Raw genomic sequence first — 371,316 nt, 5'->3', positions numbered from 1 at the left:
GTGTTGCATGAAATACTTCATGCACTGGCTTTTAACACACTGTTGAGTTCTCAAGAAACGGACGCGTTTTCCAGCGGCTCATTTCGTATTTCTATTCTTTCAGCCGTTCCATTCTCTGTCAAATTCAGTGACTTGACATTTCCTGGAACCCCCGCAAACTTACCAGACCATCCAGACAGGATGAGCCAGAAAGATTTCTATGGGGTCTGCCGGGCGGATCGTGTGATCGGCTGCCCTGCGGGAGCAACTCTAGCAGCCCCAGGGACCCGCTTACGCCCACTCAGGTAATCACCTTGTCCTTCCCTCCCCACGCACGCCCAAACCTCCGCACCCGGATCCGGCCCGCGACCTCGGCAAGTGGACAGCAAGTCATCCGCAATCGCTCCCCGGTACGAAGTACACACGAGCAGACTGCACACCGGAGGTGTTGGCAATGACCCGCTCGGAGTTCGATGACATCCGTGCCTTCCTGGCCGACGAGCAGACATCAGCCGGCGACCTTCTCAAGATTGCCCGCACCCTGGTCGACGACCTGGAACACACCAGGATGCGCGAGGCCGTCCTGCGTTCCTACTACCTGCGGCTGATGACCGCGGCCCGCGCGTCGGTGGCTGCCGACGCCGTGGACGCGCCGGACCCGCTGGCTTTCGTCAGGCATGAGCTCGCCGAACGCGGCCAGTTGCCGACGGACGGCGAGGCGGTGCAGCGCATCCTTTCCGACGCGCGCACAGCCGCGGCGCTGATGGCCTGCATGGAGGAGAACCCTCCCCCGGTACGCCCCCGCGGCCTGCGGCTACGCCGCTGTGTCGGCACGGGCCGCAGGCTTGCGCACTAGCCGCCGAGCTCAGAAAAGCCAGACCAAGCCCATACCCAGTCTTGGATGAACGACTGTAAGACTGCGCGTATGTGGCAGCGGGGGTTGAACTGGGCGGCAATCGTCCTTGTGGGCGGTTTCGGCCTCATGTGGCTGGGCGTCGTGCTGTACGCGACCGACGCCTCAACACCATGGATTCGATTCGCACAGGCGGCGTTCGGGCTCCTGCTGGCCGGCTGGTCGGTACAGAAGGCCACCGTGATGATCCGAGCATGACATGACTGAACAGCCATACGAGATCAGCCAGGACATGGGCGACGATCCCCAGGAGTCGGTCATCGCCATGTACAAGGACAAGCTGCCCGAGCGGCACAAGATCGACGAGATCGACGACGAGGCCGACCGCAGCATCGTCACGTGGATGCGCGAAGAGGACAACCGGCAGACCGACGCCCACGTCGACCTCCTCCAGGAGCCCCGGACGTACTTCCCGGAAGAGGACGAGGATCAGGGCTGAAACCGGTAGCCCATCCCCGGCTCGGTCAGCAGATGCACGGGATGCGCCGGGTCGCGCTCGAGTTTCCTGCGCAGCTGCGCCATGTACTGCCGCAGGTAGTGCGTCTCCTTCTGGTACGAGGCGCCCCACACCTCCGTCAGCAGCTGCCGCTGGCTGACCAGCTTGCCCGGGTTGCGGAGCAGTAGCTCAAGGAAGTGCCACTCCGTGGGCGTCAGCCGTACCCCGCCCGAGATGGTTTTGCCGACGAGGTCGATCACGTGATCTCCCACGCGCGCTTCAGCGGACTCCGTGGTGAGGGCGGCGGCGCGGCGGGTGACCGCGCGCACCCGCGCGAGCAGCTCGTCGATGCCGAAGGGCTTGGTGACGTAGTCGTCGGCGCCGGCGTCGAGCGCGTCGACCTTGTCGTGGCCGTCGCTGCGGCCGCTGAGCACGATGATCGGGACCTGGGTCCAGCCGCGCAGCCCGTGGATGACGTCCACGCCGTCGATGTCGGGCAGGCCGAGGTCGAGGATGACCAGGTCGGGGTGCCAGTCGGCGGCCTGGCGCAGCGCGGTGGCGCCGTCGGGGGCGACGGCCACCTCGTAGTGGCGGGCGGCGAGGTTGATCCGCATGGCGCGCAGGATCTGCGGCTCGTCGTCGACCACGAGCACGCGGGTCATCCGGCTCTCCGCAGCGCGACCGTCATGGTGAGCCCTCCTCCTGGTGTCTCCTCCGGTGTGAGCGTGCCGCCCATGGCCTCGGTGAGTCCGCGGGAGAGCGCCAGCCCCAGCCCCACGCCCTTGTGCGTGGAGCGGTCGCCGAGCCGCTGGAACGGCTGGAACACCCTCTCGTGCGCCTCGGCCGAGATGCCGGGGCCGTGGTCGACCACCCTGATCTCCACGCTCTCGCCGTGCCAGCTCGCCGAGACGACAACGTCCCCGTAGCGCACCGCGTTCCCTACGAGGTTGACCAGGACACGTTCGAGCAGCACCGGGTCGGCGGTGAGGTCGGGCAGGTCGGGCGGGATCTCGACGGCCACGAGCCGGGAGACGCCCAGGTCGGCGAGGGCCCGGTGGACGATCTCCGCCGCCGACACCGTTTCCGGGGCCACGCCGAGGACTCCGGCCTGCAGGCGGCTCATGTCGAGGAGGTTGCTCACCAGCCGGTCGAGTTTGCTCAGCGACTCGTGGGCGGTGTCGAGCAGTTCGGCGCGGTCCTCGGGCGACCAGTCGATCTCGGTGCCGCGCAGCGAGTCGACGGCCGCGCTCGCCGACGCCAGCGGGGTGCGCAGGTCGTGGCTGACGGCCGCGAGCAGCGCGGTGCGCATCTTGTCGGCTTCGGCGAGCGCGGCGGAGGACGACGCCTTCTCCCGCAGCCGCTGCTGGCGCAGCGCCACCGCCGCCTCGGCCGCGAACGCCTCCAGGACCCGCCGGTCGGCCGCGTCGAGAATCCTCCCCTGTACGGCCAGCCCCAGGTCCCCGTCCACCACCACATCCGGCACGGCCGACGGCGGCCCGCCCGCCGTGGCCAGGATCCGCCAGCCGTCGCCGTCCTTCTCCAGCATGGTCGCCGAGGTCAGCGAGTAGACCTCGCGCAGCCGGGCCAGCAGCGACGGCAGCGCAGAGTCGCCGCGCAGCACGTGCCCGGCCAGCGTGGACAGCACCTCGGCGTCGGCCCTGGCCCGGGAGGCTTCCCTGCTGCGCCTGGCGGCCAGGCTGACGACCGTGCTGACCATGGCCGCGACCAGGACGAAGATGGCCAGGGCCAGCAGGTTCTCCGGCTCGGCGACGGTCAGCGTGTGATACGGCGGCGTGAAGAACCAGTTGAGCAGCCCGAACCCGGCGACGGCCGCGGTGAGCGCGGGCCACATGCCGCCCACGAGGGCCACCCCGACGACGAGCAGCAGGAAGAGCAGGATCTCGCTGGGCAGCGCCAGATCGGCACGCCATGGCAGCAGCCCCGCCGTGAGCAGGGGCATCGCGGCCAGGGCCAGCGTCCAGCCCGCCACCCGCCGCCTGAGCGTGAGAGCGGGGCGGTCACCACGCCTGCGCCCGTGCCTGACGCCCTCGTGGGTGACCATGTGCACGTCGATGGAGCCGGACAGCGCGGTGGTCTCCACGCCGACGCCCGGCGAGAAGATCTGCGCGAGGCGGCCGCGGCGGGAGGCGCCGAGGACGAGCTGGGTGGCGTTGACGCCGCGGGCGAACTCCAGCAGGTCGCGGGGGACGTCGTCGCCGAGCACCTGGTGGTAGGTGCCGCCGAGGCTCTCCACGATGGTGCGCTGGCGGGCCATGTTGGCCGGATCGGCTCCGGAGGTGAGGCCGTCGGCGCTGGTCACGTGGACGGCGAGGAGGTCCGCGCCTTTTGAGCGGTCGGCTATGCGGGCGGCCCGCCGTACCAGAGTGTCGCCTTCGGGACCGCCGCTGAGGGCGACCACGACGCGTTCGCGCGCCTCCCACGTCTCGGCGATGCCGTGGTCGGCGCGGTAGCGGTCGAGTTGCTCGTCCACCTTTCCGGCCACCCAGAGCAGGGCCAGCTCGCGCAGCGCGGTGAGGTTGCCGACGCGGAAGTAGTTGGACAGGGCGGCGTCGACCATGGTCGGTCCGTAGACGTTGCCGTGGGCCATGCGGCGGCGCAGCGCCTCGGGGGCCATGTCGACGAGCTGGACCTGGTCGGCCCGCCTGACCCACTCGTCGGGGACGCGTTCGCGCTGGGAGACGCCGGTGATCTGGTGGACGACGTCGCTGAGCGACTCCAGGTGCTGGATGTTGACGGTGGAGATCACGTTGATCCCGGCGGCGAGGATCTCGTCGATGTCCTGCCAGCGTTTCTCGTGGCGCGAGCCGGGCGCGTTGGTGTGGGCGAGTTCGTCCACGAGCGCGGTCTCGGGCCCGCGGGCGATGACGGCGGCGGTGTCCAGCTCCGCGAGGTCGGTGCCGCGGTAGTGGATCAGCTTCCTCGGCACGATCTCCAGGCCGTCGAGGAGCTCCGCGGTGCGGGGCCGGTCGTGGGTCTCGACGAGACCCACGACCACGTCTCTGCCTCGCGCGAGCGCGCGCCGCCCTTCGTCGAGCATGGCGTAGGTCTTGCCCACGCCGGGGGCCGCACCCAGGTATATGCGTAGCGTCCCCCTCATAGATCCAGGTTACGGCTGGTACGGCGGCGCCACCCCCCAGCCCCACCGCGGCGTCGGCGCCTTGGTCGGCGGCTTGGCCCCGGGCTGCGAGTTGTGCAGCGCGAGCCGCGTCCCCCACTCGATGTATCCGGCGAAAGCGGCCCTGAACTCGGGGTCGTCCGGCAGCCCGACCTCGTCGGCCGCGTCCATCAGCAAGTTGACCCACCGGCGGCGCTGCGGCTCGGTGATGCCCTTGCCGAGGTGCTGGGAGAGCATGTGCGGATATCCGCCGCGCTCCTCGGTGTAGCGGGCGGGCCCGCCGAAGACCTCGCCCAGCCACATGGCCACATATCGGGGATGGCCCGGATCCATATGCGCGAAGAGCGGCCCGACCACGTCGTCCTTCTTCACCTTCGCGTAGAAGGCCTCGGTGAGCCGCTCGAACGCGTCGCTGCCGCCCGCCCAGTCGTACAGTGTCGGTACTTGCTCGTTGTCAGCCACGTAATCATGTAATCATGGATGGGCGGCACCTGTCATGGAGCTCATCGGCAAAGGGCGCACAGCCGACGTTTTCGCACTATCTCCCACCAAAGTGCTCCGCCGCTACCGAGATGGGGACACCGCCCTCGACGAGGCCCGCGTGATGGAGCATGTGCGCGCCCGGGGCTACCCGGTGCCCGAGGTGTTCGACGCGACCGAGACCGACCTGGTCATGGCCAGGCTGCACGGGCCCACGATGTTCGAGGTCCTGGTCAAGAAGCCGTGGAAGGTCGGCGGCCACGGGCGGCTGCTGGGCCGGCTGCACGACCGCCTCCACGCGATCGAGGCCCCGGACTGGCTCGACCCCTCCCCCGGCGACCGCATGCTCCACCTCGACCTCCACCCGCTCAACGTGGTCATGACGCCCGACGGCCCCTCGGTCATCGACTGGTGCAACGCCGCGGCCGGCGAGCCCGCGTTCGAACTGGCCACGACATACCTGACACTGCGCACGAGCGAGATCCCGATCACGACGATCAAGCTGATCCGCCGCCCGCTCGCCCGCGCGCTCCTGCGCGGCAGCGCCACCGACCCGTCCCCGCGCCTGGCCGACGCCGCCGCCGCCCGCCTGCGCGACCCGCACACCACCCCTACCGAGCAGGTACGGCTCCGCCGTCTGCTGTGAGACACCGCGGCCGGGTCCTGCGCTGGTAGTCCCAGGCCACCACCGCGAAGGCCAGCCCCGCCCCGGTGAACCCCAAGATCCCGGCCGGCCCGACGAACCCCGGCAGCGCGTCCATTCCGAAGACCACCAGATACCCCACCCCGAGCAGCCCGTACGGCCCCAGCGTCGCCCCCAGCCACGCCGGCACGAGCGGCAGCCAGCGCGGCACCCGCCGTCCCGCCAGGCCCACCGTCCACCGCGGCCACACCTGGCTCCACGGCCGGGTCATGGCCACCAGCAGGAAGACCCCGAGCACGGCCAGCAGCGCGGTGAGATCGACGCCGAAGCGGGCCAGCACCGCCATGAACCCGCCGTGCTCGATGTAGTCCGCCCGGTTCTCCAGGCCGAAGACCACCTTCGCCCCCGCATAGGGCAGGAACGAGGCGGCCCCCGCATAGGCCGCCCACCGCACTCTCCTGGACGCCGTCGCGGCCTCGGGAAAACCCAGGGGCACCGGCCCGCCGTCCGCGTGCTCGTACCCGCACCTCCCGCACACACCGCCCGCTCGCCTGCGGATGACCAGCGCCGACCCCACGAGCAGCAGCATCGCCACGACCCGCGCCGCCTTGGCCAGGAATCCCGGCCAGCTGTCCGGCCGGCCCTGTCCCAGCAGCGTCACGAGATCCTGCAGCAGCCCGAACGTGCTGAAGGCCAGCACGACCACACCCGCCCACACCACCCAGCCCCGCCTGAGCACGAGCCCCGCCAGCCCGAGCGCGCCGCCCACGGCCCCCACCCACCCGGACACCTCTCCGCCCGCCACGCCCAGCACCACCACGAGCGCCGCGAACCCGCCCGCCGCGTACCCCACCCACCACGGCCATGACCGCCAGATCCTTCGCATACCTCCATGCTCGACCGTGCGGCGGGCGCGCTCCTCCTCCCCAAGTCCGGTCGTACGGCTACCGCACCCGCGGCAGCCGGCTACCGCGACCGCGGTACGACCAGCCCCGACTCGTAGGCCACGACCACGAGCTGCGCCCGATCCCGCGCGCCGAGCTTGGACATGGCCCGGTTCACATGCGTCTTGGCCGTCAGCGGCCGCATGTCCAGCTTCAGGGCGATCTCGTCGTTGGTGTGCCCCCTGGCCACCAGCGCCACCACCTCCCGCTCCCGCGCGGTCAGCCCGTCCAGCGCGGGCACCTCGGCGGGCGCGACGGCCGTGAACGCCTCGATCAGCCTCCTGGTCACCGCGGGCGCGAGCAGCGCGTCGCCCCTGGCGACCACGCGGACCGCGTGCAGCAGTTCCTCCGGCTCCACGTCCTTGACCAGGAAGCCGCTCGCGCCCGCCCGCAGCGCGGCGAAGACGTTGGCGTCCTGGGCGTAGGTGGTGAGGATGAGCACGCGCACATCCGTGAGCTCAGGGTCGGCGGCGATCCTGGCGGTGGCGGTGAGCCCGTCGACCGACGGCATGCGGATGTCCATCAGCAGCACGTCCGGCCGCTCGTCGCGGGCCAGGGCCACGGCGGCGCCGCCGTCGGCCGCCTCGCCCACGACCTCGATGCCCGGAGCCGACCGCAGGATCAGCCGGAACCCGCTGCGGACCAGCGCCTGGTCGTCGGCGAGCGCCACCCTGATCATCGGCGGCCCAGCGGCAGCCTGGCCGACACCTTCACGCCGGTCTGCTCCGTGGCCGCTCTGACCTTGACGTGCCCGCCCAGCGCTCTGGCCCTGGCCTTCATGCCCTCGATGCCGCTGCCCGCCCGGCCGAGGCCGCCGGTGCCGTCGTCGGTGACGTCGATGAGCAGCGCGCGGGGCGTCCGCTCCAGCCGTACCCCGGCCGAGGCGCCCGGTCCGGCGTGGCGCAGCGTGTTGGTGAGCGCCTCCTGGATGATGCGGTACGCGGCGTGGTCCACCTGGGGAGGCAGTTCCCCGGGGCTTCCCGTGACCTCGACGGGCAGGCCGGCCTGGCGTACCGCGCCGAGGAGGTCGTCGATCCCGGCCAGCGACTCGCCCTCCTGGAAGACGCTGTCGCGGACCCGGCCCATCGCCTGTTTGCTCGTGTCGCGGATGGCCTGGAGCGCCTGCCGTACCTCGGGATGGACGTCGCCGAGCAGGTGCAGCGCGGTCGCGGACTGCACGGCGATGGCGGCCATGCCGTGCCCGAGCACGTCGTGCAGCTCCCGCGCGATGCGCAACCGCTCGTCGTGCTCGGCCGCGCGCGCCCGGGCACGCACGAACTCCCCGGCCAGTACGGCGCAGCCCAGCATGCCCGCCCACGTCAGCGTGAAGATGGCCCGCACGACGAGGTCCTCGGGCAGGAACGCCGCGCCCACCAGCGCCGAGGCCAGCCCGGCGGCGGCCCAGAGCCGCATCCCGCGCACCGCCGCCGTGTACAGGCCGGCCAGCGCCGGGCCCATGATCAGTCCGGGCAGGTAGCCGAGGCCGAGCAGCAGCCCCAGCGAGCCGCAGGTCAGGACCAGCACCGCGGCGGGAAACCGGCGGCGCAGCGCGACCGCGGCGGCGCCCGCCAGATAGAGCGCGTAGAACAGCGTGTCGGGGTCGCGGCCGAAGGGCTGGTCCATTGGCAGGAGGCCGGCCAGCGCCAGGCCGGCGGCCAGCAGCACATCACCCATGACGCCATCCTGTCAGCCGCGCGAGATTAGGGCCTTGTTCACGATCACGAAGCGCCCCAAGATGCTTAGCGTGCTACAGAAGGGACGAGTGAGGTGGACAGCACGCTCACGGAAACACCGGTGCTCGCCCGACCGGCCGGACCATCGAGGCGCCTGAACCGGCGTTGGTGGTGGGTGGTGGGGTCGCTCGTAGCGGCGGCCCTGCTGGTACAGACCCCCATGTGGATCAACGACATGCGACTGAGCGCACTGGTCGAGCGGGTACGCGCCTATCCGCTGCCGCCGGGCACCCAGCCCAACGTGGTCGCCCAGGGCAAGGTCGGGCTGCAGATCGGCAACAGCAACCACTGCGATTACCTCGTGCGGTTGTCCTTGGTCACGACCCTGCCGGAGGCCGCGATCGTGAAGTACTACGAGAGCACGACGATCCGCGGCGTCCAAGGCGGGACATTACCCGGCGAGGTGTACATCGCCGGAGGAAAAGGACCACGGCCGGTGATCGTGGAATTTCTGGAAATGCACGACGCCGGGCTGGATTTGCGTTGCCGGTGAAAACACGAAGGCCCTGATCGCAATGATCAGGGCCTTCACTGGTAGCGGGGACAGGATTTGAACCTGCGACCTCTGGGTTATGAGCCCAGCGAGCTACCGAACTGCTCCACCCCGCGTCGGTGTGTATGTCTTAACCATAGCGGTGATTCACCGCGGAAGCAAAACGAAGATCACCGAAAGCACGAAGGCCCTGATCATAATGATCAGGGCCTTCACTGGTAGCGGGGACAGGATTTGAACCTGCGACCTCTGGGTTATGAGCCCAGCGAGCTACCGAACTGCTCCACCCCGCGTCGTCGTGCTTGCAGAGACTATCCGCGACCGGCTGCCTGCGCAAACTCATTCGCCGAAAGCGGCGAGGACCCCGCCGGAAAGGCGGGGTCCTCGTGAGTCATCCGCTGGTCGCGGTGGCCGTCGGTGAAGGCGGCGGCGTCGATGGAGGTGGCGTGGACGGCGGCGTGGACGCGGTGGGCGTCGCCGACGGCGTGGGCTGCGGCTGGGTGGCTCCCAGCGCCTGCAGCTCCTTCAGGGCCGTCTCCAGCTTCTTCTGCGCCTCGCCGTACTTCACCCAGTCGGGCGGTGAGGCCTTCAGGGCCGTCTGGCCCTCCTGGTAGGCCGACTCGACGGCGGTGATGGCCTTGGTCAGCGCGGTGGTGTTGGTGTTCGGCTTGGTCTCCGTGGGCTTCTCACCCGTCTGCGTCGGTGGCGCGACGCCGAAGACCTCCTTCAGGGCAGCGTCCAGCGTGTCGCCGAAGCCGACCTTGTCGCCGAACAGCACCAGCACCTTGCGCAGGCTCGGGAAGCGGCCCGCGCTCTCCTCCTTCGGCTGCACGTAGACCGGCTCGACGTAGAGCAGGCCGCCGCCGAACGGAAGCGTGAGCAGGTTGCCGTAGATGACCTCGGTGGCGCCGCCGGTGCCGCGCAGCAGGTTAAGCCGCTCGGAGACCGTCGGGTTCGACAGGAACGTGTTCTGCGCCTGTGGCGGACCCTGCACCGCCGTGTTGCTGGGTAGCTGGAGGATCTCCAGCTTCGCCTGCGACGGGTCGGCGGTGGCGTCCACGGCCATGAACGCGGCCATGTTCTGCCGGCCGTTCGGGACGAAGGTCGTCGTCAGCGAGAACCGCTCGGTCCCCTCCGGCATCTTCATCGTCACGTAGTACGGCGGCTGCTTGCTCTTCTTGGTGGCCGGGTCCTCGGGGACCTTCCAGAAGTCCTGGCCGCCGAAGAACGCGCCCGGGTCGGTGACGTGGTACTGCGTCAGGATCTCCCGCTGCGCCTTGAACATGTCGGCCGGGTAGCGCAGGTGGTCGCGCAGCTCGGTCGGGATCTCGGCCTTCGGCTTGATGATCGTGCCGAACGTGTTCTGCCACGTCTTGAGCACCGGGTCGGCGTCGTCCCAGGCGTACAGGGTCACGGTGCCGTCGTAGGCGTCCACGGTGGCCTTGACCGAGTTGCGCATGTAGTTGATGACGTCGGTCGGCGCGGGCACCGGCTGACCGGCCACCAGCCTGCTGGTCTGCACGTCGGTGGTCAGGTCGCCGAGGCTCTTGCGCTGGGAGTACGGGTAGGAGTCCGACGTCGTGTAGCCGTCGACGATCCAGACGATCCGGTTGTTCACGATCGCCGGGTACGGGTCCTTGTCCAGCGTCAGGAACGGCGCCACCTTGCCCACGCGCTCCAGCGGCTTGCGCTCGTACAGGATGCGCGAGAAGTCGTTGACGTCGGAGGAGAGCAGCAGGTTGGTCTCGCCGTACTTGGCGGCGTAGAGCAGCTTCGTGAAGAAGTTGCCGATGGGCACGCCGCCGTTGCCGGCGTAGGTGTTGTTCTTCTGCCCGCTGCCGCCCTGCTGGTCGTCGGGATAGTCGAGCTCAACGCCCTGGCCGGGGCCCGGCTTGGGGCCGCCGACGATGGAGTACTCGGGAGAGTTCTCGCCGAAGTAGACGCGGGGCTCGAACTTCGGCCCGATCAGGTCGCCGACCGGCGGGATGTCCTTGGCGTTGAAGACCGGCAGACCGCCGGAGCCCACCTGGTTGCCCGGCGCGGCCACGAAGCCGAAGCCGTGCGTGTAGACGAGGCGGCTGTTGATCCAGTTGCGCTCGGCCTCCGGCGGCAGCCCGATGTCGCGGACCGAGACGATGGTGTCGCGGATCTTGCCGTCGGGCGCCTTGTAGCGGTCGATGTCCAGCTGCTCGGGGAACTGGTAGTAGCCCTTGATCTGCTGGAGCTGCTGGAACGTCGGCGACAGGATCGTCGGGTCGAGCAGCCGCAGACCGGGGATCGCGCTGGCCTCCTGCTGGAGGACCTGCTCGGTCGCGCTGGTCGTCGCGCCGTACTGCTTCACCGAGATGTTCTTGTCGTCGACCTTGAACGCGTCCCGCGTGGCCTGGATGTTCCTGGAGATCGACTCCTTCTCCTTGGCCTGCTGGTTCGGCTTGACCTGGAACTGCTCGACCAGCGCCGGGTAGACGCTGCCGATCAGCACGGCCGACAGCACGAGGAGGCCGAAGGAGACGCCCGGCAGCATGCCGCCGGGCCGGAAGACACCGGCGAACAGCATCGCGGCGCAGATCAGCGCGATGATCGCGAGGATGGTCTTGGCCGGAAGCACCGCGTTGAGGTCGGTGTAGGACGCGCCGAAGACCTTGCCGCGGTCGGAGAAGACCAGGCCGTAGCGGTCGACCCAGTAGGCCACCGCCTTCAGCAGCACGAACACGCCCAGCAGCACCGACAGGTGGGTGCGGGCGGCGCGGGAGGCGTGCACGCCCGGCGACTGCAGGCGGAAGCCGCCGTACAGGTAATGGGTGATCGCGGCGAGCACGATCGAGATGATGATCGCGGTGAACAGGAAGTTCAGCGCCATCCGGATGAACGGATAGTCGAACATGAAGAACGACACGTCCAGCCCGAACATCGGGTCTGTCTTGCCGGCCTTCACGCCGTTGGAGAACTGGAGCCAGGTCTTCCACTGGCCCGCCACCGACGACCCCGCGAACAGCGCGAGCACGGCCATGCCCACGATGAAGATCAGCTTGCGGTGGGGGTCGAGCGCCATCCGGTAGCGGTCGGCGCCGCTGCCTCCGCCGAACATGGCGGGGCCGAACATCGGCCGCATCCTGAACGCCAGCAGCATGTTGCCGCCGGCTATGCCGACCATCAACAACGCGCCGACCAGGAACAACACGATCTGCGTCAGCATCACGCCGGAGAAGACCGAGGTGTACCTGACGGAGTCGAACCAGAGATAGTCGGTGTAAATGCCGGCAAACAGGAAGAAGAACGCCACAATCGCCACGAGGGCGATCGCGACAGGAAGCAGCAGTCGCGGGCGGCGGGGCAAGCGCATCGCCCTGCCGGCTCCTGGGGTCCGGAAGCTCAAGGCCAACCCCTCGTCGTGGTGAACAATCGTCTCGCTCTGGCAACCTACACCGGTGTGCCAGCCGTACGGCTAACGCACGACGGGCGCGAGAAGTTTCAGCTAGGTGTACATGCGGGAAGATCTGTCTTTCCCTGACGCAGCGAGTCGAGCGTCGTGACCATGTCGTGCAGGGTCTCCGCCTTCACCAGCCGCAGCCCGTCGGGCGCCGCCTTCAGCGCCTCGGCGCAGTTGTCGGCGGGGGTGAGGAAGACCGTGGCGCCCGCCTTCTTGGCGCCGACCATCTTCTGCGCGATGCCGCCGATCGCCCCCACCTCGCCCTCCGGCGTGATGGTTCCGGTGCCCGCGATCGACTTGCCGCCGGTCAGGGAGCCGGGGGTGAGCTTGTCGACGATGCCCAGGGAGAACATCAGGCCGGCGCTGGGCCCGCCCACGTCGCCCACGCTGATGCTGACCTTGAACGGGAACTTGTACTTGGCCTGCATGGTCATCCCGACCATGGTCGCGCCCTTGTCGCCCGAGGTGGTCTTGACCGTGACGTCGAGCTTCTTCTCGCCCCTGGTGACGTCGAACACGACGTCCGCGCCCGGCTTGAGCGCGCGGACGGTCTCGCGGACCATGTCGACGTCGGTGACCTTCTTGCCGTCGATGGCGTTGATCTCGTCGCCCTTCTGCACCTTGCCGTCGGCGGGCTTGCCCTTCTCGGTGGAGAGGACCGTGACGACGGTGCTGTAGGGGATCTTGAGCTCGGTGAGCGCGGCGGCCGTCGCGTTGTCCTGCGAGTTGGCCATCTCGACGGTGTTTTCCTCCTCGACCTGCTTGGCGGTGCGGCTCTTGGGAAAGATCGTCTCCTCCGGCACCACCGCGACGTTGGGGTCGAGCCAGCCGCGCAGCGCGGTCATCAGGTCGATGCGGCTGCTGGGACCGCCCTGGTAGGCGACGGTGACCAGGCTGAGCGCGCCGTCCGTCGGGTAGACCTGGCGGCCGGTGATCGCGATGACCGGCTTCTTGTCGACCTCACCGATGGTGTTCTCGGTCGGGCCGGGGCTCAGCACGACGTAGGGCACCTTCATGAGGGCGCCGACGACACCGAGGGCGAGCACCATAAAGCCCGCCACGAGCAGGGTCAGGGCACGTCGTGACATGGAGAGAGCTTATTCGCAGGCGCCGACCCACTCGGCCGACCCGTCGTCGAAGAGCTGATGTTTCCAGATGGGAACCTCGGCCTTGAGGTCGTCGATCAGGCGTCGCGAGGCGGCGAAGGCCTCGCCGCGGTGCGGGCAGGCCGCGGCGACGATGACCGCGATGTCGCCCAGCTCCAGGTCACCGACCCGGTGGACGGCGGCGAGCGCGGTCACCGGGAAGTCGGCGGCCACCTTCTCGGCCACGCGGCGCAGCTCGGCCTGCGCGGACGGGTGCGCCGAGTAGGAGAGCCGCTTCACCGGCTTGCCCTGGTCCTGCTCGCGCACGGTGCCGACGAACAGGGTCGTCCCGCCGGCCGCGTGGTCGCCCACCGCGGCGTACACCTCGTCGACGGACAACGGGGTGTCGCGAATGTCTAGCAACCGGATCACGTCCACGCGAACAAGCCTACAGGCGGCGCCTCTTCCGGACTTGACGGACGATGGCCGCGGTGCCGATGACGGCCACGGTCGCTCCGGCCGCGGTGAGCGTCGCCTCCTTGACGGGCAGCCGGCGTCCGGCCACGGTGGTGCGGTTCTCGCGCAGTTCGAGAAGCTGCTCCAGGGCGGCCTCGTTGGTCCAGGCGGGCTTCCAGCCGGCCTCGCGCAGCTGGCCGCAGTCGACGACCCACGGGTAGACGACGTAGTGCAGGTCCGTGGCGGGCGCCGGGGTGATGCCCAGCCGGTGCAGGCGCTGGGCCGTGCCGAAGGTCAGGCCGGCGGGCAGCTCGAAGCGCCGGATGCCGGATAGCTCCTCCACCTGCTCCTGCTCCAGCCAGCCGTCGGAGCCCACGGCCACCACGCCGGTGACCACGCCGCGGGCGGCCAGCTCCAGCGCCGAGACCAGGTCCTCGATGTGGCAGAACTGCCAGCGCGGGTTGCAGCCCTTCACCGCCAGCAGCCGGGGCGACTCGAAGTGGCGGGTGATGACGGTGTCGACACCCGGGCCCACGACGGCGGCCGGGCGCACGACGGTCACGTCCAGGCCGGTGTTGCTCCTGATGGCCCGGCGGACCAGCGCCTCGATCTCCAGGTAGTCGCCGACGACGCCGGTGTCCGGCTCGGCCGCCACCGCGGAGTCCTCGGGCAGCGGGACCGGGTTGTCGGGGGCGGCGCCGTACACCATCGCGCTCGTGACGAGCACGACGCGGCGCACGCGCGCGGCCGCGCTGGCGGTGAGCACGGTCTGCGCGGCACGCAGGTTGTACGCGCGGCGCTCACCCGGGTTGGAGTCGACGGCGTAGTCGCCGGCCAGATGGACCAGCACGTCGATGTCGGAGATGCGGTTCGCCAAGAGCGGATCCCGGACGTCGATCACTCGCCAGGTGACGTCCTGGACGTCGCCGCGCTGCTCGTCGATGGCCACCACCCTGCGGAAATCCGCTGAGTTCGCGAGCCTCGCGAGCAGCTCGCGGCCGAGGCCGGAGGCCGCGCCGGTGATGGCGACGACCGGTTGGCGCGGGCGTTTCGAGGTAGGCACACGGTCCTCACTTTGCACTGATCCGCCGTAGGACGACTAACGTGGCGGATGTGGACTCCTCCATCCTGCACGAGGTAGAGCGGTGACTGACCTGCCAGGTCGTGAAAACGACCCCAACGAAAACCCGTTCGCCATGTTCGGCAACCCTGAGCAGATGGCTCAGGCGATGCGCCAGTTCGCCGACATGCTGTCGGCGCCCCAGGGTTCCGGCCCTGTCAACTGGGACATGGCCAAGAACATCGCCCGACACGCGGTGGTCGCCGAGGGCGATCCCTCCGTCATGGACGGAGAACGCCGCCAGATCGTCGACGCGCTCAGTCTGGCCGACCTGTGGCTGAATGAGGCCACGGCGCTGCCGAGCGGGGTGTCGAACCCGCAGGCGTGGAGCCGGTCCGAGTGGATCGAGAACACCGTCCCGGTGTGGCGCAAGCTGTGTGAGCCGATCGCCGAACGCATGGTCGAGACCATGGGCGGCGCGCTCGGCGGCGCCGGCCTGCCCGCCGAGGCCCAGCAGATGGCCGGGCCGCTGATGGGCATGCTCAAGCAGATGGGCGGCATGATGGTCGGCCAGCAGATCGGGCAGGCGCTCGGTTCGCTGGCGCGCGAGGTGATCGGCACGACCGACATCGGCCTGCCGCTGTCGGACACGGCCGCGCTGCTGCCCGGCGGCATCGCTTCCTTCAGCGACGGCCTCGAACTGCCCGCCGACGAGATCCGGCTCTACCTGGCGCTGCGCGAGGCGGCCCATCACCGGCTGTTCCAGCACGTGCCGTGGCTGCGTTCGCACCTGCTCGGCGCCGTCGAGGAATATGCCAAGGGGATCACGGTCGACACCTCGGCGCTCGAAGAGCAGATCCGCGGCCTCGACATCAGCAACCCCGAGGCGCTCCAGGAGGCGTTGAGCGGCGGCGCGCTGCTCAAGCCCGAGGAGACCGAGCGGCAGAAGGCCGCGCTGGCCCGTCTGGAGACGATGCTGGCGCTGGTCGAGGGCTGGGTGGCGACCGTCGTGGACGCCGCGGCCGAGGGCAAGCTGCCCTCCGCCAACGCCCTCGCCGAGACCGTACGCAGGCGCCGCGCCACCGGCGGCCCGGCCGAGCTGACGTTCGGCACGCTGGTGGGCCTGGAGCTGCGTCCGCGCAGGCTGCGGGAGGCGGCGGCGCTGTGGCAGGCGCTGGAGGCCGACCGCGGGCTCGACGGCCGCGACTCGGTGTGGGGTCACCCCGATCTGATGCCGACGGCCGAGGACCTCGACCACCCGGACGCGTTCGTGAAGGGTGATTCCGACTGGGACATCTCCAAGCTGGACGAACCCGGAGAGCAGGAGTGACGCTGCGCTCCAACGCGGTCGCCGTGCTGACCGGCTGGTCGGCGCCGACCCCTGAGGAGGAGGTGCTGCGCAAGGAGTTCCTGGAGCACCTGGCGACGCACGCCGACGCCATGTACCGGGAGTGCGTTCCCGGGCACCTGACCGCGACCACCGCGGTGTTGTCCCACGACGGTGCGCGCGTTCTGCTGACGCTGCACCCCAAGGCCGGGATGTGGCTGCCGATGGGCGGTCACTGCGAGCGCGCCGACCGGACGCTGGCGGAGGTGGCGCTGCGGGAGGCCGGGGAGGAGTCCGGGATCTCCGGGCTCCGGCTGCTGGCCGGGCCGCTGGCGCTGGACCGGCACGAGGTGTGGTGTCATCCGCCGCGATCGTGGCACCTTGACGTGGAGTATGCCGCCGTGGCGCCCGAAGGCGCGGAGGCGGTGATCAGCGAGGAGTCCCTGGACCTGCGCTGGTTCCCGGTGGAGGAGATCCCCGAGCTGTCCGACGAGGCGACCAGGCGGCTGGCCAGGCGCGGCAGGGCGGCACTTCTGGCCTGAGGGGGTTCCGCGGTGGTCGGAGGGACGATCGTCACCCCTGCCCGCCGTGCGCGCGTTCGCGCATCCCTGGTCTGGGTTCTGGTCATCCCTTTCGCGTTCTGGGCTTTGGCGCGGGTGGCCGGGCTTGAACGTGGCGGGCCGTTGACGCAGCTCATGTCGGCCACGCCGTACATCGCCCTGGGGTCGCTGCTGCCCGTCCTGGTCGCGGTGCTCGGGCGGCGGCCCGTCGCGGCGTGCGTCGCCGTCGTCACCGCGGTCACGCTGGCGTTGTGCGTGCTGCCCCGGGCGTTCGGTGACGGGAGCGTCGTGGCCGGGCGGCCGTTCACGGTGCTGTCGGTGAACCTGCTGTACGGCCGCGCCGATCCCGCGGCCCTGGTCGATCTGGTACGGCGGGTGCGGCCCGACGTCCTGAGCGCCCAGGAACTGACCCCCGACGCGGTGACCAGGCTGGACGGCGCCGGTCTGGGCGCGTTGATGCCCTACCGGGAGCTTCGGGCGGAGTGGGGCGCGGGCGGCCTCGGCGTGTTCTCGCGGCACCCGCTGAATGGTCCGGTGGTCACCCTTCCCGGCGGTGGGCGGGTCGAGGTCGTCGCGGTCCATCCGCCGCAGCCTTCGGCGGAGAACCTTTCGCGATGGCGTACGGCTCTCGCGTCGCTGCCCAGCGCCTCGGCGGAGATCCCGCGGATCCTGGCCGGGGACTTCAACGCCACGCTCGACCACGCGGCGCTGCGCGAGGTGCTGGCCCGCGGATACGCGGACGCGGCCGACCGGGCCGGAGCCGGGCTGGTGCCCACCTGGCCGGCGAACGCGCGGCTGCCGCAGATGATCACGATCGACCACGTGCTGGTGGACGCCCGTGTGGGGGTGCGGGAGGTCAGCGTGCACACCCTGCCGGGGACCGACCATCGGGCGGTGGTGGCCCGGCTAGAACTTCCCGAGTAGGGCGCGGGTGTTGTCCCAGCCTTCGAGACCGGGGTCCAGGCGGAGGACGTCGTCCGGGGTACGTAGGCGGTGCCAGCCGGGTGACGCGGCGACCATGCGGCGGCCCGGGGCCTGGGCGCGCAGGTCGGCCACCGGGTCGTGGGCGTCCAGGTCGGGGTCGGCCCAGTCGGGGAGGGGGAGATGGCAGGCCAGGGCGACGGCGCCGCCGTACTCGGAGGGGCACAGGGAGAGCCGGGCGCGGCCGAGTTCGCGGAACAGCTTGCCGATGAGGAGTGGGGGCAGGTCGGGGGCGTCGGCGTTGATGACGGCGGCCTGGTCGCCCGGGAGGCGGTTGATGATGTTTTTCAGGGGTTCGTCATCATTTATCGTGATCACTTCGGTGCCGGGCCAGACGATCTCCTCCAGGCCGGGCACGCTCGTGACCAGCACCGGGGTGACGAGCTCGAGGCCGGCCACCATCTCGTAGGTGTCCTCGGCCACCGCCGTCAGGAACTCCTCCGGGTCCACTCCGTCCGGCGCCGCCTCCGCCATGTTCCGGCGCGCGAGAACCGCGACGGTGCGGATCAACATTCCTCCGGGGCGTTGTGCGCGGCGGCGGAGAATCCTTCGAGGAAGCCGCGCGCCCGCTCGGCCTTGGGATACTGTTCGACCAGAGCCCAGAACTGAGGGCCGTGGCTCGGCACCAGCAGGTGCACGAGCTCATGGATGATGACGTAGTCGATGACCCATTCCGGCAGGCCCTTGAGGCGGGTCGAGATCCTGATCGTGGCGTTGTCCGGGGTGCACGAGCCCCATCGGTGCTGCTGGTTGTCCACCCAGCGGACGGTCTCGGGCCGGGCTCTTCCGTCGAGGTACTTCGCCGACAGCTCGTTGGCTCTGGCCTGGAGTCCTTCGTCGGTGGGTCTGCGCCGCCGCTCCTTGGCCGCCAGCCGATCGAGCATCCGGCTCACCCATTCATCAGCGTCTTCGCCGCTCAGCCATGCGGGCAAGAGCACGATCGTCTTGTCGCCGTCTCGGTATGCGGAGACCGTACGCCGGCGACGAGAACTTCGACGGACCTCGACTGTCTCGGGGGGCACATATGCACGTTAGCCGACACCGGCCGAATTCCACAGGGGGTGAGCCCCGTTTTAGCTGGTCAGATGATTAAGAGCCGGTGAATTTGGGCACCCGCCTTTCCCGATGGGCCCGCAGACCCTCTACCATGTCGGCGGAAGCCATGGTCACGGGCTGCGCGAGCGCCTCCCAGCGGAGGGCTGCTTCGAGATCCTGATGATCCGCATTTAGCGCGGATTTGGTGAGTTTCGCGGCGATGGGGGCGGTTGAGGCGACCTTGAGGGCGATCTCTTCAACGGCCCGCCTAAGGTCATTTCCCGCGAATGCCCGATTTATCAGACCTTCTGATGCTGCTTCCGCTCCTGTCAGGACACGTCCGGTCAGGAGCATCTCGCGGGCCAGCCTCAGACCACCCGTCTTCGGCAGCAGGTACGTGGCCGCCATGCCCGGATGCAGGCCCAGAGAGGTGAACGGGGCCAGCAGCTTGGCGTCATCGGCGGCATAGACGAGGTCACAGGCCAGAGCCAGGCAGAGCCCCGCCCCTACGGCGGCGCCGTTCACGGCGGCGATCGTGGGGATTTCCAGGCGGGTGATGGAGAGCCAGGTGCGGTAGAAGGTGAGCATGCGGTCCCTGAGGTCCGGGACCGATTCGGTGGCCCTCTCCCCCAGCCAGGACAGGTCCCCGCCTGCGGAGAAGGCGGTGCCCGCGCCGGTGATCACCAGGCAGCGGGCGGTCTTGTCGGTGGCGAGAGCTGTCATCTCCTGGGACCAGCGCTGGGTCATGGCGTCGGTCATGGCGTTGCGGCGGTCGGGGAGATTGAAGGTCACCCAGACGACGCCGTCATCCGAACGATCGACCAAGAGCTCACTCATGCCCAAGATCGTAACCCCGGCCCCAACCTCCACCCCAACCCACCTGCTCCTACCACCACCTCACCGCTGCCCCCAACCCACCTGCTCCTACCACCACCTCACCGCTGCCCCCAACCCACCTGCTCCTACCACCACCTCACCGCTGCCCCAGCCCCTTCCACTTCCAGCAGCCCTCCACCCCAACCTGCCGCCGCACCCCCGGCCACCTACCCACCCCACCTCTGCCCGCCGCTTCCCCCGCCGCCGCACCCCCGCCACCTACCCCTTCCCGCGGCCGCCCCCCCTCGCCGCCCCCTGCCCACCTGCCCCCGCCTGTCCCCTCTCACCTCTGCCACATGCCCGCTACCACCATCTGCCGCCTTTCCGCCCCCTGCCCGTCCCCCTTACCACCCTCTTGCCGCCCTCCCCAACTGCCCGCAGTTCCCGCGTGCCTTGCTGCCCCCCTCCCACTCCTGCCCCACCGCCCTCCCACCCCGGCTCCAGTCCTTTCCCAGGCCGCCTCTTCTCCTCCTCTGCCACGACTCCTCCGCTGCCGGTTCGGCACCGCTGACGTCCCGGCAACCATCCACCACCGCGCACCGCTCATCCGGCCCCCTCGCCTTCCCACACCTCGCGTACTACCGGCCCGGAACTCGACCCGCAGGCCTGTCCGCTCCGCCATGGCGTTGCCCGTGTCCCGCCCGGCAGCGGTTCGGCACCCCCACGACCCCGCTCCCAACCCCCGACCCGACACCGCGCCGGTTTGCCCAGGTATGGCGGGACCTTCATCCACAGCCCTCTGACCAGCGAAAGAAGTTATCCACAGCCCAAGACAACCACCCCCACAAACGCCCCCGATGATGGAACCCTGACCGTCATGAGGCCCCGCGTGAAACCCTCCCTGCGCCGCATCCTCAGAGACGAGCGCACCCTCCAGTTCGGCGTACACCCGATGCAGGCCGTCGTGCTCACCGACCTCACCCCACCACTCCGAGCCTGGATCGAGTCCCTGGACGGCACCCAGGACATGACCCAAGCCGTGAAGCACGCCGTAAAAGCAGGCATGGAAGAGCAGGCAGCCAGAACCCTCCTGGCAGAACTAACCGCCCAAGGCGTCCTGGACGACGCCTCAGTCCCTCTCACGATCCTGCAAGACATCCCCCTGCCAGAACGAGACCGCCTCCGCCCCGACCTGGACGCCCTGGACCTGGCCAGAGACAACCCCGCAGGGGGCCTGCCCACCCTCGCCCGCCGCCGCAACGCCCGCGTCCGCGTCTACGGCGCCGGCCGCCTGGGTGCCTCAATCGTCAACCTCCTGGCCGCGGCCGGTGTGGGCACAATCCGCGTAATCGACCCTTCTCCCACCCGCCCAGAAGACCTGGTCCCCGGCGGCCTCACCTGGTCCGAACTCGGCCTCCCCCGAGAAGAAGCCTCCGTCACCACCGCCACCCGCCTGATCACCTGCCCCCACACATCCACCCACCAACCACCCGCCCAAAATCCCCCCACAAAACAACGCCGCCGATCACAACAACCCACCCACCCGGCCCCCCAAGACACCCACCCCCCAACAAAGGCCCCCCAAGCCCCCACCCAAGATCCTCAGAGCTCCACCCAAGACACTCGGAACTCCAGGCCCAACCTTCGGGATCCCGCCCAAGCCACTCGAACCTCCACCCGCGAGCCCCGTAACTCCTCCCAGGCCACTCGGACCTCCGCGCACGACATCCGGCGCTCCACCCGAGAGGCCCGCGACGCCACACAGGGCACTCGGGGTCCCACCACCGACAGTCGGGATTCCACAAACGACGCTCGAAAGCCGAGCCAAACTCCGCGCCGACCGACCCAAGCGGCCCGTCAGCGGACAGATGTCATCAGCCAATCGATCGAGGACGAACGCCCCGGCGGTGGCAAACAGCGACCGGCCTCGCCTTCCCAGCCCACCTCGCCATCACAGAAGTCGGCCACACCAGCAGAGCCCACCCCATCGCCCAGGCCGGAGCCGTCGCCCTATGCCCGGTTCGTCGCGGGCGGGCCGTATCTCAACGACCGCTCTGACCTTCCGCATCTGGTCATCCTCGCTCCGGTAGGCCCGCTGGACGGGATCCTGGTGACCGAGCTGACCGCGCTGAACATCCCGCACATGCTGGTCTCCGCCTTCGAGGGCATCGGAACGGTAGGCCCGCTGGTGCACCCGAGTCAGTCCGCATGCCTGCATTGCCTGGACCTCACCCGCCGCGACCGTGATCCCGCCTGGCCCATGGTGACCGCCCACCTGGGCGGCTACCCCGCGGGCGAGATCGCCTGCGACACCACCCTGGCCGCCTTGGTGGCCGCGGAAGCCACCAGGCACGCCCTCGCCTACCTTGACGGCCACCCTTCGATTGTGACCAACGGCACAATCGACATATTGCCTGATTGGCAGAGGAAGCGGCGGACCTGGGCCATCCACCCGCAATGTAGGTGTATACGCAACAATCCTGATTCGCTAAGAATGGTCAGAGCGGCCACCCGCGACTAAACCCAGCCAAATCACGCCAGTCATCCCACGCCACATGGCCAGTCACCCGGGGGTCCACGACCAGACCTCTGGGCACGCGCCATACAGTCACAAGCAAGCATCCCCGCACCCAGCGGGAACACGCACCACCCTCGCACCCAGCGAGGTATCCCCTCCTGACCTCGGATTCCGTCTCAACCTCGGCGTCCAGCGAGGTGTCCCCCCTGGCCCCGCACCCAGCGAAACACCTCCACTCGACCTCGGCATCCAGCGAGGTCCTCTTGGCCTCGCACCCAGCGAGGCAACCTCCGCCGCCTTGCAGCCAGCAGGGCAACCCGTCGTTCCACGCCGAACGGGCAACGCTGTGAATCCCCGCACCCGGCGGGCGATCTCGACACCGTTCGGGTCAGGTGCGGCCACCGCCGTATCGGGTCCGTCGGGCACGGCCTGCCGTACCACGAGAGGAAGAACCTCGAACCAGCGGGCACCTTGTGCTCGCGACCAGCACGACAGGAAGCCTGCAGCCAGCGGGATCCGGCACCACCAGCACAGCGCCCGTGTCCGACGGGCATCAGGGGAGACCATCAGGCCTGGAAGCCACCGGGCCGGGTCCGCGACCACGCGCACACGGGTCGACCACGGAAGGGGGAAGTGGCGCCTCAACGGGACGCCGCGTACTAGGGTGAGCGATCTTCCGCGCCGCGCAGTCACGCGCTCCGCCAAGCTGGCCACGCTTCCGATCAGTTTCGCGGGCCGCACGGCCCTGGGTATCGGGAAGCGTATCGGCGGCAAATCCGCCGAGATCGTCGCACAAGAGATCCAGCAGCGTACCGCCGAGCAGATCTTCAAGGTCCTCGGCGAGCTCAAGGGCGGTGCGATGAAGCTGGGGCAAGCGCTGTCCATCTTCGAAGCCGCTCTGCCGCCTGAGATCGCCGGGCCTTATCGGGCCACGCTGACCAAACTCCAGGATGCCGCTCCGCCGCTGCCCGTGGCCACGGTTCACAAGGTGCTGGCCGAGCAGCTGGGCGACGACTGGCGGGAGAATTTCATCTCCTTCGAGGACCAGCCCACTGCTGCCGCGTCGATCGGGCAGGTCCATCGTGCGGTTTGGCACGACGGCCGCGATGTGGCGGTCAAGGTTCAGTATCCCGGCGCCGGTAAGGCGCTTCTTGGCGATTTCACCCAGTTGGCTCGGCTGGGCAAGTTGTTCGGTGTCATGTTGCCTGGTCTCGACATCAAGGCCGTGCTGGCCGAACTCCGCGAACGTATCGCCGAAGAGCTCGACTACTTCCACGAGGCGGAAGCCCAGCACGCGTTCGCGCAGGAGTTCCACGGCGACCCCGACTTCCAGGTGCCCGACGTTATCGCCGCCAACGAGATGGTGCTGGTGACCGAGTGGATGGACGGTACGCCGCTGTCCCGCATCATCACGGATGGCACGAAGGAACAGCGTGACCGGGCGGGACTACTGCTCGTGCGGTTCCTGTTCTGCTCACCCGCTCGGGTGGGCATGCTCCACGCGGACCCTCATCCGGGCAACTTCCGCATGCTTGAGGACGGCCGACTCGGTGTCCTCGACTTCGGCGCGGTCAACCGGCTTCCCGAGGGGTATCCCAAGGCGTTCGGGAAGCTCACCCGCATCTTCAACCACGGCGACATGGAAACGGTCATGAACGGCCTTCGCGACGAGGGCTTCATCCGTCCCCACATCGAGATCGACGCGGATGCTCTGCGCGCGTTCCTGGCGCCGTATGTCGAACCTACGGCGGTGGAGGAGTTCACGTTCAGCCGCGAGTGGCTTCAGGCGCAGGCTGCCAGCGTGACCGACCTCCGTCCCACCAACGTGGTGCGCCAGCTCAACCTTCCCGTCTCGTATGTCCTCATTCATCGGGTGCACGCTGCGGGCATCGGTGTCCTGTGCCAGCTCGGAGCTACTGCCCGGTTCCGCGACGAGGTCATCCGCTGGGTCCCAGGCTTCGCCGACGACCCGGACCAAGCCACCGATTCCCTCCCTGTTTCCTGATCCCAGAACCCCAGCAATCCAGAAGCGCCCTGGCTGACCGGCCGGACACGACTCCGGAGCACAAGCCCGTCAGGCAGCGGCGCGCGACGGGGTGGGTGCTCGTTGGGCGGTGGCAGGCGGCGCAGGGCCGGTGATTGCCGAGGCCGAGAAGGGGCGCGCTTCGGCGGAGCCGGGGTGGTGTGCCGGGGTGGTGTGCCGGGGTGGTGTGCCGGGGTGGTGTGCCGGGGTGGTGTGCCGGGTCGGCTGGTGGGTATGGCCGCGTGACGTGGGCGAGGTGGCGGGGGTGAGGTGGCGGGGGTGGGGTGGCGGGGGTGGGGTGGCGGCGGCGCGGCAATCCGGGTGATGTGCCAGGTCGGGGTGGCTTGAGCGGGGGCCGGGATTGCACAGCCGGGGCGGTCGGTCCGGCCGGGTGATGTGAGCGTGGGCCGGGACGGCACCCGGGGGGTGGCGCGTGAGCCTGGGCCCGAGGTGGTCCGCATGGGATGGGTGGCCGGGAGCGCGCGGAACGGCCAGAGCGGCGTGTGCCGGGGTGGCGTGCCAGGTCAAGGGGTCGGTCCAACCCGGGTGATGTGCCAGGCAGGTCCTGGTTGAGCGGGGCCGGGATTGCACGGCCGGGGTCGTCGGTATGACCGGGCGGGGCGGTCGGTCCGGGATGGCGAGGCGGGGCGGTCGGTCCGGGATGGCGAGGCGGGGCGGTCGGTCCGGCCGGGGGTGATGCGGCAGGCCCGGGTGGCGTGAGCGTGGGCCAGGGGTTGGGGTGGTCGGGTGCGGGGGTGCGGGGTTTGGGTGGTCGGGTGGTGTGGGGTTTGGGGTGGGGCTGGGGAGGTTGTGGGGGTGGTTGGGGGTTTGGCCTTAGCGGGCGAAGGGCCCGGGGGCCTTGGTGGCTCCCGGGCCCTTCGGTTAGAAGGAGACCTCGGTGGAGGTCCTGCGCCGGCGGCAGGACCTCCGGATCAGACTTCTCGGGTCAACGCCATGCGCAGGCGGTCATTGGCCCGCTGCACGTTCTTCCGGGCGCGCTCTACTCGGCGGATCCGGTTGATCAGGCGTTGCTCCTCCGCCTCTCGGTGGAGGGTTTGTATTCGGTCGTTAACCATGTCTTGGAACAGATGTGGCATTTCAAAGCTCCTGGTGGGAAGGGTGTTCATTTCCGTGAGATGCCTTTCTTGAGTAGGGACAGGGCCGGTTGATCAGGCAGCGACCGGGTGCTTGCGGGGACGCCCGCGGGGCCGCTTGCGGGGTACTACGGTCCCCCTGAGGATGAGCTCGCCGCCCCAGACGCCCCACGGCTCCTCACGCTCGAGCGCGCGGTCGAGGCAGGCCTTCTGGATCGGGCAGCCACCGCAGAGCGCCTTGGCGAACTCGACGTCCTCCGGCGACTCGGCGAACCACAGGTCGGGGTTGGCACGGCAGGGGATCTTGGCTTCGTCGATCAGGTCCATGATCGTCTTCGCCCCCATCTGCGTCTCCTTCTTGTTTTCGATCTCGGTGATCTTGTTGGGCACCTCGTGGGTGGTGGGGGATCACGGACAAACAAAGAGGCCGCGGATCCGATGTGCGGATCCGCGGCCTGGGGGCTGCTTATGTGCCGGTCAAGTTATGACCGGCGCATCCCTCCAGGGTTGCGGACCGCACAGTCCACCCTTGGTGTTCTGCTGGGTCGGCACGATGCTCGGGGCACCTGCGATGGCAGGCGCGGACGGAGCCACTCCTGCTCCGTAAACCAGGACGGCTTCGAAGCCGGCACCGTGGCTGGCGCGGGCGTAGAAGGCGGACTCCTGGCCGAAGACGGACGGCTCCCGACGCAACTTGGCCGGCCCATCAGCGAGCTTGACCGAGTTACGGCGTGCGGAAGCGAGCCACTGCGTGGCCGACATCTTGATGCTGATCACCGGGACTCACCTCCGTTCTGGGATCGTCGGACAGGAGTGTCCGACTCGCTTGACCATGACCCTAAACCGGGAAGCCGGGAAGGGGCAACTTATTTTCTACCTGGGATTTTGCGACTTTATCTCGCGGATCATGGCCTCCTGCACCACCGAGACCACGAGGTCTCCCGATGAGGTGAACATCTGTCCGCGGGCAAGGCCACGAGCTCCCCCTGACCAGGGGGATTCCTGAGCATAGAGCAACCAGTCGTCGGACCTGAACGGGCGGTGGAACCACATGGCGTGGTCCAGGGAGGCGCCCATGACGTTCGAGGTGCCCCAGGACAGGCCGTGCGCCAGCAGTATCGTGTCGACGAGCGTGAAGTCGGAGGCGTACGCGGCCAGCACCACGTGCAGGAGCGGGTCGTCGGGGAGCTCAGCGTCGTAGCGGAACCAGACGTTGGTCTCGGCGCTGATCAGCTCCGGGTTCCTGGAGGCCTCGAAGGTCAGCGGCGAGGCGTAGCGGGCGTCCACGGGGCGCGGCCTGGACAGCCAGTCCTTCCATCCGGGCTCGTCGCCCACGAGGTCATACAGCTTGTCCTGGAAGGTCGGCAGTGTCTCCGGGTCGGGGACGGTCGGCATCGCGGCCGCCTGGTGTGCCCAGCCCTCTTCGGGGACGTGGAACGAGGCGGACATGGTGAAGATCGCCTTGCCGTGCTGGATGGCGACCACCCGGCGGGTGGCGAAGGAACGGCCGTCGCGGACCCGCTCGACGTTGTAGACGATCGGGATGGCGGGGTCGCCCGGCCGGATGAAGTAGGCGTGCAGCGAGTGCACGTGGCGGTCGTCGGGGACGGTTCGTCCCGCCGCGACCAGTGCCTGGGCCGCCACCTGGCCGCCGAAGACGCGCTGGATGCGCTCCTCCGGGCTGCGGCCGCGGAAGATGTCCAGCTCGATCTGCTCAAGGTCGAGCAGGTCGAGCAGCTCCTTCAGCGCCTCGTTCACGTGTCTCTCCCTAGCGGCTGGCCGTATCACCATAAGTCTGACGTGCCACCTGCCGCGTCAGGAAGCCGCCCGCCCTATCGGGAAAATCACGCGCCCCGGCAGAGGCCGAGTACGGCTTCGCCGTACTTGTCCAGCTTGACCTTGCCGATCCCCGCGATGGACAGCAGTTCGGACTCGCTGCGCGGCACCCGCTCCGCGATGGCCTGGAGTGTCACGTCGGTGAAGACGACGTACGGCGGGATCTTGGCCTCCTTGGCCGTGGTGGTGCGCCAGGACTTGAGGCTTTCCAGCAGGGCCTCGTCGAAGGCGGCCGGGCAGTTGGAGCATCGGCCCAGCTTCTGCTCGGCCGCGGTGGCGAGGTTGCGGGCGCAGATGCGGCAGGACACGGGGGCGGCCACCTGCCGGCGTTCGCGCGAGGGCGTGGACGCGGCGGCGGCGCGTGGGGTGGTGGCCGGGCGGCCGGTCAGGCCGTCGAGGAAGCGGGAGGGGCGGCGGCCCTTGCGACCGCCGGGGGCGCGGGCGAGCGCCCAGGAGAGCGAGAGGTGCTCGCGGGCCCTGGTGATGCCGACGTAAAGGAGGCGGCGCTCTTCCTCGATCTGCTCGGCCGACTCGGCGTAGATGATCGGCATCATGCCGTCGGTGAGGCCGACCAGGAAGACGGCGTCCCATTCCAGGCCCTTGGCGGCGTGGAGTGAGGCCAGCGTGACGCCTTCGACGGGCGGGGCGTGCTGCTCGCCGGCGCGGCGTTCCAGTTCGGCCACGAACGCGGGCAGGTCGGCCCCGCCGGCGGCCATGTCCTCGGCCAGGTCGGCCAGGGCGCGCAGGGACTCCCACTTCTCGCGGGCCTTGCCGCCGCCGGGCGCGGCCGGGGTGAGCCCGATCCCGGTCAGGATGTGGTGGACCTCGCCGGCCAGGGGTTCGCCGGACTCCGAGCGGGCGGCGCCGCGCAGCAGTACGACGGCCTGACGCACTTCGGGGCGCTCGAAAAAGCGCTCGGCGCCGCGCAGGACGTAGGAGATCTCGGCCTTGGACAGGGCCTCCTCGTAGGCCTCCGACTGGGAGTTGACCCGGAACAGGACGGCGATCTCGCGGGCGGGCACGCCCTTGTCGAGGAGTTTGCGGATGGCGCGGGCGACCCCGGCGGCCTCGGCGGGCTCGTCGTCGTGCTCGGTGAAGACCGGCTTGGGGCCGTCCTTGCGCTGGGCGAGCAGCTCCAGCCGGTGGGCCGAGCGGCCCTTGGCGATGACCAGGTTGGCCAGGTCGACCACCTGCGGGGTGGAGCGGTAGTCGCGCACGAGCTTGATGACGGCGGCCTCGGGGTGCTCGACGGCGAAGCCGGTCAGGTAGCGGGGGCTGGCGCCGGTGAAGGAGTAGATGGTCTGGTTGGGGTCGCCGACCACGCACAGGTCGTCGCGCCCGCCGAGCCAGGTGTCGAGCAGGAGCTTCTGCAGCGGGTTGACGTCCTGGTACTCGTCGACGACGAAGTAGCGGTACTGCTGGCGGATCTGGGCCGCCACCTCCTGGTGCTCGGTCATCACCGCGGCGGTGAGCTCCAGGATGGTCTCGAAGTCGACCAGGTGCCGCTCGCGCCGGATCTGCTCGTAGGCGTCGTAGACGCGCGCCATCTCCTCGACGGGCACCGGCGGCGTGCGGTTGAACTTCGCGGCGGCCGTCGTGTAGTCCTCGGGGGCGATCTGGACGACCTTGGACCATTCGACCTCGCTGGCCAGGTCGCGCAGGACGTCGGGGCTGGTGCGGGTGATCCGGCAGGCCTCGCGCAGCACGGGCAGCTTGGACTCGATCACCGAGGGCGCGTCGCCGCCGATGACCCTGGGCCAGAAGTAGGTGAGCTGGCGCAGCGCGGCGGCGTGGAAGGTGCGGGCCTGGACGCCGGGCGCGCCGAGCGCGCGCAGCCGCTGCCTGAGCTCCCCGGCGGCGCGTGTGGTGAATGTCACGGCGAGCACGCTGGAGGAGTCGACGTATCCACTCCGTACGGCGTGGGCGATGCGGTGGGTGATCGCCCTGGTCTTCCCGGTGCCCGCGCCGGCCAGCACGCACACCGGACCTCGCACGGCCTCGGCCACCGCTCGCTGCTCCGGGTCGAGCCCGGCGAGCACGTCGTCCACGCTGTTCACCTCATCATCCTCCCAGCCGGTGGCGGTGAAGGGCTCCATTCTGGCAACATGCCGCCCGTCACCCGTTCACATCACCGAGATGCAAAGAACAGGTCAATTCCCCCACAATGGGGCGCGACCAACTGCATGGGGGAAAGGGAAGGCCGTGCGAACTGCGGTTTTCGCGAGCGCGCTCGCCGCTGCGATCGTGCTCACACCGGCGGCCGCCGCCGCCGAGACGGCCAAGGACCCTTTCCCGGTCGACTCCAACGGCCTCGGCGGCCTGTCCGCGGAGAGCGTCAACTACGGCCACCAGCGCAACCAGGACATGGACGTGTGGTGGACGGCCGACGGCACCAAGCGGCCCGGCGTCTTCCTCATCCACGGCGGCTGGTGGTCCGGCGGCGACAAGAGGTACATGACGGAGATCGCCCGCACCTACGCCGACATGGGCTACACGGTCTTCAACCTCAACTACCGCCTGTCCGGCCAGGAGGCCTGGCCGGCGCAGCGCGGTGACGCCTTCTCCGCGATCGCCGTGGCCCGCAAGCACGCGGAGCGCTGGTCGTTCGACCCGGCCAAGTTCGTGGTGGTGGGCTTCTCTGCGGGCGGCCACATCGCCGCGGCCGTCGGCACGTACGGCAACGGCGTGCCCGGCCTGAAGGGCGTCGTGGGGCTGTCACCGGTGATCTCGCCGCTGCGCGCCTTCTCCGACGGCGCCAAGACCACGGACGTCAACAAGCGCCGCCTGCGCGTGGCGGCCATGCGGCTGGCCGGCGGCTGCGAGCCCAAGGGCAAGTGCTCGCGGGTCTGGGCCAGCATGGAGGTGCCCTGGCACGCCAGCGCCAAGGACGCGCCGATGCTGATGCTGCACTCGGAGGACGAGTTCGTGCCGCCGGTGCAGAGCCAGTTGCTCAAGACGATGCTGGGCCAGGTGGGCGTGGACGTGACGGTCGTCACCCAGCCCGGCGCCCAGCACAGCGCGCCGCTCTTCCGTGAGCCCGGCGTGGCCGAGCGCGTCCAGCAGTGGATCACCGACCGCATCGGTTAACCCCACCGGATCACGAGGGATTACGCGGGCGCCCGGCGTTGTTGCACCGAGCGCCTGTTTACCGAAAGGAACCCTCATGGCGCTGACGGTCTACACCACCACCTGGTGCGGCCCCTGCAAAAGGCTGAAGTCCCAGCTCTCCCGCGAAGGCATCAGCTTCAGCGAGGTCGACATCGAGGCGAACCCCACCGCCGCCGCGTTCGTGGAGAGCGTGAACAACGGCAACCAGGTCGTCCCGACGGTCGTCATCGAGACCCCCAAGGGCCGGGTCGTGCGCACGAACCCGTCGGCGCGCGAGGTGAAGGCACTCCTCCAGGCCGCCTGAAGGTCCCTACCAGTCACCGACCAGTTCGTCGCCGTACCACGTCTCGATCAGCCGCCTGGCGATCGAGACCGGCGGCGGCAGCCGCAGCTCGCCTGAGGCCAGCGCCTCGGCGAGCTGCACGCGTGAGTACCACCTGGCCTCGGCGATCTCGTCGGCGTCCGGGGTGAGCGTGGTGGTGATCGCGTCGGCGAAGAAGCCGAGCATCAGGCTGCGCGGGAACGGCCACGGCTGGCTGCCCAGGTAGCGCGGGTTCGTGACGGCGATGCCGACCTCCTCGGCCACCTCGCGCACGACCGCGTGCTCCAGCGACTCCCCCGGCTCCACGAACCCGGCCAGGATCGACAGCCGCCCCTCCGGCCACTGCGGCCCGCGGGCCAGCAGGCAGCGGTCCTCCTCGTCGCGGATCAGCATGATCACCGCGGGGTCGACGCGCGGGAAGTGCTGGGAGCCGTCCTCGGGGCAGACGCGGATGTGGCCGCCCCCCTCGACACGGGTACGGCTGCCGCACCGCGGGCAGTGCTCGTGCGTCGTGTGCCAGGCCTCCAGGGCGACGGCGTAGACCAGCAGCCCCGCGTCCCGGTCGCCGAGCAGCCCGCCGACCTGCCGCAGCCCGGCCACGACCGGCTGGCCCTCCGGGGTGTCGCGCAGGCTCATGGGCACGGTCGCCCGGCCGTTCAGCTCGGCGTCGACGCCCGGCAGGGGCGCGGCGACGGCGAAGTAGGCGATGTCGTCCTCGACGCCCAGCAGATAGCGCTCGCCCTCGGGGGCTTCCTCGGTGGTGTAGAGCACGGCCTCGACGTCCTCGCCGGTGCGGCGGACGAGCGTGTGGCCGTCGTTGATGACCAGAACCCTGGTGCCGGGGTCGGCCCAGGCACGTTCCAGCCACGCGCGGTCGCCGCGCAGCGTCGAGGATCTGTCGATGGTGCCGCGCGCCAGCAGTAGTGGCCCGATCAGTTGTTCTTCAGCCCTTGTATCCACGCCGGACACACCCTCCCCAAAGTCGCAGACATCCTACGACGCCAGGTTCGGGTAAGCCTCGCCGCCGCACTTCCGGCCGAATCCCCCGTAACCACATAATTGGCTCGCAGCATCGTGAAGATCGGAGGCTCTCGATCGATGCCTTTAGGAGACCCGCGGCAACTCGGGGACTACACGCTGGAGCACGTTCTCGCTGAAGGACCGGCCGGCGTGGTGTACGCGGGACGCGGTCCGGACGGCGAGCGGGTGGCGGTCAAGCTGCTCCACACCGATCTGGAGGATCCGGAGCGCTTCCTGGAACGGGCCGAGGGACTCAAGCGGGTGGACGCCTTCCACAGCGCGATGATCCTCGACGCCGGGATCGAGGGGGCGCGGCCGTACATCGTCTCGGAGTTCGTGGACGGGGTCAGCCTCAAGCAGGCCGTCATCGAGCACGGTCCCCTGGGGGGCGCGGCGCTGCACCGGCTGGCGATCGCGACGATGACCGCGCTGGCCGCCATTCACCAGGCGGGGCTGGCGCACGGGGCGCTGCGGCCCGACAACGTGTTGCTCGGGCCGGACGGTCCGCGGGTGATCAACGCGGGGGTCGGCGCCGCGGTGGAGTCGGGGTCGGCGATCGCCACCCAGCAGGTCTCCTCGCCCGCTTTTCTGGCGCCGGAGCAGTTCGCGGGCGAGTTGTTCCCGGCCTCAGCGGATCTGTTCGCGTGGGGCTCGACCGTGGTCTTCGCCGCCACCGGGCAGTCGCCCTTCCACTCCAACTCGATGTCGGCCGCGATGAACCGCATCCTGCGCGAGGAGCCCGACCTCGGCGGCGTGGCCGATCCGCCGCGGGCGATCGTGGCGGCGTGCCTGGCCAAGGATCCGGCGGCGCGGCCCTCGGCCAGCGAGGCGCTGATGCGGCTCGTGGGCCACTCCATGCTGACCGACCTGCCGCCGGTGCTCGATGAGGGGCCGCCGCGCCGGTCCAGGGCGCCGGTGCTGGTGGCCGCGGCGCTCGCGCTGGCGGTCCTGTCGGCCGCGGGCGGGCACGCCGTCGCGCGGGTGACGCGACCGGCCCCTGCTCCGGCCGAGGTCGTGTCCGCGGCTCCGGCGCCCGGTCCAGCCTCGCCTTCCCTCGACGTCCGTACGGCGGCGCCCGACCCCAGCCCGCCGCCCAAGCCCACCAAGACCGTCAAGGCGGCGGGCATCGGCCTGACGCTGCACGAGAGCCCGGACGACCCGGTCGTCCTGAGCGCCTACCGGGTGGGCAAGGACGCGTACGTGCGCGAGGGCGACACCTTCACCAAGCTGAAGACGCCCGGCGCCGACCTCGGCTTCTCCCCCGACGGCCAGTGGCTGGCGATCTACGCCGAGCCCACGCTGACGGTCGTCAACAGGAAGACGAAGGAGCAGTACGCCGTCACGCCGGAGGTCAACGGCAAGCTCGCCCTGCCGACCTGGTCGCCGGACTCCAAGCGGCTGCTGCTGAGCATCGTCGACGGCGGCGATCCGGAGCTGGCTCTGGGCTTCGTGCTGGTCGACCCGGTCTCCAGAAGCGTCACGCCCGTGCCCACCGACGACAAGGCCGAGCGGATCTACGCCTGGCTGCCCGACTCCTCCGGCGTGGTCATCGACTACCGCAGTGAGAGCGGCTGGGGTCTCAAGGCCCGCGACCTGGCCGGACGCGAGCTGTGGACCAAGCACTGGGTCGGCCGGCTCTGGGGACGGCGCAGCTTCTCGCCCTCCGGGGCATCGTTCCTGACGCTGTGCCCGAGCGGCGGCAGCTTCTGCCTCTGGAACACCGAGAACTGGGGCCGCCAGGAGAGCGTGGCCATCTATGGGGCCAAGGGCGGCACGCTGCTGAGCTGGTACGACGACAGCCACCTGATCATCACCGAGCCCAGGGACAAGGACAAGGCGGTGCACCGCATCGTCGCCATCGACCTGCGCGGCCGTACGCAGAGGGTGATGGCCGAGCTGGCCGGCAAGGACGACCGGGACGACCTGATCTACGTCTACACGGGAAGGTGACCGGCATGGACTCCGGCATCCTGGTCACCGAGCGCGCGGACGGACGGACGCTGGCCCAGGCGGTCTCCGAGGGCGGCGCGCTGTCGCCCAACGCGACCCACCGGCTCGCGCTGGCGGTGCTGACCGCGCTGGCCTCCGTGCACCGTACCGGCGGGCACCACGGCGACCTGGGCCCGCACACGGTCGTGCTCGGCGAGGACGGCACGCACGTGCTGCGCGGCACGCCCGACGGGGAGGGCGGGCAGTCGGCGGACATGTTCGCCTGGGCCGCGCTGGCCGCCTACGCCGCGACCGGCCGCGATCCCTTCGGCGAGGTCGACAAACGCCGCCGGTACGGCGCCGCCGACCTGGGCGCACTCCACGGCGAACTACGTGAGCTGGTGGCCGACTGCCTGGCCGAGGACCCGGAGCACCGCCCGGCCGCGGAGGAGGCGCTGCTGCGCCTGCTCGGCCAGTCCGGCGCGCTGGAGACCGCGCTGCCCGACACACCGGAGCCGCCCCGGCGGCGGCCCCGCGCGCTGCTGTTCACCGCGGCGGCCGTCGTCATCGTGCTCGTCTTCGGCGCCCTCGGCTACCTGCTCACCCCCAGGACGGTCAGCGCGCAGCCGGTCGCGGCCGGCACCCCGTCCCGGCCCGCCTCGGCCACCCCGACGAAGCCCACCGCGCCGAAGCCGGTCCCGGTGACCAGGACGATCACCCTGCCCGACGGCGCCGGCACGCTCTGGGAGAACGCGGCCGACAAGGTCCGCCTCACCGCGTACTACATCGGGAAGGACGGCAGCGACTCCGTCGCCTACGCGCGCACCCTCGACGGCACCGGGTTCGCCAGGACCGGCGGCGACAACATCTCCTCCCCCGTCTCGCCGGACAACCGGTGGATGGCCACCGTCAACGAACTGCACATCCTGACCGCCGAGCGCCTGGACGTGAGCTTCACCGACCGGGTCACCGGCGAGAAGTTCACCGTCCCGACCGTCACGAACCCGCGTTGGGGCGTCTCGCCGCAGTGGTCGCGCGACAGCCGTACGCTGCTGCTGTCGATGCTGGAGCGCGATGAGCAGGTCCAGGCCGCCTACGTGCGGGGCTTCATCCTCATCGACGTCGAACGGCGCCGCGCCACCGTCGTCGAGACGGCCAACGCCGAGGACGTCGCGATGTTCAGGAAGCAGGAGCCGGATCAGCGCACCAGCTACTACTACCGCTGGGCGCCCGGCGACCAGCTCATCGCCTCCGGGTACATGACGCCGGAGAGCGGCGAGGGCATCCGCTACCGGGACCTGACCGGCAAGATCGTGCGCTCCATGCACTGGGTGGGCCGGCCGATCGGGCAGACGCCGTTCTCCCCCTCAGGCAGGCGGCTGGTCACCACGAGCTGCGCCAAACAGCTGACCAGCTGCATCTGGGACGTGGACACGGGCAAGAGGCTCGCCAGCGTGCCGCCCAGCCCCGGCTTCATGTACGGCTGGTACGACGAGGACAACCTGATCGTGGGCCGGGTCGCCGGCAAGAAGATGATCGTGGAGGCGATCGACCTCAAGGGCAAGGTGACGCGGAAGCTGGCAGAGCTGAGGGCCGTCAAGGACAAGCTGTCGGACCTGCGCTTCGACAGGTACTGACATGAGCGTCCTGGAACGCGTCGGCGAGTACCGGATCCTGGGCACGCTGGGCTCGGGCGGCCAGGGCGTGGTCCATCTCGGCCAGGGGCCCGGGGGCGAGAAGGTCGCCATCAAGATGCTGCACCGGGTCTCCGATCCGCAGGCCGTCGCCCGGTTCCTGCGCGAGGCCGAGGTGCTGCCGGAGGTGGCCTCGTTCTGCACCGCGCTGGTGCTGGGCACGGGCAGTGAGAACGGCGTGCCGTACATCGTGAGCGAGTTCATCGAGGGGCCGACGCTGCAGGCGAGCGTGCGCGAGCGCGGCCCGATCGGCGGGCGGGAGCTGCGCAGGCTCGCGGTCGGGACGGTCACGGCGCTGGCGGCCATCCACCGGGCCGGGGTCGTGCATCGTGACTTCAAGCCGGCCAATGTGCTGTTGAGCCGGGAGGGTCCTCGGGTCATCGACTTCGGGATCGCGCGGGCGGCCTCCGGTGAGACGACGATCGGCGGGGTGGTGGGGACGCCGGCGTACATGGCTCCTGAGCAGTTCGGGCAGGCGCTGGCGGGGCCGCCGGCGGACCTGTTCGCGTGGGCGGCCACGATCGTCTTCGCGGCGACCGGGCGGGCGCCGTTCGGGCAGGACTCGGTGCCGGCGATCATGCATCGGCTGACGACTGAGGAACCCGACCTGGGCGGTCTCGACGGGGACCTGCGCGAGATCGTGGCGGCCTGCCTGGCCAAGGAGCCCGCCGAGCGGCCGCGGGCCAGCCAGGTGCTGCTGCGCCTGCTCGGCCACCCTGCCCCCGGCAGCGGCGGGAACCGGGCCACCACGCGGCCGGTGGAGCGGCGGCAGCCCGACTCGGTGCCGGAGGGGCTGCTGCGGGAGGGGCTCGCGGTCTCCCGGCGTCCGCGGCGCCTGCGCACGGCTTTGGTCGGCGGTACGGCGCTGGCCGTGGCGGCGGCCGTGACCGCCACGGTCCTGATCACGCGGCCCGCGGCTGGGCCGCCGTCCCCCTCGGCGGGGGCGCGGCCCGGCCCGGCCGCCGTCGTGCCGTCGCCCGTGGTCAGCGGATCGCCGCCGGCCGACGCGGCCCCGGTCGCGGTGCCGCAGCTCGCGGCCACGTTCTACGAGAGCCCGCGCGACCCGCTCCGGCTGACCTCGTTCACGGTCAAGGAGGAGTCGCTGCGGCAGCCGGGGTTCGTCAGGAAGCCGGGGACGCGGGACTTCCTGCGTCTACCCGAGTACCGCGACGCGGTCGTCTCCCCCGACGGCAGGCTCGTCGCGTCGGTCTACACCACGCCCAAGTACGCCTCAGACGGCAACAACACCGTGCAGTTCACCGACCGGGCGCTGACACCGGCCTTCGAGGTGCCGACCGTGGAACTGCCGCTGCTGGTCAGGCGGCCGACGTGGGCGCGGGACAGCTCGCGGGTCCTGCTGACCGTCACCGACGCCGACGGCAAGGCCATCGGCTTCGGCGTGGTGGACGTGGCCGCCCGCACGTTCACCCGGCGGGAGGTCGGCGGGCTGACCAAGGGGACGGACTTCGCCTGGGGCCCTGATGGGACCGTCCTGGTCACCGGGGGCGGGCCGGTCGCCTTCTACGCGCTCGACGGGCGGCTGTCGCGGACCGTGCGGGGTGTGCGTTCGACGGACAACCTCTCGGCCGAGGTCAGCGGGCCACTGCTGGCCGCCGGGTGCGCCGGTGCGCGGCCCGCCGTCTGCGTGGTGGAACACGGAAGCGGGACGCGCGTGTCGCGCTTCCCGCTGGGTGCCAAGCAGAAGTTGTGGGGGTGGTTCAATCGGGACCACCTGCTGGTCTATGACTACGGGGTCAGTCCCTGGCGGGTGGACGTGGTGGACCTGACCGGGAAGAGGGTCCGGCGGTTCGCCGAGATGGCCGGGGACTCCAGCACCGTGTGGCGGTTGTTCTGGTCGGGCGGCTGAGCCCGGACTCGCCGGGCCCAGCCCTTCCCCGCACTGTCAGCGGGCGAAGACCACGATGTTGTCGCGGTAGCTGCCCTTCTTCCTGTCGAACACGCCGCCACAGGTGATCAGGCGCAGCTCGGCGCCGCCGGTCTGGCCGTAGACCGTGCGGCTGGGGACGGCGGTCTTCGGGTAGCGGGCCAGGCGGTGGACGGTGAAGGTCTTGGTGCTGCCGTCGGCGCGGTCCACGTAGATCTTGTCGCCGGGGTCGAGGCCGCGGACCTTGTAGAAGACCGCGGGGCCCGTCTTGGAGTCCACGTGGCCCGCGATGACCGAGGGGCCGCGCTCGCCGGGCTCGGGGCCGGCCTGGTTCCATCCGGCCACGTCGTAGCGCTTGGGGGCGGCCAGGCGGCCCTTCTTGTCGAGGGCCAGCGGGATGATCTTCGTCTTCAGGCCGATGGCGGGGACGCGCAGCCGTACCGGGTTGGCGGCCTGCGTACCGGTCCAGGTGCCACCCGCTCCGGTCTCGACCCCGCCCCTCGGACGGTCGTCGTCGTCATCGTCGTCGCTGGTGCCGCCGGCGCCGGTGTCCACGCCGCCCGTGGGACGGTCGTCGTCATCGTCGTCGTCCTGGGTGCCACCGGCGCCAGTGTCGACGCCGCCTCGGGGAGCGCCGTCGTCGTCTGCCTGGGCCAGTGCGGCCGGGGCGGCCGAGGCCGGGACCGCGACGAGCCCGGCGCCCGCCGCGCCGGTACCGCACATGAGCGCGATGGCGATCAGGATCCGCTTGAGTTCCATGCCGTCCTCCTGGGAGTCCGTTCCGTTGCCGATCTCAGACTCCCGAGCGGCGGTGGGACCCTCATGAGGCCGTCGTTAGAGGGCTTTCATCCGATATCCGGTACCTCGTAGGGTCTCGATGCGCTCTGCCCCGATTTTCTTGCGCAGGTAGCGCACGTAGACGTCCACGACGTTCGAGCCGGGGTCGAAGTCGAACCCCCACACGTGGCTGAGCAGCTGCTCGCGGGTCAGCACCTGGTCGGGATGGCGGCAGAACACCTCGGCCAGCGCGAACTCCCGCGCCGACAGCTCCACCACGTGCCCGCCCACGTGCACCCGGCGGCTGCGCAGATCCAGCGACAGATCGCCCACCCGCAGCACGGTCACCTCGGGCGTGCGCTCGGCACGCAGGCGCAGCCGCACCCTGGCCAGCAGTTCCTCGAAGGCGAACGGCTTGGGGATGTAGTCGTCGGCCCCGCCTTCGAGTCCGGCGACGGTGTCGGCCACGCTGTCACGGGCGGTCAGGATGATCACCGGCAGCGTCACCCTGGCCTGCCGCAACCTGCGCAGCACCGTGAACCCGTCGCTCAGCGGCAGCCCGATGTCGAGCACCAGAAGGTCGAACTCACCGCTGCGGGCGTACTCGAAGGCGGCCTCGCCGTCCTCCACCACGGTGGTCACGAAGCCGTTGCCCCGCAGCCCTTTCTCCACGAACGCGGCGATCCTGGCCTCGTCCTCGGCGATGAGAATCCGGTTCAATCCCGTACCTCCTTTCGGTCAACCCTGTTTTCCGTCAACCTGCAGTTCGATGACGAAGCGGGCGCCGTCCTCGACCCAGACGCGGCCGCCGTGGGCCTCGGCGATCGAGCGCACGATGGACAGCCCGAGACCGGCGCCCTGGTGGGAACGGCTGCCCGCGCGGACGAACCGCTGGAAGATGCGCTCGCGGTCCTCCGGCCGCACGCCGGGGCCGCCGTCGCGCACCCACAGCCGGACGCGGTCGCCGTCCACGGCCGAGCCGGCGGCCACCAGCGCGCCCTCCTGGGTGTGCCGGACGGCGTTGGCGGCCAGTTGCATGAGCGCCTGGGTGAGCCGCTGGCGGTCGGCCACGATGCGCGCCTCGGCCACCTCGTCCACCCGCCAGTCGCGCTCGCCCAGCGCCCTGGCCTTGGCGATCACGCTGACGGTCAGGTCGGCGAGCTCCACCTCCTCCAGCGACAGGAAGCCCGGCTGCTCCGACTTGGCCAGCGTGAGCAGGTCGTCGACGATCCGGTTCATCCGGTTGAGCTCGTCGGTGACCAGCGCGAGCGTCTCCTCCCGCTCCGCCGGGTCGTCGCCCATCAGCTCCAGGTGGCCGCGGATGACGGTGATCGGGGTACGCAGCTCGTGCCCCGCGTCGTCCACGAACTCGCGCTGCACCTCGAAGGCGCGTTGCAGCCGGTCAAGCATGTGGTTGAAGGTGCGGGCCAGCGCTGCCACATCGTCGTTGCCGACCACGTCGAGCCGCCGGGTCAGGTCGCTGGAGTCGCTGATGTGCTCGGCGGCCTGCCGTACCATCCGGACCGGGGCGAGCACGCGGCCCGCGACGAACCAGCCGGCCGCGCCCGCCATCGCCAGCGCGGCCAGTGAGGTGAAGGCGAGCACGCGGACGGCGTCCACGACCTCCTGCCGGTGATGCTCGTAGAAGATCGCGATGACGAAGTGGCCCTGGCGCGGGTCGCCCTTGATCTGGATGGGGATCGAGACGTAGCGGACCTCGCCGGCCTTGGACGGCCATTCTCCGGTTTCCGGGCGCTGGGCCTCGGCCACCCGGGCGACCAGGGCGGCGTCCTCGTCGAGGGGCGCGGGCGACTCGGCCCGGCCCTTGTGGAGCGGCTGGCCGTCCACGACGGTGAAGAACATCTCCCACCGGTCGGCGACGTTGACCTGGAGGTAGCCGACGAGCAGGTCCTCCAGGTCGCTGGTCGGGGGCTTGGCCGCGTAGCCGCGCAACTCCTCGTACTCGTGCTTGAACTCGGCCGCGATCCGCTCGTCCACCCGGGTCAGCAGGACGTTCCAGGCGGCGAAGATCGACAGGCCGAGCGCCAGGGTCACGACCGAGAGCATCCAGCCTACGATCCGGGCTCTCGCGCTCACCTTGCCTGCTCAGTCGTCGTCATCGTCCTCATCATCATCCCCGCTGCGGACCCTGGTCGGCGACGGGGGTGGCACCGGGTCGGCCTTCGTCTTCTTCCTGGTCGGCGTGGGCGTCGCGCGTTCGCGCGTCGGGCTCGTCGTCGGTGTCGGTGTCGGGCTGGGCGGCGGGGTGGCCGTCGGGGTGACGATGATCTCGCCGCCGAGGTCCGGTTCGACCGCCCCCGCTTTGACCACCACGGTCATGGCCAGCGCGGCGAGCACCGCGCCGACCGTGGCGCCCACGAGCGTGGTCCTACGGGTCATGACAGGACCGTAGGCTCTGCGGAGGAGATGTCGGTGAGATGAGAATGAGAAGACTCTCATTTGGCCGCCGATTAGCCTGTCGGGGCAACGAGGTGATCGTCTCGGGACTATCATCGCCGAGTTAGGTTAGCCTTACCTGATCCGGGGGTGCCCTGCTTTGCGGCTCTTCATGACGGCGCTCAAGCCGACGGACTCGGTGACCGACGGATTCCTGCCGGCGGCTCGCGCGCTCGGCTGCGAGGTCACCATCCTGACCGACCGGCCCGAGCGGCACCCGCACGCGGTCGCCTGCGACGTGCGCGACCCGCGCGCCCTCATCGACGCCGTCTCGCGCCTCGGGCGGCCGGACGCCCTGTTCAGCAACTCCGACCACCTGCAGACCGAGACCGCGCTGGCCGCCGCCTACTTCGGGCTGCCCGGCAAGGACTGGCGGGCGTGCCTGTCGGCCAAGAACAAGTACCTGATGCGCCGGAAGCTGGCCGAGGCCGGAGTGGAGGAGGTCTTCTCGATCCAGTTGGGTCCGGACGACGCCGTTCCCGGCGGCCTGCCGTACCCCTTGGTGGTGAAACCCCGCGAGGGCGTGGCCAGCGAGGACGTGATGCTGGTGGAGAAGGACCTGGAGACGGCGGTCGCGGCGGTGCGGCGCGCGCGGCCGGGCGCGTACGTGGTCGTGGAGGAGTACCTGGAAGGGCCGCTGCGCACGCTGGAGACGCTCGGCGACGCGGCGGGCACCCGGGTGCTGGGCGGCTACGCGACGAAGCTGGGGCCGCTGCCGCACTTCGTGGAGGAGCGGCTGGACTGGGCGCCGGACGGGCCGCACGAGCACGTTCTGGCCGCGCTCGGGGCGCTGGGTGCCGGTTTCGGGGCCTGCCACACCGAGTACGTGCTCACGCCGGCCGGACCGCGCATCGTCGAGGTCAACTACCGGGTGATCGGCGACCACTGCGACTTCCTGCTCGCCGACATCCTGGGCGTGCCGCTGTTCGAGTGGATCCTGCGGGCGCACCTGGGCGAGCGGCTTCCGGAAACACCCCCGTCTCCCGGGTACGGCACCGCCGTCAGCCTGGTCGCCGACCGATCAGGAACGATCACCGAAGCCCCCGGCGCGGAGGAACGCTCCCAGGACGGCGTCCGCCTCTGGCACCGCCCCCTGCGCGCCTCCGGAGAACACATCACCAGAACCCACACCAACCGCGACTACCTGGGCGTCATCCGCGCCGTCGGCCCCGACCGGCACCGGGTGGAGGCGGCGGTGGACGCCTACCGAGCGGAGCGGCCGTGGGTGATCTCGGCGTGACTCTCGTCGACTCCACTCAGGCCAGGCTGGCCGCGCGGGTGCTCGACGCCCTGCTGCGCGAGGACTACGGCGGCCTGTCGCGACGGGTGAGCAGGACCCGGGAGGGCGTACGGCTGACGCTGGCCGACGGCATGATCGTCCGGCTGGTGCCGGGCTCGCTCTACCAGGACTTCGTGGTGGCCCCCGAGGAACGCCTGCGGCTGGAGCAGGTGCTCGCCACGCTGGCCGAGGTCGCCGATCCGGCCGACGCGCAGGGCGTGGCCGCCTTCGCCGACGAGTGCGCGGCGGCGCTGACCGCCGGTGAGCTGCACGCGCTGCACGCCGATCGGGTGCTGGCCGGCGAGCCGTCCTACGAGACGCTGGCGGCGTTCGTGGAGCATCCGGTGTATCCGACCTCGCGGGCCCGGGTGGGGATGAGCGCCGCCGACCTGCTGGCGTACGCGCCGGAGTTCGGGCCCGCGTTCGCGCTGCGCTGGGTCGCGGTGCCCGGCCACGACGAGCCGTTCCCCGTGCACCCGCTGACGATCGACGAGGCGCTGAAGGTCGAGGGGGTGCGCGAGGTCGAGGGGCGGCCGACGATCGTCCGGCCCACGTTGTCGATGCGGACCGTGGAGCTGGACGCGCGTACCCACCTGAAGCTGCCGATCCCGGTCAGCACGCTGGGCGTGCGCAACCGCCGCTCGATCAAACCGGGGACGCTGCGTGACGGCGCCCTGGCCGAACTGCTGGTCCGCGAGCTGGCCGACCCCGATGTGCTGGTGGCCGACGAGCAGACCTACGCGCACGCCGGACACGAGTACCTGGCGTGGATGATCCGCAGGCTGCCGGAGGGCAGGATCGTGCCGGTCGCCGCGCTCAACGCCCCGACCGTGCTCGACCGGCTCGACGACGTGATCCCCGGGTACCTGCGCCTCCTGCTGCGCTGGAACGTGCGGCTGTTCGTCCGCTACGGCGTGGCGCTGGAGGCACACCAGCAGAACCTCGCCCTCGTGTTCGCCGACGACGGCATGAAACTGCTGGTCAAGGACAACGACGGGCTGCTGGCCTCGCCGGCGAGGCTGCGCGCGGCCGGTGTCGAGCCGCCCGCGTTCACCGACGAGCGCATGCTGACCGACGACCCGCACGCGCTGGCCGACGTGTTCGTGACGATCACGCTGCACCTGGCCGCCGCCGCGGTCGCGTTCGGGGCGCTGCCCCACGAGCGGGCCGCCCGGCTGCTGCGCGAGACCCTCGCCGAGGCGCTCGACGAGCACGGCGACGACCCCATGGCCCGGCTGCTGCGCGCCAGGACGCTCGACGCGGCCCGGCTCACCGGGAAATCGATGATCACCGCGGGCACCCTGGTGGCCAAGGAGCGCACCGGCGCCCGCGACGTCAACAAGTACTACGGCGCCAGCGGGCCCAACTACCTGAGGAGAGCGTGACGTGGAAAGCCTGGTCCTCGACTCCCCCGCCGCGTCGCCTCCCCTGGCCGAGGAGGCGACCCTGGCCGCGCTGCTGCGCTGCTGTGTGCGGGAAGTGGCGGGGCCGCGCGGCCTGGTGTGGCCGGCGCCGCCGTACCTGCTGCTGCGGGTGGGCGGGACGTTGCTGCGGGCACGCACGCGCGGCGGCGCCGCGCTGCGCTTCACCGGCCCGCCCGAGCGGCTGGAGAAGGGCGTCTGGGTGCCTCTGACCACCGATGAGCTGGTACGGCGGGCCGTGTCCGACCTGAGCCTCGGTGAGGTGAACGCCGAGTTCGCCGGGCAGGTGGCGGCCAGCCGCGAGGCGCTGGAGGCGATCCTGCGGGCACGGGCCGCGGCGGTCGCGCCCGCCGACCCGTGGCTGGCATCGGAGCAGGCGCTGGTCTACGGGCATCCGTTCCATCCGAGCCCGAAGGCGCGCGGCGGGCGCGACTGGCTGGCCTACGCGCCCGAGGCGCACGCGCGCTTCCCGGTGCGGCTGCTGGGGGTGCGTTCCGACGTGGTGGCGCAGGAGGGGGTGACCGGCGTGCTGGACCGCCTGGGCGAGACGCCGCCCGGGTACGCGTTGCTGCCCGCGCACCCGTGGCAGCTCGACCTGCTCGGCCCGGTCTTCGACGACCGGCTGGTGGACCTGGGTCCGGGGCCGGTGGTGGTGCCCACGTCGTCGGTGCGGACGGTCTACGCTCCCGATCTTGGGGTCTGCCTGAAGTTCTCGCTGGATGTCCGGATCACGAATTGTGTGCGGAAGAACGCCTGGTATGAGCTGGCGGGGGCGGTGGAGCTGAACCGCCGTTTGGGCACGATATTCGATGAAATTTCCGGCAAATACCCTGCGACGCGGTGGCTGCCCGAGCCCGGCTACCGCTCCGCGGGCCTCGGCACGCGGCTGCTGGAGGGGCTCGGCGTGATCGTGCGTTCCAGCCCGTGGTCGGTCACCTCCCCCGGCGTCACACCGGTGCTGGCCGGGGCGCTGGCCAGCGAGGGCGTCCGCACGCCGGATCCGGCCGCGTGGTGGCGGGCCTACGTCGCGGCGCTGATCCCGCCCGTGCTGGAGCTCTACTTCCGGCACGGCGTGGTCCTGGAGCCCCACCTGCAGAACGTGCTGGTCGGCCTCGGCCCCGACGGGCTGCCCGCCGAGGTGGTCTTCCGCGACCTGGAGGGCACCAAGCTGGTCACCGGCCGCCACGACCTGACCGGGGTGCCCGCCCGGGTGGCGGAGGCGCTCTCCTACGACGCCGAGCGCGGCTGGGCCAGGGTCGCCTACTGCCTGCTGGTCAACCACCTCACCGAGATCGCCGCCAGCGTGGCGCCCGACGACGCGACGCTGAACCGCCTGTGGAAGGCCGCCGCCGAAGTGATCGCCGACGTGGCCGCCGACCTGGGCAACCCCGTGCCCCTGTCGGACCTGCTGGCCGGAGCGCCCCTTCCCGCCAAGGCCAACCTGTCGGTCCGCTGGGCCAGGGCCGCCGACCGCGCCGCCGGATACGTCCCGATCGCGAACCCGCTCGCATGACCACCGCCCGGATCTCCACCGACCAGGACACCGCCGACCGCATCGCCCGAGCCTCGGCCGGCGACGCGCCCGCCTATGTCTACGACCTGCCCGCCCTGGACGCGCACGCCACGGCCGTCCGCCGGGCACTGCCCGGCATCGAGCTCTACTACGCGGTCAAGGCCAACCCCGACCCCGAACTGCTGCGCGTGCTCGAACCCCACGTAAACGGCTTCGAGGTCTCATCGGGCGGCGAGCACGCCCACGTCAGCGCCCTGTCCCCGGACAAGCCGCTGGCGCTCGGCGGCCCCGGCAAGACCGACGCCGAACTGCTCCTGCCCGCCCACCGCCTGCACGTCGAGTCGCCCAACGAACTGCGCCGCCTGCTCGCCACGGGCCGCGACGCCGACGTCCTCCTGCGGGTGAGCCCCGACCTGCCCGTCGAGGGCGCCGCGCTCACGATGAGCGGCCCGTTCGGCATGGACGACGACGGCGTGCGCGCCTGCCTGCCCCTGTTCGACGACCGGGTACGGCTACGCGGCCGCCACTACCACCTGGCCAGCGGCCTGAACGCCGACCAGCTCCTGAAACTGGCGGAAACCCTGCTGTCCACCGACCCCGGCGAGGTGAACCTGGGCGGCGGCATGGCCGTCGACTATCAGGACCCCGCCGCCCGCTTCGACTGGCCCGCCTACGGCACCGGCCTGGCCCGCCTGCGCACCCCCGGCCAGACGATCCGCGTGGAGCCGGGCAGATCGCTGACCGCCTACTGCGGCTACTACGTGACCAAGGTCGTGGACGTGAAGCGGGTGCGCGGCGAGGCGTACGCGATCGTGCTGGGCGGCACCCACCACCTGAGGACCCCCGTCACCAAGGGCCACGACCAGCCCTTCACCGTGCTCCCCACCGGCGCCGGTCCGGGCGTGACCGACGAGCCGGTGACGGTCGTGGGCCAGCTCTGCACCCCCAAGGACGTCTTCGCCCGAGCCGTCACCACCTCGATCCGCGTGGGCGACACCGTGGTCTTCGCCATGTCCGGCGCCTACGCCTGGAACATCTCCCACCACGACTTCCTGATGCACCCCAAACCCACGTTCCACTACCTGTCCCGGTGAAACGCTCAGCGCTACGAGGCTCGCTTGTGCTGATATTCGTTGACCGCGGCCATGATGACGCTGATCGGCACCACCGCGTCAGGCCCCGCCAGAGCAGCCTCCACCCATTCGCGGATGAGCGCCGTGGGCTTGACCCCACGTTCCTGCGCCCGCTCACGAACCTGGTCCATGAGGGATTTGGGCAGCCGAAGCGACGTCACGATCATCACTTCGTCAGGGGAGACCGGATCACGCGGCACAGCCCGCTCCAGGTCCTCGGTAGTGTCATGTTCGTCGTAGTCGGCAGCCAGATCGTCGATCTCGTCTCGTGTCATTGTCGTCACCTCGCCTTCTGCTGGAAGAGTCGCTTTTCGCTCGCGGTCATGTCGCGAGCTGTGGCTACATACCAGGCGTCTGGTTCGGCGGTGCTGTCCACCACCACGATCAGCAAGCAGCGTCCCGAATCTGTGGTTCCGTAGATCAGGGTGCACTCGTCACGGCCTCCCGTCTCGAACCGGGGACGTGTTAAGAGCGCCTCTTCTACTTATGTCGGCGTGACATCATGCCGTGCGATGTGCTCCTCTGAGCGCTCAGTCCAGTAGATGGCCCGGTATCCCACACATTGCAGCGTACTACGGATGTATTACGACTGGAAGGTGCGTCAGGTGGTGTGGGGGACGGCTTCGATGAGGGCGACGAGGCCGTCCGCGTCGAGGAGGTTCACCGGGCGAACGGTCTCGTTGGGGCGGACGTAGTGGAAGGCGGCGCCCACCTGGTCAAGCGGCACCTTGGCCAGGTGTGACCAGGCCAGGCGGTAGGCGGCGAGCTGCACGGAGGCGGCGGCGGCCGCCTTGCCGGACGGGCGTTCGCCGGTCTTCCAGTCGACCACCTCGTACGTGCCGTCGGGCAGCTGGAAGACGGCGTCCATGCGGCCCCTGACCAGCCGGTCGGCGATCATGGTCTCGAAGGGCACCTCAAGGTCGAGGGGCTTGCGGGTGGCCCATTCGCTCTCCTCGAAGCGTTCCTGCAGCTCGGCCAGCCGTACATCGGCCTCTTCCTCCACGATGTCCAGGCCGGGCAGCTCGAAGTCGTCGATGAGGCGCTGCTGGTCCCAGCGCGTCTCCAGCCAGCGGTGGAACGAGGTGCCCCGGCGGGCCAGCGGCGCGGGCTTGACCGGGACCGGGCGGCGGATCCTGCGGGCCAGTTCCTTGGCGTCGGCGGCCAGCGTGACCAGCGACGAGACGGTCAGCTTCGACGGCAGCTCGACGGTCCTGCCGCCGCCGCGCCGATACAGTTCGCGCTCGCGCAGCAGCAGGTCGGTGTCGCGTTCCCAGGCCCGGACGCGCTCCTGCTCGAACGTCTTCAGCGCTTCCTCGGGCGCGGCCTCAAGCTGCCCCGACAGCGCGTCCTCGACCAGGCGGGCCCCGTCCAGGACGGCCTCGTACCTGTCGCCCTCCGGGACCACCGGCCAGGTCGCCTCGGCGGGCTCGTCCAGCAGCGGGTTGGTCGCGCCCTCGGCCAGATCCGGGGCCCAGAAGGCCACCCGGTCGCTGGTGTCGCGGATCTCCAGCAGGAAGTCCGACGGCTCCAGCGGCTTGGTGGCACTGCCCCAGCGGTAGCCGGAGGCGATCAGGTGATAGTGGGCCCGGGTGACCGCCACGTAGGCGAGCCGCCGCTCCTCCATGAGGTCGCGCGCGCGGCAGCGCTCGTCGAACGCCGTCAGCTCCTCCTTGCTCAGCCCGCCCAGCCGGGGCAGGTCCGCGACATCCCCTCTCAGCGGGTACGGGAGCTTGCGCGGGTTGTCCGTCCACCGGCTGTTGGTGACCGGTGTCGCGGGGAACATGCTGCCGGTGGCGATCGTGCCCTTCGAGCTGATGAGCTGCGACAGTCCCGGCACCACCACGACCGGCCACTCCAGGCCCTTCGAGGCGTGCACGGTCATCAGCTTCACGCTGTTGCTCTCGCCCACGCGCCCCGCCTCCAGCCCGAACTCCTCGCTCTCCGCCGCCTCCAGGTAGGCCAGGAAGGCGCCGAGCGTCGGGTCCTCGGCGTCCCCGGCGAAGCGGGAGGCGGCGTCCAGGAAGGCGTCCAGGTCGGCGCGGGCGGCGAAGGCGCTGACCGTGCCGCCGCGCGCGGCCACCTCGATGTCGAGGCCGAGCTTCCGCTCCACCTCGGTGATCAGGTCGGGCAGCGGCTGGGCAGTGTGGGCGCGCAACTGGCGCAGCTCGTGGGCCAGCGCGACCAGGCGGGTCCTGGCCAGCGGCGAGAACGACTCCAGCCACTCCTCGCGGTCGGGCAGCTCGTCCAGGGCGTCGATCAGGCTGCCGCGTTCCTCGGCCAGGTCCACGACCACCTGGTCGAGCGGGTCCTTCTCCGGCCGGGTGCCCTCCCTGGCCTCGCGGGTGAGCTCGCGGGCGTACTCGCCGAGCTGGCGCAGGTCGGCGGGGCCGATGCGCCACCGTGGACCGGCCATGAGCCTGGCCAGGGCGTCTCCGGCCGTCGGGTCATACAGGGCGCGGAGGGTGGCGACGATGTCGTTGACCTCGGGGACGGTGAGCAGGCCGCCGAGGCCGACGACCTCCACCGGGATGTCGCGGGCCTCAAGAGCCCGGCGCAGGGCGGGGAACTGCGAACGCTTGCGGGCCAGGATCGCCACGTCCTGGGGCTGGAGTTCCAGGGTCTTCTTGCGTTCCTTCTCGCCCCAGGGCAGGCCGTCGGGGGCGACCTCCTGGCCGAGCATCTTCTTGACGCCCTCGGCGATCCACTCGGCCTCGTCCTCGGCGGTCTCGTGGAAGGCGCAGGTGACGCGGCCGCGGTCCTTGCGGTTGGCGCCGGGCACCAGGACCGGGACTTCCCTGGCCTCCATGCGCAGCGGGATCTGGACCCGGGCGGCGACGTCGAGGACGCGGTCGCCGTTGCGGAAGCTGACCGAGAGCTGACGTACCGGGGCCCGGTCGCCGGAGGCCGTCCTGAAGTCCTGGGAGAAGCGGCGCAGGTTTCCGGCGGAGGCGCCGCGCCAGCCGTAGATGGACTGGCAGGGGTCGCCGACCGCGGTGACCGGGTGGCCGCCGCCGAACAGGCTCCTGAGCAGGACGAGCTGGGCGTGGCTGGTGTCCTGGTACTCGTCAAGGAGGACGACGGAGAACCTGTCGCGTTCGATCTGGCCGACTTCCGCGTGCTTGGCGGCGATCCGGGCGGCCAGTGACATCTGGTCGCCGTAGTCGATGACCTCGCGGCCGCGCTTCAGCCGTTCGTACGCCGCCACCAGGGGAAGCAGCTGCTCCCTCGCCCGTTGCACCGCGATGGGCTTGCGCTGGGCCGCGATGGTCTTGGCGGGGAGCATGCCGTACTGCTCGTCGAGCCACTCGCCGACGCCCCGCACGTCGCCGCCGGCGCGCAGGTGCTCGGACAGCTCTCCCGCGAGCTCCAGTACGGCGGCCGTGACCGACGGCGGCCCCAGCTCGATCTTGTCCATCGGCCCGTCGTACATCGCCACGACCCGCGAGGCCAGCTGCCACGAGACGGCCGGGGTGACCAGGCGCATCGTCGGCTCCAGCGCCTCCCGCAGGGCGTGGTCGGTGACCAGGCGGGCGGCATAGGCGTGGTAGGTGGAGACGGCCGGCTCGTCGTCCAGCAGCGACTGCTCGACCAGGCCCGCCTCGACCAGGCCGTTGAGGCGCTCACGCACCCGGTTCGCCAGCTCCGCGGCGGCCTTGCGGGTGAAGGTGAGGCCGAGCACGTTCCCGGGGCGCACCAGCCCGTTGGCGACCAGCCAGACCACGCGCCCGGCCATCGTCTCGCTCTTGCCGGAACCCGCCCCGGCCATCACGACCATCGGCTCCAGCGGCGCCTGGATGACGTGCTCCTGCTCCGGAGTCGGCGGCAGCACGCCCAGCTTGTCGGCGAGCTCTCCCGGACTCAGCAAACCTGTCCCCCGTTGTCGTTGACCGGGCAACTGGCCCGCGCGGCGCACGTACGGCAGCCGTCGTTGACCTTCGCCTGGAAGAACGGGCCCGACATGCCGATCGCGACGGTGTCGACCAGGTCCTTGGCCCAGGTGGGGTCCCGGTCGTCGGCCAGCGCGGGCTGCGCCTGCTCCAGCGCGTCGTTCTTGCCGCCCGCCTTGCCGAGCTGCACCAGCGAGGCGCCGCCCGGCTCGGTCATGCCGTGCCTGGCGAACGCGCCCAGCAGCGCGGCCAGCTGGTAGACGCCCAGCTGGGGATGGCGGTCGAGGTCGCCCGCCTTGGGCTTGCTCGACCCGGTCTTGAGGTCGATGATGACGGCCCTGCCGTCGGAGTCGCGTTCGACCCGGTCCACGCGGCCCTTGATCAGCACGCCGTCGCCGACCGTGGCGGTGAACGCCTCCTCCAGTGCGACCAGTTCGCGCGGGTTCTCCTTGTGCCAGCGCAGGAACTTGGCGATCATCTGCTCGGCCACCTGGCGCTGCTTGCGGTTGAACCAGACGCCGCCGAAGTCCAGCTCGCCCCAGATGTCGTCCAGGCGGCGGCCGAGAAGGTCCTCGCTGGGCAGGTCGGTGGCGGCCAGCACGGCCAGGGCGTGAATGACCGTGCCGAGGCCCTGGGCGCTGCTCGTCCCGGCGGCGCCGACGGCCGTCTCCAGGAGCCAGCGCAGGCCGCACTTGGTGAAGCTCTCCACGGCCGAGGGCGAGATGCGCACGATGTCGTCCGGCCAGCCGAGTGGGCGGTCGTCGGAGATCGGCGTCAGCGCGTACCAGTCGTTGGGATGCGCGCCCTGCACGCCCGCGGCGGCGAGCCTGGCGAGTTGCTGCGCGGCCTTCTGTCGTATTTTTGCCGACTTTGTGGGATCTGTTACGGCGCTGCGGAGGTCGGCCACGAGCGCCGACATGTTCAGCCACCGGGCCTGGTCGTCCACCGTCGCCGCGTCCACGGAGCCCGGCATCAGCTCGGCCAGAAACCGCGACGGCCGCTCATCGGTGTCCTCACCACCCACCGCCGTCACCACCAGCTTCTTCCTTGCCCTGGTAGCGGCCACGTAGAACAGGCGGCGTTCCTCGGCCAAGAGCTTCGAGGCCAGCGACGCGGTACTCGGCTGCGCCCCCCCGGCCAGTTCCACCAGGTCCTCGGCGCCCAGCATCGAACCCCGCAGCCGCAGATCCGGCCAGACACCCTCCTGAACGCCCGCCACCACCACGACGTCCCACTCCAGCCCCTTGGACCGATGCGCGGTCAGCACCCGCACGGCATCGCCGTCCGGGGCGCGTTCGGCCAGGGTGTCGCCGGGGATCTCCTGGGAGGCGATGTCGTCCAGGAACACCTCCGCGCCCGCCCTGGGCATGCGGTCCACGAACCTGGCGGCATGATCGAACAACGCCACGACGGCGTCCAGATCACGGTCCGCCTGGGCGCCGCGCGCGCCCCCGGACAGGCTCAGGTCGGTCCATCGCTCGGCCAGGCCGCTGCCCTGCCAGATCGCCCAGAGAACCTCTTCTGCTGTGCTCTGGGCCTTTGCGGCCTCTTTGGCGGCGTGGAGGAGGTGGGCCACGCGTTCTGCGGGGTGGGCTATGTGGGGCTCGATGCGGGTCAACTCCCGCACATCCAGAACAGCGGCCACGAGCAGTTCCCCAGACGACCTGACAGCCCGCCCCGGCCCGTCCTCCCCATCGGTCCCGTCTTCACCGGAGACGTCGTCGCTGGAGTCCTTACCGCCGAAGGCGCCCTCACCAGAGGTCCCTTCGCCGGAGGTCCCTTCACCGGAGGCGCCACTACCGGAGGTCCCTTCGCCGGAGGTCCCTTCACCGGAGGCGCCACTACCGGAGGTCCCTTCGCCGGAGGTCCCTTCACCGGAGGCGCTCTCTCCGCTGGAAGCGCTCTGCTCGCCGGGGACGTCGTCTTCTGGGGCGCTTTCCTGCTGGTCCGAGGGGCTCTGCTCTTGGCCTGAGGCGTCTTCCTGGTCGGAGGCGGTTTCTTCGGTGGCGGCGGCCTCGTTTTCGGCGATCTTCAGGGCACGGCGGAGGCGGCGCACACCGATCATGTCGGTGCCACCCAGCGGACCGGTGAGCAGCTCCTCCACCACGGACTCGTCCAGCTCGCCCGGGTACAGGGCCATCCGGAGCATCGTCAGCAACGGCCGGACCCCGGGCTCCTGGGCGATCGGCACCTCATCGCCCGCCACCATCGTGGGCACGCCCGCACTCACCAGCGCGCGGCGCAGCAGCGGCACCTGCCGGGTGGCCGAGCGGACCAGCACGGCCATCCGGTGCCACGACACACCGTCGATCAGGTGCGCCCGGCGCAGCGCGTCGGCCACCACGGCGGCCTCCTGGCTCGTGGAGTCGGCCAGCAGGACCCGCACCTCTCCGGGTTCGGCGTCGTCCAGGGGCACCAGGTCCCGGTGCCCCCAGGCCTTCCGCTCCTGCGGCACGGCAACCGGGGCAGGTAGTTCCCCGGCCGGAAGCTCGGGAGAGGCGTCGGCAGACGGGGAGCCCGCCTCGTCGCCGTTGTCGGGCAGATCGGCCCCGCCGCCGCCGTCGGACAGACCGGCCTCGTCGCCCTCGGCGGACAGATCGGCCTCATCCGACAGGTCGGTCTCGTCGGGCAGGTCGGCCTCATCGCCTTCGTCGGCCAGATCGGCATCGTCGGGCTGGTCGTCTGTTGGGCCGGTGGTTAGGAGGGTTTCGAAGGCGGTGTCCTGCTCCTTCGCCGCCTGAGCGGGCGGCTGGGCCGTACCGGATGAGGCGGGTGGGGTGAAGGTGGTGTCGGGGGTGGGGGCGGCGGGCAGGCGGGAGGCGACGCGGCGGGAGGCCGTCAGGAGGTCGGCGCCGCTGCGGCGGCACACGCGCAGGGCGACGACGGGCGCGTCGCGGCCGTCCAGGGTGCGGAAGCGCTCGGGGAAGCGCAGGATCCCGCGGACGTCGGCGCCGCGGAAGCCGTAGATGGACTGGTCGGGGTCGCCCACCGCGATCAGGTCGCGGCCGTCTCCGGCGAGCTGCTGCAGGAGGTATTCCTGGGCCGGATCGGTGTCCTGGTACTCGTCCACGAAGACCATGTCGTAGGCGGCCCGCTCGCGGCGGCGCACGTCGGGGTCGGACAGGAGACCGGCCGCGGCCTTGATCAGTTCGGCGTAGTCGAGCACCGGCTCGGGGTCGAGGTCGAACCGCTCCTGATAACGCAGGGAGAACTTGCCCGCGGCCACCCAGTCGGCCCTGCCGTGCTGGTAGCCGAGCGCGACCAGGCGGTCGCCGTCGAGGCCGCGTTCGCCCGCCCGGGACAGGAAGTCGCGCAGTTCCTCGGCGAACCCGCGCGTCTTCAGCGGCTCCCGCAACGCCGGCGGCCACTCGCGCGCGCCGTCCTCCAGCTCGCCGTGGAGCAGGCGGCGGATCTCCAGCAACTGCTCAGGCCCGCTCAGCAACCGCGGCGGCTCCATCGCCGCCTGCAGGGCCTCGCGCCGCAGCAACGCGTAGGCGTAGCTGTGGAAGGTGAGGGCCAGGGGTGTACGCGTGGTGCGCCGCAGCCGTCCGGTGACACGTTCCCGCAGCTCACCGGCGGCCTTCCGGCTGAACGTGAGGATGAGCACCCGCTCGGGATCCATCCCGCGCCGTTCGATCCGGTCGACGACGGTCTCCACGACAGTGGTCGTCTTCCCGGTGCCGGGACCAGCCAGAACCAGCATCGGCCCACCGGGATGTTCGACCACGGCACGCTGGTATTCGTCGAGCACAGGGGCCTCAACCGGTCCCCCGCCCCCACGTCGCACCAACCGCCAGGTCTGACCACTCACAGCACTAGATTCCACCAGACCACAGGGGTAGATCGTGCCGCCTTGACCGTTCTCCCCACGAGTCCGCCCACGCTACCGGCCCAATCCCCCAATATCCCGCCAACCCGCCGCCCACCAACCACCTTCCTCCAGCACAGCTCCGCCGCCCCGTTCCCCTCTCAAGTACGGCCCGGCCCTTCTCCAGTACGGCCCCGGCCGCCTTCTCCGGTACGGCCCGGCCCCTTCTCCGGTACGGCCCGGCCGCCCTGGTTGCGTTGTCCGGCTTGCTGGGCAAGGGGGGCCGTTACGGCGGGGCATTTGTCCGACGTGAGAAGCGACCCCCACGATCGGCGCCAGCGCGGGTCGGCGGGTGGGGTGGGGGCGGCTTGCCGTAAGGGATGGGGCGGATTGAGAGGGGTCAGGTCGGGGACGCGAGGACGCCGTGGAGGAGCTCGTCGAGGCCGGATTTGAGGGCGGCGGGGGGGCGGCCGCGGTGGATGACGAGGTTGGCGGCGAGCGGGGCCAGCAGGGCGTCGGCGGCGAAGGGCGCGTCGGCGGACGGGTTGGCGTCGGCGATGAGCAGCGACAGATGCCGGTGATATGCCTCATAGGCCCCACCGAACCGCGCGAAAGGCCCGGCCGTCTCCGCCATCAGCAACAGGTCCAGTTGCGCGAACGTCCGATCGACCAGCCCGTGCAGAAACGCCCGGACCCGCTCCCCCGACGGCGCGCCGGGCCCCAGCGGCGGCGGCCCGGACAGGAACGCCTCCTGGAACTCCCGCTCCTTGGCATCGATCAGCGCGTAGGCGAGCCCGGACCGGTCCCCGAACCGCCGGTACAGCGTGCCGACCCCTACCCCCGAGGCGGCCGCCACCTCGGCCATCCCCAGCCCCTCGATGCCCTTGTCGGCGACGAGCTCGGCCGCCGCCGCGAGGATCTTCGCCCGGTTCCTGGCGGCGTCGGCCCGCTCCTGCGTCACCCGGACACCTTATCGACCCCTTGCCAACCGGAACTGATTCCGCTTACTGTCATAATCGGAATCTATTCCGCTTATGGAGGATCATTCATGCTGCACGGAAAGGCCGCCCTCGTCACCGGCGGCAGCAGGGGCATCGGCGCCGCCATCGCCCGCGGCCTGGCCGCGGCAGGCGCCGACGTCGCCATCACCTACGCCAGCGCCGCGCACCAGGCCCAGTCCGTGGTCAAGGACATCGAGGCGGCCGGGCGGCGCGGCACCGCCATCCAGGCCGAAGCCGCCGACGAACGCGCCCTCCGCGCGGCCGTCGACCACGCCGCGGGCATCCTGGGCAGGCTCGACATCCTGGTGAACAACGCCGGTATCGCCCCCTTCGGCCCTTTGGAGGAGGTCACGCTGGAGGAGCTCGACCGTACGATGGCGGTTCACGCCCGTGCCGCGTTTCTGCTGGCTCAGGCGGCCGTGCCGTACATGCGGAACGGCGGGCGGATCGTCACGATCGGCAGCAGCCTGGCGGAACGTGTCCCCTATGCCGGGTGGACCCTGTACTCGATGAGCAAATCCGCCCTCATCGGCCTCACCAAGGGGCTGGCTCGCGATCTGGGCCCGTTGGACATCACCGCCAACCTGGTACATCCCGGCTCCACGGACACCGAGATGAACCCCGCCGACGGCCCCGACGCCGACGGCGAACGTTCCTACACGGCCCTGGGCCGCTACGTCGACCCGGACGACATCGCCGCCACCGTCGTCCACCTGGCGGGCCCGGCTGGCCGCAACATCACCGGCACCGCCATCACCATCGACGCCGGAACCACCGCCTGATGGGGCGGGCTCGGATTCGAGCCCGCCCCGTCAGTAAAAACCGTCAGGCCCCGTCGAGGATCGGGATGAGCTGCTCCTCCTCGTAGTCGAGGTGCTGCTCCACCGCACTCGCGAGCTCCTCGACCTCCTTGAGTACGGCCGGCGTGTCCGCACTCTCGGTCGAGACGACCTCCTGCAACCTGGCCAGCAAAGCGGCCACCTTCTCATGCTCGGCGCCAAGCCGATCCATCACCTCGGCGAGCTCCGGATGCTGCGCCGAGAGAGCGGGAAACAGCCCCCTGTCCTCATGGGAATGGTGAACATGCAGCCCCTGGCACAACGTGAGGCAGTTGACCCGCAACTGCGCCCCCAGCCCGGGCCCAGACTCGGCGATCTCCTTGCGAATGAGCACCAGTTCCCGCCGGAAGGCGTCGTGGATCATCCGCAGCGCCTCGCCGAACGACGATGCCGGCGGCGGCCCGCCACCGGTCTGCTTGAGCGCGATCACCGGAATCACCCGGGAGGTACGCGCCTGATACTCGGCCCACCCAGGATCGGCCTCAACGGCCCGCGCCCAGGCCGCCTCCCGTTCCGCACCTTCGAGTACGGTCGCCCGCGCCTCATAGGTGAAGATCCCGTCCTCGACGTTGACGGTGGGCTCGGCGACAAGGTTGTGAAACCACGCCGGATGACGGTCCGCCCCATTGGCGGAGCCGATCACCAGTACCTGCTCGCCCCCGTCATGCAGGTACCCGAGCGGAACGGTGTGCTGTTCACCGGAGCGCGCCCCGGTGGTGGTGAGCAGGAGCAGCCGAGCGCCCTCGAAAGGCCCCCCAACCCGGCCACGATTGGCCCGAAACTCCTCGATGATCTGCTTGTTGAAATCGAACGGCATTCTTCTCCATGGGGTGTGAGCTTTGATGAGAGGTAGGGGCGAAGACGGGGATCCGGCGGGCTACGCGCCCGCCCATCGCTCACGCCTTGGCCGGGTACCTCTCTCGCTCATGGCCCATGGCCGACCCGGCAGTCACAAACCCAAACCCTAACCCCCAAACCACCCCACCTCAACCACAGCCGGCACCTCTCACCCGCGGCCCCCAGAGTCGCCAATCAGAACCCCCGAACCACACGCAGCTCTCTGGATAGCGTGCGACTCCCCGACCAAACAGCCGTAATCCCGGCAACCGAGGTTGCCTGGATCTCTGCAACCCCGGTTGCCTGGGATCCTGATAGAAGAAGCGGGATCTGGAGCGGCGGATGCGCCACTCGCCAAGGAGCAGGAGGAGGAGCAGTGAGCGAGCGCGACATCTACACCATCACCGCGACGAGGTCCGATGGCTGGTGGGCGCTGACCATCTCCGGCCCCGGCCTCAAGCGCGCCTACCCGACCCAGGTCAAGCGACTGGAGCAGGCCGAGGAGATGGCCCGCGACCTCGTCGCCACCATGCTCGACACCGAACCCGACAAGATCGACGCTGATTTCTGTGTGCGAGTAGCCGACGAAGAGATAGCTCGCGTCCTGGAAACCACCTTGCGGGCACGCCTGGCCGCAGAGCTCATCCGGCAGCAGGATGCCGAGGCCACGCGCACGATCGTAGCCGCCCTCGCGAATCGCGGGTACGTCCACCGGGATATCGGGTTCCTGCTGGGCATGTCACATCAAGCCATCAGCAAGCTCCTGGACGAGTCCGCCGTGACCCAATTGCTGACCTCCCCGCCCGGCACCTTGCCGCTCTCACCGGAGGTCATTGCGGCGCTGGAGGTCCTGGCCGAGCACTCGAACGTGCCGGACAAGGGAAAGCTGCGCCTCATCAGGCGGCCCGGTGGCACCACGCCATCTGAAGCCCGCCCGACGCGTCGGCGCGAAGGCACGCGGCATCCCGTGTGAGCGGCTGAATCCCTAGCCAACCCAAAAGCCCACCGACCGCCCCTGGCACCCGAAGCGGCCATCTACGGCCTAGCCCGGGCGACAGCGCCCAGGAAGGGCGCCCGAGCGGAGCGAGGACCTCCAGGGGCCGAGGCCACGGCTCGGCTGGAGACACGCGGGAGCGTAAGCGACCACCTTTGCCGCTGTCAGGAGAAGAGGTGGTCTACTACTCGGGCTGTTGCCTTGCCGTCGTCCTTGGGGGCGTAGGTGGCGCGGAAGGTCTCGTAGCGGTCCGTGTACTCGGCTGCCACCGTGTCGATCGAGCGCAGGGCCTCGACCACCTCGCCCGACGTCGGCAGCACCGGTCCCGGTGCCTGGGCCTCCAGGTCTACGTACAGGCCTCTCTTCGTCGCGTACTTCGCCAGGTCGTACGCGTAGAACACGATCGGCTTGCCCGTTGCCAGGAAGTCGAACATGGACGAGGAGTAGTCGGTCACCAACACGTCTGCCACCAGCAGCAGGTCGGTCATGTCGGGATAGGTGGAGACGTCGTGGGCGATGTCGGGAACGGCGGGCATCGCCTGCATCGGGTGGCCCCTGACCAGCAACTCGTGGTCGGCCCCCAGCGCCTGCCTGGCCTTCGCCAGGTCCAGCTTGACCATCGCGTTCTTGCGGTCGTAGTCACGCCACGTCGGCGCGTACAGGACCACGCGCTTGCCCTCCGCCAGCCCCAGCCGGGCGCGGATCTCCGCGGCCATCCGGTCGCGTTCCGGCGAGGAGAGCACGTCGTTGCGCGGCAGGCCGCTCTCCAGCACCTCGCCCTTGTAGCCGAACGCCTCGCGCAGCACCGGCGTCGCCCAGGGGGACTGGGACAGCAGCACGTCCCAGCCGCGTACCTCGGCCGCCTGCCGATGCCACACCGGCGGGCGCGGGTCGCGGGTCATGTGGGGCTGGTCGTTGCCGACGTGCTTGACCGGGGTGCCGTGCCAGGTCTGCAGCACGACCTGGTCCTCGCGGGAGCGGAACCAGACGGGCAGGAACGCGTTGGTCACGATGTGACGGGAGCGGGCGAGCGCCGCGTGGTGTTCCCTGCTGCCCGCGCGCACGACCGTGGCCGGACCGGGCGGGACGAAGGCGCCGTCCTTGACGACCCAGATGTGCTCGCGCTCGTCGCCGCGCCGCAGCCGCTCCTCGTAGATGGCGCGGACGCTGTCGGAGTAGAGGCGGCCGTCGTTGGCGACGTAGACGGTGGCGTCGTTGAGGGGCTCGGTGCGCTGCGCGGGGTAGAAGACGCGGCGCAGCACGTGGGTGCCGGCGACGCCCTTCTCGTCGGCGGGGCGCGCCTCCTCGGCGATCACCACGGGCACGTCGAAGCGGGTGGAGACCATGCGGAAGGCGTGGCCGCCGATCGTGCGCGGGTCCTCGTCGAGGGCGCCGAGGGCGGCGTGGTCCATGCGCACCGGGACGATCTCGCCGGACGGATGGCGCATGGACAGGTTCCAGGTGCCGGAGGACAGGGGCACGGACTCGCCGAAGCGGTCCATGGTCGCCGGCGCGAGCCGTACCGTGAACTGGTCTTCGGAGCGCTCCATCGCGGCGGTATAGGTCAGGCCGGAACGGTGGCGCAGCGTGAGCGCGCGGGCGCCCGCCGCGTCGGGGTAGCTGCCGCGGAGCACGAGCCGCTCGCCCTCCCACACCGCGGAGGTGAGCACCGGGCGGATGCGGTGGGCGGAGACGACGACGCGGTCGCGGCGGTCGGCGAGCACGGTGATCTCGCGGTCGTCCGCGGTCGCGCGCACCTCGGCCGCGTCACCGAGCATCACGGACGCCGCGGGGTCGCCCTTGGGCTCGACCCACAGCCGCCGTCCGTCCTTCTCCTGCAGCAGAGCCGGTACGGCCAGCCCGACCGTCACCAGAGTCCCGCCGGCCTCCGGCGTGAAGTCGGCGGCCATGCGGTGCCCGCCGAGCCTGGCGTGGCCCTTGGTCACGCTGCGGCCGGGCAGGAAGATCTTCAGCTCCAGCCGGTCGCCGTCGACGTTGACGCTGGTCAGCTCGGCCCTGTTGGGCTGCAGGACAACTTGGAGCGCCCGGTCGGATGTCCACACGGGGCGTACCCACAGACCCTGTTTGACCCGGAGCCCGGCGGGACGCTCGGTGCGGCCCACGGCGGCGCCGCGCAGCAGGCCGGTGGCGCGGGCGCCGCGGCTCCAGAAGACGATCTCCGCACGCCAGGTCGTGGCGTCGCGTACGGCCGGCCGGTGCCGCATCCGGCGGCGCACCGCGGACACCAGCCCGCGCACCCCGCCACGCCAGCGCAGCGGCCAGGAGCCCAGCTCGGCCGTGAAGCCGGACCAGTCGTAGTTGCACCCGGGCTCGCGCGCCGCGTGGGTGGCCTCGGGCGCGAGGACGCGGCGGGTGCGCATGCGCACCGGCGGCAGCCAGCGCGGCCCGCGCAGCACGACGGTGGCCCGGTTGAAGCGGCTGCTGCGCACCGACAGCCCGGCGAGGTAGGCGTGGCCGCGCACGAGCAGCTTGCCGTCGCGCCAGACGATGTCGTCGATCTGCGTCACCGGCACCAGGTCGGCGCGGCGCAGGCGGTAGAGGGCGGGCGGCAGCTCGTCGCGCAGCGGCAGGTCGGCATACCAGCGCAGGCCCTTGCGGATGCGCTTGGACGGCTCCGCAGCGGCGGCGACCACGGTGGTGAGCACGTCGCCGTCGGCGAGTTCGTCGAGGTCGCGGTGTTCGATGAGGTGGCACAGAAGCCTGCGGGCCACCGGGAGCTCGCGCTTGACCTTGGGGTCGACGGTGGCGAGATAGGGGCGCAGAAGGCTGACGAGCTCGCGCCTGCGCGCGGCTCCGCGTTTGATCGCCTGGTCCATCCTGGCGCCCAGCGGGCCGCTGAGGATCTCGGCGGCATGGTCGGGCCCGGCGGCCCGGGCCGCCTCCATGATCGCCTCGAGTGGTTCCCCGCGGTCGCAGAGGTCCTGAACAGCCCGCAGCCGCTCCTGGGCTGTGACGCCGGTGGCCATTGGGAAGGCACCGCCTTTCGGACCCGCAGTCGCTGTTCAGGCCATGGTAATGGGAATCACATGCCGCGGATTCTCCCGCAGGCGGGATGCGCAGCTCAGCGGGTTTCCTGAGAATCCGCTGAATCCCCGTGCCAGCGGGCCTCGCGCATGTCGACGCGGTCGCCGCGCAAGGGGGTGCCCTCTTCGCGCCAGTGCCTCAGGCAGCGTTCCTCGTGGTCAGGGGCACCGGTGCCGTCGGAGTGGACCACCCGCCACCAGGGCACGCCGCCGCCCCACGTGGACATGACCCGGCCGACCTGGCGGGGTCCGCCTTCGCCCAGATACTCGGCTATGTCGCCATAAGACATGACCATGCCGGGCGGGATCCGCTCCACGACTTCGAGGACCCGCTCGGCATAGGGGTTCACCATGAATCGGGCCCCGCAGCGACGATCTCGTCGAACTTGCCGATCTCGGCGGCGTTGCCGTTGCCGACCACCTCGACGACGCCGTCGGTCAGCGCGTAGACCTCGCCGTCCTCGCCGACCAGGCGGCCGCCGAGCACGGACGACAGCCGGACGAGCTGCGCCACGTGCCAGTCGGAGCCGGGTTCGCCGACGATCTCGCCGCGCCATCGGCCGACGGTATGGGCGTCGCCGCCGTGTTTGGCGAGGATCTCCTCTGCTGCGCCCAGCTCGAATCCGGCCGGCGCGATCGCCCTCGCGAGCTCCGCGAACGCCAGTGGCGACTCACGAACCACGCGTAGCTCGTATCCCATGACGCGCGACCATAGCGGATCTTTACCGCTTGCGCTGATTGAGCACGATGATCGCGCCGCAGAAGGTGACGAGGGCCAGGATGACGCCGACGCCGTAGAGCCAGAGGCGCCACGGGTCGGGGCCCGGCGGGGACGGCTGGGGCGACTCCTCGCCCTCGCCGAAGTGCCGGCCGGAGGGCATGTCGACCTCGCGCCGCTGGCCGGAGAGCTGCTGGGCGGCGTTGAGCGCGGCGGCCGCGTCCACGGTGCCGAATCCCACTTTCTCGTCGTAGCCGGCGGCGGGCCTGCCGCGGGCGCTCAGCGCGATGGCCTGCGAGACCTGCGCGGGCGACATCTGCGGATATTTCGACTTGATCAGGGCGGCGACCCCCGCCACCAGCGCCGTCGCCGAACTCGTGCCCGACGACAGCTCGTAGTCGCCCTCGCCCTTCACCACCGGCACCTCCACGCCCGGCGCCGCCACCAGCACCGACAGGTTGTCGCTGCTGAACGCCGCGCGCCTGCCCTGCCGGTCCACCGCGCCCACGCCGATCACGCCCGGGTACCCGGCGGGGAAACTCCAGTACGAGGTGCTGTTGTCCTTGGCGTACTTGGTCTGCCCGTCGTTGCCCACAGCCGCGACCAGCACGACGCCCTTGCCCAGCGCGTACGACACCGCCTCCCGCTCCGACTTCTGCGCCCCGTAGGCGCCCAGCGACAGGCTCACCACCTTGGCGCCGTGGTTGGCCGCGTAGCGGATGGCCCTGGCCAGCGGGCTCTCCCGGCTGCCCGACTGCTCCTGGGCCGGCGGCAGGAAGTTCGGGCTGTCCTCCTCCTCGGGCAGCGGCAGCGACAGGATCTTCGCCTCCGGCGCCACGCCCACCAGCCCGCCGTCGGCGCCTGAACCGGCGATCAGCGCGGCCATGGCGGTCCCGTGCCTGCCCGGCGGCAACTGGCGGTCCAGCGCCGGCTCGGTCATGTCGGGGCCGACGGTGACCTTGTCCTTCAGCTCCTTGATCTTCGTGTCCACGCCGCTGTCGACGACCGCGACCACGACGTCGGCGCCCTTGGTGAGGGTCCACGCCTGCTCGACGTTGAGCGCGTCCAGGACCCACTCCTGCTGGGTGCGGACGGGCGGCGGGGCCGTACCCGAGAATGCGAGCGCGGCGGCCGTGAGCAGGCGGACGGGGGTCAGCACACGTTCCCCTGCGTGCACGGCGGGACCGCGGGCGGGTCGGCGAGGAAGTAGGCGATCTGGTTGCCGATCGACTTGGCGGCGGGCCAGAGCTCGCTGTGCAAAATCTCCTCGGTGGGTACGGCCGCGCGGGTGCGGCCGTCCACGTACCCGGCGGTGGAGAAGACGACGTACGGCCCGGCCCCCACCCACGCGTTGCGCTGGCGCTGCTCGACCCCGAAGCGCTCGGACACGGTGCCCGGGAAGGCCACGGGCAGCACGCCCACCCGGTCGTCCAGCGTGAGCTGCTCGGTCACCGAGGCCCGCGCCTCCTCGTCCTTCAGCACCGCGACCCCGACCGTGATGACGAACGAGGCGGTCTGGTCGACGTAGGTGGCCCGCAGCACGGCCACGCAGCCGAACTCCGCCAGCACCCCGGCCACCGCCTGGTCGACGGCCTTGTCACAGCCGGCCTGCGGCGCGATGCCGACGCGCCTGGCGTATTGGGTGGCCTTTTCCAGGCCCAGGTACTTCACCTCTTCGGGAAACACGCCCGTGGCCGGCCAGGCCTGCCAGCGGCGGGCGATCTCCTCCTGCTTGTAGCGGTTCTGCTCGGCCACGGTGAGCGGGCGCGCCCGCGTCTCGGAGAACAGGCCCACGGTGCCGGTCAGCACGATGACCGCCGACAGCGCGATGATCCCGGCCAGCAGGGCGCGGAAGATCGTCCGGTAGCGCACGCCCTGCCGGAGCGCGGCGGCCTCGGCGCGCTCGCGCACCGCGGTGGCCTTGGCGCCCGTCGCGGGTGGCCATGCGCGCACGCGGGAGCGGCGGCCGGCGGCGGCTCCGAGCGGGTTGTCCCGTCGCGGTGTGTCGCTCCCCCCGGCTCGCGGCAGTCCCGAGCTCGACCTACGTGCCCTCACCACCGCCTCGTTTCCGAACCGATTCTCATTTGTGTCTATTTCGTCCCCCGAGGAGGGGAGATCATGCGTCTCCGCCGGGGCGGGATGACGCGTCTCGCTGGGGTATGACGCGTCGTGCCTTTCTTACCAGTGCTACCAGAATGCCGAGCGAGGTGATCGAGGCGATCGCTCCCCCGGCGGCGATGGCGCCGTAGAGGGTGACGCTGCGGCGGTCGCGGTTGATCACCTGGATGGGTCCCGCGTGGCCGCCGGCCATCGGGCGGGCGGGGTCCTGGGCCTGCGCGCCCTTGGCCGTCTGGGTGTGGCCGGCCAGCCTGGCCGCCACGTCGAGGGAGCCCGCCGCGTTGACGACGCCGAACCCGGTGCCGGTGTCGTAACCGCCCGGAGGCCGCCGGGTGGCGCCCGCGGTGAGGGCCTGGGCCACGAGCGCAGGCGACATATCCGGATATTTGGCCTTAATGAGGGCGGCGACGCCCGAGACCAGGGCGGTCGCCTGCGACGTCCCCTTGCCCACCCAGTACTCGTCGCCGGGCCCCGCGCCCAGAATGTCCACCCCCGGCGCGGCCACCAGCACCGACGGGTTCCAGTTCGAGAACGACGCCCGCCGCAACCCCCGATCCGTCGCCCCCACCGACACCACGCCGGGAAAGGCCGCCGGATACGAGTACGGCGCGAACCCGTTCGCGTCCGGCTTACGCTGCCCGTCGTTACCGGCCGCCGCCACCAGCACGACCTTCTTGGAGATCGCGTACCGGATCGCCGCCCGCTCCTCCTTGGTCGCCAGCTCCTTGGAGATCGACATGTTGATCACATCGGCGCCCTGGTCGACGGCGTAGCGGATGCCCTTGGCCACGACGTCCTCGAAACGCTCGGCTGAGTTGAACTCCCTGAAGCCCGGCTCCTCGTCCTCCAGGATCACCCTGACCGACAGCAGCCTGGCCGACGGGGCCACCCCGATCACGCCTCTCCTGCCGCCCGGACCGTGGCCGTGGCCGGCGATCAGGGAGGCCATGTAGGTGCCGTGCAGCTTGCGCGGGGCCACGCCCGGGGGGTTGGCGCCCGCCGTGAAGTCCCTGCCCGTCACCACCGAACCGGCCAGATCGCGGTGCCCGGGATCGACCCCCGAGTCCAGCACCGCCACGGTCACCCCGGCGCCCTTGCTGGTCCGCCACGCCTTGGGCAGCCCCAGGGTCTTGATCACCGGCTGCTGACTGCCCCGGATGTCATCGGCCAACGCCGGCGAAGGAGGAGCCACCAGCAACCCGGCCACCACCAGCAAAACCCCCCGCCGGACCACCAAGGCCCCACGACACGCCCGACCCCGGGCGCCCGCCACCCGCCGGGCCACACCCCCACGCCCCGCCGAACGCCCCATCACACCGGCACCCCCGGCACCGGCCGCTCACCGCGCCGCACCCGCATGCCCCGTGCCATCAGCCGGTTACGCGGCACCACACCCTGAAGGGCCGTCGACCACCGAGTCCCGCCGCCCACCGGTCCGCACCCAAGCCCGCGCCCCGTCCCGCACCGCGCCATCACGCATGCGCCGGGATCCGGCTCACGTCGGGCCGAAGTGCTGGGTCGCGTGGGCGGGGCCGTACACCCGGAGGTCAGCATCGCCACTCCCTGGCGCCGCACTCGGGCATCCGGGGCTCGCTGAGGTCGGCGAGGATCCGCTCGGACAGCTCGGCGGCGAAGGCGAAGATGGTCGGACGTTGCTCGCCCACGGCGCGCGCCGGCCGGCCGTCCACCTGGCCCGAGGTGGTCAGCACCAGGTACGGCCCCGCCTGCCGCACCGAGCCCGCCTGGCGCACGGCGGCGGTGAAGCGGTCGGTCACCGTTCCCTGGAAGGCGACGGGACGCAGGCCGGGCACCGCCTTGCCACCCTGCGGGAAGGCGGCCTTGGCCCGGGAGGCGCGCAGTTCGTCGGGCAGCGCGACCACGCCGACGGTGACGACCACGCCCTGGAGCGCGTCGATGTAGGTGGCCCGCAGCACGGCCCGGCAGCCGTGGGAGCGCAGCGCCTTGACGGCCTTCTTGTCGACGGCCTGCTGGCAGCCGGTCTGCGGGGAGATGCCGATCCGGGTGGCACGTTCCTGGCCGCCCTGTTCGGCGGAGTACGCGAGGGTGGCGGGGAAGATCTTCCCGGCCTGCCAGGTGCGCCAGCGCTCGGACACCTCGCGTTTGGCGGCCGCGGCCAGCTCGCCGGCGGTCGGTCCCCTGGACAGTTCGGAGCCCGCCGCGCTGGCCGCCACGCCGGCGGCCACCGCGCAGACCAGAGTCAGCACGGAGGCCACCACGAGGGCGGGCCAGGGGCGGGCGTTGCTCACGGCACCGACCTTAATGCTGGGAACCTAATGCCATCCCCAGATACCGGACTCAGTATGTCGGCAGGCTGGGGTCTACCGTCTTTACCCAGCTCAGGACCCCTCCACCCACATGCACGGCGTCCGAGAACCCGGCGTTCTTCACGATCGCCAGCGCCTCGGCGCTGCGCGCGCCGGACTTGCAGTGGAGCACGATCCGCTTGTCCTGCGGCAGCTTCTCCAGGGCGGAGCCGTTGAGGAACTCGCCCTTGGGGATCAGCGTGGCGCCGGGGATGGAGACGATCTCGTACTCGCCCTGCTCGCGGACGTCGATGAGGAAGATGTCCTCACCCTTGTCCTGCATCTCCTTGAGCTCCGCCGCGGTGATCGTGGAGCCGGTGGCGGCCTGCGCCGCCTCGTCGGAGATGGTGCCGCAGAACGCCTCGTAGTCCTCGAGCAGCTCGGTGACCGTCGGGTTCTTGCCGCACAGGACGCACTCGGGGTCCTTGCGGACCTTGACGTCGCGGTACTTCATCTCCAGGGCGTCGTAGATCATCAGCCGCCCGACCAGCGGGTCGCCGATGCCGGTGAGGAGCTTGATGGCCTCGTTGACCTGGATGGAGCCGATGGACGCGCACAGCACGCCCAGCACGCCGCCCTCGGCGCAGGAGGGAACCATGCCGGGAGGCGGGGGCTCCGGGTAGAGGCAGCGGTAGCAGGGGCCGTGCTCGGCCCAGAAGACGCTCGCCTGACCGTCGAAGCGGTAGATCGACCCCCAGACGTACGGCTTGCCGAGCAGCACGGCGGCGTCGTTCACCATGTAACGCGTGGCGAAGTTGTCCGTGCCGTCGACGATGAGGTCGTAGCCGGAGAAGATGTCCATCACGTTCTCGGTGGTCAGCGCCGCGTTGTGGATCACGACGTCCACCAGCGGGTTGATCTCCTTGACCGTGGCGGCGGCGCTCTCGGCCTTCAGCCGGCCCACGTCGGACTGGCCATGGATGATCTGGCGCTGCAGGTTGGACTCGTCGACGACGTCGAAGTCGATGATGCCCAGCGTGCCGACGCCCGCGGCCGCGAGGTACATCAGCGCGGGCGAGCCGAGGCCGCCCGCGCCCACACACAGCACCTTGGCGTTCTTCAGCCGCTTCTGCCCGGCCATGCCCACATCGGGGATGATCAGATGGCGCGAGTAGCGGCGCACTTCGTCAACGGTCAGCTCGGCGGCCGGCTCGACCAGCGGTGGCAACGACACGTTCTACGCTCCCGTTTCGGGGTTCTTATCTCTCGTAGAAACCTAGCTGGCCAGTGGGGCATTCCCCAATCGCGTCTCACCGATCAGACGGCGCGCCTCTGCGGCCACGACGTCGGGCCGCTCCATCTGCGCGACGTGCCCGACGCGCGGCAGCAGGACCAACCTGACCTGCCTGAACGTACGGCCGGCCTTCGCGGCCATCGCGGGACGGACGAGCCGGTCGAGTTTGCCGTAGATGACCAGGGTGGGCGCGACGACGCGGGCCGCCTGGCTCCAGAGGTTGTCGGCGCCGCGGCGGAAGTACTCGGCGACGATGCCGCGGGCCGAGCCGATCATCGAGACGGCGGTGTGCGAGAGGGCGTCCCGCCGGCGGAGTTCCTCGATCGCCTCGTTGAACCGGTCGGGGTGGACCCTGCCTGCGTCGGCCCACACCATCGCGAACGTGGCGTTGACCCGCTGGGCTGCGGGGACGAGCGTGAGCTTGCCGGCCACCCACTCTCCGATCCGGGGCGTGGCAGCGGCTGCCACGCGGGCGGGGCCGTACCTCGGCAGGAGGTCGGGGAGCGCGGGCGAGACGAGGGTGAGCGAGCGGACCAGGTCGGGGCGGAGGGCGGCGACGCGTACGGCGACGGCGCCGCCGAGCGAGTTGCCGAACAGGTGCGCGGGGCCGACTTCTTCCAGGAGGCCGATGACGGCGCGGGCGTGGGCGTCGACGGAGTAGTCGCCGTCGGCGGGTGCCGGGGAGTAGCCGGCGCCGGGCAGGTCGAGGGCGTAGCCGGTGACCACGTCTTTGAGCTCGTCCATGAGGTCGGTCCAGTTGGTGGCGGAACCGGCCAGCCCGTGGACGAAGACCGCCTTCTCCGGCGCCCCTTCTGGGGTCGAGCGGACGTACACCGGGCCGACCATGCGGCCCGGCCAGTGCGGAATCGGCTGCTGCTTCATGGAATCGCCCCTTCCCTCGGCCCTACCACGGTAGCCGCCCACCCCGAGTGCAGGCCACCAATCATGGCATTTACGGATAAACCTGCATATATAGTTAAAAACAAGTCGAAGTCACATAAATAGAGAATAAAAGGCATAGATTGCCGTTTATGGGCATGAATGGCTGGAAATCCTGGCAAGCAGGATGCCTATCGAGGTCGCGCCATCTCTGCGACCCAGGCACGTGAGTGCGACCAACAGGGGGAAGCACGATGTTCAAGTTCAAATCCACGCTCGCGGCGGCGACGCTCGCGACCGCCCTCGTCGGCGGCACGCTCGCCCTCGGAGCGGTGACCACCACCAGCGCCGCCAGCGCGGCCGTCAGCGTCACGACCGCGAAGTCCAAGTCGAAGTTCCACCGTTGCTGGCTCAACGGCAGGAAGTGCTCCTACAAGCTGGAGACCCACAAGCCGACCGCCCGGTTCTTCGCCGGCCACTGGCGGGCGAACAAGAAGTTCTGCCCCGGCAAGAAGTTCAAGAAGGGCGGCTACGGCATGTGCGCCAAGGGCCACACGAAGCGCTACCCGAAGAACATGTGGCTCCAGTAGTGCCGCTGCCTTAAGTAGGCCGGTGCGAGACAGGCCGCGGAACCTCGAGGTTCCGCGGCCTTGTCATGTCCCTTGCCTCCGCCGACGTACGCCGACATATCCACACGGGCCCGCACGGGCGTTTTCTGCAGACCTGCACAAATCGGGACATAGCGTGAGAAGACGTATCAATAAATGCAATCTCAGGGTTTATGAGTGGCAAAACCATCCCGGCCACTGTTTATGATCATGAATGGTCGGAAATTCTGACAACCAGGATGGCTCTAGAAGTAAGAACCATCCCGGGCATTAGCCAGATAAATCCGGCAGAGTGCCTGAAGTTGCAAGAGACCGTCAAGGGGAAGCACATCATGTCCACAGTCAAGAGGATGCTCACGGCCGCTGCGCTCAGCACCGCCCTTGCGGGCGGCGTCCTGGGCCTCGGATCGACCACCGCCGCGAACGCCAGCGCTTCCAGCGTCGGCATCAGCGCCAGCGCCTCCAGCGTCGGCTTCTCGGAGTGGCGCGGTCGCTGCCTCTTCGCCGGCCCTGCGGGCGCCATTCGTCGGGGCCACTACGTCAACAAGGCACACCTCAACTTCAAGCACTGGCGGGGCTGGAGGGTCCACCGCGAGCGCGGCTGCGTTCGCACGCGGCACTTCGTCTGGTAACGGAAACCGCCCGCAATAGAAAAAAGGGGGCCCCAGAAAATGGGGCCCCCTCCCAACATGTGTGTGGAGACAAATGTTTCCAGCCTGGCGACGGAGCGGCGGAGAAAAGCAGCGCTCAGGCGGATTTCCTGGATTTCCGTTTGCGCGCGGCTTTCTCCGCCTCCTCCTTCTCACCCTTCTCGGAAGAAGAAGAGGACGGCGCGGCCTTCTTGGGCTTGGCGGGCTCGCCCCGCTCGCGCTTGGCGGCCTCGACGCTGGCCCGCAGGGCGGCCATGAGGTCCACGGCGGGACCCGCCTCCTCCTCGCCACCCGCGGGCGCGATGACCTCCTTGCCCGCGACCTTCGCCTCGATCACCTGCTGCAGCGCTTCGCGGTAGGTGTCGTGGTACTCGGTCGGGTCGAAGTCGGCCTCCATCGTGGTGATGAGCGACTCGGCCATCTTGAGCTCCTGCGGCCGTACGTCGATGTCCTCTTCGAGGAAATTGAAGTCGGGCGTGCGGATCTCGTCCGGCCAGAGCATCGTCTCCAGCACGAACACCCCGTCGCGCACCCGCAGCGTGGCCAGCGACTCCCGCTGGCGCAGCGCCACCTTCACCACCGCCACCTGCCCCGAACTCTCCAGCGCGGTGCGCAGCAGCACGTACGGCTTGCCGCCCTGCCCGTCGGGCTCCAGGTAATAGGACTTGGCGAAGTAGATCGGGTCGATCTGATCGGCCGGAGCGAACTGCAGCACGTCGATCCGCCGCGAGGTCGTCAGCGGCAGGTCCTCGAAGTCCTCGTCGGTGAGCACGACGATCTCGCCGGTCGCCAGTTCGTACCCCTTGGCGATGTCGGCGTAGGCCACTTCCTCACCGTCGATCGTGCACACGCGCTTGTAGCGGATCCGGCCGCCGTCCTCGCGGTGCACCTGGTGGAAGGTGACGTCCTTCTGCTCGGTCGCGGAGTAGAGCTTCACCGGGATCGTGACCAGCCCAAACGAGATCGCACCTTTCCATATGGCGCGCATGGGCACTCCTCATCGATAGCAGGGCTCACCGTATGGGCACATACCCGTCATGGGCCAACCAATGCCATACCCGGTCGAACCTATGCTCGCCATGGCCGGGGATCTTCCCGCTGAACGCGAGCTGTACGGGCTCGAGGTCAAGTGGGACGGCATCAGGGCGCTCATCCACCTCGACGGCGGGATGCGGGTCTCGGGGCGGCACGGCGCCGAGTACACCCGCCGCTACCCGGAGATCTCCTCGTACGGCCTGCGCGACGTCATCATCGACGGCGAGGTCGTCGCCCTCGACCGCCGCGGGCTGCCCAGCTTCGAACGCCTCCAGCGGCGCATGCACCTCACCGATCCCGAGCCCAGGATGCTGGAGCTCTACCCGGTGACGTACATGCCCTTCGACCTGCTCTACCTGGACGGCAGAGCGCTGTTCGACCTGCCCTACCGCGACCGGCGGGCGCTCCTGGACGAGCTGGACATCGGGGCGCCGCCGTACTTCCCCGGAGACTCCGACCTGCTCAGCGCCACGCACGAGCAAGGCCTTGAGGGGGTGGTCGCCAAGCGGCTCGACTCGCCCTACCGGCCGGGCGTGCGCACGCCGTGGTGGGTCAAGGTCAAGAACCTGAGCACGCGCGAGGTCGTCGTCGGCGGCTGGAAGCCCGGCAAGCGCCGCCGGGCGGGCGGGATCGGCTCGCTGCTCATGGGCGTCTTCACCGAGCGGGGGCTCACCTACGTGGGGCACGTCGGGACCGGGTTCACCGAGGCCACGCTGGACGAGCTGTTCGCGATGCTGCGGCCGCTGGAGATCGCGCGCAGCCCGTTCGTCAATCCGGTGCCGTGGCGCAATCACTGGGTTAGACCCGATCTGGTCGGGGAGGTCGCCTACACGATGGTGACTGATGAGATACGGCTGCGGCACCCGGTCTGGCGGGGACTGCGACCGGACAAGATACCCGCGGAGGTACTGCTGTGAGCTCCAAGACGCCCGTGCGGGTGGACGGGCGCGAGCTCGTCCTGAGCAACCTCGGCAAGGTGCTCTACCCCGAGGTCGGCTTCACCAAGGCCGAGGTCATCGACTACTACTCGCGCGTCGCCCCGGTCCTGATCCCGCACCTGGAGGGCCGCCCGCTCACCGTCAAGCGCTATCCGAACGGCGTGGACGGCAAGTACTTCTTCGAGAAGAACGCCCCGAGCCACGTCCCCGACTGGCTCAGGCGCGTCACCGTGCCCGTCCCCGGCAGCAGCATGAACCGCGACACCATCGACTTCGCCGTCATCGAGGACCTGCCCAGCCTCGTCTACTACGCCAACCTGGCCGCGCTCGAACTCCACGTGCCCCAGTGGCGCGTGACCGAGGACGGTGAGGCGATCGACCCCGACACCCTCGTCTTCGACCTCGACCCCGGCCCCCCGGCCACGATCGTCGAATGCTGCCAAGTGGCGCTCATGCTGCGCGAGGTGCTCGCCGCCGACGGCCTCACCGCCCGCCCCAAGACCAGCGGGAACAAAGGCATGCAGTTGTACGCCGCGTGGGACGGCCGGCAGGAGCCGTCGGCCTATGCCAAGGACCTGGCCAGGCTCCTGGAGAAGGAGGCGCCCAAGCTCGTGGTCAGCGTGATGGCCAGGAAGGCCAGACCGGGCAAGGTCTTCATCGACTGGAGCCAGAACAACCCGGCCAAGACCACTGTCGCGCCGTACTCCCTGCGTGCCAGGCAGCGCCCGACGGTCTCGACACCGCTGCTGTGGTCGGAGGTCGAGGCGTGCGAACGCCCGGACGACCTGGTGTTCACCTCCGCCGACGTACTCGCCCGCGTGGAGGAACATGGCGACCTTTTCACCTGAGCGTAGGCTGGATCCGTCCACACAGGAAAAGGGGACCTGAGATGTCGGAGATGGACGTACGTGGGGACGACCTCCCCTTCGACGAGGATGACGAGCTTTCGCCCGAGGCGCCGGAGGCCGACGCCGCGGAACAGCGCCGCCGGCTGCGCGACGAGGCGGGGGGTGAGCGCAGGGAGTACCCGATCGACGTCGACCCGGGCGACGCCGCCGAGCAGGACCGCGTCGTCACCTATGACGATGACGACGACTATCGCTGACGCCCGCGCCCGCGGGACGGTTACCCGCACGTAGGATGTCCCAACCCGGATGTTCGAAGACCACTGGAGACGCGCGTGACCGCTACCCCGGACGCCAAGCCCCGGGGCACCCGGCTGCCCCGACTCGCCCGCCGCCGGCAGCTGCTCAGCGCCGCGCAGGAAGTGTTCGTCGAGAACGGCTACCACGCGGCCGCCATGGACGAGATCGCCGACCGGGCGGGCGTCAGCAAGCCGGTGCTCTACCAGCACTTCCCCGGCAAGCTGGAGCTCTACCTGGCGCTGCTCGACCTCCACGTCGACGACATGGTGGGCCGCTGCCGCGAGGCCCTTGCCTCCACCCACGAGAACAAGCTGCGCGTGCAGGCCACCTTCAGCGCCTTCTTCGACTTCGTCTCCAGCCAGGGTGAGGCGTTCCGCCTGGTCTTCGAGTCCGACCTGCGCAACGTGGCCCCGGTCCGCCAGCGGGTGGAGCGCTCGCTGCGCGAGTGCGCGGAGATGGTCAGCGCCGTGATCCAGGAGGACACGGGCTGCTCCAGCGAGGAGGCGCACCTGCTGGGCGTCGGCCTGGTGGGCATGGCCGAGGTCAGCGCCCGCTACTGGGTGACCACGCACGGCTCGATCCCCAAGGACGCCGCCGAGCAGCTCATGGCGCGGCTCGCCTGGCGCGGAATCAGCGGCTTCCCCCGCACGACGTAACGCCGTGCCGAGGTGCCCCGTACGGCGTGGAGATTTTCCGCGTACGGCGTAACCCGTTCGCTGGGCGCGATTACCCGCGTTTCCGCCGGGCGGAGCGGCGACGATGGACCCAGGCCCGTCGAAAGGGAGCACCACGATGGAAGTCAAGATCGGCGTACGTTCCGTACACCGTGAGATCGTTGTCGAAACCGAGCTCACCGCCGAACAGGTGGAAGACGAGATCAGAAACGCCCTGGCCGCCGAGCGTGGCGTCTTCGCCCTCAACGACGCGAAGGGCAGGCGCGTCATAGTCCCCGTGGCCGCACTTGGCTTCGTCGAGATCGGCGAGGACGAGCAGCGCCCGGTCGGCTTCGGCGGCACACTCTAACCGTTTGGTCCTCCACTGATCCCCATGGGACGTCCGTGTGGGGGGCGGCTCACCGCCCTCCACACGTCACGGGCGCCATCGGCACCAGCGGCCGCGCCGTCGCGGCAGGGGCGCATGTCGTAGGTCCACAGCGGGGCACTGGGCACTTTGACGGCGCATCACGGGTCGTGCGGTCCAGCGGTTCTGCGCGCATCTGGTCAAGCAGCTGCCGTAGCGGCGCGTGGCCCTCATGACCGCACGGTACAACCGTTTCGTACCCTCGCGCCGCCCTAAGCGCAGGATCAGATTCCCAGCGCGGCCATCCGCTTGCCGTGCTGCTCGGTCAGACGGGCAAACAGGCGGGAGATCTCGGCCTGGTCGTCGGCCACGGCCTCGACGAGCAGTTGTGCCAGCTCCGGGCGGGCGGCGGCCACCCGCTGGCCCTGGCTGAGAGCCTCGCCGACCAGGCGACGGGCCCACAGGGCGAGCTTGCCGGCGGCCGGCGGATCGGCGGCGACGGCGGCGCGTACCCGCTCGACGGCGAACTCCGAACGCTCCTGGTCGGCGACGACCTCGTCGACCAGCCGGGCGATCGAGGGGTCCAGGTGGCGGGCGGCCTCGCGGTAGAAGTCCAGGGCGATGCCGGTGCCCACGTACGCCTTGACCAGCGCTTCCAGCCAGCCGCTCGGCCGGGTCTGGGTGTGCCAGCCGTCCAGCGCCTCGACGAAGGGCGCCATGGCCTGGTCGGGGTCGGCGCCGAGTTCGATGAGCTTGTCGCGGACGAGCTGGAAGTGTCCGAACTCGGACACCGCGAGCTCGCTCAGCGCGGCCCGGTCGCTCAGTGTCGGTGCGAACTGCCCGGCATCTTCGGTGAGTTGCAGGAAGGCGCTCAACTCCGCATACGCCAGCACACCAAGGAGATCCGCGACACCAAGGGACTCATTCATGAAAGGCAGCGTACTTCGGGAACATCCGCAAACTCGGCCAGCGTTGTGGTATCGAGTACACTGCTCTGTGAAAGTGCGACCGCACTGTGTGAATTCGGGGGGTTCTCTCCCGATGCTCCCCGCTCCCCGGGCCTGCGGTCGCGATGACGCGAGAGGGCTGGCTCTACCGCGAGGACCCTGGTTACTGAACTGACCCGCTGGTCCCGGCAGGCCCGCCTTCATTTGAGACTGAGGCAGGCCACGCTGACGACTTTCCGAGACCTCGGAGTCACACCAGAGATCGCTGATGCGCTCGAGACCGAGGGCATCATCCAACCATTCCCGATTCAGGAGATGGCGCTCCCGCTCGCACTGAGCGGCCAGGACGTCATCGGCCAGGCCCGCACGGGCACTGGCAAGACCTACGCGTTCGGCATCGCGATGCTGCAGAGCATCGGCAAGCCGCGCAAGAACCGCAAGAAGCCGCGCGGCCTCGTCGTCGTGCCCACCCGCGAGCTCGCCATCCAGGTCAGCGAAGACCTCGTGACGGCCGCGGGCAAGCTCGGCTCCCGCGTGCTCACCGTTTACGGCGGGCGCGCGTACGAGCCGCAGATCGAGGCCCTTAAGGCCGGCGTCGACGTCATCGTCGGCACCCCCGGCCGTCTGCTCGACCTGGTCAAGCAGAAGCACCTCGACCTCAGCCAGATCGGCTCGCTGGTCCTGGACGAGGCCGACCGCATGCTCGACCTGGGCTTCCTGCCCGACATCGAGCGCATCTTCAAGCTGATCCCGGACGAGCGGCAGACCATGCTGTTCTCCGCCACCATGCCCGGTGAGATCGTCGCCTTGTCGCGCAAGTACCTCAACCGGCCCACCCACGTCCGCGCCGAGCACGACTCCGGCGAGGGCGAGACCACGCCGCAGGTACGCCAGCTCGTCTGGCGCGTGCACCGCATGGACAAGATCGAGATCGTCGCCCGCCTGCTGCAGGCGGACGGCCGCGGTCTGACGATGGTCTTCTGTGAGACCAAGCGCGCCTGTGACATGGTCGCCGAGCAGCTCGACACCCGCGGCTTCGCGGTGGCGGCCGTCCACGGCGACCTGGGCCAGGGCCAGCGCGAGCAGGCGCTGCGCGCCTTCCGCAACGGCAAGATCGACGTCCTGGTGGCCACCGACGTGGCCGCGCGGGGCATCGACATCGACGACGTCACCCACGTGGTCAACTACGACGCCCCCACCGACGACAAGACCTATGTCCACCGTGTCGGCCGCACCGGCCGCGCGGGCAAGACGGGCATCTCGGTCACGTTCGTCGAGTGGGAGGAACTGACCCGCTGGAAGATGATCAACAACATGCTCGGACTCGACTTCGCCGAGCCCGAGGAGTCCTACTCCACCTCGCCCCACGTCTTCACCGAGCTGAGCATCCCCGAGGGCACCAAGGGCGTGCTGCCCCACGCCAGCCGCTCCCGGGCCGGCCTCGCGGCCGAGCAGCTCGAAGACCTGGGCGAGATCGGGAAGTCCCGCCTCAGAAGCCGCCGCAAGGACGACCGCGACGGGCGCAAGGACGAGCGCGAAGAGCGCCCGCCCCGCGCGCCGCGCCAGCGCCGTCGCACGCGTGGCGGCCGCTCGGCGGAGGAGACCACCGAGGTCGCGGAGACCGTGGAGACTGTGCAGATCGTGGAGGGCGAGAGCATGGACAGGCGCCGCCGGCCGCGCAGGAGCGAGGAGACTCCGGCCATCATCTCTCACGACGAGATCGCCGCCGTGGCCGCTGAGCCGGTCGCCGGTGACGTACTCGCCGAGGTGGAGGAGGCCGTCAGGCCCGCTCGCCGTACCCGCGTGAGAGGGGGTGCGGCCGAGGCCATCGGCAGCGCGCTCACCCAGGCCCGCCCCGTCGTGGAGCAGGCGCAAGAGCCCGAGCCGGAGCCCGAGCGGGCACCGGAGCGCGCGCCTGAGCGCGCGCAGGAGGTCCGTGTGGAGCACGAGCGCATCATCCCGCCCAACCCGTTCACGGTGATCTTCCAGTCACCCGACCTGGCCACTGACGAGGACGACATCGCCCCGTCCGCGGCCTCGGAGCGTCAGGCCCAGCGCCGTGGCAACCGCTCCCCGCGTGGTGGCGGCAGCGGCGGCGCCGGCGGCGGGAACCGTCGCCGGGCAGGCTAGCCCCACCGCCGATAGCAGGCGCGCGTCCTTCCGGGACGCGCGCCCTTTTTTGTTTCCGGTACGGCTTACGCCGCCCCTGTAAGAACCGCCCCGCTCCCGTCATTACCCGGTGAACGACGTCGAAAGGGCGCAGGTGCTGGACGAGAAGGAGTTCGCCGCTCTCTACGACGCCACGCACCCCAGGGTGTTCGCCTACGCGGTGAGCCGGTGCGGGCGTCAGCTGGCGGAAGAGGTGGTGAGCGAGACGTTCGCGGTGGCCTGGCGGCGCCGTGCCGACATTCCCCGGCGCGCGGTGCTCCCGTGGCTGCTGGGGGTCGCGCGGAACGTCACCCGCGAGCTCTACCGCGACGAGGTGCGCCAGGCGGCCCTGGAGAACGCGCTGCGCGGCTGGGCCAAGGAGGTCACCGGCGACGTGGCCGAGGAGGTGGCGCGGCGCTCCGCGGTGCTGTCCGCCCTGGTCGCGCTGAGCGACGAGGACAAGGAACTGCTCACGCTCGTCTCCTGGCACGGGTTGTCGTCGGCGCAGGCGGCCCGGGTGGTCGGGTGCTCGGTCTCGGCCTTCTTCGTCCGGCTGCATCGGGCCAGGCGGCGGCTGGAGGCGGCTCTGCTGGTTCCGAAGGAGGAGGAAGCGTGCGGCGGAAGGTGATGCGGACGCTGGCCGAGGCCAGGCCGGACGGACTCGACCCGGTCCCGGGCGGGGTGCGGGCTCCCGGCAGAAGGCGCGGGTCCGGGTGGGTGGCCATGGTGGCGGTCGCGGTGGTGGTGGCCGCTGTGGTGACGGTCCCCAGGCTGTGGATGGACGGGCGCGAGACGACGGCCACGGCGGCGGGGACGCTGGACGTCGCGGCCGAGGCGGCCCGGCGGCAGGTCCCCCTGCCCGAGGGGAACTACTGGAGCGTCACGACGCTGATCTCCGCGGAGGAGAGCGCGGGACGGTACCGGGTCACGGTCACCTCCAAGACGGAGAGGTTCCTGCCCAGGGATCCGGCCGGGTTCCAGTTGCTGGCCATGACCGGCCTGCACACCCGGCCGCTGACCGCGAAGGACGCCGCCGCCTGGCGCGCCGCGGGCTCCCCCCGGCTGTGCGGCGACGACACCGACTGCGAGAACGACGTCTCCCCGGTGGGCCGCCACCGCTACACCGCGATGCCGAGCCTGTGGCCGCTGGACGACAGCGGGCTGACGCTGCCGCTGAGCCGGCTGGTGGAGCTGCCCGTGGAGCCGGCGGCGCTGCGGGAGCGGCTGCTCGCCCTCTGGCCCGCCTACCAGGAGAGGATGAAGGACTGGCCGCCCGCTCCGAAGGGCGCCGCGCTGCCGACCAGGGACACGTGGTTGTGGTCGCTGTCGCTGGACCTGCTGGCGACGCCGGTCTCCGGCGGGACGCGGGCGGCGCTGTACCAGATGCTGGAGGACCTGCCCGGCGTGCGCGGGCTCGGCCGCGTCACCGACGCCGGCGGCCGGCCGGGAGCGGCGATCGCGATGGGCGGTGAGCAGCTCGTCGTCTCCGAGGAGACCGGGCAGGTGCTCGCCCGGCAGGATGCCGCGGCGTCCGGGCGCGTGGTCAACGCCGTGCTGTTCCAGGGGGCCAAGTGGGTCGGCAAGCTGCCGCGGTTGCCCAAGGGATGCCCGAAGGTGCCGGTCCGCGACACGGACTGCGTCGGGTGACGCGCATGACCGGTCGGGGTCTCAACCTTGCTCATACCTCGCAACTCCCCAGAACTCGCACCGGCGTACCGGGTTAGCCGGTGTCGTCGCCTTGACCTCTGGGTATTGTTGCCCCACGTGAGTACGCCGCGATTCCTGAACCTGCCACCTGGCGTCGCCCCGCAGCGCATCGAGACGCCGCTGGGGGCGTTCGCGGCCCTGGAGGCCCTGCCGGTGAGCGGCGTGGTGGAGCGCTGGCCCGCGATGCTGGTGCCGGGGCTGACCGGGAGCAAGGAAGACTTCATCGCGGTCATGCAGACGCTGGCGCAGTCGGGCCGCCGGGTGCTGGCGATCGACCTTCGCGGGCAGTACGAGACGCCCGGCCCCGACGACCCCGAGGCCTACACCTGCGGCGCGCTGGGCGCCGACGTGGACGCGATCGCGCAGGTGATCGGCCACGGCGAGCCGGTCCACCTGGTCGGCCACTCCTTCGGCGGGCTGGTGGCGCGCGAGGCGGTGATCGACGGGCGGACCAAGTTCGCCTCGTTCACGCTCATGAGCTCGGGCCCCTCGGCGATCACCGGGCAGCGCGCCCACAACGGCCGCAAGATCATGAAGGAGCTTCCGGAGCACGGTCTCGAACACGTCTGGCACACCAGGATCGAACCCGAGGCGCTGGCCAACGGCGTTCCCGACGAGATCGTGACGTTCCTGCGCAAGCGGCTGCTGGCCAACTCGCCGACGGGCCTGGCCAGGATGGCCGAGGAGGTGCTGTCCATGCACGACCGCACCGAGGAGCTCCGCCAGATCGAGGTGCCGACCCTCGTGCTGTTCGGCGAACACGACGACGGCTGGCCCGCCGACGTCCAGCGCCACATGGCGGCCCGGCTCGGCGCGGAGCGCATGGTGGTGCCGGGCGCGGTCCACTCCCCCGCCGTGGAGGCCCCGGAGACGACCGCGCAGGCGCTCGTGAGGTTCTGGAACGCCGCCGAGTCGGCATCTTGGACATAGGATCCAATGCCATGTAATTATCTACTTACTATGGCGAGCATCGATGAGATCGTCGTCCAGCGGCCGCAGAGCGCCACCTGGCAGGTCCACCTCGACCGGTGCATGTGGGTGGGCGGCGTACGCGGGCTCATGCTCCAGGCCCTCCACCCGCTGGCCATGCGCGGCGTCTGGCAGAACTCCAACTTCCAGGAGGACCCCTTCGGCCGCCTGCGCCGCACCGCGGACTTCGTCGGCCGCACCACCTTCGGCACCCCGGCCGAGGCCGAGGCGATCGGCCGCCGCGTGCGCGACATCCACCGCTCGCTGCGCATCGCCCACGAGGGCCGCACCCACCGCGTGGACGACCCCGAACTGCTGCTCTGGGTGCACTGCGCGGAGGTCTCGTCCTACCTGGAGGTGGTACGGCGGGGCGGCCTCGCCCTGACCGACCGCCAGGCCGACCAATATCTCCACGAGCAGCGCAGGAGCGCCGCCTATGTCGGCCTGCACCCAGAGGACGTGCCCGGCTCGCAGGCGGAGATGGCCGACTACTTCAAGGAGATCCGCCCCAAGCTGCGGGTGATCGACGAGTCGGCCGCCACCGTACGCTTCCTGCTCTGGCCCCGGCTGCCGAAGGAGATGCGGATGCTGTCGCCGGGCAAACCGGTCTACTTCCCCTTCGGCGCCCTGTGCTACTACACGCTGCCATCGTGGGCGCGGGGCATGTACCGCGCGCTGCCCGAGGCACCGCAGGCGGCGGTGACCGCGGGGCTGCGGGCGTTCAGCCTGGCCGCGAACGCGTTGCCGGAGCCGGTGCACGACCGCGCGTTCATGCCGTCGACCCGGCGGATGCTGACCGCCTCGCGCGACCGGCTCGGCGTGCTCGGCTACGACGTGCGCAAGGGGCTCAAGGGCCTCACGGATCCACGACGCTGGGCGGCCGCTTGAGCTCCCGGTAGACGAACGGCTTCTCCTTGACGCTCTCCCTGGCGCTCAGCCGGGTGATCAGGTGGTGGTCGGGCGAGAGGCCGCAGGCCGGGTCGGTCTTGGCGGCGTCGCCGGTCAGCGCGTACGTCTGGCAGCGGCAGCCGCCGAAGTCGAGCTCCTTGCGCGGGCAGCTCGCGCACGGCTCGGCCATCCAGGCGGTGCCACGGTAGGCGTTGAACGCGGCGGAGTGCTCCCAGATCCAGCTCAGGGCGTGCTCGCGGACGTTGGGCAGGTCGAGCGGCAGATCGTAGGCTGCAGGACAGGGCAGAACCCGCCCGTCGGGCGCCACGGTGATCGAGATCGCCCCCCACCCGCCCATGCAGGGCTTGGGCACCCCGTCGAAGTAATCCGGGATAACCCAGATCAGCTCAACGCCCGTCTTTTCCCGATATTTCGTGACTATCGACTCGGCGCGGGAAAGCTGCTCCCTCGTCGGCAAGAGCGCCTCCCTGTTGAGCAGCCCCCACCCGTAGAACTGCGTGTTGGCCAACTCGATCCGCTCCGCGCCCCACGCTATGCCCAGCTCGATCAGATCCTCGATCCGGTCGAGGTTGTGCCGGTGCAGCACCACGTTGACGCCCAGCGGCAGCCCGGCCTCCACCACGGCCGCCGCCGCCAGCTCCTTGGCCATGAAGCTCCTGCGCCCGGCGATCCGGTCGGACTCGGCCGGCTCGGCCGCCTGCACCGACAGTTGCACGCTGTGCAGCCCCGCCTCGACCAGCTCGGCCACCCGCCGCCCGGCCAGCCCGACACCGCTGGTGACCAGCTGAGTGAACACCCCGGCCCCGCGCGCCGCCCCGACGATCTCCACCAGGTCCCGCCGCAGCAGCGGCTCGCCGCCGGACAGGTGCGCGTGCACGACCCCCAGGGCCGCGGCCTCCTCGAACACCCGGGCCCACTCCCCGGTGTCCAGCTCCGCCGCCCTGGCCACCAGCTCGGTGGGGTTGGAACAGTACGGACACCGCAACGGACACCCGTGGGTCAGCTCCGCCAGCATCGCCCAGGGCGGGGCCACCGCGTGGGAGGAGGGCTGGGTCATTGGAGCCATCCCTCGGCGTGCACCCTGTCCAGGAACTCGGTCACATCCTCCCCCGCCTCCACCGGAAACTCCGCGACGATCTCCGCCACGGTCCGCTTGCCGTCGCACAGGCCGACGATCTCGGCCGCCTCGTCGTTCAGCACCACGATCCGTTCGGGCACGATGAGCAGTTCGGCCTGCCGTACCGGACAATGGCGCAGCATGGCCGAGCGGGACAGGGCGGGACGCCAGTCGGTCATCGGTAAGCTCCGTCCACCGCGTCCAGGAGTGCCCACAGGACGTCGCACTTGAAGCGCAGTGCCGCGACCGCCCTTTCCTCGTCCGTACGGCTCCGCGCCCAGCCGAGCACCAATGCCAGGGCTTCCCCGCTGTCCTGGCGGCCCTGCCGGACCCGGATCTGGAAGTAGCGCAGGCCCTCGGCGTCGATCCACGGGTAGTGCTTCTCGAAGGCGGCGATCCTGGTGCGCATCAGGTCGGGCGCGAACAGTTCGGTCAACGACGCGGCGACCGCCTCCAGCAGGCTGCCGTGGCGGCACAGGTTGACGTAGCCGTCGACGGCGAGCCGTACCCCCGGAAGGACGCCTTCGCCCGACAGCAGCTCCTTGCGGTCGAGTCCGGCCGCCTCGCCCAGACGGAGCCAGCGTTCGATCCCGCCTTCGCCGGGAGCCTTGCCGTCGTGGTCCTGGATACGGCGCAGCCACGTGCGGCGCAGGTCCGAGGTGGGCAGCTTGGCGAGGATGTGCGCGTCTTTGATGGGGATGTGGCGCTGGTAGTGGAAACGGTTCAGGATCCAGCCCCGCAGCTCCTCCCGGGACAGCTCGCCCGCGTGCATCCGCAGATTGAACGGGTGCAGGTGGTGGTAGCGCTGCTCGGGCACCGCCCGGAGCTCGGCCTCGAAGGGGTTCACAGCTCGATCACCATTCCGTCGGCGGCCACCTCGACGCCCAGCTCGGCCAGCACCTTGTGGTGGAGCGCGTCCGGGTCGACGAGGGGGTTGGTGTTGTTGAGATGGGTGTACAGGCAGCGGCCGGGCAGCGCGGCGAGGCGTTCCATGGTCTCCTCGATCGGGAGGTGCCCCATGCCGGTCGCCGTTTGGCTGGATATGCCGGTACGGCGCGGCTCCTCGTCGTCCCAGAACGTACCATCGATGATCACGCAGTCGGCGTCCCTGAACGCGGTGTGCAGCTCCGGTGTCCACACTCCCATCGCGGGCGCGTACACGACGGTCGACCTGCCGTCGGTGAACCTCAGCGCCGAGACCCACGCGCCGTCCGCCTCCTCAGCGTTAGCGGTGGCGGTGGCGGCGTAGCGGGGGCGTTTCGCGGAGACCGGGATCGGTTCGGCGACCGTGTCCATGGGGTGCCAGCGGATCGGGGCATAGGGGCGCAGGATCTCCTCGAACGGGCGCAGCGCCTGCCGTACCGGGAGGGTGGCGGCGACGTCCAGGGAGGCGGCCTCACGCAGCCGCAGCAGCCCGAGGGTGTGGTCGAGCTCGGCGTCGGTGAGCACCACGAGCGGCGCGTGGTCGCGGTCGGGCGGCAGCCAGGGGCAGTCCTCGACCTGCGCGGCGATGTCCGGGGTGGCGTTGACGACGGCGACACGGCCGGGGAGCTGGATGGCCAGGCTGGCGTGACGGCGGCGCCAGGCGGGGTGTGCGCGTGCCCCGGCGCAACCGGGACACGCGCAGTTCCACTGGGGTACGCCGCCGCCCGCCGCGGTGCCGAGCACCTGCAGGCGCATGGCGTCCGGTTACCTGGTGGCGAGGAAGTAAGCGGACATCTCCATCGACGCTTCGACGACCTGGTAGTCGGGCTTGTGCCAGGTGGTCTCCTCGCCGCGGGTGCGGACCTTCTTGGAGTGGGTCCTCGGCGGCTGCTTCTTGCCGGGGTCCTTGGGCTGAGCCATGTGCACCTGCCTTCCGTGCGAAACGGGGGGTTACCCACGATCTGACTTCGGCAGAGGCGTTCCGTCAATCCCTGTGATCGGATCTATCGCCCGAAATTTCACCCGATCCCGCCAAAAGGGCCCCCACACGCGGCCATCATCGGATGTCTACCCTGCCCGATCATGTGGCTGTCGCAGCCCTCCAGAGCCGCCACGCCGTGGCCTGGTCACCGAAGCAGCCCGTCTCAACCGCAGCACACGGACCCGGACGGGCGCACGGCCTTCCCTGCTCCCCCGGCATGGGGCGCGTGCGACGCCCGTCGCGTTCCCACACCCCTGGGTCACCGCCAGAGGCCGCGCCTGGGCCGGCGGCTGTGGGGAGGGTCAGTCGGCGAGGCCGTCCCAGGGGCGGCGGTCCTGGGCTGCTGCCTGGCCCTCGGGGCAGTGGCGGCGGAAGTCGCACCAGCCGCAGATCGGTCCCGGGCTGGGCGCGAACAGGTCGTCCAGTTCCGCCGACACCGCCGTCGCCTGGCCGCCGGTGACGGGCTGGAGCGGGCCCTCGGACTGGGGTTGCGGGGCCCTGGGAGCGGTACGGCCGGCCGTACCGGCACCAGAGCCGGAACGCGGCGCCGGAACGTCGGAAAGGGCCGCACGGTAGCGCTCGTCGGCGTCGGCGGCCTCCACGGCCATCTCCTCGGCCCGCGACAGGTGGCGACGCAGGGTGTCGTCCGTGTGGCGCCACTCGACGATCTCGCCGGTCGGCAGGTGGTGGAGTTCGACCGAGTAGCACGGGGTGCGCATCATCCTGGACGCCGCGATCGCGTAGATGGCCAGCGCGAGCGAGGACCGCGCGTCGTCCTGGGTGAGGGGCCGGCGGCCGGTCTTGTAGTCGACCACGACGAGTTCGTCGCCGCGCCGGTCAAGCCGGTCGATCCGGCCGGAGACGGCGATGACCTTGGTCCGCGTGGCGACGGTGCGCTCAACCCCCACCGGATCATCCGATGGGTCCAGTGTGGCGACATATCCGGAAACGAGGTCGCGGGCCCGGCCGAGCCACTGCGCCGACTGCTCGCCGTCCCTGAAACCCTCGGTGATCCACCCGTTGGTGAGCAGGATGGCCGCCGTCAGCGGCGTCCTCCGCTCGTACGGCTCCCGCCACCACCCCGCCAAAGCGTTGTGCACGCTGGCGCCCACGGAGTTGTGCGCCCACGCGGGCCCCTTGGCGGGCTGCGGCCGGTCAAGATAGGTGAACCGGTAGCGCCGCCGGCAGTCGAGCCACGTGTTGAGCCGCGACGGCGTGCACGAGTAGAGCCGCCGCGGCATACCTTCCAGCGGAAGCTGGTCGTACGCGCTCACTTGTCCGGGTTGAGCTTGATCCCGGCGATCTTGGACGCGTCGGTCAGCGGCCCCTCGGGCGCCGCCTCGGTCTCGACCCGCGTGAGCGAGCCGGAGACCCAGTCGTCGAAGTGGGGCTCCAGGTCGCCGACGGTGACCTCGTCACCGTGGTTGGCCAGGATGCGCGTGGCATGCGGCAGCGTGAACAGCCGCCCGCCGATCGCGGTCAGCTGGTCGGCCAGCCGTGGGTACTCCCCTGCCAGCTTGCCGGGGCCGTCGGCCTGCAGCGACTTGCCGGTGAAGACCACTTCGAGCGCCTCGCAGTAGAGCGAGACGCCGCCGGGGGTGACGCCGGGCGTCTCCATGACGTCGAGCTGGACGTCGGCGACACCGAAGATGCCGTCGTCCTCCATGTCGATGTCCGGCCAGGTCTCCGACCAGGTCTCCCGCCACAGCGGCTTGTCCTTGGGGTGCAGCGCGACGACGGCCTCGTCTCTGCTGGCCACCTCGATCGCCGCGCCGACGTGGTCGGGCAGGCCGTGCGTGCAGATGACGGCGAGCACCTCCCGTTCGCCGACCTGCTCGAGAATCTTCTCCGCGTCCCGTGCCGGGTCGACGACGATCACCTCGTCGTCGTCACCCACGATCCACGTGTTGTTCTCGACCTTGTACTCCACGCCGTCGACGTCGACGACGCCCTCGGTCACCACTCGCTCGATACGCGCTGTCACGCCACGAACAATACTGAGTTTTCTTCCAGTACGCCGTGTCCCGCCTGTTCGGATCTCCTGTCAAGCCAGCAATGCCCTGATCGCGTTGATGATGAGCTGCACCGCCAGCGCCGACAGCAGCAGGCCGGCGATCCTGGTCACCAGCTCCACGCCGTTCTCCTTGATGACGCGGATGATGCTCACCGAGAACCGCATGAACACCCACAGCACCAGGTGCACCGCCGCGATCGCCAGCCCGAGCGCGAGGATCCCGCCCGGCCGGCCGCCCGCCTGCTGGGCGAAGACGATGGTCGCCACGATCGCGCCGGGCCCGGCCAGCAGCGGCGTGCCCAGCGGCACGAGCGCCACGTTGACGTTCGAGCGCATGCTCTCGCTCGACGGCTGGGAGACTCCGCGCAGCAGTTCCAGGGCGACCAGGAGGAGCAACAGCCCGCCGGCGATCTGCATGGCGGCGACCTCGACGTGCAGGTACGCCAGGATCGCCTGCCCGAACACGGCGAAGACCACGATCAGGCAGAAGGCGGTCACCGCTGCCTGCCAGGCGATGCGGCGGCGCTCCAGCGGGGAACGTCCGCTGGTGTAGGCGAGGAAGAGCGGGATCACGCCGGGCGGGTCCATGATGACGAACATCGTCACGAACGCCTCGACGAAGAACCTGGTGCCGGACACCGCGCCCCCAACTGCCGGTTGGGGGAAGTGCTGCCGATCTTAGTCGGCCAGACGCGGGGAGAAAGCACCGAAGGGCAGGTCGAGGTCATGCTCGCGCAGGTCGCGCAGGCTGAGTTGCAGCAGCGCGATCAGGCAGCCTGCCTCCGCGGGCCAGGCGATGGTCCACAGCCAGTTGCCCATGGCCTCACCGGCGTAGACGGCCCGGTCGGCGGCGCCGTTCACGCACCAGAGGGCGCTGGGATGGCCGAGCACGTCGATCTTGGCGTTCGGCGGGCCGGAGTCGAAGCCCTCGCCCGGGTCGGGGCCGTCGAGGCCGGCGAAGGCGGCGCCCAGGCCCACTCCGGGTTCCTCGGCGATGACCAGCAGGTCGGCGGGGCCGCTCGTCACCGACGGACCGCCGAGCGCCACGACGCTGGCCCGCCCGCCGCTCCGGTCGTCACCCGCCTCGGCGAACCCCGTGACCAGCCACCCGGGCGGCAACGGCCACGGCAGCCACACCGGCACCCTGGATGACTTGCGCAGTTCGTCCACCGCGCCGGCGGACGGCTGCCACGGCGGCTGGTAGGGCAGGACGTCCCCGTGCGCGGCGCACCGCCAGGCGCTCGACCACACACTGGGCGCATGAAGCGGGCCAAAACACCGTGGACACGTTGGAGCCGCTCTCACAGCTACCCACGGTGCGTCGTCGGGCACGGTCCAGTCAAGAGCACAGCCCGTTATCCCGTCGTAATCTTGATGTTGTGCGGGTAAATTGTGTAGGAGCGATAGTTTTCGATGAGTTTGGCCGCCTGCTGCTCATCCAGCGCGGGCACCCACCGGGCGAAGGCCTGTGGTCGTTGCCCGGCGGCCGCGTGGACCCCGGCGAGACCGACCACGACGCCCTCATCCGCGAGATCCGCGAGGAAACCGGCCTCATCATCACCCCAGGCCCGCTGACCGGCGCCGTCGACCGTCCAGGCCCGGGGCAGACCGTCTACGAGATCCGCGACTACCTCGCCACCCCCACCGGCGGCGAACTCACCCCCGGCGACGACGCCAAGGACGCCCGCTGGTGCACCGCCGCCGACCTCGCCGCCCTCCCGCTGACCGACGGCCTGCTGGCCACCCTGACCTCGTGGAACGTCCTGCCCCGATGACCTAACCGGCCAGCCGGAACGTCCACAGGGTCAGGTGGTCGGCCGTGTACGTGGTCGAGCGGCCCAACGCCACCACCTGGGCGCCGCTGGTCGTCACCGCCGCCAGCCACTGCATGCCCTCGCCCAGCAGCCGAGGGTCCTTGAGATCCTGCCTGGCCCAGGTCTGCCCGTCGGCCGAGATCCACGCGGCGCTGTCGGCCCCGCCGGGCTGACCGTGCCAGCCCACGGCCACCAGACCGTTCTCACCGGCCGCCAGGTCGTGGACCGCCGCCGCCCGCTCGGCCGGCAGCCACGCGTACCGCCAGCTCGTCCCGCCATCCTCCGAGGAGGCGGCGAACGCCTTGGACGTCCCGCCGAGCTGCGCCGTACCGGTCGCCACCAGCATGTCGCCGAAGGCCACCACCTGCCGCAGCCCCGCCGAGGCGGCCTCCGGCGGCGACGGGCGCTTGCGCGGGGTCCAGTTGAGCCCGTCCTTGGACGTCCAGACGACCGCGCTCTCCTGCTCGCCGGTGCCCGAGCTGCCCACGGCCGCGTAGCCGTCCGGGGTGGCCGCCAGGTCGAAGATGCGGACCCCGGCGCCGCCCTGGGGCAGCTTCTGGCTCCTGGTGAACTTGCGCAGGTCGGGCGTGAACCAGATGGCCACACCCGCCGAGCTGGGTCCGCGGTCCTCGCCGGCCAGGATGTAGCCCCGGTCGTCGGCGGCGACCGACTGCACGTCCAGGTAGTCGTGGCCGTCGGCCCTGGCGGGCGCGGGCGCCTGCTTCCAGGTACGGCCGTCGGCGCTGGTCACGATCAGCGGGTCGGTGGCGGAGGTGCCCGACTCGGTGGCTCCGGCGGCCAGCCAGCCGCGCCGGCCGTACACGACGTCGTTGAGCATCTGACGGCGTGGGCCGCCGAGGCTCGTGGAGGTCCAGTTCTGCCAGTCCTTGCTGGTCCAGACGCCGGCGTCGCCCGAGGCCGCGCCGACCGCGACGTACTGGCCCTTCGCGGCGGCCAGGCGGGTCGTCTCACGGGCGATCCGCGACAACCCCTCGATCCCGGACAGGGGTACGCGCGCCGCGCTGCCCTTGGCCGGGGCCGACATCAGCACGAGCTGGTTGCCCACGTCCGCGGCCGCCTGGTCGCCGCCGCCGAACAGAAGCCCGGTGTCGGTCATGGTGAAGCCGCGCAGCGAGGCGCCCGCCAGGTTGCCCAGGTCGGCGCGCTTGGTCCAGGTGCGGCCGTTGGTGGTGGCCAGCACCGTGTACTTGTCCGGCCCGTCGGGGCTGACCGCCGCGACGCCGCCGCCGTAGGAGATGGTGGTCTCGACGCCCGGACTGCGGCCGCCGAGGTTGATCGTGCCGCACTGGCCCCAGTCGGCGCCGCTGGGCGAGCAGTAGACCCGCACCTCGCCGCCGACCGGCGGGCGCCTGATCGGCACCAGCACGAACTGCTTGGCCAGCACCGCCAGCGAGCCCGCCCTCGGCTCCGCCTCGGGAAGCTGGAAGCCGGTCGCCTGCCAGGTGAGCCCGCCGTCCACCGAGCGCACGACGCGCGAGCCCTCACCCTGCGTCGGCTGCGCGAGCGCCAGCACGACGTCGCCGCGCGCCACGACCGCGCGGAACTCTCCCGCCTCAAGCCCGCGCAGGTCCACGCGCTGCCAGGTCCTCCCGTCCGGCGACTGCCACGCCGCGGGCCCGGTCGAGCCGTCCTCTCTCGCGGAACGGCCGGCCGCCACGAACCCGGATGCCGTACGCGCGATGTCGTGGACGTAGTCGCCCTTCCTGAAGGCGTTGCCCAGGGTCGCGGGCTCGACGGTGGTCCAGGCGGCGCCGTCGGTGCTGGTCCACAGGCCGTGCTCGACGCCGGTCTCGTCGCCGCCCGCGGCCAGCCAGCGGCCCGCGCCGCCGGCGACCCGGGTGGCGGTGGCGCTGGTGGACGCGCCGACGGTGCCGAGCCGCCAGCTCTTGCCGCTGTCCTGCGAGTACAGGAACAGCGGGCGCGGCGTCGGGCTCGTCGTGTCGCTGCCGACGGCCACGACCGTCTTGCCGGCCGAGGTCATGGCGTTGAGCTTCTGGTTGGAGCCGTCGCCCGCGCCGGCCACCGTGAACACCTCGTCGCCCGAACGTCCAGCCGCCGCCTCCAGCCGCAGGCCCCTCTGGGAGCCAGGACCGCTGGAGCTCCACCAGCGCCAGCCGAGTATGCCCGCGCTCAGGGCCACGGCCAGGGCGAGCACGAACGCCACCGGCCCGAGCACCCGCCGGCGTCGCCGTAACGGGCCGGCCCTGCGGAGCGCGGCGGGCGCCTGGCCACGGTGATGCCGTCCCTGCCGGTCGGGGCCGCTGGCCACGAGCAGATCGGGCCGCGTGGGCCGCCCCGCCGGAGGCCGCCCGACCCGGCGTACCGGCTCATCCTGACCCCGCGTCGCGCGCTCGTCCTCGGCCGGCGGGTCGTCTTCCGCCGTCGCGCGGTACCCGGGCACGTCCTCGCCGCTCCACCGGGCTACCTCGTCCTCGGCGCTGCCCCTCCAGGCGGGCGGCACCACGCCCTCCCGCTCGGGTGGAGGCTCGGTCGGCCGCAGGTTCTGGTACGGCTGCGCCCCGCGCCGCACACCCGGCTGGGTCGCCTCACCCGTGTCCCATTCGGACGACGTCACGACCTCGGCCTCTTCGGGCGTCCCTACCACGGATGGGTCTGGCATCCCCGGCTCCGGTGCGTCCTGCGGGGTGGGGAGGGGGCGGGGTGGGCCGGAGGCGACGAGTTTGTCCGGGTGGTTGACGATGCGGCGGGGGCGGCGGCGGGGCTGGGCCTCCGGTTCCGCGGTGGGTGAGCTGTAGGGCCGGCGGCCCTTCGGGGGTTCGGGGGGTTCGTCCTCGGGAGTGGGCGAGGCGAAGGGAGGCAGCCCCCAGGGCGAGGCGAGCGGCACGCCGCGGGCCCGGTCGTCGGTGGGGCCCGGTGGAGTGTGCCGGATCCTCGGCTCCTCCGGAGGGCGCGGCTCGTCGTCGTCCGGCGAGTGCCGGGGCGGTTCGCTGGGGCCGGAGGCCACGCGTAGCACCTCCTAGTCGGGGGTTCCGGACCGTTCCAGTTATGCCGTCCTCATTGACTGCCTATGTCGGCATAAAAACCGATCTAGCGCACGCAGGTACTTCTACCCCATCCCACAGAGATGATCACCTCCGGAATCCCTCGACACCCACGCATTCCAGAGCAACACGCCCAGCCCGGATTGGCGAGACCTCTCTAGTGAGATTCATAGCACCACTTTGCGATTTATCCCGAAAAAGCGTTGACTGACCGCTTTCGGGATAGGAACAGCACCCCCAGCGTGTACACGCTCAACTGCACCACCGTCCCCGCCAGCGCCTGCCAGGGCACCGCCCCCTGCTCAAGCGCCTTGTCCAGCTCCCCCGCAGCAGCGCTGACCCCGAACGCCAGCACGTTGTTGACCACGTGCATCGCGATCGGCGCCTCCAGCCCCCCGGTACGAACCGCCAGGAACCCGGTCACCACCCCGAAGCTGAACACGTCGATCAGCCCCACCCACGTGTAACCGTGCAGCGAGGCGAACAACACCGACCCGATGACGATCCCCCACCACGGGTTGTTCAGCCGCGCCCCGAACGCCTGCAGCAACCACCCGCGGAACATGTACTCCTCGGTGGCCGCCTGGAACGGCACCAGCAGCAGAATGATCACCAGCGCCGGGATGAACCCGCTCCACCCGGCCCACGCGAAGACCTCGTCCGTCCCCTCGCCGGTCACCACGAACACCGCGAGCTGGGCCAGCTGCCCCAGGATCAGCGCCAGGATCGCCACGCCGCCGCACATGAGCATCCACGACCACCGCAACCGGCCGGCGACCGAGGAGAGCGTGCCGGGTCTGCGGCGTTGGATGAGCGCCGCCGTACCGTAGACGATCGGGAGCACGGCGGCGATCGACAGCAGCAGGAACACCAGCCCGAACAGCGGATCGCCGAAAAGCTGGTCCGGCTTCGTCGGCTGGGGCATCCCGAGGATCAGCGACAGGACCGTGCCCGCCAGCAGGACGATCAGCCCCACCAGGAAGAACGCGACGCCGACCACGACCGTGCCGACGATCGGGCGCCAGAGCTCGTTGGCGCCGTTGCGGGCCAGGTGGTCGTAGCGGGCGCCGCTGGGAGTGGGCAGGAACCAGGGCTGCCGCGGCGCGGGCGGCGGATAGGGACCCGGCTGCGGGTGGGGCTGGCCGTACGGAATCTGGTTCTCCTGCATTCCATCATTCTGTCCGGCGGGTGAGCATTAGTTCACAGACGGGCTGCCGAAACGCGCGGATTCTTGAGTGCGTAGGACGTTTCGACCCTGGGAGCCATGTCATGTCAAGGCTGGGACCTGTCATCACCCTGGCGGCGGGCGCGGTGCTCTTCGCCGGGCTCGGTGTCGCCAGCGTAACCGCGACCCCGGTGGCCCAAGAGACCGCCGCGGCCGCTTCGACGGCGCCGACCACCAGCGCGGCCACCGAGCCGCCACCCCCGACGGAAACCGCGACCGCCAAGCCCACTCCGGTACGCGCCGACTACGCCACCCGCGTCAAGGGCGGCCTTCTCGCCATCTCTGTCCGCAACGGCAAGGCCATCGCCTACTTCTGCGACGGCAGGACCGAGGCCTGGTTCAAGGGCGAGGCCGCCGACGGCGCGGTCGAGCTCGAAGGCTTCGGCGAGGCCAACGTCACCGCCGCGCTCGGCGGCGGCAAGGCCGCGGGCGAACTGGCCCTCGGCGGCAAGACCTGGGACTTCTCCGCGCCACTGGTGAAGAAGCCCTCCGGCCTCTACCGCGCGACAGCGGTGGTCAGGGGCGCGCAGGTCAAGGCCGGTTGGATCATGCTGCGGAGGCCGGACGGCAACGGCTTCTACCAGGTGGGCATGGCCGCGGAAGGGGAGAAGAAGTCCCCCGCTCCGACCCTCGACACCACGCGACCCAACGCCCCGGTGCGACTGGGCGACACCACGCTCTACCCGCAGGACATCGAGGAGATCTCATGACCGCCGTCGAGCCCCGCCGCGGCGGCCTCACTCCGCTGCTCGTCCCCCTGCTGCTCGGCGGCCTCGTCATGGTCGCACTCGGCGTGTACGGCAGGGCCCACACCCCGACCGGCTTCGCGGTGGGCCCGGCCGGGTTCTCCGGCGCGCTGGCGATGAAGTCCTGGCTGACGACCGGCGCGTTCGTGCTGGCCTTCGTTCAGGTGATCTCAGCGCTGTCCATGTGGGGCAAGATCAAGATCCGGATCCACCCGGCCGTGCACCGCTGGTCGGGCCGGCTCGCGTTCGTCCTGACCATCCCGGTGGCCTTCCACTGCCTCTACGCGCTCGGCCTGCAGTACGACGTGCCCAGAGTCATGATCCACTCACTGCTGGGCTGCTTCTTCTACGGCGTCCTCACCGCGAAGCTGCTCGCTCTCCCCAAACGCGGCCTGCCCGGCTGGACCCTCCCGGTCCTGGGCGGCCTGGTCTTCACCGCGCTGGTCGGCCTCTGGCTCACCTCGTCGTTCTGGTTCTTCACCACGATCGGCGTCAAGGTGTGAAGGTCGTGGTACGGCGCAGCCCCGCGGCCCGTCCCTTGGCCGCCACGACCAGCGCCATCTTCCGCGAGGCCTCGTCGATCATCTCGTCACCCAGCATGACCGCGCCGCGCCGTTCCACGGTGGTGTAGTACTCGTACGCCTCCAGGATCAGCTCGGCGTGGTCGTAGTCCTCCTGCGCCGGCGAGAACACCTCGTTGGCCGCCTCGACCTGCAGCGGGTGCAGCACCCACTTGCCGTCGAAGCCCAGCGCCGCCGCCCTGCGCGCGATCCGCCGATAGCCCTCGACATCCTTGATCTGCAGGTACGGCCCGTCGATGACCTGCAGATCATGCGTCCTCGCGGCCATCAGCATGCGCATGAGGATGTAGTGGTAGGCGTCGCCCTCGGTGTAGCCGGGCGGCTGCTCCCCCACCACCAGCGTGCGCATGTTGATCGAGGCCATGAAGTCGGCCGGCCCGAACACCAGCGTCTCCAGCCGCTTGGACGATCCGGCGATGGCGTCCACGTTCACCAGGCCGCGGGCGTTCTCGATCTGCGCCTCGATGCCGATGCGGCCGACCTCGTACCCCATCGTCTTCTCTATCTGGGTCAGCAACGTGTCCAGCCAGACGACCTCGGTCGAGTCCTGCACCTTGGGCAGGATGATCCCGTCCAGGAACTCGCCCGCGCCCTCGACCACCTCGATCACGTCCCGGTACGTCCACATCGTGGTCAGGTCGTTGACCCGCACCGTACGCACCTTGCCGCTCCAGTCGCCCTCACGCAGCGCGGCCACGATGTTCTTGCGCGCCTCGGGCTTGGCCGCGGGGGCGACCGAGTCCTCCAGGTCGAGGAAGACCGCGTCAGCGGGGAGCGTCTGGGCCTTCTCCAGGAAGCGGGGGTTGCTGCCGGGCACCGCCAGTACCGAACGACGTGATCGCATGCGCACACGGTAATGGGTGCGGTGCGGGCTGGACAGGAGGGGTCCTGTCTATGGCGGCCATCGTTTCTTTGTCGGTCTCCGCTGTACGGATCCTCTAACGGCGTCTGCCAACAATGGGTGCCGAACGCTAGCAAAGGGAGTGAATCACCGATGGCATCCGCCTCTTCCGCCGCCGCCGAGCGGCCCGCCGTACTGTCCGACCTGTTGCCTGGCGCGCGCGTGCGCGACCTCGCCCTGATCGTCGGCGGCGCGGCGCTGACCGGCCTGGCCGCCCAGGTCAGCTTCCCCATCCCCGGCTCTCCGGTGCCGGTCTCGGGCCAGACGTTCGCCGCGCTGCTCGTGGGCGCGTCGCTCGGCATGAACAGGGCCGCGCTCAGCATGCTGCTCTACCTCGCTGTGGGGCTGGCCGGCGTGCCCTGGTTCGCCGACGGCAACACCGCGTGGACCGGCGGCGGCCTGGTGCCGTCGTTCGGCTACGTGATCGGCTTCGTCGCGGCCGGCGTCCTGGTCGGCCACCTCGCCGCCCGGGGCGGCGACCGCACCCCGCTCCGCACCGTCGGCACCATGATCCTCGGCAACCTCGCCATCTACGCCTTCGGCCTGCCCGTCCTCATGGCCATCACCGGCATGGACCTCGGCCGGGCGGTGGCGGTGGGCATCGTCCCGTTCCTCGTCGGCGACGCCCTCAAGATCGCCCTCGCGGCCGGCCTGCTTCCTGCCGCCTGGAAGCTGGCAAGCCGTTGATCCACGGCTAAAGTCGAGGCGTGACCGTCATCGAAGAAGGCGCGAAGAAGTCCGGCGTCCTCTGGCTCACCCTCGACCGCCCGCGCCTGGCCTGGCACACCCTGTACGAAGGCGCCGTCTACCTGGTGACCGGAGGCGGCGAGCAGGAGCTGCCCGGCCTGGCCGAGCGCTCCGAAGTCCATGTGACGTTGCGCAGCAAGGACAACGGGGCCCGGCTGGTGGAGTTCGACGCGCCGGTGACCGTGGTCGACCCGGCGACGGAGCCCGAGGCGGTGGCCGCCCTGGCCAAGGACCGCCTCAACGCCCCCGACACCGAACACCTCACCGACCGCTGGGCCCGGGAGTCCACCGTCATCCGCATAACCCTGCCCTGAGGCGCGATCAGGCCGCGAGCCTGCGTACCCGCAGCACGTTGTCGGTGCGGGTGCCAGGCTCCCCGTCGGGGCTGTTCTGGCTGCGCTCGAACTCCCCGCTACGCTCCAGCACCCACTCACCCTCGGCGAGCCCGAGCGAGTCGTACACCTCCTGAGGAGACGGGAGGTGCACGTCGTGCGGCGGCGTGTGCTGCCAGGTGGCCCACCCCGAGTGCCCGAGCACCAGCAGCACCCCGCCCGGCGCCACCGCCGCCGCGGCGGCCCGCAGAATCGCCTCCCGGGACATCTCGACCGTGCTGTGCAGGTACGCCGCCGAGACCAGGTCGAACTCCCCCTCCGGGAAGCTCTCCCCGAGCTGATGCCACTGAAGGTCGACCAGATCGGCCACCCCGGCCTCCTTGGCATGCTCCCCGGCCCGCTCCAGCGCCACCCGAGAGACGTCCACCCCCGTCACCCGCCAGCCCCTCCGGGCCAGCCAGACGACGTCTCCGCCCTCGCCACACCCCAGATCGAGCGCCCGCCCGGGGACCATCCCCTCGACCTCGGTCACCAGCATCGTGTTGGGCTCACCGCTCCAGATGCGCGTGCTCTCGCTGTAGCGGGCATCCCAGAATTCCTCGTGTTCGCTCACACCCGCACTATTCGCCGCCCACCCTCCACTAGGCAAACCCCGTTGCCAAACCAGCAAACCCCCCGGGGTCCAGGCCGCGTGGACCGGCTCGCCACCTGCCCCTACACGCCCGCTCTCCGCCGACCGCCGAGGCGGGGATCCACGAAGCGCAGCGCCCGGACGGGTCGCCGGAGCGCAGCGCCCCGACGGGATCCCCGGAGCGGGCGGAGCACAGGGGCCCCGCGGAACGCAGCACCGGGACGGGCGCAGCACCGAGGCGGGATCCGCGAAGCGCAGCATCGTGGCGAGGCGAGCTGAGCGCAGCGAAGTACCGGGACAGGGCAGCGCACCGGGGGGGTCAAGCGCAGCGCGGGGCGAAGCGCAGTGCAGGGCGGGGCGGCGTGCTGGGCGGGGCGGGGGCGGTGTGCTGGGCGGCGCGGCGCGGGAGCGGTGTGCTGGGCGGCGCGGCGCGGCGCGGGGGCGGTGTGCTGGGCGGGGTTGGGGTGCGGGGTGGGTGGGGTTGGGGTGCGGGGTGGGTGGGGTTGGGGTGGTCAGGTTGCGTGGGCTGGTTCGCGGATGGGGGTTGGTTGGGTGGTGGCGGTTTGGGCTAGTAGGGCGCCGCTCAGGACTGTCAGGCCGCCGATGATCTGGAACAGGCCCAGGGACTCGCGCAGCAGGGCCCAGGCGACGATGGCGCCTCCGATGACCTCCAGGGAGGCGACCGTCGCGCCGACCGCGGCCGACAGCCGGCGGACGGCGTTGACGCCCAGGATGTACGCCATCACGGTGGCCACCAGCACCATCCACACATAAGCACCGAGGACCGGCAACGCCACCCCACCGTTCGGGGCCACGGTCTGGGTGAAGGCGCTCCAGCGGATGCCCCACGGCTGGGCGAACGGGGCCAGGACGACGGCCGCGCCCACCATCCCCCACGCGATCAACCCCAGCGAGTCGATCTCATCCCCAAAACTATCGTTCATCAGGAAATATCCGGCGCAACACGCCCCCGCCACCAACGCCAGCAACAACCCCAGAGCGTCCAGGCGCAGCCCCTGCCACACCTCGACCACGACGCCCAGGCCCACGACGGCCACCACCGCCCCGACGAACGCCGCCCGCGGCAGCCGTACCCTCCGCACGAAGCGGACCCACACCACCACCATCACCGGCGCCATGTACTCCAGCAGCAACGCCACCCCCACCGGCAGCCGCGTGATGGCCAGGAAGAACAGCGCCTGCACCCCCGCCACCGCCATCACCGCGTAGGCCGCGAAGAACCCCCACTTGTCGCGCGGGATACGCAACGCCTGCGGCTTGACCACGGCCAGCACCGCCACGAGCAGCACCCCGGCACCGGCCATCCGCACCCAGACCGCCTCGATCGGCACCAGCCCGGCCGCGTTCAGGTACTTGGCCATCGGCCCGGAGAAGGCGAAACAACACGAGGAGACGAAGGCGATCGCCAGTCCCGCATAGCGCAACGTCAACACATCCTGAGCGTAATGAGTGTTATGTCCGATGGATACTGACATGCCCTGTGGGCGAGGCGCAATGCCCGGCGGCCCTGACTCGTTTAGCCTGCTCAGGTGAGGATCTTTGTCGCCCGGCTGGCCGGGACCCCGGTCTTCGACCCGTCCGGTGACCAGATCGGCCGCGTCCGCGACGTCGTGGTGTCCCTGCGACCCACCGCCGACGGCACGCTGCCGCCGCGTGTGCACGGGCTGGTCGTCGAGGTGCAGCCGCGCCGCCGCGTGTTCCTGCCCATCACCCGGGTACGCGGCATCGAGACCGGAGCGGTGATCTTCTCCGGACGGCTCAACATGCGCAGGTTCGAACAACGCGTCACCGAGACGCTCACGATCGGCCAGCTGCTCGACCAGACCGTCACCCTCGACGGCCGCCCCTGGATCGTCTACGACCTGGCCATGGAGCAGGGCAGGAGCGAGTGGACGCTCACCAAGGTCGCCGTCTACCAGAAGGGCAAGCGGCGCGAGACCCGCGTCGTCGACTGGGGCGACGTACGCGGCTTCGACGCCATGCAGCGCGACCAGGGCGCCGCCGGCCTGATCGCCGCCTTCGAGACCGAACGAGCGGCCGACCTGGCCAACGCGTTGCACGAGCTGCCGTTCAAGCGCCGGGTCGAGGTGGCCGCGGAACTCGGTGACGAACGCCTCGCCGACGTACTGGAAGAGCTGCCCTTCACCGACCAGATCGGCATCCTCACCGCGCTCGCCCCCACCCGCGCCGCCGTCGTGCTGTCCGAGATGGGCCCGGACGACGCCGCCGACCTGCTCCAGGACCTCCCCGACGACCAGGCGGCGCAACTGCTGTCGCTGATGGAGCCCGGCGAGGCCGCGCCCGTGCGGCGGCTGCTCGACTACGACGAGGACACCGCCGGCGGCATGATGACCAGCGAACCGGTCGTGCTGCCGCCCAGCGCCACCGTCGCCGAGGCGCTCGCGCACATCCGCCAGCGCGACCTGTCGCCCGCCGTGGCCGCCCAGGTGTACGTGACCCGGGCGCCCACCGAGACGCCCACCGGCGCGTACCTGGGAGTCGCGCACTTCCAGCGCCTGCTGCGCGAGCGGCCGTCGATGCTGCTGGGAGCCGCGCTGGACCACACCATCGACCCGATCAGGCCCGGGTTCACGCTGCCCGAGGTCACGTCCTACCTCGCCACGTACAACCTCGTGGCCGCGCCCGTCGTGGACGAGGGCGGCAGGCTGGTCGGCGCGGTGACCGTGGACGACGTGCTCGACCACCTGCTGCCCGAAGACTGGCGGGAACGACATGCCACGTGAGCGACTCGACCAGCCGCGCGAGCTGAGGCGCTCGTTCCGGCCGCACTACGACCCGGAGGACTTCGGGCGGCTGTCGGAGCGGATCGCCCGCTTCCTCGGCACCGCGCGGTTCCTCGTGTACATGACGGTGTTCGTGCTGTGCTGGGTGGTGTGGAACGTGGTCGCGCCGGCCGCCGCCCGGTTCGACGAGTACCCGTTCATCTTCCTCACGCTGATGCTGTCGTTGCAGGCGTCGTACTCGGCGCCGCTCATCCTGCTCGCCCAGAACCGGCAGGCCGACCGCGACCGCGTCCAGGGCGAGGAGGACCGGCAAGCGCGGGAGGCCAGCCAGGCCGAGCTGGAGTTCCTCACCCGGGAGATCGCCGGGCTGCGGATCACGCTCGGCGAGATGGCCACCCGCGACTTCATCCGCTCAGAACTCCAGCAGGCCCAGCAGGTCAGGACTCCTCAGTGAGCCCGAGCTTGGCCAGCATCGCCCGGCAGCGGCTCAGGTCCTCCTCGCTGAGCGGGTCGAGGAACTGGGTCCTGACGCCGCGCAGGTAGGTGGGGGTGGCGTCGGCCAGCCGTACCTCGCCTTCGGGGGTGAGCACGGCGAACAGGCCGCGCGCGTCGCTCGGGCACGCCTCGCGCGCGACCAGCCCGTCGCGCTGCAGACGGTCGATCAGCCGCGTGAGGCCGCTGCGGGAGAGGAGCACGCGGTCGGCCAGGTCGTTCATCCGCAGCCGCCGCTCCGGAGCCTCGGCGAGTTGCATCAGCACGTCATAGGAAGCCAGCGGGAGGTCGTGGGCGACGAGCAGCTCAGCCTCCAGGTGACGGGCCACCCGCACCTGCGCACGCTGCAACGCCCGCCAGACCTCGAGCTCCCGGACGTCGAGGCCCTCGTCGCGCAGAACAGTCACGGAGTAACCTTAGAACGTTGCACGCACATCTAAACAGCAGCGACTTGCCTCGGGTTCATACGATGGAACCCGTCATCCATAAACCACAAAGGAGTGCCGAGATTTCCATGGCACCGACGCAGGAACTGGTGACGGCCGCCCTCGCCACCGTCATCGACCCGGAGATCCGCCGCCCGATCACCGACCTGGGCATGGTCAAAAGCGTAGACATCGCCCCCGACGGCGCTGTCCGCGTCGGCGTCTACCTCACCGTCGCCGGCTGTCCGATGAAGGACACCATCCGCCGCGACGTCGTCAACGCCGTCTCCAAGGTTGAAGGCGTCGCCGGCGTGGAGCTGGAACTCGACGTGATGAGCACCGAGCAGCGCAAGGAGCTCCAGACCAAGCTGCGCGGCAACAAGGGCCCCGAGAAGGAGATCCCCTTCAACCAGCCCGGTTCGCTGACCCGGGTGTTCGCGGTCGCCTCCGGCAAGGGGGGCGTGGGCAAGTCCTCCGTAACCGTCAACCTAGCCGCGTCGATGGCCGCCAGTGGCCTCAAGGTCGGCATCGTCGACGCCGACATCTACGGCCACAGCATCCCGCGCATGCTCGGCGCCGCCGAACGGCCCACCAAGGTCGAAGACATGATCATGCCGCCGATGGCGCATGACATCAAGGTCATCTCGGTCGGTATGTTCAAGCCCGAGGGCAACACGCCGGTGGTCTGGCGCGGCCCGATGCTCGACCGCGCCCTCCACCAGTTCCTGGCCGATGTGTACTGGGGCGACCTCGACGTCCTGCTCCTGGACCTCCCGCCCGGCACCGGCGACATCGCCATCTCGGTGGCACAGCGCCTGCCCGGCGCCGAGATCCTGGTCGTGACCACCCCGCAGCAGGCCGCCGCCGAAGTGGCCGAGCGGGCGGGCTCGATCGCCGCCTCCACCCACCAGCAGATCGCCGGCGTGATCGAGAACATGTCCTGGCTGCCCTGCCCCCACTGCGACGAGCGCATCCCGGTCTTCGGCGAGGGCGGCGGCCAGAACGTGGCCGACGCACTGACCCGCACACTGGGCGCCCGCGTACCGCTGCTGGGTCAGGTGCCGCTGGACATGCGCCTGCGCGAGGGCGGCGACGAGGGCAAGCCCCTGGTCCTCACCGACCCCGACTCCCCGGCCGCCACCGAACTCCGCTCGATCGCGGACGCCCTGAGCAAGCGCGCCAACAGCCTCAAGGGCATGCAACTCGGCATCTCCCCCACCGCCCGCTGACCCCTTCCCCATCCACCCGCCGCGTCGGCCTCCCGCCGACGCGGCCACTTTCTCTGAAGCCATTGCGGGCGTTTGGTGTTGCGGGCGCTTTGGCGTCACGGGCGCTTTGGCGATACGAGCCGTCTTGCGGCCCTCCTAGAGCTTCTGAGGGCGTTACGAGCTCGGAGAGCGTTACGGACCCGCTTTGCGGCCCTCTTAAAGCTCTGAATGAGCTACGGGCCGCCTTGCGGCCCTCTTGGAACTCCTGAAGTGTTGTGCTTTGGGGGTGCCCTTGGTCTGTTGGGGTTCTCTTAGAACCGCCCCATCCGTTACGGCAAGCCACCCCCAAGCCACCCGCCGACGCAGGCGCACGCCGATCGTGGGGATCGCTTCTCACGTCTCACGAATTGCCCGCCGCAACGGCCACACTTCACCAGCTGGGTGGGAAGAGAACACCACCTTGACCGGCAGCCCCCGATGGCCCGGAAACCACAAGCCCGCTCCGAGCCCATAGGGCAGAGCGGAGGGCGACACGCGCGTCAGGTAGGACGGGCGGCAGGCGAGTTTGGGGTTAGGCAAGTTTGGGATTAGGCCGGTTGGGGTTAGGCCGGTTGGGATTAGCAGGTTGAGGGTTAGGTGGCTTCGGAGTCGTAGGGCGGGAGTTCGCCGTAGCCGAGCTCTTCCAGGGGCTCCGGGGCGTACGGAGCGGCGGCGACCGGCTCAAGCTCCTGCTGAGGCCGGTCGTTCCAGTTGTCCTCGATGTCGTCCAGCAGATGCTTACGGACGAAGTTCTTGGGATTGAGGTCAGCCGGATCGAAGTTGGAGAACTCCGGGCCCAGCCCGCTCCGCAGGTCGTCGCGCGCGTTGGTGGCCATGCGGCGAAGGTTGCGCAGGGTCTGGCCCGCCTGCGAAGCCACCTGGGGCAGCTTGTCGGGCCCGAACACCAGCAACCCGATGACGACGAGCGCCCCGATCTCCGCCCACCCGAGTCCGAACACCTGAACTCCTACCGCAGTCCAACTGGCTCCGGGGACAACCCCGGCCACTCCCAGACTAAGGGTTCGCAAGGCCACTTAGAACGCCCGGCCACCTGCCAAGACGATTCCCAAGATCAACCCCCAACCAGCCACCACCCCCAACCTCACCCCCGGACAACCACCCCCCAACCACCCCAACTACCCGCCAACCGCTCCAAACCCCACCCCAAACCCCCAAACCCCAACCCGCCCCACCCCACGCCAGGCCAGGCCAGGCCACGCCAGGCCACGCCACGCCACGCCACGCCACGCCACGCCAGCAGCTTGCCCAGAACCGACACACCCAAGGAGCCAGGGCCCAACAACCTGGGAAAACGCCTACGGGACGAGGAGCAGGGGACCAAGGAGCCAGACGCGCGGATCCGGGAACATGGTCGCCATATCCGGTCAAGCGTGGACTTGCGAGCCGGTCAAGCGTGGACTTGCGAGCCGGTCAAGCCCGGCCGTGTCGGCTGGTTGTGGATGGCCGTTGCGGTGGGCAATCCGTGCGACGTGGGAAGCGATCCCCACGATCGGCGCCCGCCCACGTCGGCGGGTGGCGGTGGTGTGGCTTGCCGTAACAGAAGGCGCGCGAACAAGGGCCGGACGGACAGCACCCGAACAGACCGAAACCGATCAGACCGAAGCAGGACAGGCCGACGCCGCGCGGGCGGACGCCGCGCGGGCGGCACCATTGCCTGGAGAAAGCAAGAAAGAAGGTCAGGACGGCGACGGGGTGGGGGTTTCGTCGGCTACGACGGTGAGGGTGGCGGTGCGTTCCTGGCCGGCTCGTTCGTATTTGACGGTGATTTTGGAGCCGGGGGCCTTGGCGCGGATCAGGGCGATCAGTTCGTTTCCGTCCTGGAGGCGCAGGCCGTCCATTTCCAGGATGACGTCGCCGGCCTTCAGGCCTGCCTTGTCGGCGGGGCCGCCGGCGTCTACCGGCTGGCGGCCTTGGTCGGGCTCGGAGGCGATGCGGACGCCCTGGCCTCGGTAGTTCTTGTCCAGGACGATGCCGATCCGGGGGCGCTTGGCCTTGCCGGTGGTGATGAGCTCTTGGGCTACTCGGCGAGTCTGGTTGACCGGGATCGCGAAGCCGAGGCCGATGCTGCCGCCCTGGCTGGAGGATGAACGGCTCAGGGTGGCGATCGCGGAGTTCACTCCGATGACCTCGCCCTTGGCGTTGACCAGCGGGCCGCCCGAGTTGCCGGGGTTGATGGCGGCGTCGGTCTGGATGGCGGAGATGTACGCGGGCTCCTCGGCCGCCCTGCCGCTCTCGTCTCCGGCGATGACCGGGCGGTTCAGGGAGCTGACGATGCCGGTGGTGACGGTGCCGCTCAGGCCGAGCGGGGAGCCGATCGCGATGACCGGGTCGCCGACGACGACCTGGTCGGAGTTGCCGAGCGTGATCTCCGGGGTGCCGAACGTCTGTTCCGGCTTCACCACTGCCAGGTCGGAGCCCGGGTCGCGGCCGACGATGCGGCCCGTGGTGGTCTTGCGGTTGGCGAACATGATCTGGATCTCGCCGCCGCTGGCCGCCATGGCGACGACGTGGTTGTTGGTGACCACGTAGCCGTCCTTGATCAGGAAGCCGGAGCCGCTGGCGCCCTCGGCGCCGCCGTTGCCGACCTCCAGGGACACGACGCTGGGCAGCACGCGCGAGGCGACGCCCGCCACCGACTCCGGGGGCCGGTTGATCGCGCCGCTGGGTGCGGGGCCGAGCGTGTAGGAGGGGTCGGTGCCGCTGCCTGATCTGGTGAGCAGGTACGTGCCGACGCTGCCGAGGCCGGAGGCGATCAGCGCGATGGCCACGGCCACGGCGATCAGCCCGCCGGTGCCCAGAGCGACCCTGTGCTGCGGGGCAGCCGCGCCGGGGCCCGGTGGCGGGGCCCAGCCTGAGCCCATGCCCAGGGCGTTCTGTGGTGGCGGGGGCGGCGGGGTCTCGCCGCCGTACTGCGGGGAGCTGTAGACGGCGGTGTCGCCCTGCTGGGGCGTGCCGCCGCCGTAGCCCGCGTAGGAGCCGGAGTAGGGCGGCGGGCCGAACGACGGCTGCTGGGGCGTGCCGAAACCGTCGCCTGCCGGGCTGCCGAACCTGGGTGCGGACTCGCCGTAGGAGGCGGGCTGCTCGCCGTAGGGACCGTAAGGGCCGTAGGAGCCTTGCGGGTCGGAGTGCGCGCTGCCGAACGTGGGAGGCGGCTGGCCGCCCGCCACGCCGTACGACGGTGACGGGTTGGCGGAGCGGCCCGACGGGTCTCCCCAGGCGCCTTGCTCCTCGCCCGCGGGCAGAAACTCCGGCCGCTCCAGCGACTCGGGGGAGTCCGACGGCGTGCGTCCTTCGTTGGGGCGCGTCTCGTCGGTCATCTAAGTCTCACCACTCCTCGCTCGGACACCGCAATCCTGGCGTGAACGGCATACGTGGGTCATAAGCCCTTGTAAGGCCCGAACCCCGATCGTATGCCCCTCTCACCGACGACTACGCCATCCTTCGAGTATCCCAGGCCAATGGCTCAGGACATCACGGGGTGTTGCCCGGCGCCTGCTGAACCTGGAAGAGCTCGACCGGCGGCGGGTTGCCCACCTCAGCGGTGCTGTTGACGGCGAAGAAGGTGCCGAGCGCGACCGCGGCGGACATGACGCCCACGGCCACGTAGGCGCCGCGGCGCCTACTCCCCCGTCCAGGGCCGGAAGAACCACCGAAAGCGTCCCTTCGCGGCCGGTTGTCCAAAGGGGAGATGCTGTGCGGCCCGGGGAGCGGCACCCCTCCAAACGTGGGAGGGAAAGGGCGCTCGCGCGGCGGCAGCGGCCCACCCGGTTCGGACATCCGCAGCAGTGACATGGTCAGGTCGGCGGGCATCGCCGGGCCGTCGAGCGAGCGCAGGCGCGACTTCAGCGCCCGCATCGACTCGACCTCCCTTCTGCATTCGGCGCAGAAGGTGAGATGGGCCAGTGCCCGTTCGCGCTCGACGTGGCTCAGTTCGCCGTCGACAAGCGCGGAAACACTCTCTCCAAGATGAGACATTCCTAGCCTTCCTCCCCACGGATCACGGTCGGGGGGAGTTCAGCGCCTCGGGGCGCCCGGTGTTCGAGCGACTCCCTCAGCTGTGCCCGGCCACGATGAATACGGCTCCGGACCGTACCCAGCTTCACGCCGAGCGTGGCCGCGATCTCCTCGTACGACAGGCCTTCGATGTCACAGAGCACCACCGCGGCACGGAACTCGGGGGCCAGCGCGTCAAGCGCCGCCTGAACGTCGGCCTCGAAATGCGCGTCGTCCCACGCCTGCGCCGGAGACGGCTCACGGCCGCGCAGCCGTTCCGCCGCGTCGTCGGCCAATCCCTCGAATCGGATGCGCTGCTTGCGCCGCGCCATGTCAAGGAACAGGTTCGTCGTGATCCGGTGCAGCCAACCCTCGAACGTGCCGGGGGTGTAGCTGGACAATGACCTGAATACCCGGACGAAGACCTCCTGTGTGAGGTCCTCGGCGTCATGGACATTGCCGGTCAGCCGGTACGCCAGCCGATACACGCGCGCGGAGTGCGTCCGCACGACCTCCTCCCAGGTGGGAGGAGTCCACTCAGACACCTGGTGGTCGCTTCCGTCCACCAAGGCTCCTCTCTTTGGGACCACCGCTACAGCCATAGTGCCTGGTTTCGTCCCTTCATGCGCACTGCCTGCCTTCCGGACCGGCAAAGCCCGTTTAAACCTGCAACGCGTTAGGACCGACTTGAGTTCCCGTCCGGGCGTGTCTCCCCTAGGCTGCGATCGGTGACCAATCGCACGAAAGTGGGGGGAGGGGGCCGATGACCAGCCCGGTAGAGGCCACTCTGGCCTATGCGGAGCAGTTCCATCTGGAAGATGAGGTGCTTCTCGCGGCGCGGCAGCGCGGCCAGGAGATGGGTGCCGTGCCCATCCTTCCCGGAGGCGGGGCGGCGCTCTGCTTCCTCGCCACGGCGCTCAACGCCAAGTCCGTGGTCGAGATCGGCACCGGCTGCGGTGTGTCCGGTCTGTGGCTGCTGCGCGGCATGCGTCCCGACGGCACGCTGACCAGCGTGGACGTCGAGCCTGAGCACCAGCGGCTGGCCCGTCAGGCCTTCGCCGACGCCGGGTTCTCCGGCGGGCGGGTGCGGCTGATCGTCGGCCGCGGCCTCGACGTGCTGCCCCGGCTGTCGGACGGCGGGTACGACATGGTCTTCGCCGACGGCGCCAAGCAGGAGTACTCCGACTACTTGTCCGAGGCCGTCAGGCTGCTGCGGGTGGGCGGGATTGTCGCTTTCGACAACGTCCTGTGGCACAACAAGGTGGCCGACCCGGCGCAGCGCGACCCGGACACGGTCGCCCTGCGCGAGCTGGGCAAGCTCGTGCAGGGTGACGACCGGCTGCGGCCGCTGATGATGCCGCTGGGCGACGGGCTGCTGGCCGCGGTGAAGCTGAGCGACTGAGCCGGCCCACGACAAGAGCTCAGCGGCTGAGCCACTCCACGAGAAGGCGGACGCCGAAGCCCGTGGCGCCCTTGGTCAGCACGCCCTCGTCCACCGTGCTGCGCCCCACCCCGGCCACGTCCAGGTGGGCCCAGGGCCGCTTGCCCGCGAACTCCCGCAGGAACAGCGCGGCCGTGATCGATCCGGCGCCGTAGCGGGAACCCGTCTCCACATTGGCCAGGTCCGCGATCGACGACTCCAGCGCGGGCGCGTAGTCATCGATCAGCGGCATCCGCCACAGCCGGTCGTCGCTGGCCTGACCGGCGCCGAGCAGCTCTCCGGCGAGATCTTCCGAGGTGGCGTAGACGGCGCCCACGTTGCGGCCCAGGGCGACGCTGATCGCGCCGGTGAGGGTGGCGATGTCCACGAGGGCGTCGGGGGCGAGCGTGTCGTCGGCGTAGGCGAGCGCGTCGGCCAGGACCAGGCGGCCTTCCGCGTCGGTGTTGAGCACCTCGACCGTGCGGCCGCCGTAGTGGGTGATGACGTCGCTGGGCCGCTGCGCGCTGCCGGACGGCATGTTCTCGGCCGCCGCCACCAGCCCGGTGACCCGCACCTTCGCGCCCAGCTTGGCCAGCGCCGACACGGCCGCGATGACGACGGCGCCGCCGGCCATGTCGGTCTTCTGGACCTTCATGTTGTCGCCAGGCTTCAGCGACAGCCCGCCCGAGTCGAAGGTGATGCCCTTGCCCACGAGCACCACGTGCCTGGTGGCGCCCGGCGGGTCGTAGGAGAGCTGGATGAGCCGGGGCGGGTTCGCCGAGCCCTGGCCGACCGCGAGGATGCCGCCGAACCCGCCGGCCCGCAGCTCGTCCTCGTCCCAGACGCGCACGGGGACGCCCTGCTCGCCGGCCCGCTCGGCCAGCCACGCCGGGCTCTTCACCGACGCGGGCGTGTTGGCCAGGTCGCGGGCGAGCGCGACGGCCTGGGCGACGATCTCGCCGCGCCGTACCGCCTGCTCGTCGGCGCCGGCGAACACGAGCGCCGAGACGGGCTTCTTGCCCGGCGAGGAGGTGACCTTGAAGGTGTAGGCGGCCAGCAGCGCGGCCTCCGCGAACACCGCGCCGTCGCCGTCGGGAACGACGACGGTGAGCGTCTCGCGGCCCTTGGCGCGGCGCGTGAGGGCGACGGCGGCCTTGCGCAGCGCCTTCGGCGAGCCGTCCCCGACTCCGTAGAGCAGGACGCGCCCGACCGCCTCACCCCGTGCCACGGGCACCTCGACGATCTCGCCCGCCTCGCCCTTGGCCTCGTAGTGGGCCAGCAGGGCCGCCGGGGGCACGTGCAGGTCGAAGGAGAGTGCCGGGTCTAGGTCGGAGGAGTACGGCACCGCCAGCAGCTCGGCCTCGGCGGGGATCTCGGAAACCACCGACGTCGTGGTCTCAATGGGCACGGGTCATCTCTCCAAACACGTCAATGGCCCTGGCGCGGAGGCACGCCAGGGCCGTCGATCGAAGCTGTCTCGGGAAGCGCTCAGCCGACGACGTTCTTCAACGCCTCGCCGAGCGCCTGCGCCTCGTCGGCGGAAATCTCCACGACGAGCCGGCCGCCACCCTCCAAGGGGACACGCATGACAATGCCGCGCCCTTCCTTGGTGACCTCGAGCGGACCATCGCCGGTCCGCGGCTTCATCGCCGCCATGCGTGTATCCCTTCCTGCCTTGGGCTCCCGCGGCCCGCGACCGCCGGCCCTCCAGGAGGGTGGCCGGCGCATTCACGTCTTCTGTGATGTCCTATTCTCCCGCATCGAGAGCCCTCATGGGTAACGATCTCCTCCCAGAATGCGTTGTCCGGGGGTGCGAAGACGGCCAAACTGGACTTCGTGCACGCACGCGCCGGCCTGTTCGACCTCTATGGAGACCACCTGCGATCACGCGGTGGCCAGGCCTCCGTTGCCGCCCTGGTGCGGCTGATGAAACCCCTGGAAATCGCCGCTCCCGCCGTGCGCACGGCCGTTTCGCGCATGGTCAGACAGGGCTGGCTGTCGCCGGTCCGGCTGCCGCACGGACCCGGATACGGCCTGACTCCGAAGTGCGTCAGGCGCCTGGACGAGGCAGCACTGAGAATTTACCGAGCGGGGACGCTCGGCTGGCGTGGACACTGGCACGTGATCGTCTTCGGGCCGGTGCGGGAGCGTCCGAGGCGGGAACGGCTCCGCGCCGACCTCACATTCCTCGGCTACGCGGCGCTGTCCGAGACGGCCTGGATCGGTCCACGATCCTCGATCGAGCTGGACAATCTGCTCGACGGGGAGGGTGTGGTGGCCGACCGCTTCGACGCCGCGCTGGACGGCGATCCGCGCGAGCTCGTGGCCCGCGCCTGGGATCTCGACGGCATCGCCGCGGCCTACGAGCGCTGGCTGGCGGAGGCCGGTTCGCTGGTGGACTCGCTGCCCCCGCACGCGTCCGACGACCGCGTCTTCGCCACCAGGAGCGTGCTGGTTCACGGCTGGCGTAACTTCCTGTTCCGCGACCCGGGCTTGCCCGCGGAACTGCTGCCGCCGGGGTGGCCCGGCGAGAAGGCGCGGGCATATTTCGAGCAGGAGGCGGCGCGCCTGCTGCCCAGAGCCGCCGCATTCGTCGACCACAACCTGGAGACCCTGTGATCCGCTACGACGTGTCCGAGAGCGTGTCCACCATCACGCTCGACCGCCCCGACGCGATGAACTCGCTGACGGCCGAGCTGAAGACGGCCCTGCTCGACGCGTTGCGCCGGGCGGCGGAGGACCCGATGGTGCGCGCGGTGCTGCTGACCGGCTCCGGCCGGGCGTTCTGCGCCGGCCAGGACCTGCGCGAGCACTCCGACAACCTGGAGGCGGGCCGCGGCCTGGCGGGGACGGTGCGCCAGCACTACAACCCGATCGTCGAGCTGATCACCACGATGCCCAAGCCGGTGGTGGCGGCGGTCAACGGCGTGGCCGCGGGGGCGGGCGCCTCGCTGGCCTTCGCCTGCGACCTGCGGGTGGCCTCGGAGAAGGCGAAGTTCGCGATGGCCTTCGGCGGCATCGGCCTGGCCCCCGACTCGGGCGCCTCCTGGACGCTGCAGCGGCTCGTGGGACCCGGCCGCGCGGCCGAGCTCCTGCTGCTGGGCGAGCCGCTGGACGCCCAGCGGGCGCTGGAACTGGGCGTGGTGACGCGGGTGGTCGCGCCGGACGACGTGCTGAAGACCGCCCAGGAGCTGGCGGTACGGCTGGCGCACGGCCCCACCAAGGCGTACGCGGCCACCAAGCGGGCACTCGCCTACGCCGCCACCCATTCCCTGGCCGACTCCCTGGAACTGGAGGCGGTCCTGCAGGACGAGTGCGCCGCCACGGACGACCACCTCGACGCCACCCGGTCCTTCCTGGTCAAGGAGCGCCCCACCTTCTACGGTCGCTGACCCATCGACTTTGGTCGGCCCCCCATAGCCCGAGGACCGATCCGGACCGGGCACCGCCGTCCCTAGCGTCGTGGGCATGTCCGTCAAAGGCCTGCCACCGGCGCTGGGGTTGCTGCTTCTGGCACCGGCCTGCGCCGAGTACCTCAGCGGCTACGACACCTCCACGGGCGACGTCGCCGAGCTGCTCGGCGGCCTGCTCGTCTTCGTCCCCCTGTACGGCGCCGCCGCCCTCCTCATCCGCGAGTGCGCCCGCAGGGCGGGCCGGGGCTGGTCCACGATGTTCCTGCTGGCGGCGGCGTTCGGCGTGCTCCAGCCCGGCCTGATCGACCAGGCGATGTTCAACCCGTCCTACCGCGACATCCCGTACCTGGCGCCGATGCTGGAGCCCACCTACGTCCCGCAGCTCGGCATCGGGGCGTACCTGTCGCTGCACTGGGTGGCCGGGCACGTGGTCTTCAGCATCTGCGCGCCGATCGCGATCGTGGAGTCGTTCGTGAGGCCGGAGCGCAGGACCACGCCGTGGCTGGGGTGGCCGGGGACGGTCGTCACGGCGCTGGCGTTCGCGGGCGCCGCGTGGTTCGTGGTGCGGTGGCATCTGGAGACCGAGGGCTTCGTCCCGTCCGCGGGGCAGCTGGCCGGGGCGGGCGCGGTGGTCCTGGCGCTGGTCGCGGTGGCGTTCGCGGTCAGGACGCGGCCGGGGCCGGTGGATCCTCGGCCCGCACCCGGTCCGTGGGTGGTCGGCGGGGTGACGTTCGTCCTCATGTCGGTCTCCCAGGTTCTGGAGTGGACGATCTCGCTGGTCGGTCCGCCAAACTGGGCCACAACACGGCCTTCGCCCTGGGCGTGGTCGTGCTGATCATCCTTGCTGGAAAGAAAGCCGCCGGAAAGAAAGCCGAACTTCGCTGATGCCTGCTTCTGACCAGACCGTCGTGACGATTCCCGCCCTGCACCGCGTGCTGATCTGGGCGGGCGGGCCACTGCTGGGCGCGGGGGTGCTGTGGCTGGTGAAAGCGCTCATCGGGTGGGCGGCGACCTGGCCTTGGGTGCCGTTCGAGAAGCCGGTCAAGTTGCTGGCCGGGCTGGCGGAGCCATACGCGACGATCGGCGCGCTCGGGCTGGGGGCCGTGGGCGGGCTGGTGCTGGCGTTCCTGATCATCGCCGACCTGCTGGGGATCGCGGTGGACGACACGCGGGCCGTCTTCACGCACGGCGAGCGTCGGTGGGAGGCGCGCCGGGCCGACGCGGCGGCCGTCTTCCTCGACGGCGAGCACGTCGTCGTCCACGGCCACCGGACCGAGGAACTGGTCAGGACCCGCGGCGACCTGCCCCGGCGGGCCGACATCGAGCGGGCCTTCGTGGCCCGCGGCTATCCGTGGGTGGCCGGTGACCCGGCGCGGGCGGAGTTCCGGCTGTGGGCCGACGGGCACCCCGACCTGGACGCCGCCGCCCACGCCTTCTTCAGGGCCAGGCAGGTGGCCCTGGAGAAGGACAAGAAGGACGACGCCGACGAGTTGCGGGCCGAGCTGGCCCGGCTGGACCTGGTGGTGCGCGAGGAGGGCAAGAAGCAGTACTGGCGGCGCCTGCCTAGCGAACTCTGACCTCGGCCAGGCCGATCCCGCCGGTGCCCGCGCGCTGGAGGCGCAGGTAGCGGGCCTCGCCGGTGAGCGACACGAAGGTGGGGCGCAGCGCCTTGCCCGGCACGTGGACGCGCCGGGCGCCGGACAGGTCGGCTCGCTTGGCCAGGATGACCTCGACATCGGCGGTGGTCATCGTGGCGTCGTTCCAGATCTCCACCTCGGTGAGCGGCAGGGTGGCGCCTAGGTCGACCTGCCACCAGGCGCCGGGTTCGTCCGCCGTTCTGCTGTCGGTGGTGGTGGAGCCGTCCACGGCGTTGGCCGCCGGAGCCTCGGTGGACGACTGGGTGGCGGGTCTGCCTCGGGCCAGGTCGGGGGCCAGTTGCTCGACCTCTCCCGGTGTGGCTCCGGCGTGCCTGGCCACGTCCAGGGCTTCGGGCGGGAGCCGTTCCAGCGCCGTGTGGTTGTCCTCCGTGCGGGAGCCTCGGCCGGACAGCGGCGGGGCTTCGGTGTCGGTCCAGTTGCCGGTGACGTGGTTGCCGATGCCGTATTCGGCCCAGTTGGAGATCCACTTGTAGCCGACGCGGGTGATCACGTTGCCTTCGACGCGGATGTGGGAGCTCTGCTCGTCCAGGTAGACGCCGTTGCCGTCGCGCTCGGTGTTGCCGTAGGCGGAGCGGTTGACGTAGTTGCCGCTGATCACCGTGCCGGGCTGCGGGCCCTGGGTGTAGATGGCGCCGCCGTCGTGCTGGATGAGCATGACGTCGGTGATCCGGTTGTTGGTCAGCTTGTTGTCGCGCATGTCGGGGTTCTGGGCCTCGGGCTGGTTCCAGCCCCAGCCGACCGAGATTCCCGAGTACGGCAGCCGCTCCAGCGTGTTGTGATCCACGACCAGCGAGCTCTCGTACCCCGCCCAGATCCCCACCGCGTCGGTGAACTCGATCCCCACCCCGCTGATGAGGTTGCGGGCCACGGTGTTGCGTTCGCCGCGCAGCTCGGCGGGCGGGTTCGGCTCGGTGTCGCCAACGTAGACGGCGCCCGAGGACAGGTCGGTGAAGGTGCAGCCGGTGATCGAGGAGTCCCTGGTGCCCGCCTCGAAGATCACGCCCGCGCCGCCGAGCCGCGTGAACACGCAGTCCTCGACCGCGACCTCCCGCCCGCCGCGCACCACGAGCGCCGCCGCGGGCTTGGTGTAGTGGCGGCCCGCGTGGCCTGTGGGTCCGGTCGCGCCGGCCAGCGTGAGCCCGGCCTGCGCGCCCGCGTAACCCTCTTCGGTGTCCGGCTGCCGGTAGGCGGCGTGCTCGAAGGCCAGCCCGCGCACCCGCACCCGCGCCGCGCCCTCGATCCGCAGCAGCGTCTCGGTCGCGGGCGCGATGACGTCCTCGGGGCTCTCCCCCGCGCGCGGCAGATAGGTGACGGTACGGCTGCCGCGGTCATGGACGAACTCGCCCGGCCGGTCGAGCAGCTCGATGGCGTTCTCGAAGGAGACCACCTTGGTGTGGCGGGTGGAGTCCACGGTCGTGAAGTCCCAGGAGGGGCCGGTGCGGCCGGTGCCGGAGGCCGAGTTGGCCCAGCACGGCTCCGCGAAGACGATCCGGTCGCCCTCTACCCGGTCGATCCGGCAGTGGTAGTTGCGCCAGCGCACCCGGATCACCACTGAGGCGTTGCCCGGGTCGGACCAGGCGGCCACGCCACTGGCCACCGCGCCGGTCATGCCGTCCTGGGTGACGTCGCAGACCGCCGCGAAGCTGGCGTCGCGGACCGCCGCAGAGCTGTCGTCGCCGACCGCCGTGAGGCGGGCGTCGCGGGCCGCCACGGAGCGGGTGTCGCTCTGTGCGCGGACCGCTCGGAGGCCGCGGACGAACAGCTGCCTGGGCGACACGCCTTCCGGCGTCTCGGTGACCCAGCGGCCCGCCTCCTCGCGCCAGCCGGTCAGGCGTACTCCGCCGGACAGCACCGGCTGCTCGCCCGGCTCGGCGGTCCAGGTGATCGTGCGGCCCTCGGGGGCGCTGTCGCGCTCGTCCAGGACCAGGGGGAGGGTCAGCTGGTGGACGCCTCCGGCCAGGCGGATCTCGATGTCGCCGTCGATGCCGTCGGCCACGGCCTGCCGTACCTGGTCGCGGACGGTTTCCAGCGAGCCGGGGGGGACGTGGAAGACCCTCATCGAGGGCCGTTCGACTGCTGGAGCGCCTGCTCGAACTCGGCGCGGATCTTGTCCCCGCCCTGCGCACGCCAGTCCTTGACGAGCTGGTCCAGCTCGCTCAGCCTGGCCCGGCCCGCGACGATCGAGGTGACCTTGTCGTTGCGCATGGTGTAGAGCGACTCGAACTTGTTCTCAGCGGTCGGGGAGAACATGCCGGTGGTCGGGTCGTAGACCGCCTGGGGGATCATCTTCGTCAGCGCCGCGTGCACGTGCTCGACGCCGTCGCGCGAGGTGGGGTCGTAGACGGCCTGGGTGGGCGCGGCGATGTACTTCCACGGGACGGTGATGTCCTTGGCGCCCTGGTCGGTCAGCACCGGGTTGCCCTGGTCGTCGCGGGTGTGGTCGGTGCCGGCCAGGCCGTACTGGATGAGCGTGAACTCCTCGCTGCCGAACGGCGCGGCGAAGAAGTCGGCCACCCGCAGCAGTTCCTTGACCCGGGCCTCGCCGGCCTTCTTCAGCAGGTTGGTGGAGAAGGCGATGTTGTTGGCGAACGTCACGGCCTTGGCGCCGATGGGCAGCAGCGGGCGCGGGTCGGCCTTGGGGTCGATCTTCTTCTGGGTCTGCAGGTAGTTGCCGGGGCCCAGGTAGGCGGGCAGGCCGTCGTAGGTGATGGCGGCGCGGCCCGAGTTGAACTCGTTCTTGCGCTTGAGGGTGTCGAAGCCCTCCGAGCCGGGGTAGATGACGCCGGCCTCGCGCAGCTTGATCACGTACTCCAGCGCCGCCCGGTACTCCTCGGTCTCGATGGCGTGGGTGAGCTTGCCGCTGGCCTTGTCCAAGCGCCACTCCAGGGGCACGCCGAACAGCTGGGTGAAGATCGACAGGCCGAAGACGCCGCCGGTCGCGGTGACGATCGCCCAGCGCCGCTCCTGCGGCCTGGTCAGTTCCTTGAGCAGTTCGGCGAAGCGGTCGAGGCCGGTGATCTGGGCCAGGTCGGTGACGCCGGCCTGGGCGAACATCTCGTGGCGGTAGAAGCCGAGTCCGCCGACGAGGTTGCGCGGCACGGGCACGCCGTAGAGCTTGCCGCCGATGATGCCCTGCTTCCAGAAGACCTCGGGCAGCGCGGCCAGGTTCGGATACTCCTTGACCTTGTCCCCCGACAGGAACGGGGTCAGGTCGGCGCACTGGCTGGCGGCGAAGGCGGGCAGGTTGTTGACGCCCTGGGTGGAGATGTAGGGGAAGATGTCGGGCAGGTTGCCGCCCGCGACCAGTGTGGAGAACTTCGTCGGCCAGTCGTCGGTGGGCACGATCATGACGTCGGCGGTGCCGCCGAGCCGCTTCTCCATCTCCCGCCAGGCCGCGTTCTGCTCGCGGCCGGGCGGCGGCGGCAGGAACGTCTTCATCGCGATCTTCACCTGGCCGCCGGACATGGGCGGCTTCTGGACCGCCTTGAACAGCTCCTTCGGATAGGTGAAGTACGCGTCGGGCACGCCCGCGGCGGTCCCGGGCAGGTCGGGCTTGGGGATCGAGGCCAGCGGCGTGTAGGTCGGCAGCTTGACCGTGAGTCCCTGGGCCTTCGTCGCGGGCGCCTGCGCGCCGCCGCCGCAGGCGCTCGCCAGCGACGTGACGGCCACGCCCGCGGCGAGGCCGAGGAAGCCGCGCCTGGAGAGGTTCATGTGGATCTTCCTTCGGGTGGGGGGTTCAGCCCTTGATGGCGCCGGTGAGCACGCCCTTGGTGAAGTAGCGCTGGAGGAAGGGGTAGACGATGAGGATCGGGACGACGGCCACCACGAGCACCGCCATCTGGATGGCCTGGACGGGTGCGGGTGCTTCCGCGGCGCCGCCGAGGCTCTCCAGCGTCCGGCCCTGGAGCACGAACATGCGCAGGATCATCGGCAGCGGCCACTTCTCGGTGTCGTCGAGGTAGAGAAGGGCGTTGAAGAAGGCGTTCCAGTACGCCACCGCGTAGAAGAGGGCGATCACCGCGATCACCGCCTTCGACAGTGGCAGCACGATCCGCACGAGGATGCGCAGGTCGCCGGCGCCGTCCATGCGGGCGCTCTCCATCAGCTCGTTCGGCAGGTTCATGAAGAACGAGCGCAGGACGACCAGGTTGAAGGCGCTGACCAGGCTGGGCAGGACGAGCGCGGCGAAGGTGTTGAGCAGGCCGAGCTGCTGGACGGTCAGGAAGCCGGCGATGATGCCCGGGTTGAACAGCATCGTGAACAGCGCCACGACCAGGATGGCCCGGGAGCCGGTGACCTCACGGCGGCTGAGCCCGTAGGCCATGCCGATCGTGGCGGCGAGACTGGCCAGCGTGCCGATGCCGGTCACGAGCACGCTCACCAGCAGCGCGCGGGTGACCGTGCCGCCCTCGAAGATGGCCCGGTACGCGTCGAGCCGCGGCGCGGACGGCAGCAGCACGAAGCCGCCGGCCTTGGCGATGTCGGTCTCGGTCGAGAGGCTGGTGCCGATCACGCCGACGAACGGGTAGATCACCAGCAGGCTCACGCCGAGCAGGATCGCGCCCTTGACGGCCAGGCCCGCCTTGCTGGGCCGTTCCATCCAGGCCGGACGCTCACTTGGCCGCACCGCGGTACACCCCCTCGTGGCCCAGCAGGTGCGCCACCTTGTTCGCGCCGAGCACGAGGGCCGCGCCGACGATCGCCTTGATCAGGCCCACCGCCGCGGCGGGGCCCCACTGGCCGTCCTGGATGCCGTTGTAGTAGACGTACGTGTCCAGCACCTCGGCCGACTCGGCGCCGACCGCGTCGCGCTGGAGCAGGATCTGCTCGAAGCCGACCGACAGGATGCTGCCGAGGTTGAGGATGAGCAGCAGCACGATGATCGGCGTGATGCCGGGCAGCGTGACGTGCCAGAGCCGGCGCCAGCGGCCCGCGCCGTCCATGGCCGCCGCCTCGTAGAGCTCCTGGTTGATGGAGAGCAGCGCGGCCAGGAAGATGATCGTCCCCCAGCCGGCGTCCTTCCAGAGCACCTGCAGCGTCACGAGCAGCGGGAAGGTGTCCGGGTTCGTCATGACGTCGACCCGGGGCAGGCCGACGCTCTCCAGCAGGTTGGGCAGCGCGCCGGCGCCGCCGAGTATCTGCTGGAAGATCGAGACGATGATCACCCAGCCGATGAAGTGCGGCAGGTAGACCACGCTCTGCACGAACCTGCGGACCTTGTCGCTGACCACGCTGTTGAGCAGCAGGGCCAGGGCGATCGGCGCCGGGAAGAAGAGCACGAGCTGGGTGAGCGTGATCTTCAGGGTGTTGACCACGGAGGTCCAGAACCGGCTGTCGCCGAAGACCAGCTCGAAGTTGGCCAGGCCGATCCACGGGCTGTCGATGAAGCCCACGTACGGCTGGTAGTCCTTGAACGCCACCACGTACCCGATGAGCGGGGCGTAGTGGAAGACCAGGAAGTAGACCAGCCCCGGCAGGGTCAGCAGCAGCATGACCCGGTCACGCCGGATCCGCCGGCGCAGGGGCAGTTTGCGTGGCGCGGCGCCCGCCGTACCGGTGGGGACACGGCGGGGCGTCACGGCGGCACGCGGTTGCGATGAAGTCGTCATGCGTCGTCCCTCCGATTGGCCGTGACCGTAGTAAGCGTTTTCCCTATTCGTCAAGACCCTCTGGTGCGAAACGGCAGATCGCTTGACTGCGCCGCAGGCAGGGCCTAGCGTGCGGCCTCAAGTTCATAGAACGCGCTTACTATCGGGGAGCGAAACACGTGCGGGAAGAGAGCCGAAGACCGCGTGCCGTCCTGGCCATGGGGCCCGGCGTGCGCGAGTCGGTCTTCAGCGGGGGCGCCCTCGACCGGCTGGCCCGCCTGGTCGACCTCCACGGCGAGGTCATGCACGAGGTGGACGAGAAGGTCCTGGCCGAGACGGAGGTGCTCGTGACCGGCTGGGGCTGCCCGCCGCTCGACGGGCGGCTGCTCCGGGCCGCGCCGGGGCTGCGGCTGATCGCGCACGCCGCGGGCACCGTGAAGACGTTCCTGGAGCCGGTGGTACTGCGCAGCGTGCGCGTCACCAGCGCGGCCGACGCGAACGCGATCCCGGTGGCCGAGTTCACCTTCGCGGCGATCGTGTTCGGGGCGAAGCGGGCGTTCACGATGGCCCATCGCTACCGCGCCCAGGGCAGCAGGCGGGACTTCTCCGGCCTGCCGTGGCTGGGCACGCACCGGATCACGATCGGCGTCGTCGGCATGTCGCGCATCGGCCGGCGGGTGCTCGCGCTGCTGCGCAACCTGGACGCCGAGGTGCTGGTCTACGACCCGTACGCCGATCCGGGCGAGGCCGCGGCGCTGGGCGGGCGGCTGACCGACCTCGACACGCTGGTGCGCCGCTCTCACGTGGTCACCCTGCACGCGCCGGACACGCCGGAGACGCACCGGATGATCGGCCGCGACCGGCTGGCGCTGATGCGCGACGGCGCCGTGCTCGTCAACACCGCCCGCGGGGCGCTCGTGGACACGCTCGCACTGGCCGAGGAGGTGACGAGCGGCAGGCTCGACGCGATACTCGACGTCAGCGACCCCGAGCCGCTGCCGCCCGGCCACCCGTTCTTCGCGCTGCCCAACGTCTTCGTCACGCCGCACCTGGCCGGAGCCCAGGGCGGCGAACTGACTCGGCTGGCCGACTCGGCGCTGGACGAGGTGGCGCGCTACTGCTCGGGCCGGCCGCTGAGGCACGAGATCCACATCGACGAACTGGGCAGAATAGCGTGAGTGACAAGGGAGGGCCCGTGACCGAGGCGACCATCGCCGACGTGGCCAGACTCGCCGGTGTGTCCAGCGCGACCGTCTCTCGGGTGATCAACCGCAACTACCCGGTGGCCGAGTCGACGCGCGCCAGGGTCGAGGCGGCCATCGTCGAACTGGGCTACGTGGCCAACGCGCACGCCCGCGCCCTGGCCGGGGCGACGAACAGGACCGTCGGGATCATCATCAACGACGTGATCGACCCGTTCTACGCCTTCATCGCCCGCGGCGTGGAGCGCGAGGCCACCGCCCAGGGCAGGCTCTGCATCATCTGCTGCACCCAGGGCAGCCACGAGCAGGAGCTGGCGCTCATCGACCTGCTGCACGAGCAGCGGGCCGACGCGGTCATCCTGGTCGGCGGCGCCTACGAGGACCGCGCCTACGCCACCCAGGTCGGCCGCCGGGCTCGTGCCCTGCACGCCAGCGGCTCCACGCTCGTGCTGTGCGGGCGGCCGTCGGTGGGCGGCGACGTGCCGACCAAGGTCGTCGAGTACGACAACGAGGGCGGCGCCTTCGCCATCACCGACCACCTGATCACCCAGGGGCACCGGCGCATCCTGTTCCTGGGCGGCCCCGCGCTCTTCTCCACTACCGTCGCCCGCCTGGCCGGGCACCGGCGCGCGCTGGAGCTGCGCGGGCTGGACTTCGCCGACGACCTGGTCCAGCCGGGCCCGCTCAGCCGCCGCTTCGGCTACGAGCGGGTCAGGGAGCTGCTGGCCGAGGGCGCCGTCTTCACCGCGATCTTCGCGGCCAACGACAACGTCGCGGCCGGGGCGATGCAGGCGCTGGAGTCGGCCGGGCTCACGGTCCCGGGCGACATGTCCGTCGTGGGCTACGACGACGTCCCGCTCGCCCAGGAGCTCCGTCCCCGGCTGACGACCGTGCGCATCCCGCTGGAGGAGATGGGCCGCCAGGCCGTACGGCTGGCGCTCGGCATAGCCGACGGCAGCGACTACCTCTCGCCCGTGCAGACCAGCACCCGGGTCGGGACCAGCATCGTGGTCAGGGAATCCGTGAGCGCACCGAAACCGCTTGCCGCCCCACAAGCCAGAAAAGCCGCAGGCCGCCGATAGAAAGCTCCGGAAACCTTGACGGACGACAGCAAGCGCTTTCACCTCCACCTCCCGCCCACCGACCGCATCCTCTCCCCGCGCACCGGCTGGACCCGCGCCCACTGGGAGGCGGTGGCCGACCAGTTGCTCGACGCGGTCGTGCCGTACGCCTCGCCGGGTCTGGCCCGCTACGACCTCCCGGGACGGCCGAGCTGGTCCGGGGTGCGCTCGGACGGGCTGGAGGGCTTCGCCCGCACCTTCCTGCTGGCCGCCTTCCGGATCGCGGGAGCCAGGGGCGAGGCGCCACCCGGCCTGATCGAGCGCTACGCCGACGGCCTGGCCGCCGGGACCGACCCCTCGGCCGCCGATTCCTGGCCGGTGCTGACCGACTGCTCGCAGCAGATGGTCGAGGCCGCCTCGATCGCGATCGGGCTGCACGAGACGCGGGCCTGGCTCTGGGACCGGCTCGACTCCTCGGTGCGGGAGCGGGTGGTCGCGTGGCTGGGCGGGTTCGTGGGCAAGCGGACCTGGGACAACAACTGGATGTTGTTCCAGACCGTGTCGGAGGAGTTTCTCAAGTCGGTGGGCGGGCCGTACCGGCAGGAGGAGATCGACCGGGGGCTGGCGCGGATCGAGGACTGGTACGTCGGCGACGGCTGGTACACCGACGGCGGCACCCGCAACTTCGACTACTACTGCGGGTGGGCGATGCACCTGTATCCGCTGATGTGGACGCGGATGTCGGGGGCGTCGGGCGAGGTGTACCGGGATCGCCTCCACACCTTTTTGACGACATATCAGCATTTCTTCGGGTCGGATGGGGCGCCCATCCATCAGGGGCGGTCGCTGGCCTACCGCTTCGCCGCCCTCGCGCCCGTGTGGATGGGCGCGCTGGCCGACGCCAGCCCGCTGTCGGCCGGGCAGACGCGGAAGCTGACCTCGTCCGTGGTCCGGCACTTCGCCGAGCGCGGGGTGCCGGACTCACGCGGCCTGCTGTCGCTCGGCTGGTACGACACGTTCCTGCCGGCCACGCAGTCGTACTCGGGTCCTGCCTCGCCCTACTGGGCGTCGAAGGGCTTCCTGGGGCTGCTCCTGCCTTCTGAGCACCCGGTGTGGACCGAGCGCGAGCAGCCGCTGCCGCTGGACGAGGGCGACGTCGTGGCCGCCGTCCCCGCGACCGGCCTGCTCCTGCACGGCACCCGGCACGACGGCCTGGTCCGGCTGGTCAACCACGGCAGCGACCACGGCGCCCCGCCCGACGACCCCCACTACGCCCGGTTCGCCTACTCCACCCGCACCGGCCCCGACCACGGCACCGCCGCCGACAACCACATCACGGTCTCACCCGCCTCCCCCAGAGGCGCCATCCACGCGCTGACCTGCGAGGACAGGACCGCCTCCTCCTTCTACGAGACCCCCGGCGGCGAGCGTGTCACCACCACGTCGGTCGTCCGCGGTCCGTGGGAGATCCGCGTCCACGCCATCACCGCGCCGACCGGCTCCACGGTCCGGGAAGGCGGCTACGCGGTCGCGGACGCCTCGCCGCCCGCGGTGGTGACCGGCGCCGGGTGGGCGCTGGCGCGGCGGGCGGACGGCCTCACCTCAGCGCTCATCGGCCTGTACGGCTGGCAGCACGCCACCGTCGTCCGCGACGTCGAGGCCAACGCCTTCGGCCCCCACTCGGCCACACCCCGCCTGGAGGCGGACAGCCCCGGGACACACGTGACGCTGGTGGTGCTGTCGGGCGACGCCGTACACCCGACGGCCCTTCGAGACGCCATCGGCGTCGAGGTGAGCGCGGACGCCGTCGAGATCACCTTCCCCGACGGCGACACGGTCAGCGTCGCCCGGTCCTGACGACGCAGTCGGCGAGGTGGTCGTTGACCAGGCCGATGGCCTGCATCAGGGCGTAGGCGGTGGTCGGGCCGACGAAGCGGAAACCGTGCTTCTTCAGCTCCTTGGCCAGCGCCTTGGAGCCGGGAGTGATGGCCGGGACGTCGCCCATCGCCTTGGGCACCGGCGAGTCCGGGTCGGCGTGCCGCCACACCAGCGCCGACAGGCCGTCCGGCAGGTCGAGCGCGGCCTGGGCGTTGGCGATGACCGCCTCGACCTTCGCCCGGTTGCGCACGATGCCCGCGTCGCCGAGCAGCCGCTCCACGTCCCGCTCGGTGTAGGCGGCCACCTTCTCGATCGCGAACCCGTCGAAGGCGGCGCGGAAGTTCTCGCGCTTGCGCAGGATCGTCAGCCACGACAGCCCCGACTGGAACGCCTCCAGCGACACCCGCTCGAACACCTTGTCATCGCCGCGGACCGGGCGTCCCCACTCCTCGTCGTGGTAGGCGATGTACACGGGGTCCGCCATGCCGGTCCACCAGCAGCGGATCACCTCGCTCACGCGGCCCCGCCCTCCGGCTCCTTGGCCTTGTGGACGAGCACGTCGGTCGCCGTAGGCTGCTTCTCCGCCTCGTCCACGGGAGGAGTGGGTTCGGGTGCGGGTACGGCGGGCTCCTCCGGCACCTCAGGATCATCGCCTTCCTCGGCCAGCTCCAGCTCGACCACCGGCGGCTCGTGCTCGGTGCGGAGCCCGGCGCCCGGGGCCGCGTACACCTCCTGCCGGGCCTGCAGCCTGCTGGACAGCAGTTCCGAGACCCGCTGCTCCAGCACGGCGATCCTGGTGTCACGCGCGCTGATGGCGCTGGCGGCGCGCCGCAGCGTCTCATCCACGCTCTGCGTGTGATATCCGACCAGGTTGACCGGCAGATGCAGCGCCATGAAGTCAACCGCCGTCAGTTGCCCGGACTCGGGCAGGTCGAGCGGCGGGACGTCAGGCGGGAACTCGGTCAGCTCACCGCCCCTACCGAGGGAGACCAGCACCACGCAGGCGAGAATGGCGAGCGCGGCGATGGCGAGTACGACCAGCACATTGGCATCGTACTCATACGATCGAGACATGCAGCCCACACTTGTCGCCCCGGGCGCGCCAGTAGACCCTTCCTGGACCCGCGCCGACTCCCCCGCAGAGGCCGCCCGCCTGGTGGCGACAGGCGCCGTCGTCGTGGTGGAACTCCCCTCCGACCTCAACCCCGCCCTGGCCGCCGCCGCCGTCTACCGCTGGCACGGAACCCAGATCTTCATCACCCACCACCACGACGAGGTACGGCAGGCCCTCGACATGACCGACTCCCTGGCCGGCCGCCGCCCCCCGGCCCTGACCCGCCGCGGCCTGGCCTGACCCAGAAAGACAAGATCAGGGAGTGGCTTCGCCGAGCTCGGCGACGGAGGGGCGAACCGGCTTGGGAGTGGCTTCGAGGTGGGCCAGGGCATCGTCCACGGTGGCGGTCCAGGCGATCGCGTCGAAGACGTTGGCACGGGTGAAACCGGCCTCGTACATGTCCTCGATCAGCCGGCGGAGCGGGTCGTACAGGCCCCACGGGTCAAGGATGACGAGCGGGCGATCGTGGATCCCGATGACCCGGGCGGTCCAGATCTCGAAGAGCTCCTCCAGCGTCCCAATCCCACCGGGCAGGACGAGGAAGGCGTCGGAGCGGGCGTCCATGATGCCTTTGCGTTCGCGCATGCCGGCGGTGACGATGAGCTCGTCGGAGTCGTGGTCGGCGACCTCGATGTCGACCAGCACCTGCGGGATGACGCCCACGGTGTGCCCACCGGCGGCACGCGCGGCGGCGGCGACGGCCCCCATGCAGGACACGGTGGCGCCACCGCTGACCAGCGTGTGCCCACGCTTGGCAAGCTGAGTGCCCACTTCGGCAGCCAGATCGAGGTATTTGTGGTCAATTTTCAGGCTTGAAGCGCAGAAGACACAAACATTCACGACATATCAGCCTATGCGCCCCCGCCAAGCCCAAGAGCACCGCCCAGCACAAGCCCGTGGCGGCGAGCGCATCACCGTAGCGGCGGGCGCATCACGGGCGCGGCTGACGCATCGCCGTCGCGGCGGGCGCATCACGGTCGTGGTTGACACATCGCCGTCGCGGCGGGAACCACGTCCGACGTGAGAAGCGACCCTACGATCTGCGCCCGCCCACGGCGGCGGGGGGCGCCGACCAGGCTTGCCGTAACAGATAGAGCAGTAAGAGAAGAACCAAAGAGCTACTGGGGCTCGACGGCGGGCGGGGGGCGGAGGGAGCCGCCGCCGGTGATGATGCGGACCGCCTCGTGGACGTCGTCGGTGAGGTGGATGAGGTCGAGGTCCTGGGCGGCGATCTTGCCGGTGCCCAGGAGCGTGTTCTTGATCCAGTCGACCATCCCGCCCCAGAACTCGGTGCCCATCAGCACCACCGGGAACGACGTCACCTTGCGCGTCTGCACCAGCGTCAGCGCCTCGAACAGCTCGTCCAGCGTGCCGAACCCGCCCGGCAGCGCGATGAACCCGCACGAGTACTTGACGAACATCGTCTTGCGCACGAAGAAGTACCGGAACTCGATCCCGAGGTCCACGTAGTCGTTCATCTTCTGCTCGAACGGCAGCTCGATCCCGAGCCCCACCGAGACCGCGCCGTCCACCTCGGTGGCGCCCCGGTTGGCCGCCTCCATGACGCCGGGACCGCCGCCGGTGATGACCGCGTAGCCCGACTCGGCCAGCGCGCGTCCGAGCTCCACGCCCATCTCGTACTCGGGCGAGTCGTCAGGCGTCCGCGCCGACCCGAACACGGTGACCGCCGGCGGCAGCTCCGCCAGTTGCCCGAAGCCCTCCACGAACTCCGCCTGGATGCGCAGCACCCGCCACGGATCCATGTGCAGCCAGTCGGTGGACCCCTGCCGGTCGAGCAGGCGCTGGTCGTGGGTGGAGTCTGGCACGAGGTTGCCGCGTACTACCGCCTGCCCTTGGCGGCGCTCGGGACGTGACTGCTTCATGCGGTCACGCTATCCCGCTGGCCGTGCCATACGGGCGAATCCCGGCTTACGGCCGGGCGAAGGCAATCCGCCCAACCCTCTCGAAGAGGGAAACCCCAGGTCAGCCCCACGGTGAAACCTCTTAGAAAAATCTTCGCAGAAGGAGGAACCGAAATTCGCGGACCCTGCGTCTAATCGGCGAGGGTGCTGCTCGGGACTGAAAGTGGCTCTCCCCGCCAAATGGCCGGCGAGGAGGGTCACTTTCACGTTGTGGGCCCTTATCCCAGCCAGTTCAGCATCGCACGCTCGCTGTCGGCGATCTTCTCCAGCGACACGTACTCACCTTGCTGATGGGCCAGATTCGGATCCCCCGGACCGTAGTTCACCGCGGGCACGCCCAGCGCCGAGAACCGCGCCACGTCCGTCCACCCCAGCTTGGCCCGCGGCTCGCCGCCGACCGCCGCCGTGAACGCCGCGGCCACCGGGTCGGTCAGCCCGGGACGCGCGCCGGGGGCGGCGTCGGTGAAGCTCACCTCGAAGCCGTCGAAGACCTCGCGCACATGCTCCTGAGCCTGCTCGATCGTAAGGTCCGGCGCGAAGCGGTAGTTGACGGTCACCACGCACGAGTCCGGGATGACGTTGCCCGCCACGCCGCCGCGCACGCCGACCGCGTTGAGCCCCTCGTGGTACTCCAGGCCGTCGACCACCGGCAGCCTCGCCTGGTAGGCGTTGAGCCTGGCCAGCACCGGCTCGATCCCGTGGATGGCGTTCACCCCGAACCACGACCTGGCGCTGTGGGCGCGTTTGCCCGCCACGTGCACCTCCGCCCGCAACGTCCCCTGGCAGCCGCCCTCGATCACCCCGTCGGTCGGCTCCATCAGCACCGCGAAGTCGGCCGCCAGCCACTCGGGATGCTCGCGGGCGACCCGGTTGAGACCGTTGCGCTCGGCCTCGACCTCCTCGCAGTCGTAGAAGACATAGGTGACGTCGCGGTTGGGCGACGGCAGCGCCGCGGCCAGCTTGAGCGCGACGGCCACGCCCGCCTTCATGTCGGTGGTCCCGCAGCCGTAAAGTCGCCCGCCCTCCACCCGGCTCGGCAGGTTCGCGGCGACCGGCACCGTGTCGAGGTGCCCGGCGATCAGCACCCTCTCCGCGCGGCCGAGCGACGTGCGCGCCACGACCGTCTCGCCCGACCTGTCCACGCTCAGGTACGGCAGCGCCCGCAGCGCCTCCTCGACCAGATCGGCAAGGGCCTTCTCGTCCCCGCTCACCGACTCCACGTCCACGATCGCGGCGGTCAGCGCACCGGCGTCCTGGCTCAGATCCAGCATGCGTGCATTCCTTTCAGGCGTTGACGCCGTGCTCGCGCAGCACGTCGCTGAGCGCGGCCTTGTCGTGGCGCTCCCCCGGCTCCAGCTTCTTCAGCACCAGCACGCACGGCAGCCCGAACGTGCCGCCGGGGAACTCCTTCTGGCGCGTTCCACCGACGGCCACGCACCAGTCGGGGATGCGCCCGCGCCCCAGCTCCTCGCCGGTGTTGACGTCGATGACCGGGATCGAGGCCGACAGGATCGTGCCCGCCCCGACGACCGCGCCGCGCCCCACCCGGGCACCCTCCACGATCATCGCCCGGCTGCCGACCAGCGCGTCGTCCTCGATCACCACCGGCACCGCGTTCGGCGGCTCCAGCACGCCGCCGATGCCGACGCCGCCGGAGAGATGCACGTTCCTGCCGATCTGGGCGCACGAGCCGACCGTCGCCCAGGTGTCGACCATCGTGCCCTCGCCGACGTACGCACCGATGTTCGTGAAAGACGGCATCAGCACCACTCCGGGCGCGAGGTAGGCGCCCCAGCGGGCGATCGCCCCCGGAACCACGCGTACGCCGTCGAACGTGGTCTTCAGCGGCTGCCTGTCGTGGTGCTGGAAGTCACCCACCTGCGACCTGGCCATGCCGAGCACCTTGAAGCTGAGCAGGATCGCCCGTTTGGCCCGCTCGTCCACCAGAACGTCGCCGTCCTCCAGCCGGGCCACCCGGGCTTTGCCGGTGTCCAGGAGGTCGATGGCGGAGACGATCACCCTGCGCGCCTCGGTGTCGGCCGGCGACAACTCCGTCCTGCGCTCCCACAACTCATCGACCGCGGCCGGCAGCGGCGAAGACATGCTCTGGTGGCTCATGGCCCCGGAGCCTATCTGGCCGGGTAGGTTTTTCAGGGTGCGCGTGCGCTTCTCCCGCGGGGTCCTGACCATCGCGGCCATCGTCGTCGTGCTCGCGGTGGCCATCACCGTGGGCCTCTACAACCTGCTCAAGCAGGCCAAGCCGTTCCGGCAGGTCGTGGCCGGGTGCGTGGTCCGCACGCCGTCGGGAGAGCTCAACCTGGACGTCGAGCAGGCGCAGATCTCGGCGACCATCGCGGCGGTGGCCGCGCGCCGCAAACTGCCCGAGCGGGCGGTCGTGATCGCTTACGCGACGGCGCTGCAGGAGTCGAAGCTCTACAACCTCAACCACGGCGACCGTGACTCGCTCGGCGTCTTCCAGCAGCGTCCCTCGCAGGGCTGGGGCAAGCCGAAGCAGATCATGGACCCGGTCTACTCCACCAACAAGTTCTTCGCCGCGCTGGTCAAGGTGAAGAACTATCGCAAGATGCCGCTGGCGGAGGCGGCCCAGGAGGTGCAGCGCTCGGCCGGCGGCTACGCGTACGCGCCGCACGAGGGCGACGCCAAGATCCTCGCGGCCGCGTTCACCGGCCGCGTCCCCAAGGCCCTCCACTGCACCTACCCCGCGCCGACCGCCACCCCCACGACCACCCCGCGCCCGCGCGCCGAGGAGGCGCGCCGCAAGCTCGCCCGCGCGCTGGGCAGCACCGCCATCACCACGGAGCGCCGCGGCTGGCTGGTGGCCGCGTGGTCGGTCGCCCACGCTCAGGAGTACGGCCTGCGCCGCGTCGACTACAGCGGGGTCTCCTGGCGGGCCGAGGAGGTCAGCGACGGGTGGAAGCCCGGCGGCAAGTCCTCGACCACCGAGGTCGTCCTGTCCTGAACCGGCCCATCCCCGGAAGGGGAGCCAGTATTGCCGGCAAACATTGAACGATCTGGAAATTGCCCGCAATATCCCCCAACTCCGCGGGGTTGCCCGCAAACACCTGACCGGGACCCCTTCCGGTCCTTCCCTGACCCCAGCCTGAGCACAGACCACTCCACCAGCACGCGGCGCACCTGAACAAGACGGCATGGCCGAGCCGGCCGATTCCACGACAGGCCCCGCCGAGAGTGCGGATGACCAGAAACGTCAGGAAGCGTGGCTGATGATGGTGATGGAGCCCGGGGGCAGCGGCTGGGCATAACTGGCCATCCACTTCGCGCCCTGCACCCGCTCGAAGGACAGCAGGCGCCCGTCGGCGGCCCGGTAGTCGGCGAAGTCCAGCAGGCCGCGGTCCGGGTGACCGGTCTCCCCCTCGGAACGGAAGGCGGCCGTGCCCCGGTCCACGGGGAAGAACTCCACGCCCTCCATGATGATCATGCTCTTGGCCGGGATCATGCCCTGCGTGGGCACCTCGGTCCAGACGAGAACCTCCAGGTGGGGCGGGTCACCGGAGACCAGCCCCTGCCGGATCTCGACCGTCAGCCAGCGGGCCCGCCGGGAGCCGTCGTCCAGCAGATACTCGGTCCACTGCTGCCCCTGGAGCGCCACGTGCAGGGCGCCGAGCACCTCGGAACGCACCCCGTGCACGTCGATCCGGTCACCCACCCGGATCTCGCGCGGATCGTCGTAGCCGCCGGCGTGCGCCTGCATGCTCACCGGCGCGGGCATCGGGCTCTGCACGACGACGTCCTCGGACGGAGGCGTGGCCGAACGGCCCCTCCTGTCCTGGCGCATGGTGGCGACGAAAGCCCCAAGCAACAACAGGACGGTGGCGATGCTCAGCCCGAGTACGACCCAGGAGGTCATGCTCATCGTCCAGCTCGCTCCACTCGCGGTCTGCCTCGGCAAACGCCCTGTATCTACTTATGTCTACGTACGACGCGCGATCCTACTGGAGGCGACGCACCGCCGCATCGATGCGTTCGTCGGTTGCCGTTATGGCGATGCGAACGTGCCGTTCACCTGCGGATCCGTAAAATTCACCCGGCGCGACCAAAATGCCATTTTCGGATAGCCGCCCAACCTGCTCCCACGCGGGCTCGCCGTTCGTGGCCCACAGGTACAGCCCCGCGGTCGAGTGGTCCACGCGCCAGCCCGCCTTCTCCAGCGCCGGACGGAGCATAGCCCGGCGGGCCGCGTAGAGCTCGCGCTGGGCCTCGGCGTGCTCGTCGTCGGCGAACGCGGCGGCCATCGCGGCCTGGACCGGCTGCGGCATCAGCATGCCCGCGTGCTTGCGCAACTCCAGCAAGCGGCCGATCAGGGCCGGGTCGCCGGTGACGAAGCCCGCGCGGTAGCCGGCCAGGTTCGAGCGCTTGGAGAGCGAGTGAACGGCCAGCAGCCCCTCGTGCGAGCCCTCGCACACGTCCGGGTGAAGGATGGAGACCGGCTTCTCCTCCCAGCCGAGCTCGATGTAGCACTCGTCGGAGGCGACCACGGCGCCGCGCTCACGCGCCCAGGCGACGACCTTGCGCAGATGCTCGGCGGGCAGCACCTTGCCCGTGGGGTTGCCGGGCGAGTTGACCCAGACCAGGTCGACGGGCTCGGGCCCGAGCGCCAGCAGCCCGTCGGCGGCCGTGCCGTCGGCTCCGGCCAGCCGGGCGCCGACGTCGTAGGTCGGGTAGGCCAGCTCGGGGAAGACGACCCGCTTGGCGCCCAGGTACGTGGGCAGCCAGGCCACGAACTCCTTGGACCCGATCAGCGGCAGCACGTCCCGCTGATCCACGTGCACGCCGTGGCGGCGGGCCAGCCATCCGGACGCGGCCTCGCGCAGCGCCTTGGTGCCGTGGGTGAGCGGGTAGCCGGGGCTGTCGGCCGCCTCGATCAGCGCGGCCCGCACGAGCGGCGGCACCGAGTCCACCGGCGTGCCCACCGACAGGTCCACGATCCCGTCGGGATGAGCGGCGGCCCGCTCCTTGTACGGCACGAGCCGGTCCCAGGGGAAGTCAGGCAGGTTGTTCACAGAAACCCACACTAGTGGCCCCGGGTCACCGGGGTTTCCCGTTCCGCGGGGCCGGGATTCCGATCAGGAGCGCCCGGGTTTGGATCGGCGGGCGCGGCGGGTCCCGATCGGGTGCCGAGCTTCGAACCAGGGGTCCGTGCTTCGAGCCAGGGTCCGGGCTTGCAGCCAGGGAGCTGGACCTTGGAGCCAGGGGCCGGGCTTCGAGCCAGGGGTCCGTGCTTCGAGCCAGGGGCCGGGCTTCGGAGCCAGGGGCCGGGTTTTGGTCGGGTACCGGGGTGCCGATCGGGGTGCCGGGTTTTGAGCGGGGGGCGCGGCCAGGGGGCCGGGGTTTTGATCGGGGGCACGGCGGGGTTGCCGGTCCAAGGGGTCGACGAAACGCCGTGACGGCGGGGACCACGTCCGGCGTGAGAAGCGACCCCCACGATCGGCGCCCGCCAGGTGCGGCGGGTGGCGTGGGGGTGGCCTGCCGTAACAGATAAACCAGCGTCTCAGACAGCGAGACGGCTAGTGGTCCTCGGCCTGCGGGGGGAGGACGGCGACGACCGGGTGGTCCTTGTCGATCTTGCCGACCTTCGAGGCGCCACCGGGCGAGCCCAGGTCCTCGAAGAAGTCCACGTTCGCCTTGTAGTACTCCTTCCACTGCTCGGGAAGGTCGTCCTCGTAGAAGATCGCTTCCACGGGGCACACAGGCTCGCACGCGCCGCAGTCCACGCACTCGTCGGGGTGGATATAAAGCATGCGCTCGCCCTCGTAGATGCAATCGACGGGGCACTCCTCGATGCACGCCTTGTCAAGGACGTCCACGCAAGGCTGCGCGATGACGTAGGTCACCTCGAGCTCCTTCTTCTCCGCACCATGGCGCGACTCCAACCGCGGTTTGCTAAGCCCTAGTATTGCCGTGCTAGCCAAGTGGCTGGAACGGAGGGTGCCAAACTCGTGGCCGCTCGCCTGACAATCAGGGTCACATCTGCGGATATAGGGGTACGGATCACCACGCGTAGGCGGGTGCCCGGCGGGTTCCGCGATGCGGTCGGTGTTCTCGAATCGTGGGACGACGGCGTCCTCACGGTTCGTAAACGGGATGGCACGATCGTGGAGATCGCCGAGGAATCCCTGGTCGCGGCCAAGGTGGTCCCGGCCGCGCCTCCTCGACCTGGGCGGATGTAGCGGCAAGTATTCGTTGTGTGACAGTACGTACCTGCGCCGCCGTAGCCGCCATCCTCGTCAGCGCCGGGTGCGGCGCGTCCCCGACGACCGAGCAAAAGCCGCTGCCTCCGGTGAACATGAAAGCCGCCTCGCTGAAAGACGGCTTCACCACGATGGACCGCCTGGCCGAGACCGCCAAGCAGGAGGGCGCGCTCACCGTGGTCGCGCTCTCCCGCGACTGGGTGAACTACGGGGAGATCATCGACACCTTCTCCGAGAAGTACGGCATCAAGGTCACCGAGCTCGAACCGCGCGCCAGCAGCGCCCGCGAGGTCCAGTCCGCCGCCCAGCTGAAGCCCGACGTGTTCGACCTGACCCTGGACGTGGCGGTGGCCAACGCGGCCAAGTTCGCCCCGTACAAGGTCCAGGGCTGGCAGGACCTGCCCGACCACGTCAAGGACGCCAAGGGCGCCTGGTACGCGGCCTACGGCGGCTACATGTCCATCGGCTACGACCCGCGCGCGGTGGCCGCGCCGGCCTCCTTCGCCGACCTGGCCAAGCCCGGCTACACCGTGGCGCTGGCCGGCGACCCGCTGAAGGCCGCGTCGGCGTTCAACGGCGTGATCGCCGCCTCGATGCTGGCCGGCACGCCGCAGCCGGCCCGCGGTGTTGACCTGTTCGCCAAGCTCAAGCAGGCCGGCAGGCTCACCGATCCGGCCAAGGCGAACGTGGTCGTCGACTGGGACCACCTCAACGCCGCCCGCGCGGCCGAGGACCCCGAGGCGTGGAAGGTCACGATCCCGCGCGACGCCCCGCTCGGCGGCTACTACGTGCAGGCGATCAACAAGGACGCGACGCATCCGGCCGCCGCCCGGCTGTGGCAGGAGTTCCTCTTCTCCGACGAGGGCCAGAACCTCCTCCAGAAGGGGTACGCCCGTCCGGCCCGCGGCGAGGCGATGCTCATGCGCGGCACGCTCGACACCGAGCAGGCGGCGAAACTTCCGGTCGCACCCGGCCCGCCGCTCCTTCTCACGATTCCGCAGGCAGATGCCGCAAAGTCGTACCTCAAGCGGGAATGGGCGCACAGTATGCGATGAGACCCCTGTGACGGGATATGTCGTGAGAGACGTTCAGCATCTACAGTGAGCGACAGCACGGCCGCGGGGGCCCGATGTCTGATGATTGTGAGCTGATCGTCTTGCGCTACGACGCACCGAGTTTGGAGCGGTGGACCAGTCGCACTCTGGACAGCAGCTTCGGATACGTGTCCGCCAGAGGCGCGCCCCTGGTCGACCTGCTGGATCCGCGGCCCGGCGAGCGCGTGCTCGACCTGGGCTGCGGCACCGGCGTGCTGACCGCCGAGATCGCGTTACGCGGCGCCCACGTGCTGGGCATCGACGGCTCCCCCGCCATGATCGAGAAGGCGCTCGCGCAGTACCCCGGGATCGACTTCATCGTCGGCGACGGCCACGACTTCAACGTCGCCCAGGCCTACGACGCCGTCTTCTCCAACGCCGCGCTCCACTGGATGAGCCGCGACCCGGGCGCGGTGATCTCCAGTGTCCGCGAGGCGCTCGCGCCGGGCGGGCGCTTCGTCGCCGAGATGGGCGGCGCCGGCAACTGCGCGGAACTCACCGCCGCCATGCACACCGCCTGGCGCGAGTACGGCCTGCCCGAACCGGACCTCCCGTGGTATTTCCCCACCCCGGCCGCGTACGCCTCCCGGCTGGAGCAGGAGGGCTTCGTGGTCCGCCTGCTGGAGCACTTCGACCGCCCCACCCCGCTCGACGAGTGCCCGGGTGGCGCCGCCGACTGGGTGCGGATGTTCGCCGGGTCGGTGCTGGACGGGGTGCCGCCCGAGATCGTCGATCCGCTGCTCCGGCGGGTCAACGAACTGGCCGCTCCCGCCCTTCGCAGGGAAACGGGCTGGATGGCCGACTACGTGCGTCTACGCTTCGCTGCCGTGAAGCGCTGATGCGTAGTCCATGATGCGTAGGGGCGTTTTGCCGGACTATGGTCTGTTCCGTGGGCTGCGAACGTATGGCTGGATCGCTACGGCGGCGTGAGGGACGGGTGAACGTAACAGGATGAATTTCTGCCTGAGCGACCTCGTACCACCGTTGAGGTGGAGCGACGCGTCGGCGATCACACTTCTTCACGGGCAGCCGGACCTGCCCGAGGCATGGTGGCGCAGTCTGCCGATGCCGCACGTGCTGGCCGCGATCGGCCCCGAATCCCTCGGCGAACTGCTGACCGAGATCGCGCTGGAACACTGGCCGGCCGCGGCCATCGGCGACGTGCTGCCCGCCCTCCACGTGCTCGACCCGGACGACGCCGACGAGCCGCAGGTGGCGATCGCGCTCGACCGGGCGGGATCGTGGACGGGGCTGCTCGCGCTGACCAGCCGTGAGCTGATGGACCAGCCGTTCATCCAGGCGCGTCCCGTGCTCAACACACTGTTCTCCGCAGTTCTGGTACGGCTCGCGCCCTCCCCCAGACCCGCCCCGGAAACCCGCCGCGTCGCCAGACCGACGCCCGACCCGGCAGCCGAGCCCGTCGCCGTCGTGGTGGCCGTGGCCGAGCCGGTGACCGCGGACCCGGTGGCGGCGGACCCGGTGGCGGCGGACCCGGTGGCCGAGGAGCACCGGGACGCCGAGGAGCACCGGGACGCCGAGGAGCCCCGGGACGCCGGAGAGCCCCAGAGCGCCGTGGAGCCGCGGAGCGCCGAAGAGGGCGCCGGGGCGGCACAGGACGCCCAGGAGCCGCAGGAGGCCGTGCAGGCCCCGGAGGCAGCGGAACATCGGGAAGAGGCCGTGGGCGACGAGCCTGTGGCCGTCGGTCAGGCTGATGAGCTCCACACCGAAGCGCCTCAGGCCGACGAGCCTGAAGCCGCAGAGGCCGAAGCCGATGAGCCACAAGCCGCAGAGCCCCAAGCCGACGAGCCCGAAGCGGTGGAGGCCGAAGCCGCACAGGTGGAGGAGGCCGAGGCTGAGGAGGCTGAGGAGGCTGAGGAGGCCGACTCCGAGGAGCCGGTGGCCGAGGTTGAGCAGGAGGCCGCCGAGGAGCCGGTAGGGGCGGACGCGGAGCCGGCGGAGGCCGACGAGCCCGCACCCGAGGCCGAGGACGCGTCTGATGGTGGGCCGGAGGAGGTTCCCGGGCCCAGGTTGCCGGCGTTGATCGAGTCCGCCTTCGCCGATCTGGACGACAAGAGCTGGGCCGTCGCGCAGAACCGGGTCTTCACCGACCAGCCGTCGGCGGTGGAGCAGCTGGCCAAGTTGTTCGCCGTCTCCCCGGCCGAGATCAACGCCACCGAGATCGCCCTGCGCTCCCGGCTGGAGCGGTGGCTGGCCAGCGACGAGGCCGCGCCGTACCGGGCACATCTTGAGGAGTTGCGCGGCACGATCGGTGCGACCGCACCCCGCGATCAGCTGATCGGCGCGGCGGACTGGCACGCCAGGGAGATCCGGGCGCTGGAGGTCCCCGCGTGGCAGTTCGTGAAGGTGACGCTGGCGGGGGCGACCGCTCAGGCCGTTCAAGCCGCTCCGAGCCCTGTGGTGGAAGCGCCGCCGGTCGAGGTGGCGGCTCCGGTTGAGGAGCAGGTCAGGTTCGGGGCGTTCACGCCGCATGATTCCGGTGAAGGCGAGCAGAACGGCGAGCACGCCGCGAAGCCGTACCAGCCGCTCAAGGACGTCTCCCAGACCAGGCGCTGCTTCCGCCAGCCGGACGGCCGCTGGTATTTGCGGGTGGACGTCACGGCCGAGCATCTGGGCGGGGCGGAGTGTCTGCTGCCGACCGGGTTCGCCGCTTATCTGGGGTTGTCGCCGGGTGAGAGCAGGATGGTGAGGAGTGCGGCGGGTGAGCTGACGATGAGCTGGCACGGGCGTCCTGTGCTGGAGTCGGTTTCCCGCCTGCTGGTGGATGTCGGGGCTAAGGAGGGCGGGCACGTGTTCCTGACGCTGTCGGACGAGGGCGTGCTGCGCGCCAGGCACCTGCCGGTGGCCGCACCCAGCGCCGACAAGATCACCAGGGCGCTCCGGCTGGTCTGCTACACCGCGCCGGACGCGGGGCTCGAGGTGGCCGCGCGGGTGATCGCGACCAGGATCGGGATGACCGGCCCGGTGGCCCTTCCCGACGTGCTCGCCAGGCTCCGTGAACGCGGGGACCGCGACCTGCTCGATCTCTTGGACTGAGCCCGTGCCGCGGCTCGCGATCGGCCCCGACTTCCCTCGGGGGCTCAGCGCACTGGCAGCGCCGGTGCGTGAGAGCGCCGTGAGCGCGCTGCGCCGCTTCCTGCTGACCGAGAACGGCGCGCCCCACCCGGAGAGGGTCAGGGGCGCCAGGGACGCGCGGGTGGCCACTCTGCGCCTGGCGGAGGGGCAGCGCGGCGTCGTGGTGCGCCAGCGCGAGGTGTACTGGCTGCGCGCCCTGCTGCCCGACCCGGACGCCTGGTCGTTCGCCCAGCGCCACCGCTACGGCGTGAACCCGGTCATCGGCGTCCTGGAGGAGTGGGACGCGGCGGCCCTGGAGCGGGTCGAGCCGGCGCTGCGCCGCTCGGCGGGGGCGTCGAGGCTGTTCGACCCGATCTGCGACGGCGACCTGCTCGCGCTGGGGCTGGATCCGCGGGTGCTGCCGCTGGTCAGGCTCATCACGACCGAGGCGGACGTGGCGGCGCTGGAGCCGCTGCTGCCGCCCACGCAGCATCTGCCGCTGGCGGTGCTGGGCCGGGGCGGCTCGATGTCGGAGGCGTGGCGCGAGCTGGACGCCTGCCGCGCCGTCGAGGGCGCGACCGGCTGGGTCGACCAGGACGACCTGCACGCGGCTCTGGAACGCAGCCCGGACCGCGCGGTGTTCGCTGCCGACGCAGAGGAGCTCGACCAGGTGCTGGCGGCGCCTCACTGGTGCACGTTCCTGCACCCGCCGCAGCATCGGCTGGCCAGGTCCGCCCGCTACGACCACCCGGTGCTGGTCATCGGCGGCGCCGGAACCGGCAAGACGCTCCTGGCACTGCACCGCGCCGCCCACCTGGCCAGGCACGGGGGTGGGCGGGTGTTGCTGATGACGTTCTCGCAGGGGTTGTGCGAGGACCTGTCGGGGCGGCTGGACCTGCTGGTCAAGGACGAGGTGATCCGCAAGCGGATCGAGGTGGACAACCCGGAGCGGCTGGCGGTGCGGATCGTGGCCGACGCCGAGGGCCGCCGGCCCGTGCTGGCGGGGGCGGGGGCCAGGTCGCTGGCCGAGCTCACGGAGCAGGCGCTGGTGCTGCTCGGGCGGGCCACGGGAGATCTGCTCGACGACGTGGATCCTGGGCGCAAGCCGTACCGTCACATGATTGTGGACGAGGCGCAGGACGTCAGCCCGGTGCAGTGGCGGCTGCTGCGCGCGGTGGTGCCGCGCGCGCACGACGACCTCTTCATCGTCGGCGACCCGCACCAGCGGATCACCGACACGCGGGTGACGCTGAGCTCGGTCGGGATTCCGGCCGTGCAGCACGCGCTGCGGGTCTCCTACCGGCTGCCGCACGAACTGCTCTCCTTCGGGGTACGGCTGCGCGGCGGCGGCCCGACGGACGGGCTGGTCAAGGGCCTGGCCGGCATGTACGGGCTGCGCGGCACCGGGCACGGCGAGCGCCCGATGGTCCGGGCCTACGACACGCCCGAGGCGGAGCTGGCCGGGCTGGCCACCACGGTGCGCTCGTGGCTGGACGAGGGCGTCTCGGCCCGCGCGATCGCGGTGGCGGCGCGGACGATGAAGCTCGTGCGGGCGGCCAAGAAGGCGCTGGGCGGGCTGGACGTCCCGGTCGCGATGTTCCACCATCTCAAAGGCCTGGAGTTCGAACGTGTGGCGCTCATCGGGGTGACGGAGGGTGTCGTACCGGAAACCCCGCCGCAGGACCCGGCGGAGCGCGCGCGGGCCTTGCAACGCGAGCGAAGCGTGCTTTACGTGGCCTGTACCCGGGCCAGGTCGATGCTCTATATATCCCATTCAGGGAGAGGAAGCCCATTTCTCTCCCTCTGATCACATAGTCTGAACTGCGGATACTTCCCTTTGCCGGTTGGACCCCAATGAATCTCAGCCTGAGCGACCTCGCGCCACCCCTGCGCTGGACCTCTCCCAGCCAGATCGCGCCGATCGCGGAAGAACCACAGCTGCCTGAGGCATGGTGGCACGCGATCCCGATCGACCGTGCCTGCGCGCTCGCGGGCACGCAGACCGTCGCGGGCAACCTCGCCGACCTCGCCGTGGCCTTCTGGGGGCACCTCCCCCTCGGCGACATCCTGCCCCTCCTGCGTTTCTCCGACCCCGTGGAGGCCGAGCGCACGCCGGAGTCCCTGGGCCGTGACGCGGTGCTGAAGATGTTCGTGCGCGTCTTCGAGCGGCTGCTTGAGCCGGTCGCCGAGCGCGTTCCAGAGGTGCGGGCCGACCGGCCGGTGCCCGAGCTCATCGACGCGCTGTTCGCCGCGCTCGACGACCGGCAGCGGGCCATCGCCCGCGACCGGCTGTACGCGGCGCAGCGCGCCACGCTCGACGAGCTGGCCCAGCGTTTCTCGGTGACCCGCGAGCGGATCCGGCAGATCGAGCGCGACCTGCGCGACCACGTGGAGGCCTGGCTGGGCAGCCCCGAGGCGGCACCGCTGGTCGCGCACGTGACGTGGCTGCGGGGGCGGCTCGGCTCCGCCGTACCGGCTGACGATCTGACGGCGGCGGTGCCGTGGCACCGCGGCGAGCTCGCCACCTTGAACATCCCGACCTGGCGCTTCGTCCGGACGCTGCTGACCGGCTATGAGCAGTCCGACGACTGGCTGGTCGCGGGCGGCGGCGACGAGCTGCGGGAGAAGACCAGGCAGTTGTTCTCCGACGGCCCTCGGCCTCTGGGCGAGGCGGTCTCCATGGTCACCCAGCTCGGCGTCCGCGAGGACGTGGCCGAGCGGTGGATCCTGGCCGTGCCCCAGCTGCGGGTGCTCGACGGGCACGTGGTGCCGTGGCCGCGCAGCATCAACGAGAAGGCCGAGGCGGTCCTGTCGGTCGCCGGGCGGCCGCTGTCGCCGGAGGAGATCCAGGAGCGCATCGGCGAGGACTACAGCCTCGTCGGCATCCGCAACCAGCTCACCGCCGACGAGCGCTTCCTGCGCGTGGACAGGAACAAGTACGGGCTGACGCGCTGGGGCGGCGACGAGTACCTGGGGATCAGGGAGATGATCGCCAGGGAGATCGAGCGGGCCGGCGGCGAGGCCTCGGTGAGCACGATCGTCACGAACCTCACCGCCAAGTACGACGTGAGCGAGAGCTCGGTGCGCGCCTACTCGGGCGGGCCCGGGTTCGAGCGCACCCAGCGCGGGTGGATCAGGGTCGCTGGCACCGCGCCGCCCGGCGAGGTGGCTGAGCCGTACCAGCCGCGCAAGGACGTCTCGGAGACGCGGCGCAGCTTCCGCAGCCGGGACGGGCGCTGGTGGCACCGGGTGGACGTGAACGCCGAGCACCTGCGCGGCTCGGGTTCGCCGCTGCCGACGGGCTTCGCGGCCTATCTGGGCATGGCGCCCGGCGGGCAGCTGACCGCGGCGACGCCATCGGGCGACGTGGTGATCAGCTGGCACAACCAGCCGACGATGGGCTCGATCCGCAACGTGCTGGCCGACTTCAAGGCCGGCGAGGGCGACCACGTGTTCCTGACCGTCTCCGACGGCGGCGAGTTGCTCACCCGGTTCCTGCCCGCTGCCAACGTGGCGCTGACGCCGCTCGGCCGCGCGCTGCACCTGATCGGCTACACCGCGCCGGTGAACTCGGAGCTGGAGGGCCTGCAGCTGATCGGGGCGCGGATCGGGCTCCCCGAGGCCTCGACGCGGGACGAGGTGATCGGCCGGCTGCGCGAGCGGGGCGACCGGGACATCCTGGGTTTCCTGGGGGTGTGAGCCTAAGCTCGGGGCATGTTGCGGATCTATGACACCAGGACCAGGAAGGTAGAACCCGTCACCCCGACGGCCGGCGTCGTCCGGATGTACTCCTGTGGGCCGACTGTTTACCGGTTCGCGCATGTCGGGAACCTGCGCACGTACCTGCTGTCGGATCTGATCCGCCGGGTGCTCGCGGCCCGCCGCGTACGCGTGCGCGCCTGCCAGAACATCACCGACGTGGGCCACCTCGTGGACGACGCGGAGATCGGCGAGGACAAGATCCTCATGCAGGCCCGCGCCGAGGGCAAGTCCACGCTGGACATCGCGCGCTTCTACGAGGACGCCTACCGCCGCGACTGCGCCGCGCTCAACATCCGGCAGGCCGACATCACCCCCCGCGCCACCGAGACCATCGACCTGATGATCGAGCTGATCGTCAAGCTGATGGAGAAGGGCCACGCCTACGCGGTGCCGGACGGATCGGTGTTCTTCGCCGCCGAGACCTTCCCCACGTATGGCGAAATTTCCGGCAACCGGCTGGACGCCCTCCAGCCCGGCCACCGCGTCGAAGGCGTCGACCCGCGCAAACGCTTCCACGCCGACTGGGCGCTGTGGAAGCACGCGGACCGCGAGCTGACCTGGGAAACCCCGTGGGGCGGCGTCGGCTTCCCCGGCTGGCACCTCGAGTGCTCGGCCATGTCGCTGCGCTATCTGGGCGACCACATCGACGTCCACACCGGCGGCATCGACCTGCGCTTCCCCCACCACGAGGACGAGCGCGCCCAGTCGAACTCCGCCGCCGGGCGCGAGGTCGTCCAGCGCTGGGTCCACGGCGAGCACCTGCTGTTCGACGGCCGCAAGATGGCCAAGTCGACGGGCAATGTGGTGCTGGTCCAGGACGTGGCCGACCAGGGGCTCGATCCGCTGGCTCTGCGGCTGGCGTTCATGGAGCACCGCTACCGCCAGCAGCTCAACCTGAGCTGGGACACCCTGCGCGCCGCCGACCGCACGCTGAGACGGTGGCGGGCGCGGGTGGCCGAGTGGGCCGAGTACCCCAGCGCCCCCATCGCCGCCGCCTACTCCGAACGCGCCCAGGAGGCCTTCGAGGACGACCTCGACACCCCCACGGCGCTGCGCGTCCTGCGCGAGCTGGAGCGCGACGACGGGGTCGCGCCCGGCGCCAAGTTCGAGACGTTCCTCCACCTGGACAACGTGCTCGCCCTGGACCTGTCCAGCGAGATCGGCAGGGCTCCGGTCCTTCCGCCCGGCGCCGCCGAACTGCTCGATCAGCGGGCCCGCGCCCGCGAGGCCCGCGACTGGGACGCCGCCGACCGGCTCAGGGACGAGCTCGCCGAGAAGGGCGTGAAGGTCGCCGACACCCCGGACGGTCAGACCTGGTCATGACCCGTCGGTGAGGACGGTGAGCCCCTGGCCGATGCCGCCGTCCACGGGCAGCTTGACGCCCGTGGTGTAGGTGGCCTCCAGCGCCAGGAAGACCGCCGCCTCGGCCACCTCCTCGGAGGTGCCGTGGCGGCGCATCGGGGTCGCCAGGTCGCCCGCCTCCTTGAACGCCGCCCGCTCCTCCGGCGTGAACCCCACGACCCCGGCCGTGGGCGTGTCGATGAAGCCGGGCTGCACCGCGTTCACCCTGATGCCCCTGGGCAGCAGCTCGGCCGCGAGCACCTGGGCCAGCGACCACACCGCGGCCTTCGAGGCGGCGTACACCGACATCCCGGCCGTGCCGCCGCTGTCGGCGACCGAGGTGGTGAAGACGATCGAGCCGCCCCTGCGGATCAGCGGGATCAGCTGCTGGGTGCTGAACAGGACGCCCTTGGTGTTGACGGCGAACTGCCGGTCGTAGGACTCCTCGGTGACCGACTCGAACGGCCCGCCCTCGGCGATCCCGGCGTTGACGAACACGTGGTCCACCTCGCCGAGCGACTCCTTCACCGCCGGGCCGAGCGCGCGTACGTCGGCCATGTCCGCCAGGTCGGAGCGCAGCGCGTGCGCGACCAGCGGCGCCGCGCTCTCCAGGTTGCGCTCGTTGCGCCCCGTGACCAGGACCTCGGCGCCTCTCTTGGTCATCGACTCGGCGATCGCCAGGCCGATGCCGTGGGTTCCGCCGATCACAACTGCCTTCATCTTCGTCATGCCGACCACTGTGAAGAAGGGCGCTTAGGGTCCGCTTAGGGTGAGTCTCATGCGTTTCGGGGTGCTGGGGGTTCTCTCCGTCTGGACGGACGACGGCCGTCCGGTCCGGATCCCCGAGCTCAAGGTACGCACGCTGCTGGCCGAACTCCTCATCCACGACGACGGCCCGGTCCCGGCCGACAAGCTCGCCGACGACCTGTGGCCCGACCGGCTGCCCGCCGACCCCGCCGCCTCCCTCCAGGTCAGGGTCTCCCAGCTCCGCCGCGCCCTGGAGGAGGCCGAGCCCGGCGGCCGCGCGCTCGTCGCCCACCAGCCGCCCGGCTACCTCCTGCGCGCCACGTCCGTGGACTCCCGCCGCTTCCTCGACCTCACCGCCCGCGCCCGCGCCACGCCCGCCCCGCGAACCCGTGCCGAGCTGCTGTCGGACGCGCTCGACCTGTGGCGCGGCCCCGCCCTCGCCGACTTCGCCGACGCGCACTTCGCGCGGGCCGCGATCGCCGGCCTGGAGTCGGCCCGGCTGGCCGCCCTGGAAGACCAGGCAGAGGTACGGCTGGCGCTGGGCGACCACGCCGCGCTGACCACCGAGCTGGCGGCCCTTCTCGACCGGCACCCGCTCAGGGAACGGCTGTGGGCCGCCTACCTGCTGGCGTTGTACCGGAGCGGACGCCAGGGCGACGCGCTGGACCACTTCCGGCGGATGCGCGCCCTGTTCGCGGCCGAGCTCGGCGTGGACCCCGGGCCACCGCTGGCGGAACTGCACGCGGCGATGCTCAGCCAGGACCCGTCGCTGGAGGTGGCGGCGGAGACGCGGACACGCACCAACCTGCCCGCCCCGGTGGCCGGGCTGGTGGGCCGCGAGCACATGGTGGCCGACATCCGGGACCTGCTGACCCGCTCCCGGCTCGTCACGCTGCACGGGGTGGGCGGAGTCGGCAAGACCCGCCTGGTCCTGGCCGTCTGCGCACCGGCGCCCGCCGGGTCCGCCGAGGTGTGGATGATCGAGCTGGCCGGGGCGGCGCCCGGCGCGTCGCCGGAGGAGGTGGCCGAGCTGGTGGCCGCCACCCTGGGCGTCCGCGACGACGCCTCGGCCGGGACCGCCGCCGACCGAGTGGCGGACTCCCTGCGTGGCCGCCGCGCGCTGCTCATCCTGGACAACTGCGAGCACGTCGTCGAGGCCGCCGCCGAGCTGGCCGAACTGCTGCTGAGCCGGGCGCCCCAGCTCACGATCCTCACCACCACCCGGGAACCGCTCGGCCTGGCCGGCGAGACGGTCGTGCCCGTCCCCCCGCTGGACGGGCCCAGCGCCGTGGAGCTGTTCACCACCCGTGCGGGACTCCGGCTGACACCGGCCGACGCCGAACCCGTCCAGGCCGTCTGCGCCCGCCTCGACGGCATCCCCCTCGCGCTCGAACTGGCCGCCACCCGGGCCCGCACCATGCCCGTCCACGAGCTGGCCGCCCGGCTCGACGACCGCTTCCGGCTGCTCGGCACGGGCCGGCGCGGCGGGCCTGCCCGGCAGCAGACGCTCCGGGCCACGATCGACTGGAGCTGGCACCTGCTCGGGCCGCCGGAGCAGACGGTGCTGCGGCGGCTGGCCGTACACGCTGATGGGTGTGCGCCGGACGCGGCCGGGCACGTGTGCGCGGGCGGGGAGGTGCGGGCTGAGGACGTGCCCGACCTGCTCGGGCGGCTGGTCGGGCGCTCGCTGGTGGTGCTGTCCGGCGGTCGGTACCGGCTGCTGGAGTCCGTCGCGGCCTACTGCGCCGAGCGGCTGGCCGAGGCGGGCGAGTCCGACGAGGTACGGCTGCGCCACGCCCGCTGGCACGTGGACCTGGCCGAACGCGCGGCTCCCCGGCTGCATGGGCACGACCAGCGGGCCTGGCTGAAGATCCTGGACGCCGAGTCGGCGGACATCCGGGCCGCTCTGGAGACGCTGGTCGGCCTTGGTGAGGCCGATCTGGCTCATCGGCTGGTCGGCGCGGTGGCCTGGTACTGGTACCTGCGCGGACGGCTCGGGGAGGCGCGGCGCGCGGTGGCGGCCGCCCTTTCGCTCGACCCCGCCCGGGAAGGGATGGTGGCGGTGTGGCGGGCGGCGCTGGAGCTGTTCGCCGGTTCGGCGGTGGAGGAGCAGCCGGAGGTGGTGTCGGCGGACGGCGAATGGCTGCTGGCGTTCGCGCAGTGGGGGTTCGGCGACCAGGACGTGGTCGGGCGGCGGCTGGGCAGGGCGCTGGCGGCCTTCCTTGAGGCGGGCGACGCGTGGGGCGAGGCGGCGGTGCTGATGTGCCGGGCGCGCTCGGGGTTCTCGGGTGACATGGCGGGCCGGCGGCGCGACGCCGAGCGCGCGCACGCGCTCTTCCGCGCGGCCGGCGACCGGTGGGGGCAGCTCAAGTCCACCGAGATCCTCGGCACGCTGGCCGAGGTGGTGGGCGATTACGACCTGGCCGCCCGCCTGCACCGCGACGCGCTGGGCGCGGCCGAGGAGCTGGGCCTGTGGACGGAGCTGTCCTTCCGGCTCTCAGCTCTGGGCCGGATCGCCATGCTGAAGGGCGACCTCGCGGAGGCCGGACGCCTGCACGAGCGGGCCGGACGGCTGGCCGATGAGCAGGCCAACCAGGCGGCGATGGAGTTCGCCCAGGTGGGGCTGGGGCTGGTGGCACGGCGGCAGGGCCACTACGACCTGGCGGAGGAGCGGCTGCGGCCGTGGGCCGAGTGGTGGCGGCGGCTCGGCGGCACCGACGGGCTCGCCTTCGTCCTGGCCGAGCGCGGGTTCGCCGCCGAGCAGCGCGGCAACCTGCCGGCCGCCCGCGACCTGCACCGCGAAGGTCTGGCCGTCGCCCTGGGCACCGGCGACGCCCGCGCGGTCGCCCTGGCCTTCGAGGGCCTGGCTGGGGTGCACGCCCTCGGCGGCGACCCACGCCGCGCGGCGGAACTGCTCGGCGCCGCTGCCGCCGCCCGCGAGTCCGCCGGAGCGCCGCTGCCCGCGGGCGAGCGCGCCGACGTGGACCGGATCTCGGCAGCGGCGCAGGTGGACGACGGCTTCGCCGCCTCCTATTCCCGCGGCCACGCCTCGCCCCGCGCCGAAGTGGCCGAGCGCGAGCTCGGGCTCAGTTGATGGGGTGGGCGGACGGCATGGCAGGGACCGTCCGCCCGGTGGCGCACCTGTCCGCATGCGGGGGGCGGCGCCTAAAGCAGGCTAGGAATGGCGAGGTTGCACATACGTTGCCGAGAATGGGGAGTATCGACACGGAACGAGCACGAGAACTGTTCGGCGGGGAGCGGGTGGCGCGCCTCGCCACGGTCGGCGCCGACGGGGCGCCGCACCTGGTTCCGGTGACGTTCGCGCTGGACGGCGACCGGGTGGTGATCGCCGTCGACCACAAGCCGAAGCGCACGCGCGAGCTGCGCCGCCTGCGCAACATCAGGGAGAACCCCCGCGTGGCGCTCCTGGCCGACCACTACGACGACGACTGGACCCGCCTGTGGTGGGTACGCGCCGACGGGCTCGCGAGGGTCGAGGCGGAGTGGCCGGTCCAGGGGTTGCTGGGCAGGTACGAGCAGTATCGGCGGGTGCCGCCGGGCGGGCCGTACGTCGTGGTGGAGGTGGAACGCTGGACGGGCTGGGCCTACACGAGCCCTTAGCCGATCCAGCTGCCGGCGGCGCAGGCCGAGCGCTGCACCCACTTGTGGGAGGAGATGGCGTAGGCCATCTTCGTGCGGGTGCCGTTGGGCTTGGCGGTGAAGGTGTGGGCGGTCAGGTCGGTGACCCAGTCGCCCCGGTCCAGGCAGCGGTAGCCCCACTCCCAGGAGTAGGCGGTGTAGTCGTAGAGGGCGACGATGTCGTAGGGGTCTTCCTGGCCGTTGTTGACCACCGACCGGGCCGAGGCGGTGTCCATGTCGGTGAACCCGCCGCCGGGCTGGCCCCAGTCGGGGTCGTCCCCCTGCGCCCGGCCGAGTCGCTGGCCCTGGCAGTTCTGGCTGGGGAACGCGTAGACGTATCCGTCTCCCGCGGATGTCTGAACCTCACTGCAGGTGGGGTCCGGCCAGGGGTCGGCCGACGCGGTGCCGGTCATGGGCGCCGTGGCCAGGCCCGCCAGAGCGACGGCTGCCAGCGAAAAGCGGATCTTGCTCAAGGTGCGATCTCCTCGGGTGTCTTCTTGGCCTTCTCCAGCGCCGCGAGCAGCATCCGGCCGTGCTCGGCCAGCTCTTCCGCGTACGGCCGCGCGGCCGTGGCCAGGTAGTGGGGTTGGAGTGCGCGAGCCGTACCGGCGAGGCCGGAGGAGCGCGCGCACGTGGCTTCGGCGACGGCGAGCTTCACCTCGGCCGCGTGCGCGTCGCCGGGCTTCAGGTTCGCGGTGAGGCCGGGCAGGGCGGCCCGGATCTCGGGTGGGGACGCGTAGATGTGGCCGTGCCCGCGCATGCACGCCGACCAGGCCGCGAGCGCCGCCACGAACTGCTTGTCCTTGGTGAGTTCTGGCAGGTAGAGCGGCTGCAGGTTGGAGGCGATCTTGTCGAGGCGGAACCAGGTGGCGCGGTCGCCGTAGAGCCGGTCCTTGCTCGCGCCACGGCAGCCGCCCATGGCGTTGTTGATCGTCCCGCCGCCGGGGAGCCGCGCGGACAGGATCTTGGTGTCGCGGCCACCGCTCAGCGCGGCGTCGTAGCGTTCACGCTGGGCGGGGGCCAGGCTCTCCCGGTAAAGGCGGTTGGGATCGTGCGGGCGGGCCGCGAGGATCCCCCGCTGGATGCGGCCGCCGTAGCCGTTCCGCCTGGCCCAGCCGACGTCCTCCAGCAGCAGGAGGCTCAGCTGCCGCGCGTCGCCGTCGGGGGCGGCGGGCGGCTGGTAGCGGAAGCCCGCGCGGATCATGCAACTCTGGATGAGCAGTTGCTCCGCGCCTTCCAGCCGGGCGTACTCGGCCGCGGTGAGCTCACGCGCGGGTTCCTGCGCGCAGGAGGCCAGCCCGGCGCACAGGAGCACCCACACCGGCCACCGGCTCAGCGGCAAGGGAAGCTGGCGCCCTGCTGGATGCGGATCGTGGCTCCGTCGCGGAAGGCGGCGGGGATCGCGCCGTGGCCCACGCACAGGACGTGTGACTGGGCGCCCTTGCGCAAAGAGACGGCGCAGCCGGGCGCGGGGGTGTTCTGGAAGGCGACCAGGCCGTTGACGCCCACGGTGTTGGACGGCTGCGCGCAACTTGCATAGGTGACCACACGCGACGTGCCCGTGTCCGTGGTGAGCACGAGCCGCCCTTGGGCGGTGGCGGAGGCCGGGGCGGCGCCGAGTGCCGCCGCCGCGGCGAACCCGGCCAGCAGCAGCGTGATGGGCTTCTTCATGATCGTCCTCTTTCTTCGATGGAAAGGACGGGGACACTGCGGCATCACGCTAGGGAACAGGGCTTTTGTTTGGTTATCGACGCTCGGCTCGCCGCCAGGCGGTGCGGAGCTCCTCGGTGAACACCTCGGACGGCTGCGCCCCGGAGACCACGCGGCGGCCGTCGAACACGAAGCCGGGCACCCCGCTCACCCCGTGGCGCAGCGCCTCGGCCTCGTCCGCGCGTACGGCGTCGCCGTAGTCGTCGCCCTTCAGCACCTCGGCGGCGAACTCCGGGTCGAGCCCCGCCTCCTCCGCCAGCCGGACCAGGCTCGCATGGTCGGCCACGTTGGCGCCCTCGCCGGTGTACGCCCGCATCAGCCGTTCCCGCACCGCCTGCCCCACGCCCCGGTCGGCGGCGGCGTGCTGGATCCGGTGCGCGTCGAAGCTGTTGACCGGATGGGCCAGGTCCAGCCGATACTCCAGGCCCACCTCGGCGGCGAGCGCGGCCACGCGGTCCATGCCCGCCCTGGCCTGCGGCGCGGGCAGGCCGAGGTCGCGCCGCATCCGCTCGGGCAGCGTGATGGTCGGCTCGGTGGAGCCGTGCGGGTCGAGCTCGAAACTGCGATGGCGCACCCGTACGGCGTCGCGGTGCTCGAAGGCGCCCAGCGCGTGCTCGAAGCGCCGATGGCCGATGTAGCACCAGGGGCAGACGAGGTCGGACCAGATGTCGACGGTGATGTCAGTCATGCGGCTCACGATAGGAACTGGGCTAACTTTCCGTAAGGACGTACCTCAAGGTAAGGTCAGGCCATGGAGGTCGGAAACCTGGAGACGGGCGCGCTGACGGACCCGCTGAGTGACGCGTTCAACAACGACTGTCCGGGCCGCGAGGTCTTCACCCACGTCACCAGCCGCTGGGGAATGCTGATCATGGTGGCGCTGCGCGACGGACCGCTGCGCTTCTACCTGCTGCGCGACCGCATCGGCGGCATCAGCGAGAAGATGCTCTCGCAGAGCCTGCGCGGGCTGGTCCGCGACGGGCTCGTCCATCGGGAGGTCGAGCCGTCCGTCCCGCCCAAGGTCACGTACTCGCTGACCGAACTCGGCACCGGCCTGACCGGACCGCTGCGATCGCTGCTCGGCTGGATCGCCACGCACACGCCCGAGGTCATGGCCGCCCAGGAACGGCACGACGCGCGTCTCTAGTCACACTTCTCCGCCGCGGTCCGTCAACGAATCGGAACCGCGTATCGGAGGAGAACATCATGACCATCCTGCTGACCGGAGGCACCGGAACCCTGGGGCGCCTCGTGCTGCCGCTGCTGCGCCGTACCGGGGCCGAGGTGCGGGTGCTGACCCGCAACCCGCGCCCGTCGGTGGAGGACGGCGTCACCTACGTCAAGGGCGACCTCCTCACCGGCGAGGGCGTCGACGCCGCCGTGGCCGGGGCCGACCTCGTGCTGCACCTGGCGGGCGGGGCCAAGGGCGACGACGTGGCCACCCGCAACCTCACCCGGGCGGCGCGCGCCGCCGGGGCCGGCCACATCGTGTTCATCTCGGTCATCGGGGCCGACCGGGTGCCTCTGGGGTGGTTCAGGAACAAGCTGGCGGCCGAGCGGGCGGTGATCGAGTCGGGCGTCCCGTGGACCATCCTGCGCGCCGCCCAGTTCCACGACCTCGCGCTCAAGGTGGCCACGGCCATGGCGAAGATGCCGGTCGTGCCGGTGCCCGGCGGGCTGCGGTTCCAGCCCGTGGACGCGCGGGACGTGGCCGAGCGGCTGGTGGAGCTCGTCCGGGCCGAACCCGCCGGGCTGGTCGCCGACCTCGCGGGGCCCTCGGTCTACGGGATCGGCGACCTGGTACGCGGATATCTGGCCACGGCCGGGAAGCGGCGGCTCATGCTGCCGGTCCGGATGCCGGGCAAGGCGGGACGTGCCTACCGGGCCGGGGACAACCTCACGCTCACCGGGGGCACGACGGGCCGGCGTACGTGGGAGGCGTTCCTGGGAGAGCGGGCCTGACCTGAGAGAGGACCGTCGCACTGGTTCGCTGGTGTCACACTGGGTGCGAGCTGGTGAGATGGAGGTATTCGTGAGGGTTAGGCCCTATGCCGGGCTGCCGTGGCCGTTGCGGTGGCTGGCGCGGATCGTGACTGTCGTCCTGGCGCTGGGTCTGGTCCTGGCCGGGGTCGTCACCGTGATCGTGCGGCAGTCGTTTCCCCAGGTCGAGGGGGAGATCAAGGTAGCAGGCCTGGCCGGGAACGTCGAGGTGCGGCGCGACGCCTACGGGATCCCGCAGATCTACGCCGACACGGCCGAGGACCTGTTCCTGGCCCAGGGGTACGTGCACGCCCAGGACCGCTTCTGGGAGATGGACTTCCGTCGGCACCTCACCGCCGGACGCCTGTCGGAGATGTTCGGCGCCGCCACCCTCGACAACGACAAGGCCATCAGGACGATGGGCTGGCGCAAGATCGCCGAGCAGGAGCTGCCGATGCTCAGCGAACGTACCCGCCGTTACCTCGACTCCTACGCCAAGGGCGTCAACGCCTGGCTGGCGGCCAACCCGGACGCCTCACAACGCAGCCTGGAGTACTCGGTCCTGAAGCTCCAGAACTCCGGCTACAAGCCCGAGCCCTGGTCGGCGCTCGACTCCGTGGCCTGGCTCAAGGCCATGGCCTGGGACCTGCGCTCCAACATGGAGGACGAGATCGACCGGGCGCTGGCCGCCACGAAGCTGCCCCGCGAGCGGGTCGAGCAGCTCTACCCCGGCTACCCGTACGGCGAGCACCAGCCGATCGTCACCCAGGGCGCGATCTCCGAGGACCGCTTCGACGAGACCGCGCAGCCGCGCACGGACGGCGCCGACGCGCTGAGCCGGGCCGCCCAGGCCTTCGACGCCGTCCCGAGCTCGATGGGCACGGCGGAGCGCGAGGGCATCGGGTCGAACTCCTGGGTGGTCTCCGGCGAGCACACGAAGTCGGGCAAGCCGCTGCTGGCCAACGACCCGCACCTCTCGCCCGCGATGCCGTCCGTCTGGTACCAGGCCGGCCTGCATTGTCGGCAGAAATCCGAAAAATGCATGTTCGACGTCACCGGCTTCACCTTCTCCGGCGTGCCCGGCGTCGTCATCGGGCAGACGGACAAGATCGCCTGGGGCTTCACCAACCTGGGGCCCGACGTCGCCGACCTCTTCCTGGAGCAGGTCAAGGACGACACCTACCTCTACAAGGGCGACTGGGCCAAGCTGGAGACCCGCCAGGAGCAGATCAAGGTGGCCGGGGGCGCCCCGGTGACGATCACGGTCCGCTCGACCCGGCACGGACCGCTGGTCAACGAGGTCATGGCCAGCGTGAAACCCTCCGGCGAGGCCACCGCCGTGGCCCTGCAGTGGACGGCGTTGATGCCGGGCCGTACCGCTGACGCGATCTTCGACCTCAACCAGGCCGCCGACTGGCACGAGTTCCGCGCGGCCGCGGCGCTGTTCGAGGTGCCCGCCCAGAACCTCGTGTACGCCGACACCGACGGCAGGATCGGCTACCAGGCCCCCGGGCGCATCCCGGTCAGGGAGAAGGGCGACGGGACCTGGCCGGTGCCCGGCTGGACCGGCGAGTACGACTGGAAGACCGCCCCCATCCCCTACGACCAGCTCCCCAGCGTCGCCGACCCCACCGAGGGCTACATCGTCACGGCCAACAACGCCGTCATCGACCCCGCCCGCTACAAACCGCTCCTCACCAAGGACTGGGCGTACGGCTACCGCTCCCAGCGCATCGTCGACCTGCTGAAGGCCGAGATCGCGAAGGGCAAGCTGGACGCCGCGGCCATGTCCAGGATCCAGCAGGACACCCGCAACGGCTTCGCCGCGACGCTGGTCCCCGCGCTCATGCAGGTGAACCTGGCCGGTCCGAGCACCGAGGCGCGACAGCTCCTGAAGGACTGGGACGGCTCCCAGACCCTCGACTCGGCCCCCGCCGCCTACTTCAACGCCGTCTGGCGCCACCTGCTGAAGGGCCTGTTCGACGACGACCTCCCCCAGCAGGCCCGCCCGGCCGGCGGCGACCGCTGGTTCGAGGTCGTGGGCAACCTCCTCCAGACGCCCGAGGACCCGTTCTGGGACGTGACCACCACCAAGGACCGCACCGAGACCCGCGACGACGTGCTGCGCCAGGCCATGGCCGACGCCTACCAGGAGCTGTCCGACCGGTTCGGCGCCGAGGTGAAGCAGTGGCGCTGGGGCGACCTGCACACGCTGCGGCTCACCAACGCCACGTTCGGCACCTCGGGCATCGCCCCGATCGAGATGTTGTTCAACCGCGGCCCGGTCAGCGTCGCGGGCAGCAAGGACGCGGTCAACGCCACCGGCTGGAACGCGCAGATCGGCTACGAGATCAACGCCGTCCCCTCGATGCGCATGATCATCGACCTGAGCGACCTGGCCAAGTCGCAGTGGATCAACCTGACCGGCGCCTCCGGCCACGCCTACCACGCCAACTACTGGGACCAGACGGAGCTGTGGGCCCAGGGCAGGCTGCTGCCGATGCTCGGCGCCCGTGTCCACACCCTGCGCCTACATCCCTAGGTGTAGCCGGGAACACGACGCGGCGCCGATGCCCGGCGCCGCGTCCCGCACGACCCTGGAGGCATGAACCGCCTCTGGTACCCGATCGGCTCCCTGCTCGTCGTCGCCGGCCTGTTCCACCTCGGGCTGCTCGCCGTGTCCGGCGGCCCCTGGGACGGGCCGGTGGGGTGGCGCAAGCCGTTCACGTTCGGGCTGTCGTTCGGGCTGAGCGTGCTGACGCTGGCCTGGGTGACCTCGCTGGTGCGGTTGCGCGGCCGTACGTGGCTGATGGGGGCGTTCACCGCGGCCTCGGTGGTCGAGGTGTCGCTGATCACGCTGCAGGCGTGGCGCGGCGTGCCGTCCCACTTCAACATGGAGACGCCGCTCGACGCGCTGATCGCCCGCACGCTGGCGGCCGGCGGCGGCGTCCTCATCGTGAGCGTGGTCGTCATGACCGTGGCCGCGTTCCGCCGCCATGCCGAGGCCGCTCCGGCGATGCTGCTCGCGGTCCGCGCCGGGTTCGTGACGCTGCTGCTCGCGATGGCGTTCGGCGGCGTGATGATCGCCCGCGGGCTGGTCGAGGTGATGAGCGGCGACCCCCGGACCGCCTACCTGCTCGCCGGCTCGCTCAAGCCCGCGCACGCCGTCCTCATGCACGGCATCCTGCTCCTGCCCGCCCTGGCGTGGCTGGTCGCCGACCTCTCCGTGGTACGGCTGGCCGTCTGGATCTACGCGGCCCTCTCCGCGGTCGTCTCCGGCCTGGCCCTGGCCGGCATCACGATCGTCGGCCCGTCGACCGCCTCGGTGCTGGCGGCCGGAGCGGTCTCCGGCCTCGGCATCGGCGCGCTCGCGCTGGCCAAGGTCAGGGCGCGGGTCAGGGCGTGAACGTCCGGGACTCGCCCACGGCCAGGTCCCAGAGGCTCTCGCGCGGCAGCCCCAGCGCGCTCCACGCGGCCCGCGTGCTGATGATCGGGGCCAGCAGTTCCTCCCCCGACAGCAGGAACGTCCCCCAGTGCATGGTCGCCATCCGGCTCGCCCCGACGTCCAGGAACCCCTGGACGGCCTCGGCAGGGTTGACGTGGGAGGTCTTCATGAACCAGTTGGGCTCGTAGGCGCCGACCGGCATCAGCGCCAGGTCCAGCCCGGGGTAGCGCTCGCCGATCTGCGTCAGCCGTTCCCCGTAGGCGGTGTCACCGGCGAAGTAGACCGATTCGCCGATCACCCAGCCGCCCCACAGCGTCTTGCAGGTGTCCCAGATGGTCCGGCGGCTCCAGTGGTGGGCGGGCACGAAGTCGAAGCGCACGTCGCCGATCTTCGTGGAGTCCCACCAGTCCAGCTCGTGGACCTGCCTGAACCCCCGCCGGGTGAACCACGGGCCGAGCCGGGCGGGCACGAGCATGGGCGTGTGGCGGGGCAGCCGGCGGATGGTGGGCGCGTCAAGGTGGTCATAGTGGTTGTGGCTGATCACCACGGCGTCGATCTTGGGCAGGTCGCTCCAGGCCACACCGGGGGGCGTGAGCCGCTGCCGGGTCCCCGGGATGCGGCGCGACCACACCGGATCGGTCAGCACCGTCAGACCGCCCACCTGCACCACGAACGTCGAGTGGCCGACCCACGTCACGGCCGTCTGGCCGGTCTCCACCCGTGGCAGGCCGCCGCCGCGCAACACGGGAATCTGGTCGGCGTCCCCGATGTCGGGCCGGAATCCGCCGTGCCAGGCCGCGCTCAGCAGCTCGCGGAAGTCGGGCAGAGGAGCGGTGAGGCGGTCACGGAAGTCCTCCGGCCACTGAGGCGCGTGAACGGTCTGCGTCATGAACGGTCCCCTGCCCTGAGTAACTGAGCGATCACTCTGAATGATCCCCATGTGGGCGTCTTCTCCACCAGGGGGCTTTCCTGGGGTAGCCGCCGTCATCCAGGTTGGCCAGCCGTTCGAACACGTTGTAGGAGGCCTGGTGTCCGCAAATGAGCAGGGAGGTGAACATGGCGAGCAGGTAGAGCGGGAGCATGGGGAGCCCGGCACAGCAGGCCCACTGGGTCGCGTGGCGGCCCTCGTGCCGGATGAGGCGTTCGTCGAGGCTGTGGTGCCTGGTCAGGACGACGTTTCCCACGGTGAAAGCGCCGGCGACGGGGAAGCGGTAGCGGTAGCCGAAAGCCAGGATCAGGCCGTCGGGCCCGGGTTCCCGCACGGCCCCGCCGACGACGGAGATGAGCAGGCCGAGGGGCGTGGCCAGGTTCACGAGGTTTACGACCCGGCGGATTCGGTAGGGGGTTTTCGGTCGACTCACCCTTGACCAATCTTGACAAGTCGGAATAATGATCCACGTCCTGAAATCTCCCACAAGAGCAGGATCATGCGATTCACCATCTTGACCGCGGTTGTCGGAACGATGGCACTCGCCACAGTAGGCGGCGTCGCGGTCACCCAGACGTCAGCATCGGACCCCCTACGAGACGTGAGCCACCCCGTCGGCGCCCAGGTCGCCTTAGCGACACCGACCACGAGTCCCACTCCCACCTCCTCAGGTGGGGAGTACACCGCCAAGACGAAGGTCGTCAAGAAGAAGGGCGTCTCCTATCTGGACGTAGCGGTCAGCTACGCGGGAGCCGCACGGTTCACCGTCAAGCAGCGCGTGTGCAAGGCCAAGAAGTGCAAGACGGCCACCGCGCAGCTCCCCGTGACGACCGGGGCGGGCAAGACCACCAAGAAGCTCGGCAAGGGCTCCTTCAAGAAGAAGGGCAAGCCCGCGGTAAGCCTGAAGGCGCTGCCGTGGCCGACCAAGACCGTCACCGCGACGCCGACCGGCGGCGCCACCACGACGGTCACCGCGACGGCCCCGGCCGAGACGGTCACGGTCACCCAGACGGCGACCGTGACGGTCACCGAACAGGCCCCCGCGCCGCCCGCCGAGACGGTGACGGTCACGTTCACCTGCCAGCCCGCGCCGCCGGAGCCCACGCCCACTGACCCGGGCACCCCGACGCCCACCGGCACGCCCACGGCCACGGACACGCCTTCGCCCTTGGCCGCCGGCACCCCGACACCGACGCCGACCCCCACCGCGACACCGACCGCGACGGACCCCGGCACGCCCACGCCCACCGGCACGGGCACGCCGACCGCCACGGATCCCGGAACACCGACACCGACCGACACCGGCGTGCCGATCTGCCCCGCGCCGACCGAGCCCACCCCGACGGACACCGCTCCCCCCGAGGAGACCGAGCCGCCGGGGGACACCCCCGAGCCGACGACGCCCACCCAGTAAAGACAGATGGGATCTCGAGGGGGCAGCCGCCCGCAGACCGGCTGCCCCCTCGTCACATGTCCTGGGCCGGGTTCTTGGACTGCTGGCCGTAGAGGAGCCACGATCCCGAGGCGGGCGACGAGGGCGCGAGCAGGAAGGCCACGACCACGGCGACGGCTCCGCCGTAAAGGTAGAGATAGCCCGCGAGGTCGCCGGCGATCACGAGGTCGCCCGCCGCCCACTTGAGCGAGAACGCCATCGACACCAGCAGCCAGCCGACGGCGACGAGCCCTGCGCCCAGCTTGGAGCGCATCATCAGGCCCGCGCCCCAGCAGATGCCGAACAGCAGCAGCACCCACACGACCGACGCGATCGGGATCTGCCCGAGATGCCAGGCATGGGTGAACCCGCCGACCAGGCCCATCGCGAGGCCCAGCACCAGCAACATGCCGTAGGCCGCGCCACCCAACGCCGACTGCTCCATGGCGAACGAGGTTAGTCGATGCCGGAGAACAGGTCGTTCTCGCGGGTGTACGGCTCGCCGATCCCACCGGCCTCGACCGGAGCGCCCGGGATCGCCTTGCCCATGGCGCCGCGATACAGGATGAAGTGCTCCACCCCGGCCGCCCGCTGGCCGATGTTGTTGGACAGCGCGAAGAACGGCGCCTTCACGGTGATCTGGGTGGCGTGGGCGCGCATGGCGTCCAGCTTGTTGACCAGCCAGGGCCGGGCGTCGACCTCGGTGGTGATCTCGTCGTCGGCGCTGCCGAACGGCAGGTCGCCCGGGTCCTCGACGAGGAAGCCGGTGCCGGAGTCGGCCAGCGCCTCGGCGTCCCTGCGCATCACCGACTTGGCGGTGGCGGTGAAGTAGAACTTGGCCACCTGCCACGGCTCGCCGTCCTCCGGGCGGAAGGCGGGGTCGGCGGCCAGGTCGAAGGCCCGGACCGAGACGCGGTGGGCCTGGATGTGGTCGGGGTGGCCGTAGTAGCCGTTGGCGTCGTAGGTGACCAGGACCTGCGGGCGCACCTCGCGGATCACCGTGACCAGCCTGGCCGCCGCCTCGTCCACGTCGGCGCCCCAGAAGGCGGACGCGTCGTCGTTGGAGGCGGCGCCCATCATGCCCGAGTCGCGGTAGCCCAGGTAGCGGTGGTCGTCCACGCCCAGCGCCCGGAGCGCCTCGACCAGCTCCTTCGCGCGGTACTCGCCCAGCTCGGGATCGCCCTCCAGATGGGCCAGCTCCGGCGGGATCACCTCGCCCTCCTCGCCCAGCGTGCAGGTCACCAGCGTGACGTGCGCGCCCTCCGCCACGTAGCGCGCCATCGCGGCCCCGGTGTTGATCGTCTCGTCGTCCGGGTGCGCGTGCACGAGCAGCAGCCGCCGATCAGTCATGTCCCCGAGCCTAACCAAAGGCGCCTTGCTGGCAGGATTGAGGCCATGAGTGAGAGTTACCCGCGCATGTCCGCACGGACCCGACGATTCACCCTTGGAGTGCCGAGGGGCTTCACGATCTCTCCCGACGGCGGGCGGGTGCTCTTCCTGCGCACCCAGTCGGGCGTCGACCCGGTCACGTGCCTGTGGGAGCTCGACACCGAGACCCACGTCGAGCGGATGGTCGTCGACCCGCGCAAGCTCGCCGACGCCGACGAGGAGAACCTCCCGCCGGAGGAGAAGGCCCGGCGCGAGCGCAGCCGGGAGCAGGCCGGCGGCGTGGTCGCCTACTCCGCCGACGCCGAGGCCGCGCTGGTCGCCTTCGCGCTGGCCGGCGGCCTCTACCTGACCGAGCCGGCCACCGGCCGCACCCGCAGGATCGAGACCGCGGGCGCGGTCATCGACCCCCGCCTGTCCCCCGACGGCCGCAGCGTCGCCTACGTCACCGGCGGCGCTCTCCACGTGCACGACCTGGCCTCGGGCCGCGACCGCGTGCTGGCCGCGCCGGAGTCGGAGACCGTCACCTACGGGCTGGCCGAGTTCATCGCCGCCGAGGAGATGGACCGGATGCGCGGCCACTGGTGGGCGCCCGGCGGTGACAAACTGCTGGTGGAGCGGGCCGACGAGGCGCCGGTCCAGCAGTGGTACATCGCCGATCCGGCCAATCCGGACCGGCCGGCCGTACCCCAGCGTTATCCCGCGGCCGGCACGCCGAATGCCCGGGTCGAGCTGTTCGTCCTGGGCCTGGACGGCTCGCGGGTGGCGGTGCCGTTCGACGACGAGTACCTGGCCGCCGCCTCCTGGGACTCCCACGCGCTGTCGATCGTGACCATGCCGCGCGGCCAGAAGGCGCTGCGGCTGTTCTCCGTCGACCCGCTGACCGGCGCATCGACGCTCGTGCGCGAGGACACCGACCCGGCGTGGGTGGACGTCTTCGGCGGCGTCCCCGCCCACCTCGACGACGGCTCGCTGGTCTGGATCGCCGCCCAGGACGGCGGCAACCGGCTGTTCGTCGGCGACCGGGCCGTCACCCCGCCCACCCTGCAGGTGCGCGAGGTCCTCGACGTCGACCACGACAGCGTGCTGTTCCGCGCCAGCGGCGGCGACCCCAGCGAGATCCAGCTCTGGACCTGGGACGGCACCTCCCTGCTGCCCGTCTCCACCCGCTCAGGCGTCTTCTCCGGCCGCATGTCAGGCGGCGTCGGCGTGCTGAGCGAGCAGACCCTCGACAGCGAGGGCGTCTCGACCACCGTCGTCAGGCGCGACGGCATGGCCATCCCGGTCGCGTCGCTGGCCGAGCGCCCCGGCCTCGACCTGCGCGTCTCACTCGGCCGCTCGGGCCGGCGCGAGCTGTCCACCGCTGTGGTGCTGCCCTCGTGGTACGAGTCCGGTTCCGGCAAGCTGCCCGTCCTCATGGATCCGTACGGCGGGCCGCACGCGCAGCGGGTGCTGTCGAGCCACAACGCCTACCTGGGCAGCCAGTGGTTCGCCGAGCAGGGCTTCGCGGTCGTCGTGGCCGACGGCCGCGGCACTCCCGGCCGCGGCCCGGCCTTCGAGCGGGCCGTGCTCGACGACCTGGCAGGGCCGGTGCTGGAGGACCAGATCGACGCCCTGCAGGGAGTGGCCGAGCAGTACTCGAACGACCTCGACCTGACCAAGGTGGCGATCAGGGGCTGGTCGTTCGGCGGCTACCTGGCGGCGCTGGCCGTGCTGCGCCGTCCCGACGTCTTCCACGCGGCGATCGCCGGGGCCCCGGTGACCGACTGGCGGCTCTACGACACCTGCTACACCGAGCGCTACCTCGGCCACCCCGACGAGCAGCCGCAGGTCTACGACCAGTCCTCGCTGTTCGGTGACGCCGCCAAGCTGGAGCGCCCGCTGCTGCTGATCCACGGCCTGGCCGACGACAACGTGGTGGCGGCGCACACGCTGCGGCTGTCGTCCGCCCTGCTCGCCGCCGGCCGTCAGCACAGCGTGCTGCCGCTGTCGGGCGTCACGCACATGACCCCGCAGGAGGTCGTGGCGGAGAACCTCCTACTGCTCCAGGTGGACTTCCTGAAGCGGGCGCTGGAGGTCTGAACTTGTCGGTGCCGGTGGCTAAGCTGCGCCGGTGCGCGAAAACATCACGATTGTCGGGGCCAGGGAGCACAACCTCAAGGATGTCTCCCTGGAGATCCCCAAGAACAAGATCACCGTGTTCACCGGTGTCTCAGGCTCCGGAAAGTCGTCGATCGTCTTCGACACCGTCGCGGTCGAGGCGCAGCGCCAGCTCTACGGGACCTTCAGCTGGTTCATCCGCAACCAGCTGCCCAAGTACGAGCGGCCACACGCCGACGCCATCAGCGGGCTGACCACGCCCGTCATCGTCGACCAGAAGCCGGTCAGCGGCAACGCCCGCTCCACCGTCGGCACCATGACCGACATCATGCCGATGATCCGCGGCCTGTTCTCCCGCGAGAGCGGGCTGCCGGTCAACCTCTTCTCCTTCAACGACCCCAAGGGCATGTGCCCGGAGTGCGATGGCATCGGCCGGTCTGTGCAGCCGATCCTGGAGATGATGGTCGACCGCGAGAAGTCGCTCAACGAGGGCGCCATCCTGCTGCCGGGTTACAAGGTCGGCAGCGCCGCCTGGCAGGTCTACGCCAAGCACGAGCCGATCGACCCGGACAAGCCGGTCAAGGACTACTCGCCGGAGGAGGAGCACGCGTTCCTGCACGGCTCCGGCAAGGTCTCGGTCGGCGGCATGTTCAACATGACCTACGAGGGGCTGCTCGACAACTTCGTGCGTACGAAGCTCAAGCGTGAGACCAGCGACAAGACGCGCGAGCAGATCAAGCCGTTCATCACCGAGGGCGTCTGCACGCTCTGCCACGGCGCCAGGCTCAGCCCCGAGGCGCTGGCCCCGCGCGTCAACGGCCGGAACATCGCCGACTACGCGGCCATGCAGATCACCGACCTGATCGAGGAGCTGGCCGGGCTGGGCAACCCGCTGGCCGACGGGGCTCGGGTCGCCCTGGAGCGGGTGGCCGGCATCGGGCTCGGCTACCTCAGCCTCGACCGGGCCACGGCCACGCTGTCGGGCGGCGAGGGGCAGCGGCTCAAGCTGGTCAAGCACCTCGGCAGCACGCTGATCGGCGTCACCTACATCTTCGACGAGCCCAGCACCGGACTGCACCCGCGCGACGTGGGCCGGCTCAACACGCTGCTGGCCGCGCTGCGCGACCAGGGCAACACCGTGCTGGTGGTCGAGCACGACCCCGACGTGATCGCGGTGGCCGACCACGTGGTCGACGTCGGCCCCGGCGCCGGCGCCCACGGCGGCACGATCGTCTTCGAGGGCACCGTCGAGGAGCTGCGCCGGGCCGACACCCGCACCGGCGCGGGGCTGCGCGCCACCGGCACGCTCAAGACGGAGGTCAGGACCCCCGACGGCAAGCTGCCGATCGAGGGCGCCGACCTGCACAACCTCAAGAACGTCTCGGTCAGCGTGCCGACCGGGGTGCTCACCGCGGTCACCGGCGTGGCGGGCTCGGGCAAGTCCAGCCTGATCGCCGACGTGTTCATGACCACCTACCCCGAGTCGGTCTTCGTCGACCAGTCGGCGATCGGCGCGTCCACCCGCTCCACCCCGTCCACCTACATCGGCGTCATGGACACGATCCGCTCGCTGTTCGCCAAGGCCAACGGGGTGGCGCCGGGCCTGTTCAGCTTCAACTCCGACGGCGCCTGCGAGGGCTGCCAGGGCAAGGGCGTCATCATCACCGAGGTCGCCTACATGGACCCGGTCACCACCCACTGCGACACCTGCGACGGCCGCCGGTTCAAGGAGTCGGTGCTCGCGCACGAGCTGCGCGGCAAGTCCATCGCGGACGTGCTGGAGATGGCGGCCGAGGAGGCGGTGGAGTTCTTCACCGAGAAGGCTGTGCGGCCCAAGCTGCAGGGGCTGATCGACGTCGGCCTGGACTATCTGTCGCTCGGCCAGTCGCTGAGCAGCCTGTCCGGCGGCGAACGGCAGCGCATCAAGCTGGCCACCCAGCTCCAGCGCACCGGCGGCGTTTACGTGCTCGACGAGCCGACCACCGGCCTGCACATGTCCGACGTCGGCACGCTGCTGGCGCTGATGAACCGGCTGGTCGACCAGGGCAACACGGTCGTGGTCATCGAGCACAACCTCGACGTGATCATGCACGCCGACTGGATCATCGACCTGGGGCCCGACGGGGGCAAGGACGGCGGCGAGATCGTCTTCGAGGGCACCCCCGCCGAGCTGCTCGGCTTCGCCGGTTCGCTGACCGGCGAGGCGCTGCGCCGTACCGTGGGCTGACATACCTGGGTCGGACCACGGCCTGCCAACACCAGACCGTGGTCCGACGCGCCCCCCACCCCTCCCCCACGATCCTTGACGCCATGTGGACATCCCTCGCCCTCACACTGGCGCTGACGGCCACCCCCACGCCTGCCGACGACCTCTCCTGGAGCCCCTGCCCAGGCGACAAGGTCGGCATGGAGTGCGCCGACCTCAAGGTGCCCGTCGACTGGAGCAAACCCGCCGGGCGCACCATCACGCTGAAGCTCGGCCGCCTCAAGTCGACCGGCCGGGCCGAGGGCTCCGCCCTGATCGCCTATGGCGGGCCGGGCGGCCCCGGCATCGCCCTGACCCAGCAGACCGCCGCCACCTGGGCAAACCTGCGCAAGCGCATGCACGTCGTCACCTGGGACACCCGTGGCTACGGCGAGCAGTTCCGCGGCCTCAGCACCGGCCTGCCCTGCGTGTGGACCAGGATCCCGATCGCCGCCTACCCCAGGGACGACGCGGAGTTCGGCCGCCTGCACGAAACCAACCGGGGCTACGCCGAGCCGTGCCGTAGCAAGGACCCCGAGCTGTTCGCCAACATGAGCTCCGCCGACCACGCCCGCGACATGGAGGCCATCAGGAAGGCCCTGGGCGAGAGCCGGCTCAACTACTACGGCGCCTCCTATGCGGGCTTCTACGGCCAGGACTACGCCAGGCTGTTCCCCGGCAAGGTCAGGACCATCGCCCTGGACGGCACCTGGAACCACAGCGCCGCCGACTGGCCCGCCGAGCTGGACGCGATGGCCAGAACCAACGAGACCTCCGCGGCCCGCTACTTCACCTGGAAGGGCGCCGGCTCCGCCCGCGAGTGGCGCGCACTGGTGGCGGCGGCCAACCGCGAACCGATCCCGGCCAAGAAGGCCCCCGGAGTCGCCTACAACGGCACCGACCTGCAGGACTTCATGCTGGGCATGGTCCGTGGCGGCCCCGATGGCTTCCCCGCCGTATCAGCCGCCATCGAGAGCGCGGTGACGGGTGACGCCTCCGGCTTCGTCCCCGAGCGCGGCCTGCGCTACCCCGACCAGTCCACCGGCGTCACCGAGTGCACCGACTGGCCGCGCTTCGCCGACCGGGCGTCGATGGAGGCGGGCCTGCGCCGGTTGCGCAAGGTCGCACCCAACGTCGGCGCCGCGGGCACGCTGGCCAGCGGGACCATGGGCTGCGTGGGCTGGCCGACCGGCGTGACCAATCCTCCCAAGCCGCTGCCCAAGGGGTTGCCGCCGTTGCTGGGGACCGGGGCGTGGGGCGAGTCGGACGCGGTGAAGCGGGTGGTGGACCAGGTGCCGGGGAGCGCGGTGGTACGTCACGAGGGGCCCGGGCACACGCTGTACATGTTCAGCGCCTGCGCCCGCGACCACATCGACCGCTACCTCACCGACGCCAAACTCCCACCCCAGCCGGCCACCAAGTGCTAACTCCTGCCCTGTCCCGCCCGGGGGGCTCAACCCCATGGGGCCTCACCGCAGGGCCTGACCTGGTCCAGGCGGTTTCTCAGCCCGTGGCTTCTTGGGCGCGTGGATTCTCCGGCCCTGGCGGACGCCCGGCCCTCGGCTCCCCTTCCCGCCCTACCCCGCAGTTCTCCGTCGTGCTGCTTGGGTGTTGGGCTTGGGGTTCTGGGTGGACCGGGGGTTTCCGGGGGGCTTGCCGAGGAGCTAGGGGTGGCCAGGGTGGTGGGGGTCAGGGGGTGGGGGTCCAGGTGGGGTTGCGGCCGAGGTAGCGGAGGAGGGTGGCCACGGCGTCGTCGTTGGCCTCGGCGTCCAGGGCGGCGGCGTACATGCCGTAGGCGCGGGGGCCTTCGACGATCTGGTGGGCGACGGGGAGGAGGTCGCGGGCCAGGTCGGCGGTCAGCGGGGAGGGACGGCCGGTGGCCATGGCGATGTCCCAGGCGTGCACGGCGGCGTCCAGGGCGCAGGCGCCCACGGCCACCGGGGCGGGGAGCTTGAAGGGCGGGAGCGGGACGGGGACGTCCACCGCGTTCTCTGCCACGTCGGACCAGGCCTGCTCGGCGGCGGCCAGGGCGGGCTCCAGGGTGTCCGCGACCGAGGCCGACAGGGTGCCGGAGGGGGCGAAGGGGTCCTCGTCGGGGCGGGGGCCGCCGGTCAGGAAGCTGGCGTAGCCGAGCTGGTCGCCGGCCGCGTGCTGGAGGACCTGGGTGACGTTCCAGTCCGAGCAGGGGGTGGGGAGCTGCCAGCCGTTGTCCGGGACGCCGGCGACGGCCTGACGGAGGGCGGTGTGGGCCTGGGTGAGGATGTTCCACTCGGTCATGAGAGCTCCCTTTCGCTTTCGTTCGATGGCTCTACTCTAGCAGAACGGAATGCTCTATTCCAGACTTTAAGTTGATGAAGTGTGAAGCCGCCGGAGGCCTGCTTGAAGAGATACTCCGAACGCTCGTACGACAGCCGGCCCCGGCCCGTCACCGGGCACAGGTCTTCGGGCTTCGGTCTGCGGGCCGGCGCGGGTCTGCGGTCGGCCAGGAAGACCGGGCCTCTCGACCGGCCCGCCAGCAGGCCGGACAGGAGTTCGGCGGTGCCGTAGCCCCAGGTGATCCACGTCGGACCCACGCGGGCGCGGCGCGCTTCCAGGTCCAGGTCCTCGACGTTGAGGGAGAGCACGGTCTTCGCGCCGGCGCCGGACTCGTGGATGAGGCGCCACAGGGTCCGCTCACGCAGAGACGGGTGGCGCCACAGGGCTTGCAGTCCGGGCCCGTCCACGGCCGGGCGCCGTTCGCGGCTCTCCGCTCTGCGTTCCAGGTCGGTGGAGAGGTCGGGGATGGCGGCCCATGCCGAGAATGAGCGTACGGCGGCGCGGTGCCGGTTCCAGGTCTTGGGCGCGGCCGTACCCCAGGCGAGCGCGAACACCCTGGCCACCATCGCGGCGTCCACCGCACCCAGCGGCGTACGAGGCCCCAGGTCCAGCCGGAGCCTCCGCAACGTCTGCCCATAGGACCGCAACGTCTCCGCCCCCAGATCCACCCGCGCCAGAAACCCCTCCACCACCTCCCCCAACGCCCCGACCGGTTCCACGCCAAGCTCGGACGCGGTGGTGCCGTCCGATCGGGGCGGAGCGCCGGGCGCGTCGGTATCGGGCCCAGCGACAGCGGCCGGGCGGGGCGAGGCGTCGGGTCCAGTGACGCTGTCCGGCCTGGTCATGCTGCCGGGCGGGGCCATGGTCTCGGCCGTGAGGGTGTCGAGCTCAGCTGCGCTGTCCGGCCTGGTCCCGCCGCCGGGCGGGGCCGTGGTCTCGGGCGCGGGGGTGTAGGGCTGTGGGGTGGTGGGTGCGTGGGGGGTGGTGGGTGCGTGTGGGGTGGTGGCGCGTTTGAGGAGGAAGGTGCGTTCGGCGGCGTTTCGGGTCAGGGTGGCGGCGCGTTCGAACTGGGTCCTGGCCTCCTCGTGCCGCCCCAACCGGGCCAGCAGGTCGCCATGCACCACCGACAGCGGGTGGTAGTCCTTCAGGGCCGGGTCCCTGGTCAGCTCGTCGATCAGCAGCAGCCCTGCCTCCGGGCCCTCGGCCATGCCCACGGCCACGGCGCGGTTGAGCTGGACGACCGGAGACGGCATCAAGCGGGCCAATGCCCCGTACAGGGCGGCGATCTGGGGCCAGTTGGTCTCGGCGGCGCTGTCGGCCTGGGCGTGGGAGACGGCGATGGCGGCCTGCAGGACGTAGGGACCCAGGGGGCCGCCGGACTGGCGGGCGCGCAGCATCGAGGCGAAGCCGCGATTGATCAGGTCCCGGTCCCAGAGGCCGCGGTCTTGCTCGTGGAGCTGGACGGGTTCGCCGGACGGACCGGTGCGGGCGGCCGAGCGCGACTGCTGGATCTCCATCAGCGCGACGAGACCGTGCACCTCGGCCTCGTCGGGAGCCAGGCCGGCCAGCAGGCGTCCCAGGCGGAGGGCTTCCAGGGCGAGGGCGGGGCGGGTCAGGTCGTCGCCGGCCGTGGCGGAGTAGCCCTCGTTGAAGATCAGGTAGAGGACCTCCAGGACGGAGGCCAGGCGGGTGGCGAGTTCGGGGCCGGGCGGGAGTTCGAAGGGGATCTGCTCGTCGGCCAGCGTGCGCTTGGCCCTGGCGATGCGCTGGGCGACGGTCTGCTCGGGGACCAGGAAGGCACGCGCGATCTCCTGGGAGGTCAGCCCACCGAGCAGGCGCAGGGTCAGCGCGGCCCGTTGCTCGGTGGGCAGGACCGGATGGCTCGAGATGAACATCAGGCGCAGAACATCATCGTCCAGCCCCGAAGCCCCAGACAGCTCCCCGTCGAGACCAGCCCCGGCGCCCCCGGCGTCCCGGTCGGCCTCCGCGTCCCGGCCGGTCTCCTGCTCCAGCGTGCGGGCGATCTCGGCGTGTTTGCGCCCCTGCCGTTCGCCGCGCCGCAGGTGGTCGACGGCGCGCCGCTTGGCCGCCGTCATGAGCCAAGCCCCAGGATTGTCAGGTACGCCCTGGTCAGGCCACTGCTCCAAAGCGGCAACCAGTGCGTCCTGGGCAAGTTCCTCGGCCAGGCCCACATCCCTGACCATCCGCGTCAGACCGGCGATGATCCGTGCGGACTCCGCCTTCCAGACGGCGCTGACCGCGGCTGCGGCCGTCACCCGTAGATCAGCTGCATCCTGCCCTCACCATCCCCGATGATCGCGAAGAAGCGCCGGGAGAGCTCCAGCGCCTCCTCCCGGGAGCCGACGTCGATCAGCGCGAACCCGCCCGCCATCTCCTTGGCCTCGGCGAACGGACCGTCCATGACGGTGATCTCGCCGCCGACCGACTTGATCAGGGTGCCACCCAGCTCCATGCCGCCGGTGGCGATCAGCGCGCCCGCCTCGGTCAGCTCCTGGATGAACTTCCCCATCTCCATCTGAAGCGCCTCATCAGCCCTCGGCTGGCCCATGGTCGTCAGCAAAAACCTCATGCCGCACACCCTAGCGTTCCCTGTCACATGCCCCGAGCGACGCGTAAGCAGAAGACACCGAAAGGACCCGACAAATGACCACCACCACCGCCCCCATCACCACCCGCACGCTGCTGACCGCCGCCGCGCTCGCCGCACCGGTCTGGGTGGTGGTCTCCCTGGCCCAGGCGTTCACCCGCGCGGGCTTCGACCTCACCCGCCACCCGCTCAGCCAGCTGGCCACCGGCGAACTCGGCTGGATCCAGATCGCCACCTTCGTCACGGTCGGGGTGCTGTTCATCGCAGGCGCGACCGGCCTGCGCCGCGCCCTGCACGGCCGGCCGGGCGGCGTCTGGACACCCCGCCTGATCCGCACCGTCGGCGTCGGGATGATCGCCGCCGGAGCCTTCACCATGGACGCCGGCGACGGCTTCCCGGTCGGCACCCCGGCAGGCCCTCCGGCCGGGATGAGCTGGCACGCGATCGCCCACATGGCCGCCGGCTCGATCACCTTCTTCGCACTGGCCGCCGCCGGTTTCGTCCTGGGCCGCCACTTCACCCGCACCGGCGACCGCACCTCCGCGATCATCTCCCGGGCGGCCGGCGTGGCCGTCATCCTGGGCAACGGCTGGGCGATGAGCGGCGGCCGGTTCGGCTCCCTCACCCTGGCGATCGGGGTGTCGGTCGCGCTGGCCTGGGTCTCCACGGTCGCCTACCGCCTGCGCAACCACCCCTGACCCATCACCGTGTACGGCAAGCGGCCCCCACCCACCAAGCCCCGCTCCAGAAACCCGGAGCGGGGCTCACCCATGCAACCACCCGAGTCCCAAATCGGACGGACCAAGACCCCAGACCAGGAAGACCGAGACCCAAGATCGGGTGACCAGGACCCAGGCTCCAAATCGGACCACCAAGACCCGAGCCCGAGAGATCGGGACCCGAGATCGGAGGGGGTGGGGGTTAGTGGGGGGCGGGGGTGCCGTGCCAGCTGGACCACAAGGCGGCGTAGGAGCCGCCCTGGGCCACGAGTTCGTCGTGGCTGCCCAGTTCGCTGATCGTCCCGTCCTCCACCACCGCGACCCGGTCGGCGTCGTGGGCCGTGTACAGGCGGTGGGCGATGGCGATGACGGTGCGGCCCTCCAGGACGGCGGCCAGTGAGCGTTCCAGGTTTCTGGCCGCTCGCGGGTCGATGAGGGAGGTGGCCTCGTCGAGTACCAGGGTGTGCGGGTCGGCCAGGACCAGGCGGGCCAGTGCCAGCTGCTGGGCCTGGGCCGGGGACACGGCCAGGCCGCCGGAGCCGACTTCCGTGTCGAGGCCGTCGTCCAGGGCCAGCGCCCAGTCGAGGGCGTCGACGGCCGCCAGCGCCTGCCGTACCCGATCGTCGGTGGCGTCGGGACGGGCGATGAGCAGGTTGTCGCGCAGCGTGCCCTTGAAGACGTGGTGTTCCTGGGTGACGAGGGCGACGTGGCCGCGCAGGTCGTCCAGGGGGAGGTCCACCAGGGGGACGTCGCCGACGGTCACGGCGCCGGTACGCGGGCCGTGGATGCCGGCCAGCAACCTGCCGAGCGTGGACTTGCCGGCGCCGGACGGGCCGACCATGGCCAGGCGTTCGCCGGGCGCGACGGTCAGCGAGACGCCGTGCAGGACGTCCCGGCCGGTCCGGTAGGCGTAGCGGACGTCGTCGGCCTCCAGGTGTTCGCCCGCGGGCCGGGCGCCGGTGGCGGTGCGGTCGTCGGGCACGTTGGCCACGCCCAGCAGGCGGGACATGGCGGCGCCGCCGACCTGGAGCTCGTCGATCCACATGAGGAAGCGGTCGAGCGGGTCGATGAGCTGCTGCGCGTAGAGGGTGGCGGCGGTGACCTGGGCGAGCGTGACCCAGTCGTTGATGTAGAAGAGGCCGCCGACCATCAGGCTGACGACGACGGGCAGCACGTAGCCGAGTTCCACGGCGGGGAACCAGACCGTGCGCAGCCCGAGGGTGTAGCGCTCGGCGGCGTAGGAGGCGGTGATGTCGCGGTCGGTACGGTCGGCGCGCCGGCGCTGCAGGCCCAGGGCCTCGACGGCACGGGCGCCTTCGACGGTCTCGGCCAGGCCCTCGGTCATGTCGGCGTAGGCCGCGTTCTCGCGCAGGTAGCCGTCGCGCGCCCGGCGCAGGTACCAGCGGGTGGCGATCCACAGAATGGGCGCGGCGATCAGCATGGGCAGCGTGAGCAGCGGGCTGACCAGCAGCAGCGCGCCGATGGTGATCGCGAAGGTGACGATCGCGATCAGTGTCTCCGGTACGGCGTGCCGCACCGTCCTGGACAGCGAGTCGACGTCCCGAGACGTACGGGTGATCAGGTCACCGGAGCCCGCCCGCTCGACGGTGGAGAGCGGCAGCCCGAGCACGCGGTCGACGAACTCCTCGCGCAGCTCGGCCAGCACGCGTTCGCCGAGCCGGGAGGAGGCGAGCACGGCGAAACGCACCAGCAGCGCCTGCATGAGCAGGAAGCCGCCGATGGCCAGGCCGACGATCCACACGTTGACCCGGGCGCCGTCCTGTACGTCCTGGACCAGCCGGCCGAGCTGCCACGGCACGGCCAGGCCCGACACGGCGGCCAGCCCGTGCAGCGCGAGCGCGACGGTGAGCCGGCGCGGGTATTTGAGCGTCAGCCGGCGGGCGTAGGCACGGACCTGCTTCTGGTCGGCGACCGGCAGGATCTCCCTGCTCATTTGTCGCTCACCACTCCTCACTCACTCCGCGGAGTGCCTCGTACCTCGGCCCTCCATTCCGTTCGCTGCGTCGGGTTCGCTCCGCAGCCATGTCAGTCCTCTCCTCTCGTGACGGTCGCCGAGTAGGCGCTGGACGTGGCGAGCAGTTCGCGGTGCGGGCCTTCGGCGTGGACACGGCCGTCCTCCAGGTAGACGACGTGTTCGGTGCGGTCGAGCACGAGCGGGCTGGTGGTGCAGATCAGCGTGGTCTTGCCGGCGCGGGCCTTGGCGAGCCGCTCGGCGATGCGGGCCTCGCTGTGGGCGTCGACGGCGCTGGTGGGCTCGACGAGCACGAGCACCTCGGGGTCGGCCACGAGGGCGCGGGCCAGGCGCAGCCGCTGCTGCTGGCCGCCGGAGAACTCGCGGCCGCTCTCGGCGACCACGGTGTCGAGGCCGTCGGGCAGCGCGTCCACGATGTCTTCGGCGCAGGCGGTCCGCAGCGCGTGGCGTACCTCGTCGATGGTGGCGTTGCCGCGCACGTCGAGCTCGTCGCGCAGGCGGCCGGAGAACAGGCGGGCGGCGTTGTCGGCGACCAGGATGCGCTCGCGGACCTCGGGGATCGGCAGCTCGGCCAGGTCGACGCCGCCGAAGGTGACGTCGCCGGGGACGTAGCGGCCGAGGCGGTCGGCGACTTCGATGGCCTGCTCGGGCGTGGGGGCGGCCAGCGCGGTCATGGTGCCGGGCTGGAGGGTGACGCCGCTGTAGGAGTCGCGCAGGACGCCGCCGTCGGAGGCGCCGGTGCCGCCGTCGACCTCGGGCTCCATCGACAGGATCCGGACCACGCGGCGCGCGGCGACGTGGCCCTTGGTCAGCTTGTCGGCGGCCTCGGTGAGGGTGCGCATGGGGCCGATGAGGAAGACGGCGTAGCCGTAGAAGGCGACGAGCTGGCCGGCGGTGATCTGGCCGCCGAGCGCGAAGGAGGCGCCGATGCCGGTGACGACGGCGATGAGCACGCCGGGCAGGAGGATCTGGGCGCCTTCGAGCAGCGACTCGATGCCGGCCACGCGGACGCCGGCGTGGCGTACGCGCTGGGACTCTTCCTGGTAGCGGCCGGAGAAGACCTGCTCGCCGCCGATGCCGCGCAGGACGCGCAGGCCGGAGACGATGTCGGCGGAGCGTGTGGACAGCTCGCCCTGCAGGTCGCGGTGGGCCTTCTGGCGCTTGTGCAGCGGCTTGAGCAGCGGGCCGACGGCGATGGCCATGAGCGGCACGCCGAAGAGCACGAGCAGGCCGAGCGGCAGGGAGGTGGAGATGAGGTAGATCGTGACGGTGACGATCGCCACAACCGAGCCGGTGCCACGCAGCAGGATGTCCATCGAGCTGCCGATGTGCGCGATGTCGGAGTTGCCGACGCTGATGACCTCACCGGTCGACAGCCTCTTGGGCAGCGTGGCGCCGAGGCGGGTGGCGTGGCGGGTGGTGAGCTGGACGGTGCGGTACGCGGCGGCCAGCCAGTTGTAGACGGCGAAGCGGTGGCGCATGATGCCGGCGAAGGCCTGCAGCAGGCCCAGCCCGAGCATCACCGCCGACCAGATCAGCAGCGCGCGGGTGTCCTTGGCGGTGACGGCGTCGACGCCCTTGCCGAGCACGGCGGGGACGAGCGCCTGTCCCAGCCACCAGAGGGTGGCGAATCCGATGCCGATCGAGAGCGCGGTTTTCTGCCGCAGCGCGTTCCACAGCAGGTAGCGGAAGGGCGTGCGTATGTCAGGGGTGCCGGGATCGGCTTCAGGCAGGGAGCGCATAGCCTGACCAGGCTGTCAAAGCAGCCCTGACCAGGCAAATCATTTTCCGAACCCGCGCAGGGTGTAAAGCAGGGCGATCAGGGCGGTCAGCGCGAGGAGCAGGTAGCCGATCGTGTACGCGCCGGTGGCGGTGTAGACGGCGCCCATGACCAGCGGCGGGAAGTATCCGCCGAGCCCTCCGGCGGCGCCCACGAGGCCGGTGACGGTGCCGACGCGCGAGGCCTCGACGAGCTTGGCGACGAGCGCGAAGACTCCGCCCGCGCCGAGGCCGAGGAAGAAGGCCATGAGCACGAAGCTGACCCCGGCGGGGATCTCCAGCGGCGGTTTGAAGGCGAGGACGACGGCCATGGCGAGCGCGCCGGCGAAGGAGATCGCGAGCACCCGGATCGGGCCGACGCGGTCGGAGGAGATGCCGCCGAGCGGGCGGGCGATCACGGCGGCGATGGAGAACCCGGCGGTACGCAGGCCCGCCTCGGTCTGGGCGAATTCATAGACGTTCTGCAGCAGTGTGGGCAGGTAGGTGGAGAACGCCACGAAACCGCCGAACGAGACCGCGTACAGGAAGGCGCACTGCCAGGTGGCCTTGATCTTCATCGCGTCTTTCATGCGGGGCAGCGCGGGCTCGGTGCTGGGTTGCCAGGCTGGCGAGTTGCGGCTGGCCAGCAGCATGATCACGCCCATGACGGCGAGCGCGGCGCCCATGATCAGGTGTGTCGTGGAACGGCCCAGCGATTCGACCAGCCGTGGCGTGAAAAATGCGGACAAGGCGGTGCCGCCCATTCCGGCCCCGAACACGCCGGTGGCGAATCCGCGCCGCGCCGGCTCGTACCAGGCGTTGACGAACGGGATGCCGATCGCGAACGAGGTGCCCGGGATGCCCAGCAGGAACCCCCACAAGAGCAGCGAGGCGTAGGAGTCCGACCAGCCCACGAACAACACCGGCACGATCGAGACGAAGCAGATGATCGCGAACATCAGCCGCCCGCCGAACTTGTCGGCCAGCATCCCCACCGGGATCCGCCCCAGCGACCCGACCAGCACGGGAATCGCGACCAGCATGGAGGTCTCGGTCGGCGACAGGTGCAGTGCCTTGCTGTAGCTGCCGGACAGCGGGCCGATGAGGTTCCACGCCCAGAAGGTGATGGCGAAGGCCGCCGTCGCCAAAACAAGATTGCGCACACGCATGCACCCTGTGTAACAGGTCACTACAGAGTGTGATGAAGTGGGGGCATGAGTGAGGCGGAGGACATCCTCCTGAAGACCGGCCGGTTCTTCCGCAGATCGGTCACGGGCCAGGACCTGCGGACCGTCTACCTGTCCGGCGGCCGGGAGGGTGACGCCTTCTATCGCGACCGGTGGAGCCACGACAAGGTGGTCCGCTCGACGCACGGCGTGAACTGCACGGGCTCGTGCTCGTGGAAGGTCTACGTCAAGGACGGCATCATCACCTGGGAGACCCAGCAGACCGACTACCCTAGCGTCGGCCCCGACCGCCCCGAATACGAGCCGCGCGGCTGCCCGCGCGGCGCCGCCTTCTCCTGGTACACCTACTCGCCGACGCGGATCCGCTACCCGTACGCGCGGGGCGTCCTGGTCAGGATGTACGGCGAAGCCCGGGGCAGCGGCCTCGACCCGGTAGCCGCCTGGGCCGAAATCACGACAAATCCGGAAAAGCGAGAGACCTACCAACGCGCCCGCGGCCAAGGCGGCCTCGTCAGGATCACCTGGGACCTCGCCACCGAGATGATCGCCGCCGCCCACGTCCACACCATCGAGACCTACGGCCCCGACCGTGTGGCCGGGTTCTCCCCCATCCCCGCCATGTCCATGGTCAGCCACGCGATCGGCGCCCGGTTCGTCTCGCTGATCGGCGGGACCATGCTCAGCTTCTACGACTGGTACGCCGACCTGCCCGTCGCCTCACCTCAGGTCTTCGGCGACCAGACCGACGTGCCCGAGTCGGCCGACTGGTGGGACGCCGCATACCTGATGCTGTGGGGCGCCAACGTCCCGGTCACCCGCACGCCCGACGCCCACTGGATGGCCGAGGCCCGCTACCGGGGCCAGAAGGTGGTGGTGGTCGCCCCCGACTACAACGACGCGGCCAAGTTCGCCGACGAGTTCCTGGCGGTGAACCCGGGCACCGACGGCGCGCTGGCCATGGCGATGGGCCACGTGCTGCTGAGGGAGTGCTTCGTCGATCGGCAGGTGCCGTACTTCACCGAGTACGTCAGCCGATACACCGACCTGCCCTTCCTCGTCACGCTGACCGAACGCGACGGCCGCGACGGGTGCTACGTGCCGGACAAGTTCCTGACCGCCGCCGACCTGGGGTCGCAGGAGGAGTCGGCGGACTGGAAGACCGTCTTCCTCGGCGCCGACGGCGAGCCGGTCGTGCCCAACGGCTCGGTCGGCTTCCGGTGGGGCGAGCGGGGAAAGGGCCGCTGGAACCTCAAGCTCGACACCGAGCCCCTGCTCACGCTCTACGGCGGGGATTCAGGGGATTCAGGGGATTCAGGGGAGAACGTGGAGATCGCGCTGCCCCGCTTCGACGGCGGCGGCCCGCTGACCCGCGGCGTCCCGGTCAGGCGGATCGGCGGGCGCCTGGTCACGACCGTCTTCGACCTCATGCTGGCCCAGTACGGCGTGCACCGCCGCGGGCTGCCGGGCCGCTGGCCGCACGGGTACGGCGACGCGTCGGAGCCGTACACGCCGGCCTGGCAGGAGCCGATCACGAAGGTCCCGGCGGAGCGCGCGATCAAGATCGTCAGGGAGTTCGCCGCGACGGCCGAGCAGACCCGCGGCCGCTGCATGATCATCCTGGGCGCGGGGACCACCCAGTGGTTCCACGGCGACACGATCTACCGCGCCTTCCTCTCACTGCTGATGCTGACCGGCTGCCAGGGGCGCAACGGCGGCGGCTGGGCGCACTACGTGGGCCAGGAGAAGTGCCGCCCGCAGACCGGCTGGGCGCAGCTGGCCGGCGGCCTGGACTGGTCGCGCCCGCCCCGGCAGACGCCGGGCACGCCGTTCTGGTATCTGCACACCGACCAGTGGCGCTACGACCGCTTCGACGCCGGTGAGCTGAGTTCCCCGATCGGCCCCGGGGCCTTCCGCGGCAGGCACACGGCCGACCTGGTGGCCGAGGCGGTCAGGAACGGCTGGATGCCGATGGCGCCCGCCTTCGACCGCAACCCGCTGGACCTGGGCGACGCGGCGGACCCGATCGCGAACACCCAGGAGGAGCTGGCCAACGGCACCCTGCGCTACGCCGCCGAAGACCCGGACGACCCGCGCAACTGGCCGAGGGTGCTGACGCTCTGGCGCTCCAACCTGCTGGGGTCGAGCGCCAAGGGCAACGAGTACTTCCTGCACCATCTGCTCGGCGCCCGCTCGAACCTGCCGCAACCCGACGAGCGGGCGCCGCGCGGCAAGCTGGACCTGCTGCTGACGCTGGACTTCAGGATGACGTCCTCGACGTTGTTCTCCGACATCGTGCTGCCGGCGGCGACCTGGTACGAGAAGCACGACCTGTCCTCGACGGACATGCACCCGTTCGTGCACGCGTTCAACCCGGCCATCACGCCGCCGTGGGAGACCAAGAGCGACTTCCACGCCTTCCACGCGATCGCCAGGGCGTTCAGCGCGATGGCCAAGGACCGGCTCGGGGTCAGGAACGACGTGGTGGCGCTGCCGTACCAGCACGACACGCCCGGCGAGATCGCCCAGCCGGGCGGCCGCGCGCCCGCCCGGGTCACGCCCAACCTGGTGGTGGTCGAGCGTGACTACGGCGCGGTCGCCGAGAAGATGGCGGCGCTCGGCCCGCTGGCCGAGCGCAAGGGGCTGCCGGTGAAGGGCGTGGTGTTCACACCCGACGAGGAGGTGGTCTGGCTCGGCGAGCGGTGCGGGCTGGTGCCGCGCGGGATCGGCAAGGGACGGCCGATGCTCGACACCGAGGCCAAGGCGTGCGAGGCGATCCTGGCGCTGTCGGGGGTCAGCAACGGGCGGCTGGCCGCGCAGGGCTTCGAGCAGCTGGCCGAGCGGACCGGCACCGACTTCGGCGCGCTGATCCACCGCGACCACCGCATCGTCTTCGCCGACACCCAGGCCAGGCCCACGCACGTGGCCTCCAGCCCGGAGTGGTCGGGCAAGGAGTCGCACGACCGCCGCTACTCCCCCTTCACCATCAACGTCGAGCACCACAAGCCGTGGCACACGCTGACCGGCCGGATGCACTTCTTCCTCGACCACGACTGGATGCACGAGTACGGCGAGGCCCTGCCGGTCTACCGGCCGCCGCTGGACATGACCGCCCTGTTCGGCGAGGGGGCCACGGACATGCTGGTGGTGCGGTATCTGACGCCGCACTCGAAGTGGTCCATCCACTCCGAGTACCAGGACAACCTGCTCATGCTGTCGCTCTCGCGCGGCGGCCCGGTGATCTGGATGTCGGTGGAGGACGCCGCGAAGATCGGCGCCGCCGACAACGACTGGATCGAGGCCACCAACCGCAACGGCGTGGTCGTGGCCAGGGCGATCGTCTCCCACCGGATGCCGGAGGGCACGGTCTACATGCACCACGCCCAGGACCGGGTGATCGACGTCCCGAAGTCGGAGGCGACCGGACGGCGCGGCGGCATCCACAACGCGCTCACCCGCGTGCTGATCAAGCCCACCCACATGATCGGCGGCTACGCCCAACTGTCGTACGCCTTCAACTACCTCGGCCCGACCGGCAACCAGCGCGACGAGATCACGGTGATCAGGAAGCGCTCGCAGGAGGTGACGTACTGATGGAGCGAACCCGACGCACCGAACGGAGTGGAGGTCCGAGGTACGAGGAACTCCGCGGAGAGAGGGAGGAGAGGTGAGCGACCAATGAGCCCGCGCGTCATGGCTCAGCTCGCGATGGTGATGAACCTCGACAAGTGCATCGGCTGCCACACCTGCTCGGTCACCTGCAAGCAGACGTGGACCAACCGGGCGGGGGTCGAGTACGCCTGGTTCAACAACGTCGAGACCCGCCCCGGCCAGGGGTACCCGCGCGGCCACGAGGACCAGGACCGGTGGCGCGGCGGCTGGGAGGTGGACGCCAAGGGCCGGCTGCGGCTGCGGGCCGGCGGCCGGGTGCGCAAGCTCCTCGGCATCTTCGCCAACCCGCTCATGCCGAGCATCCAGGACTACTACGAACCCTGGACCTACGACTACGAGAACCTCACCCGCGCCCCGCTCGGGGACGACGTCCCGGTCGCGCCGCCGCGCTCGCTGATCAGCGGCGAACCCATGGCGATCCGCTGGAGCGCCAACTGGGACGACAACCTCGGTGGCGACCCGTCGGAAGACCCGATCCTGCGCAAGGTCGGCGACCAGGTGAAGCTGGAGTTCGAGCAGGCGTTCATGTTCTACCTGCCGCGCATCTGCGAGCACTGCCTGAACCCGTCCTGCGTCGCCTCCTGCCCCTCAGGCGCCCTCTACAAGCGCGAGGAGGACGGCATCGTCCTGGTGGACCAGGATCGTTGCAGAGGCTGGCGGATGTGCGTGACCGGCTGCCCGTACAAGAAGATCTACTTCAACCACCGGACCGGCAAGGCCGAGAAGTGCACGTTCTGCTACCCGAGGATTGAGGTCGGGCTGCCGACCGTGTGCTCGGAGACGTGCGTCGGGCGGCTGCGATACCTGGGCGTCATGCTCTACGACGCCGACCGCGTGGGCGAGGTGGCGAGCATCGCCGACGACAAGGAGCTGTACGAGGCGCAGCTGTCGCTCTTCGTCGACCCCGACGACCCGGCCGTGGCCGCCTCCGGGCTGCCCGACGACTGGATCGAGGCGGCCCGCCGCTCGCCCGTGCACGACCTGATCATGCGCTACCGGATCGCGCTGCCGCTGCACCCGGAGTACCGCACGCTGCCCATGGTCTGGTACGTGCCGCCGCTGTCGCCCGTCGTGGACGCGCTGGCCGGCAGCGGCTACGACGGGGAGGACGCCGACAACCTGTTCGCCGCCGTCGAGGCGCTGCGCATCCCGGTGGAGTACCTGGCCGAGCTGTTCACCGCCGGCGACCCGGTGCCGGTGACGGCGGCGCTGCGCCGGCTGGCGGCCATGCGCTCCTACATGCGCGCGGTCAACCTGGGCGAGGAGCCCGAGCTGCCGCACTCGGGGCTGTCGGCCGAGGACATCCACGACATGTACCGGCTGCTGGCCCTGGCCCGCTACGACGAGCGCTACGTCATCCCGACCGCCTACTCCAACACGCCGGGAGCCGTGGAGGAGATCGGCTGCAGCCTCGACTACGACGGCGGTCCCGGGATGGCGGGGCCGTTCGGGGAGGGCTCGGGCCGCCCGGTGCCGGTGTCGATCGAGAGCTTCCACGGGCTGAAGCAGCGCCAGACCGGCGAGGAGACCACCCGCGACCGGGTCAACCTCCTCAACTGGGACGGCAGGGGCAAACCCGCCGGTCTGTTCCCGCCGAAGAAGGGCGAGGCATCATGAACAAGGCCGTGACCTGGCAGGCCGCCGCACACCTGCTGGCCTACCCCGACGAGCGCTTCTGGGGACGGCTGCCGCTGATCGAGCAGGCCGCCGCGCCGTGCTTCCCCGGGTTCGCCGCCGCCATCCACGCCATGGGTCCGGGCGAGCTGGCCGCGCACTACGTCGAGATGTTCGACCTCAAGCGGCGCTGCTGCCTCTATCTCACCTATTACGCCGACGGCGACACGCGGCGGCGCGGCGAGTCGCTGGCCGCGCTCAAAGGCCGCTACCGGGCCGCCGGGTGGGAGCTGATGGACGACGAGCTGCCGGACTTCCTGCCCGTGATGCTGGAGTTCGCCGCCCTGGACTCCGCGGGCGCCGCGCTGCTGGCCGAGCACCGGGTGGGGATCGAGCTGCTGCGCTCGGCGCTGGACGGGTACGGCTCGCCGTACACGATCGTGCTGGACGGGGTGCGCGGCGCCCTGCCCGAGCCGACGGCGGAGCAGCGGGCGGCGGCGGCCCGGCTGGCGCAGGACGGCCCGCCCGCCGAGTCCGTGGGGGTCTACCGGTGAACTACGGCGAGACGTTCTTCTGGGTGATCACGCCCTACGTGACGCTGGTGGTGCTGATCGGCGGGCTGCTCTGGCGCTACCGCTACGACAAGTTCGGCTGGACGACCCGCTCGTCGCAGCTCTACGAGTCGCGGCTGCTGCGGATCGCCTCGCCGCTGTTCCACTACGGGCTGGTGTTCGTGATCGCCGGGCATGTGATCGGCCTGTTCATCCCGGCGTCGTGGACGGAGGCGATCGGCCTGTCCGACCACGCCTACCACCTGCTGGCCCGCGTCTTCGGCGGCCTCGCGGGGCTGGCCGTGCTCGCCGGGCTGGCCCTGCTCATCTACCGCAGGCGGCACTACGGGCCGGTCTTCCGCGCCACGACCGTCAACGACAAGGTCATGTACGTCGCGCTCGCGCTGGCCGTGGTGGCCGGGCTGGCCGCCACGCTGTCCGGGGCCGAGTACCGCGACTCGGTCTCGCCGTGGTTCCGCAGCGTCTTCGTTTTCCGGCCGGACGCCGAGGCGATGGCGGAGGCGACCGTGTTCTTCAAACTGCACGTCATCGCCGGGATGGTGATGGTCGGGCTGTTCCCGTTCACCCGGCTCGTGCACGCGCTGTCGGCGCCCGTCGGGTACTTGTTCCGTCCATACATCGTCTACCGCAGCCGACTACGCCAGAATCAATCCCTGTGAGGCATGGCTACACCAACAGCACCTTCGGCGACGGCGCTCTGGTCGTGAAGTGTTACCTGGGTCCGGGCGCCGCGGAACGGCTGGAAACCGAGCGGAAGATGTTGCGCCGCATGCGCGGCCGGGTGCCCGTGCCCGCGGTGCAGTCGGTCAGCGACACCAGCCTGACCACCCGGTTCGTCCCGGGAATCCACGGCCAGGACCTCCTCGACGAGGGCCTGGCCAAAGAGGTCATGACCGCCTGCGGGCGGACGCTGGCCGCCATCCACGCCATGCCCGCCGCCCGGGGCCGCGTCCTGGTCCACGGCGACTACGGCCCCAACAACCTGATCATCGATCCGATGACGCACGAGACCGCGGCGGTGCTCGACTGGGAGTGGGCCCACCGCGGCGAACCTGTCGAGGATCTGGCGTGGTGCGAGTGGATCATCAGGACCCACCATCCCGAGCACGCGGAGGCGCTGCCGTACTTCTTCGAGTCCTACGGCGGGCCGGTGCCCGAGTGGGCGGAGCGGCACGCGGCGATGCTGGAGCGCTGCCGCGCGCTGCTGGCCTTCGCCGCCGACTGGGGGCCGGAGGGCGAGGAGCTCTGGCGGGAGCGGGTCGAGGCGACGGCGGCCTTCACCGGCTGAGCGCGGAGATCTGCTCGCGGGCCAGGCGGACGCCCCTGGCGTGCTTCCAGCCGATGGCCGCGGTCACCTCGTCGCCGTTCTCCGCCAGGGCGACCCAGCGGCCGGCGCCAGGTTCGCCCTCGATCCAGCGGATCCGGTCGTCGTGGCCGATCCGGCCGTGTATCTGGAGCTTCACGTCGTATTGGTCGGTCCAGAAGTACGGAATCGAGGAGAACGGGCGCTCGTCGCCGAGGATGTTGCCCGCGACGGCCACGGCCTGTTCCGTGGCGTTCGTCCGGCTCTCCACACGGCCTGTCGGGAAGCGGGCCACGTCGCCGACCGCGTAGACGCCGGGGGCCGCCTGGCCGTAGGCGTCGCAGGTGACGCCGTCGCTGAGGTCGAGGCCGCTGCCGATCAGCCAGCCGGTGGCCGGGATCGCGCCTATGGTCACGATCACCAGGTCCGCGCGGATCTTCTCGCCGCCCGTCAGTTCGAGGCCGTCGACGCGGCCGGCCGTACCGGTGAAGGCGTGGACCTCGCTGCTGACCCGCACGTCCACGCCGTGCCCGCGGTGCGTGCGGGCGACCAGCGCGCCGAGCCTGGCGCCCAGGTGCCGGGCCATGGGGGCCGGCGCCGGATCGACCAGCGTCACCTCCAGGCCGAGCGTGCGCGCGCCTGCGGCGACCTCGCACCCCAGCACCCCCGCGCCGACCACCGCCACCCGCGCGGCGTCCTTCAGCTCCCCGCGCAGCGCCAGCGCGTCGTCGATGGTGCGCAGCGTGCGCAGCCCGTCCAGCACGGGCTGGCCCGGCAGCAGCCGCGGCGTCAGCCCGGTCGCGATCACCAGCCGGTCGTACGGCAGCCGCCGCCCGTCGTCCAGCGCCACCACCCGCCCACCCCGATCCAGGTGTACGGCCCGCCGCCCGAGCACCCACTCCACGCCCAGCCCGTCGAGCGCGTCGCTGCCGAGCAGCCGGGTGCGCTCGGCCGGCCAGGACCCGGTGAGGACCTGCTTGGACAGCGGCGGCCGGTCGTAGGGCGGGTGGCGTTCCTCCCCCACGAGCGTGATCGCGCCGTCGAACCCCCTGCGGCGCAGCACCTCCGCCACGGTCAGGCCGCCGATCGAGGCGCCCACGATGAGCACGTTCAATGCCGCCCCCAGTCCAGTGAACACTGTAATCACATAGTTTACACCGTTCACTCATGGGCGTGAAAAAGGCCGCACCCCCCTCCGGTGTGCGGCCTTCTCCAGGACTGCTACCTGCTGGCCTTCAGGTAGTCGGTGTTCATCTGGGCGATGGTGTCCAGCGGGATCCCCTTCGGGCAGACCGCCGTGCACTCGCCGGTGTTGGTGCAGCCGCCGAAGCCCTCGGCGTCCATCTGGTCCACCATCGCCTTGGCGCGGATGAGGCGCTCGGGCTGGCCCTGCGGCAGCAGCGACAGGTGGGTGATCTTGGCCGCGGTGAACAGCGACGCCGAGCCGTTCGGGCAGGCCGCCACACAGGCGCCGCAGCCGATGCAGGTCGCCGCGTCGAAGGCGTCGTCGGCGTCCTCCTTGCGGACCGGGACCGCGTGCGCGTCCGGCGCCGAACCGGCCGGGACCGAGACGAAGCCGCCCGCCTGGATGATGCGGTCGAACGCGCTGCGGTCCACGACCAGGTCCTTGATGACCGGGAAGGGAGCGGCCCGCCACGGCTCGATGGTGATCTCGGCGCCGTCCTCGAAGTGGCGCATGTGGAGCTGGCACGTCGTCGTGGCGCGCTGCTCGCCGTGGGCCACGCCGTTGATGACCATGCCGCACATGCCGCAGATGCCCTCGCGGCAGTCGTGGTCGAAGGCGATCGGGTCGTCGCCCTCCAGGATCAGCTTCTCGTTCACGACGTCGAGCATCTCCAGGAAGGACATGTCCGGAGAGACGTCCTTGGCCAGGTAGGTGACCATGCGCCCGGCGTCGTCCGGACCGCTCTGCCGCCATACCTTGAGGGTGAGATCCATTACTTGTAGCTCCGCTGGCTCATCTTGACGTAGTCGTACTCGAGCGCTTCCTTGTGCAGCACCGGGCCGTCGGGGGTGCGCTCCCAGGCCGAGACGTGCGCGAAGTGCTCGTCGTCGCGCAGCGCCTCGCCGTCGGCGTCCTGCGACTCGGCGCGGAAGTGGCCGCCGCAGGACTCGGTGCGCACCAGCGCGTCCAGGCACATCAGCTCGGCCAGGTCGAAGAAGTCGGCCACCCGGCCGGCCTTCTCCAGCACCTGGTTGAGCTCCTCGGGAGTGCCGCTGACCTTGACGTTGCGCCAGAACTCCTCGCGCAGGGCCGGGATCAGCTCCAGGGCCTTGCGCAGCGACTCCTCGGTGCGCTCCATGCCGCAGAAGTCCCACATGATCTTGCCGAGCTCCCGGTGGAAGGAGTCGGGCGTGCGGGTGCCGTTGACGGCCATCAGGCGGTCGATCTTGGTGCGTACCTTGATCTCGGCCTCGGCCACGGCCTCCTCGTCGACCTCGCCGTACGGGCCGTTGGCCAGGTAGTCGCCCAGCGTGGTCGGCAGCACGAAGTAGCCGTCGGCCAGGCCCTGCATCAGCGCCGACGCGCCCAGGCGGTTGGCGCCGTGGTCGGAGAAGTTGGCCTCGCCGATCACGAACAGGCCCGGGACCGTGGACTGCAGGTCGTAGTCCACCCACAGGCCGCCCATCGTGTAGTGCACCGCCGGGTAGATGCGCATCGGCTGGGTGTAGGGGTCCTCGCCGGTGATGCGCTCGTACATCTCGAAGAGGTTGCCGTACTTCTTCTCGACGGCGTCGCGGCCGAGGCGGCCGATCGCGTCGCGGAAGTCGAGGTAGACGCCCAGGCCGCCGGGGCCGACGCCGCGGCCCTCGTCGCAGACGTTCTTGGCCGCGCGCGAGGCGATGTCACGCGGGACCAGGTTGCCGAAGGCCGGGTAGATGCGCTCCAGGTAGTAGTCGCGCTCCTCGTCCGGGATGTCGCCGGGGGCGCGCTGGTCGCCGGCGGCCACCGGCACCCACACCCGGCCGTCGTTGCGCAGGGACTCCGACATCAGCGTCAGCTTCGACTGGTACTCGCCGGAGACCGGGATGCAGGTCGGGTGGATCTGCGTGTAGCAGGGGTTGGCGAAGTACGCGCCGCGCTCGTGCGCCCGCCAGATGGCCGTGGTGTTGCAGCCCTTGGCGTTCGTGGACAGGAAGAAGACGTTGCCGTAGCCGCCGGTGGCCAGCACGACCGCGTCGGCGGTGTGCCGCTCGATCTCGCCGGTGACCATGTCGCGCACGATGATGCCGCGCGCCCGGCCGTCGGAGACGATCAGCTCCAGCATCTCGTGCCGGGTGAACATCTCGACGGTGCCGGCCTTCACCTGCCGCTCCAGCGCCTGGTAGGCGCCCAGCAGGAGCTGCTGGCCCGTCTGGCCGCGGGCGTAGAAGGTGCGCGAGACCTGCGCGCCGCCGAAGGAGCGGGTGTCGAGCAGGCCGCCGTACTCGCGGGCGAACGGCACGCCCTGGGCCACGGCCTGGTCGATGATGTTCACCGAGACCTCGGCCAGGCGGTAGACGTTCGACTCGCGGGCGCGGAAGTCGCCGCCCTTGACGGTGTCGTAGAAGAGCCGGTAGATCGAGTCGCCGTCGCCTCGGTAGTTCTTCGCGGCGTTGATGCCGCCCTGGGCGGCGATCGAGTGCGCCCGCCGGGGCGAGTCCTGGTAGCAGAACGACTTGACGTTGTAGCCCAGCTCGCCGAGGGTCGCGGCGGCCGAGCCGCCGGCCAGGCCGGTGCCGACCACGATGACGTTGAGCTTGCGCTTGTTGGCGGGGTTGACGAGCTTGGCGGAGAACTTCCGCTTGGCCCACCGCTCCTCGATGGGGCCTTCCGGGGCCTTGGCGTCCCGGAGGGCTTCGCCCTCGGTGTATTCGATCACTTGACTACTCCGAACATGATGGCCAGCGGCGGCGCGAGGAACCCGAGCACGAGCACGGCCGAGAAGGCCAGCGCGCCCAGCTTCACGATCCGGCGGCGCTCGCCCTTGACCCAGCCGAGCGTCTGGAAGGCCGACCAGATGCCGTGCCGCAGGTGCAGGCCGACCAGGATGATGGCGATCACGTAGACGGCCGTGACCCACCAGCGGCCGGGCTGGAAGCCCTCGATCATGCGGTCGGCGGGCGCGGAGTTGAACCCGGCGGGGTTGACCACGCCGAAGGTCAGGTCGAGCAGGTGCCAGACGATGTAGAGCGCGATGGTGACGCCACCCCAGCGCATGATGTGCGTGGCATAGCCGGTGGCCTGCGACTTCTTGGCCACGTACTTCACCGGCCTGGCCTTGCGCGCGCGGCGGGTCAGCGTGATGGCCGCCCACATGTGCAGGACCACGGCCAGGAAGAGGCCGATCTCCAGCAGGGTCAGCACTCCCCGGTACGGCAGGAACGGCTGCAGCAGCGTCCGCAGCCAGTGCGCGTACTCGTTGAACGACTCGCGGCCGTAGAAGATCTTCAGGTTGCCCAGCATGTGCAGGGCGAGGAAGCCCACCATCACGGCGCCCGTGACGGCCATGATGACTTTCCTGCCGTTCGACGAGCTCAGGAACCCGCGGGACTTCTTGGGCGTTGGCGGAGCAGGGGTCTTCCCGGCTTCCGTCTTGGGGGGACTCACGGGCGCCGTCGCGGCCCCGCGCTCAATCGTGGCAGTCACATCTTGGAACGCTAGGTATCCAGGAATGATCCGTCCAAGTCATCATGGATCTGGTTTCCATAGCCAAGAGCTATGAGCCTTGGTTTAGTACGGCTGCCGCAAAATCCACAAAGCACGCGTGCGAGCAAAATCACAGCCTGGCGATAGCCGTAAGCTATGGAGATCATGCAATTGCAGCAGCTCGCCTATTTCGTCGCGGTAGCCGAGACCAGGCACTTCACCCAGGCCGCCGAGAGCATGCGCGTGGCCCAGCCGTCGCTGAGCAAGCAGATCAAGGCCCTGGAGACCGAACTCGGCGCGCCGCTGTTCTCCCGCGCGCGCGGGAACGTCACGCTCACCCCCGCCGGCGAGGCGCTCCTGCCGCTGGCCCGCCGCATGCTCGCCGACGCCGACACCGCCCGGCAGGAGGTGGCCGAGCTGGCCGGGCTGCGCCGCGGCCGCGTACGGCTGGGCGCCACCCCGTCCCTGTGCGCCGGACTGCTGGCCGACGCGCTGGCCCGCTTCCACCGCGACTATCCGGGCATCCGGCTCCACGTCGAGGAGGGCGGCTCGCGCGACCTGGTCAGGGCGCTGGCCCGCGGGCAGATCGACCTCTCGCTGATCATCACGCCGCTCCAGCACGACGATCCCTCACTGGTGACCGAGGAGATCCTGCGGGAGAACCTGGTCGTCGTCTCCCCCAGCCACCGGCGGGCCGGGCCTCCGGGTGACGACATGGCGATCCGCCGGCCGTACGTGCGGATCGAGGACCTGCGCGGACGGCCGATGGTGATGTTCCGGCGCGGCTACGACCTGCGCGAGGCCACGCTCGCGGCCTGCCGTCAGGCGGGATTCGAGCCGCGCTTCGCGGTCGAGGGCGGCGAGATGGACGCGGTGCTGCGGTTCGTGGAGGCGGGGCTGGGCGTGGCCGTGGTGCCGTCGATGGTGCTCGACGGGAGGCCGGGGCTGACCGGCACCCCCCTGGCGCCACCGGGCCTGAGCCGCACGATCGCGCTGGCCAACCGCAAGGACGTCGAACCCACCCGCGCGGCGCAGGCGTTCCGCGCTACTCTGCGGACATTTCTCGTCGAGGCCGCGCACGAAGGGACGCTTCCGCAAGGGGTCGAGCTCATCGCAGAATGAACCAGCGATCGCTACGAGGCAGTGGAGAGGGCAGTGCGTGACGGCTTCACTATCTGAGACGCTCACCCTCGTCCTCATCGAGGACGACGACGGTGATGCCTTCTTGGTCGAGGAGCTGCTTAAGGAAGCAGACGCGCCGCCGCGCATCACCTGGGCGCGCAGCCTGGCGGAGGGCCTGCCCAAGCTCACCGCGGACGTGCAGTGCGTGCTCGTCGACCTGTCACTACCGGACGCCAGCGGGCTTGAGGCCCTGGAGCAGGTGCTGGCGGCCGCGCCGCACGCCGCGGTGCTGGTGCTGACCGGGACCAGCGACGCGCACGTCGGCGTGGCCGCGGTGCAGGCCGGCGCCCAGGACTACCTGGTCAAGCAGGACATCACCGCCCGCCTGCTGGTCCGCTCGATCCGCTACTCCATGGAGCGCAGGCGCACCCAGCGGATGCTGGTGAAGGCGGAGGTGAGCGCCCAGGAGAACGCCCGGCTCGAACGCGGCCTGCTGCCCGTCCCGCTGCTGAGCGGCGACACGATCGAGCACACCACCCGCTACCTGCCCGGCAGCCAGGGCGCCCTGCTCGCCGGCGACTTCTACGACACCGTGCAGACGCCGGACGGCTCGGTGCACATCGTGGTCGGCGACGTGTGCGGGCACGGCCCCGACGAGGCCGCGCTCGGCGTCGCGCTGCGCATCGCCTGGCGCACGCTGGTGCTGGCCGGGCGGACCGGGGACGTCATGCTGCGCACGATGGACGCGCTGCTCAGGGTCGAGCGCAAGGCGCCGGAGATCTACACCACGCTCTGCACCGCCACCCTCACCCCCGATCTCACCCACGCCGAGCTGCGCGTCGTCGGCCACCCGCCACCGGTGCTGATCCGCGACGGCGTGGTCACCGCCATCGGCGAGGGCCCGTCGGGGCCGCCGCTGGGCATCTTCCACGACGCCGAATGGCACGCCATCGACGTGCCCCTGGGCGAGGAGTGGTCCCTCATGCTCTACACGGACGGCCTCATCGAGGCGGCCGTGGAGCAGGACCAGCTGGGCGTCGACGGGCTCGTGGAGTTGGTGCGCGAGCACGGCCACGTCGACCTCGACCGGCTGATCCGGCACGTCGGAACCCTCACCGACGACCTGGCCGTGGTCCTCGTCCAGAGGAGAGCGCCGTGAACCTCCATCCGCTGCCACCGGCCAAGGAGCCCACCGGCTTCGGCCGGCTGCCCGTGGCCCGCTGGTTCATCGCCGCCGGCGTCGTCATGGCGCTGGCCTACGCCGCCGGCGTCGGCGTGACGCTGACGATGGTGGAGCAGATCCGCGCGATCCAGCCGCGCCCCGAGGTCGTGGCCAGGCTGGACCAGCTGAACACCATCCTCATCCTGGTCTTCACCGTCATCCTCCTGGCCGCCGTGGCGCTGACGTTCATGATCCGCTACGCCGTGCTCAAGCCCATGGCCCAGCTCGCCGGACAGGTGCGCGAGGTCGCGGCCGGCGACTTCAACCGCAGGCTGCGGGTCGACCGCCCGGCCGAGCTCGCCGAGCTCGCCTCCCACGTCGACTCGATGCGCGGGCGCATCCTGGAGGGCTGGCGCAGCGCCGAGGAGCAGGCCGACGAACTGCGGCGCTCCAACGGCGAGCTGGAGCAGTTCGCCTACGTGGCCAGCCACGACCTCCAGGAGCCGCTGCGCAAGGTGGCCAGCTTCACGCAGATGCTGGAGCAGAGGTACGCCCCGCAGCTCGACGACCGCGCCAAGCAGTACATCGGCTACGCCGTGGACGGCGCCAAGCGCATGCAGGTGCTCATCAACGACCTGCTCGACTTCTCCCGCGTGGGCCGGGTCCACGGCGAACGCGTGGTCACCGACACCGGCGAGGCGCTGAACGCGGCGCTGGAGAACCTGTCGGCGGCGATCGAGGACACCGAGACGGTCGTCACCTCCGACCGCCTGCCGAAGGTGGTGGGCAACAGGTCACAGCTGGTCCGCCTCTTCCAGAACCTCGTGGAGAACTCCGTCAGGTTCCGCTCCGACGTCCCCCCGCGCATCCACATCGGGGCGCGGCGCACGGACAACGGCATGTGGGAGTTCAGCTGCTCGGACAACGGCATCGGCGTCGAGGCCAAGTACGCTGACCGCATCTTCCTGATCTTCCAGCGGCTGCACGCGCGCGACGTCTACCCGGGCACCGGCATCGGGCTGGCGCTGTGCAGGAAGATCGTTGAGTACCACGGCGGACTGCTCTGGCTCGACCCCGACGGGGAGGGCCCGGGAGCCACGTTCCGCTGGACCCTGCCGGAAGCGGAAGAGGACGCATGATCCCGATCGAGGTGCTGCTGGTCGAAGACGACCAGGGCGACATCCTGCTGACCCGGGAGGCCTTCGAGCTGAACAAGGTCAAGAACCGCCTGCACGTGGTCAACGACGGCGAGCAGGCGCTCGCCTTCCTGCGCCGCGAGGAGGGCTACTCCGACGCGCCCCGCCCGGACCTGGTCCTGCTCGACCTCAACCTGCCGCGTATGGACGGCATGGAGGTGTTGGAGGAGGTGAAGGCGGATGCCGCGTTGCGCTCGATCCCGGTGGTGATCCTGACGACGTCGGAGGCGGAGGAGGACATCATCCGCAGCTACCAGCTCCACGCAAACGCATATGTCACCAAACCGGTAGATTTTGACCAATTTATCCGGGTTGTCCGGCAAATAGACAATTTTTTCGTGACCGTAGTGAAGCTCCCGAACCAGGGACACCGCCTCTGACGTGCGGACGTGACAGGAATCACACCGGGGCATCCAAAAAGTGAGTGACCCTTCTCACAAAACGTGATGCCGTCGTCGTAACGTATCCCCCACCAAATGCGCGCCCGAGCGGAGACGCCGCGCGCTCAGCGACTCGAACCCGGACCCCAGGCGAGCAGGGTCCGCGGGAGGTGGAGAGGTCCGCGATGACCCAGACGACGCCTGAAAGCCCGGTAAGGAGACAGCGCGCGCAGATCAAAGTGCGCACGCTTCGCACCGATAACTGGTGGCTGGCCCCGCTGCTGACCTTTCTCGGGCTCAGCTCATTCCTTGTCTACGGCGTATGGGCGATCTTCGACGGCAGCTACTACTACGCGCCGAGCGAGTACATAGCCCCGTTTTCGTCGCCGTGTTTGGCGACATCCTGTCCCGAGGGCGCCCGCTTCCTCGGGCTGGCGCCCTTCGGCGACTGGTACACCCTGCCGCCCGGCCTGCTGATCCTGGGCCTGCCCGGCGGTTTCCGGCTCACCTGCTACTACTACCGCAAGTCCTACTACCGCTCGTTCTGGCTTTCACCGCCGGCGTGCGCGGTGCAGGAGCCACACGGCAAGTACTCGGGTGAGACCCGGTTCCCCCTGATCATCCAGAACATCCACCGCTACTTCTTCTACGCGGCGATCGCCATCGGCCTGATCCTGGCCTACGACGCGGTCCTCGCGCTCATCCACACGCCGACCGGACTCGGCACGTGGATCCTGATTCTCAACGCGGTGCTGATCAACCTGTACACGCTGTCCTGCCACTCGTGCCGGCACATCACCGCCGGCCGCCTGAACCACTTCTCCCGGCACCCGGTGCGCTACAAGGCCTGGACATTCGTCTCGAAGCTCAACGCCAAGCACCAGCCACTCGCGTGGGCCTCGATGTTCTCGGTGATGGGCGCCGACTTCTACGTCAGGCTCGTGGCCAAGGGCATCGTCAACTTCCCGTTCGCATAAGGACAACCTGTGGAAATCGAGCGTCACGAATACGACGTCGTCGTCATCGGAGCGGGCGGCGCCGGGCTGCGGGCCGCGATCGAGGCCAGGCAGCAGGGCAAGCGCACGGCGATCGTCTGCAAGTCCCTGTTCGGCAAGGCCCACACGGTCATGGCCGAGGGCGGCGCGGCCGCCGCGATGGGCAACGTCAACTCCGACGACAACTGGATGGTGCACTTCCGCGACACCATGCGCGGCGGCAAGTTCCTCAACAACTGGCGCATGGCCGAGCTCCACGCCAAGGAGGCCGCCGACCGCGTCTGGGAGCTGGAGGCCTGGGGCGCGCTCTTCGACCGCACCAAAGACGGCAAGATCAGCCAGCGCAACTTCGGCGGCCACGAGTACCCCCGCCTGGCCCACGTCGGCGACCGCACCGGCCTGGAGCTGATCCGCACGCTGCAGCAGCGCGTCGTCGCCCTGCAGCAGGAGGACTACGAGACCCACGGCGACTACGAGGCCTACATCAAGGTCTTCCAGGAGTGCACGGTCACCCGCCTGCTCAAGGACGCCAGCTCCGTGCACGGACCAGCAGGTGCCATCTCCGGCGCCTTCGGCTACTGGCGCGAGACCGGCAACTTCATCCTCTTCGACGCGCCCGCGGTCGTCCTGGCCACCGGCGGCATCGGCAAGTCCTACGTCGTCACCTCCAACTCCTGGGAGTACACCGGCGACGGCCACGCCCTGGCCCTGCTGGCCGGCGCCAACCTCATCAACATGGAGTTCATCCAGTTCCACCCGACCGGCATGGTCTGGCCGCCCTCGGTGCGCGGCATCCTGGTCACCGAGTCGGTCCGCGGAGACGGCGGCGTGCTGCGCAACTCCGAGGGCAAGCGCTTCATGTTCGACTACATCCCGGACGTCTTCAAGGACAAGTACGCCACCACCGAAGAAGAAGGCGACCGCTGGTACACCGACCAGGCCAACAACCGGCGCCCCCCGGAGCTGCTGCCCCGTGACGAGGTGGCCCGCGCCATCAACGCCGAGGTGAAGGCGGGCCGAGGATCACCCCAGGGCGGCGTCTTCCTGGACGTCTCCACCCGGCTGCCCGCCGAGGAGATCAAGCGGCGGCTGCCGTCGATGCACCACCAGTTCAAGGAACTGGCCGACGTCGACATCACCGCCGAACCCATGCAGGTCGGCCCCACCTGCCACTACATCATGGGCGGCGTCGAGGTCGACGCCGACACGGGGGCGGCGGCCGTACCCGGGCTGTTCGCGGCCGGCGAGGTCTCCGGCGGCATGCACGGCTCCAACCGCCTCGGCGGAAACTCCCTGTCCGACCTGCTGGTCTTCGGCCGCAGAGCCGGGCTCGGCGCGGCCGAGTACGTCAACGCGCTCCCGGCCCGCCCCGCCGTCGCGCAGGAGTCCGTCGACGCCGCCAAGGCCGAGGCCCTCGCCCCGCTGGAGCGCAGCGGCGAGAACCCCTACGAGGTCCACCACGAGCTCCAGCGGACGATGAACGACCTGGTCGGCATCATCCGCAAGGCCGAGGAGGTCTCCGAGGCGCTGGAAGTCGTGGAGAAGCTCAAGGAGCGCGTGGAACTCGTCGGCGCCGCCGGCTCGCGCATCTACAACCCCGGCTGGCACCTCGCGCTCGACCTGCGCAACATGCTGCTGGTCTCGGAGTGCGTGGCCCGCGCCGCGCTGCTGCGCCAGGAGAGCCGCGGCGGCCACACCCGCGACGACTTCCCGGGCATGAACCCCGAGTGGCGCCGCAAGCTCCTCGTCTGCGCCACCCCCGACGGCGCGGCCGTCACCGTCGAGGAGAAGGTCCAGCCGCCGATGCGCAAGGACCTGTTCGACCTGTTCGATCTGGGCGAGCTGAAGAAGTACCTCACCGAAGAAGAGCTGGGGAACGCAGAATGAGTTACAAGGCGAAGTTCAAGGTCTGGCGCGGTGAGGGCGGTGAAGGCAAGCTCGAGGACTTCACCGTCGAGGTGAACGAGGGCGAGGTCGTCCTCGACATCATCCACCGCCTCCAGGCCACCCAGGCCCCCGATCTCGCCGTCCGCTGGAACTGCAAGGCCGGCAAGTGCGGCTCGTGTTCCATGGAGATCAACGGCAAGCCGCGCCTGGGCTGCATGACCCGGATGTCCACCTTCGAGGAGGACGAGACCATCACCGTCACCCCGATGCGGACCTTCCCCGTCATCAAGGACCTCGTGACGGACGTCTCGTTCAACTACCAGAAGGCCCGCGAGATCCCCAGCTTCACCCCGCCCGCCGACGTCCGGCCGGGCGAGTACCGCATGAAGCAGGTGGACGTCGAGCGCTCGCAGGAGTTCCGCAAGTGCATCGAGTGCTTCATGTGCAACAACGTCTGCCACGTGATCCGCGACCACGAGGAGAACAAGCCCGCCTTCGCCGGCCCGCGCTTCCTGATGCGGATCGCGGAGCTGGACATGCACCCGTATGACGTGGCGGAACGCAAGGACTCGGCGCAGGAGCAGCACGGCCTGGGCTACTGCAACATCACCAAGTGCTGCACCGAGGTCTGCCCCGAACACATCAAAATCACCGACAACGCGCTCATCCCCATGAAAGAGCGCGTCGTAGACCGCAAATACGACCCGCTGGTCTGGCTCGGCAACAAGATCTTCCGCCGCAAGTCGTAACTCTCTCTAGCTCGACTCGCCCGCCGCCACCCCGTGACGGCGGGCGCTTTCATCATCTGTGCGGCCCTTCAAGCCGATGTTCCGTTACGGCAAGCCGCCCCCACGCCACCCGCCGCCGCTGGCTCACGTATCGGGGGGATCGCTTCTCAAGCCGGACAAACGCACCCCCCGCAACGGCCCACCCCACCCAGCCAAGTGGCCTCCAGAACCGATCCTTGGCCAGCTAAGGGGTAGAGCCGTGGGACCGGGAAAAGGGGTTGAGCCTTGTTTGGCCGGCGGGGCGCGCGTTGCGGTGGCCGACCAGGCGCGGCCTGCCTGCCGTGACCCTGGAATGTCCTCAGCCCCGTACGGCGGGTGGGGGTGGGGCGGCTCGCCGTAACGGATAGAAGCCCAAAACCAGCAGAGAGAAAGCTAATCCCTGCGGAAGAGGTCGTCGTCGCCGGGTTCGGCGGCGGAGCCGGGGGAGAGGGGCATTTCGCGGGTGGCGTCGTATGGGCCGGAGCCGCCGGAGGGGATGTCGGCGGGTGGGGCCTCCGGTGGGACCAAAGGCTCGAACGCGCCCCGGACCTTGTCCTCCTCCGGCTCGTGGCTGTAGGAGTCGAACTCGTCCGGGTGGAGCACCATGGGCTCGGCGGGCGGTTCGGGGGTGGGGGGCTGCTGCGGGTAGGGCTGGGTGAATGTGCCCGGGTCCTGGTAGACGGGCTGGTTGGTCGGATACGTCTGCACCGGGACGAAGCTGATGATCGGCGCATACGCCGTGCCGCCCGGGTATCCGGGGTAGCCGCCCTGTGGCGGGTGCGGACCACCGCTGGGGTGGGCGCCTGGGTAGGCCGTGTACGCGGGGCCGGCGGGGTAGCCCTGGTGGGGGTCGGGGGCGGGGCCGGCCTTGCGGACGGCGGCGGCGTGGGCCATGCGGCGGAGCCTGCCCTCGAAGATCAGTACCGCGAACAGGGTCAGCAGCACCAGCACCAGCGCCGGGATGCTGAGCTTCTGCGTCAGCGTCCGCTGGTCGAACTCGGGCGCCGCGTTCCGCAATTCCAACTGCTGCGACTCGTCCGTGGGCTCTTCCGAGGCCAGCGGGGTCGGCGACGTCGGCGTGGACGGCTGCGAGCCCGCGACCGTGGGCAGCTGCACCGGGGCCTCTGACGGCGGCGGCTCCGAGGACGGCGTCGGGATCGGGACGCTCGAACTGGGCGCGATCGGCTGCGGCTGGATCGCCGGGCTGGACGTCTTGGGCGTGGGGGTGGGCTTCGGCTTGGGCGCCTTCGTGGTGGTCTTGGGGGTCGGGGACTTGGTGACGGTCTTGGTGATCGTCGTCTCCGGCTGTTCGGGCTCGGGCGACTCGGTCACGGTCTGCGTGATGGTGACCTCGGGGTCACACACCTCGCCCGCCTCGCAGCCCTCGACGGGCGGCGGCTCGAAGACGTACGTGGACGCGCTGGCCGCCTGGATGACGAACGGCGAGACCGCCGCTCCGGTGAGACCGACAGCGAGGATCAACGCGGACACGGCCGTCGCTCGTGTGCGTGCCACCGGTGCCCTCCGCGCAATCCCGGAACATGGTCAAGGGAATACTAGTCAGGTCAAAGTAACAGTAAAGCCCTGTTCCCCGATGTTGTCACGCTGTGACCTGGGCTGGAACGGTTCAATCCTGATTTTCGGCGATCCTGCGGCGCTGCGCGCGGGCGACGAACCACAGCCCCACCAGCAGAACCGCGATCCCACCTGCCGCGACGGACAGTCCGCGGTGACCGGTGAGCAGATTCATGGGCTCATTCGTCTCGAACGTCCTGGCCGCCACCGCGATCTGCCGCGGCAACGGCACGCCTGCGGCCTCGGTCGCGGGGGCGGACGCGGGGGCGACCTTGGGCAGCCGGAGGTTCGGGTCGTTCCACAACCCCTTTTGTGGCGGGGCGGCCTGACCGGGCCGCGGTCCGACGTACGGGCTCACGGCGCGCGGGGCGGTGTTGGGGCCGACGCCGCTCGGGCTTGTGTTGCGGGTGGCGCCGCTCGGGCTTGTGTTGCGGGTCGCGCTGCGCGGGCCGACGTTGGTGAGGGCGCCGCGTGGTCCGGTGTACGAGCTGTCGCTGCGCGGCCTGGCCTCGTCCCCCTTGGCCGGTCGCCCGGCCTGGGCGGGCTTGGCCATCGGGGTGGGCAGCGGGATCACCACGGTCTCCTGCGGCCGGGGAGCGGCGGCGGGCCGTGGCATCGGCCCGGTCCCCACGGGAGTGCGGGCGGTCCCGCTGAGCGTCGACACGCCGCCGCTCCCCCACACCTGGGCCACCGCGGCCAGGACGACCTCGTTCACCCCCTGCGGCACCGTCAGCCGCACGTCCACGGCCCGCTCCCCCGACACCTTCCCCAGCCTGCACACCTCGGCCCCCCGCGCCGCCACACCCACAGCGGGCGTCGGCACGGTCCCGGGCAGCAACGTCCCATCCACCTGAGGCACACCCAACGCCCCAGCACCCTCGGGCACGCCCAACGCCCCAGCAGCCTCGGGCACGCCCAACGCACCGGCCGCCTCAGGCATGCCCAATGCTCCGGCCGCCCGGCCGTCCGCCGAGCCGTCGTCCGGCAGAGCGCTCCCCGACGACACAAGGGGTCCAGCGGACGCTGCCCCAGGCGCTCCCGAGGGCGGGACAGCGGGCGCTTCAGGCGCTTGTGAGGGCGGGGCGGCGATCAGCCCTGGGGCACCGGCAGCGGGGCTCTGGGGCGCGCAGGTGACCGTGGACAGGGCTTCGCCCGGACTGGCGGCCAAGGCGAGGCGCGCGTCCTGGGCGTCGCCGGCCAGCCGTACCCGGAAACGCAGCACGTCGCCCGTCCGCACCCACGCGCCGAGGTCGTCGGGGTCGCCCACGCGGTCGAAGACCAGGGCCACCTCACCGGCCACGGCGGCCGACGCGGCCGACAGAGTCGCGAGGATCAGGGCACCGGTTCCCACCGCCACCGCGACCCCACGGGATCGCTTGCGCTCGAACATGACGGTTCCCCCCGAATGCGGACACACCTAGTAGTGGTTATGTCACAGAACGGAGTCGGCTAATCCTGTCCGAGCAGATCCGCCACGGCTTCCATCACCGGCAGGTCGGCGCCCAGCCAGTCGACGGAGAAGTACTCGTCCGGCCCCAGCCACCGCAGCGCCAGGTGTTCCTTGGCCACCGGCGTCCCCACCTGCAGCGTGGCCAGCCACACCCGCATCACGTACCCGGGCGACAGCGGCCAGTCGCCGCCCACCCGGCGGCCGACGGAGATCTCGACCCCGAGCTCCTCCCGGCACTCGCGGAGCAGCGCCTCCTCCTCGCCCTCCCCCGGATCGACCTTGCCGCCGGGGAACTCCCATCCGCCGGCCAGCGCCGGCGGTTCGGCGCGCTGGGCGGCGAGCACCCGCCCGTCCGAGACGATGACGGCGGCCACCACGACGATGCTCATAGGGCCGCATTCTCCTGCTTCTTCAGCTGGTCCAGGACGGCGGGGTTCTGCAGCGGCCGGGTGAAGCCCATCAGCGTGTCGCGCGTCTGGTAGCTGGTCACCTTGATCGGCCCGCACAGCCGGCAGCGTGCCTCGATCATCTTCCCCTTGGAGACGACCATGCCGACGTGGCCGGGGTTGTTGGGGCCGGTTCCGGGGCCCGCGTTGAAGAAGACCAGGTCGCCGGGCTGCTCGCTGCCCTGCTCGACCTTGACGCCGAACGGCCACTGGCCGAACGTGGTGCGCGGGATCGACAGGCCGACGCTGCGGTAGGCCATGAAGATGATCCCCGAGCAGTCGAAGGCGTCGGGTCCGGTCCCGCCCCAGAGGTACGGCTTGCCCCGCTGATCCAGCGCGTAGGAGAGGATCTTGGCCACCACGTCGGTCGGCGCCGCCTGCACCAGGGGCTCGTCGCACTGGGGGTCGGCCTGCGGGGGCAGCTTCACCTCACCGGACTTGGCGTACTTCTTGGCGATGGCCTCGACCTGGTCCACGTACCACCAGGCCCGGTTGTAGACGAACAGCGCCCGCCGTACGTTCTCCGGAGCCCCGTTGCGCTTCAGCATCCGCGCGGCGCCCAGGATGGCGTCGGCGGGGTTGTAGACGTCGGCGATGCCGTCGTCGTCGCCGTCGGAGGCGTAGCCGTTGAACTTCGACGGGATCGGGATCCTGGCCTTGCCGCCCCACGTGCTGATCAGGAACTGCATCGGCCCCGCGGCGCCGGCGTAGTTGGTGCCGCTCTTGACGCCCTGCAGGTTGGAGCGGCCGTGGTCGGTCTCGCGCTTGCCGACCGCGGCCAGGATGTTCCACTGGACGCCGATCTTCTTGCCGTGCTTCTTGTACAGCTCCAGCAGGTCGGGCGGGATGTCGGAGGAGCCCGAGTCGGAGACGTCCTCGACCTGGGTGTCGTCCTCGCAGTCGGTGGTCGTGGAGTTGCCGATGAAGGACGGCATGCCCGGCATCATCATCATCGGCGACACGATGATGACGCCGAGAAGCAGCAGGCCCGCCAGGCCGACGGCCAGGCCGATGCGGGCGCGTGAGGAGACGTTCACCCTTCGGGGTCCCCGTCTTGGCCGTCTCCGGCCGGCTGCACGTCGAAGACCCGCCAGTCGTTGCCCACGGGCGTGAGCGTGACGGCCAGGTCCTCGGCGCGCTCGCTGGTGCCCGACCTGCCGGTGAGCTTCTGCGTGCTGGTGACGACGAAGATGATCGAGGTCGCACCGACCTGCCTGATCTCCTTCATCTTCGCCGTGGCGGTGGCGACCGTCTGCTCGGTCTTGTTCTGCTCGATGGTGCCCGGGGAGGTGAGCGCCTTGGTGAGGAAGCTGGCCAGCTCGCCGGTGGTGAACACCTTGACCCGATCGGCGTAGACGGACGGGTCCTCGTCGTAGCGGAAGGAGCCGTAGCTGGCGGTGAATCGCTCGGCCAGATCCGCGGCGGCGGCGAGCTGCTGCCTGCTCATCGGCAGGTAGTCGTAGATGTCGAACGGCCCGTCGCTGGCGGTGGCCAGCGGCTTGCTGGTGACCGGGGCGCTCGGCGCCGCGCTGCCGGTCGCGGCGGGCACGGAGGCCGGGTCCGGGTCGTCGCCCGGCCACATCGTCACATAGAGGCCGACCGCGGCCACGACCGCCACGATCGCGGCGAAGACCACCCCGCGCTTGTCACCTGACTGCGCCATCTCAATCCTTGTCGGGACTATTGGGCTTCAACCAGAACGGCACCGGCGGTTCGTCACCGCCCCGGCCACTACCGCTCTGCCGGGTCGGCAGCCAGAGCGGGGGCGGCTCGGAGCCGCGCGCCTTGGGCACCTCTGGCGAGTTCCGGCCGCCACGTCCGCCGCCGAAGATGCCGCCGCCCGACGAACCGCCTGAGCCGCCGAAGAAGCCGCCGCCGCCGCCCGAAGAGCGGCGCTCGTTCGAATTACGCCTGGTGCCGGACGAGCCGCCGCCGCCGAACAGTCCGCCGCCTGAGGGGCGCGAACCGCCCGAGGAGGTGCGCGAGCCGCCGGACCGTGAGCCGCCGGAGCGCGTGCCCGAGCCGCCGCGGGGCGCCCAGCCGCCACCGGACCGTCCGCCGAACCAGCCGCCGGACCCACCGGACGCCGACCCACCGGCGCCACCGGAGCCGCCGCTGGAACCGCCGCTCACGCCACCGCCTCCGCCTCCGCCGCCGCGCCCTCCGGGGCGCGGGGTGCGGGTGGGCGTGCCGCCCAGGTTGAGCGGCGGCGCCGAGCCGGTCCTGGCGGCGGGAGCCGTACGGGCTCCGCCCTTGCCGGGCTGGTCGGTGTTGAGCGGTGCGGGGGTCGCGGGCATCCGGTTGCCGGACGGCGTGCCGTTGCCGTCGCCGCCCGCACCCGCGCGGGCCGCCGCGGCTCCGGCCGCCGCGCCCGCGGATCCGGCCGCCGCCGCTGCCTGGAGCACCGGCTCACCCTTGCGTACGCCCCAGTTCTTGACCTTGTTGGCCGCGACGGGAGGCAGCACGGTCGCCGCCTGGTTGAGCACCGGGGCTGTCGTGGCGTCGCCGAGCATGCGGGTGGTCAGCGTGTGCCCGTTCATGGAGGCGAACAGGTGCTGGAACGGCCGGCGGTAGAAGTAGACCGCGAGCGTCAGAAGCGCCATGAACAGGATCTGCATGCCCCAGGGCAGCGCCGAGGACATGATCAGCGCGTAGCCGTAGACCAGCACACCGAGCACCAGCGCAAGCACGGCCTGCCGCAGCAGCGTGCCGATCAGCATCTCCACCCAGCGCATGGCGATGATGCGCCCGCTGCCCGGATGCACGCCGATCAGCAGGAAGATCGGCCCGAGGATGAGCAGGAGCAGGAAACTGACCTTCAGCACCAGCAGCGAGACCGCGACCAGGAAGATCAGCAGCCCGGCGACCAGGGCGGCGATGAGCGCGCCGATGGCCACGCCGACCCGGCTGGTCCACTCCTTGCCCTGGAAGACGAAGTAGCGCGGGTCGCCCCTGAGCTTGTCGGCGTATTCGGCGTACTTGGCCTGGTGGGCGCCGTTGTCACGGCTGCCGCTGGCCATCTCGGCCGCGTCGATCGTCTGGATCTCCAGCATGGCCCGGCCGTAGTCGCGCACGATCGGCTGGTTGGGGTCGGCGGTGCCGAACATGCCCATCAGCCACGGCTTGCAGACCAGTGTGGACCAGAGGGCGTCGGCGTTCTGGTCGACCGTGGGCGTGCCGGTGTGGGCGTAGCCTCCGGCCTTGACCTGCGGGCTCGTCTGGCCGGGTCCTGGCAGGCAGGAGGTGCCGCCGGAGCCCGGCAGGCCGGAGAACGCGGAGTTGACCACCTCGCCGGTCTTGTCGGTGACCACCTTGCCGAGGCCGGTGAAGTCCTGCGGGCGGCTGAAGAACCAGGTGGCCACGGTGACGGCGAGGACCATCCAGATGATGCCCTCGGTGGTCGTGGTGGCCCGCTTGCGGATCAGCCCGTACCAGGCCAGCCAGATCGCGCCGAGGATGACGATCGGCCGCAGGTAGGGCCAGTACATGGCTTCCGACAGGTTCGTGACGATGTCGTCGACGACGTCCTTGATCGCCTCCAGCGGCCCCTCGGTGGCGGCCGCCTGGTACGTGGTGATCGTCAGCCGGTCGATCGCCTTGGCCCACAGGAACACCTGGTTGGCCCACGAGTTGCCGATGAAGGAGCCGAAGTCGCAGCCGATGTCGTAGGTGTGCCAGAACTGGCCGCTGGTGCCGAACTGCTGGTAGTTGGTCGTCGGCGCGGCGGGCGCCGTACTGGTGGGCGCGGGGGGCGAAAGCAGCCCGTCCACGCCGCCGCCGACCAGCTCCGGCGCGAGCGTGCCGGAAAGATCACACGGAGCAGCGGCCGCGGGTGACGCGGCGCCCGCGATCGCGGGCAGCACGATGATGCCCGCGAGCAGCGCCAGAGCAACCGCCAGCCGCCTGGCTAGCCGGACCTTCATGACCGCACCTCCTGCGCCCTGCTGCCCACTCCCCCTTGAAGATCATTCCCGCTGTCGCCGGGTTTGTCATGCGTAGGATTCGTGTCGAGCCAGCGCAGTAGCTCTTCGGAGATCAGGTCTACTGCAATGCGCCCCGCCCTGCCATCCAGATCGCGGAATACGCATTCGCCGTTGCCCAGCGAGCGCAGCACGGCCTTGTGCTCCTCCGAGGGGTCCACACCGAGCAGCGCCATGACGTGGTCGACCTCCACCCGTTCTGTCGATCGGAAGGCGAAGACCGACGAGAGACAGTTGGTCACCTGCTCGTTCAGCAGGTCGCCGGCGTTCTGCGAGACCAGGACCAGCGCCGTGTTGCGGGAGCGGCCCATACGGCTGACCTCGGGCACCAGCTTGGCCCCCTCGGGCGTGGAGGTGATGGCCCACGCCTCGTCCAGGAAGATCGCCTTGGGCGCCCTCCGGTCGAGGCTGTTCATGAGCCTGCGGGCGAACTGGGAGACCAGGTAGAGCAGGGCCACCGACAGCCGCTGCTCGTAGGAGTAGTCGTCGCGGCCGGTGGCCACGTCGGGCAGCGTCAGCCCGCCCAGCGTGAACACCGTCGTCCAGCCCTCGGTGTCGATCTGCTCGCCACCGGACGGGTCGAAGCAGAGCCGGGCCAGGTGCATCTCCGACATCGAGCGGAGCACCGCGCCCAGGTTCTTGGAGGCGGCGTCGTCGGACTGCTCCAGGTAGTCCACGACCTTGCCCAGCGACGGGTCCGGCGCGTTCGAGACCGCGGCGACCGCCTGGATCATCGCCGACTCCCGCTCCTCGGACATGCGCGGCAGCAGCAGCCGCAGCGTCTCGGTCGCCATCGTCTTCTTGGCCGCGATGTCGTCGCCGAACGAGAACGGGTCGAGCAAGCCGGGCGCCGCCGACCCCAGCGGGATCATCCGGGCCTTGCGCCCGCGCTTCTGCAGCAGCTGCACCAGCGAGTCGGCGTCGCCCTTGGGGTCGATCACCGCCACCGTGACGCCGCGCAACGCCATCTGGTAGATCATCAGCAGCGCCAGCGTGGTCTTGCCGCCGCCGGGCTCGCCGGTGATCGCGATGGCCGTGGGCCGGTTGCGCATCGCCGCCACGAGCGGGTCGAAGTGCACGATGCTGCGCGCCCTTCCGACCGTCTCCCCGATGTACGGCCCGAGCCAGCCGGAGACCGGATCCTCCATCCGGTCGCCCAGGTCGACCGTGGCCGTGGCCATGCCGCCGGCGATCGTGCGCAGGGGCTGGCGCTGCGCGTAGGCGTTGACCCGCACCTTCTCGCCCGGCAGCGTCTCGCAGAACAGCGAGAACTGGTCGCCGGTGGAGTTGACCACGTCGATGCCCATGTCGCGGTAGTGCTCGACGACCGCCTCGACCCGTTGCACGCAGATCTCCTCGGTCGGGGCACTGATGATCAGGCGGTGCCAGCCGTACACGAAGGGCAGGCGCTCCTTGGTGATGCCGTGCTCCAGCATGCGGGCGGCGTCGATCTGCTCGGCCAGCGCGATCGGCGCCTCCGCGCCCGCCTCGCGGATGTGGATGTCCATGTCGCGGGCGTGCGCGAGCTTGCGCGCCACGTCCTTCGAGGCCCTGACCGGCGGGATCAGCCGCATCCTGCTGGAGATCTCGACCGGGAACGGCAGCTGGTCGGAGAAGTGCATCCACGGCTCGCCGTCCGGGAACGGCATCAGGTCGGGGAAGCGGGCGAACGACAGGTAGGCCACATAAGAGTCACCCTGCGGCTGCATCATGCGCAGCAGCGACCTGCCGTTGCGGATCTCGCCCTCGACCAGCGACTCGATCTCGCCCCGGCCCCAGCGGCGGCGCGGGCTGGCCGACGGCGGCGGGTCGCCGAGCGAGCCGGAGGCGGCGTGCTGGAACAACCACGCCACCTCGGTCGAGGTGGCGTGCCGGGCGTAGAGTGCGCTGGATGCGAGTGCTCTGCCCAGGCGTTCCGCCTGTTCGGTCCATCTGCTGATCTCGCTGTCCGGCACGTGGTCGTCGTCGAGCCCCAGCACCTTCTCGGTGCGCTGGTAGAAGCCGAACAACTGGGCCAGGACTCCCTGCCCCAGCTGGCGGCCGCGGGAGCCCAGCCGTACCCCGATGTAGACCTCTTTCGACCAGAAGTCCTTCGCCCAGACGTGCCGGTACATCTCCTCCAGGTAGTCGCGCCAGCCCGCCCCCTCGTCGGAGGTGCCGTTCAGGGCCATCGCCCACTCGGCGGCCGGGTACGTGCGGTGCGCCACGCGCAGGTGCACCTCGGCGTCGGGCATCCTGATCGCCGCCAGCGCGATCGTGATGTTGGTCGCCAGAGCCTCGCGCTCTTCTGGAGTGACGAACTCATAGCTGACCGTCGGAAGCCGGAAATAGGCCCATGCGCAGGAGTCCGTGAGCAGGATGCGGTCGTCGAAGTAGCGGACCGCAAGACGCTGGTGCGCTCGCGACGCCCTGCTCATGCCGCCCCCTCGGCGCATGAACGGGCCTGACCTGCACACATGTTCACTTAACGCTCACCGATTCTCGTGCCCGGGGGGTCACTCGCCAACTCCTCTTCGCTCGCTCGGACCGTCTGTGCCGCGAAGCCCGCCACCACGACCCCCGCGAGGGCCAAATAGGCCCGCCGCCCGGCCGCGCGCAACTGCCCCGGATCGACGGCGTCGACGCCGTCGGGCGCCAGCTCGTCCTCCCAGGGAACCCGGACGATCGCCCGGCACCTGCCACGGGCCACCGCCTCCGCCTGCTCGACGTCGGCCATCGAACGCCTGCTCACACCGTTGACCACGATCACCGCGCGCCTGCGCAGATCGGCACAGCCGTGGCCGTCGAGCCACTCGAACGTCATCGCCACCGCCTCCGACGCCTCCTCGCTCGCCGGGACGACGAGAACCAGCTGGTCGGCGTACGGCAGGACGCGGGCGGCCAGCGCCGCGGCCGGATCGATCACGGCCAGCTTGTAGTGGCGGTCCAGCAGGTGGACCGCCTGGCCGAGCCGGTGGTCGGAGAACAGCGTCCGGTCCGACATCCGCTGCTCGGCCCCCGCGTCGGTGTCGGCCCCGATCACCTCAAGCCCGGAAGAGGTACGGCTCGTGTAGCCGCGCATCGTCAGATACCCGCTGACCCGGTCCAGCCCGGACAGCAGGCTGGCCAGCGTCTCGGGCGACTCCGGCTTGATGCGGCTGGTCAGGGTGTTGGCGCCGGTGTTGGCGTCGACGGCCACCACCCGGTCGTCGCGGATCTTGGCCAGGGTGTGGCCGAGCATCAGCGCGGTCGTGCTCTGACCGGCGCCGCCCGTACACCCGAGCACCACGATCCGCCGGCTGCCCCCGAACACGGCGCGGGCGCGCGCCTCGTCGATCTCCGACCCGTCGGTCCTGGGCCCGCCACCGCCGACCACGACCTGCGCGATGCGCCGCCAGCCGCCGGAGTCCCGCCCGACGACGGACTCGATCCGCCGCACCCGCCCATCCCCAGTCCTGGGGCCCGGCACGCGCTCGTCCTGCCCCTCACTCGGCCGAACCGCCTCAGCCCGCTTCCCCCCCGGCCCGCCAACCTGCTCGCCACCCGTGTGATCACGCGCGACAGGCGACTTGCTGACCGGCTTGGGCACGGGGTTCATGACCGGCTTGGCAACGGGACTCGTCACGGGCTTGGCACCCGGATCCGTGACCGGCTTGGCTGCGGGGCCCGTCACCGGCTTGCCGCCTGGGTCTGAGACCGGCTTGGCTGCGGGGTTGGTGACCGGCTTGGTGAGAGGGTTCGTGACCGGCTTGGGCTCCTTGGCCTCCTTGGCGGACGGCCAGGCGGGCTGGCCACCCGGCAGGGGCAGCGGAGCCCCCGGCCTGGGCGGCTGTCCCTTGCGATGCTGCAACAGCGCCTCGTCCGGAACCTGCGCACCGGGCTCCTGCTCACCCGACGCCTCGGGCAGCGGCGGCCCCTGAACAGCGGCGCCGGGGTCGGCGGTGGCCGCGAGCCGCCGCAACCTGCGCAACGCCTCGGCATCGATCGGCTTCCCCGCCGCGACGCCCTTCTCCGGTACGCGCCCAGCCCCGGCGGCCTCATGGCCCGCCCCGGCGACATCCTGGCCAGGCGCCCCAACTGCTCTGACGTCACCCCGCGCCGCCGCAGGACGCACGACGTCCGGCCGTGCCGCTTCGGGCCTTGGCGCTTCGGGGCGGGCAGGTTCGGGGCGCGCCGTCTCGGCGTCCGCCCCCTGCGGACGGACCGCCGCCTGCGGACGGACCACCTCCTGCCGCACCGCTTCCAGCCGCACCGCTTCCAGCTGCACCGGCTCCGGACGGACCGGCTCCGGACGGACCGTCTCCAGCCGCACCGGCTCCGGACGTGCCGGTCCCGGGCGTGCCGGTTCCGGGCGCACCTGCTCCGGGTGTGCCTGCTCGGGTGCCTGGTCGGAGTGGGTCGGCTCGAAGGGGGCCGGGTCGGCCTGCCGTACCGGGATCTCGATGGGGTCTGCGGCGGGAGAGAGCTGGGCGGCGGTGGCCAGGGCGGGAGCGGTCCCGCGGCGGCCCGGCGCCGCGGCGCCCCAGCGGGTGGGCGGGGTGGCGACCGGCGCGGACGTGGCCGCGGCGGCCGCTGCGGCCACGGCGGGCTGGACGGAACGGACGGAGGGCGCGGGCGCCGTGGCGGGCTTGCGCATCGCGTGGCGCGCCTTCTTGGGGGCCTTCGCGCGGACGGGCAGCACCCGCCACACCCGGCCGGAGAACGTCACCGCCTCCGGCTCGGCGGCCGGGGCCATGCGGGTCCAGGCGCGCGGCTCGCCCATGTAGCGCAGCTGCGACTGCATGACCTCGGTCAGGCGCTTGTTCTCGATGACGGGGCGGGTGGACAGCCAGGTGACGATGCCGGGCGGCACGAGGTAGACCACGTGCCACGGAGTCTGGAACGGCAGGCCGACGATGTAGAGCAGGAACGCCCACGGCGCCAGGACACCGGCGAAGATTCCGATCCAGACGATGGGGAGCGGCGTCGGCAGCCGTAGGTCGTACAGCTTGTAGAGCCGCTTCTCAATTCGCCAGATATTGGTATACGTGGGCAGGTCCACGCGGTCCTCCTCTCCACCCGCTCGCTCGTTCAATGACCGCCAGGGCGCGGCTTCAACCCTTACTTGATACCCAGAGCCCCAGCGATCGCCTTGGCGGTGACTTCGATGATGTTGGGAACGTAGAAGATCACACCGATCCCCACAGCCAAGATCAGGAATTGCACGAATCTCGTGATCTCGCGGGTGAAGAGGAAGAAGAGCGCGACCACGGAGACGACGACGAGGAAGAGCGGGGCGAAGAAGCCGCGCAGGAAGTTGGCGAGCCCCGAGGTGTCGGGGCCCGTCGGTGCGGGCGACGGCGTGAGCGCCGACGCCAGGTCGATCAGGTTGAGCACTACGGTCTTCAAGATCACTTCTTGTCCTCCCGGGGGGTGCCGATCAGCAACGCGAGTGTGTGCGTCTATCCAACGGCCCGACCGGCGCCACGGATGTCCTGGACGTACCACTTGTCGCCCTGCTTCACGACAGTGAGGCGATAGGCCTGCTCGAGACGGCCGCCGACCGAGTTGGGGTCGGCGGTCGGTTCGGCCGACGGCGTCGCGCCGGTCGGCACGACCCACACCACCTCGGCCTTGATCTCTCTGGTGGCACCCCCCACAGGCACCACGACACTCTTGAGCTCGCCGAAGGTCAGCGCCCCGCCCAGGTCGGGCAGGGTCTCCCCCGCGACGAAGTAACGCTTGAGCGACTGGGTGTCGCCCTGCGCATAGGCCTTGAAGAAGGCTTCGAGCTGCGGCTTGAGCTCCGTCTGCGCCGCCTCGTCGCCCTCGGGCCCGGCGACCTGAGGCAGGTCGGCCGCGCCGGGGGCGGGCAGCAGGGCGGGCCTGCCGGAGACGACGAACTTCCGCCCGCCGTCGTCGCCCGAGTAGTAGACCGGCACGGACAGCAGCAGTCTGCGGTTGCCCGTCTGGAAGACCACCGAGACCACCGCGTTCTTCGCGTCGGTGACCTCGATGGTGTACGGCTGGATGCCGACCGCGCCCAGGCGGCCATAGCTGTCCCAGCCGAACTGCGGATCGGCGCCGTCGGGCAGGAAGGCGGCGAGCTTGCCCGCCCTGCTCGGGGCCTCGGCCGCGGTGAAATTCAGGTAAACGCCGGCGAACTGCGCGGCGAAGGCGGAGGCCTGGTCGCTGGGGAATCCCTGCGCGACCTGCGAGGTCTCATTCGCGGCCGGCGTATTCGACTGGGTGGCTCGCTCGAATAGGGCACGAACCCCATTCACCACGATAACCACAATAAGCGCCCAGAGAATGGCGCGGCCGGCCCAGACCAGCCAGCGTCCGCCACCGCCCGACCAGCGGCCACGCCGCGGCCTGGTGGCCGGCGCGCCGAAGTCAGCCGTTTCAGGGCGCGCGGAAAGGTCAGGGTCGCCAGAGGTCCGAGGACCGTGCTGGACGGTTGACCTACGAGCCATCACGCCTCCGCTCGCGCCCGTCCCCCCGGCTGGCGCGGTGTCGTCCGTTGCCGATCCCCATCATCCGTGGTGAAGGTGTCACCTTATCCGGTCCCGCCAATTGTTCCAGGAAAGCCACGCCCATGCTGCAGGCATCGCCGCTCGGGGGCAAACCGAGTCCGTATGACAGGACGGAGTGCCGCCTCCTGTCCCTTTCCTGTGGAATTGGCATTCGACCAGGCTGGATGCGCGCCGCCCATTACCAGATGGCCAGAGATTGCTGTCCAAATGGCGCGGGGACTGTCCCGATCTGCGCATTTGGTATAAGACGCGACAAACCGCACCCCCGGAGGAGTGCGGTCTGGCGATCTTCGCGCTGGTCAGGCGGGCTCGGGATCCTCCGTCTGGCGGCGCCCGTGCAACTCGACGACGTTGCGGCCACGAAGGTCGATGACATTGCGCCGGGACCCCCGGTCGATGGCTCTGTGCCGCGGCAGCGCGCGCTCCAGCGAGTCGCGCAACCCGGCGAGGATGTCCGCGGCGTCGGCGCCGTGCAAGCGGGCGGCGGCCTCGGCCCGCTCATCGACCTTCCTGCGCAGATAGGCCTCACGGTTCACCCGCAGGCCGTACATGAGCTCAACCCTGAGCAAGGCGAGCTCCTCCTCCGTGCTGATGCCGGTCAGCGACGGCGTGGGGCGTCGTTTGCGAAGTATGCGACGGATCATCAGGCCCTCCCGAGTCAGCGTGAACGCCGTGACGATTCGACGCATGAGCGCCGGGAGGGGTTGACGTAGATGGTCAAACGTTGAAGCGAAACTCGACGACGTCACCATCGCGCATGACGTAGTCCTTACCTTCGATCCGGGCCTTCCCCGCCGACCGGGCATTGGCGATCGAACCCGCATCGACCAGGTCACCGAAGGAGACGATCTCGGCCTTGATGAAGCCGCGCTGGAAGTCGGTGTGGATCACTCCGGCCGCCTCGGGGGCGGTGGCGCCCTTCTTGATCGTCCAGGCCCGCGTCTCCTTGGGACCAGCCGTCAGGTACGTCTGCAGACCCAGCGTCTCGAAGCCCACCCGAGCCAGCTGAGAAAGTCCGGACTCCTCCTGGCCGACCGACTGGAGCAGCTCCAGGGCCTCCTCGTCGTCCAGCTCGACCAGCTCGGACTCGATCTTGGCGTCGAGGAAGACCGCCTCGGCCGGAGCCACCAGCGCGGACAGCTGCTCACGCAGGGCCGGGTCGATGAGCTCGTCGGCGTCGAGGTTGAACACGTAAAGGAACGGCTTGGCCGTCAGCAGGTGCAGCTCGCGCAGCCCCTCAAGGTCCAGCCCGCTCTCGAAGACGGTCTTGCCGGTCTCCAGCACCTTGGCCGCGGCCTCGGCCGCCTCCAGCGCGCTCTTCTTGTCCTTGTTGGTGCGCGACTCCTTCTGCAGGCGCGGGATCGCCTTCTCCACGGTCTGCAGGTCGGCGTAGATCAGCTCGGTGTTGATCGTCTCGATGTCGCGCTTGGGAGAGATCTCGCCGTCGACGTGGGTCACGTCGGGGTCGGCGAAGACCCGGATGACCTGGCAGATCGCGTCGGTGTCGCGGATGTTGGCGAGGAACTGGTTGCCCCTGCCCTGCCCCTCGGACGCGCCCCGCACCAGGCCCGCGATGTCGACGAACTCGACCTTCGCCGGAAGGATCCTGGCCGAGCTGAAGATCTCGGCCAGCTTGGGCAGCCGGTCGTCGGGCACGCCCACGATGCCCACGTTGGGCTCGATGGTGGCGAACGGGTAGTTGGCCGCCAGCGCGTTGCCGGTCTTGGTAAGCGCGTTGAAGAGCGTGGACTTGCCGACGTTGGGCAGGCCGACGATGCCGATAGAGAGGCTCACGTCGGGCGAGTTTACTTGCTCACAAGGTGCAAGCAGGTCACTGGGCGAAAGGCGCCGCGAGCGCGCAGATAGCGGTCGGAGCCCTTGGGGCAGGCTCGGGCCGAGGTCTCGAACGAGGTGACGCGGGCCCAGGCGCGCGGCGACGCGCACGGCACGCCCGCGATGGCCGAGCGCATGACCACGCCCTTGCCCGGTTTGGCGACGCACATCCCCTTGGCCAGGACGTCGCCGCCCCTGCCCAGGCAGACGACGCCGTCCCTGAGCGCCAACGCGTCCAGGGTGGCGGCCGGGCAGCCGTCCGCTTCGCCGGTTATCGCGACGGCCCTGCCGTACCAGCTGGAGCTTGTGCAAGGGCGCTCGCGGCCGTCCAGGGCCACGCAGTCGCCCGCGCGCAGCACACCGCCGCCCGCGCCCGCGCGGCCGTGATGGGGCTCCAGGAACGCGCGCACGCAGGCGGTACGGCCCCGCCCGACCCGCACCACCTCGTCGGTGTCCTCGGGACACTGGCCGCGGCCGGGCGGGTCGGCGGCCAGCGTGAGGACCTCGGCCTCGCCCCTGACGCACGGCGCCAGCGCGAAACGGGCGCCGTCGCGGCTCACGCAGGCGCCGGGCGACCACATCAGCGTCTGTCGGGACGGCTGGACGGGAGGTGGCGGCGGGGGTTCGGAGCGGCCCGCGATGACCGTGCTCGCCGCGGCGACCACGACGGCGGCCACCGCGACGGTGGCGGCGAGCGAGACGATCATCCGCGATCCGGTAGCCATATGGGTACTCTGAGTGACGCGAGATGTACCGCACAAGCGGAATGCACAAGCGTGTCGGGAAGATCCACTGGCCGATGTCGTGCGACCATGCGTGGAGTGGATGTCGTCTCTCTTCTCATCGGACTGGCCGTCGGTGTCGCCATCGGGTTCCTGCTGGCGCGGACCAGGATGGCGGTGCGGGTGGCCGAGGCCGACGCGAGGGCGAAGGCGGCCGCCGACAAGCTCGCCTACGTCGAAGGGCAGCTCGCCGAGCGGTTCCAGGCGCTGTCGACCCGCGCGCTCGACGTCAACAACATCCGCTTCCTCGAACTCGCCGAGACCCGCTTCGCCGCCACCCGCGCCGAGGCCAGCGGCGAGCTGGAGCAGCGCAAGCAGGCCGTCGAGCACCTGGTCGAACCGTTGAAGGACCTGCTGGGCCGGGTCGAGACGCAGCTTCGCGACAGCGAGTCCGGCGCGCGCGCCGCCCGCGCCGAGCTGTCCCAGCAGATGGAGTTCGTACGGCAGAGCAACGAGCAACTCCGCTCCCAGACGACGGCGCTCGTGCGCGCCCTGCAGCGGCCGGAGGCGCGCGGACGCTGGGGCGAGCTGCAGCTGCGCCGCGTGGCCGAGATCGCCGGCATGCAGCGCCACTGCGACTTCGACGAGCAGGTCACCGAGGGCGCCCATCGCCCCGACATGGTCGTACGGCTGGCCGGCGGCAAGAACATCGTGGTCGACTCCAAGGTCTCCCTGGCGGCCTACCTGGAGGCCGCGGAGGCCGCGGACGAGTCCCTGGCCTCGGTCCGCCTCGACGCCCACGCCAAGCACGTGCGCCAGCACATCGACCAGCTGGCGGCGAAGGCGTACTGGCAGGGGTTCAACCCGTCGCCCGAGTTCGTGGTGCTGTTCATCCCGGGCGAGGCGTTCCTGGCGCCGGCGCTGGAGCGCGACCCCGGGTTGCTGGAGTACGCGATGATCCGGCGGGTGCACATCGCCACCCCGACCACGCTGATCACGATGCTGCGCACCGCGCACTACGCCTGGCAGCAGGCGGCGCTGAGCGAGAACGCGCGGGCGGTGTTCGAGCTGGGCAAGGAACTGTACGAGCGGCTGTCGTCGCTGGGGCGTAACGTGGACGCGCTGGGAAAGGCTCTGACGCGGTCCGTGGAGGCGTACAACAAGACGGTCGGTTCGCTCGAAAGCCGTGTTCTGGTCACGGCACGCAAGCTTCACGATCTCGGCGTCGTCGACGGCGACCTCGACGCGCCCGAGATGCTCGAAGGGCTGCCCAGGCCCCTCGCCTCCCCCGAACTACTGGAAACCTCGTCTCTGATTTCGCAGGCGAACGGTAAGTTGGCCAACGGGTCGCAGTAAGGGGGGCGGGACCGGTGAGTGGGAAAGGCAGGCGTTCGGCTGTGAAGCTGACCGCCCGGGGCGCGGTCGCGCTCGCCTTCGTGGCCACCGTGGCGGGATATGTCCTGGCATCGGTGTTCGGGCTGGGGTTCCTGATGGGGCTGGTCTTCATCGCGGGGAACCTGTTCGGGGCGATGCTGGTCAACCGGCGCGAACTGTTGTCGCTGGTGGTGACGCCGCCGCTGGTGTTCTTCTGCGCCACGTTCATCGTCGAGCTGCTGCGGGCCTTCAGCTCCGCGTCGGTGCTCGGCTCGCTCGCGCTCGGCCTCTACACCTCGATGTCGGCGGGCGCGCCGTGGCTGTTCGCTGGGTCGGCGATCGTGCTGGCCGTCGCGTGGCGCCGCGGGCTGCGCGACAACGTGCGCGACCTGCGCGAGGAGCTGCGGTCCGTGACGGACGTGCCGCGTCCGCGCAGGGAGCAGGCCTTCGCGCCCGAGCCCGAGGGCTACTTCGAGCCTCGCGTGTACGGCACCGCCCGCCGCGACGAGCCCTGATCGCCCCTTGTCGTGGGCCCGCCCAGGACCTTGATCCCTTGTGGCGGGCCCGTTCGGGTTCAGGAGGCGCGCAGGTCCTTGCGCAGCTCGTGGGGCAGGGCGAAGCGCACGCGCTCGTCCACCGGCTGGACCTCGCGCACGTCGTCGAAGCCGTGCTTGGCCAGGCGGACCAGCACCTCCTCGACCAGCTCCTCGGGAACCGAGGCGCCGCTGGTCACGCCGACCGTGTCGACGCCCTCCAGCCACTCGTCGCGGATGTCGGCGGCGTAGTCGACCAGGTAGGAGGCGTCGGCGCCGTAGTCCTTGGCCACCTCGACCAGGCGCTTGGAGTTGGAGGAGTTTTCCGAGCCGACCACGATGACGAGCTGCGACTCCGCCGCGATCTCCTTCACCGCGACCTGGCGGTTCTGGGTGGCGTAGCAGATGTCGTCGCTCGGCGGGTCGAGCAGCGTCGGGAAACGCTCCTTGAGGCGGTTGACCGTCTCGACGGTCTCGTCCACCGACAGGGTCGTCTGTGAGAGCCAGACCAGCCGGCTCGGGTCCTTGACCTGGATGCGGTCGACCGAGTCGAGGCCGTCGACGAGCTGGATGTGCTCCGGGGCCTCGCCCGCGGTGCCTTCCACCTCTTCGTGGCCTTCGTGGCCGATGAGCAGGATGTCGTAGTCCTGGCCGGCGAAGCGCTTGGCCTCGTTGTGGACCTTCGTCACCAGCGGGCAGGTGGCGTCGATCGTGCGCAACTGCCGGTTGCGGGCCTCCTCGTGGACCGCCGGGCTCACGCCGTGGGCGGAGAAGACCACGATCTCGCCTTCGGGGACCTCCTCGGTCTCCTCGACGAAAATGGCGCCTCTGGCTTCGAGCGTCTTGACCACGTGGGTGTTGTGGACGATCTGCTTGCGCACGTAAATGGGGGCGCCGTACTGCTCCAAAGCCTTCTCGACCGCGACCACGGCTCGATCGACTCCGGCGCAGTAGCCGCGGGGCTTGGCCACGAGGACGCGTCGGCTGGTGGGGGTCTTCGGCTCCATGCTCCCTATGCTACGTGGAGCGGCGAACCGGCCGGCGCGTGCGTGCCCGTTACGCGTTTGCCAGACCAGCCGTCCAATACGGGCCCCCCGCCCCGCGTAAACCAGGGAGTCCTCATGTCCCTCAGCGACGTGATACGGAACATCGCCAAGACCATCACCGACAAGGAAAAGGCCAAGGAGCTGCCACTCGTCGTCATCCAGTCCACGTTGAGCGCCGCCGGGCAGGCGTTGCTGCTCGTGGACCGGGTCAAGAACTCGATCAAGGGGCTGGGCCGGCGGGAAGAGGTCGAGGAGACCAAGCGTCCCGCCACCGAACAACTGGCCGAGAGCGCGGAGGAGAAGCCCGCGCGCAGGGAGCCGGTCATCTTCGCACCCCGCCCCAGCGCCACGGGCACCGCCGAACCCAACGGCACCGCCCCGAAGACCAAGGCCGACCCGGTCATCTTCACCCCGACCACCAAGCCGGACCCCGCTCCCACGGCCACCGAGCCCGCCCCTGCAGCCGAGCCCACCCTTGCAGCCGAGGCCACCAGCACGGCCGAGGCCACCACCGCTTCCAAGGCCGAGGCCACTGCGGCGGCCAAGCCCGCTGTTGCTGCTGAGGCTGTTTCGGTCCCTGAGGCTGTCGAGGTCAAGCCGGTTGTCGTGGAGGAACCGGCTGCCGCGAAGCCCACCGCCGACGAGGCCGCTGCCAAGGAGCCCGTCCTCGAGGAGCCTGCCAGCAAGGAGCCGGTCGCCAAGGAGGCCGTCACCGAGGCGGTCGTCGTCGAGTCGGCCGAGCCCGTGGCCAAGCGCACGACCACCAAGCGCGCCACCAAGCCGAAGACCGCGACCCCGGAGGCCGCCACCACGGCTGCCGCTTCCGACGCCGCGACCGAGGCTGCGGCTGGCGCCGAGGTGCCGGTCAAGAAGCCTGCGCGGAAGGCGCCCGCCAGGACCGCTGCCACGAAGCCCGCCGCCGCCAAGGCCGCTGCTTCCAAGGCCGCAGCCTCGGAGCCCGCCACATCGGAGCCCACTGCTTCCGAGGCTGCTGCTTCTAAGCCAGCCACTTCTAAGCCCACTGCTTCTAAGCCCACTGCTTCTAAGCCTGGCGCTTCGAGGGCCTCTGGGGCCAAGCCTGCGGCCAGGAAGGCTGTTGCCGAGCCGGTTGGTGGGGAGGCTGTTGAGGGGGCGGGAGCCGTACCTGGGGAGCCTTTGGTGGGGTATGGGGAGCTGACGGTGGCTTCGCTCCGCGCGAGGATGCGTGGGAAGAGCGCGGCGCAGATCGGTGAGCTGCTCGCCTATGAGCAGGCCACGCAGGGGCGGCCGGAGGTCGTGAAGATGTACGAGAACCGCCTGGCCAAGCTCGAAGCCGGAGAATAGTCGGCCGGGCACCGTAGTCTGCCGCCATGAGCTCGAAGACCTCTCCCGAGTCGCCCTTGCCGATCCGTACGGTCCTGCAGATGGTCGGCGGCTGGATCGGCAAGCTCGGCACGGTCTGGGTCGAGGGCCAGATCACCGACCTGAGTGCGCGCGGCGGCACGGTCTTCCTGACCCTGCGTGACCCGGTGGCCAACGTCAGCGCGCGGGTCACCGCGCCGCGCGGCGTCTACGAGGCGACCGTGCCGAGGCCGACCGACGGCGCCAGGGTCGTCGTGCACGTCAAGCCGGACTTCTGGGTCAACAGGGGCTCGTTCGCGTTCACCGCCCTGGAGATCCGGCCGGTCGGTGTGGGCGAGCTGCTGGCCAGGCTGGAGCGGTTGCGGCAGCTGCTGGCCGCCGAAGGGCTGTTCAACGCCGACCGCAAGCGCAGGCTGCCGTTCCTGCCGGGCACGATCGGGCTGATCTGCGGCCGTGACTCGGCGGCCGAGCGCGACGTGCTGGAAAACTCGCGGAGGCGCTGGCCGGCGGTGCGGTTCAAGGTCGAGGAGGTGGCCGTCCAGGGCCCTTACGCCGTGGGCGAGGTCACCGAGGCGCTCGGCAAGCTCGACGCCGACCGCGAGGTCGACGTGATCGTGGTCGCGCGGGGCGGGGGTTCGCTGGAGGACCTGCTGCCGTTCTCGGACGAGAGCCTGGTCAGGGCGGTGGCGGCCTGCCGTACCCCGGTGGTGAGCGCGATCGGCCACGAGCAGGACAGTCCGCTGCTCGACCTGGTGGCCGACGTGCGCGCCTCCACCCCCACGGACGCGGCCAAGAAGGTCGTGCCGGATGTCGGCGAGCAGCTGACGCTGGTGCGGCAACTGCGTGACCGGGGGCGGCGGGTGGTGGGCGGCTGGCTCGACCGCGAGATGTCGTGGCTGACGTCGGTGCGTTCGCGCCCGTCGCTGGCGGATCCGGTACGCGAGCTGGAGCGCCGGGCCGAGCAGGTCGACGCGTTGCGGGACAGGACGCGGCGGAGCCTGACGGGTTCGCTGGACCGGGCCTCCGACTCGCTGTCGCACCTGCGGGCCCAGCTCGTGGCCTTGTCTCCGGCGGCGACGTTGGAGCGCGGGTATGCGATCGTGCAGCGTCCGGACGGGGACGTGGTGCGGCTGGCCAAGGATGTGGCGCCCGGTGATGTGCTGACGATCCGGCTCAGCGACGACCGACTGGCTGTACGGGCCGAGGGCGGCGGTTCGGGTGCGGGTGGCTCGAACGCGAGCGGGTCGGGCGCGGGCGGTTCCGGTGCGGGCGGTTCCGGTGCGGGCGGTTCCGGTGCGGGCGGCCGAGGCGGTAAAGGCACGGGTGGTCGTGGCAGTACGAGCGCGGGCGTCGGTACGAGCGCGGGCGTCCGTGGCGGCGCGAGCGACGGCGGCGATGCGGGCGCGGGGGTTGAGGCGGCGGCTAAGCCTGCCAGGAAGCCTCGTAAGAAGGCGGCGGCTGAGCAGCCTGCCCTCGACGAGCCTTAGGCGAGCCAGGTCAGGGCCGGGTACGGCTGGGTGAAGCCCATCGAGCGGTAGAGCGGCTCGCCGTCGGAGGTGGCGTGCAGGTCGACGCGGGTGATGTCGTTGTCGCGGTACCAGCTCATGAGGGCGTCCATGATGGCGCGGCCGTGGCCCTGCCTGCGGTGGCGCGGGTCGGTGGCCATGCCGAGGATGTAGCCGAAGCGGCCGTCCCAGCGGCCGGGGCCGGGGAAGCGCTGGAAGATGAACCCGATCCCGCACGCGGCCAGCCCGTCGTCCCCGTCGATGACCAGCACGGCCACGTCGGGGTCGCCGAGGCGTTCGTGCAGGCTCTTGGCGTACGGCTCCTGCCAGTCGTCGTCGGCCGGGGCACCGGCGTCCTCGGCCATACGGTCGGCGAGGACCTCCCTCAGGCGGACCAGCTCGGGGATGTCCGCACGCGTGGCGGGTCGAACGGTCACATCTGCCTCCACACGCTTTGCCTCCACACACCGCGAAAGGTCGTACCGGCCCGGTCATCGGCGGGCCAGGGCGCGATTGTCAGTGTCTGACTCTAGGGTGGGTCGCGTGGCAGACGAGAACGCACCCGGGGCCTCCTCCGACAGGACACCGTCGTACGAGCAGGCCCGGGAGGAGCTGACCGAGGTGGTGCACCGCCTGGAGACGGGCGGGCTGACCTTGGAGCAGTCGATCGAGCTGTGGGAGCGGGGGGAGAAGCTGGCCGCGGTGTGCGAGGAGTGGCTGCAGGGGGCCCGCGTCAAACTCGCCGCCGCCATGGCCCGCCGCACCGAACCCTCCGAGGACGCACCCTTCTAGGCTCTGCGCCTCTGGCTGTGCGCCTCTAGCCGTGCGCCGCGTGGCTCGAAGCTGCCGGTCTGCGCCTGGTCCCGACTTTGGTCTGCGTGGAGCGGGCTCGTGGACTCGCCGCGTGGCTCGGAGCTGTTGGTCTGCGGTTCGGGCTTGTGGACCTGTCGCTTGGGTTCGGGGGCTGTTGGTCTGCGCTTGGTTTGGGCTTTTGGGCTGCCGCGTGGCCGGGCCTCTGGACCACGCGGGCGGCCGGCGGGGCGGTCGTTACGGTGGCCGGGCACGCACGCTGGACGACCGTTCCCCTGGACGGGGCCCAGCCACGGGCGGCGGGTGGGGCTCACTTCGCTGGGCCGTAGAGGATGGGCGGGGTTTTGGGCGCGCACGCGAGACGCCCACGCGACGCCCATGGACCGCAGCAAGCGGGACGCTCGACAGCGAGGCTGTCGAGCTCAGGCGCGGTGGAGCGAGAGGACGGGGATGCGACGGGTGGTCTTGGCCTCGTATTCGGCGAAGCCGGGGGCGATGGCGACCATGCGGGCGTAGAGCTCGTCGCGTTCCTTGCCGTCGATCTGCTGGGCTTTGGCGGAGAACGTCTCGGTGCCGATCTCGGCGGTCAGTTCCGGGTGGGCGAGCAGGTTGTGGTACCAGGCCGGGTGGTGGTCGGCGCCGCCGTTCGAGGCGATGATCACGTAGCGGTCGCCGTCCGGGAGGTACATGACGGGCGAGGTGGTCTGGTTGCCGGTCTTGGCGCCCTTGGTGGTGAGCAGGACGAGGTCGTGGCCTTCGAAGTATCCGCCGACCTTGCCGGCGTTGGCCCGGAACTCCTCGATCACCTGCTGGTTGAAGTCGTTCGGCATTGCCACTCCCAAAATCGATAAGCGGAGAACTCTCCGAATAGAGTAACCGGAGAGGTCTCCGTTTCCAAGTGGCTATGCTCAAGCTGTGCGCGAACGCCAGCAACTCCCTGTTCTCGGGCAACCTCCCCCCGAACGCGCTGATGCCGCACGTAATCGGCAGAAGATCGTCGACTGCGCCGCCCGCATGATCGCCGAGCGCGGCGCCGAGCAGCTCTCGCTCGACGAGGTGGCGCGCGAGGCATGCGTGGGAGTCGGGACCGTCTACCGCCGCTTCGGCGACCGCGCTGGACTGATCTACGCGCTCATCGACGAGCGGGAGCGGCACTTCCAGGCGGCGTTCCTCAGCGGTCCCTCACCGCTGGGGCCAGGTGGCACGCCCGGTGAGCGGATCTCCGCGTTCCTGCGCGCGCTCGTCGATCACTTCTTCGGGCAGGAAGAACTCTTTCTGCTCCTGGAGAAGAGTTCGCCGAAGGCCCGTTTCGCCGGGCCGTACCACGTCTACCACGCCCACCTGACCGCGCTGCTCGCCCAGCTCCGGCCGGGCGCCGACCAGCGGTTTCTGGCCGACGTGCTGCTCGCGCCCGTCAACGTGGGCCTGCTCAACTTCCAGCGCACCGAGCGCGGTTTCACGGTCGAGCAGATCAAGGACGGGCTCGACGCGCTGGTCCGGGAGATCGCGCGGTAGCTCAGGCCGGCTTGGGGACCTCGCGGAGGGTGGCGGCCAGCTGGGCGAGTTCGGGCCAGTCGGCCGTGCCGGTGACCACGAGCGTGACTCCGGGCAGAGTTCTGATCAGGGTGCGCTGGTTCTTGTCCTCGCGGAAGCGCTTGTCCCAGGGCTGGCCGTTGACCTGCTCGGTGCCGACGGACTTGTCGCTGTTGGCCATGCGGTTGCCGAACCCGGCGCCCGGCTGCTCACCCGACTGGGCGAACATGGCGTGCTCGCGCTTCGCGGTCGCGTACCCCAGATAGAGGACCTTCGCGCCGTTCGCGCCGTCGGCGATGCGGTTGCTGTTGGGGACCCAGCCGCCCGGGTCCTGGGCGGGGCCCCACACCGTGTACGGCACGGCCCTGTTGAAGTTGGCCAGCGTGATCGAGTAATCCCGCTTCGGGATGCGCTCGGTCCTGCTCTGGGGCGTCATCAGCAGGAACAGGCCCACCGCCGCCAGGCAGACGAACAGGGCCACCGCGTAGGAGTAGAAAGTTCGGGTCAACCGCACAACTGATGAGGCTACCCTGCCGGGGCGACGGGTCGGAGTTGGCCGATGATGGCGAGGACGTCGTCGGCCAGCTTGCGGTCGCCGGAGAGCGTGACCTCGTTGACGGCCGCGGCCAGCGCGCCGGTGATGGCGATCACCAGGGCGGGCTGGCCCTCGAACAGGGCGGCGTTGCGCGAGGCCCACGTGCGCAGCCGGTCGCGCATGACGACCTCGAAGCCGGGCGGCCCGTCCCCGCGCAGGAACAGCGCGGCCAGTTCGCGCTCTTCCAGGCAGCCGTCGAGGTAGGCGCGGGCGGCGCGCAGGAAGACGCGCATCGGGTCCTGTTCGCCCGTTTCGCGGGCATCGCGGGCGGCCCGTTTGGTCCGCTGCGTCTGTCTGCCCTGGAAGTCCTCGAACAGCGTGAGGTAGAGGTCGGCCTTGCCGGAGAAGTGGTGGTAGAGGCTGCCGACGCTGGCGTTGGCGCGCGCCACCACATCGGTCACGCCCGCCTCGGCGAATCCCTTCGAGACGAAGACCTCTTTGGCCGCCGTGAGGAGGCCGACACGGGTGGCCGCGCCCCGGCCCGTCACCGCCCGTTCCACATCGCTGCTCATGAGAGGCACATTATCCTCCGCTGACCGGGGATAGAGGGGCAACTACGATCGAGGCAGTTGTCCACGAGGAGGCCCCACCATCATGTCCGATCAGACGTCTGTACCCGCAGCGCTGGCCACGGGCGAGCACGCCCCTGATCGAAACCTCGCCATGGAGCTCGTCCGCGTCACCGAGGCGGCCGCGATGGCCGCCGCGCGCTGGGTGGGCAGAGGCGACAAGAACGGCGCGGACGGCGCCGCCGTCAACGCGATGCGCCAGCTCATCAACACCGTGTCGATGAACGGCGTCGTGGTGATCGGCGAGGGCGAGAAGGACAAGGCGCCCATGTTGTTCAACGGCGAGCGGGTCGGTGACGGCAGCGGTCCCGAGTGCGACGTGGCCGTCGACCCGATCGACGGCACCCGGCTGACCGCGCTCGGCATGCCGGACGCGGTCTCGGTGATCGCGGTGAGCGAACGCGGCTCGATGTTCGACCCGTCGGCCGTTTTCTACATGGAGAAGCTCGTCACCGGCCCGGAAGCGGCCGACGTGGTGGACATCGAGGCCCCCGTGGCGGCGAACATCCAGGCCGTGGCCCGCGCCAAGGGCTCCTCAGCCGCCGACGTCACCGTGGTCATCCTCGACCGCCCGCGCCACGACCAGATCGTCAAGGAGATCAGGGAGACGGGCGCGCGGATCAAGTTCATCCCCGACGGCGACGTGGCCGGCGCCATCATGGCCGCGCGCGCCGGCACGGGCATCGACCTGATGCTCGGCATCGGCGGCACGCCGGAGGGCATCGTGGCGGCCTGCGCGCTCAAGTGCCTGGGCGGCGTCATCCAGGGCAAACTGTGGCCGCGTGACGAGGCCGAGCGGCGCAAGGCACTCGACGCCGGCCTGAACCTCGGCCAGGTCCTCACCACCAACGACCTCGTCCGCTCCGACGACGTCTTCTTCGCCGCGACCGGGATCACGCAGGGCGAGCTCATGCAGGGTGTGCGCTTCCGCGGCGGCGTGGCGGTCACGCACTCGCTGGTGATGCGCGGCCGTTCCGGAACGATCAGGAAAATCGAGAGCGAGCACCAGCTCTGGAAGCTGCGCGCCTACTCCGCGATCAACTTCGACACCGCGGGCTGAGCCCGCTTTCCCGGCTTCCGGTACGGCCGGCCGTACCGGAAGTCAGCGGCGGCGCTTACGGCGAGGCGGCTCCTTGACCTTCACGTCGCCCATGAAGTTGGTGGTGCGGACCTCGACCACCGGCCCGTCCGGCTCGGTGGGCTGCTTGGTGAGACGCACGGTCTTGTCCTTGGCCACCCGGATCACCTCAAGACCCTCGGGCACGTGGATCTCCAGCCCGCCGAGCACCAGCGTCGCGTTGATGATGACGCGCCGGTTCTGCAGGATCGCGTCCCGCAGATCGAGCTTGGTCGTCCCGAACATCGCGGTCACGGCGAGCTCCGCCGGAACCACCCAGCGGCCGCCGCGCTCCTCCTTCTTGAAGATCGCCGCGACCGGCCGCCCGTCCAGGAGCAGCGGCTGTTCGTCGGCGGGGAGCAGGTCGACGGTGAGTCCCGCCAGGTCGCCGAGGGTGCGGGCGGAGTAGAGGACGCCGAGGCGTTCCTCCAGCTCGTCGAGGGTGATGCGGCCGTCGGCGTGGGCGTCCTGGAGCACTTGGGCGACGCGCTCGCGGTCGGCGTCGGAGGCGCGCAGTTCGTGCGGCTGGGGCAGGTCGCTCGGGCGCTGCTGGCCACGCGCCGACTGCCATTCCTCGGCCAGCCGCTCGCCCACCTCGGCGAGTTTCGGCAGCCAGGATCCGGGACGTTCATTCACACTTCGACGATATCCGGCGCGCGGCGGAAACTGTCGGTGCCGACGCCTAACGTTTCGGCTCAATGAAGGGTGGGGCCGCTCACGTCCAGCGTGGTGAGCACCTCGCCGTCCTCGCCGAGCGCCTCCACTTCGGGTGCCCGGCGGGCCGACCAGACCACGATCAGGAAGCCGTGGAAGGGGACTTCGATGAGGCGTCCGCGCACCCGCACCCGCCGCACCTCGGCCGAGGCGGTCAGCTCGGCGTGCCGTAGATACCAGCCGGTCCAGGGCAGCCGGTGCTCCGGGTTCATCAGCACCCCGCCGTTACCCGGGCAGCGCAGATAGTCCTCGGGCCCTTTGGCGGGCACCCGGCCGACCAGCGGATACTCGATCGTCCCGCCTCCGCCGCCGCCCCGGTGCTCCCAGTCGCCGCCGCGCTTCTTGAACAGGTGGACCATGATCATGGGCCCGCCGCTGCGGTCGGACAGCAGCGCCACCGCGCCGCCCTCACCCGACCTGTCCATGGCCAGCGGCAGGTAGCCCCGGCCGGCGTCGAACGCGGTGCGGGCTTCTTGCGGCATGCCGTGATCGAGCAGGTGTCGGCATTCGGCAAGCATCCCCTTGTCCATCTTCCGAACGTAACCCTCCCCCACCTCCGGGATAAGCCCTTCCAGATTTCCAGCTCCGGACAGCGGCGGAATCCGGTAAGGATCTCGGCCGTTGTCTTCTTCATGGAGAGAGCGGCGCGGGTGGGGCTCGGGGCGGTCGTGGCCGGGGTGGCGGTGATCATCGGGCTGGACCTCGCCTACCTGGGCGAGGCCAATCCCCTGCGCCGCACGATCAGCGAACACGGCCTGGGCGACCAGGGATGGATCTTCGGACTCGGCGTGGGCACGCTCGCCATCGGCTCGGCGGCGATCGGGCTGTCGCTGGCCAGGCGGCGCATCGCGGGCTGGTTCGGGACCGTCGCGCTGCTGGCCTGGAGCGTGGGGCTGCTGATCACGGCGTCGTTCCCCAAGCACGACTGGGCGGTCGGGCCGAGCCTGAGCGGCAGCATCCACCGGGTGGGCAGCTTCATCGCCTTCCTGAGCCTGCCGATCGCGGCGCTGGTCATCGCCCGGCCGTGGCGGCATCGGCATGGGATGTCCTGGGCGGCGTTCCTGCTCGGGCTCGGGTCGGTGATGTGGGTGGCGGGGATCGGCGCGGTCATCATGCTGGCCACCCGCAACGGTCTCGCCTGGTGGCAGGTCATGCCGCTCGGCCTGGTCGAGCGCGGCATGGCCGCCACGGAGGTGGCCGCGGTCATCGCCCTGGGCGCCTGGGCGAGCTTCAGGGGTCCCGCACGGGCTCCCGCCGTCGTCCCGGTGCGGGAGGCGGCCGCCGGTTGAGCACGCCCAGGCCGGACGGAGCGTTGAGGGTGGTCAGGCCGTACGGCGCGGTGCGCGCGCCGAGGCCGGACGGGGTGTGGTCAGGATGTGCGGAGGGCGGCGGCCAGGTCGGTGACGTAGCCGCGGAAGATCGTCGGCATGTCCACGCGGTCCGGGTCGAGGAGCCACTGGGTCTGCAGGCCGTCCATCATGGCGATGAGGCGGTCGGCGTGGGCCTCGGCGTCGAGGTCGGCGCGGAACTGGCCGTTCTCGGCGCTGCGGCGCAGGGCGGCGGCCACTCCTTCGCGCAGGCGGTGGTAGCGGTTCCTGGCCCACTCGTGGCCGGGGTGGTCGGCCGTCACGGCCTCACCGCTGATGACGGAGAACAGTTGCACGAGACCGGGCACGCGGGAGTTGTACTCGACCACGTCCACCAGCATCTTCAGCATCTCCTGCCCGTCGCTGACGTCGAAGCCGTAGCGGCGCATGTCCATCTCGTCCCGGTAGTCGAGGACGGCCAGGAGGAGGCGTTCCTTGCTCTTGAAGTGGTGGAGCAGGCCGGCCTGGGTGAGTTCTGCGCGTTCGGCGATCCGGGCCAGTGACGCGCCGCGGTAGCCGTTCTCGGCGAACTCGAGCAGGGCGATGGCGAGGATGCGCTCGCGCCGTGCCTCCCCAGTGGCGTATCCCCGGCGTTTCACCCCGGCACCTTACCAGGTCACATAATTGCAACAAACCTACCAACTAGTCAGGGGTTGACTAATCTTCCCGGCCATGGAAATCCGCCCCCGCTGGACGCTCGCCCTCGGCCTCGTCCTCCTCGTCCTGGGCGCCGTCTTCACCGGGATCATGCTGGCCGACCCGGCGGCGCCGTTCACTCAAGGCTTCGACACCGCGTGGCACGAGGCCGTGCTCGGCACCCGCAACGACGCGCTCACGCTGCTGGCCCACGTGCTCAACCTCAGCGGCGGGCGGGGCAGCATGGTGATCATGCTGGTGCTGATGGCCTGGTGGCTGGCGACGGGGCGGCGCTGGGGCGCGGTGCTGCTGCTCACCGCCGCGTCCGCCACCACCGTCGTGGCGCAGGCCGTCAAACGGCTGGTCATGCGCGAACGGCCGGCCGACCCGCTGGTCAGCGTGGACATCGGCTCGTTTCCTTCCGGGCATGTGGTGACGGCGGTGACGTTCTGCCTGGTCATCGTGGCCGTGATGGCCGCCGGGAGCCCTCGGGCCGGCCTGCTGGCCACCGCCGTCTTCACGGTCCTGATGGTCTGGGACCGCACCTACCTCAGCGCCCACTGGTTCTCCGACACGATCGGCGGCGCGCTGCTGGGCGGGGGCACGACGCTGCTGCTGTGGTGGGGGTTCGCGCCGCTGCTGCGCAAGGACCTGGTCAGGAGACAGGCCCAGGCACTAACCTGACGCAACCTCACGTTTACTGCAGGAGGCACGCGGTGAAGACCCCCCGAAACCGCCTGGCCCGCTCCGGCACGTTCGCCGTGTTCGCGGTGCAAGGACTCTCCTTCGCCACCCTGCTCACGCAGGTCGCCGCCATCCAGGGCCGACATCGGCTCGACGAAGGCGAACTGACCCTCCTGCTGCTGATCGTCCCGGTGCTGGCCGGAGTCGGCAGCGTCGGCGCCGGCACCCTGGCCGCGCGCCTGGGCAGCAAGTGGCTGCTCCGCCTGGCCCAGCCGCTGGTCGCCGCCGCCGTCGTCCTCACCGGCCTGGCGCCCAACGTGCCCGTCCTGCTCGTGGCCCTGCTCCTGTTCGGGCTGGGCGTCGGCGCGGTCGACGCCGGCATGAACATGCAGGGCGTCGCCGTCGAGCGCAGGTACGGCCGGCCACTGCTCAACGGGTTCCACTGCGTATGGAGCGTCGCCAGCCTGCTCGGCGCGCTGTGGGCGTCGGCCATGGCGTCCGTGCTCCCCCTGTCGCTGACGATGGCCCTGCCCATGGTGCTGGCCGTCGCGGGCTCACTCATCGCCGGGCCGTTGCTCTGCACGATCGAGGAGGAGAAGACCGAGCAGACCACGACCGCCGCCGCCCGCTTCCCGTGGAAGCCGATCATCCCGCTCTGCCTGGCGATGGCCTTCCTGTACGTCGGGGACGCCGCCATCTCCAACTTCTCCACCGTCTACATGAAGGACGCCCTGGCCGCCGGCGCCTCCGTCATCCCGCTGGCCTACGCCGCGTACCAGGCGACCACGCTGCTCGTCCGCCTCGGCGGCGACTTCGCCGTCAGACGGTACGGCGGCGCGATCGCCGCCCTGGGCTTCCTCGGCATCGTCCTGGCCCCGAACCAGCCGCTCGCCATCGTCGCCTTCGGCCTGACCGGGGTGGGACTGTCGGTGGTGGCGCCCCAGTCGTTCTCGGCCGCCGGGCGCCTGGACCCGGCGGGCACCGGGGTGGCCATCGCCCGCGTGAACCTCTTCAACTACGTGGGCTTCATCGTGGGCGCCGCCCTGGTCGGTGGCATCGCGGACGCGGCGGGCATGCAGGTGGCGTTCGCCGCCCCCTTGGTCCTGGCCGCCGCCATCATCGCCCTGGCCCCCGGCTTCCACCCCAAACTCCCCGCCCAAACCACCTAACCCACCCCCCGAGCCGAGTGGTGAAGGTTGCATGTTGTTGTAGCGGTGGCGTGCAGCAACTTGCAGGGTGTTGGGCTGGTGTTTGGGGGTGGGGTGCGTCAGGGTGACGTTCGCCTGCCGTACCGCACCACGGAGAACAGCTTGAAAGCACTCAGCACGCTCACACTGATCCTGTCCACGCTCAGCGCCGGTCTCATGGCCGGGTTGTTCGCGGCGTTCGCCTACGCGGTGATGCCGGGGCTGAAGCAAAGTAGTAGCCGCACGCTCGTCGAGGCGATGCAGCGGATCAACGTCGCGATCCTCAACCCGTTGTTCATGAGCGCCTTTATGGGCGGGCTTCTGTTCATGCTGGCGGCGGTGATTCTGCACTGGCGGGGTGATCTGCGGCCGGTGTTGCCGTGGGTGATCGCGGGGTTCGTGCTCTATCTGGTGATGTTCTTTGTCACCGCGGGGGTGAATGTTCCGCTGAACGACCAGCTGGCCAAGGCTGGGGATCCGGGCAAGATCGCCGATCTGGGAGCGGTTCGGGAGGCCTTTGAGGCCAAGTGGGTGACGTGGAACATCGTGCGGGCCCTGGCGGCTACGGGGTCGTTCGGGTGCTTCATGTGGGCCCTGGTCGTTCACGGCGCAAAATCTCAGTAAAAGGCGAAATATCGGGACACCGCGTGCCTCTCTCCCAGCGTTCCACCTTTAACAAGGGGAGGGAGGCCGCCATGGAAGTCGGCTACATCGTCATCATGGTCATCGGCCTGCTCGTCGTGGGCGGCATCGGGGTCGCCACCGTGTTCATCGTGCTGAGCGGCATCAAGAGCGGACAGTGGCCGACTCTGAAACGCTAGCCACCGGGGACTCCCGCCGAGCGGTGAGCCCGACCACGATGCCGGCGATCACCAGCCCGGCGCCGAGCAGGTCGTAGACGGAGGGCGTGGCGACGCCGAGCACCGTCCCGGTCACGATCGCACCGACCGGGATCATCCCGGCGAACAACCCAGCCCGCCCCGCCCCGAGCCTGGGCAACGCCGAGTACCAGAGGAAGAACGCCACCACCGTCACCACGACGGCCAGGTAGAGCAGTCCGAGCGCCTCCGGCATCGTGGGCGCCCGGAACATCGACGCGCCCTCGACCGCGACCCCGGTCACGGCCAGCATGGGCACGGCCAGCGCCGTCGAGTACGCCGACACCCGGATCGCCCCCAGCTTCGGCAGCAGCGGAATGGCCAGGAGCGAGAAGCTCACCTCCCCCACCAGCGCCCCGAGCGCCCACAGCAGCCCGCCGGTGCTCCCCGTCCCGAGCCCGGTGGCCAGCGTCGCCCCGGCCACGACGACGACGGCCCCTACCAGCAGCCGCGGCGCGGGCCGCCCGCTGACCAGCGCGAGCACCAGCGGTACGGTCCCCAGTACGGTGCCGACCAGCGCCGGACCGGAGTCGCGGGTGGACTCGATCACGCAGATGTTGAAGACCACCAGACCAAGTACGGCCAGCCCCACCAGGCAACCGAACTCCCGGGCCGTCAGCCGGACGAACCGCAGCCCGAGCGCCCTGGTCACCCCCAGCAGGACCACCGCGGCCAAGAGGTAGCGCACGGCCTGCCCGCCGTACACCGGATAGTCCTTGATCAGGCCGGACACGGCGGCGAGCGTTCCCACCATGAACATGGCCGTGGCCGCGCCGAAAGCTCCGCTTCTCATGGGCAGCATGCTAGAAAGACAATGGCTTGCCGAAACAGTCCAATATCCCGCGATAAACGGGGACCAATGTGACCGATCTTCATGTTCCGCTCGACCGGGACCGAGGGGGGCTGGCCGCGCAGCTCGCCGCCGAGCTGCGCGGGTCGATCCGTGACGGCCGCCTCGCGCCCGGCACCCGCCTGCCCGCCAGCCGCGACCTGGCCGCGGATCTGGTCGTCTCGCGCGGCGTGGTGGTGGAGGCGTATGAGCAGCTGGTCGCGGAGGGCTTCCTGGTCTCGCGGGTGGGCAAGGGCACCCACGTGGCCGCGGCCGTCGCCGCCCCGCGCCAGGCCCCGCTGCCGCGCCAGGACACCGTCTGCGCCCCCTTTTACGGCCATCGCCCCACCTCGCCCGACCTGAGCGGTTTCCCGCGCGAGCGCTGGCTGGCCTCGGTCAGGCACGTGCTGACCACGCTGCCCTCCGACGCGTTCGACTACGGCGACCCGGGCGGCGTGCCGGAGCTCAGGCAGGAGCTGGCCGGGTACCTCAAGCGGGTCAGGGCCGCCGACGTGCGTCCGGAGAACCTCATCATCGTCGGCGGCGTCGCGCAGGGACTCAGCCTGAGCCTGCTCGTGCTCGGCGTCGAACGGCTGGCCATCGAGGACCCCAGCAGCCCCCGCCAGATCCCGCTGATCAGGAGGGCGGGCGCGACGCCGGTGCCGGTGCCCAGCGACGACGAGGGCCTGGACGTCAAGGCGCTGGCCGCCAGTGGGGCCGACGCGGTGCTGCTCACGCCCGCCCACCACTACCCGACCGGCGTCGTGCTCTCCCCCGGCCGCCGCGCCGAGCTCATCGAGTGGGGCGGGATCGTGCTGGAGGACGACTACGACGCCGAGTTCCGCTTCGACCGCGACCCCGTCGGCTGCCTGCAGGGGCTCGCGCCCGACCGGGTGATCCTCTCGGGCAGCGTGAGCAAGTCGCTGGCCCCGGGTCTGCGGCTGGGCTGGGTGGCCGCGCCGGAAGACCTCGCCTCCGCCGTACGGCAGGCGCGCGGCGAGCTCGACCTCGGCTCCCCGGTGATCGAGCAATACGCGCTGGCCCACTTCCTGCGCACCGGCGGCTACGACCGGCACCTGCGGCGCACCCGCAGGGAGTACCGGCGGCGCAGGGACGCGCTGGTCACCGCGCTGAACGAGCAGCTCCCCGAGATCCGGGTGCGGGGCATCGAGGCCGGTCTGCACGTCTACCTGGAGCTGCCCGATGACTGGGACGAGCCGGCCGCGGCCGCCGCCGCGCAGGCGCTCGGGCTGGCCGCCGAGCCGGTGGGGCCGATGCGGTTCAGCCCGGGGCCGCCGGCGATGGTGCTCGGGTTCGCGCGGGTGCCGGTGCATCGGGCGGCGGGAGCCGTACGCGAGCTAAAGGTCAGAATGTCAGGACAAAGTATTGACTGAGGCAGAGGCGTCGCCTAGAAAAGAAATCCGGACACCCTTGGAGGCGCGATGCGCGTCGGACTGCTCGGCCTGGGCAGGATCGGAGCCTTCCACGCGGCCACGCTGGCCGCCCACCCACTGGTCGAGGAGCTGATCGTCGCCGATCCCGTGCGCACGTCGCCGCACGGGCGGGCAGGTGACCCGTTCACCTGCGACGCGGTGGTCATCGCCACGCCGACGGGGACGCACGCCGAGCTGCTGAGGACGGCCATGGAGCGCGGCATCCCGGCCTTCTGCGAGAAGCCGGTGGCCGCGACCGTCGAGGAGACCCGCACGCTGGCCGAGCTGGCCGCCAAGACGGGCGCGCACGTGCAGATCGGGTTCCAGCGGCGTTTCGACCCCGGTTTCGCCGCGGCCGCACGGGCGTTGCGCGCGGGTGAGCTGGGCGAACCGCACCGGCTCCACCTCATCACCGCCGATCCGGCGCCGCCGCCCGCCGAGTACATCGCCACCTCGGGCGGGATCTTCCGCGACTGCCACATCCACGACTTCGACCTGCTGCGCTGGATCACCGGCCGCGAGGTGGCCACCGTCTACGCCACCGGCTCGAACCTGGGCCACGCGGACTTCTTCGCCGCCGCCGGAGACGTGGACACCAGCGCCGCGCTGCTCACGCTCGACGACGGCACCCTGGCCACCTTGCAGGGCTCGCGCTACAACGGCGCCGGTTACGACGTGCGGATGGAACTGGCCGGCAGCAAGGCCACCCACGCGGTCGGGCTGGGGCCACGTGCGCCGATCAGCGGGTTCGACGGGCCGCCCTGGCCGGACTTCGTCACCCGGTTCGCCGACGCGTACGCGAATGAGATCGATGCTTTTCTGCGTAGTTCGACCAGTCAGTGCACGATTGAGGACGCGCTGGCCGCCCTCTACGTCGCCGAGGCGGCTGAGCTGTCGCGGCGCGAGCGGCGTCCTGTCGAGATCACAGAGATCACGGAGGTGTCGTGATGGTGGGCGTTGGCTGACTACCGCGAGATCAGGCAGATCAGGGCCCTGTATCCGGAGCGGATCGCGGACGCGGCGGCCTCGCGGCGGCGCCGTCCCACCAACGGCGCGCGCGGGCAGCTCATGATCATCGCGGCCGACCATCCGGCGCGCGGCGCGCTCGGGGCCGGCCCCCGGCCGCTGGCCATGGGCAGCCGGGTTGAGCTGCTCGACCGCCTGGTGGTCGCGCTGTCCAGGCCGGGCGTGGACGGGCTGCTGGCCACGCCGGACGTGGTCGAGGACCTGCTGCTGCTCGGCGCCCTGCACGGCAAGATCGTGATCGGCTCCATGAACCGGGGCGGCATCCAGGGAGCGGTCTTCGAGTTCGACGACCGCTTCACCTCCTACGACGCGCAGACGATCGCCCGGATGCGGCTCGACGGCGGCAAGATGCTCTGCCGCATCGCCCTCGACGAGCCCGGCACCGCCGCCACGCTGGAGTCCTGCGGCAGGGCGGTGACCGAGCTCGCGGCCGGGGGCCTGATCGCCATGGTCGAGCCGTTCTGGTCGGCCCGCTCCGGGCACGACCTGTCGCCCGAGGGCGTCATCAAGGCCGTCAACGTCGCCCAGGGTCTCGGCGCGACCTCGGCCAGGACCTGGCTGAAGATCCCGGTCGTGGCGGACATGGAGCGCGTCATGGCCGCCACCACCCTGCCCACGCTTCTGCTGGGCGGCGATCCCGGCGAGGCGCCCGATCTGGCGTACGCGGCATGGCGCAAAGCCCTGCAGTTGCCCGGCGTGCGCGGGCTGGTCGTGGGCCGGGCGCTGCTGTATCCGCAGGACGACGACGTGGCCGGGGCCGTGGACACCGCCGTCTCCATGCTCACGCCCTGAGCTCGGGAGCGGGCACCGCCTTCTCGGCCGCCCGGCTGACCTCCTCCCAGGCGGCCCACGTCTCCATGCGCTGCTGGGAGACGCTGAACGCCAGGTCGTAGACCAGGCTGCCGAGCAGCAGGCGCAGCGGCGGGTTCGGGCTGTCGACCAGCTTCAGCATGGCCTCGGCGGCCAGGCGCGGCTCGCTGTCCGCCGAACCCTCCGCCCACTGCTTGGCCAGCTCGGCGCGCAGCTCGGCATACTCCGGCCGCGCCTCGGCCGTGGCCATGCTCGTGTACAGATCAGTCCAGTAGCCGCCCGGCTGGACCATCGTGAGCTTGACCCCGAACTGGGCCGCCTCCATGGCCAGCGCCTCGCTCATGCCCTCCAGCGCGAACTTGCTCGCGCTGTAGAGGCCCGTCGTGGGGAACGCGCCGAGCGCCCCGATGCTGGAGATCTGCACGATGTGCCCCGACCTCTGCTCTCTCAGGTACGGCATCGCCGCCTGCGCCACCCACAACGCCCCGAAGAAGTTGACCTCGAACTGCGCCCTGGCCTCCTGCTCGGTGAACTCCTCGATCATGCCGGACGACATGGTCCCGGCGTTGTTGACCACGATGTCCAGGCGGCCGAAGTGCTCATGCGCGGCCTTCACCGCGGAGAACACCGCGTCCCGGTCGGTCACGTCGAGCACCTGGACCAGCAGCCCGTCCGGATACCTCCCCTGAAGCTCACGCAGGGATCCGACGTTCCTGGCCACGGCGGCCACCCGGTCACCGCGCTCCAGCGCGGCCTCCGTGAACGCGCGGCCGAGACCGCGGCTGGCACCGGTGATGAACCACGTTTGGGCGGTACGCATACTGTTCTCCTCAGAAAGTGAACCGAGACGGTTCGTCTCGCTTCAGGAAGTATGCAGACCCCAGCCCATTCGTGTCAAGACGAACCGTCTCGTCTCATTCAGAAGGCGGCGATACTCCCCGGCGCACGCTCGGCCCGCGACAGCGCCCGCAACACCTCAGTCCCCCCATGACGCCGTACGGCCAGCCGCGCCAGCAGGTCGATCACCGTCTCCATCACCGCGTCGGGCAGCACCGGCGTCGCCACCCCCACGCTCACCGCCAGATCGTCGCTGTGCACCGCCAGCTCCATCATCCGCGTGCGGAGAAAGTCGGCCAGCGACAGCGACCACGGCCCCCACAACCCGATGCGCACCGCCCGCTCCGGCACCACGGCCAGCGTCCGCGCCAGCTCGGCCACCGTCGCGTCGAGCGCCCCGGCCAGGGCGGCCGCGCCCTCCGCCGCGACCTGCTCGCCGCCGTCCCTGATCCGGACGTTCACCGGGTCGTCGGGAGCCGATCCGATCCACTCCACGCGGGCGTAGTGGCCGAGCAGGGTGACCGTCTCCTCCTCGGGAACCGGGTCGGCCAGCGCCTGCCGTACACCCAGGACCTGATAGGCGAGATGTCCGGCGAGGCCGGACACGGTGAAGTCGGCCAGCGCGCTCGGACCGTCCCAGGCCGCGGCCACCTCCGGCGCGCGCAGAAGCTCCGCGGCCGAGCGGGCGGCGGCGAGGAAGTCGTCTCTGACCATGGTGGAACACCCCTTTCCCCGTGCAGGAGACTCTGAGCATGACCGATCACAAGGCACAGCTCCACCGCTACCTGCGTGACGCCCGCGACGCCATCGTGTGGAAGCTGGAGGGCCTGGACGAGTACGAGGCGCGTCGGCCGATGACGCCGACCGGGACCAACCTGCTCGGTCTGGTCAAGCACCTGGCCGGGGTCGAGGCCGGCTACTTCGGATTCGTGTTCGAGCGGCCCTTCCCCGAGCCCATACCGTGGATCGCCGAGGACGCCGAGCTCAACTCCGACCTCTGGGCCACCCCTGAGGAGTCGCGCGACGACCTCCTCAGCCTGTACGAGCGGACGCGCGCCCATGCCGACGCCACCATCGAGGAACTGGACCTCGACGCCACCGGCACCGTGCCCTGGTGGCCGGAGGAGCGCCGGCACCCAACCCTGCATCTGCTGCTCGTCCACATGACGGCCGAGACGAACCGGCACGCCGGGCACGCCGACATCGTCAGGGAGCTGATCGACGGCACCGCCGGCCTGCGCCGGAGCAGCGACAACCTCCCCTCCACCGACACCGCGTGGTGGGAGGAACACCACGCCCGGGTGGAGGCGGCCGCGCGGAAAGCGGGCGGGCGCTGACCTCCGGTGGGCGTACCCTCTAGGGGGACCGAAAGGATCGAGAGAATGCCCGAGTTCGACTACACCGACCTGCTTCCGCTTGGCGCCGACGAGACCGAGTACCGGCTCATCACCACGGAGGGGGTGCGGAAGGTCGAGGCGGCCGGTCGGACGTTCCTCGAGGTCGACCCCGAGGTGCTGCGGTCGCTGACCGAGACCGCGATCCACGACATCTCCCACTACCTGCGGCCCAGCCACCTGGCCCAGCTGCGGAAGATCGTCGACGATCCCGAGTCGAGCGGCAACGACCGCTTCGTCGCGCTCGACCTGCTCAAGAACGCCTCGATCTCGGCCGGCGGCGTGCTGCCCATGTGCCAGGACACCGGCACCGCGATCGTCATGGGCAAGCGCGGGCGCCACGTGCTCACCGACGGGCGCGACGCCGAGCACATCTCCCGCGGCGTCTACGACGCCTACACCAAGCTCAACCTCCGCTACTCGCAGATGGCGCCGCTGACGATGTGGGAGGAGAAGAACACCGGCAGCAACCTGCCCGCCCAGATCGAGCTCTACGCCGAGGGCGACGACAGCTACAAGCTGCTGTTCATGGCCAAGGGCGGCGGGTCGGCCAACAAGTCGTTCCTTTACCAGGAGACCAAGGCGGTGCTCAACGAGAAGCGCATGCTGGCGTTCCTGGAGGAGAAGATCCGGTCACTGGGCACTGCGGCCTGCCCGCCGTACCATCTGGCGGTGGTCGTGGGCGGCACCAGCGCCGAGTACGCGCTGAAGACGGCCAAGTACGCCAGCGCCCGCTACCTCGACGCGCTGCCCACGGAAGGGTCGGCGACCGGGCACGGCTTCCGTGACGTGGAGCTGGAGAAGAAGGTGTTCGAGCTGACCCAGAAGCTCGGCATCGGGGCGCAGTTCGGCGGCAAGTACTTCTGCCACGACGTGCGGGTGATCAGACTGCCGCGACACGGGGCGTCCTGCCCGGTGGCGATCGCGGTGTCGTGCTCGGCGGACCGGCAGGCGCTGGCGAAGATCACGCCGGAGGGCGTCTTCCTGGAGAAGCTGGAGACCGACCCGGCCCGCTTCCTGCCCGAGACCACGGACGAGCACCTGTCCGACGACGTGGTGGAGATCAACCTCAACCGCCCGATGCAGGAGATCCTCGCCGAACTCACGAAGTATCCGGTCAAGACGCGGCTGTCGCTCACCGGGCCGCTCGTCGTCGCCCGCGACATCGCCCACGCGAAGATCGGCGAACTGCTCGACAACGGCGGCGAGATGCCGCAATACCTGAAGGACCACGCGGTCTACTACGCCGGACCCGCCAAGACGCCCGAGGGATACGCCTCCGGCTCCTTCGGCCCGACCACGGCAGGGCGCATGGACTCCTACGTCGAGCGGTTCCAGGCGGCGGGCGGTTCCATGGTGATGCTGGCCAAGGGCAACCGGTCCAAGCAGGTGACCGAGGCGTGCGCGGCGTACGGCGGGTTCTACCTCGGCTCCATCGGCGGGCCGGCGGCTCGCCTGGCCCAGGACTGCATCAAGAAGGTCGAGGTCCTGGAGTATCCCGAGCTGGGGATGGAGGCCGTGTGGAAGATCGAGGTGGCGGACTTCCCGGCGTTCATCGTGGTGGACGACAAGGGCGAGGACTTCTTCACCGACCGCACCGGGCCCGTCCTGTCGATCACGCGCCCGCCACGCTAGCGCTTGATTCGGCGCGGTGGTGAACCTTTCGCGGCTCGGCGCGCCGATCGGGCCGATGGTTCGCGTCCACGGCGGGTTCGCCAACCGGATGTACCGGCTCGACACCGACCAAGGGTCGTTCGCGGTGAAAGAGCTGAACGTCGTCGACCGCCGCTGGACCTACAACGTCGAGGACGTGTTCCGGTTGGAGCGGGCGGCCTTCGCCGCCGGCATCCCGATGCCGGAGCCGATCTCGGCCGGTCACCACACGCTGGTCCACCGATGGGTCGAGGGCGAGAAGGTGCCGGAAGCGCCGGTGCCGGCGGCGTACGCGTTCGAGATCGGTGAGATCCTCGCGCGCGTCCACGCGCTCGACGTCGCGTGGACCCATGTGCCGATCGAGGAACCGGCGTCACGCGACTGGCCCGAACTCGCCGCGCGGGCGGCCGCGACCGGGCAGCCGTGGGCCGGCGAACTCGCCTCTCACGTCGAGACGTTCCTCGCGATCGCCCACTTCGTCGACACCTGCGAACGGCCGGGCCCCGTCGTGCTGACCCACAGGGACATCCAACCGTGGAACCTGCTCGCCCGAGAGGGTCGGCCGGTGGTGCTCGACTGGGAGCTCTCGGGGATGCTCGACCTGTCCGGTGAGCTCGGCTCGACCGCGCTGAGCATCGCGAAGGGACCTGGCTTCGACGACATCAAGCCCGCCGTCTTCCGCTCGGTCCTCGACGGCTATGCCGCGGGGGGCGGAGCGCTGCCGCCGCCAGGTCCGAGCTGGTTCGTGTTCATGATCGGCGGCTGGTTGGGGCACACGAGGTGGAACATCCTCCGGTGCCTCGCCGGTGTCGAGCCTGGCACTGGGCCTGACCTCGCGCTGTCGCACGAGTCCGTACGGAACGGCCTGCGCGGCCTCCCCGACCTGTTCGGCCGACTACCGGAGCTCGAAGCGCTGCTCGTGTGACGGTGCTTGGTACGCGGTGTGAGGCGCACTCCCGATCCCGCCATGGCGGAGCTCGGCGCGCGTGTGTCTCCCCGAGCAGAAGGCGCCGTCGGCCTGACATGGCCCTGGAGGGTGGGCTCAGGGGCCGAGTGTCCGGACACACGGCTGGGTTACCAGTGAGCGTCTCCTCCCGCCCCCGGGCGCTCGGCCGGTTTCAAGCGAGCGGAGCGAGGACCGACAGGGGTCGAGCTTCAGCTCGACTGGAAGAACGCCCGGAACTCCCACACGCGCGAAGCGCGCCAAGGGTGGAGGACCTTGCCTGTCAGGCGGCGATCGGCTCCCGGTGGGGGGCGACGATCGAACCGTCCGGCAGCAGCAACCCGGTGTCCTCGAACAGCACCACACCGTTGCACAGCAGGCTCCAGCCCTGGTCAGGGTGGGCCGAGATCACGTGCGACGCCTCACGGTCGGCGGAGTAGGCAGTGGGGCAGATCGGCTGGTGACCGCACATCGCGCACCTCTCAGGTGACTCCTGGAAAAGCTTGTGGTTTTCAGAAGGGCAGCTTGCGCCCTGACGGAGTGCGGAGGTCCAGCGCGGTCCCGGCGGGCTTCTTCGGACGGGGCCTGATCTGGGTCTGGCGCATCTTCATCACGTCCCTTAGGTCTGGGCGCTTGCCCTCAGTCTGACGATCGGGACCGACAGTTTCGGGGGCTGCCTGCCTGCTTCATGGCTTCACTCTGCGCCGTACCTCTTACCGCACACCTACAACCCACTGACAAGACGCGACAAGGGTTTCGTAAGCGGGTTCAGGGGTCCCCCTACAACGGGAGTTGGGGACGAACCGGCCGCAGGCAGAAACAGCAGTGCGGACGAACGGAGACCGTTCGCCCGCACAGCCAGGACCTAACTCCTGCCATGATGTCTTAGTTGCGAACTCTTCGCAAGAAGAGCGAGTCCTAGGTCGCAGGTCTGATGCAGCTGCGAGATAGTTGCAATAGTGTCGGATGCCAGTGATCGACTAGGAGGACACATGGGTGAGTACACCCTTCCTGACATGCCTTACGACTACGCGGCACTGGAGCCCGCCATCACCGGCGAGATCCTGGAGCTGCACCACGCCAAGCACCACGCGGCGTACGTCAAGGGCGCCAACGACACCCTGGAGCGTCTCGCGGAGGCCCGCGACAAGGGCGAGTTCGGCGGGCTGGTCGGCCTGGAGAAGACGTTCGCGTTCAACCTCTCCGGCCACGTGCTGCACTCGATCTTCTGGGAGAACCTCTCCCCCGACGGCGGCGACCGCCCCGACGGCGCGCTGCGGGCGGCCATCGACGAGCACTTCGGCACGTTCGAGGCCTTCCAGAAGCAGTTGACGACGGCCACCGCCGGGGTGCAGGGTTCCGGTTGGGGCATCCTGGCGTGGGAACCGCTCGGCAAGCGCCTGGTCGTCGAGCAGGTCTACGACCACCATGGCAACGTCGGCATGAACAGCACGCCGCTCCTGGTGTTCGACGCCTGGGAGCACGCGTACTACCTGCAGTACCGCAACGTCCGTCCGGACTATGTGGAGAAGCTGTGGAGCCTGATCAACTGGGACGACGTGACGCGTAGGTTCGCTGACGTCACAAGTCAAGCGAGTTGACCAAAGTTCGCAACTTTTTATCGGCCCGGCCTCTACTGGTCGGTTTACACAAATAGGTAAGCTGCCTGCCATGCGTGCGCCCGCCGGTTACCTCCTCGCCGCGCGCTACCGGTTGTTGGAGCCGGTTGGCCGCGGTGGCATGGGCACCGTTTGGCGAGCGCATGACGAGTTGCTTGACCGGCACGTGGCGGTCAAGGAGGTGCGGCTGCCCGCCGTACTCGATGAAGAACTGCGCGCGGAGTTGTGCGCCCGCACCGAGCGCGAGGGCCGGGCCACCGCGATGGTCGCCCACCCCTCGGTCATCACCGTCTTCGACGTGGTCACCGAGGACGATCGGCCGTGGATCGTGATGGAGCTGCTCCAGGCCAAGTCCCTGGAGCAGCTCATCCTTGAGGACGGACCGCTCCACCCGCGCAAGGCCGCCGAGATCGGCCGCCAGATCCTGGGCGCGCTGCGCGCCGTCCACGCCAAGGGCATCCTGCACCGCGACGTGAAGCCCAGCAACGTGCTGGTGACCGAGGACCGCGCGGTGCTCACCGACTTCGGCCTGGCCGCGCTGGAGGGCGACGTCTCGATCACGCAGGCGGGCATCGTGCTGGGGTCCGCGGGCTACATCGCGCCCGAGCGGGTGCTCGGGGCCAAGGCCAGTCCCGCCGCCGACCTGTGGTCGCTCGGCGCGACCCTCTACACCGCCGCCGAGGGCAGAGGCCTCCACGGCAGACGTACGGCTGCCGCCGCCCTGGCCGCCCTGACCAGTGGCGAACCGATCCCGATGGCCAAGGCGGGCCCGCTGGCGCCCGTGCTCGACGCCCTGCTGCGCATCGACCCGGAGACCCGGCTCGACTCGGTGCGCGCCTCGCTGATGCTGGCCCGCGTGGCGGCGGGCGGATCGGCCGAGGAACCACTGCCGGTGAAGAGGGGCGCGCGGCCGACGCCGGTGATCAACACCCCGTCTTTCGCGCGCAGGCCCGCGCATCGCGGGCTGCATCGGGCGGAGGCCACGGCGGCCGCGCTGGCCGTACCCGGGCCGAGGATGGAGCGCAGGCAGGGTGAGGGCGTGCACCGCAAACGCGTGGAGCAGCGTCCCACTTTGTCGGCTTATGCCCGATTCAAAGCCGCAGTGATAAAGTTGTGCCTTCCTCGTCGTTTCTGGCCGCGAGAACTTCGCAAGCGAGGGTAAAGCACTTCCTAAGCGAGAATCGATATCTTCTACCCATGCCGGAACAGCACACACGCCTGCTCGCGGAGCGCTACGAGCTGATAGCCCCGCTTGGCCGGGGCACCATGGGCACCGTGTGGCGCGCCCGCGATCGCGCCCTCGGCCGGGACGTGGCGGTCAAGGAGATTCGCCAGGACCCGGGGCTCAGCGAGGAGCAACGTGCCGAGCTGCGCGAGCGCATGGTCAGGGAGGGCCGGACGGCCTCCAGGATCAACCACCCGTCGGTCGCCTCGATCCACGACGTCATCATCGATGACAACAGCCCGTGGATCATCATGGAGCTGGTCGAGGCCCGCTCGCTTGAGCAGGTCATCGACGAGGAGGGCCCGCTGCCGCCGCGGCTCGTGGCCGAGATCGGCGTCGACCTCCTGGGCGCGCTGCGCGCCGCGCACGCCCAAGGGATCACCCACCGCGACGTCAAGCCCGGCAACGTTCTCGTCACCGCGAGCGGGCGGGTGGTGCTGACCGACTTCGGCATCGCCAAGCAGGAGGGCGACAGCAAGCTCACCAAGACCGGCATGGTGATCGGCTCGCCCGGCTACACCGCTCCGGAACGCGCCAGAGGCGAATACACCGGTCCCGAATCAGACATCTGGTCACTCGGCGCGACCTTGTACTTCGCGGTCGAGGGACGGCCGGCGTACGAGCGCTCGTCGATCGCCGAGACGCTGGCGGCGCTGCTCAGCGAGAACGCCGACCTGCCCACGCAGGCCGGGCCGTTGCGCCCGGCGCTGACCGGGCTGCTGAACAAGGACTACAAGCAGCGGCTGAGCGCGGCCCAGGCCGAGACCATGCTCAGGATGGTCGCCGACACGCCCACCAGCGAGATCCCGATCATCAAGGACGAGCAGCCGAAGGCGCCGCCGCGGCCCCCGAGGCCCGCAGAGGGCTACGACCCGGACCGTACGATCGCCGTACGGGTCCCCAAACCACCCCAGATGCCCACGGCAGCCCGTCCCCCGGCCCCGCCCGTACGCAACCCGCAGGCCCCCGCATACCCGGCCTCAGCCAACACGGCACCCCACCAGACGCCCCACCCCACGCCCCGGCCTCAGCCCCCGGCTCCTCCCGTGCGCCGGCCTCCGGTCGACGAGGGGGACGTCAACACCATGCGCGTCTACCCGCCCGGCCAGCAGGTCTACCCGCCGCCCCCGCACATGCGCCCTCAACAACAGCGGCAGCAACAGCCACCGCCGCCGCCGGTCTTCGAGGAGAAGGGGCTGGGCACCGACCTGTTCGCCATCGCCGGCACCAACCAGGAGCCGCCGCAGACCGGCAACAAGCGCGGCATGCTCATCCTCATGGCCGTGGCCGCGGCGACCGCGGTCATCATCGCGATCCTCATCGTGGCGCTCGTCAGCTGACCGCACCCATGAGACAGACTGGGATCCATGAGCGAGTTTCGGATTGAGCATGACTCCATGGGCGAGGTCCGGGTCCCGGCGGGGGCGCGCTGGCGGGCGCAGACCCAGCGCGCCGTGGAGAACTTCCCGGTCTCCGGCCGCCCCCTTGAGCCGGCCCACATCGCCGCGCTCGGCCTGATCAAGGCCGTGGCCGCGGAGGTCAACGGCGAGCTCGGCGTGATCGACAAGGACCTGGCCGAGGCGATCGCGCAGGCGGCCGCGGACGTGGCCGACAACGAGTACGACGCGCACTTCCCCATCGACGTCTTCCAGACCGGCTCAGGCACCTCGTCCAACATGAACGCCAACGAGGTGATCGCCAGCCTGGCCGAGGAGCGGCTGGGCCGTCCGGTGCACCCGAACGACCACGTCAACGCCTCGCAGTCGTCCAACGACGTCTTCCCGACCTCGATCCACGTGGCCGCCGCGACCGAGGTCACCTTCCACCTGCTGCCCTCGCTTGAGCACCTGGCGGCGGCGTTGCGGGTGAAGGCGGCGGAGTTCGCCGACCACGTGAAGTCGGGCCGCACGCACCTCATGGACGCGACGCCGGTCACCCTGGGCCAGGAGTTCGGCGGTTACGCCGCGCAGATCGAGCACGGCGTGGCCCGCGTCCGCTCGGCGCTGCCCCACGTGCTCGAACTCCCCCTGGGCGGCACCGCGGTCGGCACCGGCATCAACACGCCGCCGGGCTTCGCCGAGCAGGCGATCGCGAAGCTGCGCGAGGCCACCGGCATCGCCTTCCGCGAGGCGGACGACCACTTCGAGGCGCAGAGCGCGCAGGACTCGATCGTCGAGCTGTCCGGGCAGCTCAAGGTCGTGGCCGTCTCGCTGAACAAGATCGCCAACGACCTCCGCTGGATGGGCTCGGGCCCCCGCGCGGGGCTCGGCGAGATCAACCTGCCCGACCTGCAGCCCGGCTCGTCGATCATGCCGGGCAAGGTGAACCCCGTCATCCCCGAGGCCACGGCCATGGTCGCCGCCCAGGTCATCGGCAACGACGCGGCCATCACCTTCGCCGGCGCCTCGGGCACGTTCGAGCTGAACGTCCAGCTCCCGGTGATGGCGCGCAACATCCTGGAGTCGATCCGGCTGCTGGCCGCCATCTCACGCCTGCTCGCCGACCGCACCGTCTCCGGCATCACGGCGAACGTGGAGCGGCTGCGCGAGTACGCCGAGTCCTCGCCGTCGATCGTGACGCCCCTGAACCGCTACATCGGCTACGAGGAAGCGGCCAAAATCGCCAAGCAGGCCCTGACCGAGCGCAAAACCATCCGCCAGGTCGTCATCGAACGCGGCCACGTCGCCAACGGTGCCCTCACCGAGTCTCAGCTCGATGCCCTCCTCGACGTCCTCTCCATGACCAAGCCCTCCTGACGGGGTTCTGTCCTTACAAACCGCCCATCCGTTACGGCGAAGCCGCCCCCACCCCCACCCGCCGACGCGGGCGGGCGCCGATCGTGGGGGTCGCTTCCCACGTCGGACAAATACCTCACCGCAACGGCCCCCTTAACCAGCCGACCGGGAAAAGCCGAACAGTCACCCGCGCCCAACCGGCAGGGCGAACAGCTCCCGGTCCCCGGCAGGCAGCCAGTGCCTGTCCGGGGCGAAGGTGTGAAAGCCCTCCCGCACGTGCTCGACGAACGCCCGCAGGATCGCCCGCCGGTTCTGCCGGTGCACGATCAGCGAGCACGGGTAGGCCGGTGACGGGTTGACCAGCGGGATCTGGATGGTGTCCGGGTGCCGGGGGATGCGGGTGCGTTCGCCCGCGAAGCTGACCCGCTCCCCCTCGGCCACCGTCTCCACGAAGTGTTCCCAGCCGAAGTCCGGCCCCGACGTGTCCACCGTGAACCCGAAGGCGGCGGCCATCTCGGCGTAGAAGCCGGCCCACTCGCTGCCTTCTTCGTTGCCCGGCATCCACACGGTCATGCCTGCCAGGTCCGCGGTCGCGAACTGTCTGCGCCCGGCCAGCGGGTGCGTCCGCCCGACCAGGAGGGACAGCGGCTCCAGGTAGGCCGGGACGGCTTCCAGGGAGTCGGGCAAGGGTCCGGTGGCGCGGGCGAAGACGGCGTCCACGTGGCCCTTGCCGAGGCTCTCGCGGGCGCTCCTGAGGCCGTTGGAGGTGACGACGTCGATGTCCGCCTCCCCTCGGGCGCGGTGGAAGGAGCGGACCAGTTCGATGGAGGCCACCCGGGTGTCCAGCACGTCCACGCGCAGCGCCCGGTGCCGCCGTCCGGCCAGTTCGACGGCCTGGTCGGCCAGGCCCACGAGGGCGCGGGCGTGGGTCAGGAAGGCGGCGCCGTCCTGGGTGAGGTCGGCGCCGCCGCGCGTGCGGTAGAAGAGCGTCAGGCCGAGGTCCGACTCCAGCTTCGCGATCCGTTTGGAGACGGCCTGCTGGCTGATGCCGAGGCCGGCGGCGGCCTCGGCGAAGAAGCGTTCGTCGGCGATCGCCACGAACGCGCGCACCGCGCCGAGGTCGAGCTCCGGGCCCTCCATCGCCACCTCCTTACACAACCGCCCGTTGTGGGTTTCCGCGTGTCGTTTGTTGGACAACCCGGTTCGGCCTCGGGTCGAATGCTCGGGTTCCGCGCCGAGCGTACAACCAGGAGGAGTGGCATGCGGTCCTTCGCACACCTGCACGTGCACACGGAGTACAGCATGCTGGACGGGGCCGCCAAGGTGGCGCCGCTGATGGCGGAGGCGGTCAGGCTGGGGATGCCGGCCGTGGCCATGAGCGACCACGGCAACGTGCACGGGGCCTACGAGTTCCACCAGGCGGCGCGCAAGGCGGGCGTCAAGCCGGTCATCGGGATCGAGGCGTACGTGGCGCCGGCCTCCCGGCGGGACCGGCGGCCGGTGTTCTGGAGCGAGGACCGGTCGCTGCGGCGCTCGGACGATGAGACCGGGGCGGGCGGCGACGTCTCGGGGCGGGGGCTGTACACGCACATGACGATGTGGGCGGCGGACGCGGCGGGGCTGCGGAACCTGTTCAGGCTGCAGTCACGGGCCTGGCTGGAGGGACACGTCCAGAAATATCCGCGCATGGATGATGAGCTCCTGGCCGAGCACCACCACGGCGTCATCGCCACCACCGGCTGCCCGTCGGGAGAGGTGCAGACCCGGCTCCGCCTCGGCCAGTACGACCGGGCGCTCGCCGCCGCCGCCCGCTACCGCGACCTGTTCGGCCCGGACAACTACTTCCTGGAGCTGATGGACCACGGCCTGGCCATCGAGCGCCGCGTCCGCGAGGACCTGCTGCGCATCGGCACGGCGCTCGGCCTGCCGCCGCTGGCCACCAACGACTCCCACTACGTCACCGAGTCGCAGTCCCAGGCGCACGACGCGTTGCTGTGCATCGGCACCGGCAAGCGGCTGGCCGACGCCGACCGGTTCAGGTTCGGCGGCAGCGGCTACTACCTCAAGCCCGCCGAGGAGATGCGCGCCCAGTGGGACGCCGAGGTGCCGGGCGCCTGCGACAACACGCTGCTGGTGGCCGAGCGGGTCGGCGACTACGCCGAGGTCTTCGCCCACCGCGACCTGACGCCGAGGTTCCCGGTGCCGGAGGGCCAGAGCGAGTCGAGCTGGCTGCGCGAGGAGTCGCTGCGCGGCGCCCGCCGCCGCTACGCCGACGACCCGCCGCAGGAGGTCCTGGACCGCATCGACTACGAGCTGTCGGTCATCGACACCATGGGCTTCCCCGGCTACTTCCTGGTCGTCTCCGACATCTGCCGGCACGCCCGCGCGAACGGCATCGGCCTGGGCCCCGGCAGGGGCTCGGCCACCGGCTCCATGGTCGCCTACTGCACGGGCATCACCGAGCTCGACCCGATCGAGCACAAGCTGATCTTCGAGCGGTTCCTCAACCCCGAGCGGATCACGATGCCGGACGTGGACCTCGACTTCGACGACCGCCGCCGGGACGAGATGATCGACTACGTCACCCGCAAGTACGGCGACGACCGCGTCTGCCAGATCGTCACCTTCAACACGATCAAGGCCAAGGCCGCCGTCAAGGACGCCTGCCGCGTGCTCGGCCACCCGTACGCACTCGGCGACCGGATCAGCAAGGCCTTCCCCTCGGCCGTGGGCGGCAAGGAGATCCCGCTCCAGGCCATCCACGACGAGGACCACCCCCGCCACGGCGAGGCGGCGGAACTCCGGCAGATGTACGCCGCCGACGCCGAGGTCCGCCAGGTGATCGACACGGCGACCGGCGTCGAAGGCCTGGTCCGCGGCACCGGCATCCACGCCGCCGGCGTCATCCTGTCCAGCGAGCCCCTGCTGGACGTGCTCCCGCTGGCCAAGCCCAAGGCCGACGGCCCGGTCGTGACCGCCTTCCCGTTCACCCAGGCCGAGGACATGGGCCTGTTGAAGATGGACTTCCTCGGGCTGCGCAACCTCACCGTCATCCAGGACGCGACAGCCGGCGTGCGGGCGAACAAGGGTGTGGACATCGACGTCCTGGACGTGCCGCTCGACGACGCCAGGACCTACGAACTGCTCGCCCGAGGCGACACGCTCGGCGTCTTCCAGCTCGACAGCGGCGGCATGCGGGTGCTGCTGCGGCTCATGCAGCCGACCACGTTCACCGACATCGCGGCGGTGAACGCGCTCTACCGGCCCGGCCCGATGGAGATGAACGCCCACACCAACTACGCGCTGCGCAAGACCGGCAAGCAGCCGGTCGAGCCGATCCACCCCGAGCTGGAGTCGGCCCTGGAGCCGATCCTGGGCGACACCTACCACCTGGTCGTCTTCCAGGAGCAGGTCATGGCCATCGCCCAGCAGCTCGCCGGGTACTCGCTGGGCGCCGCCGACATGCTGCGCAGGGCCATGGGCAAGAAGAAGAAAGAGGTGCTGGACGCCGAGTGGGACCGCTTCTCGACCGGCATGCGCGCCAACGGCTTCTCCGATCCGGCGATCAAGGCCGTCTGGGACGTCCTGGTGCCGTTCAGCGGCTACGGCTTCAACAAGTCGCACACCGCCGGATACGGCCTGGTCTCCTACTGGACCGCCTACCTCAAGGCCAACCACCCCAGCGAGTACCTGGCCGCGCTGCTCACCTCGGTCGGCGACGACAAGGACAAGATGGCCGTCTACCTGGCCGACGCCCGCCGCGTGGGGCTCAAGGTGCTGCCGCCCGACGTCAACGCCAGCCGGCTGGACTTCGCCGCGGTCGGCGCCGACATCCGCTTCGGCCTCGGCGCGGTGCGCAACATCGGCGCCAACGTCGTGGAGGCCATCGTCGCCGCCCGCACCGAGAAGGGCCCCTACACCGACTTCAACGACTTCCTCGGCAAGGTGCCCGCCGCCGTCTGCAACAAGCGGGTCATCGAGTCGCTGGCCAAGGCGGGGGCGTTCGACAGCCTGGGACACCGCCGCCGGGCGCTGGTCGCCGTGCACGAGCAGGCGGTGGACGCGGTCGTCGGACTCAAGCGCAACCAGGGCCACGGCCAGGACTCGCTGTTCGCCGAGGACGCCCTGTCGGCCCCGATCCCCGACGAGGAGTGGGACCAGCCGACGCTGCTCGCCCACGAGCGGGAGATGCTCGGCCTGTATGTCTCCGGCCACCCGCTGGACGGCGCAGAGCAGCTCCTTCGCGCTCATCGCGACACCACGATCGCCGCCCTGCTGTCCTCGGGCCGCCAGGACGCCAAGACCCGGGTCAGCGGCATCGTCTCCGGCCTGCAGCGCAAGGTGACCAAGCAGGGGCATCCCTGGGCCATCGTCACACTGGAGGACCACGAGGCCGCCGTCGAATGCCTGATCTTCCCCAAGGTCTACACGCTGTGCGGGGAGTCGCTGGCGCAGGACGACGTGGTGTCCGTCAGCGGCCGGGTCAACGTCCGCGACGAGACGCTGAGCGTCTACGGCGAGGAGGTCACGTTCCTGACCGTGCCCGACGCGCCGCTCGTGATCCGGCTGGAGGAGGAGAAGCTGACGCTCCGGCTGGTGCGGGAGTTCAGGCGCGTCCTGACCACGCATCCCGGCGAGACCCCCGTCCACCTGCGGGTGCGCCGCGAGGCGGGCAAGGACGTCCTGATGGACCTGCCCGCCTACACGATCACTCCCAGCCCCGCCTTCCACGCCGACGTCAAGGCGCTCCTGGGTCCGCTTTCCCTCTCCTGAGGTACGCCGCCTGCGTGGCCGCCGCCCACCGGGTGAGCAGGCCGGCGGCGGCGCCGGAGTCCACGGCGTCGGCGGTGCGCCGCATCGCCTTGCCCAGCGCCTCGGTGAGGTCGGCGGCCGGTGGCGTCCCGTCGGCGGCGACCAGCGCCGCGGCGGCGTTCAGCAGGACGATGTCACGCACCGGGCCCGGCTCCCCCGCCAGGAGCCGCCTGGCGACGTCGGCGTTGTGGGCCGCGTCGCCGCCGCGCAGGTCGGCCACCGTGGCCCTGGGGATGTCGAGGTCGGCCGGGTCGAAGCAGGTCCGGTGCACCGCGCCCCGCCGTACCACGTGGACGGTGGAAGGACCTGTGGTGGTCAGCTCGTCGAGCCCGTCGTCGCCGCGGAAGACCAGCGAGGAGCCGCCGCGCTCGGCGAGCACGCCCGCGATCACCTCGGCCATGCGCGGGTGGAAGACGCCGACCGCCTGCGCGGCGGGCAGGGCCGGGTTGGTGAGCGGGCCGAGGAAGTTGAAGACCGTCGGGACGCCGAGCTGCCCGCGCGCCTTGGCGGCGTGGCGCAGGAAGGGATGGAAGATCGGGGCGAACAGGAACGTGATCCCCACCTCCTCGGCCACCTCGGCCACCGCCGCCGGGTCCAGGGAGATGGCGACGCCGAGCTCCTCCAGCACGTCCGCCGCCCCGGAGGCGGAGCTGGCCGAGCGGGAGCCGTGCTTGACCACCTTCGCGCCCGCCGCGGCGGCGACGATCGCGGCCATCGTGGAGACGTTGACGGTGTTGGCCCGGTCGCCGCCGGTGCCGACCAGGTCGACGGGGTCGCCGGGGATGCGGATCGCGGCCGAGCGGGCCAGCATCCCGTCGGCGAGCCCGGCGACCTCCTCGACGCTCTCCCCCTTGGCGCGCAGGGCCACGGCGAAACCAGCGATCTGCGCGTCGGTCGCGGCACCCGACATGATCTGCTCCATCGCCCACGCGCTGTCGCGCGCCGACAGCGACCCGCCGCCGAGCAGCGTGGTGAGAAGTGCGGGCCAGGTGGTGGTCACGTGACGCCTCCGGGTGTCGAGTCTGCTCGGCAAGGCGGAGGGAAAACGCGAAAGGCCGCCTCGTCGAGGCGGCCGTAGAGATGAACGCTAGGGGGGCCGCCTAGGAGACGGGCCACCAGGAATACGAGAACGCGTTCATGAGCCAAACCTTAGCACCTCGGCGTGGACCACATAGATCAACACCCAGGTATGTCTGCGGCACCCATGCGTCCGGAATCGGCCAGCGCCTATGGTCGGGAGCATGGGGAACGAGCTGAGCGGCCGGACCGCCCTGGTGACGGGGGCGGGTGCGGGGATCGGGCGCGCGTGCGCGCTCAAGCTGGCCTCGCTGGGGGCCGCGGTGGTGGCGGTCGACCGGGACAAGGAGGCGGCGGAGAAGGTCGCGGCCGAGACGGGCGGGCTGGCCGTCGTCGCCGACCTCGCCGAGTCCGCCTTCGTCACGAAATTTCCCGCAGAAGTCGACATCGTGGTCAACAATGCGGGATTTCAGCATGTGGCGCCGATCGAGGAGTTCCCGCCGGAGACGTTCGCGACCATGCTCAAGGTCATGCTGGAGGCGCCCTTCCTGATCGCCGGGCACGTGCTGCCCGGCATGTACGCACGGGGCTGGGGCCGCTTCGTCAACATCACCTCGGTGCACGGGCTGCGGGGCTCGCCGTTCAAGTCGGCGTACACGGCGGCCAAGCACGGGCTGGAGGGCCTGTCCAAGGTGATCGCGCTCGAAGGCGCGCCCCACGGCGTCACCTCCGCCTGCGTCTCGCCCGGGTACGTCAGGACCGAGCTGGTCGAACGCCAGATCGCCGACCAGGCCAGGGCGCACGGCATCCCGGAGAGCCAGGTGCTCACCGACGTCATGCTCGGGCCGGAGGCGATCAAGCGGCTGATCGAGCCCGAGGAAGTGGCCGACCTGGCCGCGTACCTGTGCGGGCCGAGCGGGTCGTTCATCACCGGGGTCACGCTCACCGTCGACGGCGGCTGGACGGCACGCTAGTGGTCAGGCGCTTCCTCGAACTGCTCGCCCGGGAGGCCTCGGCGGTCGAGTTCGAGGGGCCGATCATCGAGGCGCGGGCGGCCGGCGCCGACCCGGCCGAGATCGAGCGGCTCGAACTGGCCAAGGTGGAGGCGCTGCGGGTCAGGCAGCTGCTGCGGCGCCGGGCCAGGCGCGAGGCCGAGCTGTCGGCGCTGTTCGACACCGCCGGTGACCTGGCCGCGCTGCGCGACCTCGACGCCGTGCTGGAGGCGATCGTCCACCGGGCCAGGCAGCTGCTCGGCACCGACACCGCGTACCTCACCCTGGGCGACCCCGAGCGCGGCGACACCTTCATGCGGGTCACCGACGGCTCCGTCTCGGCCGCGTTCCAGGCGCTGCGGCTCGGGATGGGCGACGGGCTCGGCGGGCTCGTGGCGCAGACGGCGCGGCCGTACTCGACCGCGGACTATCCAGCGGACTCGCGCTTCCACCACACCGGGACCATCGACTCGGCGGTCAAGGAGGAGGGCCTGGTGGCCATCCTCGGGGTGCCGCTCAGGCTGGGGCGCCGGGTGATCGGCGTGCTGTTCGCGGCCAACCGCAGCGCGCGGCCGTTCCTGCAGGAAGAGGAGGCGCTGCTGGCGTCGCTGGCCGCGCACGCGGCGGTGGCCATCGACAACGCGCGGCTGCTGCAGGAGACGCGCAACGCCCTCGACGAGCTGTCCCAGGCGCACAGGACCGCGCGCGAGCACGCGGCGGCGGTCGAGCGGGCGGCGCTGGCGCACGACCGGATGACCTCGGTGGTGCTGCGCGGCGGCGGCATCGAGAACGTGGCCGCGGTGATCACGGAGGTGCTGGGCGGGACGCTGGCCGTCCTGGACGACCTCGGCCGTCCCCTGGCCGGTGACGCCGACGCGGCCGGGACCGATGCCGGCGTCTTCGAGGCGGCACAGGCCTCGCGCGCGCTCGGCCGGACCGTACGGCGCGGCGAACTGCTCATCGCCAGCGTCGATGTCGGCGGCGAGCCGCTGTGCACGCTGGTGCTGCGCAGCGGCCACGACCTCGATGCCGACGAGCGCATACTCGAACGCGGCGCCCAGGTGTGCGCGCTGCTGCTGCTGTTCCGGCGCAGCGTCGCCGAGGCCGAGGGCCGGGTGCGCGGCGAGCTCCTGGACGACCTGATCTCCCGCCCCGGCTCACCCGGCCTGGCCGACCGCGCCCGCAGGCTGGGCCTGGACCTGGACACCCCGCACGTGCTGGTCGTGGCCAGGCACGAGGGACAACGCGAGCGGGCGGCGTTCTGGGCCTCCTCGCAGGCGGCGATCCGGCACGGGCTGGCCGCGGCGCGCGGCGAGGAGGTCGTGCTGCTGCTGCCGGGTGACGATCCCGGCGCGATCGCCCGCCGGATCGCCGCCGAGCTGACCTCCTCCCTCGGCCAGCCGGCGACGGCGGGCGCGGCCGTACCGAGGAACGGGGAGGTCACGGCGGCCTACCGGGAGGCGCAGCGGTGCGCGCAGGCGCTGGTCGCGCTGGGCCGGGCGGGCGACGGCGCGGGCGCGGCCGAGCTGGGCTTCGTCGGCCTGCTCATCGGCGACGGCCAGGACGTGCCCGGCTTCGTGGACTCCGTGCTCGGCCCGGTGAGCGGCTACGACGCCCGCCGGGGCACCGCGCTGGTGGACACGCTGGCCGCCTACTTCGCCGCGGGCGGCTCACCCTCGCGTACGGCCGAGGCCATGCACATCCACGTCAACACCGTCACCCAGCGCCTGGACCGCATCGCCAAGCTCCTGGGCGACGGCTGGCAGGAACCTGAGCGCGCCCTAGAGCTCCAGCTCGCGCTCCGCCTGCACCGGCTCGGCCACACAACCTCCCCCCAGAGTGTGGAGAACGGCCCCATATGAGTGACGCCCGTCACTCTTTAGCGTGACCGGCATGGCCACTTCCATCAAGAAGATCGTCGGCGCGAGCCTGATCGGCACCACCATCGAGTGGTACGACTTCTTCCTGTACGGCTCCGCAGCCGCGCTGGTGTTCAACAAGCTCTTCTTCCCCGAGAGCGACCCCCTGACCGGCACGTTGCTCGCTTTCCTCACTTACGCCGTCGGGTTCATCGCCAGACCGCTGGGCGGCCTGGTCTTCGGCCACTTCGGCGACCGGGTGGGCCGCAAGACGCTGCTGGTCGTCAGCCTGCTGCTGATGGGCGCGGCGACGTTCCTCATCGGCTGCCTGCCCACGCACGCCGCGATCGGCGCGGCGGCGCCGCTGCTGCTGACGGTCCTGCGCCTGGTGCAGGGTTTCGCGCTCGGCGGCGAGTGGGGCGGCGCCGTGCTGATCGTCTCCGAGCACGGCGACTCCGCCCGGCGCGGCTTCTGGGCGTCGTGGCCGCAGGCGGGCGCGCCGGGCGGCAACCTGCTGGCGACGGGCGTGCTGGCGGTGCTGGCCGCCGTGCAGTCGGAGTCGGCGTTCCTGTCATGGGGCTGGCGGGTGCCGTTCCTGCTGTCGGGCGTGCTCGTGCTGATCGGCCTGTGGATCCGGCTGTCGATCTCCGAGTCGCCCGTCTTCCAGCAGGCGCCGAAGGAGGAGACGGCGCCGATCGTGACCGTGCTGCGCCACCACCGCCGCGACGTGCTGACCGCGATCGGCGCCCGCCTGGCCGAGAACATCTCGTTCTACCTGCTGACGGTCTTCGTCATCACCTACGCCAAGGCCGAGAAGATCGACAACTCGACCGTGCTCAACGCGGTGCTCATCGCCTCGGCCATCCACTTCCTGACGATCCCGGTGTGGGGCGCGCTGTCGGACCGCGTCGGCCGCCGTCCGATCTACCTCGCCGGCGCCGCCGGCATCGGCGTGTGGATCTTCGCGTTCTTCCCGCTGGTCAGCACCGGCAACTTCCTGGCGATCACACTGGCGGTGACGGTCGGCCTGCTGTTCCACGGCATGATGTACGGCCCGCAGGCCGCCTTCTTCGCCGAGCTGTTCGCCACCCGCTCGCGCTACACCGGCGTGTCCATCGGCGCCCAGCTGTCGGCCATCGTGGCCGGCGCGCTGGCCCCGGTGATCGCGGTGGCCCTGCTCAGGGAGTACAACAGCGCGGTGCCGATCTCCATCTACCTGGGCATCGCCGCCCTCCTGACCCTGTTCGCCGTGTACAAGGCCAGGGAGACCCAGGGCCGCGACCTGGCTGAGAGGATCCACGCGTGAGAGTCACCACCGCCCGCCTCACCCAGCACGTCCTGAAATTTCGGGATAACGGGGCTGAGCCCGTGCTGTTCGTCCACGGCAACGTCTCCTCCGGCGCCTTCTGGCGCGACACCCTGCAGGCCCTGCCCGAGCCCTACCTCCCGCTGGCCCCCGACCTGCGCGGCTTCGGCGAGAGCGACCCGGCCCCCGTGGACGCCACCCGCGGCCTGCGCGACTTCTCCGACGACCTGACCGAGCTGATCGAGACGCTCGCCCTGCCCAAGGCGCACCTGGTGGGCTGGAGCATGGGCGGCGGCGTCGTCCTCCAGCTCCTGCGCGACCACCCGAACCTGGTCAGAAGCATCACCCTGGTCAACCCCGTCTCCCCCTACGGCTACAGCGGCACCGAGGGCCCAGAAGGCACGCTGACCCACGAGGACGGCACCGGAGCGGGCGCCGGAGCCGCCAACCCCGACTTCGTGGCCCGCCTCAGCTCCGGCGACACCTCCGCCGACTCCCCGACCTCCCCGCGATCCGTCTTCCGCAGCTCCTACGTCGCCGCCCCGGTCCCCGACGAGGACTTCTACGTGGCCTCGATGCTCACCACCAGGACCGGCGAGCACAACTACCCGGGCGACGCCGTCACCTCCGACCGCTGGCCGGGCGTGGCACCGGGCAAGAGCGGCGTCCTGAACGCCCTGGCCCCCACCCACTTCCGCCTCGACGACCTCCACGAGCTCCCGGACAAGCCGCCGATCCTGTGGATCAGGGGCGCCGACGACGTGATCGTCGCCGACGCCTCGCCGTTCGACCTGGCCCACCTCGGCGCGATCGGCGTGGTGCCCGGCTCCCCCGGCACCCCGGCCCAGCCGATGATCGCCCAGACCAGAGCCGTGCTGGAGCGCTACGGCCGCTACGAGGAGGCCGTCCTGGAGAACTGCGGCCACAGCCCCCACCTGGAGCACCCGCAGGAGTTCCGCCGCCTGCTCCTCGACCACCTCGGACGGTCCTGATGCACGCCTTAGCCGCCCTCACCCTGCTCGGCGGCATGCTCGTCGCCACCCCGCAGCTCACCGTCCCCGGCGCCGAGCGCACGGTCACCGCCGCCCTCGCCGACCTCACCACCGCGGGCACGGCCGCCACCGGCCACACCGACCCCGCCGACTGGGCCGGCCTCCACTCGGCGGCCACCACCAACCCCACCGGCGTCCCCGGCACCCAGATCGACGGCTACTTCCCCGACACCTCCACCGGCAACAAGACCCGGGGCTGGAACCACGACGCCCAGTTCGTCATCCGCCTGCCCAAGAACTGGAACGGCGGCCTGGTCGTCTCCGGCACCCCCGGCAACCGGGAGCAGTACGCCAACGACTTCACCATCTCCGACTGGGTTCTCGCCAAGGGCTACGCCTTCGCCGCCACCGACAAGGGCAACGTCGGCCTCGACTTCCACACCGACGGCCGCCGCCCGGGCGACGCCATCGCCGAGTGGAACCACCGCGTCACCCAGCTCACCCTCGCCGCCAAGTCCGTCGTCAGGCAGCGGTACGGCAGGCCGCCCGCCCGCACCCTGATGGCCGGCATCTCCAACGGCGGCTACCTGGTCAGGTGGCAGCTGGAGAACCGCGGCCACCTCTACGACGGCGGCGTCGACTGGGAGGGCACGCTCTGGCGGCTGAAGGGCGACAACCTGCTGGACTTCCTGCCCACGGCGCTCAAACACGGCCCGCTGCGGGCCGGCTTCCCGCCGGAGTCGGAGTTCCTGTGGCCCTTCCACCGCCAGTACTACTGGGACCTCACCCAGCAGCTCTACCAGAAGGAACTGGACCCGGCCTACACCGGCGCACCGGCCGACTACGTGTACGCCGAGCGCCGGCCGTACGCGGCCGTGGCGAAGATCGCGCTGACCGGCCGGATCACCAAGCCGCTCATCACCGTCCACGGCACGCTGGACGCCCTGCTGCCCATCGCCCGCTCCTCCGACGTCTACGCCGAGATGGTCGGGCCGCGCCGCCCCTTCCGCTACCACCGCGTCGAGGGCGGCAACCACCTGGACGCCCTGGTCGACGCCTATCCGGACCGGCTCAGGCCGATCCTGCCCGAGTTCAGGAAGGCCTTCGAGGAGCTGGAGGACTGGGTCAGTCCTTGAGGTAGCGGTGCTTGCCCGCGCGGGCCAGGCGGACCAGGTGGCGGGCTCCCGGCACCCGCCGGCCCAGGCGGCGCAGCATCGTGTCGCGTCCCATGGGCGAGCGCCGCGCCGGATCCAGCTCGGTCGACGCGCACACCTCGACCCTGCTGCCGCGCATCTCCAGCCCGAAGCGCAGGCCCACCTCGTCGTCCTCGGCGCGCAGCGAGGACATCCAGGCGCCGGGACCGAGCCGGTCGCGGCCCGGCAGCAGCCGCTTGACCGGCACCTTGGCCACGAGCTGGCCCGCGATCCTGCCCGGCACGCCCGGCTCCACCAAGGCGGGCGCGGAGATCTCGCGCAGGCGGCCGGCGGTGTTGCGCAGCACCAGCTCCAGCGGAGGACCGCCGCTCGGCGGCACATACGGCACGGGCACGACCACGTAGATGTGGTTCTCCTGCCTGCGGATGCTGGCGCCCGGCGAGACCAGGGCGATCGACTCGGAGAACGAGCGCGGCTCGATGGCCAGGCCCAGCTCCCCTGCGTCGGTCCAGCACGGGACGACCAGGCGGCGCCTGGGGCGCTGGGCCAGGATGCCCAGGCAGTTGAGCGGGCCGTCGGGGCGGCGTACGCGGGTTCTGGCCTGGAGGGCGCCGCCGTACATGCGGACGTGGACCTCCCATTGGCCGGAGGCCAGCGGGGCGCCGAGCGCGGCGACGGCCACGTCCAGCCTGGCCTCGCCGACGATGCGCAGCCGTACGTCCTCGGCCTCCGGCACGCGCTCCACGTGGTAGGTGACGGGCAGGAAGTAGACGACGCCGGTGTCGGCGTGCCGTACGTAGACCTCGATGCGGGCGCGCGCCACGGCGGACGTGACGTCCGTGACGCCGTCGGGCAGGATCTTGTCGTCGAGCGAGCACGGCGGCAGCCACCGCAGGCGCCCGTCCTCCAGCCGGTAGCGGGCGGGCTCGCCGTCGGCGGCCAGCACCTCCACGGCCAGGCCGAGCGCGAGCACGGGGCCGTCCCAGCGCACGTCGAGCAGGTCGGCGCGCAGGTCGGCGCGGCGGGTGGCGTTGGCGTAGCTGACGAGCTGGTCGAGGCGGCCGGCCCGCAGGAACGCGGCGACCGCGCGCAGGTGCACCGGCAGGTGCCGGTCGAGCCGCTCGGGGAAGCGCTCCAGCACGAGCTCCCTGCTCGTGGTGAACATCTTCCCGCGGTCCACCGACGACCCGGCGAAGCGGGCGCTGAGGAACGGGCGAAGCACCACCGAGCGCAGCCAGTGGGCGTACATGCGGTCGCGCTGGCGGCCCTGCTCGGTGTGCTCGTCGACGACGTTCAGCAGCGACAGCAGCTCGCCGGCGACCGTGCGCAGGTCGTCGTCGGCCTCCTCGCGCTCGCCGAGGTGGCAGCAGACCTGGTCGGCCATCACCGCGACGACCTTGGCCAGGAGATAGGCGCGCACCACGAACGCCTGCTCCGCCATCCGCCCCCCGGGTACGGCGAAGCCCAGCCGATGCTTCTCCAGGAACGCCCGGCGGAAGAGCTTGTGCGGCGTGAGCAGGCTGAGCAGCCGGTCACGCAGGATGTCGGCGCGGGCGGTGCTGGCCTCGAAGGCGGTCAGCGGCGGCCCCGAGTCGCGCACGAGGCGGCCGACGAGCACGTCGGCGTCGGTCTCCCCGGCCCGCGCGTACATGTGTTCCAGCGCGGTGCGCTCCAGGCGGTCGCGCTGGTCGAGGAAGTAGACGAACTCGCCCTTGGCCGCGGCCAGTCCGATGTTGCGCCCGCGCATGGGCGAGCCGGTGTGCGGCAGATGCAGGACCCGCACGTTTCTGCGGACCGCGGCCACGGTGTCGAGCCGCTCCGCGATGCCGTCCGTGGACCCGTCGTCCACGAAGATCACTTCGTACGCCTCCGGCGGCAGCGTCTGCTCCAGCACGGAGCGGATGCACGGATCGGCGCCGGCACCCGGATTATGGACACTGACGATCACGCTGACCTTCATAGCCATGCCGCCAGGGTGCGCCGTAGTACCGGATCAGGCGCGACGGCTTGCCGATCGAATAGCGGGTCAGTACCAGCCCTTGGCCTGGGAATGGCCCCAAGCACCGCAAGGCGTGCCGTAGCGGCCCTTGATGTAGCCGAGGCCCCACTCGATCTGGGTGGCGGCGTTGGTCTGCCAGTCGGCGCCCGCGCTGGCCATCTTGCTGCCGGGCAGCGACTGGGGGATGCCGTAGGCGCCGGAGTAGCGGTTCATGGCCCGCTCGTTCCAGCCGCTCTCCTTGTGCCAGAGCTTCTCCAGGCAGCCCCACTGGTCCTCGCCGAAGCCGAACTGGCCGAGCATCCCCTTGGCGAGCGCCTTGTTGCTGCCGGGCGAGGGGTTGCTGCCGACCGGGAAGTTGGCGGGCGGGAAGCCGTCGCCGCCGGGACCGCGCTTCTTGATGATGACCGGGTCGAGGCCCTCGACGCCCTTGCGCTCCTTCTTGAGCTTGTCCTTCTGGTACGCCGTGACCGCCGCGGCCTTGTAGGAGTCGGCCTTGGGATCAGGCGAGTAGAAGTCGCCCATGGCGATCTTGCCCCACTCCTCGGGGGAGATGGGCTCGTGGACGGCCTTGGAGTTCTGGAACGCGGTGTAGGCGGTGAAACCGCCGCCACCGGCCACGACCACGGCCGCCAAACCGAAGATCAGCACGCGCTTCGGGGTCATCGCCTTCTTCTTGCGGCGAGACGGCGGCGCCGCGCGCTCCTTCAACTCCGGACCAGGGCTCACGACCTATGAGAATGCCCTGTCCCAGGGGGTGGTCCGCAACCAAAACGCGACATCTGGTTGGTGTTCCATTGACTGATCAGCAGGCCACACAGGTTTTTCTTTCACGACTGTGACTTTTGTCACATGCGTAAGGCCCGCCCCTCGCGCCCCGCTGACCGAAGGGAGAGCCTCATTACAGACTTCCGCCCGCGCTTCCCAGGGATGTCACATTTTTATGACAGAACACGGATATTCGCGGCGTGGAAGAATAATGTGCGCGTGGCTGGCATCCTCCTCGTCGAAGACGACCCCTCCGTCCGCACCGCCCTGGAGCTGGCGCTGACCCGGCAGGGGCACTCCGTGACGTCCTACGCCACGGGCGAGGAGGCGCTCGACCACATCAGGTCCCGCCGCCCGGAGATCGCCATCCTCGACGTGATGCTGCCGGGGATCGACGGAGTCGAGGTGTGCCGCCGCATCCGCCGCCTGGACCAGCTTCCGGTCATCCTGCTCACCGCCCGCGGCGACGACCTCGACGTCGTGGTCGGGCTGGAGGCCGGCGCCGACGACTACGTGGTCAAGCCGGTCGAGCCCCGGGTGCTGGACGCGCGGATCAGGGCCATCCTGCGCCGCGCCGAGTCGGCCTCGTCCGACCGCATCTCCTTCGGCGACCTCATGATCGACCGGGGCGCGCTCAAGGTCACGCTGGCCAACAAGGAGATCCACCTGACCCCCACCGAGCTGCGGCTGCTGCTGGAGCTCGTGCGCCATCCCGGCCAGGTGCTCAACCGGCGCTACCTGCTGCGCGTCGTCTGGGACCACACCCACGTGGCCGACTCCCGCCTCGTCGACGCCTGTGTGCAGCGCGTGCGGGCGAAGATCGAACCGCGCCCGGCCGAGCCGGTGTTCATCCACACCGTCCGCGGCTTCGGCTACCGGTTCAGCCCTCCGTGATGCGGCTGCCCACCGGACTGCGCGCCCGCCTGGTCATCACGTTCACGCTCGTCGCCGTGGCGGCCTCGGTCATGGTCGCCACCATCGGCTACGAGCTGGCCAAGGCCGCCCTCATCCAGCGGGCCGAGGACAGCGCCGTCGACCTGGTCACCAGGGAGCTGCGCCAGATCACCTTCCCGGTCGGCACGCTGCGCCAGGGCGAGGCCGCGCCCGACTACAAGGACCTGCAACAACTGGCCGACGCGCTCAACGGCCCCGCCCGCAGCGTCGCGCTGGAGTACGGCCACCTCAGCTTCTCCGAGGGCCCGCTGTCGATGGCCAACGTCCCGCACGAGCTGCACGGCAGGGCCCGCGGCGGCGTGGTCAAGCAGCGCCAGGTGATCGGCGACGACGTGTGGCTGATCGTCGGCGCCGAGGTCTACCGCAGGGACGGCCCCGTGCCCGAGGCCAGCGGGCTGCGCGCCTTCGTCTTCTTCTCCATGCGCGAGGAAGAGGACCAGCTCACCACCCTCAAGGGCTCGCTCGCGCAGGGCGGCGCGCTCATCGTGCTGATCGCGCTCGGCGTCGCGCTGGTCTCGGCCAGAAGCGTGCTGCTGCCCGTACGCCGCCTCAGCGCCGCCGCCCAGGCGCTCGGCGAGGGCCGCCTCGACACCCGGCTGCCCGTGCACGGCCAGGACGAACTGGCCGCGCTGACCGCCAGGTTCAACGACGCCGCCGCCGCGCTGGAGCTCAGCGTCTCCGAACTCCGCGCCCTGGAGGCCCTCTCGCGCCGCTTCGTCGCCGACGTCTCGCACGAGCTGCGCACGCCCCTGACCGCGATGACCGCTGTGGCCGACATGCTCATGGAGGAGGCCGAGCGGCTGCCCGACGCGCCCGCCGAGGCGGTCAGGCTCGTGCTGTCGGAGATCGAACGGCTGCGCCACCTCGTCGAGCACCTCATCGAGGTCAGCCGCTTCGACGCCGGCACGGCCACGCTCAACGTGGAATCCGTCAACGTGTACGACGCCATCCATGACAGCCTGGAGACACGCGGCTGGACGGAGACCGTGGAGGTGAACGTGGCCAAGGGACTCGCCGCCACCGTGGACCCGCGCCGCTTCGACGTGATCGTCGCCAACCTGGTGGGCAACGCCATCAAACACGGCGGCCCGCCGGTCCAGGTGTCGGCCAGAGGCACGGAGAACGGACTGGAGATGAAGGTACGCGACCACGGCGCCGGGATTCCGGAGGAGGCGCTGCCGTACGTCTTCGACCGGTTCTTCAAGGCGGGAGCGGGACGCTCGCGCAGCCAGGGCAGCGGGCTCGGCCTGGCCATCACCAGGGCTAACGTACACCTGCACAACGGCACCATCTCGGTGCGCAGGCAGGGTCCAGGCACCCTGTTCACGGTCTGGCTGCCGGGCCGATGAACGGCCGGCGAGCGCTGGCGGCAGGCCTGCTCCTCGCGGTGGCGGGCTGCGGGGTCACGCCCACGAACGTGGTGGACGTGTCGGGACCCCCGACGGTCAAGATCCCGCCGCCGTCCAAGACCATCTACCTGCTCAAGCCGGTCGAGCAGCGGCAGGACAGCAGGCGCGCGCGCTTCGCGCTGACCAGGGAGCCGGCCGACGTGGAGAACGACACCGTGGACAGCCTGCTCACCGCGTTGTTCCAGGCCAACGGCCGGCAGTTGGGCGGTCTGCACACCGCCCTGCGCGGCTTCACCTACGAAGGCATGCAGGACTCGCTCGACCCGGAGACCCGCGACGAGACCCGGCTGCCGAGGACGTCCACGCTGACCGTGTACATCAAGGGCACCGGGCCGCTGCCCCTGCTGGGCAAGAAGCAGATCGTCTGCACCGCCCAGCAGGAGACACAGTTCGAGCAGGTGAAGATCATCCGTCAGTTCCCCAGCAGGGCGCCCCAGGACGAGGGGCAACACATCTGCGGGAAACTGAAGGACGCTACAGAGTGATGTCCTCCAGCATCTCCGTCACCAGCGCCGCGATCGGCGAACGCTCGGACCTGGTCAGCGTCACGTGGGCGAACAGCGGATGGCCCTTGAGCTTCTCCACCACCGCCACGACGCCGTCGTGACGGCCCACCCGCAGATTGTCGCGCTGGGCGATGTCGTGGGTGAGCACCACGCGGGAGTTGGCGCCGATGCGGCTCAGCACCGTCAGCAGCACCCCGCGCTCCAGCGACTGCGCCTCGTCCACGATCACGAACGCGTCGTGCAGCGACCGGCCGCGGATGTGGGTGAGCGGAAGCACCTCCAGCATGCCCCGATCGATGACCTCCTCGATCACCTCAGGCGTGGTCACCGCGCCCAGGGTGTCGTAGACGGCCTGGGCCCAGGGGCCCATCTTCTCGCCCTCGGTGCCGGGAAGGTAGCCGAGCTCCTGGCCGCCCACCGCGTACAGCGGGCGGAAGACCACGACCTTGCGGTGCTGGCGGCGCTCCAGAACGGCCTCCAGACCCGCGCAGAGCGCCAGGGCGGACTTTCCGGTGCCGGCCCGGCCGCCCAGCGACACGATGCCGATCTCGGGGTCCATCAGGAGTTCCAGCGCGATGCGCTGCTCGGCCGAGCGGCCGTGCAGCCCGAACACCTCGCGGTCGCCCCGCACCAGCTTGACCGACTTGTCGGGCAGCACCCGGCCCAGCGCCGAGCCCTTGCTCGACAGCAGCCGCAGCCCGGTGTGCGCGGGCAGGTCCCTGGCCTCCTCCAGTTCCGCGGCGCCGTGCTCGAAGAGCGTCTCGACGTCCTCGGTGGTCACCTGGATCTCGGCCATCCCCGTCCAGCCCGACTCCACGACCAGTTCGGCGCGGTATTCCTCCGCCGACAGGCCGATCGAGGCCGCCTTGACCCGCAAGGGCAGGTCCTTGGAGACCAGCACGACGTCGCGCCCCTCGGCGGCCAGCGAACGGGCCACGGTGAGGATGCGGGTGTCGTTGTCGCCGAGGCGGAAGCCTACGGGCAGGATGGACGGGTCGCTGTGGTTGAGTTCAACCCTGATCGTGCCTTCCCCGGTGGGCATGGGCTCGTCGAGCCTGCCGTATTGCACGCGCAGGTCGTCGAGGTAACGCAACGCTTTGCGCGCGAAGTAGCCGAGTTCAGGATGGTTCCGCTTCCCTTCCAGCTCCGTGATCACGACGATCGGGAGGACGACCTCATGCTCGGCGAATCTGGTCATCGCCGCCGGGTCGGCTAGAAGGACCGACGTGTCCAGCACGTAGGTGCGCTTGCCGGGGTTGGTCGAAGGGTTGCTCGAGGACACTGCCACACGTTCTCCCCCGGGCGCCCATGGGGACAGGCGCCCTGCAGACGAGGTGGGAATCGGACCGGACCCGCGCCCGCCGAAGGGCGCCGGGGTCCGGCCCCCCTCAGCAGATTGCGCAGCAAAGGCGGGCCCCCTCCGAAGTGACCGGCCTTCGGCCGGTCACTTTCAACGTTACGTACCTGATACCCCCATGCGGGATCAGGAACCGTAACGACGGTGTCTCGCGGCGTAGTCGCGCAGCGCCCGCAGGAAGTCGACCCTGCGGAAGTCGGGCCAGTAGGCCTCGCAGAAATAGAACTCGGAATGAGCGCTCTGCCAGAGCATGAACCCGGAAAGCCGCTGCTCTCCCGAGGTCCGGATGAGAAGGTCCGGGTCGGGCTGGCCGCGAGTGTAGAGATGCTCGGCGATGTGCTCGACATCGAGAACCTCGACGAGGTCCTCGATGCTGGCTCCCTTGCTTGCTTGCTCCTGGAGGAGTGAGCGCACCGCATCGGCAATCTCACGTCTTCCTCCATACCCAACCGCAACGTTCACAATCAACCCTGGACGGTGCGATGTGACTTCCTTTGCGTTTTTCAGGACATTTGCCGTCCTGTCCGGCAACAGATCGAGCGCGCCGACCGGGCTGATCCGCCAGCCCTCCTCGACCAGCTCCTGCACCACGTCCTCGATGATGCGCAGGAGAAGCTCCAGCTCGTCCTTGGGGCGGTTGAGGTTGTCGCTGGACAACATCCAGACGGTCACGACCTCCACCCCCGCCTCACGGCACCAGGTGAGCAGCTCGGAGATCTTGTCGGCGCCCTTACGGTGCCCTCTGCTGACGTCCTCCAGACCCATCGAGCGGGCCCATCGGCGGTTGCCGTCGATGATGACGCCTACGTGCCGGGGGCCATTGCCCTTCGACAGCTTGAGCTTGGCCTCCAGCCGGTGTTCGTACACCCGGTAGACCAGGTCGCGCAGGCCCACGGAGCCCTCCCAGCGATGCTGTGCCTGTAAGAGGCAATTATCACCGCGTTTAGGCGTTGCCCGCCCCCTCAACGGGATTCCTCGCGAGATCCCGTCCCCCGAGGCACCTCTCCGCCTCTGTGACCAGCACCCCCACGAATCCCGCCAGTTCCGCAGAAGTCAGGACGGCCCGCATGCCGACGCCGCCGGGACCCCACGCCTCGACGTAGGCCCGGCGCGTCAGCCGCCACTCGCCCCGACGGCCTTGACCTGGCATCCAGACCGGAATCGTGCGCAGCTGGCAGCGCAGCTCGCCCCCGCCCATGGCGCCCGACCGCGTCCGGTAACGGAAGGAGAACAGCTCGCCGTCCGGCTCGTCCTCGGGGAACCTGTCGTCGGGATCCGGCCAGAGCCCCGCGTCGCCGCGCCCCTCGCGCGCGTCCGCGACCCCGCGCGCGAGGCGCGCGAGCAGCCAGCCGCACCGCTCCCCCACCATCCCGTACGGCGTGCCGTCCCGCCAAAGCTCAAGGGTGACCTCGTACGGCCTGCCCACACTGTCACGGCAGGCCACAGGCGTCACGGTCAGGTAAGACCCATCAACACAACGTAGTCCCCCCACGACTAGAGGGTTTCCCCCCGAAACTCAGCTAAACCCGTAAAAACGCCCAGCAGTGCCACCGAACACCTGATCTCTCCCCTCCTCCCCGACCAGGGCCAGCGCCGTCTCGTAGACGGTCCGGTAGTCGGCGGCCAGCAGCGCCACCGGCCAGTCACTGCCGAACATCAGCCGCTCCGGCCCGAACGTCTCGACCGCGTGCGCCACGTAGGGCCGCAGGTCCTCCACCGTCCAGTCGGCGTGGTCGGCCTCGGTGACCAGCCCGGACACCTTCGCGTACACGTTGGGGAACGCCGCCGCCGCGGCCAGCTGCTCCGCCCACGGCTGCCAGACGCCGTCCTTGATCCGCGGCTTCGACAGGTGGTCGATGACGATCCTGAGCGTGGGGTGCCGGGACGCCAGCGTGACCACGTGCTCCAGGTGGCGCGGCAGCAGCGAGACCACGTCGAAGGCGAGCCCGCTCTCGGCCAGCAGACCCAGGGACTCCAGCACGCCCGCCCTGACCAGCCAGTCCGGGTCGGGCTCCTCGTGGATCAGGTGGCGTACACCTACAAACTTCCGATGACTGCCGTAGCGCTCAATGGCTCGTGCGGCCTCTTCGGGGTCGGTGAGCGGGATCCAGCCGACGACGCCGGCGATGAAGTCGTGGGCGTCGGCCAGGGCCAGCATCGCCTCGGTCTCGGCGATGGAGTCGGCCGCCTGGACCAGCACTGTCGCCTGCACTCCAGTGGCCGCCAGCTCGGGGGCGAGGTGCTCGGGGGCGTACGTGCGGTAGAGGACTCCCTCGTCCGGGGTGAGCCAGGGGTAGTCGCCGGTCTCAAGGTTCCAGAAGTGCTGGTGCGCGTCGACTATCACCTCGCAAACCTAGGATGTCTTGCGCCGCCACGGCAAGCGATCGCGCCACCCCCGGGTCTGCTTGGGCAGCCTGCCCCTCTCCTGCATCCACGCGGCGAACGCGTCGGCGTCCTCCCGGTAACCCTTCGGCGGGGCGGTGCGGGCGGCGGCGTAGGCGGCGAACTCGGCCCTCAGCTCCGCTCCGGCGGCCAGCGCGGCGTCGGGGCGCAGTCTGGCCACGACACCGCGCCGCTTGGACACCAGGCTCGCGGCCTGAGCCCTGAGCCGGTCGGCGTCGAACCCCTCGGGCGCCCGCGCACCGGTCACCAGCGCGGCCACGACCCGCTCCTGAGCCTCTTCCAGCCGCCGCCGGTCCTCCGCACTCACCCGCCCCCCAACCGACCGCCCAACCCCCTCCACAGCCCCCACGCCCACTGCCTTCCCGGCCTCCAACCCACCCGCTTTCCCGCCCTCCGGCCGGACCGCCCTCACGGCGTCTGGCCCGGCCACGTTGCTGGCCTCCGGGTCACCCGCCGCCACGGCCTCCAGTCCAAGCGCCTTCCCGACTTCCGGTCCAACCGCTTTCCCGGGCTCCGGTCCAATCGCTCTCACGGCCTCCGGTCCAGTGGGGGTGCCGGCCGTACCTGGGGAGGGGTCAGGGGGCATGGCGGGCGGTCCCCAGCGACATCGCGGTCCTCACGCGGTCCAGCTCGCCCACGAGGGCGGCGTCGCTGGGGTAGTCGTCGTCCCACTCCAGCAGCACCCCCGGCGGCGTGGTGCGCGCGCACAGCTCGGTGAGGATGTCGAGGATCTCCTGGGGCACCGTGGCGGTGTGCGTGTCGTGCCAGATGCCCCCGTGCTCGTGCCCCCCGGCGACGTGCACGTAGGCGAGCTGCGACAACGGCAGCGCGTCGAGGGCGGCCACCGCGGACAGGCCGAGGTTGACCTGGTTGGTGTAGAGGTTGGCCACGTCGATGAGCAGGTGCACCCCGGTCCGTTCGACCAGCTCGGCCAGGAACTCGCCGTCGGTCAGCTCGTCCTCGGGCCAGCCGAAGATGGCGGCCACGTTCTCCAGCGCCAGCGGCACCGGCAGCGCGTCCTGGGCGCGGCGGACGTTGTCGGCGATGACGTCGAGCGCCTCCCGGGTACGCGGCACCGGCAGCAGGTGCCCCGCCTCCACCCCGCCCGCCCGCACGAACGCCAGATGCTCGCTGACCAGCGGCGAACCCAGCGCCTGCGCGCACGCGGCCAGGTGCGCCAGCCGTTCGGGATCGGGTGGCTGGGCGCCGCCCACGCCCAGGGAGACGCCGTGCGGCACCACGGGCAGGCCGCGCCCGCGCAGCACCCGTAGCGACTCTGGCAGTGCGGCGGGCTTGATGTTCTCCGCGACGACCTCGACGAACTCGACGCCCGCCATCCGCTCGACGGTCAGGTCGATCTCGGATCGCCAGCCGATCCCCACACCCAGCTCGAAGTCCGCCACCACCGCCCCCTCTCCGGCGAAGCCACCGCCGACGTCAGCCGCCGCCTCCGCAGCCACCGCCGCAGCCGCCGCCACCTCCGCAGCTCGACCCGCCGCCGCCGTCCGAACCACCACTCGACGAACCACCGCCCGACGAGCCGCCGAAGTCGCTTCCACCGTAGTCACCGCTGCCGCCGCCGCAGCTGCCCGCGGCGCAGGAGCCGCCGCCGGTGCCGTTCGAGTTGCGCTGCGCCTCCAGCTCGGCCTCCAGCTGGGGGTCGCCCAGCTCGCCCAGGCCGTAGAGGGCGACGGGCATGGCGACCGCGCCGACCGCTGCGCCGGTGACGAGGTAGGCGCCGGGCATGTGCTGGCGCTCGGCGTACTCGACCTGCTCGCGCCCCGCGCTCGTGATGTCGTTGCCGAGCAGCCTGTGGTGGCGCTTGCGCACGACGATGCCGCCGATCCAGGTGCCCGCCGTGACCGCCAGCGCGACCACCCCGAGCAGCCCGCCCCCGCCGAAGACGAGGTAGATCGCCAGCCCGATCGAGGCCAGCAGCGCCCCGATCTCCAGCGCGCCCAGCTTCTTCATGTACGCCCGCACCGACGCCAGATCCCGGTCCGGCACCACCAGCCCGAGCGCCGACAGGTGGTGCTTGAGCGAGTCCATGGCCGCCCCGTTGCCCACCTCGTGCCTGACGGCGCCGACCGAGGCCCCGCCGGGCCGCGCCGCGACGGCGGCCAGCACCGCCTCCTCGATCGGGTCGCGGCCCAGCGTGGAGACCGCGTGCAGCGAGCCGCCGCGGGAGACGCGCAGGTCACCGGACTTGGCCAGCAGGCCGATGGCGGCATTGACGACCCGCCGCGGCCCGCCGGCGAGGTAGGCCAGCTCGTAATGTCCAAGGGCGCGGAGATTGCCGTTCACGGCGGTGGAGCGAATGCGGAAGTGTTCGCGCCTGAGCGCGGAAACGGTGGCGCCGGCCGCCACCGCGAGGAAGACGGAAACGATCAACAAGATCAGGTCCATGCGCGGCCTCCTCTGGCTCGTACCCGATAGACGCATGCCGCGCGGCGAAAGTTTCCCGGATCAGGAACTGGATCCGCAGCTCGATCCGCCGCCGCCTCCGCCGCAACTGGAGCCACTCGACCCACCGCCGCCGTCCGAGCTGGAACCGCCGAAGTCGCCCCCGCCGTACCCGCCGTCGCCGAAGGTCGAGGAGCCGGAGTCGCTGTGGGAGCCGCAGGATCCGCCGCAGTCGGAGTGCGGGTCGCCGGCCGACAGGCCGTCGCACAGGTCGCGGTCGTCCAGTTCGGTCAGCCCGTAGAGGGCGACCGGCATCGCGACGGCCAGGGCCAGGGTGGAGGTGTCGCCGTGGCCTCTCGGGTGGTACCGCCGCGCCGAGTCCAGCACCCGCCTGCCCTCGCCGCTGACCAGGTTGCGCAGCCTGCGCTTCTCCTTGTGGTAGCCGGAGAAGCCGACGATCACGGAGAACCCGCCGAACATCAGCGCGCCCACGAACGCGAAGTCCTTGCCCGCCACCCCGGCGATCGCCAGCACCGGCAGGGCGATCTCGAAGCCCAAGGCGCCCCAGGCGGCCAGCCGCAGCGTTTCCAGGCGGCGCCGGGCCACGCTCTGCGCGCCCTCCGGTATCAGCAGCCCGCCGTGACGCAGCCGTGCCTCCAGGGCCAGGAGCGCCGGGCTCGACTCGAGCAGCTTGCGCACGTCGGCGGCCCGGTGGCCGGGCCGCATGGCCACGGCGTCGAGCACCGCCTGCTCCAGCGGCTCTGACGAGGTGGTGGCGCCATAAACCGGGCTGACCTGGGCGCCGCGTGAGACGCGTACGGCGCCGGCCGTCGCGAGGACTGCCAGCGCCGTGTTGACCGCCCGCCGCGGCCCGCCGGCCAGGTAGGCGAGCTCGTAGTGGGTCAGCTGGTGGCCCGCCTGCGAGAGCGTCGCGTTCACGACCTTGAGGCGCTGCTTGGCGACGCGGCCCGACAGGCTGCTGATCAGGCTGACCAGGGCGAAGGCGGCTAAGAGCAGGAAGATGTCCATCCCTGGTCAAGGTAGAGGGGCGCCGCCGTACCCCACAACCTCAGGAGAGGCGGTCGAGCAGCGCGTTGTATTCCTCCCACAGCTCCTTGGGCAGGTGCGTGCCGAACTTCTCGAAGTGCGGCGGGATCTGCGCCGCCTCCTCGCGCCAGACGTCCTTGTCGACACTGAGCAGGGTCTGGAGGTCCTCCTCCGCGATCTCCAGGCCCTCGGTGTCGAGATCCCTGGGCAGCAGGCCGATCGCCGACGGTACGGCCTGGGCCTCGCCGTTGAGCCGGTCCACGATCCACTTGAGCACGCGGCTGTTCTCGCCGAAGCCCGGCCAGATGAACTTGCCCGCGGCGTTCTTGCGGAACCAGTTGACGTAGTAGATGCGCGGCAGCCGGGCGCCTTCCCTGTCGCCGATCTTCAGCCAGTGGCCGAAGTAGTCGCCCATGTTGTAGCCGCAGAACGGGAGCATCGCGAACGGGTCGTGGCGCAGCTCGCCGACCTTGCCCTCGGCGGCGGCGGTCTTCTCGGAGGCGACGTTGGCTCCGAGAAAGACGCCGTGCTGCCAGCTCAGCGATTCGGTGACCAGCGGCACCGCGGTGGCGCGGCGGCCGCCGAACAGGATCGCCGAGATGGGCACGCCCTTGGGGTCCTGCCATTCGGGGGCGATGGTGGGCGCCTGCGAGGCAGGGGTGGTGAAGCGGGCGTTGGGGTGGGCGGCCGGTTCGTCGCTGTCCGGGGTCCAGTCGCGGCCCTTCCAGTCGGTCAGGTGCGCGGGCGGGATGTCGGTCATGCCCTCCCACCACACGTCGCCGTCGTCGGTGAGCGCGACGTTGGTGAAGATGCTGTTGCCCCAGAGGGTCCTGATGGCGTTGGCGTTGGTGACCTCGCCGGTGCCGGGGGCCACGCCGAAGAAGCCGGCCTCCGGGTTGATCGCGTAGAGCTGGCCGTCGGCGCCGAAGCGCATCCAGGCGATGTCGTCGCCGACCGTCTCGACCTTCCAGCCGGGGATCGTCGGCTGGAGCATGGCGAGGTTGGTCTTGCCGCAGGCGCTCGGGAACGCGGCGGCGATGTAGCGGGTCTCGCCGCTGGGCGGGGTGAGCTTGAGGATGAGCATGTGCTCGGCCAGCCAGCCCTCGTCGCGGGCCATGACGCTGGCGATGCGCAGGGCGTAGCACTTCTTGCCCAGCAGGGCGTTGCCGCCGTAGCCGGAGCCGTAGGACCAGATCTCGCGGGTCTCGGGGAAGTGGCTGATGTACTTGGTGCTGCTGCAGGGCCAGGCGACGTCGTCCTGGCCGGGCTCCAGCGGCGCGCCGACGCTGTGGACGGCCTTCACGAACTCGCTGTGTTCCTCGATGAGCCTGAGAGCCCGCTCACCCATCCGCGTCATGATCCGCATGGAGACGGCGACGTAGGGCGAGTCGGTGATCTCGACGCCGAGCTGGGAGATCTCGCCGCCGAGCGGGCCCATGCAGAAGGGCACGACGTACATGGTCCTGCCGCGCATGGAGCCCTTGAAGAGCTCGCCGAAGGTGGCCCGCATCTCGTCCGGAGCGATCCAGTTGTTGGTGGGACCGGCGTCCTGCTCGCGCTCGGAGCAGATGTAGGTGCGGTCCTCGACACGCGCCACGTCGCTGGGGTCGGACTTGGCGTAGAAGCTGTTGGGGCGCTTGGCCAGACGCGTGAACGTGCCCTGTTCGACGAGGAGGTTGGTCAGGCGCGTCCACTCCTCCTCTGAACCGTCGCACCACTCGATCCGATCGGGCTGGGTCAGGGCGGCGACCTCGTTCACCCAGGCGACCAATTCGGCATTGCTCGTCGGGGCGGGTACTTCTACAGAAACGGACACGGCAGCGACTCCTCCACTTCTCAGGGCCAAAACATCATTAACGACGACGACCGGTTTTAGCCAATTGGCATAGACCTGTTGTCGCAGGCAGAGGCCCTGGTGATTGGGGAAGCCTACCCACATGAACGGGTTCTAAAGAAAACCCTCGAATCAGTGGTTTAGGCCAATGTGAATGGTCTAAACCAATAACGGAAGAGGTTTAGTCCTTTCGCCGGAGCGTTTCCGCTGCGCAGTCCTAGGAATTGACGTCCGGGCCGGAGGAGCGGACGCGGTCGACGTGCTGCAGCGCGTCGCGCAGATCGGCGAGCCACGTGTCGGTGTGCTTGCCGACCAGGCGCACGCACCACGCCAGCGCGTCGCTGCGGCTGCGGGCCACGCCGGCGGCCACGAGGGTGTCGAGCACCTGCCGCTCGGACTGCCGGAGCCGGGTCATCACCGGGACCGACAACGTGGTGAACATCACGGTCTCGCCGCCGCAGACCACGCCCCAGGACACCTTCTGCCGGAACTTGCGCTCCGCCTCCCTGGCGATCTCGATCCGCCGCTCGCGGGTCTCCTCGCGGAAGCGCCTGATCAGTCCGTCGATCAGCGCCGCGCGCTCGGCCTCGCCGCCCTCGGCCGGCGGGTCGGGCAGCGTGCCGAGCACGGCGATCTCCTCGCGGTCCAGCACGATCTCCGGCGGCGCCGAGAACCAGTTCTCTGGCATGCGGCCGGTGAACCAGCCGCGAATCTCGCTTTCCATGTAATCAACATTACACACTTGCAGGCCGTAGCCAAGAGCCCGCTCGGGCGGAAAACAAGGGGAAGGGAGAACGTCCTAGCGGACGCGGGCGGCGACCGAGGGCGCGATGCGGACCACGCCCGCGAAGTTGCGCATGCCCACCGGCGAGACCTTGACCACGTCACCGGTGCGCGGCGCCTGGAGCATCTTGCCGTTGCCCAGGTAGATGGCCACGTGGGAGATGTACCCGGGGTTGGTCGGGTCGTGCCGCCAGAAGATGAGGTCGCCGGGCTGCGCCTGGGCGTACGGGATCTGGGGCCCGGCCACCCACTGCTGGTGCGTCACCCGCGGGACCCTGATGCCCGCCTGGGCGTAGGCCCACTGGACCAGCCCCGAGCAGTCGAAGGTCTCCGGCCCCTCGGCGCCCCACACATAGGGACGGCCCAGCTTCGACAGGGCGGCCTTCAGCGCGACGGTGATCTGCTCGCCCGACATGAAGGAGTTGCCCTGGTAGACCAGGTTCTGGACCGGTGGCGGGCCGACCGGGTTGATCTCGGCGATCTGGGTGCCCTTGGGCAGGATGCCCATCAGCTTCTTGCGCAGGTTCGCCGAGTTGGCCTTGGGGGCGCTGACGATGAGCGCGTTGTCCTGCGGCAGGCCCAGGGTCCGCGCGGTCTGCTTGGAGACCACCGCGTCCACCGCGCCGAAGCCGGTCGTCGCGTAGGCGCCCACCCGCAGCGGGCCGCCGGGACCGCTCACCTGGCGGTGCAGGGTGAGGCCGCCGTCGTTGCCGAGCACGAAGGAGACGGCCACGTCGCCCCGCGCCACGTTGGTCCACAGGCCGTCGGAGGCGGCGGTGACCTTCGGCGTGTACGCCCGGAAGGTCGAGGGGTCCACGCCGAGCGTCTGGACCCGCTTGCCGTCGATCATGACCGAGGCGGCGTCGGCCAGTTCGAGCGCCCTGATGCCGCGCACCTTCGCCACCTTGCCCAGCAGCGGGGTCGTGAAGGGCTTCTTGGTGACCACGAACAGGTTCGGCTTGTGCAGGCGGCCGAGCGGACGCACCCCCGGGTCCTGGGGGCTGGTCTGCGCCACCAGGTTCTCCTTGGGCGGCGCGGCCGGCTTGCGGCGTACGGACTGGGCGGTCTTGACCTCGGGCTCAGGCGGGCTCTGGAACTCGCCCAGCAGCAGCACGTCGGCGGTGAGCACCGCGACCAGCGTCACCACGATGAACGGGATCAGCCTGCCTAAGTCGCGGCGCCTTCGCGAGGTCACCAGGAACGCCAGATCCTGCCGGATGCCCGAGGCACGCGGAGGATCCGCCGGGCCCACGGCCCGGCGGAGGTTGTCGTTCTGTGTCGTCAAATCTTGGTCGTCAATTGCCGATGTACGGCACGGCCTCGAGGATCTCGACCGTGTTCTGCCGGCCGTTGGGCAGCGAGTACGTGGCCCGCTCACCGATCTTCTTGCCGTTGATCGCGGCGCCCAGCGGGGACTTGGGCGAGTAGACGTCGATCGGGGCGCCGGTCTCCTCCCGGGAGGCCAGGAGGAAGGTCACCTCGTCATCGTCGCGTTCGAAGCGGATCGTCACCGTCATGCCGGGGCCCACCACGCCCTCGGTCTTGGGCGCCTCGCCCACCCTGACGTTGTCGAGCAGCTGCCGCAGATGGAAGATCCGGGCCTCTATCTTGCCCTGCTCGTCCTTCGCGGCGTGGTAGCCGCCGTTCTCCCGCAGGTCGCCCTCTTCGCGAGCGGCCTCGATCTTCTTGGCGATGTCGACGCGACCCGGGCCCGAAAGGTAGTCGTACTCCTCCTTCAGGCGGTCGTACGCCTCCTGCGTCAGCCAGGTGACGTTCTCATCGCGAGAGTCGGCCACGGGATCTCCTTGCTTACTTAGGGGGCCCTGAGTTCACTTGGGGTTACGAATTGCGAAAGGCTAACAAGTTAGCTGCTCGAACGCTTCCCCAAATGTCTCACTATACGAGATTGCAGTACTGGATGTGGACGGAAGTGGCCTGGGCAGTGGTGTCCAGACGCTCCTTGAGCTGCTTACTACCCTCACCTGGGGGGATTCTTACTTCCTTGCTGCCTACTTCTCCGTGGTTGACGTCGGTCGCGCGCAGGCGGCACACGGCCATCCGGTCGGCCGGCTTGCTCACCGTGAAGGTGATCTCCGCCTCGTCCGGGCGTTCTATGGAGAAGGTGATGACCTGAGGCTTGGCGCCGGTGGCGCCGCCCGTCATCGACCACATCACATAGCCCCAGCCACCTGCGACGATGGCGACCAGCACCCCGATCACCACGTGCACAACCATGCGGCCCCCGCGCCTCTGTCGATCGGGGAAGTCGTCGGGTGTGCCGAGAACGGGCCCGTTCTCGGCATCTCTGGTGGCCATGGCGGAATCTCCCTGCACTCCCTAAGCGTTATCCGAGACAATTGTCGCCCGCGTGGGCCCCGCCCTCGCGACCGCCCAGCAGAAACTAACCTCTCTGGGCAACTGATCGGTCCAACTGAGGAGACATCGAGCCCGTGAGTGCACCGCTGAGGCTGATGGCCGTCCACGCCCATCCGGATGACGAGTCGAGCAAGGGCGCCGCCACGATGGCGCGCTACGTGCGCGAAGGCGTCGAGGTCCTGGTCTGTACTCTCACGGGCGGCGAGCGCGGTTCCGTGCTCAACCCGAAGATGGACCGTCCCGAGGTGGTCGCCAACATCGCCGAGATCCGCAGGGCGGAGATGGATCGCGCGCGCGAGATCCTCGGCGTCCAGCAGCGTTTTCTCGGTTTCATCGACTCGGGGCTGCCGGAGAGCGAGGACGAGGAACTGCCCGACGGCTGCTTCGCGCTCCAGCCGCTGGAGAAGGCCGCCGAGCCGCTCGTGGCCGCGGTCCGTGAGTTCCGCCCGCATGTGATCATCACGTATGACGACGACGGCGGCTACCCGCACCCCGACCACATCATGACCAACCGGGTCTCCGTCGAGGCCTTCGAGGCGGCCGGCGACCCCGACCGCTACCCGGGCACCGGCGACCCGTGGCAGCCGCTGAAGCTCTACTACCAGATGGGCTTCACCAAGGAGCGCTTCGAGGCGCTGCACGACGCGATGACCGAGCGCGGCATCGGCTCGCCGTACGCCGACTGGATCTCCCGCTGGGAGGACCGGCCCGCCAAGTGGCCGGTGACCACCCGGGTGCCGTGCGCCGAGTACTTCGACGTCCGCGACCAGGCGCTGATCGCCCACGCCACGCAGATCGACCCCGACGGCTGGTTCTTCAGCTGCCCGCGCGAGCTGCAGCAGGAGATCTGGCCGACCGAGGACTACCACCTGGCCCGCTCGCTGGTCGACACCGATCTGCCGGAGGACGACCTGTTCGCCGGCATCCACGCCGACGACCCCACCCCCGCCTGCCACTGACCGCCACTGAACGAGACCGGGTGCCGGTCCGACCACCGCACCCGGATGGCAGACTGGAAGAGTGACAGTTCTGGCAGCTGGCGAAGTCAGCCCCGGCCTGCTCGGCTTCCTCGTCGTGGCGGCCATCGGCGCGGCCCTGTACCTCTTGATCAAGTCCATGAACAAGCAGATGGGCCGGATCACGGTGCCGCGCGACGGTGACGTGCCCGACGAGAAGAAAGCCGAGTAGATGCCGACCGAGATAGTCGACAACTCGACGGAGAGCCGCTTCGAGATCCTCGTGGACGGCAGGGTCGCCGGGTTCGCCGACTACAAGCTGCTGCCCACGAAGATCGTTTTCACGCACACCGAGGTGCTGCGCGAGTTCGAGGGCCAGGGCCTGGCGGGCCAGCTGGTCAAGCACGCGCTCGACGCCAGCCGCGACACCGGGCTGAAGGTCTCGCCGCTGTGCCCGTACGTGAAGAGGTACATCGAGCGGCACCCCGACTACCAGGACCTACTCAGCGGGTGACCAGGCGCGCTCCAGCGCCCTCGGCAGTCCCCACCAGCCGAGCGGCGTGAGCACGTCGTCCTCGTCCACGGCGCCGAGGTAGCCCCACAGGAACACCACCGGCAGGAACAACGCCTCGGTGGTGGCGAGGTCCTCCTCGTCGCCTTCGGCGCCCTCGACGTCGATGTCCTCGGACTCGGCGATGAGCCTGGCGATCCGCTCCGGCGAGGCCAGCACGCCGGGGCCCAGCCTGGCCAGGGCTGCCACCGCGGCCAGCCAGTCGGCGTGCTGGATGGCGCAGAGGTTGGCCAGCACCGTGTCCTCGTGGCCGAGTTCGGCATCCAGGTCGGAGAACTCCTCCGGGTCCTCGACGTCGGCCAGGTCGGAGATCGGCCCGGCGATGCCGGCCGCGACCGCGGTCCACAGGTCCGCGTCGTCGTCGGGCAGCGGCCGGTCGTCCAGCCCGGCGCAGGCGCGCAGCACGTTGCCCGGATAGCCGGGCACCCCGAGGATCTCCCGCAGGCGCTCGGCCGCCCGCTCCAGGTCGGCCTCGGGGAGTTCGGGACGCCTGGGCAGCTGGGCCACGATCCGGCGCAGCTCCGACAGCGCGAACGCCTCCTCCTCGTCCCAGGCGGCGAACAACTCCTCGTCCTGCTCGTCGCTGACCGCGTGTCCTGGCACCCGCCCGTCGGGCAGCGGCGAGTTGAGCCACCGCTCCTGCAGGTCCTCGTACGCGCGGCGCTCCTCCTGCTCCTCGCGGGCCAGCGCGTCCGGGTCGATCTCACCCGTCGCGATCCGCTCCTCCAGGAAGGCGACCATCAGGTCGTACATCTCGGCCGCCACCGGGCCGCGCTCGTCCTCCTCCGGCCAGACGAAGTAGCCGGGGGTCAGCAGGATCGGCTCGCTGCCCGTGGCCTCCAGCCACCGCTGCACCTCGCCGACGGTGGCCGCGCCCGACTCGATCGAGCTGAGCATCGCCTTGGCCGACTCCCAGAACGGCAGGGAGAGCGGGTTGGCCGCGCCCATCAGGGCGCGGCGCAGGTCGGGCATGGCCACCAGAGCCACTCCCGACGGTACGGCGAGCAGCGCGCGGGCCACGTCCCTGCGAGTGAGGGCGGCGGCGGGGCGGCCGGCATGCCTGCTGACGAAATCCAGATCCACGCTCCGTAACCTACGCCCCACGACGGCGGCACGTCCTGGACCGCCCGGTTCGTCCCGGTGACCTAGTTGGTCGGTTCTGACAGGATGGTCACATGAACCGGCTGGGTAGTGAGACCTCTCCCTACCTCCTCCAGCACGCCGCCAATCCAGTCGACTGGTGGCCATGGGGAGAGGAGGCGATGCAAGAAGCGAGACGGCGGGACGTACCCCTATTGATCAGTGTGGGTTACTCATCCTGCCATTGGTTACTCGCTTCTTGACCGCCACTGATGCCATGTGATGGCGCATGAGAGCTTCGAGGACGAAGCCACCGCCCAGTTGATGAACGAGCATTTCGTCTGCGTCAAGGTCGACCGCGAGGAGCGGCCCGACGTCGACGCTGTTTACATGAGCGCGACCCAGGCCATGACCCACCAGGGCGGCTGGCCGATGACGGTGTTCGCCACGCCCGAGGGCCACCCCTTCTACTGCGGCACCTACTTCCCCCGCGCCACCTTCCAGCGGCTGCTGCTCGGCGTTCACCAGGCGTGGGCGGGCGACCGCGAGCAGGTGCTGGCCCAGGGGTCGAAGGTGGTCCAGGCGCTCAACTCCCACGCCTCGCTGCCCAACGGCCCGCTGCCCGAGGCGGCCACGCTGGAGCGGGCCGTACACAATCTGCGCGCGGGCTTCGACGCCGAGCGCGGCGGGTTCGGCGACGCGCCCAAGTTCCCGCCGTCGATGGTGCTGGAGTTCCTGCTGCGCGCGGGCGAGCGCGAGATGTCGGCGCGCACGCTGGAGGCGATGGCCAGGGGCGGCATTTACGACCAGCTCGGCGGCGGCTTCGCCCGCTACAGCGTGGACGCGGGCTGGGTGGTGCCGCACTTCGAGAAGATGCTCTACGACAACGCCCTGCTGCTGCGCGTCTACACCCACTGGTGGCGGCTGACGCGCGAGCCGCTGGCCCGCAGGGTCGCGCTGGAGACCGCCGACTGGCTGCTACGCGAGATGGGCACAGCCGAGGGCGGGTTCGCCTCGGCGCTCGACGCCGACAGCGAGGGCGAGGAGGGCAAGTTCTACGTCTGGACGCCCGCCGAGCTCACCGAGGTGCTCGGCGCCGGCGACGGCGCGTGGGCGGCGGAGCTGTTCGAGGTCACCGGCACGTTCGAGCACGGCACGTCGGTGCTGCAACTGCTGCGCGACCCGGCCGACGCCGCACGCTACGAGAAGGTCCGCGAGCGGTTGCTCGCCGCCCGTGACCTGCGCGTACGGCCCGGCCGCGACGACAAGGTGGTGGCCGCATGGAACGGCCTGGCCATCGCCGCGCTGGCCGAGACCGGCGTCGTGTTCGAGCGCGACGACCTGGTGGCGGCGGCGCGGGCGGCGGCCGTGCTGCTGGACGAGGTGCACGTCACCGGCGACCGGCTGACCCGCACCTCGCGCGACGGCCGGGCCGGCGCCAACGCCGGCGTGCTGGAGGACTATGCCGACGTGGCCGAGGGCCTGCTCGCCCTCTACTCGGCGACCGGCGAGACCCGCTGGTATTCGCTGGCGGGGACGCTGCTGGAGACCGTGCTCACCCGGTTCGCCGATGGCGAGGGCGGCTTCTACGACACCGCTGACGACTCCGAGCGGCTGTTCCAGCGGCCGCAGGACCCGACGGACAACGCGGTGCCCTCCGGGCAGTTCGCGGCGGCCGGGGCCCTGCTGTCGTACGCGGCGCTGACCGGGTCAGGACGGCACCGCGAGGCGGCCTACGACGCGCTCGGCACCGTTTCCGTGCTGGCCGTGGGCCATGCCAGGTTCGCGGGCTGGGGCCTGGCGGTCGCCTCGGCCGCGTTGTCGGGGCCGGTGGAGGTGGCCGTGGTCGGCGCCCCCGGCGATCCCGGCACGCGGGCGCTGCACCGGGAGGCCATGCTGTCCGGCTCGCCGGGCCTGGTGATCGCCCTCGGGCCGTCGGAGGAGGTGCCGCTGCTGGCGGGGCGCTCGGCGATCGACGGCGGGGCCGCCGCCTACGTCTGTCGTAACTTCGCCTGCCGGCTGCCCGTGACCACCCCGGAGGATCTGCGGGCGGAGCTGTCGGCTTAAAGTACCGGGATGGCTAACCTACGGGAGCAGATTCTCCGCGAACTTGGGGTCAACGCGACCATCGTCCCCAAAGTCGAGATCCGCCGACGGATCGACTTCCTCAAGGACTACCTGCGCTCGACCCCGGCCAAGGGCTACGTGCTCGGGGTCAGCGGCGGCCAGGACAGCACGCTGACCGGCCGGCTGTGCCAGCTCGCCGCCGAGGAGCTGCGGGCCGAGGGGCACGCGGCCACGTTCGTCGCGGCGCGGCTGCCGTACGGCGTGCAGGCCGACGAGCACGACGCCCAGATCGCCCTCGACTTCATCCGCCCGGACCGCTCGATTGCGGTGAACGTCAAGCCGGGCGCGGACGCCACCGCGGCGCAGACGGCGCTCGGCGTGCGGGAGCTGCTGGGCGAGGAGTCGGCGTTGCGCGACTTCGTGCGCGGCAACACCAAGGCGCGCGAGCGCATGGTGATCCAGTTCGCGATCGCCGGGCAGCTCGGCATGCTCGTCGTGGGCACCGACCACGCGGCCGAGGCGGTGACCGGCTTCTTCACCAAGTACGGCGACGGCGGCGCCGACCTCACCCCGCTGACCGGGCTGACCAAGCGCCAGGGCGCCGCGCTGCTTCAGGAGCTGGGCGCGCCGCCGAGCGTCTGGGAGAAGGTGCCGACCGCCGACCTGGAGGACGACCGGCCCGCGCTGCCCGACGAGGTGGCGCTCGGCCTGACCTACGCCCAGATCGACGACTACCTGGAAGGCGCCGAGGTCACGCCGGAGGTGGCGGCCAAGGTCGAGTCGGCCTATCTCGCCACCCGGCACAAGCGGGCCCTTCCGGTCACGCCGTACGACGACTGGTGGCGGCCGGGGGCCTAGCCGTTGGGACGGCCGCCGTTGCCGGGGCGGCCGGTGTTGTCCCGGCCGTCGCCCGGTCCCGTGGTGGGGACGCCGGGACCGTTGTCGCCCGTGGGCGGGCCGGTCTCCGGCTCCTCCGGGACGGTCGGGTCGTCGCTGGGAGTGTCCGTGGGCTCGGGCTGCGTGGGCTCGAACGTCGGGTCGGGCGTCTGGGTGACGTCGTCGTTGGGCCAGTCGTCCGGCTCGCGGGCGTTGTCGTCGCGCAGGGCGCGGTCGTCCTCGGGCTCGGAGTCGTAGGTGCCGTAGCCGAAGTCCGTGGGCTCGGGGAACTGGACGACGGGCTTGCCGGCCATCGCCTCGGTCATGAAGGCCCGCCAGATCTGGGCCGGGAGCTGGCCGCCGAACTGCACGCCGTACCCGGGGATCTCGACGGTCTTGTTGTCGTCGCGGAACATGTTCACCGCGGTCGCCATCTGGGCGGTGAAGCCGTTGAACCACACCGCGCCCGAGTCGTCCGTGGTGCCGGTCTTGCCGGCGACGGGGCGGTCGTAGAGGCGGGCGGCGGTGCCGGTGCCGTACTTGACGACCTGCTGCATCGCGTACGTGGCGTCGCCGGCCGCCTCCTTGCTGATGGCCTGGGCGGTGGCCGGCTTGATGGTCGTCTTCTTGCCGCGGGCGTCGGTGACCGACTTGATGACGTGCGCCTCGGCGTGTACGCCGCCGTTGGCGAAGGTGGAGAAGCCGGAGGCGTTCTGCACGGCGCTGACCGAGGCCACGCCGAGCGGGAACGAGGCGGCGCCCTGGTGCTGCTTGAGCTGCGAGGCGGGGATGCCCATGGCCGTCGCGGTGGCGGCGACCTTGTCGAGGCCGACCTTCTGGCCGAGGTCGACGAAGGCGGTGTTGACGGAGCTCTGGGTGGCGCGGATCAGGTTGATGTGGCCGTAGGAGCGCCCGCTGTCGTTGGGGATGGGGTGCGCGGGGTCGGAGGCCACGCGCATCGGCGAGTTGCCGTCGACCCGTGTCGAGAGGCCCATGCCGTCGTTGAGCGCGGCGGCGAGCGTGTAGGGCTTGAAGGTCGAGCCCGCCTGCACCTGGGAGGAGAAGGCGTTGTCGTACTTGTACTGGGAGGCCTTGCCGCCGTAGAAGGCGACGACCTCGCCGGTGGACGGTTCGACCGCGGCCAGGCCGACGCGGATCTTCTTCGGGGTGTTGGCCGGGATGACCTGCTTGACCGCGCGGGCGGCGGCGTCCATGAGCTTCTTGTCGAAGGTGGTCACGATCTTCAGGCCGCCGCTGTTGATGGCCTCGTCGGTGTAGCCGCGCCGGTTGAGCTCGGCGCGTACCTGGTCGACCATGTACTGGCTCTGGCCCTTGAACTCGAAGGGCTTCTTCGGCGCCTTGAGCGTGGGGAACTTCTCGGACGCCGCCTGGGCGGACGTCAGCGCGCCGATCTCGCGCATGCCGTTGATCACCGAGGTCCAGCGGGACCTGGCCGCGTCGAGGTCGCCGCCCTGGGGGTCGGCGAAGCGGCTGGGCTGCTGGATGACGGAGGCGAGGTAGGCGGCCTCGGAAACGGTGATCTTGCTGACGTCCTTGCCGAAGTAGGCCTGGGAGGCGGCCTGCACGCCGTTGGCGCCGCGGCCGAAGTAGATGGTGTTGAGGTACTGCTCCAGCACCCATTCCTTGGACTTCGACTGATCGACCTTCATCGCGATCAGGATCTCTTTGAACTTGCGGGTGACCGATCGCTCCTGGCTGAGCCCGCTGTAGTAGTTGCGGACGAGCTGCTGCGTGATCGTGGAGCCGCCCTGCAGCTGCTGGCCGGTGACGGTGGACCAGACCGAGCGCACGGTGCCCTTCACCGACACGCCGCTGTCGGTGTAGAAGGAGCGGTTCTCGATGGCGATGACCGCGTCGCGCACGTGCTTGGGCACGCTGGCGAGTGGAACGTTCTTACGGTCGACGCCCTGCCGGGCGATCTCGGTCTTGCCGTCGCGGTAGTAGATGACCGAGCCCTGTGCGGTCGCCTGCTTCTGCGTGCTGTCGGGAATGGGAGTCATCGCCCACGCGATGCCGAAGAGCCCGATCATCACGACGATTCCCACACCACTGGCGATTAGGAAATAGCGGAGAATCCGCCGCTTTCGCATGCCCTTCTCCCCATCACTCCGCACGCGCAACCCCCCGATCGCCCTCTGCTCCGCCCTCGCGACCTGGGCGAATGTCAAGGGTAAACGATCGATAACGGTGCCTCGACCCTGAACCCGATGGTACGTCTACCGCGCCACACGACGCGGGACATCCGCGACCAAGGGCAGCACACGGTATGGGACAGGTGTGTCGAGCGCGATTACGGAGGATGTTCTGAGCACCCCCTGGACTTCCACGATCTGGTCGATAACCCGCTGGAGGTCGGCATTCGTGCGCGCCACGACCCGGCAGATGAGATCGCTCCCGCCGGTGATCGTGTGAACTTCGAGCACCTCGGGAATGTGGGCGAGCCGGTCCGCCACGGGGTCGTGCCCGGCCACCTGGCGAATCTCCATTGTGACGAACGCCATGACGTCGTAGCCCAGCGCGGCGGGCGAGACGTCGGGCCCGAACCCGGTGATCACCCCCCGGGCGATCATGCGATCCAGGCGCGCCTGGACGGTCCCGCGCGCCACGCCGAGCCGCCGCGAGCACTCCAGGACGCCGAGCCGCGGCTCAGTGGTTAGCAGACTGAGCAGTTTGGCGTCCAGTTCGTCGATGGCCATGGACAGATTGTCCACCAAAACAAGTCACTGTTGCGCACTAAGCTCATCAAATTCAACAGTTAGCCCTATGAGCGACGTATTTCCGGTGAACGGCATGCACGCCGTGGTCTTCGCGGTGGGCAACGCCAAGCAGACCGCCCACTACTACTCGACCGCCTTCGGAATGCAGCTGGTGGCCTACCGGGGCCCGGAGACCGGCAGCAGGGACGAGGTGGCGTACGTGCTCAAGTCCGGCGGCGCCGTCTTCGAGTTCAGGTCCGCGGTACGGCCCGGCCACGACCTGGCCCGCCATGTGGCCGAACACGGTGACGGCGTGATCGACCTGGCCATCGAGGTGCCCGACGTCGAGGCGGGTTACGCCTATGCCGTCGCCCACGGGGCCCGGGGGCTGGCGGAGCCGTACACGATGGAGGACGAGCACGGGAAGGTGATCGTCGCCGCGATCGCCACCTACGGCGAGACCCGGCACACGCTGATCGACCGCTCCAACTACAACGGCCCCTACCTGCCCGGCTACGCCGCCCGGGAGCCGATGGTGGCGCCTCCGGCCAAGCGGTTCTTCCAGGCGATCGACCACTGCGTCGGCAACGTCGAGCTGGGCAAGATGGATGAGTGGGTGGAGTTCTACCGCAAGGTGATGGGCTTCACGAACATGGCGGAGTTCGTGGGCGACGACATCGCCACCGAGTACTCAGCGCTGATGTCCAAGGTCGTCGCCGACGGCACCAGGAAGGTCAAGTTCCCGCTGAACGAGCCCGCGATCAGCAGGAAGAAGTCGCAGATCGACGAATACCTCGAGTTCTACGGGGGCCCCGGGGTCCAGCACATCGCGCTGGCCACCAACGACATCCTGGCCACGGTGGACAACATGCGCGCGGCGGGCGTGCAGTTCCTCGACACGCCCGACTCCTACTACGACGACCCCGAGCTGCGCTCGCGCATCGGCGAGGTCAGGGCGCCGATCGAGGAGCTGAAGAAGCGCAAGATCCTCGTGGACCGCGACGAGGACGGCTATCTGCTCCAGATCTTCACCAAGCCCGTGCAGGACCGGCCCACGGTCTTCTTCGAGCTCATCGAGCGCCACGGCTCGCTCGGCTTCGGCAAGGGCAACTTCAAGGCGCTGTTCGAGGCCATCGAGCGTGAGCAGGAACTCAGGGGCAACCTTTAGTTTGTCCTGACCCGGTGGTGGTGATCTTGCTTGCATGACACCACCACTGGCGGGGCGCTGGCGGCGACTGTTCTCGGGCATCCTGGACGAGATCATCATCGCGATCGTCTCGGTACCGTTCAGCTGGAACAGCTGGACCTACGTCTGGGACTCCAGCCGGGGCATCTGGGAGCGCATCCCGACGCAGCACGTCTTCCTGCAGTCGGTCATCGCCTTCCTCTACTTCTGGCTGCTGCACTCCTACTGGAACGGCCAGACGGTGGGCAAGAAGCTCTTCGGCATGCGGGTCGTGCAGGAGAACGGCGGGAAGGCCACGGTCGGCCAGGTGGCCATCCGCGAGGCGGTGCGGACCGTGCTGAGCTGGCTGTGCTGCATCGGCGCCCTGCTGGACCTCGGCTGGATCCTCTTCGACCACCGAAAGCAGGCGCTGCACGACAAGGCGGCCAAGACGCTCGTCGTGGATGCCTGAAGCAGGCTCTCACCTATCGTAGGCTTCTGGTCACGCTTCGAAGGGAGACGTGGCCATGGGGTCCACCCGGCGCATCGCGGTATCGCTCACCGCGCTTCTCGCCGTGCTCGCCTGCTCGCCGTCCAATGGCGCCGCCGCCCCGACGTCGGCCCAGCCGATGGCGGGCGACGCGGGCGCGCCCGGGATCGGCGACGCCGACTTCCCGCTCGACGGCAACGGCGGCTACGACGTCGCCCACTACGGCCTTCGCCTCGACTACGACCCCGGCAAACGCCACCTCAACGCCGCGGCCGCCATCGAGGCCAAGGCCACCCAGCGGCTGAGCCGGTTCAACCTCGACCTGGCCGGGTTCGACGTCGGCGGCGTGTCGGTCGACGCGCGCGAGGCGACGTACTCCCGCAGCGGCGACGAGCTGACCGTGATCCCGGCGCAGCCGCTGGACAAGGGCGCCAAGTTCACCGTGAAGATCACGTACTCGGGCAGCCCGCAGCCGATCAAGGACGCCACCAACCTCGGCACCTACGGCTGGATCGCCACCTCCGACGGCGCCTTCGTCGTCTGCGAGCCCAACGGCGCCAAGACCTGGTTCCCCGCCAACGACCACCCGGCCGACAAGGCCCGCTTCGACTTCGAGATCACCGTGCCGCAGGGGCTGACCGCGCTGGCCAACGGCGAGCTGACCGGCAAGCCGCAGACCTCGGGCGGCAAGACCACCTTCACCTGGCGCGAGAAGCACCCGATGGTCACCTACCTGGCCACCGCGACGCTGGGCCGTTTCGAGCTGCGCCAGGGCAAGACCGCCACCGGCATCGCGAACCTCGCCGCCGTCGACCCCGGCTTCCGCTCCTCGCTGGACAAGCTCTACACCGTCTCCGGTGAGGTCACCGACTACTGGAGCTCGGTCTTCGGCCCCTACCCGTTCTCCTCGACGGGCGGCGTGGTGGACAACTTCCCCGCCGGTTACGCGCTGGAGAACCAGACCAAGCCCATGTACGGCGGCTTCGACCCCGACGAGGGCATCATCGCCCACGAGCTGGCCCACCAGTGGTTCGGCAACAGCCTGAGCGTCAAGCGCTGGCGCGACCTGTGGCTCAACGAGGGCTTCGCCACCTACGCCGAGTGGCTGTGGCAGGAGCACCGCGGCAAGTCCCGCGCCCAGGCCGTCTTCGACAACTACTACGCCCGCCCCGGCACCGACCCCATCTGGGCCTACCCGCCCGGCAGGGCCAAGCCGAAGGACCTGTTCAACGAGTCGGTCTACACGCGGGGCGCGATGACGCTGCACGCGCTGCGCACCGAGATCGGCGACCCCGCGTTCTTCCGCCTGATCAAGGACTGGGCCGCCCAGCACCGCTACGGGCACGTGACCACCCCGCAGTTCGTGGCGCTGGCCGAGAAGGTGTCGGGCAAGCAGCTGGACAAACTGTTCGACGCGTGGCTCTTCCAGCCCAGGCGGCCCGCGGGCAGTTAGTCCGGCCAGTAGAAGAAACGATCCAGGGCGAGCGCCGCGGCCCCGGCCACCCCGGCGTCGCGGCCCAGGCCGCAACGGTCCAGGTGAACGGGCTCGCGCGTCCGCTCACGCAGGGCGGCGCGTATCCGGTCGAGCAGGTCGTCCGGCGCGGTCCTGAACAGGCCGCCGAGCCGTACGTGCTCGGGGCGCAGCAGGGTGACGGCGGCGGCCAGGGCGGTGGCGAGCCAGGTGGCCACCTGGTCACCGAGCACGGCGTCGGCCGCCACGGCCGCCATCAAGCCCTCCCGCCCGCCGCTGCAGGGCAGGCGTGCGGACAGGGCGGGCTCGGAGATCACGGCTGCCAGGCAGCCGGTGCCGCCGCAGACGCAGGGCGGGCCGTCCTCCGTCACGCGGAGGTGGCCCAGGTCGGCCGGGCGAAAAGGGCGGCCGTCGAGCACCGCCCCCGCGCTCACGCCGCAGTCCACGTGCACGTAGACCAGGTCGCGGGCGCGGCAGCCGTACCTCGCCTCGGCCAGGGCCATGGCGCAGGCGTCGTGGCCGCTCACGGCGCCCGGCCCGAGCGGGGCCCCGAGCGCGTCGGCCACGCGCCGGTCGGGCGCGGCCACGCCGACGCCGAGCACCCGCGCCGGGTCCATCCCCGACGCGGCGACCAGCGCGTGGATCGCCTCGATCAAGGGCCCGCAGGCAGGTACGGCGCCGCCCGCGGCCCGGCCCAGCAGGTCGCGCAGCCCCAGCCGCACTCCGTCGGCCCCGGCGTGCACCCCGACCACCCAGAACGCCTCCGGCAGCAACGCCACGTCGGTGGCTGGACGCCCGACCCTGGGCGCGCCCGACAGCCCTTCGGCCAGGCAGCCGTCGGCGATGAGCTGGCCGACGACCTTGGTCATCGTGGTGGCCGACAGCCCGGTCCTGCGGGCCAGTTCCGCCCTCGGCATCGGTCCGGCGTCACGGAGGAGACGCAGCACGAGGCCGCGGGCTGTTTTGGTCATGGTGAGATCGAAACTAATCTCCCCATCACCGGACACAAGACCCAATAAGGCACTAGCTGCCCCTCAGGTCCGGCCCGGGTCGGCCCAGTCCGGGTCGTCCTCGAGCACGCACGGCTTGACCTCGCCCTCGATCACCACGCCCCAGAACGACCGGAGCACCCGCTCCTCGCCCGAATCCCGGCCGGTGTTCTCGGTGAACTCCATCATGACGGTCTGGCCGGCGCCCACGTACTCAGGCTTGATCAGCACACCTTTCCTGTCGGGACGGACAGCCTTGGCCGAGGGCGAGTTCTGCCACGTCTTCGGGTCGATCACCTTGTCCTCGCCAGCCACCTGACCACGGCCGGCGGCGCAGCGCTTGCCCAGCTCGATATAGGTGACGTCGGCTTTGATGCCACGGGCGGCCAGGTCGGCCTCCAGCTTGTCGGCGTCGCGGAACTCGTTCACCTGGACGTAGACGCCGTCGGCCCGCTGGGTCACCGCGTAGGCGGGCGTCTCGCCGCCGAGCAGTTGCGGCGCGGCGACGGCCACCGTGGCCGCGATCCCGGCCGCCGCCGCCCCCGCGAGCAGGCGGCGGACGGTCACCTTGCGGCGCCGGGCGACGATCTCGTTCTTCAGCTCCATCAGCAGGCGCTCCTCGAAACTCATCGGATGGTTCCTTCCATGACGAGGGGCACGTCCTTCAGCGCGGTGCGCGCGCGGTGGAGCCTGACCCTGGCGGTCCCCTGCCGGATGCCGAGGGCTGCGGCCGCTTCGGTGACCGTGAGCTGGTCGAGGACGACCAGTTCCAGCACCGCCCGTTCGCCATCGGGCAGTCCGGCCATGGCCTCGAAGGCCCGCCTGGCTCTGCTCTCCGCGTCGATCCGCTCCTCCAGCCTGACGAGGTCGTCGGGGTCGAGCAGGCGCCGCCCTTTCAGGCGTACGGCCAGCCTGGACTCCCTGAACGCCCTGCGCCGTTCGGCCGACAGCGTGTTGCGCGCCACGCCGTACAGCCAGGCGAGCTCGCTGCCCAAGCCCGGCCGGTAGGTGTGCGCCGAGTCGAGCACCGCGACGAACACCTCCGCGACCAGGTCGGCGACCGTGTGCGGGTCGTCCACGCGGCGGGCGATGAACCGGGTGATCGATTCGACGTGCCGGCGGTAAAAGGCCTCGAAGGCCGCGGGATCGGTAGCGATCACCGGCCGTGCTCCTCTCGTCGGTTGACACCCCCTGCTTGGACACCTCGCCGTGAAGCGTTACAAGCGTTGCAGACACTCCGTTGAACGGAATACGGTCTTCCCCATGCCCAGAGGAACCTCTGAAGTCAGTGAGCCGATGTTCTTCGTGCTCACCGCGTTGCTCAACGGACCGCTCCACGGACACGCGATCAGCAAGCTGATCCAGGAGCTGTCCAACGGCCGGGTACGCCCGTCGGTCGGCACGCTCTACGGCATCCTTGAGCGCCTGCACGAGCGCGGCGTGATCGCCGTCGATCGCGAGGAGACGGTCAACGGCCGCAACCGCCGCTACTTCCGCATCACCGACGAGGGCCAGGCGCTCGTCGAGGCCGAGGCCAGGCGGATGCAGGACGCGGCGGCGCTGGTCCTGCGGCTGTCGCCGGGCCAGGCACAGGCCTGGGGCCTCTGGGGTCAGGCGTCGCGCGCCGGCAAGGGCCCGCTCGGCACGGGTCCGGGCTGGCGCGCGCCCGGCGGGGCGCTCGTGCCGGGGATCGCGCGCGGATGACGGCCACGCTGGAGAGTCCGGTCACGAGCGTGCTCGAACGGCGCTACCGCAAGCTGCTGCTGGCCTACCCGCGCCCCTACCGGCAGGCGCACGGCGACGAGCTGCTCGACGTGCTGATGGAGTCGACGGACGCCGATCGCACGATCCCGCCGCCCAGGGAAGTGGCGGGGCTGGTGGCCGGTGGCATCCGCACCCGCGTCATCCACCTGGCCGGCGGCAGCGTGTGGCGGGACGGGCTGCACCTGGGCGTCACCGCCGTGGCCGTCGCGAATCTGGCCGCGCTGGTGCCGTACGCCGCCGCGATCCCGCTGTGGACGGCGCTGTCGGCCCTGTCGGTGCTGGCCGTGCTGCGGGGATGGGTCTGGGTGGCGATCCCGCTCACCGTGGCCGTCGGGGTCAAGGCGGTGGCCGTCGCGGGTGGCTGGCAGGTGGCCGAGCTGACCCAGGTGCCGGTCTATCCGGGACTGCTCACCGGCCGGGCGTTGTTCTCCGACAGCGCGCCGGTGACCGTGACCGTCGCGTACGGGCTGGTGGTGGTCGGCCTGCTGGCGCCGGCGCCGCGTGGGGGCGTCACGCGTGCGCGTTCCTGGTGGTGGTGGGCGGCGATCCCGTTCCTGGCATGGGACGGCCCCGCCTGGATGATCGAGGAGCACAACCTGCCGATCAGCCTGAGCCGGATGGGGCTTGAGCTGGCCCTGATGGCCGCCGCGGCCGTGGCCGGATACCTGACCCGCGACCTGCGCTGGGCGCTCGGCTGCGCGTTCTACCTGGCGGTCACCGTCGTCGGGGTGACCCTGCTGACCCTTCCCGAGAACGGCGTGATCCTCTCCTCGCAGCACCTGGCGTACGGGGCCCTGCTGGCGCTGCTGACGGCGGCCACGGCCCTCCTGCCGCTCCGGCAGCGGAGGCATGCCCTGGATTGACGATACTCCGTTGAACGGACTATGGTCTCCGGCATGCCCAAGAGATCAACTCTTGTCGCGACCGCCGCGACACTCGCGCTCGTCGCCGGTTGCGCGGCCGAGCCAGCCCCACCCGCCGCTCCCCAGGCGGCGAGCAGCACCAAAGCCTCCGACGGCGCACACCGGATCCAGGCGATCGTCGGCGACTGCATGAAGGGGAAGGGCTTCAAGTACGTCCCGTGGGTGCCGCCGGTCAAGGCGGGCGAGACCACGGGCGACCGGGCCTACCTCGGCGACTACGCGGCGATGAAGGAGGAGCGGGCGGAGAAGGGCTTCACGGTCTTCTACCGCTACGCGCATCCCGACCGGAAGGAAGAGGTGCTGTGGTCGTCGGAGGACAGCCCGAACAGCGCCATCGTCCAGGACCTGTCGCCCGCCCAGCTGGCGGCGTACGAGAAGCAGCTGACGGCGTGCAAGTCCCGGGCGATCAAGGAGGTCACCGGCAAGGTCGTCAAGGATGACGACGACCGGTACGCCCAGGAGAACGCGACGATCGACAAGGTCCTGGACCGCGAGCTCAACGGCGACCCGAAGCTGGTCGAGCTGGCCGCGGAGATGGGCGCCTGCCTCAAGGGCAAGGGCCACTCCGTGGCCGACACCCGGCCGTCCACGCTCCACACCTGGGGCTGGCGGATGTTCGAGGACAAGGTGAAGACGCTGGCCAAGAACGACGACAAGCCGGAGGACGAGGAGATGGCCAAGCACGGGCAGTACGTGATGCCCGTGATCTCCGTCGCCGACGGCAAGCGGTACTTCGGCCAGGAGGTCAAGGTCGCGCTGGACGACCTGGAGTGCGGCAAGGCCTTCTACGCCGCCTACTCACCCAGGAACGCGGAGATCCAGCAGCGCGTGGCAGTCGAATTCGGCGGTGGGGACCAGTGACCATGATCAAGAAGATGAGCCTGACCGTGGCCGCGCTGGCCGTACTGACCGGGTGCGGAAGCGTCGAGGCCGGTGGTGAGCCGGAAGCGGGGGCTTCGGCTACCCCCGGCACGGCGACCGTGGACAAGAAGCTCCAGATGGAGTCGGTCCTGGCCGACTGCATGAAGCAGAAGGGCTTCAAGTACGTCGCGTACGTGCCGCCGGAGGAGAAGCTGACCGCCGCCGAGATCAAGCGCGACAACGGCGATTACCAAGAACTGCGGAAAAATCGCGAAAAATACGGCTTCGGGGTGTTCGCCGAGTTCATCTACCCGGGCGAGGTCGGCATCAGCAAGAAGGTGGCCCAAGCCGACAAGGACCCCAACACGAAGATCACCGGCGACCTCTCCACAGCTCAGTACACGTCCTACAAAAAGGCGCGCGACACCTGCTTCGCCCTCGCGGCCAAGGAGGTCCTCGGCAAGAGCATCACGAAGAGGACAGACCTCTTCCAGCAGTTCAGCCAGGCGAAGAAGCTCATCGTCGCCAGAGAGGTGGACGGCGACCAGCAGCTGGTCGGGCTCGCCTCGACGATGGCCGACTGCCTGCGCGGCAAGGGCTACACCGTCACCGAGACCGCCCCGCGCGACATCTCCATGGCCGTCCAGGACTCGATCCACGACATGGCATCCCGGATCGGCGCGAAGCAGCAGGGCATCGAGTTCGACCCCGGCTCGGGGGAGATCATCATGCCGGAACTCACCGCCGCCCAGGCCAAGCCCTATTTCCAGAAGGAGATCAAGGCCGCGCTGGACGACCTGGAGTGCGGCAAGGCCTTCTACCCCGTCTACAACCCCAAGGACCTGAAGATCAACAACACGCTCCTCGCCGAGTACGCGCTGAGATGAGCGGATTCTTGACCATGCTTCGCGCCTCGAAGTATCTTCTCAGCCATGTCTAGGGGATCGTCGGTGAGTGAGCAGACGTATTTCGTACTCGCCGCCCTTCTGGACGGTCCGCTCCACGGGCACGCGATTCTCAAGCGCGTCGTCGAGCTCTCCCAGGACCGCGTCAAGCTCGCCGTCGGCACCCTGTACGGCGCGCTCGACCGCCTGACCGGCAGCGGCGTGATCATGGTCGAGAAGGAAGAGATCGTCAACGGCCGCAAGCGCCGCTACTTCCGCATCACCGACGACGGCCGTCGCCTGGTGGAGGAGGAGGCGCTGCGCATGCAGCAGGCCGCCGCCGTGGTCACCGGGCGCACGCTCGGAGCGACCTTCTCATGAGCAGGCTGGAGCGCCGCTACCGGTTATTGCTCCGCGCCTACCCTGACGGCTACCGCGCCGACTACGGCGACGAACTGCTGGACGTCCTGCTGACCACGGCGGAGCCCGACCGGGCGCTGCCTCCCCTGCGCGAGGCCGCCGCGCTGGTCAAGGGCGGCATCAGGACCCGCATCCTGCAGTCGGCGCACGGCCCGGCCTGGGCGGACGGCCTGCACCTCGCGGTGACGGTCCTCAGCCTGCTCAACCTGGCGCTGCTCATCCCCTATGCGAGCACGATCCCGCTGTGGGTGGGCGTGGCCGCGGCGGCGTTCCTGGCCACCCTGCTCGGCCGGGTACGTCTGGCGATCCCCCTGGCCGCCTTGCTCTCCGTCAAGACACTGGCGATCACGCTGGCCAAGCCGTGGCTGGACGAGACGCTGCTGCCGGTCTTCCCCGACGGGCCGTGGCAGTCGATGCCCACCCTCTACGCCGGCGGCGGCCCGATCGCCCCGGCCGTCGCCAACGGCCTCCTGATCCTCGGCCTCGTGGCATTGGCCATTCGCGGCGAAACCCTCCACCGCCGTTCGTGGTGGTGGCTGGCCGCGGTGCCCTTGGCCGTCGGCGCGGATCCAGCCTGGCGCGACATCGTCGAAGCCGCCCCCTCCGCGATGCTCCGCGTCGGGCTGGAGACCGCGTTGCTCCTGGCGGCGTGCTACGCCGGCCACGTGACGGCCGACCACCGCTGGTCGATCGCCACGGCCGTCTACACCCTCCACAGCACGGTGGTGCTCGCCGAGAGCTTCACGCTCGTCGCCGTCACCCGGCAGGAGAGCGCGCACTGGGCGCTGGTGCTCCTGCTGACCCTGGTCGCGGCGGTCCTGCCGTTCCGCACCAGGCGCAACGTCCTGCTCTGAACCCCGCCGGCGCCACCGGCTCTCTTCAGCATGCCCTTTTGGAGTTCCCATGAAGTCGCCGCGGAAGCTACTCGCCGCCGTCCTGGTGGGCGTCCTGGCCGTCGCGGGCGCCGGCTGGTTCCTGAGCACCCGCCTGCGCTCGCCGGCCGACGAGGCGGCCCGCCGTACACCGCCCAAGGCCAGTCTCGTCACCGCGGCGGTCGAGCGCCGCGAGCTCGTCAGCACCGTCGCCGTCAACGGCACTCTGGAGTACGGCTCGCCGTTCCCGATCACCCTCGCCGGGGTGGTCGGCGGGCCGGCCGAGCTGCAGCGTGCCACCCGGGCCCCGCGCCAGGGCAGGCTGCGCGAGGGCGGCGTGCTGATGGAGGTCAACGGGCGGCCGGTGTTCGCGCTGCGCGGCAAGGTGCCGATGCACCGCACGATCGCCCCCGGCACCAGGGGCGACGACGTCGAGCAGTTGCAGAGGGCGCTGCGCAGGCTCGGGTTCGGCGCGCCGGTCTCGGGGGTGTTCGACGGGGCCACAGTCGCCGCGGTCACCCGGCTGTACGCGAAGGGGGGTTATGAGGCCCAGCGGCCCGCCCTGGGCGACCGGCAGGCGCAGGACACGTTGCGCAAGGCCGTACAGACGGCGAAGGAGACGCTCGCGCTCGAACAACGCGCGCTCGACCAGGGGCGCGACGTGCTGCCGCTGAAGATCAAGCTCGGCAACGCGCGGGCCGGGCTGCGCGCGGCCGAGAGCGCGCTGGAGGAGGCGGAGGACGGGCGGCGCACGCCCGATGACCAGGCCAAGGTGGACGCGGCCGACTCGGCCGTGCGCGCGGCCGAGGAGAAGCTGCTCGAAGCCGAGCAGGCGCTGGCCGAGGCGGACCGGCCCGCCGCCACGCCGTCGCCCTCACCCACCAGCGACACCCGGCTGCTGGAGCTCAAGGTCGCCAACGCCAGGGCGGAGCTGGACTCCGCCCGCCGGGCGCGCGACCGGCTCGGCGACGAGAGCGCGCAGGCCCGCGTGAAACGCCTGCGGGAGCTGCGCACGGCCGTGCGCACCGCGCAGGAGGGGCTGGTCACCGCCGAGCAGGCGCTGCGGCACGCCCGGCAGGTCTCCCCCGCCAAGCTCAAGGTCGCCAACGCGAAGAAGGACGTGGCCGCGGCGTCGTCGCTGCTCGGCGAGTTCCTGCGCACGTATGGCACGTCGATCCCGCCGGGCGAGGTGGTGTTCCTGCCCGCGCTGCCCGCGCGGGTGCACAAGGCGAAGGTGAAGGCGGGCCAGATGGTCGAGGACGAGGTGGCCACCGTGACCAGTTCGTCGTTCATGGTGTCGGGATCGGTGGAGCCCGAGGAGGCCGGCCTGCTGCGCGAGGGGCTCAAGGCCAGCATCGAACTCGACTCCGGCCAGACCTATCCGGCCACGCTGAGCGCGGTCGGCGAGAAGGCCAAGGTCCCCGGCGAGGAGCCGCCGCCCGCCGGCAACCGGCCCGTGCTGATAACCCCCGAGTCGATGAAGGGGCTCAAGGGCCTGTCAGGGACCGCCGTCGCCGCCAAGGTGACCGTGGGCGCGACCGACGAGCCGGTGCTGGTGGTGCCGGTCGCGGCGGTCGTCACCGCCGCAGACGGCAAGGCGCGGGTGCAGGTCGAGACCGCGCCGGACCGGACGAGAGAGGTCGAGGTACGCACCGGGCTGACCGCCGACGGCCAGGTCGAGGTGAGCGGCGACCTCAAGGAGGGCGACCGGGTGGTGATCGGCGGTGCCTGAGCCGGTCATCGAGCTGGAACTGGTCTCCAAGGAGTTCCCCGCCGACCCGCCGGTCCTCGCAATTGACGAGATCAGCATCGACGTACGGCAGGGCGACTACCTGGCCATCGTCGGCCCGTCGGGCTCCGGCAAGTCAACCCTGCTCAACGTGCTCGGCCTGCTGGACCGCCCCACCTCGGGCAGCTACCGGCTGGACGGCACCGAGACCACCGCCCTGCGCGACGGGGCGCGGACGAGGCTGCGCGGCGACCGGATCGGCTTCGTCTTCCAGTCCTTCCACCTGCTCGCGCACCGCAGCGTGGTGGAGAACGTGATGCTGGCCGAGGTCTACGGCGCCCACCCCCGCAAGAACCGGCGCGAACGCGCGCTCGAGGCCCTGGACCGCGTGGGACTCTCCCACCGGACCGGCTTCACGCCCGACCGCCTGTCCGGCGGCGAACGTCAGCGCGCCGCCATCGCCAGGGCCCTCATGGGCGGCCCGTCCCTGCTGCTGTGCGACGAGCCCACCGGCAACCTCGACAGCCGCAACACCGGCGCCGTGCTCGCCCTCTTCGACGACCTGCGCGCGCAGGGTCTGACGATCGTCGTCATCACCCACGAGAACGAGGTCAGCCGGCGCGCCGGGCGCCGGGTGAGGATCACCGACGGGGTGCTCAGTGAAGATTCGTGACCTGTGGACCGAAGCGCTCGCCGGCCTGCTCGCCAGACCGGTGCGCGCCGCGCTGACCACGCTCGGCACCGTGCTCGGCATCACCACGCTCGTCGTCACACTGGGCGTGGCGGCCACCGCCGGCAACCAGATCGTCGGCCGCTTCGACGAACTCGTCGCCACCGCCGTCACCGTCGAGGTGCCCGAGCAGAAGAACGCCCCGCTGGTGAGCTGGGACGCCGTCTCCCGGGTGACCAGGCTGCGCGGCGTCACCTCGGCCGCCGCCGTGGCCGAGACCAAGGACAGCGCCAACCTGTCCGTCCGCTCCAACGACCTGATCGACCCCACCCGGGTGACCGCGCAGACCCTGAGCGTCCTGGCCTCGACCACGGACCTGCCGCAGGCCGCGCGGGGCCGTATGGTCTCCGGCCGGTTCTTCGACGCCGGGCACGTGCGGCGGCAGGACCGGGTGGCGGTGATCGGCGACCGGGCCGCCAAGCTGCTGGGCGTCGGCAGCCTGAAGCGCGCTCCGGCCATCTTCATCGGCAAGCACGCGTACACGGTCATCGGGATACTCGGCGAACTGCGCCGCGAGCGGAACCTGTCGATGGCGGTGATGATCCCGCCGAGCACCGGCCGCCAGTTCGGCCTGCGCGACGTGACCCGGGTCCTGATCAACACCAGCCTCGGCGCCGCCGACCTCGTCTCCCGCCAGGCCCCAACGGCGCTCAGCCCAGGAAACCAGGACCTTCTCCAGGTCATCGCCCCGCCCAGCCCGATCAGGGCCCGCGACAAGGCACAGGACGACGTCAACGCCCTCTTCCTCATCCTCGGCCTGGTCTCGCTCGTGGTCGGCGCCGTCGGCATCGCGAACGTGACGCTGGTCACCGTGATGGAGCGCGTCTCCGAGATCGGCCTGCGCCGCTCGCTGGGCGCCGCCCGGCGGCACATCGCCGCGCAGTTCCTGCTGGAGTCCACGCTGACCGGGCTGACCGGCGGCGTGATCGGCGCCTCGCTCGGGGTGGTGACCGTCGTCGCCGTCTCCGCTGCCAAACAGTGGACACCCCTCCTGGACGTACGGCTGGCGCTGGCCGCTCCCCTGGCCGGTGCCGTCGTCGGTCTGCTGGCCGGGCTGTATCCGGCGCTGCGGGCGGCCAGGATGGAACCCGTGGACGCGCTGAGATAGTGTCCGCCCCGATGGGACTCCAGCGACTGACAACCGTATTGACCATCCTGCTCGTAGGCGGCTCGAGCGCGCTGCCCTCGGCGCCGTCCGCGACGCAGCGGCCGCCCCTGTCGCCCAAGGAGCGCAGGGAGAGCCTGATGGCCGACTGCATGAAGCGGCACGGCTTCCGCTACGTCCAGGACGTCCAACCCCAGGTCCCGCTGACGAAGGCCCAGCGTGGGATGGTGGAGGGCGACTACTCGGCCATGCTGGCCGATCGGCTGAAGTACGGTTTCCGGATCTTCGCCCGCTACGTCTTCCCCAACGAGACCGGCCCCAATGACGTCGCCGGCTTCCGCGAGCATCCCAACAACGCGACCATCAACGCCCTGTCCCGCACTCAGGCGGAGGCCTACTTCAAGGCCCAGGCCCCCTGCTACGCATGGGCCGCGCAGACGGCGCTCGGCAGGAAGGTGACCAGCGTCGAGGACCTGGATCGGCAGGTGACGGAGGCCTTGCACACCGCCCATCGCCAGGCGCACGACGCCGACCCTCTGCTGGTCGCGAAGGCGCGGGACTTCGCCGCGTGCATGGCGGCGAAGGGCCGCCCCGTGGCCGACCCGCGCCCGAGCCAGATCGCCGGAGAGACCAGAAAGCCGCTTTTCGATCAGCTATGGGAGCTCGGCCGTCGCCAGTGGCCCCGGATGAAGGGCGACGTGCTGCCCGAGCTGACCCGCTTCGAGGCGGCGCCCTACTTCCGGGAGGAGCGGCAGGCGGCCCTCGACGACCTGGAGTGCGGCAAGGACTTCTACCGCCTCTTCTTTCCTCGGTCGACGGCCGTCGGGATGCGCGTCGCGTGGGAGTGGGGGGAAGAGTAGTGCGCGGGTCGCTGGCGTTCGCCCTGGCCGCGGTGATGGTCGCGGGCCCGGCGGCGCCCGTTCCCGAGAGCCGGGCGGCGGTGGTGGCGAACCGGCGTGAAAGCCTCATGGCCGCCTGCATGAAGGAACAGGGGTTCAGGTACATCCCGATCGACTCCCCCCGACGCCCACCGCGCCAGAACACCCCCGAGCAGGAACGCCAGAGCCGTGCCAGGTACGGCTTCAAGGTCTTCGCCATGTATGTCCACACCACCGACCAGGAGGCGGGCGGCCTCGCCGCACTCCCCTTCGACCCGAACGACCGGCTCACCGCGGCACTGTCCCTCACGCAGGTACGCGCCTACAGCCGCGCCTACGACGTCTGCCTCGGCTCGGCGGTATGGCAGCTCACGGGCAGGCAGGTCACCGGACGCTTCGACCTCGACCGGAAGCGGGAGAAGGCGTTGACGCAGGCCCTGGCGCGGGAGTTCGACAGCTATCCCCCGGCACAGCTGTCCGCCCGCAAATATGCCGCCTGTCTGGAGGACTACGGCTACACAGTCCGTTCGGCCCTGCCCAGCCGCATCTCCAGCCAGCTGATGGAGTCGTTCGTCGCCGAACGCACCCGGCTGGCCGGCGCGGAGTTCCCGATCAAGGAGGAGGGTGTGGAGTATCTGCCGACGCTCTCGCCCTCGCAGGCCGGGCCGTACCTGGAGAGGGAGATCAAGGCGGCGCTGGCCGACCTGACCTGTGCGACGCGGACCTTCAGGTGGACCCACCAGCGGCAGGCCGAAGTCCGGGAGCGCGTCGCCGCCGAGTGGGCGCTGGACTAGACCGCCCAGTACCTGTCGCCGCCCAGGAGCAGCGCCGCCGCCCCCACGAGGCCGGCCTCCTGGCCGAGCAGGGCCGGGACGACGGACAGGCGGCGCGCGAAGTCCATGCGCGCGTGCTCGCGCAGCGTCCGCTCCAGCGGCCCGAACAGCAGCTCGCCCGACTGTGACAACCCGCCGCCGATCGTCACCACGTCCAGGTCGCACAGGTGCGTGGCGGAGGCGATGGCCAGGCCCAGCGCATGCCCCGCCCTGGCGAGGGCCGCCCGCGCGATGGGGTCACCGCGCCGCGCGTCGGCCGCCAGCATCTGCCCCGTCGCCTCCCGATCCTCCCGATAAGCCCCCGCCACGTCCAGGCCAGACCCCGCCGCCTCTTCCTGGCCAGACCCTGCCTTCTCCCGGCCAGACCCTGCCTTCTCCGGGTCAGATCCCACCGCGTCCCGGTACGCGCCGTTCGCCGGTGAAGGTGTCCAGCCCTGGTCCTGGGCCCATGCCACGAGGGCCGGACCGCGGGCGACCGCCTCCAGGCAGCCGTGGCCGCCGCAGCCGCAGGGCGGACCGCCGGGTTCCACGATGACGTGCCCGATGTGCCCCGCGTTGCCAGTGCCGCCGTTGACGAGCCGGTCGCCGAGGATGAGGCCGCCGCCGACCCCGGTGGAGACGACCATGCCCAGCATGTTGGCCCGGCCGCGCCCGTGGCCCTTCCAGTGTTCGGCGACGGCCAGGCAGATGGCGTCGTTGTGGATACGCACGGGCTTACCGGGGAATCGGGCGGCGAGCCGTTCGCCGAGGGGGAAGCCGCGCCAGCCGGGGATGTTGAGCGGCGAGACCTCGCCGGATGGCCAGGCCATGGGCCCGCCGCAGCCCACGCCGACGCCGCTGAAGCCGTCGTAGGGCTCGATGAGGGCGAGCAGGGTCTTCCACAGGGTCTCGGCGTCCGCGTCCTGCGGGGTGGCCAGGCGGCGGGTCAGCCGTACGGCGCCGTCGGGGGCGACCAGGGCGGCCGCCATCTTGGTGCCGCCGACGTCGATCGCGAGGATCACCGGCTGCCCGAGGAGAAGACCAGGACCGAGGCGGTGAAGCCGTGGACGTGGTTGTGCCCGGCGACCGGGCCGACCTCGCCGGCGGCGAAGAAGCCGGCCATGCCGATGTGGCCGAGGGTGTCGCGCAGGGCGACGGCGTCGTGGTCGGCGGTGCCGAACATGGCGGAGCCGCGCCCGTTGCAGGCGAACAGCAGCGCGCCGTCGACCTTGCCCAGCTCTTCGCGGTGGGCGTCGAGCAGGTCGTAGAGGTCCTCGTCGGCGGTGGCGGCGTCGCGTACCTGGAAGCGGACGGTTCTGCCGACTTCGACCACGTCGCCGATGGCGACGGCCTCCCGGTCGGGGTCGATGCCGAGCACGCCTCTGATGAGGAAGTCGCCGCGTTCGTGGCGTTCGGCGTACTCGTCCATGGCGAGGCCGATCTGCAGGCCGGAGGCGACCAGGTCGCGGTCGTCCTCGTCGAGGTCGCTGACGATGTCCTCCAGGCGGGCGAGGGCGGGCTGGCCGGCCAGTTCGAGCAGCAGGTTCTCCTCGGCGCGGGTGACGACCATGGTGGGGCCGATCGGGCGGCAGCCCTGGCTGACCACGGTGCTGACGTTGACCTGGCCGCTGATCAGCACGCCTATGGCGCCCTCGGTGTAGACCTGGCCGTCGGCGAACAGGCGTACGGAGCCTCTGCCGCTCATCCCGTTGGCGAGGCCGCCGATGATCGGCAGGTCGCCGAGCACGTCCACGGAGCGTTCGACGAACGCGTCGGTCGGGAAGGTGTACGGGTCGGCCATCAGGACGGCCACGTGGTCGTCGGAGCCGCGTTCCGGCAGGCCGACGACGACGAATCGGTCCTCGGCGGTCAGCGTCTCCAGGGCGAAGGTGGTCAGTCTGGCGCCGTCGAGCGTCGCCGCCCAGGCGCTGACGGACGGCGCGAGTTCGACGCCCTGACCGTCGCCGATCACGCCGGTGGCGCTGCAGCCGATCACGTGCGCGTCCGGCGCGAGCGCCATGGCCCGGCGGCCGGCCTCCGCCACGTCGTCGGGGTCATCGCCGCAGATGAAGAAACAGACCAGGTCAGCCTTGCCGGCAAGCCTCGACAGGGCCTGCCCCACGGCGCGTTCGGCGGTCGCGCCCAGGTCGGATCCCACGGCGAGGCCATCAGCGAAGCGGCTCGTCATCAGGGCCACGCGTCTCGCCTCCCTTGCTGTTGCTGGTTCCCTAGCCCCGTTTCTCCCCACTGGAGCAACAAGCACGCGCACGAACCGTCACGCAATAGTCAAGATCCGAAATCTCACCACGATGCGAACGGCTCGCAGGAGACGTAGTCTCGTTCCCGTGCATCAGCCTCGAATTCTCCGCGAGCTGCGAGCGAGCGATCACGTTCATCGCAGTGTCAAAGCAGAGGTCCGCCATAATCTGCTGACCAAGCTGCGGGCAGGCGAGCCCCGTTTTCCCGGCATCGTGGGCTTCGACGACTCGGTCCTGCCCCACCTCGAACGCGCTCTGCTGGCCGGGCACGACCTGGTCCTGCTGGGCGAGCGCGGCCAGGGCAAGACCCGGCTCATCCGCACCGTCACCGGCCTGCTCGACGAGTGGACCCCGGTCGTGGAGGGTTGCGAGATCAACGACCATCCCTTCGCGCCGGTCTGCACCACGTGCGTCCGCAAGGCGCGGGAGATGGGCGACGAGCTGCCCGTCGCCTGGAAGCACCGCGACGAGCGCTACGGCGAGAAGCTGGCCACGCCCGACACCTCGGTCGGCGACCTGATCGGCGACGTCGACCCGATCAAGATCGCCGAAGGGCGCACGCTGGGCGACCCGGAGACGGTCCACTACGGCCTGGTCCCGCGCACCAACCGCGGCGTCTTCTCCGTCAACGAGCTGCCCGACCTGGCCGAACGCATCCAGGTCTCGCTGCTGAACGTGCTGGAGGAGCGCGACATCCAGGTACGCGGCTACAACCTGCGCCTGCCGCTGGACATTCTGCTCATCGCCAGCGCCAACCCGGAGGACTACACCAACCGCGGCCGGATCATCACGCCGCTGAAGGACCGCTTCGGCGCCGAGATCCGCACCCACTACCCGCAGACGGTCGAGGACGAGCTCACGCTCATCCGCCAGGAGTCGATGCCCGACATCGGGGCCGACATCCCCGAGCATCTGCTCGAGGTGATCGCCCGCTTCACCCGCCTCGTGCGCGAGTCGACCGCGGTGGACGCCCGCTCGGGCGTCTCGGCCCGCTTCTCGATCGCCGCCGCCGAGACCGCCGCCGCCTCAGCGGTGCGCAGGGCCGCCATCACCGGCGAGGAGCACGCGGTGGCCCGCGTCTGCGACCTGCCGAGCATGGTGCCGACGCTGCGCGGCAAGGTGGAGTTCGAGGTCAGCGAGGAGGGCAGGGAGACCGAGATCCTGGCCCATCTGCTGCGCCGGGCGACGGCCGAGACGTTCAGGAACCGCCTGGGCGGCGCCGACCTCGCGCCGCTGACCGACAAGTTCGCCGAGGGCAGCCAGGTGGAGTCGGGCGAGATGGTCCCGGCCGCCGAGCTGCTGCGCCGGATCGGCCCGGTCAACGGCCTGGCGAAGATCATGGCCAAGCTGGGCATGGGCGCCGGCGACGAGTCCCCCGGTCACGCCGCGGCGGCCCTGGAGTTCGCGCTGGAGGGCCTCTACCTCATGCGCCGGCTGTCAAAGGACGATCTCGACGGAGTGAACGTCTACCGGACGTGAACATCGGGGCGGTCCCACGCGTCCAACCTGGTAGTTCACGACACCGGGGGACCGCCCAATGCACTCTCTGCTCATCGCCGCGCTCGTCGCCGCGGCTCCGCTGACTCCGTCCGCCACCGCCACCACCGCCACCACCGTGTACGGCTACGCCTGGGCCGACGGCGCCGGCACCCTGCGCGTCACGCCGGTCACGGCCACCCGGGACGGCAAGAAGTACAAGCTGGCCGCCAAGAAGGGCGCCAAGGAGCTCAAGCTGGCCTACGGCTCCGCCGACTTCCGCCGCCTGGCCGTCGCCTGCGGCCTGAAGGAGACCGAGGGCCGGGTGGCCCAGGACGCCAACGGCCTCGGCAAGACCCGCTGCACGCCCAAGGACCTGGCCTTCACCCTCCAGCTCGGCCCGAACCCCGTGAAGATCGCCTACTCGGGCAAGAAGGCGATCAGGGTCAGCGAGTTCCAGCCCGCCAAGTGGTACACCCAGACCGCCAAGGGCGTGATCAAGCGCGTGGACGCCGACACCGTCGCCTACGGCGCCCGCCACCTCACCTACAACTGGCGCCTGACCTTCAACCGGGTCACCGCCAAGTGCGGCGACGGCTGGCTGACCGGCAGGCCCGTCAACGCCGACGACGACGGCCTGGGCACCAAGGGCTGCACGAACAAGGACTTCTCCAAGGTCTTCAAGGGCGGCAACCTCGCCGTGGTCAACTACAACCCGTTCAGCGGCGAACTGCTCAGCGTCTGGGAGGTCTTCGGCGACGCCTGACCGTGACGGCGGGTGCCACGTCCGACGTGAGAAGCGACCCCCACGATCGGCGCCCGCCGGCGTCGGCGGGTGGTGTGAGGGCGGCTTGCCGTAACAGAAGAACAAAAGACGAGTTAGCGTGAGATCGTGGCTTATCGCTATGGCGAGTATCAGGACGGCCCCGACCCCCTCGCGCCGCCGTACGACGTGCGGGCGGCGCTGGACGAGATGGGCGATGCGATCCTGTCCGGTTCCACGCCCGTGCACGCCCTGCGCGACCTCCTCAAGAGGGGGCTGCCCGGGGCGCGCGACCGGCGCGGCCTCGACGAGATGCTCAGAGAGGTCCGCCGCCGCCGCCGCGAGCTGCGCGAGAGCGGCCGGCTCGACGGCACCCTGGAGCGGGCTCGCGCGCTGCTGGACAAGGCGATCGGACAGGAGCGCGCCGAGCTGTTCCCCGACCCGTCCGACGCGGCCAGGATGCGCGAGACCGAGCTCGACGGCCTGCCCGAGGACACCGCCAGCGCCATCCAGCAGCTGAGCTCCTACGAGTGGCGCTCGGCCGCGGCCAGGCAGACCTTCGAGGAGCTGCGCGACCTGCTGCGCAGGGAGGTGCTGGACACCCAGTTCCGCGGGCTGCGCGAGGCGCTGACCAACCCGGACCCGGCGGCCATGGAGCGGGTGCGCGAGATGGTCGCCGCGCTCAACGAGATGCTGGAGCGCGACTCCCGCGGCGAGCACACCCAGGCCGACTTCGACGCCTTCATGGCCACGTACGGGGACATGTTCCCCGAGAAGCCGCGCACGCTCGAAGAGCTGGTCGACATCCTCGCCCGCCGCGCCGCCGCCACGCAGCGCATGCTGGCCTCGATGACCCCGCGCCAGCGCGAGGAGCTGGCCGGCCTCATCAACCAGACCCTGGAGCAGGCCGGCCTCGGCGAGCAGATGCGCCGCCTCGGCGACGCCCTCAGCTCCCGCCGCCCCGACCTGGCCTGGAACACCCCCGAACGCCTCACCGGCGACGAGCCGCTCGGCATGGGCGACGCCGTCACCGCCCTGGAGGAGCTGGCCGACCTCACCCAGCTGGAGGCGGCGCTGCGCCAGGACTACCCCGGAGCCAGGCTCGACGACATCGACGAGGCCGCCGTACGCCGGGCGCTCGGCCGCTCGGCCGTCGACGACCTGGAGGCCCTACGGCGCATCGAACGTGAGCTGGAGGAGCAGGGCTACCTGCTGCGCCGGCGCGGCAAGCTGGAGCTGACGCCCAAGGCGGTGCGCAGGCTCGGCGAGACCGCGCTGCGCCGCGTGTTCGCCTCGCTGGACGCCGGGCGGCGCGGCGACCACGACCAGCACGACGCGGGCTCGGCCGGCGAGCTGACCGGGTCGTCGCGGCCGTGGCGCTTCGGCGACGAGCAGCCCATCGACGTGGTGCGCACGCTGGTCAACGGCATTCGCAGCGGCGGCGGCCGTACCTCTGGAGGTCTGCGGTTGTCCGTGGACGACTTCGAGGTCGCCGAGACCGAGCGGCGCACCGCGGCGGCGGTCTGCCTGCTGGTGGACCTGTCGTACTCGATGGCGCTGCGGGGCACGTGGGCGGCGGCCAAGCAGACCGCGCTGGCCCTGCAGGCGCTGGTGGCCTCGAAGTTCCCGCAGGACGCCGTGCAGATCATCGGCTTCTCCAACTACGCGCGGGTGCTGCAGCCGGACGAGCTGGCCGGGCTCGACTGGGACATGGTCCAGGGCACGAACCTGCACCACGCGCTGCTGATCGCCGGACGGCACCTGGACCGCCACCCCGACTTCGAGCCGGTCGTGCTCGTGGTCACCGACGGCGAGCCCACCGCGCACCTCATGCGCAACGGCCGCTCGGCCTTCGAATGGCCGCCTTCGCACGAGACGCTGGAGCTGACGCTGGCCGAGGTCGACAAGATGACCAGGCGACGGGCCACGATCAACGTGTTCATGCTGGCCGCCGACGACCGGCTGCGCGAGTTCGTCGACGAGGTCGCCCGCCGCAACGGCGGCCGGGTGTTCTCGCCCAGCGCGGAACGGCTGGGCGAGTACGTGGTCAGCGACTTCCTCCGGCTGCGCCGCGCCCGCTAGACGAGGGCGTGGCGGGCCAGCCGGGCGTCGAACCCGTCGTGCAGGTCACGGAAGGAGCGGTAGACGACCCGGGTACGGCCGCCGCCCCGCGCCATCAGCCCGACCACCTCGGCCGGCTCGGGCAGCACCCCGCCCCCGAGGTAACGGACCCCGGCCAGGACCGTACGCACGCCCCGCTCACCCGAGACGAACCGGCCGCGGCGCCACCCGCTCTCCTCGTCCCACACCAGGGCGTCGCCTCCGGCCAGCAGGATCGTCGCGTCCCGCGGGTCGAAGGGGTCGTCCCACCACATCACATGCTCCACCGCGGCTGCTACCGACGACACGTAACCCAGGGGCAACCTCAGCCATTCCTGGCTATAGGGAACCGGCATCCTGATTCTGCCTTTCCTCTCGGAAAATTGGACGGAAGGAAATCGTCCCGCCGGGCGGCGAAGCTGTAAAGCCAGGACCTAGACCGCTCATACCAATAAGCGGACAATGAGAGCATGTCCGAGCCGCTCTACCGCAAGGTGGCCGACGACCTGCGGAAAAAGATAACCGCCGGGTCCCTTCAGCCAGGTCAGCGCCTTCCGTCCCAGTCGGAGCTCGAGCAGCTCTTCGGCGTCTCCACCAACACCGTCCGCCTGGCGATCGCCGTCCTGGCCAACGAGGGCCTGGTCGAGTCGCGGCAGGGGCTGGGCACGTACGTGAACGCGCGGCTGACCTTCACCATGGTCATGTCGAACAGGGAGGGCCTGCGCACGGCGAGCGGGAAGGACGCCTTCACCTCGGCGGTGGAGGAGCAGGGCCGCCAGCCCGCGCAGGAGGGCTTCACGATGGAGTTCCGGGAGGCGAGCCCGAAAGTCGCCTCCTACCTGCAGATCCCCGAGGGTTCCGTGGTGGTCGTGCGGCTGTCCCGGCGGCTGGTCGACGGGGAGAGCTGGTCGCTGCAGGACTCGTTCTATCCGCTGGACGTGGCCGAGGGAACGGGCCTGATGTTACCCGTCGACCTGGAGCGCGGCACGATCCGCGAACTGGCCAACCACGGTCACGTCCAGGTCCGTCATCGCGATGTGGTGCTGGCCAGGATGCCGACGCCGCAGGAGGTCCCGTTCTTCGGGCGCAGGGCGGGGGTGCCGGTGGTCGAGGTGATCAGGACGGCGTACTCGGCCGAGCGGCCGATCCGGCTCACGGTGGCGATCTACGCCGGTGATATGACCCACCTGGCCTACGAAATCAATTATGCAGGCTCGGGCCACTTATCCCAATAAGTGTAGTCAATTGTATTCCGCCAACCCAGATCACCTGGTGGATCCTCTTCTATGTCCACCTATTGATGACCGGTGGGGTGCCGCTGCCATAATTACTCATGGATTTGTACCTCATGATCCCGATCGCCTTGATCGGAGGAGCGACCGGCACGTTCGTCATGATCGTGCTCAGTGTCCTCAGAGAGGACTGGCGCGGGTCGCCGACCCACCGCGCCCCAGGGCCCTTCTCCCGCTGCACCCGCGGGATCCTCGGCCTTCACGTGAACAACACCGACTGCACGCAGTGCGCCGCCCACGAAGGGCACCAGACCGTCACATCCGCCTGAGCTAGGCACGCACCAAGCCGGACCAGAAGTCCAGCGCGACATCGAACCCGTCCCGGCAGTTGCGGTGCGAGCGGTAGCAGGGCCGCCAGGCACTGCTCGCACCGATCCCGAGCCGCGCGTCCTCCAGGGCCGCGGGAACCCGCTCGGGCCGGGGCAGCAGACCGCCACCCAGATAGCGCACGTCGGCCAGCTCGGTGTGCTCGCCACGGGCCCCGGAGAGGAAGCGGCCAAGCCGCCAGCCGCTCTCTTCGTCCCACACCAGCGCCGAGCCGCCGGTCACCAGGACCGTCGCCGCACGCGGCTCGCCGGGCCCCTCCCACCATTCGGCCACCTCGGCGTCGAGCACCTCGACCACCTGTTTCACGTAACAGCGCGGCTGACGCTGCCACTCATCGGTGTACGGCTCGACGTGCCTGACGGCCACGACGGCACCCCCTTGTGCCTGAACGGAAGAAAACGGCGGTACGCAACGATACCCGGGCTGAACTTATTCCGTTGCCAGGGCGTCTAGTCATTACGGAGGATATTCGGGGAAGGAGGGAGTGCTATGTTCGCGATGGTCTTGCTAATCATGATCATGGTCGTCACCGTGACGTCCTTCGAGCTGTGCATGCGGTGCTCCCGTAAGAGCGAAGAGAGTGTCGAGCCACAGGCCGAGATCGCCGGGGACTAGTCTCTCCGGCATGTCCCTGCTTATCTGGCTGCACATCGCCTTCGCGATCTTCGCGGTCGGGCCGCTCACCGCGCTGACGCATGCCGCCCCCCGCGCAATTCGCAACAAGAACGCTGCCTTGCTGACGTTCATCCACCGCTCGACCCGGCTCTACGCCCTGCTCTCGCTCGGCGTGCTGATCTTCGGCATCGCCGCCGGGGTCATGGCCGGTAACGGCACCCTGGGCAAGTGGAACATGACCGCGTCCATGACGTTGTTCATCGTGGCCGCGGTCCTGATCGTCATCGTCGAACGCGACCTGCGCACCGCCGCCCAGGCTCTCGCCAGCGAGGCCCAGGACGACGACGCGAAGATGCAGACCGGACGGATCGCCGCCATCGCCGGCCTGCTCACGCTGATCTGGCTGGCGATCCTGTTCCTGATGGTCGTGCCGTCCTAGCCGAGCGCCCGGGTGAGGTCGGCGAGCAGGTCGTCGACCGTCTCGATGCCCACCGACAGCCGCACCAGGTCGGCCGGGACCTCCAGCGGCGAGCCCGCCGCCGACGCGTGGGTCATCCTGCCCGGGTGCTCGATCAGTGACTCGACCCCGCCGAGCGACTCCCCCAGCGTGAACAGCTCGGCGCGGTTGCACACCTCCACCGCGGCCTCCTCGCCCCCGGCCACGCGGAACGACACCATGCCGCCGAAGCGCTTCATCTGCTTGGCCGCCACCTCGTGGCCGGGGTGCTCGCCCAGGCCCGGGTAGAGCACCTGGGTCACCTTCGGGTGCGCCAGCAGCAGGTCGACCACCCGCTCGGCGTTGTCGCAGTGGCGGTCCATCCGCACGCCCAGCGTCTTGAGCCCGCGCAGCGTCAGCCACGCGTCGAACGGCCCGGCCACCGCGCCCATGGCGTTCTGGTGGTAGGCCAGCTCGTCGCCCAGCTCCTTCGAGCGCGCCACCAGCGCGCCGCCGACCACGTCGGAGTGGCCGCCCACGTACTTGGTGGTGGAGTGCACGACGATGTCGGCCCCCAGCTCAAGCGGCCGCTGCAGGTACGGCGAGGCGAACGTGTTGTCCACGACCAGCAGCGCGTCGTTCTCGTGGGCCAGCTCGGCCAGCCCGGCGATGTCGGCGATCCCCAGCAGCGGGTTCGTCGGCGTCTCCACCCAGACGATCTTCGTCTTCTGCGTCATGGCCCCGGCCACGGCGTCCAGGTTCCCCAGCGGCACCGGGTCGTAGCGCAGCCCCCAGCGCTCGTTGACCTTGGCGAACAGGCGGTAGGTGCCGCCGTAGGCGTCGTTGGGGATGATGACGTGGTCGTTGGGCCGGCACACGGTGCGCAGCACGGTGTCCTCGGCGGCCAGGCCGGAGGCGAACGCCAGCCCCCGGGCGCCGGCCTCGACCGCGGCCAGCGCCTCTTCGAGCGCGGTCCTGGTCGGGTTGGCCGAGCGACTGTACTCATAGCCGGAGCGCAGCCCGCCCACGCCGTCCTGCTTGTAGGTGGACGTGGCGTAGATCGGCGGGACGACCGCGCCGGTCAGCGGGTCGGGCTCCTGACCTGCGTGGATCGCCAGCGTTTCGAATCCGTTGCTCATACCCGCCACGGTAACGGAACCGGCCCGCGATTCCGTCCCCCAACGGTCTCGCGGGCCGATCCCTCCCCCAAGGCTCCCGGCGCCATGCCCGCCGCCGCGAGCCCCGTCTCAGGCCGCCTTGGGCTGGTGCCGGTCGCCGGTACGGCTCGGCAGCTGAACCACCTCACCCTCCGGCACCGCACGCGGCGCGTGGATGTGGCGGCCGCTGCCGCCCTCGGCGGGCTCCCCGTTGATCCTGGAGAGCATCACGGGGTCGGCCAGCGCGAGCAGCACACCCACAACCAGTCCCACACCCAGCAACACGAATCCGATGACGACCATTTCCCCGTCTCCCTTCCGACATATCCAGCATCGGTGACGGACCACCCCTTCCACCTCCGCTGAAGGTCTGGTCCGCGGCGTCCTTACTCGGCCGAACGGTTGATACGGGTGCTCCGACTTCCGGCTTAGGCTCGTGCCGTGGGGGACACCAAGCGCTTCGTCTACTGGATCCGCAGGCTCAGCGAAATCGCCATGATCGGCTGGCTGGGCCTGATGCTGATGGTCGACGTGGCCGCCGCCGCCAGCGTGGGCGGACCCCAGTGGCTGGTGCCCTTCTGCGGCATCGCCGGCATCGCCGCCGTGCTGACCAGGCACAAGCACCGGGTCCAGGGCTTCACGTTCCTGCTGGCCTTCAGCTTCGTCACCTCCACGATCATCAGCGGCGCCAACTACGACGGCGTGCCAGGCATGGCGGAGTCCGGCGCGATCCTCATCCTCACGATCGGCGTGCTGCGCCACGTCGCGCCCGTGCGCAAGGCCGCCGTCTTCGCACTGGTCGCCCTGGTCGTCCTCCTGGCCGAAGCCTCCGGCCGCGACTACCAGAACGCCGGCCTGGTCTTCGCGTTCATGCTGTTCGCCGGCTGGTCGCTGGCGGCCGGTGTCGGCGGCTACCTCCGCTTCCAGCAGGAGCGCCGCTCGGAAGCCGTCTTCTCGGTACGCCGCGCCGAACGCCTGGAGCTGGCCAGAGAGCTCCACGACCTGGTCGCCCACCACATCACCGGCATCGTCGTCCAGGCCCAGGCCGCCAAGACCGTCGCCGAGATGAAGCCCGAGGCCGTGGTGCCCGCGCTCGACGCGATCGCCGGAGCCGGAGCCGAGGCGCTGACGTCGATGCGCCGCCTGGTCAGCGTGCTGCGCGCGGAGGACGAGGCGGAACGCAGGCCCGGCACCACGCTGGCCGACCTGCGCCTGCTGACCGAGCGCTTCTCCGCCAACGGGCCGAAGGTGGCCTTCGAGATCGGCCAGGGCGTCGGCGACGGCACACTGCCGCCCGAGGTCGTCACCACCCTGCACCGCGTGCTGCAGGAGGCGCTGACGAACGTGCGCAGGCACGCGCCGGGCGCCGCCTGGGTGGAGGCGGACCTGCGCGCCTTCCCCGGCTCGGAGCAACGAGCAGGCTCCGAGAGCGGTAGCTCGCGTAACCAGCGAGGAGCCGTCGGGAGTGCGACCGTCAGCACGGTGAGGCTGCGGGTGCGCAACTTCGGGTCGGCCTCAGATCCCAGGGTGGCCCGGCTGGGCGGCGGCTTCGGCCTGGTCGGCATGGCCGAGCGGGTGGAGGCCCTCGGTGGCAGGCTCTTCGCCGGTCCCACGCCCGAGGGCTACTGGGAGGTGATCGCCGAGTTCCCGCTCGCCTGAGCGGAAGGCCTCGGCGAACGCCCTGCCGTCCAGGGTCGTCCTGATGCGGGCGGTGATCCGGTCGACGTCCAGCCGCTCGCTCTCGGGCAGCGGGGCGCCCACCGACTTCCGCATGGCGGCGGCCGTACCCAGGTGGCGGGCGGCCTCCTCGGCGCGGCCGGCCAGCGAGAGCGCGCCCGCCAGCCCTTCGAGTGCCAGCGCGACCGCGCGCGGGTCGCCGGTGGAGGCGGCGGCCGCATAACCCTCCTTCTGCCGGTCCAGCGCGGTCTCGGCGTCGCCCCGCTGCTCGGCGGCGAAGCCCAGCTCGGCCAGCGCGAACGCGATGCCCGGCGTGCCACCGACCTGCCGCAGCCAGGCGAACCACGGCAGCAGGTAGTCCTCGGCGTCGGCGTAGCGGCCCTGGCGGCGCGCGCTGATCGCCAGCCCGAGCACCGCGTGCTCCTCCGCTGACTTCACCGACTGCTCGACCGCCAGCGCGCGGGCCCGCTCGTGGTAGTCGTCGGCGCGCGCGTAGTCGCCCTCCAGCAGCGCCAGCCGGCCCAGCCCGGAGAGCTTGAACGGCGAGGCGATGCCCAGTTCCCCCATCAGGCGCAGCTGCTCCTCGCGCAGCTCAGCGGCCCGCGCGTAGTCGCCGCGAATCTCGGCGACCAGGTCGAGCGCGTCCATGGCCTCGGCCTGACCCCAGCGGTCGCCGAGCTCACCGAAGATCTCCAGGCTACGAGCGCCGTCACGCTCCATGGCCGCCAGGTCGCCGCGGCCCACCGCCAGCCTGGCCCGCAGCGCGAGCGAGGCGGCCACGCCCCAGCGCTCCCCCATCGCCCCGAACGCCGTCAGCGCCTTCTCCACCTGGTCGTCGTGGACGGAGAAGCCGCCGTAGGCCCAGGCCACCTGGCTGAGGAACCAGTCGTGCACCGCCCGCCCCAGCGGATCCAGGTCGTCGTAGGGCACCGCCTCGGCCGGTTCGCCGATCACCTTGGTGAACCCGGCCAGCCACATGGCCGCCATCGCGCTCCGCCCCGCGGGCCCGCCCCTGGTCAGCGCATAGGCCAGCGACCTGCGCGCCTCGCCCAGCCGCCCGCGCAGGAACCAGTACCAGGCCATCGCGTTGACCAGCCGCAGCGGCTCGGACCCTTCGAGCGCCAAGCGCAGGTTGCCGCTCTCCTGGTCGAGCCGTTCCAGGCAGTCGCGCTGGCCGTGCCCGCGCAGGTCGGCGCGCTCGGCCAGCGCCGTGTAGTAGCGCGCGTGCCGTTCCCTGACCAGCTCGTACTCACCGGCCTCCCGCAGCCGCTCCACCCCATAGGCCGCCACGGACTCCAGCAGCCGGAACCTCGGCCCCGGCATGACCAGCGACCGATCCACCAGCCTGCCCAGCAGGTCGAGCACGTCGTGGCCGTCCTCCGCGCACACCTGCTCCGCCGCCTCCAGCGTGCACCCATCAGCGTGTACGGCCAGCCTGCGCAACACCAGCCGCTCCGGCTCGCTCAGCAGGTCCCAGCTCCAGTCGATCATCGCCCGGAGCGTCCGCTGCCGCGCCGGCGCGTCCCGCATCCCGGTGTTGAGCAGCCGGAACCGGTCGTCCAGCCGCCTGGCCAGCTCATCGGCCCCGAGCGCCCGCACCCGCGTCGCGGCCAGCTCCAGCGCCAGCGGGATGCCGTCCAGCCTGCGGCAGATCGTGCGCGCCGCCGGGCCCGGCTCGATGCCCGCCCGCGCCGCGAACAGGGTCACCGCGTCGTCCTCGGCCAGCGGCGGCACCACGTGGACCCGCTCGCCGGTCACACCCAGCGGCTCCTGGCTCGTGGCCAGCACCCGCAGCTCCGGCGCCGCCTTCAGCAGGGTCGCCGCCAGGTGGGCCACCGGCTCGATCAGGTGCTCGCAGTTGTCCAGCACGAGCAGTGCCCGCCTGCCGCTCAGCGCCCGCGCGATCCGCGGCTCCAGTGGCTGCGAGGAGTCGTCGCGCACCCCGACCACCGCCGCCAGCACGTCGGCCGGATGGGTGGCGCCGGTGAGCTCGGCGAGGTACACCTGCTCGGTGCGGCGGCGGGCGACCTCCAGAGCGAGGCTGGTCTTGCCCACGCCGCCGGGACCGGTCAGCGTGACCAGCCGGTCGCGGCCGAGCCGGTCGGCGACCTCGGCGAGCTGGTCGTCCCTGCCGACCAGCGGGGTGAGGGCGGCAGGCAGACCAGACGTGGCGTCCCCGTGGCGGGGGTGGGGTTCGGGGGTGGTGTGGAGGGCGGGGTCCTGACGGAGGATCTTGGTGTGCAGGTCGGCCAGCTCCGGCGACGGGTCGAGGCCCAGCTCTCCGGCCAGCCTCTCGCGGAGGTCGGCGTAGGTGGCCAGGGCCTCGCTCTGGCGGCCCTGGCGGTAGAGGGCGCGCATGTGCACGGCTCTCAGCCGCTCGCGCAGCGGGTGCTCGGCCACCAGATCGGCCACCTCGACCGGCTCGCCGAGCGCCAGCCGTACCTCGGACAGCTCTTCGACGGCGGCCAGGCGCAGCTCTTCCAGGCGCGCGATCGCGGGACGGGCGAAGTCGAGGTCGGCCACGTCGGCGTAGGCGGGGCCGCGCCACAACGCCAGCGCCTCGCCCAGCTCGGCCGCGCGCTCGTGCGGCGGGGCGGCGCGGCGGGCGAGCAGTTCCTCGAAGACGGCCGCGTCCACGCGGTCGGCCACGATCCGGTAGCCGGCGGGGCCGCGCACGACCAGCCCGGGATCGCCCAGGGCACGGCGGAGCTGCGAGACGCGGGCCTGCAACGTGCCGGTCGGGTTGCGCGAGGGGCGCTCGCGCCACAGGTCGTCGATCAGCCGGTCCGCCGAGACCGGGCGACCACCGTGCACGAGCAGGTCGGCCAGGAGCGCGCGCACCTTGGGCTCGGCCACGTGCAGCGGCTCACCGTCGTCGCCCCACACCGCGAGCGGTCCCAGCACCCCGAATCTCACCACGTACCGATTAAACCCGTAGCGGGTCCGTGGAGATTCCGTGGCGGCCTCTCGCAGGGTGAAGCCATGACGACTCAGGTGACAGTGATCGGCCTCGGGCCGATGGGCGCCCAGATGGCGCGGACGTTCCTCAAGGCCGGCTACGACGTGACCGTGTGGAACCGGACGGCCGCCAAGGCCGACCCGCTGGTGGAGCTCGGCGCCAAGCGGGCCGAGCGGCCGACCGGCGACCTCATGGTGATCAGCCAGCTCGACTACCAGGCGATGTACGACAGCCTCGACGGCGTGGACCTCGACGGCAAGGTGCTGGTCAACCTCAGCTCCGACACCCCGGCCAAGCTGCGGGAGGCGGCGGCGTGGGTGGCCGGGCGCGGCGGCGTGCTGGTGACGGCGGGCATCATGGTGCCGCCGCCGGGCATCGGCGAGCCGGGTTCCTTCGCCTTCTACAGCGGGCCGCGCGAGGTGCTCGACCGGCACACCGCGACGCTCGCGGCGCTGGGCGAGGTGGTCCACGTGGGCGCGGACGAGGGCTTGGCGATGATGTACTACCAGTCGCAGCTCTACGTGTTCTGGTCCACGCTGACCGCCTACATGTACTCGGCGGCGCTCCTCGGCAGCGCCGGGGTGAAGGCGGCCGAGATCGTGCCGTTCTTCCAGGGGCTCGTGGGCTCGCTGGCGGGCGACGGCCCGATGGGCTTCCTGAAGATCCTCACCGAGGAGATCGACGCCGGCGTCTACCCGGGCGCCGACAACAGCCTGCGCATGCAGGCCGTCGGCATGGAGCACGCCCTGCACGCCTTCCGCGACGCCGGCCTGGAGACCTCCATGCCGGCGGCGCTGAAGGAACTGTTCGCGCGCACGGACCGGGAAGGGCGCGGCGCCGAGGGCCTCGGCGCCGTGATCGAATCGATCAAGAACCCCTAGTGCGCGGAGTTGGCCAGGAAGGCGAGCAGGTCCTGCCGGGTGAGCAGCCCGGCGGGCTTGCCGTCTTCCAGGACCACCGCGGCGTCCGCCTTCTCCAGCGCCTCGACCGCGCGTGCGACAGGCTCGCCGCCGCCGATCGTGGGCAGCGGCTGCGACATGTGCTCGGCGATCGGGTCGTCCGCCTTGAGCCGGCCCCGGTAGAGCGCCTCCAGCAGGTCGCGCTCCACGATCGAGCCGACCACCTCGGCCGCCATGACCGGCGGCTCCTCCTTCATGACCGGCAGCTGCGACACCGAGTACTCGCGCATGATCGCGATCGCCTCGGCGACCGACTCGTGCGGGTGCACGTGCACGAACTCCGGCAACCCGGCGCCCTTGCGAGCCAGCACGTCGGCCACAAGACCCTCGTCGGACGAGGTGGTCAGGAAGCCGTAGTCGGCCATCCAGTCGTCGTTGAAGATCTTCGACAGGTAGCCGCGTCCGCCGTCGGGCAGCAGCACGGCCACGACGTCCGTCGGAGCGGCCTTGGCGGCCACGCGCAGCGCCGCCACCACCGCCATCCCGCACGAACCGCCCACCAGCAGCCCCTCCTCGCGGGCCAGGCGGCGGGTCATGTTGAAGGACTCCTTGTCGGAGACCGCGATGATCTCGTCGCAGATCGTGGTGTCGTAGGTGGCCGGCCAGATGTCCTCGCCCACCCCTTCCACCAGGTACGGCCGGCCCGACCCACCCGAGTACACCGAGCCTTCGGGGTCGGCGCCGATGATCTTCACCCGGCCGCCGGAGACCTCCTTGAGGTAGCGGCCGGTGCCGCTGATCGTGCCGCCCGTGCCCACGCCCGCCACGAAGTGGGTGATCCGGCCCTCGGTCTGCTCCCACAGCTCCGGCCCCGTGGAGTGGTAGTGGGAGTCGGGGTTGTTCACGTTGGAGTATTGGTCGGGCTTCCAGGCGTTGGGGATCTCCTGGGCCAGCCGGTCGGAGACCGAGTAGTAGGACTCGGGGTGGTCGGGCGAGACGGCCGTCGGGCAGACCACGACGTCGGCGCCGTAGGCGCGCAGCACGGCGATCTTGTCCTGGGCGACCTTGTCGGGGACCACGAAGACACACCGGTAGCCCTTGGTCTGGGCCACGATGGCCAGGCCGACGCCGGTGTTGCCCGAGGTCGGCTCCACGATGGTGCCGCCGGGCCGCAGCGCTCCCGACTGCTCGGCGGCCTCGATCATGCGTACGGCGATGCGGTCCTTGACCGATCCGCCGGGGTTGAAGTACTCGACCTTGGCGAGCACCTGGGCAGGCAGTCCCGCGGATACCTTGTGCAGCCGGACGAGCGGGGTGTTCCCCATGAGCTCGACCAGGGAATCGTAAACGCGCACCGAGGTGTTCACCTTCTTTACCGAAGCTTGGTCAGCTTGCCAGGCGCCGAGATCCCCAGGGGGTGGCGGGCGCTCGGCTAGTTTCAGACAAACGCTACCGCCAGTGGGGTCGAGGGGGGCACGCTACGTGATCTGGACACCGGGGGTGGCGCGGGCGGCGCGGAAGATCGCAGCCGCGGCCGCGCTCGGAGGCGGCGGGCTGACGGCCCTGGGAGCCACGGCCTACGGACTCCTGATGGCGGAGAGCCTGGTCGCGCGCAAGGTGATCGGCCGTCCGCACGGCATGGAGGGCCCGCCGTCCGACGGCGTGTACGGGGACTTTCCGGGCGAGCCGGTGCGGCTCGTCATGCTCGGCGACTCGACCTCGGTCGGGCTCGGCATGACCGACCCGGGCAGGACGCCGGGTGTGCTGCTCGCCCACGGCCTGGCCGCCGTGGCGGAGCGGCCGGTGCGGCTCGACGTGTTCGGCCGTTCCGGGGCGCCGTCCGCCGACCTGGGCGATCAGGTGGACCAGGCGCTGCGGGTGCGGCCGGAGATCGCGGTCGTCTTCGTGGGCGCCAACGACGTCACCACCCAGACGCCGCCGGCGGTGGCGGTGCGGCATCTGTCCAAGGCGGTGCGCCGGCTGCGCGAGGCGGGTGCCGAGGTGGTCGTGGGGACCTGCCCGGACCTGGGGACCGTACGCCCGCTGGCGCAGCCGTTGCGCTGGGTCACCCGGCGGTGGAGCCGCCAGCTGGCCGCCGCGCAGACGGTGGCCGTGGTCGAGGCGGGCGGCAGGACGGTCGCGTTCGCCGACATCCTCGGCCCGGAATTCGCAACAAACCCGGGCGAAATGTTCGGACCGGATCGTTTCCATCCATCTGACCGAGGTTACGCCCAGGCTGCTTACGCGGTGCTACCTTCTGTATGCGCTGCGTTGGCGTTGTGGCCCGAGCCGCGACCCGTCCGTGGCGAAGGACTGCAACCGATCTACCTTGCGGCGGCCACGGCCGCGGAGGAACCCGGAACCGAGGTCACCGCGACCCGGGTCGCCGGGCGGGCGACCGGCCCCTACGGAAAGTGGGTGACGTTGTTCCGCCGGCGGCTGGGAGAGCTGCTCAACGACGCCTGACCCCGGTCACCCTCCGAGGCCGAGCCGCCACGCCCCGTCCCCACTGGAGATGGATAGCCTCGTGCTCCGACCTCTCACGAAACCGGCCCTCGCCCTCGCCGTGCTCGCCGCCGCCGGCTGTTCCGGCAGCGACGCGGCCACCGCCGAATTCCCCACGTGGCACAACACCGACGTCAACGCGGTCAGCCGCATGGCCACCGCCGGAGGCGTCGTCACGACCACCTCCATGAAGCCAGACGGCAACCTCGAGACCGTCGCGCTCGACCAGAAGTCCGGCAAGAAGCTGTGGCAGTACCCGTCCACGATGGCCGGACGCCTGCCCGGCATGGGCGTCTCGGCCCCCGCGATCGTGCCGGCCGCCGACGGCCGCCCCGTGGTGGTCGCGCTCGACCCGGCCAAGAAGTCCCGCTGGAACGCCACCCTCATCGCCCGCGACGGGCGCACCGGGCAGCAGAAGTGGGCCAGGCCGGTGCACTCGACGTTCGGGCCGCAGCGCTGCGGGCCGTACATCTGCCTGTCGGAGCACACCGCGCTGAGCGGCGCCCGCGTCGTCGTGCTCGAGCCCGGCACCGGCAAGACCATGTGGAAGCTGCCCGGCATCGCCGAGGTCGAGTGGGCGGACGCCAACCGGGTCCTGCTGCTGAGGCTCGCGGCCAACCCCATGATCGAGTCCTACGAGCTCAAGACCGGCAAGCTCCAGTGGCAGCAGCCGTTGGAGCAGGCACTCGGCCCCGGCATCGACATGTCGGGCGGCTGGGCCTTCGGCGCCACCGGCGACAACCTCACCGGCTACATCGCCCCCTACACCGACCCGCGCACGAAGAAGGTCTCCACGTTCGGGCTGTTCTCCATGCGGATCAGCGACGGCAGCGTCAACTGGATGCGGCCCTCGGTCGTCCGCGTCTACCCGAGCGGCAACCCCGGCTTCGCCCCCGTCGTCCGCCCGGTCGACCAGCAGGGCGCCTATGGCGGCTTCGCCCGCCTCGACTCCGACAGCGGCCGAGTCGTCGGCCAGATCACCGCCACCCAGGTGCCCGGCTCCGGCTGGTGGCTGGCCTTCCCCGACCGCATGGACAAGCTCGGCTTCCTCAAGCACAACACCAAGGGCACCGCCTACGACCTGGCCTCGGGCAAGCCGCTGCCGATCGAGGACGAGACCGGCTGGAGCTTCTGCGTCACCGACCCCAAGCCGCTGCCGCTGCGCGGGCAGGCGCCCGGCTTCTACTCTGTGGCCGCGGTCTGCGAGTACGACCTGGCGGCCGGCAAGCGCGTCCCCGGCTCGTCGGCCCCGCCGTCGTGGTTCACCGGCAGCCAGGAGGGCTGGCGGATGTGGCGCGATGAGAAGGGCGCCGTCCACGGCGTCAACGACGGCACCCCCAACGCGCCCGGCATGTACGGATAGTCCCCCGGGGCCGGTTCCGGGACCGGCCCCCGCACCGGGTTGGGTAGGGTCGCTCGCATGAGACGACTCTCGGCCGTCCTCGCTGCGGTCGTGCTCGCCTCTGGCTGCGGCACCATCCAGGAGGCAGGAGCCATCCTCAACGCGACCGAGGCCTGCGACGAGGCCACCAAGGTCGCCGACGACCTCCTGACGAGGATCCCCGGCCTGGCGGGCAAACCACCCGAGCTGGACAAGGCCCTGGACGCGGCGGCGGAGCGGCTGAAGAACATCGGCGTCAAGTCCGGCAACGCCACGCTCAGCGACGCGCTGGGCGCCCTGTCCCGCTCCTACCAGGAGATCGAGGTCACCGACGGGCCCGCCGCCGTCCAGAAGATCCGCACGGAGACCACCCGCTCGCTCCAGGTCGTCACCCGGGCCTGCGGCTACTAGCCCTGTGGTTTACCCCAGGTCAACCGGATGGCGCACCTCATGGGAACGCCGCCCGCCCGCTCGTAGCGTTTCCGGGCATGAAGACACTGTTGATCGCCGCCCTCGCCTTCACCGCCGCCACGCCCGCCGACGAGGTCCAGGGCATGCTGGACAAGCTGGTCACCGACGACAAGGCCACGGCCGCGCTGATCCGGGTGGAGAACAAGGCGGGCACCTGGACGGCCGCCGCGGGCACGAGAAGCCTCGGGTCGAAGGCGCCGGCCAGGGCTGACGGGCACTTCCGGATCGGGAGCGTCACCAAGACGTTCGCCGCCACCGTGATCATGCAGCTCGTGGACGAGGGCAAGGTCCGGCTGGACGCGCCCGTCTCCACCTACCTGGGCGAGCAGGTCAAGGGCGCCGCCACGGTACGGCAGGTGCTCAACCACACCAGCGGCCTATATGACTACATGCACGAGGCCGGGTATTCCACCAACCGCTGGCGTGGCAAGGACCGCTTCCGGCACTACGAGCCGGCCGGACTGCTGAAGGTCGCGGACAAGGGCGGGCACAGGGAGCCGGGCAAGGCGTGGTCGTACTCGAACACCAACTACGTGGTGGCCGGGATGATCATCGAGAAGGTGACCGGCCGGCCCTATGGCAAGGAGGTGGAGCGGCGGATCCTGCGGCCGCTCCGGCTGAACCAGACGTCGGTGCCCGGTGACCGGCCGGGCGTGCCGTACCCGCACGCTCGCGGTTACGAGCCCGTGGACGGGAAGATGACCGACGCGACCAGGATGAACCCGTCCCTGGACGGCGCGGCGGGCGAGATGATCTCCACCACCCGTGACCTCAACCGCTTCACCAAGGCGCTGCTGACCGGGAAGCTCACCAGCGCGAAGTCACTGGCGGCGATGCGGACCACCGAGGACACCAAGGCCGGGTTCGGTTACGGCCTGGGCCTGCAGAAGTACCCGCTGCCCTGCGGCAAGGCGGCGTGGGGGCACAGCGGCGAGCTGATCGGCTACCTGACCTTCAGCTTCACCACCGACGACGGCGCCACGATGACGCTCTCGCTGAACCCCGGCACCGAGAAGGCCTCCACCGCCGACCTGTTCGGCATCGCCGCCAAGGCCCTCTGCTGAGAGGCGATCCCGACTGAAATATAGTTCTGGGGAATGCCAACCGAGGAGGGGCTCCCATGCCTGAGGCTGTCATCGTCGCGACCGCACGCTCGCCGATCGGCCGTGCCTTCAAAGGGTCGTTGAAGGACATCCGTCCCGACGACCTGACCGTGCAGATGATCAAGGCGGCACTGGCCAAGGTGCCGCAGCTCGACCCGGCCACGATCGACGACCTCATGCTGGGCTGCGGCCTGCCCGGCGGCGAACAGGGCTTCAACATGGCCCGCGTCGTGTCGGTGATGCTCGGCCTGGACACCGTGCCCGGCACCACCATCACGCGCTACTGCTCCTCCTCGCTCCAGACCACCCGGATGGCCTTCCACGCGATCAAGGCGGGCGAAGGCGACGTGTTCGTCTCGGCGGGCGTCGAGACGGTCTCGCGCTTCGTCAACGGCAACTCCGACTCGGTGCCGTGGCCCCAGGACACCGAGCAGCCCCGGCCCAAGCTCGAGAACTCGATCTTCGACGAGGCCCGCGCCAGGACCGCGACCTTTGCCGCCGGTGGCCAGACCTGGGAAGACCCGCGCCACCACGGCACCGTCCCGGACATCTACATCGCCATGGGACAGACCGCCGAGAACCTGGCCCAGCTCAAGGGCATCAGCCGCCGCGAACAGGACGAGTTCGGCGTCCGCTCCCAGAACCTCGCCGAGAAGGCGCTGGCCGACGGCTTCTGGCAGAAGGACATCACGCCCGTCACCCTCCCCGACGGCAGCGTGGTCAGCAAGGACGACGGCCCCCGCGCCGGCACCACCTACGAGGCGGTCTCCGGCCTGAAGCCCGTCTTCCGCCCCGACGGCACCGTGACCGCGGGCAACTGCTGCCCGCTCAACGACGGCGCCGCCGCGGTGATCGTCATGAGCGACACCAAGGCCGCCGAACTCGGCATCACCCCGCTGGCCCGCATCGTCTCCACCGGCGTCACCGGCCTGTCCCCCGAGATCATGGGCCTGGGCCCGGTCGAGGCGTCCAAGATGGCGCTGTCGCGCGCCGGGATGGCCATCGAGGACGTGGACCTGGTCGAGATCAACGAGGCGTTCGCGGCCCAGGTGATCCCCTCGTACCAGGACCTCGGCATCGACCTGGACCGCCTCAACGTCAACGGCGGCGCCATCGCGGTCGGCCACCCGTTCGGCATGACCGGCGCCCGCATCACCTCAACCCTGATCAACAGCCTCCAGCACCACGACCGGTCCATCGGCCTCGAAACCATGTGCGTCGGCGGCGGCCAGGGGATGGCCATGCTCCTGGAGCGCCTCTCGTAGCTCTCCTTTTGATCCGTTACGGCGAAGCCACCCCGACTTCTCTCTGATCCGTTACGGCGAAGCCGCCCCCACGCCACCCGCCGCCGTCGGCGGGCGTCGATCGTGGGGGTCGCTTCTCACGTCGGACGTGGTCCCCACCGCAACGGCCCACGTGAACCAACACCTCCGGCCCCATGACCCGACACCCCCGGCCCACGTGAACCAACACCTCCGGCCCCATGACCCGACACCCCCGGCCCACGTGAACCGACACCTCCGGCCCCATGACCTCGCACCTCCGGCCCCCTCACCCGGCGCTCACCGCCCTGGACAACCCTCGGCACGGCTCTGGTCAGTCGCCGCCCGGCGTTTGCGGTCCTGGTCGTCCCGCGCCGCCAACCCTGCGCGCCATGCGCAGCGCCGGGTCAACCGCATGTGTCGAGGTCGGCCGTAAGGCCGGGGCGGCGGAGTCCGGGGTGTGGGCGGGGTTCGGTGGTTAGCCGTGGGTGTCTGGGCCGGCTTTGGTCAGGGTGATGCGGGCTATGACGCGTTGGTCGCGGGTCATGGCGGCGCGGTAGTCGTCCCAGTCGGGGTGTTCGCCGGAGATGTCGCGGTAGTAGGTGATCAGGGGGTCCATGGCGTCCGGCAGGGAGATGATCTCCGCCTGGCCCTCGATCTGGACCCAGTCGCCGTAGAAGCGTTCGGAGAGCACGCACAGGGCGACGTTGGGGTCGCGGCGCATGTTGCGGGTCTTGGCGGCGGTCTCGCGGGTGCTGATGACGGCGCGGCCGTCGGCGTCCACGCCCACGGTCACCGGGGACATCTGCGGGCGCCCGTCGCGGTGCCGGGTGAGGAGGACGGCGTTGTGGTGGGTGCGGAGAAAGTCGCGTGCCTTGTTCAGGTCCATGGACCCATGATCGCGCGTGGCACGTGCGCGCGCCCGTACCGGGGGCACGGGCGCGAAGGTTGGGGTTCGGGCTCTCTAGATGAAGCCCATCCGGTTACGGCGGTGCCGCTCGTGCTCGAACACGATCGCGGCGGCGTAGCCGTGGGTCAGCCCGTGCTCGTCGGCAAGCCAGTTGGCCCGCTCGTCGCACCTGAGGAAAGCCGGGCCGTTGTCGATCGCTTGGAACCACTCTGGGAGTTCGCGCCCCGTTATAGACGGGACCCTGGCGATGAGCTTTGTCTGCGTCTCCGGTGAGTGGTTCAAGGACATGGGCACCTCCACGGATTCGGGTCCTTTGCTTGACACTGCAACACGAGGTCGTGAAGTGCAACCCCCAAATCGGAAGCGTTTTGTGACTTTGCGGTCGCACACAGAGAAGGCCCCGCCGGTCGGCGGGGCCTTCAATGATCGGCTGTGACCTGGTCGATCAGTCGTCGCCGCTGAAGTAGCTCACGAAGCGGAGCACCTCGAGGTAGATCCAGACGAGGCTCAGCGTCAGACCGAAGACGCACTGCCACGCGAACTTCTCCGGAGCGCCCTGCTTGACGCCCTGCTCGATGGAGTCGAAGTCGAGCAGGAGGAAGAAGCAGCCGAGAAGGATCATCGCGCCGCTGAAGATGATGCCGATCGAGCTGTCGGTGCGCAGGCCAAGGCCGCCAGGCATGAAGAACGTGGCGATCCAGTTGACCAGGATGAGGCCGAGCGCGCCGATCGCCGCGGCGACGACGAACCTGACCAGCTTCGGGGTGACCCGGACGATGCGCAACGTGTAGACGGCCAGGACGCCCAGGAAGGCCATCATGGTGCCGATCACGGCGTTGAGCACGATGCCGGGGAAGCGCTGCTCGAAGATGCTGCTGAGCGCGCCCAGGAACACACCCTCGAAGACCGCGTAGCCAAGGATGAGCGCCGGGTTGGTGCTCTGCTTGAACGACGCGACCAGGCCGAGGACCAGCGCGATGATCGCCGAGACCACCGCCACCGCGATGGGCACCTCGAGGATCCACGCGGCGCCCGCGGACGCGACGAGCACACCGAGCGTGATGAAGCCGCGGATGACGACGTCATCGAGGGTCATCGTCCGGTATGCGGGGCTGGCCGGCGGAGCGTACGACGGCTGGTTGTACATGTTCTGCAGGTCCTGCGGCGTCGCCGACGGGCCTGCCCAACCTTGCCCTTGGGTACTTCGGGACTTGCTGAACACGGGGTTCTTGCTTTGCATCGCTGCCTCCACGCTGCGACCAGTGCGGTCAGCCTAAGGGACCGAGCGTCGCAGAGGTCAACTCCCGCTCGGATCTATGTGCTTTCGAGATTTCAATAACGAGTGGAGGGCGGGCGGAGTTCCCGGGTTCACTGGAGGTCGTGAGCGTTCCGCGTGACTATGACGTCAACCCGCGCAGGTTCGCGCTGGGCTCCCGTTCGCCCGCCGCCCGCGCCCTCTATGTACGGCTGGCCGAGCGCCTGCGCCCGTTCGCCAGGGTGCTGGACGTCGGCTGCGGCGACGGGAACCTGCGGGCCGAGTCGCCCCAGGTCGTCGGCCTGGACGGGTCGATGACGATGCTGCGCGCGCATCCGGCGCCGCGGGTAATGGGTGAGGCGGCGGCGCTGCCGTTCCGTGACGGGTGCTTCGACGCGGTCACGGCGGTGAACATGCTCTACCACCTGCCCGACCCGCTCCTCGCCATCCGCGAGGCGCGGCGGGTGCTGCGGCCTGGCGGGCTGTTCGTGGCGGTCACCCGCAGCCGCGCCGACTCCCCGGAACTGGCCGAGGTCTGGCGGCCGGCGGCGACCACGTTCGACGCCGAGGAGGCGCCGGCTCTCGTGGGCGAGGTCTTCGAGCGGGTGGAGGTCGAGTCGTGGGACGCCCCGTTGGTCACGCTGGGCGATCGGGCGGCTGTGCGCGACTACCTCGTGACCCGATTCGTCGAGCCCGCTGACGCCGGGGAGCGGGCCTCCCGGGTGCGCACCCCGCTGACGCTGACGAAGCGCGGCGCTTACGTATATGGGAGTTCTTAATTACACAGAGAATTCACCCGGCGTGTCTTTGCAGGTCAGAGGCTGGAAATGGGCGGTGCCCCCGGCGGGATTCGAACCCGCACTACAACCCTTTTAAGGGGTTTGCCTCTGCCATTGGGCTACGGGGGCGCCGCAATCATACGAAAGGGACCATGCCTCCGAGGAGCACAACTTTGTATCAGGCGTCACAACTGTGAGGTCTGCGGTGAAGTGATAGCACTCCGGGCACTCTGTCCAGGAACAGCAGACCGTCCAGATGGTCCAGTTGGTGCTGAATACACCGGGCTTCGAAGGCATCAGCTTCGATGGTGACGAACTCCCCCGAACCCGGCAGAACGCCCTCGACGACGATGCGGGTCGCGCGGGAGACGTCGCCGGTCAGACCCGCTATCGAGGCGCAGCCCTCGCGCCCGTCCTCCCAGCGGGAGGCCTCGGTCAGCCTCGGGTTGACCAGGACGGTCTCACCCGCTGCCGAGCGGCTGCGCGGGTGGCGGCGGGCGTCGAAGGCGATGATGCGCCAGGAGAACCCGATCTGCGGGGCGGCCAGGCCGGCGCCCGACGGTTCCTTACGGAGCGTGGCCAGCAGGTCTCCGGCCGCGCTCAGCACGGCGGGGTCGGCCGGTTCGACCGGCTCCGCCGTACGCGACAAGGACGGGTGCGGCGCCAGCAGGATCTCCCTGACCGCGCCCTCGCCGGCGATCACCACACACCCCGGCGGGACGGAAACGCGGCACGGACCGGCACTCTGGCCTCCTGTGGTGGGTGGGCGGTGATGGAATCCCCGTCTTCACAGCAGATCCGGTTCCATGGGACGGAAGGTGATCTCCGAGTCGAGCCCGGAGCCCACGGCGGCCAGGCGGCGCATGAGCCCGGCCACGTCCACCTCGGCGGGCAGGTCGACGTCGGCGATGAGCACGTAGAGGCGGCCGGTGAGGCGGGTGCTCATGCCGGTGATGTTGCCGCCGACCGAGGCGAGCACGGCGCTGACGGCCGAGATGATGCCCGGCCGGTCGGGGCCGTGGACGGTCAGGACGTAGCCGATGCCGGTGCCGGGACTGCCGAAGTCGCGCCTGGCCTCGACCGCCGAGACCGTCACCACCACCTCGGGCTGCGACAGGTGACGGGTCAGCTCTCTGGTGTCGAGCTCGCCCGAGACGAGCAGCATCATCGCCACATGACCCCCCAGGAGGGTCATCGTGGAGTCCTGGATGTTCGCTCCGCACTCGGCGAGCGCCCCTGTCACCGCCGCGATCACGCCGGGCCTGTCCACGCCGAGCACGGTCACCGCTGAGAGCCCCAACCCAGGATCTCCTTCTCGCTCACGCCTTAGCGGCGCATGGTCGCCACCGCGGCCCTGAACCCGTCGCGCGGGTGCTCCATCTCGCCCAGCGAGATCGTCTCGCGCTTGAAGAAGAGCGCGAGAGTCCAGTCGACGACGACGCGGACCTTGCGGTTCAGCGTGGGCACCCGGGACAGATGGTAGGTGCGGTGCATGAACCATGCAGGGAATCCGCGAAGCTTGACCCCATAGACGTTGGCGACGCCTTGGTGAAGGCCGAGTCCGGCCACCGATCCGACATACTTGTGGCGGTATTCGACCAGTTCCTGCCCGCGCAGGCTGCGGACGACGTTGTCGGCCAGGACCTTGGCCTGGCGGACCGCGTGCTGGGCGTTGGGCGCGCAGTACTCGCCCGGGTTGGTCACGTCGGGCACGCCCGCCGAGTCACCGGCGGCGAAGGCGTCACGGACGCCGGCCACCGTGAGCATCGTGGTGGTCTTGATCCGGCCGCGCTCGTCGACCGGGAGCCCGCCGTCCGCCACGATCGGGCTGGGCTTGACGCCGGCCGTCCACACCAGCGTCTCGGCGTCGAACTCGGTGCCGTCCGAGAGCACCACGTGGCCGTCCTCGCAGGACTCCAGGCGGGTCTCCAGCTTCACCTCGATGCCGCGCTCGCGCAGCTGCTCCAGCGTCCACTTGCCCATCTCGGGGCCGACCTCGGGCAGCACCCGGCCGGTCGCCTCGACGAGGACCCAGCGGATGTCGGCGGCCTTGATGTTGCGGTAGTAGCGGGTCGAGTGCTTGGCCATGTCCTCCAGCTCGGCCAGGGCCTCCACCCCGGCGAAGCCGGCGCCGACCACGACGAAGGTGAGCGCGCGCCGGCGCACCTCGGGGTCCTCGCTCGACTCGGCCACGTCGAGCAGGTGCAGGACGCGGTTGCGCAGCGCGATGGCCTCGCCGACGGTCTTGAAGCCGATGCCGATGTCGGTCAGGCCGGGGATCGGGAGCGTACGCGAGATCGAGCCGGCGGCCATGACGATGACGTCGTAGGCGATCTCCCGGGGGCCGCCCTCCGGAGGCTGGAAGGTGACGGTGCGCTCGTTGTGGTCGACCTTGGTGACCACGCCGTTCAGGATGTGCACCTTGGGCAGGACCCGCCGCAGCGGGGCGACCACGTGCCGGGGCGAGAGGTTGCCCGCCGCGGCCTCGGGGAGGAACGGCTGGTAGGTCATGTAGGAGTTGGGGTCGATGATCGAGACGCGCACGCTGCCGTCGCGCAGTTCCCGGCGGAACTTGCGCTGCAGCCGAAGCGCTGTGTACAGGCCGACGTAACCGCCGCCGACAATCAAGATGTGCTTGTTCATCTTGAGGCCCCATCCTTGTGGAATGCTTGTGAAAGCATTCACAAGCTTACGCCGACGCCTCGGGAAAACGCCAATCCCCTGGGCATGGCGCGCGTCACACCGACAGTTCGCGGGCCCTGGCGAAGACGTCGTCCAGCATTTCCGCGGTGACCCGGCCGGTGAAAGTGTTCTGCTGGCTGGGGTGATAAGTGCCGAGCAGCGTGACCGGCGTCTCGCCGTGCGAGACCTTCACCTCGACGCCGTGCCCGAACGCCGGCCGCGGGCGCGGCAGCTCGTAACCGGCCTCGCGCAACGCCGGCCACATCGCCTGCCAGGCGAATCCCCCCAGCGCCACCACGACCCGCACGCTCGGCGCGCACAGCGCCAGCTCACGGGCCAGCCAGGGGAAGCAGGCGTCCCGCTCCCCCGTCGTCGGCTTGTTCTCCGGCGGGGCGCAGCGCACCGCCGCCATCATCCGCGCGCCGACGAGCTCCTGCCCGTCGCCCGCGTGCGTGCTGGTCTCCTGTACGGCCAGCCCCACCCGATACAGCGAGGCGAACAACCAGTCGCCGCTGCGGTCCCCCGTGAAGATGCGGCCCGTCCTGTTTCCCCCGTGGGCCGCCGGCGCCAGCCCCACCAGCAGCACGCGCGGCTCGGAGGCGCCCCACCCGGCGATCGGGCGCCCCCAGTACGTCTCGGTCGCGAACGCGCGCCGCCGCACCTCGGCGACTTCCTCCCGCCAGGCCACCAGACGGGGGCACGCGCGGCAGACCGACTGCCTGGCGGCGAGCTCCGTGAGGGTGTTGCTGGTGGCGGCGAGGCGGCGCACGTCCGCGGGATCGCGGGCGACCGGCGTCTCGGCGGTGGCCGGGTCGCCGGGCCAGCCGGTGCCAGGAGGTACGAAGCTCATGACACCGATGGTGCCCGATCACCGGGGATCGGGCGGTCCTTCAGCGGCTCTTGGACGGGCTGGGCGTGCTCGTGGGCGCCTGTGACGGGCTCGGCGCGCCCGTGGCGGGCTCCGACGCCTTCACCGATGGGAGCGGCGCCCCGGACGCGGTCGCGCTCGGCTCGGGCGTCCTGAAGGCCGCGCACGTGGACGCCGTCGGCGGGGCCGCGGCCCGGCCGCCGTCCTCGTAGGGGTCCTCCTCGATCAGCGGCAGCGGGAAGCGGTTGAGCACCGGCTCGCCGCAGCTGCGGTCCACGCGGTAGCCGAAGCGGTCCGGGCTGGTGGTGATCGGCTGGCCGTCCTGGTCGTAGAGCAGGACGTCGGACAGCGGGGTGCCGTCCTTGGCGTACGGCTTGATGTTGTAGACGGTGTCGCCGAACGCGGCGGGCTCCATCTCTACTGACCCGTTCATGGTGTAGGCCACGTGTTCGTCCCGCGTGCTCCAGTTCGACGCGGTCGCCAGGCCGCCGAAGATCACGATGGCGACCAGGGCGTTGGCCGCGATGGTGAAGCCGCGCAGGAGCCGGCCGGAGGCGCGCCTGCCGTACCAGATGGAGCCGAGGATCGCCCCGACCACCAGCAGGACGTCCACCGGGCTGCCCGGCACGAGCCGCACGGGCCCGATCACCGAGACCGCGCCCATGGCGGCCGCATAACCGCGCAGGACCCACCACCCCGGCCGCAGCTGCGGCATGAAGGCGGCGACCTCCTGGTAGGCCGGCTGGCGGCCCAGCCACTCCCGTGCGGGGGCGACGAACCCGCGGCGCTCGCGGGGGCTCTGTGGGCGGCCCCCGTAGGCGGCCACAAGCTCCTCCGCGTAGGCGGCCGGCGGCCCGAGCCGCTCTTCGAGCGGCACCTCCGACTCCTCCGCGATCTCCGCGAGGTGGTCGTCGAGGTCTTCGAGGAGCTCGTCCCGATCGGGGTGATCGGCCAGAGCCTCGCGTACGGCGTGCGCGTACTGGGCCGGGGTCATCGTGCGCTCCCCTCCGTGAGCAGGTTCGCCATCGTGGCGGAGAAGGTGGTCCAGGTCTTGGCCTGCGCCGCGTACGTGTCGCGGCCGACCTCGTTCAGCCCGTAGTACTTGCGGTGCGGGCCCTCGTCGGAGGCGACCACGTAGGAGTTGAGCGCGCCGGCCTTGAACAGGCGGCGCAGCGTGCCGTACACGGAGGCGTCGCCGACCTCGTCGAGCCCGGCGTCCCTGAGCCTGCGCACGACGTCGTAGCCGTACCCGTCGCGCTCGCTGAGCACCGCGAGCACGGCCAGGTCCAGCACGCCCTTGAGAAGCTGGCTGCTATCCACGCGATGCACACTACTGTGCAATGCGTAATAGTGGCAAGAAGAAACCGGACGGCGCCGCTGCGGGCGCCGTCCGGCCTCAGATCAATCCTGGTAGTCCCCTGGCGTGGTTAGCGCCAGATCTGGGGAGGCGCAGGGCTCTCGGTGGGCGCAGGCGTGGTAGCCGCCTTGCAACCCACGTAGCGGTCGGCGGAGGAGTCGCTGTTGTTCGGCCCGGAGACCGACAACGTGACGACGCCACCGTCGCGCGCCGCGCCCGTCAGGGCGTGGTCCGGCAACGAGACCCGCTCAGAACCGCCGTGGTAGCCGAAGTAGGCCGTGCCACGGTAAACGGTGCTGCCGTTGACCGACCACGAGTACTCGACGCGGGCACGGCCGTTGGAGCTGACGGTGCCGGACGCGCTGACCTTGCAGTCGGTCTGGTTGGTGACCGCGGAGACGTTCGAAGCGGAGACCTTCACGGCCGGAGCCTCGTCCTTGCACCACACCTTGTAGTAGGCGCGGTTGGAGGACGTGCGGTCCGGGCCGAGGATCTCCAGAACGGCGGAGCCGCGGTGGCTGTACTTCGGCGAGAAGCCGAAGTAGACCCGGCGGGAGTCCCAGACCTTGACCTTGCCGTAGTCGACGACGTGACCGTTGAGGACCCAGCGGTAACGGACCCAGGTCGGGTCGGAAACCTTGATCAGGCCAACAAAGTCGATCTTGTCGCCGGGGGTGCAGGAACCGACGTAGCTGTCGGGGCTCGCCCAAGCGCGCGCCCAGACCTGCGGGTCCTTGTCAGTGCGGACCGGGCCCTTGTGGCAGCTGACGTCGAAGTAACCCTTGCGGGACGTCACCTTCCGCGGGCTCAGGACCTGGAGGGCTTCCCAGCCCTGGACATCCTCGTCGAAGTCGATGCTCGTCTTGACGTTGATGTACTTGGTGCCCTTGCCGACCTTGACGGTCTTCACGCCGCTCTTGGATCCGTCGCCGTGCAGCCACCGGTACGAGACCTTGGTGCCCTTGGACGAGGAAACCTTGATGCGGGACGTGACATCGACCTGAACAGGACAGGCGCCCTCGTAGGAACGAGGGTTGGCCTTGGGCGTCGAAACCGACACCTTGGCCTTGGAGGAGGTCACCTTGGCGCCGGCCGTGGTGGCCTTGCTCGCCGAGGCGGTCGAGGCCGCGGATGCCGGGGTGGCCATAAGACCCGACACCATGGCGGCCAGCACGGCGGTAGTGGCGCCGAGCGCCGCCACCCTCCGTGCCAACACAGTGGACTTCATCTGAGAGTGCTCCATTCCGTGAGGAACTAGATGCGCTCGGGAACGGTCGCCACGTCGCCACTATCTGTGCACGACAATATGGCAAAGCCCCCGTAAAGCTTCCTCACTTAAGCACAGATCAGATTGCAGTCACAATACGAATCAACCCCGGTAACGTACCGATTTCGCGACCTTATCGGGCGACCGACCATGCAATTCCGTCGAGGATGTCGTGCTCGCTGACGATGACCTGCGAAAATGCGAACCGCCTCAGGACACGATCGAGTATCAGCGCGCCGGCCCCGATGACGTCGGCCCTGCCGGGGTGCATCACCGGCACGGCAAGACGATCACCATGCGTCATCGAAAGAAGTCTGCGGGTTACTTCGTGAACCTGCCCGGCGGAAATCCGGGAGTGGTGAATTTTATCCGAGTCATATGTCGGCAGGTCGAGGGCCATACCGGCGAGCGTCGTCACCGAACCGGCGAGGCCGACCAATGTCCGCGCCTTCTGAACCGGTACAGATTCCGCCACCCGATCCAGCGCCGCCTCGATATCGGCCACCGCTGATTCGAGCTCGGCGACCGTCGGCGGATCGTTCCTGACGTAACGCTCGGTCAGCCGTACGCTGCCGACGTCGACCGAGATCGCCCCCTCGACCCGGTCGTCGCCCACCACGAACTCCGTCGAACCGCCCCCGATGTCCAGCACCAGGTACGGCGGGCGCGCCCCCGCCTCCGGCGACAGCCCGGCCAGGCCCCTGGTCGCGCCGGTGAAGGAGAGCTCGGCCTCCTCCCGCCCGCTGACCACCTCGGGATCGACGCCGAAGATCTCGCGCACGCCCTCGACGAACTCCTGCCGGTTGGCCGCGTCCCGGGTGGCGCTCGTGGCCACCACCCGCGTCTCCTCGGCGGCGTGGTGGTCGATCAGCTCGCGGTAGCGGCGCATGGCGGCGAACGTGCGCCGCAGCGCCTGCGGCGCCAGCCGGCCGGTCCGGTCGACGTCCTCGCCCAGGCGGACGATCTCCATCAGCCGTTCGACGTCGCGCAGCGAGTCGCCGGCCACGTCGGCGATCAGCAGGCGCACCGAGTTGGTGCCGCAGTCGATGGCGGCCACCCGCGTGCTCATACGCACGGGCCGTCCTTCCACCACTCGCCGAGCGCGTCGAGCGCCTCCCCGCCGAACGGGTTGCCGCCCGGCACCGCCAGCTCGTGCGCGACCAGCGCGTGCAGGCACTTGACCCGCAGCGGCATCCCGCCGGTGCTCTGCATGTCGCGCGGCAGCGGCTCCATGTCCTCGTCCTCGGCGGCCTTGTCACGCCGGGCGATGTAGTCGTCGTGGGCGGCCTGGTAGGCGGCGGCCAGCTCGGGGTCCTCGGCCAGCCTCGCCTGCATCTCGCGCATCAGACCGGAGCCTTCGAGCGTGCCGATGGCGGAGGTCGCCTTGGGACAGGTCAGGTAGTAGAGCGTGGGGAACGGCGTGCCGTCGGGCAGCCGCGGCGCGGTCTCCACCACGTCGGGGTTGCCGCAGGGACAGCGGTGCGCCACCGAGCGCACGCCCCTCGGCGGGCGGCCGAGCTGCCGGGTGACCGCGTCGATGTCGCTACTTTCCACTCTTATCCCTAATGGTCTTCTCCCCTGTGGGCGCCTTCTGCCCCTTGCCGGTGTCGGCAGCCTCGATGGACTCCCACAACGTCTGGTACCACGGCGGCATGTCCGCCTGCTCCTGTGCCGCCACCTTCTGCGGGCTCGCGTCCGGCCGCGTCACCACGTAGCACTTCTCGCCGTGGCCGCAGTAGTGCAGCCGCTCCTTGGCGGTGCGCTTGGCCCAGTTGGGGTCGCTGATCCGCCTGGACTCCTCGGCCAGCGCCTGCCGCTCGGCCTCGACCTGGGCCTTCTGCTCCTCGAGCGCGGCGATGTTGCGCCGGTTGGCGATGTATTCGCGCACCGGATACGCCAGGCTCATCGCGATCGCGCACACCACCACCGCGAGGATGGCGGCCCGTCCGGTCAGCTGCGGTCTCTTCGCCAATGCGTCCCTCCCGGGCTTTCGGGCCGTGCTGGTAGGGCCGGCGTCCGCCGTGGACGCCGGCCGTACCCGAAACTAGCGCTGGAAGCGCGGGAAAGCCGCGCGACCCGCGTAACGGGCGGCGTCGTCGAGGAGCTCCTCGATGCGCAGCAGCTGGTTGTACTTGGCGACCCGGTCGGAGCGGGCGGGGGCGCCGGTCTTGATCTGGCCGCAGTTCACGGCGACGGCGAGGTCGGCGATGGTGGTGTCCTCGGTCTCGCCGGAGCGGTGGCTCATCATGCACTTGTAGCCGTTGCGGTGGGCCAGGTCGACCGCGTCGAGGGTCTCGGACAGGGTGCCGATCTGGTTGACCTTGACCAGCAGCGCGTTGGCCGAGCCCTCGCGGATGCCGCGCTCCAGGCGCTCGGGGTTGGTCACGAACAGGTCGTCGCCGACGAGCTGCACCTTGTCGCCGAGTGCGGTGGTGATGGCCTTCCAGCCCTCCCAGTCGTCCTCGTCGAGCGGGTCCTCGATGGAGACCAGCGGGTAGTTGGCGACGAGGTCCTCGTAGAAGGCGATCAGCTCGGCGGCCGACAGGCCCTTGCCGTCGATGGTGTAGACGCCGTCCTTGTGGAACTCGGAGGCGGCCACGTCGAGCGCGAGCCCGATGTCCTCGCCGGGCGTGTAGCCGGCCTTCTCGATCGCGACCAGGATGAGGTCGAGCGCGTCGCGGTTGGAGGGCAGGTTGGGGGCGAAGCCGCCCTCGTCGCCCAGGCCGGTGGCGTAGCCCTTCTCCTTCAGCACGCCCTTGAGCGCGTGGTAGACCTCGGTGCCCATGCGGACGGCCTCTTTGAAGCTCGACGCGCCGATCGGCGCGATCATGAACTCCTGGATGTCCACGTTGGTGTCGGCGTGGGCGCCGCCGTTGAGGATGTTCATCATCGGGACGGGCAGCACGTGCGCGTTGGGGCCGCCCACGTAACGGAACAGCGGCAGCTCGGCGCTGTCGGCGGCGGCCTTGGCCACGGCCAGCGAGACGCCCAGGATGGCGTTGGCGCCCAGCTTGGACTTGTTGGGCGTGCCGTCCAGGTCGATCATGATCTGGTCGATGATCCGCTGGTCCTCGGCCTCGACGCCGTGCACCTCGTCGAAGATCTCGTCGGTGACCGCGAGCACGGCCTTCTCGACGCCCTTGCCGAGGTAGCGCGCGCCGCCGTCACGCAGCTCGACGGCCTCGAACTGGCCGGTGGAAGCGCCGCTGGGCACGGCCGCGCGGCCGGTGCTTCCGTCGTCGAGCACCACCTCGACCTCAACGGTGGGGTTACCACGAGAGTCGAGGATCTCGCGGGCGTAGACGACCTCGATGGTAGCCACGTCAAAGCTCCTAGAGTCGAAGGGCAGTTTCGCTCCCAGAGCCTATCGAGGTCTACCAGCCGGTACGGTTACCACCCCGCAAGGTCCCAAATCGCCATCTCCTCGTCAGGTTTGGCCACCACGACGGACTTCCTGCCGTTGAACTGGCCGATCGCCAGGGCGGTGAAGGGCCCGCTCGTCGAGGGCAGATCCCTGACCCGCTCGCAGGTGCGCGGATTCCACACGGTCAGCCCGTCGACGCCGGTGACCAGCGCGCCCTTGCTCAGCGCGAAGTCGTCGGTGGGCGTGGTCGGGGACGCCGCCTTGGAGGGGATCTTCACGGTGCACCGCTGCCGCTCCCCCGACTGGTCGTAGATCTTCACGCCGACCCCCTCGACGCGGACCGCGACCAGCCCGTCGGCCGCCTCGACGCCGGAGGCCGGCGCCCCCGACTCGACGACCGCCCTGGCCTTGACCGTGCCGCTGTCCCACGGGTCGATGCGCTGCAGGAGTCCCTTGCTCATGACCGCGAACACGTTCGTGCCGGCGCCCGCCCAGGCCACGTCGTGGACCGACTGGCCCAGCCGCCACAGGCTCGCCTGCTTGCCGCTGGCCAGGTCCCAGGCCTGCATGCGGCCGTCGGCGCAGCTCACGTACGCGGAGGCGCCTTTCTGCGCGGGCACGACGGACATCGCCGCCCGGCCCTTGCCCTTGCACGCCCTGATCGTCTGGACGGCGTTGCCCTGCCCCGGCTGCCACACGCGGATCGCCCCGTCGGCCGCCGACCAGACGATGGCCTGCTTGGATCCGATCTTGGCGAAGGCCAGCGAGCCGATGTCCTTGGCGCCCATCGGGACGGAATTGATGATCTGGCCGCCGTCGGGGTTCCACAGGTCGATGCGCTGGGTGGTCTCGTTGGCCGCGGCGACCATGCTCACGTTGCTCAGGGAGCCGAGCGCGATCTTGGAGATCTTGTTGTCGAAGTCGCCGAACGCCGTCACGCGCGGGCCGTCGGCCTCCGAGGAGGCACCCTCGTCGCCCGCGGCGGTCACCCCGCCGCCGCGCATCGTCAGCCCGATCGCGCCGCCGAACATCACCACGAGGGCCAGGCCCGCCAGCGCCATCCGCCGCCTGCGCCGCCTGACCCGCCGCACGACGGGCCTGGTCTCCTCAGTACGCCTGGTCAGCGCCCTGAGGACCTCGGCCGCGCCGGGCCGGTGGGCGGGGACCTTCGCCAGGCACGAGGTGAGCACCGAGCGCAGCGGCTCCTCGATGCCGGACAGGTCGGGCGAGGCGTTAAGGATGCGGTGCATGACCGCCGGGATCGAGTCGCCGCCGAACAACGACGTGCCAGTGGCGGCGTAGGCCATGGTGGAGGCCCAGGCGAACATGTCCGAGGCCGGCGTCACGCTCTCGCCGGAGATCTGCTCGGGCGCCATGTAGCCGGGCGTGCCGACGACGGAGCTGGTCGCGGTCGTCGCCGACTCGGGAGTACGCGCGACGCCGAAGTCGATCACCCGCGGGCCGTCGGGGCCCATGAGCACGTTGTTCGGCTTGAAGTCGCGGTGCACGATCTGCGCCTCGTGGATGGCGGCCAGCGACCGCGCGGTGGCGGTGGCCAGCGTCATCAGCGCCGCGCCATTCATCGGGCCGTTCTGGACCACGTACTGCTGGAGCGACGGGCCGTCCACGAACTCGCTGATCAGGTACGGCCGGTCGTCCAGGACCCCGGCCTCGATGACCCGGGCCGTGCCGTGGCCGGCGACCTTCTCCGCGGTCTGCGCCTCGGCCAGGAAGCGGCGTACCGCCCTGCGGTCGCTGACCAGCCGGGCGTGCAGCACCTTCACCGCCACCTGGCCCCGCTCGGTGTCCTCCCCCAGGTACACCGAGCCCTGCCCGCCGTCGCCGAGCACGCCTATCAGGCGGTATCCCGCCACTTCACGAGGTTCGCCCGATCTCAGGCGGCGCACCTCAGCCATTCGCAACTCCCCCCGTAACCCCGCTCGATCCTGACATCTCCCGACATATCCCGCCACTTGGGTTTAATCGGGCGCGGATCACGCCGGTGCTCAGGTGGTGCGCGTTTCCCAGTTGCGCACGCGCTCGCGGTAGTCGCGGGCCGCCGCGCGCAGCTCCGCCTCCGGGTCGAGGCCGGCGTCCTGGGCCCGGCGCACCAGGTCGAACAGCTCGCGGGCCACCCCCTGGCCCACCGCCTGCGCCAGCGCCTCCGGGGCGCCGGACCGCTCGGCCCGCCGGACGAGCTGGGCGGCCAGCGACAGCGACGGCTGGCCCATCGGCACGCCGTCCAGGATCGACTCGGTGCCCTTCTCGGCCCGCTCGGCGGCCTTGATGGCCTCCCAGTTGTCGTTCACCTCGTCGGCGGTTTCCGCCGTGACGCTGCCGAACACGTGCGGGTGCCGCCTGACCAGCTTCTCGACGATGCCCTCCGCGACGTCGTCGATGTCGAACGACTCGGCCACCCGCGCGTGGAAGACCACCTGCAGCAGCAGGTCACCCAGCTCCTCGCGCAGCGCCGGATAGTCGCCGTGCTCGATCGTCTCCAGGACCTCGTACGCCTCCTCCAGCAGATACGGCACCAGCGTCTCGTGCGTCTGCTTCCGATCCCAGGGGCATTCCACCCGCAACCGGTCCATCACGCCGACCAGGTCGAGCACCCGGGCACCCGGCAGGTCGTAGGAGCCGGGCACGATCTCGATCACCGGCGGCTCGTCCAGCGCCAGGGCCGCGTGCCCGGCAGCGCGCAGGAAGTCCTCGTCGTCCATGGCCAGCCAGACGAGCGTGGCGCCGACGGCCCGCCGTACCAGCTCGGCCGGATTCTGCGGGCCGACCGTGACCTCGACGCCCGCCTCGGCGAGGTAGGGCAGCTGCGGGTGGGCGGCCGAGGCGGTCAGCACCTCGCCCGAGCGCAGCGCCTGCCACGCCTGGTGGCTGAGCAGGCCGGGAGCGACCCTGGGCGAGGTGGTGACGACGATGAGCGGCATGCTCAGCTCTGCGGCGGTTGTTGCTGCTGCTGCGGCTGCTGGGTGGGGGTGAGCTTGCCGAAGCGGCCTGTGTCGACGAACATCGACGGGTTCTCCTGCGTCGGCTGCGTGTTCAGCCGGCCGTAGCGCGGGCTGTAGGTGACCTTGACCGTGGTGAACTCCGTGCGGAGCTTCTCGATCGCCTGCTGGTTCTGGGCGCCGCCGAACTGCTGGAGGATCTTCTGGATCGACAGCTCGCCGCGCAGGTAGTCGCGGGCGTCGCCCGGGGGCACGCCCTTCGACAGCAGGTTCATCGCCGGAGTCTGCTGCTGGCCCGGGTCCTTCAGCGCGGTGTCGATCTCCGACTCGCTGACCTGGACCTTGTACCTCTGCGCGAGCTGGCGGTAGACCGCCTCGTTCGTCATCCGGAACAGCACGAACTGGTTGAGCGGCACCTGAAGCGCGCTCGCGTCCAGCCGCGCCGCGGTCAGCGCCTTCTCATATTGCTGGACCTCGGAGTTGAGGTCCTTCGCCGCGATGCGCTCCCCACCGACGACGGCGGCGGCGCCCGCCTCGACCGGGCTGGAGCAGGCGGTCAGCGCGACACCCACCGCGGCGGCGGCCACGGCCACTCGAATCGACTTCACGTGCATCCTTTCCGACAAAAACCGGCGCTAGCTTACCCGTGCGGGCTCCAGGAACATCGCCTCGACCAGGTCCCCGCACCATTTGAGCAGGTCCAGGTCGCGAAGAGGCTGCCCGCCCACCGGCTTGGTCTTCGGCATCGGCACCAGGAGCGTCTTCGCCGCCTGCTTGTAGATGGCGCTCTTGTAGAGCCGGTCCAGGCGCACCTGCTGCGACTCCTTCAGCACGACCGGGCCGAACTTGATGTTCTGCCCCTGCAGCGTGACGTCCGTGAGCCCCGCCTGCCGGGCCCTGAGCCGGAAACGCGCCACCGCCAGAAGGTTCTCGACCTGCACGGGCGGCTTGCCGTACCTGTCGGTGAGCTCGGCGCGCACCTCGTCGATGCCGAGGTCGGAGGCGATCGCGGCGATCCGCTTGTAGGCCTCCAGCCGCAGCCGCTCCGAGGTGACGTAGTCGTGCGGGATGTGCGCGTTGATCGGCAGCTCGACCTTCACGTCGTGGTGCTCCTGCTCGACCGCCTGCCCCGACAGCTTCGCCTTCTGCTCCTGTACGGCTTCCGCCATCAACCGGACATAGAGATCGAAGCCCACCCCGGCGATGAACCCCGACTGCTCGGCCCCCAGCACGTTGCCCGCGCCCCGGATCTCCAGGTCCTTCATCGCGACATACATGCCGGCGCCCATCTCGGTGTGCTGGGCGATCGTGGCCAGGCGCTCGTGCGCGGTCTCGGTGAGCGGCTTCTCCGGCGGATACAGGAAGTAGGCGTAGCCGCGCTCGCGGCCCCGGCCCACGCGTCCGCGCAGCTGGTGGAGCTGGGACAGCCCGTAGTTGTCCGCCCGGTCGACGATGAGCGTGTTGGCGTTGGGCACGTCGAGCCCGGACTCGACGATCGTGGTGCACACGAGCACGTCGTACTCGCGCTCCCAGAAACCCACCATGATCTTCTCGAGCTGGTGCTCGTTCATCTGGCCGTGCGCGACCGCGACGCGGGCCTCGGGCACGAGCTCCTTGACCCGCGCGGCCACCCGGTTGATGGAGGCCACCCGGTTGTGCACGAAGAAGATCTGGCCGTCGCGCATGAGCTCGCGGCGGATCGCGGCGGTGAGCTGCTTCTCGTCGTAGGGGCCGACGAAGGTGAGGATCGGGTGCCGCTCCTCGGGCGGGGTGAGGATCGTGGACATCTCGCGAATGCCGGTCAGGCCCATCTCCAGCGTGCGCGGAATCGGCGTGGCCGACATCGCCAGCACGTCCACCTGCGTGCGCAGGTGCTTCATGGCCTCTTTGTGCTCGACGCCGAAGCGCTGCTCCTCGTCGATGATGATCAGGCCGAGGTCCTTGAAGCGCACCTCGGGGCTGAGCAGGCGATGGGTGCCGATGACGATGTCCACCGCGCCCGAGCGCAACCCCTCCAGCGTGCCCTTGACCTCGCCGTCGGTCTGGAAGCGGGAGACCGGCTTGAGCGAGACGGGGAAGCTGGAGAACCGTTCGGTGAACGTCGACATGTGCTGCTGCACCAGCAGCGTCGTGGGCACCAGCACCGCGACCTGCTTGCCGTCCTGGACCGCCTTGAAGGCCGCGCGCACCGCGATCTCGGTCTTGCCGTAGCCGACGTCGCCGCAGATGAGGCGGTCCATGGGGACGCCGCGCTCCATGTCCCGCTTGACCTCGTCGATGGCCTCAAGCTGGTCGCCGGTCTCCGCATACGGGAAGGCGTCCTCCATCTCGCGCTGCCACGGCGAGTCGGCGGCGAAGGCGTGGCCGGGGCTGGCCATGCGAGCGCTGTAGAGCCTGATCAGCTCGCCGGCGATCTCCTTGACGGCCTTCTTGGCCTTGGCCTTGGCCTTGCCCCAGTCGGCGCCGCCCATGCGGTTGAGCGTGGGGGCCTCGCCGCCCACGTACCTGGTGACCTCGTCGAGCTGGTCGGTGGGCACATACAGGCGGTCGCCCTTGGCGTACTCGATGACCAGGTACTCCCTGGTCGCGCCCTGGATCGTGCGCTGGACCATCTCGATGTAGCGGCCGACGCCGTGCTGCTCGTGCACCACGTGGTCGCCGACCTTGAGCTGGAGCGGGTCGACCATGTTGCGCCGGCGGCTGGGCAGGCGGCGCATGTCCTTGGTGGAGGCCTTCTGCCCGACGAGGTCGAGGTGGGTGAGGACGGCGAGATCCTTGGTGACGAAGCCGTGCTCGATGAGGCCGGTGGTGACGTGGACGACCTTGGGCTCCGGCGCCTTGTCCAGATACTTCTGCAGACGGGCGGGAACGTCCACGCCCTTGAGCAGCTCGACCATACGCTCGGCCGAGCCCATGCCCTCACTGAGCAGCACGACCGCCTTGTCCTCGGCCAGCCAGCCCTTGATGTCGGCCAGCGCCCGCGCCGTGTCGCCCCGATACGCCTCGGAGTCGTGCGCGTCCAGCTCCACCCCGGATCCGAACGGCGCCAGCGTCCACCACTGCTGCCCCAGCGCGTCGGCGTGCCCGCGCACGTCGTCCAGCGTCCTGAAGGCCGCGGCGCCGAGATCGATGGGCGCCTCGCCACCGGCCGCCGCGTTGATCCACGACGCCTCCAGGAACTCCTGAGAAGTCCGCACGAGTTCCTCGGCCCGCCCGCGGATCCGCTCCGGATCACACACGAACACCGCCGACCGCGCCGGCAGATGATCGACCAGCAGGTCCATCTCCCCCGCCAGCACCGGCGCGAACGCCTCCATCCCCTCCACCGGCAGACCCTCGGCCAGCTGGTCGAGCACCTCAGCCAGCGAAGGATGCTCCTCCCCCAGCGCCCTGGCCCGCTCCCGCACCTCGGGCGTCAGCAGCAGCTCACGGCACGGCGGCGCGAACAACCCGTCCTCGGCCGCCTCCAGCGAGCGCTGGTCGGCCACCTTGAACCAGCGGATCTCCTCGACCGTGTCGCCCCAGAACTCCAGCCGCAGCGGATGCTCCTCCGTCGGCGGGAACACGTCCAGCAGCCCGCCACGCACCGCCACCTCGCCACGCCGCTCCACCATGTCCACGCGGTGGTAGCCGTTCGTGACCAGCCGGTCGACCACGTCGTCCAGATCGGCGTCGTCACCCGCCCGCAGCCGGATCGGCTCAAGATCGCCGAGCCCCTTCACGATGGGCTGCAGCAGGGCGCGCACCGGCGCCACGATCACACTCAGCGGCCCAGCCGAAACGTCGCCACTGACCGGATGCGCCAGCCGCCTGAGCACCGCGAGCCGCTGGCCCACGGTGTCGCTGCGCGGCGAGAGCCGTTCGTGCGGCAGCGTCTCCCAGGCGGGAAAGACGGCGACGGTGCTGGGCTCGATCAGGCTCGTGAGCGCCGCCGCCAGATCCTCGGCCTCACGCCCGGTAGCGGTGACGGCCAGCACAGTCCGCTGATCATGTCCGGCCAGCGCGGCCACGCCGAACGGCCGCATGGCCGCGGGCGCGACCAGCGCGACATCGCCGCCCTCCTCGAGAGCGGCGGTCAACTTGGGATCGGCGGCAACAAGGTCAAGCAGTCCGGAAAGACTCATCCACAGCCCCACGCAACATGATCGCCCCAGCCCGGGGCAACACGACTACCCCCGGCCTGCATCGGTCGCGGGGGTCAACTCCCACCCTACTGTCCCTCTCCCACCCGTCTCTTGCCCTCCCCCGCCCTTTCGCCTTCCCGCCGCCCTTCCCTCCCTTCTTCGTCTCCTCCCTTCTTCGTCTCCTCTTTGTCTCCTCGTCTCCTCGCCTGCTTGTTGCCGCACATCCCGCGCGTCCCACCCGCCGCACATCCCGCGCGCTCTACCCTCCGCGCCCGTCCTCCACCGCACACCACACACCCGCCCCATCCGTTACGGCTCCGCCACGCAAACGCCTCCCACCGACGCGGGCAAAACGTCCGTGCAAGGTCGCCCGGCAGTCGGACGAACGCGCCACCGTAACGGCGCCCGCTCACCACCCACGCGCCCCCGCACCCAGGTGGCGCACCATGCCCAGGCGGCCAAATCCCGGCGACGGCCGATCGAGAGGTGGGTGGGGGTGGGGGTGGGGGTGGGGGTGGGGGTGGGGGTTAGTCGGGTGGGGGGAGGAGGGCTTCTGAGCCCATGGGGAGGAAGCCGGCGGCGAGGAAGGCGCGGACGCTGGCGGCGTTGCCCGGGGCCACCTGGGCCCAGACGGGTTCGGGGGCCAGGTGGCGGGCGGCGGTGGCCAGGGTGCGGCCCAGTCCTCTGCCCCGGTGTTCTGGGGCGATCTCCACGGCGGCCTCCCAGCGGCCCGCGACGCCCCGGCCCAGGACGAGGAGGCCGCCCTCGCATCCCCATGCGCGTACGCCGTCGCGGTGGCGGTGGGCTCGCGCGACCCTCGGATGGGCGCGGCTGGTGACCTCGGTCAGGGCCGCCGCCGGTGGGCCGGGGAGAGGCTGGGCTAGGAGGAGCATGTCCAGGCCGTCCACGCGGCGGCCGGTCTTGCGTTCCAGGGCCCGGAGGAAGGGCGGGTTCAGCGGCGCCGACAGGTCGCCTTCCGGCAGGCGGGCGCGCAGCCAGATGGGGTGGAGGTCGGCGAAGACCACGGTGTGGGCGGTGAAGGCGATGATGCCCAGGTCTCGGGTGGTGGGTTGCGGGAGGAGGTCCACGGCTCCGTCGGGAGCGGGCAGGTGTCCGGCCGCCACGCCGTCAAGGAGGTCCTTCAGCGTCTCCACCCCGACATTTCACCAGAAATATCCCCACTTGCCGCATTACGAGTCGGTCCCGATTCACGGGTTTCGACGTGGTTCCGATTCACGGGTTTCCGCGCGGCCCCCGATTCAAGCCCCGGTTCAAGCTCCGGTTCAAGCTCCGGTTCACGGGTTTCCATGCGGCCCCGGTGTGCGGTTTCCGCGCGGGTGGTGAGCGGGCGCCGTTACGGCGGTGCGTTTGTCCGACTGCCGGGCGACCTTGCACGGAGGCGCGCCCATGGCGGCGGGGGGCGTGGGGGCGGCTTGCCGTAACGGATGGGCGTGAGACCTGACGCGCACAAGCAACAGACCGGTGTGAGACCGGACGCGACAGACACGCACAAGCAAGAACCGGCTTGAGACCAGACGTGACAGGCATGCACAAGCAACAGACCGGCGTGAAGCCAGACGCGACCAACACGCAGAGGGGTGGCCTGCCGTGAAGGACCGACGTGAAGCGAGGCGCGGCAGACGGCGGCCGCGACGGACGGGCGCGGCGCGATGCGGTAGAGACGCACCGGGCAGCGTGACGCAACAGCGGGGATGGAGGCAGGGCGTCGGCGGGGCTGGCACCGCGCGGGAGCTTCATCGCATGACGGGAGGGAGTGGACGGGAGGTTTGGCTCACAGGTGATGGAAGCGGACGAACGCGGGTGGTGGGGGAAAGAGGGCGGGGAAGAGTGGAGAAATGCGCAACTAAGAGCGATCGAGTGATTACTGTTGGTGACATGTCAGAGGTGCGTGCGGTCGCTCTGCGGGGCGACCTGTTTGGTCAGCGGATCCGCGAGCAGTGGACCGAGCAGCTGGGGCGGCGGCTCGACATTCTCATCGCCGGGTGCGCGCGTGACGAGCCGCTCCTTCTGGAGCGGATGGAGACCAGGGTCACCGGGGTCGACGAGGAGCTGCCGGCTGTGCGGGCGGTCGTCGAGGCGCGGCAGGATCTGGCGTCGTGGGCGCTGGGTGACATGCGGTCGGTGCCGATGCCGCCGCGGTCGTTCGACGTGATCCAGCTGACGTTCCTGCTGGAGCGGATCCAGCATGCCGAGCTGGTTCTCGACCGCATGCTGCAGGCTCTGCGGCCGGGCGGGCTGGTGCTGCTCAGGATGCGCGATCGGCGTTCCGCCTATGGGTGGTGCGACCGGGCCGTCCCGTCGTGGCTGCGCTCGCTGCTCTGGAAGCGGCTGGTCGCCGAGGGCACTCCGGGGCCGCTGCCGGCCGTGTACGAGCCGATCACCTCGCGCGACGGCATGCACGCCTTCTGCCTCACCCGCGGCCTGATGATCACCGACGACCAGACGGCGACCACCGGCCCCGCCATGGGGCGGATCGGGAGTGCGGCCGTCGCGCTCGTGGACAAGCTCACGCGCGGCCGCCTCCCGTCCTCTCACGACGAGGTGACGATGGTCATCCGCAAACCCCAGAACCACTTCGCCCGGCTCATCTAGGCGTCAGCGCCCAGACCCAGGCGCCCTCCTTGACGCTGTTCTGGTATCCGCTGAGCTGCCGCTTCTCCGTGCCGTCCACGCCGATCAGCATCAGCGCCGCGTCGAACTCGTTGTCGCACTCGCGCGCGCACCTCAGCGCGATGACGCTCTCGTCGTCGGCCCATGCCTGGAGTTGCAACGCCTGCTGCCTGCCGACCACGCGGCCGGTCGCCTTCTCGGTGATCGAGGTGGGCATGCCGGCGTCGCCGAGCAGCAGGGCGCCGTTGGGCGACAACGGCGTGACGCCCGCGCTGGAATAGGCCTCCTGAGGCGCCTCGTGCGCACGTCCGTCCAGGGTGAAGTAGGCACGTCTCGGCTCGCCCCCGCGGCCCTCCCAGACCAGCTTGCCGTCCTGGCTCCAGTTGAAGTCCTGCGAGCCGGTGGGGAGGATGTTCTCGTCGATGGGCATGGGGCGGAACTCCACCTTCTTCGTCGGCACGTCCACGACGTAGAAGCCGGTGCGGGTCGTCGGCTCGATCGATGTGGTGGTGGGGTCCTTCCGCTTCCAGCGCAGGGGGTACTCGGTGTAGGCGGTGGCCAGCAGTTTCGTGCCGTCGGGTGACCATTGCAGGCTCATGATGTCCTGGTCCAGCTCGATCCAGGTCAGGAACTGCCCGGTGTTCATGTCGAGGATGCCGATCCTGCGCCCCATCACCTCGCCTTCGAGCACGGCTGCCACCTGCAGGCCCGGCGCCACGTCCAGCCACGCGTAGGGCGTCTTCTCGTAGGTGCCGGTCCGGGGGTTCAGCAGCCACCAGGTGTGGCGGCGGCGCTCCCACCGGCCGCCCAGTTTCTCCGTCGAGTACACGAAATATGAGGAGATCGCGTAGTTCCCCGCCGCGATCATGTTCTTGGGCGGGACGTTTTCCACGTCCGCCCGCACGTCCGTCGGCGCCGGTGACGGCCGGGCGGGCAGCGTCACCTCGGTCGCGGGCCTGATCACGATGTCCTTCTCCCTCGGCACGATCATCGCCGCCACGGCCAGCGCCACCGCCACGCCCACCGCCAGCGCGCCATAGACCCAGGGTCGCCGGGCACGCCTCCGTAGCGCCCGGTCGGCCAGGTCGTGCGGCACCTGGACCTCGTCGGCCCACTCGCCCATCACCTCGCGCAACTGCTTCGTCATCCCACTACCTCCAGCTCCGGGAAGAGCTCCCGCAACTTGGCGAGCGATCGGTGTGCGGTGCTCCGCACGGTCCCGACCGAGCAGCCCAGCACCTTGGCCACCTCGTGGTCGGGCAGGTCCTCGAAGTAGCGCAGCACCACGACCGTCCGCTGCCGCGGGGTCAGCGTGGCCAGCGCGCCGCGTAAGACCATGCGTAGTTCGCTCTGGTGGGTGGCGTCCGCGTCCGGCAGCTCTGGCACCGCCGGGCGCACCACCTCCGGCCGCCGCCCGGCCGCCCGCCACCAGCTCACCTGCTGGCGGTACATGACCTGGCGTACATATGCCTCGGGCGTGCTCACCCGCCGCCATTTCCCCGCGAGTTTCGACAGCGCGATCTGCACCAGGTCCTCGGCCGCGTGCTGGTCGCCGCCGGTCAGCAGGAACGCCAGCCGCATCAGGGCGGGAGACCGCGCCGCGACGAACTCGCGGAAGGCTGGTTCGTCCACGTTCACCTCCAATGGGTCACCCCTAAGACGCCGCATGCACCGTCCCGCTATGCCTGCCGCACGCTAGAGTTCCTTCCTACCGATTCACTTGGGATGGAATACGTGGAGTTCACCCCAGACGAGCGCGAACTCGCCGATCTCGAACTTCTCCTGTCAGGGGCGTTCGAGCCGCTCAAGGGCTTCCTTGGGCACGACGATCTGCACTCCGTCGAGGAGCGCGGCACCCTGGCCGACGGCACGCCCTGGCCGGCGCCGGTGACGCTCCACCTGCCCGACCAGGCCGGACCCGGCGACGAGGTCACCCTGCTCGATCCGGAAGGTCTGCCGCTGGCCGTGGTCACCGTGACCGGGCAGGGCGCCACCGGGCCGCTCAGGAGCCTCAACCCGCCGGAGCACGGGCCGTTCGCGCGGCTGCGCCGTACCCCTGAGCGGGTCCGCGCCGAGCTGGGCGGGCGCGAGACGCTCGCGGTCACGATGCGCGGCCCCCTCGACGACCTCGGCGAGGTCGTCGCCACCGCCAAGGAGCTCGGCGCGCGCATCCTCCTTCTTCCTCTCGCGTACGGCGAAGCCGGCCCGGCCGTCGTGCGAGCCGCGCTCAAGGCCAAGAACCAGCTCCCCGAGGACACCCTCGTCGTCCCCGTGCCCCTGGCGCCGCGCGAGGAACCCGAGCTCGACCTCGAACTCCGCGAGCACGTCGCCACCGCCTACGGCGCCACCGAGCACCTGGCAGGCCCGGAGCCCGTGAAGATCCCCGGGCCGCCGCACCGGCGCGGGCTCGTGGTGTTCTTCACCGGTCTGTCGGGTTCCGGCAAGTCCACGATCGCCCGCGGGCTGCGCGACGCGCTGCTCGAAGAGGGCGGCAGGACGATCACCTACCTCGACGGGGACGTGGTGCGGCACCTGCTGTCGAAGGGGCTGACGTTCTCCAAGGAGGATCGCGACCTCAACATCCGGCGCATCGGCTTCGTCGCCGCCGAGACGGCGCGGCACGGCGGCCTGGCCATCTGCGCCCCGATCGCCCCCTACGCACGGACCCGGGACGAGGTGCGGGCCATGGTGGAGGGGGTCGGGGCGGACTTCCTGCTGGTCCACGTGGCCACGCCGCTGGAGGAGTGCGAGCGGCGCGACCGCAAGGGCCTGTATGCCAAGGCCCGCTCCGGCGCCATCCCGTCGTTCACCGGCGTCTCCGATCCGTACGAGGAGCCCGACGACGCCGACCTCACGATCGACACCACGCACCTCTCGATCGAGGCGGCGGTGTCGCGGGTGCTGGACACGCTGCGCGCCGGGCGCTGGATCCGCTGACGTTTCAGGGGCGCGGAACCTTGGTGGAGCGGAAGTAGGGGTCGCGGGCCAGGTCGGTGAAGGCGCGGCGGCCCTCCGCGGTGGTGTCGAAACGTGTGTCGCCGCGCGGCGCCTTCGGGGAGTCGAAGTAGACCAGCGCCCTGATCTGCGGAAAGTGCTTGATCTGGGTGCGGACCGACTCGTAGAAGGCACGCTTGAAGGCGCGGTCGCTCCAGCGCTCGAAGACGCCCCATTCGGCGACCATGATCGGCTTGCCGGGGAAGCGCCACTGCATCCAGCGGTAGAAGCCCGGCCAGCCGGGGTAGTCCTTGCGGGTCTTGTTGACCAGTCCGGCCAGGTCGCGCACGTTGGCGTCGGCGTAGGGGTCCATGGCGACCCAGTCGACGACGTCGTCACCCGGATAGAGGCTCTGGAACCAGGACTTGGCCGCCCAGTTGGGCGCGCCCATGTAGGTCATGACGGTGACGGCGTTCTTCACGCCCTTCTCCCGCAGCCGGAGCACCACGTGCCGAAACATCGCGGCGTAGTCGGCCGCCTGCATGCCGGAGCCCGCCGACGGCACGACGTCGTTTTCCGGTTCGTGGTGGATCGTGAGGAAGAAGCGCTCCGGGAACGTGTCGCGGACGTGCTCCGCCAGCCGGTCGATCCGGCGGTCGAGCGCGCCGTCGGCGATCTCGGCCCACGTCTGCTCGAACGACGGCTTCCAGTTGATGAGCAGCATGCGCGGTTTGAGCGGGTCTCGGGCGAGAGCGATCTCCTTGTCCGTGGGAAACAGCTCGCTCCCCCGGTGGTAGACGTGCACGATGTCGGCGGTCGCGCCCATCCGCTCCTCGGCTTTTTGTACGGCCCTGCCGACCGGCAGCCCGGTGAAAATTTCGGGCGCCATGCCCCACCAGGCGCCGCATGACGGGATGAGCTTGGCCGTGACCGCGCAGGCGGGCGACCGGTCGATGCCCAGCCTTCCGTTGACCCGCTCGGCGTCGCCCGGGCCAGGATCACGCACGCCCTCGGCGCCGCTGCAGGCCGCGACCGGCAGGAGAACGCCGATAAGCAGCACCCTCATGCCGATTTTTCGGCTTTTAACCAGAATTCCCCGTTGAAACACGTCGACCCCTTTGTCCTTCCTCCCGGGACCCCCACCCCGGGGTAAAACAACGTTGCAACTTTGCCACGGCCGGGCGACACTTTCAGCCAGTGCCACCTTCCCGGTTTTCCACGGCCGGGGTGGTTCGACGCGCGAGAAATCGCAGGTACACTCGGGGAACCGAGCTTGCCGAGAGCGCCGATCAGTCACCGCGGAATCGACTCCGCCGCCAATTCCTTTCGCCCGATTTTGAGTGGCATTTCCCTATTATCGTGGGACATTTCCAGGCGGATGGCGGAGCCGTACCGGAGAAAATCTTCCGTATTCAAACGGGGCAATATCCGCGCGCCCTATAGTGACGCAGAGTCGCCGATCGGAAGCACGGGGTAAACACTTCCATGAGCCCGCCGCCGGCCGTCCAGGCCCGTAGCTCCGGCACGGACCTGGCGGAGCACCTGTCGCTGCTCCGCAGGCGCAAGCTGCTCTTCGCCGGCTGTCTGCTGGCCGCGGTCGCCGCCGCGCTCGGCCTCTGGAGGCTCGTCCCGCCCGCCTACACCGCGACCACCGAGGTGCTGGTCGCCCCGGTCGGCGTCCAGGAGCAGACCAACCAGGTCACCAGCCGCCAGCGCGAGGCGCTCAACCTCGACACCGAGGCGCAGATCGCGCAGTCGGCCGTCGTGGCGGCCATGACGGCGACCGCGCTCAAGATCCCGGCGGCCGAGCCGGCCGAGGTGAGCGTGCCGCCCAACTCCTCCGTGCTGGCGATCGCGGTCACCGCGGCGGACCCGGAGACGGCCGCGGCGCAGTCGCGGGCCTACGCGCAGGCGTATCTGGCCCATCGCACCGAATCCGCGCAGACCGCGCTCGCCGCCCAGCAGAAGGCGCTCCTGGCCAAGCTCAAACAGGTCAACACCGCCCTCGGCGACACCGCCGAGCAGGTGGCCAAGCTGCGCAGGGGCACCGCGGGCCACGCCGTCGCCACCCACCGGCAGAGCGTGCTCAACCGGCAGGCACTCAGCCTGACGATGAAGTACGACGGCCTGAAGACGCTCGCCCTCACGCCCGGCACGGTGATCAGCGAGGCGGCGATGCCGACCGCGCCCAGCGCGCCCAGCCTGCCGCTCTATCTCGGCGCGGGCCTCATGCTCGGCCTGCTGGCCGGCTCCGCCGCCGGCTACGGCCGCGACCAGCTCGACACCCGGCTGCGCCGCGCCGCCGACGTCGAGCGGCTGACCGGCGTCGCCGTCCTGGCCGACCTGTCCGATCAGGTCAAGGTCCTGGACAAGGGCACGCTCCACGACCTGGCCTCCTCGGTGGTCGCCGCCTGTCCGGGCAAGCGACTGCTGGTCAGGGTGGTGCCGCCTGGTCCCGGCGCGCACGCCCTGGCCGCCCCGCTGGCCTCCCGCGCCCCGCTGTCGGTGCTCAACGGCGACGACGTGAGCGACCTGGCCAAGGCCGACGCGGCGATCCTCCTGATCACGTTGCGCAAGGCGGTGGCCGCGGACGTCGCGGCAGCCGTACGCCATCTGAGCAGGCACGACGTGCCGATCATCGGCGCGGTGACCTGCACGGGCGACCTGCCGGCGCCGCCGGAGAAGTCCAGGGCGCTGCCCAAGCTGTCGCAGACCCTCGACAAGCTCGTCGTTCCCGCGCCCGTGCCGGAACCCGAGACCACCCCCATGCCCGCCATCACCGACACTCCCGGCAAAAGGCCGTGAAGGATCCGGCGTGGCCGATCGCCGCGCTTCTCGTCGGCTACCCCGTGTGGTGGGCCCTGGGCTTCGGCGGGCTGTCGGTCGTGGTGATGGCGGTGCCGATGGCGCTCATCCTGTGGCGGCGCCGGCCCATCAGGCTGCCGCGCGGCGCTGGGCTGTGGGTGCTGTTGCTGGCCGGCTATCTGGTCAGCGGGCTGGCGCTGGCCGAGGCGCCGCCCGGCACCTACGGCGGCCTCGGGCCGGGGCGGCTGATCGGCTACGGCATGCGGTTCGCGCTCTACGCCTCCCTGTTCGTCGTCGTCCTCTACCTGGGCAACCTCACGAAACAGGAGCTGTCGCAGCTGCGGCTGGTGCGGATGCTGGGCGTGCTGTTCGTCTGGACGGTGGCCGGCGGGCTGCTCGGCGTCCTGTTCCCGAAGTTCTCCTACACCTCGCCGGTCGAGCTCGTGCTGCCCGACTGGATCGCCGGCAACTCCTTCGTGCAAAACCTCATCCACCCCACCGCCGCCCAGACGCAGAAGGTGCTCGGCTACGGCCTGCCCCGCCCCGAGGCCCCCTTCGAATGGGCCAACGCCTGGGGCAGCAACCTGTCGATCCTGCTGGTCTGGTTCGTGGTCGGCTGGTGGGTGTACGGCGGGCGGCGCCGCAAGGCCGCCGCCGTGGTGCTGATCTCCCTGGCCGCCGTCCCCGTTGTTTACTCGCTCAACCGCGGCCTGTGGATCGGCCTCGGCCTGGCCGCCCTCTACCTCGTGCTCCGGGTCGGCGGCCGGACGAGGCTCACCGTCTGCGCCATCGCCACCACCGCGGCGCTGGTCTTCGCGCTCAGCCCGCTGGCCGCGCTGGTCATCCAGCGCCTGGACAACCCGCACTCCAACGACATCCGGGCGTTCACCGTCTCGGCGACGATCGAGGCCGCCGCCCACTCCCCCGTGATCGGCTTCGGCAACACCCGCAACGCCACCGGCAACCACCGCACGATCACCACCGGCAAGACCGACTGGTGCACCGGCTGCGGCCATCCGCCGCTGGGCAGCGACGGGCAGCTCTGGCTGCTGCTCATCACCCAGGGCGTCACCGGCGCCGTCCTCTACGTGGCCTTCTTCGCCGGCGCGGTGCGCCGTCACTGGCGCGACCGCAGCCCCGTCGGGCTGGCCGGGGTGCTGGTGATGCTGCTCGTGCTGCTCTACATGTTCGTCTACGACGGCCTGGTCACGCCGCTCAGCCTCTACCTCATCTCCTTCGCCCTCCTGTGGAGGAACACGACATGAACGACGCGAAGATCCGGCTGCGCTATCTCGGCCAGACCGTCAGGGTGCTGTTTCCCGGTCACGGGTCGCCTCAGCCGTACAGTCTGCTGCCGCACGCGCTGCTGCCCCGGCGGCTGGCGCCGCGCCGGTGGTGGCACGCCGCACTCGGGCCCAGGGTGATGGTTCCGGTCGAGGGGTCGATCTCGGCGTACCTGGGCGACGTCTTCGGCGTCCGCGTCGAGACCGTCCTGCACGTACGGCCGGCCAGACGCGCCAACCGCAAGCCGATCCTGGAGGCGCACACCAAGTCCGGGCTGATCGCCTTCGTCAAGATCGGCGACACCCCGCGCGCCCAGGAACTGATCGCCAACGAGGCCCGCGCGCTCCAGCGGCTGGCCGACCTGCCGCTGAAGACGGTCCAGCCGCCGACCGTCCTCCACCACGCCCTCTGGCGCGACCTTTCGGTGCTGGCGCTGTCTCCGCTGCCGGTCACCGGCCGGGGCCGGGTGCCGGCGACGTTGCTGGGCCGGGCGGTCAAGGAAATCGCCGCCACCGGTGGCACCGAGCACGCCTGGCACGGCGACCTCTCCCCGTGGAACATCTGCCCGTCGGCCGACGGCCGCCTGCTGGTCTGGGACTGGGAGCGGTACGAAACCGGCGTGCCCTATGGTTTCGACGCCCTTCACCACCTGTTCCAGCGCGCGCTGCGCAGGATGGACGCGCCCACCGCCGCCCGTGCCTGCCTGGCCCAGGCCGTGGGCGTGCTGGCGCCGCTCGGGCTGAGCTCCGCCGTCGCCCGGCAGACCGCCCTGTTCTACCTGATCGCGCTGGCCGACCGGCACGCCGCCGACGGCCACGAGCCGCTCGGCTCGCCGAGCACCTGGCTCAACCCGCTCGTCGACTCCCAGGAGCTGCTCACATGAACGCGATGAAGCAATCGGTGCTGGCCGTCTCGCGGACCACGGGCAGATTCACCTCGGCCGGGCGGATCCTGCCGTCGTTCCTGATCGTCGGCGCGCAGCGGTGCGGCACCACCTCGCTCTACCGCGCGCTGGCGCAGCATCCGCTGCTGCTCAAGCCGGTGCTGCACAAGGGCGTGCACTACTTCGACGTCGACTACGCGCGCGGCATGCCCTGGTACCAGGGCCACTTCCCGCTGAAGGTGGGCGCGGCGCTGCTGGCGCGTAAGCACGGGCACCGGCCGCTGGCGTTCGAGTCGTCGCCGTACTACCTGTTCCATCCGCTGGCCGGTGAGCGCATCGCCCGTGACCTGCCGGAGGTGAAGCTGATCGTGCTCGTGCGCGACCCCGTGGAGCGGGCCTGCTCGGCCCACGCGCACGAGCTGGCCCGCGGCTTCGAGACCGAGTCGCACTTCGAGTACGCGGTGGAGCTGGAGGACAAGCGGCTGGCCGGCGCCGAGGAGCTGCTCCGCAGCCGGCCGGAGGCGGTCCACCACTCCCACCGCCACCACGCCTACCTGGCCCGCGGCCGCTACGCCGAGCAGCTCGACCGGCTGGAGCCGCTGTTCGGACAGGATCGCATCCTGGTGATCGACAGCCACCGGTTCTTCCGCACGCCCGAGCGGATCTATGACCGGGTGCTGGAGTTCCTGGAAGTCCCGCGCCTGGGCGATCCGGTCTTCGAGCGGCACAACGGGCGACCGCTGCCCAAGCCGGTCGCGGAGTCGCTGCGGCAGACGTTGCGCGACCACTTCGAGGTCTACGACCAGCAGCTCGTGCGATGGCTGGGCGGTGATCCGTCATGGCGCCAGTGACCGGGGTACGGCGGGCGTCGCTGCGCCAGGTCGCCAGGGGCGGCGTGGCCGGGCTCACCGGGGCGGCCGCCGGGGCGGTGGCGCAGTTCGTGCTCGTGGTGCTGGTGACCAGGGCCTTCGAGGTGTCGGTGGCCGGGTCGTTCTTCACCGCGGTGGCGCTGGCGCTGATGGTGGCCGGGGTGGCCAAGCTGGACGCTGGCAACGGGCTGATCTTCTTCATCGCGCGGGCGAAGACCTTTGATTATCGGGGCATTTCCGGATATGTCAGGGCGGCGTTGGTGCCGGGGGTGGTGCTGGCTTCGGTCGCGGGGGTCGTTCTCTATCCACAGCTGGGGATAGTCGCGCTGGTCCTGCCCGTCATGGTGGCCGCGGACATCCTGCTGGCGGCCACGCGCGGGTTCGGCGTGATGCGGCCGACCGTGCTGTACGACGGCATCCTGCTCCCGGTGGCCCAGCTCGTCCTCGTGGCGGTTGCCTGTCTGGCGTGGACACGCGGATGGTGGCCCGCCGGCTCGCCGGAGAGTTGGGCAGCTGGCTCGCCGGAGGGCTGGACGGGGAGCTCATCAGGGGGCTCGGCGGGGACCTCGCAGGAGGGTTCGGCAGGTGGCTCGCCCGAGGGTTCGGCAGGAGGCTGGGCTGGGGGCTCGCCGGAGGGGTTGTTGCTGGCGGCCTGGGCGGCGCCGTACCCGGTGGTGCTGGCGCTGGCGGTCTTCAGCCTGCGCGGGCGGCTGCCACGCACCCCCTACCTGCCCGGCACCGGGCACGACCTGTGGCGCTACACCGCGCCGAGGTCGGCGGCCGGAGCCATCCAGGCGATCTTCCAGCGGCTCGACATCGTGATCGTCGCGATGCTGGCCGGGCCCGCCCCTGCCGCCGTCTACACCGCCGCCACCCGGTTCAAGGTCATCGGCCAGCTCGCCAACCAGGGCCTCGCCCAGGCCGCACAACCCCGGCTCATCCAGGCACTCGCCCGCGGCGACCTGGTACGCGCCCGCGAGCTCTACCAGGCCACGACCATGTGGCTGGTGCTGCTGACCTGGCCCGTCTGGCTCGGTTATGCGGCCATCGCGCCTTGGCTGCTGCGGATCTTCGGCCAGGAATACGGCGCGGCCGTACCCGTGGCGCTGATCCTGTCCGCGACGATGATGCTGGCCACCGCGTGCGGCATGGTCGACGTGGTGCTCACCGCCGCCGGACACACCACCTCAAGCCTCCTCAACCTGATCGCCGCCATCGCCTGCACGCTCGCGCTCGACCTGGCGCTGATCCCGTCACACGGGGCCGTCGGCGCGGTGCTCGGCTGGTCCGGCGGCGTGATCGTCAAAAACCTGCTCCCGCTCTGGCAACTCCACCGCCGCTACGGCCTCCACCCCTTCGGCCGCCACAGCCTCACCGCCCTCCGCCCCCAAACCTGGTCCACCCCATGACCCCAACCCTGCTCCCCCACACCCCCGAACCAAGACCCAATCCCGCTTCCCCCGCACCCAGGAACCCAGGCCACCGCATGAGCCCAACCCTGCACCCCCGAACCCAGGCCACCACATGAGCCCGACCTTGGATCCCCCGCGCCACTGGACCATGACCCTGGGTTCCCCACGCCACCACCAGATGAGCTCGCCCCTGGATCCCCCGCGCCGCCGGCCCATGACCCTGGGTTCCCCACGCCACCACCAGATGAGCTCGCCCCTGGATCCCCCGCGCCGCCGGCCCATGACCCTGGGTTCCCCGCGCCGCCGAACCATGAGCCCGATCCTGGTTTTCCCGCGCCCCCGAACCTGGGCCACAGCATGACCCCGATTCTGGTTACCGGGCTGCCTCGTAGCGGGACGAGTTGGGTGGGCAAGATGCTGGCGGTCGGCGGGGAGCTTGTCTATGTCAACGAGCCGCTCAACCCGCAGCACCCGCCCGGCCGCTGCCCCGGTGTGCTGCGCGCCAGCGTCACCCACCGGTTCCAGTACATCTGCGATGACAACGCCGCCGACTGGCTGCCCGCCTTCCGGGACACCGTTCGTCTGCGCTACCGGTTCCTGGCCGAGCTGCGCGCGAACCGCTCGCCGTACGACCTGGCCAGAATGATCCGGTACGGCGCCGCCTTCACCCACGGCCGCCTGACCGGCAGGCGAGCGCTGCTGGACGACCCGTTCGCCGTGCTGTCGGCCGGCTGGTTCGCCAGGACGCTCGGCTGCCGGGTCATCGCGCTCGTCCGCGACCCGGTGGCGTTCGCGGCCAGTTGGCGGCGGCTCGGCTGGACCGTCTACTTCCACGAACTGCTCGAACAGCCGCTCCTGGTCCGCGACCACCCCGAGGTGGAGGAACTACGCCCCCTGATCGGCTCCGAGGACCACCTGGCCAAGGCGGCAGCCCTGTGGCGGGTCACGAGGGCAGTCCTCGACAAGACCCCGGAAATACTCCAGGTCTCCTACGACAAACTGGCCGCCGACCCCGTGAACGGCTTCCGCGCCCTGTACTCCTACACCAACCTGACCTGGACCCCGACCGCCGAAAACCGCATCACCCGAGCCTGCCTCACCGAGGGCACCGCCGAGCGAGGCTTCGCCTGGACCGGCCTGTCCAGGACCGCCTACCGCCCCATGAACTCCCGGCAAGCCCTCCACACCGCCACCCGCGGCCTCACCTCCGAGGAGATGAGCCGCGTCCGCCAGCTCACCTCGCGCGGCGCCTGATGTAGTGCACCAGGCATCCACCCAGCAACCGGGCGGCGAACGGCAGGTCGTCCACCAGATACCGCTTCGCCAGCCGTCCCGGCTCGCTCGTCAGCCGGTAGAGCCACTCCAGGCCCAGGCTCTGCATCCAGTCCGGCGCACGGTGGACCGTTCCGGCCGCGAACGCGATCGCCGACCCGCAGCCCACGAACCACGCGCCAGGCAGTTCCGGCCGCAGTTCCTCGATCAGCAGGTCCTGCTTGGGAAAGCCCAGCCCCACGAACACCAGCTTCGGCCCGGCCGCCACCACCCGCGCCCGCACCCCGGCCCGCCCCTGAGCGGTCCCGTCAAAGTCGAACGGCGGCGCATCGTACCCACAGACGTTCAACCGAGGATGGCAACTACTGAGCTCCTCACCCGCCTGCCGCGCCACCCCGGGCGGCCCGCCCAGCAGGTAGATCGAGAACCCCTTCCGCGCCGCCATCTTGCTGAGCGACCAGATCAGATCCGCCCCGGTCACCCGCTCAGGCAACGCCACCCCGATCAGCCGCGACGCCCACACCAGCGGCATCCCATCGGCCACCACAACCTCGGCCTCCCGCACCAGCCGCCGCAGCGCCTCATCTTTGGCGACAGTCCGGCAGATGTCCACATTCGGGGTGATGATGTGCCCACCCCGCCCGGCCGCCAACTCGGCCGCCACCCGTTCCACGACCTGCCGCTCGGTCAGCGGATCAACCGCCACCCCACCCACGACCACCCGCCCGGCCCGGTCGGCCGTGGACGGTGCGCAAACATGCCTCTCCCTCTCGTACGGCCGCGCGCTGTCGCTCCCCTTGACCCGCCGGAGCACCTCCAACGCCCCAACCGGCATCTCCTGCCCACCCCGGCCCATGCTCGGAACCGCATGCGGACTCCCCCGATGCCGACCACCACCCGAACCCACGTCTCTGCCCCGAGCGGTGTCACCCCCAAGGGCGGCATCACGCCCGCGGGACACGTCACCCGTGCCACCCCCGCCTGCCACGTCACCCGGCTGAGCCTTGCCATCCGCCGGGGCGCCCGTCTCCGGGGCTGTGGGCGGGACGCCAGTGGGCCGCTGGGGGTCGGCCTGGGCCGTGGGCGAGTCGTCAGTGGGGCGCAGGGGGTCGCCCTGGGCTGTAGGAGGGTTGCTGGTGGGGCGCAGGGGGTCGCCCTGAGCTGTAGGAGGGTTGCTGGCGGGGCGCAGGGGGTCGCCCTGAGCTGTAGGAGGGTTGCTGGTGGGGCGCAGGGGGTCGCCCTGAGCTGTAGGAGGGTTGCTGGTGGGGCGCAGGGGGTCGCCCTGGGCTGTAGGAGGGTTGCTGGCGGGGCGCAGGGGGTCGGCCTGGGGTGCGGGCGGCGGGTGTTCGGTGCGCTGGCGCGGAAGGACGGGATAGTGCACCGGACGATCGGTGTCCGAGGTGGCGCCCGGACGCAGGTCTGCGGGACCGGGGCCGGGGAGAGCGGTGGGCAGCCCAGGGAGGCCCGAGGAAGCAGAAGGCGCCTCTACGGGACCGCAGCCGGCGAAGGTGGCCTGTGTGCGATCCGGCGAAGCAGGGCGAACGTCCACGAGATCGAGGTCCGAGGATGCGAGGTGCGGCTCCGGAGAACCGGGGGTTGGAGAAGCCAGGGGTGGCTCCGGAGAGCTGGAGGTTGAGGAAGTAGGGGACGGCTTCGGAGGGGCGGGGGTCAGGGATGCGAGGCGTGGCTCCGACGAGCCGGCGATTGGGGAAGTGGGGGGTGGCTCCGGGGGACCGGGGTCCGGGGAGGTGGGGTGGGTTAGGTCTCGGGTGGTCAAATGCCGTGCCCCCGATGGTGCAGCAGGGTGAGGACCGCCGAGGCCGGGATCAGCCCGGCGGCCACGGCGAGCGCGATCGGTGCGCGTGGCTCGCCGATCCGGGCGGCGAAGGTGCGCAGCGCCCAGCGTCCAGCCTCCCGGCGCCGCCCCAGTGCGGCGTTGTGGAAGGCGAGTTGACCGTAGATCCGCGCCGCGCCGCGCGGATCCACGGCCAGTTCGGGGTGCCGGGCGAGCATCCATTCCAGCCCGGCGATGCGGTCGGCCCAGCGGGCGACGTAGTGGGAGGCGCCCCAGGCGACCCGGACGAGCGGCCGGTCGACGTGGACGATCGGCTGCCGTTTGGCGGCGCGCAGGGCGAGGTCCCAGTCTTCGTTCTGGCCGCCGGGGGCGCTCTCGTCGGCCCACAGCGCCCCGCGCCGGAACAGGAACGTCGAGCTGTGCACCATCACCATCCGCGACCGGATCAGGTCGGCCTTGGTGACGCGGTCGGTTCCGGCGAGCCTGGGTACGCGGCGGGAGCCGTACGCGATCTCGATGGCGCAGGAGGCGAACTCGGCCCCCGGCTCCAACCGGCGCACCTGGGCGGCGAGTTTGCCCGGCAGCCACATGTCGTCGTCGTCGCAGAAGGCGATCAGGTCGGTGTCGCAGGCGGCGATGCCGGTGTTGCGGGCGCCGGGCAGGCCGGGGCTGAGCCGGTTGGGCAGCACGCGGACCCGGTGGTGGCCGGCCGTGGCGTCGCGGGGCGCGATCACGTCGGCGACCTGTTCGGCCACCTTCTCCGGTGACACCCCGTCGACCACGATGACCAGGTCGATAGTCCCGGGGTACGCCTGGTCGAGCGCCGCCTTGGTCGCCGCGCGCAACTGCTCGGGCCGGTTGCCCCGGGTGGGGATCACCACACCGATGGACGCACTCACGCCGCCTCCTCCCCGCCCCGCATCGGGACGCCGCCTTTTGGATCGCCACTTGACCCTGCGCCTCCGGGGCGGTAGCCGTACCGGCGCATGAGGGGTCTGGTCAGGGCGGCGACCAGGTGGCGGGGCATGCTGGTGTGCCACGAGTCGTCCCTGGTCAGCCTGACCGGGCCGACGGTGAACCGCATCGGGTTGCCCGACGCCGTGTGGGCCGGGCCCAGGGTCGCGAGCGAGCCGTCCAGGTGCGGGAAGGCGGGGTCGAGCCCGAGGCGCACGGCCAGGGTGGTGAGGGTCGCGCGCGGGTCGGCGAGCAGGTCTTCGTATCGGACCCGGGTGACCGGCACGCCGCGCCGCGACAGCAGGTCGAGCGCGAGGTTCTGGGCGGTCCAGTGAAGCGAGGTGCGGATCGGGCCCCAGCGGGTCATGGGCCGCCCGTCCTCGGGACGTTCGACGCTGCGCCGCCAGGAGTGGGCCACGGCTCGCGGGTCGCGCACCACATGGACGACGTGCACATTCACGCCCCCGGCGGCCAGGCACCACGCCAGCGAGGCGTGCTTGCTGGAGTCGATCACCAGACGCGCCCCGGTCAGTGCGGCCGCGGCCGTGTAGACGCGGCGATAGGCACGCACGTATTCGTCAAGGTCGCGATGCGCCATGCGCGGAATGCGCCGGGTCCGGTCGACGCGCCCGCGCAGCCCCAGAACCCGCTCGGCCAGCATCGGCGACCATCCGCCGAACGCCCGCTCCCCCACCCGCTGCCAGAAGGCGCACGCGGCGAACTCCAGACCGCACCCGCACGGCTCCCCCGCCAGCACACCCCTGGCCCACAGATGGACCACCTCGCCCAGCGCGGTCACGCCCGGCGACTCGCCGAGCAACCGCTCCAGCAGCGTGGTGCCACTGCGGCCAAGGCCGCCCAGGAAGATCACCCCGGGGGCGGGCGAACGGTCAGTCACGGACAGGGACCTAACCTCGTGAATACGGAACGTGGAGACAGTAGCGCGGAGTAATCGCGCAGTCACCGAAAGCCCAAATGATCTACCTGGCGTTCGAAGTCGCCGAGTAGTCCCCCACGGTGGTTAGCTGTGCGGCGTGGGATCCGCGACATTAGTACCCCAAACACGCACGATGGAGCTTTCCGCCGATCATGCGTGGACCACCCTGCGCGAGTACGGCATGCGCCGCCTGGCCCATGACTCGTTCGTCCGATTCCGGTACGGCGACGGCATGAGCCACTCCAGGGCCCTGGCGTTCCAGATGTGCCTGTCGATCATCCCGGGCGCCATCGCCCTGGTCGGCCTCAGCTCCGTCACCCACCAGGAACAACTCGGCCAGGTGCTCCAGCTCTCCCTCAGCCGCCTCGCGCCGGGCGAAGGGGGCGCCTCGGTCATCGACGTGCTCGGCGGCGGCTCGCGGCGCGACGCGCTGGCCCTGTGGCTGGGCCTGGCCACCTCGCTGGTCTCGCTGACGTCCACGATGGCGCAGGTCGAGCGCGGCGCCAACCGCATCTACGGCATGGAGCGCGACAGACCCTTCCCCCGCAAGTACGGCAGAGCCGTCATCCTGGCCCTGACCGCCGGCGCCCTCATGGTGACCGGCTTCGTGGCCATGGTCGGCGGCGCGGCCATCGGTGGCGCACTGGCACAGGTGTGGGACTGGACCGACGGGCAACACCTGGCGTTCGACGTGGTGCGCTGGCCGGTGGGTTTCCTGCTGGCCCTGGTGTCCACGTCGGTGCTGTTCAGGGCGGCGCCCAGGCGGCGGCAGCCCGGCCACACATGGCTGGCTTTCGGGGCCCTGGTGACGTTGGTGTTGTGGACCTCGTTCACGCTCGCCCTAGCCCTCTACACGGACAGGAGCGGCACCTTCGGCAGCACCTACGGCCCGCTGACCACGGTGATGGCGCTGCTGTTGTGGGCGTTCCTGAGCTCGATCGCGCTGTTCCTGGGGCTGGCGTTCGCGGCACAGTTGGAGGCGGCACGGGCCGGGGAGCCCGGCCCCGCCCTGCCGGACGTGGGGCCGAGCGCCCTGGAGGAACGCGAGCCTCTGGTCGGCGCGGTGGGGGCGGCCGGCATCGCCGCCCTCCGCACCGCGTACGGCCTGCTCAGACGCCGGCGGAGATGACCATCCCGGCGCCCACGGTGGTGTTGGTGGTCTCGTCGACCAGGATGAAGCCGCCGGTCGCCCGGTTGCGCGAGTAGTCGTCCACGAACAGCGGCTGCGTCACCCGCAGCGACACCCGCCCGATCTCGTTGAGGCCGAGCCCGGTCGCGGTCTCGTCGCGGTGGAGCGTGTTGACGTCGAGCCGGTAGTGCAGGTCGCGCACCATCGCCCGCGCGGTGCGGGTGGTGTGCTTGATGACCAGCTTGGAGCGGGGCGCGAGCTTGGTGGCGTCGGTCATCCAGCAGACCATCGCCTCCAGCTCCTGCGCGGCGCTCGGCTGGTTGTTGGGCCGGCAGATCATGTCGCCGCGCGAGATGTCGATCTCGTCTTCCAGTCGCAGCGTCACCGACATGGGCGGGAACGCCTCCTCGACGGGCCCGTCGTAGGTGTCGATGGAGGCGATCCTGCTGGTCAGGCCGGAGGGCAGGTGGAGCACCTCGTCGCCCGGCTTCAGCACGCCGCCGGCCACCTGGCCCGCGTAGCCGCGGTAGTCGTGGTACTCGGTCTTGTGCGGCCGGATGACGTACTGGACCGGGAAGCGCACGTCGACGAGGTTGCGGTCGGAGGCGATGTGCACGTTCTCCAGGTGGTGGAGAAGCGAGCTGCCGTGATACCAGGGCATGGTCTCCGAGCGGGACACGACGTTGTCGCCGTGGAGGGCGGAGATCGGGATGAAGGTCAGGTCGGTCACGTTGAGCTTGGAGGCGAAGGAGGTGAACTCCTCGCGGATCTCCTCGAAGCGCTCCTCCGAGTAGTCGACCAGGTCCATCTTGTTGACCGCGAGCACGAGGTGCGGCACCCGCAGCAGCGTGGTCAGGAACGCGTGGCGGCGCGACTGCTCCAGCACGCCCTTGCGGGCGTCGATGAGGATGATGGCCAGGTCGGCGGTGGAGGCGCCGGTGACCATGTTCCGGGTGTATTGGATGTGGCCCGGGGTGTCGGCGATGATGAACTTGCGCCGCGGCGTCGCGAAGTAGCGATAGGCGACGTCGATCGTGATGCCCTGCTCACGCTCGGCTCGCAGGCCGTCGGTGAGCAGCGACAGGTCGGTGTATTCGGTGCCGCGGTCGCGCGAGGTGCGCTCGACCGCTTCCAACTGGTCCTCGAAGATCGCTTTCGAGTCGAAGAGCAGGCGCCCGATGAGGGTGGACTTTCCGTCGTCGACGGAGCCGGCGGTGGCGAAACGAAGAATGTCCATCTTAGAAGTAGCCCTCGCGCTTGCGGTCTTCCATTGCGGCTTCTGAGGCGCGGTCGTCGGCCCTGGTGGCGCCCCGCTCGGTGATGCGGGTGGCCGCGATCTCCTCGATGATCTCCTCGACCGTGGCGGCGGCCGACTGGACGGCGCCGGTGCAGGTCATGTCGCCGACGGTGCGGTAGCGCACGACGGCCTCGAACAGCGGCTCGTCGTCGCCGCGCGACACGACCGGCGCGTCGGGCAGCAGCATGCCGTCACGCTCGAACACCTTGCGGGTGTGGGCGTAGTAGATCGACGGGATCTCGATGCCCTCGCGGCGGATGTAGTCCCAGATGTCGAGCTCGGTCCAGTTGGACAGCGGGAAGACCCGGATGTGCTCGCCCTTGCGGATGCGGGAGTTGTAGAGGTTCCACAGCTCGGGGCGCTGGTTCTTCGGGTCCCACTGGCCGAAGTCGTCGCGGAAGGAGAAGACGCGCTCCTTGGCCCTGGCCTTCTCCTCGTCGCGGCGGGCGCCGCCGAAGACCGCGTCGAACTCGTGCTCCTCGATCGCGTCGAGCAGCGTCGTGGTCTGCAGGCGGTTGCGCGAGGCGCGCCGCCCGGTCTCCTCGGTGACCCGGCCGGCGTCGATCGACTCCTGCACGCTGGCGATGACCAGGCGGGCGCCGAGTTCGGCGGCCCTGCGGTCGCGGAAGTCGATGACCTCCCCGAAGTTGTGCCCGGTGTCGACGTGCATCAGCGGGAAGGGCAGGGGCGCGGGCCAGAAGGCCTTCTCGGCGATGCGGAGCATGACGATCGAGTCTTTGCCGCCGGAGAAGAGCAAACAGGGACGCTCGAACTCGGCGGCCACTTCACGCATGATGTGAATGGCCTCGGCCTCGAGAACGTCTAGCTGCGACGTGGTGTAGTCGCGCTGGAGCATGGGGCTTCCTCCGGCGTGGTTTCAGCGGTGCAGGTCCCGAATTCCGGCGAGCAACGTTGGCGCCAGCTCAGGTAGGGAAACAAGGATATCCGGTAGTGAGGGGTCGGCCTGGTTGTAGGTCAGCTCCGAGCCGTCGATCCGGCTGGCGTGGGCGCCCGCGGCCTGGGCGACGGCGACCGGCGCCGCGGAGTCCCATTCATACTGTCCGCCTGCGTGAACGTAGGCCTCGACGTCTCCGGTGAGCACCGCGGAGATCTTCGCTCCGGCCGATCCGATCGGCACCAGGTCGGCCCCGACGAGATAGGCAAGTCTTTGCACGAACTCCGGCGGCCTGGTGCGGCTGACGGCGATCCTGAACCTGCCCTTGTCATAGGCGGGCAGCTTCGGCGGCTCTCCGGTGGTGAGCGTGCGCCCCTGCGCGGGCAGCGCCACCGCGCCGGCGGCGAGCGTGCCGCGCTCCCACAGCGCCACGTGCACGGCCCAGTCGGCGCGGCCCTCCTCGGCGAACTCGCGGGTGCCGTCGAGCGGGTCGACGATCCACACCCGCTCGGCACGCTGCCTGCGCGGGTCCTCCCGCTCCTCGCGGGTGGCCTCCTCCGACAGCATGCTGTCGGACGGCCGCAGCCGTGCCAGCGCCTCCATCAGATAGAGGTGGGCGCCCCGGTCACCGGCTTTGCGCAGCGCCGGCGGCTCGCCGAACCCTTCGCGTTCGCGGATCTCCAGCAGCCGCCGTCCCGCCTCGTCGGCGAGATCGGAGGCGAGGGCGTGGTCGTCGCGAATCGTCATCAATAAGCTCCTTGCCCGCGGGCGACGGCCGACCAAGTCTTCCACAGGATCTGGAGGTCCAGCATGAGGGACCAGTTCTCAACGTAACGCAGGTCGAGGCGGACGGATTCCTCCCACGACAGATCAGATCTGCCGCTCACCTGCCAGAGCCCCGTCAGCCCCGGGCGCACCAGCAACCGCCGCCGGACGTCGTCGCCATAGCGCTCGACCTCCTCGGGCAGCGGCGGGCGGGGGCCGACGAGCGACATGTGCCCGCACACGACGTTGATCAGCTGGGGCAGTTCGTCGAGCGAGTGCCGCCGCATCAGCGCGCCCAGCGAGGTCACCCGCGGGTCGTTGCGCACCTTGAACAGCACCCCGTCGGCGTCGCTGACGAGGGTGAGCTTCTGGTGCTCGGCGCCCTGCCGCATGGTGCGGAACTTCACGATCGTGAACAGCCTGCCGTCGCGGCCGACGCGCGTCTGCCTGAACAGCGCGGGTCCCGGACTACTCGCCCGTACGGCGACCGCCAGCCCCACCAGCAACGGCGCCAGCGCCACCAGCAGCGAGGCGGCCACGAGCCGGTCGAACACGTTCTTCACCAGTTGCCTCGCCCCTGCCAGCTCCGGATGCTCCACGTGCAGCAACGCCAGCCCGGCCGCCGGGCGGATGGTGGTGCGCGGCCCGGCGACCTCCATGAGGGCGGGCGCGACGACCAACTCGGTGTGGGTGCGCTCCAGCCGCCAGGCCAGCCGCCGCAGGGCCACGCCGTCCATCTCCGGGCAGGCCAGCACGGCGACGGAGTCGGCCCCCGACTGCTCCACCACCAGCGGCGCGTCACTGAAACCGCCCGCCACCGGCACCCCCGCCACGTCGTCGCCCGGTTCGTCCTCGGGCAGGCAGGCGGCCACCACCTCCATGCCGTGGTAGCGCTCGCGCCGGAACCGCTCGACGAGCTCGGCGATCGAGGCGCGGTGCCCGACGGCGACCACGCGGCGCATGCACTCGCCGCGGGCCCTGCGCCGGTGCAGGGCGCGGCGCAAGCAGTACCTGAAGACGAGGGTGAGCAGGGTGGTGAGGGGCAGGGCGAGCACGACGTAGCCGCGCGCGACGTCGGTCTTGGTGAGGTAGGCGACGATGGCGGTGGCGGCGGTCAGCGCGAGGCCGCAGCGCACGACGCGCTGGAACTCCTCTGGGCCGACGCCGAACATGCGCGGCTCGTAGGCACGGTTGAGCGCGTTGGCGCAGACCCAGGCCAGCGGCAGGGCCGCGCTCAGCAGCAGGTACGGCGCGGCGTAGGGGGTCAGCTCGCCGAACCGGGCGAAGAAGGCCAGCGCCGCGCCCGCGCCGGCGCCGCCCAGATCGGCCACCAGCGCCCGCACCCGGTAGGCGCGGACCCAGCCGGGCACGCCGGGAGCGGTCTGCCAGACGAGCTCAGGATGCGCACGGACGACGGCCATCAGCACCTCGCCCTTGCTCACGCCGCGCCTCCCCGTGACCGACCGTCAACAGATGGTCACCAGATAGTAGCGGCGGGCAACGTCAGCCGGATCGCGAACGGCCTTACGTGGTGATCAGCGTGGAGGGCCGGAAATGTTGAGGTCTGACCGGTGGAACTCGTTCTGGGTGACTTCGAGGCCGCGTTCCATGAGCGACTCCACCACGTCGGCGGCGCGGTCGACGAGGAAGGCGAGGTCCTTGCGCTCGGCGGTGGCGAAGTCCTTGAGGACATACGCGGCCGGGTCCATGCGGCCGGGCGGGCGGCCGATGCCGAAGCGGACCCGCAGGTAGTCGCGGGTGCCGAAGACCTTGGTGATGGACTTGAGCCCGTTGTGGCCGTTGTCGCCGCCGCCCAGCTTGGCGCGCAGCGCACCATAAGGGACGTCCAGCTCGTCGTGCACGACGATCATCCGCTCGGGGGCGACCTTGTAGAAGTCGGCCAGGAGTTTGGCGGGGCCGCCGGAGAGGTTCATGTAGGTGAGGGGCTTGGCCAGGATCGCCGGTCGCGTCTCCAGGACGGCGGAGCGGCTCTTGTGGGCCTTGAACTTGCCCCCCGCGCGGGCGGCCAGCTCGTCGAGCACCATGAATCCGGCGTTGTGCCGGTTTCCCGCGTATTCGTCGCCGGGATTGCCCAGCCCGACGATCAGCCAGCGGTCCAATGCGACTCCTTGTTCACGTGGCGGCCTGCCGTAACTCTACGAGAACACCACGACGGGGCGGCCGGATGATCCCGGCCGCCCCGTGCGGTGAACGTGGGTGTTACTCGGCGCTGTCACCCTCGGCGGCCTCGGTGGTGGCCGCGGTCTCGCCCTCGGCGGCCTCGTCCTCGTCGGCGGACTCGGTCGGCTTGGCGATGACCTGGAGGACGACGGTCTCCGGGTCGGCGGCCAGCGAGGAGCCCTGCGGCACGACCAGGTCGGCGGCGGTGACGACGCGGCCGACCGCGAAGCCCTCGACGTCGACCTCGATGCCGGTGGGGATGTGGGTGGCCTCGGCCTCGACGCCGATGCTCATGAGCTGCTGGTCGAGGATGCCCTCGGAGTCGACGTCACCGACGGTGGTGACGGGGATCTCGACGGTGACCTTCTCGCCGCGCTTGACCAGGATCAGGTCGAGGTGCTCGACGAAGCCCTTGATCGGGTCGCGCTGGACGCCCTTGGGCAGGGCCAGCTCGTCGACGCCGTCGCCCTTGAGGTGGATCAGCACGTTGGCGGTGCGCAGGGCGAGCAGGACCTCGTGGCCGGGCAGCGTGAGGTGCTTGGGGTCGATGCCGTGACCGTAGAGGACGGCGGGCACCTTGTCGGCGCGGCGGATCTTGCGGGCGGCGCCCTTGCCGAACTCGGTGCGAGCCTCAGCGGCGATACGTACTTCAGACACGACATCTCCTAGGGATGCACGTTGGCGGAGTTTCTCTGCGCTCCCCCTGACCCGCCCTAGCGGGAGGCGTTACGAGCACGACCCTCACAGCCTACCCGCATCGGGGCCCCGCATCAGCCGCCTGCCGCCGCGCCAGACGCCCAGGATGTCGAGTGTGCGGTCGATGTCGGCCGTCGGGTCGCCGTCGACCAGGAGCAGGTCGGCGCGGAGTCCCGGCGCGATCCGGCCCCTGTCGGCGAGGCCGAAGCAGCGGGCGGGCGCCGCGGTGGCGGCGGTCAGGGCCTGGCCTGGGGTCATCCCGGCGGCCACGAGGCGGCGCAGTTCGTCGTGGAGTGTGACTCCGTGGGCGGTTCCGACGTTGGAGGCGTCCGAGCCCGCCAGCACGGTGACACCGGCGTCGAGCAGTTCCGGCAGGGTGCGGGTGGCCACGGTGACGTCGTGCCGCGCGCCCTCGCCGAGCGGGACGGATCCCCACGTGAGCATCCGCCGCGCCCCTTCGCCCAGGTGCGGCGCGACCCGGGGGTCCGCGGCGAGCTTCCCGCCGCGCGACTCGCCGAACAGCTCTCGCAGTACGGCCAGCGTGGGGATGACCACGGTCCCCCGATCGGCCAGCTCATCGGCGAGCTCGGGGTCCGGGACGTCCACGAACAGGTGCCCGAGCACGTCGGCCCCGGCCTGGGCGGCCAGCCGGGCGGAGCCGGCGTTCAGCGCGTGGACGACGGCGAGGACGCCGTGCTCGTGCGCGGCGGCGACCAGCGCGTGCAGGGTCTCGCCGGTCAGCGTCGGAGTCGGCATGCCCGCGGTCGAGCCGTCGTCGAGCATGATCTTGAGGTAGTCGGATCCCTCGGCGATCCTCGCGGCGACGAAGGCCGCCGCCTGATCGGGGTCGGTGAGCGTGGGGAAGGGCGCCAGGAGCCCCATCTCGACGAGATACCACCCGTAGCCGCCGGGGACTGTGGCCGCGGTGCCGGCGGTGCGCAGATCAGCGCCGTCGGGGGCGCCGCGGAGCTTCGTGATCGCCACGGGGTCGGCCATCATGTCGAGCACGGTCGTGACCCCGAACGCGGCGGCCTGCTCCAGGTCGCCGGGGAAGACGTGGGCGTGCGCGTCGATCAGGCCGGGCAGCAGCGCCGCGCCGCGTCCCTCGACGACCGTCGCCCCTGGCGCCCCGACCGGCCCGATCGCGGTGATCAGGCCGTCGTCCACGGTGACGTGCGTGGGCGGGAGCAGCTTCTCCCCGTCGAACACCTTGACGTCGCGGAACTGCAGCATCACCGTCTCCTTTACATACATGTCGACACGTATCATTAGAGCGAGCATACATGCCGACACGTATGAGAATCTGGGCGTCATGCGCAGAACCGCCGAGGAGGCTGCGGAAACCCGCCGATCCCTGCTGGTCGCGGCCCTGGCGGAGTTCGCCGAACGCGGCTTCGCGACGGCGACCCTGAACAGCATCGCCGCCCGTGCGGGACTCACCCGCGGCGCGCTCTACCACCACTTCACCGACAAGGCCACGCTCTGCCTGGCGGCGATCAACGAGCTGTGGGCCGAGGCGGCCACACCCGTCTGGAGCAGGCTCGACGGCCCGGAACCACCCGTCGAGCGGGTCGGCGGCTTCCTCGTGGCGTTCTTCACCGCACTGGAGGAGGACACGACGTTCCGCCAGGTCTACGCGCTGTCGATGCGCAGCGCCGAGGGCGTGCCCGAACTGGAGAAGGGCCTGCACGACAAGCAGGTCGTCATGGAGGGCTGGCGGCGGCAGCTTTCCGGGCTGCTGAGCACCGCCGAGCTACGGCCCGGCGTCAGCCCGGACACCGCGGCGCTGGCGATCATCAACGCGGCCAACGGCACCGCGGCCACCTGGCTGGCCTGCCCCACGCTGTTCTCGCCCGCAGGGGAGGCACGGGCACTCGCCGACGCGATCATTCATGGCATGAGCAACTGAGGTTGACTAAGACGAAATTAGTCAACTACGGTTGCTTGTGTTCCTTCGGGGTGCGCGAGGCCGGCATCGGCGTGCCCGGAAATCCCCTTATCTGAGGACGATGAATGAAACGGGTAGCTGCTGTGCTCGCCGCGCTCGCGGTGGGAACCGGGACGCTGACCGGCGTCTCCCACGCCGACTCCCTCGGCCGCTTCTACGGGCAGGAGGTCACCTGGACCGCCTGCGGAGACACCGCCCTGGACCAGGCGGGCGCCCAGTGCGCCCAGGTCGAGGTGCCTTTGGACTACTCCGCGCCGCGGGGCCGTACCCTCAAGGTCGCGATCTCCAGGATCAAGGCGAGCGACACCGCGCGGCGGCGCGGGATCATGCTCTCCAACCCCGGCGGGCCGGGCGGGGCAGGACTGCACTTCATGTTGTACGTGCGCGGCGGCCTGACCCCCGAGGTCGCCTCACGCTACGACCTGATCGGCATGGACCCGCGCGGCGTCGGGCGCAGCGCGGCCATCGACTGCGACTGGCCGGTCGGGCACATGCTCTGGTCGGCCGGGCTCACCAGGCGGGACTTCCGCGCCGCCGTACGGACGCAGGAAGATCTCGCGCGGCGGTGCGAGCAGAAGGAGGGCGACCGGATCGCCCACATCACCACCCGCAACACCGCGCGCGACATGGACGTCATCCGCGGCGCGCTCGGCGAGGCCAAGACGTCCTACCTGGGCTTCTCGTACGGCACCTACCTCGGCGCCGTCTACACGCAGATGTTCCCTCGGCGTGCCGACCGGTTCGTGCTGGACAGCGCGGTCGACCCGGCTTCCTACATGGCCGGGTCGATCAAGAAGCAGGGGCCGGTCAACGAGGCCGCGCTCGACGACTGGGCCGCCTGGACCGCCGCCCGCGACGCCGACTACAGCCTCGGCACGACTCGCGCGCGGGTGCGGGCCCGGGTCGAGGGGCTGGTCAGGCAGGCGGCCAGGTCGCCCATCCGGATCGGCACGCACCTGCTGGACGCGCGGTTCCTGCCGATGACGCTGTTCACGCTGCTGCAGGACGCCCGCTACAACGCGCACCTGGCGGCGCGGGTCCGGCAGATCGCCGACGCGGCCGAGGGCAAGCCCGTCCAGCCGAGCGCGGACTTCGACCAGGAACTGCGCCTGCACCTGAACGGCGAGCCGCAGGACCTCTCCAGCCAGGGGGCGGTGATCTGCGGTGACACGGCCGCGCCGCGGAATCCGGAAAGGTACTGGCGCGACATCCGGCGCAGCCGGGCCACGCAGCCGGTGTTCGGGGCCTATGCGAACAACATCACCGCGTGCGCGTTCTGGCGGGCGCCGCTGGAGCCGCGGACCGTGGTGCGCAACGACGTGCCCGCGCTGATCGTCCAGGCCACGCAGGACACCAGGACCGTCTACCAGGAAGGCGTGGCGCTGCGGCGGGCCATGCCGGGCTCGCGGCTGGTCACGCTGCAGGACGTGCGCATGCACGGAATCCTGGGCCGGCTGCGGAACGCCTGCGTGGAAGAGGCGGTCAACACCTACTTCCGCGACGGCGTCCTGCCCGCAGCCGACCTCACCTGCCGTGCCTAGGAGTCGCCCTCGAAGAGGCTCGTGACGCTGCCGTCGCTGAAGACCTCGGTGATCGCGCGGGCGATCAGCGGGGCGATGGACAGCACGGTCAGCTTGTCGAAGAGCTGGTGCTCGCGCAGCGGCAGCGTGTTGGTCACGATGACCTCGGAGATGCGCGAGTTCTTCAGCCGGTCGACGGCCGGGTCGGAGAAGACGGCGTGGGTGGCCGCCACGATCACGTCGGTGGCCCCCTGCTCGTAGAGGGCGTCGGCGGCCTTGCAGATGGTGCCGGCCGTGTCGATCATGTCGTCGATCAGCACACAGGTACGGCCGCGCACCTTGCCGACCACCTCGTTGACCTTCACCTGGTTGGCCACGTCGAGGTCGCGGCGCTTGTGGATGAAGGCCATCGGGGTGCCGAGCGTGTCAGCCCAGCGCTCCGACAGCCGCACGCGGCCGGTGTCGGGCGAGACGATCGTGGTGTTCTCCAGGTCGAGCTTGTCCTTGAGGTAGCGCTCAAGGACGGGCATGGCGAACAGGTGGTCCACCGGGCCGTCGAAGAAACCCTGGATCTGCGAGGTGTGCAGGTCGATCGACATCAGCCGGTCGGCGCCCGCGGTCTTGAACATGTCGGCCATCAGGCGGGCCGTGATCGGCTCGCGGCCGCGGCCCTTCTTGTCCTGGCGGGCGTAGCCGAAGAACGGCATGACCACGGTGATGCGCTTGGCGGATGCCCGCTTCAGCGCGTCGACCATGATGAGCTGTTCCATGATCCACTTGTTGATGGGCGCGGTGTGGCTCTGGATGACGAAGGCGTCGCAGCCGCGTACCGACTCCAGGTAGCGGGCGTAGATCTCGCCGTTGGCGAAGTCGTGGAGCTTGGTCGGGGTGAGCGAGACGCCGACGTTGTTGGCCACTTCCTCGGCCAGCTCGGGGTAGGCCCGGCCGGAAAAGAGCATCAGCTCTTTCTCACCTGGCTGCTTGATGCTGGTCACGTGCCACTCTCCTGCTGCTCTTGCTCAGCCAGCGCCCTTTCGGCGGCCGCGGCCGATTTCGTGCCCGCGCGCCTGCGCAAGACCCATTTCTCGATGTTGCGCTGCCGCGCTCTCGCCACCCCGATCGCTCCGGGTGGCACGTCGCCGTCGATGACGGAGCCGGCGGCCGTGTAGGCGCCGTCTCCTACCGTCACCGGGGCGACGAGCATGCTGTCACACCCCACGAACGCGCCGTCGCGCACGGTGGTGCGATGTTTGTCCACGCCGTCGTAGTTGACGAAGATCACCGCGGCGCCGATGTTCACGTCGTCGCCGATCGTGGCGTCGCCCGCGTACGACAGGTGCGGCACCTTGGAACGTTCGCCGACCTGGGTGTTCTTCATCTCCACGAACGTCCCGGCCTTCGACTTGCGGCCCAGGATGGTGCCGGGGCGCAGGTAGGCGTAGGGGCCGACGCTGGCGTCGGGGCCGATCTCGGCGCTGTCGCAGACCGCGTTGCGCACGACGGCGCCGGGGCCGACGGTGGTGTCGGTGAGCGTGGTGGCCGGGCCGACCTCGGCGCCCTCACCCACGACGGTCGCGCCGTGGAGCTGGGTCCCGGGGTGGAGCACGACGTCGGGCGCCAGCCGTACCTGGACGTCCACCCAGGTGGAGGCAGGGTCGACTACGGTGACGCCGCCGCGCATGTGGGATTCGAGCACGCGCTGGTTGAGCACCTTGCGCACGAACGCCAGCTGCACGCGGTCGTTGACGCCCTCGACCTCGACGTAGTCGGTGGCCACGTGCGCGCCGACGCGGTGACCGTCCTCGCGCAGGATGGACAGCACGTCGGTGAGGTATTCCTCGCCCTGCGCGTTGTCCGTCGACACCCGCTTGACCGCGTCGGCCAGCAGGAGGCCGTCGAAGGCGTAGATGCCGGAGTTCATCTCGTCGATGGCGCGCTGGTCGTCGGTGGCGTCCTTGTGCTCGACGATCTGCAGCACGGCGCCGGACTCGTCGCGGACGATCCGCCCGTAACCAGTCGGGTCGGGCACCTTCGCGGTCAGCACGGTGACGGCGTTGCCGTCCTCGGCGTGCTGGGCGAGCAGCTCCGCGAGCGTCTCGGTGCGCAGCAGCGGCACGTCGCCGTACGTGACGAGGACCGTGCCATTGATCGTGCCCGTCTCCTCCAGCACCGTGCGGACGGCGTGGCCGGTCCCGCGCTGCTCGTGCTGCACGACGGCGCGCGCGTCAGGGCTGGTCTCGGCGAGATGGGCGCCGACACGCTCGCGCGCGTGACCGATGACGACGATCAGCCGCTCGGGTTTCAGGTCGCGGGCGGCCGCGAGCATGTGGTCGACCAACGCGCGGCCGCACACCTCGTGGAGGACTTTCGGGGTCTGGCTCTTCATCCGGGTGCCCTCGCCTGCGGCGAGGACGACGACTGCTGCCGGGCGCGGCACACTCACGGACTGAGGCTCCCTGTGGCTGGACGGATCAGGGCTGTTGGTACGGCTACCGCACCGCTACCCTCCCGACACGCTGAGGATACCTGCCCAACCACAACAGCGGACTCCGCCCCCTGCTGACGTGCTGTCGAACTCCTGCTATGGCTCCCGGGAGAGGATTCGAACCCCTACAAAGAACACCAAAAATTCTCGTCCTGCCTGGTTAGACGACCCGGGATAGGTTCAGTCGGGGTACAGCTTACCGATCGAGAGTGGGTCTTGCCGACACCATTGTCCCCAGAGCCCATCCTTCGATCTTCTTGTAGGTCTCCAGACCTCGCCGGACGTCGACGCGAAGGCATCCTCGATAGTCCTCACCGGTATTCCTGCGGACCGTCGCCGGGTTGTGACGCTTCAGCGTGGTCTTCCGGAACTGGCTCCTGTCGGCCCCCGTCATCTCCAACCAGTAGCGTTCGGCCGCCTCGACATCGGCGGACTCATGAATGTGCACGCGGAAGTAGAGGCTCTCCAGGGGCACCCCCGCGACCTCCAGAAAGCGGATGAAGAGCAGCACCAGCCCTGGATCGCTGTTGATGAAGGTTACGTGGTTGTCGGCGCGATGCGGCTTGTTCTTCGCCCCCTCACACCAGTAGGCGATCGCCCCCGCGATCAGGATCTCGCGATAAGACAGCATGCCGATCTCGTCTTGCGCCCTCTGACGGACGTCCTCACGCTCGGCCCTGCGCCGGGCCCCTTCCTCCGCCCAGTAGCGCCGCCGGCCCTCGTCGTTGCGCCTGCGGGACTCCTCGTAGCTCAACCGCCCCTCGCGTGGCAGGTCGCGCACCCACAACGAGACGGAGGACTTCGACACTCCGAGCTCAGCGGCGATCTCCGGATACGTCCGCCCTTGAGCGCGCAACTCGCGCGCTCTCTCGCGCAGGTCGTCCTTGGCGCTGCCGCGCAGCGCCGACTCCTTCGGGACGGTGTCCCACAGGACTTTGGTCAGCTGATAGTTGCTGGTCAGCCCCAGGATGTCCTTGATCTGCATCCTGGACTTGCCCTCGGCCCGCAACTGGATGGCCCGAGCACGGATCTGGACCCAGTCCCGTTTCATCAGCATGGCCAAATAGTATCCGATCGGATACTGATCGACCAGCTCTCGAAGGTAAATAGACAGCCTTAGGGCTTCCTTACTTACGACAGCGTAGGTTACGTTTGCGTAGGCAGGACATTCTCCCCATACACGTCGTGAGAGGTAGCCAATGACCGTAGTTGCCGAGCGTTCCGCTCCCGGTCCCAAGCCGGAGGCCGATCCGGAGCCCAGGACCAAGGTCGAGCTTCTGACCTTCGGCCTGGTGGTGGGCCTGCCGCTGGTCGCCATCGCGGCCGCGGTGCCGTTCGCGTGGGGGTGGGGGCTCGGCTGGACGGACGTGGCGATCGCCTTCGTCTTCTACATCGTCTCCGGCCTCGGCGTCACCGTCGGCCTGCACCGCTACTTCACCCACGGCTCGTTCAAGGCCAAGCGCCCGCTGAAGATCGCGCTCGGCATCGCGGGCAGCCTGTCGCTCGAGATGTCCGTGCTCGACTGGGTGGCCACCCACCGCAAGCACCACAAGTTCTCCGACAAGGAAGGCGACCCGCACTCGCCGTGGCGGTTCGGCCCCGGCTTCAAGTCGCTGACGAAGGGCCTGCTCTACGCCCACATGGGCTGGATGTTCGACGCCGAGCGGACCAACCGGGAAAAGTACGCCCCCGACCTGGTCAAGGACGACGACGTCGTCAAGCTGCACAAGTGGTTTCCGGCCCTGGCCATCACCTCGATCTTCCTGCCGGGCATCCTCGGCGGCCTGCTCACCTGGTCCTGGCAGGGTGCGCTGACCGCGCTGTTCTGGGGCTCGCTGGTACGCATCGGCCTGCTGCACCACGTCACCTGGTCGATCAACTCCATCTGCCACGTCTTCGGCGACGAGGAGTTCCAGGTACGCGACAAGTCGCGCAACGTCTGGTGGCTGGCGATCCCGTCCTTCGGTGAGTCGTGGCACAACCTGCACCACTCGGACCCCACCTGCGCCCGTCACGGCGCGCTCAAGGGGCAGATCGACCTGAGCGCCGGCCTGATCCGGATCTTCGAGAAGCTCGGCTGGGTCTCCGACGTACGCTGGCCGACCCCCGAGCGCCTGGCGGCGAAGCGCATTGCCTGAGGCGACCGCTGTGTCGGCGGGCACTGCAATTATGGAGAATGTGACCACCGAACCCCGATCTCGCAGACGCATGTCAGGAAGAGAACGCCGAGAGCAGCTGATTCGCATCAGCCGCACGCTCTTCGCCGAGAAGGGGTTCGACGGGACCTCTATCGAGGAGATCGCGGCCACCGCACAGGTCTCCAAGCCGGTCGTCTACGAGCACTTCGGCGGCAAGGAGGGCGTCTACGCGGTCGTCGTGGACCGGGAGATGCAGAAGCTCCTCGGCATGATCACCGCGGCCCTCTCGGCGTCCCACTCGCTGATCAAGCTGGAGCGGGCGGCGCTGGCGCTGCTGCAATATATCGAGGAGAGCAGCGAGGGGTTCCGCATCCTGGTGCGCGACTCCCACGCGGCCTCGGGCACGGGCACGTTCGCCAGCCTGATAAGCGAGATCGCCAGTCAGGTGGAGGACGTGCTCGCCGACGAGTTCGCCGGCCGGGGCTATGACCCGAAGCTCGCCCCCATGTACGCGCAGATGCTGGTCGGCATGGTGGCACTCACCGGCCAGTGGTGGCTCGACGTGCGCAAGCCGGGGCGCGAGGAGGTCGCCGCGCACCTGGTCAACCTGGCCTGGAACGGCCTGACCGGGCTCAACCCCCAGCCGCGCATCACCGCCGCCACCCGCGAGGGCGCCGAGCTCGCGGTCAGCGTGCCGCCGCGGGCCAGCGAGAAGGAGCTGCGCGAGCTGGAGAAGCTGCGCGAGCGCGAGGCCAAGGAGGCCGAGAAGCTCCGTCAGCGCGAGCTGAAGGAGGCGGAGAAGGCCAGGCTGCGCGAGCTCAAGGAGCGTGAACGGCTGCTCAAGGAAGCGGAGAAGGCGCGTGAAAGAGAGGACAAGCTGCGTCAGCGCGAAGCGCGGCTGGCGGAGCGGGCCGCCAAATTGGGCCAGGGCGACCAGTCAGAGTAAGCCGTTGAGACGTCGTTAACGTTCTGTTCAATCAAACAGGGCATATTGCTCATATGTCCGCGGAACCGTTGCACCCAGGAAACGACTTGCCCTTGCCCCAGGAGCGGTTCCTCAACCGTGAGGAGAGCTGGCTTCAGTTCAACCAACGGGTGCTGGAACTGGCCGAAGACGACTCGCTGCCCCTGCTGGAGCGGGTGCGCTTCCTCGCGATCTTCGCGAGCAACCTGGATGAGTTCTTCCGGGTGCGGGTGGCGGGTCTCAAGCGGCGGATGGCCACCGGCCTGCTGCTGCGGACCAAGAGCGGGCTGAAGCCGCGCGAAGAGCTGGCCCGGATCGCCACGATCGCCGGCGACCTGGCCAAGCGGCACGCGGCGGGCTTCCACGAGCGGATCAGCCCGCAGCTCGCCGGCGAGGGCATCGAGATCGTCCGCTGGGACGACCTGGGCCGCGAGGAACGCACCGAGTTGCGCAAGCTGTTCCGCGAGCGCATCCGCCCGGTGCTCACGCCGCTGGCGGTGGACCCCGCCCACCCTTTTCCCTATATTTCCGGCCTGAGCCTCAACCTTGCCGTCGTGGTGCGGAATCCGACCAACGGTCACACGGTCTTCGCCCGGGTCAAGGTCCCGTCCCAGTTGCCGCGTTTCGTCACCGCCTCGAAGGATCGTTTCGTCCCGCTTGAGGATGTGATCGCCGCCCATCTCGGCCAGCTGTTCAAGGGCATGGAGATCGTCCAGCACCACGTCTTCCGCGTCACCCGCAACGAGGACCTCGACGTCGACGAGGACGTCACCGAGAACCTCATGCAGGCGTTGGAGAAGGAACTGCTCAAGCGCCGCTTCGGCCCGCCGGTCCGGCTGGAGGTCGAGGACACCATCACCACCGAGGTGCTCGACCTCCTCGTCGAGGAGCTGGGCGTCGCGCCGCACGAGATCTACCGGGTCGCCGGGCCGCTCGACCTGACCGGTCTGCACGCCATCGCCGACCTGGACCGGGGCGAGCTCAGCTACCGGCCGTTCGTGCCGGCGGAAGCCGTACACGCCGATGACGACGTCTTCTCCGTGCTGCGCGAGCGTGACGTGCTCCTGCACCACCCCTACGACTCCTTCGCTACCAGCGTGCAGCGCTTCATCGAGGAGGCGGCGGCCGACCCGCGCGTACTGGCGATCAAGCAGACCCTCTACCGCACCAGCGGCGACTCCCCGATCGTGGACGCGCTCATCGACGCGGCCGAGGCCGGCAAGCAGGTCGTCGTGGTCGTGGAGATCAAGGCCCGCTTCGACGAGCACGCCAACATCTCCTGGGCCCGCAAGCTGGAGCGCGCGGGCTGCCACGTGGTCTACGGCGTCGTGGGCCTGAAGACCCACTGCAAACTCGCCCTCGTCGTACGGCAGGAGCCGTCCGGAGAGCTGCGCCGCTACTGCCACATCGGAACCGGCAACTACAACCCCAAGACGGCCAGGCACTACGAGGACTTCGGCCTGCTGACCTCCGACCCGCTGGTCGGCGAGGACGTCACCGACCTGTTCATCCACCTGACCGGCTACTCCAACCACTCCGCCTACCGCCGCCTCCTGGTCGCCCCGCACTCGCTGCGCGGCGGCCTGCTGGCCAGGATCGAACGGGAGATCGCCCACCAGCAGGCCGGGCGCCCCGCCAGGATCCGGATCAAGACGAACTCGCTGGTCGACGAGCCCCTGATCGACGCCCTCTACCGGGCTTCGCGCGCGGGCGTCCCGGTGGACCTGTGGGTACGCGGCATCTGCATCCTGCGTCCGGGCATCCCCGACCTGTCGGAGAACATCCGCGTACGCTCGATCCTCGGCCGGTTCCTGGAGCATTCGCGTGTCTACGAGTTCGGGCTCGGCCGCCGCCCCGAGGTGTGGGTGGGCAGCGCCGACCTCATGCGCCGCAACCTGGACCGCCGGGTCGAGGCCCTGGTCAAGGTGACCGGGCAGCAGCACAAGGCGTACCTCATCGAGCTGATGGACCTGGCCATGGCCGACACCACCAACGCGTGGTGGCTCAAGGCCGACGGCACCTGGGTGCGGCACCAGGGCGAGGACCTGCAGACCCACCTCATCGGCACCCGCCGCTGGAGAACCGTTGATGACTGAGATCTTCCGGGCCGCCGGCGCGGTGGTGTGGCGAGGCGACGCGAACAACCCCGAAGTGGCGCTGATCCACCGTGATCGTTACAACGACTGGACCTTCCCCAAGGGCAAGCTGAAGACCGGCGAGCACATGATCGCCGCCGCGGTCCGCGAGGTACGCGAGGAGACGGGCATCACCGCGCACCTGGGCCGCGCCCTGCCGCCGATCCACTACCTGTTCAAGGGCCGGCTGAAACGCGTCGACTACTGGGCCGCCCAGATGGCCGACGAGGTGCCGTTCGTACCGAATGACGAGGTCGACGCCCTGGAGTGGGTGTCGATCGCCGACGCCCGCAGCCGCCTCACCTACTCCTGGGACGGTGGCCTCCTGCACGCGCTGACCGCCGTGCCTCTGCGCACCGTCCCCCTTGTCCTGATACGGCATGGCAGCGCCGGATCCCGGCAGAACTGGAAGGGCGACGACGACCTGCGCCCGCTGGAGGCCGAGGGCTACGTCCAGGCGGTCACGCTCGCCCAGGTGCTGCCCGCCTACCGCCCCGAGGTGCTGCTCAGCTCGCCGAGCCTGCGCTGCGTGCAGACGATGGAGGCGTTCTCCACCGGCGTCACGACCGATCCGCTGCTCAGCGAGCGGCACCAGGACGCCGACAAGACGCCCGCGCTGGTGAACGGCATCACCGTGCCCGCCGCCGTCTGCAGCCACGGGAAGGTGCTGCCGCACCTGATCTCCGCGCTCAGCGGCGTCGACGTCCACTTGCGCAAGGGCGCCTTCGCCGTCCTGCACCGGGTCGGCACCAGGACGGTCAGTGTCGAACGCTATTCCACGTGACGGGCAGCTTCGCGAAGCCCTGGGTCAGCCGGCCGGTGTTCACCTCCAGCTCTTGCAACGGGACGGCGAGGCGTAGCCCTTCGAAGCGCTGGAAGAGGCGGCTGAAGACCGCCTCCAGCTCGACCCTGGCCAGGGTGGCGCCGAGGCAGAAGCGCGGGCCGTACCCGAAGCCGAGGTGCGGGTCGCCGGGTTTGCGGTGCAGGTCGAAGACGTCGGGGTCGGAGAAGACCCGTTCGTCGCGGTTGGCGGCGTCGGTGGAGATCAGCACCGCGTCGCCCTTGTGAATGGTCAGCCCGCCGTACTCGACGTCCTCGCGGGCCCAGCGCGGGATGCCGTGCAGGCTGGGCACGGCCATGCGCAGGATCTCCTCGACCGCCGCGGGCGCCAGCGACGGGTCTCGCTCCAGCTCGGCGAGCTGGTCGGGGCGCTCCAGCAGGAGCAGCACGCCGTAGTCGATCCGGCCGACGGTCGTCTCGTGGCCGGCGAACAGCAGGCCGCCGGCCAGCCGGGCGACCGTACCGTCGTCGTCGATGACACCGGCGAGGTCGGTCAGCACGTCCTCGCCCGGCTCGCGGCGCTTTCGCTCGATCAGTCCGGCCATGTACGCGCCCATCTCGGCGCGGGCCGCCTCGCCCTTGACCGCGTCGTCGATGTCGCCCATGCGGATGGAGACCTCGCCGAAGTAGCCCCTGTCCTCGAACGGCACGCCGAGCAGCTGGCAGATCACCAGCACCGGCAGCGGGAAGGACAGCTCGGCGTGCAGGTCGACGGGCGGGTTCAGGCCGGCCAGGTGGTCCAGGCGCTCGTCGACCAGCGTTCCGACGTGCTCGGCCAGCGCCTTCATCCGGCGGGCCGAGAACGACGGCTGGAACAACCGCCGCATCCGCTCGTGGTCGGCCTTCTCGGTGGCGTGGTCGCCCTGCGGGCCGCCCAGCAGCGCCGAGCCGGAGATGCGCGCCGCCTTCTCCGGCTCGGGGTGCGAGCGGCCGAGAAGCGGCTCGGCGAACAGTTTGCGGGCGTCCTCATAGCCGCTGACCAGCCAGACTTCGTCGCCGGTCCGGGTGCGGACCTTGGCGATGCCCTGTTGTAGTCGTAGCTCGCGGTAGGCGGCCGGAACGTCCAGAGGTGTGGTGCGCTCGAATGGGATGACGGGGAGCTCACTCATAGGATCTTTCTAACAGCCTCCACCGTCTTCTCCCAGACCGCCGGGAACTCGGCGTGCGCCCGCTCGGCTGTGCTCTTCTCCATGCCGATCAGCAGACCGTAGGTGAACGTGTCCTCGCCCGCCTGCCGCGCGCTCTCGGCCTCCTTCGCGAGCGTCTCCTGCGCGACCACCCCGTCCTGATAGAGCCCCAGGATCTCCTGTACGGCTTCCGCGTGCTTGGCCAGCTTCTTCATCCCGAGCGCCTCGGCCGTGTAGCGGGCGCGCTTGGCCGCCTTGCGCACGTCGTGCATGGCGATCTCGCGGCGTTCCTCGTCCTCGATGGCCTGCGCGTGGTCGTAGGCGTCGGTGACCCGCTTCCAGTTCTTGGCCGCGACGCCCTGGAGCGTCGCCTCGGCCGGCTTGCCCGCGGGCTTGGCCAGCTCGGGCTCGGCCAGCAGTGCGTCCAGGTCGTTGAGCAGCGTGTAGTAGCGGTCGCCGCTCAGGGCCTCCCTGATCCGGTTGTAGGACTCCTGCTCGCGCTTGAGCAGGTCGTCGCCCAGGCGTTCCTGGATCGGGCCGTGGACCAGCTCCGGGGCCAGCGACCGCAGGAGGCCGGCGAACCTGGCCCTGGTCACCTCCAGGTCCCGGGCCTCGCCGAGGACCGTTCCCAGCCAGCGCAGCTCGTCCTGGACGTGCTCGGTGCCGGTGACGATGCTCTTGAACGCCTTCAGCGCGCTGCGCATGCGCCTCGCTGCCACCCGGGCCTGGTGAACGGCGTCGTCCTCGGCCCGCCGTACCCTCGGATCCTGCGACAGCAGGGCGCTGACCTGGCTGTCGAGGTAGTCCATGACGACCTCGCCCGCTGAGCCCGGCTTGGCCGGCCCGCCCGGACGGGGCGGCTGGTCGAGCAGCCGCGCGAGCTTGCTGGACGACTCGGCCGGCGTGGCGCCCGCCTTCATGAGGCGTTTGCCCACCTTGGCGAGCACCGCCTGGTCGCCTTCGAGCAGCTCCGCCTCGACCTCGCGCCAGCGCTCCACCCGCGGCTCGTCGCCGAACACCGTGCCCTTGACCCGGTCGTCGGCGATCTCCACCAGCGGGCTGCCGCCGACGGAGACGACCGTGACGTTCCTGCGGGTGTCCAGCTCGGCGACCTGGACGAGCTCCGCGCCCCGGGTGTAGGCCCGCACCAGGTTCTCCAGCGGCGCCGGGACGACCTTGGTGCTGCGCGTCAGCGGATGTGTGATCTCCTGGCGCGCCCCCTTGGCCTTGGGGAGTTTCAGGTGCCAACCGGGATCGGAGCCGCCACGCCTGCGCCGCAACGTGATCCCGCGAGCTGCCAGCCGCAGGTCGGGAGTGTCGTAATAGAGCGCGACGAGCTGATAGCCCTTCGGCCCGTCCACGTCACCGATCTTGCTCAGGTCCGGGATGGCGTAATCGTCGGCGACGTCGAACTTGTCTTCGATCTCGATGCCCACAGCACCTCGCAAGTGTCCGATTTCGGAACATCATGCCACTGGAAGGTTAACTTCACACGACCTGCAGGAGCTCGATTCTGTTCCCCACGGGGTCGGTGACGTAGACGCGGCGATATCCGGGGAACAGCAGGTCCACCTCGCCTTCGGGCAGTTCGTCCACCAGGAAAGCGGGATGGGCCTTCCTGGCGGGGCGGAAGTCCTCCTCGATGCCGAGGTGCACCTCCACGCCGTCGCCCCGGAACCAGGCGCCGCCGCGCTTGGCCAGTTCCTCCGGCTTCGGCACCTCGGTGAGGCCGAGGAAACCGGAGTAGAACTCTCTGAGCTGCGGCTCGCTGCCTTTCGGCGCCGCCAACTGGACATGGTGCATGGCGATGAGCTTCACGCGTGCGCCACCTCTTTGCGGGCTTTGTGGGCTTTGTGAGCCACTACGAAGATGCGCCGGAAGGGGAAGGCGGTGCCGTACTCCTTGCGAGGATATGCCGCATCGAAGAGCTTTTTGAGGTCCCGCTTGAAGGACGTCTGCTCACCGGGGTTGAGGCGGTCCAGAACCGGCCGCAGGGCGGTGCCGGAGACCCAGGTCAGCACGGCGTCATCGCCCTGGAGCAACTGGACGTAGGTGGTTTCCCAGGCGTCGACGCGGACGCCCATGGCGCTGAGCAGTTCCATGTACTCCACAGGCGTGGAGACCGGCGCGCCCCGGTCGAACTCGCCGAGCTTGTCGCGCCAGGTGTCGCTCCGGCAGAGCTCGCGGATCAGCACGTGGCTGGGCGCGTCGAAGTTGCCCGGCACCTGGAACGCCAGCCAGCCGTCGTCGGCGAGCGCGTCGACCCAGTGTCCGAGCAGGTCGCGGTGGGTGGGTACCCACTGGAGCACCGCGTTGGAGACCAGGACGTCCACCGGCCGGTCGGGACGCCACAGGGTGACGTCGGCCACCGTGAACTTGCCGCCGGTCTCGCGGGCCTTGGCGATCATCGCGGGCGAGGAGTCGAACCCCTCGACCGTCGCCCCCGGCCAGCGCTCGGCCAGCGCCATGGTGAGCTCGCCGGTGCCACACCCGGCATCTACGACATACTGGGGTGCGTCAGCCTGGATTCTGGCGGTCAAGTCGAAGAACGGCCGTGACCGCTCGTCGGCGTAGCGTTCGTACGTTGACGGGTCCCAGATATCTCTCGACATAGAGATATTTGATATCGAGATATGTATCTCGATGTCAAGACAGTAGACTGCATCCATGACGGATGCGCACGAGTCCCTTGACGAGGTCGACCGGCTGGTCGCCGCCTGGCGGACCGAGCGGCCCGACCTCGACGTCGAACCCCTCCAGGTGCTCTCCCGCGTCTCCCGCCTAGCCAAGCACCTCGACCGGGCCCGCCGCGCCGCCTTTGCCGAGCACGACCTCGAACCATGGGAGTTCGACGTGCTGACGGCGCTGCGGCGAGCAGGCAAACCCTATGAGTTGTCCCCCGGAGCCCTCCTCCGCGCCACGCTGGTGACCTCAGGCACGATGACCAACCGCATCGACCGCCTCGCCCAGGCCGGCCTCGTCCGCCGCCGCCCCGACCCCGAGGACCGGCGCGGCGTGCTCGTCACCTTGACGGACACGGGGTTGCAACGGGTGGACTCGGCCTTCTCGGGGCTGCTACGCCGCGAACACGACCTCCTCGCCGGCCTCGACGAGCCCCACCAACGCGCCCTCGCCGCCCTCCTCCGCACCCTCCTCGCCCCCTTCGACGCAGGCTCGTCCAACTAGCCGCCGTCTCTTTCTTCCTTCGGGGAGCTCTTTCTTCCTTCGGGGAGCTCTTTCTTCTGCGGGTGGCGCACCGAGACACGACACTCTGCGCTCACGGCGCGCTGAGCCACGGCGCTCTGCGCTCACGGCGCGCTGAGCCACGGCGCTCTGCACTCACGGCGCGCTGAGCCACGGCGCTCTGCACTCACGGCGCGCTGAGCCACGGCGCTCTGCACTCACGGCGCGCTGAGCCACGGCGCTCTGCACTC

344 protein-coding genes, 4 tRNA genes and 4 pseudogenes are annotated in these 371,316 nt (G+C 70.5%); 162 read left to right on the top strand and 190 right to left on the bottom strand.

From position 1 onward, the window contains the following. Positions 1-433 precede the first annotated feature (433 nt). Genes HNR40_RS32530 through HNR40_RS32520 form a run of 3 tightly spaced genes read left to right on the top strand, consistent with a single transcriptional unit; the run spans position 434 to position 1,331 of the window. On the top strand, positions 434-835 hold the full coding sequence (locus tag HNR40_RS32530) for a hypothetical protein (protein ID WP_184968074.1): 402 nt from the start codon (positions 434-436) through the stop codon (positions 833-835). A 45-nt stretch (positions 836-880) separates the two neighbouring features. After that, entirely contained in the window at positions 881-1,090 is a 210-nt protein-coding gene (locus tag HNR40_RS32525; protein WP_246509680.1) for a hypothetical protein, read from the top strand. Position 1,091: 1 nt separating this feature from the next. Continuing rightward, a complete protein-coding gene (locus tag HNR40_RS32520; RefSeq protein WP_184968073.1) occupies positions 1,092-1,331 on the top strand; it encodes a hypothetical protein in 240 nt (79 codons plus the stop codon). On the opposite strand, the gene HNR40_RS32515 is transcribed toward HNR40_RS32520, so the two are convergent. From HNR40_RS32515 to HNR40_RS32505, 3 genes are read right to left on the bottom strand one after another with little or no spacing between them, the layout of a single operon-like run. Then, positions 1,322-1,990 carry a response regulator gene (locus HNR40_RS32515; RefSeq protein WP_184968071.1) on the bottom strand — a complete coding sequence of 223 codons (669 nt, stop codon included), beginning with the start codon at positions 1,988-1,990 and terminating at the stop codon, positions 1,322-1,324. The genes HNR40_RS32520 and HNR40_RS32515 overlap by 10 nt on opposite strands. Next, positions 1,987-4,446 carry a sensor histidine kinase gene (locus HNR40_RS32510; protein ID WP_184968069.1) on the bottom strand — a complete coding sequence of 820 codons (2,460 nt, stop codon included), beginning with the start codon at positions 4,444-4,446 and terminating at the stop codon, positions 1,987-1,989. Before HNR40_RS32510 ends, HNR40_RS32515 begins: the two co-directional genes overlap by 4 nt. A gap of 9 nt (positions 4,447-4,455) precedes the next feature. Next, positions 4,456-4,926: a group II truncated hemoglobin gene (locus HNR40_RS32505; RefSeq protein ID WP_184968067.1), complete on the bottom strand. Its 471-nt coding sequence runs from the start codon at positions 4,924-4,926 to the stop codon at positions 4,456-4,458. Positions 4,927-4,960: 34 nt separating this feature from the next. Here HNR40_RS32505 and HNR40_RS32500 point away from each other — a divergent pair, with 34 nt between their 5' ends. After that, complete coding sequence (locus HNR40_RS32500; protein ID WP_184968065.1) at positions 4,961-5,590, top strand: phosphotransferase; 630 nt, start codon at positions 4,961-4,963, stop codon at positions 5,588-5,590. On the opposite strand, the gene HNR40_RS32495 is transcribed toward HNR40_RS32500, so the two are convergent. The 3 genes from HNR40_RS32495 to HNR40_RS32485 form a co-directional block, all read right to left on the bottom strand. After that, positions 5,556-6,473 (bottom strand): hypothetical protein, encoded by a 918-nt coding sequence (locus HNR40_RS32495; protein WP_184968063.1) that lies wholly within the window; start codon positions 6,471-6,473, stop codon positions 5,556-5,558. The two genes, HNR40_RS32500 and HNR40_RS32495, sit on opposite strands and share 35 nt — an antisense overlap. An 80-nt stretch (positions 6,474-6,553) precedes the next feature. Next, positions 6,554-7,210 carry a response regulator gene (locus HNR40_RS32490; RefSeq protein ID WP_184968061.1) on the bottom strand — a complete coding sequence of 219 codons (657 nt, stop codon included), beginning with the start codon at positions 7,208-7,210 and terminating at the stop codon, positions 6,554-6,556. Next, positions 7,207-8,205, bottom strand: coding sequence for a sensor histidine kinase (locus HNR40_RS32485; protein WP_184968059.1), 999 nt, complete (start codon positions 8,203-8,205; stop codon positions 7,207-7,209). The genes HNR40_RS32490 and HNR40_RS32485 overlap by 4 nt, the downstream gene beginning before the upstream one ends. A 93-nt stretch (positions 8,206-8,298) precedes the next feature. Here HNR40_RS32485 and HNR40_RS32480 point away from each other — a divergent pair, with 93 nt between their 5' ends. Beyond that, positions 8,299-8,757: a hypothetical protein gene (locus HNR40_RS32480; protein WP_184968058.1), complete on the top strand. Its 459-nt coding sequence runs from the start codon at positions 8,299-8,301 to the stop codon at positions 8,755-8,757. A 39-nt stretch (positions 8,758-8,796) separates the two neighbouring features. Here the strand turns inward: HNR40_RS32480 and HNR40_RS32475 are convergent. From HNR40_RS32475 to HNR40_RS32450, 6 genes are all read right to left on the bottom strand, one after another. Next, positions 8,797-8,873: transfer RNA gene (locus tag HNR40_RS32475), tRNA-Met, on the bottom strand. Between the two features lie 100 nt (positions 8,874-8,973). Continuing rightward, positions 8,974-9,050, bottom strand: a tRNA-Met gene (locus HNR40_RS32470). A gap of 98 nt (positions 9,051-9,148) precedes the next feature. Further along, the gene (locus tag HNR40_RS32465; protein WP_184968056.1) at positions 9,149-12,100 is read right to left on the bottom strand and encodes a UPF0182 family membrane protein; all 2,952 of its coding nucleotides are present in this window, start codon (positions 12,098-12,100) and stop codon (positions 9,149-9,151) included. Positions 12,101-12,228: 128 nt separating this feature from the next. Then, a complete protein-coding gene (locus HNR40_RS32460; protein WP_184968054.1) occupies positions 12,229-13,275 on the bottom strand; it encodes a YlbL family protein in 1,047 nt (348 codons plus the stop codon). Between the two features lie 9 nt (positions 13,276-13,284). Beyond that, a complete protein-coding gene (locus tag HNR40_RS32455; protein WP_184968052.1) occupies positions 13,285-13,710 on the bottom strand; it encodes a molybdenum cofactor biosynthesis protein MoaE in 426 nt (141 codons plus the stop codon). Between the two features lie 10 nt (positions 13,711-13,720). Continuing rightward, positions 13,721-14,791, bottom strand: coding sequence for an NAD-dependent epimerase/dehydratase family protein (locus HNR40_RS32450; protein WP_312896605.1), 1,071 nt, complete (start codon positions 14,789-14,791; stop codon positions 13,721-13,723). An 82-nt stretch (positions 14,792-14,873) separates the two neighbouring features. Between HNR40_RS32450 and HNR40_RS32445 the strand changes: the two genes are divergently transcribed. The 3 genes from HNR40_RS32445 to HNR40_RS32435 all read left to right on the top strand — a co-directional run bounded on the left by HNR40_RS32445 (position 14,874) and on the right by HNR40_RS32435 (position 17,599). After that, the gene (locus HNR40_RS32445; RefSeq protein WP_312896604.1) at positions 14,874-16,118 is read left to right on the top strand and encodes an Rv3195/Rv3626c family protein; all 1,245 of its coding nucleotides are present in this window, start codon (positions 14,874-14,876) and stop codon (positions 16,116-16,118) included. After that, positions 16,115-16,657, top strand: a complete 543-nt coding sequence (locus HNR40_RS32440; RefSeq protein WP_184968048.1) for an NUDIX hydrolase — start codon at positions 16,115-16,117, stop codon at positions 16,655-16,657. The genes HNR40_RS32445 and HNR40_RS32440 overlap by 4 nt, the downstream gene beginning before the upstream one ends. 141 nt (positions 16,658-16,798) lie before the next feature. Further along, on the top strand, positions 16,799-17,599 hold the full coding sequence (locus HNR40_RS32435) for an endonuclease/exonuclease/phosphatase family protein (RefSeq protein ID WP_246509679.1): 801 nt from the start codon (positions 16,799-16,801) through the stop codon (positions 17,597-17,599). Here HNR40_RS32435 and HNR40_RS32430 read toward each other — a convergent pair. From HNR40_RS32430 to HNR40_RS32420, 3 genes are all read right to left on the bottom strand, one after another. Further along, complete coding sequence (locus HNR40_RS32430; RefSeq protein ID WP_246509678.1) at positions 17,582-18,169, bottom strand: hypothetical protein; 588 nt, start codon at positions 18,167-18,169, stop codon at positions 17,582-17,584. The two genes, HNR40_RS32435 and HNR40_RS32430, sit on opposite strands and share 18 nt — an antisense overlap. Next, positions 18,163-18,540, bottom strand: a complete 378-nt coding sequence (locus HNR40_RS32425) for a M48 metallopeptidase family protein (RefSeq protein ID WP_312896603.1) — start codon at positions 18,538-18,540, stop codon at positions 18,163-18,165. The genes HNR40_RS32430 and HNR40_RS32425 overlap by 7 nt, the downstream gene beginning before the upstream one ends. Before the next feature lie 205 nt (positions 18,541-18,745). Further along, a complete protein-coding gene (locus HNR40_RS32420; RefSeq protein ID WP_184968043.1) occupies positions 18,746-19,528 on the bottom strand; it encodes an enoyl-CoA hydratase/isomerase family protein in 783 nt (260 codons plus the stop codon). Between the two features lie 856 nt (positions 19,529-20,384). Between HNR40_RS32420 and HNR40_RS57900 the strand changes: the two are divergent. The 3 genes and pseudogenes from HNR40_RS57900 to HNR40_RS32410 form a co-directional block, all read left to right on the top strand. Next, a pseudogene (locus tag HNR40_RS57900) lies at positions 20,385-20,882 on the top strand (ThiF family adenylyltransferase); the annotation flags it as partial. 735 nt (positions 20,883-21,617) lie between these two features. Continuing rightward, complete coding sequence (locus HNR40_RS32415; protein WP_184968041.1) at positions 21,618-22,028, top strand: hypothetical protein; 411 nt, start codon at positions 21,618-21,620, stop codon at positions 22,026-22,028. A 661-nt stretch (positions 22,029-22,689) separates the two neighbouring features. After that, positions 22,690-24,030, top strand: coding sequence for an ABC1 kinase family protein (locus HNR40_RS32410; RefSeq protein ID WP_184968039.1), 1,341 nt, complete (start codon positions 22,690-22,692; stop codon positions 24,028-24,030). 1,187 nt (positions 24,031-25,217) lie between these two features. Here HNR40_RS32410 and HNR40_RS32405 read toward each other — a convergent pair. The 4 genes from HNR40_RS32405 to HNR40_RS32390 all read right to left on the bottom strand — a co-directional run bounded on the left by HNR40_RS32405 (position 25,218) and on the right by HNR40_RS32390 (position 29,074). Next, positions 25,218-25,487 carry a WhiB family transcriptional regulator gene (locus HNR40_RS32405; protein ID WP_184968169.1) on the bottom strand — a complete coding sequence of 90 codons (270 nt, stop codon included), beginning with the start codon at positions 25,485-25,487 and terminating at the stop codon, positions 25,218-25,220. A 132-nt stretch (positions 25,488-25,619) separates the two neighbouring features. Further along, the gene (locus HNR40_RS32400; RefSeq protein WP_184968037.1) at positions 25,620-25,919 is read right to left on the bottom strand and encodes a hypothetical protein; all 300 of its coding nucleotides are present in this window, start codon (positions 25,917-25,919) and stop codon (positions 25,620-25,622) included. 96 nt (positions 25,920-26,015) lie between these two features. Then, on the bottom strand, positions 26,016-26,900 hold the full coding sequence (locus HNR40_RS32395; protein WP_184968035.1) for an acyl-CoA thioesterase: 885 nt from the start codon (positions 26,898-26,900) through the stop codon (positions 26,016-26,018). Between the two features lie 86 nt (positions 26,901-26,986). Further along, complete coding sequence (locus tag HNR40_RS32390) at positions 26,987-29,074, bottom strand: ATP-dependent DNA helicase UvrD2 (protein WP_184968034.1); 2,088 nt, start codon at positions 29,072-29,074, stop codon at positions 26,987-26,989. 106 nt (positions 29,075-29,180) lie between these two features. On the opposite strand from HNR40_RS32390, the gene HNR40_RS32385 reads away from it, so the two are divergent. Together HNR40_RS32385 and HNR40_RS32380 are read left to right on the top strand one after the other, a co-directional pair. Further along, the gene (locus tag HNR40_RS32385) at positions 29,181-30,065 is read left to right on the top strand and encodes an alpha/beta hydrolase (RefSeq protein ID WP_312896602.1); all 885 of its coding nucleotides are present in this window, start codon (positions 29,181-29,183) and stop codon (positions 30,063-30,065) included. Between the two features lie 76 nt (positions 30,066-30,141). Then, a complete protein-coding gene (locus HNR40_RS32380) occupies positions 30,142-30,390 on the top strand; it encodes a glutaredoxin domain-containing protein (protein WP_184968030.1) in 249 nt (82 codons plus the stop codon). 6 nt (positions 30,391-30,396) lie between these two features. Here the strand turns inward: HNR40_RS32380 and nudC are convergent, their stop codons facing one another. After that, complete coding sequence (gene nudC / locus HNR40_RS32375) at positions 30,397-31,368, bottom strand: NAD(+) diphosphatase (protein WP_184968028.1); 972 nt, start codon at positions 31,366-31,368, stop codon at positions 30,397-30,399. A gap of 138 nt (positions 31,369-31,506) precedes the next feature. Between nudC and HNR40_RS32370 the strand changes: the two genes are divergently transcribed. The 3 genes from HNR40_RS32370 to HNR40_RS32360 are packed head-to-tail and all read left to right on the top strand — an operon-like array spanning position 31,507 to position 36,918. Further along, positions 31,507-33,378, top strand: a complete 1,872-nt coding sequence (locus HNR40_RS32370; protein WP_184968026.1) for a WD40 repeat domain-containing serine/threonine protein kinase — start codon at positions 31,507-31,509, stop codon at positions 33,376-33,378. A gap of 5 nt (positions 33,379-33,383) precedes the next feature. Beyond that, a complete protein-coding gene (locus tag HNR40_RS32365; protein WP_184968024.1) occupies positions 33,384-34,994 on the top strand; it encodes a serine/threonine-protein kinase in 1,611 nt (536 codons plus the stop codon). Between the two features lies 1 nt (position 34,995). Then, positions 34,996-36,918 carry a serine/threonine protein kinase gene (locus HNR40_RS32360; protein WP_184968022.1) on the top strand — a complete coding sequence of 641 codons (1,923 nt, stop codon included), beginning with the start codon at positions 34,996-34,998 and terminating at the stop codon, positions 36,916-36,918. Positions 36,919-36,954: 36 nt separating this feature from the next. Here HNR40_RS32360 and HNR40_RS32355 read toward each other — a convergent pair whose 3' ends face one another. From HNR40_RS32355 to HNR40_RS32340, 4 genes are all read right to left on the bottom strand, one after another. Further along, the gene (locus HNR40_RS32355; protein WP_221341077.1) at positions 36,955-37,695 is read right to left on the bottom strand and encodes a class F sortase; all 741 of its coding nucleotides are present in this window, start codon (positions 37,693-37,695) and stop codon (positions 36,955-36,957) included. A gap of 75 nt (positions 37,696-37,770) precedes the next feature. Continuing rightward, positions 37,771-38,433 carry a response regulator transcription factor gene (locus HNR40_RS32350; protein ID WP_184968020.1) on the bottom strand — a complete coding sequence of 221 codons (663 nt, stop codon included), beginning with the start codon at positions 38,431-38,433 and terminating at the stop codon, positions 37,771-37,773. Positions 38,434-38,451: 18 nt separating this feature from the next. Continuing rightward, positions 38,452-39,780, bottom strand: a complete 1,329-nt coding sequence (locus HNR40_RS32345; protein WP_221341076.1) for a sensor histidine kinase — start codon at positions 39,778-39,780, stop codon at positions 38,452-38,454. 39 nt (positions 39,781-39,819) lie between these two features. Next, a complete protein-coding gene (locus HNR40_RS32340; protein ID WP_184968016.1) occupies positions 39,820-40,113 on the bottom strand; it encodes a hypothetical protein in 294 nt (97 codons plus the stop codon). 157 nt (positions 40,114-40,270) lie between these two features. On the opposite strand from HNR40_RS32340, the gene HNR40_RS32335 reads away from it, so the two are divergent. From HNR40_RS32335 to HNR40_RS32320, 4 genes are read left to right on the top strand one after another with little or no spacing between them, the layout of a single operon-like run. Beyond that, positions 40,271-41,410: an ATP-grasp domain-containing protein gene (locus tag HNR40_RS32335; protein ID WP_184968014.1), complete on the top strand. Its 1,140-nt coding sequence runs from the start codon at positions 40,271-40,273 to the stop codon at positions 41,408-41,410. Further along, positions 41,407-42,834, top strand: a complete 1,428-nt coding sequence (locus HNR40_RS32330) for an IucA/IucC family protein (protein ID WP_184968012.1) — start codon at positions 41,407-41,409, stop codon at positions 42,832-42,834. The genes HNR40_RS32335 and HNR40_RS32330 overlap by 4 nt, the downstream gene beginning before the upstream one ends. 1 nt (position 42,835) lies before the next feature. Continuing rightward, the gene (locus HNR40_RS32325; RefSeq protein WP_184968010.1) at positions 42,836-44,383 is read left to right on the top strand and encodes an IucA/IucC family protein; all 1,548 of its coding nucleotides are present in this window, start codon (positions 42,836-42,838) and stop codon (positions 44,381-44,383) included. After that, positions 44,380-45,477, top strand: coding sequence for a type III PLP-dependent enzyme domain-containing protein (locus HNR40_RS32320; RefSeq protein WP_184968008.1), 1,098 nt, complete (start codon positions 44,380-44,382; stop codon positions 45,475-45,477). Before HNR40_RS32325 ends, HNR40_RS32320 begins: the two co-directional genes overlap by 4 nt. An 11-nt stretch (positions 45,478-45,488) precedes the next feature. Here the strand turns inward: HNR40_RS32320 and HNR40_RS32315 are convergent, their stop codons facing one another. From HNR40_RS32315 to HNR40_RS32290, 4 genes are all read right to left on the bottom strand, one after another. Next, positions 45,489-45,791: a CopG family antitoxin gene (locus tag HNR40_RS32315; protein WP_184968006.1), complete on the bottom strand. Its 303-nt coding sequence runs from the start codon at positions 45,789-45,791 to the stop codon at positions 45,489-45,491. Between the two features lie 326 nt (positions 45,792-46,117). Then, positions 46,118-49,381 carry an ATP-dependent helicase gene (locus HNR40_RS32310; RefSeq protein ID WP_184968004.1) on the bottom strand — a complete coding sequence of 1,088 codons (3,264 nt, stop codon included), beginning with the start codon at positions 49,379-49,381 and terminating at the stop codon, positions 46,118-46,120. Further along, positions 49,375-53,154, bottom strand: coding sequence for a UvrD-helicase domain-containing protein (locus tag HNR40_RS55180; protein ID WP_312896601.1), 3,780 nt, complete (start codon positions 53,152-53,154; stop codon positions 49,375-49,377). Before HNR40_RS55180 ends, HNR40_RS32310 begins: the two co-directional genes overlap by 7 nt. Before the next feature lie 457 nt (positions 53,155-53,611). Then, positions 53,612-54,172, bottom strand: a complete 561-nt coding sequence (locus HNR40_RS32290) for a TetR/AcrR family transcriptional regulator (RefSeq protein ID WP_184968002.1) — start codon at positions 54,170-54,172, stop codon at positions 53,612-53,614. An 87-nt stretch (positions 54,173-54,259) separates the two neighbouring features. Here HNR40_RS32290 and HNR40_RS32285 point away from each other — a divergent pair, with 87 nt between their 5' ends. Beyond that, positions 54,260-54,994: an SDR family NAD(P)-dependent oxidoreductase gene (locus HNR40_RS32285; RefSeq protein ID WP_184968000.1), complete on the top strand. Its 735-nt coding sequence runs from the start codon at positions 54,260-54,262 to the stop codon at positions 54,992-54,994. 43 nt (positions 54,995-55,037) lie between these two features. Here HNR40_RS32285 and HNR40_RS32280 read toward each other — a convergent pair whose 3' ends face one another. Next, complete coding sequence (locus HNR40_RS32280; protein ID WP_184967998.1) at positions 55,038-55,868, bottom strand: nitroreductase/quinone reductase family protein; 831 nt, start codon at positions 55,866-55,868, stop codon at positions 55,038-55,040. A gap of 396 nt (positions 55,869-56,264) precedes the next feature. Here HNR40_RS32280 and HNR40_RS32275 point away from each other — a divergent pair, with 396 nt between their 5' ends. After that, positions 56,265-56,861, top strand: a complete 597-nt coding sequence (locus HNR40_RS32275) for a hypothetical protein (RefSeq protein ID WP_184967996.1) — start codon at positions 56,265-56,267, stop codon at positions 56,859-56,861. Between the two features lie 185 nt (positions 56,862-57,046). Here HNR40_RS32275 and HNR40_RS32270 read toward each other — a convergent pair whose 3' ends face one another. The 9 genes from HNR40_RS32270 to HNR40_RS32230 form a co-directional block, all read right to left on the bottom strand. Then, the gene (locus HNR40_RS32270) at positions 57,047-59,869 is read right to left on the bottom strand and encodes a CDP-glycerol glycerophosphotransferase family protein (RefSeq protein WP_246509676.1); all 2,823 of its coding nucleotides are present in this window, start codon (positions 59,867-59,869) and stop codon (positions 57,047-57,049) included. 95 nt (positions 59,870-59,964) lie between these two features. Next, a complete protein-coding gene (locus HNR40_RS32265) occupies positions 59,965-60,279 on the bottom strand; it encodes an MGMT family protein (RefSeq protein WP_184967994.1) in 315 nt (104 codons plus the stop codon). Next, positions 60,273-60,626 carry a hypothetical protein gene (locus HNR40_RS32260; RefSeq protein ID WP_184967992.1) on the bottom strand — a complete coding sequence of 118 codons (354 nt, stop codon included), beginning with the start codon at positions 60,624-60,626 and terminating at the stop codon, positions 60,273-60,275. The genes HNR40_RS32265 and HNR40_RS32260 overlap by 7 nt, the downstream gene beginning before the upstream one ends. Before the next feature lie 22 nt (positions 60,627-60,648). Next, positions 60,649-61,803 (bottom strand): S8 family peptidase, encoded by a 1,155-nt coding sequence (locus HNR40_RS32255; protein WP_184967990.1) that lies wholly within the window; start codon positions 61,801-61,803, stop codon positions 60,649-60,651. Further along, positions 61,797-62,597: a hypothetical protein gene (locus tag HNR40_RS32250; protein ID WP_312896600.1), complete on the bottom strand. Its 801-nt coding sequence runs from the start codon at positions 62,595-62,597 to the stop codon at positions 61,797-61,799. The genes HNR40_RS32255 and HNR40_RS32250 overlap by 7 nt, the downstream gene beginning before the upstream one ends. 163 nt (positions 62,598-62,760) lie before the next feature. After that, positions 62,761-63,900: a S8 family serine peptidase gene (locus tag HNR40_RS32245; RefSeq protein ID WP_312896599.1), complete on the bottom strand. Its 1,140-nt coding sequence runs from the start codon at positions 63,898-63,900 to the stop codon at positions 62,761-62,763. 409 nt (positions 63,901-64,309) lie between these two features. After that, the gene (locus HNR40_RS32240) at positions 64,310-65,029 is read right to left on the bottom strand and encodes a hypothetical protein (RefSeq protein WP_312896598.1); all 720 of its coding nucleotides are present in this window, start codon (positions 65,027-65,029) and stop codon (positions 64,310-64,312) included. A gap of 49 nt (positions 65,030-65,078) precedes the next feature. After that, positions 65,079-66,260 carry an adenylyltransferase/sulfurtransferase MoeZ gene (gene moeZ / locus HNR40_RS32235; RefSeq protein WP_184967986.1) on the bottom strand — a complete coding sequence of 394 codons (1,182 nt, stop codon included), beginning with the start codon at positions 66,258-66,260 and terminating at the stop codon, positions 65,079-65,081. Positions 66,261-66,302: 42 nt separating this feature from the next. Further along, positions 66,303-67,202, bottom strand: a complete 900-nt coding sequence (locus HNR40_RS32230; RefSeq protein ID WP_184967984.1) for an alpha/beta fold hydrolase — start codon at positions 67,200-67,202, stop codon at positions 66,303-66,305. Between the two features lie 251 nt (positions 67,203-67,453). On the opposite strand from HNR40_RS32230, the gene HNR40_RS32225 reads away from it, so the two are divergent. Together HNR40_RS32225 and HNR40_RS32220 are read left to right on the top strand one after the other, a co-directional pair. Then, positions 67,454-67,789: a hypothetical protein gene (locus HNR40_RS32225; RefSeq protein ID WP_184967982.1), complete on the top strand. Its 336-nt coding sequence runs from the start codon at positions 67,454-67,456 to the stop codon at positions 67,787-67,789. A gap of 191 nt (positions 67,790-67,980) precedes the next feature. Beyond that, on the top strand, positions 67,981-68,439 hold the full coding sequence (locus HNR40_RS32220) for a hypothetical protein (protein WP_184967980.1): 459 nt from the start codon (positions 67,981-67,983) through the stop codon (positions 68,437-68,439). 115 nt (positions 68,440-68,554) lie between these two features. On the opposite strand, the gene ku is transcribed toward HNR40_RS32220, so the two are convergent. After that, complete coding sequence (gene ku / locus HNR40_RS32215; RefSeq protein ID WP_184967978.1) at positions 68,555-69,445, bottom strand: non-homologous end joining protein Ku; 891 nt, start codon at positions 69,443-69,445, stop codon at positions 68,555-68,557. A gap of 91 nt (positions 69,446-69,536) precedes the next feature. Here ku and ligD (HNR40_RS32210) point away from each other — a divergent pair, with 91 nt between their 5' ends. From ligD (HNR40_RS32210) to HNR40_RS32190, 5 genes are all read left to right on the top strand, one after another. After that, positions 69,537-70,409 (top strand): non-homologous end-joining DNA ligase, encoded by an 873-nt coding sequence (gene ligD / locus HNR40_RS32210; protein ID WP_246509675.1) that lies wholly within the window; start codon positions 69,537-69,539, stop codon positions 70,407-70,409. Continuing rightward, positions 70,406-71,278 (top strand): non-homologous end-joining DNA ligase, encoded by an 873-nt coding sequence (gene ligD, locus HNR40_RS32205; RefSeq protein WP_184967974.1) that lies wholly within the window; start codon positions 70,406-70,408, stop codon positions 71,276-71,278. Before ligD (HNR40_RS32210) ends, ligD (HNR40_RS32205) begins: the two co-directional genes overlap by 4 nt. A 41-nt stretch (positions 71,279-71,319) precedes the next feature. After that, positions 71,320-71,535, top strand: coding sequence for a hypothetical protein (locus HNR40_RS32200; protein WP_246509674.1), 216 nt, complete (start codon positions 71,320-71,322; stop codon positions 71,533-71,535). A 75-nt stretch (positions 71,536-71,610) separates the two neighbouring features. Further along, positions 71,611-72,231 (top strand): TetR/AcrR family transcriptional regulator, encoded by a 621-nt coding sequence (locus tag HNR40_RS32195; RefSeq protein WP_184967972.1) that lies wholly within the window; start codon positions 71,611-71,613, stop codon positions 72,229-72,231. 136 nt (positions 72,232-72,367) lie between these two features. Further along, positions 72,368-72,598: a DUF3107 domain-containing protein gene (locus tag HNR40_RS32190; protein WP_184967970.1), complete on the top strand. Its 231-nt coding sequence runs from the start codon at positions 72,368-72,370 to the stop codon at positions 72,596-72,598. 281 nt (positions 72,599-72,879) lie between these two features. Here the strand turns inward: HNR40_RS32190 and HNR40_RS32185 are convergent, their stop codons facing one another. Beyond that, positions 72,880-73,524, bottom strand: coding sequence for a ferritin-like fold-containing protein (locus HNR40_RS32185; RefSeq protein WP_184967968.1), 645 nt, complete (start codon positions 73,522-73,524; stop codon positions 72,880-72,882). A gap of 333 nt (positions 73,525-73,857) precedes the next feature. On the opposite strand from HNR40_RS32185, the gene HNR40_RS32180 reads away from it, so the two are divergent. The 5 genes from HNR40_RS32180 (at position 73,858) to HNR40_RS32160 (ending at position 79,254) form a co-directional block, all read left to right on the top strand. Continuing rightward, entirely contained in the window at positions 73,858-75,672 is a 1,815-nt protein-coding gene (locus HNR40_RS32180) for a DEAD/DEAH box helicase (RefSeq protein WP_221341074.1), read from the top strand. A gap of 109 nt (positions 75,673-75,781) precedes the next feature. Next, a complete protein-coding gene (locus HNR40_RS32175; protein WP_312896597.1) occupies positions 75,782-76,318 on the top strand; it encodes an RNA polymerase sigma factor in 537 nt (178 codons plus the stop codon). After that, positions 76,303-77,337, top strand: a complete 1,035-nt coding sequence (locus HNR40_RS32170) for a hypothetical protein (protein WP_184967966.1) — start codon at positions 76,303-76,305, stop codon at positions 77,335-77,337. Before HNR40_RS32175 ends, HNR40_RS32170 begins: the two co-directional genes overlap by 16 nt. A gap of 117 nt (positions 77,338-77,454) precedes the next feature. Further along, a complete protein-coding gene (locus HNR40_RS32165; protein WP_184967964.1) occupies positions 77,455-78,327 on the top strand; it encodes an alpha/beta fold hydrolase in 873 nt (290 codons plus the stop codon). A gap of 30 nt (positions 78,328-78,357) precedes the next feature. Next, on the top strand, positions 78,358-79,254 hold the full coding sequence (locus tag HNR40_RS32160) for an oxygenase MpaB family protein (RefSeq protein ID WP_184967963.1): 897 nt from the start codon (positions 78,358-78,360) through the stop codon (positions 79,252-79,254). Here the strand turns inward: HNR40_RS32160 and pqqE are convergent. The 9 genes from pqqE to HNR40_RS32115 all read right to left on the bottom strand — a co-directional run bounded on the left by pqqE (position 79,223) and on the right by HNR40_RS32115 (position 85,617). After that, positions 79,223-80,332, bottom strand: a complete 1,110-nt coding sequence (gene pqqE, locus HNR40_RS32155) for a pyrroloquinoline quinone biosynthesis protein PqqE (protein WP_184967961.1) — start codon at positions 80,330-80,332, stop codon at positions 79,223-79,225. The two genes, HNR40_RS32160 and pqqE, sit on opposite strands and share 32 nt — an antisense overlap. Then, entirely contained in the window at positions 80,329-80,571 is a 243-nt protein-coding gene (gene pqqD / locus HNR40_RS32150; protein WP_184967959.1) for a pyrroloquinoline quinone biosynthesis peptide chaperone PqqD, read from the bottom strand. Before pqqD ends, pqqE begins: the two co-directional genes overlap by 4 nt. Further along, on the bottom strand, positions 80,568-81,239 hold the full coding sequence (pqqC, locus tag HNR40_RS32145; protein WP_184967957.1) for a pyrroloquinoline-quinone synthase PqqC: 672 nt from the start codon (positions 81,237-81,239) through the stop codon (positions 80,568-80,570). Before pqqC ends, pqqD begins: the two co-directional genes overlap by 4 nt. Continuing rightward, positions 81,236-82,072: a pyrroloquinoline quinone biosynthesis protein PqqB gene (pqqB, locus tag HNR40_RS32140; RefSeq protein WP_184967955.1), complete on the bottom strand. Its 837-nt coding sequence runs from the start codon at positions 82,070-82,072 to the stop codon at positions 81,236-81,238. The genes pqqC and pqqB overlap by 4 nt, the downstream gene beginning before the upstream one ends. Before the next feature lie 9 nt (positions 82,073-82,081). Continuing rightward, positions 82,082-82,237 (bottom strand): pyrroloquinoline quinone precursor peptide PqqA, encoded by a 156-nt coding sequence (locus tag HNR40_RS32135; protein ID WP_184967953.1) that lies wholly within the window; start codon positions 82,235-82,237, stop codon positions 82,082-82,084. Between the two features lie 363 nt (positions 82,238-82,600). Next, complete coding sequence (locus HNR40_RS32130) at positions 82,601-83,572, bottom strand: RecB family exonuclease (RefSeq protein WP_312896596.1); 972 nt, start codon at positions 83,570-83,572, stop codon at positions 82,601-82,603. Then, complete coding sequence (locus HNR40_RS32125; RefSeq protein ID WP_184967951.1) at positions 83,569-84,282, bottom strand: MBL fold metallo-hydrolase; 714 nt, start codon at positions 84,280-84,282, stop codon at positions 83,569-83,571. Before HNR40_RS32125 ends, HNR40_RS32130 begins: the two co-directional genes overlap by 4 nt. A gap of 60 nt (positions 84,283-84,342) precedes the next feature. Continuing rightward, entirely contained in the window at positions 84,343-84,951 is a 609-nt protein-coding gene (locus HNR40_RS32120) for a MarC family protein (protein WP_184967949.1), read from the bottom strand. Positions 84,952-84,990: 39 nt separating this feature from the next. Next, a complete protein-coding gene (locus tag HNR40_RS32115) occupies positions 84,991-85,617 on the bottom strand; it encodes a DUF6758 family protein (protein ID WP_184967947.1) in 627 nt (208 codons plus the stop codon). Between the two features lie 74 nt (positions 85,618-85,691). Here HNR40_RS32115 and HNR40_RS57445 point away from each other — a divergent pair, with 74 nt between their 5' ends. After that, positions 85,692-86,087, top strand: a complete 396-nt coding sequence (locus HNR40_RS57445; protein ID WP_184967945.1) for an NUDIX hydrolase — start codon at positions 85,692-85,694, stop codon at positions 86,085-86,087. A gap of 1 nt (position 86,088) precedes the next feature. Here HNR40_RS57445 and HNR40_RS32105 read toward each other — a convergent pair whose 3' ends face one another. Next, a complete protein-coding gene (locus HNR40_RS32105; protein WP_184967943.1) occupies positions 86,089-89,112 on the bottom strand; it encodes a beta propeller repeat protein in 3,024 nt (1,007 codons plus the stop codon). A gap of 224 nt (positions 89,113-89,336) precedes the next feature. Then, positions 89,337-90,317 (bottom strand): CPBP family intramembrane glutamic endopeptidase, encoded by a 981-nt coding sequence (locus HNR40_RS32100; protein WP_184967941.1) that lies wholly within the window; start codon positions 90,315-90,317, stop codon positions 89,337-89,339. Between the two features lie 101 nt (positions 90,318-90,418). On the opposite strand from HNR40_RS32100, the gene HNR40_RS32095 reads away from it, so the two are divergent. Continuing rightward, positions 90,419-91,084: a hypothetical protein gene (locus HNR40_RS32095; RefSeq protein ID WP_184967938.1), complete on the top strand. Its 666-nt coding sequence runs from the start codon at positions 90,419-90,421 to the stop codon at positions 91,082-91,084. Next, positions 91,081-91,623: a DUF6529 family protein gene (locus HNR40_RS32090; RefSeq protein WP_184967936.1), complete on the top strand. Its 543-nt coding sequence runs from the start codon at positions 91,081-91,083 to the stop codon at positions 91,621-91,623. The genes HNR40_RS32095 and HNR40_RS32090 overlap by 4 nt, the downstream gene beginning before the upstream one ends. On the opposite strand, the gene HNR40_RS32085 is transcribed toward HNR40_RS32090, so the two are convergent. Next, positions 91,613-92,545 carry an HpcH/HpaI aldolase/citrate lyase family protein gene (locus HNR40_RS32085; RefSeq protein ID WP_184967934.1) on the bottom strand — a complete coding sequence of 311 codons (933 nt, stop codon included), beginning with the start codon at positions 92,543-92,545 and terminating at the stop codon, positions 91,613-91,615. The two genes, HNR40_RS32090 and HNR40_RS32085, sit on opposite strands and share 11 nt — an antisense overlap. Before the next feature lie 150 nt (positions 92,546-92,695). Between HNR40_RS32085 and HNR40_RS32080 the strand changes: the two genes are divergently transcribed. Both HNR40_RS32080 and HNR40_RS32075 read left to right on the top strand, forming a co-directional pair. Further along, complete coding sequence (locus tag HNR40_RS32080) at positions 92,696-93,289, top strand: biotin transporter BioY (RefSeq protein WP_184967932.1); 594 nt, start codon at positions 92,696-92,698, stop codon at positions 93,287-93,289. Between the two features lie 20 nt (positions 93,290-93,309). Beyond that, positions 93,310-93,663, top strand: coding sequence for a hypothetical protein (locus HNR40_RS32075; protein ID WP_184967930.1), 354 nt, complete (start codon positions 93,310-93,312; stop codon positions 93,661-93,663). A gap of 7 nt (positions 93,664-93,670) precedes the next feature. On the opposite strand, the gene HNR40_RS32070 is transcribed toward HNR40_RS32075, so the two are convergent. After that, positions 93,671-94,294: a class I SAM-dependent methyltransferase gene (locus HNR40_RS32070; protein ID WP_184967928.1), complete on the bottom strand. Its 624-nt coding sequence runs from the start codon at positions 94,292-94,294 to the stop codon at positions 93,671-93,673. A 530-nt stretch (positions 94,295-94,824) separates the two neighbouring features. Beyond that, positions 94,825-95,766 (bottom strand): EamA family transporter, encoded by a 942-nt coding sequence (locus HNR40_RS32065; protein ID WP_312896595.1) that lies wholly within the window; start codon positions 95,764-95,766, stop codon positions 94,825-94,827. Positions 95,767-95,862: 96 nt separating this feature from the next. Between HNR40_RS32065 and HNR40_RS32060 the strand changes: the two genes are divergently transcribed. Next, the gene (locus HNR40_RS32060) at positions 95,863-97,077 is read left to right on the top strand and encodes a magnesium transporter MgtE N-terminal domain-containing protein (RefSeq protein ID WP_312896594.1); all 1,215 of its coding nucleotides are present in this window, start codon (positions 95,863-95,865) and stop codon (positions 97,075-97,077) included. Next, on the top strand, positions 97,067-97,531 hold the full coding sequence (locus tag HNR40_RS32055) for a DUF1003 domain-containing protein (RefSeq protein WP_184967926.1): 465 nt from the start codon (positions 97,067-97,069) through the stop codon (positions 97,529-97,531). The genes HNR40_RS32060 and HNR40_RS32055 overlap by 11 nt, the downstream gene beginning before the upstream one ends. Here the strand turns inward: HNR40_RS32055 and HNR40_RS32050 are convergent. After that, entirely contained in the window at positions 97,515-97,976 is a 462-nt protein-coding gene (locus HNR40_RS32050; RefSeq protein ID WP_184967924.1) for a MarR family winged helix-turn-helix transcriptional regulator, read from the bottom strand. The two genes, HNR40_RS32055 and HNR40_RS32050, sit on opposite strands and share 17 nt — an antisense overlap. A gap of 107 nt (positions 97,977-98,083) precedes the next feature. On the opposite strand from HNR40_RS32050, the gene HNR40_RS32045 reads away from it, so the two are divergent. Further along, on the top strand, positions 98,084-99,223 hold the full coding sequence (locus HNR40_RS32045) for an Mrp/NBP35 family ATP-binding protein (protein WP_184967922.1): 1,140 nt from the start codon (positions 98,084-98,086) through the stop codon (positions 99,221-99,223). A 611-nt stretch (positions 99,224-99,834) separates the two neighbouring features. Here the strand turns inward: HNR40_RS32045 and HNR40_RS32040 are convergent. The 4 genes from HNR40_RS32040 to sigE form a co-directional block, all read right to left on the bottom strand. Further along, positions 99,835-100,200, bottom strand: coding sequence for a sec-independent translocase (locus HNR40_RS32040; RefSeq protein WP_184967920.1), 366 nt, complete (start codon positions 100,198-100,200; stop codon positions 99,835-99,837). Positions 100,201-100,938: 738 nt separating this feature from the next. Then, entirely contained in the window at positions 100,939-102,579 is a 1,641-nt protein-coding gene (locus HNR40_RS32035; RefSeq protein WP_184967918.1) for a trypsin-like peptidase domain-containing protein, read from the bottom strand. Between the two features lie 154 nt (positions 102,580-102,733). Then, positions 102,734-103,237: an anti-sigma factor family protein gene (locus HNR40_RS32030; RefSeq protein ID WP_184967916.1), complete on the bottom strand. Its 504-nt coding sequence runs from the start codon at positions 103,235-103,237 to the stop codon at positions 102,734-102,736. 2 nt (positions 103,238-103,239) lie between these two features. Beyond that, positions 103,240-103,857 (bottom strand): RNA polymerase sigma factor SigE, encoded by a 618-nt coding sequence (sigE, locus tag HNR40_RS32025; protein WP_184967914.1) that lies wholly within the window; start codon positions 103,855-103,857, stop codon positions 103,240-103,242. A 161-nt stretch (positions 103,858-104,018) separates the two neighbouring features. Between sigE and HNR40_RS32020 the strand changes: the two genes are divergently transcribed. Continuing rightward, positions 104,019-104,657, top strand: coding sequence for an O-methyltransferase (locus HNR40_RS32020; RefSeq protein ID WP_184967912.1), 639 nt, complete (start codon positions 104,019-104,021; stop codon positions 104,655-104,657). Positions 104,658-104,676: 19 nt separating this feature from the next. On the opposite strand, the gene HNR40_RS32015 is transcribed toward HNR40_RS32020, so the two are convergent. Continuing rightward, complete coding sequence (locus HNR40_RS32015; RefSeq protein ID WP_184967910.1) at positions 104,677-106,083, bottom strand: leucyl aminopeptidase; 1,407 nt, start codon at positions 106,081-106,083, stop codon at positions 104,677-104,679. An 80-nt stretch (positions 106,084-106,163) separates the two neighbouring features. After that, positions 106,164-106,331: a DUF3117 domain-containing protein gene (locus HNR40_RS32010; protein ID WP_181019706.1), complete on the bottom strand. Its 168-nt coding sequence runs from the start codon at positions 106,329-106,331 to the stop codon at positions 106,164-106,166. A gap of 180 nt (positions 106,332-106,511) precedes the next feature. On the opposite strand from HNR40_RS32010, the gene HNR40_RS32005 reads away from it, so the two are divergent. The 4 genes from HNR40_RS32005 to HNR40_RS31990 all read left to right on the top strand — a co-directional run bounded on the left by HNR40_RS32005 (position 106,512) and on the right by HNR40_RS31990 (position 109,665). After that, positions 106,512-107,294 (top strand): PaaX family transcriptional regulator, encoded by a 783-nt coding sequence (locus HNR40_RS32005; RefSeq protein ID WP_184967908.1) that lies wholly within the window; start codon positions 106,512-106,514, stop codon positions 107,292-107,294. After that, on the top strand, positions 107,291-108,067 hold the full coding sequence (locus HNR40_RS32000) for an enoyl-CoA hydratase-related protein (protein WP_184967906.1): 777 nt from the start codon (positions 107,291-107,293) through the stop codon (positions 108,065-108,067). Before HNR40_RS32005 ends, HNR40_RS32000 begins: the two co-directional genes overlap by 4 nt. A 76-nt stretch (positions 108,068-108,143) precedes the next feature. Further along, positions 108,144-108,923: an AF_0692 family protein gene (locus HNR40_RS31995; RefSeq protein WP_184967904.1), complete on the top strand. Its 780-nt coding sequence runs from the start codon at positions 108,144-108,146 to the stop codon at positions 108,921-108,923. 49 nt (positions 108,924-108,972) lie between these two features. Beyond that, positions 108,973-109,665 carry a YqeB family protein gene (locus HNR40_RS31990; RefSeq protein ID WP_184967902.1) on the top strand — a complete coding sequence of 231 codons (693 nt, stop codon included), beginning with the start codon at positions 108,973-108,975 and terminating at the stop codon, positions 109,663-109,665. On the opposite strand, the gene HNR40_RS31985 is transcribed toward HNR40_RS31990, so the two are convergent. Genes HNR40_RS31985 through HNR40_RS31970 form a run of 4 tightly spaced genes read right to left on the bottom strand, consistent with a single transcriptional unit; the run spans position 109,652 to position 115,355 of the window. Further along, positions 109,652-111,805, bottom strand: a complete 2,154-nt coding sequence (locus HNR40_RS31985; protein ID WP_184967900.1) for a right-handed parallel beta-helix repeat-containing protein — start codon at positions 111,803-111,805, stop codon at positions 109,652-109,654. The genes HNR40_RS31990 and HNR40_RS31985 overlap by 14 nt on opposite strands. Further along, on the bottom strand, positions 111,802-113,457 hold the full coding sequence (locus HNR40_RS31980; RefSeq protein WP_184967898.1) for a type 2 periplasmic-binding domain-containing protein: 1,656 nt from the start codon (positions 113,455-113,457) through the stop codon (positions 111,802-111,804). The genes HNR40_RS31985 and HNR40_RS31980 overlap by 4 nt, the downstream gene beginning before the upstream one ends. 25 nt (positions 113,458-113,482) lie before the next feature. Then, positions 113,483-114,346, bottom strand: coding sequence for a carbohydrate ABC transporter permease (locus HNR40_RS31975; RefSeq protein WP_184967896.1), 864 nt, complete (start codon positions 114,344-114,346; stop codon positions 113,483-113,485). 13 nt (positions 114,347-114,359) lie between these two features. Next, positions 114,360-115,355, bottom strand: a complete 996-nt coding sequence (locus HNR40_RS31970) for an ABC transporter permease (RefSeq protein ID WP_221341072.1) — start codon at positions 115,353-115,355, stop codon at positions 114,360-114,362. Between the two features lie 158 nt (positions 115,356-115,513). Between HNR40_RS31970 and HNR40_RS55175 the strand changes: the two genes are divergently transcribed. From HNR40_RS55175 to HNR40_RS31955, 3 genes are read left to right on the top strand one after another with little or no spacing between them, the layout of a single operon-like run. After that, positions 115,514-116,512, top strand: a complete 999-nt coding sequence (locus HNR40_RS55175) for a hydroxyacid dehydrogenase (protein ID WP_221341071.1) — start codon at positions 115,514-115,516, stop codon at positions 116,510-116,512. A gap of 17 nt (positions 116,513-116,529) precedes the next feature. Beyond that, entirely contained in the window at positions 116,530-117,618 is a 1,089-nt protein-coding gene (locus HNR40_RS31960; RefSeq protein WP_221341070.1) for a LacI family DNA-binding transcriptional regulator, read from the top strand. Positions 117,619-117,633: 15 nt separating this feature from the next. After that, entirely contained in the window at positions 117,634-119,454 is a 1,821-nt protein-coding gene (locus tag HNR40_RS31955; RefSeq protein WP_184967892.1) for a DUF2264 domain-containing protein, read from the top strand. Here the strand turns inward: HNR40_RS31955 and HNR40_RS31950 are convergent. Then, positions 119,435-119,992, bottom strand: a complete 558-nt coding sequence (locus HNR40_RS31950) for a DNA-3-methyladenine glycosylase I (RefSeq protein WP_184967890.1) — start codon at positions 119,990-119,992, stop codon at positions 119,435-119,437. The genes HNR40_RS31955 and HNR40_RS31950 overlap by 20 nt on opposite strands. After that, a complete protein-coding gene (locus HNR40_RS31945) occupies positions 119,989-120,519 on the bottom strand; it encodes a hypothetical protein (RefSeq protein WP_184967888.1) in 531 nt (176 codons plus the stop codon). Before HNR40_RS31945 ends, HNR40_RS31950 begins: the two co-directional genes overlap by 4 nt. A gap of 28 nt (positions 120,520-120,547) precedes the next feature. On the opposite strand from HNR40_RS31945, the gene HNR40_RS31940 reads away from it, so the two are divergent. Further along, positions 120,548-120,829, top strand: a complete 282-nt coding sequence (locus HNR40_RS31940; protein ID WP_184967886.1) for an MBL fold metallo-hydrolase — start codon at positions 120,548-120,550, stop codon at positions 120,827-120,829. 15 nt (positions 120,830-120,844) lie between these two features. Here the strand turns inward: HNR40_RS31940 and HNR40_RS31935 are convergent, their stop codons facing one another. From HNR40_RS31935 to HNR40_RS31920, 4 genes are all read right to left on the bottom strand, one after another. After that, entirely contained in the window at positions 120,845-121,429 is a 585-nt protein-coding gene (locus HNR40_RS31935) for an LOG family protein (RefSeq protein WP_184967883.1), read from the bottom strand. Between the two features lie 278 nt (positions 121,430-121,707). Then, on the bottom strand, positions 121,708-122,472 hold the full coding sequence (locus HNR40_RS31930) for an LOG family protein (RefSeq protein ID WP_184967880.1): 765 nt from the start codon (positions 122,470-122,472) through the stop codon (positions 121,708-121,710). Positions 122,473-122,729: 257 nt separating this feature from the next. Continuing rightward, the gene (gene dapE / locus HNR40_RS31925) at positions 122,730-123,782 is read right to left on the bottom strand and encodes a succinyl-diaminopimelate desuccinylase (RefSeq protein ID WP_184967878.1); all 1,053 of its coding nucleotides are present in this window, start codon (positions 123,780-123,782) and stop codon (positions 122,730-122,732) included. A gap of 13 nt (positions 123,783-123,795) precedes the next feature. Further along, the gene (locus HNR40_RS31920) at positions 123,796-124,629 is read right to left on the bottom strand and encodes a 2,3,4,5-tetrahydropyridine-2,6-dicarboxylate N-succinyltransferase (RefSeq protein WP_184967876.1); all 834 of its coding nucleotides are present in this window, start codon (positions 124,627-124,629) and stop codon (positions 123,796-123,798) included. A 37-nt stretch (positions 124,630-124,666) separates the two neighbouring features. Between HNR40_RS31920 and HNR40_RS31915 the strand changes: the two genes are divergently transcribed. Then, on the top strand, positions 124,667-125,491 hold the full coding sequence (locus HNR40_RS31915; protein ID WP_312896593.1) for a hypothetical protein: 825 nt from the start codon (positions 124,667-124,669) through the stop codon (positions 125,489-125,491). Positions 125,492-125,740: 249 nt separating this feature from the next. Here HNR40_RS31915 and HNR40_RS31910 read toward each other — a convergent pair whose 3' ends face one another. The 3 genes from HNR40_RS31910 to fdxA form a co-directional block, all read right to left on the bottom strand. Then, a complete protein-coding gene (locus HNR40_RS31910) occupies positions 125,741-126,406 on the bottom strand; it encodes a DUF4178 domain-containing protein (protein ID WP_246509672.1) in 666 nt (221 codons plus the stop codon). A 76-nt stretch (positions 126,407-126,482) separates the two neighbouring features. Continuing rightward, positions 126,483-127,553, bottom strand: coding sequence for a succinyldiaminopimelate transaminase (gene dapC / locus HNR40_RS31905; RefSeq protein WP_184967874.1), 1,071 nt, complete (start codon positions 127,551-127,553; stop codon positions 126,483-126,485). 504 nt (positions 127,554-128,057) lie between these two features. Further along, positions 128,058-128,384 carry a ferredoxin gene (gene fdxA / locus HNR40_RS31900; protein WP_184967872.1) on the bottom strand — a complete coding sequence of 109 codons (327 nt, stop codon included), beginning with the start codon at positions 128,382-128,384 and terminating at the stop codon, positions 128,058-128,060. Between the two features lie 78 nt (positions 128,385-128,462). On the opposite strand from fdxA, the gene HNR40_RS58120 reads away from it, so the two are divergent. From HNR40_RS58120 to cysS, 7 genes are all read left to right on the top strand, one after another. After that, a complete protein-coding gene (locus tag HNR40_RS58120) occupies positions 128,463-128,720 on the top strand; it encodes a putative acetyltransferase (protein WP_446685792.1) in 258 nt (85 codons plus the stop codon). 17 nt (positions 128,721-128,737) lie between these two features. Beyond that, the gene (locus HNR40_RS31895; protein ID WP_312896592.1) at positions 128,738-129,796 is read left to right on the top strand and encodes an ABC transporter substrate-binding protein; all 1,059 of its coding nucleotides are present in this window, start codon (positions 128,738-128,740) and stop codon (positions 129,794-129,796) included. 74 nt (positions 129,797-129,870) lie between these two features. Then, positions 129,871-130,674, top strand: coding sequence for a class I SAM-dependent methyltransferase (locus tag HNR40_RS31890; protein ID WP_184967870.1), 804 nt, complete (start codon positions 129,871-129,873; stop codon positions 130,672-130,674). 145 nt (positions 130,675-130,819) lie between these two features. Next, positions 130,820-132,889: a hypothetical protein gene (locus HNR40_RS31885; protein ID WP_221341068.1), complete on the top strand. Its 2,070-nt coding sequence runs from the start codon at positions 130,820-130,822 to the stop codon at positions 132,887-132,889. A 4-nt stretch (positions 132,890-132,893) separates the two neighbouring features. Beyond that, complete coding sequence (locus HNR40_RS31880; protein ID WP_184967865.1) at positions 132,894-134,714, top strand: UvrD-helicase domain-containing protein; 1,821 nt, start codon at positions 132,894-132,896, stop codon at positions 134,712-134,714. A gap of 47 nt (positions 134,715-134,761) precedes the next feature. Further along, entirely contained in the window at positions 134,762-136,606 is a 1,845-nt protein-coding gene (locus HNR40_RS31875) for a sigma factor-like helix-turn-helix DNA-binding protein (RefSeq protein ID WP_184967863.1), read from the top strand. A 15-nt stretch (positions 136,607-136,621) separates the two neighbouring features. Beyond that, positions 136,622-137,992: a cysteine--tRNA ligase gene (gene cysS / locus HNR40_RS31870; protein ID WP_184967861.1), complete on the top strand. Its 1,371-nt coding sequence runs from the start codon at positions 136,622-136,624 to the stop codon at positions 137,990-137,992. Here the strand turns inward: cysS and HNR40_RS31865 are convergent. Further along, a complete protein-coding gene (locus tag HNR40_RS31865) occupies positions 137,987-138,739 on the bottom strand; it encodes an SDR family NAD(P)-dependent oxidoreductase (protein ID WP_184967859.1) in 753 nt (250 codons plus the stop codon). The two genes, cysS and HNR40_RS31865, sit on opposite strands and share 6 nt — an antisense overlap. A 49-nt stretch (positions 138,740-138,788) precedes the next feature. On the opposite strand from HNR40_RS31865, the gene HNR40_RS31860 reads away from it, so the two are divergent. Further along, positions 138,789-141,851 carry an ATP-binding protein gene (locus tag HNR40_RS31860; protein ID WP_184967857.1) on the top strand — a complete coding sequence of 1,021 codons (3,063 nt, stop codon included), beginning with the start codon at positions 138,789-138,791 and terminating at the stop codon, positions 141,849-141,851. Positions 141,852-141,967: 116 nt separating this feature from the next. Beyond that, on the top strand, positions 141,968-142,378 hold the full coding sequence (locus HNR40_RS31855) for a TIGR03668 family PPOX class F420-dependent oxidoreductase (RefSeq protein WP_184967854.1): 411 nt from the start codon (positions 141,968-141,970) through the stop codon (positions 142,376-142,378). Here HNR40_RS31855 and HNR40_RS31850 read toward each other — a convergent pair. The 4 genes from HNR40_RS31850 to HNR40_RS31835 all read right to left on the bottom strand — a co-directional run bounded on the left by HNR40_RS31850 (position 142,375) and on the right by HNR40_RS31835 (position 144,794). Next, positions 142,375-142,869 carry a hypothetical protein gene (locus tag HNR40_RS31850; protein WP_184967852.1) on the bottom strand — a complete coding sequence of 165 codons (495 nt, stop codon included), beginning with the start codon at positions 142,867-142,869 and terminating at the stop codon, positions 142,375-142,377. The genes HNR40_RS31855 and HNR40_RS31850 overlap by 4 nt on opposite strands. Continuing rightward, the gene (locus HNR40_RS31845; RefSeq protein ID WP_184967850.1) at positions 142,866-143,717 is read right to left on the bottom strand and encodes a hypothetical protein; all 852 of its coding nucleotides are present in this window, start codon (positions 143,715-143,717) and stop codon (positions 142,866-142,868) included. The genes HNR40_RS31850 and HNR40_RS31845 overlap by 4 nt, the downstream gene beginning before the upstream one ends. 11 nt (positions 143,718-143,728) lie before the next feature. Continuing rightward, a complete protein-coding gene (locus tag HNR40_RS31840; RefSeq protein WP_184967848.1) occupies positions 143,729-144,067 on the bottom strand; it encodes a hypothetical protein in 339 nt (112 codons plus the stop codon). A gap of 73 nt (positions 144,068-144,140) precedes the next feature. Continuing rightward, complete coding sequence (locus tag HNR40_RS31835) at positions 144,141-144,794, bottom strand: DsbA family oxidoreductase (protein ID WP_184967846.1); 654 nt, start codon at positions 144,792-144,794, stop codon at positions 144,141-144,143. A gap of 63 nt (positions 144,795-144,857) precedes the next feature. Between HNR40_RS31835 and HNR40_RS31830 the strand changes: the two genes are divergently transcribed. The 4 genes from HNR40_RS31830 to HNR40_RS31815 all read left to right on the top strand — a co-directional run bounded on the left by HNR40_RS31830 (position 144,858) and on the right by HNR40_RS31815 (position 149,492). Then, on the top strand, positions 144,858-145,253 hold the full coding sequence (locus tag HNR40_RS31830) for a winged helix-turn-helix transcriptional regulator (RefSeq protein WP_184967844.1): 396 nt from the start codon (positions 144,858-144,860) through the stop codon (positions 145,251-145,253). A 59-nt stretch (positions 145,254-145,312) separates the two neighbouring features. Next, positions 145,313-146,068, top strand: coding sequence for an SDR family oxidoreductase (locus tag HNR40_RS31825; protein ID WP_184967842.1), 756 nt, complete (start codon positions 145,313-145,315; stop codon positions 146,066-146,068). Positions 146,069-146,138: 70 nt separating this feature from the next. Further along, positions 146,139-148,628, top strand: coding sequence for a penicillin acylase family protein (locus HNR40_RS31820; protein ID WP_312896591.1), 2,490 nt, complete (start codon positions 146,139-146,141; stop codon positions 148,626-148,628). Between the two features lie 63 nt (positions 148,629-148,691). After that, positions 148,692-149,492: a hypothetical protein gene (locus tag HNR40_RS31815; RefSeq protein ID WP_184967837.1), complete on the top strand. Its 801-nt coding sequence runs from the start codon at positions 148,692-148,694 to the stop codon at positions 149,490-149,492. Here HNR40_RS31815 and HNR40_RS31810 read toward each other — a convergent pair. Beyond that, positions 149,482-150,420 (bottom strand): MBL fold metallo-hydrolase, encoded by a 939-nt coding sequence (locus HNR40_RS31810; RefSeq protein WP_184967835.1) that lies wholly within the window; start codon positions 150,418-150,420, stop codon positions 149,482-149,484. The two genes, HNR40_RS31815 and HNR40_RS31810, sit on opposite strands and share 11 nt — an antisense overlap. A gap of 31 nt (positions 150,421-150,451) precedes the next feature. Beyond that, positions 150,452-150,844 carry a hypothetical protein gene (locus HNR40_RS31805; RefSeq protein WP_312896590.1) on the bottom strand — a complete coding sequence of 131 codons (393 nt, stop codon included), beginning with the start codon at positions 150,842-150,844 and terminating at the stop codon, positions 150,452-150,454. 216 nt (positions 150,845-151,060) lie between these two features. Between HNR40_RS31805 and HNR40_RS31800 the strand changes: the two genes are divergently transcribed. Beyond that, positions 151,061-151,873 (top strand): hypothetical protein, encoded by an 813-nt coding sequence (locus HNR40_RS31800; RefSeq protein ID WP_184967831.1) that lies wholly within the window; start codon positions 151,061-151,063, stop codon positions 151,871-151,873. Between the two features lie 52 nt (positions 151,874-151,925). Here HNR40_RS31800 and HNR40_RS31795 read toward each other — a convergent pair whose 3' ends face one another. Both HNR40_RS31795 and mshB read right to left on the bottom strand, forming a co-directional pair. After that, positions 151,926-152,336, bottom strand: a complete 411-nt coding sequence (locus tag HNR40_RS31795; protein ID WP_184967829.1) for a DUF6113 family protein — start codon at positions 152,334-152,336, stop codon at positions 151,926-151,928. An 11-nt stretch (positions 152,337-152,347) separates the two neighbouring features. Next, positions 152,348-153,241: an N-acetyl-1-D-myo-inositol-2-amino-2-deoxy-alpha-D-glucopyranoside deacetylase gene (mshB, locus tag HNR40_RS31790; RefSeq protein ID WP_184967827.1), complete on the bottom strand. Its 894-nt coding sequence runs from the start codon at positions 153,239-153,241 to the stop codon at positions 152,348-152,350. A gap of 45 nt (positions 153,242-153,286) precedes the next feature. Here mshB and HNR40_RS31785 point away from each other — a divergent pair, with 45 nt between their 5' ends. From HNR40_RS31785 to HNR40_RS31775, 3 genes are all read left to right on the top strand, one after another. Continuing rightward, entirely contained in the window at positions 153,287-155,359 is a 2,073-nt protein-coding gene (locus HNR40_RS31785) for a S9 family peptidase (protein ID WP_184967825.1), read from the top strand. A gap of 31 nt (positions 155,360-155,390) precedes the next feature. After that, positions 155,391-157,604, top strand: coding sequence for an ATP-binding cassette domain-containing protein (locus HNR40_RS31780; protein ID WP_184967823.1), 2,214 nt, complete (start codon positions 155,391-155,393; stop codon positions 157,602-157,604). An 83-nt stretch (positions 157,605-157,687) separates the two neighbouring features. Continuing rightward, positions 157,688-159,049: an alpha/beta fold hydrolase gene (locus HNR40_RS31775; protein ID WP_184967821.1), complete on the top strand. Its 1,362-nt coding sequence runs from the start codon at positions 157,688-157,690 to the stop codon at positions 159,047-159,049. 262 nt (positions 159,050-159,311) lie between these two features. Here the strand turns inward: HNR40_RS31775 and HNR40_RS31770 are convergent, their stop codons facing one another. The 3 genes from HNR40_RS31770 to HNR40_RS31760 are packed head-to-tail and all read right to left on the bottom strand — an operon-like array spanning position 159,312 to position 162,528. Then, positions 159,312-159,899, bottom strand: a complete 588-nt coding sequence (locus tag HNR40_RS31770) for a TIGR03086 family metal-binding protein (RefSeq protein WP_184967819.1) — start codon at positions 159,897-159,899, stop codon at positions 159,312-159,314. Then, positions 159,896-162,214 (bottom strand): sigma-70 family RNA polymerase sigma factor, encoded by a 2,319-nt coding sequence (locus tag HNR40_RS57440; RefSeq protein WP_312896589.1) that lies wholly within the window; start codon positions 162,212-162,214, stop codon positions 159,896-159,898. The genes HNR40_RS31770 and HNR40_RS57440 overlap by 4 nt, the downstream gene beginning before the upstream one ends. After that, positions 162,211-162,528: a YciI family protein gene (locus tag HNR40_RS31760; RefSeq protein WP_184967817.1), complete on the bottom strand. Its 318-nt coding sequence runs from the start codon at positions 162,526-162,528 to the stop codon at positions 162,211-162,213. The genes HNR40_RS57440 and HNR40_RS31760 overlap by 4 nt, the downstream gene beginning before the upstream one ends. Before the next feature lie 74 nt (positions 162,529-162,602). Here HNR40_RS31760 and HNR40_RS31755 point away from each other — a divergent pair, with 74 nt between their 5' ends. Beyond that, a complete protein-coding gene (locus HNR40_RS31755; protein ID WP_184967815.1) occupies positions 162,603-163,244 on the top strand; it encodes a DUF998 domain-containing protein in 642 nt (213 codons plus the stop codon). Between the two features lie 223 nt (positions 163,245-163,467). On the opposite strand, the gene HNR40_RS31750 is transcribed toward HNR40_RS31755, so the two are convergent. The 3 genes from HNR40_RS31750 to HNR40_RS31740 form a co-directional block, all read right to left on the bottom strand. Continuing rightward, positions 163,468-165,219 carry an ABC transporter ATP-binding protein gene (locus HNR40_RS31750; RefSeq protein WP_184967813.1) on the bottom strand — a complete coding sequence of 584 codons (1,752 nt, stop codon included), beginning with the start codon at positions 165,217-165,219 and terminating at the stop codon, positions 163,468-163,470. Positions 165,220-165,311: 92 nt separating this feature from the next. Continuing rightward, the gene (locus HNR40_RS31745; RefSeq protein WP_184967811.1) at positions 165,312-167,000 is read right to left on the bottom strand and encodes an ABC transporter ATP-binding protein; all 1,689 of its coding nucleotides are present in this window, start codon (positions 166,998-167,000) and stop codon (positions 165,312-165,314) included. A 39-nt stretch (positions 167,001-167,039) separates the two neighbouring features. Continuing rightward, the gene (locus tag HNR40_RS31740) at positions 167,040-168,185 is read right to left on the bottom strand and encodes an MFS transporter (RefSeq protein ID WP_184967809.1); all 1,146 of its coding nucleotides are present in this window, start codon (positions 168,183-168,185) and stop codon (positions 167,040-167,042) included. Between the two features lie 45 nt (positions 168,186-168,230). Here HNR40_RS31740 and HNR40_RS31735 point away from each other — a divergent pair, with 45 nt between their 5' ends. The 5 genes from HNR40_RS31735 to HNR40_RS31715 all read left to right on the top strand — a co-directional run bounded on the left by HNR40_RS31735 (position 168,231) and on the right by HNR40_RS31715 (position 175,346). Further along, the gene (locus HNR40_RS31735) at positions 168,231-171,794 is read left to right on the top strand and encodes a nitrate reductase subunit alpha (RefSeq protein ID WP_184967807.1); all 3,564 of its coding nucleotides are present in this window, start codon (positions 168,231-168,233) and stop codon (positions 171,792-171,794) included. Positions 171,795-171,878: 84 nt separating this feature from the next. Further along, complete coding sequence (gene narH, locus HNR40_RS31730; protein ID WP_184967805.1) at positions 171,879-173,489, top strand: nitrate reductase subunit beta; 1,611 nt, start codon at positions 171,879-171,881, stop codon at positions 173,487-173,489. Then, the gene (gene narJ / locus HNR40_RS31725; protein WP_184967803.1) at positions 173,486-174,040 is read left to right on the top strand and encodes a nitrate reductase molybdenum cofactor assembly chaperone; all 555 of its coding nucleotides are present in this window, start codon (positions 173,486-173,488) and stop codon (positions 174,038-174,040) included. Before narH ends, narJ begins: the two co-directional genes overlap by 4 nt. Then, positions 174,037-174,717, top strand: a complete 681-nt coding sequence (gene narI, locus HNR40_RS31720; RefSeq protein WP_184967801.1) for a respiratory nitrate reductase subunit gamma — start codon at positions 174,037-174,039, stop codon at positions 174,715-174,717. The genes narJ and narI overlap by 4 nt, the downstream gene beginning before the upstream one ends. Continuing rightward, positions 174,714-175,346: a phosphotransferase gene (locus tag HNR40_RS31715; RefSeq protein WP_184967799.1), complete on the top strand. Its 633-nt coding sequence runs from the start codon at positions 174,714-174,716 to the stop codon at positions 175,344-175,346. Before narI ends, HNR40_RS31715 begins: the two co-directional genes overlap by 4 nt. On the opposite strand, the gene HNR40_RS31710 is transcribed toward HNR40_RS31715, so the two are convergent. The 4 genes from HNR40_RS31710 to HNR40_RS31695 all read right to left on the bottom strand — a co-directional run bounded on the left by HNR40_RS31710 (position 175,336) and on the right by HNR40_RS31695 (position 179,973). Continuing rightward, positions 175,336-176,499: an NAD(P)/FAD-dependent oxidoreductase gene (locus tag HNR40_RS31710; protein ID WP_312896588.1), complete on the bottom strand. Its 1,164-nt coding sequence runs from the start codon at positions 176,497-176,499 to the stop codon at positions 175,336-175,338. The genes HNR40_RS31715 and HNR40_RS31710 overlap by 11 nt on opposite strands. An 83-nt stretch (positions 176,500-176,582) precedes the next feature. Further along, positions 176,583-177,320 (bottom strand): succinate dehydrogenase/fumarate reductase iron-sulfur subunit, encoded by a 738-nt coding sequence (locus HNR40_RS31705; RefSeq protein ID WP_184967797.1) that lies wholly within the window; start codon positions 177,318-177,320, stop codon positions 176,583-176,585. Further along, the gene (locus HNR40_RS31700) at positions 177,320-179,242 is read right to left on the bottom strand and encodes a fumarate reductase/succinate dehydrogenase flavoprotein subunit (protein ID WP_184968136.1); all 1,923 of its coding nucleotides are present in this window, start codon (positions 179,240-179,242) and stop codon (positions 177,320-177,322) included. The genes HNR40_RS31705 and HNR40_RS31700 overlap by 1 nt, the downstream gene beginning before the upstream one ends. Beyond that, entirely contained in the window at positions 179,242-179,973 is a 732-nt protein-coding gene (locus HNR40_RS31695) for a succinate dehydrogenase cytochrome b subunit (RefSeq protein ID WP_376773537.1), read from the bottom strand. Before HNR40_RS31695 ends, HNR40_RS31700 begins: the two co-directional genes overlap by 1 nt. Positions 179,974-180,177: 204 nt before the next feature. Here HNR40_RS31695 and HNR40_RS31690 point away from each other — a divergent pair, with 204 nt between their 5' ends. From HNR40_RS31690 to HNR40_RS31660, 7 genes are all read left to right on the top strand, one after another. Beyond that, entirely contained in the window at positions 180,178-181,134 is a 957-nt protein-coding gene (locus tag HNR40_RS31690; RefSeq protein ID WP_184967793.1) for a LysR family transcriptional regulator, read from the top strand. Positions 181,135-181,171: 37 nt separating this feature from the next. Continuing rightward, positions 181,172-182,293 carry a PP2C family protein-serine/threonine phosphatase gene (locus HNR40_RS57435; protein ID WP_184967791.1) on the top strand — a complete coding sequence of 374 codons (1,122 nt, stop codon included), beginning with the start codon at positions 181,172-181,174 and terminating at the stop codon, positions 182,291-182,293. After that, positions 182,290-183,435, top strand: a complete 1,146-nt coding sequence (locus tag HNR40_RS31680; protein WP_184967789.1) for a sensor histidine kinase — start codon at positions 182,290-182,292, stop codon at positions 183,433-183,435. The genes HNR40_RS57435 and HNR40_RS31680 overlap by 4 nt, the downstream gene beginning before the upstream one ends. Next, positions 183,432-183,872, top strand: a complete 441-nt coding sequence (locus HNR40_RS31675) for a response regulator (protein ID WP_184967787.1) — start codon at positions 183,432-183,434, stop codon at positions 183,870-183,872. Before HNR40_RS31680 ends, HNR40_RS31675 begins: the two co-directional genes overlap by 4 nt. Positions 183,873-184,111: 239 nt before the next feature. Beyond that, the gene (sdhC, locus tag HNR40_RS31670; RefSeq protein ID WP_446685791.1) at positions 184,112-184,849 is read left to right on the top strand and encodes a succinate dehydrogenase subunit SdhC; all 738 of its coding nucleotides are present in this window, start codon (positions 184,112-184,114) and stop codon (positions 184,847-184,849) included. 9 nt (positions 184,850-184,858) lie between these two features. After that, entirely contained in the window at positions 184,859-186,754 is a 1,896-nt protein-coding gene (locus HNR40_RS31665; RefSeq protein ID WP_184967783.1) for a fumarate reductase/succinate dehydrogenase flavoprotein subunit, read from the top strand. Beyond that, positions 186,751-187,503, top strand: coding sequence for a succinate dehydrogenase/fumarate reductase iron-sulfur subunit (locus HNR40_RS31660; RefSeq protein ID WP_184967781.1), 753 nt, complete (start codon positions 186,751-186,753; stop codon positions 187,501-187,503). The genes HNR40_RS31665 and HNR40_RS31660 overlap by 4 nt, the downstream gene beginning before the upstream one ends. Before the next feature lie 411 nt (positions 187,504-187,914). Here HNR40_RS31660 and HNR40_RS31655 read toward each other — a convergent pair whose 3' ends face one another. The 13 genes from HNR40_RS31655 to HNR40_RS31595 all read right to left on the bottom strand — a co-directional run bounded on the left by HNR40_RS31655 (position 187,915) and on the right by HNR40_RS31595 (position 204,024). After that, a complete protein-coding gene (locus tag HNR40_RS31655; RefSeq protein ID WP_184967779.1) occupies positions 187,915-189,036 on the bottom strand; it encodes a hypothetical protein in 1,122 nt (373 codons plus the stop codon). Between the two features lie 112 nt (positions 189,037-189,148). Then, entirely contained in the window at positions 189,149-190,486 is a 1,338-nt protein-coding gene (locus tag HNR40_RS31650; RefSeq protein WP_184967777.1) for a hypothetical protein, read from the bottom strand. Positions 190,487-190,545: 59 nt separating this feature from the next. Beyond that, the gene (locus HNR40_RS31645; RefSeq protein ID WP_184967775.1) at positions 190,546-190,935 is read right to left on the bottom strand and encodes a (deoxy)nucleoside triphosphate pyrophosphohydrolase; all 390 of its coding nucleotides are present in this window, start codon (positions 190,933-190,935) and stop codon (positions 190,546-190,548) included. After that, a complete protein-coding gene (locus tag HNR40_RS31640) occupies positions 190,932-192,029 on the bottom strand; it encodes a C40 family peptidase (protein ID WP_312896586.1) in 1,098 nt (365 codons plus the stop codon). The genes HNR40_RS31645 and HNR40_RS31640 overlap by 4 nt, the downstream gene beginning before the upstream one ends. Beyond that, on the bottom strand, positions 192,026-192,655 hold the full coding sequence (locus HNR40_RS31635) for a hypothetical protein (protein WP_184967773.1): 630 nt from the start codon (positions 192,653-192,655) through the stop codon (positions 192,026-192,028). The genes HNR40_RS31640 and HNR40_RS31635 overlap by 4 nt, the downstream gene beginning before the upstream one ends. Position 192,656: 1 nt before the next feature. Beyond that, positions 192,657-194,915 (bottom strand): type IV secretion system protein, encoded by a 2,259-nt coding sequence (locus HNR40_RS31630; RefSeq protein ID WP_184967771.1) that lies wholly within the window; start codon positions 194,913-194,915, stop codon positions 192,657-192,659. Continuing rightward, positions 194,912-197,389 (bottom strand): ATP-binding protein, encoded by a 2,478-nt coding sequence (locus HNR40_RS31625; protein WP_184967769.1) that lies wholly within the window; start codon positions 197,387-197,389, stop codon positions 194,912-194,914. The genes HNR40_RS31630 and HNR40_RS31625 overlap by 4 nt, the downstream gene beginning before the upstream one ends. Positions 197,390-197,436: 47 nt before the next feature. Continuing rightward, positions 197,437-199,992 carry a TcpE family conjugal transfer membrane protein gene (locus HNR40_RS31620; protein ID WP_184967767.1) on the bottom strand — a complete coding sequence of 852 codons (2,556 nt, stop codon included), beginning with the start codon at positions 199,990-199,992 and terminating at the stop codon, positions 197,437-197,439. Between the two features lie 59 nt (positions 199,993-200,051). Then, the gene (locus HNR40_RS31615; RefSeq protein WP_184967764.1) at positions 200,052-200,345 is read right to left on the bottom strand and encodes a hypothetical protein; all 294 of its coding nucleotides are present in this window, start codon (positions 200,343-200,345) and stop codon (positions 200,052-200,054) included. A 47-nt stretch (positions 200,346-200,392) separates the two neighbouring features. Continuing rightward, positions 200,393-201,217, bottom strand: coding sequence for a conjugal transfer protein (locus tag HNR40_RS31610; RefSeq protein ID WP_312896585.1), 825 nt, complete (start codon positions 201,215-201,217; stop codon positions 200,393-200,395). Between the two features lie 548 nt (positions 201,218-201,765). Next, the gene (locus HNR40_RS31605; RefSeq protein WP_184967762.1) at positions 201,766-202,110 is read right to left on the bottom strand and encodes a hypothetical protein; all 345 of its coding nucleotides are present in this window, start codon (positions 202,108-202,110) and stop codon (positions 201,766-201,768) included. A 73-nt stretch (positions 202,111-202,183) separates the two neighbouring features. Continuing rightward, the gene (ychF, locus tag HNR40_RS31600; protein WP_184967760.1) at positions 202,184-203,260 is read right to left on the bottom strand and encodes a redox-regulated ATPase YchF; all 1,077 of its coding nucleotides are present in this window, start codon (positions 203,258-203,260) and stop codon (positions 202,184-202,186) included. Positions 203,261-203,271: 11 nt separating this feature from the next. Then, positions 203,272-204,024 carry a hypothetical protein gene (locus HNR40_RS31595; RefSeq protein WP_184967758.1) on the bottom strand — a complete coding sequence of 251 codons (753 nt, stop codon included), beginning with the start codon at positions 204,022-204,024 and terminating at the stop codon, positions 203,272-203,274. Between the two features lie 87 nt (positions 204,025-204,111). Here HNR40_RS31595 and HNR40_RS31590 point away from each other — a divergent pair, with 87 nt between their 5' ends. Then, positions 204,112-205,377, top strand: coding sequence for a DNA recombination protein RmuC (locus HNR40_RS31590; RefSeq protein ID WP_184967753.1), 1,266 nt, complete (start codon positions 204,112-204,114; stop codon positions 205,375-205,377). A 41-nt stretch (positions 205,378-205,418) separates the two neighbouring features. Next, the gene (locus HNR40_RS31585; protein ID WP_312896584.1) at positions 205,419-205,910 is read left to right on the top strand and encodes a DUF6542 domain-containing protein; all 492 of its coding nucleotides are present in this window, start codon (positions 205,419-205,421) and stop codon (positions 205,908-205,910) included. A gap of 59 nt (positions 205,911-205,969) precedes the next feature. Here HNR40_RS31585 and HNR40_RS31580 read toward each other — a convergent pair whose 3' ends face one another. Further along, entirely contained in the window at positions 205,970-206,935 is a 966-nt protein-coding gene (locus tag HNR40_RS31580) for a 4-hydroxy-3-methylbut-2-enyl diphosphate reductase (protein WP_184967750.1), read from the bottom strand. A 114-nt stretch (positions 206,936-207,049) separates the two neighbouring features. Between HNR40_RS31580 and HNR40_RS31575 the strand changes: the two genes are divergently transcribed. Together HNR40_RS31575 and xseA are read left to right on the top strand one after the other, a co-directional pair. Next, a complete protein-coding gene (locus HNR40_RS31575; RefSeq protein ID WP_184967748.1) occupies positions 207,050-208,297 on the top strand; it encodes a hypothetical protein in 1,248 nt (415 codons plus the stop codon). 26 nt (positions 208,298-208,323) lie between these two features. After that, positions 208,324-209,520, top strand: a pseudogene (gene xseA, locus HNR40_RS31570) (exodeoxyribonuclease VII large subunit); the annotation flags it as partial. A gap of 278 nt (positions 209,521-209,798) precedes the next feature. Here the strand turns inward: xseA and HNR40_RS31565 are convergent. Continuing rightward, on the bottom strand, positions 209,799-210,269 hold the full coding sequence (locus tag HNR40_RS31565) for a GNAT family N-acetyltransferase (protein ID WP_184967746.1): 471 nt from the start codon (positions 210,267-210,269) through the stop codon (positions 209,799-209,801). 94 nt (positions 210,270-210,363) lie between these two features. On the opposite strand from HNR40_RS31565, the gene HNR40_RS56615 reads away from it, so the two are divergent. After that, positions 210,364-210,612, top strand: coding sequence for an exodeoxyribonuclease VII small subunit (locus HNR40_RS56615; protein ID WP_312896583.1), 249 nt, complete (start codon positions 210,364-210,366; stop codon positions 210,610-210,612). 440 nt (positions 210,613-211,052) lie between these two features. On the opposite strand, the gene HNR40_RS31555 is transcribed toward HNR40_RS56615, so the two are convergent. Continuing rightward, complete coding sequence (locus HNR40_RS31555; RefSeq protein ID WP_184967742.1) at positions 211,053-211,460, bottom strand: nitroreductase family deazaflavin-dependent oxidoreductase; 408 nt, start codon at positions 211,458-211,460, stop codon at positions 211,053-211,055. Between the two features lie 85 nt (positions 211,461-211,545). Here HNR40_RS31555 and HNR40_RS31550 point away from each other — a divergent pair, with 85 nt between their 5' ends. Then, positions 211,546-212,145, top strand: coding sequence for a TetR/AcrR family transcriptional regulator (locus tag HNR40_RS31550; RefSeq protein ID WP_184967740.1), 600 nt, complete (start codon positions 211,546-211,548; stop codon positions 212,143-212,145). A gap of 1 nt (position 212,146) precedes the next feature. Here HNR40_RS31550 and HNR40_RS31545 read toward each other — a convergent pair whose 3' ends face one another. Beyond that, positions 212,147-212,677, bottom strand: coding sequence for a DUF4245 domain-containing protein (locus HNR40_RS31545; RefSeq protein ID WP_184967738.1), 531 nt, complete (start codon positions 212,675-212,677; stop codon positions 212,147-212,149). 11 nt (positions 212,678-212,688) lie between these two features. Continuing rightward, positions 212,689-213,270, bottom strand: a complete 582-nt coding sequence (locus HNR40_RS31540) for a TetR/AcrR family transcriptional regulator (protein WP_184967736.1) — start codon at positions 213,268-213,270, stop codon at positions 212,689-212,691. An 82-nt stretch (positions 213,271-213,352) separates the two neighbouring features. On the opposite strand from HNR40_RS31540, the gene glpX reads away from it, so the two are divergent. Continuing rightward, a complete protein-coding gene (glpX, locus tag HNR40_RS31535) occupies positions 213,353-214,387 on the top strand; it encodes a class II fructose-bisphosphatase (RefSeq protein WP_184967734.1) in 1,035 nt (344 codons plus the stop codon). A 42-nt stretch (positions 214,388-214,429) separates the two neighbouring features. Here the strand turns inward: glpX and HNR40_RS31530 are convergent, their stop codons facing one another. Then, positions 214,430-215,080 (bottom strand): DUF1707 SHOCT-like domain-containing protein, encoded by a 651-nt coding sequence (locus HNR40_RS31530; RefSeq protein ID WP_184967732.1) that lies wholly within the window; start codon positions 215,078-215,080, stop codon positions 214,430-214,432. 59 nt (positions 215,081-215,139) lie between these two features. Beyond that, positions 215,140-215,688, bottom strand: a complete 549-nt coding sequence (locus HNR40_RS31525) for a hypothetical protein (RefSeq protein ID WP_184967730.1) — start codon at positions 215,686-215,688, stop codon at positions 215,140-215,142. 102 nt (positions 215,689-215,790) lie between these two features. Between HNR40_RS31525 and HNR40_RS31520 the strand changes: the two genes are divergently transcribed. Continuing rightward, positions 215,791-216,447, top strand: a complete 657-nt coding sequence (locus HNR40_RS31520; protein ID WP_184967728.1) for a DUF998 domain-containing protein — start codon at positions 215,791-215,793, stop codon at positions 216,445-216,447. 80 nt (positions 216,448-216,527) lie between these two features. Here the strand turns inward: HNR40_RS31520 and HNR40_RS57430 are convergent, their stop codons facing one another. Further along, positions 216,528-217,124: a TetR/AcrR family transcriptional regulator gene (locus tag HNR40_RS57430; RefSeq protein WP_184967726.1), complete on the bottom strand. Its 597-nt coding sequence runs from the start codon at positions 217,122-217,124 to the stop codon at positions 216,528-216,530. 73 nt (positions 217,125-217,197) lie between these two features. Between HNR40_RS57430 and HNR40_RS31510 the strand changes: the two genes are divergently transcribed. The 4 genes from HNR40_RS31510 to HNR40_RS56600 all read left to right on the top strand — a co-directional run bounded on the left by HNR40_RS31510 (position 217,198) and on the right by HNR40_RS56600 (position 219,853). After that, positions 217,198-217,845 (top strand): phosphatase PAP2 family protein, encoded by a 648-nt coding sequence (locus HNR40_RS31510; RefSeq protein ID WP_184967724.1) that lies wholly within the window; start codon positions 217,198-217,200, stop codon positions 217,843-217,845. Positions 217,846-217,877: 32 nt separating this feature from the next. Then, positions 217,878-219,014 (top strand): MFS transporter, encoded by a 1,137-nt coding sequence (locus HNR40_RS31505; RefSeq protein WP_184967722.1) that lies wholly within the window; start codon positions 217,878-217,880, stop codon positions 219,012-219,014. Positions 219,015-219,155: 141 nt separating this feature from the next. Further along, entirely contained in the window at positions 219,156-219,656 is a 501-nt protein-coding gene (locus tag HNR40_RS31500; protein WP_184967720.1) for an anthrone oxygenase family protein, read from the top strand. Between the two features lie 71 nt (positions 219,657-219,727). Beyond that, entirely contained in the window at positions 219,728-219,853 is a 126-nt protein-coding gene (locus HNR40_RS56600) for a hypothetical protein (RefSeq protein WP_281395584.1), read from the top strand. On the opposite strand, the gene HNR40_RS31495 is transcribed toward HNR40_RS56600, so the two are convergent. Beyond that, the gene (locus HNR40_RS31495) at positions 219,819-220,703 is read right to left on the bottom strand and encodes an EamA family transporter (protein ID WP_184967718.1); all 885 of its coding nucleotides are present in this window, start codon (positions 220,701-220,703) and stop codon (positions 219,819-219,821) included. The two genes, HNR40_RS56600 and HNR40_RS31495, sit on opposite strands and share 35 nt — an antisense overlap. Positions 220,704-220,771: 68 nt before the next feature. On the opposite strand from HNR40_RS31495, the gene pdxR reads away from it, so the two are divergent. From pdxR to HNR40_RS31480, 3 genes are read left to right on the top strand one after another with little or no spacing between them, the layout of a single operon-like run. Further along, positions 220,772-222,133 carry a MocR-like pyridoxine biosynthesis transcription factor PdxR gene (pdxR, locus tag HNR40_RS31490; RefSeq protein ID WP_184967716.1) on the top strand — a complete coding sequence of 454 codons (1,362 nt, stop codon included), beginning with the start codon at positions 220,772-220,774 and terminating at the stop codon, positions 222,131-222,133. A 48-nt stretch (positions 222,134-222,181) separates the two neighbouring features. After that, positions 222,182-223,120 carry a Gfo/Idh/MocA family protein gene (locus HNR40_RS31485; protein WP_184967714.1) on the top strand — a complete coding sequence of 313 codons (939 nt, stop codon included), beginning with the start codon at positions 222,182-222,184 and terminating at the stop codon, positions 223,118-223,120. Between the two features lie 9 nt (positions 223,121-223,129). After that, positions 223,130-223,990 (top strand): Cgl0159 family (beta/alpha)8-fold protein, encoded by an 861-nt coding sequence (locus HNR40_RS31480; RefSeq protein ID WP_184967712.1) that lies wholly within the window; start codon positions 223,130-223,132, stop codon positions 223,988-223,990. Here the strand turns inward: HNR40_RS31480 and HNR40_RS31475 are convergent. Then, positions 223,980-224,828 carry an SDR family oxidoreductase gene (locus HNR40_RS31475; protein ID WP_184967711.1) on the bottom strand — a complete coding sequence of 283 codons (849 nt, stop codon included), beginning with the start codon at positions 224,826-224,828 and terminating at the stop codon, positions 223,980-223,982. The genes HNR40_RS31480 and HNR40_RS31475 overlap by 11 nt on opposite strands. A gap of 98 nt (positions 224,829-224,926) precedes the next feature. Further along, on the bottom strand, positions 224,927-225,559 hold the full coding sequence (locus tag HNR40_RS31470; protein ID WP_184967709.1) for a maleylpyruvate isomerase N-terminal domain-containing protein: 633 nt from the start codon (positions 225,557-225,559) through the stop codon (positions 224,927-224,929). Between the two features lie 38 nt (positions 225,560-225,597). Between HNR40_RS31470 and HNR40_RS31465 the strand changes: the two genes are divergently transcribed. The 3 genes from HNR40_RS31465 to HNR40_RS31455 are packed head-to-tail and all read left to right on the top strand — an operon-like array spanning position 225,598 to position 228,817. Continuing rightward, positions 225,598-226,182 (top strand): DinB family protein, encoded by a 585-nt coding sequence (locus HNR40_RS31465; RefSeq protein WP_221341064.1) that lies wholly within the window; start codon positions 225,598-225,600, stop codon positions 226,180-226,182. Between the two features lie 45 nt (positions 226,183-226,227). Further along, entirely contained in the window at positions 226,228-227,874 is a 1,647-nt protein-coding gene (locus tag HNR40_RS31460) for a fumarate hydratase (protein ID WP_184967706.1), read from the top strand. Between the two features lie 16 nt (positions 227,875-227,890). Then, positions 227,891-228,817, top strand: coding sequence for a phosphotransferase family protein (locus HNR40_RS31455; RefSeq protein WP_221341063.1), 927 nt, complete (start codon positions 227,891-227,893; stop codon positions 228,815-228,817). A 301-nt stretch (positions 228,818-229,118) separates the two neighbouring features. On the opposite strand, the gene HNR40_RS31450 is transcribed toward HNR40_RS31455, so the two are convergent. Then, positions 229,119-229,307 carry a DUF5999 family protein gene (locus HNR40_RS31450; RefSeq protein WP_184967704.1) on the bottom strand — a complete coding sequence of 63 codons (189 nt, stop codon included), beginning with the start codon at positions 229,305-229,307 and terminating at the stop codon, positions 229,119-229,121. Positions 229,308-229,827: 520 nt separating this feature from the next. Here HNR40_RS31450 and HNR40_RS31445 point away from each other — a divergent pair. The 4 genes from HNR40_RS31445 to HNR40_RS31430 all read left to right on the top strand — a co-directional run bounded on the left by HNR40_RS31445 (position 229,828) and on the right by HNR40_RS31430 (position 234,435). Beyond that, positions 229,828-230,436, top strand: a complete 609-nt coding sequence (locus HNR40_RS31445; protein WP_184967702.1) for a superoxide dismutase — start codon at positions 229,828-229,830, stop codon at positions 230,434-230,436. Positions 230,437-230,506: 70 nt separating this feature from the next. Continuing rightward, positions 230,507-231,616 carry a serine/threonine-protein kinase gene (locus HNR40_RS31440; protein ID WP_184967700.1) on the top strand — a complete coding sequence of 370 codons (1,110 nt, stop codon included), beginning with the start codon at positions 230,507-230,509 and terminating at the stop codon, positions 231,614-231,616. 35 nt (positions 231,617-231,651) lie between these two features. Continuing rightward, positions 231,652-233,019, top strand: a complete 1,368-nt coding sequence (locus tag HNR40_RS31435) for a serine/threonine-protein kinase (protein ID WP_184967697.1) — start codon at positions 231,652-231,654, stop codon at positions 233,017-233,019. Between the two features lie 27 nt (positions 233,020-233,046). Then, positions 233,047-234,435 carry a class II fumarate hydratase gene (locus HNR40_RS31430; RefSeq protein ID WP_184967695.1) on the top strand — a complete coding sequence of 463 codons (1,389 nt, stop codon included), beginning with the start codon at positions 233,047-233,049 and terminating at the stop codon, positions 234,433-234,435. Positions 234,436-234,597: 162 nt separating this feature from the next. Here HNR40_RS31430 and HNR40_RS31425 read toward each other — a convergent pair whose 3' ends face one another. Then, on the bottom strand, positions 234,598-235,554 hold the full coding sequence (locus HNR40_RS31425; RefSeq protein WP_184967693.1) for a LysR family transcriptional regulator: 957 nt from the start codon (positions 235,552-235,554) through the stop codon (positions 234,598-234,600). A gap of 120 nt (positions 235,555-235,674) precedes the next feature. Here HNR40_RS31425 and dnaE point away from each other — a divergent pair, with 120 nt between their 5' ends. Beyond that, entirely contained in the window at positions 235,675-239,187 is a 3,513-nt protein-coding gene (dnaE, locus tag HNR40_RS31420; RefSeq protein WP_184967691.1) for a DNA polymerase III subunit alpha, read from the top strand. Here dnaE and trpD read toward each other — a convergent pair. After that, positions 239,153-240,226 carry an anthranilate phosphoribosyltransferase gene (trpD, locus tag HNR40_RS31415; protein WP_312896582.1) on the bottom strand — a complete coding sequence of 358 codons (1,074 nt, stop codon included), beginning with the start codon at positions 240,224-240,226 and terminating at the stop codon, positions 239,153-239,155. The genes dnaE and trpD overlap by 35 nt on opposite strands. A gap of 241 nt (positions 240,227-240,467) precedes the next feature. On the opposite strand from trpD, the gene HNR40_RS31410 reads away from it, so the two are divergent. From HNR40_RS31410 to HNR40_RS31390, 5 genes are read left to right on the top strand one after another with little or no spacing between them, the layout of a single operon-like run. Further along, positions 240,468-241,217, top strand: coding sequence for a 3-hydroxybutyrate dehydrogenase (locus HNR40_RS31410; protein ID WP_184967687.1), 750 nt, complete (start codon positions 240,468-240,470; stop codon positions 241,215-241,217). Beyond that, complete coding sequence (locus HNR40_RS31405; protein WP_312896581.1) at positions 241,217-243,097, top strand: helix-turn-helix domain-containing protein; 1,881 nt, start codon at positions 241,217-241,219, stop codon at positions 243,095-243,097. Before HNR40_RS31410 ends, HNR40_RS31405 begins: the two co-directional genes overlap by 1 nt. A gap of 31 nt (positions 243,098-243,128) precedes the next feature. Beyond that, positions 243,129-244,400, top strand: coding sequence for an MFS transporter (locus HNR40_RS31400; RefSeq protein WP_184967685.1), 1,272 nt, complete (start codon positions 243,129-243,131; stop codon positions 244,398-244,400). After that, a complete protein-coding gene (locus tag HNR40_RS31395; protein ID WP_184967683.1) occupies positions 244,397-245,392 on the top strand; it encodes an alpha/beta fold hydrolase in 996 nt (331 codons plus the stop codon). The genes HNR40_RS31400 and HNR40_RS31395 overlap by 4 nt, the downstream gene beginning before the upstream one ends. After that, a complete protein-coding gene (locus HNR40_RS31390) occupies positions 245,392-246,528 on the top strand; it encodes an alpha/beta hydrolase family protein (protein WP_184967681.1) in 1,137 nt (378 codons plus the stop codon). The genes HNR40_RS31395 and HNR40_RS31390 overlap by 1 nt, the downstream gene beginning before the upstream one ends. Here HNR40_RS31390 and HNR40_RS31385 read toward each other — a convergent pair. Beyond that, positions 246,518-248,512, bottom strand: coding sequence for a glycosyltransferase family 2 protein (locus HNR40_RS31385; protein WP_184967679.1), 1,995 nt, complete (start codon positions 248,510-248,512; stop codon positions 246,518-246,520). The genes HNR40_RS31390 and HNR40_RS31385 overlap by 11 nt on opposite strands. A 60-nt stretch (positions 248,513-248,572) precedes the next feature. Continuing rightward, positions 248,573-249,208, bottom strand: a complete 636-nt coding sequence (locus HNR40_RS31380) for an aggregation-promoting factor C-terminal-like domain-containing protein (RefSeq protein ID WP_246509669.1) — start codon at positions 249,206-249,208, stop codon at positions 248,573-248,575. Between the two features lie 321 nt (positions 249,209-249,529). On the opposite strand from HNR40_RS31380, the gene HNR40_RS31375 reads away from it, so the two are divergent. The 3 genes from HNR40_RS31375 to HNR40_RS31365 are packed head-to-tail and all read left to right on the top strand — an operon-like array spanning position 249,530 to position 252,158. Further along, a complete protein-coding gene (locus tag HNR40_RS31375; protein WP_184967676.1) occupies positions 249,530-250,204 on the top strand; it encodes a response regulator in 675 nt (224 codons plus the stop codon). Further along, a complete protein-coding gene (locus HNR40_RS31370; RefSeq protein ID WP_221341061.1) occupies positions 250,204-251,613 on the top strand; it encodes an ATP-binding protein in 1,410 nt (469 codons plus the stop codon). The genes HNR40_RS31375 and HNR40_RS31370 overlap by 1 nt, the downstream gene beginning before the upstream one ends. Then, positions 251,610-252,158 (top strand): hypothetical protein, encoded by a 549-nt coding sequence (locus HNR40_RS31365; protein ID WP_184967672.1) that lies wholly within the window; start codon positions 251,610-251,612, stop codon positions 252,156-252,158. The genes HNR40_RS31370 and HNR40_RS31365 overlap by 4 nt, the downstream gene beginning before the upstream one ends. Here HNR40_RS31365 and phoH2 read toward each other — a convergent pair. From phoH2 to HNR40_RS31300, 13 genes are all read right to left on the bottom strand, one after another. Next, positions 252,148-253,467 carry an RNA 5'-3' helicase PhoH2 gene (phoH2, locus tag HNR40_RS31360; RefSeq protein WP_312896580.1) on the bottom strand — a complete coding sequence of 440 codons (1,320 nt, stop codon included), beginning with the start codon at positions 253,465-253,467 and terminating at the stop codon, positions 252,148-252,150. The genes HNR40_RS31365 and phoH2 overlap by 11 nt on opposite strands. Before the next feature lie 195 nt (positions 253,468-253,662). Next, a complete protein-coding gene (locus HNR40_RS31355; RefSeq protein ID WP_184967670.1) occupies positions 253,663-254,430 on the bottom strand; it encodes an isoprenyl transferase in 768 nt (255 codons plus the stop codon). A 49-nt stretch (positions 254,431-254,479) separates the two neighbouring features. Then, positions 254,480-254,962, bottom strand: a complete 483-nt coding sequence (locus HNR40_RS31350; RefSeq protein WP_312896579.1) for a hypothetical protein — start codon at positions 254,960-254,962, stop codon at positions 254,480-254,482. 90 nt (positions 254,963-255,052) lie between these two features. Continuing rightward, positions 255,053-255,880, bottom strand: coding sequence for an amidohydrolase family protein (locus HNR40_RS31345; protein WP_184967666.1), 828 nt, complete (start codon positions 255,878-255,880; stop codon positions 255,053-255,055). Positions 255,881-255,889: 9 nt separating this feature from the next. Then, entirely contained in the window at positions 255,890-256,246 is a 357-nt protein-coding gene (locus HNR40_RS31340; protein WP_221341060.1) for an SCO6045 C-terminal-like domain-containing protein, read from the bottom strand. A 268-nt stretch (positions 256,247-256,514) separates the two neighbouring features. Continuing rightward, on the bottom strand, positions 256,515-257,417 hold the full coding sequence (locus HNR40_RS31335; protein ID WP_312896578.1) for an MbnB/TglH/ChrH family RiPP precursor modification enzyme: 903 nt from the start codon (positions 257,415-257,417) through the stop codon (positions 256,515-256,517). Beyond that, the gene (locus HNR40_RS31330; protein WP_184967664.1) at positions 257,377-258,345 is read right to left on the bottom strand and encodes a TIGR04222 domain-containing membrane protein; all 969 of its coding nucleotides are present in this window, start codon (positions 258,343-258,345) and stop codon (positions 257,377-257,379) included. The genes HNR40_RS31335 and HNR40_RS31330 overlap by 41 nt, the downstream gene beginning before the upstream one ends. 60 nt (positions 258,346-258,405) lie before the next feature. Then, a complete protein-coding gene (locus HNR40_RS31325) occupies positions 258,406-259,371 on the bottom strand; it encodes a TIGR04222 domain-containing membrane protein (protein ID WP_184967662.1) in 966 nt (321 codons plus the stop codon). Between the two features lie 40 nt (positions 259,372-259,411). Further along, complete coding sequence (locus HNR40_RS31320; protein WP_312896577.1) at positions 259,412-261,205, bottom strand: phosphoenolpyruvate carboxykinase (GTP); 1,794 nt, start codon at positions 261,203-261,205, stop codon at positions 259,412-259,414. A 235-nt stretch (positions 261,206-261,440) separates the two neighbouring features. After that, positions 261,441-261,947, bottom strand: a complete 507-nt coding sequence (gene abmR / locus HNR40_RS31315; protein WP_184967658.1) for an ATP-binding transcription factor AbmR — start codon at positions 261,945-261,947, stop codon at positions 261,441-261,443. A 75-nt stretch (positions 261,948-262,022) separates the two neighbouring features. Next, on the bottom strand, positions 262,023-263,291 hold the full coding sequence (locus HNR40_RS31310) for a C40 family peptidase (protein ID WP_221341059.1): 1,269 nt from the start codon (positions 263,289-263,291) through the stop codon (positions 262,023-262,025). Positions 263,292-263,301: 10 nt separating this feature from the next. Further along, positions 263,302-263,802 (bottom strand): transcription elongation factor GreA, encoded by a 501-nt coding sequence (gene greA, locus HNR40_RS31305; protein WP_184967656.1) that lies wholly within the window; start codon positions 263,800-263,802, stop codon positions 263,302-263,304. A gap of 100 nt (positions 263,803-263,902) precedes the next feature. Continuing rightward, positions 263,903-264,322, bottom strand: a complete 420-nt coding sequence (locus HNR40_RS31300) for a DUF4307 domain-containing protein (RefSeq protein ID WP_184967655.1) — start codon at positions 264,320-264,322, stop codon at positions 263,903-263,905. Between the two features lie 134 nt (positions 264,323-264,456). Between HNR40_RS31300 and mca the strand changes: the two genes are divergently transcribed. The 3 genes from mca to HNR40_RS31285 all read left to right on the top strand — a co-directional run bounded on the left by mca (position 264,457) and on the right by HNR40_RS31285 (position 265,852). Then, positions 264,457-265,341 carry a mycothiol conjugate amidase Mca gene (gene mca / locus HNR40_RS31295; protein WP_312896576.1) on the top strand — a complete coding sequence of 295 codons (885 nt, stop codon included), beginning with the start codon at positions 264,457-264,459 and terminating at the stop codon, positions 265,339-265,341. A gap of 61 nt (positions 265,342-265,402) precedes the next feature. Next, complete coding sequence (locus HNR40_RS31290; RefSeq protein ID WP_184967652.1) at positions 265,403-265,570, top strand: hypothetical protein; 168 nt, start codon at positions 265,403-265,405, stop codon at positions 265,568-265,570. Beyond that, complete coding sequence (locus tag HNR40_RS31285; protein WP_184967651.1) at positions 265,571-265,852, top strand: GNAT family N-acetyltransferase; 282 nt, start codon at positions 265,571-265,573, stop codon at positions 265,850-265,852. It abuts the gene before it with no gap. Here the strand turns inward: HNR40_RS31285 and HNR40_RS31280 are convergent. Further along, entirely contained in the window at positions 265,838-266,992 is a 1,155-nt protein-coding gene (locus HNR40_RS31280; RefSeq protein ID WP_184967649.1) for a hypothetical protein, read from the bottom strand. The genes HNR40_RS31285 and HNR40_RS31280 overlap by 15 nt on opposite strands. 92 nt (positions 266,993-267,084) lie before the next feature. Between HNR40_RS31280 and HNR40_RS31275 the strand changes: the two are divergent. Both HNR40_RS31275 and nadE read left to right on the top strand, forming a co-directional pair. Continuing rightward, positions 267,085-269,056 (top strand): annotated as a pseudogene (locus HNR40_RS31275) (thioredoxin domain-containing protein). A gap of 9 nt (positions 269,057-269,065) precedes the next feature. Continuing rightward, complete coding sequence (nadE, locus tag HNR40_RS31270; protein WP_184967647.1) at positions 269,066-269,914, top strand: NAD(+) synthase; 849 nt, start codon at positions 269,066-269,068, stop codon at positions 269,912-269,914. On the opposite strand, the gene HNR40_RS31265 is transcribed toward nadE, so the two are convergent. After that, a complete protein-coding gene (locus HNR40_RS31265; RefSeq protein ID WP_184967645.1) occupies positions 269,911-272,043 on the bottom strand; it encodes a transglycosylase domain-containing protein in 2,133 nt (710 codons plus the stop codon). The two genes, nadE and HNR40_RS31265, sit on opposite strands and share 4 nt — an antisense overlap. Before the next feature lie 126 nt (positions 272,044-272,169). Next, entirely contained in the window at positions 272,170-272,649 is a 480-nt protein-coding gene (locus HNR40_RS31260) for an Lrp/AsnC family transcriptional regulator (RefSeq protein ID WP_184967643.1), read from the bottom strand. A 67-nt stretch (positions 272,650-272,716) separates the two neighbouring features. On the opposite strand from HNR40_RS31260, the gene hppD reads away from it, so the two are divergent. Genes hppD through HNR40_RS31245 form a run of 3 tightly spaced genes read left to right on the top strand, consistent with a single transcriptional unit; the run spans position 272,717 to position 275,757 of the window. After that, a complete protein-coding gene (hppD, locus tag HNR40_RS31255) occupies positions 272,717-273,817 on the top strand; it encodes a 4-hydroxyphenylpyruvate dioxygenase (RefSeq protein ID WP_184967641.1) in 1,101 nt (366 codons plus the stop codon). A 34-nt stretch (positions 273,818-273,851) separates the two neighbouring features. Further along, complete coding sequence (locus HNR40_RS31250; protein ID WP_184967639.1) at positions 273,852-274,286, top strand: RDD family protein; 435 nt, start codon at positions 273,852-273,854, stop codon at positions 274,284-274,286. Between the two features lie 55 nt (positions 274,287-274,341). Further along, positions 274,342-275,757 carry a M1 family metallopeptidase gene (locus HNR40_RS31245; RefSeq protein WP_184967637.1) on the top strand — a complete coding sequence of 472 codons (1,416 nt, stop codon included), beginning with the start codon at positions 274,342-274,344 and terminating at the stop codon, positions 275,755-275,757. On the opposite strand, the gene HNR40_RS31240 is transcribed toward HNR40_RS31245, so the two are convergent. From HNR40_RS31240 to HNR40_RS31230, 3 genes are all read right to left on the bottom strand, one after another. Further along, positions 275,754-276,746, bottom strand: a complete 993-nt coding sequence (locus tag HNR40_RS31240) for an ROK family transcriptional regulator (RefSeq protein WP_184967635.1) — start codon at positions 276,744-276,746, stop codon at positions 275,754-275,756. The genes HNR40_RS31245 and HNR40_RS31240 overlap by 4 nt on opposite strands. 63 nt (positions 276,747-276,809) lie before the next feature. Beyond that, entirely contained in the window at positions 276,810-277,394 is a 585-nt protein-coding gene (locus tag HNR40_RS31235; protein ID WP_184967633.1) for a hypothetical protein, read from the bottom strand. Further along, positions 277,391-277,924, bottom strand: coding sequence for an RNA polymerase sigma factor (locus tag HNR40_RS31230; RefSeq protein ID WP_184967631.1), 534 nt, complete (start codon positions 277,922-277,924; stop codon positions 277,391-277,393). The genes HNR40_RS31235 and HNR40_RS31230 overlap by 4 nt, the downstream gene beginning before the upstream one ends. 103 nt (positions 277,925-278,027) lie before the next feature. Here HNR40_RS31230 and HNR40_RS31225 point away from each other — a divergent pair, with 103 nt between their 5' ends. The 11 genes from HNR40_RS31225 to HNR40_RS31175 are packed head-to-tail and all read left to right on the top strand — an operon-like array spanning position 278,028 to position 287,724. Next, on the top strand, positions 278,028-278,468 hold the full coding sequence (locus HNR40_RS31225) for a PadR family transcriptional regulator (RefSeq protein ID WP_184967629.1): 441 nt from the start codon (positions 278,028-278,030) through the stop codon (positions 278,466-278,468). Beyond that, positions 278,465-279,391, top strand: coding sequence for a hypothetical protein (locus tag HNR40_RS31220; protein ID WP_184967627.1), 927 nt, complete (start codon positions 278,465-278,467; stop codon positions 279,389-279,391). Before HNR40_RS31225 ends, HNR40_RS31220 begins: the two co-directional genes overlap by 4 nt. A gap of 33 nt (positions 279,392-279,424) precedes the next feature. After that, positions 279,425-280,312: a hypothetical protein gene (locus tag HNR40_RS31215; RefSeq protein ID WP_184967625.1), complete on the top strand. Its 888-nt coding sequence runs from the start codon at positions 279,425-279,427 to the stop codon at positions 280,310-280,312. A 2-nt stretch (positions 280,313-280,314) separates the two neighbouring features. Beyond that, positions 280,315-281,199 (top strand): hypothetical protein, encoded by an 885-nt coding sequence (locus HNR40_RS31210; RefSeq protein WP_184967623.1) that lies wholly within the window; start codon positions 280,315-280,317, stop codon positions 281,197-281,199. Between the two features lie 45 nt (positions 281,200-281,244). Next, on the top strand, positions 281,245-281,577 hold the full coding sequence (locus HNR40_RS31205; protein WP_184967621.1) for a PadR family transcriptional regulator: 333 nt from the start codon (positions 281,245-281,247) through the stop codon (positions 281,575-281,577). Continuing rightward, positions 281,574-282,470, top strand: a complete 897-nt coding sequence (locus HNR40_RS31200) for a hypothetical protein (protein ID WP_184967619.1) — start codon at positions 281,574-281,576, stop codon at positions 282,468-282,470. Before HNR40_RS31205 ends, HNR40_RS31200 begins: the two co-directional genes overlap by 4 nt. Positions 282,471-282,519: 49 nt before the next feature. Continuing rightward, positions 282,520-284,220 carry a peptidoglycan-binding protein gene (locus HNR40_RS31195; protein ID WP_184967617.1) on the top strand — a complete coding sequence of 567 codons (1,701 nt, stop codon included), beginning with the start codon at positions 282,520-282,522 and terminating at the stop codon, positions 284,218-284,220. Further along, on the top strand, positions 284,213-284,890 hold the full coding sequence (locus HNR40_RS31190; protein ID WP_184967614.1) for an ABC transporter ATP-binding protein: 678 nt from the start codon (positions 284,213-284,215) through the stop codon (positions 284,888-284,890). The genes HNR40_RS31195 and HNR40_RS31190 overlap by 8 nt, the downstream gene beginning before the upstream one ends. After that, positions 284,877-286,055: an ABC transporter permease gene (locus HNR40_RS31185; RefSeq protein WP_184967613.1), complete on the top strand. Its 1,179-nt coding sequence runs from the start codon at positions 284,877-284,879 to the stop codon at positions 286,053-286,055. Before HNR40_RS31190 ends, HNR40_RS31185 begins: the two co-directional genes overlap by 14 nt. A gap of 11 nt (positions 286,056-286,066) precedes the next feature. After that, complete coding sequence (locus HNR40_RS31180; protein ID WP_184967611.1) at positions 286,067-286,912, top strand: hypothetical protein; 846 nt, start codon at positions 286,067-286,069, stop codon at positions 286,910-286,912. Beyond that, on the top strand, positions 286,912-287,724 hold the full coding sequence (locus tag HNR40_RS31175; RefSeq protein WP_184967609.1) for a hypothetical protein: 813 nt from the start codon (positions 286,912-286,914) through the stop codon (positions 287,722-287,724). The genes HNR40_RS31180 and HNR40_RS31175 overlap by 1 nt, the downstream gene beginning before the upstream one ends. Here HNR40_RS31175 and HNR40_RS31170 read toward each other — a convergent pair. After that, positions 287,721-288,764, bottom strand: coding sequence for an ROK family protein (locus HNR40_RS31170; protein ID WP_184967607.1), 1,044 nt, complete (start codon positions 288,762-288,764; stop codon positions 287,721-287,723). The two genes, HNR40_RS31175 and HNR40_RS31170, sit on opposite strands and share 4 nt — an antisense overlap. Next, on the bottom strand, positions 288,761-289,930 hold the full coding sequence (locus HNR40_RS31165) for an FIST signal transduction protein (protein ID WP_184968114.1): 1,170 nt from the start codon (positions 289,928-289,930) through the stop codon (positions 288,761-288,763). The genes HNR40_RS31170 and HNR40_RS31165 overlap by 4 nt, the downstream gene beginning before the upstream one ends. 121 nt (positions 289,931-290,051) lie before the next feature. Between HNR40_RS31165 and HNR40_RS31160 the strand changes: the two genes are divergently transcribed. The 3 genes from HNR40_RS31160 to HNR40_RS31150 all read left to right on the top strand — a co-directional run bounded on the left by HNR40_RS31160 (position 290,052) and on the right by HNR40_RS31150 (position 294,321). Next, positions 290,052-291,479, top strand: a complete 1,428-nt coding sequence (locus tag HNR40_RS31160) for a sigma 54-interacting transcriptional regulator (protein ID WP_184967605.1) — start codon at positions 290,052-290,054, stop codon at positions 291,477-291,479. Between the two features lie 58 nt (positions 291,480-291,537). Next, complete coding sequence (locus HNR40_RS31155) at positions 291,538-292,242, top strand: hypothetical protein (protein WP_184967603.1); 705 nt, start codon at positions 291,538-291,540, stop codon at positions 292,240-292,242. 123 nt (positions 292,243-292,365) lie between these two features. Further along, positions 292,366-294,321 carry a vWA domain-containing protein gene (locus tag HNR40_RS31150; RefSeq protein WP_184968112.1) on the top strand — a complete coding sequence of 652 codons (1,956 nt, stop codon included), beginning with the start codon at positions 292,366-292,368 and terminating at the stop codon, positions 294,319-294,321. On the opposite strand, the gene HNR40_RS31145 is transcribed toward HNR40_RS31150, so the two are convergent. Next, on the bottom strand, positions 294,318-294,695 hold the full coding sequence (locus HNR40_RS31145; protein WP_184967601.1) for a DUF6292 family protein: 378 nt from the start codon (positions 294,693-294,695) through the stop codon (positions 294,318-294,320). The genes HNR40_RS31150 and HNR40_RS31145 overlap by 4 nt on opposite strands. A 114-nt stretch (positions 294,696-294,809) precedes the next feature. Between HNR40_RS31145 and HNR40_RS31140 the strand changes: the two genes are divergently transcribed. After that, positions 294,810-295,574, top strand: a complete 765-nt coding sequence (locus tag HNR40_RS31140; protein ID WP_184967600.1) for a GntR family transcriptional regulator — start codon at positions 294,810-294,812, stop codon at positions 295,572-295,574. Between the two features lie 98 nt (positions 295,575-295,672). Continuing rightward, on the top strand, positions 295,673-295,900 hold the full coding sequence (locus tag HNR40_RS31135) for a hypothetical protein (protein WP_184967598.1): 228 nt from the start codon (positions 295,673-295,675) through the stop codon (positions 295,898-295,900). Between the two features lies 1 nt (position 295,901). On the opposite strand, the gene HNR40_RS31130 is transcribed toward HNR40_RS31135, so the two are convergent. After that, positions 295,902-296,324 carry a DUF6292 family protein gene (locus HNR40_RS31130; RefSeq protein ID WP_184967596.1) on the bottom strand — a complete coding sequence of 141 codons (423 nt, stop codon included), beginning with the start codon at positions 296,322-296,324 and terminating at the stop codon, positions 295,902-295,904. Between the two features lie 259 nt (positions 296,325-296,583). Between HNR40_RS31130 and HNR40_RS31125 the strand changes: the two genes are divergently transcribed. Beyond that, entirely contained in the window at positions 296,584-297,012 is a 429-nt protein-coding gene (locus tag HNR40_RS31125; RefSeq protein WP_184967594.1) for a DUF2269 family protein, read from the top strand. Here the strand turns inward: HNR40_RS31125 and HNR40_RS31120 are convergent. Beyond that, entirely contained in the window at positions 297,009-298,148 is a 1,140-nt protein-coding gene (locus tag HNR40_RS31120) for a cystathionine gamma-synthase (protein WP_184967592.1), read from the bottom strand. The genes HNR40_RS31125 and HNR40_RS31120 overlap by 4 nt on opposite strands. Positions 298,149-298,256: 108 nt before the next feature. Then, complete coding sequence (locus HNR40_RS31115; protein ID WP_184967590.1) at positions 298,257-298,469, bottom strand: hypothetical protein; 213 nt, start codon at positions 298,467-298,469, stop codon at positions 298,257-298,259. Between the two features lie 192 nt (positions 298,470-298,661). Here HNR40_RS31115 and HNR40_RS57425 point away from each other — a divergent pair. Next, positions 298,662-299,324: pseudogene (locus HNR40_RS57425) on the top strand (sensor histidine kinase); the annotation flags it as partial. A 357-nt stretch (positions 299,325-299,681) separates the two neighbouring features. On the opposite strand, the gene HNR40_RS57420 reads toward HNR40_RS57425, so the two are convergent. Continuing rightward, entirely contained in the window at positions 299,682-302,762 is a 3,081-nt protein-coding gene (locus tag HNR40_RS57420) for an ATP-binding protein (protein WP_312896575.1), read from the bottom strand. Between the two features lie 63 nt (positions 302,763-302,825). Between HNR40_RS57420 and HNR40_RS31100 the strand changes: the two genes are divergently transcribed. Continuing rightward, a complete protein-coding gene (locus HNR40_RS31100) occupies positions 302,826-303,683 on the top strand; it encodes an NAD(P)-dependent oxidoreductase (protein WP_184967586.1) in 858 nt (285 codons plus the stop codon). Here HNR40_RS31100 and HNR40_RS31095 read toward each other — a convergent pair. Next, positions 303,680-305,056 (bottom strand): cystathionine beta-synthase, encoded by a 1,377-nt coding sequence (locus HNR40_RS31095; protein ID WP_184967584.1) that lies wholly within the window; start codon positions 305,054-305,056, stop codon positions 303,680-303,682. The genes HNR40_RS31100 and HNR40_RS31095 overlap by 4 nt on opposite strands. Before the next feature lie 127 nt (positions 305,057-305,183). Between HNR40_RS31095 and HNR40_RS31090 the strand changes: the two genes are divergently transcribed. From HNR40_RS31090 to HNR40_RS31070, 5 genes are all read left to right on the top strand, one after another. After that, positions 305,184-306,167 (top strand): SGNH/GDSL hydrolase family protein, encoded by a 984-nt coding sequence (locus tag HNR40_RS31090; protein ID WP_312896574.1) that lies wholly within the window; start codon positions 305,184-305,186, stop codon positions 306,165-306,167. 61 nt (positions 306,168-306,228) lie between these two features. Beyond that, positions 306,229-307,569 (top strand): outer membrane protein assembly factor BamB family protein, encoded by a 1,341-nt coding sequence (locus tag HNR40_RS31085; RefSeq protein WP_312896573.1) that lies wholly within the window; start codon positions 306,229-306,231, stop codon positions 307,567-307,569. A gap of 57 nt (positions 307,570-307,626) precedes the next feature. Next, positions 307,627-307,998 carry a DUF8711 family protein gene (locus HNR40_RS31080; protein WP_184967580.1) on the top strand — a complete coding sequence of 124 codons (372 nt, stop codon included), beginning with the start codon at positions 307,627-307,629 and terminating at the stop codon, positions 307,996-307,998. Between the two features lie 77 nt (positions 307,999-308,075). Beyond that, on the top strand, positions 308,076-309,122 hold the full coding sequence (locus HNR40_RS31075) for a serine hydrolase domain-containing protein (protein ID WP_184967579.1): 1,047 nt from the start codon (positions 308,076-308,078) through the stop codon (positions 309,120-309,122). A 56-nt stretch (positions 309,123-309,178) separates the two neighbouring features. Beyond that, positions 309,179-310,426, top strand: a complete 1,248-nt coding sequence (locus tag HNR40_RS31070) for an acetyl-CoA C-acetyltransferase (RefSeq protein ID WP_184967577.1) — start codon at positions 309,179-309,181, stop codon at positions 310,424-310,426. A gap of 475 nt (positions 310,427-310,901) precedes the next feature. Here HNR40_RS31070 and HNR40_RS31065 read toward each other — a convergent pair whose 3' ends face one another. The 3 genes from HNR40_RS31065 to HNR40_RS31055 form a co-directional block, all read right to left on the bottom strand. After that, complete coding sequence (locus HNR40_RS31065; RefSeq protein WP_184967575.1) at positions 310,902-311,312, bottom strand: PPOX class F420-dependent oxidoreductase; 411 nt, start codon at positions 311,310-311,312, stop codon at positions 310,902-310,904. A gap of 75 nt (positions 311,313-311,387) precedes the next feature. Continuing rightward, the gene (locus HNR40_RS31060) at positions 311,388-311,621 is read right to left on the bottom strand and encodes a DUF4287 domain-containing protein (RefSeq protein WP_184967573.1); all 234 of its coding nucleotides are present in this window, start codon (positions 311,619-311,621) and stop codon (positions 311,388-311,390) included. 157 nt (positions 311,622-311,778) lie between these two features. Further along, the gene (locus tag HNR40_RS31055) at positions 311,779-312,573 is read right to left on the bottom strand and encodes a Bax inhibitor-1/YccA family protein (protein WP_184967571.1); all 795 of its coding nucleotides are present in this window, start codon (positions 312,571-312,573) and stop codon (positions 311,779-311,781) included. A gap of 140 nt (positions 312,574-312,713) precedes the next feature. Between HNR40_RS31055 and HNR40_RS31050 the strand changes: the two genes are divergently transcribed. Continuing rightward, positions 312,714-313,367, top strand: coding sequence for a class I SAM-dependent methyltransferase (locus tag HNR40_RS31050; RefSeq protein WP_221341057.1), 654 nt, complete (start codon positions 312,714-312,716; stop codon positions 313,365-313,367). Positions 313,368-313,423: 56 nt separating this feature from the next. Here HNR40_RS31050 and HNR40_RS31045 read toward each other — a convergent pair. From HNR40_RS31045 to HNR40_RS56595, 17 genes are all read right to left on the bottom strand, one after another. Further along, positions 313,424-313,496: transfer RNA gene (locus tag HNR40_RS31045), tRNA-Leu, on the bottom strand. A gap of 49 nt (positions 313,497-313,545) precedes the next feature. Beyond that, the gene (locus tag HNR40_RS31040) at positions 313,546-314,070 is read right to left on the bottom strand and encodes a peptide deformylase (protein ID WP_221341056.1); all 525 of its coding nucleotides are present in this window, start codon (positions 314,068-314,070) and stop codon (positions 313,546-313,548) included. An 84-nt stretch (positions 314,071-314,154) separates the two neighbouring features. Continuing rightward, positions 314,155-314,667, bottom strand: coding sequence for a glycine cleavage system transcriptional repressor (locus HNR40_RS31035; protein WP_184967567.1), 513 nt, complete (start codon positions 314,665-314,667; stop codon positions 314,155-314,157). A gap of 26 nt (positions 314,668-314,693) precedes the next feature. Next, positions 314,694-316,010 (bottom strand): NAD(P)/FAD-dependent oxidoreductase, encoded by a 1,317-nt coding sequence (locus HNR40_RS31030; RefSeq protein ID WP_184967565.1) that lies wholly within the window; start codon positions 316,008-316,010, stop codon positions 314,694-314,696. Positions 316,011-316,104: 94 nt separating this feature from the next. Continuing rightward, positions 316,105-316,899, bottom strand: coding sequence for a uracil-DNA glycosylase (locus tag HNR40_RS31025; RefSeq protein ID WP_184967562.1), 795 nt, complete (start codon positions 316,897-316,899; stop codon positions 316,105-316,107). 40 nt (positions 316,900-316,939) lie between these two features. Continuing rightward, the gene (locus HNR40_RS31020; RefSeq protein WP_184967560.1) at positions 316,940-317,911 is read right to left on the bottom strand and encodes a hypothetical protein; all 972 of its coding nucleotides are present in this window, start codon (positions 317,909-317,911) and stop codon (positions 316,940-316,942) included. After that, a complete protein-coding gene (locus HNR40_RS31015; RefSeq protein WP_184967558.1) occupies positions 317,908-318,237 on the bottom strand; it encodes a PadR family transcriptional regulator in 330 nt (109 codons plus the stop codon). Before HNR40_RS31015 ends, HNR40_RS31020 begins: the two co-directional genes overlap by 4 nt. Positions 318,238-318,344: 107 nt before the next feature. Next, on the bottom strand, positions 318,345-319,502 hold the full coding sequence (locus tag HNR40_RS31010; RefSeq protein WP_184967556.1) for a hypothetical protein: 1,158 nt from the start codon (positions 319,500-319,502) through the stop codon (positions 318,345-318,347). A 172-nt stretch (positions 319,503-319,674) separates the two neighbouring features. Continuing rightward, positions 319,675-320,610 carry a Ppx/GppA phosphatase family protein gene (locus HNR40_RS31005; RefSeq protein WP_184968106.1) on the bottom strand — a complete coding sequence of 312 codons (936 nt, stop codon included), beginning with the start codon at positions 320,608-320,610 and terminating at the stop codon, positions 319,675-319,677. Then, positions 320,607-321,095: a DUF501 domain-containing protein gene (locus HNR40_RS31000; protein ID WP_184967554.1), complete on the bottom strand. Its 489-nt coding sequence runs from the start codon at positions 321,093-321,095 to the stop codon at positions 320,607-320,609. Before HNR40_RS31000 ends, HNR40_RS31005 begins: the two co-directional genes overlap by 4 nt. Then, positions 321,085-321,513: a septum formation initiator family protein gene (locus HNR40_RS30995; protein WP_184967552.1), complete on the bottom strand. Its 429-nt coding sequence runs from the start codon at positions 321,511-321,513 to the stop codon at positions 321,085-321,087. The genes HNR40_RS31000 and HNR40_RS30995 overlap by 11 nt, the downstream gene beginning before the upstream one ends. 72 nt (positions 321,514-321,585) lie before the next feature. Continuing rightward, on the bottom strand, positions 321,586-322,863 hold the full coding sequence (eno, locus tag HNR40_RS30990; RefSeq protein ID WP_184967550.1) for a phosphopyruvate hydratase: 1,278 nt from the start codon (positions 322,861-322,863) through the stop codon (positions 321,586-321,588). 68 nt (positions 322,864-322,931) lie between these two features. Then, the gene (locus HNR40_RS30985; protein ID WP_184967548.1) at positions 322,932-324,821 is read right to left on the bottom strand and encodes a WD40 repeat domain-containing serine/threonine protein kinase; all 1,890 of its coding nucleotides are present in this window, start codon (positions 324,819-324,821) and stop codon (positions 322,932-322,934) included. Between the two features lie 90 nt (positions 324,822-324,911). After that, positions 324,912-325,844 carry a nucleoside triphosphate pyrophosphohydrolase gene (locus HNR40_RS30980; RefSeq protein WP_184967546.1) on the bottom strand — a complete coding sequence of 311 codons (933 nt, stop codon included), beginning with the start codon at positions 325,842-325,844 and terminating at the stop codon, positions 324,912-324,914. 2 nt (positions 325,845-325,846) lie between these two features. Beyond that, positions 325,847-326,470, bottom strand: coding sequence for a SurA N-terminal domain-containing protein (locus tag HNR40_RS30975; RefSeq protein ID WP_184967544.1), 624 nt, complete (start codon positions 326,468-326,470; stop codon positions 325,847-325,849). 27 nt (positions 326,471-326,497) lie between these two features. Next, on the bottom strand, positions 326,498-329,986 hold the full coding sequence (gene mfd / locus HNR40_RS30970) for a transcription-repair coupling factor (RefSeq protein ID WP_184967542.1): 3,489 nt from the start codon (positions 329,984-329,986) through the stop codon (positions 326,498-326,500). A 527-nt stretch (positions 329,987-330,513) separates the two neighbouring features. Continuing rightward, entirely contained in the window at positions 330,514-331,140 is a 627-nt protein-coding gene (locus HNR40_RS56595) for a GNAT family N-acetyltransferase (RefSeq protein ID WP_184967540.1), read from the bottom strand. A 742-nt stretch (positions 331,141-331,882) separates the two neighbouring features. Between HNR40_RS56595 and HNR40_RS30960 the strand changes: the two genes are divergently transcribed. Beyond that, positions 331,883-332,599 (top strand): class I SAM-dependent methyltransferase, encoded by a 717-nt coding sequence (locus tag HNR40_RS30960; RefSeq protein ID WP_184967538.1) that lies wholly within the window; start codon positions 331,883-331,885, stop codon positions 332,597-332,599. Here the strand turns inward: HNR40_RS30960 and HNR40_RS30955 are convergent. Both HNR40_RS30955 and HNR40_RS30950 read right to left on the bottom strand, forming a co-directional pair. Further along, a complete protein-coding gene (locus tag HNR40_RS30955) occupies positions 332,592-333,764 on the bottom strand; it encodes a hypothetical protein (protein ID WP_184967536.1) in 1,173 nt (390 codons plus the stop codon). The genes HNR40_RS30960 and HNR40_RS30955 overlap by 8 nt on opposite strands. Further along, positions 333,761-334,249: a SigE family RNA polymerase sigma factor gene (locus HNR40_RS30950; protein ID WP_312896572.1), complete on the bottom strand. Its 489-nt coding sequence runs from the start codon at positions 334,247-334,249 to the stop codon at positions 333,761-333,763. The genes HNR40_RS30955 and HNR40_RS30950 overlap by 4 nt, the downstream gene beginning before the upstream one ends. 102 nt (positions 334,250-334,351) lie before the next feature. Here HNR40_RS30950 and cysC point away from each other — a divergent pair, with 102 nt between their 5' ends. Further along, a complete protein-coding gene (gene cysC, locus HNR40_RS30945; protein WP_376773531.1) occupies positions 334,352-335,554 on the top strand; it encodes an adenylyl-sulfate kinase in 1,203 nt (400 codons plus the stop codon). A 4-nt stretch (positions 335,555-335,558) separates the two neighbouring features. Here the strand turns inward: cysC and HNR40_RS30940 are convergent, their stop codons facing one another. Then, complete coding sequence (locus tag HNR40_RS30940; protein ID WP_184967529.1) at positions 335,559-336,617, bottom strand: glycoside hydrolase family 26 protein; 1,059 nt, start codon at positions 336,615-336,617, stop codon at positions 335,559-335,561. A gap of 419 nt (positions 336,618-337,036) precedes the next feature. Between HNR40_RS30940 and HNR40_RS30935 the strand changes: the two genes are divergently transcribed. The 6 genes from HNR40_RS30935 (at position 337,037) to HNR40_RS30910 (ending at position 344,058) form a co-directional block, all read left to right on the top strand. Continuing rightward, positions 337,037-338,356, top strand: a complete 1,320-nt coding sequence (locus tag HNR40_RS30935) for a Wzz/FepE/Etk N-terminal domain-containing protein (RefSeq protein WP_184967526.1) — start codon at positions 337,037-337,039, stop codon at positions 338,354-338,356. After that, entirely contained in the window at positions 338,353-339,621 is a 1,269-nt protein-coding gene (locus HNR40_RS30930; protein WP_184967524.1) for a hypothetical protein, read from the top strand. Before HNR40_RS30935 ends, HNR40_RS30930 begins: the two co-directional genes overlap by 4 nt. Beyond that, a complete protein-coding gene (locus HNR40_RS30925) occupies positions 339,618-340,523 on the top strand; it encodes a hypothetical protein (protein ID WP_184967522.1) in 906 nt (301 codons plus the stop codon). The genes HNR40_RS30930 and HNR40_RS30925 overlap by 4 nt, the downstream gene beginning before the upstream one ends. Then, positions 340,520-341,374, top strand: coding sequence for a sulfotransferase family protein (locus tag HNR40_RS30920; protein WP_184967520.1), 855 nt, complete (start codon positions 340,520-340,522; stop codon positions 341,372-341,374). Before HNR40_RS30925 ends, HNR40_RS30920 begins: the two co-directional genes overlap by 4 nt. Beyond that, positions 341,362-342,801: a lipopolysaccharide biosynthesis protein gene (locus tag HNR40_RS30915; protein ID WP_246509667.1), complete on the top strand. Its 1,440-nt coding sequence runs from the start codon at positions 341,362-341,364 to the stop codon at positions 342,799-342,801. The genes HNR40_RS30920 and HNR40_RS30915 overlap by 13 nt, the downstream gene beginning before the upstream one ends. 360 nt (positions 342,802-343,161) lie before the next feature. Then, on the top strand, positions 343,162-344,058 hold the full coding sequence (locus HNR40_RS30910; protein WP_184967518.1) for a sulfotransferase: 897 nt from the start codon (positions 343,162-343,164) through the stop codon (positions 344,056-344,058). Here HNR40_RS30910 and HNR40_RS30905 read toward each other — a convergent pair. The 3 genes from HNR40_RS30905 to HNR40_RS30895 all read right to left on the bottom strand — a co-directional run bounded on the left by HNR40_RS30905 (position 344,039) and on the right by HNR40_RS30895 (position 347,723). Continuing rightward, positions 344,039-344,782: a WecB/TagA/CpsF family glycosyltransferase gene (locus tag HNR40_RS30905; protein ID WP_312896571.1), complete on the bottom strand. Its 744-nt coding sequence runs from the start codon at positions 344,780-344,782 to the stop codon at positions 344,039-344,041. The two genes, HNR40_RS30910 and HNR40_RS30905, sit on opposite strands and share 20 nt — an antisense overlap. 1,067 nt (positions 344,783-345,849) lie before the next feature. After that, complete coding sequence (locus HNR40_RS30900; protein ID WP_184967514.1) at positions 345,850-346,770, bottom strand: glycosyltransferase family 2 protein; 921 nt, start codon at positions 346,768-346,770, stop codon at positions 345,850-345,852. Continuing rightward, positions 346,767-347,723 (bottom strand): sulfotransferase, encoded by a 957-nt coding sequence (locus HNR40_RS30895; protein WP_312896570.1) that lies wholly within the window; start codon positions 347,721-347,723, stop codon positions 346,767-346,769. The genes HNR40_RS30900 and HNR40_RS30895 overlap by 4 nt, the downstream gene beginning before the upstream one ends. Positions 347,724-347,895: 172 nt before the next feature. On the opposite strand from HNR40_RS30895, the gene HNR40_RS30890 reads away from it, so the two are divergent. Next, positions 347,896-348,891 (top strand): YihY/virulence factor BrkB family protein, encoded by a 996-nt coding sequence (locus HNR40_RS30890; protein ID WP_221341054.1) that lies wholly within the window; start codon positions 347,896-347,898, stop codon positions 348,889-348,891. Here HNR40_RS30890 and cysN read toward each other — a convergent pair. The 7 genes from cysN to HNR40_RS30855 form a co-directional block, all read right to left on the bottom strand. Then, entirely contained in the window at positions 348,872-350,128 is a 1,257-nt protein-coding gene (gene cysN, locus HNR40_RS30885) for a sulfate adenylyltransferase subunit CysN (RefSeq protein ID WP_184967510.1), read from the bottom strand. The genes HNR40_RS30890 and cysN overlap by 20 nt on opposite strands. Position 350,129: 1 nt before the next feature. Next, the gene (gene cysD / locus HNR40_RS30880; RefSeq protein ID WP_184967508.1) at positions 350,130-351,044 is read right to left on the bottom strand and encodes a sulfate adenylyltransferase subunit CysD; all 915 of its coding nucleotides are present in this window, start codon (positions 351,042-351,044) and stop codon (positions 350,130-350,132) included. A gap of 21 nt (positions 351,045-351,065) precedes the next feature. Continuing rightward, positions 351,066-351,830, bottom strand: a complete 765-nt coding sequence (locus HNR40_RS30875; protein WP_184967506.1) for a 3'(2'),5'-bisphosphate nucleotidase CysQ — start codon at positions 351,828-351,830, stop codon at positions 351,066-351,068. Next, positions 351,830-353,269, bottom strand: coding sequence for a sugar transferase (locus HNR40_RS30870; protein WP_184968100.1), 1,440 nt, complete (start codon positions 353,267-353,269; stop codon positions 351,830-351,832). The genes HNR40_RS30875 and HNR40_RS30870 overlap by 1 nt, the downstream gene beginning before the upstream one ends. A gap of 114 nt (positions 353,270-353,383) precedes the next feature. Beyond that, positions 353,384-353,968 carry an aminoacyl-tRNA hydrolase gene (gene pth, locus HNR40_RS30865; protein WP_184967504.1) on the bottom strand — a complete coding sequence of 195 codons (585 nt, stop codon included), beginning with the start codon at positions 353,966-353,968 and terminating at the stop codon, positions 353,384-353,386. Between the two features lie 100 nt (positions 353,969-354,068). Then, entirely contained in the window at positions 354,069-354,686 is a 618-nt protein-coding gene (locus HNR40_RS30860) for a 50S ribosomal protein L25/general stress protein Ctc (protein ID WP_184967502.1), read from the bottom strand. An 84-nt stretch (positions 354,687-354,770) separates the two neighbouring features. Next, positions 354,771-355,994 (bottom strand): amidohydrolase family protein, encoded by a 1,224-nt coding sequence (locus tag HNR40_RS30855; RefSeq protein ID WP_221341053.1) that lies wholly within the window; start codon positions 355,992-355,994, stop codon positions 354,771-354,773. Between the two features lie 43 nt (positions 355,995-356,037). On the opposite strand from HNR40_RS30855, the gene HNR40_RS30850 reads away from it, so the two are divergent. Together HNR40_RS30850 and HNR40_RS30845 are read left to right on the top strand one after the other, a co-directional pair. Beyond that, on the top strand, positions 356,038-356,634 hold the full coding sequence (locus HNR40_RS30850; protein WP_184967500.1) for a TetR family transcriptional regulator: 597 nt from the start codon (positions 356,038-356,040) through the stop codon (positions 356,632-356,634). Between the two features lie 104 nt (positions 356,635-356,738). After that, positions 356,739-358,214 carry an alpha/beta fold hydrolase gene (locus tag HNR40_RS30845; protein ID WP_184967498.1) on the top strand — a complete coding sequence of 492 codons (1,476 nt, stop codon included), beginning with the start codon at positions 356,739-356,741 and terminating at the stop codon, positions 358,212-358,214. Here HNR40_RS30845 and HNR40_RS30840 read toward each other — a convergent pair. The 4 genes from HNR40_RS30840 to HNR40_RS30825 all read right to left on the bottom strand — a co-directional run bounded on the left by HNR40_RS30840 (position 358,211) and on the right by HNR40_RS30825 (position 361,735). Next, positions 358,211-359,188 (bottom strand): ribose-phosphate diphosphokinase, encoded by a 978-nt coding sequence (locus tag HNR40_RS30840; protein WP_184967496.1) that lies wholly within the window; start codon positions 359,186-359,188, stop codon positions 358,211-358,213. The two genes, HNR40_RS30845 and HNR40_RS30840, sit on opposite strands and share 4 nt — an antisense overlap. After that, the gene (gene glmU, locus HNR40_RS30835) at positions 359,185-360,636 is read right to left on the bottom strand and encodes a bifunctional UDP-N-acetylglucosamine diphosphorylase/glucosamine-1-phosphate N-acetyltransferase GlmU (RefSeq protein WP_184967494.1); all 1,452 of its coding nucleotides are present in this window, start codon (positions 360,634-360,636) and stop codon (positions 359,185-359,187) included. The genes HNR40_RS30840 and glmU overlap by 4 nt, the downstream gene beginning before the upstream one ends. Before the next feature lie 141 nt (positions 360,637-360,777). Beyond that, positions 360,778-360,853, bottom strand: a tRNA-Gln gene (locus tag HNR40_RS30830). A 21-nt stretch (positions 360,854-360,874) separates the two neighbouring features. Beyond that, positions 360,875-361,735 carry a helix-turn-helix domain-containing protein gene (locus HNR40_RS30825; protein WP_184967492.1) on the bottom strand — a complete coding sequence of 287 codons (861 nt, stop codon included), beginning with the start codon at positions 361,733-361,735 and terminating at the stop codon, positions 360,875-360,877. Positions 361,736-361,877: 142 nt separating this feature from the next. On the opposite strand from HNR40_RS30825, the gene HNR40_RS30820 reads away from it, so the two are divergent. The 4 genes from HNR40_RS30820 (at position 361,878) to HNR40_RS30805 (ending at position 366,699) form a co-directional block, all read left to right on the top strand. Next, positions 361,878-362,816: an acyl-CoA desaturase gene (locus HNR40_RS30820; protein WP_184967490.1), complete on the top strand. Its 939-nt coding sequence runs from the start codon at positions 361,878-361,880 to the stop codon at positions 362,814-362,816. Between the two features lie 70 nt (positions 362,817-362,886). Then, positions 362,887-363,762 carry a TetR/AcrR family transcriptional regulator gene (locus HNR40_RS30815; RefSeq protein ID WP_221341052.1) on the top strand — a complete coding sequence of 292 codons (876 nt, stop codon included), beginning with the start codon at positions 362,887-362,889 and terminating at the stop codon, positions 363,760-363,762. Positions 363,763-363,815: 53 nt separating this feature from the next. Beyond that, positions 363,816-365,876: an RNA degradosome polyphosphate kinase gene (locus HNR40_RS30810; protein ID WP_184967486.1), complete on the top strand. Its 2,061-nt coding sequence runs from the start codon at positions 363,816-363,818 to the stop codon at positions 365,874-365,876. Continuing rightward, positions 365,869-366,699: an NUDIX hydrolase gene (locus HNR40_RS30805; RefSeq protein ID WP_221341051.1), complete on the top strand. Its 831-nt coding sequence runs from the start codon at positions 365,869-365,871 to the stop codon at positions 366,697-366,699. Before HNR40_RS30810 ends, HNR40_RS30805 begins: the two co-directional genes overlap by 8 nt. On the opposite strand, the gene HNR40_RS30800 is transcribed toward HNR40_RS30805, so the two are convergent. The 4 genes from HNR40_RS30800 to HNR40_RS30785 are packed head-to-tail and all read right to left on the bottom strand — an operon-like array spanning position 366,674 to position 370,494. Beyond that, entirely contained in the window at positions 366,674-367,864 is a 1,191-nt protein-coding gene (locus HNR40_RS30800; RefSeq protein ID WP_184967484.1) for a cytochrome P450, read from the bottom strand. The genes HNR40_RS30805 and HNR40_RS30800 overlap by 26 nt on opposite strands. Continuing rightward, positions 367,861-369,318, bottom strand: a complete 1,458-nt coding sequence (locus HNR40_RS30795; protein WP_184967482.1) for a CYTH and CHAD domain-containing protein — start codon at positions 369,316-369,318, stop codon at positions 367,861-367,863. Before HNR40_RS30795 ends, HNR40_RS30800 begins: the two co-directional genes overlap by 4 nt. Positions 369,319-369,370: 52 nt before the next feature. Continuing rightward, positions 369,371-369,700, bottom strand: a complete 330-nt coding sequence (locus HNR40_RS30790) for a VOC family protein (RefSeq protein WP_312896569.1) — start codon at positions 369,698-369,700, stop codon at positions 369,371-369,373. Then, the gene (locus HNR40_RS30785; RefSeq protein WP_221341049.1) at positions 369,697-370,494 is read right to left on the bottom strand and encodes a trans-aconitate 2-methyltransferase; all 798 of its coding nucleotides are present in this window, start codon (positions 370,492-370,494) and stop codon (positions 369,697-369,699) included. Before HNR40_RS30785 ends, HNR40_RS30790 begins: the two co-directional genes overlap by 4 nt. Before the next feature lie 55 nt (positions 370,495-370,549). Here HNR40_RS30785 and HNR40_RS30780 point away from each other — a divergent pair, with 55 nt between their 5' ends. Continuing rightward, positions 370,550-371,068 (top strand): MarR family winged helix-turn-helix transcriptional regulator, encoded by a 519-nt coding sequence (locus HNR40_RS30780; RefSeq protein ID WP_184967480.1) that lies wholly within the window; start codon positions 370,550-370,552, stop codon positions 371,066-371,068. Positions 371,069-371,316 lie beyond the last annotated feature (248 nt).

The sequence above is a fragment of the Nonomuraea endophytica genome, from assembly GCF_014203235.1.
In the GTDB taxonomy this organism is placed as follows: Bacteria; Actinomycetota; Actinomycetes; order Streptosporangiales; family Streptosporangiaceae; genus Nonomuraea; species Nonomuraea endophytica.
This window is presented reverse-complemented; position numbering and strand designations above follow the sequence as displayed.

Coding starts and splice junctions, on each gene's coding strand:
- HNR40_RS31460 (WP_184967706.1), top strand. CDS start 226,228: ATGCCCGAGTTCGACTACACCGACCTGCTTCCGCTTGGCGCCGACGAG.
- HNR40_RS30850 (WP_184967500.1), top strand. CDS start 356,038: ATGCGCAGAACCGCCGAGGAGGCTGCGGAAACCCGCCGATCCCTGCTG.
- HNR40_RS32200 (WP_246509674.1), top strand. CDS start 71,320: ATGTCGGAGATGGACGTACGTGGGGACGACCTCCCCTTCGACGAGGAT.
- dnaE (WP_184967691.1), top strand. CDS start 235,675: ATGCGGTCCTTCGCACACCTGCACGTGCACACGGAGTACAGCATGCTG.
- HNR40_RS30845 (WP_184967498.1), top strand. CDS start 356,739: ATGAAACGGGTAGCTGCTGTGCTCGCCGCGCTCGCGGTGGGAACCGGG.
- HNR40_RS31595 (WP_184967758.1), bottom strand. CDS start 204,024: ATGGCTACCGGATCGCGGATGATCGTCTCGCTCGCCGCCACCGTCGCG.
- HNR40_RS32525 (WP_246509680.1), top strand. CDS start 881: ATGAACGACTGTAAGACTGCGCGTATGTGGCAGCGGGGGTTGAACTGG.
- HNR40_RS30955 (WP_184967536.1), bottom strand. CDS start 333,764: ATGACGAAGCAGTTGCGCGAGGTGATGGGCGAGTGGGCCGACGAGGTC.
- HNR40_RS30800 (WP_184967484.1), bottom strand. CDS start 367,864: ATGAGTGAGCTCCCCGTCATCCCATTCGAGCGCACCACACCTCTGGAC.
- HNR40_RS31940 (WP_184967886.1), top strand. CDS start 120,548: ATGCAGCCCACACTTGTCGCCCCGGGCGCGCCAGTAGACCCTTCCTGG.
- HNR40_RS31135 (WP_184967598.1), top strand. CDS start 295,673: ATGGATTTGTACCTCATGATCCCGATCGCCTTGATCGGAGGAGCGACC.
- HNR40_RS31115 (WP_184967590.1), bottom strand. CDS start 298,469: ATGGTCGTCATCGGATTCGTGTTGCTGGGTGTGGGACTGGTTGTGGGT.
- HNR40_RS31770 (WP_184967819.1), bottom strand. CDS start 159,899: ATGACCGAGTGGAACATCCTCACCCAGGCCCACACCGCCCTCCGTCAG.
- HNR40_RS30960 (WP_184967538.1), top strand. CDS start 331,883: ATGTCAGAGGTGCGTGCGGTCGCTCTGCGGGGCGACCTGTTTGGTCAG.
- HNR40_RS31540 (WP_184967736.1), bottom strand. CDS start 213,270: ATGAGCAGCGATGTGGAACGGGCGGTGACGGGCCGGGGCGCGGCCACC.
- HNR40_RS32340 (WP_184968016.1), bottom strand. CDS start 40,113: ATGACCCGTAGGACCACGCTCGTGGGCGCCACGGTCGGCGCGGTGCTC.
- HNR40_RS31245 (WP_184967637.1), top strand. CDS start 274,342: ATGGGGTCCACCCGGCGCATCGCGGTATCGCTCACCGCGCTTCTCGCC.
- ligD (WP_246509675.1), top strand. CDS start 69,537: ATGGCCGGGGATCTTCCCGCTGAACGCGAGCTGTACGGGCTCGAGGTC.
- HNR40_RS32405 (WP_184968169.1), bottom strand. CDS start 25,487: ATGGGGGCGAAGACGATCATGGACCTGATCGACGAAGCCAAGATCCCC.
- HNR40_RS32500 (WP_184968065.1), top strand. CDS start 4,961: ATGGAGCTCATCGGCAAAGGGCGCACAGCCGACGTTTTCGCACTATCT.
- HNR40_RS31010 (WP_184967556.1), bottom strand. CDS start 319,502: ATGAAGTCCACTGTGTTGGCACGGAGGGTGGCGGCGCTCGGCGCCACT.
- HNR40_RS31385 (WP_184967679.1), bottom strand. CDS start 248,512: ATGGCTATGAAGGTCAGCGTGATCGTCAGTGTCCATAATCCGGGTGCC.
- HNR40_RS31285 (WP_184967651.1), top strand. CDS start 265,571: ATGCCGACCGAGATAGTCGACAACTCGACGGAGAGCCGCTTCGAGATC.
- HNR40_RS31450 (WP_184967704.1), bottom strand. CDS start 229,307: ATGTGCGGTCACCAGCCGATCTGCCCCACTGCCTACTCCGCCGACCGT.
- HNR40_RS32035 (WP_184967918.1), bottom strand. CDS start 102,579: ATGACCGACGAGACGCGCCCCAACGAAGGACGCACGCCGTCGGACTCC.
- nadE (WP_184967647.1), top strand. CDS start 269,066: ATGGCTAACCTACGGGAGCAGATTCTCCGCGAACTTGGGGTCAACGCG.
- HNR40_RS31475 (WP_184967711.1), bottom strand. CDS start 224,828: ATGCGTACCGCCCAAACGTGGTTCATCACCGGTGCCAGCCGCGGTCTC.
- HNR40_RS31065 (WP_184967575.1), bottom strand. CDS start 311,312: ATGGACCTGAACAAGGCACGCGACTTTCTCCGCACCCACCACAACGCC.
- HNR40_RS31165 (WP_184968114.1), bottom strand. CDS start 289,930: ATGACGAGCCGCTTCGCTGATGGCCTCGCCGTGGGATCCGACCTGGGC.
- HNR40_RS31525 (WP_184967730.1), bottom strand. CDS start 215,688: ATGGACAAGGGGATGCTTGCCGAATGCCGACACCTGCTCGATCACGGC.
- HNR40_RS32490 (WP_184968061.1), bottom strand. CDS start 7,210: ATGATCAGGGTGGCGCTCGCCGACGACCAGGCGCTGGTCCGCAGCGGG.
- pqqD (WP_184967959.1), bottom strand. CDS start 80,571: ATGACCGACTGGCGTCCCGCCCTGTCCCGCTCGGCCATGCTGCGCCAT.
- HNR40_RS31645 (WP_184967775.1), bottom strand. CDS start 190,935: ATGAGCATCGTCGTGGTGGCCGCCGTCATCGTCTCGGACGGGCGGGTG.
- HNR40_RS31630 (WP_184967771.1), bottom strand. CDS start 194,915: ATGAAGGTCCGGCTAGCCAGGCGGCTGGCGGTTGCTCTGGCGCTGCTC.
- HNR40_RS31980 (WP_184967898.1), bottom strand. CDS start 113,457: ATGAACCTCTCCAGGCGCGGCTTCCTCGGCCTCGCCGCGGGCGTGGCC.
- HNR40_RS30920 (WP_184967520.1), top strand. CDS start 340,520: ATGAACGCGATGAAGCAATCGGTGCTGGCCGTCTCGCGGACCACGGGC.
- HNR40_RS30810 (WP_184967486.1), top strand. CDS start 363,816: ATGTCCGCGGAACCGTTGCACCCAGGAAACGACTTGCCCTTGCCCCAG.
- HNR40_RS31205 (WP_184967621.1), top strand. CDS start 281,245: ATGTCTAGGGGATCGTCGGTGAGTGAGCAGACGTATTTCGTACTCGCC.
- mshB (WP_184967827.1), bottom strand. CDS start 153,241: ATGACTGATCGGCGGCTGCTGCTCGTGCACGCGCACCCGGACGACGAG.
- HNR40_RS30855 (WP_221341053.1), bottom strand. CDS start 355,994: ATGATACGTGTCGACATGTATGTAAAGGAGACGGTGATGCTGCAGTTC.
- HNR40_RS32515 (WP_184968071.1), bottom strand. CDS start 1,990: ATGACCCGCGTGCTCGTGGTCGACGACGAGCCGCAGATCCTGCGCGCC.
- HNR40_RS31775 (WP_184967821.1), top strand. CDS start 157,688: ATGTGGACATCCCTCGCCCTCACACTGGCGCTGACGGCCACCCCCACG.
- HNR40_RS31555 (WP_184967742.1), bottom strand. CDS start 211,460: ATGCCGAACGACTTCAACCAGCAGGTGATCGAGGAGTTCCGGGCCAAC.
- HNR40_RS32080 (WP_184967932.1), top strand. CDS start 92,696: ATGGCATCCGCCTCTTCCGCCGCCGCCGAGCGGCCCGCCGTACTGTCC.
- HNR40_RS32355 (WP_221341077.1), bottom strand. CDS start 37,695: ATGGAACTCAAGCGGATCCTGATCGCCATCGCGCTCATGTGCGGTACC.
- HNR40_RS31830 (WP_184967844.1), top strand. CDS start 144,858: ATGGAGGTCGGAAACCTGGAGACGGGCGCGCTGACGGACCCGCTGAGT.
- HNR40_RS31140 (WP_184967600.1), top strand. CDS start 294,810: ATGTCCGAGCCGCTCTACCGCAAGGTGGCCGACGACCTGCGGAAAAAG.
- glpX (WP_184967734.1), top strand. CDS start 213,353: ATGTCCGATCAGACGTCTGTACCCGCAGCGCTGGCCACGGGCGAGCAC.
- HNR40_RS31520 (WP_184967728.1), top strand. CDS start 215,791: ATGGAGAGAGCGGCGCGGGTGGGGCTCGGGGCGGTCGTGGCCGGGGTG.
- HNR40_RS31875 (WP_184967863.1), top strand. CDS start 134,762: ATGAATCTCAGCCTGAGCGACCTCGCGCCACCCCTGCGCTGGACCTCT.
- HNR40_RS31325 (WP_184967662.1), bottom strand. CDS start 259,371: ATGGACATCTTCCTGCTCTTAGCCGCCTTCGCCCTGGTCAGCCTGATC.
- HNR40_RS30915 (WP_246509667.1), top strand. CDS start 341,362: ATGGCGCCAGTGACCGGGGTACGGCGGGCGTCGCTGCGCCAGGTCGCC.
- HNR40_RS32465 (WP_184968056.1), bottom strand. CDS start 12,100: ATGCGCTTGCCCCGCCGCCCGCGACTGCTGCTTCCTGTCGCGATCGCC.
- HNR40_RS31735 (WP_184967807.1), top strand. CDS start 168,231: ATGAGTGAGGCGGAGGACATCCTCCTGAAGACCGGCCGGTTCTTCCGC.
- HNR40_RS32100 (WP_184967941.1), bottom strand. CDS start 90,317: ATGCAGGAGAACCAGATTCCGTACGGCCAGCCCCACCCGCAGCCGGGT.
- HNR40_RS32530 (WP_184968074.1), top strand. CDS start 434: ATGACCCGCTCGGAGTTCGATGACATCCGTGCCTTCCTGGCCGACGAG.
- HNR40_RS31390 (WP_184967681.1), top strand. CDS start 245,392: ATGCACGCCTTAGCCGCCCTCACCCTGCTCGGCGGCATGCTCGTCGCC.
- HNR40_RS31265 (WP_184967645.1), bottom strand. CDS start 272,043: ATGCGAAAGCGGCGGATTCTCCGCTATTTCCTAATCGCCAGTGGTGTG.
- sigE (WP_184967914.1), bottom strand. CDS start 103,857: ATGGCTGTAGCGGTGGTCCCAAAGAGAGGAGCCTTGGTGGACGGAAGC.
- HNR40_RS31975 (WP_184967896.1), bottom strand. CDS start 114,346: ATGGAACGGCCCAGCAAGGCGGGCCTGGCCGTCAAGGGCGCGATCCTG.
- mfd (WP_184967542.1), bottom strand. CDS start 329,986: ATGAGTCTTTCCGGACTGCTTGACCTTGTTGCCGCCGATCCCAAGTTG.
- cysD (WP_184967508.1), bottom strand. CDS start 351,044: ATGCTCCAGCGCGACTACACCACGTCGCAGCTAGACGTTCTCGAGGCC.
- HNR40_RS31835 (WP_184967846.1), bottom strand. CDS start 144,794: ATGACTGACATCACCGTCGACATCTGGTCCGACCTCGTCTGCCCCTGG.
- HNR40_RS31060 (WP_184967573.1), bottom strand. CDS start 311,621: ATGTCCTTGAACCACTCACCGGAGACGCAGACAAAGCTCATCGCCAGG.
- HNR40_RS31785 (WP_184967825.1), top strand. CDS start 153,287: ATGAGTGAGAGTTACCCGCGCATGTCCGCACGGACCCGACGATTCACC.
- HNR40_RS32085 (WP_184967934.1), bottom strand. CDS start 92,545: ATGCGATCACGTCGTTCGGTACTGGCGGTGCCCGGCAGCAACCCCCGC.
- pqqB (WP_184967955.1), bottom strand. CDS start 82,072: ATGCGCCTGCAGGTGCTCGGCACCGCGGCGGGCGGCGGCGTACCCCAG.
- HNR40_RS31985 (WP_184967900.1), bottom strand. CDS start 111,805: ATGAGGGTCTTCCACGTCCCCCCCGGCTCGCTGGAAACCGTCCGCGAC.
- cysN (WP_184967510.1), bottom strand. CDS start 350,128: ATGGACATTCTTCGTTTCGCCACCGCCGGCTCCGTCGACGACGGAAAG.
- HNR40_RS32260 (WP_184967992.1), bottom strand. CDS start 60,626: ATGGGATACGAGCTACGCGTGGTTCGTGAGTCGCCACTGGCGTTCGCG.
- HNR40_RS31815 (WP_184967837.1), top strand. CDS start 148,692: ATGAACCGCCTCTGGTACCCGATCGGCTCCCTGCTCGTCGTCGCCGGC.
- HNR40_RS31840 (WP_184967848.1), bottom strand. CDS start 144,067: ATGAAGAAGCCCATCACGCTGCTGCTGGCCGGGTTCGCCGCGGCGGCG.
- HNR40_RS31930 (WP_184967880.1), bottom strand. CDS start 122,472: ATGAAGCAGTCACGTCCCGAGCGCCGCCAAGGGCAGGCGGTAGTACGC.
- HNR40_RS32270 (WP_246509676.1), bottom strand. CDS start 59,869: ATGGCCACCGGCGTCACAGCCCAGGAGCGGCTGCGGGCTGTTCAGGAC.
- HNR40_RS32045 (WP_184967922.1), top strand. CDS start 98,084: ATGGCACCGACGCAGGAACTGGTGACGGCCGCCCTCGCCACCGTCATC.
- HNR40_RS32360 (WP_184968022.1), top strand. CDS start 34,996: ATGAGCGTCCTGGAACGCGTCGGCGAGTACCGGATCCTGGGCACGCTG.
- abmR (WP_184967658.1), bottom strand. CDS start 261,947: ATGGAAAGCGAGATTCGCGGCTGGTTCACCGGCCGCATGCCAGAGAAC.
- HNR40_RS31030 (WP_184967565.1), bottom strand. CDS start 316,010: ATGAACAAGCACATCTTGATTGTCGGCGGCGGTTACGTCGGCCTGTAC.
- HNR40_RS32460 (WP_184968054.1), bottom strand. CDS start 13,275: ATGTCACGACGTGCCCTGACCCTGCTCGTGGCGGGCTTTATGGTGCTC.
- HNR40_RS31370 (WP_221341061.1), top strand. CDS start 250,204: ATGCGGCTGCCCACCGGACTGCGCGCCCGCCTGGTCATCACGTTCACG.
- HNR40_RS31910 (WP_246509672.1), bottom strand. CDS start 126,406: ATGAGCATGACCTCCTGGGTCGTACTCGGGCTGAGCATCGCCACCGTC.
- HNR40_RS31580 (WP_184967750.1), bottom strand. CDS start 206,935: ATGGAGCCGAAGACCCCCACCAGCCGACGCGTCCTCGTGGCCAAGCCC.
- HNR40_RS32520 (WP_184968073.1), top strand. CDS start 1,092: ATGACTGAACAGCCATACGAGATCAGCCAGGACATGGGCGACGATCCC.
- HNR40_RS32055 (WP_184967926.1), top strand. CDS start 97,067: ATGCCACGTGAGCGACTCGACCAGCCGCGCGAGCTGAGGCGCTCGTTC.
- HNR40_RS32280 (WP_184967998.1), bottom strand. CDS start 55,868: ATGCCGTTCGATTTCAACAAGCAGATCATCGAGGAGTTTCGGGCCAAT.
- HNR40_RS31330 (WP_184967664.1), bottom strand. CDS start 258,345: ATGGACCTGATCTTGTTGATCGTTTCCGTCTTCCTCGCGGTGGCGGCC.
- HNR40_RS31070 (WP_184967577.1), top strand. CDS start 309,179: ATGCCTGAGGCTGTCATCGTCGCGACCGCACGCTCGCCGATCGGCCGT.
- HNR40_RS32190 (WP_184967970.1), top strand. CDS start 72,368: ATGGAAGTCAAGATCGGCGTACGTTCCGTACACCGTGAGATCGTTGTC.
- HNR40_RS31440 (WP_184967700.1), top strand. CDS start 230,507: ATGCGTGCGCCCGCCGGTTACCTCCTCGCCGCGCGCTACCGGTTGTTG.
- HNR40_RS31920 (WP_184967876.1), bottom strand. CDS start 124,629: ATGAGCCACCAGAGCATGTCTTCGCCGCTGCCGGCCGCGGTCGATGAG.
- HNR40_RS31215 (WP_184967625.1), top strand. CDS start 279,425: ATGCCCAAGAGATCAACTCTTGTCGCGACCGCCGCGACACTCGCGCTC.
- HNR40_RS32390 (WP_184968034.1), bottom strand. CDS start 29,074: ATGGAGCCCTTCACCGCCACCGGCTGGGAGGATGATGAGGTGAACAGC.
- HNR40_RS31250 (WP_184967639.1), top strand. CDS start 273,852: ATGACACCACCACTGGCGGGGCGCTGGCGGCGACTGTTCTCGGGCATC.
- HNR40_RS32135 (WP_184967953.1), bottom strand. CDS start 82,237: ATGGCTCAGCCCAAGGACCCCGGCAAGAAGCAGCCGCCGAGGACCCAC.
- HNR40_RS32420 (WP_184968043.1), bottom strand. CDS start 19,528: ATGAGTGAGCTCTTGGTCGATCGTTCGGATGACGGCGTCGTCTGGGTG.
- HNR40_RS31430 (WP_184967695.1), top strand. CDS start 233,047: ATGAGCGAGTTTCGGATTGAGCATGACTCCATGGGCGAGGTCCGGGTC.
- HNR40_RS32430 (WP_246509678.1), bottom strand. CDS start 18,169: ATGTTGATCCGCACCGTCGCGGTTCTCGCGCGCCGGAACATGGCGGAG.
- HNR40_RS31180 (WP_184967611.1), top strand. CDS start 286,067: ATGGGACTCCAGCGACTGACAACCGTATTGACCATCCTGCTCGTAGGC.
- HNR40_RS31145 (WP_184967601.1), bottom strand. CDS start 294,695: ATGCCGGTTCCCTATAGCCAGGAATGGCTGAGGTTGCCCCTGGGTTAC.
- HNR40_RS30980 (WP_184967546.1), bottom strand. CDS start 325,844: ATGCCGCTCATCGTCGTCACCACCTCGCCCAGGGTCGCTCCCGGCCTG.
- HNR40_RS31465 (WP_221341064.1), top strand. CDS start 225,598: ATGACCGATCACAAGGCACAGCTCCACCGCTACCTGCGTGACGCCCGC.
- HNR40_RS31195 (WP_184967617.1), top strand. CDS start 282,520: ATGAAGTCGCCGCGGAAGCTACTCGCCGCCGTCCTGGTGGGCGTCCTG.
- HNR40_RS31755 (WP_184967815.1), top strand. CDS start 162,603: ATGACCACCACCACCGCCCCCATCACCACCCGCACGCTGCTGACCGCC.
- HNR40_RS30815 (WP_221341052.1), top strand. CDS start 362,887: ATGTCAGGAAGAGAACGCCGAGAGCAGCTGATTCGCATCAGCCGCACG.
- HNR40_RS31675 (WP_184967787.1), top strand. CDS start 183,432: ATGATCCCGATCGAGGTGCTGCTGGTCGAAGACGACCAGGGCGACATC.
- HNR40_RS30890 (WP_221341054.1), top strand. CDS start 347,896: ATGGAGCTTTCCGCCGATCATGCGTGGACCACCCTGCGCGAGTACGGC.
- HNR40_RS56600 (WP_281395584.1), top strand. CDS start 219,728: ATGGAAGTCGGCTACATCGTCATCATGGTCATCGGCCTGCTCGTCGTG.
- HNR40_RS31445 (WP_184967702.1), top strand. CDS start 229,828: ATGGGTGAGTACACCCTTCCTGACATGCCTTACGACTACGCGGCACTG.
- HNR40_RS31435 (WP_184967697.1), top strand. CDS start 231,652: ATGCCGGAACAGCACACACGCCTGCTCGCGGAGCGCTACGAGCTGATA.
- HNR40_RS32495 (WP_184968063.1), bottom strand. CDS start 6,473: ATGCGAAGGATCTGGCGGTCATGGCCGTGGTGGGTGGGGTACGCGGCG.
- HNR40_RS31235 (WP_184967633.1), bottom strand. CDS start 277,394: ATGAGTTTCGAGGAGCGCCTGCTGATGGAGCTGAAGAACGAGATCGTC.
- HNR40_RS31365 (WP_184967672.1), top strand. CDS start 251,610: ATGAACGGCCGGCGAGCGCTGGCGGCAGGCCTGCTCCTCGCGGTGGCG.
- HNR40_RS31825 (WP_184967842.1), top strand. CDS start 145,313: ATGACCATCCTGCTGACCGGAGGCACCGGAACCCTGGGGCGCCTCGTG.
- HNR40_RS32010 (WP_181019706.1), bottom strand. CDS start 106,331: ATGGCGGCGATGAAGCCGCGGACCGGCGATGGTCCGCTCGAGGTCACC.
- HNR40_RS31300 (WP_184967655.1), bottom strand. CDS start 264,322: ATGGCCACCAGAGATGCCGAGAACGGGCCCGTTCTCGGCACACCCGAC.
- HNR40_RS31495 (WP_184967718.1), bottom strand. CDS start 220,703: ATGAGAAGCGGAGCTTTCGGCGCGGCCACGGCCATGTTCATGGTGGGA.
- HNR40_RS32230 (WP_184967984.1), bottom strand. CDS start 67,202: ATGAAGCAGCAGCCGATTCCGCACTGGCCGGGCCGCATGGTCGGCCCG.
- narH (WP_184967805.1), top strand. CDS start 171,879: ATGAGCCCGCGCGTCATGGCTCAGCTCGCGATGGTGATGAACCTCGAC.
- HNR40_RS32095 (WP_184967938.1), top strand. CDS start 90,419: ATGTCAAGGCTGGGACCTGTCATCACCCTGGCGGCGGGCGCGGTGCTC.
- HNR40_RS32365 (WP_184968024.1), top strand. CDS start 33,384: ATGGACTCCGGCATCCTGGTCACCGAGCGCGCGGACGGACGGACGCTG.
- HNR40_RS30785 (WP_221341049.1), bottom strand. CDS start 370,494: ATGTCGAGAGATATCTGGGACCCGTCAACGTACGAACGCTACGCCGAC.
- HNR40_RS31605 (WP_184967762.1), bottom strand. CDS start 202,110: ATGATCCGTCGCATACTTCGCAAACGACGCCCCACGCCGTCGCTGACC.
- HNR40_RS31750 (WP_184967813.1), bottom strand. CDS start 165,219: ATGAGCAGGGAGATCCTGCCGGTCGCCGACCAGAAGCAGGTCCGTGCC.
- HNR40_RS31740 (WP_184967809.1), bottom strand. CDS start 168,185: ATGCGTGTGCGCAATCTTGTTTTGGCGACGGCGGCCTTCGCCATCACC.
- HNR40_RS31995 (WP_184967904.1), top strand. CDS start 108,144: ATGTCCGTCAAAGGCCTGCCACCGGCGCTGGGGTTGCTGCTTCTGGCA.
- HNR40_RS31890 (WP_184967870.1), top strand. CDS start 129,871: ATGTCTGATGATTGTGAGCTGATCGTCTTGCGCTACGACGCACCGAGT.
- HNR40_RS31970 (WP_221341072.1), bottom strand. CDS start 115,355: ATGACGACTTCATCGCAACCGCGTGCCGCCGTGACGCCCCGCCGTGTC.
- HNR40_RS32510 (WP_184968069.1), bottom strand. CDS start 4,446: ATGAGGGGGACGCTACGCATATACCTGGGTGCGGCCCCCGGCGTGGGC.
- HNR40_RS31625 (WP_184967769.1), bottom strand. CDS start 197,389: ATGAGCAGGGCGTCGCGAGCGCACCAGCGTCTTGCGGTCCGCTACTTC.
- HNR40_RS31690 (WP_184967793.1), top strand. CDS start 180,178: ATGCAATTGCAGCAGCTCGCCTATTTCGTCGCGGTAGCCGAGACCAGG.
- HNR40_RS32090 (WP_184967936.1), top strand. CDS start 91,081: ATGACCGCCGTCGAGCCCCGCCGCGGCGGCCTCACTCCGCTGCTCGTC.
- HNR40_RS32265 (WP_184967994.1), bottom strand. CDS start 60,279: ATGGTGAACCCCTATGCCGAGCGGGTCCTCGAAGTCGTGGAGCGGATC.
- HNR40_RS31635 (WP_184967773.1), bottom strand. CDS start 192,655: ATGGCGCAGTCAGGTGACAAGCGCGGGGTGGTCTTCGCCGCGATCGTG.
- HNR40_RS30985 (WP_184967548.1), bottom strand. CDS start 324,821: ATGGCTGAGGTGCGCCGCCTGAGATCGGGCGAACCTCGTGAAGTGGCG.
- HNR40_RS30925 (WP_184967522.1), top strand. CDS start 339,618: ATGAACGACGCGAAGATCCGGCTGCGCTATCTCGGCCAGACCGTCAGG.
- HNR40_RS31990 (WP_184967902.1), top strand. CDS start 108,973: ATGCCTGCTTCTGACCAGACCGTCGTGACGATTCCCGCCCTGCACCGC.
- HNR40_RS32225 (WP_184967982.1), top strand. CDS start 67,454: ATGTTCAAGTTCAAATCCACGCTCGCGGCGGCGACGCTCGCGACCGCC.
- HNR40_RS31810 (WP_184967835.1), bottom strand. CDS start 150,420: ATGACGCAGACCGTTCACGCGCCTCAGTGGCCGGAGGACTTCCGTGAC.
- HNR40_RS31120 (WP_184967592.1), bottom strand. CDS start 298,148: ATGAGCAACGGATTCGAAACGCTGGCGATCCACGCAGGTCAGGAGCCC.
- HNR40_RS31080 (WP_184967580.1), top strand. CDS start 307,627: ATGAGACGACTCTCGGCCGTCCTCGCTGCGGTCGTGCTCGCCTCTGGC.
- HNR40_RS32030 (WP_184967916.1), bottom strand. CDS start 103,237: ATGTCTCATCTTGGAGAGAGTGTTTCCGCGCTTGTCGACGGCGAACTG.
- HNR40_RS31855 (WP_184967854.1), top strand. CDS start 141,968: ATGGGGAGTATCGACACGGAACGAGCACGAGAACTGTTCGGCGGGGAG.
- HNR40_RS31125 (WP_184967594.1), top strand. CDS start 296,584: ATGTCCCTGCTTATCTGGCTGCACATCGCCTTCGCGATCTTCGCGGTC.
- HNR40_RS32315 (WP_184968006.1), bottom strand. CDS start 45,791: ATGACACGAGACGAGATCGACGATCTGGCTGCCGACTACGACGAACAT.
- HNR40_RS32220 (WP_184967980.1), top strand. CDS start 67,981: ATGAGTGGCAAAACCATCCCGGCCACTGTTTATGATCATGAATGGTCG.
- HNR40_RS31160 (WP_184967605.1), top strand. CDS start 290,052: ATGCGAACGGCTCGCAGGAGACGTAGTCTCGTTCCCGTGCATCAGCCT.
- HNR40_RS31795 (WP_184967829.1), bottom strand. CDS start 152,336: ATGGAGCAGTCGGCGTTGGGTGGCGCGGCCTACGGCATGTTGCTGGTG.
- HNR40_RS30825 (WP_184967492.1), bottom strand. CDS start 361,735: ATGCTGATGAAACGGGACTGGGTCCAGATCCGTGCTCGGGCCATCCAG.
- HNR40_RS32370 (WP_184968026.1), top strand. CDS start 31,507: ATGCCTTTAGGAGACCCGCGGCAACTCGGGGACTACACGCTGGAGCAC.
- HNR40_RS31025 (WP_184967562.1), bottom strand. CDS start 316,899: ATGAGCTTCGTACCTCCTGGCACCGGCTGGCCCGGCGACCCGGCCACC.
- dapE (WP_184967878.1), bottom strand. CDS start 123,782: ATGCTGGATCTGAGCCAGGACGCCGGTGCGCTGACCGCCGCGATCGTG.
- HNR40_RS31200 (WP_184967619.1), top strand. CDS start 281,574: ATGAGCAGGCTGGAGCGCCGCTACCGGTTATTGCTCCGCGCCTACCCT.
- narJ (WP_184967803.1), top strand. CDS start 173,486: ATGAACAAGGCCGTGACCTGGCAGGCCGCCGCACACCTGCTGGCCTAC.
- HNR40_RS31380 (WP_246509669.1), bottom strand. CDS start 249,208: ATGACCCCGAAGCGCGTGCTGATCTTCGGTTTGGCGGCCGTGGTCGTG.
- HNR40_RS31260 (WP_184967643.1), bottom strand. CDS start 272,649: ATGGCCATCGACGAACTGGACGCCAAACTGCTCAGTCTGCTAACCACT.
- hppD (WP_184967641.1), top strand. CDS start 272,717: ATGAGCGACGTATTTCCGGTGAACGGCATGCACGCCGTGGTCTTCGCG.
- HNR40_RS31510 (WP_184967724.1), top strand. CDS start 217,198: ATGGAAATCCGCCCCCGCTGGACGCTCGCCCTCGGCCTCGTCCTCCTC.
- HNR40_RS32160 (WP_184967963.1), top strand. CDS start 78,358: ATGGCGAGCATCGATGAGATCGTCGTCCAGCGGCCGCAGAGCGCCACC.
- HNR40_RS32425 (WP_312896603.1), bottom strand. CDS start 18,540: ATGCTCGATCGGCTGGCGGCCAAGGAGCGGCGGCGCAGACCCACCGAC.
- HNR40_RS31425 (WP_184967693.1), bottom strand. CDS start 235,554: ATGGAGGGCCCGGAGCTCGACCTCGGCGCGGTGCGCGCGTTCGTGGCG.
- HNR40_RS31005 (WP_184968106.1), bottom strand. CDS start 320,610: ATGAGCACGCGGGTGGCCGCCATCGACTGCGGCACCAACTCGGTGCGC.
- HNR40_RS31100 (WP_184967586.1), top strand. CDS start 302,826: ATGACGACTCAGGTGACAGTGATCGGCCTCGGGCCGATGGGCGCCCAG.
- HNR40_RS30940 (WP_184967529.1), bottom strand. CDS start 336,617: ATGAGGGTGCTGCTTATCGGCGTTCTCCTGCCGGTCGCGGCCTGCAGC.
- HNR40_RS31075 (WP_184967579.1), top strand. CDS start 308,076: ATGAAGACACTGTTGATCGCCGCCCTCGCCTTCACCGCCGCCACGCCC.
- HNR40_RS31240 (WP_184967635.1), bottom strand. CDS start 276,746: ATGACCAAAACAGCCCGCGGCCTCGTGCTGCGTCTCCTCCGTGACGCC.
- HNR40_RS32285 (WP_184968000.1), top strand. CDS start 54,260: ATGCTGCACGGAAAGGCCGCCCTCGTCACCGGCGGCAGCAGGGGCATC.
- HNR40_RS31760 (WP_184967817.1), bottom strand. CDS start 162,528: ATGAGGTTTTTGCTGACGACCATGGGCCAGCCGAGGGCTGATGAGGCG.
- HNR40_RS31410 (WP_184967687.1), top strand. CDS start 240,468: ATGGGGAACGAGCTGAGCGGCCGGACCGCCCTGGTGACGGGGGCGGGT.
- HNR40_RS30935 (WP_184967526.1), top strand. CDS start 337,037: ATGAGCCCGCCGCCGGCCGTCCAGGCCCGTAGCTCCGGCACGGACCTG.
- HNR40_RS31210 (WP_184967623.1), top strand. CDS start 280,315: ATGATCAAGAAGATGAGCCTGACCGTGGCCGCGCTGGCCGTACTGACC.
- HNR40_RS30820 (WP_184967490.1), top strand. CDS start 361,878: ATGACCGTAGTTGCCGAGCGTTCCGCTCCCGGTCCCAAGCCGGAGGCC.
- HNR40_RS32345 (WP_221341076.1), bottom strand. CDS start 39,780: ATGCTCTCGGTCGTGACCCTGGCGCTCGGCCTGTCGATCTTCGCCGCC.
- HNR40_RS31485 (WP_184967714.1), top strand. CDS start 222,182: ATGCGCGTCGGACTGCTCGGCCTGGGCAGGATCGGAGCCTTCCACGCG.
- HNR40_RS31705 (WP_184967797.1), bottom strand. CDS start 177,320: ATGGATCTCACCCTCAAGGTATGGCGGCAGAGCGGTCCGGACGACGCC.
- HNR40_RS32380 (WP_184968030.1), top strand. CDS start 30,142: ATGGCGCTGACGGTCTACACCACCACCTGGTGCGGCCCCTGCAAAAGG.
- HNR40_RS31020 (WP_184967560.1), bottom strand. CDS start 317,911: ATGACCCCGGCCCAGTACGCGCACGCCGTACGCGAGGCTCTGGCCGAT.
- cysS (WP_184967861.1), top strand. CDS start 136,622: ATGTTGCGGATCTATGACACCAGGACCAGGAAGGTAGAACCCGTCACC.
- HNR40_RS31660 (WP_184967781.1), top strand. CDS start 186,751: ATGAGTTACAAGGCGAAGTTCAAGGTCTGGCGCGGTGAGGGCGGTGAA.
- HNR40_RS32485 (WP_184968059.1), bottom strand. CDS start 8,205: ATGGGTGATGTGCTGCTGGCCGCCGGCCTGGCGCTGGCCGGCCTCCTG.
- HNR40_RS31055 (WP_184967571.1), bottom strand. CDS start 312,573: ATGCAAAGCAAGAACCCCGTGTTCAGCAAGTCCCGAAGTACCCAAGGG.
- HNR40_RS32185 (WP_184967968.1), bottom strand. CDS start 73,524: ATGAATGAGTCCCTTGGTGTCGCGGATCTCCTTGGTGTGCTGGCGTAT.
- HNR40_RS30875 (WP_184967506.1), bottom strand. CDS start 351,830: ATGACGATTCGCGACGACCACGCCCTCGCCTCCGATCTCGCCGACGAG.
- HNR40_RS31860 (WP_184967857.1), top strand. CDS start 138,789: ATGCGTTTCGGGGTGCTGGGGGTTCTCTCCGTCTGGACGGACGACGGC.
- HNR40_RS32020 (WP_184967912.1), top strand. CDS start 104,019: ATGACCAGCCCGGTAGAGGCCACTCTGGCCTATGCGGAGCAGTTCCAT.
- HNR40_RS31225 (WP_184967629.1), top strand. CDS start 278,028: ATGCCCAGAGGAACCTCTGAAGTCAGTGAGCCGATGTTCTTCGTGCTC.
- HNR40_RS31470 (WP_184967709.1), bottom strand. CDS start 225,559: ATGGTCAGAGACGACTTCCTCGCCGCCGCCCGCTCGGCCGCGGAGCTT.
- HNR40_RS31865 (WP_184967859.1), bottom strand. CDS start 138,739: ATGACGAAGATGAAGGCAGTTGTGATCGGCGGAACCCACGGCATCGGC.
- pqqE (WP_184967961.1), bottom strand. CDS start 80,332: ATGACCCAGCCCTCCTCCCACGCGGTGGCCCCGCCCTGGGCGATGCTG.
- HNR40_RS31590 (WP_184967753.1), top strand. CDS start 204,112: ATGCGTGGAGTGGATGTCGTCTCTCTTCTCATCGGACTGGCCGTCGGT.
- HNR40_RS32320 (WP_184968008.1), top strand. CDS start 44,380: ATGACCACCGCCCGGATCTCCACCGACCAGGACACCGCCGACCGCATC.
- HNR40_RS31745 (WP_184967811.1), bottom strand. CDS start 167,000: ATGCGCTCCCTGCCTGAAGCCGATCCCGGCACCCCTGACATACGCACG.
- HNR40_RS32180 (WP_221341074.1), top strand. CDS start 73,858: ATGGCGCTCCCGCTCGCACTGAGCGGCCAGGACGTCATCGGCCAGGCC.
- HNR40_RS30780 (WP_184967480.1), top strand. CDS start 370,550: ATGACGGATGCGCACGAGTCCCTTGACGAGGTCGACCGGCTGGTCGCC.
- HNR40_RS30910 (WP_184967518.1), top strand. CDS start 343,162: ATGACCCCGATTCTGGTTACCGGGCTGCCTCGTAGCGGGACGAGTTGG.
- HNR40_RS31650 (WP_184967777.1), bottom strand. CDS start 190,486: ATGTTCGAGCGCAAGCGATCCCGTGGGGTCGCGGTGGCGGTGGGAACC.
- HNR40_RS30870 (WP_184968100.1), bottom strand. CDS start 353,269: ATGGCCGTCGTCCGTGCGCATCCTGAGCTCGTCTGGCAGACCGCTCCC.
- HNR40_RS31400 (WP_184967685.1), top strand. CDS start 243,129: ATGGCCACTTCCATCAAGAAGATCGTCGGCGCGAGCCTGATCGGCACC.
- HNR40_RS31155 (WP_184967603.1), top strand. CDS start 291,538: ATGCACTCTCTGCTCATCGCCGCGCTCGTCGCCGCGGCTCCGCTGACT.
- HNR40_RS30805 (WP_221341051.1), top strand. CDS start 365,869: ATGACTGAGATCTTCCGGGCCGCCGGCGCGGTGGTGTGGCGAGGCGAC.
- HNR40_RS31575 (WP_184967748.1), top strand. CDS start 207,050: ATGTCCCTCAGCGACGTGATACGGAACATCGCCAAGACCATCACCGAC.
- ku (WP_184967978.1), bottom strand. CDS start 69,445: ATGCGCGCCATATGGAAAGGTGCGATCTCGTTTGGGCTGGTCACGATC.
- HNR40_RS31220 (WP_184967627.1), top strand. CDS start 278,465: ATGACGGCCACGCTGGAGAGTCCGGTCACGAGCGTGCTCGAACGGCGC.